This is a genomic window from Lysobacter arenosi, from assembly GCF_016613475.2.
GTDB classification, from domain to species: domain Bacteria; phylum Pseudomonadota; class Gammaproteobacteria; order Xanthomonadales; family Xanthomonadaceae; genus Lysobacter_J; species Lysobacter_J arenosi.
On the sequence record NZ_CP071517.1, the window covers coordinates 1,019,303 to 1,477,629 of the forward strand.

Annotated in this window: 403 protein-coding genes, 7 tRNA genes and 8 pseudogenes (2 of these 418 running past the window's edge); 185 read left to right on the forward strand and 233 right to left on the reverse strand. The window is 66.1% G+C overall.

Annotated features, from left to right (window positions below; genetic code table 11):
* Positions 1-341, reverse strand: partial view of an arylsulfatase gene (locus tag HIV01_RS04825; protein WP_200606359.1) — the start only. It extends 2,050 nt beyond the left edge of the window; only the first 341 of its 2,391 coding nucleotides appear in the window; it begins with the start codon at positions 339-341; its stop codon lies off the left edge, out of view.
* An 80-nt stretch (positions 342-421) separates the two neighbouring features.
* Complete coding sequence (locus tag HIV01_RS04830) at positions 422-703, reverse strand: hypothetical protein (protein ID WP_200605211.1); 282 nt, start codon at positions 701-703, stop codon at positions 422-424.
* On the opposite strand from HIV01_RS04830, the gene HIV01_RS04835 reads away from it, so the two are divergent.
* Positions 702-1,817 (forward strand): DUF1254 domain-containing protein, encoded by a 1,116-nt coding sequence (locus tag HIV01_RS04835; protein WP_200605212.1) that lies wholly within the window; start codon positions 702-704, stop codon positions 1,815-1,817. The genes HIV01_RS04830 and HIV01_RS04835 overlap by 2 nt on opposite strands.
* Here the strand turns inward: HIV01_RS04835 and HIV01_RS04840 are convergent.
* Positions 1,814-2,074, reverse strand: coding sequence for a hypothetical protein (locus HIV01_RS04840; protein ID WP_200605213.1), 261 nt, complete (start codon positions 2,072-2,074; stop codon positions 1,814-1,816). The two genes, HIV01_RS04835 and HIV01_RS04840, sit on opposite strands and share 4 nt — an antisense overlap.
* A gap of 231 nt (positions 2,075-2,305) precedes the next feature.
* Here HIV01_RS04840 and HIV01_RS04845 point away from each other — a divergent pair, with 231 nt between their 5' ends.
* The 3 genes from HIV01_RS04845 to HIV01_RS04855 all read left to right on the forward strand — a co-directional run bounded on the left by HIV01_RS04845 (position 2,306) and on the right by HIV01_RS04855 (position 4,544).
* The gene (locus tag HIV01_RS04845) at positions 2,306-2,740 is read left to right on the forward strand and encodes a RidA family protein (protein ID WP_245156915.1); all 435 of its coding nucleotides are present in this window, start codon (positions 2,306-2,308) and stop codon (positions 2,738-2,740) included.
* Positions 2,741-2,867: 127 nt separating this feature from the next.
* Positions 2,868-4,079: an acyl-CoA dehydrogenase family protein gene (locus tag HIV01_RS04850; RefSeq protein WP_200605214.1), complete on the forward strand. Its 1,212-nt coding sequence runs from the start codon at positions 2,868-2,870 to the stop codon at positions 4,077-4,079.
* Positions 4,080-4,115: 36 nt separating this feature from the next.
* The gene (locus tag HIV01_RS04855; RefSeq protein ID WP_200605215.1) at positions 4,116-4,544 is read left to right on the forward strand and encodes a hypothetical protein; all 429 of its coding nucleotides are present in this window, start codon (positions 4,116-4,118) and stop codon (positions 4,542-4,544) included.
* Positions 4,545-4,614: 70 nt separating this feature from the next.
* On the opposite strand, the gene HIV01_RS04860 is transcribed toward HIV01_RS04855, so the two are convergent.
* The gene (locus tag HIV01_RS04860; RefSeq protein ID WP_200605216.1) at positions 4,615-5,124 is read right to left on the reverse strand and encodes a DUF4136 domain-containing protein; all 510 of its coding nucleotides are present in this window, start codon (positions 5,122-5,124) and stop codon (positions 4,615-4,617) included.
* A 162-nt stretch (positions 5,125-5,286) separates the two neighbouring features.
* Here HIV01_RS04860 and HIV01_RS04865 point away from each other — a divergent pair, with 162 nt between their 5' ends.
* Positions 5,287-5,928: a hypothetical protein gene (locus tag HIV01_RS04865; protein ID WP_200605217.1), complete on the forward strand. Its 642-nt coding sequence runs from the start codon at positions 5,287-5,289 to the stop codon at positions 5,926-5,928.
* A 154-nt stretch (positions 5,929-6,082) separates the two neighbouring features.
* Here HIV01_RS04865 and HIV01_RS04870 read toward each other — a convergent pair whose 3' ends face one another.
* A complete protein-coding gene (locus HIV01_RS04870) occupies positions 6,083-6,847 on the reverse strand; it encodes an SEL1-like repeat protein (RefSeq protein ID WP_200605218.1) in 765 nt (254 codons plus the stop codon).
* 126 nt (positions 6,848-6,973) lie between these two features.
* Here HIV01_RS04870 and HIV01_RS04875 point away from each other — a divergent pair, with 126 nt between their 5' ends.
* Positions 6,974-8,575: a tetratricopeptide repeat protein gene (locus HIV01_RS04875; RefSeq protein WP_200605219.1), complete on the forward strand. Its 1,602-nt coding sequence runs from the start codon at positions 6,974-6,976 to the stop codon at positions 8,573-8,575.
* Positions 8,576-8,646: 71 nt separating this feature from the next.
* Here HIV01_RS04875 and HIV01_RS04880 read toward each other — a convergent pair whose 3' ends face one another.
* Positions 8,647-9,132, reverse strand: coding sequence for a hypothetical protein (locus tag HIV01_RS04880; protein ID WP_200605220.1), 486 nt, complete (start codon positions 9,130-9,132; stop codon positions 8,647-8,649).
* A gap of 339 nt (positions 9,133-9,471) precedes the next feature.
* Here HIV01_RS04880 and HIV01_RS04885 point away from each other — a divergent pair, with 339 nt between their 5' ends.
* On the forward strand, positions 9,472-9,870 hold the full coding sequence (locus HIV01_RS04885) for a hypothetical protein (protein WP_200605221.1): 399 nt from the start codon (positions 9,472-9,474) through the stop codon (positions 9,868-9,870).
* A 182-nt stretch (positions 9,871-10,052) separates the two neighbouring features.
* A complete protein-coding gene (locus HIV01_RS04890) occupies positions 10,053-10,412 on the forward strand; it encodes a hypothetical protein (protein WP_200605222.1) in 360 nt (119 codons plus the stop codon).
* 4 nt (positions 10,413-10,416) lie between these two features.
* Here HIV01_RS04890 and HIV01_RS04895 read toward each other — a convergent pair whose 3' ends face one another.
* The 3 genes from HIV01_RS04895 to HIV01_RS04905 form a co-directional block, all read right to left on the reverse strand.
* The gene (locus tag HIV01_RS04895; RefSeq protein WP_200605223.1) at positions 10,417-11,370 is read right to left on the reverse strand and encodes a YihY/virulence factor BrkB family protein; all 954 of its coding nucleotides are present in this window, start codon (positions 11,368-11,370) and stop codon (positions 10,417-10,419) included.
* Positions 11,360-12,250 carry an NAD(P)/FAD-dependent oxidoreductase gene (locus tag HIV01_RS04900; RefSeq protein ID WP_245156916.1) on the reverse strand — a complete coding sequence of 297 codons (891 nt, stop codon included), beginning with the start codon at positions 12,248-12,250 and terminating at the stop codon, positions 11,360-11,362. Before HIV01_RS04900 ends, HIV01_RS04895 begins: the two co-directional genes overlap by 11 nt.
* A 106-nt stretch (positions 12,251-12,356) precedes the next feature.
* A complete protein-coding gene (locus tag HIV01_RS04905; protein WP_200605224.1) occupies positions 12,357-13,031 on the reverse strand; it encodes a MarC family NAAT transporter in 675 nt (224 codons plus the stop codon).
* A 205-nt stretch (positions 13,032-13,236) separates the two neighbouring features.
* On the opposite strand from HIV01_RS04905, the gene HIV01_RS04910 reads away from it, so the two are divergent.
* Both HIV01_RS04910 and HIV01_RS04915 read left to right on the forward strand, forming a co-directional pair.
* Positions 13,237-13,731: a pyridoxamine 5'-phosphate oxidase family protein gene (locus HIV01_RS04910; protein WP_200605225.1), complete on the forward strand. Its 495-nt coding sequence runs from the start codon at positions 13,237-13,239 to the stop codon at positions 13,729-13,731.
* 78 nt (positions 13,732-13,809) lie between these two features.
* Positions 13,810-14,277, forward strand: a complete 468-nt coding sequence (locus HIV01_RS04915; RefSeq protein WP_200605226.1) for a response regulator transcription factor — start codon at positions 13,810-13,812, stop codon at positions 14,275-14,277.
* Here HIV01_RS04915 and HIV01_RS04920 read toward each other — a convergent pair.
* Positions 14,267-15,169, reverse strand: a complete 903-nt coding sequence (locus HIV01_RS04920; protein WP_200605227.1) for a LysR substrate-binding domain-containing protein — start codon at positions 15,167-15,169, stop codon at positions 14,267-14,269. The genes HIV01_RS04915 and HIV01_RS04920 overlap by 11 nt on opposite strands.
* 96 nt (positions 15,170-15,265) lie before the next feature.
* Between HIV01_RS04920 and HIV01_RS04925 the strand changes: the two genes are divergently transcribed.
* The 5 genes from HIV01_RS04925 (at position 15,266) to HIV01_RS04945 (ending at position 18,532) form a co-directional block, all read left to right on the forward strand.
* Positions 15,266-15,970: an FMN-dependent NADH-azoreductase gene (locus HIV01_RS04925; protein WP_200605228.1), complete on the forward strand. Its 705-nt coding sequence runs from the start codon at positions 15,266-15,268 to the stop codon at positions 15,968-15,970.
* Between the two features lie 44 nt (positions 15,971-16,014).
* The gene (locus HIV01_RS04930; RefSeq protein WP_200605229.1) at positions 16,015-16,782 is read left to right on the forward strand and encodes a hypothetical protein; all 768 of its coding nucleotides are present in this window, start codon (positions 16,015-16,017) and stop codon (positions 16,780-16,782) included.
* A gap of 331 nt (positions 16,783-17,113) precedes the next feature.
* Positions 17,114-17,278 (forward strand): GNAT family N-acetyltransferase, encoded by a 165-nt coding sequence (locus HIV01_RS18125; protein WP_245156917.1) that lies wholly within the window; start codon positions 17,114-17,116, stop codon positions 17,276-17,278.
* Positions 17,279-17,434: 156 nt separating this feature from the next.
* Positions 17,435-17,704: a hypothetical protein gene (locus HIV01_RS04940; protein WP_200605230.1), complete on the forward strand. Its 270-nt coding sequence runs from the start codon at positions 17,435-17,437 to the stop codon at positions 17,702-17,704.
* Between the two features lie 147 nt (positions 17,705-17,851).
* Positions 17,852-18,532 carry a L,D-transpeptidase gene (locus HIV01_RS04945; RefSeq protein WP_200606365.1) on the forward strand — a complete coding sequence of 227 codons (681 nt, stop codon included), beginning with the start codon at positions 17,852-17,854 and terminating at the stop codon, positions 18,530-18,532.
* Between the two features lie 38 nt (positions 18,533-18,570).
* Here the strand turns inward: HIV01_RS04945 and HIV01_RS04950 are convergent, their stop codons facing one another.
* Positions 18,571-20,562: a ferritin-like domain-containing protein gene (locus tag HIV01_RS04950; protein WP_200605231.1), complete on the reverse strand. Its 1,992-nt coding sequence runs from the start codon at positions 20,560-20,562 to the stop codon at positions 18,571-18,573.
* Between the two features lie 334 nt (positions 20,563-20,896).
* Here HIV01_RS04950 and HIV01_RS04955 point away from each other — a divergent pair, with 334 nt between their 5' ends.
* The 10 genes from HIV01_RS04955 (at position 20,897) to HIV01_RS05055 (ending at position 39,138) form a co-directional block, all read left to right on the forward strand.
* Positions 20,897-23,062 carry a type I secretion system permease/ATPase gene (locus tag HIV01_RS04955; protein WP_200605232.1) on the forward strand — a complete coding sequence of 722 codons (2,166 nt, stop codon included), beginning with the start codon at positions 20,897-20,899 and terminating at the stop codon, positions 23,060-23,062.
* On the forward strand, positions 23,059-24,480 hold the full coding sequence (locus tag HIV01_RS04960) for an HlyD family type I secretion periplasmic adaptor subunit (protein ID WP_200605233.1): 1,422 nt from the start codon (positions 23,059-23,061) through the stop codon (positions 24,478-24,480). The genes HIV01_RS04955 and HIV01_RS04960 overlap by 4 nt, the downstream gene beginning before the upstream one ends.
* 65 nt (positions 24,481-24,545) lie before the next feature.
* A complete protein-coding gene (locus tag HIV01_RS18130) occupies positions 24,546-33,344 on the forward strand; it encodes a calcium-binding protein (RefSeq protein WP_245156918.1) in 8,799 nt (2,932 codons plus the stop codon).
* A 101-nt stretch (positions 33,345-33,445) separates the two neighbouring features.
* Positions 33,446-33,850, forward strand: a complete 405-nt coding sequence (locus HIV01_RS05025; RefSeq protein WP_200605234.1) for a hypothetical protein — start codon at positions 33,446-33,448, stop codon at positions 33,848-33,850.
* A 186-nt stretch (positions 33,851-34,036) separates the two neighbouring features.
* On the forward strand, positions 34,037-34,564 hold the full coding sequence (locus HIV01_RS05030; protein WP_200605235.1) for a hypothetical protein: 528 nt from the start codon (positions 34,037-34,039) through the stop codon (positions 34,562-34,564).
* On the forward strand, positions 34,554-34,892 hold the full coding sequence (locus HIV01_RS05035) for a DUF962 domain-containing protein (RefSeq protein ID WP_200605236.1): 339 nt from the start codon (positions 34,554-34,556) through the stop codon (positions 34,890-34,892). Before HIV01_RS05030 ends, HIV01_RS05035 begins: the two co-directional genes overlap by 11 nt.
* An 820-nt stretch (positions 34,893-35,712) precedes the next feature.
* Entirely contained in the window at positions 35,713-36,093 is a 381-nt protein-coding gene (locus HIV01_RS05040; protein WP_200605237.1) for a DUF1428 domain-containing protein, read from the forward strand.
* A gap of 618 nt (positions 36,094-36,711) precedes the next feature.
* Positions 36,712-37,137 (forward strand): hypothetical protein, encoded by a 426-nt coding sequence (locus HIV01_RS05045; RefSeq protein WP_200605238.1) that lies wholly within the window; start codon positions 36,712-36,714, stop codon positions 37,135-37,137.
* Between the two features lie 117 nt (positions 37,138-37,254).
* Positions 37,255-37,611, forward strand: coding sequence for a hypothetical protein (locus HIV01_RS05050; RefSeq protein WP_200605239.1), 357 nt, complete (start codon positions 37,255-37,257; stop codon positions 37,609-37,611).
* Positions 37,612-38,439: 828 nt separating this feature from the next.
* Positions 38,440-39,138 carry a hypothetical protein gene (locus HIV01_RS05055; protein ID WP_200605240.1) on the forward strand — a complete coding sequence of 233 codons (699 nt, stop codon included), beginning with the start codon at positions 38,440-38,442 and terminating at the stop codon, positions 39,136-39,138.
* A 69-nt stretch (positions 39,139-39,207) separates the two neighbouring features.
* On the opposite strand, the gene HIV01_RS05060 is transcribed toward HIV01_RS05055, so the two are convergent.
* Complete coding sequence (locus tag HIV01_RS05060) at positions 39,208-40,305, reverse strand: zonular occludens toxin domain-containing protein (protein ID WP_200605241.1); 1,098 nt, start codon at positions 40,303-40,305, stop codon at positions 39,208-39,210.
* A 210-nt stretch (positions 40,306-40,515) separates the two neighbouring features.
* Here HIV01_RS05060 and HIV01_RS05065 point away from each other — a divergent pair, with 210 nt between their 5' ends.
* From HIV01_RS05065 to HIV01_RS05085, 5 genes are all read left to right on the forward strand, one after another.
* Positions 40,516-41,121: a hypothetical protein gene (locus tag HIV01_RS05065; RefSeq protein ID WP_207527094.1), complete on the forward strand. Its 606-nt coding sequence runs from the start codon at positions 40,516-40,518 to the stop codon at positions 41,119-41,121.
* A 31-nt stretch (positions 41,122-41,152) separates the two neighbouring features.
* On the forward strand, positions 41,153-41,353 hold the full coding sequence (locus HIV01_RS05070; protein WP_207527095.1) for a hypothetical protein: 201 nt from the start codon (positions 41,153-41,155) through the stop codon (positions 41,351-41,353).
* Between the two features lie 322 nt (positions 41,354-41,675).
* Positions 41,676-45,476 carry a hypothetical protein gene (locus HIV01_RS05075; protein ID WP_200605243.1) on the forward strand — a complete coding sequence of 1,267 codons (3,801 nt, stop codon included), beginning with the start codon at positions 41,676-41,678 and terminating at the stop codon, positions 45,474-45,476.
* Positions 45,440-50,083, forward strand: coding sequence for a hypothetical protein (locus tag HIV01_RS05080; RefSeq protein WP_207527096.1), 4,644 nt, complete (start codon positions 45,440-45,442; stop codon positions 50,081-50,083). The genes HIV01_RS05075 and HIV01_RS05080 overlap by 37 nt, the downstream gene beginning before the upstream one ends.
* 74 nt (positions 50,084-50,157) lie before the next feature.
* Positions 50,158-51,219, forward strand: a complete 1,062-nt coding sequence (locus HIV01_RS05085; RefSeq protein WP_200605245.1) for a hypothetical protein — start codon at positions 50,158-50,160, stop codon at positions 51,217-51,219.
* A 265-nt stretch (positions 51,220-51,484) separates the two neighbouring features.
* On the opposite strand, the gene HIV01_RS05090 is transcribed toward HIV01_RS05085, so the two are convergent.
* Positions 51,485-52,237 (reverse strand): tetratricopeptide repeat protein, encoded by a 753-nt coding sequence (locus HIV01_RS05090; protein WP_200605246.1) that lies wholly within the window; start codon positions 52,235-52,237, stop codon positions 51,485-51,487.
* A 1,600-nt stretch (positions 52,238-53,837) separates the two neighbouring features.
* On the opposite strand from HIV01_RS05090, the gene HIV01_RS05095 reads away from it, so the two are divergent.
* The gene (locus HIV01_RS05095) at positions 53,838-54,896 is read left to right on the forward strand and encodes an autotransporter outer membrane beta-barrel domain-containing protein (RefSeq protein WP_200605247.1); all 1,059 of its coding nucleotides are present in this window, start codon (positions 53,838-53,840) and stop codon (positions 54,894-54,896) included.
* 9 nt (positions 54,897-54,905) lie between these two features.
* Here the strand turns inward: HIV01_RS05095 and HIV01_RS05100 are convergent, their stop codons facing one another.
* Positions 54,906-55,730: an SDR family NAD(P)-dependent oxidoreductase gene (locus HIV01_RS05100; RefSeq protein ID WP_200605248.1), complete on the reverse strand. Its 825-nt coding sequence runs from the start codon at positions 55,728-55,730 to the stop codon at positions 54,906-54,908.
* A 132-nt stretch (positions 55,731-55,862) separates the two neighbouring features.
* A complete protein-coding gene (locus HIV01_RS05105; protein WP_200605249.1) occupies positions 55,863-58,700 on the reverse strand; it encodes an ATP-binding protein in 2,838 nt (945 codons plus the stop codon).
* 228 nt (positions 58,701-58,928) lie between these two features.
* On the opposite strand from HIV01_RS05105, the gene HIV01_RS05110 reads away from it, so the two are divergent.
* Both HIV01_RS05110 and HIV01_RS05115 read left to right on the forward strand, forming a co-directional pair.
* Positions 58,929-60,752, forward strand: coding sequence for a monovalent cation:proton antiporter-2 (CPA2) family protein (locus tag HIV01_RS05110; RefSeq protein ID WP_200605250.1), 1,824 nt, complete (start codon positions 58,929-58,931; stop codon positions 60,750-60,752).
* Positions 60,749-61,219 carry a DUF2721 domain-containing protein gene (locus HIV01_RS05115; RefSeq protein ID WP_200605251.1) on the forward strand — a complete coding sequence of 157 codons (471 nt, stop codon included), beginning with the start codon at positions 60,749-60,751 and terminating at the stop codon, positions 61,217-61,219. Before HIV01_RS05110 ends, HIV01_RS05115 begins: the two co-directional genes overlap by 4 nt.
* A 22-nt stretch (positions 61,220-61,241) precedes the next feature.
* Here HIV01_RS05115 and HIV01_RS05120 read toward each other — a convergent pair whose 3' ends face one another.
* The 5 genes from HIV01_RS05120 to HIV01_RS05140 form a co-directional block, all read right to left on the reverse strand.
* Positions 61,242-61,886 carry a hypothetical protein gene (locus HIV01_RS05120; protein ID WP_200605252.1) on the reverse strand — a complete coding sequence of 215 codons (645 nt, stop codon included), beginning with the start codon at positions 61,884-61,886 and terminating at the stop codon, positions 61,242-61,244.
* Complete coding sequence (locus HIV01_RS05125; RefSeq protein WP_200605253.1) at positions 61,876-64,080, reverse strand: xanthine dehydrogenase family protein molybdopterin-binding subunit; 2,205 nt, start codon at positions 64,078-64,080, stop codon at positions 61,876-61,878. Before HIV01_RS05125 ends, HIV01_RS05120 begins: the two co-directional genes overlap by 11 nt.
* Positions 64,077-64,538: a (2Fe-2S)-binding protein gene (locus HIV01_RS05130; RefSeq protein ID WP_280633583.1), complete on the reverse strand. Its 462-nt coding sequence runs from the start codon at positions 64,536-64,538 to the stop codon at positions 64,077-64,079. Before HIV01_RS05130 ends, HIV01_RS05125 begins: the two co-directional genes overlap by 4 nt.
* Before the next feature lie 146 nt (positions 64,539-64,684).
* Entirely contained in the window at positions 64,685-65,533 is an 849-nt protein-coding gene (locus tag HIV01_RS05135) for a VOC family protein (protein ID WP_207527097.1), read from the reverse strand.
* 54 nt (positions 65,534-65,587) lie between these two features.
* Entirely contained in the window at positions 65,588-65,944 is a 357-nt protein-coding gene (locus HIV01_RS05140) for a putative quinol monooxygenase (RefSeq protein ID WP_200605256.1), read from the reverse strand.
* A 178-nt stretch (positions 65,945-66,122) separates the two neighbouring features.
* On the opposite strand from HIV01_RS05140, the gene HIV01_RS05145 reads away from it, so the two are divergent.
* The 3 genes from HIV01_RS05145 to HIV01_RS05155 are packed head-to-tail and all read left to right on the forward strand — an operon-like array spanning position 66,123 to position 68,887.
* On the forward strand, positions 66,123-67,295 hold the full coding sequence (locus HIV01_RS05145) for an L-dopachrome tautomerase-related protein (protein ID WP_200605257.1): 1,173 nt from the start codon (positions 66,123-66,125) through the stop codon (positions 67,293-67,295).
* Positions 67,296-67,317: 22 nt separating this feature from the next.
* Positions 67,318-68,190, forward strand: coding sequence for an alpha/beta fold hydrolase (locus HIV01_RS05150; protein ID WP_200605258.1), 873 nt, complete (start codon positions 67,318-67,320; stop codon positions 68,188-68,190).
* Positions 68,191-68,212: 22 nt separating this feature from the next.
* Positions 68,213-68,887, forward strand: a complete 675-nt coding sequence (locus tag HIV01_RS05155) for a type 1 glutamine amidotransferase domain-containing protein (RefSeq protein ID WP_200605259.1) — start codon at positions 68,213-68,215, stop codon at positions 68,885-68,887.
* An 18-nt stretch (positions 68,888-68,905) separates the two neighbouring features.
* Here HIV01_RS05155 and HIV01_RS05160 read toward each other — a convergent pair whose 3' ends face one another.
* The 3 genes from HIV01_RS05160 to HIV01_RS05170 form a co-directional block, all read right to left on the reverse strand.
* Positions 68,906-70,927, reverse strand: a complete 2,022-nt coding sequence (locus tag HIV01_RS05160) for a M13 family metallopeptidase (RefSeq protein ID WP_200605260.1) — start codon at positions 70,925-70,927, stop codon at positions 68,906-68,908.
* A 90-nt stretch (positions 70,928-71,017) separates the two neighbouring features.
* On the reverse strand, positions 71,018-71,380 hold the full coding sequence (locus tag HIV01_RS05165) for a hypothetical protein (protein WP_207527098.1): 363 nt from the start codon (positions 71,378-71,380) through the stop codon (positions 71,018-71,020).
* 20 nt (positions 71,381-71,400) lie between these two features.
* Positions 71,401-71,586, reverse strand: coding sequence for a hypothetical protein (locus tag HIV01_RS05170; RefSeq protein ID WP_200605262.1), 186 nt, complete (start codon positions 71,584-71,586; stop codon positions 71,401-71,403).
* Between the two features lie 305 nt (positions 71,587-71,891).
* On the opposite strand from HIV01_RS05170, the gene HIV01_RS05175 reads away from it, so the two are divergent.
* Both HIV01_RS05175 and HIV01_RS05180 read left to right on the forward strand, forming a co-directional pair.
* Positions 71,892-72,335 (forward strand): fasciclin domain-containing protein, encoded by a 444-nt coding sequence (locus HIV01_RS05175; RefSeq protein WP_200605263.1) that lies wholly within the window; start codon positions 71,892-71,894, stop codon positions 72,333-72,335.
* A 171-nt stretch (positions 72,336-72,506) separates the two neighbouring features.
* Entirely contained in the window at positions 72,507-74,456 is a 1,950-nt protein-coding gene (locus HIV01_RS05180) for a PAS domain-containing sensor histidine kinase (RefSeq protein WP_200605264.1), read from the forward strand.
* A 9-nt stretch (positions 74,457-74,465) separates the two neighbouring features.
* On the opposite strand, the gene HIV01_RS05185 is transcribed toward HIV01_RS05180, so the two are convergent.
* The 7 genes from HIV01_RS05185 to HIV01_RS05215 all read right to left on the reverse strand — a co-directional run bounded on the left by HIV01_RS05185 (position 74,466) and on the right by HIV01_RS05215 (position 84,508).
* On the reverse strand, positions 74,466-75,224 hold the full coding sequence (locus tag HIV01_RS05185) for a response regulator transcription factor (protein WP_200605265.1): 759 nt from the start codon (positions 75,222-75,224) through the stop codon (positions 74,466-74,468).
* 86 nt (positions 75,225-75,310) lie between these two features.
* Complete coding sequence (locus HIV01_RS05190; RefSeq protein WP_200605266.1) at positions 75,311-75,994, reverse strand: sensor histidine kinase; 684 nt, start codon at positions 75,992-75,994, stop codon at positions 75,311-75,313.
* Complete coding sequence (locus tag HIV01_RS05195; RefSeq protein ID WP_200605267.1) at positions 75,991-77,718, reverse strand: response regulator; 1,728 nt, start codon at positions 77,716-77,718, stop codon at positions 75,991-75,993. Before HIV01_RS05195 ends, HIV01_RS05190 begins: the two co-directional genes overlap by 4 nt.
* Positions 77,703-83,090: a HAMP domain-containing protein gene (locus tag HIV01_RS05200; RefSeq protein WP_207527099.1), complete on the reverse strand. Its 5,388-nt coding sequence runs from the start codon at positions 83,088-83,090 to the stop codon at positions 77,703-77,705. Before HIV01_RS05200 ends, HIV01_RS05195 begins: the two co-directional genes overlap by 16 nt.
* A gap of 279 nt (positions 83,091-83,369) precedes the next feature.
* Complete coding sequence (locus tag HIV01_RS05205; protein WP_200605269.1) at positions 83,370-83,597, reverse strand: hypothetical protein; 228 nt, start codon at positions 83,595-83,597, stop codon at positions 83,370-83,372.
* Positions 83,598-83,718: 121 nt separating this feature from the next.
* Positions 83,719-83,973: a helix-turn-helix domain-containing protein gene (locus HIV01_RS05210; RefSeq protein WP_200605270.1), complete on the reverse strand. Its 255-nt coding sequence runs from the start codon at positions 83,971-83,973 to the stop codon at positions 83,719-83,721.
* A gap of 16 nt (positions 83,974-83,989) precedes the next feature.
* Complete coding sequence (locus HIV01_RS05215) at positions 83,990-84,508, reverse strand: DUF2975 domain-containing protein (protein WP_200605271.1); 519 nt, start codon at positions 84,506-84,508, stop codon at positions 83,990-83,992.
* Positions 84,509-84,679: 171 nt separating this feature from the next.
* On the opposite strand from HIV01_RS05215, the gene HIV01_RS05220 reads away from it, so the two are divergent.
* The 11 genes from HIV01_RS05220 (at position 84,680) to HIV01_RS05270 (ending at position 93,594) form a co-directional block, all read left to right on the forward strand.
* Positions 84,680-85,252 carry a TetR/AcrR family transcriptional regulator gene (locus tag HIV01_RS05220; protein WP_200605272.1) on the forward strand — a complete coding sequence of 191 codons (573 nt, stop codon included), beginning with the start codon at positions 84,680-84,682 and terminating at the stop codon, positions 85,250-85,252.
* A gap of 131 nt (positions 85,253-85,383) precedes the next feature.
* The gene (locus tag HIV01_RS05225; protein ID WP_200605273.1) at positions 85,384-86,067 is read left to right on the forward strand and encodes an NAD-dependent epimerase/dehydratase family protein; all 684 of its coding nucleotides are present in this window, start codon (positions 85,384-85,386) and stop codon (positions 86,065-86,067) included.
* On the forward strand, positions 86,060-87,307 hold the full coding sequence (locus HIV01_RS05230; protein ID WP_245156974.1) for an MBL fold metallo-hydrolase: 1,248 nt from the start codon (positions 86,060-86,062) through the stop codon (positions 87,305-87,307). The genes HIV01_RS05225 and HIV01_RS05230 overlap by 8 nt, the downstream gene beginning before the upstream one ends.
* Positions 87,304-87,597 carry a hypothetical protein gene (locus HIV01_RS05235; RefSeq protein ID WP_200605275.1) on the forward strand — a complete coding sequence of 98 codons (294 nt, stop codon included), beginning with the start codon at positions 87,304-87,306 and terminating at the stop codon, positions 87,595-87,597. The genes HIV01_RS05230 and HIV01_RS05235 overlap by 4 nt, the downstream gene beginning before the upstream one ends.
* Before the next feature lie 213 nt (positions 87,598-87,810).
* A complete protein-coding gene (locus HIV01_RS05240) occupies positions 87,811-88,230 on the forward strand; it encodes an organic hydroperoxide resistance protein (RefSeq protein ID WP_200605276.1) in 420 nt (139 codons plus the stop codon).
* Between the two features lie 296 nt (positions 88,231-88,526).
* On the forward strand, positions 88,527-89,321 hold the full coding sequence (locus HIV01_RS05245; RefSeq protein WP_200605277.1) for an alpha/beta fold hydrolase: 795 nt from the start codon (positions 88,527-88,529) through the stop codon (positions 89,319-89,321).
* Positions 89,322-89,324: 3 nt separating this feature from the next.
* Positions 89,325-90,053: a cytochrome c biogenesis CcdA family protein gene (locus HIV01_RS05250; protein ID WP_207527100.1), complete on the forward strand. Its 729-nt coding sequence runs from the start codon at positions 89,325-89,327 to the stop codon at positions 90,051-90,053.
* A gap of 3 nt (positions 90,054-90,056) precedes the next feature.
* Positions 90,057-90,605 (forward strand): thioredoxin family protein, encoded by a 549-nt coding sequence (locus HIV01_RS05255; protein ID WP_245156919.1) that lies wholly within the window; start codon positions 90,057-90,059, stop codon positions 90,603-90,605.
* Between the two features lie 78 nt (positions 90,606-90,683).
* Positions 90,684-91,424: a response regulator gene (locus tag HIV01_RS05260; protein ID WP_200605279.1), complete on the forward strand. Its 741-nt coding sequence runs from the start codon at positions 90,684-90,686 to the stop codon at positions 91,422-91,424.
* Positions 91,421-92,746, forward strand: coding sequence for a sensor histidine kinase (locus HIV01_RS05265; RefSeq protein ID WP_200605280.1), 1,326 nt, complete (start codon positions 91,421-91,423; stop codon positions 92,744-92,746). The genes HIV01_RS05260 and HIV01_RS05265 overlap by 4 nt, the downstream gene beginning before the upstream one ends.
* A 104-nt stretch (positions 92,747-92,850) precedes the next feature.
* Complete coding sequence (locus HIV01_RS05270; RefSeq protein WP_200605281.1) at positions 92,851-93,594, forward strand: hypothetical protein; 744 nt, start codon at positions 92,851-92,853, stop codon at positions 93,592-93,594.
* Positions 93,595-93,657: 63 nt separating this feature from the next.
* Here the strand turns inward: HIV01_RS05270 and HIV01_RS05275 are convergent, their stop codons facing one another.
* The 5 genes and pseudogenes from HIV01_RS05275 to HIV01_RS05295 all read right to left on the reverse strand — a co-directional run bounded on the left by HIV01_RS05275 (position 93,658) and on the right by HIV01_RS05295 (position 101,571).
* Positions 93,658-95,175, reverse strand: coding sequence for a tryptophan halogenase family protein (locus HIV01_RS05275; RefSeq protein ID WP_200605282.1), 1,518 nt, complete (start codon positions 95,173-95,175; stop codon positions 93,658-93,660).
* 42 nt (positions 95,176-95,217) lie between these two features.
* Positions 95,218-96,251, reverse strand: a pseudogene (locus HIV01_RS05280) (cupin-like domain-containing protein).
* Positions 96,251-96,994, reverse strand: coding sequence for a SapC family protein (locus HIV01_RS05285; RefSeq protein WP_200605284.1), 744 nt, complete (start codon positions 96,992-96,994; stop codon positions 96,251-96,253). Before HIV01_RS05285 ends, HIV01_RS05280 begins: the two are co-directional and overlap by 1 nt.
* 163 nt (positions 96,995-97,157) lie before the next feature.
* Positions 97,158-100,352 carry a TonB-dependent receptor gene (locus HIV01_RS05290; protein ID WP_200606371.1) on the reverse strand — a complete coding sequence of 1,065 codons (3,195 nt, stop codon included), beginning with the start codon at positions 100,350-100,352 and terminating at the stop codon, positions 97,158-97,160.
* 562 nt (positions 100,353-100,914) lie between these two features.
* A complete protein-coding gene (locus HIV01_RS05295; protein WP_200605285.1) occupies positions 100,915-101,571 on the reverse strand; it encodes a MarC family protein in 657 nt (218 codons plus the stop codon).
* 285 nt (positions 101,572-101,856) lie between these two features.
* Between HIV01_RS05295 and HIV01_RS05300 the strand changes: the two genes are divergently transcribed.
* From HIV01_RS05300 to HIV01_RS05325, 6 genes are all read left to right on the forward strand, one after another.
* Positions 101,857-103,296: a Wadjet anti-phage system protein JetA family protein gene (locus HIV01_RS05300; RefSeq protein WP_200605286.1), complete on the forward strand. Its 1,440-nt coding sequence runs from the start codon at positions 101,857-101,859 to the stop codon at positions 103,294-103,296.
* Positions 103,293-103,967 (forward strand): DUF4194 domain-containing protein, encoded by a 675-nt coding sequence (locus HIV01_RS05305; RefSeq protein ID WP_200605287.1) that lies wholly within the window; start codon positions 103,293-103,295, stop codon positions 103,965-103,967. Before HIV01_RS05300 ends, HIV01_RS05305 begins: the two co-directional genes overlap by 4 nt.
* Complete coding sequence (locus HIV01_RS05310; RefSeq protein WP_200605288.1) at positions 103,954-107,391, forward strand: SbcC/MukB-like Walker B domain-containing protein; 3,438 nt, start codon at positions 103,954-103,956, stop codon at positions 107,389-107,391. Before HIV01_RS05305 ends, HIV01_RS05310 begins: the two co-directional genes overlap by 14 nt.
* A gap of 109 nt (positions 107,392-107,500) precedes the next feature.
* The gene (locus tag HIV01_RS05315) at positions 107,501-108,127 is read left to right on the forward strand and encodes a response regulator (protein ID WP_200605289.1); all 627 of its coding nucleotides are present in this window, start codon (positions 107,501-107,503) and stop codon (positions 108,125-108,127) included.
* Between the two features lie 174 nt (positions 108,128-108,301).
* Complete coding sequence (locus HIV01_RS05320) at positions 108,302-108,748, forward strand: EF-hand domain-containing protein (RefSeq protein WP_200605290.1); 447 nt, start codon at positions 108,302-108,304, stop codon at positions 108,746-108,748.
* 55 nt (positions 108,749-108,803) lie between these two features.
* On the forward strand, positions 108,804-109,217 hold the full coding sequence (locus HIV01_RS05325; protein ID WP_200605291.1) for a CBS domain-containing protein: 414 nt from the start codon (positions 108,804-108,806) through the stop codon (positions 109,215-109,217).
* A gap of 75 nt (positions 109,218-109,292) precedes the next feature.
* Here HIV01_RS05325 and HIV01_RS05330 read toward each other — a convergent pair whose 3' ends face one another.
* Entirely contained in the window at positions 109,293-109,646 is a 354-nt protein-coding gene (locus HIV01_RS05330) for a hypothetical protein (protein ID WP_200605292.1), read from the reverse strand.
* A 266-nt stretch (positions 109,647-109,912) separates the two neighbouring features.
* Here HIV01_RS05330 and HIV01_RS05335 point away from each other — a divergent pair, with 266 nt between their 5' ends.
* From HIV01_RS05335 to HIV01_RS05370, 8 genes are all read left to right on the forward strand, one after another.
* A complete protein-coding gene (locus tag HIV01_RS05335) occupies positions 109,913-111,238 on the forward strand; it encodes a sigma-54-dependent transcriptional regulator (RefSeq protein ID WP_200605293.1) in 1,326 nt (441 codons plus the stop codon).
* Complete coding sequence (locus HIV01_RS05340) at positions 111,235-111,444, forward strand: hypothetical protein (RefSeq protein ID WP_200605294.1); 210 nt, start codon at positions 111,235-111,237, stop codon at positions 111,442-111,444. Before HIV01_RS05335 ends, HIV01_RS05340 begins: the two co-directional genes overlap by 4 nt.
* Positions 111,445-111,446: 2 nt before the next feature.
* Entirely contained in the window at positions 111,447-113,279 is a 1,833-nt protein-coding gene (locus HIV01_RS05345) for a hybrid sensor histidine kinase/response regulator (RefSeq protein WP_200605295.1), read from the forward strand.
* A 130-nt stretch (positions 113,280-113,409) separates the two neighbouring features.
* Positions 113,410-114,465, forward strand: a complete 1,056-nt coding sequence (locus HIV01_RS05350) for a glycosyltransferase family 4 protein (protein WP_200605296.1) — start codon at positions 113,410-113,412, stop codon at positions 114,463-114,465.
* 9 nt (positions 114,466-114,474) lie between these two features.
* Positions 114,475-116,589, forward strand: coding sequence for an amylo-alpha-1,6-glucosidase (locus HIV01_RS05355; RefSeq protein WP_200605297.1), 2,115 nt, complete (start codon positions 114,475-114,477; stop codon positions 116,587-116,589).
* A 46-nt stretch (positions 116,590-116,635) separates the two neighbouring features.
* Positions 116,636-117,073, forward strand: coding sequence for a CopL family metal-binding regulatory protein (locus tag HIV01_RS05360; protein WP_200605298.1), 438 nt, complete (start codon positions 116,636-116,638; stop codon positions 117,071-117,073).
* Positions 117,074-117,181: 108 nt separating this feature from the next.
* Positions 117,182-119,017 carry a copper resistance system multicopper oxidase gene (locus HIV01_RS05365; protein ID WP_200605299.1) on the forward strand — a complete coding sequence of 612 codons (1,836 nt, stop codon included), beginning with the start codon at positions 117,182-117,184 and terminating at the stop codon, positions 119,015-119,017.
* A 179-nt stretch (positions 119,018-119,196) separates the two neighbouring features.
* Positions 119,197-119,940, forward strand: coding sequence for a copper resistance protein B (locus HIV01_RS05370; protein WP_342367063.1), 744 nt, complete (start codon positions 119,197-119,199; stop codon positions 119,938-119,940).
* An 18-nt stretch (positions 119,941-119,958) separates the two neighbouring features.
* Here HIV01_RS05370 and HIV01_RS05375 read toward each other — a convergent pair whose 3' ends face one another.
* From HIV01_RS05375 to HIV01_RS05395, 5 genes are read right to left on the reverse strand one after another with little or no spacing between them, the layout of a single operon-like run.
* On the reverse strand, positions 119,959-120,681 hold the full coding sequence (locus HIV01_RS05375) for an aquaporin (RefSeq protein ID WP_200605301.1): 723 nt from the start codon (positions 120,679-120,681) through the stop codon (positions 119,959-119,961).
* Positions 120,681-121,064, reverse strand: a complete 384-nt coding sequence (locus HIV01_RS05380) for an arsenate reductase ArsC (protein ID WP_200605302.1) — start codon at positions 121,062-121,064, stop codon at positions 120,681-120,683. The genes HIV01_RS05375 and HIV01_RS05380 overlap by 1 nt, the downstream gene beginning before the upstream one ends.
* Before the next feature lie 8 nt (positions 121,065-121,072).
* On the reverse strand, positions 121,073-121,510 hold the full coding sequence (gene arsN2, locus HIV01_RS05385; protein WP_200605303.1) for an arsenic resistance N-acetyltransferase ArsN2: 438 nt from the start codon (positions 121,508-121,510) through the stop codon (positions 121,073-121,075).
* Between the two features lie 12 nt (positions 121,511-121,522).
* Complete coding sequence (locus HIV01_RS05390) at positions 121,523-122,014, reverse strand: ArsI/CadI family heavy metal resistance metalloenzyme (protein ID WP_200605304.1); 492 nt, start codon at positions 122,012-122,014, stop codon at positions 121,523-121,525.
* The gene (locus HIV01_RS05395) at positions 122,011-122,346 is read right to left on the reverse strand and encodes an ArsR/SmtB family transcription factor (protein ID WP_425600257.1); all 336 of its coding nucleotides are present in this window, start codon (positions 122,344-122,346) and stop codon (positions 122,011-122,013) included. Before HIV01_RS05395 ends, HIV01_RS05390 begins: the two co-directional genes overlap by 4 nt.
* A 125-nt stretch (positions 122,347-122,471) precedes the next feature.
* On the opposite strand from HIV01_RS05395, the gene HIV01_RS05400 reads away from it, so the two are divergent.
* Together HIV01_RS05400 and cueR are read left to right on the forward strand one after the other, a co-directional pair.
* Positions 122,472-124,688 (forward strand): heavy metal translocating P-type ATPase, encoded by a 2,217-nt coding sequence (locus HIV01_RS05400; RefSeq protein WP_200605306.1) that lies wholly within the window; start codon positions 122,472-122,474, stop codon positions 124,686-124,688.
* A gap of 25 nt (positions 124,689-124,713) precedes the next feature.
* Positions 124,714-125,172, forward strand: coding sequence for a Cu(I)-responsive transcriptional regulator (cueR, locus tag HIV01_RS05405; RefSeq protein WP_200605307.1), 459 nt, complete (start codon positions 124,714-124,716; stop codon positions 125,170-125,172).
* A gap of 3 nt (positions 125,173-125,175) precedes the next feature.
* Here the strand turns inward: cueR and HIV01_RS05410 are convergent, their stop codons facing one another.
* The 3 genes from HIV01_RS05410 to HIV01_RS05420 are packed head-to-tail and all read right to left on the reverse strand — an operon-like array spanning position 125,176 to position 126,993.
* Complete coding sequence (locus HIV01_RS05410; RefSeq protein ID WP_200605308.1) at positions 125,176-125,952, reverse strand: alpha/beta fold hydrolase; 777 nt, start codon at positions 125,950-125,952, stop codon at positions 125,176-125,178.
* Positions 125,953-125,968: 16 nt separating this feature from the next.
* Entirely contained in the window at positions 125,969-126,496 is a 528-nt protein-coding gene (locus HIV01_RS05415; protein ID WP_200605309.1) for a DsbA family protein, read from the reverse strand.
* Between the two features lie 5 nt (positions 126,497-126,501).
* Positions 126,502-126,993 carry a redoxin domain-containing protein gene (locus HIV01_RS05420; protein WP_200606373.1) on the reverse strand — a complete coding sequence of 164 codons (492 nt, stop codon included), beginning with the start codon at positions 126,991-126,993 and terminating at the stop codon, positions 126,502-126,504.
* A 63-nt stretch (positions 126,994-127,056) separates the two neighbouring features.
* On the opposite strand from HIV01_RS05420, the gene HIV01_RS05425 reads away from it, so the two are divergent.
* Positions 127,057-127,995, forward strand: a complete 939-nt coding sequence (locus HIV01_RS05425; protein ID WP_245156920.1) for an alpha/beta hydrolase — start codon at positions 127,057-127,059, stop codon at positions 127,993-127,995.
* Positions 127,996-128,087: 92 nt separating this feature from the next.
* On the opposite strand, the gene HIV01_RS05430 is transcribed toward HIV01_RS05425, so the two are convergent.
* From HIV01_RS05430 to ppsR, 4 genes are all read right to left on the reverse strand, one after another.
* Positions 128,088-128,163, reverse strand: a tRNA-Glu gene (locus HIV01_RS05430).
* A 54-nt stretch (positions 128,164-128,217) separates the two neighbouring features.
* A tRNA-Ala gene (locus HIV01_RS05435) sits at positions 128,218-128,293 on the reverse strand.
* 47 nt (positions 128,294-128,340) lie between these two features.
* Entirely contained in the window at positions 128,341-128,856 is a 516-nt protein-coding gene (locus tag HIV01_RS05440) for a DUF1249 domain-containing protein (protein WP_200606375.1), read from the reverse strand.
* Positions 128,857-129,026: 170 nt separating this feature from the next.
* On the reverse strand, positions 129,027-129,848 hold the full coding sequence (ppsR, locus tag HIV01_RS05445; RefSeq protein WP_200605310.1) for a posphoenolpyruvate synthetase regulatory kinase/phosphorylase PpsR: 822 nt from the start codon (positions 129,846-129,848) through the stop codon (positions 129,027-129,029).
* 135 nt (positions 129,849-129,983) lie between these two features.
* On the opposite strand from ppsR, the gene ppsA reads away from it, so the two are divergent.
* Positions 129,984-132,371 carry a phosphoenolpyruvate synthase gene (gene ppsA, locus HIV01_RS05450; protein WP_200605311.1) on the forward strand — a complete coding sequence of 796 codons (2,388 nt, stop codon included), beginning with the start codon at positions 129,984-129,986 and terminating at the stop codon, positions 132,369-132,371.
* Positions 132,372-132,475: 104 nt separating this feature from the next.
* The gene (locus HIV01_RS05455) at positions 132,476-133,366 is read left to right on the forward strand and encodes a mechanosensitive ion channel family protein (RefSeq protein WP_200605312.1); all 891 of its coding nucleotides are present in this window, start codon (positions 132,476-132,478) and stop codon (positions 133,364-133,366) included.
* 12 nt (positions 133,367-133,378) lie between these two features.
* Here HIV01_RS05455 and orn read toward each other — a convergent pair whose 3' ends face one another.
* The gene (gene orn, locus HIV01_RS05460) at positions 133,379-133,936 is read right to left on the reverse strand and encodes an oligoribonuclease (RefSeq protein ID WP_200605313.1); all 558 of its coding nucleotides are present in this window, start codon (positions 133,934-133,936) and stop codon (positions 133,379-133,381) included.
* Between the two features lie 80 nt (positions 133,937-134,016).
* On the opposite strand from orn, the gene HIV01_RS05465 reads away from it, so the two are divergent.
* Positions 134,017-134,502 carry a DUF2721 domain-containing protein gene (locus HIV01_RS05465; RefSeq protein ID WP_200605314.1) on the forward strand — a complete coding sequence of 162 codons (486 nt, stop codon included), beginning with the start codon at positions 134,017-134,019 and terminating at the stop codon, positions 134,500-134,502.
* A gap of 1 nt (position 134,503) precedes the next feature.
* Here the strand turns inward: HIV01_RS05465 and tadA are convergent, their stop codons facing one another.
* The 4 genes from tadA to folD all read right to left on the reverse strand — a co-directional run bounded on the left by tadA (position 134,504) and on the right by folD (position 139,271).
* Positions 134,504-135,010, reverse strand: a complete 507-nt coding sequence (gene tadA / locus HIV01_RS05470; protein ID WP_200605315.1) for a tRNA adenosine(34) deaminase TadA — start codon at positions 135,008-135,010, stop codon at positions 134,504-134,506.
* Positions 135,010-136,575, reverse strand: coding sequence for a glutamine-hydrolyzing GMP synthase (gene guaA, locus HIV01_RS05475; protein WP_200605316.1), 1,566 nt, complete (start codon positions 136,573-136,575; stop codon positions 135,010-135,012). Before guaA ends, tadA begins: the two co-directional genes overlap by 1 nt.
* A 113-nt stretch (positions 136,576-136,688) precedes the next feature.
* Positions 136,689-138,146 (reverse strand): IMP dehydrogenase, encoded by a 1,458-nt coding sequence (gene guaB / locus HIV01_RS05480; protein ID WP_200605317.1) that lies wholly within the window; start codon positions 138,144-138,146, stop codon positions 136,689-136,691.
* A gap of 225 nt (positions 138,147-138,371) precedes the next feature.
* Positions 138,372-139,271, reverse strand: coding sequence for a bifunctional methylenetetrahydrofolate dehydrogenase/methenyltetrahydrofolate cyclohydrolase FolD (folD, locus tag HIV01_RS05485; protein WP_200605318.1), 900 nt, complete (start codon positions 139,269-139,271; stop codon positions 138,372-138,374).
* 115 nt (positions 139,272-139,386) lie between these two features.
* Between folD and HIV01_RS05490 the strand changes: the two genes are divergently transcribed.
* A complete protein-coding gene (locus tag HIV01_RS05490) occupies positions 139,387-139,698 on the forward strand; it encodes a DUF1244 domain-containing protein (RefSeq protein ID WP_200605319.1) in 312 nt (103 codons plus the stop codon).
* Between the two features lie 2 nt (positions 139,699-139,700).
* Positions 139,701-140,471: an alpha/beta hydrolase gene (locus HIV01_RS05495; protein WP_200605320.1), complete on the forward strand. Its 771-nt coding sequence runs from the start codon at positions 139,701-139,703 to the stop codon at positions 140,469-140,471.
* A gap of 14 nt (positions 140,472-140,485) precedes the next feature.
* Here HIV01_RS05495 and moeB read toward each other — a convergent pair whose 3' ends face one another.
* The 10 genes from moeB to ndk all read right to left on the reverse strand — a co-directional run bounded on the left by moeB (position 140,486) and on the right by ndk (position 150,472).
* The gene (gene moeB / locus HIV01_RS05500) at positions 140,486-141,610 is read right to left on the reverse strand and encodes a molybdopterin-synthase adenylyltransferase MoeB (protein ID WP_200605321.1); all 1,125 of its coding nucleotides are present in this window, start codon (positions 141,608-141,610) and stop codon (positions 140,486-140,488) included.
* 33 nt (positions 141,611-141,643) lie between these two features.
* Entirely contained in the window at positions 141,644-142,855 is a 1,212-nt protein-coding gene (locus HIV01_RS05505; RefSeq protein WP_200605322.1) for a molybdopterin molybdotransferase MoeA, read from the reverse strand.
* 62 nt (positions 142,856-142,917) lie between these two features.
* Positions 142,918-143,508, reverse strand: coding sequence for a molybdenum cofactor guanylyltransferase (mobA, locus tag HIV01_RS05510; protein WP_200605323.1), 591 nt, complete (start codon positions 143,506-143,508; stop codon positions 142,918-142,920).
* A 12-nt stretch (positions 143,509-143,520) separates the two neighbouring features.
* Entirely contained in the window at positions 143,521-144,921 is a 1,401-nt protein-coding gene (gene der / locus HIV01_RS05515) for a ribosome biogenesis GTPase Der (protein ID WP_200605324.1), read from the reverse strand.
* Between the two features lie 258 nt (positions 144,922-145,179).
* Entirely contained in the window at positions 145,180-146,379 is a 1,200-nt protein-coding gene (gene bamB, locus HIV01_RS05520) for an outer membrane protein assembly factor BamB (protein ID WP_207527102.1), read from the reverse strand.
* The gene (locus HIV01_RS05525; RefSeq protein ID WP_200605326.1) at positions 146,379-147,008 is read right to left on the reverse strand and encodes a YfgM family protein; all 630 of its coding nucleotides are present in this window, start codon (positions 147,006-147,008) and stop codon (positions 146,379-146,381) included. The genes bamB and HIV01_RS05525 overlap by 1 nt, the downstream gene beginning before the upstream one ends.
* A 109-nt stretch (positions 147,009-147,117) precedes the next feature.
* A complete protein-coding gene (locus tag HIV01_RS05530; RefSeq protein ID WP_200605327.1) occupies positions 147,118-147,927 on the reverse strand; it encodes a helix-turn-helix domain-containing protein in 810 nt (269 codons plus the stop codon).
* Positions 147,924-148,790 (reverse strand): type IV pilus biogenesis/stability protein PilW, encoded by an 867-nt coding sequence (pilW, locus tag HIV01_RS05535; protein WP_245156921.1) that lies wholly within the window; start codon positions 148,788-148,790, stop codon positions 147,924-147,926. The genes HIV01_RS05530 and pilW overlap by 4 nt, the downstream gene beginning before the upstream one ends.
* A complete protein-coding gene (rlmN, locus tag HIV01_RS05540) occupies positions 148,777-150,027 on the reverse strand; it encodes a dual-specificity RNA methyltransferase RlmN (protein WP_200605328.1) in 1,251 nt (416 codons plus the stop codon). Before rlmN ends, pilW begins: the two co-directional genes overlap by 14 nt.
* 19 nt (positions 150,028-150,046) lie before the next feature.
* Positions 150,047-150,472, reverse strand: coding sequence for a nucleoside-diphosphate kinase (gene ndk / locus HIV01_RS05545; RefSeq protein ID WP_200605329.1), 426 nt, complete (start codon positions 150,470-150,472; stop codon positions 150,047-150,049).
* Between the two features lie 239 nt (positions 150,473-150,711).
* On the opposite strand from ndk, the gene HIV01_RS05550 reads away from it, so the two are divergent.
* The 3 genes from HIV01_RS05550 to HIV01_RS05560 are packed head-to-tail and all read left to right on the forward strand — an operon-like array spanning position 150,712 to position 154,997.
* Entirely contained in the window at positions 150,712-151,344 is a 633-nt protein-coding gene (locus HIV01_RS05550) for a TetR/AcrR family transcriptional regulator (protein ID WP_200605330.1), read from the forward strand.
* Between the two features lie 41 nt (positions 151,345-151,385).
* Complete coding sequence (locus HIV01_RS05555) at positions 151,386-153,761, forward strand: 3-hydroxyacyl-CoA dehydrogenase/enoyl-CoA hydratase family protein (protein WP_200605331.1); 2,376 nt, start codon at positions 151,386-151,388, stop codon at positions 153,759-153,761.
* Between the two features lie 27 nt (positions 153,762-153,788).
* Positions 153,789-154,997: an acetyl-CoA C-acyltransferase gene (locus HIV01_RS05560; protein ID WP_200605332.1), complete on the forward strand. Its 1,209-nt coding sequence runs from the start codon at positions 153,789-153,791 to the stop codon at positions 154,995-154,997.
* 84 nt (positions 154,998-155,081) lie between these two features.
* On the opposite strand, the gene HIV01_RS05565 is transcribed toward HIV01_RS05560, so the two are convergent.
* The 9 genes from HIV01_RS05565 to cmk all read right to left on the reverse strand — a co-directional run bounded on the left by HIV01_RS05565 (position 155,082) and on the right by cmk (position 163,876).
* A complete protein-coding gene (locus HIV01_RS05565) occupies positions 155,082-155,423 on the reverse strand; it encodes a tRNA-binding protein (protein ID WP_200605333.1) in 342 nt (113 codons plus the stop codon).
* Between the two features lie 31 nt (positions 155,424-155,454).
* A complete protein-coding gene (gene galU, locus HIV01_RS05570) occupies positions 155,455-156,354 on the reverse strand; it encodes a UTP--glucose-1-phosphate uridylyltransferase GalU (protein ID WP_200605334.1) in 900 nt (299 codons plus the stop codon).
* On the reverse strand, positions 156,354-158,264 hold the full coding sequence (locus tag HIV01_RS05575; protein WP_200605335.1) for a polysaccharide biosynthesis protein: 1,911 nt from the start codon (positions 158,262-158,264) through the stop codon (positions 156,354-156,356). The genes galU and HIV01_RS05575 overlap by 1 nt, the downstream gene beginning before the upstream one ends.
* A gap of 31 nt (positions 158,265-158,295) precedes the next feature.
* Entirely contained in the window at positions 158,296-159,276 is a 981-nt protein-coding gene (locus HIV01_RS05580; RefSeq protein WP_200605336.1) for an MraY family glycosyltransferase, read from the reverse strand.
* Positions 159,277-159,279: 3 nt separating this feature from the next.
* Positions 159,280-160,458 carry a lipopolysaccharide assembly protein LapB gene (gene lapB, locus HIV01_RS05585; protein ID WP_200605337.1) on the reverse strand — a complete coding sequence of 393 codons (1,179 nt, stop codon included), beginning with the start codon at positions 160,456-160,458 and terminating at the stop codon, positions 159,280-159,282.
* Positions 160,459-160,461: 3 nt separating this feature from the next.
* Positions 160,462-160,734, reverse strand: coding sequence for a LapA family protein (locus HIV01_RS05590; protein WP_200605338.1), 273 nt, complete (start codon positions 160,732-160,734; stop codon positions 160,462-160,464).
* Positions 160,735-160,865: 131 nt separating this feature from the next.
* Positions 160,866-161,183 carry an integration host factor subunit beta gene (locus tag HIV01_RS05595; RefSeq protein WP_486624453.1) on the reverse strand — a complete coding sequence of 106 codons (318 nt, stop codon included), beginning with the start codon at positions 161,181-161,183 and terminating at the stop codon, positions 160,866-160,868.
* A gap of 101 nt (positions 161,184-161,284) precedes the next feature.
* Positions 161,285-162,976: a 30S ribosomal protein S1 gene (rpsA, locus tag HIV01_RS05600; RefSeq protein WP_200605340.1), complete on the reverse strand. Its 1,692-nt coding sequence runs from the start codon at positions 162,974-162,976 to the stop codon at positions 161,285-161,287.
* Positions 162,977-163,189: 213 nt separating this feature from the next.
* Positions 163,190-163,876 carry a (d)CMP kinase gene (cmk, locus tag HIV01_RS05605; RefSeq protein ID WP_200605341.1) on the reverse strand — a complete coding sequence of 229 codons (687 nt, stop codon included), beginning with the start codon at positions 163,874-163,876 and terminating at the stop codon, positions 163,190-163,192.
* Positions 163,877-164,030: 154 nt separating this feature from the next.
* On the opposite strand from cmk, the gene ykgO reads away from it, so the two are divergent.
* The 8 genes from ykgO (at position 164,031) to HIV01_RS05645 (ending at position 170,301) form a co-directional block, all read left to right on the forward strand.
* Positions 164,031-164,156, forward strand: coding sequence for a type B 50S ribosomal protein L36 (gene ykgO / locus HIV01_RS05610; protein WP_010342887.1), 126 nt, complete (start codon positions 164,031-164,033; stop codon positions 164,154-164,156).
* A gap of 182 nt (positions 164,157-164,338) precedes the next feature.
* Positions 164,339-164,674, forward strand: a complete 336-nt coding sequence (locus HIV01_RS05615) for a hypothetical protein (protein WP_200605342.1) — start codon at positions 164,339-164,341, stop codon at positions 164,672-164,674.
* Positions 164,675-164,678: 4 nt separating this feature from the next.
* The gene (locus HIV01_RS05620; protein WP_207527103.1) at positions 164,679-165,716 is read left to right on the forward strand and encodes an agmatine deiminase family protein; all 1,038 of its coding nucleotides are present in this window, start codon (positions 164,679-164,681) and stop codon (positions 165,714-165,716) included.
* A 106-nt stretch (positions 165,717-165,822) separates the two neighbouring features.
* Positions 165,823-166,710: a carbon-nitrogen hydrolase gene (locus HIV01_RS05625; RefSeq protein ID WP_200605344.1), complete on the forward strand. Its 888-nt coding sequence runs from the start codon at positions 165,823-165,825 to the stop codon at positions 166,708-166,710.
* An 11-nt stretch (positions 166,711-166,721) separates the two neighbouring features.
* Positions 166,722-167,252, forward strand: a complete 531-nt coding sequence (locus HIV01_RS05630) for a GNAT family N-acetyltransferase (RefSeq protein ID WP_245156977.1) — start codon at positions 166,722-166,724, stop codon at positions 167,250-167,252.
* Positions 167,253-167,340: 88 nt separating this feature from the next.
* Complete coding sequence (locus HIV01_RS05635; RefSeq protein WP_200605346.1) at positions 167,341-167,952, forward strand: TetR/AcrR family transcriptional regulator; 612 nt, start codon at positions 167,341-167,343, stop codon at positions 167,950-167,952.
* A gap of 19 nt (positions 167,953-167,971) precedes the next feature.
* A complete protein-coding gene (locus HIV01_RS05640; protein ID WP_245156922.1) occupies positions 167,972-168,898 on the forward strand; it encodes an alpha/beta fold hydrolase in 927 nt (308 codons plus the stop codon).
* Positions 168,899-169,080: 182 nt separating this feature from the next.
* Entirely contained in the window at positions 169,081-170,301 is a 1,221-nt protein-coding gene (locus HIV01_RS05645; RefSeq protein ID WP_200605348.1) for a TraB/GumN family protein, read from the forward strand.
* A 27-nt stretch (positions 170,302-170,328) separates the two neighbouring features.
* Here HIV01_RS05645 and HIV01_RS18220 read toward each other — a convergent pair whose 3' ends face one another.
* The 9 genes from HIV01_RS18220 to HIV01_RS05690 form a co-directional block, all read right to left on the reverse strand.
* Positions 170,329-170,787 (reverse strand): type IV pilin protein, encoded by a 459-nt coding sequence (locus tag HIV01_RS18220; protein ID WP_200605349.1) that lies wholly within the window; start codon positions 170,785-170,787, stop codon positions 170,329-170,331.
* 114 nt (positions 170,788-170,901) lie between these two features.
* Complete coding sequence (locus HIV01_RS05655; RefSeq protein ID WP_200605350.1) at positions 170,902-174,453, reverse strand: pilus assembly protein; 3,552 nt, start codon at positions 174,451-174,453, stop codon at positions 170,902-170,904.
* A gap of 46 nt (positions 174,454-174,499) precedes the next feature.
* The gene (locus HIV01_RS05660; RefSeq protein WP_245156923.1) at positions 174,500-175,042 is read right to left on the reverse strand and encodes a pilus assembly PilX family protein; all 543 of its coding nucleotides are present in this window, start codon (positions 175,040-175,042) and stop codon (positions 174,500-174,502) included.
* A 38-nt stretch (positions 175,043-175,080) separates the two neighbouring features.
* On the reverse strand, positions 175,081-176,076 hold the full coding sequence (locus HIV01_RS05665) for a PilW family protein (RefSeq protein ID WP_200605352.1): 996 nt from the start codon (positions 176,074-176,076) through the stop codon (positions 175,081-175,083).
* Positions 176,073-176,558 carry a type IV pilus modification protein PilV gene (gene pilV / locus HIV01_RS05670; protein ID WP_200605353.1) on the reverse strand — a complete coding sequence of 162 codons (486 nt, stop codon included), beginning with the start codon at positions 176,556-176,558 and terminating at the stop codon, positions 176,073-176,075. The genes HIV01_RS05665 and pilV overlap by 4 nt, the downstream gene beginning before the upstream one ends.
* Positions 176,539-177,141, reverse strand: coding sequence for a GspH/FimT family pseudopilin (locus HIV01_RS05675; RefSeq protein ID WP_200605354.1), 603 nt, complete (start codon positions 177,139-177,141; stop codon positions 176,539-176,541). Before HIV01_RS05675 ends, pilV begins: the two co-directional genes overlap by 20 nt.
* A 117-nt stretch (positions 177,142-177,258) precedes the next feature.
* Positions 177,259-180,369, reverse strand: coding sequence for an efflux RND transporter permease subunit (locus HIV01_RS05680; RefSeq protein ID WP_200605355.1), 3,111 nt, complete (start codon positions 180,367-180,369; stop codon positions 177,259-177,261).
* 13 nt (positions 180,370-180,382) lie between these two features.
* Positions 180,383-183,868 carry an efflux RND transporter permease subunit gene (locus HIV01_RS05685; RefSeq protein WP_245156925.1) on the reverse strand — a complete coding sequence of 1,162 codons (3,486 nt, stop codon included), beginning with the start codon at positions 183,866-183,868 and terminating at the stop codon, positions 180,383-180,385.
* A gap of 18 nt (positions 183,869-183,886) precedes the next feature.
* On the reverse strand, positions 183,887-185,026 hold the full coding sequence (locus tag HIV01_RS05690; protein WP_200605356.1) for an efflux RND transporter periplasmic adaptor subunit: 1,140 nt from the start codon (positions 185,024-185,026) through the stop codon (positions 183,887-183,889).
* A gap of 304 nt (positions 185,027-185,330) precedes the next feature.
* Here HIV01_RS05690 and HIV01_RS05695 point away from each other — a divergent pair, with 304 nt between their 5' ends.
* Entirely contained in the window at positions 185,331-185,711 is a 381-nt protein-coding gene (locus HIV01_RS05695; protein WP_200606378.1) for a c-type cytochrome, read from the forward strand.
* Positions 185,712-185,722: 11 nt separating this feature from the next.
* The gene (locus HIV01_RS05700) at positions 185,723-186,157 is read left to right on the forward strand and encodes a c-type cytochrome (RefSeq protein WP_200605357.1); all 435 of its coding nucleotides are present in this window, start codon (positions 185,723-185,725) and stop codon (positions 186,155-186,157) included.
* 112 nt (positions 186,158-186,269) lie between these two features.
* Here the strand turns inward: HIV01_RS05700 and HIV01_RS05705 are convergent, their stop codons facing one another.
* A complete protein-coding gene (locus HIV01_RS05705; RefSeq protein ID WP_200605358.1) occupies positions 186,270-188,078 on the reverse strand; it encodes a hypothetical protein in 1,809 nt (602 codons plus the stop codon).
* 19 nt (positions 188,079-188,097) lie between these two features.
* Positions 188,098-188,694, reverse strand: a complete 597-nt coding sequence (locus HIV01_RS05710) for an NfuA family Fe-S biogenesis protein (RefSeq protein ID WP_200605359.1) — start codon at positions 188,692-188,694, stop codon at positions 188,098-188,100.
* Positions 188,695-188,802: 108 nt separating this feature from the next.
* Here HIV01_RS05710 and HIV01_RS05715 point away from each other — a divergent pair, with 108 nt between their 5' ends.
* Together HIV01_RS05715 and HIV01_RS05720 are read left to right on the forward strand one after the other, a co-directional pair.
* Entirely contained in the window at positions 188,803-189,144 is a 342-nt protein-coding gene (locus HIV01_RS05715; RefSeq protein WP_200605360.1) for a 4a-hydroxytetrahydrobiopterin dehydratase, read from the forward strand.
* Positions 189,145-189,202: 58 nt separating this feature from the next.
* On the forward strand, positions 189,203-189,646 hold the full coding sequence (locus tag HIV01_RS05720; RefSeq protein WP_200605361.1) for an energy transducer TonB: 444 nt from the start codon (positions 189,203-189,205) through the stop codon (positions 189,644-189,646).
* Positions 189,647-189,687: 41 nt separating this feature from the next.
* Here the strand turns inward: HIV01_RS05720 and HIV01_RS05725 are convergent, their stop codons facing one another.
* Positions 189,688-190,683: an RluA family pseudouridine synthase gene (locus HIV01_RS05725; RefSeq protein ID WP_200605362.1), complete on the reverse strand. Its 996-nt coding sequence runs from the start codon at positions 190,681-190,683 to the stop codon at positions 189,688-189,690.
* Between the two features lie 430 nt (positions 190,684-191,113).
* Here HIV01_RS05725 and rne point away from each other — a divergent pair, with 430 nt between their 5' ends.
* Positions 191,114-194,326 (forward strand): ribonuclease E, encoded by a 3,213-nt coding sequence (gene rne, locus HIV01_RS05730; protein ID WP_200605363.1) that lies wholly within the window; start codon positions 191,114-191,116, stop codon positions 194,324-194,326.
* Between the two features lie 103 nt (positions 194,327-194,429).
* Here the strand turns inward: rne and HIV01_RS05735 are convergent, their stop codons facing one another.
* Positions 194,430-195,077: a response regulator gene (locus HIV01_RS05735; protein ID WP_200605364.1), complete on the reverse strand. Its 648-nt coding sequence runs from the start codon at positions 195,075-195,077 to the stop codon at positions 194,430-194,432.
* Between the two features lie 140 nt (positions 195,078-195,217).
* On the opposite strand from HIV01_RS05735, the gene HIV01_RS05740 reads away from it, so the two are divergent.
* The 7 genes from HIV01_RS05740 to HIV01_RS05770 all read left to right on the forward strand — a co-directional run bounded on the left by HIV01_RS05740 (position 195,218) and on the right by HIV01_RS05770 (position 205,874).
* Positions 195,218-196,147 (forward strand): M28 family metallopeptidase, encoded by a 930-nt coding sequence (locus tag HIV01_RS05740; protein ID WP_200605365.1) that lies wholly within the window; start codon positions 195,218-195,220, stop codon positions 196,145-196,147.
* Positions 196,148-196,209: 62 nt separating this feature from the next.
* Positions 196,210-197,019 (forward strand): isocitrate lyase/PEP mutase family protein, encoded by an 810-nt coding sequence (locus HIV01_RS05745; protein WP_200605366.1) that lies wholly within the window; start codon positions 196,210-196,212, stop codon positions 197,017-197,019.
* A 354-nt stretch (positions 197,020-197,373) separates the two neighbouring features.
* Entirely contained in the window at positions 197,374-199,239 is a 1,866-nt protein-coding gene (locus HIV01_RS05750; protein WP_200605367.1) for a DUF1302 domain-containing protein, read from the forward strand.
* 31 nt (positions 199,240-199,270) lie between these two features.
* A complete protein-coding gene (locus HIV01_RS05755; RefSeq protein WP_200605368.1) occupies positions 199,271-200,629 on the forward strand; it encodes a DUF1329 domain-containing protein in 1,359 nt (452 codons plus the stop codon).
* Positions 200,630-201,114: 485 nt separating this feature from the next.
* Positions 201,115-201,798 carry a YCF48-related protein gene (locus tag HIV01_RS05760; RefSeq protein WP_207527104.1) on the forward strand — a complete coding sequence of 228 codons (684 nt, stop codon included), beginning with the start codon at positions 201,115-201,117 and terminating at the stop codon, positions 201,796-201,798.
* Between the two features lie 25 nt (positions 201,799-201,823).
* Positions 201,824-204,232 (forward strand): efflux RND transporter permease subunit, encoded by a 2,409-nt coding sequence (locus HIV01_RS05765; protein WP_200605370.1) that lies wholly within the window; start codon positions 201,824-201,826, stop codon positions 204,230-204,232.
* Position 204,233: 1 nt separating this feature from the next.
* Complete coding sequence (locus HIV01_RS05770; protein WP_200605371.1) at positions 204,234-205,874, forward strand: 3-(methylthio)propionyl-CoA ligase; 1,641 nt, start codon at positions 204,234-204,236, stop codon at positions 205,872-205,874.
* A 24-nt stretch (positions 205,875-205,898) separates the two neighbouring features.
* Here the strand turns inward: HIV01_RS05770 and HIV01_RS05775 are convergent, their stop codons facing one another.
* From HIV01_RS05775 to HIV01_RS05800, 6 genes are all read right to left on the reverse strand, one after another.
* Positions 205,899-206,465, reverse strand: coding sequence for an RBBP9/YdeN family alpha/beta hydrolase (locus tag HIV01_RS05775; RefSeq protein WP_207527105.1), 567 nt, complete (start codon positions 206,463-206,465; stop codon positions 205,899-205,901).
* 26 nt (positions 206,466-206,491) lie between these two features.
* Complete coding sequence (locus tag HIV01_RS05780) at positions 206,492-207,136, reverse strand: DsbA family oxidoreductase (protein ID WP_200605373.1); 645 nt, start codon at positions 207,134-207,136, stop codon at positions 206,492-206,494.
* The gene (locus HIV01_RS05785; RefSeq protein WP_200605374.1) at positions 207,133-208,458 is read right to left on the reverse strand and encodes an MFS transporter; all 1,326 of its coding nucleotides are present in this window, start codon (positions 208,456-208,458) and stop codon (positions 207,133-207,135) included. Before HIV01_RS05785 ends, HIV01_RS05780 begins: the two co-directional genes overlap by 4 nt.
* 56 nt (positions 208,459-208,514) lie before the next feature.
* Entirely contained in the window at positions 208,515-209,570 is a 1,056-nt protein-coding gene (locus HIV01_RS05790) for a beta-keto acid cleavage family enzyme (protein WP_200605375.1), read from the reverse strand.
* Between the two features lie 69 nt (positions 209,571-209,639).
* Positions 209,640-210,488 (reverse strand): TauD/TfdA dioxygenase family protein, encoded by an 849-nt coding sequence (locus HIV01_RS05795; RefSeq protein ID WP_200605376.1) that lies wholly within the window; start codon positions 210,486-210,488, stop codon positions 209,640-209,642.
* Between the two features lie 11 nt (positions 210,489-210,499).
* Positions 210,500-211,480, reverse strand: a complete 981-nt coding sequence (locus tag HIV01_RS05800; protein ID WP_207527106.1) for a quinone oxidoreductase family protein — start codon at positions 211,478-211,480, stop codon at positions 210,500-210,502.
* A gap of 153 nt (positions 211,481-211,633) precedes the next feature.
* Between HIV01_RS05800 and HIV01_RS05805 the strand changes: the two genes are divergently transcribed.
* A complete protein-coding gene (locus HIV01_RS05805) occupies positions 211,634-212,707 on the forward strand; it encodes an AraC family transcriptional regulator (RefSeq protein WP_207527107.1) in 1,074 nt (357 codons plus the stop codon).
* A gap of 6 nt (positions 212,708-212,713) precedes the next feature.
* On the opposite strand, the gene HIV01_RS05810 is transcribed toward HIV01_RS05805, so the two are convergent.
* The 3 genes and pseudogenes from HIV01_RS05810 to HIV01_RS05820 form a co-directional block, all read right to left on the reverse strand.
* A complete protein-coding gene (locus tag HIV01_RS05810; RefSeq protein WP_245156926.1) occupies positions 212,714-214,189 on the reverse strand; it encodes an arylsulfatase in 1,476 nt (491 codons plus the stop codon).
* A gap of 218 nt (positions 214,190-214,407) precedes the next feature.
* Positions 214,408-214,497: transfer RNA gene (locus tag HIV01_RS05815), tRNA-Ser, on the reverse strand.
* A 178-nt stretch (positions 214,498-214,675) separates the two neighbouring features.
* Positions 214,676-215,608, reverse strand: a pseudogene (locus HIV01_RS05820) (LysR family transcriptional regulator); the annotation flags it as partial.
* A 104-nt stretch (positions 215,609-215,712) separates the two neighbouring features.
* On the opposite strand from HIV01_RS05820, the gene HIV01_RS05825 reads away from it, so the two are divergent.
* A complete protein-coding gene (locus HIV01_RS05825) occupies positions 215,713-216,294 on the forward strand; it encodes an FMN-dependent NADH-azoreductase (protein ID WP_200605380.1) in 582 nt (193 codons plus the stop codon).
* A 158-nt stretch (positions 216,295-216,452) separates the two neighbouring features.
* On the opposite strand, the gene serS is transcribed toward HIV01_RS05825, so the two are convergent.
* Complete coding sequence (gene serS / locus HIV01_RS05830; protein ID WP_200605381.1) at positions 216,453-217,745, reverse strand: serine--tRNA ligase; 1,293 nt, start codon at positions 217,743-217,745, stop codon at positions 216,453-216,455.
* Positions 217,746-217,868: 123 nt separating this feature from the next.
* Between serS and HIV01_RS05835 the strand changes: the two genes are divergently transcribed.
* Positions 217,869-218,537 carry an energy transducer TonB gene (locus HIV01_RS05835; RefSeq protein WP_200605382.1) on the forward strand — a complete coding sequence of 223 codons (669 nt, stop codon included), beginning with the start codon at positions 217,869-217,871 and terminating at the stop codon, positions 218,535-218,537.
* Positions 218,538-218,551: 14 nt separating this feature from the next.
* On the opposite strand, the gene HIV01_RS05840 is transcribed toward HIV01_RS05835, so the two are convergent.
* The 5 genes and pseudogenes from HIV01_RS05840 to serC all read right to left on the reverse strand — a co-directional run bounded on the left by HIV01_RS05840 (position 218,552) and on the right by serC (position 224,976).
* On the reverse strand, positions 218,552-220,024 hold the full coding sequence (locus tag HIV01_RS05840; RefSeq protein ID WP_200605383.1) for an O-antigen ligase family protein: 1,473 nt from the start codon (positions 220,022-220,024) through the stop codon (positions 218,552-218,554).
* 104 nt (positions 220,025-220,128) lie between these two features.
* A pseudogene (gene aroA, locus HIV01_RS05845) lies at positions 220,129-221,457 on the reverse strand (3-phosphoshikimate 1-carboxyvinyltransferase).
* Complete coding sequence (hisC, locus tag HIV01_RS05850) at positions 221,454-222,629, reverse strand: histidinol-phosphate transaminase (protein WP_200605385.1); 1,176 nt, start codon at positions 222,627-222,629, stop codon at positions 221,454-221,456. The pseudogene aroA and the gene hisC overlap by 4 nt, the downstream one beginning before the upstream one ends.
* On the reverse strand, positions 222,626-223,822 hold the full coding sequence (gene pheA, locus HIV01_RS05855; RefSeq protein ID WP_200605386.1) for a prephenate dehydratase: 1,197 nt from the start codon (positions 223,820-223,822) through the stop codon (positions 222,626-222,628). Before pheA ends, hisC begins: the two co-directional genes overlap by 4 nt.
* 68 nt (positions 223,823-223,890) lie before the next feature.
* Positions 223,891-224,976, reverse strand: coding sequence for a 3-phosphoserine/phosphohydroxythreonine transaminase (gene serC / locus HIV01_RS05860; RefSeq protein WP_200605387.1), 1,086 nt, complete (start codon positions 224,974-224,976; stop codon positions 223,891-223,893).
* Positions 224,977-225,145: 169 nt separating this feature from the next.
* Between serC and msrP the strand changes: the two genes are divergently transcribed.
* Entirely contained in the window at positions 225,146-226,114 is a 969-nt protein-coding gene (msrP, locus tag HIV01_RS05865) for a protein-methionine-sulfoxide reductase catalytic subunit MsrP (RefSeq protein ID WP_200605388.1), read from the forward strand.
* Between the two features lie 13 nt (positions 226,115-226,127).
* Entirely contained in the window at positions 226,128-226,775 is a 648-nt protein-coding gene (msrQ, locus tag HIV01_RS05870) for a protein-methionine-sulfoxide reductase heme-binding subunit MsrQ (RefSeq protein ID WP_200605389.1), read from the forward strand.
* Here the strand turns inward: msrQ and HIV01_RS05875 are convergent.
* Positions 226,744-227,541 (reverse strand): FHA domain-containing protein, encoded by a 798-nt coding sequence (locus HIV01_RS05875; protein ID WP_200605390.1) that lies wholly within the window; start codon positions 227,539-227,541, stop codon positions 226,744-226,746. The genes msrQ and HIV01_RS05875 overlap by 32 nt on opposite strands.
* Positions 227,542-227,623: 82 nt before the next feature.
* On the opposite strand from HIV01_RS05875, the gene HIV01_RS05880 reads away from it, so the two are divergent.
* Positions 227,624-227,899, forward strand: a complete 276-nt coding sequence (locus HIV01_RS05880; protein ID WP_200605391.1) for a polyhydroxyalkanoic acid system family protein — start codon at positions 227,624-227,626, stop codon at positions 227,897-227,899.
* A gap of 12 nt (positions 227,900-227,911) precedes the next feature.
* Here HIV01_RS05880 and HIV01_RS05885 read toward each other — a convergent pair whose 3' ends face one another.
* Positions 227,912-228,661 carry a DUF8198 family protein gene (locus HIV01_RS05885; RefSeq protein WP_200605392.1) on the reverse strand — a complete coding sequence of 250 codons (750 nt, stop codon included), beginning with the start codon at positions 228,659-228,661 and terminating at the stop codon, positions 227,912-227,914.
* A gap of 81 nt (positions 228,662-228,742) precedes the next feature.
* Between HIV01_RS05885 and HIV01_RS05890 the strand changes: the two genes are divergently transcribed.
* The 3 genes from HIV01_RS05890 (at position 228,743) to HIV01_RS05900 (ending at position 231,790) form a co-directional block, all read left to right on the forward strand.
* Positions 228,743-229,987: a patatin-like phospholipase family protein gene (locus HIV01_RS05890; RefSeq protein ID WP_200605393.1), complete on the forward strand. Its 1,245-nt coding sequence runs from the start codon at positions 228,743-228,745 to the stop codon at positions 229,985-229,987.
* A gap of 105 nt (positions 229,988-230,092) precedes the next feature.
* Positions 230,093-230,629: a phasin family protein gene (locus tag HIV01_RS05895; protein WP_200605394.1), complete on the forward strand. Its 537-nt coding sequence runs from the start codon at positions 230,093-230,095 to the stop codon at positions 230,627-230,629.
* Between the two features lie 213 nt (positions 230,630-230,842).
* Positions 230,843-231,790, forward strand: a complete 948-nt coding sequence (locus HIV01_RS05900; RefSeq protein ID WP_207527108.1) for a restriction endonuclease — start codon at positions 230,843-230,845, stop codon at positions 231,788-231,790.
* Positions 231,791-231,826: 36 nt separating this feature from the next.
* Here the strand turns inward: HIV01_RS05900 and HIV01_RS05905 are convergent, their stop codons facing one another.
* On the reverse strand, positions 231,827-233,818 hold the full coding sequence (locus tag HIV01_RS05905; RefSeq protein WP_200605396.1) for an SDR family oxidoreductase: 1,992 nt from the start codon (positions 233,816-233,818) through the stop codon (positions 231,827-231,829).
* 153 nt (positions 233,819-233,971) lie between these two features.
* Between HIV01_RS05905 and HIV01_RS05910 the strand changes: the two genes are divergently transcribed.
* Complete coding sequence (locus tag HIV01_RS05910; protein ID WP_200605397.1) at positions 233,972-234,229, forward strand: acyl-CoA-binding protein; 258 nt, start codon at positions 233,972-233,974, stop codon at positions 234,227-234,229.
* A 58-nt stretch (positions 234,230-234,287) separates the two neighbouring features.
* Positions 234,288-234,914 carry a TetR/AcrR family transcriptional regulator gene (locus HIV01_RS05915; protein WP_200605398.1) on the forward strand — a complete coding sequence of 209 codons (627 nt, stop codon included), beginning with the start codon at positions 234,288-234,290 and terminating at the stop codon, positions 234,912-234,914.
* Here the strand turns inward: HIV01_RS05915 and HIV01_RS05920 are convergent.
* Complete coding sequence (locus HIV01_RS05920) at positions 234,911-235,324, reverse strand: hypothetical protein (protein WP_245156927.1); 414 nt, start codon at positions 235,322-235,324, stop codon at positions 234,911-234,913. The genes HIV01_RS05915 and HIV01_RS05920 overlap by 4 nt on opposite strands.
* Before the next feature lie 161 nt (positions 235,325-235,485).
* On the opposite strand from HIV01_RS05920, the gene HIV01_RS05925 reads away from it, so the two are divergent.
* Positions 235,486-236,340, forward strand: a complete 855-nt coding sequence (locus HIV01_RS05925) for a hypothetical protein (protein ID WP_200605400.1) — start codon at positions 235,486-235,488, stop codon at positions 236,338-236,340.
* Positions 236,341-236,381: 41 nt separating this feature from the next.
* Here HIV01_RS05925 and HIV01_RS05930 read toward each other — a convergent pair whose 3' ends face one another.
* On the reverse strand, positions 236,382-236,993 hold the full coding sequence (locus HIV01_RS05930; protein WP_342367064.1) for a response regulator transcription factor: 612 nt from the start codon (positions 236,991-236,993) through the stop codon (positions 236,382-236,384).
* Positions 236,994-237,089: 96 nt separating this feature from the next.
* On the opposite strand from HIV01_RS05930, the gene HIV01_RS05935 reads away from it, so the two are divergent.
* A complete protein-coding gene (locus HIV01_RS05935) occupies positions 237,090-238,814 on the forward strand; it encodes a histidine kinase (RefSeq protein WP_200605402.1) in 1,725 nt (574 codons plus the stop codon).
* Positions 238,815-238,845: 31 nt separating this feature from the next.
* A complete protein-coding gene (locus tag HIV01_RS05940) occupies positions 238,846-239,505 on the forward strand; it encodes a phosphatase PAP2 family protein (protein ID WP_200605403.1) in 660 nt (219 codons plus the stop codon).
* 61 nt (positions 239,506-239,566) lie between these two features.
* Here the strand turns inward: HIV01_RS05940 and galE are convergent, their stop codons facing one another.
* The 18 genes from galE to HIV01_RS06030 form a co-directional block, all read right to left on the reverse strand.
* Positions 239,567-240,544: a UDP-glucose 4-epimerase GalE gene (gene galE, locus HIV01_RS05945; protein WP_280633584.1), complete on the reverse strand. Its 978-nt coding sequence runs from the start codon at positions 240,542-240,544 to the stop codon at positions 239,567-239,569.
* Between the two features lie 302 nt (positions 240,545-240,846).
* Positions 240,847-242,022 (reverse strand): acyltransferase family protein, encoded by a 1,176-nt coding sequence (locus HIV01_RS05950; protein ID WP_200605405.1) that lies wholly within the window; start codon positions 242,020-242,022, stop codon positions 240,847-240,849.
* A complete protein-coding gene (locus HIV01_RS05955; protein WP_200605406.1) occupies positions 242,022-243,257 on the reverse strand; it encodes a glycosyltransferase family 4 protein in 1,236 nt (411 codons plus the stop codon). Before HIV01_RS05955 ends, HIV01_RS05950 begins: the two co-directional genes overlap by 1 nt.
* A complete protein-coding gene (locus HIV01_RS05960; protein ID WP_200605407.1) occupies positions 243,257-244,567 on the reverse strand; it encodes a nucleotide sugar dehydrogenase in 1,311 nt (436 codons plus the stop codon). The genes HIV01_RS05955 and HIV01_RS05960 overlap by 1 nt, the downstream gene beginning before the upstream one ends.
* The gene (locus HIV01_RS05965; protein ID WP_200605408.1) at positions 244,564-246,555 is read right to left on the reverse strand and encodes a heparinase II/III family protein; all 1,992 of its coding nucleotides are present in this window, start codon (positions 246,553-246,555) and stop codon (positions 244,564-244,566) included. The genes HIV01_RS05960 and HIV01_RS05965 overlap by 4 nt, the downstream gene beginning before the upstream one ends.
* Before the next feature lie 35 nt (positions 246,556-246,590).
* Positions 246,591-247,697 (reverse strand): glycosyltransferase family 4 protein, encoded by a 1,107-nt coding sequence (locus HIV01_RS05970; RefSeq protein WP_200605409.1) that lies wholly within the window; start codon positions 247,695-247,697, stop codon positions 246,591-246,593.
* Positions 247,678-249,066, reverse strand: coding sequence for a phenylacetate--CoA ligase family protein (locus HIV01_RS05975; protein ID WP_200605410.1), 1,389 nt, complete (start codon positions 249,064-249,066; stop codon positions 247,678-247,680). The genes HIV01_RS05970 and HIV01_RS05975 overlap by 20 nt, the downstream gene beginning before the upstream one ends.
* Complete coding sequence (locus tag HIV01_RS05980) at positions 249,047-250,207, reverse strand: glycosyltransferase (RefSeq protein WP_342367066.1); 1,161 nt, start codon at positions 250,205-250,207, stop codon at positions 249,047-249,049. The genes HIV01_RS05975 and HIV01_RS05980 overlap by 20 nt, the downstream gene beginning before the upstream one ends.
* Positions 250,159-251,577 (reverse strand): oligosaccharide flippase family protein, encoded by a 1,419-nt coding sequence (locus HIV01_RS05985; RefSeq protein WP_200605412.1) that lies wholly within the window; start codon positions 251,575-251,577, stop codon positions 250,159-250,161. Before HIV01_RS05985 ends, HIV01_RS05980 begins: the two co-directional genes overlap by 49 nt.
* On the reverse strand, positions 251,577-252,803 hold the full coding sequence (locus tag HIV01_RS05990; protein WP_207527109.1) for a VpsF family polysaccharide biosynthesis protein: 1,227 nt from the start codon (positions 252,801-252,803) through the stop codon (positions 251,577-251,579). Before HIV01_RS05990 ends, HIV01_RS05985 begins: the two co-directional genes overlap by 1 nt.
* A 35-nt stretch (positions 252,804-252,838) precedes the next feature.
* Positions 252,839-254,275: an undecaprenyl-phosphate glucose phosphotransferase gene (locus HIV01_RS05995; protein WP_200605414.1), complete on the reverse strand. Its 1,437-nt coding sequence runs from the start codon at positions 254,273-254,275 to the stop codon at positions 252,839-252,841.
* Positions 254,276-254,292: 17 nt separating this feature from the next.
* On the reverse strand, positions 254,293-255,630 hold the full coding sequence (locus HIV01_RS06000) for an O-antigen ligase family protein (protein ID WP_207527110.1): 1,338 nt from the start codon (positions 255,628-255,630) through the stop codon (positions 254,293-254,295).
* Positions 255,631-255,746: 116 nt separating this feature from the next.
* Positions 255,747-256,163: a hypothetical protein gene (locus HIV01_RS06005; protein ID WP_200605416.1), complete on the reverse strand. Its 417-nt coding sequence runs from the start codon at positions 256,161-256,163 to the stop codon at positions 255,747-255,749.
* Between the two features lie 275 nt (positions 256,164-256,438).
* On the reverse strand, positions 256,439-256,726 hold the full coding sequence (locus tag HIV01_RS06010; protein ID WP_200605417.1) for a hypothetical protein: 288 nt from the start codon (positions 256,724-256,726) through the stop codon (positions 256,439-256,441).
* A gap of 43 nt (positions 256,727-256,769) precedes the next feature.
* Positions 256,770-257,918 carry a tetratricopeptide repeat protein gene (locus HIV01_RS06015; RefSeq protein ID WP_207527111.1) on the reverse strand — a complete coding sequence of 383 codons (1,149 nt, stop codon included), beginning with the start codon at positions 257,916-257,918 and terminating at the stop codon, positions 256,770-256,772.
* 64 nt (positions 257,919-257,982) lie between these two features.
* Positions 257,983-260,136, reverse strand: coding sequence for a GumC family protein (locus HIV01_RS06020; protein ID WP_200605419.1), 2,154 nt, complete (start codon positions 260,134-260,136; stop codon positions 257,983-257,985).
* Positions 260,133-260,780: a polysaccharide biosynthesis/export family protein gene (locus HIV01_RS06025; protein ID WP_200605420.1), complete on the reverse strand. Its 648-nt coding sequence runs from the start codon at positions 260,778-260,780 to the stop codon at positions 260,133-260,135. Before HIV01_RS06025 ends, HIV01_RS06020 begins: the two co-directional genes overlap by 4 nt.
* A gap of 147 nt (positions 260,781-260,927) precedes the next feature.
* The gene (locus tag HIV01_RS06030; RefSeq protein WP_200605421.1) at positions 260,928-261,761 is read right to left on the reverse strand and encodes a tyrosine-protein phosphatase; all 834 of its coding nucleotides are present in this window, start codon (positions 261,759-261,761) and stop codon (positions 260,928-260,930) included.
* Between the two features lie 133 nt (positions 261,762-261,894).
* On the opposite strand from HIV01_RS06030, the gene HIV01_RS06035 reads away from it, so the two are divergent.
* Together HIV01_RS06035 and arsC are read left to right on the forward strand one after the other, a co-directional pair.
* A tRNA-Val gene (locus tag HIV01_RS06035) sits at positions 261,895-261,969 on the forward strand.
* A gap of 72 nt (positions 261,970-262,041) precedes the next feature.
* Positions 262,042-262,395 (forward strand): arsenate reductase (glutaredoxin), encoded by a 354-nt coding sequence (gene arsC, locus HIV01_RS06040; protein WP_200605422.1) that lies wholly within the window; start codon positions 262,042-262,044, stop codon positions 262,393-262,395.
* Between the two features lie 29 nt (positions 262,396-262,424).
* On the opposite strand, the gene HIV01_RS06045 is transcribed toward arsC, so the two are convergent.
* The 3 genes from HIV01_RS06045 to HIV01_RS06055 all read right to left on the reverse strand — a co-directional run bounded on the left by HIV01_RS06045 (position 262,425) and on the right by HIV01_RS06055 (position 266,506).
* Positions 262,425-264,047, reverse strand: a complete 1,623-nt coding sequence (locus HIV01_RS06045) for an FMN-binding glutamate synthase family protein (protein WP_200605423.1) — start codon at positions 264,045-264,047, stop codon at positions 262,425-262,427.
* A 73-nt stretch (positions 264,048-264,120) separates the two neighbouring features.
* Positions 264,121-265,401 carry a nucleotide sugar dehydrogenase gene (locus HIV01_RS06050; RefSeq protein WP_200605424.1) on the reverse strand — a complete coding sequence of 427 codons (1,281 nt, stop codon included), beginning with the start codon at positions 265,399-265,401 and terminating at the stop codon, positions 264,121-264,123.
* Positions 265,402-265,471: 70 nt separating this feature from the next.
* Positions 265,472-266,506, reverse strand: a complete 1,035-nt coding sequence (locus HIV01_RS06055; RefSeq protein WP_200605425.1) for a YeiH family protein — start codon at positions 266,504-266,506, stop codon at positions 265,472-265,474.
* Between the two features lie 71 nt (positions 266,507-266,577).
* On the opposite strand from HIV01_RS06055, the gene HIV01_RS06060 reads away from it, so the two are divergent.
* The gene (locus HIV01_RS06060) at positions 266,578-267,462 is read left to right on the forward strand and encodes a LysR substrate-binding domain-containing protein (protein ID WP_200605426.1); all 885 of its coding nucleotides are present in this window, start codon (positions 266,578-266,580) and stop codon (positions 267,460-267,462) included.
* Positions 267,463-267,649: 187 nt separating this feature from the next.
* Positions 267,650-269,149 carry an arylsulfatase gene (locus tag HIV01_RS06065; RefSeq protein ID WP_200605427.1) on the forward strand — a complete coding sequence of 500 codons (1,500 nt, stop codon included), beginning with the start codon at positions 267,650-267,652 and terminating at the stop codon, positions 269,147-269,149.
* 47 nt (positions 269,150-269,196) lie between these two features.
* Here the strand turns inward: HIV01_RS06065 and HIV01_RS06070 are convergent.
* The 21 genes and pseudogenes from HIV01_RS06070 to HIV01_RS06170 form a co-directional block, all read right to left on the reverse strand.
* Positions 269,197-269,283 (reverse strand) — tRNA-Leu (locus tag HIV01_RS06070).
* A gap of 82 nt (positions 269,284-269,365) precedes the next feature.
* Positions 269,366-269,439: transfer RNA gene (locus HIV01_RS06075), tRNA-Cys, on the reverse strand.
* A gap of 128 nt (positions 269,440-269,567) precedes the next feature.
* Positions 269,568-269,643, reverse strand: a tRNA-Gly gene (locus HIV01_RS06080).
* 164 nt (positions 269,644-269,807) lie between these two features.
* The gene (pgsA, locus tag HIV01_RS06085; RefSeq protein ID WP_200605428.1) at positions 269,808-270,374 is read right to left on the reverse strand and encodes a CDP-diacylglycerol--glycerol-3-phosphate 3-phosphatidyltransferase; all 567 of its coding nucleotides are present in this window, start codon (positions 270,372-270,374) and stop codon (positions 269,808-269,810) included.
* Entirely contained in the window at positions 270,371-272,242 is a 1,872-nt protein-coding gene (uvrC, locus tag HIV01_RS06090; protein WP_200605429.1) for an excinuclease ABC subunit UvrC, read from the reverse strand. The genes pgsA and uvrC overlap by 4 nt, the downstream gene beginning before the upstream one ends.
* Before the next feature lie 139 nt (positions 272,243-272,381).
* Positions 272,382-272,855 (reverse strand): low molecular weight protein-tyrosine-phosphatase, encoded by a 474-nt coding sequence (locus HIV01_RS06095; protein WP_200606381.1) that lies wholly within the window; start codon positions 272,853-272,855, stop codon positions 272,382-272,384.
* Positions 272,856-272,874: 19 nt separating this feature from the next.
* Complete coding sequence (gene kdsB / locus HIV01_RS06100) at positions 272,875-273,645, reverse strand: 3-deoxy-manno-octulosonate cytidylyltransferase (protein WP_200605430.1); 771 nt, start codon at positions 273,643-273,645, stop codon at positions 272,875-272,877.
* On the reverse strand, positions 273,642-274,697 hold the full coding sequence (gene lpxK, locus HIV01_RS06105) for a tetraacyldisaccharide 4'-kinase (RefSeq protein ID WP_200605431.1): 1,056 nt from the start codon (positions 274,695-274,697) through the stop codon (positions 273,642-273,644). The genes kdsB and lpxK overlap by 4 nt, the downstream gene beginning before the upstream one ends.
* A complete protein-coding gene (gene msbA / locus HIV01_RS06110; protein WP_200605432.1) occupies positions 274,694-276,442 on the reverse strand; it encodes a lipid A export permease/ATP-binding protein MsbA in 1,749 nt (582 codons plus the stop codon). The genes lpxK and msbA overlap by 4 nt, the downstream gene beginning before the upstream one ends.
* Complete coding sequence (locus tag HIV01_RS06115; RefSeq protein WP_200605433.1) at positions 276,439-276,897, reverse strand: ExbD/TolR family protein; 459 nt, start codon at positions 276,895-276,897, stop codon at positions 276,439-276,441. The genes msbA and HIV01_RS06115 overlap by 4 nt, the downstream gene beginning before the upstream one ends.
* Before the next feature lie 13 nt (positions 276,898-276,910).
* On the reverse strand, positions 276,911-277,543 hold the full coding sequence (locus HIV01_RS06120; RefSeq protein ID WP_158731297.1) for a MotA/TolQ/ExbB proton channel family protein: 633 nt from the start codon (positions 277,541-277,543) through the stop codon (positions 276,911-276,913).
* A pseudogene (locus HIV01_RS06125) lies at positions 277,491-279,934 on the reverse strand (DNA internalization-related competence protein ComEC/Rec2); the annotation flags it as partial. The pseudogene HIV01_RS06125 and the gene HIV01_RS06120, both read right to left, overlap by 53 nt.
* 14 nt (positions 279,935-279,948) lie before the next feature.
* Entirely contained in the window at positions 279,949-280,668 is a 720-nt protein-coding gene (gene lolD / locus HIV01_RS06130; protein WP_200605435.1) for a lipoprotein-releasing ABC transporter ATP-binding protein LolD, read from the reverse strand.
* The gene (locus HIV01_RS06135) at positions 280,661-281,905 is read right to left on the reverse strand and encodes a lipoprotein-releasing ABC transporter permease subunit (protein WP_200605436.1); all 1,245 of its coding nucleotides are present in this window, start codon (positions 281,903-281,905) and stop codon (positions 280,661-280,663) included. Before HIV01_RS06135 ends, lolD begins: the two co-directional genes overlap by 8 nt.
* A gap of 6 nt (positions 281,906-281,911) precedes the next feature.
* The gene (locus tag HIV01_RS06140; RefSeq protein ID WP_200605437.1) at positions 281,912-282,361 is read right to left on the reverse strand and encodes a hypothetical protein; all 450 of its coding nucleotides are present in this window, start codon (positions 282,359-282,361) and stop codon (positions 281,912-281,914) included.
* Positions 282,312-282,509 (reverse strand): FAD assembly factor SdhE, encoded by a 198-nt coding sequence (locus tag HIV01_RS06145; protein WP_245156979.1) that lies wholly within the window; start codon positions 282,507-282,509, stop codon positions 282,312-282,314. Before HIV01_RS06145 ends, HIV01_RS06140 begins: the two co-directional genes overlap by 50 nt.
* Positions 282,510-282,660: 151 nt before the next feature.
* Positions 282,661-283,443: a succinate dehydrogenase iron-sulfur subunit gene (locus HIV01_RS06150; protein WP_200605439.1), complete on the reverse strand. Its 783-nt coding sequence runs from the start codon at positions 283,441-283,443 to the stop codon at positions 282,661-282,663.
* 15 nt (positions 283,444-283,458) lie between these two features.
* Entirely contained in the window at positions 283,459-285,252 is a 1,794-nt protein-coding gene (gene sdhA, locus HIV01_RS06155; protein WP_200605440.1) for a succinate dehydrogenase flavoprotein subunit, read from the reverse strand.
* A gap of 3 nt (positions 285,253-285,255) precedes the next feature.
* Positions 285,256-285,651, reverse strand: a complete 396-nt coding sequence (gene sdhD / locus HIV01_RS06160; protein ID WP_200605441.1) for a succinate dehydrogenase, hydrophobic membrane anchor protein — start codon at positions 285,649-285,651, stop codon at positions 285,256-285,258.
* Complete coding sequence (gene sdhC, locus HIV01_RS06165) at positions 285,648-286,058, reverse strand: succinate dehydrogenase, cytochrome b556 subunit (RefSeq protein WP_200605442.1); 411 nt, start codon at positions 286,056-286,058, stop codon at positions 285,648-285,650. The genes sdhD and sdhC overlap by 4 nt, the downstream gene beginning before the upstream one ends.
* A gap of 62 nt (positions 286,059-286,120) precedes the next feature.
* Positions 286,121-286,369, reverse strand: a complete 249-nt coding sequence (locus HIV01_RS06170; protein WP_342367067.1) for a DUF1674 domain-containing protein — start codon at positions 286,367-286,369, stop codon at positions 286,121-286,123.
* Between HIV01_RS06170 and ygfZ the strand changes: the two genes are divergently transcribed.
* Complete coding sequence (gene ygfZ, locus HIV01_RS06175) at positions 286,316-287,191, forward strand: CAF17-like 4Fe-4S cluster assembly/insertion protein YgfZ (RefSeq protein WP_200605443.1); 876 nt, start codon at positions 286,316-286,318, stop codon at positions 287,189-287,191. The genes HIV01_RS06170 and ygfZ overlap by 54 nt on opposite strands.
* A 35-nt stretch (positions 287,192-287,226) precedes the next feature.
* On the opposite strand, the gene asnB is transcribed toward ygfZ, so the two are convergent.
* The 6 genes from asnB to HIV01_RS06205 all read right to left on the reverse strand — a co-directional run bounded on the left by asnB (position 287,227) and on the right by HIV01_RS06205 (position 295,120).
* Positions 287,227-289,161: an asparagine synthase (glutamine-hydrolyzing) gene (gene asnB, locus HIV01_RS06180; protein ID WP_207527112.1), complete on the reverse strand. Its 1,935-nt coding sequence runs from the start codon at positions 289,159-289,161 to the stop codon at positions 287,227-287,229.
* The gene (locus HIV01_RS06185) at positions 289,162-291,429 is read right to left on the reverse strand and encodes a thiamine pyrophosphate-dependent enzyme (RefSeq protein ID WP_200605445.1); all 2,268 of its coding nucleotides are present in this window, start codon (positions 291,427-291,429) and stop codon (positions 289,162-289,164) included. It lies immediately after the preceding gene.
* A gap of 76 nt (positions 291,430-291,505) precedes the next feature.
* Entirely contained in the window at positions 291,506-292,150 is a 645-nt protein-coding gene (locus HIV01_RS06190; RefSeq protein WP_200605446.1) for a glutathione S-transferase family protein, read from the reverse strand.
* Positions 292,147-292,704, reverse strand: a complete 558-nt coding sequence (locus HIV01_RS06195) for a GNAT family N-acetyltransferase (protein WP_200605447.1) — start codon at positions 292,702-292,704, stop codon at positions 292,147-292,149. The genes HIV01_RS06190 and HIV01_RS06195 overlap by 4 nt, the downstream gene beginning before the upstream one ends.
* 28 nt (positions 292,705-292,732) lie before the next feature.
* Positions 292,733-293,896: an acyl-CoA dehydrogenase family protein gene (locus HIV01_RS06200; RefSeq protein WP_200605448.1), complete on the reverse strand. Its 1,164-nt coding sequence runs from the start codon at positions 293,894-293,896 to the stop codon at positions 292,733-292,735.
* Between the two features lie 420 nt (positions 293,897-294,316).
* The gene (locus HIV01_RS06205; RefSeq protein WP_207527113.1) at positions 294,317-295,120 is read right to left on the reverse strand and encodes a glycine zipper 2TM domain-containing protein; all 804 of its coding nucleotides are present in this window, start codon (positions 295,118-295,120) and stop codon (positions 294,317-294,319) included.
* Between the two features lie 165 nt (positions 295,121-295,285).
* Between HIV01_RS06205 and HIV01_RS06210 the strand changes: the two genes are divergently transcribed.
* Positions 295,286-295,507, forward strand: coding sequence for a DUF6116 family protein (locus tag HIV01_RS06210; protein ID WP_200605450.1), 222 nt, complete (start codon positions 295,286-295,288; stop codon positions 295,505-295,507).
* Between the two features lie 20 nt (positions 295,508-295,527).
* Positions 295,528-296,298: a TatD family hydrolase gene (locus HIV01_RS06215; RefSeq protein WP_200605451.1), complete on the forward strand. Its 771-nt coding sequence runs from the start codon at positions 295,528-295,530 to the stop codon at positions 296,296-296,298.
* A gap of 3 nt (positions 296,299-296,301) precedes the next feature.
* Here HIV01_RS06215 and HIV01_RS06220 read toward each other — a convergent pair whose 3' ends face one another.
* Complete coding sequence (locus HIV01_RS06220) at positions 296,302-297,105, reverse strand: tRNA threonylcarbamoyladenosine dehydratase (protein WP_200605452.1); 804 nt, start codon at positions 297,103-297,105, stop codon at positions 296,302-296,304.
* An 85-nt stretch (positions 297,106-297,190) separates the two neighbouring features.
* Here HIV01_RS06220 and HIV01_RS06225 point away from each other — a divergent pair, with 85 nt between their 5' ends.
* Both HIV01_RS06225 and HIV01_RS06230 read left to right on the forward strand, forming a co-directional pair.
* The gene (locus HIV01_RS06225) at positions 297,191-297,637 is read left to right on the forward strand and encodes a hypothetical protein (RefSeq protein ID WP_200605453.1); all 447 of its coding nucleotides are present in this window, start codon (positions 297,191-297,193) and stop codon (positions 297,635-297,637) included.
* Positions 297,638-297,819: 182 nt separating this feature from the next.
* Complete coding sequence (locus HIV01_RS06230) at positions 297,820-298,299, forward strand: glycine zipper 2TM domain-containing protein (protein ID WP_200605454.1); 480 nt, start codon at positions 297,820-297,822, stop codon at positions 298,297-298,299.
* 184 nt (positions 298,300-298,483) lie between these two features.
* On the opposite strand, the gene HIV01_RS06235 is transcribed toward HIV01_RS06230, so the two are convergent.
* Positions 298,484-298,693, reverse strand: a complete 210-nt coding sequence (locus tag HIV01_RS06235) for a cold-shock protein (RefSeq protein WP_158731317.1) — start codon at positions 298,691-298,693, stop codon at positions 298,484-298,486.
* 218 nt (positions 298,694-298,911) lie between these two features.
* Between HIV01_RS06235 and HIV01_RS06240 the strand changes: the two genes are divergently transcribed.
* The 3 genes from HIV01_RS06240 (at position 298,912) to HIV01_RS06250 (ending at position 301,665) form a co-directional block, all read left to right on the forward strand.
* Positions 298,912-299,397 carry a DUF456 domain-containing protein gene (locus HIV01_RS06240; RefSeq protein ID WP_200605455.1) on the forward strand — a complete coding sequence of 162 codons (486 nt, stop codon included), beginning with the start codon at positions 298,912-298,914 and terminating at the stop codon, positions 299,395-299,397.
* A gap of 43 nt (positions 299,398-299,440) precedes the next feature.
* Complete coding sequence (locus tag HIV01_RS06245; RefSeq protein ID WP_200605456.1) at positions 299,441-300,616, forward strand: phospholipase A; 1,176 nt, start codon at positions 299,441-299,443, stop codon at positions 300,614-300,616.
* A 95-nt stretch (positions 300,617-300,711) separates the two neighbouring features.
* A complete protein-coding gene (locus tag HIV01_RS06250; RefSeq protein WP_245156981.1) occupies positions 300,712-301,665 on the forward strand; it encodes a patatin-like phospholipase family protein in 954 nt (317 codons plus the stop codon).
* A gap of 123 nt (positions 301,666-301,788) precedes the next feature.
* Here the strand turns inward: HIV01_RS06250 and HIV01_RS06255 are convergent, their stop codons facing one another.
* Positions 301,789-303,354 carry a fumarate hydratase gene (locus HIV01_RS06255; protein WP_200605458.1) on the reverse strand — a complete coding sequence of 522 codons (1,566 nt, stop codon included), beginning with the start codon at positions 303,352-303,354 and terminating at the stop codon, positions 301,789-301,791.
* Between the two features lie 188 nt (positions 303,355-303,542).
* Between HIV01_RS06255 and HIV01_RS06260 the strand changes: the two genes are divergently transcribed.
* The 5 genes and pseudogenes from HIV01_RS06260 to HIV01_RS06280 all read left to right on the forward strand — a co-directional run bounded on the left by HIV01_RS06260 (position 303,543) and on the right by HIV01_RS06280 (position 309,316).
* On the forward strand, positions 303,543-304,382 hold the full coding sequence (locus tag HIV01_RS06260; RefSeq protein ID WP_200605459.1) for a hypothetical protein: 840 nt from the start codon (positions 303,543-303,545) through the stop codon (positions 304,380-304,382).
* A gap of 57 nt (positions 304,383-304,439) precedes the next feature.
* A pseudogene (gene xth / locus HIV01_RS06265) lies at positions 304,440-305,198 on the forward strand (exodeoxyribonuclease III); the annotation flags it as partial.
* Between the two features lie 90 nt (positions 305,199-305,288).
* Complete coding sequence (locus HIV01_RS06270; RefSeq protein WP_200605461.1) at positions 305,289-307,148, forward strand: ABC transporter ATP-binding protein; 1,860 nt, start codon at positions 305,289-305,291, stop codon at positions 307,146-307,148.
* Positions 307,149-307,186: 38 nt separating this feature from the next.
* Positions 307,187-308,404: a PQQ-dependent sugar dehydrogenase gene (locus HIV01_RS06275; RefSeq protein WP_200605462.1), complete on the forward strand. Its 1,218-nt coding sequence runs from the start codon at positions 307,187-307,189 to the stop codon at positions 308,402-308,404.
* A 102-nt stretch (positions 308,405-308,506) separates the two neighbouring features.
* Positions 308,507-309,316 carry a ferredoxin--NADP reductase gene (locus HIV01_RS06280; protein ID WP_200605463.1) on the forward strand — a complete coding sequence of 270 codons (810 nt, stop codon included), beginning with the start codon at positions 308,507-308,509 and terminating at the stop codon, positions 309,314-309,316.
* Positions 309,317-309,323: 7 nt separating this feature from the next.
* Here the strand turns inward: HIV01_RS06280 and HIV01_RS06285 are convergent, their stop codons facing one another.
* From HIV01_RS06285 to HIV01_RS06305, 5 genes are all read right to left on the reverse strand, one after another.
* Positions 309,324-309,722: a hypothetical protein gene (locus HIV01_RS06285; protein WP_200605464.1), complete on the reverse strand. Its 399-nt coding sequence runs from the start codon at positions 309,720-309,722 to the stop codon at positions 309,324-309,326.
* A gap of 4 nt (positions 309,723-309,726) precedes the next feature.
* Positions 309,727-310,209, reverse strand: a complete 483-nt coding sequence (locus tag HIV01_RS06290; RefSeq protein ID WP_200605465.1) for a glutathione peroxidase — start codon at positions 310,207-310,209, stop codon at positions 309,727-309,729.
* Positions 310,210-310,390: 181 nt separating this feature from the next.
* The gene (locus HIV01_RS06295) at positions 310,391-312,703 is read right to left on the reverse strand and encodes a TonB-dependent receptor (RefSeq protein WP_200605466.1); all 2,313 of its coding nucleotides are present in this window, start codon (positions 312,701-312,703) and stop codon (positions 310,391-310,393) included.
* A 261-nt stretch (positions 312,704-312,964) separates the two neighbouring features.
* A complete protein-coding gene (locus HIV01_RS06300) occupies positions 312,965-314,443 on the reverse strand; it encodes an amidohydrolase family protein (RefSeq protein ID WP_207527114.1) in 1,479 nt (492 codons plus the stop codon).
* Positions 314,337-315,026 (reverse strand): hypothetical protein, encoded by a 690-nt coding sequence (locus HIV01_RS06305; protein WP_207527115.1) that lies wholly within the window; start codon positions 315,024-315,026, stop codon positions 314,337-314,339. Before HIV01_RS06305 ends, HIV01_RS06300 begins: the two co-directional genes overlap by 107 nt.
* Positions 315,027-315,269: 243 nt before the next feature.
* Between HIV01_RS06305 and HIV01_RS06310 the strand changes: the two genes are divergently transcribed.
* A complete protein-coding gene (locus HIV01_RS06310) occupies positions 315,270-317,480 on the forward strand; it encodes a M3 family metallopeptidase (RefSeq protein ID WP_200605468.1) in 2,211 nt (736 codons plus the stop codon).
* A 454-nt stretch (positions 317,481-317,934) separates the two neighbouring features.
* On the opposite strand, the gene HIV01_RS06315 is transcribed toward HIV01_RS06310, so the two are convergent.
* Both HIV01_RS06315 and HIV01_RS06320 read right to left on the reverse strand, forming a co-directional pair.
* Positions 317,935-319,254 (reverse strand): glycerophosphodiester phosphodiesterase family protein, encoded by a 1,320-nt coding sequence (locus HIV01_RS06315; protein ID WP_200605469.1) that lies wholly within the window; start codon positions 319,252-319,254, stop codon positions 317,935-317,937.
* A 119-nt stretch (positions 319,255-319,373) separates the two neighbouring features.
* On the reverse strand, positions 319,374-323,822 hold the full coding sequence (locus HIV01_RS06320) for a DEAD/DEAH box helicase (protein WP_207527116.1): 4,449 nt from the start codon (positions 323,820-323,822) through the stop codon (positions 319,374-319,376).
* 101 nt (positions 323,823-323,923) lie between these two features.
* Here HIV01_RS06320 and HIV01_RS06325 point away from each other — a divergent pair, with 101 nt between their 5' ends.
* Positions 323,924-324,772 (forward strand): NAD-dependent protein deacetylase, encoded by an 849-nt coding sequence (locus tag HIV01_RS06325; protein WP_200605473.1) that lies wholly within the window; start codon positions 323,924-323,926, stop codon positions 324,770-324,772.
* Positions 324,773-324,829: 57 nt separating this feature from the next.
* Here the strand turns inward: HIV01_RS06325 and HIV01_RS06330 are convergent, their stop codons facing one another.
* The 6 genes from HIV01_RS06330 to HIV01_RS06355 all read right to left on the reverse strand — a co-directional run bounded on the left by HIV01_RS06330 (position 324,830) and on the right by HIV01_RS06355 (position 330,767).
* Complete coding sequence (locus HIV01_RS06330; protein ID WP_200605475.1) at positions 324,830-326,251, reverse strand: amino acid permease; 1,422 nt, start codon at positions 326,249-326,251, stop codon at positions 324,830-324,832.
* A gap of 179 nt (positions 326,252-326,430) precedes the next feature.
* Positions 326,431-327,573: a cyclopropane fatty acyl phospholipid synthase gene (gene cfa / locus HIV01_RS06335; protein WP_200605476.1), complete on the reverse strand. Its 1,143-nt coding sequence runs from the start codon at positions 327,571-327,573 to the stop codon at positions 326,431-326,433.
* Positions 327,574-327,763: 190 nt separating this feature from the next.
* Complete coding sequence (locus tag HIV01_RS06340; protein ID WP_200605479.1) at positions 327,764-328,600, reverse strand: DUF3298 and DUF4163 domain-containing protein; 837 nt, start codon at positions 328,598-328,600, stop codon at positions 327,764-327,766.
* 240 nt (positions 328,601-328,840) lie between these two features.
* Positions 328,841-329,599: a pseudouridine synthase gene (locus tag HIV01_RS06345; protein ID WP_245156929.1), complete on the reverse strand. Its 759-nt coding sequence runs from the start codon at positions 329,597-329,599 to the stop codon at positions 328,841-328,843.
* A gap of 87 nt (positions 329,600-329,686) precedes the next feature.
* On the reverse strand, positions 329,687-329,965 hold the full coding sequence (locus HIV01_RS06350) for a GNAT family N-acetyltransferase (RefSeq protein ID WP_200605483.1): 279 nt from the start codon (positions 329,963-329,965) through the stop codon (positions 329,687-329,689).
* Positions 329,966-330,029: 64 nt separating this feature from the next.
* A complete protein-coding gene (locus tag HIV01_RS06355) occupies positions 330,030-330,767 on the reverse strand; it encodes a hypothetical protein (protein WP_200605485.1) in 738 nt (245 codons plus the stop codon).
* A 238-nt stretch (positions 330,768-331,005) separates the two neighbouring features.
* Between HIV01_RS06355 and HIV01_RS06360 the strand changes: the two genes are divergently transcribed.
* Positions 331,006-331,194, forward strand: a complete 189-nt coding sequence (locus HIV01_RS06360; protein WP_200605487.1) for a hypothetical protein — start codon at positions 331,006-331,008, stop codon at positions 331,192-331,194.
* A gap of 140 nt (positions 331,195-331,334) precedes the next feature.
* Here the strand turns inward: HIV01_RS06360 and HIV01_RS06365 are convergent.
* The 3 genes and pseudogenes from HIV01_RS06365 to HIV01_RS06375 form a co-directional block, all read right to left on the reverse strand.
* Positions 331,335-331,938: pseudogene (locus HIV01_RS06365) on the reverse strand (rhomboid family intramembrane serine protease).
* 40 nt (positions 331,939-331,978) lie between these two features.
* Positions 331,979-333,584, reverse strand: a pseudogene (locus tag HIV01_RS06370) (POT-type proton-dependent oligopeptide transporter).
* A 108-nt stretch (positions 333,585-333,692) separates the two neighbouring features.
* Positions 333,693-334,325, reverse strand: a complete 633-nt coding sequence (locus HIV01_RS06375; protein WP_207527117.1) for a glutathione S-transferase family protein — start codon at positions 334,323-334,325, stop codon at positions 333,693-333,695.
* Between the two features lie 261 nt (positions 334,326-334,586).
* On the opposite strand from HIV01_RS06375, the gene HIV01_RS06380 reads away from it, so the two are divergent.
* Both HIV01_RS06380 and HIV01_RS06385 read left to right on the forward strand, forming a co-directional pair.
* On the forward strand, positions 334,587-336,365 hold the full coding sequence (locus HIV01_RS06380) for a M14 family metallopeptidase (protein WP_200605495.1): 1,779 nt from the start codon (positions 334,587-334,589) through the stop codon (positions 336,363-336,365).
* 54 nt (positions 336,366-336,419) lie between these two features.
* Positions 336,420-337,481, forward strand: coding sequence for a YbaY family lipoprotein (locus HIV01_RS06385; RefSeq protein WP_200605497.1), 1,062 nt, complete (start codon positions 336,420-336,422; stop codon positions 337,479-337,481).
* 12 nt (positions 337,482-337,493) lie between these two features.
* Here the strand turns inward: HIV01_RS06385 and HIV01_RS06390 are convergent, their stop codons facing one another.
* Positions 337,494-338,093 (reverse strand): YdeI/OmpD-associated family protein, encoded by a 600-nt coding sequence (locus tag HIV01_RS06390; protein ID WP_200605500.1) that lies wholly within the window; start codon positions 338,091-338,093, stop codon positions 337,494-337,496.
* Positions 338,094-338,191: 98 nt separating this feature from the next.
* Here HIV01_RS06390 and HIV01_RS06395 point away from each other — a divergent pair, with 98 nt between their 5' ends.
* Positions 338,192-338,434, forward strand: a complete 243-nt coding sequence (locus HIV01_RS06395) for a hypothetical protein (RefSeq protein ID WP_200605502.1) — start codon at positions 338,192-338,194, stop codon at positions 338,432-338,434.
* A gap of 12 nt (positions 338,435-338,446) precedes the next feature.
* On the opposite strand, the gene thpR is transcribed toward HIV01_RS06395, so the two are convergent.
* The 3 genes from thpR to HIV01_RS06410 all read right to left on the reverse strand — a co-directional run bounded on the left by thpR (position 338,447) and on the right by HIV01_RS06410 (position 341,637).
* A complete protein-coding gene (thpR, locus tag HIV01_RS06400; protein WP_200605510.1) occupies positions 338,447-338,992 on the reverse strand; it encodes an RNA 2',3'-cyclic phosphodiesterase in 546 nt (181 codons plus the stop codon).
* Between the two features lie 31 nt (positions 338,993-339,023).
* Positions 339,024-339,542 carry an SRPBCC family protein gene (locus HIV01_RS06405; protein ID WP_207527118.1) on the reverse strand — a complete coding sequence of 173 codons (519 nt, stop codon included), beginning with the start codon at positions 339,540-339,542 and terminating at the stop codon, positions 339,024-339,026.
* 220 nt (positions 339,543-339,762) lie between these two features.
* Positions 339,763-341,637 carry an ATP-binding cassette domain-containing protein gene (locus HIV01_RS06410; RefSeq protein WP_200605515.1) on the reverse strand — a complete coding sequence of 625 codons (1,875 nt, stop codon included), beginning with the start codon at positions 341,635-341,637 and terminating at the stop codon, positions 339,763-339,765.
* A gap of 304 nt (positions 341,638-341,941) precedes the next feature.
* Between HIV01_RS06410 and HIV01_RS06415 the strand changes: the two genes are divergently transcribed.
* On the forward strand, positions 341,942-342,868 hold the full coding sequence (locus HIV01_RS06415; protein ID WP_200605517.1) for an oxygenase MpaB family protein: 927 nt from the start codon (positions 341,942-341,944) through the stop codon (positions 342,866-342,868).
* An 8-nt stretch (positions 342,869-342,876) separates the two neighbouring features.
* Here the strand turns inward: HIV01_RS06415 and HIV01_RS06420 are convergent, their stop codons facing one another.
* Together HIV01_RS06420 and HIV01_RS06425 are read right to left on the reverse strand one after the other, a co-directional pair.
* Positions 342,877-343,080 carry a hypothetical protein gene (locus tag HIV01_RS06420; RefSeq protein WP_207527119.1) on the reverse strand — a complete coding sequence of 68 codons (204 nt, stop codon included), beginning with the start codon at positions 343,078-343,080 and terminating at the stop codon, positions 342,877-342,879.
* 543 nt (positions 343,081-343,623) lie between these two features.
* Entirely contained in the window at positions 343,624-345,183 is a 1,560-nt protein-coding gene (locus HIV01_RS06425; protein WP_200606383.1) for a protein adenylyltransferase SelO, read from the reverse strand.
* 182 nt (positions 345,184-345,365) lie between these two features.
* Between HIV01_RS06425 and HIV01_RS06430 the strand changes: the two genes are divergently transcribed.
* The 5 genes from HIV01_RS06430 to HIV01_RS06450 all read left to right on the forward strand — a co-directional run bounded on the left by HIV01_RS06430 (position 345,366) and on the right by HIV01_RS06450 (position 351,083).
* Positions 345,366-345,524 carry a hypothetical protein gene (locus HIV01_RS06430; RefSeq protein ID WP_199253101.1) on the forward strand — a complete coding sequence of 53 codons (159 nt, stop codon included), beginning with the start codon at positions 345,366-345,368 and terminating at the stop codon, positions 345,522-345,524.
* A gap of 126 nt (positions 345,525-345,650) precedes the next feature.
* Positions 345,651-347,060: a metal-dependent hydrolase family protein gene (locus tag HIV01_RS06435; protein WP_200605521.1), complete on the forward strand. Its 1,410-nt coding sequence runs from the start codon at positions 345,651-345,653 to the stop codon at positions 347,058-347,060.
* 248 nt (positions 347,061-347,308) lie between these two features.
* Positions 347,309-349,336, forward strand: coding sequence for a DEAD/DEAH box helicase (locus tag HIV01_RS06440; RefSeq protein ID WP_245156982.1), 2,028 nt, complete (start codon positions 347,309-347,311; stop codon positions 349,334-349,336).
* A gap of 48 nt (positions 349,337-349,384) precedes the next feature.
* Positions 349,385-350,254, forward strand: coding sequence for an EamA family transporter (locus HIV01_RS06445; RefSeq protein WP_200605532.1), 870 nt, complete (start codon positions 349,385-349,387; stop codon positions 350,252-350,254).
* A 61-nt stretch (positions 350,255-350,315) separates the two neighbouring features.
* A complete protein-coding gene (locus tag HIV01_RS06450; RefSeq protein WP_200605534.1) occupies positions 350,316-351,083 on the forward strand; it encodes a type 1 glutamine amidotransferase in 768 nt (255 codons plus the stop codon).
* A 154-nt stretch (positions 351,084-351,237) separates the two neighbouring features.
* Here HIV01_RS06450 and HIV01_RS06455 read toward each other — a convergent pair whose 3' ends face one another.
* On the reverse strand, positions 351,238-352,074 hold the full coding sequence (locus tag HIV01_RS06455) for a pseudouridine synthase (RefSeq protein WP_245156930.1): 837 nt from the start codon (positions 352,072-352,074) through the stop codon (positions 351,238-351,240).
* Between the two features lie 160 nt (positions 352,075-352,234).
* On the opposite strand from HIV01_RS06455, the gene HIV01_RS06460 reads away from it, so the two are divergent.
* From HIV01_RS06460 to HIV01_RS06470, 3 genes are all read left to right on the forward strand, one after another.
* Positions 352,235-352,798: a YaeQ family protein gene (locus HIV01_RS06460; RefSeq protein WP_200605536.1), complete on the forward strand. Its 564-nt coding sequence runs from the start codon at positions 352,235-352,237 to the stop codon at positions 352,796-352,798.
* A complete protein-coding gene (locus HIV01_RS06465; RefSeq protein ID WP_200605538.1) occupies positions 352,795-353,985 on the forward strand; it encodes a BaiN/RdsA family NAD(P)/FAD-dependent oxidoreductase in 1,191 nt (396 codons plus the stop codon). The genes HIV01_RS06460 and HIV01_RS06465 overlap by 4 nt, the downstream gene beginning before the upstream one ends.
* Positions 353,986-354,052: 67 nt before the next feature.
* Positions 354,053-354,841: a helix-turn-helix transcriptional regulator gene (locus HIV01_RS06470; RefSeq protein ID WP_200605540.1), complete on the forward strand. Its 789-nt coding sequence runs from the start codon at positions 354,053-354,055 to the stop codon at positions 354,839-354,841.
* On the opposite strand, the gene HIV01_RS06475 is transcribed toward HIV01_RS06470, so the two are convergent.
* Both HIV01_RS06475 and HIV01_RS06480 read right to left on the reverse strand, forming a co-directional pair.
* Positions 354,828-355,148, reverse strand: a complete 321-nt coding sequence (locus HIV01_RS06475; RefSeq protein WP_200605542.1) for a hypothetical protein — start codon at positions 355,146-355,148, stop codon at positions 354,828-354,830. The two genes, HIV01_RS06470 and HIV01_RS06475, sit on opposite strands and share 14 nt — an antisense overlap.
* Before the next feature lie 2 nt (positions 355,149-355,150).
* Positions 355,151-355,678: a phage baseplate assembly protein V gene (locus HIV01_RS06480; RefSeq protein WP_200605550.1), complete on the reverse strand. Its 528-nt coding sequence runs from the start codon at positions 355,676-355,678 to the stop codon at positions 355,151-355,153.
* Between the two features lie 114 nt (positions 355,679-355,792).
* Here HIV01_RS06480 and HIV01_RS06485 point away from each other — a divergent pair, with 114 nt between their 5' ends.
* The 4 genes from HIV01_RS06485 to HIV01_RS06500 are packed head-to-tail and all read left to right on the forward strand — an operon-like array spanning position 355,793 to position 357,721.
* Positions 355,793-356,221: an ArsR/SmtB family transcription factor gene (locus HIV01_RS06485; protein WP_245156931.1), complete on the forward strand. Its 429-nt coding sequence runs from the start codon at positions 355,793-355,795 to the stop codon at positions 356,219-356,221.
* Entirely contained in the window at positions 356,221-356,649 is a 429-nt protein-coding gene (locus HIV01_RS06490) for an SRPBCC family protein (protein ID WP_200605551.1), read from the forward strand. Before HIV01_RS06485 ends, HIV01_RS06490 begins: the two co-directional genes overlap by 1 nt.
* A gap of 21 nt (positions 356,650-356,670) precedes the next feature.
* A complete protein-coding gene (locus tag HIV01_RS06495; RefSeq protein ID WP_200605552.1) occupies positions 356,671-357,225 on the forward strand; it encodes an SRPBCC family protein in 555 nt (184 codons plus the stop codon).
* Between the two features lie 34 nt (positions 357,226-357,259).
* Positions 357,260-357,721, forward strand: coding sequence for an FKBP-type peptidyl-prolyl cis-trans isomerase (locus HIV01_RS06500; RefSeq protein WP_200605556.1), 462 nt, complete (start codon positions 357,260-357,262; stop codon positions 357,719-357,721).
* A gap of 10 nt (positions 357,722-357,731) precedes the next feature.
* Here HIV01_RS06500 and HIV01_RS06505 read toward each other — a convergent pair whose 3' ends face one another.
* The 3 genes from HIV01_RS06505 to HIV01_RS06515 all read right to left on the reverse strand — a co-directional run bounded on the left by HIV01_RS06505 (position 357,732) and on the right by HIV01_RS06515 (position 360,996).
* Positions 357,732-358,724 (reverse strand): LLM class flavin-dependent oxidoreductase, encoded by a 993-nt coding sequence (locus HIV01_RS06505; RefSeq protein ID WP_200606389.1) that lies wholly within the window; start codon positions 358,722-358,724, stop codon positions 357,732-357,734.
* 127 nt (positions 358,725-358,851) lie between these two features.
* Positions 358,852-359,307: a hypothetical protein gene (locus HIV01_RS06510; protein ID WP_200605558.1), complete on the reverse strand. Its 456-nt coding sequence runs from the start codon at positions 359,305-359,307 to the stop codon at positions 358,852-358,854.
* Positions 359,308-359,355: 48 nt separating this feature from the next.
* A complete protein-coding gene (locus HIV01_RS06515; protein WP_200605560.1) occupies positions 359,356-360,996 on the reverse strand; it encodes a serine hydrolase in 1,641 nt (546 codons plus the stop codon).
* A gap of 155 nt (positions 360,997-361,151) precedes the next feature.
* Here HIV01_RS06515 and HIV01_RS06520 point away from each other — a divergent pair, with 155 nt between their 5' ends.
* On the forward strand, positions 361,152-362,405 hold the full coding sequence (locus HIV01_RS06520) for a TIGR03862 family flavoprotein (RefSeq protein WP_200605562.1): 1,254 nt from the start codon (positions 361,152-361,154) through the stop codon (positions 362,403-362,405).
* A gap of 1 nt (position 362,406) precedes the next feature.
* Here HIV01_RS06520 and HIV01_RS06525 read toward each other — a convergent pair whose 3' ends face one another.
* The 7 genes from HIV01_RS06525 to soxR all read right to left on the reverse strand — a co-directional run bounded on the left by HIV01_RS06525 (position 362,407) and on the right by soxR (position 372,551).
* Entirely contained in the window at positions 362,407-363,036 is a 630-nt protein-coding gene (locus tag HIV01_RS06525; RefSeq protein WP_200605564.1) for a hypothetical protein, read from the reverse strand.
* A gap of 120 nt (positions 363,037-363,156) precedes the next feature.
* On the reverse strand, positions 363,157-363,909 hold the full coding sequence (locus HIV01_RS06530) for a sulfurtransferase (protein WP_200605566.1): 753 nt from the start codon (positions 363,907-363,909) through the stop codon (positions 363,157-363,159).
* 56 nt (positions 363,910-363,965) lie between these two features.
* Positions 363,966-364,622: a DUF998 domain-containing protein gene (locus HIV01_RS06535; RefSeq protein WP_200605568.1), complete on the reverse strand. Its 657-nt coding sequence runs from the start codon at positions 364,620-364,622 to the stop codon at positions 363,966-363,968.
* 46 nt (positions 364,623-364,668) lie between these two features.
* Positions 364,669-365,178 carry a DUF1993 domain-containing protein gene (locus HIV01_RS06540; RefSeq protein ID WP_200605570.1) on the reverse strand — a complete coding sequence of 170 codons (510 nt, stop codon included), beginning with the start codon at positions 365,176-365,178 and terminating at the stop codon, positions 364,669-364,671.
* 114 nt (positions 365,179-365,292) lie between these two features.
* Entirely contained in the window at positions 365,293-370,410 is a 5,118-nt protein-coding gene (locus tag HIV01_RS06545; protein ID WP_200605572.1) for a beta strand repeat-containing protein, read from the reverse strand.
* 386 nt (positions 370,411-370,796) lie between these two features.
* Entirely contained in the window at positions 370,797-371,987 is a 1,191-nt protein-coding gene (locus HIV01_RS06550) for a glycosyltransferase (protein ID WP_200605574.1), read from the reverse strand.
* 111 nt (positions 371,988-372,098) lie between these two features.
* Entirely contained in the window at positions 372,099-372,551 is a 453-nt protein-coding gene (soxR, locus tag HIV01_RS06555) for a redox-sensitive transcriptional activator SoxR (RefSeq protein WP_200605576.1), read from the reverse strand.
* A 64-nt stretch (positions 372,552-372,615) separates the two neighbouring features.
* Here soxR and HIV01_RS06560 point away from each other — a divergent pair, with 64 nt between their 5' ends.
* A complete protein-coding gene (locus HIV01_RS06560) occupies positions 372,616-373,614 on the forward strand; it encodes an NADP-dependent oxidoreductase (RefSeq protein ID WP_200605577.1) in 999 nt (332 codons plus the stop codon).
* A gap of 62 nt (positions 373,615-373,676) precedes the next feature.
* Positions 373,677-375,038, forward strand: coding sequence for an MFS transporter (locus HIV01_RS06565; RefSeq protein WP_425600268.1), 1,362 nt, complete (start codon positions 373,677-373,679; stop codon positions 375,036-375,038).
* Here the strand turns inward: HIV01_RS06565 and HIV01_RS06570 are convergent.
* From HIV01_RS06570 to HIV01_RS06635, 14 genes are all read right to left on the reverse strand, one after another.
* On the reverse strand, positions 375,022-375,633 hold the full coding sequence (locus HIV01_RS06570) for an HD domain-containing protein (RefSeq protein WP_200605579.1): 612 nt from the start codon (positions 375,631-375,633) through the stop codon (positions 375,022-375,024). The genes HIV01_RS06565 and HIV01_RS06570 overlap by 17 nt on opposite strands.
* A 40-nt stretch (positions 375,634-375,673) precedes the next feature.
* Complete coding sequence (locus tag HIV01_RS06575; RefSeq protein ID WP_200605580.1) at positions 375,674-376,480, reverse strand: arylamine N-acetyltransferase family protein; 807 nt, start codon at positions 376,478-376,480, stop codon at positions 375,674-375,676.
* Positions 376,481-376,591: 111 nt separating this feature from the next.
* Positions 376,592-377,140: an NADPH-dependent FMN reductase gene (locus HIV01_RS06580; RefSeq protein WP_200605581.1), complete on the reverse strand. Its 549-nt coding sequence runs from the start codon at positions 377,138-377,140 to the stop codon at positions 376,592-376,594.
* A gap of 94 nt (positions 377,141-377,234) precedes the next feature.
* On the reverse strand, positions 377,235-377,576 hold the full coding sequence (locus HIV01_RS06585; RefSeq protein ID WP_200605582.1) for a zinc ribbon domain-containing protein YjdM: 342 nt from the start codon (positions 377,574-377,576) through the stop codon (positions 377,235-377,237).
* A gap of 87 nt (positions 377,577-377,663) precedes the next feature.
* Complete coding sequence (locus HIV01_RS06590; protein ID WP_200605584.1) at positions 377,664-378,029, reverse strand: DUF1622 domain-containing protein; 366 nt, start codon at positions 378,027-378,029, stop codon at positions 377,664-377,666.
* Between the two features lie 27 nt (positions 378,030-378,056).
* Entirely contained in the window at positions 378,057-379,046 is a 990-nt protein-coding gene (locus HIV01_RS06595) for a formylglycine-generating enzyme family protein (protein WP_245156932.1), read from the reverse strand.
* A complete protein-coding gene (locus tag HIV01_RS06600) occupies positions 379,043-379,960 on the reverse strand; it encodes an HAD family hydrolase (RefSeq protein ID WP_200605585.1) in 918 nt (305 codons plus the stop codon). Before HIV01_RS06600 ends, HIV01_RS06595 begins: the two co-directional genes overlap by 4 nt.
* Before the next feature lie 70 nt (positions 379,961-380,030).
* Positions 380,031-381,635 carry an arylsulfatase gene (locus HIV01_RS06605; protein WP_200605586.1) on the reverse strand — a complete coding sequence of 535 codons (1,605 nt, stop codon included), beginning with the start codon at positions 381,633-381,635 and terminating at the stop codon, positions 380,031-380,033.
* A gap of 98 nt (positions 381,636-381,733) precedes the next feature.
* Positions 381,734-382,246: a YidH family protein gene (locus HIV01_RS06610; RefSeq protein ID WP_200605587.1), complete on the reverse strand. Its 513-nt coding sequence runs from the start codon at positions 382,244-382,246 to the stop codon at positions 381,734-381,736.
* A gap of 3 nt (positions 382,247-382,249) precedes the next feature.
* A complete protein-coding gene (locus HIV01_RS06615) occupies positions 382,250-382,660 on the reverse strand; it encodes a hypothetical protein (protein WP_200605588.1) in 411 nt (136 codons plus the stop codon).
* Between the two features lie 246 nt (positions 382,661-382,906).
* Entirely contained in the window at positions 382,907-384,307 is a 1,401-nt protein-coding gene (locus tag HIV01_RS06620; RefSeq protein ID WP_200605589.1) for a hypothetical protein, read from the reverse strand.
* A 185-nt stretch (positions 384,308-384,492) separates the two neighbouring features.
* A complete protein-coding gene (locus HIV01_RS06625) occupies positions 384,493-385,899 on the reverse strand; it encodes a M20/M25/M40 family metallo-hydrolase (RefSeq protein ID WP_200605590.1) in 1,407 nt (468 codons plus the stop codon).
* A gap of 81 nt (positions 385,900-385,980) precedes the next feature.
* The gene (locus tag HIV01_RS06630) at positions 385,981-386,754 is read right to left on the reverse strand and encodes a DNA alkylation repair protein (protein WP_200605596.1); all 774 of its coding nucleotides are present in this window, start codon (positions 386,752-386,754) and stop codon (positions 385,981-385,983) included.
* A 10-nt stretch (positions 386,755-386,764) separates the two neighbouring features.
* Complete coding sequence (locus tag HIV01_RS06635) at positions 386,765-387,133, reverse strand: VOC family protein (RefSeq protein WP_200605604.1); 369 nt, start codon at positions 387,131-387,133, stop codon at positions 386,765-386,767.
* A 187-nt stretch (positions 387,134-387,320) separates the two neighbouring features.
* Here HIV01_RS06635 and HIV01_RS06640 point away from each other — a divergent pair, with 187 nt between their 5' ends.
* Positions 387,321-387,821, forward strand: coding sequence for a VOC family protein (locus tag HIV01_RS06640; RefSeq protein WP_200605606.1), 501 nt, complete (start codon positions 387,321-387,323; stop codon positions 387,819-387,821).
* Here HIV01_RS06640 and HIV01_RS06645 read toward each other — a convergent pair.
* A complete protein-coding gene (locus HIV01_RS06645; protein ID WP_200605608.1) occupies positions 387,818-388,927 on the reverse strand; it encodes a serine hydrolase domain-containing protein in 1,110 nt (369 codons plus the stop codon). The two genes, HIV01_RS06640 and HIV01_RS06645, sit on opposite strands and share 4 nt — an antisense overlap.
* A gap of 79 nt (positions 388,928-389,006) precedes the next feature.
* Complete coding sequence (locus HIV01_RS06650; protein ID WP_200605610.1) at positions 389,007-389,486, reverse strand: hypothetical protein; 480 nt, start codon at positions 389,484-389,486, stop codon at positions 389,007-389,009.
* 174 nt (positions 389,487-389,660) lie between these two features.
* Between HIV01_RS06650 and HIV01_RS06655 the strand changes: the two genes are divergently transcribed.
* The 6 genes from HIV01_RS06655 to HIV01_RS06680 all read left to right on the forward strand — a co-directional run bounded on the left by HIV01_RS06655 (position 389,661) and on the right by HIV01_RS06680 (position 395,103).
* A complete protein-coding gene (locus tag HIV01_RS06655) occupies positions 389,661-390,050 on the forward strand; it encodes a BlaI/MecI/CopY family transcriptional regulator (RefSeq protein ID WP_200605612.1) in 390 nt (129 codons plus the stop codon).
* Positions 390,043-391,941: a M56 family metallopeptidase gene (locus HIV01_RS06660; RefSeq protein WP_200605614.1), complete on the forward strand. Its 1,899-nt coding sequence runs from the start codon at positions 390,043-390,045 to the stop codon at positions 391,939-391,941. Before HIV01_RS06655 ends, HIV01_RS06660 begins: the two co-directional genes overlap by 8 nt.
* Positions 391,942-392,143: 202 nt before the next feature.
* Positions 392,144-393,811 (forward strand): GMC oxidoreductase, encoded by a 1,668-nt coding sequence (locus HIV01_RS06665; protein ID WP_200605616.1) that lies wholly within the window; start codon positions 392,144-392,146, stop codon positions 393,809-393,811.
* A gap of 85 nt (positions 393,812-393,896) precedes the next feature.
* Positions 393,897-394,397 carry a GNAT family N-acetyltransferase gene (locus HIV01_RS06670; RefSeq protein WP_200605618.1) on the forward strand — a complete coding sequence of 167 codons (501 nt, stop codon included), beginning with the start codon at positions 393,897-393,899 and terminating at the stop codon, positions 394,395-394,397.
* Between the two features lie 19 nt (positions 394,398-394,416).
* The gene (locus tag HIV01_RS06675) at positions 394,417-394,638 is read left to right on the forward strand and encodes a hypothetical protein (protein WP_200605620.1); all 222 of its coding nucleotides are present in this window, start codon (positions 394,417-394,419) and stop codon (positions 394,636-394,638) included.
* A gap of 96 nt (positions 394,639-394,734) precedes the next feature.
* Positions 394,735-395,103, forward strand: a complete 369-nt coding sequence (locus tag HIV01_RS06680) for a VOC family protein (protein WP_200605622.1) — start codon at positions 394,735-394,737, stop codon at positions 395,101-395,103.
* Between the two features lie 12 nt (positions 395,104-395,115).
* Here the strand turns inward: HIV01_RS06680 and HIV01_RS06685 are convergent, their stop codons facing one another.
* A complete protein-coding gene (locus HIV01_RS06685; RefSeq protein ID WP_200605624.1) occupies positions 395,116-395,382 on the reverse strand; it encodes a DksA/TraR family C4-type zinc finger protein in 267 nt (88 codons plus the stop codon).
* Positions 395,383-395,467: 85 nt separating this feature from the next.
* Between HIV01_RS06685 and HIV01_RS06690 the strand changes: the two genes are divergently transcribed.
* The 3 genes from HIV01_RS06690 (at position 395,468) to HIV01_RS06700 (ending at position 398,009) form a co-directional block, all read left to right on the forward strand.
* Complete coding sequence (locus HIV01_RS06690; protein WP_200605626.1) at positions 395,468-395,902, forward strand: SET domain-containing protein-lysine N-methyltransferase; 435 nt, start codon at positions 395,468-395,470, stop codon at positions 395,900-395,902.
* A 121-nt stretch (positions 395,903-396,023) separates the two neighbouring features.
* A complete protein-coding gene (locus HIV01_RS06695) occupies positions 396,024-397,097 on the forward strand; it encodes a tetratricopeptide repeat protein (protein ID WP_200605628.1) in 1,074 nt (357 codons plus the stop codon).
* Between the two features lie 84 nt (positions 397,098-397,181).
* Entirely contained in the window at positions 397,182-398,009 is an 828-nt protein-coding gene (locus HIV01_RS06700) for a TIGR04325 family methyltransferase (RefSeq protein ID WP_207527120.1), read from the forward strand.
* A 16-nt stretch (positions 398,010-398,025) separates the two neighbouring features.
* On the opposite strand, the gene HIV01_RS06705 is transcribed toward HIV01_RS06700, so the two are convergent.
* Positions 398,026-398,814: a transporter gene (locus HIV01_RS06705; RefSeq protein WP_200605632.1), complete on the reverse strand. Its 789-nt coding sequence runs from the start codon at positions 398,812-398,814 to the stop codon at positions 398,026-398,028.
* Positions 398,815-398,931: 117 nt separating this feature from the next.
* Here HIV01_RS06705 and HIV01_RS06710 point away from each other — a divergent pair, with 117 nt between their 5' ends.
* On the forward strand, positions 398,932-399,591 hold the full coding sequence (locus HIV01_RS06710) for a glutathione S-transferase family protein (RefSeq protein ID WP_200605634.1): 660 nt from the start codon (positions 398,932-398,934) through the stop codon (positions 399,589-399,591).
* A 65-nt stretch (positions 399,592-399,656) separates the two neighbouring features.
* Positions 399,657-400,553 carry a hypothetical protein gene (locus HIV01_RS06715; RefSeq protein ID WP_200605636.1) on the forward strand — a complete coding sequence of 299 codons (897 nt, stop codon included), beginning with the start codon at positions 399,657-399,659 and terminating at the stop codon, positions 400,551-400,553.
* A 3-nt stretch (positions 400,554-400,556) separates the two neighbouring features.
* On the opposite strand, the gene HIV01_RS06720 is transcribed toward HIV01_RS06715, so the two are convergent.
* A complete protein-coding gene (locus HIV01_RS06720) occupies positions 400,557-400,856 on the reverse strand; it encodes a hypothetical protein (RefSeq protein ID WP_200606410.1) in 300 nt (99 codons plus the stop codon).
* A gap of 136 nt (positions 400,857-400,992) precedes the next feature.
* Here HIV01_RS06720 and HIV01_RS06725 point away from each other — a divergent pair, with 136 nt between their 5' ends.
* On the forward strand, positions 400,993-401,718 hold the full coding sequence (locus tag HIV01_RS06725; RefSeq protein ID WP_200605638.1) for an rRNA pseudouridine synthase: 726 nt from the start codon (positions 400,993-400,995) through the stop codon (positions 401,716-401,718).
* A gap of 55 nt (positions 401,719-401,773) precedes the next feature.
* Here HIV01_RS06725 and HIV01_RS06730 read toward each other — a convergent pair whose 3' ends face one another.
* The 3 genes from HIV01_RS06730 to HIV01_RS06740 all read right to left on the reverse strand — a co-directional run bounded on the left by HIV01_RS06730 (position 401,774) and on the right by HIV01_RS06740 (position 403,722).
* Entirely contained in the window at positions 401,774-402,244 is a 471-nt protein-coding gene (locus HIV01_RS06730) for a YehS family protein (RefSeq protein WP_200605640.1), read from the reverse strand.
* A gap of 10 nt (positions 402,245-402,254) precedes the next feature.
* Positions 402,255-403,112, reverse strand: a complete 858-nt coding sequence (locus HIV01_RS06735; protein ID WP_200605641.1) for a PA4780 family RIO1-like protein kinase — start codon at positions 403,110-403,112, stop codon at positions 402,255-402,257.
* A gap of 181 nt (positions 403,113-403,293) precedes the next feature.
* The gene (locus tag HIV01_RS06740; RefSeq protein WP_245156933.1) at positions 403,294-403,722 is read right to left on the reverse strand and encodes a GFA family protein; all 429 of its coding nucleotides are present in this window, start codon (positions 403,720-403,722) and stop codon (positions 403,294-403,296) included.
* Between the two features lie 185 nt (positions 403,723-403,907).
* On the opposite strand from HIV01_RS06740, the gene HIV01_RS06745 reads away from it, so the two are divergent.
* Entirely contained in the window at positions 403,908-404,348 is a 441-nt protein-coding gene (locus HIV01_RS06745) for a hypothetical protein (RefSeq protein WP_200605642.1), read from the forward strand.
* Between the two features lie 53 nt (positions 404,349-404,401).
* On the opposite strand, the gene HIV01_RS06750 is transcribed toward HIV01_RS06745, so the two are convergent.
* Positions 404,402-406,960 (reverse strand): alpha/beta hydrolase family protein, encoded by a 2,559-nt coding sequence (locus HIV01_RS06750; RefSeq protein WP_200605643.1) that lies wholly within the window; start codon positions 406,958-406,960, stop codon positions 404,402-404,404.
* 115 nt (positions 406,961-407,075) lie between these two features.
* Positions 407,076-408,002 carry a M14 family metallopeptidase gene (locus HIV01_RS06755; RefSeq protein WP_200605644.1) on the reverse strand — a complete coding sequence of 309 codons (927 nt, stop codon included), beginning with the start codon at positions 408,000-408,002 and terminating at the stop codon, positions 407,076-407,078.
* Positions 408,003-408,266: 264 nt separating this feature from the next.
* On the opposite strand from HIV01_RS06755, the gene HIV01_RS06760 reads away from it, so the two are divergent.
* Both HIV01_RS06760 and HIV01_RS06765 read left to right on the forward strand, forming a co-directional pair.
* Positions 408,267-409,058, forward strand: a complete 792-nt coding sequence (locus tag HIV01_RS06760) for an OmpA family protein (protein ID WP_200605645.1) — start codon at positions 408,267-408,269, stop codon at positions 409,056-409,058.
* 200 nt (positions 409,059-409,258) lie between these two features.
* Positions 409,259-409,732, forward strand: a complete 474-nt coding sequence (locus HIV01_RS06765) for a VOC family protein (protein ID WP_200605646.1) — start codon at positions 409,259-409,261, stop codon at positions 409,730-409,732.
* A 60-nt stretch (positions 409,733-409,792) separates the two neighbouring features.
* On the opposite strand, the gene HIV01_RS06770 is transcribed toward HIV01_RS06765, so the two are convergent.
* The gene (locus HIV01_RS06770) at positions 409,793-410,620 is read right to left on the reverse strand and encodes a restriction endonuclease (RefSeq protein ID WP_200605647.1); all 828 of its coding nucleotides are present in this window, start codon (positions 410,618-410,620) and stop codon (positions 409,793-409,795) included.
* 92 nt (positions 410,621-410,712) lie between these two features.
* The gene (locus HIV01_RS06775) at positions 410,713-414,156 is read right to left on the reverse strand and encodes a methylmalonyl-CoA mutase family protein (protein ID WP_200605648.1); all 3,444 of its coding nucleotides are present in this window, start codon (positions 414,154-414,156) and stop codon (positions 410,713-410,715) included.
* Between the two features lie 168 nt (positions 414,157-414,324).
* Here HIV01_RS06775 and HIV01_RS06780 point away from each other — a divergent pair, with 168 nt between their 5' ends.
* The 4 genes from HIV01_RS06780 (at position 414,325) to HIV01_RS06795 (ending at position 418,917) form a co-directional block, all read left to right on the forward strand.
* Positions 414,325-415,590 carry a 2OG-Fe(II) oxygenase gene (locus HIV01_RS06780; protein WP_207527121.1) on the forward strand — a complete coding sequence of 422 codons (1,266 nt, stop codon included), beginning with the start codon at positions 414,325-414,327 and terminating at the stop codon, positions 415,588-415,590.
* Positions 415,591-415,790: 200 nt separating this feature from the next.
* On the forward strand, positions 415,791-416,894 hold the full coding sequence (locus tag HIV01_RS06785; protein WP_200605657.1) for a Glu/Leu/Phe/Val dehydrogenase dimerization domain-containing protein: 1,104 nt from the start codon (positions 415,791-415,793) through the stop codon (positions 416,892-416,894).
* Positions 416,895-417,013: 119 nt separating this feature from the next.
* Positions 417,014-417,727, forward strand: a complete 714-nt coding sequence (locus HIV01_RS06790; RefSeq protein WP_200605659.1) for a carbonic anhydrase — start codon at positions 417,014-417,016, stop codon at positions 417,725-417,727.
* A 32-nt stretch (positions 417,728-417,759) separates the two neighbouring features.
* Positions 417,760-418,917 (forward strand): isovaleryl-CoA dehydrogenase, encoded by a 1,158-nt coding sequence (locus tag HIV01_RS06795; RefSeq protein ID WP_200605660.1) that lies wholly within the window; start codon positions 417,760-417,762, stop codon positions 418,915-418,917.
* Positions 418,918-418,960: 43 nt separating this feature from the next.
* Here HIV01_RS06795 and HIV01_RS06800 read toward each other — a convergent pair whose 3' ends face one another.
* On the reverse strand, positions 418,961-421,912 hold the full coding sequence (locus tag HIV01_RS06800) for an autotransporter domain-containing protein (protein ID WP_200605661.1): 2,952 nt from the start codon (positions 421,910-421,912) through the stop codon (positions 418,961-418,963).
* Between the two features lie 133 nt (positions 421,913-422,045).
* Entirely contained in the window at positions 422,046-424,862 is a 2,817-nt protein-coding gene (locus HIV01_RS06805; RefSeq protein ID WP_207527122.1) for a S8 family peptidase, read from the reverse strand.
* Positions 424,863-425,279: 417 nt separating this feature from the next.
* Between HIV01_RS06805 and HIV01_RS06810 the strand changes: the two genes are divergently transcribed.
* From HIV01_RS06810 to HIV01_RS06835, 6 genes are all read left to right on the forward strand, one after another.
* Positions 425,280-426,455: a thiolase family protein gene (locus HIV01_RS06810; RefSeq protein WP_200605672.1), complete on the forward strand. Its 1,176-nt coding sequence runs from the start codon at positions 425,280-425,282 to the stop codon at positions 426,453-426,455.
* Between the two features lie 122 nt (positions 426,456-426,577).
* Positions 426,578-426,946: a hypothetical protein gene (locus tag HIV01_RS06815; protein ID WP_200605673.1), complete on the forward strand. Its 369-nt coding sequence runs from the start codon at positions 426,578-426,580 to the stop codon at positions 426,944-426,946.
* A gap of 267 nt (positions 426,947-427,213) precedes the next feature.
* Complete coding sequence (locus HIV01_RS06820) at positions 427,214-427,570, forward strand: hypothetical protein (RefSeq protein ID WP_200605674.1); 357 nt, start codon at positions 427,214-427,216, stop codon at positions 427,568-427,570.
* 156 nt (positions 427,571-427,726) lie between these two features.
* On the forward strand, positions 427,727-429,337 hold the full coding sequence (locus HIV01_RS06825) for a carboxyl transferase domain-containing protein (protein ID WP_200605675.1): 1,611 nt from the start codon (positions 427,727-427,729) through the stop codon (positions 429,335-429,337).
* A 187-nt stretch (positions 429,338-429,524) separates the two neighbouring features.
* Positions 429,525-430,103 (forward strand): bactofilin family protein, encoded by a 579-nt coding sequence (locus tag HIV01_RS06830; protein WP_200605676.1) that lies wholly within the window; start codon positions 429,525-429,527, stop codon positions 430,101-430,103.
* Entirely contained in the window at positions 430,100-430,471 is a 372-nt protein-coding gene (locus HIV01_RS06835) for an FYVE zinc finger domain-containing protein (protein WP_200605677.1), read from the forward strand. The genes HIV01_RS06830 and HIV01_RS06835 overlap by 4 nt, the downstream gene beginning before the upstream one ends.
* Before the next feature lie 38 nt (positions 430,472-430,509).
* On the opposite strand, the gene HIV01_RS06840 is transcribed toward HIV01_RS06835, so the two are convergent.
* The 3 genes and pseudogenes from HIV01_RS06840 to HIV01_RS06850 all read right to left on the reverse strand — a co-directional run.
* Entirely contained in the window at positions 430,510-430,767 is a 258-nt protein-coding gene (locus HIV01_RS06840; protein WP_200605678.1) for a DUF6587 family protein, read from the reverse strand.
* A 2-nt stretch (positions 430,768-430,769) separates the two neighbouring features.
* Positions 430,770-432,641 carry a ferrous iron transport protein B gene (gene feoB / locus HIV01_RS06845; RefSeq protein ID WP_200605679.1) on the reverse strand — a complete coding sequence of 624 codons (1,872 nt, stop codon included), beginning with the start codon at positions 432,639-432,641 and terminating at the stop codon, positions 430,770-430,772.
* 71 nt (positions 432,642-432,712) lie between these two features.
* Positions 432,713-432,949: pseudogene (locus HIV01_RS06850) on the reverse strand (FeoA family protein); the annotation flags it as partial.
* Between the two features lie 144 nt (positions 432,950-433,093).
* Between HIV01_RS06850 and HIV01_RS06855 the strand changes: the two are divergent.
* From HIV01_RS06855 to yeiP, 6 genes are all read left to right on the forward strand, one after another.
* On the forward strand, positions 433,094-433,876 hold the full coding sequence (locus HIV01_RS06855; RefSeq protein ID WP_200605683.1) for an enoyl-CoA hydratase-related protein: 783 nt from the start codon (positions 433,094-433,096) through the stop codon (positions 433,874-433,876).
* A gap of 94 nt (positions 433,877-433,970) precedes the next feature.
* Complete coding sequence (locus HIV01_RS06860) at positions 433,971-436,007, forward strand: acetyl/propionyl/methylcrotonyl-CoA carboxylase subunit alpha (protein WP_200605685.1); 2,037 nt, start codon at positions 433,971-433,973, stop codon at positions 436,005-436,007.
* Positions 436,004-436,897: a hydroxymethylglutaryl-CoA lyase gene (locus HIV01_RS06865; RefSeq protein ID WP_200605687.1), complete on the forward strand. Its 894-nt coding sequence runs from the start codon at positions 436,004-436,006 to the stop codon at positions 436,895-436,897. Before HIV01_RS06860 ends, HIV01_RS06865 begins: the two co-directional genes overlap by 4 nt.
* Positions 436,894-439,488, forward strand: a complete 2,595-nt coding sequence (locus tag HIV01_RS06870; protein ID WP_200605689.1) for a sensor domain-containing protein — start codon at positions 436,894-436,896, stop codon at positions 439,486-439,488. Before HIV01_RS06865 ends, HIV01_RS06870 begins: the two co-directional genes overlap by 4 nt.
* Before the next feature lie 33 nt (positions 439,489-439,521).
* Positions 439,522-440,292 (forward strand): SDR family NAD(P)-dependent oxidoreductase, encoded by a 771-nt coding sequence (locus tag HIV01_RS06875; protein ID WP_200605699.1) that lies wholly within the window; start codon positions 439,522-439,524, stop codon positions 440,290-440,292.
* 18 nt (positions 440,293-440,310) lie between these two features.
* Positions 440,311-440,877: an elongation factor P-like protein YeiP gene (yeiP, locus tag HIV01_RS06880; RefSeq protein ID WP_200605701.1), complete on the forward strand. Its 567-nt coding sequence runs from the start codon at positions 440,311-440,313 to the stop codon at positions 440,875-440,877.
* 136 nt (positions 440,878-441,013) lie between these two features.
* Here the strand turns inward: yeiP and HIV01_RS06885 are convergent, their stop codons facing one another.
* From HIV01_RS06885 to HIV01_RS06895, 3 genes are all read right to left on the reverse strand, one after another.
* A complete protein-coding gene (locus tag HIV01_RS06885; protein ID WP_425600258.1) occupies positions 441,014-442,855 on the reverse strand; it encodes a DUF7844 domain-containing protein in 1,842 nt (613 codons plus the stop codon).
* Complete coding sequence (locus HIV01_RS06890) at positions 442,852-443,157, reverse strand: DUF2388 domain-containing protein (protein ID WP_200605703.1); 306 nt, start codon at positions 443,155-443,157, stop codon at positions 442,852-442,854. The genes HIV01_RS06885 and HIV01_RS06890 overlap by 4 nt, the downstream gene beginning before the upstream one ends.
* Positions 443,158-443,266: 109 nt before the next feature.
* Positions 443,267-444,667 (reverse strand): FAD-binding oxidoreductase, encoded by a 1,401-nt coding sequence (locus HIV01_RS06895; RefSeq protein WP_200605705.1) that lies wholly within the window; start codon positions 444,665-444,667, stop codon positions 443,267-443,269.
* A 152-nt stretch (positions 444,668-444,819) separates the two neighbouring features.
* On the opposite strand from HIV01_RS06895, the gene serA reads away from it, so the two are divergent.
* Complete coding sequence (gene serA / locus HIV01_RS06900; protein WP_200605708.1) at positions 444,820-446,058, forward strand: phosphoglycerate dehydrogenase; 1,239 nt, start codon at positions 444,820-444,822, stop codon at positions 446,056-446,058.
* A gap of 39 nt (positions 446,059-446,097) precedes the next feature.
* Here the strand turns inward: serA and HIV01_RS06905 are convergent, their stop codons facing one another.
* The gene (locus tag HIV01_RS06905) at positions 446,098-446,676 is read right to left on the reverse strand and encodes an NUDIX hydrolase (protein WP_200605709.1); all 579 of its coding nucleotides are present in this window, start codon (positions 446,674-446,676) and stop codon (positions 446,098-446,100) included.
* Positions 446,677-446,916: 240 nt separating this feature from the next.
* Between HIV01_RS06905 and HIV01_RS06910 the strand changes: the two genes are divergently transcribed.
* The 3 genes from HIV01_RS06910 to HIV01_RS06920 all read left to right on the forward strand — a co-directional run bounded on the left by HIV01_RS06910 (position 446,917) and on the right by HIV01_RS06920 (position 451,031).
* The gene (locus tag HIV01_RS06910) at positions 446,917-447,831 is read left to right on the forward strand and encodes a hypothetical protein (RefSeq protein ID WP_200605711.1); all 915 of its coding nucleotides are present in this window, start codon (positions 446,917-446,919) and stop codon (positions 447,829-447,831) included.
* 198 nt (positions 447,832-448,029) lie between these two features.
* Positions 448,030-449,502 (forward strand): amino acid permease, encoded by a 1,473-nt coding sequence (locus HIV01_RS06915; RefSeq protein WP_200605713.1) that lies wholly within the window; start codon positions 448,030-448,032, stop codon positions 449,500-449,502.
* A gap of 101 nt (positions 449,503-449,603) precedes the next feature.
* Positions 449,604-451,031: an amino acid permease gene (locus HIV01_RS06920; protein ID WP_200605715.1), complete on the forward strand. Its 1,428-nt coding sequence runs from the start codon at positions 449,604-449,606 to the stop codon at positions 451,029-451,031.
* 86 nt (positions 451,032-451,117) lie between these two features.
* On the opposite strand, the gene HIV01_RS06925 is transcribed toward HIV01_RS06920, so the two are convergent.
* Positions 451,118-451,504, reverse strand: a complete 387-nt coding sequence (locus tag HIV01_RS06925) for an RNA-binding S4 domain-containing protein (RefSeq protein WP_200606396.1) — start codon at positions 451,502-451,504, stop codon at positions 451,118-451,120.
* A gap of 163 nt (positions 451,505-451,667) precedes the next feature.
* On the opposite strand from HIV01_RS06925, the gene HIV01_RS06930 reads away from it, so the two are divergent.
* Complete coding sequence (locus HIV01_RS06930) at positions 451,668-453,176, forward strand: MATE family efflux transporter (RefSeq protein ID WP_200605717.1); 1,509 nt, start codon at positions 451,668-451,670, stop codon at positions 453,174-453,176.
* A 7-nt stretch (positions 453,177-453,183) separates the two neighbouring features.
* Here HIV01_RS06930 and HIV01_RS06935 read toward each other — a convergent pair whose 3' ends face one another.
* The 6 genes from HIV01_RS06935 to ffh all read right to left on the reverse strand — a co-directional run bounded on the left by HIV01_RS06935 (position 453,184) and on the right by ffh (position 457,708).
* Positions 453,184-453,936, reverse strand: coding sequence for a Mut7-C RNAse domain-containing protein (locus HIV01_RS06935; protein ID WP_200605719.1), 753 nt, complete (start codon positions 453,934-453,936; stop codon positions 453,184-453,186).
* 138 nt (positions 453,937-454,074) lie between these two features.
* Positions 454,075-454,455 carry a 50S ribosomal protein L19 gene (rplS, locus tag HIV01_RS06940; RefSeq protein ID WP_200605721.1) on the reverse strand — a complete coding sequence of 127 codons (381 nt, stop codon included), beginning with the start codon at positions 454,453-454,455 and terminating at the stop codon, positions 454,075-454,077.
* A gap of 121 nt (positions 454,456-454,576) precedes the next feature.
* Positions 454,577-455,389 (reverse strand): tRNA (guanosine(37)-N1)-methyltransferase TrmD, encoded by an 813-nt coding sequence (trmD, locus tag HIV01_RS06945; protein WP_200605723.1) that lies wholly within the window; start codon positions 455,387-455,389, stop codon positions 454,577-454,579.
* 11 nt (positions 455,390-455,400) lie between these two features.
* On the reverse strand, positions 455,401-455,931 hold the full coding sequence (rimM, locus tag HIV01_RS06950; RefSeq protein WP_200605725.1) for a ribosome maturation factor RimM: 531 nt from the start codon (positions 455,929-455,931) through the stop codon (positions 455,401-455,403).
* Positions 455,932-455,977: 46 nt separating this feature from the next.
* Complete coding sequence (gene rpsP / locus HIV01_RS06955) at positions 455,978-456,235, reverse strand: 30S ribosomal protein S16 (protein ID WP_158731452.1); 258 nt, start codon at positions 456,233-456,235, stop codon at positions 455,978-455,980.
* Between the two features lie 105 nt (positions 456,236-456,340).
* On the reverse strand, positions 456,341-457,708 hold the full coding sequence (gene ffh / locus HIV01_RS06960) for a signal recognition particle protein (RefSeq protein WP_207527123.1): 1,368 nt from the start codon (positions 457,706-457,708) through the stop codon (positions 456,341-456,343).
* 102 nt (positions 457,709-457,810) lie between these two features.
* Between ffh and HIV01_RS06965 the strand changes: the two genes are divergently transcribed.
* Positions 457,811-458,327 carry the 5' portion of a cytochrome C assembly family protein gene (locus HIV01_RS06965; RefSeq protein WP_200605728.1) on the forward strand. Its footprint extends 275 nt past the window's final position, so only the first 517 of its 792 coding nucleotides appear in the window; its start codon is at positions 457,811-457,813; the stop codon falls past the right edge of the window.

The following is a 458,327-nucleotide window of genomic DNA, read 5'->3' on the forward strand; positions in this document are numbered from 1 at the left end:
TACTTCAGGCCGTTCTTCGCCAACCTGTCGAAAGCCGGCGTATTGATCGGCCCGCCCATGCCGGTCGGGTCGGCGTAGCACGACTGGTCCAGCAGGACGATAAGTACGTTTGGTGCACCCTTGGGTGGCTTGACCGTAAACGGCGGCGGCGGATCGACCTTCTTGAGGTCAGGCTCCCTGACAGGTTTATATACCGGACGTGGAATCGGAAGGATCTCTCCCAGCTTTCCCCTGGAGGGTGGGGCTGCCAGTACGAATTTGACCTTGCCGATGCGGGAAGTCTTGCCGGCAGCCTTCTTCGCTGCCTTCCTGGCAGTGGTCGCTGATTTCTTGCTTGCCAGCTCGGTCTCCTCTGTCTCGCGAAGCGATCAGATTGGGGAGCAAAGACGCGACCCTCGATCACGTCCCATGCAAGAGACCTTCACACCTGACGCACGATCGCGAGGTCCCTGCCGCGGCGTGTGATCCAACTGAAGTGGTGGAATATGTGCGGGCAACGGTTGTGTCCACGTGAAAGAGAGATGTCTGCAGACTCGCCCCATCGGGCGCGGTGATCGCTGAGTGGACGCCAGACGAGTGCGGCAGACATGCGGATAGCAGTGAAGGTGCCGCGGCCATGCAGGCGTTCACATTGCTGGCTGCTCACGGAGATTTCACGACGGTTGCCGCAGAAGGCTTTGACTCCGCCAAGGAACCAACTCATGAGACTCCTGTCCGCCGCCGTGCTGCTCGTGCTGGCCACCGCATGCCAGCGCCAGACCGCTCCCGCGCCGTCGCCGGAGGCCGCCGCGGCCGAGGCTGACGCCGCCTCCCAAGCGGCGCCTGCGCAGTCGGAACCACCGAAACCGCAAGCGTCCGAACCGGGCACGGTTCCGGTCAACGTCGACAACTTCGTCCGCGCCGAATCCGACCTCTACATCGCCGGCGTCGCCAGGGATGCCGGCGGAACCGGCAAGTTCTTCCATCGGCGCGAACTGACGCCGATCGACAAGCAGACTGTCATCCGCATGAACCGCGACACGCTTTACTCCGCTGCGGTTTTCGACCTGGATGCAGGACCGGTGACGATCACGCTTCCCGATGCCGGCAAGCGGTTCATGTCGATGCAACTGATCGACGAAGACCAGTACACGCCGCAGGTGATCTACAAAGCTGGCAGCTATACCTTGAGCAAGGACAAGATCGGCACGCGCTACGTCGTGGCGGCGGTGCGGACACTCGCCGACCCCAATAGTCCTGACGACTTGAAGCAGGCCCATGCCCTGCAGGACGCGATCAAGGTCGAGCAGGCGGGGCCGGGCGCCTGGGAGGCGCCGAAGTGGGATCCGGTCACGCAGAAGCAGGTGCGTGAGGCACTGCTGACGCTGGCGGCCGGCTTGCCCGATACCCGCAAGTCCTTCGGCACCAAGGCCGAGGTGGACCCGGTGCGGCGTCTGGTGAACGCGGCGGCGGCATGGGGTGGAAACCCCGACAAGGACGCGCTGTACCTCAACGTCACGCCGGCGAAGAACGATGGAAAAACCGTCTACAAGCTGCACGTCGGCGAAGTGCCGGTGGAGGGCTTCTGGTCGATCAGCGTGTACGACGCGAAGGGCTATTACGAATCCAACGCCCAGAATGCCTACACGATCAACAACGTCACGGCGAAGCGCAACGACGATGGTTCGGTCGACGTGCAGTTCGGCGGCTGCGACGGGCAGGTGCCGAACTGCCTGCCGACCACTTCGGGGTGGAACTACCTTGTCCGCCTCTATCGACCGCGTGCCGACGTCCTGAACGGGAAGTGGACCTTCCCCGAGGCCCAGCCCGCCAGCTAATCCACGGCGTCACCGGAAAGCCCCAGGTCTCGCAGGATCGAGCCCAGCTCACTCTGGACCGACTCCACGAGGTCTGGCGGTGCGCGGTCGACAATGGCGCCTGCCATTCCTGCGAACCGCTCATAGAGCCCGGGGTCACCTGGGGTGTCCTGCACCATCCGCTGGACTTCCTCCCGCAGTGCCTGCAGTTGGGTCTGGAGCTCGGGCCACGTTGCTGCTGGCGGGACCCACTGGAAGGTCTCTCGATCGTTGGTCATCGCAACACCGACAGGGCAGACACGGATCCGCCAGGCTAGGCCGGATGGTAAAGACTCTGATCCGCCGGCAGAAGCCTCCAGGCCGGCAACAGCATGTTTCCCGGCAAGCATCCGGGCATTGATTCGCTTTGCTCAACAACGAAGTTCCACCGGACGAGCTACCGGTCGCGCGGGCGGTCGCCTATACATCTACACGATGAGCAGACGCACACGCTGGACAGGAGCGCGATCATGGGTCTGAGCAAGGAAACAAAGGAAATGGGCATGCCGTGGGAGTCCACGTATGGCTATGCCCAGGCGGTCAAGGTGGGCGACACGATCTACATCTCCGGCCAGCTCGGTCACGATGCGGACGGCAACATCGTCGGTCCGGCACCGCTGGACGAGCACAACCGGATCCTGGACCACTCCAACATGGAGGTCCAGATGCGGCAGTCCTACGAGAACGCCAAGCTGATGCTCGCCAAGTACGGCGCAACGCTGGACAACGTGGTCGAGGAAGTGCTGTACGTGACCGACATGGATGCGGCATTCGCAGCGGCCGGTCCCGTGCGGAAGGCGGCCTATGCGTCGGACAAGCCTGCCGTCGCCAGCACGATCCTGGTGACGCCACGCCTGGCGTTGCCCACCCAGCTCATCGAGATCAAGTTCATAGCAAGGATCTAGGGGGCGCCGTCGCCTCCCTACAGGAGCACAACCATGGCCGACACGACGCCGCAACGGGCGCTTGTTTCGCCGCGCGACGCGGGAGGCGCGCTGGCTGACCCTGCCATCGACCCAGAGGAATGCAGTCATGAGTCCAGCAGACACCCCTCCCAGGAAGCCCCGTGAGCTGCCCGAGGCCGATGGTGACTTCTACCACTTCTCGAAGACGCTGTCGGACGATGACAACGCGATCCGCCTGAAGGTGCGCAACTTCATGGAGCAGGACGTTGCGCCCATCATTTCAGGGTTCTGGGAGCGCGACGAGTTCCCGTTCGAGTTGCTGCCCGGATTCAAGGCACTGGAGATTGCCGGGCTGCCCTACCACGGTTACGGCTGCGCCGGGCGCAGCACCACCCTGTTGGGCTTCGTGATGATGGAGATGGCGCGCGTGGACTCGTCCATGTCCACCTTCTTCGGCGTGCATACCGGACTGGCGATGGGTTCGATCTACCTGTGCGGGTCGGAGGAGCAGAAGCAGCGCTGGCTGCCGTCGATGGCCAGGATGGATCAGATCGGCGCCTTCGCGCTGACCGAGCCCGATGTCGGCTCCGGTACCGCCGGTGGGTTGACCACGACGGCCAAGCGGGAAGGAGACACCTGGATCCTCAATGGCCAGAAGAAGTGGATCGGCAACGCCACCTGGTGCGACCTGACGGTCGTCTGGGCGCGCGACGTCGACGACGGCCAGGTCAAGGGGTTCGTGGTCGACAACCGCACCGCGGGCTTCCACGTCGACAAGATCCTCCACAAGATGGCGTTGCGGGTGGTGCAGAACGGCCTGATCACGCTCACCGACTGCCGCGTCAGCGAGGCCGATCGCTTGCAGAACGCCAACACCTTCAAGGACACGGCGCGCGTGCTGGCCATGACCCGGGCAGGCGTTGCATGGGAATCGGTGGGCTGCGCACGGGGCGCATACGAACATGCCCTGCGGTACGCGCAGCGACGCGAGCAGTTCGGCAAGCCCATCGCCAGTTTCCAGCTGGTGCAGGACCTGCTGTTCCGCATGCTTTGCAACATCACCTCGAGCCAGGCCGTCTGCGTGCGCCTGTCGCAGATGCAGGACCAGGGCTTGATGCGCGACGAGCATGCCTCGCTGGCCAAGGGCGTGTGCACGGTGCGGATGCGCGAGACCGTGGGGTGGGCGAGGGAACTGCTGGGAGCCAATGGCATCCTGCTGGACCAACAGGTGGGCCGATTCGTGGCAGATGCCGAGGCGCTGTACTCCTACGAGGGCACGCGCGAGATGAATGCCCTCATCGTGGGCAGGGCGATCACCGGCTTCAGTGCCTTCGTTTAGACTCCGTCCGGTTCAGGGCGAGGCAAGGAGAACCCCATGGCTGACGATCTTGCTGCTGCGAATGTCAACCGGTCATACCAGCTCGCGGCGTCGAGCATCGCAATCTTCACGTTCCTGCTTTTCTTCCTGTACCCGAAGTTCTCCAGCGGCGACGTCCACGCGTTTCCGTTCCAGGCCACGTTGATCGTGATGGGCGTGGCGACGTTCTCGTTCGCGTTCTCGTCCTTCTACTATTACGGCGCGTCGCTTGGCGGCCGGATCGACGACGCCGAGCGCGCCCGGTACTCGCGACGAGGCGATCGCATGTGGCTGACCGGCTGCGTCCTGCTGTTCCTGACGCCAAGCCTGATCCTCTTCACGGTCGGGCTGCTGGTCGTTGCGTCCGCGTGGTTCGCGCTGTGGCTGGTGTACATGTTCTTCGTGGCGCGCTTCTTCCCACGCATCCTGACCGCGGCGAAAGGCTGAGCGGGCGCCGATCCTGAAGCAACGGGCGGGCGCTGGAGCGGACCCTTGTCCGCCCCAGACGCTCGGCCGGCTACCTGGTCCCGGACGTCGGCGGGAAGCTGGCGAACATCTTGTCCAGTCCCTTGTCGACTTCGACCACTGCCTTGTCAGCCGCGCGCGGAATCGGCCCGGAGGCGATGCCGCTCCAGATGGCCCGCTGGGCCTTCGCGTCGAACATGTCCACGACGACCGTGCTGACATCGACCTGCTGCATCGCGATCGTGTCGCTGCCGCCGGGGGCGCCGGCATAGCCAACTCCGCCCCTGGCGTTCGGCTTGTACTTCTTGGCCGTCGACACGTTTACGGAAATGGCGACGTCGCCGCGGTCCGCCAGCGTCCAGCCCTTGGCTTTCAATCGCGCATCGATGCCTTCGACGAAACGCTGTTGCACGGTCGGTGATGCGCTATCGGGCTTTACGATCCAGTAGTACGTCTTGTACGAGCTGAAGTTCGCCGACGGATCGGCCTTCGTGGTGACCTCCGGCGTTGCGGCAACGACAGCGAAGGAAACGAGCGCAAGGGACAGAACCAGAGCCTTCATCATGTAGCCTCCAGGACGGTACGGGCGGGTGGGACGGATCGGGCGCAAGCTTACATAGTTCCTGGCGCGGGTGGGGCAGGGGTCTCAGCCCCTGAGACTGGACCATGGTCCAGTCGCGGGCGGCGCCGGAAACTCCCTGTCCGGGCACACAGGCGATCATCCATGGCCAGACCCCACGTCGACCCCAAACTCGTTTTTGCCTGGCAGGCGGCGCATTCCATCGCCCGCGGCTCGCCGCCACCCGTGCACGATCGCGGTGGTTACCGGGTAGACACGCACTCGGAAACGGAAGTGAAGCGCTGGGTGTTCCCTGCGTTATCCGATGGTTTGCGCGCAGTCGCACGCGAGGTCACCGCGCCGCGCCATTACCTGAAGCTGTGCGGCTCCAACGAGGAACTGCGAAGCGCACTGCCGGATCAGTGGGAGGTTCAGCCGGCGAACTATTTCATGCTGGCGGCGGCGGCAACCTCCGATGCAAAGCCTCTGCCTGACGGATACAGGCTGGAGTTGCACCAGACCGGATCGGTCACCCGGGCTCGCATCATTGCGCCGGATGGCGGGCTGGCCGCAAGCGGATGCGCGGCAGAGACTGCCGACGTCTTCATCTACGATCGAATCGAAACGGCGCAGGATCACCGGCGAAAAGGTTTGGGTGCCGCGGTGATGGCCGCACTTGGCGCCGCTCGGCGATCCCTTGCAAGCACGCAGCTTCTGGTAGCGACCGAGGACGGCCGCGGCCTGTATGCGAACCTTGGCTGGACGGCGGTCGCACCGTTCGCTACTGCAACCATTCCGGAAGGCTGATCCTGCCCGCAAGACTGATCGAGTCATGGGCAAGGTAGGAGAATGGCTGGCGATCTGCGTCACGGGGGAATGATCGGTGGCTTGCGGTAAAGAAAGAAACGCGCCCTTTCAGGCGCGTTTCTCTTTGTGGCGAGGGTAGCGGTGGTGAGTGGTGCTACTTCCTGGTCTTCACCGGCGTGACCGGTCCGACGGACGTCGAGCCTGTGCGGTCGAGCAGGTCATCCTGTTGCTTCCAGTAGCCATCGAACTCCAGTCCGCCCGTGGTGCCGTAAAGCTGGTCAGGGGTGGCAGCGCCTGCGACCAGATAGGACGACGCATTGCCGCCATTCTTGTATCCGAATGCACCGCCGACCGGCTGGCCGGCGACGTCCATTCGCTGGTTGCGGTAGCCCAGCCGGCTGCCGGTCATGTCGCGGGCGAACGCGCGCATCAGGCTTTCCGCGCGTGGCTTGGCAACTTCATCACCGTAACGTGCGTAGTACTCCTCGCCGATGGCCAACGCCTGTTCTTGCTGCTCGGCGGTCAGCTGCGACCACATCTTCTCGCGGATCAGCAGCAGCTTGCGGCTGCCGCGCTCGGCGGCCAAGTCGGCCCAGACGTAGGCCTGGACACGGTCGACGCGGACGCCGGCACCGTGCCAGTACATCAGGCTGAGGTAATGCTGCGAGTACTTGTCGGCGTAACGTGCGGCGACCCTGAAATGCTCGGCGGCATCTTCCGGATTGCCGCGTTCGTAGGACTTCAGGCCGAACACGCGCTCGAGCTCGTTCGGCTTGTCCTTCGACGCCATCTCCACGGCCTGGAGCTGCATGAAACTCTTGTCCGTCAACTGCAGCGGATCTTCCTTCCCGCTGTGCGCCCCCGCGGCACCCACCACCATCAGCATTGCCAAAGCCAGTACTTTCCTGCCGATCCCCATTGCCCTCTCCTTGTGCACGATGAAGTTGACGTCCGCCTGCTCCGCCAGCCGGGCCAGGCAAGTGCGGGCCTGGATGCAGGGAGCAGTGCGGACGTTACGCCACCGCGGTCGTTTGCCGCAATTGGCGTGACGGCCGGCGCACGGCACACTGGTGTCAGGCTCGCGGGGAAACCGGGCCAGGGAAGGGGAGCCCGTATGAACAGTTGCAAGGCGCTGGTACTGGTGGTCGGCCTATTGCTGACCGGGATGGACGTTGGCCACGCGGATACCCCAGTTGCTACCTCGGCCACGCCCGGCGAGGCCGGTTCGCAGCAGTTCCTGCGCCAGCGCCTTGCGTCCGCCCATGCGTTGGCGCGTGCCAACAATTACGCCAACGCGGACCGCGTGTTTGCCGAGGCGATTGCCGATCCGCTGTTTCCAACCCTGCCGGAGGACGACCAGCGCAATGCGTTGTCCGAGGCTGCACGGATGGCCGCCAGGCATGAGGCCCCGGCACGTGCACGCGACCTTTACGAGCGCGCCGCGCATTACACCGCTGCCAACCCGGACGACTGGTACGCCCTGTCGTTCCTGGAATATGACCTGGGCCATTACGAGGCGGCCGCCACGGCCTTTATCGAGGTGGTGGAACGATGGCCGGATCTGTTGCCGAACGTCGAGGAGTACCACATCCATCGCCTGCATCAGGAGTTGAGTCCGGGCTCGCAGGCGGAGTTGACCTACCTGCAGTCGCTGTTCGATGCCAACTGGCGCAGCAAGTGGGACGGTGACAGCCGCCTTTGGTACGACCTGGCCGTCATCCGCGCCGACCGCGGCGAGATTGACGCGCTGCGCACCGTGGTGCGCCGCATCGACGGACCGGCGGAGCTCGTCAAGCTGCGTAGCGACAAGCGTTTCGACGCCGTCATCGATGCCGGCTCCCCGGCGTTCGACCCCCTGCTGGCCGCCCGCGAGCAGGTCGGGTCGCTGGCGCTCCATGCAGAGGCGGAGCCGGAGAACCTCGAGCTGCATTCTCGTCTGAGCAACGCGTTACTGGCGGTCGGGATGCATGACAGCGTGATCGAACTCGCTGATGCATCGCTGCAATCCATCGCCGACGCACCGGCCGATGCACCCGCGTACCAGGACATCGACGAACAAGTGTGGCTGATGAACAACCGGGCGATCGCGCTGCGACGACTGGGCCGCACCGATGACGCCCTGACCGCGCTGGTCCGTGCCAGCCAGCTAAGCGAGAACGGCGGCGTCAACGTGAGCCAGGCGCTCAACCTGGGCGCCTTCTATTGCAGCCTCGAACAGCCTCACGATGCTTTGCGGGCCATCTCCTCCATCGGCGACATGGTCAGCAGCTACGGCCGCATGATCGAGCACAACGTACGCCTGTGCGCGGCGCAACAGCTGCAGCGGCGCGGGGATGCGCGTCGCGCAATGGCCTACCTGCGCAGGCACCGCACGGACGGACACGCCGTCTACCTCGATGCCCTGTTACGCGCTGGCGATCTCGACGCCGCCGCACACCAGGTTGTCGAGCGACTGGCCTCTGCCGAAAGGCGTGGCGGCATGCTCGAGTGGATGCAGGGCTACCTCAGGCCCGACGTGTTGCCCGGAGATGCCAACGTGCGCGCGGCGCGTGCGAGCCTGCTGGCGCGCCGGGACGTGCAGGATGCGGTGACCAGGGTCGGGCGCATCGCGAGCTATGCGATCTACCAGGACGACGGAATGGATTGATGTCCGCGCCCGACACACGGCGATGGCACAGCGCCGGACGTGCCGCCGAAAGGCGTGGGGCGGCAACCGGACTACCCGCCGATCACGTGAACCTGGGGCTTTCCGCCGACCTGTTCGAACCGGAACCGATAGACCAGGGTTACCGGCTGCGGTATGCCTTTTCCGCCGTCGCAGCTGGCCACGGCTCGTTCCTTGTCTTTCGCGTTACGAAAGACGCAGCGCAATGCCGGGTCGAATTTCCACGTCCTGGCCGCCGTTTCCGACACCGCCAGGAATTCTGGCTCCGCACTCGTGGCACAGAACTCAGAAGCGGGCGCCCGGGCGACGACGGTCACGGCACCCTTCTCGTCGATGCCAACCCTCAGGCACACCGTGCGCGGAGGCAACTGCTTGGCCAGCAGATCCGGCGGGTAGCTCGGATGGACATTCTTGATGTCATCCAGCGGCATCAGGAACGATTCGTTGTCTGCCAGCACCAGGCGATCGGCCTTGGCGGCGGTGGCGGCTGCCGGTGTCGGAGCCGCAGTCGCGGTCGCCGCGGTCTGTGCATGCGACAACGCTGCAAAGCCGCAGACCACAGCCGCGGTGCATCCCAGTGCTGCCCACCTGGTCATCGTTCCTCTCCCATTCGATAGCGTGCGGATGTTTGCGCCAACCCGGCGCGCATTGCCCGCAGGGGAGCCGGCTCCCCGGGCGGCCACTCGTATACAGCCGAACGCAAAGGCATCTTCCTTTCCGGCCACGGGCGGCAAACGGGCCACTTGGCCCGCTGACCATGGGGCCAATTGGCCGTCGCCAGGATGTACCCGGTTCCGGGTGGTGGCGCAGCCCGGCTCCGGGACTGCTAGAGTCCCGCTGCCGGTCCGCTGTGCGGCGGGCCATCAAGGAGGAATACGATGGATCGTTTTCGCGACAACCTCGTGGTCTTGGCTCTGGTCACCGGCATTACGCTTTCGATACAGCCCGCCTCCGCAACGGAGAACGCAGGCAAGGCTGCAGAGACCACGCCCGCCTACGCGGCCTGCACGGTGACCGATGAAGGCACCAGGACGCTGTACGCAACGGCGCCCGGCAAGGTCGATGCCCTCACGCGACCGGTGACAATCGATGCGCAGGCGTTCTCGGCCTGGGTCGCACGCGTGTACCACGTGCCGGCCGAGCGCTTGACTGATGCGGCGTGCGTGACCGACTACGCCAGCAAGCGCACTGCCGAATTGAGGCTCAAGCCGCTGGTGGATGCCGGTCGGCGGCAGGGGATGGCCGTAGAGCGCACGCGTTGGTGGCTGTCCCAGTAACAGGGCGGCAACGACGAAGTGATCATTCGCCCCGACATCCGGAGCATGCGCTCCGGATGCCAGGAACGCGCAGCTACTGCCGCGCTCGGCGGCGAGGTCGGCCCAGCGCAAACCGGAGGGCGCTGGCTCCGGGCCATGGCTCCGACTATGCTCTGGCGCTGTCATCAAGGAAGGGGGATGGGATGCTCAGGTCATTGCTTGCTCTTGTAGTCACCGCCGCGTTGGCCGGTTGCGCAACCGGAGGGTCTGGCGGAGATGTCGTACGGATCGATGCGACCAGTGCCGAAACGGCGAAGGCCTCGTACCACGCCATGATGGTCGGGCGCAGCGAGGCGCAGCAGCAGCGGCTGGCGCTGGCGGTGCTTCTCCTCAATCTGGAAGGCGTGAACAGCGCGTATGACCTGGTGGGCGATGACCATGGCAGCGTGGGTCCCATCAGGAACAAGGTTGCCGGCCTTTCGGCAGATGAAATCATCGCGCTGTCGGCCAAGGTGAAGGGGCCTCGCATCGAGGCAGTCCAAGTCGCTCCCGCCGGTCGCTAGTCGCTTATGATCCGGCAGCGGGTTCCGGTGCCTTCTTACGCGCCAGAGCCCGCTCGTCAATCACGGCAGTGAATAACGCGCCGACGAAGACGATCAGCGACGCGTAGTAGATCCAGACCAGGGCCAGCAGCAGGGCGCCCATGGATCCGTAGGCCGAGCCGGGGTTGGCGCGCTCCAGGTACCAGCCGATCGCGTTGCGTCCCAGCACGAACAGCACGGCCGTGGCGGCACCACCGCCGACGGCCCGCTTCCAGCCGACGCGACGGTCGGGCAGGTAGTGGTACATCAGCGCGAATGAAAGCGTGTAGATGATCCAGGTGGCGACGTTGAGCATTGCCGGCAGCGCCCACTCGTAGCGCGAGAACGCCAGCTGCAATGCGGTGCTGACGGTCATCGACACCAGCAGCAGGAAGCCCATCGCAAAGACAAGTCCCAGCGAGAACACGCGCTTGCGGAGCCACGCAAGCACGCTCGACAGACGCGTGGCATCGGTGCGGAAGATCCGGTTCAGGACGTCCTGCAACTGCGCGAACACCGCCGTGGCGCCGACGAGCAGCAGCGCAACGCTCCACCAGCCGGCAATGGAGCCGGTGTCGGGGCGGGCTTCGGCATTGTCGATGATCGTCCGCGCGATCTGTTCGGCCTCGTGGCCGGCGAGGGTGCCGATCTGGTCCATCAGCGCTTCCTGCGCGCCGGGGAGCAGGGCGCTCGTCAACCAAACCAGGATCAGCAGCAGCGGCGCCAGCGACAGCACGGCATAAAGTGCCAGCGCGGCAGCCTGCGACATCAGGTCGGTATCGACGAAGCGCTGTGCCAGTGCCACGGGCAGGCTGCCGCGTGCGCGCCGCACGAGTGCCTCCACCGCCGGCCGGCGCAGTGACTGACCTTGCTGCCCGGGCTGCGGTCGAGGTGCGGTGGGGTCGGCCAAGTCTCGTTCCGTTCCGGTCTCAGCAGGCATTGGGCGCCAGCCGGTTATGCACCGCTGTGGCCGCGATCGCCGCGTGCCCGGTCGCGACGGAAATCTGGTTGAGGCCACTGACGACATCGCCGATGGCGAAAAGCCCTTCGATCGACGTCATCAGATGCCGGTCCGCGACCAGCGCCCCGTCCTCATCGCACTTCGCCCCGGCGTCGGTAGCCAGGCTCGAGCGCGAGATCAGCCCCATCGAGGGATAGACGACGTCGAAGCTGCGCGATCTGCCATCGATCTCGAAGTGGCAGCGCTCGCCATCGAAGCGCGGTACTCCGGCCGGCCGGGTCACTTCTATCCCGCTGCGCTCCAGCTTTTGGCCGGCATCATCGCTCTGCGGTTCCCGCGATGGGATCATCACAAGCCGACGGGAATAGGTGCGCAGGAAGATGGCATGCGATGCGGCATGCTCCAGTGGCCCGTACACGGCGATTTCCTGGTCGATCGCCTCGAAGGCGTCGCAAATTGCGCACAGGCGTACGGCCCCGCAGGCGACGGCGGCCTCCAGGCCTTCCATCGCGGGCATGATGTCCTCGCAGCCCGATGCCAGGATCACGTTGCGGGCCCGCGTGGAGTTCCTGCCGTGGCTCAGGACGAACTGATCGCCTTCGCGCCTCAGTGCATCGACTTCCTCGTCGACCGTATGCACGCCGAACGACGTTGCCTGCCGGCGCATTCGCGCGAGCAGTTCGCGTCCGCCCACGCCATCAGGGAAGCCCGGGCAATTGTGGCTGGTCGGAATCCACACCGCGCGCGAAAGGCCATGGTCGAAAACGACGATGGACCGGCGGTAGCGGGCCAGGTATGTGGCAGCCGTCAATCCGGCCGGGCCGCCACCGACGACGATGCAATCGAACAGGTCGGTCACGGCAGCTCGTTCACTCCACGCGGGGGTCCGTCGAGTTGATGGTGGCGACGAAGGGGTGAACGAGGTGTCGAGCAACGCGCCAGGCGCCCACGATCGGGCGGCGCACTCAGGTCACCAGCGGGTAGTCCCTGACGATGTCGAGCACGCCGTTGATGACGAACTGCGCGCCCATGCATACGAGCAGGAAGCCCATCAGGCGCGAGAACGCCTCCACGCCGTTCTGGCCGATCCAGCGCATGATGGTGCCGGCGCTGCGCAGGCACAACAGCACGATGAGTGACGAAAGGAAGAAAACCAGCAGCGGCGCCAGTTGCATGACCCAAGGCGCGAATGGCTCTTCGTCCTTCATCATTGCCGCAGTGCTGATGAGGAGCGCGATCGTGCCCGGGCCGGCGGTAGTTGGCATGGCCAGCGGGATGAAGGCGATGTCCCGCGTGGCCTTTCCGGAGCGCTCTTCGACGGGATGATCGGCTTCGGGGACGTCCTCGTGGTGATCCCCCGGAAACAGCATCCGGAATCCGATGAAGGCCACGATCATGCCGCCGGCGATGCGCAGCCCGGAGAGCGTGATGCCAAACACGCTCATGACCTGCTGGCCGGTGTAGTACGCGATCGTCATGATCGCGAAGACGTAGCAGGCGCACAGCAGGGATTGGCGCTTGCGCTCCTGCTCGGACATGCCTTTCGACAGCCCGAGCATTACCGCAACCGTGGTCAGCGGATTGGCCAGTGGCAAGACCATCACCAACCCCATTCCCACAACCTCGATCAACTCCAGCATGCGATCACCCGTGGGCCAAGCGTCGTGTCGAAGGTGAAATTCCCCAGAACCTACGGCACATGCTGCAAGCGGAGAGTGAAGCAGGCCTGCACGACCCACAAGCCCGACCAACCCGGTCACGCGGCGTAAGCGTCTCTTTCACACCGTCTTTAGCCTGGCGCTTCCAGATTGGGGCATCGCTCGCAACAGTTGATGGAGAACCGACATGACCAAGCCCGAGGATCTCGAGCAGAAGTTCTGGGAAGCGCTCAAGTCCGACATGACGATGATGCTGGGAGTGGACGGACTGGAGGAAGGCCATACACGGCCAATGACGGCGCAGCTCGAGAACGAAAGCCGCGGCCCGATCTGGTTCTTCACCTCCACGGATAACGCGTTGGTGAAACAGGTAGCCGCGCCACGACGCGCGATCGCCGCGTTCGCCGCGAAAGGACACTCTCTGTTCGCCAGCATCGGCGGCGAGCTGACTGTCGACACGGATCCCACGGTGGTCGAACGACTGTGGAATCCCTTCGTCGCCGCCTGGTACGAGGGTAAGAGCGATCCCAAGCTGGCGTTGCTGCGGCTCGATCCCGACCAGGGCGAGGTCTGGCTCAACGAGAACAACCTGCTTGCGGGAGTCAAGATGCTGATGGGCATCGACCCGAAGAAGGACTACCAGGACAAGGTGGCAAAGGTCGATCTGCGCCAGGATCAGTGATGACCGGGGCGCCACATCCACACCGCCTTCACCGCAGCCACCTCAGGGTTGCCGCTGTTTCGGCGGGGGAGGGGTTGCATGGCGGTTTTGCAGGGTGGGCTAATCCTGGTGGTCGAGGACCATCCGACCATCGCCGAGCTGATCGGCGAGTGCCTGGAGCGCATCGGCTTTGAAGTCGAATTTGCCTGCGACGGCCTCGCAGCACTGGAAAGGCTTGAACAGCGGGCCTATGACCTGGTGATCCTGGACAGATCCCTGCCCAGGTTGGATGGCATCGAAGTGTGTCGCCGAATTGCCCGGGGCAGGGGTGTCAAACCCGCCGTTCTGATGCTCACCGCGCACGAGGCGTGGGCGGACAAGGTCAGCGCGCTGGAGGCAGGCGCCGACGACTACCTCACCAAGCCGTTCGCTCCTGCGGAACTGCAGGCACGTGTGACGGCGTTGATCGAGCGCAGCCAGACGAAGGCAACGGCAATGGCACTGCAAGTGGCTGCTCTCGCGCTGGCTGACGCGGCCCCTGGCGGTGGCGCAAGAACTACCTCGTAGCCTGCGACGATAGCGGGTTCGCTTCCTCCCGCAGCCACGCACGCACCGCAGCGATGCCGGCATCCGCGTCGTGGGCCTTTGGCCACGCGACATGAAACCCATGTCCGGCCAGTTCCAGCCCGAAGGGCTGGCAAAGCATCCCCGATTGCAGTTCATCAGCGACCAAGGCGAGGTTGACCAGGGCCACGCCCTGGCCGGCCACGGCGGCCTGGATGGCGTGGACTTCATCGGAGAACTGCAATTGGCGAGGCAAGGGGGCGCATCCGGCGCGCTCGAACCACAGCGGCCAATCTGGGGTGTCCGCATCGCGGCGGAACCATTCGAAGCCAATCAGCGGAACCCGGCGCAGGTCTTCCAGGTTGTTCACGCCAAGCGCGGGGGCGCTTACCGGCGCAAAGCGCGAGGGGAGCAACGGCTCGCAGTTCAGGCCCGGGTAGCTGGCGGGGCCGTAACGAATCGCCAGCTGTGCAGCGCCCGCATGCAGGTCGACCGGCTCGTCGCTTGTGTGCAGGTGTAGCGCGATGTCCGGGTGCGCCTGGGCGAAGCGGGCCAGCCGTTGCAGCAGCCACCGTGAGGCGAAGGCCATCGTCGTGCTCAGCACCATGGCGCGCGGTTGTGTTCCCGGCCGCACCGCATCCACCGCGCGAGCCATCGCATCGAATCCAATGCGCAATGCGGTAAACAGCTCCTGGCCACTCGGGGTGAGATCCACGCGACGCGCACCGCGTTCGAACAGGCGCACGCCCAGGTGTTCCTCCAGCTGGCGCACCTGGTGGCTGATGGCGGTCGGGGTAAGCGACAGCTCGTTGGCAGCGTGCTTGAAACTCAGGTGCCGTGCGGCGGCTTCAAAGGCGCGCAATGCGGTCAGCGGGGGCAGGCGGCGTGCGCTCATGGATGAATCTCAGTCATCTGGTGGATGCAGAATGATCGCTTTACCAAGGCAGATATCAGGTCGAACCTGCGCGTATCAACCCAGCACAGGTGAATCATGATCAGGTTACTTCATATCGACTCCAGTGCTCGGCCCGGACGATCGGGTGAGCAGGCTCACGGCTCGCATACCCGCCGTCTTTCGGCCCGTTTCGTGCGCCAATGGCGCGCTCGCAGGCCGCAGGATCCGGTCGCCTACCGTGACCTCGCGCTTTCGCCACCGACGCCGGTCACCGGGCAATGGGTGCACGCCGCCTTCACCGCACCGGACCAGCGCGAGCCATGGATGCAGGCCACGCTGGCCGAGAGCGACCTGCTTGTCGACGAACTGGCGAGTGCGGATCTCGTCGTCATTGGTGTGCCCATGTACAACTTCGGCATGCCTTCGACGCTCAAGGCGTGGATCGACAACATCGTGCGCGTCGGGCGCACGTTCGGCTTCGACCGCAGCCGCACCGGCGAACCCTATTGGCCGCTACTAGCGGACCAGGGAAAGCGCCTGGTGCTGCTGAGCTCACGTGGCGACTACGGCTACGAGTCTGGCGAGCGACTTGGCGTCAGCAACCACGTCGAAGCCGGGGTCATCACGGCCCTGCGGTACACCGGCATCGACACAGTCGACCGTGTCGCGATCGAGTACGACGAGTTCGCCGACGAACGCCTGCATGCGTCCATCGCCGCTGCGGAAGCGGAAGTGGACTCGCTCGTAGTGCGCCTGACAGAGCACGTCGCGACGAGGAACGAGCTTGCTGCAACGACTTAGATATCGGTAGCGACGCACCTTCACGGGATCGCAACGCCACGTGTGTGCGAATCGCGCCGGTACGCACCATGGCGAACTGCCTTGGTGGCTCGTTCGAAGGTCATCGGAGGACGGTTATGACGGCACGCACCCTGCAGGCAACGACCCTTGCCGACGCCGCCACGAACGTGCGTCGTCGGCGCATTCGGAAATTCGCCGCCTGGCTCGCGCTGGTGCTGGCCGCGCTGCCCGTGATCTGTGCTGGCGCGCCATCCAAACGCGATCCGCTGGTTCCCGACACGACGCTGCCAGTCCCGCAGTTGCGTTTCGACGGCGCAGGGGCGCTCGCGATTACGCCGTCGGCGACGTCCTCGCGCCACGATTTCGACTACCTCATCGGCAACTGGAACCTGAGGAACCGCAAGTTGAAATCGCGGCTCACCGGTTCGAAGGAATGGATCGACTTCACCTCGCGCGTGGAGATGCACCAGATCCTTGACGGCCTTGGCAACATCGACAAGTACACCGAGCCCTCGACGACAAAGCCATACGAAGGCGTGGCGTTGCGCCTGTTCGACCCCAAGACGCGGCTGTGGAGCATCTACTGGGCCGACGGCAACTCGGGCAAACTGGATCCACCGGTGGTCGGATCGTTCGAGAACAACGTCGGCCACTTCTTCGCCCGCGACACCTACAAGGGTAGGAAGATCATCGTCGTGTTCCGCTGGGACGTCCGTGATCCGAAGTTCCCGATCTGGAGCCAGGCCTTCTCGGTGGATGAGGGCAAGACCTGGGAGTGGAACGCGATCAACGTTTCGGAACGGGCGGAGTAGGTGCAACTTTCATGATAATTCGACAAGCAAGTCCTTCAGATTTCGATGCAATGTGGGCGATCTTCCAGTCCGTCATTGCGCTGGGCGATTCCCTTCCGTTCTCGGACGGATTCGACCAGGACACCTTCCGAATGCACTGGTTCACTTCGCAGACATCGTATGTGGCAGAGACGGATGCCGGCGTGGTCGGTATGTACAAGGCGGGCGCCAACTATCCCGATCTAGGCTCCCACGTAGCCAGTGCCACCTATGTGGTCAGCCCGGCTGCCCAGGGCAACGGGATCTGGTTGACCACAGCCTCGCTGGAGCCCGTGCCGCCGGATTCATGGCAATGCAGTTCAACTACGTCGTCAGCACGAATGTCCCGGCTGTTGAGCTGTACAAGAAGCTTGGTTTCGCTATCGTGGGCACGTTGCCCAAGGCTTTCCGCCACCAGCAACTCGGCCTGGTCGATGCGTACGTCATGTTTCGGTACTTGCAGCCGCAAGACACCTGACAACGCCCCCGTACATGACGAACGGCTCGCCTGTTAAGGTCTTCTGTTCACCATCTTCACAGTCCAGATACGTATTCCAACGTAGCCTGAATGCGCATCATGACTCCGGCAAAAAGACGGCTATATTCCCGTTACCCCAGCAGAAGGAGGATTGGCATGTTTCTGACCAAGCAACATTTGGTGATGGCGCGTACGCTTGCCGTGGCGATCATCGCCACCCTGGGCCTTGCCGCCTGCGCCACCTACGATGACGAATTTGCAGGCATCAACTCGCGTCTTGACCAGCTCGACACCAAGGTGCAGAACGCGGCCCAGAGCGCTGAATCCGCCAATCAGTCGGCGCAGCAGGCCAACCAGCGGCTGGATCAGATGGAAAGCCGCGTCCAGGCGCTCGAAACGGCGCCGGGCCGCAAGCCGCGCGGTTAGTCGTTCGCGACCAACGGCCTGAACCGGAACCCGGTGGCCTTGATGGCCACCGGATCTCATTTTTTTACCCCAGTCTTTGTTGTAAGGAACCGTCCCATCCGTACGTGCATACACCTGGCAAACCGGGCAATTCATGGGGCGCTGGCCCTGGCGCTGGCGTTTGCGAGCATCGGCGTGGCCAACGCCGAAGAAGCCGCCGCGCAACCGGTCGCCTCCATCGACCAGCTTCCGCAAGGCCAGGATGTCTCCGGCACCGTGATCGAGCTCGCGGGCTGGGTTGTCGCAGCCAATGACAACCAGGGCTTTCCGTTCGCGGTCATAGACAAGGCGGCCGCACAGATCCTGGTGTTTGGCGGCGACGGCCGACTTCGCGGCGCGGCACCTGGACTCTTTGGTTCGGCCGTCGGCGACCATACGGCCCCCGGCGTCGCCGGCGTAGCGCTTCGCGAAATTCCGGGCAGGGATCGCACAACGCCTGCGGGTCGCTTTGTGGGCGGTTTCGGCCCGTCAGTCGACGCTGGTCGCGTGCTGTGGGTTGACTACGAGTCCGCAGTCTCCATACACCCTACCGCCACTGGCGTCCCGGCCGAGAGGCGCGTCGAACGCCTTGCATCGCCTGAGCCGGAAGACAACCGCATCACTCATGGCTGCATCAACGTCGCGCCCGAGTTTTACGAGCAGATCATCCGTCCGACGTTCGAGAAGGGCGGGGTGTTCTATGTCATGCCGGATGAGGCGTCGATAGAAGAGACCTTCCCGGAGTTCGCGCAAAGCCGCGCGGCTACGCAAAGCAACGATGGAAAACGCGCGCGGCACGGTCGCAAGTAAAGGGCGGGTCGGGCGCGGATTCGCCGCGGCGGCATGGATCAGCTGCGGAATCCGTTACGACGGTGCGTGTCGTCGCAGAACGGTTTGTTCGAAGAGCCTCCGCAGCGGCACAGCCGCGTCGACGTCACGCGATTGATGGTGCGTCCGGTGCCGCAGCAGATCTCAACGTTGCCGCTAAGCACTAGCGGGCCATTGACTTCAGGATCGACGTTCAACGGCCCGTCGCGCATCGGCAGTGGTTTCGATTCCACGCTGGCAGGCTCACCCGTCGCCTGAAAGTGGATCTCGTTGTGACTACCGTCACAGAGCGGCTTCTGCCTGGATGCGCCGCACCGACACAGCACAGCGCGCATGCCAATGGGTACGCCGTCGAGCACGATGTGGGCGCGCACACCCAGCGGTCCGTTCTCGCGCAACTGGATGAGGTTGACCGGCGGCGGCGCTTCCTCGGTACCACCGTCGTGGCGGCGATACGCGATCGCGCCCGACGGACACATGTGGGCGACCGTGACGAGTGCTTCCACGCTTGCCGCATCCGGATGGATCCATGCGCCGGGCGTATTCGCCCTGAACACGCCAGGCAGCCCCAGCACGCAGTGACGTGCATGGATGCAGCGCGTACCGTCATAGACGATGTCGACTTCGGGGCCCGGTATCAGTTCCGCGCCGTTATCGAGGCGTTGCGGCTGCGTTGCCTGGCTCGCTGCGGGCGCGCGAACTTCCGGGATCTGGACGCTATCGGCTTCTGCGCGCGTCGAGGCTTCCTCGCGCCGGCATCGTTCCGCCTGCGCGGTGAGTCGATTGGCGAGGCGCTGCGTGCCGGCCCGAGTGGCTTCCAGCAAGCCGGCCTCCTTCGGATGCATATCCATAAGGCGCTCGCAACGCTCGCCGATCTCGTGCAAGCGTTCGACCAGGATATCGACGCTGCCGGCTTCGCCCATGAGTGCCGCCGACGAACGAATGGTTGCGAAGCTCAAGCCGGCGGTAGCCTGCGGCATGCTCGGATTGGCGGGCAGGGTGCCCAGGCGGGCCGCGACGGGCGTGAGCAGGTGCATCAGGTCGACCCCGGCCGACACGAGCGTGGACTTCGCATCCCGGCCGACGTCGCCATAGGCGAGTGACACGCATCGCAGGCAATGGTTGTACAGGGCGTTGCCCAGATCCAGCAGCGCGGCGGCGGGCTCCTCGCTGATCCACAGACGTCCCTGCGGCGTGGGGGGCGGCCGCATGACCGGATTGTGGGCGCTCATTCGCGCGGGACGAAACTCTGGTCGGCTCGCCAGCAGAGCGTCGTACTCGCGACCGATGCGCAGGAAGCGCTGGTAGTGCGAGTCGCCGGTGCACGAGTCGGCGCCTTCGCCCTGGCGCACGATGGCGTCGATCGCTTCCAGGGCCGTCGTCAAACATCGGACGGTCTTCAATCCGGGCAACCGCGCGCCGTCGGCGTCGAGCTGGTGCTCGGGGTTGCCCTCGAACAGGCGCCGTTCGCCCATGGATTCACTCAAGCGCTGCAGACCGGCTGACACCGAGCGATACAGCTCGCCTACCGTTTCGTAGTCCGTGCAGGCCGTCATCAGCCGGTCCATGCCGAGCGCGCGCGAGTAGTGCTGGGGCGGCTCGAAACCCTCGCCGTCCTGTACTTCGGCGTCGTCGGGCCGCTCGAGGTAGACGAAATGGGCGAGCGTCTGCCGGTTGAACGGTGCGAGCTTCACCACGACGCCCGCCGGGTGATAGCCGGGCGGGATTGGGAAATTCTGGTGGACCAGATGGGCCGGCGCGCCAAGGGCCGACAGGATGTTGCAGACGATGGCGAGGTGGCCCATCTCCTCCACCGAGACGGAGAGGATCTCGCGGCGCCAGCGCTCGACGGCGTCGAATTCGGCTTCCGACAGGTCTTCCCCCGTGCTCTCCTTGAGACTGAAGGCCGCGTACAAGTAGCAGCACATGAGGTGGTGTTCGATCTCGGCCGCTTCGGCGAGTAACGCCCAGAGCTGCTCCCGTGACGTCGGTACGGCGATCTGCTGTTCCAAGGTCGCATCCTCGTTTGTCGATTGGATTGCGGACGCTTTCAGGCCTGGCTGCCCTTCGTGGAGTCTATCGCCGATGGCGGGGCAGGGCGTGGCTTGAAGCGATCCTGCGCCACCTGGCAGACGGGACCGCACTAGACCTGCCGCACATTCTGCCTAGGTGAAGCTGCTCGGTCTGGTTGCGGCGATGCGGCAACATAAGTGTTCGCCATGCCAGCGTCGGGTCGCTACGGGCACTTGGTCACTTCTTCACGCATTGCCGCTTGACGCCTGGCCGCAGAGCCAGTAATGCTCGCGGCTCGGGGGGACCCTTCATGGGTCACGCAAGGATTGCGATATGGCACAGGGGAGTGCTGCGCTTGCCGTCGTGGAGCGCACCGATTCATCGGAAGACCAGCCTGATCTGGCCCTGCACGGGTTGGTATTGCTGGCGCAATTCCATGGAGTAGCCGCCGACGCCGCGCAGCTCGCGCACGAGTTCGGTCGTACGGGCGAACGTTTCGACGAAGCCACGCTGGTGCTCGCGGCCAAGAGGCTCGGCCTCAAGGCCAAAGTCGTCACCCAGCCCATCGCGCGCATCGCGATGGCGACCCTGCCGGCGATGGCTTTGGTGCCCGATGGCGATCCCTTCATTGTTGCTAAGGTCAACGACGATCAGGTCCTGATCCACGACCTGGTCGAGAAACGCCCGCGCGCGATCTCCCAAGTCGAGTTCGAGGCCCGCTACACCGGCCGCTTGATGCAGGTTGCCTCGCGCGCCTCGGTGCTCGGCGACCTCGCCAGGTTCGACTTCAGCTGGTTCATCCCTGCAGTGGTCAAGTACCGCAAGCTGCTGCTCGAAGTCTTCATTGTGTCGTTCTTCATCCAGCTGTTCGCACTGATTACGCCGCTGTTCTACCAGGTGGTGATGGACAAGGTGCTAGTGCACCGTGGCCTGACCACGCTCGACGTCATCGCAACCGGGCTGGTGTCGATGGCGGTGTTTGACGTGGTGCTGTCCGGGCTGCGCACGTATGTTTTCTCGCACACCACAAGCAAGATCGACGTGGAACTTGGCGCACGCCTGTTCCGACACGTGCTGGCGTTGCCGCTGGCGTACTTCGAGTCGCGCCGGGTCGGCGACACCATCGCCCGCGTGCGCGAGTTGGAGAATATCCGCAGCTTCCTGACCGGGCAGGCACTGACCTCGGTGCTGGACCTGTTCTTCACCGTAGTGTTCCTGGCGGTGATGTTCTATTACAGCGGCTGGCTGACGCTGATCGTCGTGCTGTCCTTGCCCGTGTACGCGCTGATTTCGGCCGGCATCACACCCGTCCTGCGCAAGCGCCTGAACGAGAAGTTCGCCCGCGGTGCCGACAACCAGTCGTTCCTGGTCGAGACCGTCAGCGGCATCGGTACGGTCAAGGCGATGGCGGTCGACCCGCGCGTCACCCGAACCTGGGACAACCAGTTGGCCGGTTACGTCAGCGCCGGCTTCGGCGTCACCCGCATCGCCACGCTGGGTCAGCAGAGCGTGCAACTGGTGCAGAAGCTGGTGTCCATCGCCATCCTGTTCTGGGGCGCCAAGCTCGTGATCGAGGGCAAGTTGTCGGTCGGACAGCTGATTGCCTTCAACATGCTTTCGGGTCAGGTGGCAGCGCCAATCATCCGGCTTGCGCAGCTGTGGCAGGACTTCCAGCAGGTCGGGATCTCTGTCGAGCGCCTGGGCGACATTCTCAACACCCGCACCGAGTTGCCGGGCAGCCGCATGGCGCTGCCACCGATCCAGGGGCGGGTGACCTTCGAGCGGGTGTCCTTCCGCTACCGTCCCGACACCGCTGAGGTGCTCAGTGGCATCGACCTGGACATCAAGTCGGGTGAAGTAATCGGCATCGTCGGGCGCTCTGGTTCCGGCAAGAGCACGCTGACCAAGCTGGTGCAGCGCCTGTACACGCCCGAGCGGGGCCGCGTGCTGATCGATGGTCACGACCTGGCGCTGGCCGATCCGGCCTGGCTGCGCCGTCAATTGGGCGTGGTGCTACAGGAGAACTTCCTGTTCAACCGCAGCGTGCGCGAGAACATCGCGCTCAGCGACCCGGGGATGCCGCTGGAGCGCGTGATCCACGCCGCCAAACTCGCCGGCGCTCACGACTTCATCGTCGAACTGCCCGAAGGCTACGACACCAAGGTCGGCGAGCACGGCGCCGGTCTGTCGGGCGGTCAACGGCAACGAATCGCAATTGCACGCGCCCTGATCACCGATCCGCGCATCCTGATCTTCGATGAAGCCACCAGCGCACTGGACTACGAGTCCGAGCACGCGGTGATGGCCAACATGCGTGCGATCTGCAAGGGCCGCACCGTGCTGATCATCGCCCATCGCCTGTCCACGGTTCGGCAGGCCAACCGCATCGTCGTCGTCGAGAAGGGGCGGATCATCGAGAGCGGCACGCATGCCGAGCTGGTCGACCGGCCGGACGGCCAGTACGCCCATCTCCATCGCCTGCAGTCGGGGGAGGCATGAGGCACATCCTTCAGGGTTTGCGCGACTTCGCCGCACGCTACATCACGGTCTTCAAGTCAGCATGGAACGTGCGTGCCCAGCTCGACCCGCCAGAGCGAAGCGCCGATGAGCTGGCCTTCCTGCCCGCGCATCTCGAGCTGACCCACTCGCCGGTGTCCCCGACGGCACGCTGGACGATGCGGATCATCATCGCCTTCTTCTGCGTGGCGCTGCTGTGGGCATGCCTGGGTAAGCTGGACATCGTTGCCGTGGCGCCCGGCAAAACCGTCGTGGACTCGCGCACCAAAGTGATGCAGACGGCCGAGACTGGCGTCGTGCGCCGCATCCTGGTGCGCGACGGCCAGATCGTTAAGGCGGGGCAACTGCTGATCGAGCTGGACGCGACGGCGACCGCGGCCGAGTACACGCAGGCCGATGAAGCATTGGTCAACGCAAGGCTGGCGGTGCTGCGGTTGGGCGCGCTTGCGGCGTCGCTGGACAACAACCGCGCGCCCGCGATTCCGCCAGCCGCCGACCTGCCACGAGAACGCCTGCAGGCGGAGCAGGCACTGGTGCGCAGCCAGTTCGACACCTATCAGGCCAAGCGACACGGACTGCAGGCCAGCATCGCGCAACGCCGCGCCGAGCTCCAGACCACGCAGGCCTCGATAGTGCCGCTGGATGAATCGGCCCGAATCTCAAAAGCACGCGCCGAGGACTACAGCAAGCTGGTCGAAGGCAGGTACGTCGGCCGGCACGAGTACCTGCTGCGCGAGCAGGAGCGCATCGCGGCTGAACGTGATCTGGCGACGCAGCGGAACCGTGTGCAGGAGATCCGTTCGGCGCTCAGCGCCGCCGATGAGGAACTACGCGTTCTGGTAACCGACACGCGGCAACAGACACTGGATGGCTTACGCCAGGCGACCGAGCAAGTCGCCCAAATGGCGCCGGAAGTCGCGAAGACCGGGCAACGTGACAGGCTAATGGCGCTGCGCGCTCCGGTTGATGGAACGGTGCAGCAGTTGGCGGTGCACACCGTCGGCGGCGTCGTCACGCCAGCACAGCCACTACTGGCGTTGGTTCCGAGTCGGGAGCAACTGGAAGTGGAGGCCACGATCCTCAACAAGGACATCGGTTTTGTGCACGCTGGGCAGCCGGTGACAGTAAAGATTGAGAGCTTTCCCTATGCGCGCTATGGCTATCTCACCGGAGTTGTGGCGAGTGTGTCCCATGACGCCGCGCAGGACGAGAGATTGGGCTTGGTGTTCCCTGCGCGGGTCAGGCTCAACAGCGCGAGTTTGATGATTGACGGAGTACGCGTGCGCCTTTCCTCGGGTATGAGCCTTTCCGTCGAGATAAAGACAGGTAGACGGCCGGTGATCGACTACATGCTGTCGCCCCTCAAGACGCATGCCTCAGAGTCATTGAGAGAGCGATAGAACTCGCGCATTCGATGCAACGACGCGATCCACATTTTTCTTCACGACAAGGAAGGAGCGAAGTCATGATTGCAGACGATAAGACCATCTATTTCGTGCTCGGAGACCTGGATACGCCGAAGCTGCCAGCGGCACCTCAGACCGAGGAAGCAAAGAAGACGCTTCTTCAAGCGTTTGTCTCGTTGTACAAGGACTTCCTTGGAGAAACAGCAGGAAACCTGACGGACGATACAATCAAGGCGCTCAGTCACCTGCAGCTCAAGGAACTGGCGGCTCGCATCGACGCAGAAATGGTCGCGAAGCCAGAACTCGCCGAGCAGTACACCAAAGCTAACGACTTTGAGCGGATCGCGTCAAAGTGGAGGGAGATGGCACTCGCATCCGGCCACCCGGACGCGACGGCAGTGGTCTGGCATTGCAACCAGATCATCGCGCAAAGGGAGGAGGCCATCGAACTGTTGCTGCAGGCCGGCCAGGATTCGAGCGCAAAGTTCAGGGCTATGAAGCTTCTGGGTGCGGCCGCTGGCAACATCATGACCGCGCTGGAGGTTGCCGAGGCGTTTCAATCTGGCGCCACTGAGCCTGACGTCATGGCGACGAAGATGTTCGGCATCGTGCTTGGGTCCTACGTGGGAGGCTTGGTCCTGACCGCATTTGGCGGCCTTGGCGTTGTACTCGCGGCGCCAGTCGGAACCATCCTTGCGGTAGCTGCGACCGTAATGGTAGCTGCCTATGCAGCGGAGAAGATCGGCGAGTTTATCTGGGAAGAGTTCATCAGCGATACCTTCTGGGATGTCCTGGAGAGTCTCAACATCAAGGATGAAGTTGAGTACGGAATATCGAAGATCGGCCAATGGGTCGGCGCCATAACTCCGGGCGATCCGAAGCCTCCCTACAGGACCGAACAAGTGTACGACGGGGAGGTCATCGCATCCAACGAGAAGGAGAACGTCGTCATCGGCAACGATGGCAGCAATGAGATCAACATGCTGCACGGACGGACCGTTGCCTTCGGCGAAGGCGGCAACGACATCTACCGCGTCTACACAACCGCGCAACGTAACCAGGTCATTTCCGATACGGAGGGCGCCAACAAGCTCTTCTTCGGAATCGAGGAAATTGGAACCTTGGGGTTGCAGAAGATCGGGACGAACGTGTACCGCTCCGACGGGGGAAACTACACGATCACGAAGGTCGGTGACGGAGAAGACGCGAGCCTTGTCATCCAGTCCAAGCACTACGAGGCAACAGTCACCATCCTCAATTGGACGAACGGCAACTTCGGTATCGACCTCCCCGGCGAGCCCGTCCCGTACGAGCCGCCGCCGCCGTCGCACAGCGGCGGTGCACAGGACGACTACATCACCCCCTACATCGATGGCGCATCCCCGCCTGGCATCAGCGCTGATGGTGGTGAGGGCCGCGACATGATCTGGGGCACCGGGCTGCAGTACGAGGACTCGCTGCGCGGTGGCGGCGGTAGCGACATCATCAATGGAAATGGAGGAATCGATCAGATCGATGCCGGCCATGGCGATGACTTCGTCTCCGGCATCGGCGACGGGTCGACCGTTCACGGCGGCGAAGGCAACGACGTGCTTGCTGCGGACTACGACTTCGGCTTCCACTACATCGCCAGCGGCGACATCCCGATCGACTCCAACGCCATCTGGCGCGATCTTTCCCAGTACTTCGGGTGGGACCAGGTCGAAGCCTTCTCCATTGACGACAATGGATATCTACGGATTTCGCCTGCCATCGGGTTGATGGATGGTTTCGACTACTCCGGCCCGTCTGTGGTGGCGGGGTGGTCATACCGGTTCTGGCTGGTCGACGACGGTACGTTCGAGCTCAAGTACTTCTCTTCGGTCGAGCCGGACGGCAAGGAGCCGGGTTACTCAGGCCTGATCACGTACTGGGATCCGGGACTGGAGTTCGTCAAGGGCGTGACCCTGTTTGGCGAGGGCGGCAACGACGCGATCACCGGAACCAGCGCCGACGACGTGCTGGACGGTGGCGACGATGACGATCGCATCGTGGCCAACGCCGGCAACGACGTCGTGTATGGCGGCGAAGGCGTGGACTACCTGGCGGGCGGAGCGGGCAATGACGTTCTGGACGGTGGCGCGGCCGCGGACCAGGTCTACGGCGAGGACGGAAACGACGTGATCACTGGCGGTGCCGGCGACGATCAGTTGTGGGGCGACAAGTACAACCAGGACGAGAACGCAGCGGGCGGTGACGACCACATCCTCGGTGGCGAGGGCAAGGACCAGATCGTCGGTCACGGCGGCAACGATATTCTCTCCGGCGACGCGGGCGACGACTTCGTTCTGGGCGGCGCAGGCGACGACCAGCTCTACGGTGGGCAGGGTGAGGACCGACTGCAGGGTGGTGCCGGCAACGACCATCTGGACGGTGGCACCGAGCGTGATCTGCTGTTCGGCGAAGACGGCGACGATTCGGTGGCAGGTGGCGAAGGCAACGATCAGCTCCAGGGTGGCGCCGGAAACGACCGCCTCGACGGCGGCGCAGGCGACGACGTGCTGATCGGCGAGACCGGCGAGGACTTCCTCAGCGGCGGGCTCGGAGCGGACGAGCTTCAGGGACGCGAAGGCGACGACAGCTTGGATGGCGGAGATGGCAACGACCGTCTTTTCGGCCAGGTGGGGAACGACTATCTGGGCGGTGGAACTGGTGACGATCACCTCCGCGGTGCCGAAGGCAACGACACGCTCATCGGCGGGGAGGGCATCGACGACATGGGAGGCGGCGAGGGCGACGACCTCCTCGAGGGCGGTGCCGGCGCGGACAAGCTGTGGGGCGAAGCAGGCAACGACCGCGTGCAGGGCGGTGCCGGCGACGACTACGTGGACGGCGACGACGGAGCGGTGGCCGCCGGGCTTCATGGCAAGGATCAGTTGGACGGCGGCGACGGCAACGACATCCTGCATGGGCAGGGAAACGACGACACAGTTCGCGGTGGTGCCGGTGACGACTCTGTTTTCGGTGACGACTACGAACGCCAGTACATCGGCAACGACAAGGTCTACGGCGACGCGGGCAAGGATCTTGTCGACGGCGGCGCAGGCAACGACGAACTGTTCGGCGGGCAGGACAACGACACGCTGGTAGGCGGCGAGGGCGACGATGTCCTCGACGGTGGCACCGGCAACGACGTTCTCTACGGAGGCAAGGGCAACGACCGGTTCCACTTCGAGGCTGGCTTTGGCGTCGACGAGATCGTGCTGGAGGACATCGACGCAGGCACCGACACGATCAGTTTTGGTAGCGGAATCTCGTCGTCGGACCTGACGTACTTCGTCCAGGGCATGGACCTGCTGATCCAACACAACAACATGCAGGATGCGATCGTCGTTCGCGGCTACTTCGCGCCCGGAACGAACGTGTCCTTGCAACTGGCGGGAGGGACCCAGTACAGCCGCGCCGACATGGAACAGCTCCTGGGCGTTCCGACACCCGTGCCCGGGACGTCAGGCAACGACGTGATGGAGGGTACCGACGGGGACGACAACCTGCACGGTGGCGCCGGCAATGACACGCTGTACGGTCTGGGCGGAGACGACTACCTGTTCGGTGGAAGCGGCGATGACCAGCTCTACGGCAGCGTGGGTTCCGACATGCTCAATGGCGGAACCGGCAACGATACGTACCACTTCGATTGGGGCGCCGGGCTTGACCGGATCACCGGCCTAGGCTCCGCATCGTCCGGCTCCGACGTGATCAAGTTTGGCCCGAGCCTGACCCGGGACATGATCAACAACTACCAGATCACGGGCGACGACCTGATGATCGCCTTCTTCGACGGTGCCAACTACGACGCCGTCTACATGGACGGTTTCCTTTCCGCCGCCAACGGCACCCACATCCTGGAGTTCGCCGATGGCAGCTGGATGTCGGCGGAGGATTTCCGCAGCGGTCCAAACTCGTGGCGCGGGACGGCAGGAGATGATTCCTTCGTCGCTTCCAACGCCAACAACAATCTCCAAGGCTACGAGGGCGACGACGTCATATCGGGCATGGGTGGAAACGACCGCATCTTCGGCGACGCTGGCGACGACCAGCTGGATGGCGGCGATGGCAACGACGCCCTGCAGGGCGGCCTTGGCGCGGACGTGATCGACGGCGGTGCCGGCGACGATCAGCTGTACGGCACCGAATACGAGGGTAGTCCGACCGACACCTTGCGAGGTGGTAGCGGAAACGATCGTTACTACATTGGCAAGGGGCATCAGACCTCGCCTTCGCCCGATGTGGTCATCGAACTGGCGAACGAAGGTATCGACACGGTTTACGCCGAGTCGTACTCCTACACGCTCACTGATAACGTCGAGAACCTCATCGGCGTTTACCATTCCAGTGACTACTCCTGGAGCAACTCCGGCTACCCTGGCTGGTACGTGGACATCCCGCGACAGCTAATCGGCAACGCGCTGGACAACACGATCAGGCTAGGCGACCTGCCGTGGGGTGGCAGTCACGACCATCGGTTGTACGTCCTAGATGGCGGGGCCGGCGCGGATACGCTCGTCGGCACCGAGGCCGACGAGATCTACGTGGTCGATCAGCTCGGTGACGTCATCGTCGAAACCGACACTGGACCTGGCGCATCGGTCGATACGGTGCGTGCCAGCACCTCGTTCTCCATCGGGCAATACGCGAACGTGGAGAACATTGAACTGGCCGGCGCGGGAAATCTGTCAGCTTGGGGCAACACCGGCAACAACCGGCTGGACGGCAGCACCTCCAGCGGTGCCAACACGCTCTACGGCGGCCAGGGTGATGATACCTACGCCATCACTGCCAAGGACGTGGTCGTGGAGCTGGCCGGCGAGGGCGTCGACACCGTGCGCATCGAGCGGCTCGACGAGACGACATCGCAAGGGCAGTGGTTCAATGTGTCCGACTATGCGAACGTCGAGAATCTCTCGCTCGGCAACAACCTGAGCATTGACTGGGACTACAACGGCAGCGACAACCAGGGTCTGTTCAGCGCCAATCTCCGCGGCGATGCCGGCGACAACGTGCTCATCGGCAACGGTTTCAGCAACGAGCTGCGCGGCGGGGGCGGGAACGATACCCTGTTCGGTGGCGAGCGAGAGCTGAACACCACGTACCGAAGTGCTTACGACCAGCTGTTTGGCGAGTCCGGCGATGACACGCTCCGCGCCGGAAGTGGCGGCGCCACCTTGCACGGCGGGAGCGGCAACGATGTCCTGTACGGGGCGTCTGGCAACGACAGCTTCCACTACGCCCTTGGGGATGGCCGCGACACGATCGCCTCCATCAGCAGCACGGGCGACCTTGACCGGGTCGTGTTCGCCGCGGGAATCGATCCGGACGATGTCTCGTTCAGTCGTTCTGGCACCAGCCTGGTGGTGCAGGTTGGCTCGGACCCGAACGACCAGGTCGTCGTCTCAAACTACTGGTACGAACGCGACGGCGAGTATGAGCTGAGCGGCGCTGTCGACCAGTTCGTGTTTGCGGACGGCACGATCCGCAGGGGCGACCTGCACCAGTTGCCGTACACCAACAATCCGCCGCAGACGCTGGTGCACTACCTGAGCCACGAGCTGGTTGGAGATGAGGCATTCACCTTCACCTTGCCGAGCGGGATGTTCACCGACGAGGCCGCCGATACGATCACGCTGAGCCTGGGCGCGAATACGCCGGAATGGATCACGTTCGACCCGGCTACAGGCGCGTTGACCGGAACCCCACCCAACGGTGGTGCGGAGTTGTCTGTGCAGATCGTGGCCAGCGACAGCTGGGGACAGACCACGACGTCGACCTTGTCCCTTACCGTTCGCAACGTCATTCGTGGCGGCGTCGGCGGCGACATGCTGGCCGGCACCGATTTCCGGGACGACGTCCACGGCGGCGGCGGCGACGACACGTTGCAGGGCGTCGGGTCCGGTGATCGCCTCTACGGTGGCGCCGGCAACGACCTGTACGTGGTGACAGAGTCCTCCCAGCAGGTGATCGAACTGGCGGGCGAGGGTGACGATACCGTCCAGAGCAGCAGCTATAGCTATGCGCTGGGCGAGAACATCGAGGGCCTGCTGATGGGCGCAGGCGCGATGGAGGGTGTTGGCAATTCCGGCGCCAACGTCATCACGGGCAACGCGGGCGACAACCGGCTCGATGGCGGCGAAGGGGATGACCGACTCGTCGGCGACGCCGGCAACGATCTATACGTTGTCGACTCGTTGGGCGACGAGGTCATCGAGACCGCCGGCCAGGGCACCGACACGATCCAGGCGAGTCTGAGCTGGCAGTTGGGCGCCGACGTCGAGAACCTTGAGCTTATCGGCAGCGATGACCTCAATGCCACGGGCAACGCGCTCGACAATGACCTTACCGGCAACGCGGGCAACAACCGGCTCGAGGGCGGGGCAGGCGCGGACTGGTTGTACGGCGGCGACGGCAACGACACATACGTCATGGAGTCCACCCAGGACCGCGCCATCGAGTACGAGGGCGAAGGACACGACACCGTCGATCGTCGGTTCGAGACCAACTTGATCCTCGCCAACAACGTCGAGAACCTGCTGCTGGCCGCAGGCGTGGTCACAGGCAACGGTAACGCCCAGGACAACCAGATCACGGGCAATGCCGCCAACAACAAGCTCTCGGGCCTGGACGGTGATGATCAACTCGATGGGCTGGATGGCAACGACCAGATGTGGGGCGGCTCGGGCAGCGATCGCCTGCTCGCCGGCAACGGCGACGACTATCTCGACGGTGGTACCGGCCAAGACCAGCTGGAAGGCGGTGCCGGCGGAGACGTATATGTCGTCGACGACGCCGGCGATGTGATCGTCGAGGCCGCGGGCGGCGGCACTGATCAGGTCCAGGCCTCGGCGTCGTACGCCATGTCCGCGAACATCGAGAACCTGTTCCTGTCAGGCAGCTCTGCCATCAGCGGCACCGGCAATGCGCAGGCGAACTATCTCGGGGGCAATTCGTCCGACAACGTGCTCAACGGCATGGGCGGAAATGACACCCTGGTGGGCGGGGCCGGCAACGACTCCCTCGTCGGCGGGGCAGGCGACGACTCCTACCTTGTTGACGCCGCATCCGGCACCGATGTTATCGACAATGCCGGCGGCGGTAGCGACGGTGTGTTCTTCATCAATGGCGTCACCCGTGAGCGGCTATCGTTCTCTCGTGACGGAAACGACCTGCTCATCACAATTGACGGCGGTGCGACGCCGGCGGTGCGGGTCACCAATCACTTCCTCGGCGGTGACGCCGCCATCGACTACGTTGCACCCGAAGGTGGGACAACGCTGACCACGGCCCAGATCAACCAGTTGGTGTCAGGCGGCTCCGGCGGCCAGTACGACCAGACCATCGAAGGCACTGCCTCGGCCGAGCAACTGGTCGGCAGCAACGGCAAGGACCTCATCAAGGGGCTGGGAGGGGACGACCAAGTATTCGGCATGGGTGGCGCGGACACCCTCCAGGGTGGCGACGGCGACGACTACCTCGCAGGTGGCAATGGCAGCGGCACAGGCTCGGCCGACGATAGGCTGGAAGGTGGAGCGGGCAATGACACGCTTTCCGGAGAAGATGGCAACGACACGCTCATCGGTGGCGCCAACGACGACGACTATATCTATGGCGGTGGCCAGGACGTGATCGATAACACTGGCGGCGGCATCGATGGTGTGTTCTTCAGCAATGGAATCACTGCTGCGCAACTGGCGTTCACCAGAACCGGAGACGACCTGTTGATCACCGTCAATGGCGATGCGAACAGTACGGTCAAGGTTACCGGGCACTTCCTCGGCGGAGACCTCGCCATCGACTTCGTGCAGCCAGCAAGCGGCGCAATGCTTGATACAGCGACGATAAACGCACTTGTCGGAGGTGGAAGCAACCCGCCGGGCGGCAACGACGGTGACTATCCGTCAGTGGTGACCGGCACCGCGAGTGGTGAACAGTTGCTTGGAACCGGTGGCCGCGACCTGATCAAGGGGCTGGGTGGTAACGACACCCTGTTTGGCTTCGGCGCGGATGACAAGCTCGATGGTGGCGACGGCGACGATTACCTGTCCGGTGGCAACGGCTCGCACAACGGATCCGGCAACGACATCCTGGTGGGCGGGGCCGGTGTCGACACGCTGGTTGGCGAGGACGGCAACGACCAAATGCTCGGAGGCGCCGGCAACGACAAGTACGTCTATGGTGGCGGTGCCGACACCATCGACAACACTGGCGGCGGCACCGACTGGGTGTTCTTCAACAGCAGCAGTTTCAGCGTGGCTCGTAGCCGAATCACCTTCCATCGCGATGGCGATGACCTGATCGTTCGGGTCGATGCCGACGCAGGCAAGCAGATCCGCGTGACCAAGCACTTCCTCGGTGGTGAGTATGCGATCGCCTATGTGCAGCCGGCTGGCGGAAACGCCATCCCAGCTTCTCAGTTCGGTGGCCTTCTGGCTCCGTTGTCTGCGGGGCGATCGTTTGCCGCCTTTGCATCTGGCGACGAGCCGGTTACAACTGAAATGACAGTCATTCAACCCGAAGCGCTCCAGGAACGGGATGCTGTTCCGGGTCGATCCAGCGACCTCGCGATGAGGGAAGGGCAGGATCGTCCGGCTATCCAGGGGCTGGAGCAGTTGGTGCAGGATGTCACTTCTGCAACCGAGCCAAGGCTCGCCAATCAGGAGTTGCTCAATCTGGTCAACGCCATGAGTAGCTTCGGCGGCAGTGACGCGGCCGCATCGTCCGGCACTGAGGCCAATAGCCAGCTTGAACGAAACCTGCATTGGAGCGCAGCCTGGCACCACGGTCCGCGACAAGATGGAATGCGGACCCGATACATGGAACCGTAAGGTAGGGAGGAGGCTCTGACTGGCAGAGCCTCCCTTGCCTGCGCTCGACAATCAACGGCTGTCTGCTTCATCCTGTCGCCGCGATGCAAGGAGAAGAATCCATGAGCCCACTCGCAATAATCGTCATGCACACTTTTGCCGCAGGCGCTCTTGGCATTCTTGCGCGCCTCTATATTTCGGCATTTCTGCTTTCCACCGAATCGGTGGACAGTCCAAGGGGCGTGACGCGTTTCTTTTTCAGGTACATGATCGCCAGCTTTCACTACATGGTGTCCTTCATGCTGACGCCATTGATGATCAAGCCATTCGTCGGGTACTTTCGAAGCATTCCGGCGCAGGAGGATGCGAAGAGCTACCTGTACCTGGCGCTTTGCATCCCGCTTGCAGCGTTACTCTACTTTCTGGACCACAAGGTGATGCGGTGGGGCGACGCCAGGAAGCTGGAAGGTCGGGAGAGACTGCGGAAGATATCGGGACAGCGCTACAGGCGAAACGGATCTGCGTAGCTTCCTGCTGTTTTGGATGCCTTGGGTGAAAACTTTGGGTCCCCCACGATCGCCGGCCGAAAGACGGCCGAACTGGCCTGCTTAGATATTGGCTTGTTGGCTGCCCCCCCTCGAATGAACTCAAGACGACTGATGCCCTCGACGCGCAAGGTGGAGGGCGAAGGCGGATCCAAGGATCGGCCTTGCATGCACATCAGCACCGGCAAAGGGGCTTTGATCATGGCAGCCAGCATTCCCAACCGGATCAGCCGCACACTGCTTGCCGCCGAGGCGGTGGTAATCGTCTTGCCGGTCCTCATGATGGCGGTTCTCCTGTCGATTGCGTATTTGATGTGGGCCGTTGTAATCGTGGGTTCCATGACCTCCGGTCTCAACGATCTCGAAACCGTGCTGCCAATCTTTGTCGTAACTTCAGTAAGCGCATTTGTGTCCGTCGCTTACGCCGCGAATGTCGCGCAACTTTCGATTCGCTACGTCAGGCACGGTCGACGCGAAATCGCAAACGTGTCGAGGCTGGAATGGTTGTCGCTGCTGGCCGGGGCAATGGTCCTTCCCTGTTGGTTTGTCGCGTACCACATTTCACCGGACTCCCACTACCAAGAACTGATGGCTTTCTTCCTCCCCGGAGCCCTTCTTGCGTTGCCAACGCTGCACCTCTTCGCAGCGAAGATGATCGCTGACCGGAGGGTGGTGGAGGCTAGGGATGGCTCATAAGGAATTCGACACGTATTGGCTGGCCTATTTGGCTGCCCACTCCAAGCCCGCAACTCGAGCCTGCCACTACGTCGGCACGTTGCTCGGCATCTTCATAGGCATTCCGCTCTCGGCTTCTATTGCTTGGTGGGCATTCCCAGTCTTGGGCGCAATCGGCTACGGAATTGCCCTGGCCAGCCACCCGTTAGTCCAGGGCAACCGCCCTTTTGCTTCCCGGCCTGTTTGGGGGCTTGCGTGCGACCTGCGCATGCTGTTGCTTGCGGCGACCAATCAGCTAACGCCTCATCTGTTGCGAGCCAAGCCCAGCGCGATTTCACCAAGCGATTGAGGCAGGGGCCGTGATGACCGCCTCTTGCCGAAAACGGACGTCGAACTAGTCCTTGAACATTCGGGCATGCCGCCAAAGCCAGCGGTCCAGTTGATGCGGTGCAATCCATTCGCCGCCAGGTGGGAAGGGCCCACGGGCCGCAGCAGATCGCGCAAAGCTCGCATCAGCCACCTCGCATAACGCATATCGGCGAGCCTGATTTCGGGGTAGGGTATGTCCGCTTTCGACCCATAGCGGTCATTGGCCGGGCCATCCGACCCGACCCGCTGGGTCCGGTTATACGCCGGATTGTTAGCCGGACCCAGCTTGCATAAGTTCAAGCCGAATCAGGGGTTACAGCCCATTCACTGGGGTGTGGTGTCAGACGTATAACCGGACCCACGGGTCCGTCTAGTAGGTAGTTCGAGAGGGCGGAGAAGCCGTGCTAAGTCTCGAGGCAATTCCCGTAACCATCGTTGCCGCGGCCATCAGCTTTCTGTGGGCTTTTGTCTCTGGCTCCAGGCGTTCGTTCGGCACGTTCTTGACAGTGTCGCTGGCGACGCTGGCCAACTTGCTTTGGCTAGCCTGGTTCTTCCGTGACGGTATGGGCCCGGATGCAATCACGACTTCTGGCCTGGATGCTTGGCAGCATTTCTGGGCACTCGCTGCAGTACCGGTCGTCGCTTGGGTGGCGCTGGCACTCGCGACGGGCCTCAGGTACTGGCACGCGGTCCACACGTGCCCTAACAATTCATTCAAGCCGAAGCCGCTTCGCGGCTCGGCTTAACTCATGCGTTATCCGGCTAGAACACGAGATTCAGTTACCGCTATAGGAGCAGATATGGCTCACTACATCGACGGATTTGTCTTTCCCATTCCGCGAGATCGCCTGAACGAGTACAAGCGTCTTGCCCAAGCGGCTGCAAGGATCTGGAAGGGACATGGCGCACTCGACTACTGGGAATATATCGGTGACGATTTGAAATTGGAGGGAACGCGCTCGTTCACTGATCTCATAGCTGCAACGGAGGAGGAAACCATCGTGTTTGGATGGGTAGTCTTTGATTCTCGTGAGGCACGTGATCTGGCGAACGAGAAGGTCGCGGCTGACCCAAGGATGGCGGAGTTGATCGCTTCATCCAATTCAGGTTTTGATGCGAAAAGAATGGCGTACGGTGGGTTCCAGTTGTTCGTTCAATCGTCGAACGCGAACGCCGGATAACAATTCGCTGAAGCCGGCTTCGCTTCGCGGCGCGGCTTAGCTCAAGCGTTGGCGAATGCTTGTGGCCGATAGCGAACAGTGGAGTTAGTCCGCGAACATGCGGGCGTACCGCCAGAGCCATCGGTCCAGCTGGTGCGGTGCAATCCATTCGCCGCCAGGGGCGACCAGTCGGGCACCGGCCAAGCGCCAGCCAAGCGCCAGCCAGCCCAAGGCCCGTTGAGCGATTGATGGTTGTAGACCACTTGTTAGTGGCGTCTTGCCGCGCAGTCGCTTGGGCACGTGGTTCCAGGCTTCCAGCACGGCGGCCTGAATTCGTCGGTCATGGAACCCCCGGAAACGAGTCGGGGACCATATCGGCCCCCGGCGTTATGTCGTATCGGCTTATAGGCCGCGTGGGCCAGTCGGGAAGGGCCTACAGGTGCGAACAAGCCACGCAAAGCCCGCATCAGACACTTCGCATAATGCATATCGGCCACAATGGTTTCGGGGTAGGGTATGTCCGCTTTCGACCCAAAGCGGCCCTTACCTGGTCTGCGCCTGCCCACAGGGGTCGGTCATGAGCATAAGCTCGCGCCGCGCACCCTAATGTCCTTCGAAGGTCCTACCAAGGAGATTCCTATGCAAGGCATTGCACTCACGCTGCTCTTCGCGATGCAGGTAGTGGTACACCAGTCCGCAGAGTCCCAAGATGCCTTGCGCAGGGAATCTCCGGGCGTGCCGCCGCCTGACACGGAGCTGTCCGATGTGATGCATCGGAAGGTCGATTCCCGCAGTCCGCAGGCGCTCGCTTTCCTGGACGCGTACGGAACGCCTTCGCAGGAGCAGATTGCCGAACGAGGCTGGCCCGTGGCCCACCTTCCTTTGACCGAAGGGCTGGTCCGGCACAAGCTCAGCAGCCACGACGCCATCGATGATCAGCCGTATGTCTTGCTCGTAGACGCTAAACGAGAAGTCATGTACCTGCTGCGGCAGGACGGCAACGCGGCGATTCCCTATGGCCCGATCGAGTACCCCCGAGGCATGAGATCTGCACAGCTGCGTTAGTGCAGGGCTTCGGGTGACCGCTTATGGCCGAAAGCGGTCGTTGGGTCGGGCGGCGGCGGTTGAGCTGGTGGTAACGTCCGCTTTCGACCCAAAGCGGACATGGATAGGGGAAGGGCCTTGAAGATCATTCCGCTTGCCTTGGGGCTGATGCTGCTAGTGCCACCTGCATTAGCAGTCGAACCACCGGCCGCGATTGATGGCACATCCGAGAGCAGCTTCAGGCTCAGCCATGCTCGTGTCGTCGGACAGTTATCGCCGGACGATCGCTACCGTCTCGCGCTGGCGGAACTGGTGATGCTGTCGAAGTACCACTGTCTCGAGCCTAAGCCCTCGCCGAACGACGACTTCGTCGTGCGTGTGCTTGGGGGGCAGGTTGACCTCGCTTCCTGCCGCAGGGAGCTCCACGGCATGACTTTTGCGGATGTCATGACGCGCGCGTATCCCGACGAGGCGCAAGGGCCACCAGGGCAATGACCGCTTCTGGCCGATAGCGGACATTGGAGGTTAGTCCGCGAACATGCGGGCGTACCGCCAGAGCCATCGGTCCAGTTGGTGCGGGGCGATCCATTCGCCGCCAGGTGCGACCAATCGGGCACCGGCCAAGCGCCAGCCGGCGCAAGGCCCGTTGAGCGATTGATGGTTGTAGACCACTTGTTGGTGGTGTCTTGCCGCGCAGTCGTTTGGGCACGTTGTTCCGGGCTTCCAGCAAGGAGGTCTGAGTTCGTCGGTCATGGAATCCCCCCAGAAACGAGCCGGGGACCTTATCGGCCCCCCGCGTTTGGAACTGTAGGATCAGGCCGCGAGAGCGGGTCGGGAATGGCTTACGCGACGGGCCTTAAGCAGCAAATAGAGGGCTGCACCGACCAATACAGCACTTCGCATAATGCATATTATGTCAACTATGCGGAAGGTGGCCAAATGGCGCGCCTACCGTCTTGCCTTGCAGCCATAAATCTGCATCCCTTTGCGCACCAACGCGTATCCTTTCCCGCACTATCGACGTATCCCTATCGGCAAACGGTGAACCGTAGCCGGCTCCATTGCACCGGCACACGGCTACCCAAGGAGTTGGGGCGTATGGTGGATTGGACAGATGGAGTTCTCGCTCCGCAGAGCGTATCTCCACATACGAAAACTAAGAGCGCCGCCGTCTTGCGCTACTGGGATCGATGGCACCAGTTGCGATATGGCAGGCCCTTGGCGCTCGCAGGAAAGCCGCCGCAGCCCGTTGCTCCTGACGTCATATCAAGCTTCATTGATGACCATCTTGCCACAGTCGTGGACGGTCGCCTGGCGATGCGCATGGCCTCAGAGATCTCCCAAGGCCTCGTTGAGAACGGCTACAACTCCCGAACTGACTGTCCTGCCCCGCGCACAACCGTGTGGCGCCTTCTAGTGCTTCAGAAGGCGCACAGGTCCCTTGAGTTGCCATTCGATTACGGTCTGGTAGTGAATCGAAAGCCTGAGATATACAGCGCGTGGGAAGCAGAACGCGCGGCACTTGGGCAATCTGCGCCGACAATCATGTCGGCGAGCAATGTCCTAGACGCGCTATTGAGTGTCTGTGACGGTGATCGCGACGGCATTATGGACGCCGCGCTGATCGTGCTGTTAAGTCGCCTCACTCCGCGGCAGATTTCTGCGTTGCTCTTCCACGAACTGACGCCAGGCACCATCTTCTGGGAAGGTGAGCATCTTGATGCGGTTGAGCTAAAGGTGCACATCCCAGTCGGCGATTTTCAGGCGTTTCAGCCTAGAATTCGATTTGTTGGCACCGACGCCGTCATGATCAAGGCTTGGGGCGCTATTCGGGAGGACGAAGTTCAAGGGAATGATTGGTTCTTCGTGCGAAAACCACGGGGAAACTCGCCTTCATCCCTCAATGAGAAATGGATCACTCGCCGAGTTCGAATGTTGATGGACCGGGCTGGTCTATCACGCCCCAGTGGTCACGCACGGGACCCCCCCTGGATACGTGCGTTAGGCGGAAGAGTACCTTAAAGCGGTCATCGACTCGGTTTCAATCCTGCGGTCGCCATGTCGCCCTAACCGCCACCTACAGGGCGCTGATCACTTCATCAGGTGAAGGAGCGGACGCGTCCGCGTCCGTATCCGTAGGGGGCTCGCCCCTACACCCCCACCCCGCTCCCCTTGGCGCTCCTGCCGCTCGGCTAGGCGCCGCAGTTGGGTGGCATCGTCCAAGCGGTTCCGGTCACCCTGCACCTCATCCAAGAACGGTTCGTACTGGCCGTCGCGGGCGATCATCCGGCACCGATTCTGCTCAACCACATAGCGGCTGCCCTGCTCTGCCAGGCACGTGCAACTGTCGCCACCGTCATGCCCTGAGGCCATGCAGAAGATGCGCGGTGGTTGCATGGGCAGGGTCAATTTGTCGTAGGCAGGCGCGGTCCACGGCTGGCCGCCAATACGCGGCGTCAGCCACCCCACGTAGTCACTTTCTCGGGTCGGGACTTTCGGCGCGGAGGGGTCCGTCGCGGCGACCGTCGCTGGCGCTCCGTTCGCCGCTCCGTCCCTTTTCGCTTGAGTCGTGGCGTTCTGCGCCGTTCCGCCAAAGGAGGCTTCCACCTCCCGGAATTGGTACCACGCGCCAGCTGCGGTCGCCGGCAAGCCCACCAGTAGAGCAATGTAGTACCAAGGAATCTTCCGCTCGGTCGTGTCCAGGACTGTGGATTCGTACAGTCCCATGGGGCGCTTGGGCAGCTTCACCCGCTTGAGCATCAGCGCATGCCCCTTCTCAGGGTTGCGTTCGAAGCGGTCGAAGATCCGCAGGTGGGCGAACGGCAGGCCGAAGCGACGGCGTACGTGGATGTGCCGTTCGATCAGGTCATGCACGAACTCATCAACCTGCTTGGCCGGGGACTGCGATACGAAGATGAAGTCCAGGCCCCGATGTCGGTGCTTGGCCAACTCCAGAACGTGATCCGGCACTTTGGAGCCGGGAGTCCGCTTGGGCACCATCCCATGCTCGTAGGCTTCATCGATGACGCAGACGGCGCCATCGGGAAGGAAGTTCATCCAGTCGCAGAACTGTTCTGGACTGATCGACAGTACTCGGGCCTGATCGTGCTTGAAGCCGCGAACGTTGCCGATCGGTACGGCCCCTCGCCCCAGGGCGAAGATTGCTGCAGGCGTTCCGATGATATCCAAGGGAATACCGCCTTCCTGGCTCGCCCGCGGCCGGTAGGACTGGCCGTCTGTAAGTGGCCTAGTCAGCGATAGGCCAACAGTTGGCCGCTTTGGGGGAACCTGCCCGTTGTGGGTCGGTAGGAAGCTGGTTGATGTGCGGACGCGCGATGCTGAAGTCCAGAACCGGCGTCTGCAAGAGGCGATCGTCCGCCAGATGAGGAGATTACTTATATGGATATTCCCGAGGAAGTCGTCCAAGCAAAGACCCTAGTTGAGTTCGCCCTGCTCGCCCTTCCGGGCGTCGTCGGCGTGGGGCTCGGTGCGCGCGAGGAGAACGGCGAGCTCTTCGATGAACTCGCCGTTCGGATACTGGTCGAGGATGCCTCGCAAGTGCCCAGTGAATTGCCCACGGAGATCGCTGGTGTCGCCGTGTGCATCATCGAACGGGTATACGAGCCGCTCGCGCTGCCTGATGACGACCATTACCCCCAACTTCGGGGCGGAATCAGGATCGAGTCGCCTGTGCGGGGTTTCGGAACGATGGGCGCACTGGTGGAGGACTCGATCACGGGCGAGATTCTCGGGCTGAGCAACTATCATGTCACTGGTCCGGTGGGAACTCCGATCTGGCAGCATCAGACGCCAAACATGATCGCAGGCAGTCCGCTGGTGACTGACAATCTCGTCGGCGATGTCACGCGAGTCGATTTCCCAGACACGCCTCCGCTGCCGCTACCGCTCTCGCCGACTAGGGTGGGCATGTCCGACTCGGGGGGTGTTTCGCACCAACGGAGCAGCGGCTCAGGGACGGGGCGTCTCACGAGCGATCGCAGATAGGGGCCTCAACTTCCCTGATCTGGTGCCTGCGGTGACCGCGACCGCCGAACCGGCGATGTTCCAGTCAGTGCGCAAGCGCGGTTTCACGACGGGGCGGACGCCGAAGGATGGAGACGTCATGGGCGCTCAGGTCGTCGGCAAATGGCTGACGGTCCGCTGGCAACCTGGTGGGGCGGGTGCCTACCTCATGGATCAGGTGGAGATCTACGGGGAATGGCAACGTCTTCGCTGACCTTGGCGATTCCGGATCGTTGGTCCTCGACCGAATCGAGGCTACCGCGCTGGGCCTACTGTGGGGTGGAAGTCGGATTGGAGCCGTCCCGGATGGCCGCTTCGGCACGATGTCGTTGATCTCCCACGTCGAGGCACGCCTGGGCGTCTCGATCGTCTGGGCGTAAGACAGATTGCTACTTAGCACTGACGATGCCATGCCATGGCTTGGTTCGCTCGCAGTGATTTGACGAAGGAGGACCATCACCATGTCACCCCGGCGAAGAACTCCCAGGTCCCGCGTCCTGGAAGTGGAACCAACAAGGTTCGCGCATGGTCTGCATGTGATTGAGCCGGAACTGCTCGAAGTTCCTCAACAGCCTTCGGTTCACGTCGATGTCATCCGCCCGGCAGACCTTGTCGCGCTCTCGGTCGACGCCGTCGGCTGCGAGTTGGTCACCGACAACGACGAGCCCGCGCACCTTCGGCCGATCACAGGTTTCGCGCATCCGCGCCTGGTGGTGCGCTATTCGTTCCAGCACACCGCCGAAGAAGCCATCTTTGAAGGGAAGGTCGGCCAGAAGATCCCTGTCCCGAACGAACTCGAGCCTTGGAAGCCGCCCACGCCAGCGCCCATTCCGAGTGGCAACGATCCCGATGCGCGCCCCTACCCGCCCGTCGGCGCCCGCGCGGCGCGCGGCAGTCGCCTGGTCTTCGCAATCCCTGCAGGCGAGACGATCGAATTCTCAAGCGACGGCATCCTCGCCGCGATGGGCCGCCTCGAGTTGCTGGTGCACAAGCTTGCGTTGCCCGGCGATGCGCAGGCCGCCGGCAAGACCGGTCATGGACGCACGCTGATCGATCCCGACCTGCACCCAGTCGTGGTGCTTCCCGGCAATCTCATCGGCAAGGTGTCCGGCAATTCGATCGAAGTCTCGAAGGCCAGCGCGAAGCTGTTGCGCGAGATGGGCGTGCCGCCACCCGAGTCGCTGGCGGGCATCGAGTTCCTGGCGCGTGAGCTGCGCCGCACGCGCACGCTGCTGCAGACGCGCACCGCCACCGCCGTCCGCGGCACCACCTTGCCAGACCATCCCTTGCTGCGGCCTGGCGACCTCGTCAATGAGTACGTCAAACCGCCGCGACGCACGCCAAAGCTGAGCTACCCGCCGAAGCAGGACGAGACCGCGATTGAAGCGCCGTACCGCCTGGTGATCTCGCCAGGCAGCGAAGCGCGCTGGGCGCATGTCAACGTACCTTGTGCCGCAGCCAACGCGCCCCACCACATCGAGTTGTGGCACAGCCGCCTGGGCAATGCCGGAAAAGCCTCCGATGGCACGCCTGCGGTCGACGAACACAACACCGTCCGCCGCATCGTACGTGCCATCTGGACCCGCGATCGCGACACGATGGCGCAGGCCGACTGGCAGAACCCGACATCCGCCAATCCCGGGCACAGCAACAACGACCCGTTCCTCACCTCGCTGGATCCCGCCGACCGCCACATGCTCGTGCGCCAGTCGTCGGAATCCCTCGCCGGCCTGCACGGGCACATCGAACCGCTGCCCATCGCGGCGCGTTCGCTGTGGCTCTCTGGCCTGGGCGCATGGCTGGACCTGCACGGAGCATGGACCACCAAGCCATACTCCGAAGCATCGATCCGCTCGATCCTCAGCTGGGACCACATCGCGCCGCTGGGTCGCGACCAGTACGTACGCGTGGTCTACCCCGGCTACTTGTATCCCTGGGGCCACCAGGCGGCGCTGGTGAAAGTCACCGAGCGCAAGATGAAGGACGCCGCGCCGTCGGTCGCCGGCCTCTACCAGCGCAAGTTCCTGGTCATCGGCGAACCTGTCCGCAGTTACGCCAACCGCCGCGACTTGCCGTTCACCGAAGTCGCCATCCGTCCGTTGATCACACCCGTGCTCGACGAACCTAGCGGCGTGAAGGGCGACAACCAGGACGACTTCTTCTGGCCGAAGATCGGCGGGCAGGCATTCGCGTTCGTCATCGATGCGCTGGACCATGAGGGCCGGACCGTACGCCTGCAGATGCCGCTGATGTGGGTGGCGGAACACTTCAACAAGTTCGCCGACATCGACAAGGCCTACGACCCCGATCCCAGACGCAAAGTGACGGCCTACGGGCAGCAAGTAGCCTTTGCACCGGTCGAGCGAGGCGGCGACACCGTGCTCGCAGCAGCGATGCTGGCGTTCCAGGGCAAGGCCGCCCTGGGCACGTCGACGCCGCGCATGACGAGCGCCGAAGTGCTGATACCGGCCGTGCAGCAGTTGTCGCCGGCAGGGCCGGTGCCCATCGCGTATCACCCGGCGTACAAGAAGCACGGCTTCAACGGCACGGCCAACACGGGCCAGCTGTGGGCCCGCGTGTTGGTGCAGGGCGAACAGACACCGGAACACGCGACCGATCCGACCGTTCCGCTCCCGTTGATGCGCTTCGGCGAAGGCGCGCCCAGTAGCAGCGACAAGGCGGGCGGCTTCCTCACGCCAAACGTGCCGATCCGAGGACTCTCGCGCATCACCGGCACGGTGGGCGACGTCACCGGGATGGCGACGCAGACGTTCGACCCGAAGACCTACTTCAAGGATTCGGCGCCGAAGTTGTTCGGCCTGATCGACTTGGACGACATCGCCGTCATGGTGGACAGTGACCTGCTGCGCATGCCGAAGATCATTTCCGAACTGGTCGGGCGCGTGGAAGCCCTGATCGCCGACATTGGCCGCGCCGCAGCCGCGGTGGCAGACGCTGTCGCCGAGGCCGACAGGATGGCCGAACGCGCCGTCGGCAAACCGGCCGAGTTGCAGGCGGCGGCGCAGGCTGCGATCGATGCCGCCGACGCCGCCAAGGGCACGTTTGCCGATCTCGAAGCGCAACTCCCGAACCTGCTCGCGCTGATGCAGAGCAAGGGCAAGACCGATGCAGCGGTCAAAGCGCTGTACGCCACCTTCAAGACAATGGTCGAAGACACGGCATCGGACTTCGAGGACCTGGCCGACAAGCTGCCGCCGTACATGGCGAACGTCATCCGCGCGATGGCCACGATGCTGCGCACCGTGATCCTGAAATCGTTGGAACTGTTCGAGGACATCTACAACTACGTCAATGGTCTGGCCGAGTCGGGCACCCTGGCGCGCATCCGCTTCGAGTGGAAGCCGGAAGTGGCGTCCTGGCCGGACGAGACCGACCCGCTCCTGAGACTGAAGAAAGATAGCCTGGTGTTCGCCGTGCAAGGCCAGACGGGGCTGGACGGCAAGGCCAAGCTGGAAGCGCTGGCTGAGCTGCGCGACTTCACCCTGCACCTGTTCCCCAAGGCGGAACTGCTGGCGCTGAAGTTCGACCACTTCACGTTCAAGTCGGGTACGGCGGGCAAGCCGGAAGTCGATGTCGTGCTGAACGACATCACCTTCAAGGGCGTGTTGTCGTTCGTCGAAGGCATCAAGGATCTGATCCCACTCGACGGATTCTCCGATCCACCGATGCTCAAGGTCACGCCGGAAGGCATGAGCGCCGGCTTCATGCTCGCCCTGCCGGACCTGGCGCTGGGCATGTTCAGCATCTCCAACCTGTCGCTCAACGCCGACGTGCAGGTACCGTTCATCGGCAAGGCCGTGACGGTGGGCTTCGGGTTCTGCACACGCGAACGGCCGTTCACCATCGCGGTGGCGTTCCTTGGCGGAGGCGGCTGGATCGGCATGCGCGCCTCGGCCAAGGGCCTTGACGTGCTGGAAATCGGCCTCGAAGCAGGTGCATGCATCGCGGTGAACTTCGGCGTGGCGTCGGGTTCGGTGTCGGCGATGGTCGGCGTCTACATCCGCCTGGAAAGCGAAGCGGGCTCGATCACCGGCTACTTCCGCATCCGTGGCGAAGTCGATGTGCTGGGCCTGATCTCGGCGGCCATCGAGCTGTACATGGAGCTGATGTACCAGCCGCCGACGGGCAAGTTGGTCGGACAGGCGAGCATCACCGTCAACGTCTCGGTGATCGGCATTTCGAAGTCCGTGCGCATCAGCGCGCAGCGCGTATTCTCCGGCTCCAACGGCGACCCCTCATTCCTGCAGATCATGGATGCGGGTAGCGGCACGTCGGCGGCGTGGACGACGTACTGCCTGGCTTTCAAAGAGGAATGACGATGGCGAGCGAGTACTACATCGTATGTGCCCTGCCGTACTCGGCCAGCGCGGATCGCGAGTTCCACGTGTCGCTGTTCTTCTCGCCGACCATCCGCCCGGACACCGACAGCAAGCTCAAGCAGTTCCGCATCTTCCCCGACTGGGCGAAGACCGCGCGCAAGCACCTGCGCATCGAACTGTTTGACCAAGTCGGTCCGATCGAATGCACGCCCCTGGTCGACCTGATCGACAGTAGCCTGTGGCGCAAGCTGTTCCCGCCGGGCACGCCGGTCAAAGGGCCCGAGGTCCCGCGCTGGAACAACCGGCATTGGCGCAGCTTCGCCGCCAAGGCCGTGCACGACATCGCACGCGACCTGCACATGGCGACGATCTACGCCGATCCGACCACTCCGCCGCGCCCGCTCGACCATCCCCTGGCCGAGCAGCTCACGCGCATGGTGGCTGACAGGCACTACTACCGGACCGAAGGCGATGGCCGCGTGCGGCAGAGGATCTACGACGAGTCCAAGATGACTGCGGACCTCGATCGCGTGATCGAAAGCAGGGAGCCGCTGGTCAACATTGAACAGTTCGTGCGCGGCCACGCGGACTGGCTGGAGCGCGCGGCGCTGGAACTGCACCGTTGCCGCCGCTATTACGAACGTCCGGAATCGCAGCTGGACTACAAGCCGCGTCCGCTACCGGGCGCGAAGGTGCCGCCGGTGCAACCGGCCGAACCTGAGTTCCACGAACGCTGTGCGATGGCCGGCGACCATCCGGCGCTGCTGCGCCGGCTCGGGTTGGTGATCGACCTGAGCGTCGCCGATCCCGCCCGCCTGCGCGGCGCGCAATGGTTGTCGGCGCGCGTGTCCGTCGACGGCGACCTCAGCGCTTGCCGCACCACGCGCGTGCGCTGCCATGCGGTGGGCGACGACCTGGTCAGTACGCCGTCGGGGACCGACTGGGTCGACGGCGCATTGCGGCTGGGCGACGAGAACCGCTTCGCCGTACTGACGCTCGACACCGACGGCAGCGCGATCAAGACCGAACGATTCCTGTGGACCCTGCCGCGCCTGTTGCAGATCGAACAGAACGGCGACCCAGTCAACGCCGCAACGCCTGCGATGCGTTCCGGTGGTTTCACGGTGGCCGCGACGCAACAAGCGCTGAGCACGCAGCAACGCCTGGATCGGCAGAACGACCTCGAAGCGGATTTCGACAATGGCACCGCGCCGGAGCTGCATACCGAAGACGTCGCGCGCGGCTTCCGCGTGGAAGTCTGGGACGACGAGGCCAGGCGGTGGGCGTCGTTGCACAAGCGCCTGACGCACCTGACCGTCGAAGGCTTCGGGCCGGTGCTGGATCGCCTGCCGGAAGAAGGCTTCTCGCAGGGGACCGCGGCGCATGAGACGCCGAACGTCGACGCCTCGCCCGTGCACGTGCACGATGCCTTGTTTGGCTGGGAAGGCTGGAGCCTGTCCGCGCCGCGGCCAGGCAAACGAATTCGCCATCACAATGGCGACGAAGTCGTCGAGGACACGCCGGAGCCACCGGCCAAGGACCTGATCCACCCGATCCGCATCCGCAACGAAGTGCAGCCGGGCACCTTGCCGCGCCTGCGCTACGGGCGCCGCTATGCGTTCCGCGCCTGGGCCGTCGACCTGGCAGGCAACTCGCGCCCGCATGCGCTGAATCCCGCGCCGGTGGCGCCACCGGATCAAGTAACGGGCGCACTCGCGGCGACCGCGCCGAGCACGACGCCGCCCACCGGTGCGCTGTCGTCCACCGACTTGCGGACCGCGACGCACATGACCCTCGAGCGTCGCCGATTGCAGTCGTCATCGGCGCCGACCCATGTGGACGTTGAAGCTGCGACCTCGCTGCTGGTGCATCCCGAAGTCGGTCCCGCCGTGATGGAGCGCCTGCGCAGGCGCGCCCCGGCCGGTGCACGGATCGATTCGGCCGCTCTGCGGGCGACTGTCAGCCGGCGCAACCTGCTGTCGGCCCAGTTCGCGCAGGCAGTCGGCGATCCTGGAGAGTCTTTCGTCAGCGACGCCGTCGTCCGCGGTAACAGCGACCTGTCGGCGCTGATGAGTTCGCACGCCGGTGCGGTATCGGCTGCACATGCGCGGGCGACGTTGGTCGAGGCCATGTTGCGCGCGCGGCAAACGGTCACGGCGCTGCATCCCTTCCTGCGCTGGGACCCGGTGCCAAGCCCGGCACTCGTGCCGCGCAAGCGCTATACCGAAGGCGAGTCCTTGCGAGTACTCGTGATCCGCTCCAGCGTGACGCAGGATCCGTCCACGCTTGCACTGACTGTCAGCGACCCGACGACGTACGCGGCCACCGCTGCCGCCGTCATCTCCGACATCGGCTATGGTGCCACCAGCGAGCGCCATCTCGCGCCGCCGAAAATCAGCCAGGTTCAGGCGGAACTGCATGGCATGTTCGACCCGGCGATCGGCGAGACGTCGGTGGCGAGCCACACACGGATGCTCGGCTGGGCGCTGCGCGAGAACGGCACGCTCCAGGACATCGACCGCGCCGACATCGACAACCCGCCCGACCGCATTCCGCAACCCAGCATCGACATCGTGCACGTCGGCACGGCGACCACGCCGCTCAAGACCCTGCCATTGTTGCCCGGCGAGGCGCCTGCGCCCGGTCAGACCGTGGTGCACGACGTCGACGACCTCGGCCTGCCCTACTTGCCTGATCCGATGGCGCGGGGTATCTCGCTCGTGTTCGCCGAAGCAGGACGCGATGGCATGCTGCCGTTCCCGTTCGGCGCCGAAGGATTCACCGCGGCCTACGGCGGCACCTGGCCGGAGATCGAACCGTTCCGGCTCGTGCTCAACGGCGGCGACGACCTGCGCGGTAACGTCGAAGGCCGCGTCGCCACGATCACGTTGCCGCCAGGCGACATCCAGACATTCCGCCTCGCCAGCAGCATGCCCAAGGACAAGCTCGACCTGATGGGCGTGTGGCGCGCCCTGCCTGCGTCGGTGCGCAGCAACGCGGATGTGGCAGAAGCGGCGGCGGACGGTTGGCTCTGGGGCTTGTCGCCGTTCGAGGACGTAATGCTCGTCCACGCGGTGGACCGCCCACTGGAAGTGCCGCGGCCCATCCGCCTGACGCCGATGCGTGCCGAAGGCGCGATGCATGCGTACCTGCTGGGCGCTGTCGACCTGCATGGGCCGAGCACCGACGGCCTGACGGCAGAGGCGACGTGGACCGATCGCGTCGACGACCTGTCGTTGTCGAAATGGCACGACCTGCCGTGCAGCAGCATCGCCTTCCACTCGCCGGTGCGCCCGTACGAGGACGTGGCGCTGCTGGCCACCGCCAATGCCGAAGTTGTGGTCCCCGCGATCGGCAAGGTCAACCTCCATCATGCGCGCCACGAGTTCGGCGACACCAGGCATCGGCGCGTGACCTATCGCTTCCGCGCCTCCACGCGGTTTCGCGAGTACTTCCGTCCGGCGTTGCTGGCGGCCGATACGAGCAACCAACTCGACGACGGACAAAGCGTCGTCGGGCCGGTGGTGCAGGTGTCCGTGCCGTCGGCGGCACGCCCGGCCGCGCCGGTCGTGCATTCAGTGATCCCGTTGTTCCGCTGGTCCGACGGCACGGAGCCCGAACAGCCGATGTCGCGCCGACACACCCGTCGCGCCGGCGTACGCATCTACCTGGAGCGTCCCTGGTATAGCAGTGGCGAAGGCGAACTCCTTGGCGTGCTGCTCGCGCCTTCCGGCGACGACACGTTCGGACCACCTCCCGAAGACCAGTCGGGGTTCGCGTTCGTCAGCAAGTGGGGAGCGGATCCGATCTGGGTGAGCGCACCGGTCGAACGTCGTGCGATGTCGATGCTGGAGCTCGACGACGTGTTGCACAGCGCAGGCCTCGATGATCGCCGCGTGCCAGGTCGTCCCGTCACGGCGCCCGCGCAGTTGCCGCTTACGACATTGCCCGGACAGCCCGTCGTCACCGTGGTCGGATACGAGCCGCAGTACAACGAAGCACGCCAGCTCTGGTACGTGGATGTCGCGCTCGATCCTGGCGCCCACTTCTGGCCCTTCCTGCGCCTGGCGGTATGTCGCTACCAACCCGAAAGCGTGGCCGGCTGCCACTTGTCGGCGCCGGTGCGCTGCGACTTCGTGCAGTTGCCGCCCGAGCGCGTCACCAGCGTCAGTCGCACCGACGACCGCCATGTACGCGTCGTGGTTAGCGGCGCTGTGGGTCGCCGAGAACGCATTTCGCACGCCACGGATACCATTGCGGCATTCGCCACGGCGGTGGATCACAACCGCATGCTGGTCGCCCGCCTGCAGCGCCGCGATCCGCAGATTGCTTCCGACCTCGGTTGGCGAACCGAGAAGACGCAGAGGCTGGTGCTGCGCGGGCACGGCTCACTCGGCCATGACGCGGCGTGGGTGGGAGAACTCGACGCCGGCGAGGCGATTGCGTTCACGCGTCCCGGCCAGGGACCGTCCGAGTGGCGTGTCGCCGTGGAGGAGTGGGAGCGGCTGGAAAGCGATCCGACGCATGTCCCCACCCCGTTTGCGGACCTCGAAATCCCTCAGTGGGAACACCGGCTGGTGTACGCGGATGAAGTGGACTTGTAGCAATTGGCTGATGTCGAAACCGGCGGCAACTGCGACGCTGCTCTGGCTTCGCTGCGAAAGCGAGGGAACAAGACATGATCAAGGCGAGAGTCACCGACCTCTTCCCGGCGACGTTGAATGGCCACAGCTCGGCGGTTGCAGTGAACGATAAGGGTGTCGTGATCGGTCGCGACGATTTCGGGACAGGACTGGTATGGATGCCGAGCACACCGAACGGGATCGTCGGTAGTGATGTGCCGCTACCGGCTTTGATCGAACCTCGACGTCGTATCGTTGGCGAAGTGACGCCGACAGCGATCAACACTGGCGGAACGATCGTGGGGTTTTGCAGCACCAGCGACCCCAGTGGCGCTCCAGTCACGCGTGCGTTCTTCTTTATACCAAGCGATACGACGCTGACAGATCTCGGCACCTTGGATGTCGATGCCGTGGGCCTGCCTTGGCAAAGCAGCAAGGCATTCGGGATAGACGACATCGATACCATCGTCGGCTGGGCGCACGACTCTAGTGGTATCGAATGGGCGTTTGTCGGTAGTCCGGGAGCGTCCACGGTGCAGAGCTTCTTTCATGGCCACTACCCGAGTCAGGCGCTCGGCATCCGGAACGGGATGATTGTGGGGGATGCCACCATAGCGGATGCAGCTGGTGTCGTACGCCGACAAGCCTTCAGGTCGCTTGGCAATGGAACCTTGGAATTCCTTGGCACTCTGCTGCCCTCTCCGCTTTCGCCGACTCAGTTCTTCGGTGATTCGCGCGCGAATGGAGTAAGCAATCAAGGTACCATTGTCGGCATCAGCGACGCCCTGCCGCCGATCGTGCGCATGGGCTTGATCTTCGGAGTTCCGTCTATCGTCCCTCCCCTTCCGTTCGGCCCGCTGCCGAGCGAGGCGCTTGCGGTCGCAACGGTGTCAACCAAGGACGTCGTCGTCGGACACTATTGGCCTTCTCCTCCGGCGCAGGACACGGCCGGCTTCATGTTCGACAACACCAACGGCTTAGTGGACCTCAATACCCGGCTTCTCGACACGGACTGGCACGTGGACAGTGCGACTGGCATCAACAAGGAAGGCCAGATCTGCGGCATCGGCACCCATAGCTCGCTAGGAGGACCTCGAGCTATCCTGCTCACATTCTAGGGCGCGCCTCGAATTCGAGGAGGCCCCCGTGACCCAACTATCTCTCACGGCCAGGTTGAGGGACAGGCAGCGGGCCTCGAGCTTTCGCAGAATGGGATACGCATTTGCGTCGCAATTCCCCGTCGCAACGGAATACTCCGGCCCCGCTAAGGCTCTGAATTTCTTAGCCTTTTACGGGAACACGTTTTGAGAACCGGACACAAGTCTGAAACACGCCCCGCGACAGGCGTTCTGCTCTCCAAGCAAGTGATCGCATTCGATTGCACTACTTCCCCTCATCCTTGACCACATCGACGTCGCCGACTTTCACTTCGCCAGCACCAATGCGTTTCATCAGGGCGCCAAGGCTCAAGTCTTCGGCCTGCCAGTATTCCGTCGGGCGTGTGCGGTTGTCGGCATAGAACTCCGTGCCGGTGGCCTGGAGCGGTCCGTACGACGACCTGCCGCCGCCCGCCCACAGGTCGGGCCTGCCTGCGTTCACCTCCAGCCTTGAAGTCAGCAGGCCAACGCGGCTGCCTGTCTGTGTGCGCGCGAAGCGGCGGATCTCGGTATTGGTGCGGCGCTGTGCGACCTGGTCGCCGTAGCGTTCGTAATAGCCTTGGCCCATCTCGACGGACTGCGCCTGCTGGGCTGGCGTGAGTTCGTGCCAGATGTGCTCGCGCACGCGAATCAGGTCCGGGCTGTTGCCACGTTCCGCGGCCAGGTCGGCCCAGACATAGGCCTGCACCGGGTCGCGGTCGACGCCATCACCGTTCCAGTACATCAGCGCGAGAAAGTGCTGCGACAGCTTGTCGCCGTATGCGGCGGCCCGCAGGAAATACTTGAGCGCTTCGTCCTGTCGCCCGTTGTCGTAGTTCCAAATGCCATGCCATCGGTTGAGTTCGTTGGGATGACCCGATGCCTGCAGCAAGGCCGACTGGTACGCGTCGAGGTTGATGGCGCGTTCCTCGGCCGCCGTGGCCGTTCCTGCAGCGAGCAGTGCGACGACAGCCCATCCTGGAATTGCGCGCATGACCATGGCTTGCTCCTGCTGGCAGGTTTGCGTGGCGCCGACGAAATCGATCCCCTACCCGACATGCTTTCCGCAGTATCGGTTGCGGGCGCCCCAACGATACGCCGGCAGAAGTCGCTCCACCACCCGGGGGTGGCCACCTCGCGCCCCCTACTGCCGCGCCCTGGCGGGCTGCTGCCGTTCCGTCACGCGTTGATGATCTTGGTGGCCGAAGAATTGGCCCTGCTGAACCTGCTCAGTGTGTGTCCCGTACCGCCGGAGATCACCACCCTTGGCTTCGCAGCGCGCCATGCGCGATTCGATCATCCGTGGCCAGACCACGATGTCGAATCACGATACCAGCCCATTGTCGTTGCCCAAGGTCGAGCGGCTGTCGCCGCTCGCGCTGCTGTTCGGTGTGGCGTGGCTGATGGCCCCTGATACCGCCGCTGCGCAACAGTGCAAGGACCGCGGTGGACTGGCTTATCTGGGTGTGACTGCCAACGAGGCGCGTTCGGTGTGGCTGTCGGCGACCGGTGCCGGTACGTTCCAACTGGAGTCGACGCAGGGCAGCCAGGTCGTCGACCAATGGGATCGCAGCCGACGCGGCCTGCGGGTGACGCTCTCGCCGGTCGTGTCCAGCGGCAATGGCGGCGTGCACCAGTTGCTGGTCGTTGAAGGCAATCGGCCTTGCATGATCGATTCGCAGAACCAGAAAGGTGGCATCACCTTTCCGTCGTTCATCCGTCTGCCCGAACTGCGGCCGCCGGGAGGACTTCGGCCGCCCGGAGGGCCGCTGTCACCCGGTGGCGTGACCGCATTGACGCCCTCGCTACCCGGCGGCGTTGCGCCGCCGCTGGCGAAACTGCCTCCTGCCGGTGCGATGCCGACACTCCCGGGACGCCCTTCCGCACCGCCTTCCGGCGTGATGCCGACACGTCCTGGCGGTGTCGCGCCGCCGATCGGAACGCGACCGCCTGGTGGTGCAATGCCGACGCTTCCGGGTCGTCCGTCAGCTCCGCCTTCCGGCGTGATGCCGACACTACCGGGAGGCGTCGCACCGCCCGTGGCGGCGCTTCCGCCCACCGGCGTCATGCCGACACTTCCAGGTCGCCCTGCTCCGCCACCCTCGGGCGTGATGCCCGCAGTGCCCGGCGGTGTCGCACCACCGATCGGAACACGCCCTCCCACCGGTGCGATGCCGAGGCTGCCGGGTCGCCCCTCGGCACCGCCCTCCGGCGTGATGCCGACACTTCCCGGCAGTGTCGCGCCTCCCGTCGCAACACTCCCTCCTGCCGGCGTGATGCCCACGATCCCCGGCGGTGTTGCACCACCGGTCGCGACCCTTCCTCCGGTCGGTGCGATGCCCACGCGTCCGGGATCACCTACGGGCGTGATTCCGAGCGGTCCGGGAAACCTGTTGCCGCCAAGTGGCGTGATGCCCACGCAGCCCGGCGGCGTGTCTTCGCCAGTTGCGACACTTCCACCCGTTGGCGTGACACCCACACTTCCGGGGAGTCCAGCGGCGCCTCCGATTGCCGTGGTACCGAGCGGACCAGGCAGCGTGATACCGCCGATAGCGCCGCTGCCGCCCTCTGGCGTAACGACACCGGCATTGCCTGGGGGAGTGACACCGCCCATCGCAACGCTGTCTCCACCGGCACCCGCACCCGAGACTCCGGTTACACCCGCGCCGGCGATCGACGATGCCACGCTTGCGCGCGGTGCAGCACAGGAACAGGTCGTCTCCGATTGCCTTGAGTGGAGGTCTGCAGACGAGATCGGCGTCGACACGCCCACTGACTGCGACTATGCGGCCGCCGAACAGGCGCGAACGGGCTTCGGACAAGCGGCCCCTGTCACGCCGGGGCGCGAGTTCGCGACACCCACGCGCTGGAACCTGTGGTTCGATGGCCGCACGCTCGACACTTCCGATCGCCGTCATGGCCTGGACATGGACGGCAGCGGCAACTACTTCACCCTCGGCGCAGACCGTCGCCACGACAATGACGTCGTCGTCGGCGCACTGGTCTCCTACGAGAGCAATGACAGCGACGGCTTCGAGGGCAATCTGCGCCAGGAGACCGACGGCTATGGCATTGGCGCCTACGTGGCGCAGCCGCTGTCGCAGCGCTGGGCAATGGATACGTCGCTGGTGTACGCCTGGCTGTCGAACGATTCCAGGGTGGCGGTCCTCGATGGCAGTTACGACTCGACGCGCGTGTCGCTGACGTTGAACACGACAGGCCAGTACCAGGCGGGTGAGTACGCGCTTCGCCCCAAGTTCACCCTGAGCTACAGCCACTACGACAACGACGCCTATGACCTCTCCGGCTTGGTGTTCGACACGCCCATCTCGCTGCACGTGGCCCGCGACAGCTTCGACAACGGCACCGTCGAAGGATTGCTGGAAGTCAGCCGGACCTTCCATCCGGGCAACAGTGTCGTGATTCCGTACGGCGAGATCGGCGCCAACTACGCCTTCATCCGACCCCAGGACGGCGGCATCCTGACCTCCGACCTGCGACTCGCCTCCACATCGGCCTGGCTCGGCTCACTGCGCCTGGGCGCGCGTGCGCTGGTGTCGCAGGCGATGTTCGTGGAGGCGAGCGCGGGCTACCTGAGCCTGGGCCACGGCGACAACGATGTCTGGGAGCTCAGGCTGTTCCTGTCGTGGGCGTTCTGATTCGCGTCGTCAGTCCGCGAACGCGCTGAGCCACTTCCAGCGTGCATCTTCCTTTGCCCGCATCCCGTCGGCGGCCGTGCCGTAGTCGTGGGTTCCACTGCCGGCGAGCAGCCGCAACGGCGGGTCTTCCAGCCCGGCGACCTTCAGGATGAGTGCGGCGATCCTGGCGGGGTCTGTGGTCGACGCCAGGTAGTCCGGCGACTTCATCATCTGCGCGGTAGCGCCCGATGTCGCGGCGTAGGCCGCACTGCCGGGGATGATCGTCAGTGATGAATCGTCAGCGAAATCGGTCCTCATGCCGCCAGGCTCGATGGCCGTGACGTGTATGCCCAGCGGCCTGATCTCCAGCGCCAGGGACTCGATGAATCCAGCCAGGGCCCACTTCGATGCGTAGTACGCCGCTGCGCCAGGAGTGGCAATGCGCGCGCCAATCGAAGAGACCTGGATGATGTGGCCGGCACCCTGCCCTCGCAGAACCGGCAGCGCGGCCTTGATCACGTTAACGCTGCCGAGGAAGTTGGTTTCGAGCTGTGCGCGGATCGCCGACATGGGCATGTCCTCGACGGATCCGACAATGCCGAATCCGGCGTTGTTGATCACCACATCGATCCGCCCGAAGCGCTCCACACCGGCCTTCACCGCCAACTGCGCCGCTTCGCCATCGGTGACATCGAGTGCGACAGGCAGGATCCGGCTTGCATGGCGGTCGACGAGATCCGCCAGCTGATCAGGGTCTCGCGCTGTTGCGATCAGTTGGTGTCCGGCTTCGAGCACCGAAGTCGCGATGCTTCGGCCGAGCCCGCGGGCACTGCCTGTCAACAGGAACGTTTTCATTCCGGAACTCCTTCTTCATGGGTAGAAGTTCCTATTTGGCGGTTCCGTTGTATCCCCACTGTTTCCGGCGATCAGCGTTATGTAACGCTGTGTGGGACGCGCGACAGCCAGCACTCGAACGGTGCGCCCGCCCTAGAGTCCTTCCAGCGCCTTGGCCGTCGCCTTGCGAACTCCCGTGTCGAAGCCCTCGGTGAAGCGGGAGTAGACGCTCTCCAGCATTCCCTTCGCTTCCTTCCGCCGCCCTTGCGCGGCCTTCCCTTCGGCCATTGCCAACGCCACGCTCATCTCCCACTCAAGCGCCCCTTGCGACTTCGCGCACGCCATTGCCTGCGACAGCACCTGCTCGATCTGGGTCTGCCTGGTGCCTGGCACTATCCGCATCACTTCGGCCTTCGCCCTGAGCATGTCAGCCAGGTTGACCACGCCTCCTGTCTGCTCCGCCAGGCCGATGGCCTCATTGATCGCGTCCAGGGCCCCTGCCCCGTCGCCCAGTTGACGCAGTGACTCCGCGAATGCCTGCAACGCGTCACTTCGTATCACCGTCAACTTCGGCGGCCGCAGCATCTCCAGGCATTGCCGCAGATGCATCGCCGCCTCGTCGGGCCGTCCACGGTGAAGCAACAGATGCCCCTTGAGGTAATGCCCCATGGGCAGTCGCGTCCCCATCTTGTACTCGTTGGCCACGGCCGCCAGTTCCTGGATCAGCAGTTCGGCAAGGTTGTCGAGCTTGTTCTGGAGGAAGATCGGGAAGCACAGGACCACGCTGATGTAGAGCGAGTCGGGATGGCGGCGGGAGTCGTCGACGATGCGCCTTGCCACTTCGAGCGCCTGGAGTGGGAACCCACGGACCCACTTGACCCGCGCCATGCTGGCGATGGCGATGACCTGTTCCTTCATTTCGAAGTACACCAGCTGGCGCACGCCGTGCTCGGCGACCAGCCGGGTGCCGCGGGCAAAGCTCTCGTCCGCTTCGAGCTGGCGCCCGGTGTAGTGATTGGACGATCCGCTCATCCAGGCGGCAACGATGGCCTCGCGCGGACCACCCCTCGCCGCTGCCAGTGACGCATAGCGCTCGGAAACAAGGAGCGACTCAGGGAACCGGCCGTTGGACATCATCGCCAGGTGCAACCCGGCCAGGAACCGGAACGTGGCCCGGACGTCGTCCAGGGCGATGCTCGTCGCCAGTCCCTTCTCGACGATGGCGGTCATCTCGCCGTCGTAGTCACCCATGATGTAGCAGGTGACGGCCAGCGATTCGAGAAGACTCATCTCGACGTCGGTCGAGCGCAGGTGCTCCGGCATCGCGGCAAGCGCACGCTCGCAGCAGCGCTTGCACTCGTTCAGCAGTGAGTGTTCGAGGAACAACGACGCGGCGTGCCTGCTCATCTCGACGCCAAGGTTCACGTCGTGGCGCGCCGCAAAACACCAGTCCATTGCTACGCGTACATTGCCGATGTCGGGCGAACGCGGGCGCTCTCCCCCGGTGCGGTTGACGGAGCCATGAAGCGAGTACTCCCGCAGCTGTTCCGCGTAGTAGCGCGCGTGCCGGCTTGCAACTTCCCCTGCGTCCCCCGTGGTCGCCAGTTTGGCGACGGCGTATGCACGCGTGGTCTCCAGCAGCCGGACATGCGTTTCACCGTCGATCGAGCTTGCGACGATCAATGACTTGTCGACCAGGTCGCAGATCGCCTCCCCCGCCTGCAGGCCGCCGACGTTGTCATCGGCGATGACATGGATCGCCGACTCCAGCGGAAACGCTCCCGCGAACACGGACAGCCGATAGAGCACGATGCGGTCGCGTTGCGGCAGCAGGTCATGCGACCAGGCGATCAGGGCTTCCACGGATTGATGGCGCGGTATCGCATCCCGGCGCCCTTGCCAGAGCAATGCGAACTGGCTTGCGAGCAGATCCGACACGCCCTGTATGCCGTACGCCCCTACCCGGCTGGCCACCAGGCCGATGGCCAGGGGGTTGCCATCCAGGCGTCGACAGATCGCCGCCACCGTCGGAGCGTCCTCGTCGCTGAGGGGTTCCAGCGCGCCCCCTTCCCGGGCACGATCCACGAACAGCTGCACGGCGGGCCACGCCAACGCCTGCTCTGCGGTCAGTCGCCCGGTGCCAGGTGGCGACCCGAGTGGACGCAGCAGGTAGACGTGCTCGTCGGCCAGGCGCAGCGCCTCGCGGCTGGTGTTGAGAAAGTGAACCGTCCCCGTGTGCTCGAGGGTGTGGACGCACAGGTCGGCCACTGCGCCGATCAGGTGCTCGCAGTTGTCCAGCACGAGGAGCGTACGCCGCGTTGAAAGCACGTCGATCAAACCGGCCAGCTCGACCGGCCCCGACGGCATGTAGCCGATTGCGGTCGCCACCGCCTCCAGGACGCGGTCCTCGCTCGTCACGATGCTCAGATCGATGAAATGGATCGAGTCGCCGAACGACTCGGCCGCGTGAGCCACGAGCACCGCCAGCGTCGTCTTGCCCGCTCCTGCGGCGCCGGCCACGGTGATCAGGCGGTGAACCGGCAGCAGCCGTGAAAGCTCTTCGACGCTTTCCTCCCGTCCTAATGCCCGCTCCAGGGGTGCAGGCAAATGGGGCAACGGTTTCTGCGGTTGTACCGCGCCGCGCGCATTCGCCGCAGGGGGTTCATCCGCGGTCGCGGTCCGCTGCACGGGAGCGGCGAAACAGTAGCCGCGGCCGGCGATGCTTGCGATGTAGCGCGCGCCGTCGCGGCCGCAACCCAGTACCTTGCGCAGGTTCGCCACCTGCACGCGTACGTTGGACTCTTCCACAACCAGCCCGGGCCAGGCGATGGCCATCAGCTCCCGGCGTGTCAGCACGTTGCCGTTGCTTTCGACCAGTGCCACGAGAATGTCGAACGCACGGCTGCCCAGTGCGACGTCGCCGTCGTGTTGCTGCAAGACACGCGTCGTCGGGCACAAGCGGAAGGGCCCGAATTCGAATACGCAGCTCATGCCCTGCTCTCCTGCGACCACTGGCGGCTTAGGAGGGAGACGGGAGGCGGCCACCTCACTGACGGGGTGTGCTCGCCAACGCACTTTCCAAGTGGTTTTACCCTTTGACCACGGTGGCGCGCAACGGCACTTGACCTGGCACTTTTGGCATGGACGATGCATAACGGGCTACAGGCGCTAGCATCGACCCCGGAAGGCATCGGCCTGCGTGTTGCATCGGGGATCCCCATGGCAGCTGAATCCGCGAACAGCCAACTGATCCAGGCGGTCATTCTCCTTGGCGCGGCAGTGCTGGTCGTGCCGCTGTTCCGTCGCCTGGGACTTGGATCGGTATTGGGCTATCTCACGGCCGGGTTGGTGGTGGGCCCGTTTGGCCTGGGATGGTTCACCGACTCCAGGGCGATCCTGCATGTCGCCGAACTTGGCGTGGTGATGTTCCTGTTCGTGATCGGCCTGGAGATGCGGCCGTCGCATCTGTGGGACCTGCGCCGCGAGATCTTTGGCCTCGGCACACTGCAGATCGTCACCTGCGCCGCAGTGCTGACCGGCGTAGGCGTGCTGCTGGGGTGGCCACCGCCAGTGGCCTTCATTGGCGCCATGGGCTTCGTGCTCACCTCCACCGCAATCGTCATGCAGTTGCTGTCCGAGCGCGGCGACCTCGCACTGCCGGGCGGCCAGAAGATCGTCTCCGTGCTGCTGCTCGAAGACCTGTTGCTGGTACCGCTGCTTGCGGTGGTGGCGTGGATGGCGCCGGTGCAGGAACAGACCACCTCGGCCGAGCGCTGGCTGTCGGTGCTGGTCGGCATTGGCGCGCTGCTGGCACTGATCGCTGCGGGCAAGTGGCTGCTCAACCCGCTGTTCCGGATCCTGGCCGGCGCCAAGTCGCGCGAGGCGTTGAGCGCGGGGGCCTTGCTCGTCGTACTGGGAGCGGCGCTGCTGATGGAAGTGGGCGGCCTGTCGATGGCGATGGGCGCCTTCCTGGCCGGTGTCCTGCTGTCGGAGTCGAGCTTCCGCCACCAGCTGGAAGCCGACATCGAGCCGTTCCGCGGCATCCTGCTGGGCCTGTTCTTCCTGGCCGTGGGCATGGCACTGGACGTGTCGGTCGTGCGCGCCAACTGGCCGCTGCTGGTCACTGGCGTGCTGGCGATGATGGTGGCCAAGGCGGCGTGCATCTACGTCGTCGCGCGCGTGTTGCGCAGCAGCCATGCCGAGGCGCTCGACCGCGCATCGCTGATGGCGCAAGGCGGCGAGTTCGCCTTCGTTCTCTATTCCACCGCGGCCATGACGGGCGTGATCAGCGCGCAGGCCAATGCACTCTTCACTGCCATCGTGGTCTTGTCGATGGCGTTGACTCCCCTGGTGTGCCTACTGGTCAAGCGCCTGCTGCCACACCGGACCCAGCCCTCGCTGGATGGACTGGACATGGCGTTCGGCGTGTCCGGCCGCGTGCTGATGATCGGCTTCGGTCGCTTCGGCCAGGTGGTGAGCCAATCGCTGCTGGCACGCGATGTCGATGTCACCGTGATCGACACCGATGTCGAGATGATCCAGGCCGCTTCGGACTTCGGCTTCAAGGTCTATTACGGGGATGGCACGCGTCTGGACGTCCTGCGCGCTGCCGGCGCGGGCCAGGCAAGCGTCATCGCCATCTGCACGGACCACCGCGATACGGCCAACTGCATCGTCGAGCTGGCCAAGGCGGAGTTTTCCCAGGCCACCTTGATGGTCAGGGCCTACGACCGTGAGCATGCCTGGCACCTGGCCGGTGAAGGCGTCGACTTGTTTGTGCGCGAGACCTTCGAGTCAGCGTTGAACTTCGGCAGCCTGACCCTTCGGCAACTGGGGGTGACACCGGCCGAGGCCGACCGGATCGCCGACGGCGTGCGCCGCCAGGACGCCGAGCGTTTCGCCTACGAACTGGCCGGTGGCGATTGGGTGACCGGCGCGGTGATGAGCTTCCACAAGCGACCGCAACCTGTCCCGCTTACCCCTCCCCGGCGCGAAAGCCGGACCCTCAACGAAGGGGCCGACGCTGCAACGCGCCCGGAATGAGCGAAGATCCCGCCATGAATCATGCAGTGCTCACCGCCATGCTGGCGCCGGCCTTCTTCCTGACGGCGACCGGCTCGTTCCTGATTGCGGCCAACAATCGCCTGGCCCGCATCATCGATCGCGCCCGCACGCTCATAGAGGAAGCGGAAAACACCCAGGACGACGAGTCGCTCCGGTGGATCGAGGGGCACATCAAGATGCAGAAGCATCGGAGCATGGTCGTCCTTCGCGCCACCCAGTTGCTGTACGCGGCGACCACCTTCTTCGTCGCCACCAGCATTGTCGTGGCGGTCAACAGTTTCAGCGGGTGGCGCCTGGATTCGCTGCCCATCCTGCTGGCGTCGTTTGGCGTGGTCACCCTGCTCTTTGCCAGCCTGCTGCTGGCGCGCGAGTCGTGGCTGGCGGTGACCGCCATCAATGAGGAAATGGACCGCTGCCGGACGAGGCGGTCCGGCAGCACCCGCTAGCGACACATCGTTGCCGGCTCGCTCACTGCGGGCAGGCGGCCCCGCTGGCAATCCACGCGTCGACCAGCGCACCGAACTGCTTTTGCGTGCCTGGCGCCGGCGTTCGTCCACTGCCCGGATTCCACGCCCATCCGACCAGTGTGTCGGTGCCCATGTGATGGCTGATCTTGGCCAAGTCACGGTTGCCGTTGCGCTTGAGGTCCTTCAACTGCTCGCAGATCTGGCCCAGCGATTTGCCTTGCCAGGCCATCGAGGCCGGTGCCAGCGCCCAGTGCGCGTCGCCCGGAATCGTCCGCACGGTGTCGCCCAGGGTCATCGAGTTCGACTTGCCATGGCAGCTGTTGCACGGCATGCCCGGCATGCCGTGGTTGTCGGCGCCGCCAGCCACTTCGGGCACGTGCGGATGCAGGTCGTCGCCCTGCGTGGGTGCACGTTCCACCGGATGGCAGTTGAGGCAGCGCGGATGCTGCAACACCTTGCCCGCCTCTTCGAACAGCGCGACCGAGCGCTTGCGCTGATCGTTGATGCCATCGAATTCGGAGACTTCCTTGAGTCCCGGTGCGGAAGTGGCCGATGCCGTACTGGTCGCGGCCTTCTGCGCCCAGGCGACCGCCAGGCAGGCCGTCGTGGCGACCACGATCATGGCCGCGATTGCATTACGCCTCATGTCGGCCTCCCTTCAGCAGCGCGGTGTCGATCGGCAAGTCGAAGATCCGCTTGCCGGTGGCATGGAAGATGGCATTGGTGATGGCCGGGAGTATTCCCGACGTACCGGGTTCGCCGACGCCGCCCGGATCGAGCGTGCTCGACACGATATGCACCTCCACCGGTGGCGCCTCCCGCATCCGCACCACTGGATAGCTATCGAAGTTGCTTTCGACAATGCGTCCGTTGGCGACGGTGACCTTGCCGTACAGCGCTGCCGACAGGCCAAAGATCACCCCGCTCATCAGCTGCGCCTTGACGATGTCGGGATTGACGGCCACGCCGCAGTCGATCGCGCAGACCACGCGTTCCACTTTCAGCTTGCCGTCCGGCGCCACGCGTACCTGCGCGACGGTCGCGAGGAAGCTGCCGAAGCCTTCCTGCACCGACATGCCCAGGCCCTGGCCCTTCTCGAGCTTGCGACCCCACCCGGCCTTCTCGGCGGCAAGGTCCACCACCGCCAGCGAGCGCGGACTCTTGCCGAGCAGGCGCCGGCGGTATTCGACCGGGTCGACGCCGGCACGCTGCGCCAGATCATCGATGACCGACTCGACGACGAACACGTTGCGGGTATGGCCCACGCCGCGCCAGTTGCCCACGTGCAGGCCCTCGGGCGGTTCCTGGCGCACGTAATCCACCAGCGCGTTGGGGAAGTCGTACGGTCCTGCCGCGCCGTTGACCGCGTCGTAGTCGACGCCATCCTTGAAGAAGATCGGCAGGAACACCGCCATGATCGCCGGCCCCACCACGCGGTGACGGAAGCTCACCGGCATGCCGGCGCGATCGGTGCCGACCCAGACGCGGCTGTGGTTGTGGTAGCGGAAGTAATCCTGCTGGATGTCCTCCTCGCGGCTCCACGTCACCTTCACCGGCGCATCGACGTGCTTGGCGATGCGCACGGCCTGCGTCACATAGTCGGCCTCGAGCCGTCGGCCGAAGCCACCGCCGAGCAAGTGGTTGTGGACGACGACCTTCTCCAGCGGCAACCCGGAGGCTTCTGCCGCGCGCTTCTGGGCCCGACCCAGCACCTGGCAACCGACCCAGACCTCGCAACGGTCCTTGCTCACGTGCGCGGTGCAGTTGATCGGTTCCATTGCCGCGTGCGCGAGCATGGGCTGGCGGAACGTGGCCTCGTAGGTCTTGGCGGCGCGCGCCTGCGCCACGTCGCCGACCTTGACCGCGACCACGCCTTCGCGCTCCAGTGCAGCGTCGCACTGCGCGACCAGGGCAGCGGTGTCGAGCCTGGCATTGGCGCCTTCGTTCCAGCGGATGTCGAGCGCCGCAAGGCCTTTGCGTGCAGCCCAGGTGTTGTCGGCGACCACGGCCACCAGGTCGTCGAGCACCACCACCTGCTTGACGCCGCGCACGGCCAGCGCCGGCGCCTGGTCGACACCCGCGACGCGCCCGCCAAACACTGGCGTGGCACGTATCGCGGCGAAGCGCACGCCCTTGGGCAGCGCATCGATGCCGAACTTCGCGGTGCCATTGACCTTGGCCGGTGTATCGACCCGTTTGACCGAATGGCCAACCAGCTTGTAGTCCGCGATCGGCTTCAGCGGTGCCTTCTCCGTCGGAGCGGGCAACGTCGCTGCCACCGCGACCAGATCGCCATAGCCCAGGCGCTGGTTGTTGCCGGTGTGGATGACCTGCCCGCGCTCGGTACGGCACTCGGCCGGCGACGCCTTCCAGCGCTTGGCCGCGGCCGCGACCATCAGTGAACGCGTATCGGCACCGGCCTGGCGCAGCGTCGCCCAGCTGCCCGGCAGCGAGGCTGACCCGCCGGTGATCTGCCCGCCATAAACGGGGTGGCTGTAAAGCTTCTCGTCCGGCGGTGCATGTTCCACCGTCAGCTGGTCCATGCCGATGTCCAGCTCCTCGGCAAGCAGCTGCGCCTGCGACGTGTAAGCGCCCTGCCCCATTTCCACATAGGGCACGACCAGTGTCACCGCGCCCGTTGGGGCGATGCGTATGAATGCGTTGGCCGCCCACGGCTGCGCACCCTTTGCCGCGCGTGCCGCGAGCGCGGGACTGTCCAGGCTGAAGCCGACGACCAGGCTGCCGCCGACCACGGCGACGGTCTGCAGGAATGCACGGCGCGACTGGCGAAAGTCGCCAATCGCCGCGGCCAGGTGTTCGTCGCGTGGATGCGTGCTCATGACGCACTCCCCTGCCCGCCCACCTGCTGCGCCGCCAGCTTGATGGCGCCGCGGATGCGCTCGTACGTGCCGCAGCGGCAGATATTGCCGCTCATGATGCTGTCGATGTCGTTGTCGGTGGGCGCCGCATTGCCAGCAAGCAGTGCTGCCGCAGACATCAGCTGGCCGGACTGGCAGTAGCCGCACTGCACGACTTCCTTTTCCAGCCAGGCCTGCTGCAGCGCACGGCCAACCGGAACTTCGTGCAGTGCCTCGATCGTCCGCACCTCGGCATCGCCGACCGCGGCAATGGGCGTGATGCACGACCGTCTTGGCACGCCGTCGATATGCACCGTGCAGGCGCCGCACAGCGCAACGCCGCATCCGAACTTCGTGCCAGTGAGCTGCAGCACGTCGCGCAACACCCACAACAAAGGCGTGTCGTCGTCGACGTCCACGGTGTGTGGGGTCCCATTCACTTTGATCGTCGTTGGCATAGCTGGCTCGCTCGCAACGGCTCAACCGGCAGGATCACGGCCAAGGCCAGGTGACCATCCTTGGGAACAGGGGTCCTCCTCCATCGACTCTGCGTAACCCGCGGCCCGCAGTGGCCACTTTCAATCCATCACGTCTGCATTCGCCTGCGTGCCTGCAGCGCGTTCTGGAAAGTGCGCTTTACCGGGCCCAGTGCCTGGACGAACTCCAGCTGTTCACCTTCCGGTCCCTTGCAGTAGATCAGCGACCAGCCGTCGGACTGACCCTGCGTGATCTTGTTCGAGTTCGAGTCGAGCGGCGCCGCCTGGCGCTGCTGCTCGGTCGTCACGGTGATGACCCGATTCGCCCGGACCTGGCTCATCCCGCGGCGGGCAGACTCGGCCTCGAGGTCACGGATGAACGTGTTGAAGTCGACGTCGTCGCGCAGGTAGAAACAGATGTGCATCGAACGCGGATAGGCCGGACTCATGTGGTCGCGGGCCTCGGCGAAGCTGTTGCCGGTCCCCATCGGCTGGTCGGCGTCGCGGTACTGCAGCAGCTCGATCACGACGTTGTCGAACTGCACGAAACGCACGTCCAGGCGCTGCGCTCCTCCGCGCAGGTCGGGAATGCCACGGGTGCGCGGGTTGACCTTGCGCTCGCGTGCAAGGATGTCCTCGTCGGTCAACAGGGTGTTGTGGATGCGCTCGCCCTCGAAGTCGCCATCGCGCATGACCTCGTTGCCGCCGAGCACCTCGGTATAGAACTCGAATGCGCGATCCATGTTCTGCACGGTCACGCCGAAGTGCTGGACGCCCTGCAGGCGCGCACCTATCGAACCCGGGGCAAGCTTGCGTTCGGCTTGTTGCACCATACCGGCAGCGGCCAGCTGGCCCGGCAGGGCCGCGACGGCGAGCCCGGCCATCACGGTGGCGCCGGTCGTGCGCAGGACTTCGCGACGACCTAGGTCAACCCCGGAAGCTTCTTCGGATTCTTTCATCACATGCCTCCAGGCCGAAAACAGGGATTCCAGGGGATCTCAGGCGCGCATCATTTACTTCTTGTCGGCGGGAACCAGTTCGGCGACAACCACAGGCAGAACGACGAACGCCTGCCGCTCGGCCAGCGAGTCGATGACGGACAGGTAATGCTTGAAATGCGGGGTTTCACGATGCGCCGCCACGGCGGCCTCGCTGCGGTAGAGCTCGTCGAGGACGAGGCGCCCCGGTCTCGCGGCGTCGTGCCAGATGTCCCAGCGCAGGTTGCCCGGCTCCTGCCGGCTCGGCGCGACCATGCCGCGCAGCAGCGTTTCCAGTGCCTGCTCCTGCCCGGGCTTGGCGGTCAGGATCGCCAGGATCTTTGCGTGGGACTCCACAACGTCCGCTCCCAGGAACCAGTCATCGATCTTCATCGTGGCCAGTTATCCGCCGCGACGCGACGCTTGAGAAGTTAAGAATCGTGAATTCTTGTGATTCAACCGCTGGCCGGGCCGCGGCGGCCGGGCGATTCACGACGTTTGCCGACGCTTAACACCCTGCCTGCGGCGCACGGCGCTAGCCTCATGGCGCATCGGCAAGGACGGGAAAGCCATGAAGACGAACCTGATTCTCGTAGCCGCGATACTGCTAGCGCTGGCGTCCTGTTCAAAGCAGGAACCGGCATCGCCTTCGAGTACCACTGCTGCGTCGACGCCTGCGGCTGCGCCCACCGCCGCGCCGCCCGCCTCGGCACCCGCCATCGGCCAGGTCGAGATCGTCTCCGAACTGGACATCACGCCCGGCAATGTCACAGCTTCAAAGGATGGTCGCGTGTTCGCGAGCATTCATGGCATGCGGCGAGGTCCGGTCCAGCTCATCGAAGTCACCGGCCGCAACACCTGGGTTCCCTTTCCCGACGAGAGCTGGAACGCAAAGCCAGGCTCGGGCAAGGATGTGCTGAACACGCCACACGGCGTACTCATCGACGGCAAGGACCGCTTGTGGGTGATCGATCACGGCAACTGGATGGACAAGCCACAGCCGCCCAAGCTGCTGGCGTTCGACATCAACTCGCGCAAACTCGCGTACCGGCACGACTTCGACAAGACTGCTGCACCGGCGGGGCAGATTCTCCAGGACCTTGCCGTGGATGGTGACCGGGGATTCGTCTACGTCGCCGACTGCGGACCCGATCCGGCCATCGTCGTCGTCGATACCAACAAGAACACCGCACGGCGCTTCCGTGGCCATCCGTCACTGCAGGCCGAAGACGTCGAGCTTGTCGTCGAGGGCAAGCCTCTGCTCTTCCCCGGTGAGGGTGGCCGCATGGGTCCGGCCCGCGTGGGCATCAATCCCATCACCCTTTCCTCGGACGGTGAGACCGTCTACTTCGGCTCGATGAATGGCACCAGCTGGTACTCCGTGCCTGCTCGCCTCTTTCGTGAGGGCGCGAGCGACGCCGACATCGGCAAGAGCATCGCCCGCGTAGGTCCGAAGCCCTTGTCGGATGGCGCCGCCACCGATGCCGAGGGCAACCATTTCATCACCAACCTCCCCGACAACGGCATCGACATGCTGACCAGCACCGGTAAGCTGCAGCCGCTGGTCAGGGACGAGCGCTTCCTCTGGGCCGACAACGCGCACTTCGGCCAGGATTCCTGGCTGTACGTGGCGATCAACCAATTGCACCGCAATCCGATCTTCACCGACGCCGAAGACCGCGGTCAGCCGCCCTACCTGATCGCCCGAATCTGGACCGGGACCCGTGGACAGCCGGGACGCTAGCGCTTTTGCAGGAGCAACCACCATGGCCAGGCGCACGTCGCCCATCTTCCACCGCTCGGTCGAAGTCGACGGTGTCGAGGTCTTCTACCGCGAATCCGGCGACAACAGCTCGCCGACGCTGCTGCTGGTGCATGGGTTCCCGACCAGCTCGCACATGTTTCGCAGGCTCGTTGCCGAGCTTTCGGACGCGTTCCATGTCGTCGCGCCCGACCTGCCAGGGTTCGGGTTCACGCGCGTCCCCGAGAGCCGGAACTATGTCTATACCTTCGATGCCCTGGCAGCAACGCTGCGCGCCTTCGTCGATGCCTTGAAGCTGCACCGCTATGTGCTCTACGTATTCGACTACGGCGCACCCGTGGGTTTCAGGTTGGCGTTGGCGGCGCCGGAGCGCGTGACCGGCCTCATCAGCCAGAATGGCAACGCGTACATGGAAGGCCTGGGCGACGCCTTCGGTCCCGTTCGCAAGTACTGGGCCGAGCCAACGCGCGAGAACCTCGACGCGCTGAGGAACGTCCTCACGCCCGAAGCGACCCGCTGGCAGTACGAGCACGGCGTGGCCGATCCGGCGCTGATCGCGCCGGAGACCTACACGCTGGACCATGCGCTGTTGCAGCGTCCGGGCAACGACGAGATCCAGCTGCAGCTCTTCCACGACTACCAGCACAACTTGACCCTGTACCCGAAGTTCCAGGAATTCATGCGCCAGGAGCAGTTGCCCACCTTGGTCATCTGGGGAAAGAACGATCCCTTCTTCATTCCGCCGGGAGCGCAGGCGTACCGGCGCGACAACCCCAACGCCCAGGTCGAACTGCTCGATACCGGGCACTTCGCCCTCGAAACCCACGCGGGCCACATCATGCGGCGGATCCGTGAGTTCTTCCTGGCCGATGGATGAGCAAGCGCGAAGGAGCACTGACATGACGACCAAGTACGTACTGTTCGTGGCAACGAACACGGCGGTCATCGGACCCAACAACCGGCACACCGGATTCTTCTTTCCCGAGATCGCCCATCCCTTCGAAGCGTTGGACAAGGCGGGCATCGCGGTCGAGTTCGCCAGCTTGAAAGGCGGCAAACCGCCCGAGGACGGATACGACGGCAAGGACCCGGTTCAGTCCGCTTTCCTCGAAAGCGCCGCGTATCGCAGGCTCGGCCGCAGTCGCCGCCTGCAGGACGTCGACGTGCTTGATTACGATGCGATCTTCTTCCCCGGCGGCCTCGGGCCGATGGGCGACGTGGCCACGGATGCGCTGGTCAAGAAAGCCGTTCGAACCGCATGGGATGCGGGCAAGATCGTCTCTGCCGTGTGCCACGGTCCCTGTGCCTTCCTCGGGGTGACGCTCGCCGACGGCACACCGTTGGTGAAGGGCCGAAAGCTGACCTCGTTCTCCACCGCCGAGGAGGAGAACTACGCCAAGAACGACGTGCCGTTCGACCTCGAGAGTGCACTCAGGGACGAGGGCGCGGAACATTCCTCCGCGCCGCCCTGGCAGCCGAAGCTGGTCGTCGATGGGCGGCTGATCACCGGGCAGAATCCGGCCTCGGGCCAGCTGGTCGGAGAGGCGATCGTCGAGGCGCTCCGGCACGCATAGGCGCGCCGGAGTGCCCGCTCACCACACCTCGCAGCGATCCGCCTGCGGCCGCACCATCGGTGCATCGGCCTTGCACTGGAATGCCTCGCGGAACTCCGGCAGGTTCGACAGCGGCCCGTTGACGCGGTACTTGGCAATCGGGTGCGGGTCGCCCTGGACCATGGTGCGCTGGGTCTCCATGCGTGTTTCATCGCCGCGCCACTGGCCCCAGGCGATGAAGAACTGCTGCTCCGGCGTGAACCCGTCGATGGTCGGTTCCGGCCCCTTGCCTTCGCGCGACTTCAGGTAACCTCGGTAGGCAAGCTTGGCGCCCGCCAGGTCGCCGATGGATTCGCCCAGCACCAGCTTGCCGTTGTGGTGCACGCCCGGCTCGATGAAGTAACCCTCGAACTGGTTGACGACGCACTGGCCCTTGGCCTGGAACTGCTTGTTGTCCTCGGGTGTCCACCAGTTGGCCAACCTGCCCTGCGCATCGAACTGAGCGCCCTGGTCGTCGAAACCGTGGCTGATCTCGTGGCCGATGACCACGCCGATCGCGCCATAGTTGACGGCGTCGGTGGCATTCACGTCGAACGCCGGCGGCTGCAGGATGCCGGCCGGGAACACGATCTCGTTCTGCAGGGGGTTGTAGTACGCGTTCGACGTCGGCGGTGTCATGCCCCAGCGGCTGCGGTCGGTCGGCTTGCCGACCTGGCTGCGATTGTCGGCGACGTTCCAGCGCGAGGCCGCGACGAGGTTGTCCCACGCCGATCCACGCGAGATCTCCACGCCCTTGTAGTCCTTGAACTTGTCCGGGTAGCCCAGCTTGGGGAAGAACGTCGCGCGCTTTTCCAGCGCCTTCTTCTTGGTGGCCTCGTCCATCCAGTCCAGGCCGGCGATGGTGTCGTCCATCGCCGCCAGGATGTTCTTCACCATGTCCTGCATGCGCGCCTTGGCCTCGGGCGGGAAGTACTTCTCGACGTATTTCTGGCCGAGCGCTTCGCCGAGCTGGTTGTCGGTGAGTTCAGCGCAGCGCTTCCATCGCGGCTTGATCTCGGTGGCGCCAGTGAGGAACTTGCCGTTGAAGGCGAAGTTCTCCTCGACGAACGGCTGCGACAGCGAGTCCGCTGCGGCGTTGAGCACATGCCACTTCAGGTAGGTCTTCCACTGCGGCAACGGGGTCGTCGCCAGCTCGGTCTGCACCTGCTGCAGGAACCTGGGCTGGGTCACGTTCAACGCATCGTGGGGCATGCCGGCGGTGTCGAAGTACTGCGCCCAGTCGAAGCCGGGCGTGAGCCTGGCGAGGTCGGCGAACTTCGTCGGGTTGTCCTGGAGCTTCGGGTCGCGCAGCTGCACGTTGTCGAAGGAAGCCTGCGCCAACCGCTTCTCGAAGGCGAACACGGCATCGGCATCCTGCTTCGCCTGCGCCGCGGGAATGCCGGCCAGCTCGAACATCTTCGCCACGTGCACGAGGTACTTCGCCCGCGCATCGACGAAGCGCGGCTCGCTCTTGAGGTAATAGTCGCGATCGGGCATGCCCAGGCCACCGGCATAGATATGCGCGATGGTTCGTGACGGTTCATGCAGGTCTTCGCCAGCGAAGAGCGCGAACGGCACCGCCACGCCCACGGCCTGCAGCTTGCCGATCATGCGCTGCAGGTCGTCCTTGTCCTTGATCGAATCGACCTCGGCCAACCAGGGCTGCACCGGCTTGCTGCCGAGTGCATTGACCCGCGACTCGTCCATGCATGCGGCGTAGAAGTCACCAGCGAGCTGGCCCGCGCTGCCCTTGGGCCAGTCCGTGCGCGCGGACAACTCGTTGAGGATGTCGCGCACGTGCTCCTTGTTGACTTCGCCGGACTGCCAGCGCCGGCTCCAGCGATCCATGTAGTTCGGGATCGGGTTCTGTTGCCGCCACGCGCCATTGGCGTAGTCGAAGAAGTCGGTGCAGGCATTGCCGTTGCGATTGATGTCTTCCGGATGTATCCCGTGCACCGCACCGGCCGAGGCGGTGGTGGCAGCGGCTAACAACGCGACGAGCGGAAGGCTGGACCTGATCACGGCAACGCCCCTTGCTGGGATGGTGCCGGCAACTATAGCGGCAGGACTTGCGCGGACCCGTCCCAGAAGTCCTGCCCGATCCGACCGGACTCAGCTTTGCAGGACCGCTCCACCAGGCAGGCCATCGGCGATAGCCCGAAGCCGGACCATCGCCTCCTCCGGACCAAACCGGCCCGGCCGGCCATAGCTGCCCTTCTCCGGGTGGCTGTCGGAGCAGACGCTCGCAAGGACGGTGTCAGCCAGGTGCTGATGTGGCGCTATGCGATCGGCGAGTCTGCCCAGGACAGTCAGATCCTTCGCATCAGCCCCGTCGCCGTCGAGCGAATATCTCCAGTAGAAGTTGTCGTAGCTGGCGCAGAAATCCCAGAACGGCAAATCCCCGGAAGCGCACAGACGCACCAGGTCGTCATGGCGATCCAGGTCGCTGACCAGCTCGGACTCATTCGGGTACATGACCATGGCCTCCATCGGCGTCAGATGCCACGAGCCCGAAGGAGGAACGTCTTGAGGGCTTCGGCGTAGCGGTAATCCGCGGGCGACAGGCGCGATTGGACGACTTCCAGTTGCGCGCGAAACGCCCAGCACAGGGCAAGCATCTTCTCGTGGCCTTCGGCCTCGATCGCCGCGGTTCGGCGGCGCACTTCGATCATGTTGTCCATGACAGGTCTGTCCATGGCAGACCTAACGGCATCCGCGTTATGACGCGGTGCAGGTTTCAATGTAGCACCTTTGTCAGGCACACACTGCACGCTGTGCGATTACATCGCCGGATCACGGGTAACTAACGGTGTGCAGTGCAAGCTCCGCTGGCACTACGACGCAACGTCGTAACGGCCACTCAGCCGCGCAGCACGTCCCATTCCCCATCCGCACTGAGCCCTATCGCCCCTGCCGCTGGCAGGAGCTTGGCTTCGGCCGTCCTCGATTCCGTGCCACTGCGGATCGCATCAAAGGCAATCATTCCATGAATACCGTCAACAACACCCCGAACAGCAAGAATCTCGTCGACACTGCCGCTGCCAACGGCTCGTTCAAGACCTTTGGCCAGGCCATTGACCGCGCCGGCATGAGTGACACCCTGCGCGGCGTAGGCCCGTTCACCGTCTTCGCGCCGACCGATGCGGCATTCGAGAAGCTGCCGGCCGGCAAGCTCGAGAACCTCTTCAAGCCCGAGAACAAGGAAGAACTGGTCTCGCTGCTCAACTATCACGTTGTCAGCGGCCGCAAGCTCGTGGCCGACATCGGCAAATGGGAGCACGCCCAGACCGTCAACGGTCAGTCCGCCCCCATCCAGCTCACTGACGACAAGGTCAGCATTGACGGCGCAATGGTGACATCGGCCGACATCGGATCGAGCAATGGCGTGATCCACGGCATCGACAAGGTCAATATTCCGACCAAGCAATAAGTAGTCGGATTGACTGCGGAACGGCGGGGCTTGCCCCGCCGTTTCTGCGTTCGCGTGCGAGGCATCGGGCCCGTCCCGGAGGGCCTGCCCTGCCCCGGCCCCTTTCAAGCATGCGGCGCCGCCCGAGAGAGACCATAATCGGTCCCCACAGTCGCACCGCGGGAGGGCGGAGTGAGAACACCCGGCGAGATCCCCCAGGAAAAAGGGGGGTGGCACGAAGACCTCGAAGACGCCGCCTATCGCGCATTGGTGGAGTCGGTGCGTGACTACGCCATCTTCCTCCTGGACCACGAAGGCTACATCCGCAGCTGGAGCCGGGGCGCGGAACGCATCAAGGGCTACAAGGCGCACGAGATCATCGGCAAGCACTTCTCCGTGTTCTATCCGCAGGACAGGATCGATCAGGGCTGGCCGGAGCATGAGCTCGACGTCGCCGGTTCGACCGGCCGCTTCGAGGACGAAGGCTGGCGGCTTCGCAAGGACGGGACGCGTTTCTGGGCGAACATCGTCTTCACCCGCATCGACCATCCGGACGGAACCCTGCGCGGGTTCGCCAAGATCACCCGCGACCTGACCGAGCGGCGCGCCAACGAACAGCAGCTCGCCCGCAGCGAAGAGCGCTTTCGCCTGATGGTCGACAACGTCCGCGACTACGCCATCTTCATGCTCGACACGCAGGGCCACGTCGCCAGCTGGAACAAGGGCGCGCAGCAGATCAATGGCTACCTGCACGACGAGATCGTCGGCCGCCACTTCTCGGCCTTCTACCCGGCAGAGGTGATCGCCGAAGGCTGGCCTGAGCGCGAACTGCAGATCGCGCTCGCCGAAGGGCGCGTGGAGGACGAGAGCTGGCGGGTCAGGAAAGGCGGAGCGCGGTTCTGGGCCAGCGTGGTGATCACGGCGCTGTTCGACGATGAAGGCCAGCACATTGGTTTTGCGAAGGTGGTCCGCGATCTGACCGATCGCCGCCGTATACGCACGCTGGAAGACGAAGGCCAGCGCCTGACGACGTTCCTGGCCATGCTGGCGCACGAGTTGCGCAACCCGCTCGCACCGATCGCCAACTCGGTGGCGATCATGCAAAGCCAGCCGATCGAGTCGGAAACCCTGCGGTTCTGCCGCGATGTCATCGGCCGGCAGACCGCCCAGCTGACCCGGCTGGTCGACGACCTGCTCGACGTCAGCCGCATCACCAGTGGCAAGATCCAGCTCGAGCGTGCCGTGTTCGACCTGCGCATCGCCATGACCCAGGCGATGGAAACCATCACCCCCGATGCGGAGCGGATGGATCAGTCGCTGCGCATCGTCCTGCCCGACGACCCGGTGTGGGTACAAGGCGATCTCGCGCGCATGCTCCAGGTGTTTGCCAACCTGCTCAGCAATGCGGTCAAGTTCACACCGTCGGGCGGAACGATCTCCGCTGCCATGGTGGTCAATGGCGGCAGGACCGAGGTCCGTGTCGCGGACTCCGGCCCTGGCATTCCTCCGAAACGCCTCGCCGATGTTTTTGGCCTGTTCGTCCAGGGCGAACCTCATTCGCCGCAGGCACAGGGAGGGCTCGGCCTTGGCCTGAGCCTGGTGCAGCAACTGGTGTCGCTGCACAACGGCGAAGTCAGTGCGTTCAGTTCGGGTGAACCGGGCAAGGGGGCGGAGTTTCTCGTCGTCCTGCCAACCGTTGCCGGCCCCCTCGAGCCGGCCACCAGCCCGCCACCGCTTCAGCCGGTCGTTGCGCGTCACGTGCTGGTTGTGGACGACAATCGCGATGCGGCGGACACCCTGCAGCAGCGCCTGCAGGAATGGGGCTATCGCACGGACACGGCCTATGACGGTCGCAGTGCCATGGCCGCCATTCGCGGCACATGTTTCGATGCAGTCCTGCTGGACCTTGGATTACCGGACGTCAGTGGCCTGGAGGTCGCTCGTCTCCTCGGCCAGGCGATGAACAACCCGCCGCCCCTGATCGCGGTGACGGGCTACGGGCAACAGTCCGATCTGGCCGCGACGAAGGACGCGGGATTCTGCGCCCACCTGACCAAGCCTCTGCGTCCGGACGAAGTCGAGCGCGCATTGTCCCGGCTGTTCGGCGAGGCCGGGAGCGACGCGTTGCCTGCGGCCGATTGAGCGAAGGTACTAGCCTGCGCTGGCGCGTGCGTCAGCGCTGGAATCGAGTTCCGCGCTCTCGTTGCTCGCCGAACGCCCCAGGTCGGCAATCTTGTAGCCGGCCGTCAGCATCGTGTGCAGCAGCGGCCGTTCGGACTCCGAGTCGATGGCCCTGCGCACCTGGTAGATATGGCTGCGCAGGCTGTCCGACTCCGGCTCTTCGCCCATCCACACTGCGCGCACTATCTCTTCACGGCTGACCACGCGCGGGGCATGGCGCATCAGGATGGTCAGGATGCGCAGTGCCGTCGGCGTCATGTGGACCTCCTGGCCGCCGCGGCTGACCTGCATCGTCTCGACATCGAGAACCAGGTCGGCGACCTGAAGGACCGTGCCTGCGACCTCCCTGCGACTGCGCTTGAGCAGTGCCGCCACGCGCGCGCGAAGTTCCTCGGCGGCGAAGGGCTTGGTCAGGTAGTCGTCGGCGCCGGCATCCAGACCGGACAGCTTGTCCTCGAGCGCGTCGTGCGCGGTCAGCATCAGGATCGGCGGGGCCTTGCCCTGCTTCTCGCCGATGCGGCGGCAGACGTCGATACCATCCAGGCGTGGCAGCGAACGGTCGAGGATCACAAGGTCGTAGTTGACCTCTCCCAGCAGCCGCAGTGCTTCGACGCCGTCGCGGGCGAAATCCACCTCGTACCCGCCGAGTTCCAGGCATTCACCGATCAGCTCGGCAATGGCCGGATGGTCTTCAACGACCAGGATCAGACAACCCTCATTGATGCGCATCTCACTTCCCCCTGTGCAGTTCCCGCAATACGCGGATGGTTCATGTCGGTGGCCGCATGTCCTTTGCGCCGGGTGGTGTTGAGGTACTAGGTCGTGCTCTCGTCATGGAGCGGCAACGTCAGGTGCAATCGCTGGCCGGTCGGTCCATCGTCGCGGATGGCGAGATCGCCGCCATGGCCGCGGGCGATCGCCAGTGCGATCAGTGCGCGCAGCCCCATGCCGTCGCCGAGCGATGCCGGCTGCGGTTGCGCGAACAGCGTCTCAAGCGGCCCGTGGCCGGCCACTGCCGGACTCAGTGCACCTTCCAGATGGATCACGCCACCGGCGCGGTCGACCGAAACGGTGGCGAGCGCATCCGGGCGGCTGCCGTCGGCCGCAGGCGACGACATCAGCCAGAACATCGTCGAGAACAGGCTGGCCAGCCTGGGCGCGTCGCCCAGCACGCGCGCATGCTCGGCACCCTCGCCGTACTCGATCTGGATCCCGCCACCACCGGCAACACTGAGCGTGCCCTCGATGATCAGCATCAGATCGACCGGGCCACGGATGTGCAGCAGGCGCCCCTGGTCGGCGCGTACCCAATCGTTGACTTCGTCGATCATCGAGACCAGGCGTCGGATCTGCCGGTCGATCAGTTCGAAGAGGTCGTCACGTTCCGCGCCCTCGCTTGCGCCGTGGCGAAGCAGGTACAGCGCGGACTGGATCGGCGACAGCGGCTCGCGCAGGTCGTGGGCCCATTTGCCCATCCACGCCGGAGTCGAATTGCTCATGGTGACTGCTCCGGTTGCGGCGGTCGTCCGCGTTGCTGGCAGATGTTCTGGATGGATGCGATCTCCGGCGGTTTGACCAGGTGATGGTCGAAGCCCGCCAACCGGGTGCGTTCCCTGTCCTCCGGCTGCCCCCAGCCGGTCACCGCGACGATCACCAGGTCGTCGGCGCCACCGTCACGGACTGATCGCGCAATGTCGTAGCCGCTGCGCTTGGGCATGCCCACGTCGAGGAACATCACCGCCGGGTTGAAGCTGCGCAGCTCGTCTTCCACCCGCAGCGGATCGTAGATGGCGCGGGCGTCCTGCCCGAGCATTCGCAGCATCGCCGCCAGCGTGTCGGCGGAGTCGCGGTTGTCGTCGACCACGAGCATCCGCCGCGATGCTGTCGCAGCTGTCGCGGCTTCAACGGTTTGCGCAGTTGCGGTTGCAAGAGGAGCGTCGTCGTTTGCGGTTGCCGGCAGTCGCACCGTGAAGGTGCACCCCTGCCCGATGCCTTCGCTGGTGACTTCAACGCGGCCGTCGTGCATCTCCGCCAGTCGCTGCACCAGGGTCAGCCCGATGCCAAGGCCACCCTGGCTGCGCTCCACGGCCACGTCAACCTGGTGGAAGCTGTCGAACACCCGGTCGAGCTGGTCCGCTGCCAGGCCGATGCCGCGGTCGGACACCCAGACCCGGATCCCGTCACCCTCGCGCTCCGCGCCCAGCTCGATCCGACCCGCGGCGTCGGAGTACTTGGCCGCGTTGTTGAGTAGGTTGGCGAACACCTGCGAAAGACGGGCCTGGTCGGCATCCAGGTAGATGGGCTCGTCGGGCAATTGCACATGGAAGTCGTGTCCGCCCTGGTCTATCCACGGGCGGGCGCTGTCGATCGCCACGGCGACGGCTTCCTGAAGGACGACGCGACTGCGCTTTAGCTGCAGCTTGCCGCGCGAGATCCGCGCGATGTCGAAAAGATCGTCGATGAGGCGGACCAGCAGCGCGACCTGGCGCTCCATCAACCCCAGCAGCGGATCGGCTTCGCCGGGCGCACCGAGCCGCCGCAACGCCAGCGCATTCTGCAGCGGCGCCAGCGGATTGCGCAGCTCATGCGCCAGCGTGGCAAGGAATTCGTTCTTGCGCTGGTCGGCATCGCGAAGGCGCTCCTCGGCCTTCATTCGCTCGGCATTCTCGGCCAGCAACTGGTCGTTGCGGGCGGCCAGCGTCTCGTTGGCTTCGCGCAGGGAGGCATTGAGTTGCTCCAGCTCGCGGGCCTTTTCCAGCTGCAATGCCTGGTTGGCCGCCGACAGGCTGGCATTGATCGCCTGCAGCTCGCGGCGCTTGCGGTACAGCTCGACCAGTACCGACACCTTGCTGCGCATGATCTCCGGGATCACCGGCACCATGATGTAGTCCACCGCGCCGAGCTTGTAGCCACGGAGCCGGTCGAGGTCGCTGACGTTGACCGCGGTGACGAAAATGATCGGCGTGTTCTCGAAGCGCGGATGCTGGTGGATCAGGCTGGCCGTCTCGAAGCCGTCCATCCCCGGCATGTTCACGTCCAGCAGGATGACCGCGTACTCGTCCTGCATCAGCAGCTTCAGCGCCTCCAGGCCGGAGCGGGCGTCGACCAGTTCCTCCTCGAGCGGATCGAGGATCGCGTGATAGGTCATCAGCCGACCGGGCTGGTCGTCGACCAGCAGGATCTTGGCTCGCGAAGGCGCGGTGATGTTCAGCGCTGGAGCCATTGCCGCAGCACTCCCAGCAACTGATCGGTCACCACCGGCTTGGCGAGGTAGTCGGAGGCGCCAGCTTCCAGGCACTTCTCGCGGTCACCCTTCATCGCCTTCGCGGTCAGGGCGATGATGGGAAGCGTGCGCCGGTCCGGCTGGGCGCGGATGGCGCGCATCGTGTCGTAGCCGTCCAGGCCCGGCATCATGATGTCCATCAGCACCAGGTCGAGCTCGGCGCCCTCGCCCACCCGGGCGATGGCTTCGCGTCCGTTGGAGGCCGTCGCCACGCTCATGCCGTGCCGCTCGAGCACGCTCGACAGCGCGAAGATGTTGCGGATGTCGTCGTCGACGACCAGCACGTTCTTGCCGCGCAGGGCCTCGTCGGACTCGTGCAGGCTGCGGACCATGCGCTGCTTCGCAGGCGGCAGGTTGTCGATCACGCGGTGCAGGAACAACGCAGTCTCGTCGAGCAGGCGCTCGGGCGACTCCACGCCCTTGAGAACCACGCTCTTGGCGACCCGGCGCAGGCGATCGTCTTCCTCGGCGCTGAGGTCCTTGCCGGTGAATACCACGATCGGCATCTGCCGCAGGCGTTCGTCGTTGTGGATGCGGTCGAGCAGGTCGAAGCCGCTCATGTCCGGCAGGCGAAGGTCGAGCACGGCGCAGTCGTACTGGCCGTTGCCGAGCGCTTCCAGGGCGCCCTCGCCGGTGCCGACCGTATCGATGTCGACGTCGTCGTGGCGCAGCAGCTCGACGATGCTCAACTGTTCGGCGGCATCGTCCTCCACCACCAGCAGCCGCTTCACGCGCGGCACCGTGTAGTCCTTGATCCGCTGCAGCGCGTCGGCGATGGATTCGGTCGAAGACGGTTTCGGCAGGTACGAGAACGCGCCCCGCTCGATGCTGTGGTGGCGCCCTTCCTCGATGGTCACGATCTGCACCGGGATGTGGCGCGTCGACGGGTCCTGCTTCAGGCGCGCAAGCACGGTCCAGCCGAGCATGTCGGGCAGGTAGATGTCGAGGGTGATCGCGCTGGGGCGGTACTCGCGGACCAGGCGCAATGCATCGGCGCCGCGGCTGGCCACCAGCACCTGGAAGCCACGCGATCGGGCCAGGTCGCGCAGCACCGTCGCGTAGTGGGCGTCGTCTTCCACCACCAATAGCGTCGGCGTTTGCACGTTGAGCGCGTGGCGATCATCGTCGATGGCTTCGGCGTCCGGAACGCCCGCCTCGTTCCACGCCGCCTCGGCCAGCTCCGCGCGCAGGTGGCCGGGCTGGATGCTTGTCGAACTCTCACGGGCGGTGCCCGAGAGTCGCAACGGCAGGTACAGCGTGAACGTGCTGCCCTGGCCCTCGACGCTGTGCAGACGCAGCTCGCCGCCGAGGAGGCCGGCGATTTCACGGCTGATCGCCAAGCCAAGGCCAGTGCCGCCGTACTTGCGCGACGTGCCTGCATCGGCCTGCTGGAAGGCCTCGAAGACGATGCGCTGCTTGTCCGGCGAAATGCCGATGCCGGTATCGCTGACCTCGATCGCGAGCACGACCGGGCTGGTGGACAGCACCGGATGGCCGTCGCTCCAGCCGCGCGTGGCGGCGTGCGCCCGCAACCAGACACTGCCCTGCTCGGTGAACTTGAAGGCGTTCGACAGCAGGTTCTTGAGGATCTGCTGCAGGCGCTTGGGGTCGGAGCGCAGCTTCGGCCCCAGGTCCGGCGAGATCTCGATGCCGAACTCCAGGCCGCGCCGTTCCGCCTCGTGGCGGAAGCCGCGCTCGAGGTTCTCGCGCAGGTGCAGGAAGCTGATGTCCTCGATGTCGATGGTGACCGTACCCGACTCGATCTTCGACAGGTCGAGGATGTCGCTGATCAGGTGCAGCAGGTCGGTGCCTGCCGCATGGATGGTCTTGCCGAACTCGACCTGGCGCGGGGTCAGGTTCTCGTCCGGGTTCTCCGCCAGTTGCTGGCCCAGGATCAGGATGCTGTTGAGCGGCGTGCGCAGCTCGTGCGACATGTTGGCGAGGAACTCGGACTTGTAGCGCGAGGTCTGCGCCAGTTCCGCTGCCTTCTCTTCCAGTGCACGACGCGCCTGCTCGATCTGCTGGTTCTTGTGCTCGACCTCGGATTTCTGTGCAGCCAGCAGCGAGGCCTTCAGCGCGATCTCCTCGTTGGTCTGCTGCAGCTCGTCCTGCTGCGACTGCAGTTCGCCGGCCAGCTGCTGCGACTGCGCCAGCAGGCGTTCGGTGCGCATCGTCGCCTCGATCGTGTTGAGGACGATGCCGATGCTGCCCGACAGCTGCTCGAGGAAGGCACGCTGCGACGGCGTGAACTCGCCCAGCGTGGCCAGCTCGATCACCGCCTTGATCTGGTCTTCGAACGACACCGGCAACACGATCACGCTGCGCGGCACAGCCTGCAGCAGCCCCGACTGGATCTGCACGACGTCGGTGCCGACGTTCTGGATCAGGATCAGGCGCGCCTGCTTGGCGCATTGCCCCACCAGGCCTTCGCCGAACTCCAGCGTCCGCTTGCTGGCCGGCGTGGTGTCGGCGTAACCGGCGAGTTGGCGCAGGTGCGGCGTATCGCCTTCGACGCCTTCCTCGACGATGTACATGACGCCCTGCTGCGCGTCGACCAGTCCCGCCAGTTCCGACAGCAGCATCTGGCCGAGCGTGATCAGGTCGCGCTGGCCCTGCATCATGCTGCTGAACTTGGCCAGGTTGGTCTTCAGCCAGTCCTGCTCGCGGTTGCTCTCGGTGGTGGCACGCAGCGTGCCGATCATCGCGTTGATGTTGTCCTTGAGGTCGGCGACTTCGCCGCGCACGTCGACCTGGATCGAGCGCGTCAGGTCGCCCTGGGTCACCGCGGTGGCCACCTCGGCGATAGCGCGCACCTGCGTGGTGAGGTTGGCCGCGAGCTGGTTGACGTTGGCGGTGAGGTCTTCCCAGATGCCGGCGGTACCGGGCACGTTCGCCTGTCCGCCCAGGCGCCCTTCCACGCCCACCTCGCGTGCGACCGTGGTCACCTGGTCACCGAAGATCGCCAGGGTCTGGGTCATGCCGTTGATCGTTTCGGCCAGCTCGGCGATCTCGCCCTTGGCCTCCACCGTCAGCTTCTTGTCGAGGTCGCCCTTGGCCACCGCGGTCACCACCGCGGCGATGCCGCGCACCTGCGTGGTGAGGTTGGACGCCATCGAGTTGACGTTGTCGGTGAGGTCCTTCCAGGTGCCGGCGACACCAGGCACCGTGGCCTGTCCACCGAGCTTGCCCTCGGTGCCCACTTCGCGCGCCACGCGCGTGACTTCCGCGGCGAAGCCGTTGAGCTGGTCCACCATCGTGTTGAGGGTGTCCTTCAACTGCGCGATCTCGCCCTGCGCATCCACCGCGATCTTGCGCGACAGGTCGCCGCGCGCCACGGACGTCGCCACTTCGGCGATGTTGCGCACCTGCGTGGTGAGGTTGGACGCCATCGAGTTGACGTTGTCGGTGAGTTCCTTCCAGGTGCCGGCCACGCCGGGCACCTGCGCCTGGCCGCCGAGCTTGCCCTCGGTGCCCACTTCGCGCGCCACGCGCGTGACCTCCGCGGCGAAGCCGTTGAGCTGGTCGACCATCGTGTTGATGGTGTCCTTGAGCTCCAGGATCTCGCCCTTCACGTCCACGCCGATCTTGCGCGACAGGTCGCCCTTGGCCACCGCCGTGGTCACGTCGGCGATATTGCGCACCTGCAGCGTCAGGTTCGACGCCATCTGGTTGACCGAGTCGGTGAGGTCCTTCCAGGTACCGGCGACGCCTGGCACCTGCGCCTGGCCGCCGAGCTTGCCTTCGGTACCCACTTCGCGCGCCACGCGCGTGACTTCCGCGGCGAAGCCGTTGAGCTGATCCACCATCGTGTTGATGGTGTCCTTGAGTTCGCGGATCTCGCCGCGCACGTCCACCGTGATCTTGCGCGACAGGTCGCCGCGCGCCACGGCCGTGGTCACCTCGGCAATGTTGCGCACCTGCGAAGTCAGGTTGGAACCCATCGCGTTGACCGAGTCGGTCAGGTCCTTCCAGGTGCCGTCGACGCCGGGCACCAGTGCCTGCCCGCCGAGCTTGCCCTCGGTGCCGACCTCTCGGGCCACGCGCGTGACTTCCGCGGCGAAGCCGTTGAGCTGGTCGACCATCGTGTTGATGGTGTTCTTGAGTTCGAGGATCTCGCCGCGAACGTCAACTGTAATTTTTCGCGACAGGTCGCCCTTGGCCACCGCCGTGGTCACGTCGGCGATATTGCGCACCTGCAGTGTCAGGTTCGACGCCATCGAGTTGACGTGGTCGGTCAGGTCCTTCCAGGTGCCGGCGACGTCCGGCACTTCGGCCTGGCCGCCGAGCTTTCCGTCGGTGCCGACCTCGCGCGCCACGCGCGTCACTTCGGCGGCAAAGCCGTTGAGCTGGTCCACCATCGTGTTGATGGTGTCCTTGAGTTCGCGGATCTCGCCGCGAACGTCCACGGTGATCTTGCGCGACAGGTCGCCGCGCGCCACGGCCGTGGTCACCTCGGCGATGTTGCGCACCTGCGAAGTCAGGTTGGAGGCCATCGCGTTGACCGAGTCGGTCAGGTCCTTCCAGGTGCCAGCCACGCCGGGCACGATCGCCTGGCCGCCGAGCTTGCCCTCGGTACCGACCTCGCGGGCCACTCGCGTCACTTCGGCAGCGAAACCATTGAGCTGGTCCACCATCGTGTTGATGGCTTCCTTCAACTGCAGGATCTCGCCGCGCACGTCCACGGTGATCTTGCGCGACAGGTCGCCATTGGCTACGGCGATGGTCACGTCGGCGATGTTGCGCACCTGAGCGGTGAGGTTGCTGGCCATCTGGTTGACCGAGTCGGTCAGGTCCTTCCAGACGCCCGACACGCCCTTGACCTTGGCCTCGCCACCCAGGCGCCCGGCGGTGCCCACTTCCAGGGCCACGCGCGTGACCTCGGAGCTGAACTCGCCCATCTGTTCGATCATGCGGTTGACGATGTTCGCCGAGCGCAGGAACTCGCCCTTCAGCGGGCGGCCATCGGCTTCCAGCGGAACGGTGCGGGTCAGGTCACCCTTGGCGACACCGGCCATCGCCTCGGTCATGGTTTCGACCGGGCGCACCAGGTCGTCGATCAGATGGTTGACCGACAACTGCATGCCCGCCCATTCGCCCTGGCGATTGGCGGGCGCGATGCGCTGCCGGGTCTGGCCCTCGCGCCCGACCGCCTCGCCGACACGCGACAGCTCCGCCGCCAGGCGACGGTTGTGGCTGATGATGCCGTTGAGGATGTGGGCGAGCCGGCCCTCGGGTCCTTCCCAATGCAAAGGCAGGCGCACAGTGAAATCGCCCTCGAGAACGGCATTCATGTTCTCGATCAGAAGTTCCATCGTGTCGCGCGCCGGACTGGGTGGCGCTTCTGCTTTTGCTAGGGCAGTTCGCTTCTTGGCCACCGGCTTTTTTGCAGCCACCGGCACCCCAGTCTTCTTTCCCGCCTTACTCACCAGACACCCCCCAATGCCTATACCGTCCGAAACCCTAGCCGATTTGCCGTGACCCTGCATTCACGGCGCTTTGACTGGTGGTACGGCAGGTCAATCGAGGGGTGATCCGGTTACATGACTTGGGCAAGGGACGTGGCGAGGCGGGTTCGTCACGTCCCGCCAGCATCATCGCGCTTCGGTTACGCGCCGCCGACTGCGCCATTTGGCCACGTACGGCAAAGCGAACAGGTACAGACCGGTCACCAGTAGCAACGCCAGCGGCAGCAGCGGAATGTAGGAGATCCAGACGACCGGCTTCTCCTGCGCGAGGGCAATGAAGGTGACGATGACGGTGACCGTGAAGACGATGGCCACCCAACGGTGGAACTGCCGAATCCAATTGTTCCAGTTCAAGGGAATCTCCTTTTGAAGACGAGCGACGTGGGTGGAGCGCGATCCTGATAACGTGATCGTGGCTGCATCGAGGCCGGGGCGCTTCTCGATTCCTGATTGATCGGTCCTTATGGGTCCGCGCTCACAGGTCTTCTTCGTCCGCCTCCCCGCCGACCGCCACTTCGGCCAGCGAATCCCCGCGGTACTCGAGCAGATCGCCCGGCTGGCAATCGAGCGCTTCGCAGATTGCCTGCAGCGTCGTGAAGCGGATGCCACGCGCCTTGCCCGTCTTGAGGATCGACAGATTGGCCAGGGTGATGCCGACCTTGCCGGACAGTTCGGTCAAGGTCATGCGCCGGTCATGCAGCACTTCGTCGAGTTTCACTTGAATGGTCATGTCAGGTCGTCGCGCTTCAGATCAGCGTTTGCAGGTCGGCGCGCATGCGCGTCCCGACTTCGAAGACCTGCGCCAGTACGAACAGCAGCACCACCGCGACCCATCCGCTCGCCGAGAACTTCCATTCGATGTTGGAACCGGCGGCGTTCATGGTGCCGGCCAATATTCCGAAAGTAAGCCTGAGCACTTCTATTCCGAGCATGCACCACGCAATGGTTTTCAGGCGCACGGCATTCTCGGGAACGAACGGGTCGTCGTGAACCGTCGCCACCACCGCCAGCAATCGGGTGAGCTGCACGTGGACCAGTCCGACCATCAACAGTGCCAGCACGAACCACACGCGCAGCGTCGGTATCAGCAACGACGGATCGATACGCGGTGGCTTCTTGCTGAAGAACTCGAAGAACGTGGGCTCGAAGATGAAGCTCGCCGGCATCGCGAGCACCAGCCCCACCCCCATCAGGATGTTGAGGACCCGCAGGATCGTCAGCAGGATTCGAGAGGCGCTGAGCGCCGGGGTATCGGCTCGGGACATGGCGGCGACCTCTGTTCGATGTTGCCTGACGATATTCGCCTTATCGAATAACAGCAATATGCATATCGTCATACGATGCCTCATCCGGTCGCCCGGTTTTCACCTGGTGGGCTTGCGTCGCCCGCCTGATCGGGAATATGATTGAGTACGCACTCAGTAAAGTTGATCCCGATGGCCCGCCCCCGCAGCGAAGACAAACGAAACGCCTTGCTCGCCGCTGCGGTGCGGGTGTTCGCCGAGGACGGGATCAATGCGCCCACCGCCCGCATCGCCAAGGTCGCCGGCGTCGCCGAAGGGACGTTGTTCACCTACTTCAGCAACAAGGACGAACTGCTCAACCATCTCTACATGGAGATCAAGCGCGAACTGCGGGAAGCCATGCTCTCCACCTACCCGCGTGCCGCCGACATCAAGCAGCGGGCGAGTCATGTGTGGCGCGAGTATGTCGACTGGGGCCTGGTCAATATCGACAAGCGCAAGGTCGTGGCGCAGCTTGCGGTGTCCGACCGCATCACCGACGACACCCGCGCCGTTGCCTCGGCCGGATTCGCCGAGTTCCAGTCGATGCTGCAGGAAAGCATGGCCAAAGGTTTGCTGCGCGAGCATCCGCCGGCTTATGTCGGCGCGATCCTGGTCGCGATCGCCGAAGCCACCATGGACTTCATGCTCAAGGAACCGGCTGCCGCCGACCAATACCGCGCGGCGGGCTTCGAGACGTTCTGGCGGGCGGTGGCTTCTGACTGATCCCCTTTTTTTGCCCCTATTAATGAGTGCGTGAACACTCAGCAATGCCCTCCCCCTCGCTCGCTGGATCCCCTCATGACCTTCCTTGCTGCCCCGATCCTCCGTCTGACCCGTTCGCAGGAGCGCCTGCCATGAAGGTCCTGATCTTCGGCGCCACCGGCATGGTCGGTCAGGGCGTGCTGCGCGAATGCCTGCTCGCCGATGACGTCAGCTACGTGCTCGCCGTCGGCCGCTCGGCCACCGGCCAGTCCAATCCAAAGCTGCACGAGCTGGTTCATCGCGACTTCCTCGACTACAGCGCCGTCGAAGACCAGCTTCAGGGATTCGATGCCTGCTTCTTCTGCCTGGGCGTCTCTTCGCTGGGCATGAGCGAAGCCGACTATACGCACCTGACCTACGTTTTCACCCTGGCCGCGGCGACCACGCTCGCACGCCTCAATCCGGCGATGACCTTCGTCTACGTCACCGGCACTGGCACCGACAGCAGCGAGCGCGGCCGCGTCATGTGGGCGCGTGTGAAGGGGCGCACGGAAAACGCACTGCAACAGCTGCCGTTCAAGGCGGTCTACCTGTTCCGCCCCGGCGTCATCCAGCCGCTGCATGGAGTCCGTTCGAAAACCGGCTGGATCCAGCGCACCTACACCGTGACCAGCCCGCTGCTGTCGCTCGCACGCACGTTGCTTCCGCACACGATCCTGTCCACGCAACGCATCGGCCAGGCCATGCTGGCTGTCGCCCGCGACGGAGCCGGAAACCCGGTACTGGAAAGTCGCGACATCGAGGAAGTTGCACGACGGGGTGAACGCCATGGTTAAGGCGTCGCCAGCAAGCAAGCCGGGGCGCTGGCGCGCGCGGGCCATGTTCGCGGGGCTGCTCGTGGTCGGCCTGGTGGCCGTCACGTTGTTGAGCGGCTGGTCATCGTTTGGATCGCGGGCGCAGGGCGAACGCCTGCAGCGACTACAACACTCTCCGCAGTGGCATGACGGCATGTTCGTCAACCCGCAAGGCTCCTGGGGCGATACGCGGAGCGCACTGCTGCGCATGTTCGAGCAGGTTCCCGGCGACGTGCCGCAGTCACCGGTGCCGGTCGTGCGCACTGATCCGGCACTGTTGGCAGCCGCCGCGCCTGTCGGATTGCGCGTGACGTGGTTCGGTCATTCCAGTTCGCTGGTGCAGATCGATGGCGTGAACGTGTTGACCGATCCACTGTGGAGCGATCGGCCGTCGCCATTGTCCTGGCTCGGTCCCAAGCGCTGGTACGCGCCGCCGATCGCGCTGGCGGACCTGCCCCGGATCGATGCTGTGGTGATCTCGCACGACCATTACGACCACCTCGATCGCGCGACGATCCTGGCGATGCGCGCCTGGAACACCGTGTTCGTGGTGCCACTGGGCGTCGGCGCGCATCTGGCCAGCTGGGGCATTCCCGAGTCGCGGATCAGGGAGCTGGACTGGTGGCAGTCCACACGCGTTGGCGCGATTGATATCCATGCGACGCCGGCGCGTCACCACACCGGACGGCTTTCCCCGCAGACCGACAAGACACTGTGGGCAGGTTATGCCCTCGTCGGCCCTGCGCATCGGGCCTACTACTCCGGCGATACCGGCTTCTTCCCCGGCATGGCCGACATCGGCCGCCGCCTGGGACCGTTCGATGTCGCGATGGTCGAATCCGGCCAGTACGACGCCGATTGGCCTGATTGGCATCTCGGTCCGGAACAGGCCGTGGAAACCAGTCGGCTGGTGCAGGCCAAAGTGCTCGTGCCCGTCCACTGGGGCCTGATCAAGCTGGCGCACCACACCTGGACCGAGCCGGTCGAGCGCGTGCTGGCTGCTGCCAGCTGCCGCGGCGTGTCGGTGCGAACGCCACAGCCGGGCTTGCCGCTGGACCTCGGCGCAGGCGCCCGGACCGCGAGATGGTGGCCTGACCAGGCATGGGTCACGGCCGCCGAGCGTCCCATCGTCGCAACGCGCAATGGAATCGCCAACGAGCGATTCGCGCTTGCGAACTGTTCCGCAACGGCCGCGAACCGGCCGCAGGAGGCAACGCAATGAACAGCAGAAAGCCCGATTCGCACCTGGAACTCACCCTCGCCACCACGGCGGCGGAAGAAGGCGAGCTGCTGCGCGCCCTGCTCCGCGTCGACCTTGGCGCGAGGATCCAGATCGACCTGCAACGGCGGAGCGTGCGCATCGAAGGCCGGTTCTGGGGAGACGACGTGGTCAACGCGATCGAAGCGACGGGATGCCACGTCGACTCGGTGAACGAGAGGCCGCGAACGGTCGTGCTGGCGACGACCGCGCCTGCTGGCGTGCCGCAGCGACCGCGCTCGCTTGCCCTGTGACGGCGTAGCCACCCGCAGCCGCGCCAGCGATTTGTAACGAACTGTGTCGGCCCGGCCGGCGGCCACACAAACTTGCATTACCAGCGATACCTGACACATCCGGCGAACAGCTCACGGGAACAATCGCGTCCATCGGATTGCACCCGCCTCCTGCGTTCCCCGCGTTGCCAGCAAGCCGATGTTCCCTACATCCCTCAGCTATCAGGTATCGCCATGACCACCCCGCTCGACAAAGTCATCTACACCGGCAAGACCCACACCACCGGCGGCCGCGACGGTTCGTCGCAGAGTTCCGATGGGCGCCTGGACGTCAAACTTTCAGGGCCCGGTTCTTCCGGCCCGGGCACCAATCCCGAACAGCTGTTGGCGGCCGGCTGGTCGGCCTGCTTCCTTAGCGCCATCGGTATCGCGGCCTCCAGCAGGAAGATCAAGCTTCCGGCGGACTCCGCCGTCGACACCGAAGTCGACCTGGGCCAGAACGCCGATGGCTATGGCCTGCAGGCCCGCCTCAACGTCAGCCTGCCTGGCATCGATGCCGCCACCGCCCGTGAGCTGGTCGACACCGCGCACCAGACCTGCCCGTACTCGAAGGCCACGCGCGGCAACATCGGCGTGACGATCAACCTCGTCTGAGCCTCCCCGCCGGACCTCGCCAAGCCTCCGCGATCGCGGCGGGCCGGCAATCACCAGAACCAGACAGTCGGCCGGGCAACCGGTCGACTGCCTGCTCGCGTGCTTGCGTGGTCGCGCACGTCCCCATGGGAGTGATCGCGCGCGGCGCACCGACTTGAGACCACGCCGCCTCTTTGTAAGCAAACGTAGGTTCCTGGTCCTGCGCGCAGCTTGCATACAAATCGGCTCCGCGCCGACACCCACGGGATACACCCCGGCGTTGCAATGGCATCCCAACCTCACCCGACGGTCCCGACATGTTCCGCAATGCCCTAGCCCTCGCGCTGCTTTCCGCCGCCGCTCTCTCGCCGGAACTGGCTCATGCCGGTCACGCCGCTGCGCAGCCCGCGCCCACGGTGGTGCTCGTCCACGGTGCCTTCGCCGATGCCTCCAGCTGGAGCAAGGTCGTGCCGGTGCTCGAGTCCTGGGGCACGAAGGTCGTCACCGTGCAATTGCCGCTCACCTCGCTGGCCGATGACGCCGAAGCGACGCGTCGCGCCATTGCCGCCGCGCCTGGCAAGGTCGTCCTGGTCGGTCATTCCTGGGGCGGCACGGTCATTACCGAAGCAGGCGACGACGACAAGGTCAGCAGCCTGGTCTACGTCGCCGCGTTCGCGCCCGATGTAGGCGAAGCGACCGGCCAGCAGGGCAAGGCCTACCCCACTCCGCCGGGCCTGGCCGGCCTGCAGGAGCGCAACGGCCTGCTGTCGCTGTCGCAGGACGCGGCGCGCACGGATTTTGCCCAGGACCTGAGCGCAACCGGCGCCCGGCGCGTGTTCGACACGCAGCTGCCGATCCGCGCCAGTGCATTCGACGAACCGCTGCAGCACGCGGCCTGGAAAGCCAAGCCGAGCTGGTACGTGGTCACGCGCCAGGACCGGATGATCGCGCCGCAGTTGCAGACCGCGACCGCCCGCCGCATCGATGCGCAGATCGTGTCGCTGGCGACCAGCCACGTTCCGATGCTGTCGCGTCCGAATGACGTCGCCTACACGATCCTGGAAGCGGCTGGCATCAAGCACAAAGACCCCGAGCCGCACGAGGGGGGCTGAGCCATGACCGCGCATGCCCTCGCGCCCATGGTCGAGTTCGCGCTTGCCGGTGCAGCAGGCGTCGCGACGATCCTCTCGCCCTGCATCCTGCCGGTGCTGCCGATCGTGCTGGCCACCAGCAGCGGTCGCAGCCGGTTCGAGCCGGCGCTGATCATCGCCGGCTTCGTGAGCATGTTCGCGGCCAGCGGAATCCTGATCGGGGCGTTGGCTTCGTCCTCCGGTGAACTGCAGCAGGCGATCCGCACCGGCTCGATCTGGATCCTGCTCCTTGCCGGCCTCGCCTGCCTGTGGCCTGCACCGTTCAATTGGCTGGTCGCCCGCGTGCAGCAGTGGCGTTCGGCGCGAGCCGGTGCTTCGCCGCCGCGTCCGCAACGCACGGGCGGCGTTGCGGCGCTCCTCGTGGGTGCCTCGCTCGGCCTGGCCTCGACGCCGTGCGCGGGGCCGATCCTCGCCTCGGTGCTGTCGCTGGCGGCCAGCTCGCAGGCGCCGGGCAAGGCCACTTCGTTGCTCGCCGTGTATGCCGTCGGCGCCGGCCTGCCGATGCTCGCCATCGCTTATGGCGGGAAATGGATTACCTCGCGCCTTTCCTTCCTCAACCGTCGTGCCGAGCTGTTCCGTCGTGTGTTCGGCGCCATCGCGATCGCCGTCGCCGTGCTCCAGCTCTTCCAGTACGACGTCCTGTTCTCCGCCTGGGCCACGCAGTGGCTCCCTTCAGTCTCAACAGGTCTATAAACCATGAACGTGATCAAGCCCATCCTCACCGCCCTTTGCATGAGCGTGCTTGCCGTCGCCTGCACGCCGGGTGCCAGCGCCGCTGATCCCGTGCCGGGCACCAGCATCTCCCCCGCGCCGTTGGCTCCGGAATTCCAGGGCATCAACCACTGGATCAACAGCGCCCCGCTGACCATGTCGCAGCTGCGCGGCAAGGTGGTCCTGGTCGATTTCTGGACCTACTCGTGCATCAACTGCGTGCACGTCATCCCGCATGTGAAAGAGTTGCACCAGCGCTACAAGGACCAGGGCCTGGTCGTCGTCGGCGTGCATACGCCCGAGTACGGCTTCGAGAAGATCCGCGGCAATGTCGAAGACGCCGTGAAGCGTTTCGGCATCGAGTACCCGGTGGCGCAGGACAACGGCTACGAAACCTGGGAGGCGTATAACAACCGCTACTGGCCGGCGCTCTACCTGATCGACCGGGAAGGGCACGTGGTGTACCACCACTTCGGTGAAGGCAACTACGCCGAAACCGAAGCCAAGGTACGCAGCCTCCTGAAGGCAAAATAAGCAGATCGCAACGGTGCCGCGCCGCCACCGCGGCCGGCACCCGAGCGTTCCGATCAAACCCTGGCAAGGACCTGATTCATGGACCACGTTGACCACATCCTGGTCGTCGACGACGACCACGACATCCGTGAGATGGTTGCCGACTACCTGCGCAAGAACGGCTTCCGCACCTCGCTCGCTGCCGATGGCCGCGAGATGCGCGCCATCCTCGACACCAACGCCGTCGACCTGATCGTGCTGGACCTGATGATGCCCGGCGACGACGGCCTGGTGCTGAGCCGCAACCTGCGCGCCAGCAAGCACAAGGCCATCCCGGTGATCATGCTGACCGCGCGCGACGACGCCACCGACCGCATCATCGGTTTGGAAATGGGCGCCGACGACTACATCACCAAGCCGTTCTCGCCGCGCGAGCTGCTGGCCCGCATCAATGCGGTCATCCGCCGCACGCGGATGCTGCCACCCAACCTGCAGGTCACCGAGGCCAGCCGCCTGCTCGAGTTCGGGCAGTGGCGCCTGGATACGACCGCGCGCCATCTGCTCGATCAGCAGGGCACCGCCGTCGCGCTCAGTGGCGCGGAGTTCCGACTGCTGCGCGTGTTCCTCGACCATCCGCAACGCGTGCTCAGCCGCGACCAGTTGCTGAGCCTGACCCAGGGCCGCGAGGCCGAGCTGTTCGACCGCTCGATCGACCTGCTGGTCAGCCGCCTGCGCCAACGCCTGAAGGACGATCCGCGCGAGCCCTCCTACATCAAGACAGTGCGCAGCGAAGGCTATGTGTTCAGCCTGCCGGTCACGCTGCTGGACGAGGGTGCATGAGCAACCCGCGTCCTTCAATGTTGTCGCGCCTGTTGCCGCGGACGATGGCATCGCGGCTGTACCTGATCCTGTTCACCGGGCTGCTGGTCGCGCACGGCCTGTCGTTCGGGATGCTGTTCCTGGAGCGCTACGAATCGGCGACGTCGATGATGATGGGCAACCTCGAGAAGGACGTGTCGACATCGATCGCGATGCTCGACCGGCTGCCCGCGGCGGAGCGTCCGGCCTGGGTACCGAAGTTCGAACGCAGGACCTACCGTTACATCCTCGGCCCCGGCCAGTCCGGTGACGAGCTGAAGACCGAGCGAGCGCGGGATCTGACGCACCTGATCGGCGGCGCGCTTGGCCCGCGCTACCCCGTGCGCGGCAACACGACGTCGCTGAAACCCGAACAAGTCCAGGTGCACGTGCAACTGAGCGACGGTGCCCCGGTCACCATTGAACTCACTCCTTCGGTGATGCCGATCGCGCAGTGGTTGCCGTACGTGCTCGCCGCGCAGCTGATCCTGTTGCTGGCCTGCGCCTGGCTGGCGGTTCGCCAGATCACGCGCCCACTGGCGCAGTTGGCAGACGCCGCCGATTCGTTGAGCCCGACCGGTGGCAGCCCGCACCTGCCCGAAGGCGGACCGGTGGAAGTGGCCAAGGCCGTCTCGGCATTCAACTCAATGCAGGACCGGATCGCACTGCATCTCAAGGAACGACTGCAGATCCTGGCGGCCATTTCCCATGACCTGCAAACGCCCATCACGCGCATGAAGCTGCGCGTGGAGACCATGGACGAATCACCGGCCAGCGGAAAACTCCTGGCCGACCTCGACGAGATGCAGCACCTGGTCCGCGACGGCGTCGCCTACGCGCGCAGTGCCCATGGCGGCATCGAGCCGGCCATCAAGGTCGACCTGGATGCCTTCCTCGACAGCCTGGTCTGGGACTACCAGGACACCGGCAAGCCGGTCAGCCTGATCACGCATGCGTCGGTGCCGGTAATCACCAGGCCGCGCGCGTTGCGGCGAGTGGTCGGCAACCTGATCGACAACGCGGTGAAATACGCCGGTGCCGCCGAAGTTGCCGCATCGGTCGAAGCCGACGGCGCGGTGGCGATCACCGTGATGGATCGCGGGCCCGGCATCGCCGAGGCGGAGCTGGCCTCGGTGCTGGAGCCGTTCTACCGCGTGGAAGCCTCGCGCAATCGCGACACCGGCGGCGCCGGCCTAGGCCTCGCCATCGCCCAGCAACTGGCCATCGCCATCGGCGCGCGACTGCAGCTGCGGGGGCGCGAAGGCGGAGGACTCGTGGCCACGATCACGCTGCCGCACGGATGAGGGTTTGCCGGAGGGCCATTGCCCGTGAAGGCACACACCTTCACCCGCAATGAATGCCCGCAGGCTCACCGTTGCCGGGTTCTGGCGGAACAGGCAGGAGCGGAATGAGGCTGACCGGCATCACGTCCACCGCCGCGGTTGCGGCCTGCTTCATGGCGGCCCCGCTGCCCTCGTACGCGCAGCAGAACGGCGAATGGAAATGGATGATCGCGCCCTACCTGTGGGCGGCCAGTGTCAGGACGGACCTGACCACGCCATTTCCCGTGAGCGAGGGCGGAACCAGGTTCCCCGACCTGATCGACGACATCGATGGCGCTTTCCAGGCGCATGTCGAAGGCCAGAACGACCGGTTCGGCATGTTCGCCGACTTCACCTACATCGGTCTTGGCGACAACAAGGACTTCGAGCGCCTCAACACCGACTCGCAACTCGATGCCTACCTGTTCGAGGCGGCTGCGGTATGGAGCCCGGGAGAGGACTGGCTCAAGGGCATCGAACTGTTCGGCGGACTGCGCTACATCGACGTTGACCTGAGCGTCAACTTCGATCCGCACGACCCGCGCTTCGGCTCGCTCGAACTCAACCCCAACGATTCCTACAGCGACCTGATGCTCGGTGCCCGCTACACCTGGGCCTTCGCCGAGCGCTGGCGCCTGACGCTGCGCGGTGATGGCTCGTTCGGCGATACCGACGGCACCTGGAATGCCAGCATCGTCGGCCAGTATCAGGTGAGTTACGGCCAGTGGCTGTTCGGGTACCGGTACCTGTCGGTCGAGGTCGAGGACCAGCGCCGCAAGATCGACCTCACCATGAGCGGTCCGATGGTCGGCTTCGGCTTTGTGTTCTGACGCTCCAGCAGCGCCCTCGGCCAGGACGAGCCTTCGGCGTCGCCCTGACCGCATGGCAGGTTCTCAGGCCGGCACTTTCGGCCTGGCCGCCCAGACCTCGGGGGCGGCCTTGCAGTAGCGGTCGATGAACTCCTGCTGCGATGGCATGCGCGCGACAGCCTCGTCGATGGGCTTGCGGATAGCGGGCAGCAGCCTGCGCATGTCATCGTCGGACAGTCCGCCCGACAACGGATGATGCTGCTCGGGCACGATGCCCTGCCCCAGCATGACGTGCGTCCAGGAATCCACGCGGAACAGTTCGTTCGCGCCCTGCCAGGCATGGGCGCGCTCGCGCCACGCGCGCAGGCGGATCTTCAGCGAGTCAGGCACCCCCATCTCGCGGCACTGCTTCCACATCGCCTCGTCGCGCTGGTTGGCGTGGTAGTGCAGGATGATGAAGTCGCGCACGTGCTCCATCTCGGCGCGGCCGGTGGCGTTGTACACGTCCACCAGCGACTGCGGAATGCCGTCGAGCGGGAACGACTCGATCAGCCGCACGATCGAGGTCATCGACAGGTGCAGGCTGGTCGACTCGAGCGGCTCGATGAAGCCGCTGGCCAGGCCGAGCGACACCACGTTCTTGTTCCAGGCCTTCAATCGTCGACCAGTACGGAACTGCACCGGCCAGGGCTCGCGGATCACCGGCGCTGCCGCGTCGCGCAGCAGCTTGTCGCGCGCCTCGTCATCGGACATGTGGCGACTGGAGTACACCAGTCCGCAACCGACCCGGTGCTGCAGCGCGATGTGCCAACGCCAGCCGGCCTCGTGCGCAATCGCCCGCGTGTACGGCACCGGCGGGCCGACCGATTCGGTCTGCAAGGCGACGGCGCGGTCGCACGGCAGCCAGTTGTTCCAGTCTTCGTAACCGGTCTTGAGGGTCTGCTCGATCAGCAGTCCACGGAAGCCCGTGCAGTCGATGAACAGATCGCCTTCGATCACCTGCCCGTCTTCCAGCACCAGCGACTCGACGTAGCCCGATTCACCGTTCTGCCTGACTTCGCGGATCTTGCCTTCGACGCGCTTGAGCCCGTAGCTCTCGGCTTTACCGCGCAGGAAGCGCGCATACAGGCCGGCGTCGAGGTGGTAGGAGTAGTTGACCTGCGGCGACTCGAGCAGGGCGAACCGGTCGCCGCGCGACGCCACCGTCTCCAGGCAGTAATCGCCCAGCTCCGACTGCATGCCGCGGCGCATGCTGTCGAGCCAGAAGTGATGGAAGCCGCAGACCAGCGTGCCCTGCCCGGTGATGCCGAACGGATGGATGTAGCGCTCGCCGTGGCGGCGCCAGTTCTCGAACGAGATCGACAGCTTGAAGGTGCCTGCGACCGAGCGCAGGAACTCCTGCTCGTCGATCTGCAGGAAACGGTGGAAGTTGCGGATCGGCGGCACCGTCGATTCGCCGACGCCGACCGTGCCGATCTGCTCGGATTCGATCAGGACCACCTCCAGCAACTCGCGGAACTGGTGCGTCAGCGCGGTCGCGGCGAGCCAGCCGGCAGTACCGCCGCCGGCGATCACGACCTTTCGAATCCTGCCCTTCTCCATCTTTCCCACTCCCCTGCGTGCTGTAGTTGCCGGCGTGCCGGCTCAACGATTGAGTTTTGCGATCAACATCGCCCGAAGCTGCCGCGCCAGCGTTTCATCGACGCTGCCCAGCACCTGGCGTGCAGCTTCCGGCAAATGTTCGCCAGCGCGATCTGCCGGACCGAATACGTAATAGTCGAAGATCTGGCGCCATGCGTCCTTCTCACGCTGAGGCCGGTCACGAATGGTCCACAGCGCGTGATACAGCGCGTGCATCGGCGTGGGAACATGCGCGGGAACGCTGCTCCACCAGTAGTTCACCAGCACGTTGAACGGTTCCAGTCCCTGCACGTGGTGCCACCACAGGCTCGGAATGAAGATCGCGTCGCCGGCCTCGAGCACCGCGCTTTGCCCGGCCGCAAGCGCGTCTCGGAAACGCGGATAGCGTTGGAAATCCGGCTCGGCGAAATCGACGACGCTGACGGCCCTGGCCACCCGGTGTGGGTTCCAGCGGACCCGGATACAGGTTGTCGATCTGCCCTGGCGGAAACAGGGTGAAACGGCGACGACCGACCGCGCAGCAGGCGATGTTGTTGAGGGCGTCGTAGTGGCACGAGGCCGTCACGCGATTGCCGATCCAGATGCTCGGCGGCGCCTCGATGCCCTGGGCCGCCAGGTCCAGGTCGTTGCCGGCGCGCATGCCGGGCAGTCGGCTGTCGACCAGCAGCGAGGCGACGTAGTAGGTCGGCGGGTGCGCATCGTCGGCGTGGGCGGCGATCTCGCCGAGTACCTGCCCCAGGTCGCTGCGCCGCACTTCGCAGTTCAAGTCGGTGAAGTCGGTGTTGTAGAACGGCCTTCCTGCCACTTCGGGCCCGCCCCCAGGAGTAGGTCACCGGCTGGCCGTTGTAGTACCCGCGCAGGTAGTCCATCGCCTCGTGCGTCGAGCGCGATGCCGCCTGCACCAGCCCCCAGTCGCGGACCAGGCCGCGAAGCACGGCCGGTTGCCCTGATGCGAGCAGTTCCTCGACCGGCGGTGATGCGGACCCGGCGCAGTCGATTACGCGGATCCGGGCGGCCACGTCGGCGGCCGCACCCATCACTGCGCCTCCGCCGCCAGGCGCAGGCGACGCTGCTTCTCGGCCATCAGCCGGCGCAGGTTGTGCATGGATGATTGCACCAGGAACGCGCCTTCCAGGTAACCGGCGAGATGCAGCTGGTGCAGCGACTGCGCGTCCAGCGCCGCCAGGCGCTCGCGGTCGATGCCGTGCAGGCCGGCCAGGCTGACGCGATGCTCTTCGTCGAGTTGCAGGTTGAGCTTCAACGGCTGGATCAGTCCCAGCGCATCGAACGCGGCGAACATGGCCTTGCCCGCATCCACGCCATCGCGGATTCCGCGAAGCACGGTGGATACGTGCTCGAGATAAGGGCTATTGCCGCCGTGAGCCATGAACACCGGCTCACCCTCGGCGTGGCTGATGCGGGGATGCTGCATGTCGACGTGGATGACCGCCTCGTTGCGCAACTCACCGTCGATGCGCTGTTCCTGGAAGCCGATCAGGAACGGCCCCTTGGCCACGACGCCCGGCAGGTAGGCCGCATTCCAGCGTCCTTCGTGCAGGAACAGGTTCTCGTTGCGTTCGAAACCCAGCAGCGCCACCGCCTGCCACGCGTCCCCTTCCGGCTCCTTGCGGAAGAAGATCGGGTACTCGCGCTGGAGCTCCGCGAACTCGGTCGGAAAAGCCGCCACGACTCCGATGTCGTCGCCGAACTCGCGGCCGAAGCGGGTGATGACCCGAAGGTCCTTGTGCTTGATGTTGTTGAGCAGTTCGTATTGGGGCATGGCCGGAACGAGGACGGGTTCTGGTGACGTTATGCGCTCGCCGGGCGAAGAAGGAAAGCCCCCCTGACGCTTGCTGATCGCATTGCGGGTGAAGCGCAAAAAAAACGGGCAGGACAGCTGCTCTCGCAGCGGCCCTGCCCTGGTTCAAACCCTGGGAGGGTCCTCAGAACTTGTAGCGCACCCCCAGCATGTAGCGGGCGCTCTGGTCGACCAGCTTGATGATCTGCTTGTCGGAACGGCCGTGCCAGCGCACGTCCTCACCGGTCAGGTTGATCGCTTCAAGGCTCATGGACCAGTGATCGTTGAAGTCGTAGCCAACGTTCACGTCCCACTGGTCGTATTCCTCGACGTAGTAGGGATTGCGGTTGGAACCGTTCTGGTTCGCCGCGATCAGGTACTCGTCACGCCAGTTCCAGGCCAGGCGCACCGACCAGCCGTACTTCTCGTACATCAGCATCACGTTGGCCGTGTCGCTGAGGCCGAGCAGAGCGAACTGGTCGCGCTCGATCACCGTGTTGTCGAAGGCGACGTCGCCCTGCACCAGGGTGTAGTTGGCGAAGATGCCGAAGCCGGACTCACCGAAGAAGTACTGGCCACCCATTTCCCAGCCGTGCAGGTTGGCGTCGTTCTGGTTGACCGGACGGTTGACGTCGAACTCGTACAGCGGATCGTCGGCCTCGCCCACCAGGTCGTAGGTGTTCTCCATCTGCAACGACTGCGCCGAGCTGCCGTTGTAGGCCGCCAGGCCGCCGGTCTCGGGATTGCGCAGCATCGCCAGGGCCGCGAACAGCGCCGTGTCGTTTGCCGAGCAGGCCTGGGAGACGTCTTCGCCGGCGGCACCCACCTGTGCGGCACACGTCGGACTGGTCAGGAAGGCCAGTGCCGCCTGCGCATCCGGGCCGGAGGTCGGGTCGGTCAGACCGTACAGCGGCTCACGCACCACCGAGGTACCGATGAAGTTCTTCACGTCCTTGTTCCAGAACGTCACCGAGATGAAGCTGGCGTCGGCGAAGTACCACTCCACCGCAAGGTCGAGGTTGTCCGATTCCAGCGGGTCGAGTGCGGGGTTCTGGGCGTCGCCGTTGGCGCGGGTGGACGGGTTGATCAGGATCGAACCGGTCGGCTGGTTCGGCGTCGGGCCGGCATAGAGATTGCCGTACGGTGCGCGCGCGATGGTCTTGCTGAACGATGCGCGGGTCTTGATTTCATCGGTGAGGTCGAGCGAGAAGTCCAGGTTCGGCAGGACGAAGTCGTAGCTGTGCGTCTCGCTGAAGGGCACCTGGTCATCGCCGCGCAGGATGCGGAAGTCGTTGTTGGCCTGCCACTGGATGGCGCTGGGCAGAGCAACCTGCGAGGTCGAGGTCAGGTATGTCTTCTCGTAACGCACACCGATGCGGGTGTGGGTCGGGAAGCCGCCCAGCGTGCCTTCCAAGTCGACCTGGCCGTACACGGCGTCGGTGTCTTCCTTCACCCGGTTGTCGGCCGCCAGCTGCGGGTTGTAGCGGGTGGCCGCATCGTAGAAGCCGCCCGCCCACAAGGCACCGGCGGTGGCGCTTCCCAGCCATGCCTGACGGGCCGCGCCGGGAGCGCTGTAGTCGTCGAACATGCCGACGATGTCGATCGGGCGGATCAACTCCTGCAGGCCCGGCTCGTTGCCGGTGTTGGCCACGCCCCAGTCGCCCAGGGTCGAGTAGGCCTCGGTGGCCTGCTTGCGCGTCATCGTCGTTTCCGACGAGTCGACACCGAACTGGAAGCGACCGTCGTCGAACACGTATTCGCCGTCGATGCGCCCCTGCTTGATCTCGGTTTCCTGGCGCTGGTAGTTGATGCGCAGCACCTGCGAGCCGATCTGACCGGGCGGGAAGTCCGGGTTGAGCGTGCCGTTGGCACCGGCGATGGCATCGGCCGAGTTCGCGTACCACGTGCGTGCGCCGATCGGCAGGCCGTTGTTGAAGGACAGCTCCTGCGCCCAATTGCCGCCGCAGTACGGACCGACGGTGCAGTTGTTGGTGCCGGCGATGCTGAAGAAGGTCGAGCCACCGCCGGTGACCGGATCGTTCGGTCGGCTCTCAGACGTCGTGTTATGGGCGTCGAACGTCAGGCGGAAGCGATCGGTGACGTCCCAGGCGGCATTCAAGCCCAGCGAGTCGAGCTTGTACTCCTGTTCCTGGTGCTGCTGCTCGTAACCGAAGTCCTTGGTGCCGACGATGTCGCGGATGTAGATGGGCGTTGCCACCGACTGACCGGTGTCGAACGTGAGATCGGTGAAGCTGTTGGCGCGCTGCAGCCAGATGGTCTGCTCGGCGCGGTCTTCGGTGATCTCGTTGGTCGAGTAGGTGTAGTCAAGGGTGAACGTCAGCGCATCGGTGGGCGCGAACTGCAGCACAGCCTGGCCGTTGATACGCTCGCGTTCGAAATCGGCGAACGCATAGCGCAGATCGTTCGGCATGCCGTACAGCTGGCCGATCGCCGGCGCATTGGTCACCACCGCATCCGGTCGCAGGGACGGGTCGGTACCGGTCCAGCGCTGCATGTTCCAGGCGTTCTCGGTGGCCTGCACCGAACCGCCATGGCGCTTCTGGTAGCTGGCCGAGAGACCTACGCCCCAGGTCTTGTCGTCATTGCTGTAGCTGAAGATACCGGACACTTCCGGCGTCAGGTCGGTGTCGAACGGCTGCGACTCGTCGTACACCGCCTTGGCGCCGGCAGTGGCGACAAGACCCTGGTGGTTGAACGGGCGATCGGTCTCGATGTCGATCGTTGCGCCGATGCCGCCACTGGGCACGCTGGCCTGGCCGGTCTTGTAGACCTGCAGCGTGGTGATCGCTTCCGACGCCAGCTGCGCGAAGTTGAACGCGCGCGTGCCGCCGTCGACGCCGCCGATCGGCACCTGGCCGGGTGCGCCAAAGGCGTCCGCGCCGGGGATCGTGCGGCCGTTGAGGGTGACCATGTTGAACTGCGGGCCGAAGCCGCGCGCGGTGATCTGCGCACCTTCGCCGTCGCGTCGTTCGATCGAGATGCCGGTGATGCGCTGCAACGACTCGGCAAGGTTGGTGTCAGGGAACTTGCCCAGGTCCTCGGCGCTGATCGCGTCGACGATACCGTCGGCATTGCGCCTGATCTCCATCGACTGGTTGAGGCTGTTGCGCATGCCGGTGACCGTGACCGTATCCAGCGTCTTGGCCTGTTCCGACGACGACTGCGCGGTGGTGGCCTGGGCCGCCGTCGTCTGTGCAGTCGTGGTCTGCGCCGCCGTAGCGGCAGCATCCTGCGCGTAGGCAGGGTTGATGACCAGCACGCCACCGACGAAGGTGAACATCGCAGTGGACTTGAAGCGCTTCTTGAACCGCTTTGTCATCTGGCTCATTGCGAAGTCCTCCCATTACAAGGGGCACTGCCCATTGCCGCCTTCACGGCACGACGCCCGGCTGTCGCCTGCACCAAGGACGCCCACAGAACGTGGCACCGAAACCGACTCATATGGTCCTACCCCCTCAACTTCGATCGATGGATGTATTGCCCTGGAAGGGCGCCTGCAGGCCAGTGCCTGCTACTCCGGAACGAGCGTCAATCGACGCACGTCGTGCAACGCTGATGGCTTGAGCTTTGTCTAGTTTCGGTTCCAGTCCGCGTGGGTCGGTGGCGTTTCGGTGGACCTCCAGGTACCCGCCGTGGCGGGCAGAAGTGATAGCGCTATCATCTGGGCCGAGACTAAACATTAAGTTTCCATACATGTCACCGTGCAGTGCAGCAAAGTTTGGCTATGAATTCGCCACACTCGGAACAGCAGCCGCCCGCTCGACGTGCTCGAGAAAGTTTCATCCGTAACCAGCCCCATTGCGCCGACGCCCATCCCCGATTCTTGAGAGCGCTATCAGCCGCGTACGTCCTGCGACGGTCAAACAGGCCAATTGGCCCTGTCAGCCTGCGGGCGGTCCGCCCAGCAGGACGCCATAGGATTGAAGGAACTCCACCGTGCCGTGGAATATCAATCCGCCCCCCATGGCCGATACGAAGAAACCGACGATCCTCGTTGCGGCATCGACACCCTGCGGCCCGATCTTGCTCAGGATCTTCTTCGCGTAGACCAAGGAAACATAGGTGCACAGCACAGCCGCGGCGATCGCGGCAACCACAACGGCGAACGAAACGATCAGATGGTCGGACTTGCGCACCAGCGAGGTCAGGCCAATCACCGTGGCAATGACGCCGGGTCCGAACATGATCGGCATGGCCAGGGGTATGAAGGACACATCGCCGCCATTGCCCTTCCCGCCCGACAGCATGCTGTTCGGACTGGGCGAGAACAGATCGAAGCCGATCCGCATCAGGATCACGCCGCCGACCACGCGCACCATGCTCAGCGGCACGCCGAACAGGCGCAGCAGGACGTTGCCGAACACCAGGAAGAACAGGCACAGCAACAAGACGTTGATGCACGCCTTGCGCGCAGTGGCCCGACGCTCGTCATCGCCCTTGCCGTCCATCAGGCTGAGGAACACCGGGATGGCTTCCAGCGGGTTGATGATCGCCAGCAGGGTCGTGAACAGGCTGAAGAAGAGCGTGGCGTCTGCCATCGGCGTCAGCGATTCCCGGCGCCCGCGATCCGGGCACACCGGGTGGGAGTCTTGGCGCGCATCGATAACGGTGACGTGAGGGATGCACCTGATGCGTGGTCCGTGGTGACACCATATCAATCACTTACGTTACATATCGAACGTAATACATCTCCCTGCCCGGGTGCCGATTCCCACATTTCCCTCGCCGGGATACATTTCCCTGCGCGTGGCGCCCGCCTTGATGGCGGACCGCCCGGCCCAAGGACCCAGCTAGAGCAACCAGGACCGGCATCGGAGCGTTTTTTGACTGAGTACAGTTCGCCGGCACCGCCGCTGTTTGCTGTTGTTCCCGACGGTCTCTTCGGACCTCTCGCCTCTTCCAACCGGCTCCACTACTGGCGCTTGCTGTGCCAGCTGTTCGCCGAATTCTTCGGTCCCGACGCACCGATGCCACCCAGCGTCGGCTTTCCGCGCCGCGAGATCACCTCGGCCATCGAGCGCTACCTGCTGACCGACGACCCGTGGGAGGACGACGGCGCCGCACCCGACGCGCCGCTGGCGATGCGCGCCAACGCGATCTACGAGCGTTTCCGTACCGCCGGCTGGTTGCGCCAGGAACGGGTAGGCGCGCGCGAAATGGTGTCGATGACCCATGCGGTCGCGCAGTTGCTGGCGACGCTGATGGATTTCGCCGAGCGCGGACCGGCCTTCTTTGGCGCCAAAGTGCGCTCGATCGAGCTGCAGCTCCAGCAGGTCGTGGCCGGCAATGCCGGTGGCGACAGCCTCGATGAAGCCGCCGAGCAGTCGCGGCAACTGTTGTCCTACGTCTCGGCGATCAGCGTGCAGGTCCGCGACCTGATGCCGGAACTGATCAAGGCCGAGAGCACCGCCCTGTTCGCCCGCCAGCTGTTCGAGCGCTACGTCGGCGAGCTGTTCGTGGGTGACTACGCCCAGCTGCACAACGCCGACCATCCCCTCGCCCGTCGCACCGCGATCCTGACGATGGTCCGCGACATCGAGCAATCCGACGTGCGCGGCCAGCTCATCGACTGGTACACCGAGCGCGCCACCGGCGGCGACCGCGTGCGTGCCGAGCAGCGCCTGCAACGCAGCCTGCGCCGGCTGTACGAGATCGATCGCATCGACGAGTACCTGGCCCGGCTCGATGACGACATCCGCCAGGCCAACCGCCGCGCACTGGCGTTCCTCGACTACCGCCTGCGCGCGCCGGACAAGCTCGACGTTTTGCTGCGTCGTGCCTGCCGCGGCGTGCTCGGCGCCCCGCAGGACGCCCTGCGCCTGCCGGTCGCGCCCGGACCGCTGATGGACGAGCAGCGCCTGCGCGCGCCACAGCAGCGGCCCCGACCAATCCCGCGCACCGCCAATACGAGTCGCGAACCCACGCCCGAACAGCTGGCGCGACTGAACCTGCTGCGGCAGATGACGCGCGCGCGCCTGGTCAAGCCCGAGGACCTGTCGCGATACGTCGACCGTCATCTCGGCGCCACCGACAGCATCGATTCGGAGGCCATGGAGATCGCCAGCATCGAGGATTTCCGCGCCTACCAGACGCTCATCACGCTCGCGCTGCGCAGCCGCCGACAGGGCGGGCTGCGCCGCGACGACCCGATCCACCGGATGCTGCGCGGATTCCGCATCCAGCTGCGCGATGGCGAGCAGACCGCCAACGCCTTCCTGGAATCGCCGCGCTTCGTCCTGCACCGCACGAGGAACGTTGCATGAAACGCTCATGGGCCACGTTGAGCCAGCTCTCCGGCGGCATGTACACGCCGCAGGATTTCGAGCGCACGGCCTACCGGCTGGTCACCGAACAGGTGCTCTACAGCGCCGACCGCAAGTCGCGCAACGCCTACCACCTGGTGGAAACCTACCTGGCCGATTTCGCCGCGGCACTGGAACCGCTGGGCATCCGCCTGGAACGCAACGCCCACTTCCGCTATGTCACCGCCCTGCCCTCGCACGGCGAAGGCACGGCCGTGAGCCTGGACGAGACGCTGCTGATCCTGGTGCTGCGCCAGCGCTACGACGAGGGGATGCGGCAGGGACAGGTGGAAGACCACGGCGACGTCCTGGTGGAACTGCCGGAGCTGCAGGAGGCCTACCAGTCGCTGACCGGCCGCGAGCTGCCCGAGACCGGCGCGCTGCGCAGCCAGTTGCGCGCGCTCAAGCGCTGGTCGGTGTGCCGGACCACCGAATGCGATCCGGGTGACCCGCAACCGTTCCGCATCCTGGTGCGACCGGCGATCGTGGAGATCGTCGGCGCGCAGTGGCTGCAGCGCCTGGATCAGCACAACACCGACCAGAACGGCACCGACCAGAACAGCCCGCAGCAGGACGATGACGGCCAGTCCGTCGTCGAGCAAGCCATGGAGCCAGACGATGTATCAGCTTAAGCGCGCCCACCTCGTCCAGTTCTTCCTGTTCCAGGCGCAGACGCTCGAGCTGGACCTGAGCACGGCGATCATCGCGCCCAACGGTGCCGGCAAGAGCGCGCTGCTCGACGCGCTGCAGATCGTGATGCTCGGCGGCGACCGCAACCAGATCCGCTTCAACGCCCAGGCCGGCGGCAGCCATCGCGCCCGCACGATCCGCGACTACTGCCTGGGTGTGTACCGTTCCGGCGACGACGGCCGCGATCGCGAAACCGCGACGACTTACCTGAGCCTGGTGTTCGAGGACCAGGACAGCGGCGAAACCCTCACCGCAGGCATTGCACTGGCGGCTTCGGCGGCCGAGCCCGACCACCGCGTCAATGGCCTGTACCTGTTGCCGCGCGTGGCGCTATCGCTCGAAGACCACGTGGAAGTGGTCAAGGGCGAGCAGCTGCCGCAGGAGTGGTCGCGCTTTCGCGAGCTGATCGCGCAGCGCTGCAAGGCCGCCGGCAGCAAGGCCGAGCTGCACAGCAGCAGCGACCGCTTCGTCAAGGACCTGCTGTTCCGCCTGCGCCCCGGCCCGACCGCGCAGTTGGACGCGGTGGCCTATCGCAAGGCCTTCCAGAACGCCCTCAACCTGCAGCGCGTCAGTGACGTCGATCTGTTTGTGCGCACGCTGGTCGCCGAGGAGCGTCCGACCGAGATTGGCAAGTTCCGCGCGTTGCTCGATGGCTTTCGCCTGATCAAGGAGAAGATCGAGCAGGTCGCGCGCCGGATCGACGAAGCCGAACAGGTCGAACAGCAGTACAAGAAGGTCGCCCAGCAGGCGACGCGTGCCGCGTCCTACCGTGCCCTGGGCGCGGAGTACCAGCGCGATCTCCATTCCGAACGCGTCGATGCCGCCGAGCAGACCCTGGCAACCTCGCACGAGTTGCTGCGCGGCAAGCGACTCGCCCTCGCCCAGGCTCGCAGCGACCGCGAGAACGCGCGCCTCGCCGCCGACGGGGCCGGCAAGCGCCTGCAGGGCACCCGCGGCTACCACGAGCAGGCGTCGTTCGAGCAGCTCGCCGCGCCCTACCAGGAGGAACTGGCGCGCCTGAAGAAGGAGCTCATGCGCAGTGCCGGCTTTGTCCGCGATCAGTTGCAGGTGGCCGGAAAACTCGGCCTGCCCGGCGTCGACGCGCATCTGCTCAAGGGCGCGATCGCGCCATGGCAGGCGTTGTACGACCACCTCGCCGCGCTGGTGGCCGATGCCGACATCCTGGTATCGCCCGAAGCCCTGCACGACGAGCTGCGCCAGGCCATCGAACACGCCACCCCGATCATCGCGGCAGTGACCGCGTACGAGCGCGAACGCCACAACGCGCTCGAGCAGGCACGCCAGGGCGCATTGACCGCGCGCCAGAACCTGGCCCGCCTCAACGCCGGCCAATCCGAGCTGCGCCCGGACGTGGCCCGCATGATGAGTTACCTCGCCGATGCCGGCGTCGAAGCGCGGCCGGTCTGCGACCTGGTACAGGTCACCGACCCGGCCTGGCAGCGGGCGATCGAAGGCTACCTGCGCACGCATGTCGAGGCGCTGCTGATCGCGCCAGAACACGAAGAGCAGGCCGTGCGCCTCTACCGCTCGCTGCAGGGCGCGCGTTCGGTATATGGAGTCAAGCTGGCACTGTGCAGCCATGCGCGCCAGTCGCGTGGCGATGCCACGCCGGCAGCCGCCCTGGTCTCGTCGCTGCTCGCCGGGGACAACGACGATGCCCTCGCCTACCTGCGGCGGCAGCTCGGCGACCTGCGCTGTGTCGCCACCGAGGCCGAAGTCGTGCGCAGCCGCCATGGCCTGAGCAACGACGGCCTCGTCGCCAAGGGCGGCGGCGTGGAGCGACTGCGCCTGCCTGCCGCGAGTGAACTGAAGATCGGCGCCTCCAGCAGCCGCGAGCGGCAGAAGCTGCTGCGCGATGAACTCGACGCGGCCGAACGTCGCATCGGCGAACTGGAATCGCAATGGCGTCCGGTGCATGCCAGCGCCACCGGCCTGGCCCGCATCGGCAGCGCCGAGGACATGGCGCGCGACGCCCACGAGTTGCTGCTCAAGCATCGGCAGGCGGCCGCGCGTTACCGCGCCCTGAAGGACAACCAGGAGGCCGCCAGCGATCCCGACCTGATCCGCCTGAGCGAACAGGCGCACGAATCCGAGCGCCGCAAGCAGGAACTCGAGGCGCTGGTCGAACGTCTGGTCGGCGAAGAAGCCGTGGCCACCGGCAAGTGCGCCGAAGCCGAGGCCTCGCTGCAGGCGCTTGGCGAACAAAGCGATGCGATCGCGCGGCGCGCCAGCGAGGCCTTCTCGCATGCCGATGTCGACGCCAACCTGGTTGAGCATCAACGCGAGGAACTCGACGGCAAGATCGCCGAACTCGCCGACCGCCTGCAGCGCTGCCAGAGCCGTGCAGACGAAAGCGACCGCATCCTCAACGGCCTGCTGCCGGAAGCCTGGCGCGGACTGGCCCAGTACGGCAAGGACCACGGCCTGTTGCTCGACATGGAGCCGGGGCAATGGCGCCAGGCCAATGCCCTGCTGCACAAGGAAATCGATCACCTCAAGGGAACCGAACTGGTCCAGCACCAGGCCGCCGCCGATGAGGCCTACACGACCGCGGTGGAGACCTTCCGCTCCAACGTCGCCTCGGCGCTCTACGACAACTTCACCAGGTTGCGGCACCAGATCAACACGCTCAACCGAACATTGCAGCGCAGCCCCGCGTTCTCCAACAACGAGCGCTATCAGTTCAAGTACGACGTCGCCCCGGAGTTCCGCGACCTCCATCGCTTCATCAACAAGGCGGCCGACGTCGGCCAGACCGATACGCTCTTCGGTAGTGCCGGCGAGGTACCTGCCGCGTTCCGCGACATCATCGAGGACAAGGTCGGCAGCAAGGGCGCGAACACGCCCTCGCCATTGGACGACTACCGTCGCTTCTTCAGCTTCGAGGTCGTCATCAAGCAGGAGGAATCGGTGATCGGCACGCTCAGCGAGCGTATGCGCTCGGGTTCCGGCGGCGAGCACCGTGCGCCGCTCTATGTCATCGCGGGCGCGGCACTGGCGGCGGCCTACGGCAAGGCCGAGGGCCAGCAGGGCGGCCTGGGCGTGATCATGCTCGACGAGTTCGGCGACAAGATCGACGCCCAGAACGCACGCGCCACGACAAACTACCTGCGATCGCTCGGACTCCAGCTGATCGTCGCCGCGCCGGACACCGCGCAGGGGACACTCAGCGGCGTGCTCGACAGCTACATCGAACTGTTCCGCGATGGTCCGCTGTTGCAGCTCGAACGCGTGGTAGTGCACGGCCGCGGGCGCGAGCTGCTGGAGAGCGACCAGTTCCAGCTGCATCCGCAACTGCTGGAAGCCGAGATCAAGCGCGTCACCCTCGAGAAGGAACCGGCTTAGCTATTTGCCGGATTCGGACAAGGCCTTAAGCACAGCCTGCAAATTTGACCTGTGACCATGAGGAAATGTCTTATCCTTCTGGCCGCTCCCTTAGCCAACCGAGGCGAACATGCGCATCGTCTTGGCCGACGACCACCCGATCGTCCGCAGCGGTGTCCGCACCTTGCTGGAGCGCGACCACTCCACGGTGAAGGTGGTCGCCGAAGCATCGACGGCCGATGAACTGCACCGTGCGCTCGATGCGACACCGTGTGACATGGTCATCACCGATTTCAACATGCCTGGCGGCCGCATGTCGGACGGCCTCAGCCTGCTCGGCATGCTCCACCGCAAGTGGCCCGACCTGCCGGTGATAGTGCTGACCATCGTCAGCAATCCGGGCGTGCTCCATTCGATCATGGCCACCGGCGCCCGCGGACTGGTCAACAAGTCCGAAGCACTGAGCGAACTGCATCTGGCGGTCGAGGCCGTGGCACAGGGACGCATATACCTGGGCGCGGCCATGGAGCAGGCACTGCAATCGACCCAGGCCACGGACGGAAAGGTCGCTCTGTCGATTCGCGAATCGGAAGTGTTTCGCCTCTTCGCGTCCGGCCTGACCGTGTCGCAGATCGCCAAGCAGCTCAATCGCAGTGTAAAGACCGTCAGTCGGCAGAAGGTCGACGCGATGGCGAAGCTCTCGATCGAGAACGACATCGACGTGTACACCTATGCGCGACGGCACGGCTTGCTCTAGGCGGAGGCGCCAGCCAGCCGGGGTTCAGCGGCCCGTGACGCCGTCGTGACAAACACGAACCGCGTCGCCGGTTCATCTCGCAAGGTTTCCATCGACCACACCTTACGTTGACGGACGCGCAACGACGTGACCGGCACGCTGGTCGCACCCGAAACGACGCCCATGGAGGCTGTCATGAATCGTGTCACGACTCGTTGTTCCACTGCAGGTGGACTGTTGCTGGCGATGCTGTTGTCGCCAGCGGTGATGGCCGGGCATGGAGACAAGGCCAAGATGATGGACACCAATGCCGATGGCATGGTCTCGGCGTCGGAGCACAGCGCCGGCGCGAAGAAGATGTTCGACGCCATGGATGCCAACCATGATGGCAACGTGACCGCGGCAGAGATGGACGCCAGGCACCAGGCGAAGATGAAGGACGGCAAGACCGTGAAGACCGGCATCTCGTCGGCCGACAAGATCAAGGCCATCGACACCAATGGCGACGGTCAGCTTTCGGCGGCCGAGCACGAGGCCGGATCGCAGAAGAAGTTCGCGGAAATGGACAGCAACAAGGATGGCAACCTGAGCCAGGCAGAGTTCACCGCCGGGCACGAGTCGATGGCCAAGGGCGGCCGCTGATGCGCGCGCCTGGTGTGCGCGTGGCTGGTGAGCTCGCCGCAAGGGAGAAAGCGATATGAAAGTAGGCCAGATCATGACCACCGATGTGTTCCTGACCGATCCGGCAAAGAGCATCCGCGAAGCCGCCCAGACCATGAAGCGCATGGACATTGGCAGCCTCCCAGTCGGCGAAGGCGACCGCATCGTCGGCATCGTCACCGATCGCGACATCACCGTGCGCGCGGTAGCCAACGGCCTGGACGCCGAGACGCTGGTCGGCGATGTGATGAGCGAAGCGATCCACTATTGCTACGACGACGATGATGTCGACGATGTCGCCCGCAACATGGCAGACCTCGAGGTCCGCCGGCTTCCGGTGATCAACCGCCAGCGCCAGCTGGTCGGCTTTGTATCACTCGCGGACTTCGCCTACAGCGGCGACGAGGAATCCTCGGAAGAATTGCTCAAGGGCGTAGCGAAACCGCATTGAGTTGACGACGCATGCGGCGGCCGAAACCGCCGCATGCACCGACCCCTGGTCAACTTGCAAGTACCGCCAAACGCATCATGCCGCGGTGCTCAGCCCGTAAGACTGCGGCTGGCCGCTGGCTGCCCGTCCCGTCTGTTGTTCCATCAAGCGGGTCCACGCCGCGCGTGCCACTGGCAGCGCCTCGTACCAGTCCAGGCGGGAAATTCCGCGCACGCGAAGATAGCTTTGTTCCAGTTCGTCGACGCAATCATCGAATGACTGCCCGCGCAGGTAGGCGCTTAGCCCCAGTTTCACGGCAGGAAGGTAGTCATCGGCCCGGAAGGCCACCACGTACTGGCGGTAATGCCGAAGCCACGATGCGATCTCGCGCTCGATATCCACCACTTCGACGACGCTGGATCGTGTGCCATAGAACAGATTCGTATTCATCCTGACTCCTGAAGTCCGGCAGCTCTAACCAATGGTTGCCTCCGCCAGTGGACTGTCCAACTGGCGGCACAAAAGCACGTTGCAACAACCGTGCCATCGAATCAGGCCCCACAGCGGGGCTGGAGGCGCCGGGGTTCATCGGAGGTTCCAGAGAAACTGAACGTACTGTCGCGATCCGGAAAAACTTGCCGGGCAACCGGCTCTTCTTCAATGCGCGTTCACTCCACCCGGAATAGTCTTCGGGCCTACCTGCTCGGAGCATCACCGTGCCGGCATCCCTGCTGATCGTCGACGACGATCGTAATTTCACTGAATCGGCAGCCGATTTCGCCCGGCTACGCGGGTTCCAGCCCTATGTGGCGCATTCACTCGAGCAATCCCGGCAGTTCGCCCATCTGCCGCCACTCGACCTGCTCCTGCTGGACCTCGAGCTTCCTGATGGCAGCGGCCTGGATCTGCTCGACGATCCGGCGATGCCACAGCATGACCGCGCAATCATCGTCACCGGCCAGCCTTCGGTGGAGAGTGCCATCCAGGCCGTCTCCATGCCGATCGGCGATTACCTTCTCAAGCCGCTGTGCCCGATCCAGTTCGACGCGCTGCTCAAGCAGACCGCAGCCGCGCGCGGCATCCTGCTGTCCGGCGAGAACCGCCATGGAATGATCGGACGCTGCGAAGCGATGTGCCGCGTCCACGAGGACATCGACCGCATCGCGCCATCGGAGGCATCGGTGCTGGTTTCCGGCGCCAGTGGCACCGGCAAGGAGCTGGTGGCGCGGGCCATCCACGTCGCCAGCGGCCGCAGCGGCCCGTTCGTTGCCGTCAACGCGGGCGCCGTCGCCCCCGAACTGCTGGCAAGCCATCTGTTCGGTCACGAACGCGGAAGCTTCACCGGCGCCAGCCATCGCCACGCGGGTTATTTCGAACAGGCGAATGGCGGCACGCTGTTCCTGGACGAAATCACCGAGATGCCACTTGCGTTGCAGGTGTACCTGCTGCGCGTCCTCGAAACCGGCACGGTCACCCGCGTCGGCGGAACCGAGTCGATTGCCACCGACGTGCGCGTGGTCGCCGCGACCAATCGCGACCCGCAACAGGCGCTGGACGCCGGAACGCTGCGCGACGACCTGTTCTATCGCCTCGCCGACTACCAGATCGCGCTGCCGGAGCTGCGCGAGCGCGGAACCGACGTGCAGCTGCTGGCGCAGTGCTTTCTCGACAGCCTCAACGCCCGCCATGGCACCAGCCGGCGCTTCGCCGACGACAGCGATCGCGTAATGCTTCGACACCCCTGGCCCGGCAACGTGCGCGAACTGCGTAGCACCATCCAGCGTTCCTACCTCTCCAGCGACGGATCGCTGGTACGCATCCGTCCCCTGCAGCATCGACCACGCTCCATGCAGGCGGACAGCGGCGGCGTCGGCTTCAGCGTGGGGATGAGCTATGCCGAGATCGAACGGGAGATGTTGATGAGGACGCTGTCCCACTTCGGCAATGACCGCACGCGCACGGCGCAGGCGCTGGGCGTCAGCGTGCGCACCATCCAGAACCAGCTCGCACGCCTGCGCGGCGGCCAGGACCGGTCGGTGTGAACGAGCCGACCGCCAGCGAGGACGTCCGCCGTTGGCGCCACAGCCTGCGCAACGAGCTCAACGTCATCACGATGGCGACCGCGACTGCCGCCGGCCTCATTGATCACGGCGAGAGCCTTGAACGGGTGCGCCAGCACCTGGCCCGGGCGGAGGCGGCATGCCGGCGTTGCCACGACCTGCTCGTGGATTGGCCGGACGGCGCCTGAGCATGCCCACGCATATCGCCGTGCTCATTGGCGACGTGGTCGTTGCGCTGTTGCTGGGTGCACTGTCGACGCTGGGTTACGGCCTGCCTTCGCAGCATCTGCCGATGACCTTCGGCTACGCAGCGGTGCTGCTCGCGGCGGCATTGTTCGGCCGACGATGCGCCTACCTGACCATCGTCGCGATCGTGACCATGGTGCTGCTGCGAGGTCTCCCGCGGCTCGGCCCGCTCGACATGGCCGCGTTCGCCGCGATCGCCACCATCCTCGCCTGGCTGGCAGCGGAGGTGCGGGCGCAGCGCCGGCCCGGCGATGTCCTGCAGCGCTTCCAGGCCGATCGCGACCAGCGCGCCCTGCTCGACCACCTGCCGAAGATGGTGTGGATCGCCGAACCCGACGGCACGATGCGCTACCACAACCGTTACTGGTACGAGTACACCGGACTGAGCGGCGACGAGGGTTGGCAGGCCATCGTCCATGCCGACGACATGCAGGCCGCCATGGAGGCCTGGCGCGATTCGATGGCGACCGCGCAGCCACTGAACCTGGAAATGCGCTTCCGTCGCGCCGACGGCAGCTATCGCTGGCATCTGGTCAAGGGCGTGCCCATCGTCGGCGCCGATGGCAAGGTGCATTGCTGGTACGGCGCCAGCACCGACATCGAGGACCAGAAGCGGGCGCTGGAGACGCTTGCGCTCGCCAACCAGCGAATCAGTCGCTTCCTCGCCGTCCTCAGCCATGAGCTGCGCAACCCGCTGGCCGGCGTCACTACCGCTTCGGACCTGCTTCACCGCGAAGACGCCGATGAACCGCAACGGCAACAGGCCCTCGCCACGCTGCAACGCCAGAGCCAGCACCTGCGACGCATGGTCGATGACCTGCTCGACATTTCGCGCGTGACCCAGGGCAAGGTCGAACTGCGCCGCAGCCTGGTGGAGATCGGCGAACTGCTCGATGAGGTCCATCGCGACAACCTGCACATCGCGCAGCAGCACGGCGTCATCCTGGTACCGCCCGAGCACGAGGGTACGTGCTACGTGCGTGGCGACCACGCCCGTCTGCGCCAGGTGCTCGACAATCTCGTCTCAAACGCCATCAAGGCCAGCGGACGCGGCCAGCGCGTCTTCCTGTCGGTCAGCGAGCGTGACGGCGAATCGACGATCATCGTCCACGACGAAGGTCAGGGCCTGGACGAGGATTTCGTCGCGCGCATGTTCGAGCCGTTCGTCCAATCCCCCGCATGGCAATCGCGTGGACTCGGCCTGGGGCTGAGCATCGTCAAGCACATCACCGAACTGCACGGTGGTCAGGTCAGCGTGCGCAGCGAGGGGCCCGGCCGTGGCTCCACGTTCTCCTTGAAGCTGCCATGCGAAGCGTCCGCAGAATGCGGCGCATGCGACGACGGCCCGGTGCAGATCGCTCCGGCCATCAAGGCCCATGTCCTCATCGTCGAGGACGAGGTCCAGAATGCCGAGGCCTTGCAGACGCTGCTCGAACTGGAAGGCCACCGGGCCAGCATCGCCACGGACGCCGAGACCGCCCTGCGGATGTCGCGTGAGGATCCGGCCGATGTCGTCCTGTGCGACCTGGAACTGAAGGATGGAATGTCGGGTTATGACGTGGCACGAACCCTGCAGTCATCCGACAACCCGCCTTATCTCGTCGCCTATAGCGGCTACGGCCAGCAAAGCGACCGGGACCGCACGCGTCTTGCCGGGTTCCAGCTGCATCTGGTGAAGCCGGCGACCATCGCCGAGATCCTCGCCGCGATCGACGAAGGCCTGCGGCAACGTCACCTTGGATCGCGTGCAACCGCTTGGCCAGCGATCACATCGTAGAAGCCATCTTCGCGGTGCCGCCTGATCCCCGTTAAGGCAACGCTTCGCGCGGCGTGCAGCGCAAAACCCATTCAGCGTTTCCCGGGTCGGACCACACTGCCTACACCGGTGCGGGCGTAATTTCACTGCAATGCGCATTGCCCAGATCGCCCCTCTCTACGAGGCCGTGCCGCCCCTGCTCTATGGTGGAACCGAGCGGGTGGTGGCGCACCTCACCGATGCCCTCGTCGAGGAGGGCCATGAAGTCACGTTGTTTGCTTCGGCCGATACCTGCACTCGCGCCGAACTGGTGGCAATGCGCGACCAGGCCATCCGACTGGACCCGGCGCCCCTGAAGTCGGACCTGGCCGCGCACCTTTCGATGCTTCACGAAGTACGCAGACGCGCCGATGAATTCGACGTGCTGCATTTCCACGTCGACCTGCTGCACTACCCGTTCTTCGAGCGCTGTGCGGAGAAGACCGTGACCACCCTGCACGGTCGCCTTGACCTGAAGGACCTGGCCGGCGCCCACGGCCGCTGGCCGCGGTTTCCGCTGGTGTCGATTTCGGACAGCCAGCGCCACTCGATGGAGGACCTGAACTGGGTCGACACCATCCACCACGGTTTGCCTGAGGACCTGTACGACTTCTCGCCGCAGCCGCAGGGCGGATACCTCGCGTTCCTGGGCAGGATCTCGCCGGAGAAGCGCGTCGATCGCGCCATCGCCATCGCGTTGGCGGCGGGGCTGCCGCTTCGGATCGCCGCCAAGGTCGATTCGGTCGACCGCGCCTACTTCCACGCGGAGATCGAACCGCTGCTCGATTCTCCAGGCATCGAGTACATCGGCGAGATATCCGACACCGAGAAGAATCGCTTCCTGGGCGATGCCCTCGCCCTGCTCTTTCCGATCGACTGGCCTGAACCCTTCGGCCTGGTGATGATCGAGGCGATGGCCTGCGGCACACCGGTGCTCGCCTGGAACTGCGGGTCGGTTCCGGAAGTCGTGGAACCGGGCGTGTCCGGATTCATCGTCTCCTCGGAAAGCGAGGCGGTGGCGACGCTGCCTGCCCTGCTCGCACTCGATCGCCGTGGTATCCGTGACAGCTTCGAGCGCAGGTTCACCTCGGCGGTGATGGCGCGGTCCTACATCGAGCTTTATTGGCGCCTGTTGCGTGAGGCCGCACAGCATCGTCGCACCGGCTGAGGGACGGGCATGGATCCTTCCGCCGCGGCATCGCTCAACACCGGCTATGTCCTCAAGGACGGCGAAACGTTCGTCGTGGCCAATCGCCAGGGCGACATCGAGGGCGGCGCCGACGGCCATTTCCACAATGACACGCGGATGCTGTCGCGGTTCCGGCTGAACCTTGGCGAGACCAGCCCGGTGCTGCTGAGCTCCTACGTCACGCGCGACAACGTCTTCTTTGTCGCCCACATGACCAACCGTCTGCTGCCGCCGCTCGGCGGCACCTCCACCGGCGAAGGCCTGGTCTACATCAAGCGCGTCCGCTTCCTGCACGAAGACCGGATGTACGAGCGATTCAAGCTGCTCAACTACGGCAGCGAACCGGCGCACGTTCCGCTGTGCTTCGAGGTCGCCGCCGATTTCGCCGACATGTTCGAGGTCCGCGGAAGCACGCGCCAGCGCCGCGGCGAGCTGCTGCCGGTGGAAGTGCTCGAGCACGGCCAGGTCTTCCGCTACCGCGGCCTCGACGAGCAGCTCCGCACTTCCTGCGTGACCTTCTCCGACCTGCCCGACCACGTCGGTGGCTCCGAGGCGAATTTCGTCGTCACGCTCGCGCCCGGCGCGCGACGGGTCATGTTCGTCGAGGTGGGCAGCGAGCAGGCGCCGGCCGACCGCAGCCGTTTCCGCGCGGCGGCCGCACAGGCGCGCAAGCGCATGCGCCTTCGCAACCGGCGCAGCGCCCGGATCCACAGCGAAGGCCCGCTGTTCAATGACTGGATGGAGCGATCGCGCGCCGACCTGACCATGCTGACCAGCGAGCTGGACACCGGTCCCTATCCGTACGCCGGCATTCCCTGGTTCTCAACGCCATTCGGCCGCGACGCGGTGATCACCGCGCTGCAGACGCTGTGGCTGGATCCGCAACTGGCGTGTGGTGTGCTGACCTTCCTGGCGCGCCACCAGGCGCAGGAAGAGTCGTCATTCATGGACTCCTCGCCCGGCAAGATCATGCACGAGACGCGCAAGGGCGAAATGTCGGCGCTGGGCGAGTTGCCATTCGGGCGCTACTACGGCGGCGTCGATACCACGCCGTTGTTCGTCGGCCTGGCCGGTGCCTATCTGGAACGCACCGGTGACCTCGCCCTCATCGAATCGATCTGGCCGGCGCTGGAAGCGGCCACGGCGTGGATCGAGCGCGTGTGCGATGCCAACCCGGCCGGCTTCCTGGACTACGCACGCGGTGAAACCAGTGGTCTGTCCAATCAGGGCTGGAAGGACAGTTCCGACTCGGTGTTCCATGCCGACGGTCGATCGCCGCAAGGGCCGATCGCCCTGGTCGAAGTACAGGGGTACGCATTCGCGGCGCTGCGCGCGATGGCCGCCATGGCACGGATGCGCGGCGCCGAGGCCAAGGCCGACGCCTGGGCGCAACGGGCCGAGCGCCTTCGGACCGAAGTCGAGCGACGTTTCTGGATGGCCGACAGCAACTTCTATGGCATCGCCATCGACGGCGCCGGTGAGTTGTGCGCGGTGCGCGCCAGCAATGCCGGACACCTGCTTTACAGCGGCCTGCCAGACAGCGAACGCGCTGCCGCGGTGACGACGCAATTGCTCGACGCGCCGTTCTTCAGTGGCTGGGGCATCCGCACCCTGGCCCAGGACCAGGCGCACTACAACCCGATGTCGTATCACAACGGTTCGGTATGGCCGCACGATTCGGCCATCTGCGCCGCCGGCATCGCCGCCTACGGCCCGCGCTCGGGCGCGGTGCGCCTGCTGCGCGGTGCGTTCGAGGCGGCGGTGCACTTCAACATGCGCCTGCCGGAGCTGTTCTGCGGTTTCCCGCGCTCGCACGGCAGTGCTCCGGTTGCCTACCCCGTGGCATGCCTGCCGCAGGCCTGGGCGGCCGGATCGGCATTCATGCTGGTACAGGCGTGCCTGGGGATCACGATCGATGGGGCGCAGTCGGAGATCCTGCTCGACCGCCCGCAGTTGCCTGTCGGCATCGACGAGATCGTGGTGCGTCGCGTGCCGATCGCCGACACTCACGTCCACCTCGTCCTCAAGCGCTTGAACGAGCGCGTGGGCGTATTCGTCGAAGGTCCCGGCACGGACAGTGTGTCGGTGCGGATCAAGGGCTGAACCGGCGTGGTCGCATGCAGCGCCTGCCCGCGTTAAACTGCGGCCCATGCCCCTGCGTGCATTCCTGCTCCGTGCGCTGCTCTGCCTCAGCCTGGTCCTCAATGGATCGGGCTACGCGGTCGCGTCCACGCAGATGCAGCTGACGCATGTGGCGGCAACGCAGGCTTCGCTGGCTGCGGCTGCGCAGCTTGCCCCGCCCTGCCACGAGCAGCGCCACGACAACAATGCCGCACCGTCCATGCACCTGATGGTGGACATGGCATCGTCCGCCGCCGCTTGCGATGACAGCCAGGGCAGCCACGCTTCTCCTGACTGCTGCCAGTCGTCGCAATGCGCGTGTGATTGCCTGCAGTACGCGACGGCCACCCTTGCCGACGTACCCGCCCTGCCCGCCGTGATCGAGCACGCAGCGGAAATTCGTGCGCTGAGTCCCAGCCACGTCGCTCCGGCGCTCGCAAATCCGATACGACCTCCGATTGTCTGAGTGCCCGGCGCCACTGGTGCCGGCGTTCCATGGCGTTGATGCCGCACGACCGCGTTGCGGTCGGCATTGCGCACCCGCACTCGTTTGCACTACACGGAGCTTTCCCTGATGTCTTTTGATCCCTCTGCCCCGGATTCGGCGCCGAGCCAGTCCCGCCGCCGCTTCGTCACCGGCCTGTCGGTCGGTGGCGTTGCCGCCGGCCTGGGCCTGTGGCGCCTGCCCGCGATGGCCAACCCGGGCCTCGCGACCGCGCCGCAGGTCCTGACCGGCACGCAGTTCGACCTTTCCATCGGCGCCGCCGCCGTCAACTTCACCGGCCATGTCCGGCCCGCGGTCACCGTCAACGGCTCGTTGCCCGCGCCGATCCTGCGCTGGCGCGAAGGCGACACGGTGACGCTGCGCGTGGCCAACCGCCTCGACGTTGCCAGCTCCGTGCATTGGCACGGCATCCTGCTGCCGGCCAACATGGACGGCGTGCCCGGCCTGAGCTTCGACGGCATCCATCCCGGCGAAACGTTCGTCTACCGCTTCGACATCCGGCAGTCGGGCACCTACTGGTATCACAGCCACTCGCTGTTCCAGGAACAGGCGGGGCTGTACGGCGCGATCGTGATCGACCCGCGCGAACCCGCACCGTACCGGCACGACCGCGAGCACGTCATCCTGCTGTCCGACTGGACCGACAAGGATCCGGCGGCGCTGTTCCGGCGCCTGAAGAAGATGTCGGAGTACGACAACCACTACAAGCGCACGGTCGGCGATTTCTTCCGCGATGCCGATCGCGACGGCCTGCCGGCCACGCTGCGCGATCGCGGTGAATGGGGCCGGATGCGGATGACACCGACCGACCTGTCGGACGTCAACGCCAATACCTATACCTACCTGCTCAACGGCCAGGCGCCGGCAGGCAACTGGACCGGGCTGTTCCGCAGCGGCGAGAAGGTGCTGCTGCGCTTCATCAACGGCTCGGCGATGAGCTACTTCGACGTGCGCATCCCGGGGCTGAAGATGACGGTGGTGGCCGCCGACGGTCAGTACATCCATCCCGTGACGGTCGATGAGTTCCGCATTGCCGTGGCCGAAACATTCGACGTCATCGTCGAGCCCAGCGGCCAGGATGCCTACGCGATCTTCGCCCAGGACATGGGCCGCACCGGCTATGCACGCGGCACGCTGGCGGTGCGCCAGGGACTGGAAGCACCGCTGCCGGCGCTGGATCCGCGACCGATCCTGACGATGTCCGACATGGGCCACGGCGGTCACGGCGGCGGCAAGGGCATGGAAGGTGGGTGTGGCGCCAACATGGGCGCAGGCATGAAGGGCATGGAAGGCGGTTGCGGCGCGAACATGGGTCATGACAGCACGGGCCATGGAAGCACCGGCCATGACATGCAGGCTATGGATCACTCCGGCGGCGGCATGCAGTCACACCCGGCCAGCGAAACCGGCAATCCGCTGGTAGACATGCAAACCATGTCGCCGCTGCCGAAACTGGACGATCCCGGCATCGGGCTTCGCGACAACGGTCGCACGGTGCTCACCTACGCCGCGATGAAGAGCCTGTTCGACGACCCCGACGGCCGCGATCCCAGTCGCACGCTCGAACTGCACCTGACCGGGCACATGGAAAAGTTCGCCTGGTCGTTCAATGGCCAGAAGTTCATGGATGCCGAACCGTTGCGGCTGAACTACGGCGAGCGCATGCGGATCGTGCTGGTCAACGACACCATGATGACCCACCCGATTCATCTGCACGGTCTGTGGAGCGACCTGGAAGACGAGCACGGCAACTTCCACCTGCGCAAGCACACCATCGACATGCCGCCGGGCACGAAGCGCAGCTATCGCGTTCGCGCCGACGCGCTCGGCCGATGGGCGTACCACTGCCACCTGCTCTACCACATGGAAGCGGGAATGATGCGCGAAGTGCGGGTGGAGGAATGAGCATGCTGAATTCCCTGCCCCACCCCATGCTCGGTGCTGCTCTCGCGCTTGCCCTGGCAACGCCGGCCTGGGCACAGGACCACTCGCATCACGCCCAGCCGCAGCCCAAGGTTGCAGATCAGCATGCGGATCACTCTGATTCCGCACCGACACAGGAGCCTGTGCACGATCACGCAGCGATGGGTCACGACTCATCCGACCAGGCCCTCGTTCCCGTCGAACCCATCCCGCCGGTCACCGACGCCGATCGCGCCGCAGCGTTCCCCGATCTGGCCCACTCGATGGAGCACGGCGCCGGGATCAACCATTACGTGCTGATCGACCGCCTCGAAGCGGTCAACCTCGACCAGGGCAGCGGCGAAGCCTGGGAACTGCAGGGCTGGGCCGGTGGCGACATCAACCGCTTCTGGTTCCGCAGCGAAGGCGAGCGCGCACGCGGCCACACCGAATCGGCCGACGTCGAGCTGCTGTACGGGCACAGCGTGTCGCCGTGGTGGGATCTCGTCGCCGGCGTGAAGCACGACTTCAAGCCGGGCGATTCGCAGACCTGGGCCGCCCTTGGCGTGCAGGGCATGTCGCCCTACAAGTTCGAGATCGAGGCCACCGCGTACCTGGGCCAAGGCGGCCGCAGTGCCGCCAGCTTCGAAGCCGAGTACGACGTGCTGCTGACCAACCGCCTGATCCTGCAACCGTTGCTGGAGGTCGAGCTGTACGGCAAGGACGATCCTCGCCGCGGCATCGGCTCGGGTCTGAGTACGGTCGAGGCCGGGTTGCGCCTGCGCTACGAGATCACCCGACAGTTCGCGCCGTACATCGGCGTGAGCCATGAGCGTGCCTTCGGCGACACCGCGGACTATCGGCGTGACGAAGGCGAGGATAGCCGCGATACCCGCTTTGTCGCGGGCCTGAGGTTCTGGTTCTGAGTGAGCGTGGCCGGTCCGTCAACGACGACGGGCCGACCACCACTTCACCAGTGACGGCGGTACTGCGCTACGCGCCTGCTTGTCCAAGGGCACCAGCAACTGCGTGACCGCCAGTGCTGCCAGCGCACCGACGACCTGCGCCGCGATGAAGCCGAGGATGTCGTCCGGGCGGATGCCTGCGAAAGTGCGGGTCAACGCCCGCGCCACGGTGACCGCGGGATTTGCGAACGACGTGCTCGCGGTGAACCAGTACGCCGCGAAGATGTAACAGGCGACCAGCGCCGGCACCGCGCCAGGCCGATGCCGAACGCCGAGCAGGATCGTCAGCAGCAGGCCGAACGTGGCAACCGCCTCGCTGAGCCACTGCGAGGCCCCGCTGCGCACATGGTCACCGGGCTGGATCAACTCCAGCCCGAACATGGCGTGCGCGAGGACCACGCCAGCGACGGCGGCGACCAGTTGCACCGCGATGTAGGCCACGGCGACTTCGCCGCGCAGTTCGCCGCGGGCACGCATGGCCAGCGTGACCACCGGATTGAAGTGCGCGCCGGAGATCGGACCGAACAACACGATCAGGACGTACAGCGCTGCGCCCGTTGCGGCGGCATTGGCCAGCAACGCGATGCCATCGTTGCCCGCCGACAGCTCAACGCCCATGATCCCCGAGCCCACCACCGTCGCCAGCAGCAACGCAGTGCCGATGAACTCGGCGGTCAGCCTTTGCAGCAGCGTCGCTTGCATCACAACTGCGCCAGCAGGTTCTTCACCCGCAACGAGATCTCGTCGCGCACGGCGCGGTAGCCGTCATCGTCCATGTGCTTGGGATCGGGCAAGGCCCAGTCCTCGCGGCGCTTGGCCGGCACCCACGGACAGTCATCGCCGCAGCCCATGGTGATGACGGCATCGAACTCGCCTTCGACCTCGTCCAGCGACTTGGAGGCGTGCCCGCCCAGGTCGTAGCCAAGCTCGGACATGAAGCGGACCGCCTTCGGGTTGATCTGGCCCGACGGTCTAGAACCCGCGCTCAGCGCTTCGACGCCGTCACCGCCATGGATGTGGGCGAAGGCCTCGGCCATCTGGCTGCGGTTGGCGTTTTCCACACACACAAACAACACACGTTTCATGGTCGTACTCATCGAGGCTGGAGGTCCTTGCTCATGCATGTCGCCGACGCCGGGCAGATCGAGCGGAATTCGGCACTGCCCTGCACGGCCTGCGGCGCGGCGTCGCGGGCAATGGGCGCGTAGCCACGGGCTGCGAAGAACGGTTCGGCGGTCTGGGTGAGCAACACCAGTTGACGCATGCCGGCGGCGCGCGCGTGTGACTCCAGTGCGTCGACCAGCGTGCTGCCAGTGCCTTTGCCACGTCCGCCCGCCTCAACCGCGAGCGAGCGCAGCAACCCGACCTGCCCGAACGACTGCAGGCCGATCACACCGAACGTCTCACCGCCCTCCCCGGCAATCAGGAAGTCGATGTGCGCGGCATCCAGGTCTTCAACCGGTAGCCCGCTGTCGACCAGCAACGTGCGGATGCGCGCTGCATCCGATTCCCCGCCAATGCGCAGATCCATGTCGCGGCCCGCTCAGCAGCAACTGGAACTGGGCGCGCAGCACGCGGCCGCGCTTGCACGCGCTGCGGGTGCTGGCTGGCCTGCCCGTGGACTGCAGCTGGCGCCTTCGGAATCGCAGGATGCATCCGCGGCGTAGTAGCTGGTGGCTTCGCCGAGCGTGTGGAAGGTTTCCCAGCGTGTGCCCTGCGGGTCGTGCGTCCACATCTTGTCGGAGTTTGCGTAGCAGCAGATCGCGCCGGGCTCGGGAAGGACTTCGCCGCCGGCGGCATCGAGGCGCCGGCCAAGTTCGGACAGCTCGTCGGCTCGCTCCACCTGGATGCCGAGATGGTCGACGCCGGGGGCTCGACCGGTGTTGGAGATGGCGAAGTTGACGCGCGGATCGTCCAGCATCCACTTGGCGTAGTCGCCCTTGACCACGGTCGGCGGCGCTGCGAACAGCTCGGTGTAGAAGCGGATGCTCGTAGCCAGGTCGGCGACGTTCAGGTGCACATGGAAGCGATTCATTGCGAAGCTCCTGTTTTTCGGGGGGCGCATGCGACGGCCGGTTCGCACTCGGCGACGCCGGCACAGCAGTTTTCGGTGAGGTAGGCCAGCAGGTCGTTCATCTGCAGGTAGTTGGCGCGAATCCGGATCACCCTTCCCTCGCGCTGGTCGTGCACCAGGGCGGCGGCACGCAGCACGTTCAGATGGGCCGTGAGCGTTGCCGGCGCCAGGCCCAGGCGCTCGCGCAGTTCGCCGACGGACATGCCATCGGGACCGGCCTGCACCAGCTGACGGAAAGCGGCGAGGCGCGACTCGTGGCCGAGGGCGTTGAGGGCGGCTAGAGCGGATGTCATTTCCATAGTTCGCGAATTTACGAATTATTGAGGCCGTGTCAAGCGGCATCAGCGCCGCCGTTTGACCTTCCCATCATGGGAACCCTCAGGCTCGCTCCATCTGATTGATCTGGAAGGAGTCCCCTATGAGCCCTGCCGTTTCTGCCACTGCCCAGACCCGCGACTGGCGCTTCAGCGTCGCCGGCATGACCTGCGCCTCGTGCGCGGGCCGTATCGAGAAGGCGCTGCGCGCCGTACCCGGCGTGCTCGACGCCAGCGTCAACCTGGCAACGGAACGGGCCCAGGTGCGCGCGATCGACGGCGTCACGCCTCACCAGCTGCAATCGGCGGTGAGCGCGGCGGGCTATAACGCGAAGCAACTCGACACGCCGCCGACCACCGACACAATCGCGGACACGGTCGCCACTCGCGAGCCCATGCCGCGCGAAACACGCCACCTGCCGCTTGCGATGGCGTTGTCGTTGCCGCTGGTCCTGCCGATGATCGGCATGATCGGGGGCCAGCACTGGATGCTGCCAGGCTGGGTGCAGTTCGCCCTGGCGACGCCGGTGCAGTTCTGGCTCGGCGCGCGCTTCTACAAGGCCGGATGGCACGCACTCAGGGCCGGCACCGGCAACATGGACCTGCTGGTCGCGCTCGGCACCAGCGCCGCTTACGGACTGAGCGTTTTTCATCTGCTCAGCCAGAACGCCCAACACGGCCCTGCCCCGCTCTACTTCGAAGCCTCCGCCGTGGTGATCACGCTGGTGCTGCTGGGCAAGTGGCTGGAATCACGCGCCAAGCGCCAGACCACCGAAGCCATCCGCGCCCTTCAAGCCCTGCGCCCGACGACCGCGCGCGTGCGCCGCGCCCATGGCGATATCGATGTCCGCATCGACGACGTGCAGATCGCCGATCGGGTGATCGTTCGCCCGGGTGAACGCTTCCCGGTCGATGGCGTGATTACCGAAGGTCGCACGCATGCCGACGAATCCATGATCACCGGCGAATCGCTGCCAGTGGCCAAGGCCGAGGGCGACCGCGTCACCGGCGGCGCGGTCAACGGCGAAGGCGCGGTGGTCGTGGAGACCACCGCCGTCGGAGCAGAAAGCGCACTGGCGCGGATCATCCGCCTGGTCGAGGACGCGCAGGCAGGCAAGGCACCGATCCAGCGAACGGTCGATCGCGTCAGCGCGGTGTTCGTGCCGGTCGTCATGGCGATCGCACTGGCCACGCTGCTCGGCTGGGGCCTGTTCTCGGGTGACTGGAACCAGGCCATCCTCAATGCCGTTGCCGTCCTCGTCATCGCCTGTCCGTGTGCGCTGGGCCTGGCAACGCCGACCGCGATCATGGCCGGCACCGGGGTCGCTGCCCGCGCGGGCATTCTCATCAAGGACGCGCAAGCGCTGGAAAGTGCGCATCGCATCACCACCGTGGCGTTCGACAAGACCGGCACGCTGACCCAAGGGCGGCCGGTGCTGACCGATACCGTGGCCGTCGACGGCGACGTGCCTGCATTGCTTGCGCTCGCCGCGGCACTGCAGGAAGGCAGCGAGCACCCGCTGGCAAAGGCCGTGGTCGAGGCGGCGCGCGGCCTGCCGCGCACCCGGGTCGCCATTGAGGTGCATGCGGTACCGGGCCGCGGCCTGCGCGGGATCGTCGACGGCAACCCGCTGTTGATCGGCAGCAGCGTAATGATGGAGGACGCCGGCATCGACATCGCGCCACTGCGCGATCAGGCCCGGCCGCTGGCCCTGTCCGGCCACACGGTGTCCTGGCTTGGCGACGCAGCCAACCCGCGCCTGCGCGGACTGCTGGCGTTCCGCGATCAGCCCCGACCCGGAGCGCGCGAAGCGATCGAGCGGCTGCATCGCATCGGCGTGCGCACCGTGATGATCTCGGGCGACAACGAGGGCGCAGCGAAGGCGATAGCCACGCAGATCGGCATCGACGAAGTGCGCGCCAACGTCGCCCCCGCCGACAAGGCCGCGGCGATCGCGTCGCTGCGCGAGCACGGCGTGGTGGCGATGGTCGGCGACGGCATCAACGATGCCCCGGCGCTGGCAGCGGCCGACGTCGGCATCGCCATGGGCAGCGGCACCGACGTTGCCATGCACGCCGCGGCCGTGACCCTGATGCGGGCCGAGCCCGGCCTGGTCGCCGACGCCATCGCTATCTCCCGCCGTACCACGCGCAAGATCCACCAGAACCTGTTCTGGGCGTTCGTCTACAACGTGGTCGGCATCCCGTTGGCCGCACTGGGGCTGCTCGATCCGGTCGTGGCCGGCGCGGCGATGGCACTGTCGTCGCTCAGCGTGGTGTCAAATACCCTTCTGTTGCGACGCTGGCGCCCGCAGCAGTGAACCGCACGCCCCGAGGAATCCCGCAATGCCAAAGCTCCCGCGCCCCCCACGCCCCGAACTCGCCGATGCCCGCCAGCAAGGCCTGCACAACATCGGCGAAGCGGCACAACTGAGCGGTGTCAGCGCCAAGATGATCCGGCACTACGAGAGCATCGGCCTGATCCCGCAGGCCGGTCGCACGTTTGCCGGCTACCGCATCTACAGCGACGCCGACGTGCATCGCCTGGGCTTTATACACCGCGCGCGCCGGCTTGGCTTCTCGATGAAGCAGATCGAGGTCCTGCTTGGCCTTTGGGACGACCGCAGCCGCGCCAGCGCCGAAGTGAAGAAGCTGGCGCAGGCGCATGTCGACGAGCTGACGGCGAGGATCAGCGAGATGCAGTCAATGCAACGCACGCTGCAGGATCTCGCCCGCCGTTGTCATGGCGATGACCGGCCCGATTGCCCGATCCTCGACGACCTGGCGCACCATCAACCCGATTGACGGTCAGCGTGCTGCCGCGGCGCGCTCGATCATCTTCGCGACGGCCGCGGCGTGGGACACCATCACCACGTGCGATGCACCGGCAACCACTTCGGTCTGCTTCGACCCAGCGCGCTTGGCCATGAATCCCAGCGACTGCGGTGGGATGTTCTTGTCCTTGTCACCATAGATGAACCACGACGGGACGCTGGTCCAGGCGGGCGTGCCAGCCTTTTCGTTGAGCGCGGCCTCGGTGATCGGGCGTTGCGTCGCCGCCATCAGCGCGGCTTCCGCCGCCGGCACATCGGCGGCGAACTGCGCATGGAACTTGTCCTGCTGGATGTAGAGATCGGCGCCGCCACCGGTCAACTTCACCGGCGGGGCCAGGGTCGGGCCGAGGGTGCTTCCGGGGAATTTGCCCGACAGCCCGGCCGCCGTCTCCCCGGCTTCGGGCGCGAACGCGGCCACGAACACCAGCGCCTGGACGTTGCCGTGGCCGCGCGCCGCCGTGGAGATGACGCTGCCGCCGTAGGAGTGCCCGACCAGGACCACCGGCGTGGTGACGCTTGCCACGACGTCGGACACGTACTGGCCATCGCTGGCGACACCGCGCAGCGGATTGGCCACCGCCACCACCGGATAGCCATCCTTCTTCAGGATCTCGATCACGCGGTTCCAGCTTGTTGCATCGGCGAAGGCGCCGTGCACCAGGATCACGGTGGGCTTCGCCACCTGCGCCGAAGCGTTTGCGGCGACGAGGCTGCCGGCGGCGAGGGCCAGCGCGACCAACAAGGTCTTCATACGAGTTCTCCCGGGACTATTTGGCGGCCGCTATCAGCTCGGCAATGGCGTCTCGCAGCGCCTCGACGGGTCCGTCGAAGCGCACCGAGTTCAAGAAAAACGATGGCGTTCCGTTGACACCACTGCGCACACCGCCGTTGAAGTCGTTGCGGATCCTCTCGTCGAAGGCATCAGCCTGGATGGCGTCGCGAAGCTCGACCGGATCCAGCCCGAGCCGGCTGACCAGCTCCACGTACAACGGCGCACCAAGACTCTCCTGGTTCTCGTACAGCGCGTCGTGCGCTTCCCAGAAGTGCCCCTTGCTCCCGGCGAACTCGGCCGTGGCCGCCGCGCTGGCCGCGTTGGGATGCAGTTGGGTGATCGGGAAGTTGCGGAACACGAAACGCAGGTCATCTGGAAATTCCGCCTGCAGCTCCTTCACCTGTGGGTAGGCATCGCCGCAATAGGGGCACTGATAGTCCCCGTACTCGACCAGGGTCACCGCAGCGTCTTCATTGCCCTGGATGTGATCGTCCGGGCCTACCGGAATCTTGAGGTTCGCCATGGCGTTCAGCCCGCCTTTCCGGACGATTGCGCCTGGAGCTTGTCCAGCGCATCGAGGATGCCGTCGGCACCGGGATTGACCGCGGTTGGCGACAGGTAGCTCCAGGCGATCGCGCCTTCCTTGTCGATGACGAACAATGCCCGCCGGGTCATGCCGTGCTGGGCGTCGTAGGCGCCGTAGCGCCGCGCCACTTCCCCCTTCGGCTCGAAGTCCGCCAGCAGGTTGAAGCGAAGGTGGCGGTCCTGGGCGAAGGCCTGGTGGCACCAGACGCTGTCGACGGAGATTCCCAGCAACGTCGCACCCGCATCCTTGAACGCAGGCAGCACCTCGTTGTACAGCGCCATCTGGTCGCCGCAGACCGGGCTCCAGTCGGCCGGGTAAAAGGCCAGGATCACGGGGCGCCCGCGAAGTTCGCTCAGCGACAGCGTCTGGTCGGGCGTTGCGCTGAGGGTGAAATCCGGCGCCATCGTGCCGGCAGGCAGTATGGTTTCGGGCATCGGACTCGGCCGGGTATCGGCAGCTGGCATGGCAACTTCCTGCGTATCCGCGTACCCGCGGCATTGCTGCCGAATATGCCCCGGCCGGTGTTAAAGGCTTGCGTATGCGGCATCGCGCAGCAGCGACGACTCCGCGTTTACGCCACCTCGGTCAATGTGGCACGCGGCGTGCCACGACTGGGCGCACCCGATTCACGAACCCGTGGAGCGAACATGACCATCCTGACGATCCGTGCCAATGGCTGGATGCTCGCGGCGCTCATTGCGGTGTCCTGCCTGCTTGCCTTGCCTGTCGCGAACGCGCAGACAAGCGCACCTGCCAAGGCAACCAATGTCGTGCTGGTGCACGGCGCATGGGCCGACGGCTCCAGTTGGGCCGAAGTGATCCCGCGACTGCAGGCCGCGGGCCTGAAGGTCACCGCCGTGCAGAACCCGCTCAGCTCGCTCGATGATTCGGTGGCCGCAACGCGTCGGGCACTGGCCTTGCAGGACGGCCCGACGGTGCTGGCCGCTCACTCGTGGGGTGGCACGGTGATCAGCGAAGTCGGCACCGATCCGAAGGTGAGCGCACTGGTGTATGTCGCGGCGCGCGCGCCGGACGCCGCCGAGGATTTCGTCGCATTGTCGGCAAAGTTTCCCGCCGGCGCGGTGCGCGCTGGCATCCAGACCAACGATGGCTACACGCTGCTCGCGGAGGATGCCTTTCTGAAGTTCTTCGCCAATGGCGTTGAACCGACGAAGGCGAAGACGCTGTACGCGGTGCAAGGATCGACCGCATCGTCGTTGTTCGCAGGACGCACCACCCAGGCCGCCTGGAAAACCAAACCGTCGTACTACGCCGTGTCTCGCCAGGACCAGACGATCAACGCGGACCTGGAGCGATTCCTCGCCAAGCGCATGAACGCAACGACCATCGAACTGGACGCCGGCCACCTTTCGCTGGTGTCGCATCCGCGCGAAGTCGCGGAGCTGATCCTGCGCGCGGCAGGCAGAGCGAAGTAGTCGCGCGCGATCGCCAAGTTGGCATTCGCGCAGAACACGAACGGCAAAAACAATCAGGGCCGCCTCTCGGCAGCCCTGATTGCTTGTCCAACTGGCGTCCCCACGGGGATTCGAACCCCGGTCGCTACCGTGAAAGGGTAATGTCCTAGGCCTCTAGACGATGGGGACAAAACTTTGTTGTAAAACTTTTTGGCACACATCCCATCGAAGAGGTCGAAGAGATGGTGGAGCCAGGCGGGATCGAACCGCCGACCTCCTGCATGCCATGCAGGCGCTCTCCCAGCTGAGCTATGGCCCCACGTGTGCTGGAAAGACGAAAATTCTAGCGGGCGTTCAGCGATGTCGTCAAGCGTTCGCTGCCAGATTTTTTTCGTCGTGTCCGCCAGCGGCTGTGCCGGCGTCAACGGGGCGCAATGTTGCCACACCATGTCCCCGCTCCGCTAGATACTCGAGCCACTTTCCGAGAAACGTGTTCATCTGCGTGCGGTGGTCGAGCACTTCGGCCGGCGGCGGGTACATCCCGATCACGTCCTGCCAGCGTCGCCCGACGTAGCAATGGGTGACCTCGAGCTGGCGGGCGTCGTGGTAAAGGCGCAGAAACGCCGAGGGATCAGGCTCCCCGGTGACCGGATCACGCATGGCGTAGGTCATGCGCAGCTCGGTGGTGTAGCGGTGCTGCTCGATCACGTCCAGCTGCAGGTCCAGGTGGTCGCCGGCACTGGAGCGGTAGGTACCGACCAGCAATCCCGCCGGCGGGAACATCCGCGTGAACCTCTCATGGTTTTCCGCGTACAGACCCATCAGCCAGCCGAAGCGACTCAGGCGGGGAATGCGTGCGCTGCGTGTGGCCAAGGACGTCATCATGCGCCCGATCCTACACGCGACGGCGCCCGCGCGGCAGCGTTGACGCCCTGCCCCGGTAGGCCTACGGTAAGCATTCCTCGCGTCGCTTTTCCTAGGCCGTTTTTCCAGCAGTTTCCCGGCCGCTTTTGCGGGCCTTCCCACCGGGCTTCGCGCGCCGCAATGGCGCCTCAGAACATCTCGCGGTGGATTCCCAGCGTCGTCAGCACCTTGCTCGAGATCTCCTCGATCGAGGTATGGGTCGTGCTCAGCGTCGGAATCCTCTCTGCGCGGAACATCATTTCTGCCGCGGAAACCTCGCGTTTGCAGGTTTCCAGCTGCGAATAACGCGAGTTCGGACGGCGCTCCTGGCGGATCTGCTGCAGGCGCACCGGGTCGATCGTCAGCCCGAACAGCTTGTTGCGGTACGGCCGCAGGCGCGGGGGCAGGCGGTCGTGTTCGAGGTCTTCCTCGGTCAGCGGGTAGTTGGCGGCGCGGATGCCGTAGTGCAGCGCCAGGTACACGCAGGTCGGCGTCTTTCCCGCCCGCGACACCGCCACGAGGATCAGGTCGGCATCGGCGTAGTCGACCGCCTGGCCGTCGTCGTGGGTCAGGGCGAAGTTCATTGCGTTGATGCGGCGGTGATAGGTGTCGAAATCGAACATGCCGTGGGCGCGGCCCACGTAGCGCTGGCGGGTCTGCTCGAGCTCGCGCTCCAGCGGCTCGATGAAGGGCGCGAACACGTCCAGCATCAGCGCGCCGCTCTCCGCCAGGGCCAGGCTGACATCGGAATCCATGCAGGAATTGATCACCACCGGGCGTACGCCGTGGGTCTCGGCCGCGGCGCGGATCTTCTCCGCCACCTCCCGGGCCCGGTCGATGCTGTCGACGAAGGGGATGCGGTCGGTCACGAACCGGGTCTCGGTGAACTGGGTGAGGAGGCTGTGGCCGATGGTTTCGGCGGTGATGCCCGTACCGTCTGACACATAGAACACCGGTCGCACGCCTGCCATGGTCCCACTCCGTCTGAATTGGCCGTTCACAATATGAAAAACCCCGTCGAATCAAGCTTGTATGCATCCGACGCAGAGGCGATCATATCCGGATCACTGCGCAGGCATGCGCCCGCCCCCTTGGAGACCGCCCGCTTGAACGAGAACATCCTCTGGCTGCACGCGCTGCGCCTTACCGATCTGGCACGTGTCGGCGGCAAGAATTCCTCGCTCGGCGAGATGATCGGCAACCTTGCAGGCCTCGGTGTTTCCGTCCCGGGCGGCTACGCGACCACGGCCGAAGCCTTCAAGGACTTCATCGCCCACAACAACCTGCACCAGCGCATCTACGACAAGCTCGCCACGCTCGACGTCGAGGACGTGCCGGCGCTGACCGCGGCCGGTGGCGAGATTCGCAAGTGGGTGATCGACGCGCCGCTGCAGCCGCAGCTGGATGCCGACATCCGCACCGCCTACAAGCAGCTATGCGACGAGAACGGCGGCGGTGAAGTCGCCGTGGCCGTGCGCTCCTCGGCGACCGCCGAAGACCTGCCCGATGCCTCGTTCGCCGGCCAGCAGGAGACCTTCCTCAACGTCACCGGTGCCGAGGACGTCGTGCACAAGGTCAAGGAAGTCTTCGCCAGCCTCTACAACGACCGCGCCATCGCCTACCGCGTGCACCACGGCTTCAAGCACGAGGACGTGTTCCTGTCGGCCGGCGTGCAGCTGATGGTGCGCTCCAACGTCGGTTCCTCCGGCGTGCTGTTCACCCTCGACACCGAGTCGGGTTTCCGCGACGTGGTGTTCATCACCTCCAGCTACGGCCTGGGCGAGATGGTCGTGCAGGGCGCGGTCAACCCGGACGAGTTCTACGTCTACAAGCCGACCCTGCTGCAGGGCAAGAAGGCGATCCTGCGCCGCGGCATCGGCGCCAAGCAGCAGCGCATGGTCTATTCCGACGTCCCCGGCGAGCGCGTGCGCATCGAGGAGACGCCGGCCGACCTGCGCAACACGTTCTCGATCAGTGACGAGGACGTGCAGGAACTGGCCAAGCAGTCGCTGGTCATCGAGAAGCATTACGGCCGCCCGATGGACATCGAGTGGGCGAAGGACGGCGTCAGCGGCAAGCTGTTCATCGTCCAGGCCCGTCCGGAGACCGTGAAGTCGCGCGGCAAGGCCACCCAGATCGAGCGCTACCAGCTCACCAAGCGTGGCGAGGTGATCTGCGAAGGCCGCGCGATCGGCCAGAAGGTCGGCACCGGCGTGGCCCGCGTGGTCCGTTCGCTGGCCGACATGAGCCGCGTGCAGCCCGGCGACGTGCTGGTGGCCGACATGACCGACCCCGACTGGGAGCCGGTGATGAAGCGTTCGGCGGCGATCGTCACCAACCGTGGCGGCCGCACCTGCCACGCCGCGATCATCGCCCGCGAGCTCGGCGTGCCGGCCGTGGTCGGTACCGGCAACGCGCTGGACACGATCAAGGACGGCCAGGAAGTCACCATCAGCTGCGCCGAAGGCGACACCGGCTTCATCTACGACGGTGCCCTGCCCTTCGAGCGCCACACCGCCGACCTGGACAAGATGCCCGAGGCGCCGCTCAAGGTGATGATGAACGTCGCCAACCCCGAGCGTGCGTTCGACTTCGCCATGCTGCCCAACGCCGGTGTCGGCCTGGCGCGCCTGGAAATGATCATCGCCAGCCACATCGGCATCCATCCCAAGGCCCTGCTCGAGTACAGCCAGCAGGACGCCGCGACGAAGAAGAAGATCGACGAGAAGATCGCCGGCTACGGCGGCGACCCGGTCGCGTTCTACGTCGACCGCCTGGCCGAGGGCATCGCCACGATCACCGCCGCGTTCGCGCCGAATCCGGTGATCGTGCGTCTGTCGGACTTCAAGTCCAACGAGTACGCCAATCTCATCGGCGGCAACCGCTACGAGCCGCACGAAGAGAACCCGATGATCGGCTTCCGCGGCGCCAGCCGTTACGTCGACCCGAGCTTCACCGACGCCTTCGCGCTGGAGTGCCAGGCGGTGCTGAAGGTGCGCGAGGAAATGGGCCTGACCAACTGCTGGGTCATGATCCCGTTCGTGCGCACGCTCGACGAAGGCCGCAAGGTGGTCGAAGTGCTCAAGGCCAATGGCCTGGAGCAGGGCAAGGACGGCCTGAAGATCATCATGATGTGCGAGGTCCCGTCGAACGCACTGCTCGCCGAGGAGTTCCTCGAGATCTTCGACGGCTTCTCGATCGGATCCAACGACCTCACCCAGCTCACCCTGGGCCTGGACCGCGACTCGGGCATCGTCGCCAAGCTGTTCGACGAGCGCGATCCGGCGGTGAAGAAGTTGCTGGCAATGGCCATCTCGACCGCACGCGCCAAGGGCAAGTACGTCGGCATCTGCGGCCAGGGTCCGAGCGATCACCCGGACCTGGCCGAGTGGCTGATGGACCAGGGCATCGAGTCGGTCTCGCTGAACCCCGACACCGTCGTCGACACCTGGCTGCGCCTGGCAAAGGCCAAGGCCAAGTCGAAAGCGGCATGATCTTCAGCAGCCGATGACGAACCGCTAACGCCGGTGCAGTCAGACTTGCGCTGAACCTGACGCCCCGCCGATGCGGGGCGTCGCATTTTGAAGGAGGCGAAACCTTGACGCTCGAACAACTGGCCAACCAACTGCAGCGAGCCGACGACTGGACCGACGTCGCCGTGGAATGGGGCGTGCGACTGGGCGCGGCGCTGCTGGCGCTCTATATCGGCATCCAGGTCGCCAAGTGGCTCGCGCGCGCCGTCTCGCGCGCACTGACGCGCGCCCACGTCGAACCGACGGCCCAGCAGTTCCTGAGCCGCGTTACGTACGTGCTCATCCTGATGGTGTTCGTGCTGGCGATCCTGCAGATCTGCCTGAAGGTCTCGCCGGCATCGCTGTTCGCCGTACTCGGCGCGGCCGGCCTGGCAATCGGCCTCGCCATGAAGGACTCGCTGTCCAACGTCGCCTCCGGCGTAATGCTGGTGACGCTCAAGCCCTTCCGCGTCGGCGACATCGTCGACATCGGCGGCAAGAGCGGCAAGGTCGAATCGGTCAGCATCTTCCAGACCAAGCTGCGCGGCGCCGACAACCAGACCATCGTGTTGCCCAACAGCCTGATCACGACCGCACCGATCATCAACCTCACGCCCGACACGGCCCGCCGCATCGAGCTGATCGTCGGCATCGGCTACAACGACAGCATCGAGGCGGCACGCGCGGCGGTGCTTGCGATCATGCATGCCGACAAGCGGATCCACGCCGAACCCGCGCCGGATGTGGTGGTCTATGAGCTGGCCGACAGCGCGGTGAAGCTGGGCATCCGCTGCCATGTCAGCAACGCCGACCACTTCAGCACCAAGTGCGATCTCAACGAGCGCATCAAGGCCGCCTTCGACCGCGATGGCATCAGCATCCCCTACCCGCAGCGCGACGTGCGCATGTACCACCACGTGGCACAGGATCAGGGTGTGAAGGTGGTGGTGACACCGACTCCGGCGAAGCCGGAGTAGTCGCCGGCGGGCCTACAGCCCGCCCAGCTTCCCCATCGACGCCCGGTAGTGCCGCAGCTCGGCGATGGAGTCATGCACGTCGCTCAATGCCGTATGCCGCGCGTCCTTGGCGACGCCGGCCAGCACCTCGGGCGCCCAGCGCCGGGCCAGTTCCTTGACCGTGCTGACGTCGAGGTTGCGGTAGTGGAAGTAGCGCTCCAGCCGCGGCATCAGGCGATGCAGGAAGCGCCGGTCCTGGCAGATCGAGTTGCCGCACATCGGCGAGCGGCCAGCCGGCACCCAATGTGCGAGGAACGCCAGCGTGCTCGCTTCGGCTTCGGCCAGGGTCACCTTGCTCTCGACCACGCGCTTCCACAGCCCGGACTTGCCGTGCTGGTTGCGGTTCCATTCGTCCATCGCTTCAAGGCGCGACACCGGATGCACGATCGCCAGCTCCGGCCCTTCGGCCAGGATGTTGAGCTGCTTGTCGGTCACCAACGTGGCGATCTCGAGGATCGAGTCGTTGTCGGTATCCAGGCCGGTCATTTCCAGATCGATCCAGATCAGATGCTCGTCGTTGGTCGCTGCCATGGGCTCGCACTGAAGGGATGTCGGTAGCATCATACAGCCAGCCCGCACCCGCGCCCCCGCAACGCAGTCACGGAATCCGCATGCCCTCACCCGTCGCGATCGACCCGTCACACTACGCCGTAGTCTCGGCGATGATCACGCCCGCATTCTTCCTGACCGCCGCCAGCTCGCTGTTGATCTCGTCGAACAACCGCCTGGCCCGTGTCGTGGATCGCATGCGCAGCGAGATCGAAGTGTTGCGCGCCACCGAGCAGGGTCCCGCCCGGGTCGCACTGGAGGCACGCATCGCCACCCATCGTCGCCGCTCGTACCTCGTGCTGGCGTCGGTGCGCATGCTCTACGCGGCCATCAGCGCCTTCGTCGGCACCAGCCTGGGCATCGCCGTGGATGCGTTCCTGGGCTACCGGCTCGACATGCTGCCGACCGTCCTCGCCATGATCGGCGTGCTGCTGATGTTCGCCGCTTCGCTGTGCCTGGGGCGCGAGGCCAAGCTCGGCCTGCACATGCTCGACCTGGAACTCAACGAGCAGCTGGCCAAGGACCGGATCGACCTGCGCAACGATTGAGTCAGGCCGGTTTGCCGCGCTTGCGGCGGAAATAGGCCGTCAATCGCGCACCGGCCTCTTCACCCAGCACGCCGCCGTGCACCTGCACGCGATGGTTGTGGCGCGGATCGGCGAGCAGGTCGAACACACTGCCGGCGGCGCCGGTCTTCGGGTCAGTCGCGCCATAGACCACGCGTGCGACCCGCGCATGCACCATCGCCATCGCGCACATCGCGCATGGCTCCAGCGTCACGTACAACGTCGCGCCGAGCAGACGGTGATTGCCGAGCCTGCGACCGCCCTGGCGCATCGCGACGATCTCGGCGTGCGCAGTCGGGTCCTGCTCGGTGATGTTGCGGTTCCAGCCTTCGCCGAGGACTTCGCCCTCAACCGACACCAGCACGGCACCGACCGGGATCTCGTCGTCCTCGTGTTCGGCGCGGTCGGCCAGCGCCAGCGCATGCCGCATCCAGCGCTCGTCCGCTGCGACGACAGTGTCAGCTTCGGCAGGCGGCTGGAACGAGGACATCACTCCCACTCGATGGTCGCGGGCGGTTTGCCACTGATGTCATAAACAACGCGAGAAACACCGCGCAACTCATTGATAATACGATTTGAAACCCGGCCGAGGAAGTCATACGGCAGGTGCGCCCAATGCGCCGTCATGAAGTCGATGGTCTCCACCGCGCGCAGCGCGATCACCCACTCGTAGGCACGGGCGTCGCCGACCACGCCGACCGACTTCACCGGCAGGAATACCGCAAAGGCCTGGCTGGTGCTGTCGTACAGGTCGGCCTTGCGCAGCTCTTCGATGAAGATGTGGTCGGCCTTGGCCAGCAGTTCGGCGTACTCGCGCTTGACCTCGCCGAGGATGCGCACGCCCAGCCCCGGGCCCGGGAACGGATGGCGATACACCATCGCGCGCGGCAGGCCGAGCTCGACGCCCAGGCGCCGCACTTCGTCCTTGAACAGTTCGCGCAGCGGCTCGACCAAGCCGAGCTTCATGTTCTCGGGCAGGCCGCCAACGTTGTGGTGGCTCTTGATGACGTGCGCCTTGCCGGTCTTGCTGCCGGCCGACTCGATCACGTCCGGGTAGATCGTGCCCTGCGCCAGCCACTTGGCATTGGCGAGCTTGGACGACTCCTCGTCGAAGATCTCGACGAACAGGTTGCCGATGATCTTGCGCTTGGCTTCCGGGTCGCTGACGCCCTCGAGCGCCTTGAAGTAGCGGTCGGCGGCATTCACGCGCACGACCTTCACGCCCATGTGCTCGGCGAACATCGCCATCACCTGGTCGCCCTCGTTCCAGCGCAGCAGGCCGGTATCGACGAACACGCAGGTCAGCTGCTCGCCGATCGCCTTGTGCAGCAGCGCGGCCACAACCGAGGAATCGACGCCGCCGGACAGGCCGAGGATGACCTCGTCGGTACCGACCTTCTCGCGCACGCGGGCGATCTGGTCGTCGATGATGTGCGCGGCGGTCCACAGCGTCTTGCAGCCGCAGATCTCGGTGACGAAGCGGCGCAGCAGGGTCGTGCCCTGCTTGGTATGGGTCACTTCCGGGTGGAACTGCACGCCGTACCAGCGCTTGGATTCCAGCGCCATGGCGGCGACCGGGATGCGGTCGGTGACGGCCGTGACGGTCCAGCCCGGCGGCGCCTTGGCGACGTGGTCGCCGTGGCTCATCCACACGTCGATGCGCGGCTCGCCGTCGTGGTCGGACAGGCCGCCGAGCAGCGCGTCGCGGGCGACCAGCTCGACTTCGGCATGGCCGAACTCGCGGGCATCGGCGGCCTCGGTGGCGCCGCCCAGCTGCGCGGCCAGGGTCTGCATGCCGTAGCAGATGCCCAGGATCGGCAGGCCCGAATCGAACACTTCCTGCGGCGCGGCGGGCGCGCCGTGCTCGGTCGTCGACTCCGGACCACCGGAGAGGATGATGCCCTTGGCGCCGTACTTCGCGATCTCGGCCGGATCGTGGTCCCAGGCCCAGATCTCGCAGTAGACGCCGATCTCGCGGATGCGGCGGGCAATCAGCTGCGTGTACTGCGCGCCGAAGTCGAGGATCAGGATCTTGTCGCTGTGGATGTCGGTCATCGGGTTCAAGAATCGAGAATCGGGGCCAGGGTCTCTTGCAGCTCGCCATTCCCGGCGTTGCGGGAATGACGGTCAGTCGCAGCGGTAACAACAAACGCCGAACGGCGCCGGCATCAACCAGCGCGGTAGTTCGGCGGTTCCTTGGTGATCTGCACGTCGTGCACGTGGCTCTCGCGCGCACCGGCATTGGTGATGCGCACGAAGCTGGGCTTCTTGCGCATGTCCTCGATGGTCGCGCAGCCGACATAGCCCATCGTCGCGCGCAGGCCGCCGGCGAGCTGGTGGACGACATTGCGCAGCGGCCCGCGATAAGGAACTCGACCCTCGATGCCTTCGGGCACGAGCTTGTCGGCATCCGACGCGTCCTGGAAGTAGCGGTCCTTGGACCCCTGCTCCATCGCGCCGATGCTGCCCATGCCGCGGTAGCTCTTGTAGCTGCGGCCCTGGAACAGTTCGACTTCGCCCGGCGCTTCCTCGGTGCCGGCGAACAGGCCGCCGACCATCACGGTCGAGGCACCGGCGACCAGCGCCTTGCCGATGTCGCCCGAGTAGCGGATGCCACCGTCGGCGATGAGCGGGATGCGATCCTGCAGCGCCTCGGCCACCATCGCCACGGCGGTGATCTGCGGCACGCCGACGCCAGCGACGATGCGCGTGGTGCAGATCGAGCCCGGGCCGACGCCGACCTTGACCGCGTCCGCGCCGTTGTCCATCAGCGCCAGTGCGGCATCGCCGGTGACGATGTTGCCGCCGATGACCTGCAGCTGCGGGAAGTTCTTCTTCACCCACTTCACGCGGTCGAGCACGCCCTGGGAATGGCCGTGCGCGGTGTCGACCACCACCACGTCCACGCCAGCGGCCGCCAGCGCTTCAATGCGCGCCTCGGTGTCGCCGCCGACGCCGACCGCGGCACCAACCAGCAGGCGTTCGCTGCTGTCGTAGGCGGCGTTGGGGTTGTCGGACTTCTTCTGGATGTCCTTGACGGTGATCAGGCCGCGCAGCTCGAAGCCGTCGTTGACCACCAGCACCTTCTCGATGCGGTGCTTGTGCAGCAGGTTCAGGACTTCCTCGTCGGTGGCGCCTTCGCGCACCGTGATGAGGCGGTCCTTCTTGGTCATGATGTGGCGGACCGGATCGTCGAGCTTCTTCTCGAAGCGCATGTCACGGCTGGTGACGATGCCGAGCAGGTGGCCACCTTCCACCACCGGCACGCCGGAGATGTTGCGGGCGCGCGTGAGCTTGAGCACTTCGGCGATCGTGGTGTCGGGGCCGACAGTGAACGGCTCCTTGATCACGCCGGCCTCGAACTTCTTGACCGAGGCGATCTGCGCCGCCTGAGCCTGCACGCTCATGTTCTTGTGGATGATGCTGATGCCACCCAGCTGCGCCATCGCAACTGCCAGGCGCGCCTCGCTGACCGTGTCCATCGCCGCCGACAGGATCGGCAGACGGATGTTGAGGTCGCGGGTGAGGCGGGTCGAGAGCGAGACGTCCTTGGGCAGGACGACCGAGTGGGCCGGGACGAGCGAGACGTCGTCGTAGGTCAGTGCTTCAGCCTGGATTCGCAGCATGGACAGGGGCCGGGAGGATGAAGCGAGCCATTGTACCGCGCTTACGGGGTCTGGCGCTCGCACTGGAAACAGAATGCCGTGTTCCGTGGGCTCCGGATGCCCGCAATGGCTTTTCGCAGCGCCATACCCGCCCCTCGCGCCTTCGGCGCGACCGCCCCTGACTTAGGGGCTGGGGCAAAGGCACAGCTCCCTCTGGGCATCGCGATCCGGCGAACGACGCGCTCGTCAGCTGACTGGCGACCAGCCCCGTCCCGAATCGGCCGCCTCTGCGGCCTCCAGCGTGTTCTGCATCAGCGTGGCCACGGTCATCGGGCCGACACCGCCGGGGACCGGGGTGATCCAGCTGGCGCGTTCAGCCGCGGCGGCAAAGCCGACGTCGCCGACCAGGCGGCCGTCGTCGAGGCGGTTGATGCCGACGTCGATGACCACCGCGCCCGGCTTGACCCATTCGCCCGGAATCAGGCCCGGGCGACCCACGGCTACGACCAGGATGTCGGCGTTGCGGATCGAGGTCTCGAGGACCTCCGGCGGGGTGAACTTGTGGCAACTGGTCACCGTGCAGCCGGCGATCAGCAGTTCAAGCGCCATCGGCCGGCCGACATGGTTGGACACGCCCACGATCGTCGCGCTCTGCCCGCGCACGGCCTTGTCGGTGTAGGCCAGCAGCGTGGTGATGCCGCGCGGCGTGCACGGGCGCAGGCCGAACTGGCGCAGAGCCAGGTGGCCGACGTTTTCGGGGTGGAAGCCGTCGACGTCCTTGCGCGGGTCGATGCGGTGGATCAGGCCGGTGGCATCGCGGCGGTCCGGCAGCGGCAGCTGGACCAGGATGCCGTGGACCTCGGGGTCGGCGTTGAGGCGGTCGATCAGGGCCAGCAGCTCGTCGTTGCCGGTGTCGGCCGGCAGGTCGTAGTCGATGGCGCGGATGCCCACTTTTTCCGCGGCGCGACGTTTGTTGCGGACATAGACGCTGGACGCCGGATCGTTGCCGACCAGCACCACCGCCAGGCCGGGGCGCGACTTGCCGGCCGCGACGCGCGCGGCGACCCGGGCCTTGAGGTTGTCGAGCAGGTCGTCGGCAATGCGCTTGCCGTCGAGGATGCGTGCGGTGGGCGTGGAGGCGGTCATGCGGTCGCTGCGTTACAGTCGAGGCCGCGCATTATCGCTTATTCAACAGCTTTCATTTGACCGCCGCCCATTTGGCGGCACCCCGCCACCCCGCTCCGCCCCCGACGGAGGCCCCATGACCGACACCGATTTCGAAACCACCCAGATCGAGGCCGCCGCCTTCCGGCGCCTGCTCCAGCACCTGATGGTCGAGCGCACCGACGTGCAGAACATCGACCTGATGATCAACGCCGGCTTCTGCCGCAACTGTTTGTCCGACTGGTACCGCGAAGCCGCCGAGCAGCGCGGCATCACCATGACCAAGGACGAGGCGCGCGAGGCGATCTACGGCATGCCCTTCGCGCAATGGAAGGCCCAGCACCAGAAGGAAGCCACCGCCGAACAGCTGGCCGCCTTCGAAGCGGCGCAGCGCAGGCACGGAGGCTGAGCATGCGCAAGCAACTGCTCGGCTGGGCGGCCCTTCCGGTACTTGGCTATGCCGGCATCTGTGCCTGGCTGTTCGCCAAGCAGCGCGAGTTGATCTACCTGCCCCAGGACACGCGGGTCGATGCCGCGCAAACCGACTTCGCGCTCGAACGTGAAGGCGTGCGCCTGCACGGCTGGGTCGTCAATCCGGCGCAACACGAACCGGTGATCTACTTCGGCGGCAACGCCGAACGCGTCGAGAACCGGCGCGAACAACTCGGGCGCGTGTTGCCCGGGCGCAGCATCTACCTGATTGCTTACCGCGGTTACGGCGCCAGCGACGGCGCACCCAGCGAAGCGGCGTTGTTCGCCGACGCCCTGGCCGTGTACGACGAAGTGCAGTCCCGCCACCCCGGCGAAGCCATCTCGGTGATCGGCTCAAGCCTTGGCAGCGGCGTGGCCAGTTATGTGGCGTCGAAGCGTCCGGTGGCGCGACTGGTGCTGGTTGCGCCGTTCGACAGCCTGGCGTCCGTCGCCCAGTCCCATTACCGGATCTTCCCGGTGCGCTGGATCGTCAAGGACCGCTTCGAATCGGCCGGCTACCTGCGTGGCTATCAGGGACCGGTGATGGTGATCCGCGCCGGCCGCGACCAGGTGATTCCTGCCGCCAGCACCGGACGCCTGATCTCGGCGCTGGGCCGGCCTCCGGAAGTAATCGAGCTGCCAAAGGCCGACCACAACACCATCGGCACCGACCCCGGCTTCGAGCAGGCGCTGGCGCAGTTCATGCTGTAGCGCTGCGCGGGTGACTACCCCGCGCAGAACTGCACGTAGTCGATGTAGCCCGGAAACTCGCGTCCTGCAGCGCAGACAGGGCATTCGGGATCGGCCGACAACCGCGTCTCGCGGAATTTCATCGCCAGCGCATCGAAATTCAGCAGGCGCCCGGCCAGCGAATCGCCAATTCCCAGGATCAGCTTCACCGCTTCGGTCGCCTGCAGCATGCCGATCACGCCAGGCAGGACGCCGAGCACGCCGGCCTCGGAGCAGTTCGGTGCCGCTTCCGGCGGCGGCGGCTCGGGGAACAGGCAGCGGTAGCACGGTGCCTGGCCCCGGTGGCGCCCGGCATCGAACACGCTGACCTGGCCCTCGAAGCGATGTACCGCGCCGTACACCAGCGGCTTGCCCAGCTTCACGCAGGCATCGTTGAGCAGGTAGCGCACGGGGAAATTGTCGGCGCCGTCGATCACGACGTCGGCGTCGGCGATCAGGCGCTCGACGTTGTCGGCGGTGATGCGTTCCGGGAATGCTTCGATGGTAACGGTGGGATTGAGCGCCGACAGCGCAATGCGGGCCGACTCGACCTTCGCCACGCCGATACGGTCTTCGGTATGCAGGATCTGCCGCTGCAGATTGCTGCGATCGACGACGTCATCGTCGGCCAGCACCAGCGTGCCGACACCGGCCGCGGCCAGGTAGTAGGCCGCGGGCGAACCCAATCCGCCGGCACCGACCATGGCGACGCGCGCAGCCTGCAGTCGACGCTGGCCGCCCTCGCCCACTTCCGGCAGCCGCAAGTGACGCGAGTAGCGATCGTAGAAGTCGAAATCGCCCTCAGGACGCGTCAGCGGCAGGCCCTCGGCGATCCAGCGGGTGGTGCCGCCTTCCACCGATGCAACGCGGACATAGCCCGCCTCACGCAGCACCTGCGCGGCCTGCAGCGAGCGCCGGCCGGACTGGCAGATCAGCATCACTTCCGCGTCGAGTGCGGGGAGCTCGACCTGCGGTTGCGCTTCCAGCTCCGCCTTGGCGATGCCGCGGGCGCCTTCGGCGAAGCCGGTGGCGCGCTCGTGCGACTCGCGCACGTCGATCAGCACCACTCCGGACCGCTGGCGACGCAAGGCTTCGGCCGGGGAGATTTCTTCGATGTTCATGCCGTGATTATCGCTCCACTACGGCTGGCTCCACTACGCATAGCGCAGCACCTCGACCACCTCGCCTGCGGCCAGCCGCTGTGGCCCGTCGGGAATGACAATCAGCGCGTTGGAGTCGGCCACCGCACGCAGGCGATGCGAACCGGTCGCCGGATTCGGATCGGCGCGCAGCACTCCGTGGTCATCGCAGAACACACGGGCACGGATGAATTCGCGACGCGCATGGTCCTTGTCGATCGGAGCGACCAGCTGGGCGCGCTCCGCCAGCCGCGGTTCGCTGCGCCCCTGCAGCGCATCGACCAGGGCACGGCCGAATGAAAGGTAGGTGGCGAACACCGAAACCGGATTTCCCGGCAAACCCAGCACCCGCGCCTGGTCCAGGCTGCCGAACAACAGCGGCATGCCCGGCTTCATCCGCACCTTCCAGAAATGGGTCTGGCCGAACTGCGCCAGCACTGCCGGGATATGGTCCTTCTCGCCGGCCGAAACGGCGCCGCAGGTGATCACGATATCGAACGCGCAGGCGGCATCGCGCAGGGCGATTTCGACCCGCTTGGGATCATCGGGCAGTCGCGGCCAGGCGGTCGGCTCCAGGCCGTCGGCACGCAACAGGCCCATCAACAATTCACGGTTGCTGTCGTAGATCTCGCCCGGGGCCAAAGCCATGCCCGGCTCGACGAGTTCGTCGCCACTGCTGAACACAGCGACGGTCGGTCGCCGCACAACGGGCAACGAGGCAAGCCCCATCGAGGCCGCAAGCGATACGCGAGCAGGCGTCAGCAGCGAACCCGCGTGCAGCACCACTTCACCGGCAGCCACGTCCTCGCCTGCGCGGCGTACGTTGGTTCCCCTGGTGATGTTTCCTGACACCGTCACCTGGTCGCCATCGACCCGGCTGTTCTCCTTGATCACGACGGTGTCGGCGCCGGCCGGCATCGGTGCGCCGGTGGTGATGCGCACGCATTCGCCGGCCGCGACCTCCAGCCCCAGCGAGCGCCCGGCGAACTGCTCGCCTGCCAGTCGCAACATCGTCTCGCCATCGCGCAGATCGGCATGGCGCACGGCAAAACCGTCCATTGCGCTGTTGTCGAAAGGAGGCAGCGACAACGGCGCGTGCACATCGGCGGCAAGGATGCGGTCGTGAGTGCGCGACAAGGCCAGCGTCTGCGTTTCAAGGCGATGCGAGGCAGCCACCTCGCGGACGATCGCAAGTGCGTCGTCGAACAGCAGTCCAGTCGGGGGCATGGATGTCGGGGGCGTGGATGTAGGGGGCGTGGATGTAGGGAGCGTGGATGTCGGGGGTGCGGTCATGTCTGCGTGAATCCGGCCGCGGCCAGGTCATCGGGCGTGTTGAGATTGCCGAAGCGTACGCCGTCCAGTCGCACAGCCGCCATGCCAAGCGCCGCCTGCAGTGCGTGCACCGCCACCTCGCCTCGCGCCAGTGCGGCGCTGGCAGCCGGGCGCAGCGTCGCCAGCGGCCATAGGGCAACCAGCGGTTGCGCGCCGTCGTCGTCCACGGCGAATGCGCCGGCAGAGCCGGCCGCTGATGCCAGCGTTGGCAGCAGGCACTCGTTGACGCCGACCAGGTCGACGGGAATCGTCAGCAGCCACGGAGTAGTACAGGCAGCGGCCATCGCGTCGATCCCGGCCAGCGGGCCCAGATCGCCACCCACCCGATCGGCGACAACGAACAGTCCGGCATCGGCATAGCGATCGGCGTTGCGATTGGCGCTGACCACGACGGCAGACGTCTCATCGGCAAATCGCCGCTGCCAGCGGATCACCTGGGCAATGCCGTCGCGCTCGAGCCAGGCCTTGTCTCTACCGCCCAGTCGCGAGGCGCGGCCTCCGGCAAGGATGCCAAGCGTCACCTGCGAAGCCGGAAGCGGGCTGGACATCGGCCTGCGGTGTTACTTCCCGCGCTTCACGTGCCGGATCATGCGGCGCTTCTTGACGACCTGGCGCTCGCTGAGCACGTTCTTCTTGCCTTCGTACGGATTCGTGCCTTCCTTGAACACGAAACGCACCGGCGTGCCGACCAGCTTGAAGCGCTTGCGGAAGAAGTTCTCCAGATAGCGCTTGTAGGAGTCGCTGAGCGTGCGCAGGCGGGTGCCGTGCACGACGAACGTCGGCGGGTTGTTGGCGGCCGGATGCGCGTAGCGCAGCTTCGGGACGTGACCGCGCACCACCGGCGGCGGATTGGTCTCATAGGCCACTTCCAGCGCCTTGTTGACCTCGCTCGTGCTGAACTCGTGCGTGGCCGAGGCGTGCGCCCGGTGGATCGCCTTGAACAGCTCGCGCAGCCCGGAGCCGTGCTTGGCACTGATCCGCACCGCTTCTGCCCAGTCGACGAACCCCAGCTTGCGGGCGAGCAGTTGCTCCGCCTGCTGGCGCTGGTAGTCGGTCTGGTTGTCCCACTTGTTCACCGCCACGACCAGTGCACGGCCGGCGTCGAGCGCATAGCCGAGCACGCTGGCGTCCTGGTCGGTCACGCCTTCGCCGGCGTCGAGCATGATCACCGCGACCTGGCACTGCTCGATGGCCTGCAGGGTCTTGATGATCGAGAACTTCTCGACCGCTTCGTCGACGCGCGACTTGCGGCGCAGTCCGGCGGTGTCGATCAGTCGATACAGACGACCGTCGCGTTCCATGTCGATGGCGACCGAATCGCGCGTGGTGCCGGGCACTTCGGAGGCGATCATCCGCTCCTCGCCCAGCAACCGGTTGACCAGCGTCGACTTGCCGACATTGGGGCGGCCGATGAAGGCGATGCGGATGCGCGACGGGTCGGAGTCGAGTTCGGTGGCGGCGCCGGCTTCCGGCAGCCTTGCCAGGCTCGAATCGATCAGCTCGTCGATGCCCTGGCGATGCGCCGAGGACACGGTGATGACGTCATTGAAACCGTAGCGGGCGAAATCGTTGCGGGCGGCCTGGGCATCGATGCCGTCGATCTTGTTGATCACCAGCGTGGTCGGCCGCGCGGTCTTGCGCAGCCAGGCCAGGATCTCGTCGTCCAGGGCCGAGGCGCCTTCGCGGCCGTCGACGATGAACAACACCAGGTCGGCTTCCTCGGCCGCGGAACGGGCCTGGCGTGCGGTCGCGCCGGCCAGCCCCTCGTCCTCGCCGGCGATGCCGCCGGTATCGACGACGGCGAACGACGGCTTGCCCTCCGGCCGGCAGACACCGTAGTGGCGATCGCGGGTCACACCCGGCTCGTCATGGACGAGGGCGTCGCGGCTGCGCGTAAGCGCGTTGAAGAGGGTGGATTTTCCGACGTTGGGGCGACCAACGAGGGCAACTAGCGGAAGCATGGGCGAAAGCCGAATGGGGAATGGATGGGTATTGCGGGTGAATCATGGGCCGGTTGCCCAGGCCGGCGAGGCTTGCGGGCGCGGCGATAACGGGCCGATGCGCCACTGCTGGGCCTGCCCGGCCTGAAGGGGGCGGGTCAGGTCGGTCCGCAGCGCATGATGACCGCCCGGTCGCAAAAAGGGAAACGGCCCAGTGCCGTTGGGCGCTGGGCCGATCTGCGTCAAGTTGGCCTGTTGCCGGTTGGCGCGTTGCCGCCCTTACTGCAGGCGGAACGCGGTCAGCTCGCCGCTCACGTTCTGGACGATCGCGATGCCGTCGACGACCACAGGCGCCGCCCGCACGGCCTTGCCGCCGACGCGCTCGCGCGCGGCGAACTCGCCGTTGTCGAGCTTGAGCCAGTGGACGTAGCCGTCGTAGTCGGCGACCACGGCGTAATCGCCCTGCACCGCCGCACCCGTCACGTTGCGGCGCGCCAGGCCCGGCTGCTGCCACAGGGCGCTGCCACCGGACTTGTCCAGGCCGAACACGATGCCACCGGCGTCGGTGACGACGAGGCGGTCGCTGCCCATGCCGACCCGGCCGGCGCCACCGTGCTCGCTCTGCCACATCGGGCGGCCGCTCGGTGCATCGATGGCCATCGTCTGGTTCTTGAAGCTGGTGGCATACAGCGTCGTGCCATCCAGCACCGGCGTGCCGTCGACGTCGGCCATGCGGTCGAGCTCGGTACGGCCTTCACCCTCGCCCACCGACTGCTCCCACAGCGGACGACCATCGGTGGCCGACAGCGCCGACACGGAACCATCGTCGTTGCCGACGAAGACATAACCCGGGCCAAGCTGCGGGGCGTCGTTGCCGCGCACCGACAACATCGGCACTTCCTGCACCCAGAACCAGCGACGCTCACCGTTGGCGGCATCAAAGGCGGTGATACGGCCGTCGTTGGAGCGCACGAACACCGAGCCCATGCCGACTGCGGGCGCTGCGATCACCTCATTGGGGACCTTCGCTTCCCACTTCTTCTCGCCGGTCGCGGCATCCAGGGCGATCACTTCGCCGTTGAGGCCGCCGACCACCACCAGGCCTTCGCCGACGCCGGGACCACCGGACACGCCGAGCTCGACCTTCTTCTCCGGGCGGAATTCCCAGATCGACTTGCCGTTCTGCAGGTCGAAGGCATGCACGCCGCCCTCGATGGCGGCGGCATAGACGCGACCATCGGCAACGACCGGACCCTGGCGAACGCCCATGCGTCCCTCGCCCTTGCCGGCGTTGGCCGACCACAGCTTGGAGACGGTAACCGACGGGGTGATGTCGGTCAGCTCGACCGGTTCATTGGGCTTGCCGTCGTCTTTCTTCTTGTCGCCGCCGAACCAGCCCTTGACCGTCGAGCAGCCCGCGAGCGAGGCCGCGCACAGCAGCACGAGGGAGGTACGCAGCAGCATCGTGCGGTGCTTCATCAGGACTTGGCCTCGGGCGTGGCCGGCGCGCCGCCGACCTGGTTGAGTTTGAGTTCGATCAGGCGCCGCTGCGGAGAGGCAACGTCGAGCTTCGCCAGTGCCTGCGAATAGGAGGTACGGGCCTGGTCAAGCTGGCCCAGTGCGAAATGCGCGTCGCCGCGTACTTCCAGCGCCGTGGCCGAGGTGCCATTGCTCACCAGCTTGAGCGCCGCGTCGGCCTGCTTGGCCTCGATCAGCAACCGCGCCAGGCGCTGGTTGACGACTTCGGCGATTGCCGGGTCATTGCTCTTGATGGCGCGCAGCGTGGCGATGGCGGCGTCGTTCTGGCGCGCGTCGACCTGCGAGCGTGCCAGCTCGAGCGCGGCCAGGTCATGGTAGGCGCTGTCAGCCAGCGCATTGACCTTGGCCTGCGCCGTCTTGTCCTTGGCCTGGATGGCGTCGAGCGTGGCCTGGTACTGGTTCGAAAGATCCAGCTGGGCCTGCTCGCCGCGATGTTCCCACCACTTCCAGCCGCCGATGGCCGCCAGCCCGAGCACGATGCCGCCGATCAGGCCAGCTCCGTTGTTGCGCAGCCACTGAAGGACGCGCTCGCTTTGTTCGTGTTCGTCGAGAAGGTCGTCTATTGCCATTCGGGAGCTGCCATTCCAAAGCTGCTGTGTCGCCCCCGCCCTTCGGCGGGAACCCAATGAGGAACACCGGCCCGCGTGGACCGGTGACGAGGGATGACCCGCGCGCGGGTCAGTCTGCGACCGGCGTCAGGGAACCGTCAGAGGATAGCGTAAAGCGCGCCACGTTCGCGCGGCTGAACGGCGTCAGATCAACCGCCTTGCCTGCCTGCCGCACTTCCACGGCAGTGGAGTTGCCCAGTACGACGCGGGAAACCTCGCCAGCGCCGTAGCTTCGCTGCTGCCCTGCTCCCAGCAGACCCTGCTCCAGGGTGGTGCCGTTGCTGCCAACTACCTGAACCCAGCTGTCGCCGGTGAAGTTCAAAGACAGCGCAGCCTGTGCCGAAGCCGAAGGAATCGGCGCCATCGACGCGATCAGCGGGGTGCGTTGCACGCCTGCCGGAGCCGGCTTGATGGCCGGCGATTCGCCCTGCGTGGCCGGCGTCACCGGAACTTCCAGCGACTGCACCGTTGACTGGTGTGGCGAGCGCGTGGCGAGCCAGACCGGCACAGCGATCGCCGCGGTCAGGACGATATAGATGGCCCGGCGCGTCACCTGCTCGAACACATGGCGATAGCGCGGCGTATAGGTATGGCTGACAAGTTCGGACGGGGCGACCACGGTCACCGGACTCTGGCGCAGCTGGTCTTCCAAGTCGACGCCCAGCAGGCGTGCATAGCTGCGCAGCTGGCCACGCACGAACACCGGCGCCCCGAGCTGGCTCGGATCCCCGGATTCGAGCTGGCGGATCCCGCGCAGCGGAATCTTCAGGCTCGCGGCCACTTCTTCCTGGGACAGCCCCGCCTGTTCGCGGGCCTGCTTCAGGCGCACGCCGCAGCTGGCGCCCATCTCGGGCGCAGTGTCATTAGAAGAGCCCATCATCGCCTTCCGTCATCCCCCATGCCGGAGCCCTGCGTTTCAGGGAACTCCGCCCTCATTCGCTGAACGTATCTTGCGGCGGCTGCCGTGTCGCCGAGTTTCTGCTCGATTTGTGACGCAAGCAACAACGCACTGCGGTCCGCAGGTGCTGCCGCCAGGCGTCGCTCGGAAAAAGCCCGGGCCTCGAACGCCCTGCCCTGGCGGAATTCAAGCTCCGCCAGTGCTCCCAGCGCGACCGGGTTGGCCGGGTCAAGGGCAATGGCATCGCGCAGGTTGCGGGCGGCGCGCGCGTCCTGCCCTGCCCTGAGTGCACAGCTGCCCGCATTGGCCAAGGCCATCGCCGGGGTCTGGTAACTGGTGTCGGCAAGCGCGCGGTCGAACCACGCCAGCGACTCCGCCGCCCGGCCCTGGCCGCAAAGCCAGACGCCGTAATTGTTGAGAACGCCACCACTGGTCGGCGCCAGCTCCGCCGCGCGGCGGTAATGCTCGCCGGCCTGCGTGGTCGCACCACTGCGCTCGGCGGCAGCGCCCATCAGCGTGTATGCGTCGACCGAACGCGGATCGATCTTCAGGGCCTGGCGCGCTTCACGCTCGGTAGCCGGGTAGTCGCCGGCAAGCAGCTTTTCCTGGGCGCGCTGCAGGTGCATGCGGGCACTGGAGGCCTTGTCCCGCTTGTCGTCGTTGACTTCGACCTTGCGGGCGATCTGATCGTAGTCGCCACGACTGAAGTCCTGGCGCACGAACGTCAGCTTGCTGCAGGCACTGGCGGCGACCAGCACCACCAGGACGAACAGGGAAAGACGGAGAATCCGGCGGCGGCTGCCGCCACGGGCCATGCGTTCGCGGCGGAGGTCAGGCTGCTTCATCGCCCAGCCCCTGCGCCTGCAGTTGCTTGCGGAATTCGGCCTGGCGACGCGTCCGGTCCATGACCTGGCCCTTGAGCTGGCCACAGGCGGCATCGATGTCGTCGCCGCGGGTGCGGCGCACCGGCGCAATCATGCCGGCGTCGTTGAGCAGTTTCTGGAAGGCGCGGATCGCGACTTCGTCCGGGCGTTCGTAGCGCGTGCCCGGGAAAGGATTGAACGGGATGAGGTTGACCTTGGCGGCATCCTTCATCTGCACGGCGTTGTCGAACTGGCGCAGCAGGCGCAGCAACTGGCGCGCTTGCTGCGGCTGGTCGTTGACGCCCTTCATCAGGGTGTACTCGAAGGTGACCGAACTGCCGCGCTTGCGCAGCGCATAGCGCACGCAGGCTTCCATGAGCTGCTCGATCGGATACTTCTTGTTGAGCGGCACCAGTTCGTTGCGCAGCTCGTCATTGGGCGCATGCAGCGAGACCGCGAGCGAGACGTCGCTCTCTTCGCCGAGGCGATCGATCATCGGCACCATGCCGGCGGTCGACAGCGTCACGCGCTTGTTGGCCAGGCCGTAGCCCAGGTCGTCGCGCATGATGCTCATCGCGCGCACGACGTTGTCGAAATTCGCCAGCGGCTCGCCCATGCCCATCATCACCACGTTGGTCAGCTTGCGCTGCTGGTGCGGGACATTGCCGAGGTGGCGCGCCGCCACCCAGACCTGGCCGATGATCTCGGCGGTCGACAGGTTGCGGTTGAAGCCCTGGGTCGCGGTGGAGCAGAACGTGCAGTTGAGCGCGCAGCCGACCTGCGAGGACACGCACAGCGTGCCGCGGCCCTTGTCGGGGATGAACACCGTTTCGATGGCGTTCTTCGGGTCCATGCCCAGCAGCCACTTGTGGGTGCCGTCGGTGGACGCCTTGTCGAACACGACCTGCGGGACCTGCACGACTGCGTGCTGTTCGAGCTTGGCGCGCAGCGCCTTGCCCAGGTCGGTCATGTCGTTGAAGTCGGTGACGTAGCGGTGATGGATCCACTTCATCACCTGGTGCGCACGGAACTTCTTCTCGCCGAGCGTCTCTTCGAAGAAACGCTCGAGCGAGACGCGGTCGAGATCGAACAGGTTTGTCCTGCCCGGCTCGACCGCGCGCTTGCCCACGACCGGCGCAGTCGCGACAGCCGACTCCGTCGCCGCCGCGGTGCCTGCGTCAGCGAGGTGGAGTTCGATGGTGTCGCGTTGCGTGGTCATGGCCTTCTCGAAATCGCTATCAGCGGCCGTAGACGCTGGTAGCCGGGAAGAAGTACGCGATTTCGACGGCGGCGTTCTCGACGCTGTCCGAACCGTGCACGGCGTTGGCGTCGATGCTGTCGGCGAAGTCGGCGCGGATCGTGCCCGGCGCGGCGTCCTTCGGATTGGTGGCACCCATCAGCTCGCGGTTCTTGAGCATCGCGCCCTCACCCTCGAGCACCTGGATCATCACCGGACCGGAGATCATGAACTCGACCAGCGCGCTGAAGAACGGGCGCTCGCGGTGCACGGCGTAGAAGCCTTCGGCTTCCTGCTTCGACAGATGCTTCATCTTCGCGGCGACGACCTTCAGGCCGGCCTTCTCGAAGCGGGTGTAGATCTCACCGATGACGTTCTTGGCGACGGCGTCAGGCTTGATGATGGAAAGGGTGCGCTCCAGCGCCATGGAATTTCTCCGGGTAGGCGGGCAGCCGAACCAGTCGGTTCGCGCCCGAGGATAACAGAAAAACCCGCGTCGGAACGCGGGTTTAGCCCACAAGGCTCCGGTAATTCTAACGGAAAAGTGACGCCTTTTGCACGCCCGCCAGACCCGCCGGTCGACGGTCGCCGTTGACGGTTCAGGCGCCCCGGACTAGCATCAAACAAGCGTTTGATTCAGCCCGTCGTTTCAGCAGCAGGAGCCACATGGCCGCCACCGCCCACTTCTCCACCAAGGACCGCATCCTCGGCGCCGCCGAAGAGCTGTTCGCCCAGTTCGGCTTTACCGGCACCTCCCTGCGCCAGGTCACCAGCCGCGCCGACGTCAACATCGCCGCGGTCAACTACCACTTCGGCAGCAAGGAGAACCTGGTCAACGAGGTCTTCCGCCGACGCATGGACGAGATGAGCGCGCAGCGACTGGGCGCCCTGAAAACCGCCATGGAACAGCATCCAGGCGAGCTGGAACCGATTCTGGCCGCATTCGTGCGGCCTGCCCTGGCGATGGCCCAGGACCGCCACGGCGGCGGCGCCTTCGTCCGCGTCGTGGCCCGCGCCTATGCGGAAAAGAACGACCGCCTGCGCAAGTTCCTGTCCGACCACTACGGCCATGTCCTGCGCGAATTCGGCAAGGCCATCGGCGCCTGCGTGCCGGACCTGAGCAAGGAAGAACTCTATTGGCGTCTGGATTTCCTGGCCGGCGCCCTGACCTATGCCATGGCGGACTTCGGTCTGATCAAGCGACCCGCCGGTGTCACCGAGGCGGCGCATCGTGAGCGAGCGGCACGCGAGCTGATCCACTTTGCCGCGGCCGGCTTCAAGGTCGAACCAAAGCGTTAATTCGAAGCGTCAAGTCTTGTATAAACAAGGATTTACATCACATGTCTAAGAAGCTGCTTGTACGCCGCGTCGCCGTTCTCGGCGCCGGTGTGATGGGCGCGCAGATCGCTGCGCACCTGACCAATGCCGGTGTCGACACGGTGCTGTTCGACCTGCCCGCGAAGGAAGGCGACCCCAACGGTGTCGTCACCAAGGCCATCGCCAACCTCGGCAAGCTCAGCCCCGCCCCGCTCGCCAGCAAGGCCCTGGCCGAGCGCCTCACCGCGGCCAACTACGAGACCGGCCTTGAGCAGCTGCGCGACTGCGACCTGATCATCGAGGCCATCGCCGAGCGGATGGACTGGAAGCAGGACCTGTACAAGAAGATCGCCCCGTTCGTGGCCGAGCACACCGTGCTGGCCAGCAACACCTCGGGCCTGGGCATCAACAAGCTGGCCGAAGTGCTGCCCGAGCAGCTGCGCCACCGCTTCTGCGGCGTGCACTTCTTCAACCCGCCGCGCTACATGCACCTGGCCGAGCTGATTCCGGCCAAAACCACCGACGACGACGTGCTCGAGTCGCTGGAAACCTTCCTGACCACCACCTTGGGCAAGGGCGTGGTCATCGCCAAGGACACCCCGAACTTCATCGGCAACCGCATCGGCGTGTTCTCGATGCTGGCCGGCATGCACCACACCGAGCAGTTCGGCCTTGGCTTCGACACCGTCGACGCGCTGACCGGCCCGGCGATCGGCCGGCCGAAGTCGGCGACGTTCCGCACCGCCGACGTGGTCGGCCTGGACACGATGGCGCACGTCATCAAGACCATGGCCGACACGCTGCCGGAAGACCCGTGGCACAGCTACTTCAAGGCGCCGAAGTGGCTTTCGGCCCTGATCGAGAAGGGTGCGCTGGGCCAGAAGAGCGGCGCCGGCGTCTACACCAAGCGCGGCAAGGACATCCTCGTGCTCGACCTGAAGGCGCAGGATTACCGCGCCTCGGCCGGCGAGCTCGACCCGGAAGTGGCCGGCCTGCTCAAGGAAAAGGACCCGGCGAAGAAGTTCGCCGCGCTGCGCGCGAGCGAGCATCCGCAGGCGCAGTTCCTGTGGGCGATCTTCCGCGACACGTTCCATTACAGCGCGTTCCACCTCGAGTCGATCGCCGACACCGCGCGTGACATCGACTTCGCCATGCGCTGGGGCTACGGCTGGTCGCTCGGCCCGTTCGAGACCTGGCAGGCCGCCGGCTGGAAACAGGTGGCCGACTGGATCGCCGAGGACATCGTCGCCGGCAAAGCGATGAGCAGCGCGCCGTTGCCGAACTGGGTGTTCGACGGTCGCGCCGGCGTGCATTCGGCCGACGGTAGCTTCAGCCCGGGCCGCAACGCCAACGTGCCGCGCTCGTCCAATCCGGTCTATGCGCGCCAGCGTTTCCCGGATCCGTTGCTGGGCGAGAAGTTCTCGCAGGGCCGCACGGTCTTCGAGAACGAAGGCATCCGCATGTGGGTCGACGAGGGCGACGACATCGCCGTGGTCAGCTTCAAGACCAAGATGCACACGGTCAACGATCATGTTCTCAACGGCCTGCAGGAAGCGGTCGGCATCGCCGAGCGCGACTTCGCCGGCCTGGTGATCTGGCAGCCGAAGGAACCCTTCTCCGCCGGTGCCGACCTGGCCGGTGCGCTGGGCCTGCTGCAGGCCGGCGACGTCAAGGGCTTCGAGGCGATGGTGGCCAACTTCCAGGCCACCAGCCAGCGCATCAAGTACTCGCTGGTGCCGGTGGTTGCGGCCGTGCGCGGCCTGGCACTGGGCGGCGGCTGCGAGTTCCAGATGCATGCGGCCCGCAGCGTGTTTGCACTGGAAAGCTACATCGGTCTGGTCGAGGCCGGCGTCGGCCTGCTGCCGGCCGGTGGCGGCCTGAAGGAGTTCGCCGTGCGCGCTTCCGAAGCGGCGGGCCCGGGCGGTGACGTGTTCGCCCAGCTCAAGACCGCGTTCGAGAGCGTGGCGATGGGCAAGGTTTCGACCTCGGCCTTCGAGGCTCGCGAACTCAAGCTGGCCCGCGACAGCGACAGCGTCGTCTTCAATGCCTTCGAACTGCTGCACGTGGCGCGCCAGCAGGCACGCGCGCTGGCCGAATCCGGCTACCGGCCGCCCCTGCCCGCCCGCCGCATCCAGGTTGCCGGCGACGTCGGCATCGCCACGTTCAAGATGATGCTGGTGAACATGCTGGAAGGCCGCTTCATTTCGCCGCACGACTACGAGATCGCCACGCGCATCGCCACCGTCATGTGCGGCGGCGAAGTCGACCGCGGCGCACTGGTGGACGAGGAGTGGCTGCTCAAGCTCGAACGCGAACATTTCGTCGCACTGGCGCAGATGCCCAAGACGCAGGAGCGCATCGCGCACATGCTCAAGACCGGCAAGCCGCTGCGCAACTAAGCGACGACGACACAGGACATATCGAAAATGACCAAGCAAATCCAGGACGCCTACATCGTCGCCGCCACCCGTACTCCGGTCGGCAAGGCACCGCGCGGCGTCTTCCGCAACACCCGTCCCGACGAAATGCTCGCCCACGTGCTGCGTTCCGTGGTCGCTCAGGCACCGGGCATCGACCTGGGCCGCATCGATGACGCGATCATCGGCTGCGCCATGCCCGAAGGCGAGCAAGGCATGAACGTGGCGCGCATCGGCGCGCTGCTTGCCGGCCTGCCCAACACCATCGCCGCGCAGACCATCAACCGCTTCTGCTCGTCGGGCCTGCAGGCCGTGGCGATGGCGGCCGACCAGATCCGCCTGGGCAACTCGGACCTGATGCTGGCCGGCGGCACCGAGTCGATGTCGATGGTGCCGATGATGGGCAACAAGGTCGCCTTGAGCCCGCAGGTGTTCGCCAAGGACGAGAACGTCGCCATCGCCTACGGCATGGGTATCACCGCCGAGAAGGTCGCCGAGGAATGGAAAGTCTCGCGCGAAGACCAGGACGCATTTGCCCTGGCCTCGCACCAGAAGGCGATCGCCGCGATCCAGGCCGGAGAGTTCAAGTCCGAGATCAGCCCGTACGAAGTGATCTCGCGCATCCCCGACCTCGGTGGCAATGCCATCCGCGTCAAGAAGTCGATCATCGAACTCGATGAAGGTCCGCGTCCGGACACGTCGATCGAAGGCCTGGGCAAGCTGCGCCCGGTGTTCCGCAACGCCCAGTTCGGCGGCAGCGTGACTGCCGGCAACAGCTCGCAGATGAGCGACGGCGCCGGCGCGGTGCTGCTGGCGTCCGAACAGGCGATCAAGGACTACGGTCTGACTCCGCTCGCCCGCTTCGTCAGCTTCTCGGTCGCCGGTGTGCGCCCGGAAGTGATGGGTATTGGTCCGATCGCCGCAATCCCGAAGGCCCTCAAGCAAGCCGGACTCACCAAGGACCAGCTCGACTGGATTGAGCTCAACGAAGCCTTCGCCGCGCAGGCGCTGGCGGTGATCCGCGACTCCGGCCTGGACCCGTCCAAGGTCAACCCGCTCGGCGGCGCGATCGCGCTGGGCCATCCGCTCGGCGCGACCGGTGCGATCCGTACCGCGACCATCGTGCACGGCCTGCGTCGTCGTCAGCTCAAGTACGGCATGGTGACCATGTGCATCGGTACCGGCATGGGCGCGGCGGGCATCTTCGAAGCGCTCTGAGTCAACGCTACCTGCAAGCAGAACGGGCAGCCCATCCTTCAATGAATCAGGGGCTGCCCGTTTTGTTTCTGCCTGTCGACCTGGTCAGGCCAGCCGCGTTCCGTCTGGCACCGGTCGCTCGATGGCCGTGACCACCACGCCCTGCTCGGTGGGGAAACCGGTCAGCAAAAACTCGGACACGAACGGACCGACCTGCTTGGGCGGAAAGTTGATGACGCCGACGATTTGCCGACCAACCAGATCTTCCGCCGCGTAAAGATCCTTGATCTGCGCGCTGGTCTTGCGGACACCGTGGGGACCGAAGTCGACCCACAGTTTCCATGCCGGCTTGCGTGCTTCCGGGAACGGCTCGACGCGCTGCACCGTACCGGCGCAGAGCATCACTTTCTCGAAGTCGCCCCAGGTAATGGTGCCCTGCTCGCTCATGGGCGCGATCGCTCCCTACGGTGCTGCGAACTCAGCCGAGCTCTTCGACGCCCAGTTCGGCCAGCGCGTTCTGCATCAGCTGGCGAGCCGAGTCGCTGAGCTTTTCGTGATCGAGCGCGTAGCGGATCGTCGCCTCGACCAGGCCAATGTGCGTACCGCAGTCGAAGCGCGTGCCCTTGAAGCGATAGGCGTTGACCGCCTCTTCCTTCAGGAGTGCTGCGATCGCATCAGTCAGCTGGATCTCGCCACCGGCACCCGGCGTGGTCGTCTCCAGCAGCGTGAAGATGCGCGGATTGAGGACATAGCGCCCGACGACGGCCAGCGTGCTCGGCGCGACTTCAGGCTGCGGCTTCTCGACGATCGCATTGATGCGACCCTGTCGGTTCTGGAACGAGTCGGTCGCAACGATGCCGTAGCTTCCCGTCTGGTCACGCGGCACGTCCTGCACTGCGATCATGCTCGCGCCAGATGCTTCTGCGGCATCGGCCATCTGCGACAGCGCGCCAGGACCCCGGTTCCAGATCAGGTCGTCAGGAAGCAATACCGCGAACGGCTCATCGCCAATCACCGGCTTGGCGCAAAGCACGGCATGCCCCAGGCCCAGCGCCTCGGCCTGGGTCACGAACACTGCGCGCACGCCCTTGGGCAGCACGTTGCGGATCAGTTCCAGCTGTTCGGTCTTGCCGCTCTGCTCGAGCTTCTGTTCGAGCTCGTAGGCCTTGTCGAAATAATCCGCAACGGCATGCTTGTAGCGGTTGGTGACGAACACCAGCGTGTCGCAGCCGGCTTCCACGGCTTCGTCAACGGCGTACTGGATCAACGGCCGATCGATGATCGGCAGCATTTCCTTCGGAACCGTCTTGGTCGCGGGGAGGAATCGGGTGCCCAGACCGGCCACCGGGAAAACAGCTTTGCGAATCCGAACCGACATCAAATCTTCCTTGCATTACGGGCGGGGAACGCCACCACCGTCGCCGATTCCTGATAGTCCGGATGCGCGCCAACCGGCTGGAACTCGGGAACCGCACTGCGCAACAGGTGGCTAAGCGCGTCGAGATCATAACGAATCGAGGCTTCGCGCAGTTGCGCCACCGCGTTCTCGATATGCGTGGACGACACGTCGCGCGGCTCGGCCTGCAGGATCTTCGGGTGCGCAGTCTGGCGATAGCGCTCGTCGGCATGGAACAGCGTCTCGTGCAGCTTCTCGCCCGGACGAAGACCGGTATAGACCACGGCGATGTCGCGGCCCGGATGCTTGCCCGCCAGGCGGATCATCTGTTCGGCGAGCAACCGGATCGGCACCGGCTCGCCCATGTCGAGGGTGTAGATCGCTTCATGCGTGCCGATCGCCGATGCCTGCAGGATCAGCTGGCAGGCCTCGGGAATGGTCATGAAGAAGCGCGTGACTTCGGGATCGGTGACCGTGACCGGACCGCCAGCGCGAATCTGTTCGCGGAACAGCGGCACGACGCTGCCGGCCGAATCGAGCACGTTGCCGAAGCGCACCGTGACAAAGCGCGTGGAGCGCTGGTCAGCCAGGGCCTGGCAGGACATCTCGGCAAGGCGCTTGGTCGCGCCGAGCACATTGACCGGATCGACGGCCTTGTCGGTGGAGATCAGCACGAACGTGCCGACGCCGGCGCCGCGGCATGCACGTGCGACCGTCTCGGTCGACAGCACGTTGTTGCGCACCGCTTCACGCAGCTGCAGCTCGAGCAACGGCACCTGCTTGTAGGCAGCGGCATGGAACACCGCGTCGGGCTCGGCGCGCGACAACGCGTGCGCAATCACCGCAGGGTCGCCGCAATCGCCGAGGATGGCGATGTATTCCAGATCCGGGAAGTCGCGACGCAGCGCGGCTTCGGTCGTGGTCAGCGCGAGTTCGTCGATCTCGATCAGGGCGATACGACGAGCGCCGTGGCGGGCACACTGCCGGCAAAGCTCCGAGCCGATCGAACCGCCGGCACCGGTGACCAGTACCGAGCGCGCCCCCAGCCAGGCGCGGATCGCCTTCCAGTCAGGCATGACCGGCTTGCGGCCCAGCAGGTCCTCGATCGCGACCTCCTTGAGTTCACCCGGCAGCGAACGACCTTCCAGCACGTCCTGCAGTTTCGGCACCATGCGGAACGGCAGCCCGGTGCGTTCGCACGCCACCACCACGCGCTGCAGCGCATTCGCGTCGGCCGACGGCATGGCGATGACCAGCAGCTTGGCTGCGGTTTCGCGGGCAATTTCCGCGACGTCCTGGACGCGCCCAAGCACCGGCACGCCCTGCACCTTGCTGCCACGCAGGCGCGCGGCGTCGTCGAGGAATCCAACCGGCTGATAAGTGCCCGAGCGACGCAGGTCGCGCACGAGCGCTTCCCCGGCGTGACCGGAACCGAGGATGAGGATGCGCACCGAGGCGCCACCAAAGCCATCGACGCGGCTGTCTTTCCACGCGCGATACATCAGACGCGGCGCGCCGAGCATGCCCATCAATACCAGCGGATAGAGGACCAGCACCGTACGCGGAACGCTGTCGAGGCGGTTGTACAGGAACAGGCCGAGCACGATCGCGAACAGCCCCAGGATCGAAGCCTTCAGGATGTTCCACAGGTCAGGGACACCGGCGAACCGCCACAGGCCCCGGTACAGGCCGACCTGCCAGAACACCAGCCCTTGCGCGGCCAGGACGAGCGCAACCTCAGTCGACCAGAGCGGAATGGCGGGCGCATTGGCTTCAATGCCCCAGCGCAGGCGATGCAGGGCCTGCCAGACGACCCAGACCATCGCGAGATCGTGGGCGACCACCGCCATTCGCGGCAGCGCACTTTTCCACCGATCACGCCATGAGCTCATTCCATGCCCCTCTTCTGGATGCAAACCTGAATCAAATTGAAGTCGGAGTCCGGAAAGACCCGGCCTTTTGCAGCCCGACCCACAAAAAAGCGCAGCAGATATACCACGCGACTGTGATACCGGTGATGAAGGCCATTTCAGGCTGTGACGCAAGCCAAAAAGCCAGCAGCAGAGACACCGCCGTCGCACCCGCATAGGCAAGCGTTACCCGGTTGTGCCCCACTCGGCGAGCCCAGACCTGATAGGCGTGCTGGGTGTGCGGAGTCCACCAGCGCTCCCCCCGCAGCAGACGCCGCAAGAGGGTCAAACTGGCGTCAACCAGGAACACCGACAATGGTAACAGCACCACCCAGGAATGGCCTCCGAGCCGGGCGCCTGCCACCACCACCAGCGCCGCGAGGCAGAATCCCAGAGCTCCGCTGCCGACGTCACCGAGAAAAATTCTCGCCTTGGGGAAGTTGAAGGGCAGGAAACCGACGCAAGCCGCGGCGACGGCGACTCCCAGCAGGCCCCAACTGCTGCCCGCGATCGCCGCCAAGCCTGCGGCGACCAGCGCCGCCTGGCTGGCAGCCAGGCCGTTGATGCCGTCCATGAAGTTCCACACATTCGTCAACGTCATCGCGGCAATGAACGCAACCAGCCCGAGCCAGGGCGATTGGTAAACGTCGCCCACCGCCAGTGCGAGCAATACAGCGGCCACTGCATGGACCAGCAACCGCCACCACGGCGAAAGCGGCCGATGGTCGTCGAGCCAGCCGATCCCGGCGACCAACACCAGGCCGACACCGAAGGCAGCCAGCAGGGGGGCGTCGACGGGCCGGTGCAGCGCGAGGGCACAGGCCGCCACCAGCGCCGCTATCACGATGGCGATGCCACCGCCGCGCGGCGTGGCAACCTGGTGACTGCGGCGCTCGCCGGGCTGGTCGATCAGCGACTGCCTGATCGCATAGCGACGCGCCAGCCAGGTACCGACCACGCCAATGAGGAAATAAACCAACAACCACTGGACCATGCTTCAGACCACCGCGTAGTTCAGCAGCGGCTTGATCGTTCCCCACTCCTTGCAGCTCGGGCATTGCCAGTGATGGCTGCGTGCGCCGAAGCCGCAACGGTTGCAGCGATAGCTGGGGTTGCGAACCAGCAACTGGTCGGTGATGTGCTTGAGATCGTGCAACGTTGCCGCCGGGTCGGCGCCCTCGGCCAGGGTCAGGTCGATCAATGCCGCTTCGCCCCGGACCGACGGACGATCCTTGAGCTGCCGGGCAAGGTAGGCACGTGCCGCCGGCACGCCCTCCTCGTGCTCCACCATGTGCGTCAACGCCAGCACCGGCGAGATGCCGCGATAGTGCTCGGTCATCTCCGCCAGGAATGCGCGTGCACCCGGCGCGTCGCCGACGCGCTCATAGCTGGCGAGCAGCGGCGGCAGGATCTCGGGGAGGTAATCGGGATCGACGCGTGCAACCCGCTCGAAGGCGCGGATGGCGCCGGCATCATTGCCGGACTCGACTTCGAGACGACCTTCGATCATGCCGGCACGGACGGAATTGGCATCGGCCTCGTAGGCGCGCTTCACTGCCGCCTGCGCCGCATCGATATCTCCGGCAGCACGATGGCGTTCGGCAAGCTCGCACTCGAACTGGGCAATCAGCTTGCCCATCGGCTCACCGGTCGCCTCTTCGTAGCGGCGCGCATTCTCGATCGCCTTGTCCCAGTCGCGTTCGGACTGGTAGATGCCGATCAGGTGGCGCAGCGCCAGCGGCGCGCGCATGTCCAGCGCCACCAGGTCACTGAACACCGTCTCGGCACGATCGAGCAGGCCCGAGCGCATGTAGTCCTCGCCCAGTGCGAGCAGTGCCTGCACGCGCTGCTGGTCGCTCAGGCCCGGACGCTGCACCAGCGCCTGGTGCAGGCGGATGGCACGGTCGACTTCGCCGCGACGACGGAACAGGTGGCCGAGCGCGACCTGGGTCTCGAAGGTGTCCTTGTCGAGTTCGGCGATGTGCAGGAACAACTCGATGGCCTTGTCCGGCTGCTCGTTGAGCAGGTAGTTCAGACCGCGGAAATAGGTCGTCGAGAGGCGACTGACCTGGGTGTCGCTGTGGCGCTCGCCACCGCGACGACCAATGATCCAGCCGCTGACTGCCGCGATCGGCAGCAGCAGGAAGAACCAGAACCATTCACTGATGAACGCCATGCGTCATGCCCCGGGGGAAGCGGTCGGTGAAGCAGTCGAAGGGATCTGGCGTTGCGCGCGCGCAAGTCGGCGACGCAGGGGCAGCACCACGCTGGCACTGATGGCCAGCCCGCCGATCAGCACGCCCAGCAGCACCGCCACGATCAGTGCCACGCCCAGGTTGCTGGGCAGCCGGGCAAAACCGAGATCGATCAGCACGGGCGCGCGGTTGAGCGCACCGATGACGGCACCGACGGCCAGGCAGGCGATGGCGATGAACAAACGAAGCAGGCGCATGTAGCCCTCCAGACGATCGCGAAGACCGCGATGAGCAGCGGTAGCTTAGGGCCTGTCAACGCTATTGAGTAGGCCGCGTGAGGCCTGGGGTGGATCGGCCGATGACCGAAGGCCGATTCCAGATGGCCGACTTACTCGGCTTCGTCGAGCGGCACCACGCCGCTGACGCGCTCGCGCAGTTCCTTGCCAGGCTTGAAGTGCGGCACATGCTTGCCGGGCAGCGCGACCGATTCGCCGGTCTTGGGATTGCGACCCAGGCGCGGCGGACGGTAATGCAGCGAGAAGCTGCCGAACCCGCGGATCTCGATCCGCTCTCCGCCCGACAGCGATCCGCCCATCATCTCGAGCAGCGCCTTCACCGCCAGATCCACGTCTTCGCCCTTCAGGTGGGCCTGACGTTGCGAAAGGATCTCGATGAGCTCGGATTTGGTCATGGCTGGAACGGGCACTCGCGACGGCTCGGACTTAGAAGGAAGGCGGTCCGAACGAGCCGGACCGCCTTCGCGGTTACCACCTGGAGCCCGTTACGACCGGGCTCCATACAGCTCGATTACTCGGACTTGTTGCCCAGCTGCTCGCGCAGCAGCGCGCCCAGCTTGGTCGTGCCGCTGGAAGCATCGGACGACGACGAGCGGTTGTAGTCCGCCAGGGCCTCCTGCTGCTCGGCTTCGTCCTTGGCCTTGATCGACAGCTGCATCGAACGGCCCTTGCGGTCCGTGCCGATGATCTTGGCTTCGACTTCCTGGCCGACCTTGAGGTACTGCGAAGCATCCTCGACGCGCTCCTTGGCGATGTCGCGGGCGGCCACGTAGCCTTCCACGCCATTGTCGAGCTCGATGGTCGCGCCCTTGGCGTCGACTTCCTTGACCTTGCCCTTGACGATCGAGCCCTTGGCGTTGGTCGCCACGTACTGGCCCATCGGGTCCTGCTCAAGCTGCTTGACGCCCAGGCTGATGCGCTCGCGCTCCGGATCGACGGCGAGCACGACGGCTTCCAGGTTGTCGCCCTTCTTGAAGTTGCGGACCACGTCTTCGCCGGTGGTTGCCCAGCTCAGGTCGGACAGGTGGACCAGGCCATCGATACCGCCGTCCAGGCCGATGAAGATGCCGAAGTCGGTGATCGACTTGATCTGGCCCGAAACCTTGTCGCCCTTCTTGTGGATGGCGGCGAAGGTTTCCCACGGGTTGCTGGTGACCTGCTTCATGCCCAGCGAGATGCGGCGACGCTCCTCGTCGACGTCCAGGACCATGACCTGAACCTCGTCACCGACCTGCACGATCTTGGACGGGTTGACGTTCTTGTTGGTCCAATCCATCTCGGACACGTGCACCAGGCCTTCGACGCCCGGCTCGATCTCGACGAACGCGCCGTAATCGGTGACGTTGGAGACCTTGCCGAACACGCGGGTGTTGGCCGGGTAGCGACGGGCGATGTTGTCCCACGGATCCTCGCCCAGCTGCTTGAGGCCGAGGCTGACGCGGTTGCGCTCGCGGTCGTACTTGAGCACGCGGACGTCCAGCTCCTGGCCGACTTCCACGACTTCCGACGGGTGACGCACGCGCTTCCACGCCATGTCGGTGATGTGCAGCAGGCCATCGATGCCGCCGAGGTCGACGAACGCACCGTAATCGGTGAGGTTCTTGACGACGCCCTTGAGGATCGCGCCTTCCTGCAGCTTCTCGAGCAGCTGCTCGCGCTCGACGCTGTACTCGCTCTCAACCACCGCACGGCGGGAGACGACGATGTTGTTGCGCTTGCGATCGAGCTTGATGAGCTTGAACTCGAGCTCCTTGCCTTCCAGGTACGCGGAGTCGCGGACCGGGCGCACGTCGACCAGGGAACCCGGCAGGAAGCCGCGCACGTCCTTGATGTCGACGGTGAAGCCGCCCTTGACCTTGCCGGAGATGCGGCCGGTGATGGTCTCGTTCTTCTCGAGCGCCTGCTCGAGTTCGTCCCACACCATGGCGCGCTTGGCCTTCTCGCGCGACAGGACGGTCTCGCCGAAGCCGTTCTCGATGGAGTCGAGCGCGACCTTGACTTCGTCGCCCACGGCCACGTCGATCTCGCCCGCGTCGTTACGGAACTGTTCGATCGGCACGATGCCTTCGGACTTCAGGCCGGCGTTGATCACCACGACGTCGCCGCGGACTTCCACGACAACACCGGTGACGATTGCGCCCGGCTTCAGCTTGGCCAGATTGGTCTGGCTTTGTTCGAACAGCTCGGCAAATGATTCGGTCATTGAAAAATACTCTGTTGAACACACGGGCCGCACCGGCTGTCATGGTCATCCACGTCGGATGACTTCAAGCAGCACGTGGTCGACCCACCCGTTATGTGGCGCGATGAAGCCACGCCATGTGTTGGTTGATTGACCATCGCGGGATTGCGATGGCGTTTGGTTTGCAACATCGTCCTGCCACGTTCGTTCAACGCGACTGCAAATCGATGGCCCTTACGGTGTCACCAGTTGCAGCACACGCTCGACGACCGCATCGATGCCAAGGCCGGTGGTGTCGATGCGAACGGCGTCGTCGGCCGGGCGCAACGGAGCCACCGCGCGACTGGCATCGCGGGCGTCGCGGGCAAGGATCTCCCGCAGCAGACCATCTAAATTAACTGAAACCCCCTTGTCTTTCAACTGCTTATAGCGCCTTTCCGCTCTTTCTTCGGCGCTGGCGGTCAGAAACACCTTGAAGGGGGCATCCGGGAAGATGACCGTACCCATGTCACGACCGTCTGCGACCAGGCCCGGGGCCTGGCGGAAGGCGCGCTGGCGGTCTTTCAGGGCCGAGCGCACCTCCGGGATCGCGGCGATGGCCGAAGCGGCCGCCCCGGCGGTCTCGGTGCGCAGTTCGTCGGTGGCGTCGATGTCGTTGACCAGCACCCGCAGCTCGCCCGAGGGGTCGTCACGGAAGCCGACCCGGGTATCGAAGGCGCAGCGGACCAGGGCGGCAGGGTCGGCCAGGTCGAGGTCGGCCCAGCCGGCGGCGACGCCCACCGCCCGGTACAGGGCGCCGGAGTCGAGGTAATGCCAGCCCAGTTGCTGGGAGACGAGGCGGCTGATAGTGCCCTTGCCGGAGCCCGAAGGCCCATCGATGGTCAGGACGGGAATGCTGCTGTGGGGGTCTGCGCTATTCATGCGAACATTATGCGGCGAGCCGGCCGCGGCTGGCTTTTGCGACCCCGATTTGCCCGGATTTCAACTTTTTTGCTGCAAGCGCTTGATCGGGGAAGGAATTGCAAGCTAGAATCGCGGGCTTCGTTCTTTAATCAACCGTTTGCCGGAGTCTGTCATGAAGGTCCTGTCCTCTCTGAAGTCGGCGAAGGCCCGTCACCGCGACTGCAAAGTCGTCCGCCGCCGTGGCAAGGTCTTCGTGATCTGCAAGTCGAACCCGCGTTTCAAGGCGCGTCAGCGCTAAGAAGCCCGGCAACGCCGTGCAAATCGAAAGGCCGCCGCAAGGCGGCCTTTTCTGTGGCCGCCTGTCTGGTTTGCATGGACAGGTTCGCCAAAACGTGACGGCGGCGCGCTGCCGCCACTTCACGCCTTGTGCGTACAATCGCGTCCTTACCAGACCGTGTTCATCCACCGAGGGGGCTCGCCGTGAACGTCAACAAGCGCTTCGTTGCTGTACCGCTGTTCGCACTGCTGGCCCTGGCCGGCACGGCTGCCGCCGACACCCTCCTGGTGGAACGCGTGCAGGAAGAAAACCGCGCCGCCATGCCGGCCCGTGGCCAGACCATGGCCCAGGTCGAAGCCAGCTATGGGGCGCCGACCGAGAAGCTCGAATCCCAGGGCGGCCAGAAGCGTCAGTGGCCGGCCATTAACCGTTGGGTCTACCCCGCCTTCACCGTGTACTTCGAGAAGAGCAAGGTGATCGACGTGGTTGCCAACAAGGCCAGTGCCGAGGAAGTCGGCCCGAAGCCCCCCATTCGCTGAGGCTATGAACGAACCTGTATTGCGCTTCCCCGCGGAGTGGGAACCCCAGTCCGCGGTCCTGATTGCATGGCCGACCGCCGATACCGACTGGGCTGATCGCCTGGGCGAGGTCGAAGAGACCTACATCGCCCTGGTCGCCGCCATCACCCGCTTCGAGCCGGCCGTCATCTGCGTGGCCGACGAGGATGTGGAAGCGTATGCGCGCGCCCGCCTGTCCTCGGCGCGCGTCGACATGACGCAGGTCCGCTTCGTCGAAGTCGCCTACGACGACACCTGGCTGCGCGACTCCGGCCCGATCACGCTGCGCCGCGAAGGCGGTTTCCGCCTGCTCGATTTCCGCTTCACCGGCTGGGGCGGCAAGTTCGACGCCAGCCAGGACGACCTGCTGGTCGAGCGTCTGCACGATGCTGGAACGTTCGTTAACAGTTCGCGCTATCCGGTTGATTTTGCTCTGGAAGGCGGCGCGATCGACAGCGACGGCGAAGGCACCCTCCTGACCACCTGGCAGTGCCTGCACGAGCGTCATCCGGAAACGTCGCGCGAGGACCTGACGGGGAAACTCTCCAGCTGGTTGCACCAGGAGCGCGTGCTGTGGCTCGACCACGGCTACCTGGAAGGCGACGACACCGACGCCCACGTCGATACCCTCGCCCGCTTCGCCGCCCGCGACGCAATCGTCTACCAGGACTGCGACGACCCGGCCGATTCGCATTTCACCGAACTGCAGGCGATGGGCAAGGAGCTTGCCGCGCTGCGTACCCGCGACGGTAAGCCCTACCGCCTGTTCCCGCTGCCGTGGGCCAAACCCATCGTCGACGAAGGTCGTCGCCTGCTGGCCGCGAGCTACGCCAATTTCCTGATCGTCAACGGTGCCGTGCTGATGCCCGCCTACGGCGACGAGGCCGACAGTCGTGCCCAGGCCGTGCTGGCCGAAGCATTCCCCGGCCGCGAGATCGTGCCGGTGCCCTGCCGCCCGCTGATCTGGCAGAACGGCAGCCTGCACTGCATCACGATGCAGCTTCCCCAGGGCGTGGTGGCGTAAAGACCCACCACCGCGGGAGCGAGCAAGCTCGCTCCCACCGCGAATCAGCGTCATCGGCCACGCCTACAATATCCGCCGTCCCCTGCGCCCCGGATTTCCAGTCGCCATGAAGAAGACCACCCTCCCCGTCGCCCTGATCCAGGACCGCGACCACGGCAGCCGCGAGGCCAATCTGGCCAACATCGAGGCGCGCGTGGCCGAGGCCGCCAAGCGCGGTGCGAGGCTGGTGCTGCTGCAGGAACTGCATAACGGTCCGTACTTCTGCCAGCACGAGTCGGTCAACGAGTTCGATCTCGCCGAGACCATTCCCGGTCCGAGCACGGAACGTCTTGGCGCATTGGCGAAGCAGCATGGCGTGGTGCTGGTCAGCTCGCTGTTCGAGAAGCGCGCTGCCGGCCTGTACCACAACACCGCCGTCGTTTTCGATGCCGACGGCTCCACCGCCGGCAAGTACCGCAAGATGCACATCCCGGACGACCCGGGTTTCTACGAGAAGTTCTATTTCACGCCGGGTGATATCGGCTTCGAGCCGATCCAGACGTCGGTCGGTCGACTCGGTGTGCTCGTGTGCTGGGACCAGTGGTACCCGGAAGGCGCGCGCCTGATGGCGCTGGCCGGTGCCGAGCTGCTGCTGTACCCGACCGCGATCGGCTGGGACCCCACCGACGAACAAGCCGAGAAGGATCGCCAGCGCGATGCCTGGGTGCTCAGCCACCGCGGTCATGCCGTGGCCAACGGCCTGCCGGTGCTCAGCTGCAACCGCGTCGGCCACGAGCAGTCGCCGCTGGACGCGGCCGGCATCGACTTCTGGGGCACCAGCCATGTACTGGGTCCGCAGGGCGAGTTCCTTGCGCAGTCGACCGTCGCCGAGCCCGAGATCCTGATGGCCGAGGTCGACATGCAGCGAAGCGAGCACGTGCGCCGGATCTGGCCGTTCCTGCGCGATCGCCGCATCGACGCCTACGGCGACCTGCTCAAGCGTTACCGCGACTGAGCGGCTTGACCATCACGCTTTCGATCCGCAAAGCCGTCGCCGGCGACTTGCCGGCGATCACCGCGTTGTACGCACGCGAAGTCGATGAGCACGTCGCCACCTACGAATACGACGCGCCCGACCAGGCCGAGATGACCCGGCGCTGGCAGGCGATCGTCGCGCAGGGCTATCCCTACATCGTCGCCGAGCTTGACGGGCGATTCGCCGGTTACGCCTACGCCAGCAGCTACCGCAGCCGCGAGGGCTATCGCTGGACGGTCGAGGACACGGTCTACATCGTTCCCGAACTGCAGGGCCGCGGCGTCGGCCGGGCGCTGCTGCAAACGCTGATCGACGAGTGCACCCAACTCGGATTCCGGCAGATGGTCGCTGTGGTCGGCGATGTCAGCAACACCGCCTCGATCGCTTTGCACGAGCGCCTTGGATTCCGCACGGTCGGTGTGTTTTCCGGGCTGGGGCGGAAGCACGGGCGCTGGCTGGATACCGTGCAAATGCAGCTGGACCTGGGCGCGGGGCTGACGACCGCGCCAGAGAGCGCCTGAGCGACTGCGCCAGTCTCACCTTCCGGAGAGACAGCGGTCCCGACGAACGGTCACGAATAAAACGAACGGACGTGCTATTTTCCGTCCCATGTCCGCATTGACCGCCACCAGCAAAGGCGCCGCCACCCGCGAAGCGATCATCGATCGCGCCTACGGCATCGCCTGCTCCGCCGGCCTGGAAGGCCTGTCGATTGGCCCCCTGGCCCAAGCCGTGGGAATGTCGAAGAGCGGCGTGTTCGCCCATTTCGGCTCGCGCGAAGACCTGCAGATGGCGGTCCTGGATGCGGCTGGCCAGCGCTTCGTCGCCCATGTCCTGCTGCCGGCGCTGAAACTGCCACGCGGCCTGCCCCGGCTTCGCGCGATCGTCGAAGCCTGGTTCGACTGGGCACGGCAATCGTCAGAAGGCGGCTGCCTGCTTCTCAGCGCTGCCAGCGAGTACGACGACCGCCCGGGTGAAATCCGCGACCGTGTCGTCGCCCATGAACTGCGCTGGCGCAAAGAGCTGTCCCGCGCCATCTCGCTGGCCGTCGAAACCGGCGACCTCGCTGCCGATACCGATGCAGAGCAGATGGCCTTCGAGGTCTACAGCCTTGCGCTGATCGTTCACCACGATGCCGGCCTGTTCGGCTTCGAACTGGCCGTGACCCGCGGCCGCCGCGCCCTCGAGCGGCTCTTCCGCTCGTACTCCGCCACCCTCTGACCCCTACCGGAGGCCTCCCGTGTACCCGCTCATCGCCACAATTAGCACGACCGTTCGTAATATCATGCGACTGTACGGCCTGCGCCTGGGCTTCGCGCTCGGCGCCCCGCTTTCCCCCGGGGCAGCGGTGCAACGCGCCGCGCGCCTGTTCTCGACGCCGATGTCCTCGAGCCGCAGCCGCGCCCTCGCGGCGTCCACCCAGGGCGCTCGCGAAGAGCAACTCGATGTCGACGGACATGCCATAGCCGCGTACGTCTGGGGCAACCCGGACAGGCAGCCCTATGTGCTGTTTGCGCACGGCTGGTCCAGCCATGGCACTCGGATCGCCGCGTGGCTGCCCGGGCTGATCGCCGCAGGTTACGCGGTGGTCGCATTCGATCAGCCTGCCCACGGCCGCAGCCCTGGCACGCAGGCGACGCTGCCGGATTTCACCCGGCACCTGCTGGCCGTTGGCGACCACTACGGCCCGGCGGCGGCGGTGATCGGGCATTCGCTCGGTGGCGCGGCGACGCTGCTCGCCATGGCACGGGGATTGAAGGCAGGACGTGCGGTCCTGATCGCGCCGGCTGCCGATCCGGTTGCCGCGGCCGAACGATTCGCCCACGTGATGTGGATCGGACACCGGCTGTTCCAGCGCATGTTCACCTACTTCGAGAGCCGGATCGGCATCACCTTCGCCGAGCAGCAGGCACACCTGAACGCACCGGTCATCGGTCGCCCCGCGCTGATCGTGCACGACCTGGAAGACCGCGACGTTCCCTGGGAGGAAGGCGAGCGCTACGCACGCTACTGGCCGGACTCGCGGCTGCTGACCACGCGCGGCCTGGGCCATCGCCGCGTCCTCGACGATGGCGAAGTGATCGCTGCCAGCTTGCGCTTCCTGCACGGGGAAGCCGTTGGCGATCGCATCGTCTCCAGCACCAACCTGCCCTTCGGCGTGGCTTGAGTCCAACTCGCGTTGCCCCGATGGTGGTCTGGCCCTAAGCTGCGCTGCAGCCACTCCATACATCAGCAAGACGGCGCCGGACTGGCGCCGTCTTGCTGCGCAACCCCCGAAAGGCAACGCCGCATGCCCGCAGCACCGCAAACCGTTTCGCGCCCCGCCCTGTCCGACCGCCGGGTGCAGCCATGATCGAAGCCACTGCGCAGTCGGCACTCGATGCCGTCCTCGCCGGCCAGCCGCATGCGATCGTCGAGCGCGACGGCGTGCGCTACACGCTGCTGGGCACCGCACACGTCTCCCTGGCCAGCGTTGAAGCCGTCCGCGACGCCATCGACAGTGGCGCCTTCGATGCAGTCGCCGTCGAACTGGATCCGCAGCGCCTGCAGGCCCTGACCGACCCCGACGCTCTGGCGCGCCTGGACCTGGTCCAGGTCATCCGCACCGGCAAGACCGCATTGTTCGCGGCCAACCTGGCGTTGGCCGCCTACCAGCGGCGCCTCGCCGAACAGCTCGGCATCGAACCTGGCGCCGAACTCAAGCGCGCCGTCCTCGAGGCTCGCCAGCGCGAGCTGCCGGTACACCTGATCGATCGCGATGTCGGCCTCACCTTCAAGCGCGCCAACAACCGGCTCGGCTGGTGGTCCCGGGCGAAGCTCGGCGGCGGCCTGATGGCGGCGCTGTTCGTCGACGAAGAAGTCGGTGCCGACGAGATCGAGAAGCTCAAGCAGGGCGACATGCTCGAGTCGAGCTTCGGCGAGTTCGCCAGCGACAGTCCCGAGCTCTATGAAACCGTGATCGCCGAGCGCGATCGCTACATGGCCGCACGCCTGCGCGAGACCCATGGCGATGCACGCGAAGTGCTGGCCGTGGTCGGCGCCGGACACCTGCAGGGACTGGCGCGCCACCTCAAGGACGAAGTCCGCGCGCCGGACACGATTCGTGAAGAACTCGAGTCGTTGCCGAAGAAGAGCGACGTGCCGTGGTTCACGATCCTCCTGGCCGTGTTCGTACTGGGCGGTTTTGCCTGGGGCTTCTGGCGAGGCGGCATCGACGTCGGCTCCGACCTGCTTCTGCAATGGGTGCTGGCCACTGGCGTGCTCGGCGCGATCGGCTGCGCCATTGCCGGCGGCCATCCGCTCAGCATCCTGGTTGCCTTCGTCGCGTCGCCGATCACGCCGCTCCACCCGGCGCTCGCTTCGGGCACGCTCAGTGCGCTCACCGAGGCGTGGATCCGCAAACCGACCTATGCCGACTTCATGGCCCTGCGCGACGACGTGCAGAGCTGGCGCGGCTGGTGGCGCAATCGCGTGGCACGCGTACTGCTCAACTTCTTCCTGACCAGCCTGGGCACGGCGATCGGCGTGTGGACAGGTGGTTTGCGGATGCTGGGCAAACTGGTCGGCTGACGCACGTTGCCCGCCCGAAGCGGAGCGCTAGAAGCATTCCGTCGCGGTGGCGGCAGTTCCGGATTCGCTCTTCGCTCCCAGCTGGTTGATCGCCAGCGTTACGCACTTCGTGTCGCGGATGGCTTGTACGCCCTTGGGTACGGCCTGGACCGAGTAGGCCCCGACGACGGTGCCGTCGGCCAAGCCGATCGTGTAGTGACTTTGCAGATCGGTTCGACACTGCGTCGCCGGAATGGTCGGCGCCGCGCCCGCGTCATCGACGTATCGCAAGTGCGTGGTGTAGTAGCGCTCCATGAACTGCGCCACTTCCAGCATGCACACCGCCGCCGCCGCGCGTCGGGTCCTGATGACATGACCCTGATAGCTGGGATACGCGATCGCTGCCAGGATCGCGACGATCGCCACGACGATCATCAGCTCGATCAGTGTAAAACCCGAAGGCTGCCTGCAGGTTTTACAGGTCGGCCGATCTACGTGCTCGTGCATGTGGTTGTCCGCCGTTAATCCAGCAGGAGTTCGCGCCAAGAGGTGCGGCTGACCTGGTTGCCATTTCTGTGGGGCACAGACACTTCTTCTCGCTTGCCGTCGTCCCGAATCAGCTCAGCGGTGCCGTCCAGGAAGCGCGGATCGTTCAGGCCGCTGGCGAAACCAATGCCGTTTGCCGGAAAGCCCTGCCCCCCCGACCGTGATCACGTCCTGGTGGTCAATCCGACCATCGCCATTGGCGTCAAAGGCGGCGGAAGCGCGCCGCCCACCGGTGAACGGCTCCAGCCCCATGACAAAGCCCCTGCCTCCGGGACTGCAGATGTCGCGGGCATCGGGTATGCGCGTGGTGCCATACAACGTACCGCCCACGAGGCTGTTGGGCACCACCATCCGCTCACCCTCCCTGCCGTTGACCGGTGAAACCAGATCGAGGAACCAGCCGTCCCTGCCTGACAGGTCGCCCGCAACCGCTGCACTGGTCGCCCGAAAGCCACGATCACCGCGGGTGACCTCTGCCTGGATTCGTCGCCTGACCAGCGCGCTGCGGCCGGCCACTTCGTCGCCGTCGTCAATCACGCCGTACCAGGTCTGTTCGCTGCGGTCAGCGATGTCCCGACCTGCCAGGTAGCGACCAGTACCGAAGTACACCCAAAGCTGTCGCGTCTGCGGGTTCCTCAGCAGCAACGGCGCTGCCGTGATGGGTTGCGGATTGCCGCCGCTATCCTTGGCCGCGAACAGTTTGTCCACGGCGATCGTGGCGCTGCCCACGCCTTCGAAACGCCACAGGTTGCCGGCGAAATCGCCGCCGTAGACGGTCTCGTAGAAGCCATCGCCGTTGCCGTCCCACGCGTCCACGCCTGACAACCCGTTGCTGCCCGCCACGCCGGTGTTGCGGACCTGTATCGAACCGGACTCGATGCCAATGGTGACCAGCTGCGCAGCCCCGGCGGCGCTGTTGGGACCGTTGCCAATCAACACGCGCCAATCGCCATTGGCAACCTGGGCGATGATGGGTTTGCCGATGACATTGCCCATCGCCGGTATTTCCGTAGCCCCCATCTCCCACAACAACCCGACGTTATCCGGGTCGGTGACGTCCAACGCAAAAACCGCCTTCCCGCCCCGCCCCATGCTTCCTGCCAGAATCGTTTTCCAGCGGCCGTCGCGGCTGGAGTAAACGTCGGCCACCGTAAGTTCACCGTCGACGAAGTATCGATGCTCGTAGTCCGGGGACGTCAGACGCTTCAACTGCGCGTTGATGGCCGCCGCCGGCATGAAGGCATAGACCTCGTCGCCGGTGGTCGCGTCGAAGCCATGCAGCATGCCGTCGTTCGCGCCGACGTAGACGACACCGCGCCGGGCGGACTGGCGCTCGGCGAACGCCGGGTAGGACGATGCACCACTGAACTTCGCGCCGCGGTACATGCGCGGATTCGGCGCGCCCACGAAGAGCGGCTGGGAATTGACGATATCGCCAAGAATGCCCAGACGTACGCGCAGCCGGCCTTCATTGCTGCGATCGCCGCGCAGGTAGTTCACGCTGGTTTCGTCGGCAAGCACCGACTGCTGCGCCGGCCCCAGTACCCCCCAGCTCAGCAGCTGATACCTGCGGCCCGTCGCCTGCGGATTGTGCACGTAGATCCGACGCCGATCCCACTTCATCGCTGCGAGTCTGTCGCCTGCATTCCACGCCGGCGCATGCGAGAACCGACCAGTGGTTGCGTCCCACGCATACGCACTCAACTCGCCACGCCACGACGGGCTATAGAAGCGCGCCTGGTAGATCATCGTGCCGGTTTCCAGGCGGGTGCTGCTCGATGTCAGCGGAGCTGCCGAACCGCTGGTCTCAGAGGCAATCTGCGTGAATGCCTTTTTCAGGCTCTCGACCATCCTGTTGGCTTCGCTTGCCACATAGAAGGTGTCGGGCCGCTTGTAGTCCTTCTTGAGAATGTCGCCCGAGGCGTTCCACCATCCATCGGGCAGCGGCGCGGTCCGATCATAAGTGCTGTAGCCATCTGGAACCCGAAAGCCACCGTACTTGGCCGCCAACCAGTAAGGGTTCTCCTCCTTGCGCCTCAGGTTCTGGCTCTCAAGGACGTCGACCCAGTGCGTGGCAATGGTCTGCGCGCCGTCCAGATCAGCCCGTATGTCCCTCGTATGCGAATCGTAGGCGAGACCGGCCATGTAGGCAGAGTTGTACCCCCCCGCGAATGGAGTACGGATTCGCAGCCCTTCCAGTTCGCCGACCTTGTTGGTGGCAGTGACCACATTGACCGTCTTGTCGGCCAGAACTTCCGGCGGAGTTGCAGGCTCCGCGATGGTGACCGTATTGCCGGGCAGATTCTTGTCGGTGTTGGTGTCCGTGTCTCCGATGCCGAGGATCACGTTGGCCTGGCAACGGTTCTGGATGGGATCATCCCAGTTTGTAATGACCGGAAATCCGTCGGCCACAACATACTCATTGCCGCCACCCAGGTAAGAGTACGAAGCAACGTTTCCCTGACGCTTGAAATAGCGAACGACCGCGTAGAAGAGCTCACTGACCGGGTCGATCGTCTTGTGCATCGCCGTGGTCAGCTGTCCTGCCTTGTTCAGGTAGTTGATGACTCCGCTGTCCTTGATTCCTCCCGGTGTACCCGCCGCAGCCAATGGATCAGGGTTGCGAAGGATCACGCCGGTGCGCGGGTCCCACTCCCCCGCTTGGTTTACCGCCGGTCCCTGGGTCGGGTCGTAGGAGTACGGTCCAACGAACTTCTGGTTCGCGCGCAGGACACCTCCATCACGTTGCCATCTCGAGTCATTCAGATAGCCGAAGATGCTGTAGCGAACCCGGTCTGAATACTCCTGGATCAACCCTTCCGGTTTCCAACCCTGGCTGTATTGCTTGCAGTTGAGTTCCAGAAGATTCGGCACGCAAACCTTGACCCGTGCACTCAGCAGCAGATCGTTGAAAGGGAACGCTTGTCCCCGAGCGTTCGTCACCAGGTCGTGAACCTCCGGGTTGTATGCGACCGGCGATCCCCTTGCCACACCCGGCGATATGAGGATCTGGTTACCCAGGCCGCGCACTTGTACCAATATCTGGTTCCAGGACGCCGGCGTCGCGCCGCGAACCTGCTTCATGTCGGCCCCTGTTCCCGGCAGACGACGATCGTCATATAGATGTTCAAAGTACCGGTCGTGCCTTGCCTTCTCGAGCCAGGTTTCCACTGGAGTATCTCGAACTCGGTAGCCACCGGTCAGCGCCAGCCGGAAGGGATCGATCGTCTGGGTCACTGCCCAGTTCATGAAGTTGCCACTCCATTCCTTGCTGGAATGGTTGCAGAGATGTCCGGTGGTGAAACGGACCGGGTAGAAGTGCCGCTCGGACTCGATCTCAGAATAATGATAGTGGTAGCACTTGTCCGGATCGAAGTAGCCGATGTAGCGGCGATTCACAGCGTAGGGGCCGAGATTGGCCTGGCTGATGATTGTCGGAAACTCCACCGACAAGACCAGGGCCAGATTGCCCGGAACTCTTGGCCCCACGTGCAATGGCTTCTGCGCAATGTCCACCTGCGCGACAACAGGTCCGGATATCGCACCCATCGCCATGATGAAGAAGGCGATGTGGATGGACGAGGCATGTGCCCTGGCGTCCACGCGATTGCATGATCGAGCGTCCATTGCTCGCACTCCAACGAAACAAGACTCAGGGCCGGCAGCGCCGGGTTCAGCGCAACTCGATAGTTGCTTGCAGCGCCACCACGGCCCGATCTCCGCCTGGATGGCTTCGCGCCGAGATGCGATAGACGGACCTTGGGTAAGCCGGTTGCGCGCCGCCGTACTGGATGCCTGATGCGCTCCTGGCGGGATCCGCATCCTCGCCAGCCACCTGCACGTCGCCCATGTACTCGATGTAGTACTGCGGCGCACCGGCATCTGCTTCGGAATGGGGCGACGTCGACTCGACGCTGATCCAGCAACCGGCAGCGTTGGCTGCGCATTCCCCGGCGCTGGCGGTGTCGACTCCGGGCGGCGTTCCGGGACATAGGGGGCGTCCCGAAGAACAGTCCACCCCTATCGAACGCCCCGCTAGCGCAGCCTCCTGGACTTTCTGCTCCGCAATACGAAGCGCGGATTCGGCGGCCTGGAAGGCCAGGCTGCGATCGTACATGTTGGCGCTCATCCGCTCTTCCATGAGGGTCCCGCGCAGAGCGAACAGGCCCAGCAGCGTGACCACTATCAACAGGATCAAGACCACAATCAGTGCCACGCCGCGCTGCCGCCGGCTGGGCGGAGTCGGGCAAGCAGTCACGAAGTGCGATTCCGCAACGTGACCGTATGGATCATGGCGCGCTCCAGATGGGAACCATCCACGCCTGCTTTCTCGGCGCCCTGAAGCGAAATCCTTATCCGCATGGCGACCACATTGTTCCAGTCGAGGCCAGCACTGGCGGGCACGTATACGCCCGCGCCCGCGACAAGGTAGGTGAGCTGCAGGTCCTGTATATGTTCTGCAACTTCGTCGCGGGGCTTGGAGGCCCCCGCGCCCATCACGGCACGATAGAGCGAACGACCGCCACGGCCGTTGTCATCGACAAACCAGCGCGTCACGTCAAAGCGTGCAACCAGCGAACCCGGACCGTAGGTCTTGCCACCGCCGCTGGCGCCGCACAGGACTGGCAAGGCAAGGTCGGTAGTGCAGTTTCCCGGACTGCCACTGCCTCGTACATACTCGATCGTGCTGCTGCCTTCGCTGGCGCGGCTGAGTTGGAGAATGCTGACCTGACTGTAGTCGCAGACCAGGATGATGTCGCCATCGCCGAAGTCGTGGCCAGTCGTGTTGAGCCTGAAACTGGCCGGCCCACCAGCAGCCGGCTTTCCGTGCTCGATTACGGTAGCAACCTGGCTGCCCGACGACACGAACTCGACCGCATCGGTTCCGTCAGCGGTGCGTGCCAGCGAGCCGTTGTCGTAGCCGACGATTCCCCGGTTCCAGTCCATCCACCACGGAGCGGTTGACGCAGAGGCACCATTGAGGACGTTGGCCACGGGAAGGTTCCTGCCGCAGGGGTTCCCGGCAGCCTGGCGAAGGTCGCGCGCCATCAGTTCGAAGGCCACCCTGCCGTCCTCCTGGATGCGCGCCAGACTCTCGGTAGCCCGAAAGGTCCGCTGGTTGGAAAGGAAGATGGAAACCGCAGCCGCCGTCACCAGCAGGCCAAGCACAAGCGAGATCATCAACTCGACCAGGCTGAAGCCACCATTGTCTTCACGGCTCCCGACGGATCTCCTGTGCAGGGATCTCATAGCCTCACCACGGTGGTCATCTCCTGCTGCCCGCTGCCTCCCGTGCCGCGGGAGTCATCCCAGCGCACCGTCACCCGGCACTCCCTCGCCTCGATACCTGCCACGGCGGTGCACGCTACCGTTCCGCAACCACTCGGACCCAGTTCGGCCTTGATCAGACCGATCCAGGCGACGCGTTCACTGCGTCCCAACGTAGCTGCGGTGCGCTGGTCTGTCCGCGCGAGCGGCGGCGCCTGGCACGACATCCCCATGTCATAGCCTCCTGCCCTGGCTTCGGTCAGGTTCGCGCGCATCGCGTCGAGGATTGCGTAGCTGAGCACCACCGCCTGGCTGCGTTCCAGGGAACTCTGGCTGTTGCGCAGTGCGGTCGCCTGCAGGGCTGCGATCCCCAGCAGTCCGATGGCCATCACCAGCACGGCGACAAGCACCTCGATCAGGCCCACGCCGTTCTGCCTGCCGGCACTACAGGATGCCCGGCGCACTGCACTGCCCTCCCCGGCTCTCCGATCGGGTGGAAATGCGGCTACCCGCGCCAATGCTGATCCGCCGCTGGTTGTCCAACGGACCACCGGTCGGGACACAGACCGCGACCCATGCGTTCAACAACGAACCGCCAGTTGCGTGGGCCAGGCCATCGGATCGGAATGCGATTCGGCTGTTCTGGATCACCGGGCTTGCCGTGAGCTGGACGGCTGCCGGTACGTTGCTCACGCGCAAGATGTCGTCGACGGCCCCATCCCGGTCGACATCGGCGACAGTGATCCAACTATTCCAGACCGCACCGGCCGAGCAGCTGACGCCATCGACGCTACGGCAGACCGTAATGGTCCTGTTGAGCCGAACCGCCTCCAAACGGGCAAGCTGAAGCGTCGCCACCATTTCGTTGGCTGCGCCGCCGACGCGACTGTTGCTGATGATGGCGGTCATGCTCGGATAACCGATCGCGGCGACGATCCCCACCACCGCAACTGCGACCATCAGCTCGAGCAAGGTGAAGCCGCACTCACGACGACGCCCCGGGCAGACGGAACCCGACCCCTGCGGGGTCGCCTGGAGGACGAGCATCGTGACCTTCCTGTGCCTGACTCGTGACTGACGGTGTCACGTTATGCGGCACTGGGCGGGACGCCCATAAGAAAACGGGAAGGCAAGCCTTCCCGTTTCTTCTTACTGCTCGTAGGGCTATTCCGCCTTCAGCGCTGCCACCGCCGCTGCCGGTACGGTGCCCTCACCCTTGCCACGCGCGCGTCGCACCATGCGCGAGGTGCCGTTGCGCAGGTCGTCGAGCATCGCGTAGATCGTCGGCAGGAACAGCAGGCTGACCACCGTCGAGAACGCCAGGCCGCCGGCGATGGCACGCGCCATCGGGTAGTACGGAGGACCGTCGCCGCCCAGCTGCGTGTTGGTCAACGAGATCGGCACCATCGCCAGGATCGCCGTTCCCATCGTCATCAGGATCGGGCGCAGTCGTTCGCGGCTGCCCTCGACCAGGGCATCGGTACGCGACAGGCCGCGTCGGCGCAGATTGTTGATGTGCTCGATCATCACGATGCCGTTGTTCACCACCACGCCCATCAGCACCAGGATGCCGATGAACGCCATGATGTTGAACTCGGTACCGGTGAGCCAGAACAGCCAGAACACACCGAAGACCGAGAACAGCACGCCGCTCATGATCGCCGACGGGAACAGCAGCGACTCGAACACCGCCGCCATCACCACATAGATCATGATCAGGGCGATCAGCAGGTTGAACATCATCTGCTTGTTGGCTTCGGCCTCGTCCTCGAAAGCGCCGCTGTCGAAGGTGAAGCTGTAGCCGGCCGGGAACGCCACCGACTTGAGTGTCTCCTCCATTACCTTGCGCGCCTCGGGTACGGTGGCCTTCTGCGCGAGGTTTGCCTGGATCGACACCGTGGTCTGGCGATTGGCGCGCTGGATCTGCGTCGCCGACGGCTTCACCGCCACGTCCACCATCGCCAGCAACGGCACGGTGCGGCCATCGGGGGCACGCACGGTGAAGCTGTCGATGTCCTCTACGCCGTAATCCTCGGCCCCGGCGAAACGCACCCACACCGGAACTTCGGTTTCACCGCGACGGAACTCGCGCAGCGGAGCACCACGCAGCGCCAGGCCGACAAAGCTGGCCACTTCCTGCGCGCTGAAACCGAACGCCGCCGCGCGATCCCGGTCGACGTGCACCGACAGCTCGCTGTTCTGGTCGCCGATGTCGACGCGGACGTCACGCAGTTCCTTGCGCTTGGCCAGGATCGGCACGATGTCGTTGGCCAGTTCGACCAGGGTCTCGGTCGAGTCGCCGACCAGCTGCACCTGGACGTTCTGCCCCGGCCCTCCGCCGCCGCCACCGCCGCCGCCCTGGTTGCCGATGCCGATATTGGCGCGGGCGGACTTGGGCAAGTCGTTGCGCAGCTTCTCGATCGTCGCCTTGGTCTCGTCGATCTTGTCCAGGTCGAAGGTGATGCGGGTGCCGCCCCAGCCCTGCTCGCTGAAGTACGAGTAGATCTGGGTGATGTTGTAGCGCTTGCGGTTGGCCTCGAGGAACTTCTCGATCTTGAGGATCTCCGCCGACATCTGCTCCTTGGTGTACGCACCCTTCCACTGGTAGAAGATGTTGGTCTCGGTGCCGTCGTCGCCACCGAACATGTTCTTCTTGGTCAGGTTCATCGGCACGATGCTGATGGCGATGATCATCAGGATGCCAAGTACGCTCTTTCCACGGTGCTCCAGGGTCCAGCGCAGGAAGCGGGCGTAGCCGCTCTGCAGGCGCGGGATCAGGCCGCGGTCCGAGCGCACCGCTGGCGGCGTCTTCAGCCGTGCCGAGATCATCGGGATCAGGCTGACGGCCACCAGCCACGAGGCCAGCAGCGACACCGAGATGGTGATCGCGATCTGCGACAGGTAGATGCTGAGAAAGTTGCGGTCGCCGAACAGGTTGGGCAGGAACACGATGCAGTGGCACAGCGTGCCGGCCGACAGGGCGATGGCGACGTGCTTGGTGCCGACGATGGAAGCCATCGTCGGCTGGTCCGGCATGCGCTCGCGTTCCTGGTAGATGCTCTCCACCACGACCACCGCGTTGTCGACCAGCATGCCCACCGCCAGCAGCAGGCCCATCATCGTCAGGATGTTGAGCGTGACGCCGGTGAAGTACATGAAACCCAGGGTCATCACGAAGCAGATCGGGATAGCCAGGGTCACCATCAACGTCGACGGCCAGTGGCGCAGGAAGAAGAACAGCACCGCGATCGACAGCAACAAGCCAATGCCACCGGCCTCGGCCAGCTCGAGCAGCGAACTGGTGACGTTGTCGCCCTGGTTGTCGATGATCTTGATCTGGATCCCGGCCATTTCCGGCTGGTCGCGGATCGCCTCGACCTCCTTGAGCGCGTTGCTGGAGACCTCCACCAGGTTGGCCTGGCGCTCCTTGAAGATGTCCAGGCCGATCGCCGGCTTGCCGTCGAGACGGCGGCCGTAGTTCATCCGCGCCGGCTTCAGGCGGATCTCGGCGATATCGCCAAGACGCGTGCCCTTGGTGTCGATGATCAGGTCACGCAGCTGCTGCAGGTCGGTGATTTCGCCGACCGGCTGCACGCGCAGGCGCCGGCCGCCATCGTCGATCTGCCCGGCGGATACCGAGAAGTTGACCGCCTGCAGTCGGGTGTTGAGGTCGTTGATGCTCAGGTTGTGCGCGGTCAACCTATCCGGATCGATCGCGATCTCGACCTCGTTCGGTGCCGCGCCGGTCACTTCCACCCTTGCCACGCCGGGGATGCGTTCGAGTCGCCGCTTGAACTCGCGGTCGATCATGTCGTACGCGCCGGTCAGGTCGGTCGAACTGGCTAGGCGCACGCGCAACACCGGTTCATCGGTGGTGGAGAACTTGAACACGTTGTAGCGCTGCAGGTCGTCCGGCAGGTCGTCGCGAATGGCATCGATCCGCTCGCGCGCCTCCGAGGCCGCGATGGCGACATCGCGGTCCCAGTCCGAGAACTGCATGAAGATCTCGGCACCGTCGGAACGGGCGTTGGCATCCATGCGCTTGACGTCGGTCATCGTCGACAGCGCTTCTTCCACCGGCCGCAGCAGCGTGCGTTCCACTTCCTCCGGCGTCGATCCCTCGTAAGGGATCTGGACGAAGATGAAAGGTGGCGAGACCTCCGGGAAGGCCTCCAGCGGCAGCCGGATCGCCGCGATCAGGCCGATCACGAACAGCGACACGAAGAACATGATCGCCGTGACCGGCCGCTTGATGCTGAGCTCTGCAATCGTCATGTCAGCGCCCCGTTCAGACCGGCTCGACCTGGCCGTCGTCGTTCGACGAGGCCTTGCCCTGTTCGACATTGCCGCGCGTGCGTCGGGCACGTTCGACGTAGTAGTCGTCGGCGCGACGGTCCAGCAGGTCGTACACCACCGGGATCACCAGCAGCGTCAGCAGCGTCGACACCAGCAGGCCGCCGATCACGGTGATGGCCATCGGCGAACGCACTTCCGCGCCCTCGCCCATCGCCAGTGCCAGCGGCAGGAAGCCGAACAGCGTGCACATCGTGGTCATGATGATCGGGCGCAGTCGCGAACGGGCACCTTCGACCAGGGCCTCGCGCTTGGCCACGCCGCCCTCGCGCAGCTGGTTGACCTTGTCGACCAGGATGATCGCGTTCTTCACCACCAAACCCACCAGCAGGATCAGGCCGATGAACACCACCACCGATACCGGCGAATTGGTCAGCAGCAGTGCCAGCACGGCGCCGACCAGGGCCAGCGGGATGGTGAACAGGATCACGAACGGGTGCAGCAGCGACTCGAACTGCGAAGCCATCACGAGGTAGACCAGGAAGATCGCCAGGCCGAACGCGAACAGCAGCGAACGCACCGACTCGGCCAACTCTTCGCCCTGCCCGCCGATGTGCATGCCGACACCGGCACCGAGCGGCTGCTCGGCGATCATGTCGCGCACTTCCTGCACGGCGGTACCCAGGTCGATATCGCGCAGGTTGGCCGAGACGATCGCCACGCGCACCTGGTCGGCGCGGTGGATTTCGCTCGGGCCGGTGGTCGATACGACATCGGCCACCGCATCCAGCGTCACCGGGCGGGAACTGCCCGGATTGACGATCAGGCGACGGATGTTGTCGACCGAGGCGCGATCGGTTTCGCGGGCACGCACCAGCACGTCGATCTTGCGGTCGCGGAAGCTGTAGCGCGTGGCGACGTCGCCGCGCACCTTCTTCACGACCACATCGGCGATCTGGCGGGTGGTCAGGCCGAGCGCACCGGCGCGGTCCTGGTCGAAGCGGATCTGGATCTCCGGGAAGCCTTCCTCGACCGTCGACTTGACGTCGGCATAGTGAGGATTGGCACGCAGCATTGCCGCCATGCGCTGGCCGGCAACCTGGATGCTTTCCAGGTCCTGCCCGCGCAGTTCGATTTCAAGCGGCGTGGAGAAGCTGAACAGCTCCGGTCGGCTGAAGTCGACCTGTGCACCCGGGTGCGACTGCATGGTCGTGCGCAGGCGCTCGGTTTCGCGCGCCTCCACGTCCTTGCTGCCGCCATCGGCCATCACGACCGTCAGCTTGCCGATGTTCTCGCCGCTCTCGGTCGGATTGGCGTCCAGTCGGGTACCGCTGCCGCTGACGCCATACAGCGTGCGGATGCCGTCGTCCTTGGCGTGCTTGTCCTGCAATTCGCGGACCAGTGCGTCGGTTTCGCGCAGCGGAGTACCCGGCGGCAGCTTCACGGTCATCTCGAAGCGGTCCTGGGCCAGCTGCGGGATCAGGTCAGCACCGAGCAACGGAATCGCAAGCAGGGTCAGGGCGAATGCCGCCGCGGCAAAGCCCAGCACCAGCCACGGCTTGCGCAATGCGGTCGGCAACAGCTTCATGTAGCCGCGCTCGGCACGGCCGTACGGCGCCATGGCGATGTCGCTTGCCTTGCGCATCACCGGACCCACCACTGCGACCACGCCACGCCATGCGCGGACGATCACCCAGGTGAGGCCGAAGAACGCACCGCGGGTGCCGACACCAATGCCATGCTCGACGGCAGCGATCGGCTTTTGCAGCTTTGACGTCGGCTGCCAGCGCGGATGCGGCTCTTCTTCCGGGAACGCCATCGGCGGCCGGCCCTTGAGCGCGCTGAGCATCGGGATCAGCGTCATCGACACGATCAGCGAGATGCCAATCGCCAGTGCCACGGTCAATGCCTGGTCACGGAACAGCTGACCGGCGATGCCCTGGACGAACACCAGCGGCAGGAACACCGCGATGGTGGTCAGGGTCGAGGCAACCACGGCCATGCTCACTTCGCGGGTGCCGGCGATGGCGGCATCGAGGATGCCAAGCCCTCGCTCTCGCGCCTTGGCGATGCTTTCGAGCACGACGATCGAGTCGTCCACGACCAGGCCGGTAGCCAGTGCCAGGCCACCGAGCGACATCACGTTGAGGCTCAGGCCCAGCTGGCCCATGAAGAAGAACGTGGCGATGATCGACACCGGCAGCGACAGGCCGATGACGAAGGTGCTCCAGCCATCGCGCAGGAACAGGAAGATGATCAGCACGGCCAGCATGCCGCCGATCACCGCGTCCTTCTTGACGTCGCTGATGGCATGGCGGATGAACTGCGACTGGTCGTCGATCGTCGTCAGTTCCACGTCCGGCGGAATCTGTCCCTTGATCTCGTCCAGGCGCTTGCTGATCGCGTCGGCGGTGGCAACGGTATTGGCGTCGCCTTCCTTATAGATCGCCAGCTCGACCGCTTCCTTGCCGGCCAGGCGGATGATCGCCTCGCGTTCCTTGTAGCCCTGGCGGACTTCGGCGATGTCCTTCAGTCGCACCGGCATGCCGCCGGCGACGGTGCCACCGCCAGCGGAATTGGCACTTTGCACGGACGCTGCGGCGGCCATGGCTTCGGCCGAACCGGTCTGCGCCGCGATCGCCGCCATCTGTGCAGCCGCACTGGCAGCCGCGTTGTCGCCACCACTGCGCGTGGTCACCAGCATTTCGCGGATTTCCGGCACGCTGGCGAACTGGTTCACCGTGCGCACCAGGTAACGCTGCGAACCTTCCTCCAGACGGCCGCCGGAGATGTTGATGTTCTCCTGCTGCAGGCGCTGGATGACGTTGTCGATCGGCAGGTTCAGCTGCGCCAGCTTCTGCTGGTCGATGTCGACCTGGATCTCGTCTTCCAGACCACCGCCGACCTTGACGGCGGCAACGCCATCGACCGGCTCGAGCTTCTTCTTCAGGTCGTCATCGGCGTAGCGGCGCAGCCCGGTGAGCTGGCGCATGGCTTCGGTGTCGCTGGTCGCGGCGGTCTTGGACGACAGCGCGATGCGGAGGATCGGTTCGGTCGACGGATTGAAGCGCAGCAGCACCGGGGCCTTGGCCTCCAGCGGCAATTGCAGGACTTCCATCTTGTCGCGCACTTCGAGGCTGGCCTGGTCCATGTCGGTGCCCCAGGCGAACTCGAGCACGACGTCGCTCTGGCCGGTACGCGAAACAGACTTCAGCTTGCGCAGGCCCTTGACCACGCCGACGGCCTCTTCGACCGGCTCGCTGATCAGGGTCTCGATTTCAGACGGTGCCGCACCGGTGTACTCGGTGCGCACCGTCAGGGTCGGGTAACTCAGGTCGGGCAGCAGATTGACCTTGAGGTCGCTCAGCGCGATGAATCCGAACATCACGAAGGTGAGGGTCACCATCATCACCGTGACCCGGCGACGTGTGGAGAACTCGACCAGATTGAAGCCGGATGATTCGTTCGCAGGTTGCGTCACGTTCGCTCTCCGCGATGATTACTGCTTCTTGGCTTCGGTTTTGGCGGCCGCGACCTTCTTCGCCGGCTGGCCCAGCACCTGCACCACGGTGCCGTCACGCAGCGCGGTCTTGCCGGCGACCACGACCTGGTCACCCACCTTCACGCCGGTGCGGATCTCCGCCCAGGAACCGTCCATGTAGCCCAGCTTGACCGGCACGCGGGTGGTCTTGTCGCCCTTGACGACGAACACCGCCGGATCGCCATCGTCCTCGAGCAGGGCCACGCGCGGCACCACGAGGGCGTCGGCGCGCTGGTCGTAGTCGATCTTGATGCGACCGAACATGCCCGGCTGCAGCACGCCGCCGCCGGCAAACGCGCAGACCACGCGGAACGTGCCGCTGCCGGAGTCCACCACCGGTGCAACGCGGTCAACGGTGCCGCTGAAGACCTTGCCCGGCAGCGCGTCGACCTGCATCTGCACCGGCAGGCCGGCCTTGAGCGTGGCGAGCTCGCGCTCAGGCACGTTCAAGGTGGCTTCCAGGCGCGAGGTGTCGACGATGCGGAAGATCGGGGTGTTGATCTGGACGAAATTGCCGGTCTTGATCGAGCGCGAGGCGATCACGCCGGAGATCGGCGCTTCCACGTTCGCGTACGACAGTTCCAGGTTGGCCATGCGGTTGGCCGCGCGGGCCTCTTCGAGGTCGAAACGCAGCTGGTCGTTGTCATTGGCGCTGAGCAGCTTCTGCTCGGCCATCTGCTTGCCGCGGGAATAGTTGGCTTCGAGCTTGCGCATGCGGGCGTCGGTCTGGGCGACCTGCTGCTGCGAGCGGGCGGCATCCAGGCGCACCAGGGTCTGGCCGGCACGGACCGGCTGGCCTTCCTCGACAAGCACGTTCAGTGCCACGCCCGAGGTCTTGGCCACCACCTGCGACTCGGCTACCGGCTCCAGGGCCGCCGTGCCGGTATAGCTGGCCGCGACCGCACGACGCGAGGCCTTGGCGACCTCGACCGGGACGGCCTCCGGACCCTTCTCGCCCTCTTTGGCCTGGGCTTCTCCAGGGCCGCCACCGCCCTTGCAGGAGGCCAGCAGCAGGGCGCTCGACAGTGCCAGGCAGGGCAGCAGGACGCGAGCGGCGCGGGCAAAACCACGGCTGCGATTTCGGGAGAGATGACGCATGAATTGAACCCCAAGGTGGCTGTTTACCGGACCGTATGCCGGTGTTGTAGATAGGTATATCACCTGCCCCGTTCACCAACATCCGCCGAAGGTCATGGTGACTGGAGCCATGTCGCGGGCGGAACCCTAGGGAGAGTTCTCGTCAGCCGCAACAACCATCGATGCAAAATGGCACCGCTTCGTTGCATCGATATCGCAGGCTATACTTGCGCACTTATGCGCGGCCCTCCTGAAGAGGGACGGCCACGCGCAGCCAGCTTCAGAAACCTTTCGCTAGCCATTCGAGATTGCGGACTACGACATGATGCGACCGCTGATGATCGCCGCCTGCTTCCTGCTGACCACCGCTGCGTCCGTCGCATCGGCCCAGGAAACCCAGGCCCCCGCCGCTGCCCCGGCCGCTGCCACCGCAACCACGGCACCTGCCGCTGTTAAGGGTGATGCCGCCAAGGGACACCAGCTGACCTACACCTGCCAGGGTTGCCACGGCATCACCGGCTACAAGAACGCCTACCCGAACTTCCACGTGCCCAAGATCGGCGGGCAGTCGGCGGAATACCTGGTCAACGCGTTGAACGAATACAAGAAGGGCGCGCGCAAGCACCCGACGATGCAGGCCCAGTCGCAGAGCTTCTCCGACCAGGACATCGCCGACATCGCCGCCTTCCTTTCGTCCCTGAAGTGAGTGAGCAGACCATGACGAACAAGATCCTCGCCATCGCCCTGCTCGCCTCGCTCGCGGTGGTCGGCTGCTCCAGCTCCGACACCCCGGCCGAGCATTCGGCCGCCGACCGCGCCGAAGGCCACACCTCTTCGTCCGCCGGCCTGCCGGCCGGTCACATCGCTGCCGGCGAACAGCTCGCCAGCACCAAGGGCAAGGCCACCGGCCAGTCCTGCGTGGACTGCCACGGTGCCGAAGGCAATGCCCCGATCGACGGGACCTACCCGAAGCTCGCCGGCCAGTATTACGACTACATCGCCCACGCCCTGCAGGCTTACCGCGATGGCGACCGCGAGCACGCGCTGATGTCGAGCCAGGCCAAGGACCTGACCGACCAGCAGATCGCCGACCTGGCCGCCTACTTCGGTTCGCGCCAGAGCAACCTGCGCGACCTGCACAACGCACACTGATCGCCTCCTGGCGACACAGCGAAAAAGCCCGCTTCGGCGGGCTTTTTTGTGGGCGCGAAACCCGCTTGGCGATGGACAACCTCCGCCACCATTCGGGTTGCTGGCTCCGGCGTCAGCCGCCGGCCGGCTTCACTGACCCGTTGTCTTCCTGCAACGCCGGCTTGAACGGTATCGCCGGCGGCGGTCGCGCGCCGGCAGGCTGGTCGTTGAGGTTGGGATCGCTGATGCCGCAGCCGCCGCCCAAGCTCAGCATCGAGATCACGCACTCGATGCTCTTGCCGGTACCCGGGATCGGAATCGCCACCTTCCTCACGCCCCTGCGCACCCACTCGGCGAGCAGCGACTCGTTGGGAACCCAGTACTTCTCGAAGCTGGTCGGCTCGAAATCGTTGGGCTTGCGACGCAACCACGTGCCGGCGCGGTCGAGGTCCTTGATCTCCTCGGTGATCGTCCCCGGCGGTTGTCCCGGCGAAGCCGAACCGGGCGCATCGGCAATCCGCACGCTGCCGTCGCTGTTGTAGAGACCGGGCTGCTCGCCACGCTGGCCACCCGGACGATTGCGGGTCGACTCGCCCCAATCGTCACCGCGTGTCGGCGTCGACCAGGTTCCCGGTGCGGGCGCCGGCTTGGGTCCGGCACCGGCGCCGGCCACTGGCTGGGTGCCGCTGCCGGCCGGAGCGGCCGGACGCTGCTGAGTGGAACCGGGTGTGCCGGCGGCAGGGGCAGGCGAAGTGCTTGCGGCGGCAGTCGACGTCGCCGGACTTGCGGCCGGCGCTGCCGCCGCGGTGCTGGCAGCAGGCGCACTCGCCGCGGCTGCCGGCGCTTGCGTCGGTGTAGCCGCAGCCGGTGACGGAGGCGCTGGCGTCGGCGGAGTCGGAATCTCGGCCGTACGGATGGTGGGGGTGGTCGATCGCACTTCCGGCACCGGCACCGCCGGGGTCGGCAACGTGCGCACGGGTGCCGGCGGAAGTTGCACGGGCACCGGCACTTCGCGCACGGCGACTTCGCGCTGGCGTTGCTCGATGGATGGCGTGGCGACTTCGCGCGGGGTGATGTTCGGGCGGATCGGCTGCACCGGTTCGGCCACTTCCGCCGTGCGCACGGTTGGCGCCGCCGTGCTCAGCTCCGGAGCCGCCACGACTGCTTCCGGCGGGCGGCGCCGCGTCGGTGGCAACACGAACACGGTCGGTTCGCTAGGTGCCGGCTCGCTGACGACCACCGGCTGTTCGACCGTCGGAGCCGGAGGTGGCAGCTGCGGTTCTGGAACGTCGCGCTGGGCGACCTCGGGGATGGGGGCATCGACGGTCGGTGCCGGCGGCGCGACCTCGGGCGGGCTTAGCTGTGCGCTCGGCGTGCTCGCCGCGCTCTCCTGGGCTGGCGCGGCAGCGGCTTGCTGCGGTTGCGGCTGGGCCTGCTGCTGTTGCTGTTGGCCCGGCTCGCCAGGGCCGCCGCCCGGTTCCTTGGGCGTGCCCTTGCCGACGTATTCGACCATGACCACTTCTTCGCCCTGCGGCTGCAGTGCGCTGGCGGCCATGAAGCGCAGGTACATCAGATACAGCAGCATCGCCACGAAGAACACGTGCCAGAGCACCGTGAATGCGGTGGCGAACCAGTGCACGCGGCGGTCGATGCGGTCCTGCTTCACATCGCCGTGCCAGTCCTGTCGCCACAGCGTGGCGAAAGACTGCCAGCGGGTCAGATCGCCAATGCGCTTTGGCGGCGGCACGGCCAGCGGCCGCGCAAGGAACACCTCGATGAACGCTTCCGCGGTCGCGCCACGGACCGCACCGATGCGCTCGTGCAGGCTCGCGAACCACGTCTGCCAGCCCGGCGGAAACTCACCGGGTTGGCGTCGCAGATGCGGCGAAACCAGCTGCAGCCGTCGCTGCAGGGCGTGGATCAGTTCGGCGGCGGAGAACATCTACGTCGCCGCGCCCTGCTCAGGCCGCCGAATCGCGGCGGATGTAGGGTGCGTCGCCGGTCTCGTGATCGGTGGCATCACGCACTGCCGTCACTCCGGGCACCTTGGTCATCAGTGTCTTCTCGATGCCCTGCTTGAGGGTCACGTCGGCCATGCCGCAGCCGTGGCAGCCACCACCGAACCGCAGAACGACCACGCCATCGGCGGTGACTTCCTGCACGGCAACGCTACCGCGATGGGATGCCAGCTGCGGGTTGATCTCGTGCTCGACGATCCAGTGCACGCGCTCGACCAGCGAGGCCGACTCGGCAGGCTCCTCGCCCTTGATCTTCGGCGCGCGGATCTGCAGCTGGCCACCGGTGGCCTGGGTCTCGTAGTCGATCTGGGCGCCGTCGAGGTACTTCACGCTGGCGGCGTCGAGCCACACCGTGAAGCCTTCGCAGTCCACGGCCCACTCGTCACCCTGGAGGTCACCGGGCTCGGCGAACTCCAGGCGCACGTCCGCACGCGGCGTGCCGGCGTGGACCGCAGCCAGTCGCACGCCCAGGCCTGGCAGGGCCTCGCGTTCGATCAGCTTGAGGAAGTGGCGCTGGGCGGATTCGGAAATGTTGATCATGGGGGCTATTCTACCGGGGTCCGCGCAGCACGATGGTGCGCCCCCTTGGAATGACCGCCGACGATGGCATCTGTTCAGTCGGCGGGCCGCGTAAAGGAATCATTGCCGATGAACGACCTCGTCCCCCTCGCCCAGGCCCATTGCCTCGCCCGTCGCGGCAGCGAACACCGGCTCAGCGAAGCTCGCATCCGCGAACTGCTGCCGCAGGTCCAGGGCTGGGAACTGGTCGAGGACGGGCACGCCCTCTCCAGGACGTACTCGTTCGGCAACTACTACGAAACCATGGCGTTCGTGAACGCGCTGGCATTCATGGCCCACCGCGAGGACCACCATCCCGACCTCGGCGTGCACTACAACCGCTGCGTGGTGCGCTATTCGACCCACGACGTCGGCGGCCTGAGCGAGAACGACTTCATCTGCGCGGCCAAGGCCGACGCCCTGGCGGGTTGATCGCCCCGCCCATTCCACATTCCCCGAGGCAGTCAGCATGGACATGATGGGCACGGATATGAAGAGCACGCTTCGCCGCCACCGTTTCACCGCGCTGGCCTCGGTCGCCCTGCCCCTGCTGCTGGGTGCCTGCCACAAAGGGTCGGAACAGCCGGCACCGGCGGCGGTCGCACTGACCGAGCTGATGGCGGTCGATACCCCTCCACCCGGCTATCCCGAGGAACTGGCCTGCGACAACATCGGCGGCCAGGTGCTGCTGGCGCTGTCGGTCGGCGCGGACGGCAAGGTCGCTTCGGCCAATGTATTGCGCAGCAGCGGCATCGCTCCGCTGGACAAGGCCGCGCTGGAAGGCGTGCGCAACTGGACCTTCAAGCCGGCGACCCGTGGCGGCGTGGCGCAGTCGAGCAAGCTGCAGGTGCCGGTGAACTTCCGGCCGCCGGCGGTGCGGCCGCAGTCGTGCTTCGCGCTGGACGAGCAGCGACGTCGCGCTGGCGGGAAGTAAGAGCGGATGGATCCCGGCGTTCGCCGGGATCACGTTGACGGCTATGCCAGCCGGTCCAGCACGTCGATCAGCTCCGGCGCCAGCGGCGCGTTGAGCAGGTACGGCGTCTTGCCGTTGTCGAGCGAGAACTCCAGCGTCGAGGCGTGCAGGAACATCCGCTTCAGGCCGACCTGATCGCGCAGGCGCTTGTTGACCTCGGCATCGCCGTACTTGTCGTCGCCCGCGATCGCGTGGCCGATGTGCTGGGCGTGGACGCGGATCTGGTGGGTGCGGCCGGTCTCGATGCGAACCTCGCAATAGGACTGCCCGCCGCGGCGCTCGAGCACCTTGAAGTGGCTCAGCGAAGCCTTGCCTGCCGGATTGACTTGGACATGGCGCTCGCCACCCTGGCGCAGGCCGACGTGCAGCGGTGCATCGACGGTCATCACGCCATCGGGCATGCGACCTGTCAGCAGCGCCAGGTAACGCTTGCGGATGCCGATGCCGTCGTAGTCGCGGTCCTCGCGCATCAGCGCCTGCAACTCGGTCAGGGCCGAGCGCTTCTTGGCCACGACCAGCAGCCCCGAGGTGTCCCGGTCCAGGCGATGGACCAGCTCCAGGCTCATGTTCGGACGCAGCGCCCGCAGCGATTCGATCGCGCCGTGGCTGATGCCGCTGCCGCCGTGACTGGCCAGGCCAGCCGGCTTGTTCAGGGCCAGCAGGCGCGGGTCCTCGAACACGATCGCCGCCTCGAGGGCATCGAGCAGGCCCTTCGGCGGCGTCGGCTTGTCGCCTACCTCGCTGAGACGAACGGGCGGAATCCGCACCTCGTCGCCGGCCTCGAGCTTGCGCTCGGCCTTGGCGCGGCCGCCGTTGACCCGGACCTGGCCCGAGCGGACCAGCTTGTAGACCAGGGACCTGGGCGCGCCCTTGAGCTGGCCGAGGAGGAAATTGTCCAGGCGCTGCCCGTCCCGATCCTCGGGGACACGGACGGTGCGGACCTGGCTGGCGTCCTGGCGAGGCGCCGGGCCGGGGTTGGGGGGAGCTGAATGGGTCATCCGGGGGAGGTTATCTGATACACTCGCGACGCGAGATAAGGTTTTGATTTCGCAGGAACTTGCACTCAAAGGCCGAAAGCCCCTGTCCTGCGATTCCGGTCCGCGTCTAACCACTGCCCCCGGGGTAGCCATGTTAGCAGCGATGGTCCGGCGGAACCGGTTCCCGCCCGGTGGGTCAAACCACCTGTGATGAACACGTCCCGTGCGGCGTTCGCGCCGCCGGCCCTAGTACCAGGAAAAAAGAGATAAGCGCTCCCGCGGCGTGCCGTGGTGTCGTAGCGCTGGAAAACTTGAAGCCGCCGCGCCCGGATCATTCCCTGGCAGAGGCAGGCTTGCGGTATCCAGAGGCGAAACGCCCACGGCGTTCCGCGGCTGCAGGACGCATGCGTCCTGCGCCGACCACGCGCAGGAGCGCGCGAGGAACGCAACAATGAAGCGAATGCTGATCAATGCGACGCAGGCAGAAGAACTGCGCGTCGCCACCGTCGATGGCCAGACCCTGTACGACATCGACATCGAGCAACCGGCGAAAGAGCAGAAGAAGTCCAACATCTACAAGGGCCGCATCACCCGGCTCGAACCCTCCCTCGAGGCAGCCTTCGTCGAATACGGCGGCGAGCGTCACGGCTTCCTGCCGCTGAAGGAGATTTCCCGCGATTACTTCCAGGCTGGCGTCGACCACAACAAGGCCGGCCTGCGTGAACTGTTGCGCGAAGGCCAGGAAGTCGTAGTCCAGGTCGACAAGGAAGAGCGTGGCAACAAGGGCGCTGCCCTGACCACGTTCATCTCGCTGGCCGGCCGCTACATGGTGCTGATGCCCAACTCGCCCACCGCCGGCGGCGTCTCGCGCCGGATCGAGGGTGACGACCGCGCCGCGCTCAAGCAGGCGATGGACAGCCTCGACATCCCCGACGACATGGGCGTCATCATCCGCACCGCCGGCGTCGGCCGCGATGCCGAAGAGCTGCAGTGGGACCTCGACTACCTGTTGCAGGTGTGGAAGGCCATTGCCGAGGCCGCGCTGACCAAGCCGGCCCCGTTCCTGCTGTACCAGGAATCGCGCCTGATCATCCGCGCCCTGCGCGACTACATGCGCCCGGACATCGGCGAGATCCTGGTCGATACGCCGGAGATGTACGCCGAGGCGCGCGACTTCGTCGAGCAGGTGATGCCGCACAACCTGCGCAAGCTCAAGCACTACACCGACGATACCCCGCTGTTCAACCGCTTCCAGATCGAATCGCAGATCGAGAACGCCTACGAGCGCGAAGTGCGCCTGCCGTCGGGCGGCGCGCTGGTGATCGACCAGACCGAAGCGCTGACCGCGGTCGACGTCAACTCGGCGCGCGCCACCAAGGGCGGCGACATCGAGGAAACCGCGTTCAACACCAACCTGGAAGCGGCTGAGGAAGTCGCCCGCCAGATGCGCCTGCGCGACCTCGGCGGCCTGGTGGTGATCGATTTCATCGACATGGCGTCGAACAAGCACCAGCGCGAAGTCGAGAACCGCCTCGCCCACGCCCTCAAGCAGGACCGTGCGCGCGTGCAGATCGGCCGCATCTCGCGCTTCGGCCTGCTCGAACTGAGCCGCCAGCGCCTGCGTCCGTCGCTGGGCGAGTCGAGCCAGATCGTTTGCCCGCGTTGCGAAGGCCACGGCCGCATGCGCAGCGTCGAGTCGCTGTCGCTGTCGATCCTGCGCCTGGCTGAAGAGCACGCGATGAAGGAGAACACCGGCCAAGTGCTGGTGCAGGCTCCGACCGAGATCGCCAACTACCTGCTCAATGAAAAGCGCCGCGCCCTGAGCGAGATCGAGAAGCGCCACGACGCGCCGATCCTGATCGTCGCCGACGAGCAGCTGCACACCCCGCACTACGAAGTCACGCGCATCCGCGAGAACGAGCTGGGCGAAGAGTCGAGCAAGCCGAGCTACCAGCGTGGCACCCCGCGCAAGCTGCCGACGCATGCACTGACCAAGGCCCACCTCAACATCCCGCCGACCCCGGCGGTGACCAACGTCAAGCCGGCCCAGCCTGCCCCGCTGCGCGAGCCGCGTGAGCAGCCGGTCGACCAGATGCCGGCACCGGCACCCGTGGTTGCGACGCCGACCCATTCGATCGGCGTGGTCGAGCGCATCCTGCGTTTCTTCCGCGGCAGCCAGCCGGCTGCGGCGCACACCGCCCCGGCCGCGCGTCCGCAGGACGGCCGCGGTCGCAACGAGCGCAATGACCGCAACGCACAGCGCCGCGACGGCCGCGGTGGCAAGCAGGGTGGCCGCGACGGCCGCCGTGACGAGCAGCCGCGTCGCGACGAGGCACGCCGTGACGAGCCGCGTCGTGACGAGCAGCGCCGCGACAAGCAGCAGGCCCAGGGCAACCAGCCCAAGCAGCCGCAGCAGCCGCAGCAGGCCAAGCAGCAGCAACAGCAGCAGCCCAAGCAACAGCAGCAGCCCCGGCCGCCCAAGCCGCAGTCCGACGAGCGCCAGCAGGCGCAGGCCCAGCAGCAGGCGCAGGGCGAAGCCGCCCCGCGTCCGCCGCGCGAGCCCAGGCCTGCCGCAGCCAAGCCGGAAGCAGCACCGGTGACGGACGCCGCGATCATCGCAACCGCAGCAGTGGCTGGTGAGGCCGCCGCCGCAGTGGCCGGTGAAGCCGTCGAAGCCGCCAAGGTCGAGGGCGTTGTCGCCGCGACCAACCCGGGCGAGAACGCAGCCGCCGCTGGCGAAGCCGCCGGCGAAGGCAGCGGTCGTCGTCGTCGCGGTCGTCGTGGTGGTCGCCGTCGTCGTCGTGGCGGTGGTGGTGAAGGCACGGCCGGTGGCGAAGAAGCCGGCATGCAGGATGACCATCTGCTCGACGACGAAGACGACACCGGCAGCGAGCACGCTCCTGCGCCGGCCGTCGCGGCAAACCGTTCGCAGCCCGAGTTCGACTTCGATGACGAGGCCGATGTGGGCACGCAGGCGGCCAAGCCTGCTGCCGTCGCTCCGGCGGCGGTCGCAGTGGCTGCCGTGGCAGCGGTTGCACCGGTGGTGGTCGAGGCGGTCAAGGCCGAACCTGTCGCCACCCTCGCCCCGGCCGTCGAGCCCGAAGCACCGGTTGCGACGATCGAAACGGCTGCACCGCAGCACGACGACGTTGTCGTTGCCCCGGTCACGCCGGTTGCGGTCGTCGAAGCACCCGTGGTCGTGGCTGATGTCGTCAATGACACGGTCGCCGAACCGGTAATCGAAACCGTGCCGGAGCCGGTCGTTGTCGAAGCACCGGCGGTGGTGGAAGCGCCGGTCGCCCAGACCACGCCGGAAGCGCCGTCCGTGCAGGATGACGTGCAGGACGAGCCGCTGAAGTCGGCGCGCATCGACGAAGTGCAGATCACCGACTCGCGTCCGGTCGCACCGGTTGCGCCGGTGGCCGACATTCCGCGCACGGCAGGCCTGTTCGACGCCCTGCCGCAGGAAGGCATTGCTCCGGTCGAAGTGGAGCCGGTCGCCGCTGCGGCCGATGCCGCCGTCGCCGGCGCCGATGCCGCTGCGGAATCGGCAGCAGTCGAGCCGGCTGCTGACGAGACGTCTGTTGAAGTGCCGGCAGACGTGGCCGCGCACGAGATCGACAAGCGCGGCAGCGAGCCGAAGCACGAGGAAGGCCACGCCTGATCGGCGTAGCTTCCCTGGTTCCGATCCAGCAGAACTGGCCGCCCTTGGCGGCCAGTTTTGTTTTGGGGTTGTGAATCAGCGCCTGGCTCGCAGGCGCGACACGTCAGAGCGCGTTGACCGGATCCACCAGTCCGTAACGACTGGCCATGCGCGCCAACGCGATGTTGTCGTGGATGTCGAGCTTCTCGAACAACCGCGCTTTGTGCGTGTTGACGGTCTTGGCGCTGAGGCTCAGGCGCTTGGCGATATCGTCCTGGCGCAAGCCCTGCACCAGCAGCAGCGCCACTTCCAGCTCGCGCGGCGACAGTTCGTCGAACGGCGACGAATCGCCCGCGATTCCTGACAGCGCCAGGTTCTGGGCAATGCTGCTGGCCAGGTAACGCTTGCCACGCGAGACATCGCGCACGGCCCGCACCAGCTCGCTGGCATCGCCGCCCTTGCCCACATACCCCGAAGCTCCTGCCTCGAGCAGGCGCTTGGGCATAGGACCGTCCTCGAGCACGGACACGATGATCACGCGCGTGCCGTGATCGCCACGCACCACGCGTTCGGTGACCTCCAACCCGCTCAGTCCGGGCAGGTGCAGGTCGCACAGCACGACGTCGGGGTGCAGCTTGCGGATCATCGGCAACGCGAGCTCGCCGCTCTCCACGTCGCCCACTACTTCGATGTCGGTCTCGGCCGACAGGATCATGCGCATGCCCGTCCTGACCAGCGCATGGTCGTCTACGATGAAAACTCGGATGCTCATCCTTTTCCCCGGGCAGTTTCTCGCCGGGTCCCGAGGCTACGCGCCACTTCCGGGGGGCGCAACCCGCCAGGCCCAATGGCCCATTGCACTGGGCGCAAGCTTGGGCACACTGCGGACTTTCCCGACAAGGATTCGATCAGATGCGTCAGCTTGCCCCCGTTCTTGCCGTGCTCCTGGTTGCGGCGTGTGCTCCGACAACACAGGCCACGCGCCCCGCCGCCGCAGTGGTTGCGCCGGCCGCCGATACGCCGGCAACGCAATGGCTTGGCGACGTACGCGCGATTTCCGACGCCGGCGAGAATGCACAGCGTCGCGCCGCGATCACGCAGCGGATGGATGCGATGGGCATCACCTGGCGCAAGGAAGCGTTCGTCGACGGCAAGCGCGAAGGCGAGAACCTGATCGCCGACCTCGGTGGTCCGGACGGCGCACCTCTGCTGCTGATCGGCGCCCATTCCGACCGCGTCGAACACGGCAAGGGCGCCACCGACAACGCCTCCGGCAGCGCGACCGTGCTCGCGCTCGCGCAGCGGCTGCGCGCGCAGCCGTTGCAGCATCACCGCGTCGCGATCGCGTTCTGGGACCTGGAAGAAGCCGGACTGCTCGGCTCCAAGGCATACGTCGCGGCGGGCAAGACCAAGCCCGCGCTGTACGTGAACTTCGACGTGTTCGGCTGGGGTGACACGCTGTGGATGATGGCGCCGGCAAAGGGCCAGCAGGCACTGGTCGACAACAGCAGGACCGCAACGCAGTCGGTCGGCATCGGCTTCTCTCCGGGCGAGCAGTACCCGCCCACCGACCACCTGCCCTTCATTCGTGCCGGCTGGCCGGCCGTGTCGTACTCGCTGGTGGGCGCAGACGAAATCAAGCTGGTACTTGAAGCCTATGCCGGCAAGAAGCCCGCCGCGCCGGCGAAAGTCATGGCGGTCATCCACAGCGACAAGGACACGATCGAGCAGGTCGATGCGACCGCTGCCGTGCGCGGCGTGGATGCAGTCGAAAAGGCGTTGCGCGGCTGGGATGCCGCGGCATCGGCAGCAGCGACCGGAATGTCCGCAAACGGCCAGTAATCGCCAACCGTTCCTGCCAGGCTGGTTCAACGCTTTCTCCCCCATCAGTTCGTGAGGTCTCCATGTCGAGCAACGCCCAGTACGCAGCGCAATTCCGTCAACTCCATGCAGGTGGGCTGCTGTTGCTGCCCAATGCCTGGGATGCCGGCAGTGCACGCCTGATCGAGAGCCTGGGGGCCAAGGCGATCGCCACCACCAGTGCCGGCGTCGCCTGGGCGAATGGCTACGCCGACGGCGACCAGTTGCCGATCGCGCAACTGGTCGCAACGGCGGAGTCGATCGCGCGCGTGATCGCGATTCCGCTCAGCGTCGACGTCGAGGGTGGTTACTCCGATGACCCGGCGACGGTGGCCGACAATGTCGTGCGCCTGGCGGACATCGGCGTGGTCGGCATCAACCTCGAGGACGGCGCCGGCGCTCCGGAGCTGCTCTGCGCCAAGATCGAGCGGATCAAGAGCGAATGCGCACAGCGCGGGCTGGACGTCTACGTCAACGCGCGGACCGACGTGTACCTGCGCGGGTTGGCGCCGGCCGGCCAGCGCGTCGAGTCCACCCTCGCCCGCGCTGCGCTGTATCGGCAAGCCGGCGCCGATGGGCTGTTCGTGCCGGGCCTGACGGATGCGGACGAGATCGGTGCGGTCGCGTCCCGCGCCGGCGTGCCGCTCAACGTGATGCTGCGCCCCAACCTGCCCGACACGGCTGCGCTGGAGGCATTGGGCGTGCGCCGGCTCAGCGCCGGTTCCAACCTCGCCGAAGAGGCGTACGCGCACACGCGGGCGGGCGCGCAGGAGTTCCTGCGCAGCGGTCGCAGCCCGGCGTCGGCAGACGCGATCGGCTACGGGGCGATCAACGGGCTGTTCGCCGATCGCTGATCGCGCGTGTCAAGCCGCCCGCCGACGCAAAGTCAGGCGCGGACTCATTCTGGCTCCCTGGACACATGTTTCCAGGGGCCATTTCCCGGGTCGCCAACGGCCCGGAAGACCCTTGAATTCAAGCCGGATTCGCACATGACGCATGTGTAGTCCGGCACGGCCGCATGCCGTCGCTATTCATGAAAACGCTCCGGACGCCTTGTCATGAAATGACAAGTCGGTGACGCCGTTCGTCAAATTTTGCAGCCCGCTGCCTCCCTATAGTCGATCGCTCCATTCGGTTGCCACCGCGAAAGAACGGTCGGCCCGATGGATTTTCGAACACAACCACGGGGGCGGGGTGCAGTGAAGTCAATGAATGCAACGAAGGCAGTATCGAAGGCGCCCAGGCGTCTGCTCAGCGCCATCATCACGGCCACGCTGGCCGCTGCCGGCAGCGCCGGCGCAGTGGAGATCAACACCGGCAATCCGGACATCGTCCTGCGCTGGGACAACACCATCCGCGTCAACCTGGCCAATCGCGTCGAGAGCCAGGACGCCAAGATCCTCAACAGCCCGAACTACGACGACGGCGACCGCAATTTCGACACCGGCATGGTGTCGGAGCGCTTCGACCTGCTGAGCGAGCTGGACTTCGTCTACCAGGACCGACTCGGCTTCCGCGTCAGCGCCGCCGGCTGGTACGACCTGGCCTACGAGAACATCGACAACACCCACCTCGTCTCGTCCAACCACATGCGCGATGGCCGCGCTGCGATCGGCCTGAGCGATGAAACCGACCGCTACTTCCACGGTCCGTCGGGCGAAGTGCTCGACGCGTTCGTGTTCGGCAAGTTCGATGTCGGCTCGATGCCGCTCAACGTCAAGCTCGGCCGCCACACCGTGTTCTGGGGCGAGGCGATGCTCAGCCCGGTGCACAGCCTCAGCTACGGCCAGTCGGCACTGGACCTGGGCAAGCTGTTCTCGGTCCCGGGCACCGAAGCCAAGGAACTGTTCCTGCCGCGCGAAGCCTTCTCCGCACAGATGCAGGTCACGCCGGAGCTGTCCTTTGCCGGCCAGTACTTCTTCGACTGGGAACAGGCGCGCATTCCCGAAGCGGGTTCGTTCCTCGGCTTCAACGACCACCTGCTGCGCGGCGGCGAATCCTTCATCTTCAGTGCCGCGGCGGTGACCGCCGCCAATCCGCTGGGCGTGAACCGCCTGGTGCGCGGTGAAGACAGCGAGCCCAACAAGCATGGCGACTTCGGCCTGTCCTCGCGCTGGAGTCCGCAGTGGCTCGACGGCACGCTGGGCGCCTACTACCGCGAGACTGCAGATGTGCTGCCGCAGGGCAATGCCACTCCGGCGGTGCGCCCGGGCACGCCGGCGACGCTGTGCCGCGCACTCGGCCTGGTGCCGTTGAACGCGACCACCTGCTACATCAATCCGTCGGCCGCGACCGTGCCGGAAGTGCTCGGCGGCACCATCGGCCGTTATGCCGCCGCCTACGCCGACGACATCAAGATCTACGGCCTGAGCCTGTCGAAGAACCTGTGGGGCGTCAGCGTCGGTGCCGACCTGAACTACCGCGAGAACATGCCGCTGCTCAGCGATACCGTCAGCGTGCTGCCGGCATCGCTGGCTCCGCTGGCCGCCTCGCTGCCGGCTGGCAGCCTGTTCGCGCCCCCCACCGAGGGCGAGACCGGTGGCGCGCGCGGCTCGACCTGGCACGGCGTGCTCAACGGCTTCGCCAGCTTCGCCGACACCCCGATCTGGGATGCGGCAAACCTGATCGTCGAACTGACCTGGAACCACTGGAGCGACGTCAAGGAAGGCGCTGCCGTCTTCAAGGGCCGCAGCAACTACACCGTCATCGGTCCCGGCGGCACGCCGGTCACGCCGGAAGACAAGGTGACCAAGGACTTCTACGGCCTGGCGGTCAATTTCACGCCGACCAAGTACCAGATGTTCCCGGGCGCCGACCTGTCGCTGCCGATCAGCTACTCGCAGGGCATCAGCGGCAATTCCGCGGTGCTGCTGGGTGGCAACGAAGGCGCCGGCAGCTACTCCGTCGGCGTGGCCGTCGATCTTCATTCGAAGTACCGCTTCGACCTGAAGTACGTCGACTTCCTCGGCAACGCCACCACCAACCCCGCCAACGCCATCACCTCGTACGGTGGCGCCAACTCGCTGCTGACGGATCGCGGCTTCGTGGTCTTCACTTTCAAGACCACGCTCTGAAGCACTCCAGACTTTTGCAGAGGAACACACCATGACATTCGCCAAGACCCTCCTCGCCGGTGCACTGCTGGCCGTACTCGGCAACGCCCAGGCGGCGGTGACCGCCGACGAGGCCAAGCAGCTCGGCTCGCGCCTGACGCGCGTCGGTGCCGAGACCGGCGCCAACGCCGACGGCACCATTCCCGCCTACACCGGCGGACTGACCACGGCACCGGCCAGCTTCAAGCCCGGCACCTCGATCCGTCCCGATCCGTTCGCCAGCGAGAAGCCGCGGCTCACGATCACCGCCAAGAACATGGCCCAGTACGAAGGCCAGCTGACCGTCGGCGCGCGTGCGCTGCTGAAGAAGTACCCGAACTACCGCATCGACGTGTACCCGACCCACCGCACCGTGGCCCTGCCCGATCGCGTGCTCGACAACACCGCCGCAAACGCCACCCGCGCCAGCACCAAGGACGGCGGCCTGGGCATCTCCGGCGCCATCGGTGGCTATCCGTTCCCGATCCCGAAGAGCGGCTACGAGGCGATGTGGAACCACCTGCTGCGCTATGTCGGCGTCGCCAGCAACTTCAAGTACGACAACTGGAACGTCGATTCGTCCGGCACGCCGGCGCTGGCCACCAGCGGCAAGCTGTTCGTCGAATACCCCTACTACGACCCGGCGGCAGCCAAGCCGGCGGAAGAAACCGACGTCTACTTCCGCACCAAGATCTTCTACAACGCACCGGCACGTCGCGCAGGCGAAGCGCTGATGGCGGTTGACGTGGTCAACCCGTTCAAGCGTCCGCGACGCGCCTGGCTGTACCTGCCCGGCCAGCGCCGCGTGAAGCTCGCGCCTGACATCTCCTATGACACGCCCAACCCCGGCACCGCCGGTTCGGCCACGTACGACGATGCCTGGCTCTTCAACGGTTCGATGGACCGTTACGACTTCAAGCTCGTGGGCAAGAAGGAGATGCTGGTCCCGTACAACACCTACCGGCTGACCTACGCCAAGAAGGCCGCGGAAGTGACCACGCCGCAGTTCGTCAATCCCGACCTGGTGCGCTGGGAACTGCACCGCGTCTGGGTCGTGGAAGCCACGCTCAAGCCGGGCAAGCGCCACATCTACGCCAAGCGCACCTTCTACCTCGATGAGGACAGCTGGACCGCACTGGCCGCCGACCAGTACGACGCCAATGGCCGCCTGTACCGCGCATCGTTCGCGCACATGTCGCCCAGCTACGACACGCGCACGCCCAACGCCGAGACCCAGGTGTTCTACGACCTGACCTCGGGCGTCTACAACATCAGCTTCCTGATGGGTCCGTACGACGGCATCCGCTACACCAACCCGCTGCCGGTCAACCAGTGGTCGCCCGACGCACTGGCCGGTGCCGGGGTGCGCTGAGTCCTGAGGGACACGATCTCCGGCGGCGGCCTTCCGCCGTCGGAGGTCTGCGTTACCAAGTCCTGTCGCTGAACGAAATCAAGTCATGAACCCTCTTCGCTTTAGACACGCCGCCGCGGCCGCACTGGCCACGCTGCTGGCCACGTCCGTCGCCTCGTCGGCCACCGGCCCCACCACGTTCACGGACGTGCTCGACCAGCCCGCCAGCTCCAGCGCACTGGTCACGCAACGCGCGCTGCAAGCCAGCGCCGTGGCTGGCAGGCGACTGGTCGTCGCCGGTGCACGCGGCCACATCGTCTACTCCGACAACCTCGGGTCGACCTGGCGCCAGGCCAAGGTGCCCGTCAGCGCCGACCTGACCGCGCTGCACTTCGTCGACGCCACCCAGGGCTGGGCGGTCGGCCACGAAGGCGTGGTACTGCACACCGCGGACGGCGGCGCGTCCCTGGACCGTCCAGCTCGATGGCCGTCGCGCCAATGCACTGATGCTCGCCTACGTGCAGCAACTGCCGGCGACAGCGGATGCATCCCTGCTCGAAGCGCTGAAGGCCGAGAGCGAGCGCGCGGCGACGGAAGGCCCGAGCCGGCCGTTCCTCGATGTCTGGTTCACCAGCGCGAACGAAGGCTTCGTGGTTGGCGCCTACAACCTGATCTTCCACACGACTGACGGCGGCAAGACCTGGGAACCGTGGATCGACCACACCCAGAACGATCGCTTCTATCACCTGTATGGCATCCGCGGCAGCGGCGACGGGCTGTACATCGTCGGCGAACTGGGACTGGCGCTGCGCTTCGATCCGGCGACGTCGCGGTTCAACGCACTGCAAACCCCGTACGAAGGCAGCTACTTCGGCCTGCTCACCAAGCCCGGGCTGGTACTCGCCTACGGATTGCGGGGCACAGCCTATCGCTCGAGCGATGGCGGTCAGAACTGGATGCCGGTGGACACGGGCACAACGGCGTCGATCACCGCCGGCCAGGTCATGCCCGACGGACGCCTGCTGCTGTGCTCGATGGCGGGTGACGTACTGGTCAGCGGAGATGACGCAGCGTCTTTCCGTCGCCTCGACCTGAAGGCCGCCATGCCCTGTACCGGCCTTGCCGTATCCGGCGATGCCGTGGTCCTGACCGGACTTCGTGGCGTACGCGTCGTACGCCCTGAACTGTAAACAGATTGTCCGAGAGGATATGCGCTTGAACAAGTTAGACACGCCCCTCAACGACATGCCCGTCGTCCACTCGATCGAGGGCTTCGACCACCGCTCGGGCCAGTTCTTCGAACGCGCCATCTTCAACCACCGGCTGCTGATCGTCGTCGCCTGTGCGCTGCTGACGGTGCTGCTCGGGTTCCAGGCGACGAAGCTGGCGATCAACGCCGGCTTCGAGAAGATGATTCCGCACGGCCACGCCTACGTCCGGAACTACCTTGAGAGTCGCGGCAGCCTGCGCGGGCTGGGCAACTCGGTGCGCGTGGTGGTCGAGAATGCCCACGGCGACATCTTCGATCCGCAATACCTGGAAGTCCTCAAGCAGGTCAACGACGAAGTCTTCCTGATGCAGGACGTTGATCGCGCCTGGATGAAGTCGATCTGGACCCCGGCCGTGCGCTGGAGCGAGGTCAACGAGGAAGGATTCGTCGGCGGTCCGGTAATGCCCGACAACTACGACGGCACGCCCGCCTCGGTGGATGCGCTCAAGCTCAACATCCGCCGCGCCAACATCGTCGGCAACCTGGTCGCCAACGACTTCCGTTCGACGATGGTGTTCGTGCCGCTGCTGGAGCGCAATGCGGAGACCGGCGAGCGCCTGGACTACCACGCCTTCTCGCAGCAGCTCGAGCAGCGCGTGCGCGCCAAGTACGAAGCCGCCGGCCACGGCAAGGTCAGGATCCACGTGATCGGCTTCGCCAAGCTGGCCGGTGACCTGATCGAAGGCCTGGTCAAGGTCGCCAGCTTCTTCCTCGGCGCCGCGCTGATCGCCGCGCTGATCATCTTCCTGTACACCCGCTGCGTGCGCAGCACCGTGCTGGTGGTTGCCTGTTCGGTGGTCGCGGTGATCTGGCAGCTGGGCCTGGTGCGCCTGCTCGGCTTCGAACTGGACCCGTTCTCCGTGCTGGTGCCTTTCCTGATCTTCGCCATCGGCGTCAGCCATGGCGCGCAGAAGATGAACGGCATCATGCAGGACGTCGGCCGCGGCACCCATCGCCTCGTCGCCGCGCGCTACACCTTCCGCCGCCTGTTCCTCGCCGGCCTGACCGCGCTGCTGGCCGACGTGGTCGGCTTCGCCGTGCTCATGACCATCGACATCCCGGTGATCAAGGAGCTGGCACTGACCGCCAGCATCGGCGTCGGCGTGCTGGTATTCACCAACCTGATCCTGCTGCCGGTGTTGCTGTCGTACGTGGGCGTCAGCCCGGCGGCGGCCACGCGCAGCCTGCGCGAAGAGAGCAAGGAAGCCAGCGGACGCGGCTTTGGCGCCTTCTGGAATGTGCTGGACAAGTTCACCGAGCGGCGCTGGGCGATCGCCGCCATCACCGGCGCCGTGCTGCTCGCGGCCGGTGGTCTGTGGATCAGCCGCGGCCTCCAGGTCGGCGATCTCGACCCGGGCGCGCCGGAGCTGCGCAAGGACTCGCGCTACAACCGCGACAACGCCTTCATCACCGCCAACTACGCGCTGTCGAGCGATCTGTTCGCGGTGATCGTGAAGACGCCCAAGGATGCCTGCCTCAACTACAAGACCCTGATCCAGGCCGATCGCCTGGGCTGGGCGCTGCAACAGGACCCGGCGGTGCAGACCACCGTGTCGCTGGTCGATGCGGTACGCAACATCACCGCTGGTTCGTTCGAAGGCAATCCCAAGTGGTTGACCATCAACCGCAACCAGGACGTGATCAACTACTCCGGCCAGCAGGCCACGGTGCTCAATCCCGACCTGTTCAACACCGAGTGCTCGGTGCTGCCGGTGATCGCCTACCTGTCCGACCACAAGGCCGATTCGCTCAAGCGCGTCGCCGCCATCGCCGAGGACTTCGCCGCTCGCCACAACGATCGTGACGTGACGTTCAAGCTGGCCGCCGGTTCGGCAGGCATCGAGGCGGCCACCAACGAAGTGGTCCACGCCGCCAGCCGCTCCATGCTGCTGTACGTCTATGGCGCGGTCGCCCTGCTGTGCTTCGTGGCGTTCCGCAGCTGGCGCGCAGTCGTGGTGGCGGTGCTGCCGCTGATCCTGACCTCGATCCTGTGCGAGGCGCTGATGGTCGGACTGGGCATCGGCGTCAAGGTCGCCACGCTGCCGGTGATCGCGCTCGGTGCCGGTATCGGCGTCGACTACGCGTTGTACCTGCTGAGCGTGCAGCTGGGCCAGCAGCGTGCGGGCGTACCGCTCGCGGCCGCCTACCGGCACGCGGTGATGTTCACCGGCAAAGTGGTCGCGCTGGTGGGCATCACCCTGGCCGCGGGCGTCATCACCTGGGCGTTCTCGCCGATCAAGTTCCAGGCCGACATGGGCATCCTGCTGACCTTCATGTTCCTGTGGAACATGATCGGCGCGCTGATCCTCATTCCCGCGCTCTCGCACTTCCTGCTGCGCAAAGTGGAGGCATGACATGCTGGGTTTGATGCAAGACCACAAGCTGCTGGTTTCGTCCCTGATCGAGCACGCGGTGGCTTGCCACCCCGATGCGGAAGTAGTCTCGCGCACGGTCGAAGGCCCAGTGCACCGTTGCACCTACCGCGACATCCATCGGCGTGCACGCCAGGCGGCAAGCGCCCTGACCGCCCTGGGCGTGCAGCGCGGCGACCGCGTCGGCACGCTGGCGTGGAACGGCTATCGCCACATGGAGCTGTACTTCGGCGTGTCCGGCATGGGCGCGGTGCTGCACACCGCCAACCCGCGCCTGTTTCCCGAGCAGCTCGAGTACATCATCAACCATGCCGAAGACACGGTCCTGTTCTTCGACCTGAGCTTCGTGCCACTGGTCGAGAAACTGCTGCCGAAGCTGGCGGGCGTGCGTCACTTCGTGGTGATGACCGACCGCGCGCACATGCCCGAATGCGCCATTCCCGGGCTGCTGTGCTACGAAGAGCTGCTCGCAGCGCAGACCGGCGACTATGCCTGGCCGGATCTGGATGAGTCCGCCGCCGCATCGCTGTGCTACACCTCAGGCACCACGGGCATGCCCAAGGGCGTGCTGTACTCGCACCGCTCCACCGTGTTGCACGCGTACGGCGCCTGCACCGTCGACAGCCTTGCGGTCTCTCGCAACGAAACCGCGTTGCTGGTCGTGCCGATGTTCCATGTCAACGCCTGGAGCATGCCCTACGCCGGTGCCATGAGCGGCGCCAAGCTGGTCCTGCCCGGCCCGGCCCTGGACGGTGCGAGCGTCTATCAGTTGCTGCGCGACGAGCGGGTCACCCTCGCCCTGGGCGTGCCCACGGTCTGGATGATGCTGCTGCAGCACGTGGCGGCCGAACGCCTGCAGCCGTCCTCGGAACTGGCGCTTCGCCGGGTCGTCATCGGCGGCGCCGCGGCACCGCGGGCGATGGCCGAAGCGTTCGAGCGTGACTTCGGTGCGTTCGTGGTCCATGCCTGGGGCATGACCGAGACCTCGCCGGTCGGCACCGTGTGCAACCTGTTGCCCAAGCACTCCTCATTGCCTCTCGAAGAACGCCTGCAAGTGCAGGCCAAGCAGGGCCGTCCAGTGTTCGGCGTCAGCCTCAAGCTGACCGACGAGGACGGGCGTCGCCTGCCCCACGACGGCCAGGCGGCCGGACACCTGAAGATCCGCGGCCCGTGGATTGCCGGCGCCTACTACCGTGACGACAGCGGCTCGATCCTTGACGACGAGGGCTACTTCGACACCGGTGACGTGGCGACCATCGACCCGGACGGCTACATGCAGATCACCGACCGCGCCAAGGACGTGATCAAGTCCGGCGGCGAATGGATCTCCTCCATCGCGCTGGAGAATGCCGCGATGGGTCATCTCACCATCGCCGAAGCGGCTGTCATCGGCATCGCCCACCCGAAGTGGCAGGAGCGGCCATTGATGCTGGTGGTCGTCAAGCCTGGTCAGACGATGGAGCGCGAGACCGTGCTGCGCTATCTCGAAGACCGCGTCGCCAAATGGTGGCTGCCGGATGATGTGCTGTTCGTGCCGCAGCTGCCGCACACCGCGACCGGGAAACTGCACAAGGCGGTGTTGCGCGAGCAGTACCGCGATTACCGCTTCCCGGAAGAGGCGTAAGCGTAACCCGGGCTGCGGCCCGGGCTACGCGCCGTCAAGGCGGGCAATCAGTTCCATTGCCTGCGGCCACTTGCCAAAGCCCGCCGCCGGATTGAGGTGGCCGACCTCGCCAAGGTCGACGAGTTCGCTGCCCCAGTCGTGCGCCAGCGATTGCGCGCGCGAGTAGGAGCACAGTGGATCGTTGCGACTGGCCGCAAGCAGGCTCGGGAAGCCGAATCGGCTGCGCGGAATCGGCAGCCACGCGTGGTCGCGCAAGGTGTCCAGCGTCGGATAGCCGACCGGAAACGGGATCTCGACGTCTGCGGGCGTCGCCAGCAGTGCGCCCTTGATCGGGCGATGGCGGCTTGGGGACTGCGCCCAGTGCGCAACCATCATCACGCCGGCGCTGTGGGCGGCGAGGATCACAGGGCCGTCGATGGCGGCCAACGCGCGATCCAGCGCTTCCACCCGTGCTGCGCAACTGAGTTTGTCCTGCTCCAGGGGCGGCACCGTATGCACCCTTGGCAATCCGGCGGCGAGCAGCGTCTGCCAGTGTTCCGGCACGTGCTCACGCAGACCCGGAACGATGAGCACGGTCGCGTCGATGTTCATGGCAGTTTCCTCGGGGTTGTCCCCCCTCATGGCAAAACCTGCACGGCCTTGCTCATGGCCATCAACAGGATCGCGGCATCGCGGGCGCCGGACAGGGACAGGCGCCCGTTGAAATCGAAGTGCGGCACACCCTCGACGGCAGCGGCGGTCGCCGGGTTGCCGGCGTCTGCCTGCGCCGAGTCGACAACATCCGGGGGCACGCCGACGTCCACCGCCAGCATCCGCAACGTAGCCTCGTCGCCAATGTCCTCGCCGCGCTGGAAGTACGCAGCGAACAGGCGATCGAGCAGCGCTTCGTACAACGACAGCTCGCCCAGCCCGGCCACGCGGCGCAGCAATCGGTGTGCCCGTGCAGTGTTGGGCATGCGTTCAATGGCCGACAGGTCGAGGTCGAGACCGACGCTGCTGGCCGCCTGCACCACCTGCTTCTGACGTCGCCGGACCGCCTCGGCCGAGCCCAGTCGCCGCTCGTAGAACGCGGCGAATGGCACTCCTGACGCGGGCACGTCGGGCAACAGCTGCACCGGACGCCAGACCGTCTCGACGGCGACCGCCGGAAACATCTGCGTGTACTTGCCCCTCGCCATCGCCAGCTGGTGCTTGCCGATGAAGCACCAGGGGCAGATCAGGTCGAAGTGGATGCCGATCGTAAGCTTGTTGGCCGCACTCACGTCTGCGCCTGCATGACGGTAGCGGAGCCGCGCGCGTGGGTTCCCACGTGCTCGACGTCGGTCAGGTAGTGGCGCTTGGCGAAATAGAACACGGCCGCTGCCATCACGCTGACCAGCGGCACCAGCTGGAACGCCTTGGCCAGGCCCAGCGCATCGGCGAGCAGGCCGGTAACCAGTGGCCCCGCGGCGAGGCCAAGCAGATTGTTGGCCAGCGTCAGCGTCGCAAATGCGGTGCCATGGATCGGCAGCGGCGTGAGATTGGCAACCATTGCGCCGGCCGGACCGCTGGTGCCGGCCGCCAGGACCATGCCCAGCGCGATCATCACCAGCTGCGGCGTGCCGTGTGGCAGCGCGAATGCGAGCGACAGCAACGCGCAGCTACCGAGGCTGTAGGCAATGGCAAGGTTGAACTTGTGTTGCGGCGCATTGCGGCACATGCGATCGCTGAGCATGCCGCAGGCGATCATGCCGATGCCGCTGACCAGCACGATGATCGCCGACACCCCCCCGGCGACATCGGTGGCCATCGCGTAGTAGCGATTGAGGTAGCTGGGAATCCAGACGATGACCGTGCCACCGACGAACAATTGCAGGCCACTGCCGACGTAGGCGCCGACCACCGAACGACTGTTGACCAGGCTGCGCAGCGGCACCCGTGCGGCCGGTGGCGCATCGATGCGTGGCTGATCCGGCCGAACCGGTGGCGAGATGCGCTTTTCCCTGACGATGATCGGATACAGCAGCGCCAGCGCCAGACCGAACAGGGCCATCACCGCAAACGCCCAGCGCCATCCCAGGTGTGCGGCCACGGCACCACCCAGCGCCATGCCCAGCACCGAGCCGAACATGCCACCAGCCATGAAGGCGCCGGTCAGCGTTGCCCGCATGTCCTTGGGAAACACCGACAGCACGACGGCAATGCCGACGCTGCCGTAAGCCGCTTCGCCCACCCCCACGAAGAAGCGCGCGACCAGCATCTGCGGATACTGCTGCGCCAGGCCGCAGGCCAGCGTGGCCAGACTCCAGACGCCCGCCATCAGGGCCAGGCTCTTCACGCGACCGAACCGGTCGGCCAGCAGCGACAGCGGAAATGTCAGCAAGCCCACCATCAACGCGACGATGCCGCTCAACAGCCCGAGGCGGGCATCGGACAGCGCCCACTCCTGCTTGAGCAGCGGGAACACCGCATTGAGCACCTGTCGCGACATGTAGTCCGACAGCAGCAGACCGAAGCTCAGGCCGAACACGACCCAGGCATACCGCCGTGGAATCCGCGCGCCGGGGTCGTCGTTGCCGTGGTCTGGAAGGGAGTGGTAAGCCATGGGTCGAACCTGCAGTTCAATAGGCGGTGGTCACGCGGTGCCTGGAGCCGGCGGCCTCATGCCGGCTGCGGCACGCCCTTCCAGACAGGCCGGCGGTTGGGCGCGAAGCCATTGGCCGCCAGCGTCTCGTCGGCATCCTTGTAGAAGGTGCCGATCTTGTAGATCTCGCGCGCCTGCGCAGGCGTGGCGATGTCGCGGCCGAACTCGCGCGAGAACCGCACCAGCTGTTCGATCTGCTCGACGCTGCCCATCTTGCGGTCACGGCGCTGGGTCCAGATGTTGTCCTCGTTGCCGCAGCGCACGTGCAGGCCCATCGCGATCGCCATCATGTTCAGCGGCAGCACGTTGAGCATCGACGACTCCAGCGTCAGCACCGACCCATCCGGGCAGCCGCGGACGAAATTGGCCAGGTTGTAGATGTTCGGGGCATCGAAGCCGCCACCGATCGCCACCCAGGTCAGGATCAGCGGCACGTTGCAGGTGCCCTTGCGCATCATGCGCTCGACCGTCTCCAGCTGGGTGATGTTGGCAAGCTGGAAATGGGTCTGGATGCCGTTGGCCGACAGTCGGCGGATGTGCTCCTCGACCCACTCCGGACCGGCCGGGATGGTCATCTCGCGGTAGGCGCGGTAGCCCTCCGGCGTGCCCAGGCTGGTGCCGGCCAGGTCGGCCTCGCACATCTGCTCGACCACGTTCATCTGATTGGTGTTGATCGCGATCGTGACCTGGTCCGGCGCCGGCGCCAGCTCGGCGAGCATGTGCCGGGTGTCGTCGGACAGCCACTTGGCGACGTTGCCCTCGCCTTCCGGCGCGAACGAGATCGAACCACCGACCTGCAGGATCATGTCGGGCACGCGCGAGCGGATCCCGGCCAGCAGTTCGTTGAACATCGACAGGCGCTTGGATCCCTTGCCGTCCAGCTCGCGCACGTGCAGGTGCAGCACGGTGGCGCCGGCGTTGTAGCAATCGACCGCCTTCTGGATGTGCTCCTCCATCGTCACCGGGATGTCCTCCGGGAAGTCCGACGGCAGCCACTCCGGTCCATACGGCGCGGCGGTGATCACCAGCTTGGGCTGGTTCTCGGGGAACAACGATCCATCGAGGAAGTTCATGGGTATCTCCGTGTAATGCGCGGCGGTGGTGCAGTCGGATCGGCGGTGCCGGATTAGGTCAATGGCAAATCAACAGGGCACGTCGCCGATGATCCCCGCGCGCTCCATCTTTCGATGGCAAGGCGGGTAATCCATCACTGCGTAATGCTGGGTGCTGCGGTTGTCCCAGATGGCGATGCTGTTGGGCGTCCAGCGCCATCGGACCTGGTACTCGGGGACATGGGCCTGGCTGATCAGGTACTGCAGCAACTGCTGCGCACCGGCCGTGTAGTCCTGGCCATAACGCACGTTGTCGGGCGTGTGGAAGTTGGTGAAGTGCGTGGTGAAGGCGTTGACGAACAGGATCTTCTCGCCGGTGTCCGGATGGATGCGCACCACGGGATGCTCGGCGTCGGGAAACTGTTGCTTCAGGGCGAGGCGCTTTTCGATCGGCATCGCCGCGCCGAAGGTCGCTTCGATGCTGTGCCGGGCGCGCAGGCCGTCGATCTGTTGCTTGATGTGCCCGGGCAGCTTCTCGTAGGCGAGCACCATGTTCGCCCACATCGTGTCGCCACCCATCGGCGGGCACTCCACGCAGCGCAGCACGCAGCCGAACGGCGGCGCCACGCGCCACGTCGCATCACTGTGCCAGGCGTTCTCGTAGCGCTCGTTGGGTTGCTCGGGCGACTTGTAGATGCGCACCAGGCCCGGGTGCTCCGGGTCGCTGCCGGCGACCGGGTGATCCTCCAGCTCGCCGAAGCGGCGGGCGAAGGCCACGTGCTCGGCGCGGGTGATGTCCTGGTCGCGCAGGAACAGCACCTTGTGCCGGACCAGCAAGCTGCGAAGCTCCTCGAACACGCCATCGTCATGGATGGCATCGGCCAGGTCGACACCGACCAGTTCGGCTCCGATGGCGCAGGTCAGCTGTTCGGCGCGCATGTCGGTCGTCCTCAGATCACGAAGATCGACGAGCCGGTGGTCTTGCGGGACTCCAGGTCGCGATGGGCCTGCACCGCATCCTCCAGCGCATAGCGCTGGTTGATGCCGATGCGGATGCGACCGGCCGCGACATGGTCGAAGAGCTCGGCGGCAAGCTCGGCCTTCTCGGCAGGGTCGGCGATGTAATCGGCGAGCGCCGGGCGGGTCATGTAGAGCGAACCCTTGATCGCCAGCAGCTGCGGGTTGAACGGCGGGATCGGTCCCGACGCGGTGCCGACGCAGACCATCAGGCCGCGGCGCTTGAGCGAGTCGAGCGAGGCCTCGAAGGTGGTCTTGCCGACGCTGTCGAACACCACCGAGACGCCAACGCCGGCAGTCAGCTCGCGCACGCGCTTGGCGACGTCCTCGTGGCTGTAGTTGATGACGTGGTCACAACCGTGGGCACGCGCGATCTCGGCCTTGGCTTCGGTCGACACGGTGCCGATCACGGTCAGGCCAAGCAGTTTCGCCCACTGCGCGACGATCAGGCCGACACCGCCGGCGGCGGCATGCAGAAGGATCGAATCGCCGGCCTTGAACGGATAAATGCGGCGCATCAGGTAGGCCGCAGTCAGGCCGCGCATGGTCATGGCGGCGGCGGTCTCGCAGGCGATCGCCTCGGGCAGCTTGATCAGCGGCGCCGCCGGCACCAGGCGCTCGGTGCTGTAGGCACCCAGCGTGTTGATGAAGCCGGTATAGGTGACACGGTCGCCGACGCCGACCTGGTCGACGCCAGCGCCGATCGCCTCGACCACGCCCGCCGCCTCGACGCCGATGCCGGCCGGCAACGGGATCACGTAGGTACCATTGCGGAAGTAAGTGTCGGCGTAGTTCAGCCCGACCGCGACGTGGCGCAACCGCACCTTGCCCGGGCCCGGGTCGCCGACAGCGACGGACTCGTAGCGCAGAACCTCGGGGCCGCCGGCCTGATGGAATCGAACAGCATGGGCCATGGCAGTTTTCTGCAACCTCTCAACTATGAATCGGGGGCACCCCTCAAGGGGCTGACGGCTTCGACTATAGGCACGCGGAGGGGCGCAATTCTTTCCAAACGGCGACAGCGATTTCTCATATCATGACAAGGCGCCCGAGCCTGGAACCGGTCCATGAGCAGCCTCATCCGTGCCGCCACGCTGAAGAACTATTTCGAGGTGGCGCAGCAACTCGGCCTCAATCCGCAGCCGCTGCTGCGCACGGCCGGACTGAGCCGGACCATGCTGTCCGATCCGGAGCGGCGCATCCCCGCTTCCGCCGCGGTCAAGCTGCTGGAGGATTCCGCCCGCCAGACCGGCTGCGACACATTCGGCCTGCGCATGGCCGAATCGCGCCAGATGTCGGACTTCGGCGTCGTCAGCCTGCTGCTGATCCACCAGCCGACGCTGCGCGATGCGCTGATGACGACCATGAAGTACCGCCACCTGCTCAACGAGCTGCTGGCGATCCATGTCGAAGACCGAGGGCGCACGGTGGTGATCCGCGAGGAATTCGTGCCCGGCCCGGGCCCGACCTCGCGCCAGGCCATCGAACTGGCGATGGGCGCGCTATACCGCCTGTGCGGGTTCCTGCTCGGTCCGCACTGGAAGCCACACAGCGTGCACTTCACCCACGGCCCGCCGGAAAACCTGCTGGTCCATCGTCGCGTTTTCCGCTGCGCCACCGAGTTCGACCGCGAGTTCAACGGCATCGTCTGCGACGCGGCCGACCTCACCTACCGCAACCCGTCGGCCGATCCGGCCATGGCCGTCTACGTCAAACGCCTGGTGGAGTCGCTGCCGACCCCCGACAAGAACTCCATCACCACCGATGTGCGCAAGGACCTCTACATCCTGATGCCGATGGGCCCAGGCCACCATCGAGCAGGTCGCGCACGGCCGCGGCATGAACGTGCGCACGCTGCAGCGCCGCCTCGAGGAAGCCAACGAGACGTTCTCCGACATCCTCAATTCGGTTCGCACCGACCTGGCGGTCCGCTACATGGAGAACCGCAACTACTCGCTGCAGGTGGTCGGACGGCTGTTGGGATTCTCCGCGCCCAGCTCGTTCACGCGCTGGTTCTCGGCCGAGTTCGGCATGGCACCACGGGCGTGGCGCAAGGACCTGCGCTCGCGCAGCGAGCTGCCAAAGGGTCGTTGATGCCCCCCAAACCTGTCCCGGACGCAATGTGCGCCCGGGACAGTTGATCCGCCTCAGTTGGGATGCAGGGATTCGAGCTTCTTCAGACGCTTCACCGCGTCCTCCTGCTTCAACAGCCCATAGTTGATCGCGCCTGCATTGAGCCCGCTGCCGGCCTGGTATGGGTAGTCCATGAAGTCGGAGAAGAACGCCTTGATCGCGCCCATCACCGGGACGATCAGCCACATCTGCCTGGCCAGGAATTCAATCGCACCTCCGCCGTCTTCCAGCCCGCGTTCGTACGGATCCATGCGCAGGTTGCAGATCGTCGCCCAGTTGGTCACGGTGCGCGAACCGGTGGCGATGTTTCCGTGCGCCTGCACGGCGAAACTCAGTTTCCAGTCCTGGAAGCGCAACGCATTTAGGCTTCCGCCCTGGTCGAAGTAGAAGATCGCGTCGCGCGGCCCCTTCTTCTCCTTGCCCTGGAAGTACGGCATGAAGTTGAAGCCATCGAGCTTCACCTTGAACTTCTTCTTCCCGACCGTGGTGCCCTTGGCAAGTTGCTCCTTGATGTCCGGCGCTCCCGCCGCCGCACACAGCGTGGGGAACATGTCGAGCAACGAGATCGGGTCATTGATGACCGTGCCCGGCTCGATCACGCCCGGCCAGCGGATCGCCATCGGGATGCGGAAGCCGCCTTCCCAGGTCGAGCCCTTCTCGCCGCGGAACATCGTCATCGCACCGTCCGGCCACAACGCGATCTCCGCGCCGTTGTCGGTCGTGTAGACGACGATCGTGTTGTCGTCGATGCCAAGTTCGTCCAGCAGGTCCAGCAACTCACCCACATGGCCGTCGTGTTCGACCATGCCGTCGGCGTGCATGCCCTTGCCCGTCTTGCCCAGCGATTCCTTCTTCAGGTGGGTGAAGACATGCATGCGCGTGGTGTTGAACCAGACGAAGAACGGCGTCTCGTCCTTGACGCTTTTCTTGATGAACTTCTGCGCGGCACCGAGGAACTCCTCATCGATCGTCGGCATGCGCTTGATGTTCAGCGGTCCGGTGTCCTCGATCTTCCCGCCTGCGTATGAGTGGATCACGCCACGCGGCCCGAACTTCTTCTTGAACGCCGGATCCTTCGGATAGAAGTAGCCCTCTGGCTCTTCTTCGGCGTTGAGGTGGTAGAGGTTGCCGAAGAACTCATCGAAGCCGTGATTGGTCGGCAGATGCTGGTCCTGGTCGCCGAGGTGATTCTTGCCGAATTGACCGGTCGCATAGCCCTGGCTCTTCATCACATCGGCAATGGTGGGCATCCAGTCGGTGATTCCGTGCGGGTCGCCCGGCATGCCGATGGTGAGAAGGCCCGTGCGGAACGGCTCCTGCCCGAGGATGAAAGAGGCGCGACCGGCGGTGCAGCTCTGCTGTCCGTAAGAGTCGGTGAACAACGCACCTTCGTTGGCGATGCGGTCGATGTTGGGCGTCTGGTAGCCCATCAGACCTCGAGTGTAGGCGCTGATCTGCGGAATGCCGATGTCATCGCCGAAGATGACCAAGATGTTGGGCTTGCTGGAGGATGCGGCTTTGGATGAGCTACGCCCGCTTTTCGCGGGGGCTTTCTTGGGGGCCATGACGATCTCCTGGGGGACAGCCGCTCCGGGCGGACTTAGGCGAGCGGTTCATGGATTGTTGTTAGTCGGCGTCTGCCTTGTGTGAAGGTGCGGGAGTGTCAGCCACAAAAAAGCCCGCAATTTGCGGGCTCTTGTGAAGACTTTGGCGGAGAGAGTGGGATTCGAACCCACGGTGGTATTGCTACCACGGCGGTTTTCAAGACCGCTGCCTTAAACCACTCGGCCATCTCTCCGATTGCGTGACGACTGCTGACCCGCCTGGCGGGCCGCGCATTGTCGCATAGCACCCGGGCAGGCTCTCAAGCCTGCGTGCCTGGGCTGGCGCGCCTAAGCCTGCGTGGGAATCCGGATCTCCGGCGCCGGAACCGGCTGGTTGGCGTCTTCCGGGCACGGCATGCCCTTGATCTCCTTGCACTGCAGGCGCGCGGATTCGACCAGGGCCGGGGCTTTCTCGGCGATGAAATCGATGAACACGCGAACCGCAGGCAACAAGCCGCGGCGTGAAGCGAACACGGCGTGGAAGATGCCCTGCGGCAAACGCCAGTTCGGCAGCACCACTTCCAGTTCTCCGCGGCGAACCGCTTCTGCGCAGATGGTCTCGGGCAACAGCGTGATGCCCACGCCCTGCTGGGCCAGCGACATCAGCATCGGGAAGTCGAAGCCCATCACGCGCGGCTTCAGTTCGATCCGGCGCACGTCGCCATCGGGACCGTGCAGCTCCCAGCGTTGGCGCGCGTCGTCCTCGCTCATGCTCAGGGTGACGTGGTCGCCGAGTTCGTCGGGGTTCTTCGGTCGGCCCATTCGACGCAGGTAGTCCGGGCTGGCGACCAGCAGTTCCTGGATCTGACCGAAGCTGCGCATGACCAGGCTACCGTCGTCATCGAGCTTGGCGCGAACGCGCAGGGCGACGTCGATGCCTTCATTGATGATGTCGACGCGACGGTTGCTGACCAGCAACTGCACCCGCACCTGCGGGAAGCGCGCGAGGAACTCCGGCAGCAGCTTGGGCATCTGCTGCTGCGCCATTGCTACCGGCACGCTGACACGGATCACTCCGCGTGGCTCAGCGCTCAGGCGGTCGACCACCTCGTGCGCTGCCTGGGCTTCGGCCAGCATCGACTGCGCATGGCGGTAGACGCTGTTGCCTACGTCGGTGACGGCGAACCGGCGGGTGGAACGCTGCAGCAGCCGGACGCCCAGGTCCGTCTCGAGCTGGCTGATGCGTCGGCTCAGGCGCGACTTGGGGATGCCCAGCGCGCGCTCGGCGGCGGCGAAGCCGCCGTGCTCGACCACCATCGCGAAGTAGTAGAGGTCGTTCAGGTCCTGCATGGCGATAATTCCAATTCCAGAACAGTTAGTGGTAGTTGACCAGCTTTATCCCAAATAAGCAACGGCCTAGATTGGCGTCCAACCCGGCACTCCCGCCGAATCTGCTGCAGAGGCCCGTCATGAAACTGCTCCACCTCGACTCCAGCGCCCTGGGCGCAAACTCCATCACCCGTGAGATCAGCGCTGCCATCGTCAAGCGCTGGCAGGAATCGCACGCCGACCTGACGGTCGAATACCGCGACCTGGACTCGGACCCGATCCCGCACCTGACCGGCCGCGCCCTGGCCAAGGCCGACCAGGCCGAGGCGGACGCCAATGAAGCCGTGATCCAGCAGTTCCTCGATGCCGATGTAGTGGTGATTGGCACCCCGTTTTACAACTTCGGCATCCCCTCGACGCTGAAGGCGTGGATTGACCGGGTCGCCGTCGCCGGCCGCACCTTCCGTTACACCGAGGCCGGCCCGGAGGGCCTGGCCGGTGGCAAGCGCGTGATCATCGCCAGCGGTCGCGGCGGCATCTATGGCGACGTCAGCCCGGCTGACTTCCAGGAGTCGTACCTGCGCCATGTGTTCGGCTTCCTCGGCGTGACCGAGCTGGAGATCGTCCGTGCCGAAGGCGTGGCCTACTCGGACCAGCACCGTTCCGACGCCCTGGCCGCTGCCCATGCGTCCATCCGTTCGCCTTTGGCACAGGCCGCCTGATTCAGGCTGTCTGACTAGGCGTTCCCGGCCCATCCCTCCCCGCTTGGGCCGCGGGAACGCGACGGGCCCGCATTGCGGGCCCGTTTTTTTGGAAGTGGCTGCCCGCATTGCGGGCCCGTTTCTTGGGAATTGCGGCCCACATTGCGGGCCGTAATCGCTTAAGCGATGCGGTCCTGACCGCCCATGTACGGGCGCAGGATCTCGGGCACGGTGATCGAGCCGTCCTCGTTCTGGTAGTTCTCCATCACCGCGATCAGCGCGCGGCCGACGGCCACGCCCGAGCCGTTGAGGGTATGCACCAGTTCCGGCTTGCCCGTGGCCGGGTTGCGCCAGCGCGCCTGCATGCGACGCGCCTGGAAGGACTCGCAGTTGGAGCACGAGGAAATCTCGCGGTAGGTGTCCTGCGACGGCAGCCAGACTTCGAGATCGTAGGTCTTGGTCGCGGCGAAGCCCATGTCGCCGGTGCACAGCAGCACCCGGCGGTACGGCAGGCCGAGCTTCTCGAGCACCACCTCGGCGCAGCGCGTCATGCGGTCGTGTTCGGCGTAGCTCTCTTCCGGCTGGGCGATGGTGACCAGCTCGACCTTCTCGAACTGGTGCTGGCGGATCATGCCGCGGGTATCACGGCCGTGGCTGCCCGCTTCGGCGCGGAAGCACATCGAATGCGCCGTCATGCGCAACGGCATGGCATCGGCCTCGACGATCTCGTCGCGGACGATGTTCGTCAGCGGCACTTCCGAGGTCGGGATCAGGTAGCGCTTGTGCGCGCTCTCACCGTCACCGACCGAAGTGGCGAACAGGTCATCCTCGAACTTCGGCAACTGGCCGGTGCCGCGCATGCTGTCGGCATTGACCAGCAGCGGCACGCTGGTTTCCTGGTAGCCGTGCTCGTTGGTGTGCAGGTCGAGCATGAACTGAGCCAGGGCCCGGTGCAGGCGCGCGAGCTGCCCGCGCAACACGGTGAAGCGCGCGCCGCTGAGCTTGGCGGCGGTGTCGCCGTCGAGCCAGCCATTGCGCGCGCCCAGTTCGACGTGGTCCTTGACCGCAAAGTCGAACTTGCGCGGCGTGCCCCAGCGGTGCTGCTCGACGTTGTCGCTTTCGTCCTGGCCGGCGGGTACCGACTCGTGCGGCAGATTGGGGATCGTCAGCGCAATCGCCTCGATCTCGCCGCGGATGGTTTCCAGGCGCGCCTCGCTGGCCTTGAGCTCGTCGCCGAAACCGGCGACTTCGGCCATCAGCGGCGCGACATCCTCGCCCTTGGCCTTGGCCATGCCGATCGCCTTGGAACGGGTATTGCGCAGGTTCTGCAGCTCCTGGGTGCGGATCTGGATCTGCTTGCGCTCGGCTTCCAGCGCTTCCACCGCACTGGCGTCGAGGTCGTAGCCCCGGCTCTGGCGCAGGCGCTGCGCGAGTTCGACGGGGTTTTGGCGCAACAGGTTCGGATCGAGCATTGTCAGGGGCGTGGGTGATCGAGGTCGCGATTATCGCGTGTAACCGCCTCCCACCGCGACCGGTTGCCGAATCATTAACGCCAGGCTCGTCAGAATCGGCTGAGAAACCCACACGGACGCCTCATGTCCCTATCCGCTCCTGCGACACCGCGTCCTTCCACCACACGCTCCTGGCAGTCCGCCCTGACCGACTGGCTGCCTGCCCGACGCTCGCTGTTGTGGGTGCTGATGGCATTCGTCGCCGGTCTGCTGCTGTTCGCCCTGGTGCTCGGGCTGGGACGCGACCGTGGGAACGAGCGTGGCGGGACGACACTTCCGACGGCGGCATCCCCGCAATACGCGCCCCTGCCCGCTCCCTTGCCCGCCGCCGGTAGCGATGGCGCGAGCCGCCTGGCCAAGCCGCCGGGGGCGGATGTTGCCGAAGGCGACGAACAACCCCGGCTGGTCGAGACCGGGCCGCCGGCACCGCCTCCGACCCTGCCCCAGCCTGCTGCTGCGCCAACCCCGGTGGCGGCCAGCCGTCCGGAACCCGTCGCGGGACAGACACCATCCCCCCGCTATCCCGCACAGGCGCTGCGTCGCGGCGAAAGCGGCACGGTCAACCTGCGGGTCGAAATCGGCCCCGACGGCGTGCCGGCACAGGTCAGCGTCGATGGCAGCAGTGGCTCGCGGTACCTCGATCGCGCCGCGGTCGATGCGGTACGCCGCTGGCGCTTCCGTCCGGCGATGAGCAACGGTCAGCCGGTCAGCGGCTCGGTGATCGTTCCGATCAGGTTCGACGCCCAGCGCTGACCGGGCTAAACGCCTCAGGCAGTCGCGTCGCGACGCCGGATCAACGCGTAGGCGATGCAACAGCCGAACAGGAGTTCCAGCGGCGCGCGCGCGTACTCGAAACGCCACAGCAGCGAATCGAAGGCATTGGCCACCAGCACGATGCCAACGCACCCGGCGAGCGCCCAGAAGCTGGCGGTGGAAATGATGCCGCTGCGCCACGCCAGGACCAGTTCGCGGACCACCAGTACGAACAGCGTCAACAGCAGCAGCGAGCCGACCAGCCCCATGCCGACCAGCGCGTCAAGGTACGAGTTGTGCAGGTGGACGTGGCGCTCGCCGGCCAGGTCCAGGTGCGCCGATGTGATCAGCGCGGGAGTGGAGTCCAGGCCCCAGCCGAGTAACGGGCGCTCCTTGAACTTCTGGACGCCCAGCTCGTAAAGGCGCACGCGAATGCCGATCGCCTTGTTGCCGGGGATGGCCGTGTCGAGGGTCGAAGTGCCTTCTGCGCCTGACGTCGGGCCGGTTGGCGCGGATGGCGCCGCGACGCGCGGCGGCGACGCAGCGGCGGATCCCTTCGAAGGACCGTGGTTGATTCGCGGCGGTTCGGCGGCCCTGGCAGGATCGGCAGGCGCGACGAGTTCCGCTGCCTGCTCGGCTGCAGGCAGGATGCGCTCGGCACCAGCGAACCGGATCGCGAAGATGTCGCGCGCGCCAAGCACGAGCAGCACCGATATCAGCGCCCCGAGCACGATGGGCTGCCACGGCAGCGTTCGCATCCCGCGCGGGCGCCGGGTCAGCCAATAGCCCAGGATCGCCAGCGGCGTGGCGGACAGGAAGGCCAGCCACGCCCCGCGTGACTGCGAAAACAGCAGCACGCAGAAGCTTCCGGCGTAGGCGGCGAGCCCCACGGCAAGCAGCCAGTTGCGGCGGCGCCCGCGGGGGTGGTCGCGCCAGATACCGATCAGCAGGCACAGGGCCAGCCAGCCGCCGACGGCGGCAAGTTGCCCGCTGAGGTTCTCGGGAATGCCGAAACGCGGCCGCATCTGGCCTTCCCAGATCGCCGGCAGGGCGTGCCACGGCATGTGGTACAGCACGGCCACCAGCAGACCCAGCACCATCAACCCGAGCAACCCCGGGATGGCTCGCGGGCACACCGAAAGCCACCAGCCAACCACGCAGGCGAACACTCCCAGGCGCACTAGCTTGGCCGCCGTGGACAACTGGTCGGCGTACGAGATCTGGGGGACAACCCAGGTCGCATAGAAGGAGTGCACGATCAGGAAAGCGATGAACCCCCCGAGCAAGCGCACGACCGGCAGCGCGGCAAGCTCGCGCCACGGCGTGCGCCCGGCAAAGAACATCGCCACCAGCGCCATCCCTGCCCCGAATTCCGGCCGCATGTACAGGTCGAAATCGGTCATGGCGAAGAACGCCAGGAAGCCCAGGCTGCACAACGCGACCCGCAACAGGCGCGGGGTCACGTCGACCTCGATCAGAGGCCGCACGGGTACCGACCTGCGGCCACGGCGGCCGCGCATGTCCGTGTCAAAAGTCTGGTGGGACACAAGCGTCGATTCGTGGGCACGGACAAGACATGCCTGAGTCTAATTCAGTGCGCCGCCCCCAACCAGATGCCCGCTTTGGCGGCGAGGGTGTCGAAGCCTGGAAACGAGGTTGCCACGTTGGCTACGTCCAGGATCCGGACCTCGCCCCGGGCCCGCTGCGCGGCCACGGCAAAGCTCATGGCGATGCGGTGGTCACCGTGGCTGTCGACCGTGCCCGGCCCTATCGGCCCGGGCACGATGGTCGCGCCGTCCGGATGCTCCTCGACCTCGATGCCCAGCGCCCGCAGGCCCTGCGCCATGGTGGCGATGCGATCGGACTCCTTGACCCGCAGTTCGGCGGCATCGCGGATCGTGGTATTGCCCTGCGCGCACGCGGCGGCCACGAACAGCGCCGGGAACTCGTCGATCATGTCTGGCGCCAGGTCGCCGGCCACCTCGATGCCGTGCAGCGGCGCGTGCCGGACGACCAGGTCGGCCACCGGTTCGCCGCCCTGCTCGCTGGCGTTCTCCTCGCGGATGTCCGCGCCCATGCGGCGCAGCGCGGTCAGCAGACCGGTACGGCGCGGGTTCATGCCGACCGCCTCGAGGCGAAGCTCCGAGCCGGGAATGATGCTGGCGGCCACCAGGAAGAATGCCGCCGAAGAAAAGTCGGCCGGGACCGCCACATCCGTGGCGCGCAGGCGGTGCCCGCCCTGCAGACGGGCATAGCCGGGCGCGAACTCGATCGGCCAACCGAACGCGGCCAGCATGCGTTCGGTGTAATCCCGGGTCGGGTGCGGCTCGTGCACGATCGTCTCGCCATCGGCATACAGGCCAGCCAGCAGCAGCGCCGACTTCACCTAGGCGCTGGCGACCGGCAGCGTGTAATCGATGCCGTGCAGGGTTGCGGCGCCCTGGATCCGCAGCGGCGGCAAACCGTCGCCCTCCGAGCCGATCACCGCGCCCATCTTCGCCAGCGGGTCGATCACGCGGCGCATCGGTCGCTTCGACAAGGAGGCGTCGCCAACCAGCACGCTGTCGAAGGCCTGCCCCGCCAGCACGCCGGCCAGCAGGCGCATGCCGGTGCCGGCATTGCCGCAGTCGAGTACGGCCTCGCTGCCGCGCAACCCATGCAGACCGACGCCGTGGACGATGCGCTCGCTGGCGCTGGGCGTGAGGATGCGCACGCCGAGTTGCTCGAACACGCGCGCCGTGGCCCGCGTGTCCTCGCCTTCGAGGAAACCGCTGATGCGGGTGGTGCCCTCGGCCAGGGCGGCGAGCATGATCGCCCGGTGCGAGACCGACTTGTCGCCGGGAACACGGATGCTGCCGCGCAGGGGCTTCCCGGCATGGGCGATCCAGTCCTGTCGCGTCGCGCCGGTCGCCACACTCATGCCAGCACCTCGTCCAGTGCCGCCAGCAGGCGCCGGTTCTCGTCGACCGTGCCGACGGTGATCCGCAGGCAGTGCGGCAATCCGTAGCCGCCCATCGGACGCAGCACCACACCGCGCGCCACCAGGTCGGCTTCGATCCGTGCGGTGCGCGGGCCGAACTCGACCAGCAGGAAATTCGTCTGCGAGGGATAAACGCGCAGGCCACGCTGGCCCAGCTGCGCCGCCAGCGCCGCGCGCTGTTCGGCATTGCGGGCGCAGGCCATGTGCAAGTGTTCTTCATCCCCCAGCGCCGCTTCGCAGGCCGCCAGCGCCGGTCCATTGACATTGAAACTCTCGCGCAGGCGCTCCATCACCGCGACCAGTCCGGGCGCGCCAATCAGGTAACCCACGCGCAAACCAGCCAATCCATAGGCTTTGCTGAAGGTGCGCGTCAGCAACAGGTTCGGGTGCGCGCCGAGCAGCGGCAGTGCGCTGGCGGCATCGGCGTCGGCATCGGCCATCTCGGCGTACGCCTCGTCCATCACCACGATGACTTCATCGGGCACCTGCGCCAGGAACGTGGCGAGGGCCTGCCGGCCAAACCACGTGCCGGTCGGGTTGTTCGGATTGGCCAGGAACACCAGCTTGGTCCTGGCCGAAACGGCCTTGGCGATCGCGTCGAGGTCATGCCCCAGCGGCATCGTGGCGTCGTCGCCGGGCAGCGCATCGACCATGCGCAGGGTGGCGCCGGCGGCCTGGGTCGCCAGCGCGAACACCGCAAAGCCATACCGCGAGCAGACGACTTCATCGCCGGGACCAGCGAACACCTGGCCCAGTTGCATCAGCAGTTCGTGCGAGCCGTTGCCGAGCAGGATCTGCGCAATGTCGACGCCGTGCTTTGCTGCCAGTGCGCGCTTGAGATCGGCGCCCAGCGGATCGGGATACCGGTGCAGCGCCTGGAGCTGGGCGACGATGGCGTCGCGCGCGGCCGGCGATGGGCCGTACGGATTCTCGTTGGAGCCCAGCTCGACCAGGTTGGCCTCACCCAAGCGCTTGCGCATCGCCACCAGGTCATGGCCTGGATCGTAGGCGCGCAGCCGCTGCACGCCAGCGCTGGCGCGCGATGCGAACCAGGCCTCGTCGAATGCGTGTTCGCCGTGTGCATGCCCGTCGCGGCCAACCGCCTGGCTCATGCGATCGCCACCGGGTAGGAACCCAGCACCTTCACTTCCTGCGCGTACTCATCCAGCTCGTCCAGCGCGCGGCGCATCGCCTCGTCGTGGACGTGGCCGCCGACATCGATGAAGAACGCGTACTGCCACAGGCCGGTGTGACCTGGACGCGATTCGATGCGGTTCATGCTCAGGCCGTGACGGGCGAACGGCGCCAGCACGTGATGGAGCGCACCGGGCTGGTCCTTGATGAACACCAGCAGCGACGTGCGGTCGTTGCCCGAGGTCGGGAACAGTTCGCGACCGAGCACGAGGAAGCGCGTAGTGTTGTCGGGACGATCCTCGATCGGCCCGGCGATGGATTTGAGGCCATAGACGTTGGCCGCGCTGATGCCGGCGATGGCGGCAGCGTCGTCGGCACTGCGCGCGCGGCGCGCGGCCTCGGCGTTGCTGCCAACCGCGATCTTCTCCGCCTTGGGCAGGTACTGGCGCAGCCAGGCCTTGCACTGGGCGAACGACTGCGGGTGCGAGTAGACCCGCTCGATGTCCTCGATGCGACCACTGCGCGAAAGCAGGTGCTGGTGCACGCGCAACTCGACTTCGCCGCAGATCTTCAGCTTGGAGGTCAGGAACATGTCCAGCGTCGACTGGATCGTGCCCTGCGTGGAGTTCTCCACCGGCACTACGCCGAAGTCGGCATGGCCGGCCTCCACTTCCTGGAACACTTCTTCGATGCTGCCCAGCGGCAGGCCGTGGATCGAGTGGCCGAAGTGCTTGTAGACCGCCTGCTGCGAATGCGTGCCTTCCGGGCCGAGGTAACCGATCTTCAACGGCTCCTGCTGGGCCAGGCAGGCCGACATGATCTCGCGGAACAGACGCACCAGCACTTCATCGTTGAGCGGGCCATCGTTGCGATCGACCACGCGGCGCAGCACCTGCGCCTCACGCTCCGGGCGGTAGTAGTCCACGGCCGCGGCCAGCTTGCCCTTGGCCTTGCCGACCTGGTTGGCAAACTGCGCGCGTTCGGCGATCAACTGCTGGATGTGGCGGTCGATGCCGTCGATGCGCTCGCGCAGGGCGAGCAGGTCGGCCGGAATCGGCGCTGCATGCCCTTCAGGGGCCGGGGTCTTCGCGACCTTGCCGGTCGCGGCCTTGGTCCTCGCCGGTGCCTTCTTTGCCGCGGCCTTGGCCGGGGTCTTCTTGCCAATGCTCATTTCGATGTTTGCCTCGGTTGCCTCGGTTGCCCCCCTTTCCCGCCTGCGGGAGAGGGACTGATGTTTCTTCAGCCGTTGCGCTGCTGGAAATCGCGCATGAACGTTGCCAGCGCCTGCACGCCGGCTTCCGGCATCGCGTTGTAGATCGACGCGCGCATGCCGCCAAGCACGCGATGCCCCTTGAGCGAGATCATTCCGTTCTGCGCGGCCCGCTCGAGGAAGGCCGCGTCCAAGGAGGGATCGTGCAGGAAGAACGGAATGTTCATGCGCGAACGGGCAGCCACCGCGACATCATTTCGATAGAAGCCACCGGAATGGTCGATCACGTCATACAGCAGGCCGGCTTTGCGGGCGTTGCGACGGGCGAACTCCTCCACGCCGCCTTCGGCCAGCATCCACTTGAACACCAGTCCGGCCAGGTACCAGTTCCAGGTCGGCGGCGTGTTGAGCATCGAGTCGCCCTTGAGGTGGGCGCGGTAGTCAAGGATCTCGGCGCGCGGCTGGCCGGCACGCTCGAGCAGGTCGCGACGCACGATCACCACCGCGACACCGACCGGGCCCAGGTTCTTCTGCGCGCCGCCATAGATCAGCCCGAAGCGCGACACATCCAGTGGCTCGGACGCGATCGAGGAGCTGAAGTCGGCAAACAGCGGGACCTCGCCGACGTCGGGAATGTCGTGGAACTCGACGCCATGGATGGTTTCGTTGGCGGTGTAGTGGACGTAGGCGGCATCGGGCGAAAGCTTCCACGTCTCGCGACCGGGAATGTCGCGGAACCCACCCGGTTCGCCATCGGCGGCCACGTTGACATCGCAGTACGGCCGCACCTGCTTCAGCGCGGTCTTGCCCCAGTGGCCGGTGACCACGTAGTCGACGCGCTGGCCCGGCGAAGTGAAGTTGAGCGCCATCAGTGCCTGCTGCGCCGTCGCCCCGCCCTGCAGGAACAGCACCGCATAGTCGTCCGGAATCGAGACCAGCCGGCGCAGGTCAGCTTCGGCCTGGGCGGCGACCTCCATGAATTCCGGACCGCGATGGCTGAGCTCGACGATCGAAGCGCCCACGCCGTGCCAATCCATCAGCTCTTCCTGGGCCTGTCGCAGCACCGGCTCGGGCAGGGTCGCGGGGCCGGCGGCGAAATTGAAGGCGCGGGACATGAACGCTCCAGTCAGGAAGGGGTGGTGGGGCTGGGCGGCCAAGTATGCCGCACTGCAACAGGTAGCGGATTCATGGTTTCCCACGCAACTTTTCCCTCGCTGCCTCCCTCTATAGTCAGTGGACGGCGCGCTCCCCCCTCGCGCACCGACGCATCATCCGGAGTTGGACATGTCGCTGCGTGACGCACTGAAGATCCCCTCATCGCAAATCACCGACGAAGCGGTTTACCGCGAACGCCGGCAGTTCCTCGCCGCGTTCGCCGCGGTGCCGGCGCTGGCCCTGCCCGGCTGCTCGGAGGCCGAGCCTCCGCCGCCGCCGAAAACGGCGATCACGCCGGCGCAGGCGCGCTCGGGTTTCCGCACCGACGAACCGCTGACGCGGTTCGAAGACATCACCACTTACAACAACTTCTACGAGTTCGGCACCGGCAAGGCGGACCCGTCGAAGGCCGCGCGCACGCTGCGCACGCGTCCGTGGTCGGTTGCCGTCGGCGGCCATTGCGCCAAACCCGGCACAGTCTCGCTCGACGACCTGATCAAGGGCCTCACTCCCGAGGAGCGTGTCTATCGACTGCGCTGCGTAGAAGGCTGGTCGATGGTGATCCCGTGGCTGGGCGTGCCGCTGGCGGCGGTGCTCAAGCGTTTCGAACCGACCTCGCAAGCCAAGTTCGTCGCCTTCACCACCCTGGCCGACCCCAAGCAGATGCCGGGCGTCGCCTACCGCTCGATCGACTGGCCGTACCGGGAGGGTCTGCGCATCGACGAAGCCATGAACCCGCTGTCGCTATTGGCCACCGGCATCTACGGCAAGCCGCTGCTGCAGCAGAACGGTGCGCCGCTGCGACTGGTGACGCCGTGGAAGTACGGCTTCAAATCAATCAAGTCGATCGTCGCCATCGACTTCGTCGAGAAGATGCCGGAGACCGCCTGGCACGAGCTCCAACCCAGCGAGTACGGCTTCTTCTCCAACGTCAACCCGAACGTCGACCATCCGCGCTGGAGCCAGAAGACCGAGCGCCGCATCGCCGGTACCACCAGCAAGCTCTTCGCCGAGCGCATTCCCACGCGCCTGTTCAACGGCTATGCCGACCAGGTGGCCGGCATGTACACCGGTCTCGACCTGAAGAAGTGGTTCTGACGACGTGGCTGGCATGAAAGTGTGGCGACCCGGCCCGCGCGCCCTGTTCGCCAGCAAGTCCCTGGTGCACCTGCTGGCGCTGACGCCGGCGGCGATCCTGGCCTGGCAGATCCGCGACGAGTTCCTCACCGGCAGCGGTGGCCTCGGCGCCGACCCGGTGGCGGCCATCGAACACCGGCTCGGCCTGTGGGCGTTGCGGTTCCTGATGATCACCCTGGCGATCACGCCGCTGCGGCAACTGACCAACCAGCCGGCGCTGCTGCGCTTTCGTCGCATGCTCGGGCTGTATGTCTTCGCCTACGCGACGCTGCACCTGACCGCCTACCTGGTGCTCGACCTGCGCGGCTACTGGACGCAGATCTTCGAGGAGATCGTCAAACGCCCCTACATCACCGTCGGTTTCGCGGCGTGGCTGTTGCTGCTGCCGTTGGCGATCACCTCGACCCAGGCGGCGATCCGCCGGCTCGGCCGCAACTGGGCCCGCCTGCATCAGCTGGTCTATGTCATCGCCGTGCTGGCGGTGCTGCACTTCTGGTGGCTGGTGAAATCCGACATCCGCGAACCGGCGCTGTATGCCGGCATCCTGGCGGTGCTGCTGGGCTGGCGCGGCTGGAAGAAGCTGCGGGCGATCAACGCGCGCCGTACAGCAACAGCAGGCTGAGCGCGGCGGCGATCAGCAGCGCCGCCAACAGCAGCCACGGCATGCGCCGCACCGACTGCGGCAAGGTCGACGGAGCCCGCGGCTCCTCGACCAGCACAGGCCGTGACGGTGCCGGCGCCGATGCTTCGACGCCGGCGATGCGCTGCACCGGGGCCTCGACGACGAAACGGTGCTGGTTGCCGAACACGACCTGGTCGCCCGGCTGCAGCAGCGCATGGCGCACGGGACGACCATTGACGATGGTGCCTTCCACCGAACCCAGGTCGCGCAGCACAACGCCATCGGCATGGGCTTCGAGGCGGGCGTGGCGGTCGACGAACGAGGCTTCGTTGATGCGGATGTCGCACTCGCCGGCGCGGCCGACGGTGCGCGGCCGGTCGAGGGTGAAGCTGCGGCCGTGGTGCGGGCCGCCCACCCCTCGCAGCAGCATCCGCGTGTCGGCGCCACCGGAGAATCCGTAATCGACCGGTGCAGGCAGCGGGTCGGCCGCAAGCAGCAACAGCTCGATGCCGTCGACGAAGATCGCGTCGCCGACGCGCAGCATCGCCATCCGCCGCACCGGGCGGCCGTTGACGTGAAGGCCGCGTGCGCCTTCACGCACCTGCAACCAGACGCCACGGCGGTCCACGCAGAACTGCACCAGGGCAGCATCGATCGAGCCCGGGCGCAGCGCGCCCTGGCTGTCGTAGCCAATGGCATGCACGCCCGGGCTCAGCGCCAGGTCGGCATGTTCTCGGTTCTGGAATCGCAGTCTTAGGGAATTCACGCCCGCGCAATCTAGCATGCGTCACACACTTGGAAGCAGGGGGGCGTGCCCCGCACAATACCGCCACTTCGGAGGACCAGACATGTCGAACATCGATATCCACCACGCCCATTCGCTCTCGCCCGAGCAGGCCCGCCAGGCCGTGCAGGAAGTGGCCGAGAAACTGTCCGAGCGTTTCGGCATGGAGTACGCCTGGGCCGGCGACGTCCTCAACTTCAACCGCAGCGGCGTCGATGGCCACATCGCGCTGGAGCCCGAAGAACTTCACGTGACGGCGAAGCTGGGCTTCCTGCTGAGCACGATGAAGGGCCCGATCGAGGCCGAGATCAAGCGCGTGCTCGACGAACGCTTCGCCTGAAGCTCTGAGCGGTCAGGCTATCTGGCCGCGGAACGGGTCCGGCTCGCCTGCGAACAGGCGCCTGGACACCGCGCGCTCGTCCTCCTCGATCTCGGCGATGAAGCTGCGCACGTCGCCCAGCTTCGAGAAGGCCTCAAAGCCACGTTCCAGGAACCCCTGCAGCTCCGACACGCCGGCCGCCTTCGCCGGGCCGTGTGAAAGCTTGAGCAGCATCGAGATACCCGGCAGCCGCAATGCACTGCCCAGGCCCAGCCCGACACGGGCGATCAGGTCGATCTGGTGCGAGCGCAAACGCGGCAGTCCCGCCTCGCGGTAAGCCCGCGCATACAGTTCGGCATCGAGCTTGCGCCGCTGCCCGCCGATCTCCTGCAGCACCCCGGCCATGCGCAGGTCGAAGGCGTGGGTCAGCAGCCCCAGTTCGATCGCATCGGCCACCGTCTCCAGCAGGCCGGTCGGGAGCAGGCGCTGCATCATCGGCAGGACCTTGGCGATGTCGGCATCGCGGCGGCTGAAATCGTGGTCGTTGTAGACGTCACTCAGGAAGAACTGGGCCGCCGGTCGGCGCCTGGGATCGCTGAGGAAGCGATCGAAGCTGGCCTCCAACCGCAACGCCTGCCAACGCCGCACTTCCGGCAGCCAGCGCAGGCGGTTGCGGGACTCCTGGGCGGGGTCGTGCAGCGCATGGTGCTCGCGCAGCAGCCACTGCAGCCTTTGCGCCAGCGGGCGACGACGATGGCTGCCTTGGGGCGTGTGTGGGGACATCGGGGCTGATCATACCCGGCACCCCGGAACGGTAGGAGCGAACCCGGCTACACTCGGGTCATTCCCGCGACGCGTGCCTCCATGCTGTCAGTCCACACCGCCCGGCACCGGCCGCGCAACCATTCCGATGGCAGCCCCAGCAGGATAGGGCTGGCGGTCGCCGGCGGCGGCCCGATCGGCGGCATGTACGAGTTGGGCGCCTTGCGCGCGCTCGACGAAGCGCTCGACGGCCTCGACCTGACCCGCCTCGACAGCTATGTCGGCGTCAGCAGCGGCGCGTTCCTCGCCGCCGGGCTGGCCAACCGCATGGACACCGCGCAGATGTGCCGGATCTTCATCACCGGCGACAGCGACGACGTGCAGTTCCGCCCCGAGACCTTCCTGCGCCCGGCGATCTTCGAGTACCTGCGCCGCGCCGCCGGCCTGCCGCGACTGGCCGCGCAATGGGGCCAGGACATGCTGTTCTCCGGCAAGGAAGCGCGCTGGTCGGACCTGCTGATGCGCTTCGGCGGGCTGGTGCCGACCGGGTTGTTCGACAATGCCCGGGTCGAGGAATTCCTCCGCGATGTCTTCACCCGGCGCGGACGCAGCAACGACTTCCGCGACCTCGACGCCACGCTCTACGTCATTTCGGTCGACCTCGACAGCGGCGAAGTCGTGCGCTTCGGCGGCGACGGCTGGCGCGACGTGCCGATTTCCACCGCGGTCCAGGCCAGCGCCGCCCTGCCCGGCCTGTACCCGCCGGTCGAGGTCCGCGGTCGCCACTTCGTCGATGGCGCACTGCGCCGGACCATGAACGCCTCGGTCCTGCTCGAGCGCGGCATCGACCTGCTCATCGGCATCAATCCGCTGGTGCCCTTCAACAAGGGCGATGCCGGCGTCGCCGTCAGCCGCGAGCGCAGCCTGGCCGCCGGCGGATTGCCGGCCGTGTTGTCGCAGACCTTCCGCACGTTGCTGCAGTCGCGCATGCAGGTCGGCCTGGCCCGATATGCCCAGCAATACCCGGACATCGACCAGCTCATCTTCGAACCCAATGCCCAGGACAGCGAGCTGTTCTTCACCAACGCCTTCAGTTTCTCGGCGCGCCGCCGCATCTGCGAGATCGCCTACCGCAACACCCTGGCCGACCTGCACCGCCGTGCCGACACCCTCGGCCCGCAGCTGGCCGCGCATGGCATCCGCCTGCGCACCGACCTGATCGCCGACAGCGAGCGCTCGATCCTCGACGGCCTGGACGTGCCGACACGCCACACCGAAACCACCGCCCGCCTCGAGCGCGCCCTGGACGATGTCGGCCGCCTGGTGGCGGCGCGCCGCCGCCGGTGAAGCTGTTTCCGCCGCCGGCGCTGCCGCTGCCGGCGCTGGTGTGAAAGCTCTAGAGCGCGGGGCGATGGTGGGGGCACATCAGCCACTCCCACCGAGGGAACCCGCATGGCGAAGTTCAAGAAGGCGGCCAAGAAGGCCAGCACCGGTCGCAGCAAGACCAGCAAGGCCGATGCACAGAAGGAAGCCGAGCAGCTCTCGCGCAGCCTGAGCGAGTCGGCGCAGCAGATCTGGCTGGCCGGCGTGGGCGCGTTCTCGCGCGCACAGGCCGAAGGCACCAAGTTGTTCGACGCGCTGATCAAGGAAGGCATGAGCCTGGAGCAGACCGCGCGCAAGTTCGCCGGCGGCCAGGCCGAGGTCGTTCGCGACGTCGTCGAGTCCAGGGTCGGCCAGGCCCGCGACCGTGCCGCAGACACCTGGGACCGGCTCGAGAAGGTGTTCGAGGAGCGCGTCAACCGCGCACTGATCAAGCTCGGCGTGCCGGGCCGCGACGACCTCACCGAGCTCAGCCGCAAGGTCGACGCGCTGACTGCAGAGCTGCGCCGCCAGGGCGGCAAGCCGGCCAGCGCACGCAAGGCGCCGGCCGCGAAGAAGGCCGCCAAGGCGCCGGCAAAGCGCAAGCCGCGCAAGGCCGCCGCCTCCTGAGATCCAGCTCGAGCTGCACCGCATTACCGCGCGGCCGACCGCCGCGCGGACAACCTAAGCCCGCCAGTCCGCGCTTCCGTATGCTCCCCTCCCCTTACGGTTTCGGACTGGCGGGCTTTCTCTTGATCGGCGCCACACGAGTTGGCGTGAAGCTGGCGTATATTCGCGGACCCTGAACCAACAGAGTTGCGCATGGTGGCCGGCTTTTCCCCGTTGATTGCGACCGTCGTCGTTGTCCTTTCCGGCGCCCTGGCGACGGCCTACCTGTGGCTGGTCCGGCAGCGCCAGGCAGAAACCCGCGCCGGCATCGAGGCACTGGCCGCGATGCGCTGGCGCGAGTTCTCGCGACTGGTGATCGAGGCCCTGCATGCGCGTGGCTTCGTCGCCGAATCGGTCGAAAAGACGTTGGAAAGCGGCCCACAAGCCGAGATCCGCCTGGCCCGCGAAGGCCGTACCTGGCTGCTGGCCTGCAAGCAGGCCGGCGCCCGCTCCCGCCTTGCCGCGGCAAGCGTGCGCGAGCTGGCAGAAGCCGTGCGCCTGACAGGCGCCGCGGGTGGCATCCTCGCCACTCCGGCCAACATCGATGCCAGCACACGCAAGCTGGCCGGTGACCTCGATCTCTACGACGGCACGGCCCTGTGGGCACTGGTCAGCCAGATGCTGCCGTCGTCCCTGCGCGAGGACCTGACCGCCAACGCGCGCAAACGCAGCGTCCGCGAGATCGCCATGGCCTGGGGTGGCGCCGCAGTGCTCGGCCTGCTCGCAGGCTTCGTGCCCGCCCTGATGCAGGGCAAGCCCGAGTCCGAAGCGGTTGTCGCGCCCGTGTCGGCGCAGCGCCCCGCCACTGGCACGCCGGCAACGACGCTGCCCGCAGCCGACCGCGCCCTGACCGCCGCCGCACCAGCCGACCCCAACCGCGAGCAGTTCGAACGCGGCGAAGTCATCCACGCCATCTCCGCCCTGCCGTGGGTCGAGCGCGTGCTGTGGTCGACCTCGTCGACGCTTGTCGTCCAGCAGCGCGAGGATGTCGAGCAGGTGCATGTGCAGGAGGTCTGCACGGTGCTCAATCGCTACGACTCGTTGCGCGCCTCGCGGTTGCAGTTGCAGCCGCCCGCGGGAAGCGAGCGGACGGTGCGGTTCCTGCAGTGCCGGAGCTACTGAGGGCTGCCCTCAGTAGCCTGCGGTGAGGGCAAGCAGCTACCAGTGCACGCCGCGCATCAACGACGCGAACGCGATCTGCTCGTTGCTCGGCTTGACCTCGCCGCGTAGCGCCTGCTTGTCGCCGCGCGCGGCCGCCGAATCCGGGAACAGCTCGAACGCGGTGCTCATGATCACCTCGTAAGCCTTGGGTGCCAGTGCGTTGAGCACCGAGGCGGTGATGCCCAGGCGTGTGGCGATCCGGCTGGGGCGTTCGATGATCCCCTTCACCACCAGGTCGGCGGCCTCTTCCGGGGTCAACGTCGGCACCGAGTCGTACATCTTGGTCGGCGCGATCATCGGCGTCTTCACCAGCGGCATGTTGATCGTGGTGAAGCAGATGCCCTTGCCCGACAGCTCGCCCTGGGCGCAACGGCTCCACGCATCCAGCGCCGCCTTGGAGGCGACATAGGCCGAGAAGCGTGGCGAGTTGGCCAGCACGCCGATCGAACTGATGTTGATGATGTGGCCCTTGCGGCGCTGGACCATCCCCGGCATGAGGCCCATGATCAGGCGCAGGCTGCCGAAGTAGTTCAGCTGCATGGTCCGCTCGAAGTCATGGAAGCGGTCGTAGCTGAGCTCGATCGAGCGGCGGATCGAGCGGCCGGCGTTGTTGACCAGCACATCGACCTTGCCGTGCTCCTCGAGCACGGTCTTCACCAGGCGGTCGCAATCGTCCATGTCGGCCAGGTCGGCGGTATAGGCGAAGACCTTGCCGCCGGTGGCGCGCATCTCGTCGCGCGCCTTGAACAGTTCGGCCTCGCCACGCGCCACGATCACCGTGATCGCGCCGGCCTCGGCCACGCGCTGAGCGGTCGCCAGGCCAATGCCGGAGGAGCCACCGGTGATGACCACGACCTTGTTGCGCACCTTGCCCTTGAGGGTGCGGTCGACGAACAGGTCCGGGTCGAGATGGCGCTCCCAGTAGTCCCACAGGCGCCAGGCGTAGCCTTCCAGCGGCGGCACCTGGATGCCGCTGCCCTTGAGCGCGCGCTCGGCCTCGCGGTTGTCGAAACGGGTCGGATAGGTCAGGAACTTCAGCGTCGACTTCGGGATCTTGAAGTCGCGCAACAGCATGCCGACGAAGCGCCGCACCGGCGGCAGGTTGCCGACCATGCCGCGCACGCTGCCGGGGATGAAGGCGAACATGCGCGCATCGATGCGCATGGTCATCTCCGGCGAATGGCCGGCACGGGCGAAGGTGTTGAGCACCTCGCCCACGCGCATCGGCTCCGGATCGGTCAAATGGAAGCAGTGGCCGTCCAGGCGCGGCTTGTGCGCGATGTGGTCCATCGCATCGACGACGAAATCCACCGGCACGATGTTGATGCGCCCGCCCTCCAGGCCGAGCATCGGCATCCACGGCGGCAGCATTTCGCGCAGCTTCTTGAGGAAGGTGAAGAAGTAGTAAGGCCCGTCGATCTTGTCCATCTCGCCGGTCTGCGAGTGGCCGACGACCATGCCAGGGCGGTAGATGCGCCACTTGATCCGGGTTTCCCGGCGCACCAGCCCTTCGGACTCGTGCTTGGTGCGCAGGTACGGGTCATCCAGCCCTTCGGCCTCGTCGAACATGTCCTCGCGGAACACGCCCTGGTACAGGCCGGCGGCGGCGATCGAACTGGTGTGGTGGAACACCTCGGCCTTGAGCGCGACGGCCAGGTCGAGCGCATTCTGCGTGCCGTCGATGTTGGCCGCGCGTTGCGACTCGGCGTTGGCTGTGAGGTCGTAGATGGCGGCGAGATGGAAGAAGTGCTTGACCTTGCCACTCAGCGTCCGCAGCTGCGCGGCGCTGACACCGCACTTGGCCTCGGTCATGTCGCCGTCGACCAGGACCACGCGCTTGCTGTCCCAGCCCATCTTCTTGGCGATGGCCTCGAGCTTCTTGTGCGAGTCCTTGCGCACCAGAACATAGACGGTGCCCTTGCGCTTGAGCAGCTTGCTGACGAGAAAGCGTCCGATGAACCCCGTCGCGCCGGTGACGAAATAACTCATGTCCCTCTCCCTGACCTTGAGCATGCCGCTTGGCGGCGTAATGGGCCTACGTTGCCAGAGCCGGTGGCGCGCGACAATTCCCGGGCGTATTGACCACCCCTGCGGTGCGTGCGGTAATGCCGGCACCATCTTGGCCGCCGGGAGGGGCGACCCATGTCCGATCTGCACACTGATTTCGAGCAAGCCGCCAAGGATGTGAAGACGCTGACCGAGCGTCCCGACAACGAGACGCTGCTGCGCCTGTACGCGCTTTACAAGCAAGGCTCCGAGGGGGATGTCAGCGGCCCCAAGCCAGGCTTCTTCGACTTCGTCGGCACCGCCAAGTACGAGGCCTGGGCCAAGCTCAAGGGCACCGGCAGCGACGACGCCAAGAAGAAATACATCGACCTGGTGAAAAGGCTGCGGTCCTGATCTTCACCCTGCACTCACGCGCGCCGCGTCGCGCCCCCGCCGCCCCCCGAGCGAACTGATGGCGAAACAGACCCGCCAGCGCATCCTCGAGAGCGCGTTGACCATGTTCAACGCGCTGGGCGAGCCCAATGTCACCACCAACCATATCGCCGACGAGCTGGAGATCAGCCCGGGCAATCTGTACTACCACTTCCGCAACAAGGACGACATCATCGAGCAGTTGTTCGCGCGCTTCGAGGAGCGCATGGACGCCGCGCTGGCCGCGCCGGAAGGACGACTGCCCGGACTGGAAGACATCTGGTTGCAGCTGCACCTGGTGTTCGAGTGCATCTGGGACTACCGCTTCCTGCATCGCGACCTGGTCGAGATCCTCAGCCGCAACCGTCGCCTGCGCCTGCGCTTCGCCCGCATCCTGCGGCGTGCCGACGAGCAGGCGCACACGGTCATGCGCGGCCTGGTGCAGGCCGGGATCATGCGCGCCTCGAAAGACGAAGTGGCCGCCACCGCGACCAACGTGCTGGTGATCGCCACGTTCTGGCTGAACTATGCCGCCGCGCGCGGCGACAAGGACGAACACGCGGCGATCCGCGACGGCATCGTGCAGGTGATGATGCTGCTGGCGCCGTTCCTGCGCGACGCCGAGCGGGTGCATCTCAATACGCTGACGCGGGCCTACCTGGACTAGGTTTTCCCGTCATCCCCGCCCAGGCGGGGACCCAGCGACTTCAGGCTGCCCGCGCCGACCGCTTCGCCGGCTTGCGGCCACGCGCCGGCGATTTCGCGGCGCCCTTGGCGAGCGCTGCGCTTCGCCTTCGGCTTCGGCTTCAACCCCAGCTTGTCGAGCACCGGCGCCAACCGCGCCTCGACCTCACTGCTGAACTGCACGACGCAAGGTTCGACCTGGCGCACTCGCGCGCCGGCACTGCCCGCCAGTGCCTGCACGCGACGCTGCAACGCGTCCAACCGCGCAACTGCCCGTGCCGGCGCCGCCAGCGCTTCGCGTCGGGAGACCGCCACCAGGCCGAGGCCGGCCAGCCAGACGTGTCGCAGCGTGGTCTTGCTCGCTGCATTGGATTTGCGCTTCGCAGCCGCCATCGGGTAACTCCACATCCGGACGGGGCGTCCGGCTTTCGCGCCCACTTTCGTGGCGACCGATCGAGCAAACACACTAGGCCCGTGGTCCCGAGCGGGGGGCTTGCCAGATTCCGGCCCCAGGCGAGATGCTGCCCGTCCCGACCCGCCGACAAGGACCGCAGATGGCCGCCAAATCCAGCTGGGCAGCGTTTCCGCACGACGCCAAGGGCTTCACCTACGCCGGTGACGCGCTCAAGAAGGCCTGGCCGAAACTGCACGCCGGCGACACCGAGTCCTACCCCGACAGCAAGCGCGCCGCCGCGCTGATCGCCGCCGCTGGCAAGTCCGCGCCCAAGGGTCTCGACGCCGATGCGCTGGCCGACGCGCTGCAGGACGCCTGGCGGAAATTCCATCATGGCGACTTCAAGGCCGCCTTCGACGCGGGCGAAGCGCTCGGTCCGGTGGGCGCATCGGTCGCGGTGAAGGCCATCGGCATCCACGCCACCTACCTGGTCGATGACGACGCCGAGAAACTCAAGCGCTTCGAGCAGGCGGCCAAGATCGCGGAAGGCGCAGTGAAAGCGCTGCCCGACGAAGCCAACAGCCACTATCGCCATGCCTTCGCCCTGGGCCGTTACAGCCAGGGGCTGAGCATCGCCAAGGCGCTCAAGGCAGGTATCGCGGGCAAGGTTCGCGGTGCCCTCGACAAGGCATTGGAGTTGTCACCCAAGCACGCCGAGGGGCATACGGCGATGGCGCTGTACCACGCCGAGATCATCGGCAAGGTCGGCGGCATGATTGGCGGCCTGACCTATGGCGCCAAGTCCGCCGAGGCGGAGAAACACATCAAGACCGCGCTGAAGCTGACGCCCGATTCGCCCATCGCCCATATCGAGCACGGCAACGTGCTGATGCTGTTGCATGGCGACAAGCAGGAAGACGCGGCAGCCGCGGCCTACGAGAAAGCCGCCAAGCTAAAGCCGGTCGATGCGATGGAAGCATTGGATGCGGCGTTTGCCGCGTCGCAACTGGAGTAGCGGTCACTCGCCTCTCCCGCCCGCGGGAGAGGATGCCGGCGCTAGTGGCCCCACATCGCCAGCAGCCCGCGCTCGCGCGCGATCCGCGCCAGTTCGCCAACGGTGCGCGCACCGAGCTTTTCCATCAGGTTGGCGCGGTGGCGGTACAGCGTCTTCACGCTGATGCCCAGCTCGCTGGCAATCGCCTTCGGCGGCAGGTCCGACAGCAGCCCGCGCAGCGTCTCCACTTCGCGCGGCGTCAGCTTCGAGGCGACCGGCCGGTGGACCGTGGCATTGAGATCGCTGCTGAGCACCACCTCCCCCTGCATGACCCGATCGAGCACACCGACCAGCTCATCCACGGCGGCGGCCTTGGTCACGTAACCATGGGCGCCCAGGTCCAATGCCCGCAGGACCAGCCCGGGGTCGTCGTGCATGCTCAGCACCACGCGGCGCACGTCCGGCACGACGGCAGCCAGCTGGCCTAGCAAGGTCAGGCCGCTGTTGCCCGCGCTCAGGCTCAGATCGAGCACGGCGATGTCCGGGGAATGGGTACGCGCAGCCGCAACGGCGTCGGCGACCGTCGACGCCTCCGCCAGGACTTCATACCCTTCCGTGTTTTCAAAGAGGCGCTTGAAGCCCTCTCGGACGATCGCGTGATCGTCGACTAGCAATACCCTGACCATAGACACTAGTCTGACAGCCCCAGCTTCCAGCGGGTTAGAAAAAGTCTCGATCTCCGCTTTTGGGGACGGGGTACGCTGCCGCCGATGGATCAGAACCTGCTCACTTCCGACCCGCCACGCACGCCCCACCGATCGTCACGCGCGACGCCCCGCCTGGGCGGCGCGATGCGCGATATCGGCCTGGGCGTGCTGTCGATGGTTGCGATGGCGGCAATATATGTGCCGCTGGGCCTTTTCAGCTTCTTCCATTGGATGGTCGCCAGCGGCGTCCTGTTCACTGCCCTGTGGTGCATGCCCCGGCGCTGGTGGCCATGGCTGTTCGCAGGCGCGATCCTGGCGCGGATGATCAACGGCGCGTTCATGGGCGCCTCGTCAGGCGACCCCGGCCCATTCCTGCAGTACTGGCCCGGCCCGCTGCAGTTCGTGCTCGACAATATGCTTGAGCCGTTGCTGATCGCCTCGGGCGTTCTCCTGCTGCAGCGCTGGCGGGTGTTCCCCAAGGATCCCATGAGCCTGGACTCCATGGCCCGGATCCACCTGGCCACCGCCGTGTCCGCGCTGGCGGTAGTGGTAAAGGACGTTGCCTACGTGCTGGTGGATGGCAGGATTGGCGACGTCCGCCTGGACAGCATCGTCGACGCGGAACCCGTCATGGGGCCCGGCATATGGGCAACGCTGGCGGCCTTTGCGCTGAAGAACTTCCTCGGCAACTTCATCGGCTGCATCCTGATCGCGCCGTTGGGCGCCTGGATCTCCAATCCGGCGCACTACTCACCCTCAAAACCCATCTTGAGCAGCGCCATCCGCTATTTGTTGCCGACAATGGTGCTGTACCTGCTGCTAAGCCTCAGCCGGCCGGGCAGCAACCTGGGCGAACTTCTGCGGCTGTTGCTGATGGTCGCCGTGGTCCTGTTCGCCTTGCGCCACGGCTGGCGCGGCGCCGCCATCTCGGTCCTGGTGGCCAGCATCGCGATCGCGGTCGAGGAGAACGTCGGACTGCCCGTCTACACGCCAATCCGATTGCAGATGTTCGTCGCCATCACCGGCGCCATGGCGTTGCTGTTCGGCGCCGCGGTCGACGACATGCGCCGCGGCGTCGCCCTGCTCCGCCAGGCCAATGCCGAGGCCGCGGCCCTGACCGCAAAACTGCACGCCTCGGCACTGCGCAACCTGCAGGCGGAGGAACGCGAACGCCGACGCCTGGCCGCCGACCTGCACGATGAGTTCGGGCAGAACCTGACAGCACTGCAAACGCACCTCAAGCTGGCCCAACGCGACTTCGTCGAAAGCGGCCGTACCGCCGTGGTCGACAACCTGCTCGAACTCACCCGCAACATGCGCCGCAACATCGGCTCGGTGCTCGAATCACTGCGCCCGGCGGCGCTGGACGAACTGGGCTTGTACGCATCGATCGAGCGCGGCCAGATCCGCCGCCTCGTCGAAGAAGCGGGCCTGGAGTTCGACGCCCACCTGGAAGGCGACGCCCGCCTGCTGTCCATGCTGGCCCCTGTGCACCGCCACGCCGCCTACCGCGTGGTGCAGGAAGCGGTGACCAACGTCGTCCGCCACGCCCGCGCCAGCCGCTGCGAAGTGCGCCTGCGCATCAACCTGCGCAACGATGCGCTGTGGTTGTTCATCCATGTCCGCGACGATGGCATTGGTGGCGCGGACGGCATGCGGGCGAACCATGGCCTGACCAACATCCTGGACCGCGTGGTGGCGTTGAGCGGGTCGATGAAGCTGGCCGACATGCATCCGGGGCTGAGGCTGCATACGCTGATCCGGCAGCCGTTTGCGGAGTTCGAGTGATCGCAGAGGCTGCGAGTAGCGGAACTGGCGGATGACCTGGGACTGGAACTGGTTTACGCCGCTGGGGCATGTTGCGGTTGTGTGGCCGTTGATGATCGCGATCGCCGGGCTGCTAGTCGTTCGCCCTGGCGGGAAGACTTCGCTTGTCGGCGTCGCGACCTGGCTCGGCGCAATGGCCGTGGCATCGCTGTTGGTTGCCGCGAGCAAGGTCGCCTTCTACGGATGGGGCACCGGCATCCGCGAATGGAATCTCACGTGCTTCAGCGGGCACAGCGTGCTGTCGATGGCGTTCTGGCCGGTGGCGTTGGCCTTGCTGCTTCCACCGCGACTGGCTCGTTCGCGCCACGCTGCGTGTGCGGCAGGCCTTCTGATTGGCGTACTGGTGGGCGTATCGCGAGTAAGGCTCAACGCTCATCCGCCGTCGGAAGTCATTGCCGGTATCGCACTTGGACTGCTCGTCGTGTCGCTGTCATTGAAGGCAATGACCGAAACATGCCTGAAAGCGAAGCAGACGGCTCTGGCCCTTGCGCTGACCGTGATGATCAGCGCCTGGAGCGGAATCCACCTGCCCAACTTGCCAACCGAGCACTGGCTTGGAAGGCTTGGGGCAACTCTGGCCGGGAACGAACAGCCGGTGCATCGCCATTCGTGGCTGAAGGCCGAGGCAGACCGCAAGCATTCCAACTACTAACCTGCCGGGCCCCGTCATTCCCGCGCAGGCGGGAATCCAAGGACGTTGGCCACTGTAGAGCCTAGAACGCGGGCGACTGATGCCAGCGCCAAGCCGACTCGATAATCGACTCGATCGACTCATGGACCGGAGCCCAGCCCAGCTCACGGCGCGCCTTGCCGCTGGCGGCCACGAGCACAGCAGGGTCACCGGCTCGACGAGGCGCTACCTCGAACGGAACGTCGCGCCCAGTGACCCGACCGGCCGCCTCGATCACCTGGCGAACCGAGAAGCCGTTGCCGTTACCAAGATTGAATGCGTGCGCGCCTTCATGCTCGTCCATGTATCCCAGCGCCAGCTCATGTGCCTGTGCCAGATCATCCACGTGGACGTAGTCGCGAACACAGGTGCCATCGGGTGTGGCGTAGTCGTCGCCGAAGACCTTCAGGCCAGGTCCCTGACCGAGGACTGCCTTCAGCACGTTCGGTATCAGATGGGTCTCGGGCCGGTGTGACTCGCCGATATCGCCATCTGGCGATGCACCCGCTGCATTGAAGTAGCGCAAGGCTACTGAGCGCAGACCATGGGCCTGCGCTGCATCCGAGAGGATGCGTTCGACCATGAGCTTGCTGGCACCGTAAGGGTTGATCGGCTGCTTGGGATGCATCTCGTCGATGGTCTCCGCCACAGGCTCCCCAAAGATCGCAGCCGTCGACGAGAAGACCAGGCGATCGACACCGCTGTGACGCATAGCCTCAAAAAGGTTGAGCGTACCGATTACGTTGTTCGCGTAGTAGTCGTATGGGCGCACCATCGACTCGCCGACGAGCGAACGGGCGCAGAAATGCATCACGGCGTCGAACTGGCGGCCCGAGAAGACCCGCTCCAGCGAAGGCCGATCGAGGAGATCGGCTTCTATCAGATCACCCCATCGCACCGCTTCGCGGTGACCGGTCGCCAGATTGTCGAGAACAGTCACAGCATAACCGCGCGTGGCCAGGCATTTTGCCATATGGCTACCTATGTAGCCGGCGCCGCCGCACACCAAGACCGCCCTCACCACAGATCTCGACTCAGCCACTGCCGTAGGCCATGACAATTGGCGCGAACGAGGCCAGCCGACCAGCGCAGTGCGAGGTAGCCTGAAGCTTCGTGTCATCGCCGGCCAGATTCAGAAACTGCTGCGAGCGCGTGATCGGCCGACTGCGAGCGCCGGAGCCGCCGGAGATCATGAATGGAATCATGCGGTTTGGACTCGGTGATATTCGGGGAAACCCGTCATGCTAAAGGCGAAGTGCATAGTCACATTCAACCAGCAACACTGATGCCCTGCAAAGAGCACAGAAGGATCTCTACAACTAATCACTGGGAGCCGCCGCCAGTCGCTGTCAAAGAGACCGACCGAACTACTCTTGGCGACACTGCGCACGCCGCCACCCGCCCTGCCTCTTGACGCTTCTTAAAGCGCTCTACTGGCAGCTCCACGAATCGCCAAATGATCACACCTACCGCCACTCCCGACACCGAAAGCGCAGTGACGGCGAGCGGCTTCGGCCAACCCGCGAAAAGACTGGATGTCAATTCGTAGATGGAGAGGTGCACCAGATAGATGCTGTAGCTGGCAAGGCCGACAATCTGCACGGGTCGTAACTCAGCCACTCGCTGCACGAGTCGCCTCAACCACGACTCTTTCTGGATAAGCCCATACACCACGAGCGAGGCAGCAACCATCGCTTGAATGGAATAACGATACGTTTCGCGAAAATACTCGTCACGGTAAACGAGGGAGAAAAGGTACCCACCAACTGCGAACACCACAATCCAGTCGGACCCTAGAATTCTGCGCAGCATCGCGCCGCGACCCGAACGTTGCTCCAACCAGAAGAAGATCACTGCCGATAGCACACCTATGGCAATGCCATCCATCCGAGTGTCAGTACCGAAATACGTCCTGTCGTGTGAGAACGCAGTTTCCGTAATGTGGATACGCATTAGTAGAGATGCGATAGCCACAGCACTGGCGATGATTGCAAGCCAAGCTAGTCTCTTCGGCGATCTGACCAGCCAGAACCACAGCAACGCGAATCCGATGTAGAACTGCTCCTCAACCGCAAGGCTCCACACTACCGTTGATCCAGGCAGGACACGAGGATTACCTGCGATGTCGACCCAATTGAAGACAAAGAACACCTGCGCGAGGAAGTCGGTGAACCTGACCGGGTTCCATAACGAATAGATGACAGTCGGCACCACCACAATCAGGAAGAACGGCGGCGCTAGCTTCAGGAAGCGGCGAAGATAGAAGCGACCCACATCAAAACCACCACTCCCCGCATGCTCCTTCAGGACGAGATGAGTGATGATGAAACCTGAAATGCAGAAGAAGATGGTTACCCCGCTACCTCCTGGCACAATGTGTCGAAGACCTGTGTGTGAAACCACTACAAGCATTACCGCAAACGCGCGCATGGCATCGATGTGCGCAAAGCGTCCGCTGTTCGGATTCCTAAGCTGGATCTCGTCTGCAGATCTGGCCATTATCTTGCGCTACCTCCATCAACCGTGAACGCCATTTCGTAAGCTGCTAGCAGCTTTGGAACTTCATACTTCCACTCGAGCTGGTGCACGACACGCCACCGCCCGAATTCGCCCATCCTTTCCCGTCGCCCCGGGTCATCGAGCAGTTCGACAATCTTCGCCGCCATGTCCCTAGCGTTGTTTGGCTCGGCGTACAGGGATGCGTCGTTCGCGGAGAAGCGACCCTCTACTAGGTCGAACTGAACGATAGGCTTACCAAGCGCCATATACTCCATGATCTTGTTCATGGTCGACTTGTCGTTCATGGCATTGGCCACGTCAGGGTTGACGCAGACATCAGCGGTGTTCAGGACGTCAAGCAGTTCCTGGTCGGGCACGCGACCTGTGAAGGTCACATAGTTCGCAACCCCCAGGTCCTGGGCCAACTGCCGCATCTCCCCGAGAGACGTGCCACCACCGACGAGACCAAAATGTACGTCGGTCCGACCCAGATCATGAACAATGTGGCGCACGGCATGCAGCAGATAATCGATGCCCTCCTGCTTGCCCATCACCCCGACGTAGCCCACCAGGAATCGACGGCCGTGCCGGTGTTCATCCTTTGGCGGCTGAAGACGGAGGCGGTCCAACTTCGGCCCGCTGCGAACGACATGGACTCTTTCAGGGTCCATCCCACCTCGTTCGATTGCAATCTTGCGGTAGGACTCGTTGGTTGCGATCGACACGTCCGCGGCCTTGAACGTCATTCGCTCGAGCCAGACCATCAGCCGCCAGAAGACGTCCCGACGCCCGAACTTGGCCTCGTACAGCTCAGGATTGATGTCGTGGTGGTCGAAGACGAACTTCGTTCCGGCAACCATCTTGAACCAGACGCCAACCAAGAAAAGCAGGTCCGGCGGATTGCACGCATGGATAACGTCGAACCCCTGCTCGCGACGGACTTTCCGGGCCAATCTGAAGCTATGCCAGATTGCGGCGGAATACTCGAGCAGGTATCCCATTGCGCCCTCGGCCTCGTGCGGAAGGTCGTAGCGATAGATGTGGATTCCCTCGACACACTCGTAATGCGACTCGTATCCCTTGCCCGTGGGGCACACAATCGACACGTGATAGCCATTTGCTGCCAGCGTCGTGGCCTCCTGCCAAACCCGCCGGTCGAACGGAGACGGGAGGTTCTCGACGAGGATCAGTACTTTGCGCTGCGAGGAAAGCGCGGAACTGTTGCCTGAGCCCATCACCAGCAGATCCCGTCGTAGCCATTGCCGCTGGTGGCCGTGCTGACACGGACCAGGTCGACCACCTGCTGATCCGGGCGCGCCTGCGTCACGACGTCACGGAACTCGGCAGCCCCGTTGCCCACCACGATGGTCTCAGCGAAGGCCAGGACCTGGTCGACGGAATCAACCATGAGTTGGGAGATGTGCGGGATGTGATTCAGGATGTAATCCCGGTTTGCACCGGTCAATGCCGCAAGGCTCACATTGCGATCGTAAACACGCAGGTCGTAACCCTTGCCGATCAGGCGTTCGATAAGCTCCACCATCGGGGATTCTCGCAGGTCGTCGGTTCCTGCCTTGAACGCGAATCCCAGCACGCCTACCTTTCGGCCGCCTTTCGACGTCACCATGTCAATGGCACGCTGCACCTGTCGCTCGTTGGACGGGAGAATGGCGTTAAGGACCGGAGTCTCCACGTCCATGCTGCGCGCCTTGTAGATCAGGGCCCGGACGTCCTTCGGCAGACAGGATCCGCCAAATGCAAAGCCCGGGCGCATGTAGTAAGACGACAGGTTGAGCTTGGTGTCCTGGCAGAAAATCTCCATGACCTTGTGGCCATCGAGCCCCAAGGCCTTGCACAGGTTTCCAATCTCGTTGGCGAAAGCCACCTTGAGTGCATGCCAGTTGTTATCGGTGTACTTGACCATCTCAGCGGTCTCAACACTCGTCCGGACTAGCGGCGCATCCATGTTGGCGTAGAGCTGTACAAGCACGTCGCCCGCGCGCTCATCGGTCTCGCCGATCACAGTCTTGGGCGGGTTGTAGTAGTCGTATACGGCCGTGCCTTCGCGAAGGAACTCGGGGTTGTTGCAAACGCCGAAGTCGACCCCCGCCACTTTGCCGGATGCCTGCTCCAATGCCGGAATCACGATGTTCCGCATTGAGCCGGGCAACATGGTCGAACGGGCCACGACGACATGGAATCCGTCCTTCTCCTTCAGTGCAGCGCCAATTTCCTCACAGACACGGCGAACGAAGGACAGATCGAGGTTACCGTTGAGCTGGGAGGGCGTTCCCACACAGATGAGTGAAACTTCCGAGCCGGACACTGCCTCTTGGACGGAAGTCGTCGCGCTCAGTGTCCCACCCTGCACCGCGCTAGCGATCATTTCGCCAATCTCGGCTTCGATGATGGGCGTCTTCCCCTGATTGATCAGATCGACCTTGGTCGGGTTGGGGTCGACGCCGACCACTTCGTGCCCGTCCCTCGCCAGGCATCCCGCGGAAACGGCACCGACATAGCCCATGCCAAAAATACTGATCTTCATTGGTTCCCCTCGTTTTCCTGGACGGCGCATGTCGCCGGCTGTTGTTCTGTTGCGATATGGAGGGTGATCCGTGTCGACAGCGTCGAAGCGGCCTCTACCTCTCCAGAAAAAACCACGGTCGTCGAGGGCTGCTTCTCGTCAAACCGGGGCGAGTACCAGCCAGCCATAGGCTCCGAGCTCCCGCGAAAGATCCTTGCCCGCAGAGAGCCCCCAACCATGCGCAGCGAGAGGCTCGCTCGCCCCGATTCGGCGTGCACCACATCGTCGACCAACTGAACCCGGCATTCCGGGTGGAAATGCCAAAAGATCTCTACCTGATGCCGCGAGTTGCAAACCAGCTTGTCAGTGACCTCAAGCAGGCCTGCGACCTTGTCGAGTCTCAGTCGGCGGCGGTGTGTCACCGGGTCTGGCAGGCGCTGATACCCGTCATGGCTGGCTTCCCAGGCATCTACCCGATCGTTTGACGCGAACTCATGGCAGCGTGCAGCCGCGTGCGCGTTCCACATGAAGTTGCCGCCAATAACCGACTGGTCGCACCCATCGATGCGCACCGTGTTGTGCGCGGCGGTCCCGCGGAAGTAGTCGCGCCATTGCTTCTGCGTGTGGTAGGCGAACGTTCCCGGGTCCACCAGCAGCTCAGTTCCAGCTGCCGACAGCGTGAATGCCAGCGCGTCCGCGTGCCCATGCGCTGCAATCGACAAGTATCCAAGCGGTCCAGCATCCGCCACGACGCGGACCTCGTCGGACTGGTCGAGTCGGTCACCCAGCACCCAGTATCCACCGTCGGGAAACGCGCGAGTTGCACCAGTAGGCGCACAAGACCCGACTAGCTCCCCTAGCCTGCCTGCTGCGGCATCTCCCAGCAGCCACAGAGTCTTGTCGTCCGTCGATCGGGCCTTTCGGGCAAAGTCCACACGCCCGAACAGCACTGCTGCGGTGGCCAGCAACGAACGGTACGGATTGAAGCCCTGCTCGCGCGAGAAACGGACCATGACGGCGTCATCCGAGTCGCCGACCATGGGGACGTTGCCCGAAGCATCCATGACAGCGGCGATGAACTCCATCATCGCTTCAAGGCGCGCCGTAAAATCCGCGCTGAAGTCCACCCCGTTTCCTCGGGCAAACATGAGGCAGAGCAGCATCATGTCCGCGACTTCATGGTGGTACCAGAACGCTTGCTCGCGATTGACTCCGTCTGCGGCGTTCTGGCGAAGTGCTTCGACTTCCAGCTCTCGCGCCGCGCGATCACGCCAGCGCTTCGATTCAGGCCACAACGGCCATGTCAGCGCACCGATGAACAGACCCATCAACTCGCCGAGCAAATGGTTGTTTGCGGATGAGTATCGGGAGAAATGCCCAGATATGAAATGGCAGTGCTGATAGATCGACTGGACCCAGCGCTCGCGGAACGCCTTACCGCTTTCGCCCTCAAACAGCGGTGACTGTTCGCCGCCGAGCAGGTGCCAGGCGACCGCCCAGTTGACCAGACGCACGGAATGTTCGAGCGAACTGGTCCAATGCGGGCCATTCGGGTAAGGGCATTGGTCGATCCACGAGTCGACCAGGTCACGCGCGCCTTGTGCGTATCTATGATCTCCGGACAGATGCCACGCCTGTGCAAGAGTGACCAGCTCCAGGTGTCGCGACGGCTCCCATAGGTACTTGATGTCTCCGACCAGGCTTTCGTCCCGGTAGTTCAGCGACTTACCAAAGGTCAAGGGCGCCAGGACCCCGGTCTTGGGACAACGGTTCCACTGAGGAGGAAACCCGAGATCGAGGTGTCGAAGTGAGAAGACCGAAAACTGGCCGGCCAGGATACCGTCAGCGGCGACCAGATAAGGGGTGACATCGACATTCTTTGGCAGCTGCGTCCACGGATTTCCAGCGTGGCCCGCAGCCATCCTTTGGCGCGCTAGTCCGAATCCAATGCGCTGCAAGATATCCATCGATTTCTGCCGAACCCGATGGCCGACTTCGGCAACGCTCATCGCGCGAAGTCGGTTCCACAACCAGCGTGGAGACATCAGGCAGCTCCCGTTCGACTGGTTGCGAATGGCATGAGCTCTGCGTACAGCCGGAGCCAGCGCTCGATCACAGCACTGGTGGCAAAGCGAGTCCGAACCTTCTCCCGGGCTGCATCGCCGATCCTCCCGGCGAGCTCTGGATCGGAAAGCAGCATTCGCAAGCGCGAAGATAGCGCCTCAATGTCTCCTGGCGACACCAGGAAGCCGTCTTCACCGTCCGTGATCGCATCCGGAATGCCACCGACTGGAGTGCTTACAACGGGCAGGCCATGAGCCATAGCTTCGAGGACACTCATAGGAAGACCCTCGTTGTAGGACGGCAGTACGTATGCGGTTGCCTCCTGGAGCAGTCGAGCCTTGGCATCTGGGCCCACCCATCCAGGTGTGTCGACCAACTGCGAGATACCAAGTTCTTCGGCAAGCAAGCGGGCGCCAGCGATATCTCCATCACCTGCCAGGATTAGTTTGGGCGGCGGGGAAAGCGCGGCCAGCGTCGCAAATGCGCGGATAAGATCATGCGTTCCTTTGCGCTTCCCAAGCCGCCCCATGAACAGCAGTGTTGGCGAAGGTGAGGTCACTGCACGCGCCTGCTCAGGCAAACGCACGGAGTTAGGAATCACTTGGGTCTGCGCGACTGGAAACTGCTTATCCAGCCACTCCCTCCAGCCCTCGGACAACGCCACTACCCGGCAACTGCGCTCGAGCATCTGCCGGATGAAGAACCGTCCCAGGGGGCCGGATTCCTTCTCCTGAAAGTCGCGAAACTCGGCCCCATGCAAATGGACCAGAACCGGGATCCGGAGCATCCATGCCGGTGAGACGGCGGCCAGCTTCCGCCAAAAGCTCGCGCGAGATGCCAGGTGAACATGCAGCAGACCAGGTCGGCGCAGGATCAGCCCACACCAGGTGCTAAAGATTCCCCGTACGGACGCAACCAGCTTCCGACCTAAGCCGCCATCGCAATGGGTGCTGACATAACGTATTCGATAGGCACTCGCCAAAGGCGAACCCAGCATCTCGCGGACCACGCTCGATACTCCGCCCTGGGTGTCGGGCGACGTCCCGATCATCAGCACTGTGCTGGTTTCAGATCGTGCAGATGACATTGCGCAGCTTTCCGCTTCGGGTTCTGGTCAAGCTCGCCACTTGGCGTACATGGATCTCAAGATCGCTTCCAACACGATCGCGAAGTGCTTGGACCAGTGCCTCCTCGTCCACCCTTGAGAACCCGGGTCCTGGCACCACACAGACGTCAACCTGGCCAGGCTTGTCCTGGATGATCTGACCTTCAACGATGCCGGTTGCTCCGTTGAAAACGCGATCCAATCGTCCTGCGATTCGGCCGTCAGGGAGCTTGATGCAGTCATCTGCCCGCCCCTGAACTCGTTCTACGAGCGGAAAGCTTCGGCCACACTTGCATTGGGAACCGCGACTCAGCTTCACGGAATCCCCCGTTCTATAGCGGATCAGCGGCATCGCGTAGTTGTTGAAACCCGTACCGACCAACTCGTGCAGTCCTTGATCTCTGGACTCCAGTTCAACGAACGAGTAGTCCATGACAAGGTGTTGGCCATGGTGCTCGCAGGTACCTACAGCGGCGACGCGCTCGGACAGTCCGTACCAGTCGAAGACCTGGCATCCGAACGTGTGCTCGATCGTGACCCGCGTTTCCGGGTCAAGTGACTCGGACGACGTCACGATGCCTCGCAGCGACTTTCCCTCATAGCTGGCACCAACAGTACGAAGATACCCAGCCAAGAAACCAATAGACGACGGATAAGCCTGAATCAGGTGAGGGTCATGCAGCGCCAGAGCGCTCAAGTACTGAGGCGCACTGCCGGCCGAGAGGTGGAACGAAGACATCATCAACATCGCCTCGACAGGGTTCCGCCGCCAGTACGGCGCGTTGCGCGTACGGCCATCGACCACAAGATCCCCCCTGATCCAGGCACGTCGATCACCGGGCCGGAATCCCGCCCATTCGAGCTGTCGGTGAATGAATGCGTGCTCGCGGTTAATCGCTGTCAAATCCTGCTTTAGGCGCAACGGAGAACCGGTAGTACCGCTGGTCGTACCCTCAATCAGCGGCCTGCTGGCGCGCGCCGACAGCATGCTGTCTCCCGCTCCGCGCACAATCTCCTTGTCGATAACAGGGAAGAGCGACAATGCCTCTCGAGGAGGCATGCCTCTCAACTTGGAGGGATCAACATGATCCCGATAGAAGGGAACCGAGGATGCTGCATGCTCCAACAGCGCATGTAACTGCTTGGACTGGTAGTCCCCCAGCGCCATCGCATCAAGCCACTGGGTGTCCCGTACGTCTGCAAGAACCCTTCGGAACGACGCCCCCTCCCTCAAAGTCTTTCGAACCCAGGCACGCCCACTGATCAGGGCTTCCTGAATCAGGACCGGGGCCGAGCGGTATAAGCTGCTTGTAAACATATAACGACCTATTTCACCTACGACCACGCGCATGCCCACACTTCTCGGCAACCGCAACGTATTCGTCGGCAATTCGCGACACGGAAAAATCCATTGAGCGCCGCCTGAATCGCTCGGCATCAGCCGGAGAATCCAGCGCCTTTAGCATTGCATCTGCGAGGCGCTGAGGATTCCTTGGTGGACACAGCCATCCCCATTCGCCATGCCCAAGAATCTCGCGGGGACCGCCGGGGCAATCCGTGGCGACGACACGCACTCCGAGTACCAACGCCTCGACCAGTACGTTTCCAAATGCCTCGCTAACAGAGGAAAGCACGAGAGCATCGGCGCGGCGAACGATTGGGAATGGATTCTCGATGTACCCAGGAAAAACAACCCGATTGGCAAGACCAAGGCGCTCAACCTGTTCGACCAGGCTTCCCTTAAGCGGCCCCTCGCCGAGGATGACAAGTTCGTGCGGAACACGCCCAGCAATCAACGAGAAAGCCTCGATAAGCGTCGCGAAGTCCTTCTGCGGCACCATCCTACCGAGGGAGACAAGATAGGGCTGTGCGAGCCGAGGTCCTGAAGCTTGCGCGATCGACATCCTGTCCAGCATGTCAATATCGACTGGATTGTGGATCACCTTCACATCTCCAGCTTTCACGCCAAACTTCGACACCAAGTGTTCTCGCAGGCCGTTGGAAACCGCGACAACGGAGTCGAAGAGACCTGTGATGAGTGGTGCAAACCAGTAGTTTAGCTTCCCTCCTGGACGCAGCGCCTTATCGTATAGGCCGTGATAGACGACGACAGACGTCGTAGCTTCTGGCAAGAGGAATGACGCTGCGAGGTACTTAACTGGCGAAAGGCCAATCTGCACGTAGATGACGCGTGGCCTGCACTTGAGCAGAGCCGATCTCAACCGCATGATGTGACCGAAGTGCCCAGTTTCCCCGAACGAGTGGACTGAAACGGCCTCCGAAAGCAGGCCACGGTTCGGCCCCTCATCTCGGTCAACAAAGAAGCAAACGCTCAGACCACGCGCGCACAGTTCGTTTGCAAGCAGCACACAATTGCGCTCCGCGCCCCCACCGATGAACGATGGCACGTAGAACGCATAGTCGAAGCGGTCACCCCACTGAGTCACAATGCGTGCCCCTCGATGGCTCGCACTGCGCCCGTGGATACGCACACCAGGACATAGACCGCCACGCAAGCTGCCACCGTGAAAACTAACGCGAGCGCACTCGAATCAAGGTTAATCAGCCCAGCCACCGCCACCATCGCTAGGCAGCCCAGGCTCGCTCGCAAGATCAGCGGCCAGGGAATCCGCACACGCAGATGTCGTTGTGCCAGCACATGACTGAAAGTCGCCGACACGCCATACCCAGCCACTAGGCCAGCCGCAGCACCGATTCCACCGCGCATAGGAATCGCATAGATGCAAACAACCACGCACACTGCAGCCCCAGGCACCAAGGTCATCGTTTGCAGTAGAGAATTCCGCCGCAGGTGAAACACCTGATCGCTGTAGAAGCATTTGAGGCAGGCCAGGAAGGAACCCAACGATGAAAGCCGGATAATCCATTCCGAATCGGCACCGTACCGAGGATCAAGCATGAGGTCGGCAAGGGGCCGCGCAATCAGCCAGATGCCCACGAGTGCTGGCAGTCCGATCACGATGAGCAACCCGAGCTGCGACCGTAACTCGTCCGCCGCAGCAACCTCTCCGCGACACTCAAACGCCTTGATCAATCGTGGAAACGCCGATGTATTGAGAATGTTGAAGAGTGTCTCGATGGGCGGACGGGCGAGCGAAGTGCATGCCGCATAGACTCCAACGAGCGCCGTGCCTCCGTAAGCACCAAGGAGGTATCGATCGCTCGCACTAATCAGCTGAGACACCAGGAACACGCTGATCAGCGGAGCCGAGTAGCCAAGGAACGTCGCAAAAGGAACGCGGCTACCTCCGATCGGTAACGACCTCGCTGTAAAGGCAAGAACCACGAAGGCTACCAGCGCAGTGACTCCAAACGTTCCTAGCGACGGCGCCACGAAGGACGCACTCCAGTAGGTTGCCAATGCCCAAGCTAAGATCAGGCCAAGCGCCGGACGCAAACACTCAATCAATACGTAACAGAGGACGCGCTCCTGGGCCCGCAGGACATTGAGTCCATAGCGCAGCACTCCCGCCCCAAGGAAGTAGAGCAACAGCATCAGGTAGAAGGACATGGAACTCGTCCCGGGGCTACTCAGGACCAGCGCAGCACCAACAAGCGCGCCGAGGGCCGCCCCTAGCCACGACAGGAGAACCGCCTTCCTCCGCAGATCAGCGAGGTCGACCCCAGCTACGTGATGGAATCGCTGCAAACCAAGCCTGGTCCAGTTCAGCATCACCGAATCAAGCATCTCTCCGTAGACAATGACCAGCGCGTACAGCCCGAACTCATCCGGCGATAGAAGTCGCGTAAGAATGACGACAGCAGCGAGCGCTGCGACCCGCGGCGCAATGATCGCAGGCGCGTAGCCTAGCCGTTCCGCAATTCGTGATATGAGCTTCATTATGGCGTTTCTACTGCACCGAACTGATTTGCTGGCAACCGCAATATGGATAGCAGAACGACCAGAACAACGAGGGCGCAGCTCTTTGTTGCCAACGAATTGTTCGTGCTCGCGACTGCGAGGAAGCCCACCAGCGTGAGAGGCACAAAGAACTGAGCGCGACGCGCATACCGAACCAGCAGGAAGGCATTGGATGCGCATAGGACTAGCAGGAGCGGCGCCCCGAGGCGCAGCAACATACCTACCCAGAAGTTCTCAACGATTGGAACGCCAGCTTGTTCGAGGAGGTAGGTGAGATTCCCAGTGTCAACCCCCAGGAGCAGTTCACTTGCGCTGAACCAACTAAGAACCTCCACTGAAGCCAACCTGGCCCCTGTCGAATCGTCCGCAGACATGCGGGATGCAATGGTGTAACCGAGTTCGCTACCAAAGATGACCCCGAGGATGGCTGTCGCGATGAACGCCACGCCGACCACGCTCAGAGGCATCAAGATGATTCGATTCTTTCGACCGAAGGTCGTGACGTGCGGAAGCGCCAGCGTCGCAACCAACAAGCCGATGGTGGTGACAAGCAGCGCGCCGCGCGCTCCGAACGCAAACAGCGATGCAACCAGCAGCGCTATGTAGGGAAACTTGACAAGGGGGCGCCAAGGCATGGCCATGGAGGCGAACACGCAAGTAGCTGCTACGAGGGCATTAGCGAGCGGATGACCCATTAGCGCACTTGCTCGAAAGAATCCAAACGAGTAAGGCTGGGGAAGAACGTGAGAGCCGAACGCGTACTCGGCGATCGCAACGATGGCGTTGAGACCCACCGTCGCAAAGACAACGAGTCCAACGCGCCGCGCTTGTTCCGAACTGATGTGCGCCAGCAAGATGGGATAGCAACCCGCAGCGAGGAATGTATCTACGAGATACGCGGAACCGGACACACCATGAGCCAGCGTGGAAACGAGGCTAACGAATACAACGGCGACGATGTACGCCACTGTTGTCCTTTGCGTCCTCCACAAGTCGCGCAGGAGGAAAGGGCCTCCTTTGACTAGGACAAGGAGAACAACGCCAATGAGCGCTAGGATCGAACCCGGGTGCAGCTTGTGATATGGCTGTCCTCCGTCAGCCGAGTAGGGGTACCAACCATCCAGGAGCCAGTTCGACAGCAGCAGCCTGGCCAAGATGGAGGCAGTCACGAGCCTGTACAGCACTGTGGAGAGTCGAATGCTCATCAGAGATGGTGTCCGGCAGACATGGTTGGCCGCGCTCAGTACGCGGCCTTGCCAATGAAACCCTTCACCACCGTCATCGCGATGATGCGAAGATCAAGCAACAGGGACCAGTTCTGCATGTAATGCAGGTCGTACTCCACGCGCGCTGCCATCTTGTCGACGGTGTCCGTCTCGCCGCGCAAACCGTTGACCTGCGCCCAACCGGTGATACCCGGCTTGACGCGATGCCGCTGCATGTAGTTCTGCACGATCGCCTTGTAGTGGTGGTTGTGCTCCACCGCATGCGGGCGCGGGCCGACAATCGACATCTTCCCCTGCAGCACGTTGATGAACTGCGGCAACTCATCGAGGCTGGTGCGACGCAGAAAGCTCCCGAACGCGGTGATCCTGGGATCCCGCTTCGTGGCCTGGGTCACCTGCCCCGCGTGCTCGGCATGCACGCGCATGCTGCGGAACTTCCAGACCTTGATCGTCTTGCCGTCGAGGCCGTGGCGCTTCTGCTTGAACAGGACCGGTCCGCGTGACGTGAGCTTGACGCCTAGGGCGATCACCGCCAGCACCGGCGCAATCAAGACCAGAATCAGTGCGGCCAGCACCCGGTCTTCCAGGCCCTTCACCATGCGCGCCTCGCCGTCGAGCGGACTGGCACGCAGGTTGATGACCGGCAGGCCAGCAATCTGCTCTACAGAATGATTCAACAGTTGCAAGCCGAACAGATCCGGTACGAACTTGATATCGGCGGTCGAATGATCCAGATCGGTGACGATCCGGTCGATGGCGGCCTGTTCGCTCACCGGCAGGGCGATCCACACCTGGCTGATGTGATGAGACTCGACATACGGTGCGAGAGCCGCCAGGTCACCCAAGTGCGGGACACCAGCCAGCTGCTGCTGCAGCGCGTCGCCGGTGCTGAACCAGCCCCGCACCTCAATTCCCGCCCAGCGTTGGCGTTCGAGGGTACGCACGATATGCGCGGCATCTGCAGTGGAACCAACCACGACTGCGGTTCGCACATCCAGGCCGCGCTCGCGTACCCACGCGGCCGCCTGGCGGCAGACCAACCTGCCCATGCCGGAGGCTAGAACGGTGCCGGCAAACCAGTAGCCCCACCACAGGCGCGAGGTCACGCCCTGAACCTTCAACAGAGCCACGTAAAGCACGCCCAGCATGAAGACGACAGACCAGACGCTCAGCAGCTTGAATGCCTCGCTGGCAACGCTGACGCCTCGCCAGCTTCGGTACATCGAGAACGTGCCCATCGACAGCAGCGCGAACAGCACGCCGCGAGCCACGGCCTGGCGGAAGTCCAGCGGCATCTCGACGGTGCCGAAGCGCAGCCAATAGGCGGCAACGCCAACCGCAACGATCACCGCAATGTCGAAGATGCGCAGCAAAAAGCCGAACAAGGCAGAAAACTTGTTCAATGACACACGTTCGACTGCGTACTCGGTCCGGATCGGCGAGAACAGCATTTGAGTCTTTCCCCCTGTCATTGCGCGTCACTCGCGCTCGCCAGGAGGAAGGACAGGACCAAGGCGAAAACCACTGCGACCGAATGGGTGCGCAATGGGTAGTCGACAAGGGAATGCACCATCGGGACGAACGCAGCAAGCGCCGCGGCACCGAGTATCGCCCCGTGAAAAGTGCGATCAATAAGACTTTTTCGTGTGACGCAAACCACAGTGACGAAAAGCGTCAACTGCAATACCAAACCCGGCACACCGGATTCGATCGCGGTTTCAAGAAGATCGTTGTGGGCGTGCAGCGCGAACACTTCACGCATCGCACCGACTGGCTCGAAGGGTGCATAGACCGACTTGAAGCTACCCCAACCGCTGCCCCAGGGCAGGTAGGCCTGCGCCGCATCCCAGCCGTAGCGCAGGTACTGCCACCGCAGATCTTCCATCGGATCCTGCTGCAGGCGCTGGCTGATGCCGTCCCAGGCGTACACGGCAATGCCGGCAATGGCGACACCAATGGCCGCCAGCGGCGCCCATCGGCGAATGCCGCGCTGGCCCGACGCAACCCCTTTTCGCGACGACAGCAACAGCACGCTGGCAAGCGCGGTCGCGCAAGCAAGCAGCAAGCCAGTCCGCGAGAAGCTGAGTGCGGCCGCCAGAAACAGCATCGCCGCCACGGAGTACCAGGTAAGCGCGACGGGCGCACCGCGCCGCGCCTGGGCTTGCACCCCCAGCGCGATCGCGAAAGGCAGCAGCATCGCCATCAGACAGGCGAAGTGGTTGCGATTGGCGAACAGTCCAATCGCGCCGATTGGATGGTGATAGTCGTAGGGCCGCAGCAGCGAGTAGCTGCCCGCGGCCGACTGGGCGTAGCCAAGCAATGCCGCCAGTGTGGCCAAAGCCAGCGCGAGCTTCAGAAGGCGCAGCCGTGCCGCATGCGTCAGCGTGCAGGCCAATGCCCAGAACGAAGTGAAAACCATCAGTGCCAGCAACGCCCGCACCGTACCCCAACGATCCAGTGTCAACGGCAACCAGCCATGCGGCTGCCCTGCCTGCGCGAGCTCGGCGAGTACGTCGCTGCGGCCCGGCAGCATCGTGTAGATCGCCGGAGGCAGCGGGAGCAACTGCAGCACTGCCAGCGCGATTGCGCTTCCGCACACCACGGCAAGCACGCGTTGGGCCCGCGATGCAGGTGCCCACTGCCAACGCATGATCGCCAGCAGCAACGCCGGCAATGCAGCCAGATGCACGACAGCATCGCCGACACCTCGCGATCCACCACCGGCCAGCAGCGCCGCCATCAACAGCAGCGCTGCAGCAATTTCGGCGGCCATGTCAGGCGTCCCCTCGGCGCCCTTCAAACGCATTTCAACCTCGATGACAGCAAGCGGGCCGCACGCGGCGGCCCGTCGCTACCTAGCTGTTCTTGGTGGATAACAGCGCCGACTTCAGGCCACGTCCCGAGGCCGGCGCTGGTTCTGCTTTACGGACTCGACGGCTTCGGCGGCGGCGGCGGCAGCGGTGCGGGCTTGTCGTCGCCACCACCACCGCCGGCCAGCGCGATCGCGCCGGCAGCCACGGCGATGCCGGTACCGACCATCGCGTAATTCGTGTCGGAACCAACCTTGCCAAGGCTCGGGCACTTCGTCGGTGCGGCGTCCTGGATGGTGTAGCTGCCGGTCACCTTGATGGTGCAACCGTTGGAATAGGTCACATAGGCCTCGCCGCCATTGACGACGACTACGTCGCCGGATTCGGCGCCGGAACTATTGGACTCTTCGACCGAACGACCGGCCACGTGCACTTCACCGCCATTGGAGCGGACGAGTACCTTCGGCGATTGCGCCAGCGCACCGCCGGCCAGGGTCAACGCACACATACCAACGATCAGCGACTTCATTGCACTGCTCCAGATCAACTCGATTCGGGTTCGCCAGACCCCGCTGGCGAAGACGTAAATTCTACGTGAATTTGTGCGAGCGGTAACACTCTCGATCTCGAGCGCGCCGAAATTTCAGCACCGAAATCGCGAGGTTTGCTCACACGGCGCAGACCACGCTGCGCAAGCAAAGGCCACTTGTGACGCCTTGCGTCACAAGTGGCTCTGCACTGATGAGTTACTTTGACCAGCCCACCACCGCTACGCCAGACCTCGTCCGACGCAGCGCGACGGCGTTACGGGCTGGACGGCTTCGGCGGCTTCGGCGGAGCGGGCTTATCGTCGCCACCGCCGCCACCCGCAGCGAGCCCGGCAGCCGCTGCCACGCCTGCGCCAATGGCCAGCATCGTCGAACCATCGGCGCCTTTGCCCTTCTTCTCGGTCTTTGCCGACTTAGCCGGCGCGGCCTGCTCCTGCGGCTGCGCATCAGCGGCAGGCTGCGACTCAGCGGCAGGCACCGCGGTCTGCGCTGACGCAGCGCCAAATGCGAAGACGGTAATCAGGCCAAACAGAATCTGCTTCATCTCGCTACAACTCCCCAAACACAAAATGTGCCATTGCAACAGCCTATTCGGGATGTGATGCACTTGGCAATGTGACGCTACTGGGAACTTTTCTCAGTCGCACATCATCAACCCGTAAAACACCGCTGATCTGGCGCTCGGCCATCGACCGGCCGGTGTGACGCAGAGTCAGTTGTTGACCTTGGCAGTCAGGCGGAACATCGAAGGTCGCGCGCTCGGTCTGCCATTGCGATGACGACCCCGCGGGCAGGTCCAGCTCGACCAGGGTCGGGCCTTGCGTGCACTGCACGAACCAAGCAAAACGACGCGACGAACCCGTCCGATCGTCCACTGCACTGCTGATTTCGTAGGTGCCCGGCGAAAGCACCAGGCGCTGGCGCGGACCAATGAAGCGCACGACACGACCACTGAAATCCATCTGCAGCGACTGTTGCCCCTCGACAGGATCGATCGCGTCGACGGCGATGGTTACGCCAGGTTCGTCGTTCCACTTCCATCCGAACCCGCCGGTCTGGTCGGCACCTTCGAAGCCGCCATCAAATGGCGAGCCGTCGAGGGTCCTGTCCGTTTCCGAGAGGGACTGCAGCCAGACCTTGCGCGCAAGGGTGGGGTCGCCGAGTGCGGTCAGCGCTTCCACGCGAACTGCCAGTTCCGCAGGCGTGAGCGGCGCTGCGTTGGCCATCGCAGCCAGGAACGCTTCGGCCTGCGTCGGATCCGTGCCGGCCAATGCAGTGGCGAGTGCGCCACGCCACGGAGGGTCCGCGGCCAGGGCTTTGACCATGGCTTCGACCAGTTCCGAGTTACCCGTGTGCTGCAGCAACGACGCAAGCAAGGGGGCTCGCAAATGCGGCGCGATGCGCAGCAGGGCATCGACGTGCTGCACGCCCTCGCCCACCCTGCCCTGCGCGAACGAGGCATCGATGAGCATTGCCTGGGCGATGTCGTCACGCGGCGAAAGTCGCGCTGCGGTGCGATAGAGATCGACGGCGCGACCACCGTCGGAATCCGGCCCCGCTGCCAGGCCCAACAAGCGGAAAGCACCGCCGTCGATCGGCCGGTCGCGCAGCGTGTCGCGCGCGACCGCCGTCAAGGCATTGGCGTCGTTGGACAGGCCACGGGCGCCGGCGACCAGACGGTCGGGTCCGAATGGCGCCCCAACTTCCGCGTCGACCCGCACCTGTTGCCAGGTCATCCAGGCCACCGCGGCGACCGCGAACAGGCCCACCCCGATACGGAGGCGGCCTGCCCACGGCTTGTCAGTCGGACGAGCCGCCGTAGGCATAGTAGGTATAGCCATAGCCGGCGCCCTGGCGCTTGAGGTCGAAGCGGGTCAGCACGGCGCCGAGCAAGCGCGCACGCGCCGCCTTCAGTCGCTGCTGCGCGGTCTTCAGGCAGTCATTGCGAGTGTCGTCGGCGGCAGCGACCAAGACGGTAGCTTCTGCCTGGTTGGCCAGCAGCGGCGCGTCGGCCAAGCCAAGCACCGGCGGACCATCGAGGATGACCATGTCGAACTGCTCACGCAGCTGCGCCAGCAGGTCCGACAAGGCCGTGCCCGCGAGCAATTCCGGCGGATTCGGCGGCAGAGGACCCGAGGTAATCACACTCAGTTTGTCGTGCGGGAGATGCTGTAGCACATCGCCAAGCTTGCTCGCACCGGCCAGCAAGTTCGACAGACCCAAGGCTGACGACAGCCCCGTAACCTTGTGCACCGAGGGATTGCGCAGGTCCGCATCGATCAGCACAACGCTCTTGCCGAGCTGGGCGATGTTGCGCGCCAGCTCGTGCGCGGTGGTGCTCTTGCCTTCGGCCGGGCTGGCGCTGGTGATCAGCAGGCTGCGCGGCAGACCATGCACCGTGGCGAACTGCAGTGCCGTGCGCACCGAGCGATAGGCTTCGGCGAATGCCGAGCGAAGGTCGCCTGCGGCCTGGGCGGGCGTGACGCCCTGCTCCAGGCGCGGGATCGCACCCAGCACCGGCAGGCCGGTGATTGCTTCAAGCGCTTTCGCGTCATGCACCGTGTTGTCCAGATGGTGCATCAGGAACGCCAACAGCACGCCGAGGAATCCACCCAGCAGCATGCCGACCGCAAGATTGAGCAGCTTGCGCGGCGAGTTTGCCTTCTCCGGAGCGATCGCGCGGTCAATGACCGAGATGTTGTTGGCGCCAACGCCGCCGGCGACACCGATTTCCTTGTAACGCTGCATCACCGCGTCATAGAGCTGGCGATTGGTCTCGGCTTCGCGACGCAGGATGTTGTACTGGATCGAGCGGCTCTGCAGGTCGAGCACATCGCCCTTCAAGCCAGTGATGCGCTCGCGCAGCAGCGTCTCCTGTGCAAGGGCAGCCTGGTACTCAGAACGGACGGCGTCGCGGATATTGCCCACTTCGACGTTGATCTGGCGGTCCGCCTCGTCGATCTGGTTCTTCAGCTGCACCATGTTCGGGTAGTCGGCCTTGTAGGTACCCAGGTTGTTCTGGTATTCGGCCAACAAGGTGGAACGCTGCTCGCGCAGCTTCTGGATCAGCAGGTTGGCGACCACCTGCGGCAGGCCCATGCCATTGCCGGCACTGGCCTGGGCCCACGTCGCCTCGGCCTTGATGCGCGCGCCCTGCGCGGCGGCCAGGGCGGCGTTGAGGTCGCTGAGGTTCTGCGCATCGAGCGAAGGCTTGTCGTCACCGACGGACACGATCCGCTCGGCCTCGGAGAACGCCACCAGATCCTTCTCGGAGTCTTCGAGCTTGCCCTTCAGCTGCGCCAGGCGCTCTTCCAGGTACTTTTTGGCGTAAGACGACGCATCGAAGCGGCGCTCGAGGTTGCTGGCGATGAAGCCCTCGGCATAGGCATTGGCAACGCGAGCCGCCAGCGCCGGATCGGCCGAATCGAAGTTGACGCGGACCAGGCGGGAGTTGCGCACCGGTTCGATGCTCAGCGATTCGAGCACGATCTCGATCAACGCTGCTTCGCGCGCCTGCTGCCTGGCGGATGCCGCCACGGCCTGGCCATTGGCCTTGTCGGCCAGGGTCTCGTCGACCTTGGCCATGTCCTTTTCGAATTCCTTGTTCGCGACCAGACGCAGGTCCTGGATCACGCGCCGCGCCAGCGAACGGCTCTTCAGCAGCTCGTACTGGGTCTGGTAGAAGTCGCGATCCATCGGCGACTCGGTCGGCTGCAGACCTTCGAACTCGACGATCTTCATCGTGTCGCGCTCGATCTGCAGGGTCGAGCCCGCGCGGTAAATGGGTGTCGCCAGCAGGGTGAACACCAGCGTCAGGAAGACCACCGCGAACGCGGTGCCGATCACCCACCACTGCCGCTCGCGCAGGATGCGCCAGTACTCGAGCAGGTTGATCTCGTCGTCGTCGCGACTTTCCTGGCGCAACGACTCGATCGGTTCAACTACGGCGTTCAATTGTAGGATCTCCACACCGCGATGAACGGTGCCAGCTGGATCAACGTCCGCAACGTCTGGCGACCCATCGAGGTGTCGACCACGATGACGTCCTCGCCGAAGATCTGCGGATCGGGATGCTCGCCCTTCTCGATGGCAGCAACGTCAAAGCGCGCGTACTTGCGCTCGCCGCCGATGGTGCGGAACACCAGCACGTTGCGATGGCTTGCGACATCGCTGAAGCCCTCGGCAAGCGCGAGGCTCTGCAGCAGGCTCAGGCGCGAGGTCATCGGGAAGATGCCCGGCTTCTTCACCGCGCCGCCGACGGTCACGCGCTGGCTGGAGAATTCCTTGACGAACACAGTGACCTGCGGGTTCTGCAGGTAGCGCGCCTGGTAGCGGCCGGCGATGTCCTGTTCGATCTCGCCCACGGTGCGGCCGGCGACGGGAACGGCGCCGATCAACGGAAGGGCAATCTGTCCGGCGTTGTTGACCCGGACCTCGCGATTGAGGTCCTCGATCTGGAACACCGTCACCGTGAGCAGGTCGCTCGGTCCGATCAGGTATTCGCTGCGGCCCATGGCCGCCGCAACCGGATCCCCTTCCGGCAGCGTCGCTGCTTCTTCTTTGGTGCCACCCGAGTTCGAGCAGGCGCACAGCAACATCAGGCACGCAAGCGCCCAGACTCGAAAAACGGTAAACAAGGCCATCCCCAGAAAAAAGCAACGCGTTGTTGCGTGGTACTTACGCTTACTCGCCAATTATGCCGCACGTCGCAGTTTCGGCCGGGCCGCCGGGACTGAGACTTTTCCTCACTTCCCCCGGATCGAGCGCAGCCAGCGCCCGAGGACGCCCTCGCCCGCCGATGCGGACGGACCCCGAACCTGCGGCCGGAACCCGGCCTGCCGGAACAGTGCCGGCGGCAACTGGTCAGGCGCCAGATCGTCGACGATGCCGCGGGTGCGGGTGTCGACCATGTGCACCGCTTCCTCCATACCCACCAGTGCGGCCGCGGCTTCCCGGGCCTCGGCCAGCAGTGGCGGACGCCGCTGGGGGTGGTGGGCGTCGGTCGCCAGGATCATGCACAGCCCCTCGCCGACGAAACGCTCGCCCCAGTACTTGACCCTGCGCCCGTAGCGCCCGGTCATTGCTCCGGCCGTGATCTGCATCCAGGCGCCACGATCGGCAAGACGCGCGAACACGTCGTAATGGGTTTCCACCCAGGTCAGGCGCTCAGGGTGCGTGATTACCGGCACGAACCCGGCTGCCATGAGGTCGAACACCGCCTCTTCGAACCGCGGCGGCGCGACATGGTGCGGCGGCTCCAGCAGCAGGTAGCGCGACCCGGCCAGGGTCGGCACGCGACCGCTGCGTATACCTTCGATCAGGTTCGGGTCGAGATGGACGTCGGCCCCCTCCACCAGCCGCAGCGCGATGCCGCGCTCGTCGAGCTCGGCCTGGAATGCCGCAATCGCCGCACGGATGCCGTCGGCGGTGTTCTCGTACATGCCCGGATAGATATGCGGCGTGCAGGCAACCGTGACGATGCCATCGGCCGCGGCCATGCGCGCCATTTCCAGCGCCATGTCGAGGTCGACCGCGCCATCATCGATGGCCGGCAGTAGATGGCAATGCAGGTCGAACATCCGGCTCCCCCCGAGCAGAGCGCGGGAGTGTATCTGCAAAGCGCGGCGGCGCCCTGAACGAGCGACGCTTGTTCCAGGCCACTCACCCCTTGCCAACCAGACCCCGGCTTAGGGTATACTGCGCGCCCATTTCGGGCGGTTAGCTCAGCGGTAGAGCACTGCTTTCACACGGCAGGGGTCACAAGTTCGAAACTTGTACCGCCCACCAGTTCCAGGCAAAAGGCCGGCGAAAGCCGGCCTTTTGCTTTTCAGCGTCCGCGACCAGTCCAGTGAGGCACCGATGAACGACACCCGCCTGTACCACAACCCCCGCTGCTCGAAGTCGCGCGGCGCGCTGGAACTGTTGCGTGAGCGCGGCATCGAGCCGCTCGTGATCGCCTATCTGGACAACCCGCCCAGCGCGACTGAGCTGCGTGATCTGCTCGGGACACTGGGCCTGCCTGCGCGTGACCTGCTGCGCACCGGCGAGGACGAACATGCGGCACTGGGCCTTGCCGATGAATCGCTGCCCGAATCGGCGTTGATCGATGCGATGGTCCAGCATCCGCGTCTGATCGAGCGGCCGATCTTTGTCCATGGCGGGCGCGCGGTGATCGGTCGACCGCCGGAACGCGTGCTCGAGCTGCTCGACTGACGATTGCCGCTGCCGAGGTGGGCAGATCGCTATTGCGACTTGCTGCCGCGCATCAACTCCACCGCTGGCGGCGCAGAAAAGCTGTCGCTGCGTGCGCTGGCCCAGAACGACTGGAAGACGGCATGCTCGGGAATCCTGGCGATCAGGTCTCCCGGTCGCAGGAACGTATAGAGCGCGGCCAGCGAGCGCACTTCGATCGGTGACACGCGGCGCAGGATGTGCTCCGGCCCAAGTTGCTCGGGGTGTTCGAGTCCGGCCGCGCACAGCAGGTCGCGCAATGCCTTGAGCGTGTTCTGCTGGAACGCGGCCACCCGCGTGGCCTTGTCGGGTACGTCGAGGTTGCGCCAGCGACGCGGGTCCTGCGTTGCCACGCCCGTGGGGCATCGGTCGGTATGGCAACTCTGCGACTGGATGCAGCCCAGCGCGAACATGAAACCGCGCGCGGCATTGCACCAGTCAGCACCCATCGCCAGCGTGCGCGCGATATCGAAGGCGCTGGTGATGCGACCGGCCGCGCCGACGCGGATGCGGCCACGCAGATCCAGGCCGACCAGGGTGTTGTGCACCAGCATCAGCGCTTCGTGCATGGGCACGCCGACGTGATCGATGAACTCGGCCGGCGCGGCGCCGGTGCCGCCTTCGGCGCCATCGACGACGATGAAGTCAGGCAGCAGGCCGCTCTCGAGCATGGCTTTGGCGATGCCGAACCATTCCCATGGATGACCGATCGCCAACTTGAAGCCGACCGGCTTGCCGCCGGACAGTTCGCGCAGCCGCGCCACGAACTCCAGCAAGCCCAGCGGCGTGCTGAACGCGCTGTGCGCGGCTGGCGATACGCAGTCCACGCCCATCGGCACGCCGCGGAATCGGGAGATCTCGGCGGTGACCTTGGCCGCCGGCAGGACGCCGCCGTGGCCGGGCTTGGCTCCTTGCGACAACTTGATCTCGATCATCTTCACCTGCGGGTCGCTCGCACATGCGGCGAAGCGCTCGGCGCTGAAACTGCCGTCGTCGTTGCGGCACCCGAAGTAACCCGAGCCGATCTCCCAGACGAGGTCGCCACCAAACTCGCGGTGATAGGACGAGATCGAGCCCTCGCCGGTGTCGTGATAGAAGCCGCCCATGCGCGCGCCGTGGTTGAGCGCGCGAATCGCATTGGCCGAGAGCGAGCCGAAGCTCATCGCCGAGATGTTGAACACGCTGGCCGCGTACGGATGGGCTGCACTTCCCTGCCCCACCACCACGCGAAAGTCATGCGACCCGTGTGGCCGGGGCGCCAGCGAGTGGTTGATCCACTCGTAATCGATGCCGTAGACGTCCTGCTGCGTACCGAAAGGCCGCACGTCGCTGACCGACTTGGAGCGCTGGTACACCAGGCTGCGCTGCTGGCGCGAGAACGGCACCTCGGCGATGTCGGACTCGATGAAGTACTGCCGCATCTCCGGCCCGATCGATTCCAGTCCATAGCGGAAATGCGCAAGCACCGGATAGTTGCGCCGCAACACGCTGCGGGTCTGCAGCAGGTCCCAGGTCCCGAGCACCACCAGTGCGCCGAAGCCGGCCACGCCCCACAGCCATGTCGAGTGCCACATGGCCAGGATCGCTGAAGCCAGTGTTGCGATCACACTGGCGACATACAGGGAATAGCGCATGTGCTGCCAACCGGGCCTGGAGAGATCGGAGGATAGCGCGGCGGCCGTGAGCGGGCGTGTCAGGCCATTCTGATCAAAGCCGGGCGTCGACCTGCTCGCGCGGGTACAGGCTCTTGATGTCGTAGAGCAACGCATGCGGACGTCCGTAGGCACGCGCGCCCTGCGGGCCGAGTTCACGGAACTGGTCGTGTGCCACGGCCACGATCACGGCGTCGTAGGTGTCGAGTTGCGGCGCCTCTGGCAGCAGGTCGACACCGTAAGCGCGTCGCGCTTCACCCGCATCCGCCCACGGGTCGTGGATATCGACCTTGGCGCGGTACTCGCCGAACTTCTCCGCCAGTTCGACCACGCGGGTGTTGCGCAGGTCCGGGCAGTTCTCTTTGAAGGTGATGCCGAGGATGAGGATGCGCGCTCCGGCCACGGCGATGCCGCGCTGGATCATCAGCTTCACCACGTCGGCGGCGACATGCTCGCCCATCGCATCGTTGATGCGGCGGCACGCCAGCAGGATGTCCGGGTAGTAGCCGGCCTGCTGCGCCTTCTGGATGAGGTAATAGGGATCCACGCCGATGCAATGGCCGCCCACGAGGCCCGGACGAAACGGCAGGAAGTTCCACTTCGTGCCCGCCGCTTCCAGCACTTCGGTCGTGTCGATGCCCAGGCGCTGGAAGATCAGCGCGAACTCGTTGACCAGGGCGATGTTGGCGTCGCGCTGGGTGTTCTCGATCACCTTGGAGGCTTCGGCCACGCGCAGGCTCGAGGCTTTGTGCGTGCCAGCCTTGATGATGGAGCGGTAAAGCGCATCTACGAAATCGGCCGCCTCCGGCGTCGAGCCGGAGGTCACCTTCGGAATGTCGACCAGGCGCCGCTTGCGGTCACCCGGATTGATGCGCTCGGGGCTGTAGCCGACGAAGAAGTCCTGGTTGAACCGCAGCCCGGAGGCGCGCTCGAGCTCGGGCACGCAGATTTCCTCCGTCGCACCCGGGTAAACCGTGGACTCGTACACCACCACATCGCCGGTCTTCAGCAGCGCACCGATGGTGCGACTTGCCGCGATCAACGGCGAGAAGTCCGGTCGTTTGTGCTCATCGACCGGTGTCGGCACGGTGACCACGTACACGTTGCAGTCGCGCAGGCGCTGGGGGTCGGACGTCAGCCCAAGCCGCGTCGCTTCTGCCAGGTCGCCGCGATCGGTTTCGCCGTTGTAGTCCTCGCCACGTTCCAGCTGCTCGACGCGGCGGGCATCGATGTCGTAGCCGAGCGTGTCGTACTGCCGGCCGAACTCGACGGCCAAGGGAAGGCCGACATAGCCCAGTCCGACGACCGCGATGCGCGAACCCGAAATATCCTGCATCCACCCACCCGCTCAGATGATCGGCGCCCGAACCGGTCGCCACGAGCGGCCATTCTAGGGCCAGCGGGTGTCAGGCCAGCCAGCGCACCAGCACATATCCACCAATTGACAACCAACCGAACAGCGCTGCCGCCAGCAGCAGCGGTCGCGGGCCGAGTGCGCGCAGCTTCGACACGCGCGTCTCGATCCCCAGGGCAGCCATGGCCGTGGCAAGCAGCAGCGTATCCAGGGTCAGCAATGCCGAACGCATCGCTGCGGGCACCGTCACCATCGAATTCAGTGCCACCACGCCGAGGAAGCCGATCGCGAACCACGGCACCACCATCGCCCGCTGACCGCCATTGCGCGCCTCGCGCCATCCCAGCACCAGCAGCACCGGCACCAGCATCAGCACGCGGGTCAGCTTGACGACAACCGCGGCATCGGCGGTTTCCGGGCTGATCGCACTGCCCACCGCCACCACCTGCGCCACCTCGTGCACGGTCGCGCCGGCGTATAGCCCGAACGCCGCCGGATCCAGGCCCAGGTGGGGATACAACTGCGGGTACAGGAAGATGTTCAGCGTGCCGAACAGGACCACGCTGGCCACGGCGATGGCGACCTTGCTTGGTTCCGGGCGGATCACCCGTTCCACCGCCAGCACGGCGGCGGCGCCGCAGATTGCGCTGCCGGCCGCTGTCAGCAATGCCGTATCGCGATCCAGTCCGAACCAGCGACGCCCCACCCAGGTCCCCAGTCCCAGCGTCGACACCACCACGATCAAGTCGATAAGCAGGCCATGGACCCCTACCGCGGCCACATCCTGGAAGCTCAGGCGCAATCCGTAGAGCACCACGCCTGCGCGCAGCAACTGGCGCTGGGCCAGACCGATGCCAGGCGCGATGCCGGCAGGCAGGCGGGCACCGGCCAGATTGCCAATGAGCATGCCCAGCACGATGGCGACGGTCAGGGCGCTCAGCTGCCAGCGCTGCAACAGCGGCAGTTGCGCGGCAGCCAGTGCCAGCAACCCGACCGATACGGCCAGTGCGAGCCCTGGTGCCCACCCGGGCACCCAGGCATTCAGGGGGCGGATCTTCGTTTGCGATTCGGGAGCGACGTAGGCCATGGCGCAAATGGTCGGCCCGCGCGGTCATTCAGTAAACTTGAGAATCCTTAGCGTTGGCATAAACTTCCCTGATGATAGGCGTCAGCCCCCGCCAGCTCGAAGTATTCGTCGCCATCGCCACTGGCGGCACTGTCCGCGCGGCGGCCGAGCAACTGCACCTGACCCAGCCAGCGGCCAGCATGGCCCTTGCGGAACTCGAACGCGTGCTGGGTTCGCCGTTGTTCGACCGCACCCAGCGGCGCCTGCACATCAATGCACGCGGCCGCCACCTGTTGCCGCTGGCGCAGGAACTGCTCGAGCGCATGCGCGAACTGGGCCGGCACGCCGGGCACGACGATGCCCTGCTCTCCGGCGAGCTGCGTGTCGGCGCCAGCAATACCGTCGGCAACTACCTCGTCGGCGACCTGCTCGGCGCGTTCATCACCGCCAACCCGCAAGTCGCGCTGAAGCTGCACGTCGACAACAGCGCGGCGATCGTGTCCGGCGTGCTCGACTACAGCCTCGACATAGGTTGCATCGAAGGCCCGGCCGCCCACCCGGAACTGGAGCTGCTGCGCTGGCGCGACGACAAGCTTTGCGTATGCGCCCCACCCGCCCATCCCCTGGCAAAACGGCGGCGCCTGCGGCCCGAAGATTTCGCCGGTGCGCGCTGGATCCTGCGCGAAGGCGGCTCCGCCACGCGCGGCCAGACCGAGCGTGCGCTTGCCGCGTTGCCAGCCGGCGAGACGGTGCTCGAACTCGATCAGAGCGAAGCGATCAAGCAGGCGGTGATTGCGGGGCTTGGGCTTGCGCTGCTGCCGGAGGTCGCGGTCGCGCATGCACAGGCTGCCGGACGATTGGCAGTGCTGCGCACACCGTTCCTCAGCCTCAAGCGTCAACTGAGCCTGGTGCTGCACCGGCGCAAGTACCGCAGCGCGCTGTTGCGCGAGTTTCTCGCCAGCGTACGCAAAGCCTGAGCGCTACCAAAGCCGCTTGCACATCCGCAATCGGCCAAAAAAAACAGTCTTTCACCGGGGAATCACAAGGCCGACCTAATCTTTGCGGGCGCCCCGTCGTGGAGTCGGGCGCCACCGTCAACCCGTTGCGGCGCCGGCCGCGGCAAACGACGGTGCGCGTTCGATCCGGCGCCGAACGGAGACAGAGATGGCCGAGCAAGGGAAGCCGAATATCCTTTTCATCATGGGCGACGACATAGGCTGGTACAACGTCAGCGCTTACAACCTCGGCGTGATGGGCTACAAGACGCCCAACATCGACCGCATCGCAAAAGAAGGCGCTCTGTTCACCGACTGGTACGGGCAGCAGAGCTGCACGGCGGGACGCGCGGCGTTCCTGACCGGACAGTCACCGATTCGGACCGGCCTGACCAAGGTCGGCCTCCCCGGCGCGGAACTCGGCCTGGGTCCGAAAGACCCCTGCATCGCGCAGGTGCTGAAGGCGCAGGGCTACGCCACCGGCCAGTTCGGCAAGAACCACCTCGGTGATCGCGACGAGCACCTGCCGACGATGCATGGCTTCGACGAGTTCTTCGGCAACCTCTACCACCTCAATGCCGAGGAAGAGCCTGAGAACGAGGACTACCCGAAGGATCCCAGGTTCAAGGAAAAGTTCGGTCCGCGCGGCGTGCTCAAGTGCAAGGCCGACGGCAAGGGCGGGCAGACGATCGAGAACACCGGCGCGATGACGAAAAAGCGCATGGAGACCATCGACGAGGAATTCCTCACCGACGCCAAGTCTTTCATCAAGCGCAACAACGGCAAGGCGCCGTGGTTCTGCTATTTCAACACCACGCGCATGCACATCTTCACGCACCTGAAGAAAGAGTCGCAGGGCAAGACCGGCTATGGCCTGTACCCGGACGGCATGGTCGAGCACGACGGCCACGTCGGAGAACTGCTGGCGCTGCTCGACGAACTGGGCGTCACCGAGAACACGATCGTCGTCTACACGACCGACAACGGCGCCGAGTGCTTCACCTGGCCCGATGGCGGCACGACGCCGTTCCGTGGTGAGAAGGCGACCAACTGGGAAGGCGGTTTCCGCGTGCCCTGCGTGATCCGCTGGCCGGGCACGATCAAGCCGGGCACGGTGATCAACGAGATCTGCTCGCATGAGGACTTCCTCCCCACGCTGGGCGGTGCCGCGGGCGACAGTGATGTCGTCGACCGGATCCGCAAGGGCGGCAAGATCGGCGACACGGCCTTCAAGGTCCACCTCGACGGCCACAACCTGCAGCCGCTGTTCAAGGGCGAGGTGGACAAGTCGCCGCGCGAGTTCTTCCCGTACTGGAGCGACGACGGCGACCTGCTCGCCATCCGCGTCCGCCACTGGAAGATCAGCTTCATGGAGCAGCACGCCGAGATCACCCCCAAGACGCCCTTGGGCGTGTGGCAGGGGCAGTTCACCACGCTGCGGGCGCCGAACATCTACAACCTGCGCTCGGATCCTTTCGAGGGCGGAAGCGACGGCATCTACTACGGCGACTGGCAGGCGCGCAGGATCTTCCTGCTCGTACCGGCACAGGCGATCGTCGGCAAGATGCTGGAGAGCTTCAAGGAGTTCCCGCCGCGCGCGAAGGCGGCAAGCTTCACCGTGGGCGATGCGATGGAGAAGATCACCACCGCCAGTCCGAGTCAGAACTGACGACACAGGTGGCGCGGCGAGAGCCGCGCCCACCTGGCAAATCGATCTGGTGCCCGGAGCCGGAATCGAACCGGCACGGCCTTTCGGCCAGCGGATTTTAAGTCCGATGCGTCTACCAGTTCCGCCATCCGGGCCGGGATGCGTGGTGCGCGCTAGCTTACGCGAAAGACCAAAAGCAAAAAGCCCGACCTTCCGGTCGGGCTTCTGCTTTGAACTTGGAGGCCTGGGTCGGAATTGAACCGGCGTACGCGGCTTTGCAGGCCGCTGCATAACCACTCTGCCACCAGGCCGGTGACTTTCGAATCCGCAGTACGGATTCTTCCATATTCCAGGCCCATTCACGCAAGGGGGCCGGAAACAAAAAGGCCCCGCTCGCGGGGCCTTGGTTGAGGGAGCTGATCAACTGCACCCTCGAATTTGGAGCGGGAAACGAGACTCGAACTCGCGACCCCGACCTTGGCAAGGTCGTGCTCTACCAACTGAGCTATTCCCGCAGAGGAACCGACATTTTAGGCATGGAAGCGAATCTGTCAACCACTTTTTCGCTTCCCCGGAGGTCCCTGTCGCCGGACTTCCGCATTACCTCTAAACACCCCACCGGACCTGCCACTGTCCGGTCGATCAGCGAACACTGCACCGTTCGCGATGACGCTATTTTCTATGAACGCGCGTCTTCGCGCAAGACCGGCCATGCAGCTCGCAGATACAAAAGTCCGGACCACAACGTCAGCAATGCCGCCGCAGCCAGCAGCCACTCGCCGACCATGAACACATTGATGCCCGCGAAAGGCTCCTGATACAGCAGGCAAACCAGCGCCACCATCTGCACGATCGTCTTGATCTTGCCGATACCTGCGACCTTGACCGTGGCGCGCTGGCCGAGCTCTGCCATCCACTCGCGCAGCGCGGAAACGGCAATTTCGCGGCCGATGATCACTGCTGCCCACAACGCCATCCACACGGTCGGATGCTTCTGAACCGTCAGCAACAGCGCCACTGCCACCATCAGCTTGTCGGCCACCGGATCGAGGAATGCGCCGAACGCGGAATACTGGTTGTAGCGTCGCGCGATCCAGCCATCGAGCCAGTCGGTGATCGACGCGAACGCGAAGATGAAAGCCGCAGCGAAGTTCGTCCACTTGAACGGCAAATAGAACACCAGCACCAGCACCGGGATCAGCAGGATCCGCAGCAGGGTCAGCATGGTCGGTACCGTCAACTTCATCCTTCGCTCCGCGCGCCGCTCTTCGTGTCGTTCATGTCAGGTGTGTCCAGCCCGTGCAGGGTCGCATAGATACGCTCGGCCAGGGCATCGTTGATGCCGTCCACGCGCGCGATTTCCTCGATCCCCGCCGCTTTCAGGCCACCCAGGCCGCCAAAGTGCCGCAGCAGGCTGGCGCGCCGGCGCGGTCCGATGCCGGCGATGTCTTCCAGCCGGCTGGTGTTGCGGGCCTTCTGGCGGCGCCCGCGGTGGCCGGTGATGGCAAAACGGTGCGCTTCGTCACGGACCTGCTGGACCAGCTGAAGCGCCGGGGATTCGGCTCCGGGGTGCACGGTGCGGCCATCGGGCAGCAGCAGCTCCTCGTCGCCCGGGCGGCGGGCCGGGCCCTTGGCCACGCCGACCAGGGCCACACCCTTGACCCCCAGCTCGTCCAGGGCCGCGCGCGCCTGCGCGACCTGGCCGGCGCCACCGTCGATCAGCAGGACGTCGGGCATCACACCGCCCTCCTCCACCGCTCGGCGGAACCGCCGCTCGATCGCCTGGTGCATTGCCGCGTAATCGTCGCCGGGCTCGATGCCGGCGATGTTGTAGCGTCGGTACTGGCCGCGTACGGGGCCTTCGGCATCGAACACCACGCACGACGCGACCGTTGCCTCGCCCATGGTGTGGCTGATGTCGAAGCACTCGATGCGGGTGGGAAGTTCGTCCATGGCGAGCATGTCGCGCAGCGCTTCGGCGCGGGCACGCTGGGCGGCGTGGCTGGTGCGCTCGCTCGACAGCGACAGTTCGGCGTTGCGCCTGGCCATGTCCAGATAGCCGGCGCGCTCGCCGCGCACATTGCAACGGATCTGCACCTTGCGCTCGCCGGCGCTCGACAGCGCCTGCTCGATCAGCTCCCGATCGGGGATGTCGCGGTCGAGCACGATTTCGCGCGGTGGCTGCTGCTCGCCGTAGTACTGCGAGACGAATGCGGCCAGCACTTCCTCGGGATTGTCGCTGCCGTTGGTCTTGGGGAAGAACGCCCGGGTGCCGAGATTGCGACCGTCGCGGAAGGCCAGCAGCATCACGCAGGCCGCCACGCCCTGCATGGCAATCGCGAGCACGTCCAGGTCGGCGGCACGGCCGTCGACGTACTGCCGCGCCTGCACGCTGCGGATCGAGGCGACCAGGTCGCGCAGGCGCGCGGCCTCCTCGAAATCCAGGCGCACGCTGGCCGCTTCCATCGACTTGACCAGATCGTCGCTGAGCTCGTCGCTGCGGCCTTCCAGGAACAGGCTGGCACGTCGCACGCTCTCGGCGTAGTCGCGCGCAGGGACCATGCCGACGCATGGCGCGCTGCAACGGCCGATCTGGTGCTGCAGGCAGGGCCGCGAGCGGTTGCGGAAGACGCTGTCCTCGCAGCTGCGCAGCTTGAACAACTTGTGCATCAGGTTGAGCGAATCGCGGACCGCACCGACGCTGGCGTAGGGCCCGAAGTAGCGCCCCGGGATCGCGCGCGGTCCGCGGTGCATGGCGATGCGCGGCCAGGCTTCCTGGGTCATCAGCACGTACGGGTAGCTCTTGTCGTCGCGCAGCAGCACGTTGTAGCGCGGCTTGAGCGACTTGATCAGCTCGTTCTCGAGGATCAGCGCCTCGGTTTCGGTGCGGGTGACCGTCACTTCCATGCGCGCGGTCTGCGCCAGCATGGTCATGATCCGCGCCGACTTCGGCGTGGCGTTGAAATAGCTGGAGACGCGGTTCTTGAGCACGCCGGCCTTGCCGACATAGAGCACGCTGTCGTCGGCCGCGATCATCCGGTAGACGCCCGGCGCGGTGCTCAGCTTCTTGATGAACGCCTTGCCGTCGAACGGCGTGGTTTCGGCACGGCTCACGGTGCGAAGCCTGCGAAAGCCGCGCCGTCGGAAGCTGTGGGCGTAAAGGTGGCGATGGCGGGCGTTGCGGTCACGAGCATCGACTCAGAAGTTGGGCCAATTATGCGACAGCACAAGGCTTTCCCCCGATCTTTCGCCCCTACAACCGGTATTCGTGCCGCAGCCTGGCGATGGCGCCGTCGGCCGCGCGATCGAGCAACTGGAATACGTGCTCGAACTGCGCCGGGCCACCGGTGTAGGGATCGGGCACTTCGCCGCCCTCCTCCGTTCCGGTCCATTCCAGCAAGAGCGCGCTGCGGGCGCGTGCGCCGTGAGGGGCACGCGCCTGGACGTCGCGCAGGTTGGCGCGGTCCGCGCACAGCAGCCAGTCGAAGCGCTGGTAGTCATCGGCGGCAAGCTGGCGCGCGCGCAGGCCGGAGATGTCGATTCCGTGCCCGGCGGCATTGGCTATCGCGCGACGGTCCGGTGGCTGGCCGACGTGCCAGTCGCCCGTCCCGGCCGAATCCAGCTCGACCTGCCCGGCCAGCGTCGAGGTGGCGATGCGCGCGCGCAGCACACCCTCGGCAACCGGCGAGCGGCAGATGTTGCCCAGGCAGACGACCAGCAAACGGATCTGCACAGGCATGGCCGGTTCAGCCACGGCCGGCGGCGATCCAGGCTTCGGCACGGGCAAGGTCCTCTGGCGTGTCGACGCCGGGCGGGAACGGCTCGGGCGTGATCCCGACCGCGATGCGGTAGCCAGCTTCGAGCACGCGCAACTGCTCCAGCGATTCGATCTGCTCCAGCCGTCCCGGCGCCAGCGCCGCGAATCGCTGCAGGAACCCGGCGCGGTAGCCGTAGATGCCGATATGGCGCAACCATTCGCCCTGCGTCGGCATGCTGCTGCGGTCGCGGGCGAAGGCATCGCGCGGCCACGGAATCGGCGCGCGGCTGAAGTAAAGGGCATTGCCGTTGCCGGCACGCACCAGCTTGACGGCGTTGGGATCGAGCAGCGTTTCGACGTCGGTCACCGGCGCGGCCAGCGTCGCCATCTCGCTGTCGCCTTCGTGCATCAGCGCCGCCACGGCACGGATGCCGGCGGCCGGGGCGAACGGTTCGTCGCCCTGCAGGTTGACCACGACGGTGTCGTCGCTCCAGCCGGCAATGCGTGCGCACTCGGCGAGGCGGTCGGTGCCGGATGCGTGATCGGGCGAGGTCATGGCCACGCGCACGCCGCAGTCGGCGATGGCCGCGGCGATCCGCTCGTCATCAGCGGCAACCCAGACTTCGCGCGCGCCCGCCGCCAAAGCGCGGCGGGCCACATGCAGCACCAGCGGCTCGCCGGCCAGCAGGCGCAGCGGCTTGCCTGGCAGGCGGGTGGCGGCATGCCGGGCCGGGATTGCGACAACGAAATCCTTGCTCATGGAAGCTTCCCTTCGTTCGCGCCGGCGCCGTTGCGGTACGGGCGTGCCTTGCCCGACAGGCGATCGAGCAGCGAGACCCAGAACGCCTCCGGCAACTCGGCCCGCACCGGCACGCTGAAGTGACGGTCGTCGGCGAAGGCAGTGCACTTCACCGCGTCCTTTTCGGTCATCAGCACCGGCAATTCGCGGCTGCCGAACTCGAAGTCCTCGGCGCTGTAGCGATGATGGTCGGCGAATGCGTGCGGAACCACGGCGATGCCGAACCCACGCAGCATCGAGAAGAATCGCTCGGGGTCGCCGATGCCCGCCACCGCATGCACGCGCTGGCCGGAGAACGAGGTCAGGCGGCGCGGACGCCCGCCCAGCATCGGCTGGGCCTGGTCGGCCAGCAGGCGCATCGGCCATTCGCCAAAGCCGGTATCGCCATTGCCGACGCCACCGGCGCCGACATTGACCACGCGGAAATCGCAGCGGGCACCGCGCTCGGGCAACTCGCGCAGCGGTCCGGCCGGCAGCAGCTGGCCGTTGCCGTAGCGACGGCGGCCGTCGACCACTTCGATCTCGATGTCGCGCGCGAGCTTGTAGTGCTGAAGGCCGTCGTCGCAGATGACCAGGTCGCAACCGGCTTCGGCGAGAGCTTTTGCGGCGGCAGCGCGGTCGCGGTCGACGCGGATGCGCACGCCGGTGCGTTGCGCGATCAGTACCGGTTCGTCACCGGCGGCATCGGCGGGACTGCGGAAATCGACCCACATCGCCGCACTGGAATCATCGCGGCCATAGCCACGACTGGCGACACCGGGACTCCAGCCCTCGGCGCGCAGGCGCTCGACCAGGGAAATGGTCAGCGGCGTCTTGCCGGCGCCACCCGCGGTGATGTTGCCCACCACGATCACCGGCACGCCCGGATGCTGGCGCTTGAGCCAGCCCTTCAGGTACAGGCTGCGCCGCAGTCCGCTGAGTGAACCGTAGACCGCCGAAAGCAGGCGCGCACCAAGCGGCACGCGCACGTCGTCGTACCAGAACGCCGGGGTTTGCGACGACCGTTTACTCATTCAGCCTCGCGGAACTGCATGCGGTGGAGATGGGCGTAGAGACCGCCGTGCGCCAGCAGCTCGCTGTGCGTGCCGCGTTCGACGATGCGTCCCTGGTCGAGCACCAGCACCTGGTCGGCATGTTCGATCGTCGACAGGCGATGGGCGATGACCAGCGTGGTGCGGTTGGGCATCAGGTGGTCGAGCGCGTCCTGCACCAGTCGCTCGGACTCGGTGTCGAGCGCGGCGGTGGCTTCGTCGAGGATGAGGATCGGCGCGTCCTTGAGCATCGCGCGCGCGATCGCCAGGCGCTGGCGCTGACCACCGGAAAGACGGCCGCCCTTGGCGCCGATCTCGGTGTGCATGCCCTGCGGCAGGCGCTCGACGAACTCCATCGCGTTGGCGCCGCGCACCGCCTGCTCCAGCGCCGGTTCGCCGGCATGCTGCAGTTCGCCATAGGCGACGTTGGCGGCGACCGTGCCGTCGAACAGCATCACCTGCTGGCCGACCAGCGCGATCTGGCGACGCAGGTCCTGCAAGCGGTAGTCCTGCAAGGGATGGCCATCGAGCAGGATCTGCCCGCCTTCGATGTCGTAGAAGCGCGGGATGAGCTTGATCAGCGTCGACTTGCCGCTGCCGGAGCGGCCGACGATCGCGGTGACCGTGCCAGGGCGTGCGACGAAGCTGATGTCCGACAGCGCCGGCTGTGCCTGGCCCGGATAACGCGCGGTGACATCGCGGAATTCGAGCAGGCCCTGCGCGCGATCCAGCGGGCGTCGACCGGTGTCGATTTCGTCCGGGGTATCGAGCACGTCGAACAGGCGTTCGGCCGAAGCCACGCCACGCTGCAACATGCCCTGCACGTTGGTCAGCTGCTTCAGCGCCGGGATCACTGCCAGCATCGAAGTCATCAGGCTGACGAAATCGCCCGCGCTGAGACGGCCGTTGGCGGCCTCGCGGCCGGCGAAGAACAGCAGCAGCGCCAGTCCGACCGCGCCCATCAGCTGCACCACCGCCGAGGAGATGCTGCGCGTGGATTCGACCTTGAGGCTCAGGCGCAGGTGGTGGTTGGCCTGGCCCGAATAACGCTCAAGCTCGGCGCCCTGGGCGCCGTAGACCTTCACTTCCTGGTGGTTCGACAGCGCCTGGTCGGCCGACTGCAGCAACTGCGCGCCGCTCTCCTGGATGCGATGGCCGATGCGGCGGTAGCGACGGCCGACGGTGTCCATCGTCCACGCCAGCAGCGGGCCCAGCAGCAGGATGGCGAGGGTCACGCGCCAGCTGTAGTAGAGCATCACGCCCATCATCGCCACGACCTGCAGCGACTGCTGCAGCATCACCTTGGCGGCGTCGATCGCGGCCTGCGCGACCTGGTCGCTGTCCGAGCCCAGGCGCGTGAGCATCGAGGCGACCGGCTCGGTGTCGAAGCGCAGGCCCGGCAGGCGCATGTACTTGCCCAGCACCATCACGCGCAGGTCGCGGGCGATGCTGCGGCCGGCGCGCGCCATGAAGGTGTCGGTGATGTAACCGGCGATGCCGCGGGCAACGAAGATGCCGACGATTGCCAGCGGCAGCAGCAGGCTCAGCTTGCGGTTGTTGTTGATGAAGGTCTCGTCGACCACCGGCTTCATCAGCCAGGTGAAGGCGCCGGCGGCGGCGGCTTCGATCAACATGCCCAGCAGCGCTACCAGCAGCACCCCGCGATACGGCGATACGAAGTCCTGCAGGCGGCGGTAGGTCGACCAGGGCGACGGGGCGTCGCTCACTTGCCCGCCCCCGCGGCGGTTCCACCCGCGCCTTCGCGTGTCTGCGGTGCGGTTGCGTTCATGACCTTGCGAAAGCCCAGCTGCCCGAGTGCGTCATAGACGGTGACCACGGCCTGGTACGGCGTGCGCGCGTCGGCGCGCAGCATCACCGGACGGTCGCGGTCGTTGCCGGCGACTTCGGCGATGGTGGCCTTGAGCGATTCGACGTCGCTGCGCAGCACTTCGCGGTCGTCGACGAAGTAACGGCCGTCGGCGTTGACCAGCACGATCAGCGACTTGGAAGTGTCGCTTGCCGGCTCGCCGGTGGCGCGCGGCAGCTCGAGCTTGAGCACCGAGCGCGCGTCGAAGGTCGCGGTGACGACGAAGAAGATGATCAGCACCAGGATCACGTCGATCAACGGAACCAGGTTGATCTCCAGGCCGTCTTCGAAGGCGCGGTGGTCGCGGATACGCATCGTGACGTGAGCCTCAGGCGGCCTGCGGCGTGCGCACGGCGGCCGGGCGCGTGTCGAGCGTGTCCATCAGGGCGATGGCTTCGTGCTCCATCGAAACGATGTACTCGCCGATGCGGCCACGGAACCAGCGGTGCGCGATCAGCGCCGGGATCGCCACGATCATGCCGGCGGCGGTGCAGACCAGCGCCTTGCCGATGCCGCCGGCGAGCTGGTTCACGTCGCCGATGCCATGGTCGAGGATGCCCAGGAACATCTGGATCATGCCCACGACGGTGCCGAACAGGCCCAGCAGCGGGCCGGCCGCGGCGATCGTGCCGAGGGTGTTGAGGTAGCGCTCCATCTTGTGGACCAGATGGCGGCCGACATCCTCGATGCGCTCGCGGATCTGGTCGCGCGGGCGCAGGCGGACATCCAGCGCGGCCGCCAGCAGCTCGCCCAGGGGAGAGGTCTTGCGCAGCGACTCGATGTGCGCCGGGTCGAGCTTGCCGCTGCCCGCCCAGGTCCGCACTTCCTTGCCCAGGTTGGGTGGCAGCACCACGCTGCGACGCAGCGACCAGGCGCGCTCGACGATCAGCGTCAGGGCCAGTACCGACAGCAACAACAGGGGAATCATCGGCCAACCGCCGGCCTTGACCAGTTCCAGCACGCCAACCTCCGGCCCTCGGCCGTGTTAATCAGGCCGATAGGATAGCCCAGCCGCGCCCCTCTCCCAGCGTTGCGCTGCATCCCACAGCCGCGGCTGTGCCTGCCGTCGCGATTCAACGCTCACGCCGCCTCGTTGAAGCCGCACACGCAGGGCGCCGGCGCGGGCGGTGTCGTGGACCTGGGCGCCCGCCCGGACCCAGCGATCGACGATTGCGGGCTTCGGGTGCCCGAACCGGTTGCCGTGACCGGACGCCACCAGGGCATGGCGGGCGCCGGTGGCGGCCACGAATCCGGGGTCGGAGGAGCCGACGCTGCCGTGGTGCGGCACGGAGACCACGTCGGCGCGCAGGGCCGCGGGGTCCCGGCGCAACAGGATCCGCTCGACCGCCTCGCCGATGTCGCCCGTCAGCAGCGCCGAGGCGCCCGCGGCCTCGATCCGCAGCACGCAACTGGCCTCATTGCCGAGGTAGGGAAAGTACGGCGCCGGGTGCAGGAAGCGGAAATGGACGCCATCCCAGTCCCAGGCCTGCCCCGCCACGCAGGGGCTGGCATCCGCCAGCGGAGCGCCTTCCGGCGCCAGCAGGTCTGCCGTAGCAAACACCCGGCCCACCGCCTCCAGGCCACCAGCGTGGTCGTTGTCGGCGTGGCTGACCACGAACCTGTCGATCCGACGAACGCCCATCGCGTGCAAGGTCGGCACCACGGCCCGCTCGCCGGCGTCGAAACCGTCGCGCACCGCCGGACCCATGTCGTAGAGCAGCACGTGCCGCGCCGTGCGCACCTGCACCGACAGGCCCTGGCCGACATCGATCACCAGCAGCTCGGCTTCGCCGTGGCGCGGCAGGTGGCGATCGGGCCACAGCAGCGGCAACCACAACAGCAACGCCAGCGGCTTGCCCGGCACGCCACGCGGCAGCAACAGCCAGAACGCACCAAGCAGCGCCAGCGGTAAGGCGAACCACGCCGGTTCGGGCAGCCACCAGACCGCCAGCGGGGTCGCGGCCAGACGCTCGAACATCGGCCAGGTCAGCTCGAAGGCCGCCGCGGCAAGGTCCCAGGCCCAGGCACCGTCCCCCGGGGCCAGCATCTCCAGCGCCAGGCCCAACAGCGACAGCGGCACCACCACCAGGCTCCACCACGGCACCGCTATCAGGTTGGCCAGCAAGCCGGCCAGCGAGGCCTGGCCGAACAGCACCGCGCTAAGCGGCAGCAGTCCCACGGTCGCCACGGCCTGCGCCGAAAGGAAATCGTGCAGCGGTCGCCCGACGCCATGCGGCAGGCACCAAAGCAGCCAGGCGACGCCGGCGAAGCTGAGCCAGAACCCGGCACCGAGCACGGCCATCGGATCGACCAGCAGAACAGCGATGGCCGCCAGTGCCAGCGAATCGGCCATCCGCAACGGCCTGCGAAACATCCGTACGGCCGCGACCACGGCGATCATCAGCGCCGTGCGCACCGTCGGCAGCGCGAATCCGGCGACCGCCGCATACAGCACTGCGCCGCACAGCCCGGCCGCGGCCGCCGCGATCTGCGCAGGCATGCGTCGCGCCAGCGCCACCGGCCACAGCCACCACAACGCCCGCGCCAGCAACGCGAAGAATCCCGCCACCAGGCCGACATGGAAACCGGAAATGGCGATCAGGTGGGTAAGACCGTTGGCGCGGAGAATGTGCCAGTCGCCGTCGTCGAGCGCGCGCGTGTCGCCCAGTGCCAAGGCGCGCACGAATCGCGAAGAGGACCGATCGAGCGTAGCGATGCGTCCGGACATGTCTTCGCGCCACGATTCCAACCCCTGCCCCGGCGCGAGCAGGCGTGCCTGCTGCGGCTGTCGCAGATAGCCGGTGGCGGCGATGCGCTGCGCGAGTGCATGGCGCTCGCTGTCCAGGCCGCCGGGGTTGCGCAGTCCGCGCGGGGCGCGCAGGCGTGCGTCGAATTGCCAGCGCTGCCCTGCCCTCAGCGCGGACCGCGCCTTGGCGTCGCGGTCGTACCAGGCCAGACGCAGCGTGCGGCCGCGCAGCGGTCGCAGCTGAGGCGCGTCGTCGTCAACGCGGAAGACAAAACGGCTGCGCGCCACTTCGTGCACCGGCAGGTCGACGATGCGACCGCGGATCCGTGCGTCCCGATGTTCCAGCTCGGCGGGCAACTGCAACGCCAGCGAATGCGCGGCATGCAGCCCCGCCAGTGCGAAGCCCAGCAACAACCAACCGCCCAGCAGCAGCGCAGCGCGGCCGGCACGCAGGCCGCGCCAGCCCAGGGCGATGCCGATCAACAACAGCCCGATCGAACCTGGCCAGGGCAACAACCACGGCAGCCAAAGGCAGGCGCAAACGCCTGTCAGCAGTGCCAGTGCGGCGGTGGTTCCGAACGGCGGCGTCCTTGCCGCGTCGTGCATGACTGCTCCCTGTCTTACACCTCGTCGTGGCTCAGCTCACGCAGCTTGCCTTCGTGCAGTTCGAGCACGCGATCCAGGCGCCGTGCGAGGCGGCGATCGTGGGTCACCAGCACCAGGCTGGTGTGCTGCTCGCGGTTGAGCGCGAGCATGATTTCGAACACCGTCTGCGCGGTCTTCTCGTCGAGGTTGCCGGTGGGCTCGTCGCCGAGCACGCAGGCCGGGCGATTGACCAGCGCACGCGCGACGGCTGCGCGCTGGCGCTCGCCACCGGACAACTCGCCGGGCTTGTGCTCCAGGCGATGACCCAGGCCGACGGACTCCAGCAGCGCCTGTGCGCTTTTGGAAGCGTCCGCAACATGCGCACCGGACAGCAGCACCGGCAACATCACGTTCTCCAGAGCGGTGAACTCGGGCAGAAGGTGATGGAACTGGTAGACGAAGCCGAGCGCGCGATTGCGCAGCGCGCCGCGCGCCGCGTCCGACAGCGAGCTCATCTGCTGCCCGGCCACGAACACTTCACCGGCGGTGGGCGTGTCGAGTCCGCCGAGCAGGTGCAGCAACGTGCTCTTGCCGGCGCCGGATGCGCCCAGGATCGCCACCGTCTCGCCCGAATGCACCGACAGCTGCAGCCCTTCGAACACGGGCGTGCGCAGCTTGCCTTCGGCATAGGTCATCGCCAGGCCCTCGGCCCGGATCGACTCGCCCGTGTGCTTCTGGTTGTTGATCTCACTCATAGCGCAGCGCCTCCGCCGGAGCCGTGCGCGCGGCGCGCCAGGCGGGATAGATCGTGGCCATGAACGCCATCGCCAGCGCCACCGCGGCGATGATCACCACGTCGCTGGTCTGCAGTTCGGTCGGCAGGCCGGTGATGTAATAGACGTCCTCCGGCAGCAGCTGCAGGCCGACCACGGCCTCGATCGCCTTGAGGATGTGTTCCAGGTTGAGCGTCAGGACGATGCCGCCGATCACGCCGATCACGGTGCCGATCACGCCGATCAGCGTGCCCTGCACCACGAATACCTGCATGACGCCGCGCGGGGTCAGGCCGAGCGTGCGCAGGATCGCGATGTCGGCCTGCTTGTCGGTCACCAGCATCACCTGCGAGCTGACCAGGTTGAAGGCGCCCATCGCGATGATCAGCGACAGCAGGATCGCCATGATGGTCTTCTCCATCTTCAGCGCCCGGAACATGTTGGCGTTCTCGCTGGTCCAGTCGCTGACCCGGTACGGGCCGCCCAGGTTCACCGCGAGGTCGCGGGCGACGTCCCAGGCCTTGTCCATGTCGTGCAGGCGCAGGCGCACGCCGGTGACGCCGTCACCCATGCGCAGCAGGCGCTGCATGTCGTGCATGTTGACGACGGCCAGGCCCTTGTCGTACTCGTTGTAGCCAGCCTCGAAGATGCCGCTGACGGTGAAGCGCTTGAGCTGCGGCACGGCGCCCAATGGCGTGCTGCGGAAATCGCTGGTGGTCATCACCACGCTGTCGCCGATGCCGACGCCAAGCCACAGCGCCAACTCTTTGCCCAGCACGATGTTGAAGGTCCCGCGCTGCAGCGAGTCGAGCTTGCCCTGCACCATCTTCTCGGCGAGCACCGACACCTTGCCCTCCTGGTCCGGCAACACGGCCCGCACCATGGCAGGCTGGTTGCGCGCACCCGACAGCAACGCCTCCTTCTCGATGTAGGGAGCGGCACCGGCCACGCGCGCGTCGGCCACGGCGGTGTTGACCGCCTGCTGCCACCCGGTCAGTGGTTCGCCATAGGCGCTGACCGTGGCGTGTGCCGCCATCTGCAGCATCCGGTCGCGGATCTCGCGCTGGAAGCCGCTCATCACCGCCAGGGTGGTGATCAGCGCCGTGACGCCCAGCGCGATGCCGGCGATGGACGCCAGGGAAATGAAGGAGATGAAACCGTTGCGGCGCTTGGCCCGGAGGTAGCGCAGGCCTATGGCCACTGGGATGGGTTTGAACATATCGGCCTATGGTGCCATCGAAGGCGGCGGAAGCGCAGCGGCTTTGACCGGAGCGGCCAGCTTGAGTTCACGGCGGGACCGGGCCGGGAGGATGTCGGGCCACCAGGCAAGGCGCGACGGGCGGCCGGCGCCGTCCACGAATCGCATGAAAGCCATGGGCCCGCGCCACTCGACGCTGAGACCGGTGATCTTCTGGCCGTCCAGACTGGACGTGCCGTCGCCGCAAATCGCCAGCAGCCGTTTTGGCCGCACGTACTCGCGTCGGGCCAACCGCGCCCCCTCGCCGGCAGCCAGCAGCGCCAATGGCAGGGACAGCGACAATGGCATTTCAGAGCCGATCAGGGCCAATGCTGCCAGCACGCCCAGCAGCCCCAGCGCCGCGGCGAGCAACCGGGACGGTCGCCACTCAAGGAGGCAGGGAGCGGATGCGCGCGACGAGCGCTGCGAGGTCGGCATCGGTCGGCGCGTCGTTGCCCATGAACCAGTGCCAGAGCTTATCGTCCTCGGTTTCCAGCAAACGTAGGAAAACGACGCGCTCGTCCTCGCCGGCCTGGCGCCAGGCGCGATCGAGGTAGCGCTCGAACAACTGGTCGAGCTCGCGCATGCCGCGCCGGCAGCGCCAGCGCAGGCGCCGCAGCTCGCGTTCGTCGGCTTCGTTGATGCCTTCCACGTGATTGCCTCCCGCAAAATCCATATCCGAACAAAAAAGGCGCACTCGCGTGCGCCCTCTTCGTACTGCCACCGGTCCGGACGCGTCAGACGCGACGGGCCAGCATCAGCTTCTTGATCTCGCCGATCGCCTGCGCCGGGTTCAAGCCCTTCGGGCAGGTACGCGCGCAGTTCATGATGGTGTGGCAGCGGTACAGCTTGAACGGATCTTCCAGATCGTCCAGGCGCGCACCGGTGTCCTCGTCACGCGAGTCGATGATCCAGCGGTAGGCCTGCAACAGGATCGCCGGGCCGAGGTAACGGTCACCGTTCCACCAGTAGCTCGGGCAGCTGGTCGAGCAGCACGCGCACAGGATGCACTCGTACAGGCCGTCGAGCTTCTTGCGGTCCTGCGGCGACTGCAAACGCTCGCGATCGGACGGCGCCGGACTCTGCGTGCGCAGCCACGGCTTGATCGAAGCGTACTGGGCGTAGAAGTGGGTCAGGTCCGGCACCAGGTCCTTCACCACCGGCATGTGCGGCAGCGGATAGATCGGCACTTCGGCCTTGCCGCAATCGCCGATCGCCTTGGTGCATGCCAGCGTGTTGGTGCCGTCGATGTTCATCGCGCACGAACCGCAGATGCCCTCGCGGCACGAACGACGGAAGGTCAGGGTCGGATCGATCTCGTTCTTGATCTTGATCAGCGCGTCCAGAACCATCGGACCGCACGTCGCCATGTCCACCTCGTAGGTGTCCACGCGCGGGTTCATGCCGTCGTCGGGGTTCCAGCGGTAGACCTTGAAGGTGCGCGGCTGCTTGGCGCCCGGCGACGCCCAGTGGCGTCCCTTCTGGATCTGCGAGTTCTTGGGTAGTGAGAATTCAGCCACGTTGCTCGCTCCGGATCAGTAGACGCGCTTCTTCGGCGGAACCACGGACACGTCGTCGCTCAACGTGTACATGTGCACCGGGCGATAGTCGATGGCGGTTTCGCCGCTTTCAGTGACCGAGCACAGGGTGTGCTTCTGCCAGTGGGCGTCGTCGCGGTCCGGGAAGTCCTCGCGGGCGTGGGCGCCGCGCGACTCGGTGCGGTTCTCGGCCGAGACAATCGTCACCAGCGCCTGGTCGAGCAGGTTCGACAGCTCGTAGGTCTCGATCAGGTCCGAGTTCCAGATCAGCGAACGGTCGGCAACCTTGACGTCACCGAACGACGCGTGGATCTCGCGCATCTTGCGCACGCCGTCCGCCAGCGTCTCGCCGGTGCGGAACACCGCGGCGTCGAGCTGCATCGTGCGCTGCATCTTGTCGCGGATGACCGCCGTCGGCGTGCCGCCGTTGGCGTTGCGCAGCTTGTCCAGGCGGGCCAGGGCCGAGTCGCAGGCATCGCCGGCGAGGCGGGCCTGCTTGCCGTCGACCTTGACCGTCTCGGCAGCACGGTTGGCGACGGCGCGACCGAACACGACCAGGTCGAGCAGCGAGTTCGAACCCAGGCGGTTGGCGCCGTGCACCGACACGCAGGCCGCTTCGCCGATCGCGTACAGGCCCGGGACGACTTCGTCCGGGTTGCCGTTGCGCAGCTGCACCACTTCGCCGTGGTAGTTGGTCGGGATGCCGCCCATGTTGTAGTGCACGGTCGGGATCACCGGGATCGGCTGCTTCTCGACGTCGACGTTGGCGAAGATGCGCGCCGACTCGGCGATGCCCGGCAGCTTCTCGTGGATCACTTCCGGGCCGAGGTGGGTCAGGTCGAGCAGGATGTGGTCCTTGTGCTCGCCGACGCCGCGGCCTTCGCGGATTTCCATCGTCATCGCGCGGCTGACCATGTCGCGCGGGGCGAGGTCCTTCACGCTCGGCGCGTAGCGCTCCATGAAGCGCTCGCCGTTGCTGTTGCGCAGGATGCCGCCTTCACCGCGGACACCCTCGGTGATCAGGCAGCCGGCGCCGTAGATGCCGGTCGGGTGGAACTGCACGAACTCCATGTCCTGCAGCGACAGGCCCGCTCGCAGCGCCATGCCGCCGCCGTCGCCGGTGCAGGTATGGGCCGAGGTCGCCGAGAAGTAGGCGCGGCCGTAGCCGCCGGTGGCCAGCACCGTGCCCTGCGCCTTGAACAGGTGCAGCGTGCCTTCGGCCATGTCCAGCGCAAGCACGCCGCGGCAGGCGCCGTTGGCGCCCATGATCAGGTCGAGTGCGAAGTACTCGATGAAGAACTGCGCGTCATGCGCCAGCGACTGCTGGTACAGCGTGTGCAGGATGGCGTGGCCGGTGCGGTCGGCGGCGGCGCAGGTGCGCTGCGCCGGCGGGCCTTCGCCGTAACGGGTGGTCATGCCGCCGAACGGGCGCTGGTAGATCTTGCCGTCGTCCGTGCGCGAGAACGGAACGCCGTAGTGCTCCAGCTCGATGATCGCCGGGATGGCTTCCTTGCACATGTACTCGATCGCGTCCTGGTCGCCCAGCCAGTCCGAACCCTTGACGGTATCGAAGAAGTGGTAACGCCAGTCGTCCTCGCCCATGTTGGCCAGCGCCGCGGCGACGCCGCCCTGGGCGGCCACGGTGTGCGAACGGGTCGGGAACACCTTGGTGATGCAAGCGGTCTTCAGGCCCTTCTGGGCCAGGCCGAAGGTCGCGCGCAGACCGGCGCCACCGGCGCCGACGACGACCATGTCGAAGGTGTGTTCGTGGATCTTGTAAGCGGCGGCCATGTATCAGGCTCCCAGCGCGATGCGGATGACGGCGAGCACGCTGGCCAATGCCGCGAGAACGCAAACGAAAACGACCGCGAGCTGCGATGCCATCGCAAGGCCCGGGGTATGGACGTAATCCTCGATGATCACCTGCATGCCGAGCTTGGCGTGCCAGAACGAGGCAATCAGGAATGCCGACAGCAGCACCGCGTTGCACGGGTGGCCGACGGTGGCGCGGACGCTGGCGTAATCGCCGCCGATCAGCGACAGGATCAGGCCGATCACGTAGATCGTCAGGAACACCAGCGCAATCGCGGTGACGCGCTGGACGACGAAGTGATGGGTACCGTCCTTGGCCGAGCCCAGGCCGCGCGCGGTCTTGAGCGGGTTGCGCAGGCGGTTGTTGTTGGTGCTCATGCGCCACCTCGCTGGGCCATCATCGCAAGCAGCCAGATGATCACCGTCAGCACCAGGCTGCCGAAGACCGAGATCCAGCTGCTGCGCACAAACGCTTCGATGCGGTAGCCGTAACCGGCGTCCTGCACCAGGTGGCGGATGCCGTTGAGCAGGTGGTAAGCCAGCGACCAGCTCCAGCCGAACAGGACCAGGAAGCCCAGCGGCGACCGCGCGCAGGCGGTGAAGGTGCCCCAGGATTCGGGACCGGCGGCCAGTGCCACCAGACCCCACACAATGAGGAGGCTGCCCAGGGTCAGGACGATGCCTGTGCCACGGTGCAGGATCGAGGTCACCATCTGCACCTGCCAGCTGTAAATCTGCATGTGCGGTGACAGGGGGCGTTCGCGGACGCGTGGATCGTTAGCCATGGGCTATGGCGTTCTCTGAGCTGGGCGGCAGGAGCCGCGTGGCGGGGAAGCGTGGTGACGCGTCAGAAATCGATGCAGCGGCCGTTCTTTTCCCAGTCGCCGTAGCGGGTCGGTTCGGGGCCTTCGCGCCCGCCGTGCTCCTTTGGCCTGTTGGGATCCGTCAATGGCGCGGGCTGCGGAGTCGAATCTGCCTCGGGCGCTTCAACGGGTGGGGTTTGGCCTATCATCACGGCGCTGAATGTTAATTCCCGCCCCCCATGCATGACAACCCGCAGGCCGCCGCCGGTCTCGCCTTCGCCCTGCCCGACCATCGCCTGATCGCGCTCAGCGGGCGTGATGCGGTCGCTTTTGCGCAGGCACAGTTCATGAACGACGTTGGCCTGCTGGAGCCGCGCAGCTGGCAGTGGAATGGCTGGCTGACGCCCAAAGGGCGCGTGGTGGCGCTGTTCGCTTTGCTGAAACTGTCCGATGAGACGCTCTGGCTGCTGCTGCCCGATGCCGATCCGACCGAACTGGCCGCCGCACTGCAGCGCTTCGTGTTTCGCAGCAAGGTCAAGATCGAAGTTCGCCAGGATCTGCACGTCAGTGGTTCCTTTACGGCACCGGCGATGTCGCAAGGCTCCGCCCTAGGCGGTGATGATGGGGTCGAGACGGTCGAAATGGACGTCGGCGGCGACGCCGGGCCGCGCTGCCTGCGCATTTCCGGCGGTGCCGATGCCACGGCCGATGCCCAGGCGCTGGCGCGCTGGCAGGCCTACGACCTCGAGCACGGCCTGCCGCGCCTGCCGGCCTCCCAGGCCGGCCACTGGACGCCGCAGCAGCTATCGCTGGAGCGCTTGCAGGCCTTCAGCGTGAAGAAGGGCTGCTATCCGGGCCAGGAGATCGTCGCGCGCACGCATTTCCTGGGCCAGGCCAAGCGTGGGCTGGCATTGCTTGAAGGCGATGCGGCGCTGGTTGCCGGATCCGATGTGGCTGCCGGCGCCACTGCGCTGGGCAAGCTGGTGGCGGCTGTCGATGCCGACCACCGGCATGTCGCGCTGGCGGTGCTGCCGCTGGAACGTGAGACGGTGGAAATGACCGCAGGTGATGTCGCACTGCGCGAACTGCCGCTACGCGGCGGCCTCGGGCGCTAGCACGCTCGCCGTCGTCCCGGCGGGCACCGGGATGACTAGACGTCGCGGCGCTGCTCGCGCCAATGCTCATGCCACGCCTGGAACATCAGCACGTTCCAGAGGTGCGTGTGCCACTTGCGCTCGCCGCCGAGGAACTTGCGCCAGATGCCGTGCACCGCAGCGGCATCGAAGTACCCCTCTTCGCGCAGGCGCTGCTCGTCCAGCAGCGCTGACGCCCATTCGCGCAGGTCGCCGCGCAGCCAATCACTGACCGGCGCACCGAACCCACGCTTGCCGCGGTCGACCATCTCGTCGGGCAGATAACGTCGCAGCACCTGCTTGAGCAGGTACTTGTTGCCTTTAGGGTGGCGCTTGAACGCCAGCGGCAACGACCATGCGAACTCCGCCACGTGCCAGTCCAGCAGCGGCGCCCGCGCCTCCAGGCTCACCGCCATGCTGGTGCGGTCGACCTTGCACAGCAGGTCTTCGGGCAGGTAGACGCTGAAGTCGGCCAGCATCATCGCGTCGGCGGCGGTGCCGGCGCCGTGTAGCGGATCGGGCTGGTCGTACAGCGTCGCCGGCAGCTTGGCGCCAGGTACCGCGCAGGCCGGATCGCGCCAGCGGGCGATGCGCTGCCGGTAGACGTCGCCGATGCCGCACGCGCCCATCTCCGCCGCAAGCGCGGCAAAGCCGCCGGTGCGCGAGGATTCGCCATGACCGGTCGCACTGCGCGCCATCGCCTTGCGCAGCGGTGACGGCACGCGCCGCTGCCAGCGCCAGTTGCGCAAGGCGCGTTCGTAGCGCTTGTAGCCAAAGAAAAGTTCGTCGCCGCCGTCACCCGACAGGGCCACGGTGACCGCGCTGCGCGCCACGCGCGCCACCAGCGCGGTCGGCACCTGCGAAGCATCGGCAAAGGGTTCGTCGAACATCGCCGGCAATGTCGGCACCACCGCCAGCGCATCGCTGCCGCTGACGTACAACTCGGTGTGCGCGGTATGCAGGTGCTCGGCGACCTCGCGCGCGAGGTGCGCCTCGTCATGATGCGAGCGCTCGAAGCCGATCGTGAAGGTGCGCACCGGGTGCCGGCTTTGTGCCTGCATCAGCGCGGTGACGATCGAGGAATCGGTGCCGCCCGACAGGAACACGCCGACGGGAACGTCGGCGACCATGCGGAGGCCGACTGCCTCGCGCAGCAGTTCGTCGAGGCGGTTCTCCGCTTCGCGCTCGTCGCCCTTGAATGGCGCACGCAGCGCCGTTTCCATGCGTTCGCGCGGATCCCAGTAGCGGCGCTGGTCGCGCTGCGGATCGTGGGCCCCGGCGCCGCCTGCCACGGTCGCCGCGTCGATGCGCAGCAGCGAGCCCGGCAGCAGCTTGAAGGTGCGCTCATGGATTGCATGCGGCGCCGGGATGTAATCCAGGCGCAACAGCAACGCCAGCGCATCACGGCTGACGCCGTTGTCGAAATCCGGGTGGCGCCACAGTGCCTTCAGCTCGGAGCCGAACACGAACGTGTCCCCGGCCCAGCCGTAGTACAGCGGCTTCTTGCCGACGCGGTCGCGGGCCAGCCACAGGCAGCGCTCCTGGCGATCCCACAAGGCGATCGCGAACATGCCGTTGCAGCGGGAGATCGCATCTTCCACGCCCCACTCCACCACCGCGGCCAGCAGCACCTCGGTGTCGGAATGGCCGCGGAAGGCGTGGCCGCGTGCGACCAGCACTTCGCGCAGCTCGGCGAAGTTGTAGACCTCGCCGTTGTAGGCGATGACGAAGCGGTGGTCGCTCGACGCCATCGGCTGGTGGCCCAGCGGCGACAGGTCGAGGATGCTCAGGCGGCGATGCGCCAGCGCGATCCCGGTCGCCGCTTCCGTCCAGACACCGCGATCGTCCGGGCCACGGTGGACCAGCGCATCACCCATCGCGCCGGCGAGCGCGGTCAGCCGCTCATCACTGGCGTCGGGGGTGGCGCGCAACAGTCCGGCGAGACCGCACATTCAGGCGAGCCGGTCCGCTGCCGCGACGATGTCGTCCTCGCCCGGAATCACCAGGAATGCGGCGCCAGCCAGCGGCGTGTAGGTGTCGACGCCGACGACACGCTGGAACGGCCGCGCCCCGTAACCACCTTCGGCAATTGCGGTAAGCACGCCCTCGCCGACGCCGGCACTGTGACGGCCTTCGTCGACGATCAGCAGGCGCTTGGCGCTGCGTGCCTGCTCGCGGATGAACTCTTCGTTGAGCGGCACCAGCCAGCGCAGGTCGACCACGCGTGCTTTCCAGCCGTGCTTGGCCTCGATGGTCCGCGCGGCGCGCAGGCTCATCGGCACGCCATTTCCGTAGCTGACGATCACCAGGTCGTCGTTGCCCTCGCCGTAGATGCGGCCTTCGCCGAGCGTCATCGCCTCATCAGGCTTGGGATAGTTCGTCAGCCAGCCGCCGTCGCCGGCTTCGTACAGGTCCTTGGTCATGTACAGCGCGATCGGCTCGAGGAACACGCTGACGCGTCCGTCGACCTTGGCCAGTGCCGTCAGCGTGCGCAGCATCGTCGCCGCGTCGTCGCCGCGCGACGGGCAACCGACCACCAGGCCCGGGATGTCGCGCAGCGCGGTGATCGAATTGTCGTTGTGGAAGTGGCCGCCGAAGCCGCGCTGGTAGCCCAGTCCGGCGATGCGCACGACCATCGGATTGGCGTACTGGTTGTTGCTGAAGAACTGCAGGCTCGCCGCCTCGCCACGGATCTGGTCGCAGGCGTTGTGGAAGTACGCCAGGTACTGGATCTCCGGGATCGGCAGCATGCCGACGTTGGCGAAGCCCTGGGCCATGCCCAGGATCATTGTCTCGTCGAGCAGCGTGTTGAACACGCGGCGCGGGCCGAAGGCCTTCTGCAGGCCCTTGGTGACGGTATAGACGCCGCCCTTCTGCGCCACGTCCTCGCCGAACAGCAGCGTGTCGGGATACTTGGCGAAGATGTCGTGCAGGGCGTTGTTGATCTGGATCGCCAGGTGACGCGGCGGCTGGTTCTCCGGCAGTTTGGCCTCGCTGCCGAACACTTCCAGTCGGCGCGGAGCGTAATCGGCGCGCTTGGCTTCGGCGGCGACCTTGGCCGGCGTGTACGGCGCCAGCGGCGCGATCACGTCGGCGAGGTTGTCGAGCTTGGGCCGGCGGTCGGCCTCGTCGGCCGCGGCGAAGCACTTCTTGCGCGTCTGCTCGTACAGGTCGAGTACTTCGTCCTTCGACATCAGGCCCGACTCGAGCGCGATCGCGGCAGAGCGCAGCAGCGGATCGGTGGCCTCGACCGCGCACAGTTCCTCGATCGAACGCCATTCGATCTCGAAGTCGGTGCCGGCGTGACCCATGATGCGGGTCGTCTTCAGGTGCAGGAAGGTCGGACGGCGCGTAGTGCGGCAATGCTCGACGGCACGCTGCACGTCGCCGTAACCAGCCGCCAGGTCGAGGCCGTCGGCGGTGAAGTAATCCAGCCCGTCCATGTTGCGGAAGCGGTTGCCGATCCAGCCACCCGGGGTCTTCACCGAGATGCCGATACCGTTGTCCTCGCAGACGAACAGCACCGGCGCCGGCAGCTTCTGGTAGGCGGTCCAGGCGGCTGCATTGAATGCGGTCTGCGCGGTGGCGTGGTTGGCCGACGCGTCGCCGAAGGAGCAGATCGTGATGCTGTCGTCCGGAATCGGCAGCGCATGACCCAGGCGCTTGCCGGCCTCGATCGCGACCGCCGTGCCCAATGCCTTGGGCAGGTGCGAGGCAATCGTCGACGTCTGCGGCAACACCCACAACGGCTTGCTGCCCCAGACCTTGTGGCGGCCACCGCTGGCCGGGTCGTCCTTGCTGGCGGCGAACGACAGCGCCGAATCCATCACCGGGTCCATCCCGGGCAGCTTGCGGAAGCGCTCGGCCATGAAGCCGCCGGAACGGTAATGCAGGAACGCCGGATCGGTATGGCGCGTCAGGCGCGCGACCATCGCATTGCCTTCGTGGCCGCTGGAACCGATCGTGTAGAAGACCTTGTTCTGCACGCGCAGCACGCGCGCCATCAGGTCGAGGTGACGGCTGACCAGCTGCGACTCGAACAACTCGCGGAACCCGCGCGCATCGAGCGCGCTGCCGTCGAGGATCGCCTCACCCGCGGCCGGACGGGCTTCGGTGCGGCCATTCCAGGCTTTGACGAACTCGCTGAAGTTGACGTCGCAGATCTCGGCCCGGTTCAGGCCTTTCATGCGTGCGGGGATCGGATTGGGCAGTACGGACATTTTTTCGGATTCTCGGATGTCGTCCCGCGCTATGCGCAGGACCTGGCATGTCTTTGCAGGAAACCTGGTGTGGCGGTCAGTCCGGCAGCGCCAGGCGCGAGGCGACCTCGACCGGCGGTGACGGCATGGCGACAAAGCCCGGCGTCTTCATCACGCGGGCCAGCCATTCGCGGATCTGCGGATACCGCGAAACGTCGAAGCCGCCTTCATCGGCGACGACGGTGTAGGCGAACAGCGCGATGTCGGCGATGCCGTAGGCTTCACCGCTGAACCATTCGTGCCCGGCGGCAAGGTGCTGCTCCATTACCGCCAGCGCCTGATGGCCGCGCTCGCGCAACTGCGCCAGCGTGGCGCGACGCGGCGAGTCCAGCGGCGACCAGCCACGGATGAAACGGGCAACGGCGATGTACGGCTCATGGCTGTACTGCTCGAAGAACAACCAGCTCAGCACCTGCGCACGCTGCCAGGCGTCGCCTGTCCAGAACGGCGTGCCTTCGGCCAGCCAGCACAGGATCGCGTTCGACTCGGTGAGGATGCGGCCATCCTCGAGCTCGATCATCGGCACCTTGCCGTTGGGATTCTTGCCCAGGAATTCCGGCGTGCGTGTCTCGCCGCAGGTGCTGTCGATATCGACCCATTTGAACTCGCGGCCGAGCTGGGTCAGCAGCAACTTCAGCTTGTGGCAATTGCCGGAACAGGGATAGCCGTAGACGGTGATCATGCGCGCTCCTCGCGTGTGCGTCGGGCGAGCCACTGCTCACGCGACTGTCCCCAGATTTCGATCTCGTTGGCATCGTATGGCACCGGCAGGCGGCCCATGCGCAGGTAGCGCGAGCCGAGCTTGGCAGCAACGGCCTTGGAATTTGCGTTTTGCGGATCGATGGTATGGATCACCTCGGTCCAGCCCAGGTGATCGAAGGCCCAGTCCATCGAGGCCGCAGCGGCCTCGGGACCGAAGCCCTTGCCCCAGTGCCTGCGGACGATGCTCCAGCCGACCTCGGTGCCTGGCCAGCCTTCCGGCTGCCACGGCCCGACCCGCCCTACCCACTCGCCGCTGGTCTTCTCGATCACCGAGAACATCGCGAAGCCCTTGAGGTGCCACACGCCGATCATCGCCGCGAAGCTGCGCCACGCCACCGGCCGCGCTTCGGCGCCGCCGATGTAGCGCGCGGCCTCTTCGTCGGCACGGAACGCCGCCCACGCCTCGAAGTCGCCCGCCCGCGGCGGGCGCAGGAGCAGGCGCGGGGTTTCGAGTTGGATGTCGAAGACGGACACGTGGATCTCGAACCTCCGGGTCCGGGGATCAGAACGCGCTGATGCCCGTCAGCTCGCGTCCGATCACCAGCTGGTGCACGGTTTCGGTGCCCTCATAGGTGATCACCGACTCCAGGTTGAGCGCATGGCGGATCGCCGCGTGCTCGGTGGTGATGCCGGCGCCGCCGAGCAGGTCGCGGCACTCGCGCGCGATGTCGATGGCCATGCGGCAGTTGTTCCACTTCGCCAGCGACACCTGTGCCGGCTGCATCGCACCGGCGTCCTTGAGGCGACCGAGCTGCACCACCAGCAACTGCGCCAGCGTGATCCGACGCGCCATCTCGGCCATCTTGATCTGCGCGCTCTGCGTCGCCGCCACCGGGCGATCGAACAGGATGCGTTCCTTGGTGTAGTTCAGCACCTCGTCGAGGCAGGCGATGGCCGCGCCGATCGGACCCCAGGTGATGCCGTAGCGGGCCTGCGTGAGGCAGCCCAGCGGACCCTTCAGGCCCTTCACGTTGGGCAGGCGGTTGCTGTCGGGCACGCGCACGTTGTCGAAGAACAGCGAGCTGGTCACCGACGCGCGCAGGCTCATCTTGTGCTTGATTTCCTGGGCCGCGAAACCGGGCATGCCCTTCTCGACGACGAAGCCCTGGATGCCCTCGTCGGTCTGCGCCCAGACGATCGCGATGTCGGCGACGTTGCCGTTGGTGATCCACATTTTGGAACCGTTGAGGACCCAGTCACCGCCGTCGCGCTTGGCGTTGGTCTTCATGTTGGCCGGATCGGAACCACCGTGCGGCTCGGTCAGGCCGAAGCAGCCGATGACCTTGCCCGCGGCCATGTCCGGCAGCCAGCGCATGCGCTGCTCTTCCGAACCGTAGGCGTAGATGGGATACATGCACAGCGAGGACTGCACGCTGACGAAACTGCGGATGCCGCTGTCGCCGCGCTCGAGTTCCTGGCAGATCAGGCCGTAGCTGACCGCGTTGAGGCCGGCGCAACCGTACTTCTCCGGCAGCGACGAGCCGAGCAGGCCCAGTTCGGCGATCTCACCGACCAGCTCCTTGGGGAAACGGGCCTGGTCGAACGCATCGCCGATGATCGGGATCACGCGCTCGTTGGTGAAACGCGCCACCGTGTCCTGTACGGCGCGCTCCTCTTCAGTGAGCAGGGAGCGGACGTCGTAGAGATCGTACGGGTGCAGGGCCATGGCGCGCTCGACAGTGGAAAGACAGCCATTGTAATGGCCGCCGGCTGCGCGGGTACCCCCTCTAGAGCCTGTACAGCGTTGTTTTTCCAAAGCCTTTGCGGGCAAGAACACGTGGGCAGGACGCTTCGATTGCCCTCCCCCGACGATCCGACGAAGACCGTTAAGTAACTCGCCGAAGCGTCGTCCGCCGGGCCGGGGATTGCGCAGCAGCGGGCCATGGATGGCCCACGCCCCGCATCAGACAGGATGTCTGACTAAGGGGCGGAGCAATCCCCGGCCCGGCGGACGGCGCCGTTCCGAAGCAAAGGGCAACGTCAAGATGGATCCCGGCGTTCGCCGGGATGACGTTGATTGCAAAAAGAAAGGGGCCGGATTGCTCCGGCCCCTCGGGTATTGCGCTTCGATGGAGAGCGATCAGCCCTAGGTCGAACCCGTCGAGGCCGAAGCGGTCTGGGTCACGACCTGGCCGTCGATCACCGGCAGGCGGTTGTTGACCGGACGCTCGTCCATGCGGATGGTCTGCTCGGCACCGTCGTAACGGTAGGTCACGTCGTAACCGACGACCTTGTCTTCTTCACCCAGCAGGATCTTGTTGCCCGGCTTGCTGTCGGTGCGCATCGAACCGGTGGTGCCGTCCGGATTGCGGTAGGTCACGTTGTAACCGACCACGCGCGAGGACTGCGACGTCGACGACGTGGTGTGGCACTGGCGCTCGGTGCGGCTGGTGACCTTGCCGCCGACGTGGCGCTTGTCAACCGTGTTGCCGATGAAGCCACCGGCGACGGCGCCTGCGGCCGTAGCGGCCTTGCGGCCGTTGCCGCTGCCGATCTGGTTGCCGACCAGGCCACCGATGACGGCGCCAGCGACGGTGCCGCCGACGTTGCCGTCACGCTCCGGAGCGCGCTCCTGCACGACCACGTCCTCGCAGACCTCACGCGGGGTCGAGGTGGTGCTGGTCTCGCGCACGGCGTCGGTGCCGATCACGGTGGCGTACAGCTTTTCCTTCTCGTTGATCGGCTTGACGTTGAGCACGTCGGCGTATTCGATCTTGCCCGACTGGATCGAGCCGTCGGCCGCCATGTCGCCGTCCTGGCCGATGGCCTGACCGTTGGCATCCACCTGGGCCTGCGCGTTGTCGTTGCCACGGAAGCTGTTGAAGGCCGCGACTGCGACGCCACCGACCAGCAGCGAAGCCAGGGCGACTGCGAGGATGTTCTTGTTCATTTCAGGCCTCTGTTGCGGGATTTGGCCCGCGGGTTGATGGATGGCGCCATTCGAACACTGCGATCCTGAACGGCCGCCGATTTTTTAACATCAAGCTGTCGCAACTGTGAACCTGGTTTGGCCGCGTGTTAGCGTCATTGCGACCGCCGTCATACTGCGAATGCCATGGCCAACCCACTCACCGCCCCCCTGCTGGGCTTCCTCGGCAAGCTCAGCTTCCCGCGCCTGTTCCTGCTGACCGCCGCCCTGTTCGTGGTCGACCTGGTCGTGCCCGACTTCGTGCCCCTGGCCGACGAGCTCCTGCTGGGCCTGGGCACCCTGCTGCTGGCCAGCTGGAAGAAGCGCAAGGACCCGACCCTGCCGCCCGCGCCCCGCGCGCCCCGCTGAACCCGGGCCACCCTGCCGCCGTGCACCCGCTGGTCGACAGCCACTGCCACCTCGACGCGGCCGAGTTCGACGACGACCGTGACCAGGTGATCGCCCGCGCCCGGGCGGCCGGCGTCACCCGCCAGGTCGTGCCGGCGGTGGACGCCGCAGGCTGGCCGAAGCTGCGCGATGCATGCCCGCCGGGCAGCGGCCTGCATCCGGCCTATGGGCTGCACCCCATGTACCTGGCGCAGCACCGCGACGAGCACCTGCCGCTGCTGCGCGAGTGGATCGAGCGCGAACGTCCGCTAGCGATCGGCGAATGCGGCCTGGATTACTTCGTCGAAGGTCTCGACGCGGAAACGCAGATGCACTTCTTCGACGGCCAGCTGCGGCTGGCGCGCGAATTCGACCTGCCGGTCATCGTGCACGCGCGCCGCGCCGTCGATGCGGTGATCGGCGCCACCCGCCGCGTTGGCGGATTGCGCGGCGTCGTCCACAGCTACTCGGGCAGCGAAGAGCAGGCGCGGCAGCTGTGGAACGCCGGCTTCATGCTCGGGCTCGGCGGCCCGGTCACCTACGACCGCGCCAACCGCCTGCGCAAGCTGGCGGCATCGATGCCGCTGGAGCACCTGCTGCTGGAAACCGATGCGCCCGACCAGCCCGACGCGGGCATCCGCGGCCAGCGCAACGAGCCGGCACGGCTGCCGGAAGTGCTGCATGTCATCGCAGGCTTGCGCGGTATCGAGGCCGAAGAACTGGCTCGCGCAACTACGGCCAACGCCGAGCGCCTGTTCGCATTGCCAGCGTAGGGATTACTTGCGCTTCAGCAGCAGCTCCAGCGCGCGACCGACCGCTGCAAACGCGAACGTGCCGGTGATGTGCGTTGCCGCGCCAAGGCCCGCTCCGCAGTCCAGCTTGAGTGCCGCGTCACCGCTCACCTGCGGACGCACGCCGCAGACGCTGCCGTCCGGCTGCGGGTACTTGACGTTCTCCAGCGAGTAGATCGCCGAGATGCCGAAGTAGCGATCGGTGTTCTTCGGGAAGTTGAACTCGCTGCGCAGCTTCTTCCGGACCAGCGCCAGCATCGCATCGTGCTCGGTGCGCGACAGGTCGCGCACGCGCACCAGCGTCGCATCGGTGCGTCCGCCGGCCGAGCCCACCACGATCAGCGGCAGCTTGCGGCGACGGCACCATGCGGCCATCTCGACCTTGGTGCGGAAGCTGTCGCAGGCATCGATCACCAGGTCGAAACCGCGATCGAGCATCTCGGTCAGGTTGGACGGCGTGACGAAACTGGCCACCGCCTCGACCGTGATCTGCGGATTGATCCCCCGGCAGCGTTCGGCCATCGACTCGACCTTGGCACGGCCGTACTGGCCGGCCAGGGCCGGCAGCTGGCGGTTGGTGTTGGACACGCACAGGTCGTCGGCGTCAATCAGGGTCAGGTGGCCGATGCCGGTACGTGCCAGCGCTTCGACCACCCACGAGCCGACGCCGCCCATGCCGACGACGGCAACGCGGCAGGTGGACAGGCGGGCAACGGTTCCGACGCCGTAAAGACGGTCTACTCCGGCGAAGCGTTCGAGCCAGGCCGGGTCCAGGGGGATGGTGGTCATTGCGACATTGTAAGGGTCCGCCGGCCGCGGACGGCCACGGCGTGCGTGATATGGTTCCGCGCAAACTGCAAGGAGAGCCCCGGCAATGAGCAACCCCCAGCCCAGCAGCGTCAAGCCAGGCAGCAACGCGACGAAGTATCTGTTCCTGTTCCTGATCGGCCTGATCATGGGCGTGGTCGCGACGGTAATGGCGCTGCGCGCGATCGATGCCCGCAAGGATCATTTCCACGGCAGCGTTATGCACGTGCAGCAGTGGCACCTGGGTCAGCTCAAGCAGAAGGTCGAACAGAACCGTTGCGCGGCTACGGATGTCCTGCCCCATTTCAAGGCGCTGCGGGTCATGGGCGACGACCTCGAACCGGCCTTCCCCGACCTCGCCGACGACAAGCGTTTTGGCGAGCACGCCAGCCGCATGCGCGCCAAGCTCGACGCGGCGCTGGCCAGTCCGCCGCTCAATTGCGCCGGTGTCGGCACCGTCAACACTGAAATCGGCGAAGCCTGCAAGGCCTGCCACCAGGATTTCCGCAACTGAGGCCGGAGCCGGCTTGCAGCAGCGGCGTCGTCACGCCGTCACCAGCAAGCTGGCTACTCCCCCAACAGATACCTGCGACCCGGCGAGTATTGATCGCCGGTTCACCTCGCGACCGCTAGCGTCCATGCGTGGCGTGCCGCCGTAGTGCGGCCAACGCCACTCCATCCACACAGGAGTCGCGCATGAGTTCCCAGAATCTCCGCCTGCTTGGTGTTGCCGCCGCTGCCATGGTCGCACTGGCCGGTTGTGCCACGTCTCCGTCCCCGGGCTACAGCACCGCGCCGGCACCGTCCTACGGTGGCAGCAATGCCACCTGCTACGACTGCGGCACGGTCACCCGAATCGAACAGGTCGCAGCAGGCAGCACCGCACCCAGCGCCACGGGTGCAATCCTCGGCGGCATCGTCGGCGCCGTCGCCGGCCATGAGATCTCCGCCCATACCGGTGGCAGCAAGGGCAATCAGAATGTTGCAGCGGCCGCTGGTGCGGTCGGCGGCGCCGTCGCCGGCAACGCAATCCAGAAGAACACCGGCAGCGCTGCCTATAACGTTTATGTGCGCCTGAACGATGGTCGCACCACGGTGGTCACGCAGAAGGACCTCGACGGCATTCGCGAAGGCTCGTATGTCCGCGTGAATAACGGCCGCGCCTGGGCGCAGTAACTTATCCGGGAAAAACAATGGGAGCGGTAACAAGGATGACCGGGAATGTTTGGAAACTTCGCTTATGCACCGGCGCCCACCCGTTCCGCCACCGACGCAGAAAGAAAAAACCCGGCCAAGGCCGGGTTTTTTCCATTCCGGGCGCCGCAGGCGGCGCGCCAGTGACTTCCGTCGTCGGCCGTGATCAGAGCGGCTGGACGGCGTCGGCCTGCAGGCCCTTCTGGCCCTGGACGACGGTGAAGGAGACCTTCTGGCCTTCCTTCAGGCTCTTGAAGCCCTGCGACTGGATGGCGCGGAAGTGCACGAACACGTCCTCACCATTTTCGCGGCTGATGAAGCCAAAGCCCTTGGCATCGTTGAACCACTTGACGGTACCGGTTTCACGGTTCGACATATTTACTTACTCCTTGGAACGTTTGGTTGATAACGCGGCGTTAGGCTGCGTGCTGGTTGCAAGGAGGAAGCGAGGTGCAACGATGTAGCGGATCGATGGATCAACCGCATCGGGCCACGATTCACGGTGACCCTCGCAAACACAGCGCCCGCAAAGTACCCCGCGCCGGGTGAAAATGCAATCTGGGCAAAGTCATGGTCCGACAGGGGGTAATTAGTATGGAATTGCAGGGAATTTACTATCTAATCGCGGGCATTCTGATGCTGGTCGGGATAGCCGGGACGGTATTGCCTGCCCTGCCCGGCCTGCCCCTGGTATTCGCCGGGATGCTGTTGGCGGCCTGGGCCGGGGATTTCCGCGAGGTCGGCTGGGTGCCGCTGGTGATACTGGGCCTGCTGACGGTGCTGTCGCTTGGCATCGACCTGCTGGCGACCTCGATCGGCGCCAAGCGCGTCGGGGCGAGCAAGCTGGCCGTCGTCGGGGCGGTATTGGGAACTTTCGCCGGGCTGTTCTTCGGGCCGGTGGGGCTGTTCGCCGGCCCGTTTGTCGGCGCCCTCGGCGGCGAGCTGATCCATGGCCGCGAAGTTCGCAAGGCTGCCAAGGTCGGCTTCGGTACCTGGCTCGGCATCGTCTTCGGCGTGGTTCTCAAGCTCGGCCTGGCGTTCGCCATGCTCGGCCTGTTCGCCTTCGCCTGGTTCTTCTAGGCCACACTTCCCCTCAGTGACTTCACTGCATCGAGCCCCCCGCATGCCGCCAGTTCGCAATCCGCACTTGCCTCCGTACCGCCCATGGCTGTTGGTCGCCGCCGCCATGCCATTGCTTGCCCAGGCGCAGGCGCCGGCCGATCCGGCCACGCCCGAGGCCTGCGTGTCCATCACCGTCGATGCCGACCGCCTGGCCTGCTACGACGCCGTGCACGGCCGCAGTGCGCGCGACACGCGCGGCGCCGACATCGCGGCCAAGGAAGCCAAGGCGATCCAGAAGAACCTGGAGATCGCCGAAGAGGTCGTACCCGATACGACGGCGGTCGCGCCCGAGCAGTCCCGCGCAGGCAGCGACCTGTACCCGATGGAAGACCCGCTGCACAGCGCCATCGCCAACGCCGGCAAGGGCTCGCTGCTCGACAGCCGCTGGGAACTGGCACGCGATTCCAAACTGGGCGTCTTCAACTTCCGCGCCTACAAGCCGGTCTACCTGCTGCCCGCGTTCTGGAGCACCGACGCCAACGAGACGCCGCACTCGCCCAATCCCAACAACACCGTGCCCGGGCCAATCCCGGTCGACGCGCTGGAGGCCAAGTTCCAGCTCAGCTTCAAGACCAAGGCCTGGGAAAACATCTTCGGCGACAACGGCGACCTGTGGATGGCCTATACCCAGTCCTCGCACTGGCAGGTCTACAGCGCCGACACCTCGCGTCCGTTCCGCGAGACCAACTACGAGCCGGAGGTCATGTTGACCTTCCGCAACAACTACCAGATCGGTGGCTGGAACGGCCGCCTGGCCGGCATCGGCATCAACCACCAGTCCAATGGCCGTGCCGATCCGTTGTCGCGCAGCTGGAACCGCGTGGTCGGCATGATCGGCCTGGACCGGGACAACTGGGCACTGACGGTCCGGCCGTGGTGGCGGGTCAAGGAAAGCGCGAGCGAGGACAACAACTCCGACATCGAGGATTTCGTCGGCCGCGGCGACGCCACGCTGGTGTACGTGCGCGGCGGCCATCAGTTCTCGGTGATGGGGCGGCACTCGCTGCGCAGCGGCGACCGCTCGCACGGCGCGGTGCAGCTCGACTGGGGCTTCCCGATCAGCAACAGCCTGCGCGGACACATCCAGGTGTTCGACGGCTACGGCGAAAGCCTGATCGACTACAACCACCGCGCGACCTACATCGGCCTGGGCATCTCGCTGCTGGAGTGGTACTGACCTGACAACGCGGTCGCAGTCCATGCGACCGCGGCCTGCGATGATGGCTTCCATCTTCGGCAGGGGTTGCAATGGCAGGAGACGTCAACGTGAAAATGCGCCGCATCCTTTCGCTCGATGGCGGCGGCATCCGCGGCCTGGTCAGCTGCGTCTGGCTGGCCGGCGTCGAAGATGCCCTCGCCCAGGCCGGGAAATCCGGCGGGCTGCTCCGCAACTTCGACCTGATCGCCGGCAGCTCGACCGGCGCGCTGATCGCCTGCGGCCTGGCCCTTGGCCTTCCTCCCCAGCAACTGGCGGAGCTGTACCGGCAGCAGCGGCACCTGATCTTTCCCGGCATGGCGCAGCGGTTGTGGTCGCGGGCCGGGCGCGCGTTTACCCAGGGTGTATCCGCCCCCCGCTATGACGCCAAGGGCCTGGAGAAGGTGCTGAAGAAGGTCTTCGGCACGACCACGCTGGGCCAGGCGAAGAAGCCGTTGCTGGTGACCAGCTACGACACGATTTCGCGCACGCCTATCGTGTTCAAGAGTTTCAAGCCCGAACACGCCGACCTGCCGATGTGGTCCGTGTGCCGGGCCTCGACCGCGGCACCGACCTACTTCCCGGCCCACCCGATGGTGGTCGAAGGACGCAGGCGGTCGATGATCGATGGCGGCGTGGTTGCCAACAATCCCACGGCCTGCGCGATCGCCGAAGCCCTGCGCAAGGACGCGCGCATCGACGGCGCCCAGGACCTGGTGGTGCTGTCGGTCGGCAGCGGCGAACGCAACCGGCCGATCGACCTGAAGTCGGCGCAGGAATGGGGTGCGCTGGAATGGGCAATTCCCATCATCGACGTGCTGTTCGACGGCAACACCGATGCGGTCGACTACATCGCCCAGCACCTGGTCGGCGATGGTTACTTCCGCCTGCAGGCGGAGCTGGTGACCGGGCTGGATGACCTCGATGACGTCAGCGCGACCAACGTCGCGGCGCTGGAATCGATGGCGCAGGCGTATCTGCTGCAGGCCGATACGCGCAAGAAGCTGGTGGAGCTGGTGGGACGGCTGTAGCGACGGCCCGTCATCCCGGCGAAAGCCGGGATCCATTTCGCAGTTGCTCGTTCCACGCCGGACCCAGCAGCGGGATCAAGAGCAAATGGGTCCCGGCTTTCGCCGGGACGACGGTGGTGGTTCTTACTCCACCACCACCGGGATCTTGCCGATCTTCGCCTGCCACTCGCGCGGGCCGGTCTTGTGCACCGATTCGCCGGTGGAATCGACGGCGACAGTCACCGGCATGTCTTCCACCTGGAACTCGTAGATCGCTTCCATGCCCAGGTCGGCGAAGCCGACCACGCGCGCGGCCTTGATCGCCTTCGACACCAGGTAGGCGGCGCCGCCGACGGCCATCAGGTAGGCCGAGCCATGCTTGCGGATCGCCTCGATCGCGGCCGGGCCGCGCTCGGCCTTGCCGACCATGCCGAGCAGGCCGGTCTGGCTGAGCACCTGTTCGGTGAACTTGTCCATGCGCGTGGCCGTGGTCGGGCCGGCCGGACCCACCACTTCATCGCGCACCGGATCGACCGGGCCGACGTAGTAGATGAAGCGGCCCTTGAGGTCGACCGGCAGCGGCTCGCCCTTGTTGAGCATGTCGACCATGCGCTTGTGCGCGGCGTCGCGACCGGTCAGCAGCTTGCCGTTGAGCAGCAGCACTTCGCCCGGCTTCCAGCTGGCGACGTCTTCGCGGGTGAGCGTGTCGAGATTGACGCGGCGACCCTTCGACGAGTCGTAGGTCAGCTGTGGCCAGTCGGCCAGCGACGGCGGATCGAGCATCACCGGGCCGCTGCCATCCAGGGTGAAATGGGCGTGGCGCGTGGCCGCGCAGTTCGGGATCAGCGCCACCGGCAGGTTGGCGGCGTGGGTCGGGTAATCCTTGACCTTGATGTCGAGCACCGTGGTCAGGCCGCCCAGGCCCTGCGCGCCGATGCCGAGCGCGTTGACCTTCTCGAACAGTTCCAGGCGCAGTTCCTCGGCGCGATTGGAGGCACCGCGCTGCTGCAGCTCGGTGATGTCGATCGGCTCCATCAGCGCTTCCTTGGCCAGCAGCATCGCCTTCTCGGCGGTGCCGCCGATGCCGATGCCGAGCATGCCCGGCGGGCACCAGCCCGCGCCCATCGTCGGCACGGTCTTGAGCACCCAGTCGACGATCGAGTCGGACGGATTGAGCATCGCGAACTTCGACTTGGCTTCCGAACCGCCGCCCTTGGCGGCCACGATCACGTCGACCGTATTGCCCGGCACGACCTTGACGTTGACCACGCCCGGCGTGTTGTCCCTGGTGTTGGTGCGCTTGCCCGCCGGGTCGGCGAGGACCGAGGCGCGCAGCTTGTTGTCAGGGTGGTTGTAGGCGCGACGCACGCCCTCGTGGACCATGTCCTCCACGCCCATCGTGGCGTCGTCCCAGCGCACGTTCATGCCGATCTCGAGGAACACGGTGACGATGCCGGTGTCCTGGCAGATCGGGCGGTGACCCTCGGCGCACATGCGCGAGTTGATCAGGATCTGGGCGATGGCATCGCGCGCGGCCGGCGACTGCTCGCGCTCGTAGGCGGCGGCGAGGTTCTTGATGTAGTCGACCGGGTGGTAGTAGCTGATGTACTGCAGGGCATCGGCGACCGACTGGATCAGGTCTTCCTGGCGGATCGAAACGGGAGGGGCGCCCGGAACGAGCGGGGACTTCGGGCTTGCGGCGTTGCTCACGGCGGGCTTCGAGGCTGGCGATGGGGCCGATATTTTAGCCCCTTAACTGACTGCGGGTCTGGTGCCGGCGAGGGCGCGATCGGGGAAATCGGGCCTTCACATTTCACGCACAGCTGACGATGGAACGTTACAGAAACTGAACATCTATGCGGCCGGCCCCCGCCTGCCGCCAGCCTGAGGGGGTTCCCATGTCGTCTTCGCAACGTCGTAGCGGCGCTGTCGGTCGTCTGCTGATGCCCGCCGTTCTGCTCTCGGCCACCTCGTTCCCAGCCCTGGCGGTCGAGCCCCTGGATACTTTCAGCATCCGCATCGCCGGCTACGTCAGCAAATTCGACACCGAACTGCGCGCCGACGGCGAGACCCTGCGCGGTACCAACGTGGACCTGGAGCGCGACCTGGGCCTGGATGGCGACAGCACCATCGGCCTGATCTCGGCGTCGTGGCGCCCGCTGGAGAACCACGAGTTCGGCGTCGCCTACTACCAGGACAGCTTCAACTCCAGGCGCACGCTCAGCCGCGACATCAATTTCGACGGCGCGGTCTACCCGGCCAGCGCCACCGTGCGCAGCGAGTACAACCTCGATGCCTACGAGCTCAACTACAACTGGTGGGTCGCCAACAACGACACCTGGGCGCTGGGACCGCGCCTGGGACTGGTCTGGTACAAGGTCGAACTCGACCTGCGCCTGGAGCTGGACGCAGGCGGCAACCAGGGCGGCGCCGACTTCGATCGCCAGGTCTCTGCCGACGTGCCGGCCCCGACGATCGGCGCGAGCTGGCGCTGGGTCCCGGCCGACGACTGGCGCATCTACGCCGAAGCCGGTTACTTCACCGCGAAGATCAATGACATCGATGCCGACGTCACCTTCGCCCGCGGCGGTGTCGAGTGGTTCCCGTGGGAGAGCTTCGGCTTCATGCTCGACTACACCTTCAACAACATCGATGCCGACGCCGAAGCCAGCCGCTTCGACGGCCGGCTCGAGTTCCAGGACAGCGGCATCCGTCTGGGTGGTGTGTACCGCTTCTGAGTGCACTGGCTCAGGGGCCGGCATAGTCGGCTCCCGAGCGCCGCTCCGGGTTACTGCGTGAAGATCGCCACGTTCAACGTCAACGGCATCAACACCCGCCTGGATTCATTGCTGGCGTGGCTGCGCGAGGAAGAACCGGACGTGGCCTGCCTGCAGGACCTGAAGGCTGCGCACGAACAGTTCCCGCGCAAGGCCCTCGCCGATGCCGGCTACGGCGCGATCTGGCATGGCCAGAAGGCGTGGAATGGCGTGGCCATCCTCGCCCGCGGCAGCGACCCGGTCGAGATCCGGCGCGGATTGCCCGGCGACCCGGACGACAGCCAGAGCCGCTACATCGAAGCCGCGGTTGAAGGCATCGTCGTCGCCTGCCTGTACCTGCCCAACGGCAATCCCCAGCCGGGGCCGAAGTTCGACTACAAGCTGGCGTGGTTCGACCGCCTGCTCGAGCGCGCGAAGCAACTGTATGCAAGCGGGCAACCCGTCGTGCTCGCCGGCGACTTCAACGTCGTGCCGACCGACGAGGACATCTACAACCCGAAATCGTGGCGCAAGGATGCGCTGCTGCAGCCGCAGTCGCGCGAGCGATACCAGCGCCTGCTCGCACAGGGCTGGATCGATTCGCTGCGCGACGTCTTCGGCGAGGAACGCGTGTACACGTTCTGGGATTACTTCCGCCAGCACTGGCAGCGCGATGCCGGCCTGCGCATCGATCACCTGCTGCTCAATGCCCAACTGGCGCCGAGGTTGAGCGAAGCCGGCGTCGATCGCTGGGTGCGCGACCTGGAGCGGGCCAGCGACCATGCACCGACATGGATCGTGCTCGACCCCTGATGTGAGGCGCGGCGACGACGCCGGTGATGGGGCATTGACGTCGGTTGTCGCCGAACTGCCCTATCCTGCCAATCCATGCCCGCCCCTTCGACCGCATCCGCCAAGCCGAGCCTGCGCGAACGATTCGACGCGTTGCGCAACCTGCCGCCGTTCCTGCGGCAGATCTGGGCCACCAGCCCTTGGCTGACATTGACCACGCTCGGCCTGCGCGTGGTGCGCGCGTTCCTGCCCATCGCCACGCTGTATGTCGGCAAGCTGATCATCGACGAGGCCGTGCGACTGGTGGCCGCCGGCAACGGGTTCGACTCGATCGGCGAGGCATGGCGCAGCGGGCAGCTCGACACCTTGTCGTGGCTGCTGCTGGTGGAGTTCGCGCTCGCCATCGGTTCCGACCTGCTCGGCCGGTTGATCAGCTACGGCGATTCGCTGCTGTCGGAGCTGTTCACCAACGTCACCAGCGTGCGGCTGATGGAGCATGCCGCCACGCTCGACCTGGAAGACTTCGAAGACCCCGACCTGCAGGACAAGCTGGACCGCGCGCGCCGCCAGACGATGGGGCGGATGAACCTGATGAGCCAGCTGTTCGGCCAGGTCCAGGATGCGATCACCGTGATCAGCTTCGCGGCCGGCCTGCTCGTCTATGCGCCCTGGCTGATCGTGCTGCTGGCGGTGGCACTGGTGCCGTCGTTCGTCGGCGAGGCGCACTTCAACGCGCTCGGCTATTCGCTCAACTTCGCCTGGACGCCCGAGCGCCGCCAGCTCGAGTACGTGCGGCAGATGGGCGCGAGCGTGGAAACGGCGAAGGAGGTGAAGATCTTCAACCTCCACCGTTACCTGATCGCCAAGTACCGAGAGCTGGCCGATGGATTCTTCCGCGCCAACCGCGCCCTCGCCCGCCGCCGCGCCGCCTGGGGCGCGCTGCTGGCGGCGCTGGGCACGATGGGCTACTACGTCGCCTACGCCTATATCGCCTGGCGTACCGTGCGCGGCGACTTCAGCATCGGCGACCTGACCTTCCTGGCCGGCAGCTTCCGCCGTCTGCGGCAGTTGCTCGAAGGCCTGCTGGTCGGCTTCTCGCAGGTGGCCGGCCAGGCGCTGTACCTGGACGACCTGTTCTCGTTCTTCGAGATCAAACCCGAAATCGTCTCGCCCGCGAATGCCTTGCCGGTGCCGCGTCCGATCACGCGCGGCTTCGTCTTCGAGAACGTGGGCTTCCGCTATCCCGATGCCGACAAGTGGGCGCTGCGCGGGCTCGACTTCGAACTGCGCGCCGGCGAAGTGCTGGCACTGGTCGGCGAGAACGGCGCAGGCAAGACCACCCTGGTCAAACTGCTGGCGCGCCTGTACGACCCCGACGAAGGCCGCATCACGCTTGATGGCCGCGACCTGCGCGAGTACGACCTGGACGACCTGCGCGGCAACGTCGGCGTGATCTTCCAGGACTTCGTGCGCTACCACCTCACCGCCGGCGAGAACATCGGCGTCGGCCAGATCGATGCGATGGCCGACGGAGCGCGCATTCGCGAAGCCGCTCGGCGTGCGGCAGCCGACGAGGTGATCGAGGGCCTGCCCAACGGCTACGACCAGCTGATCGGTCGGCGCTTCAAGACCGGCGTCGACCTGTCCGGCGGGCAGTGGCAGAAGATCGCCATCGCACGTGCCTACATGCGCGATGCGCAGGTGATGATCCTCGACGAACCGACGGCGGCGCTGGATGCGCGCAGCGAGTTCGAAGTGTTCAAGCGCTTCAAGGAACTCTCGCACGGCAAGACCGCGGTGCTGATCTCGCACCGCTTCAGCAGCGTGCGCATGGCCGATCGCATCCTGGTGCTGGCGCAGGGCCGGCTCGAGGCCAGCGGCACCCACCAGGAACTGCTCGACCAGGGCGGCCGCTACGCCGAACTTTTTGAATTGCAGGCCGCCGGGTATCGTTGACGGCCATGTCTCCACCCCTCCGCACCGGGAGTCTGTCCATGCGCCACCACCTGCACTGCACCGCCCTTGCTTTCGCGTTGTCGCTCTCGCTTGCCGCGTGCCAGGCCGAACAAGGGGCCGACCAGGGTTCCAATGCCGGCGCAACCGGGGCAGCCGCCAGCGCCACGGCGGCGCCCAAGACGTTGCCGACGCAGAACGTGGCCAGCCAGAACGGGCAGGTGCGCGTGACCGAGATCGCCTCGGGCCTGTCGCACCCGTGGAGCGTGGCGCTGCTGCCCGACGGCAGTTTCCTGGTGACGGAGCGTCCTGGCCGGATGCGCCGCGTCTCCGCCGACGGCGCAGTCTCCGCGCCGCTGGGCGGCGTGCCGGAGGTCTGGGCACAGGGCCAGGGCGGCCTGCTCGACGTGGTGCTGGCACCGGACTTCGCCAGCAGCAAGCGCATCTACTTCAGCTATTCCGAAGAAGGCGAGAACGGCACCGCCGGCACCGCGGTCGCGACGGCCACGCTCGGCGACAGCGCGCTCAGCGACGTGCGCCGCATCTACCAGCAACAACCCAAGCTGGAAGGACCGAACCACTTCGGTTCGCGCATCGTCTTCGACGGCAAGGGCCATGTCTTCATCAGCCAGGGCGAGCGCAACGACCGCCCGACCTCGCAGAAGCTCGACATGCTGCAGGGCAAGCTGGTTCGGTTGAACCTCGACGGCAGCGTGCCCAGCGACAACCCGTACGTCGGCCGCAAGGACGCGCGTCCGGAGATCTGGAGCTACGGTCACCGCAACATGCAGTCGCTGGCGCTCGACCCGCGCACCGGCAAGGTGTGGGAAGCCGAGCACGGCCCGCGCGGCGGCGACGAGATCAACATTCCCGAACCGGGCAAGAACTACGGCTGGCCGATCATCACGCACGGCATCAACTACTCGGGCATGAAGATCCCCGAAGCCGTGGGCACGTCGGCGCCGGGCATGGAACAGCCGTACCACGTCTGGGAGAAGTCGCCGGGTCTGTCGGGCATGGCCTTCTACACCGGCCAGGCCGGATCGAAGTGGGACAACAGCCTGTTCCTGGGCGCGCTCGCCGACAGCAGCCTGATCCGACTGAGCCTCGACGGCGACAAGATCACCGGCGAAGAGCGCCTGCTGAAGGAACTGGCCTCGCGCATCCGCGATGTCCGCGTCGGCAGCGACGGCAAGGTCTACGTGCTCACCGACGAGGACAACGGCAAGCTGCTGCGGCTGGATCCGCCGGCAGGCTGACTTCGCAGGCGCCCCGATGAGAAAAGCGCCCAGATGAGAATCAGTCTCAGCTGGGCGTGATCGGCTACAATGCCCGCCGGTCACCTCCCCCCAAGCACCGGCATGTCTTCCGCGTTTGGCACCGAAACGGTGCTGGATGTCCGTCACTGGACGGACGACTACTTCAGCTTCACCACCACCCGCGACGACGGTTTCCGCTTCGAGAACGGCCAGTTCGTGATGATCGGACTGCAGGTGCCGCATGCGGACGGCTCATCGCGGCCGCTGCTGCGCGCCTACTCGATCGCCAGCGCGAACTGGGAAGAGCAGCTGGAGTTCTTCAGCATCAAGGTGCCGAACGGGCCGCTGACCTCGCGCCTGAAATCGATCCAGCCCGGCGATGAGGTCCTGATCGGCCGCAAGCCGACCGGCACGCTGCTGATCCACGACCTGCATCCCGGCCGGAACCTCTACCTGCTGGGCACCGGCACAGGCCTGGCGCCGTGGCTGGCGGTGATCAAGGATCCGGAAACCTACGAGCGCTTCGACCGGGTGATCCTGACCCACGGCGTCCGCAGCGCAGGCGACCTCGCCTACCGCGATTACTTCGTCAACGAGTTGCCGCGCCATGAGTTCCTGGGCGAGCAGATCGCCGCCAAGCTCAAGTACTACCCGGCCGTGACCCGCGAGGAATTCGCGTTCGATGGCAATGACCACCGCGGTCGCCTGACCGACCTGTTCGACAGCGGCAGGATGATGGATCACCTGGGCCTGGAGCCGCTGGACCCCGAACTCGATCGCGCGATGATCTGCGGCAGTCCGCAGATGCTCGCCGACTTCCGCGGCATTCTCGACGGACGCGGTTTTGCCGCGGCACCGCGCATCGGCGTGCCGGGCCAGTACGTGTTCGAACGCGCCTTCGTCGAGAAGTAACCGCAGGTCAGGCCGGCAACGTCACCGGCCGCCGCAGCCAGCGCTCGGCTTCGAGTTCACTGGTGAAAACCGCCGCATCGACGCCGGCATCGCGCGCGTACAGCGCGCAGTACTCCACGTCCTGCACGCCGCGCGACTTCACGTGGGCAATGCGATAGCGCCACAGTCGTGCATATTCCAGGGCGAGCACCAGTTCCAGCCACTCGTGTTCCTGCATCGCTTCGCCGGTCAGCTCGTCGACGAGCAGCACGCCGTTGCCCTGCGCCACTTCCAGGCGCGGCATGATCTCGCGCCAGTAGGCCAGCGTGTTGTCGAGATTTTCCTCGCCGCTCACCTGCACGCGCAGACCGAAATCGTGATCCTCGATTTCGACCTGCAGCTGGGCCTGCATGACCTGTCTAAGCATGGCATCACCCCAATGCGGCTTCGATGTCCTTCGCAATCGACTCGGGCTTGTCGGTCGGTGCGTAACGCTTGATCACCCGGCCGTCCCGCCCGACCAGGAATTTGGTGAAGTTCCACTTGATCCCGTCCAGCCCGAGGATGCCACCCTTTTCGTCCTTGAGCCACTTCCATAAGGGATGGGCGCCGGCGCCGTTGACCTCGATCTTGGCGAACATCGGGAAGGTGACGTCGTAGTTGAGCGAGCAGAAATTGCGGATCTCCGCCTCGTCCCCGGGCTCCTGGTGACCGAACTGGTCGCAGGGGAAGCCGAGCACGGCCAAGCCCCTGGGGCCGAAGTCCCGGGAGAGCTTTTCCAGGCCGGTGTACTGCGGGGTGAACCCGCACTGGGAGGCTACGTTGACGATCAGCAGGACCTTGCCGCGGAACTCGTCCAGCCCGCGCGGCTGGCCATCGATGTCGGTGGCGCTGAAGTCGTAGGCGGTAGTCATGGGGGGAGACTCCGGGACAGTGGGCCTGAGCATAGCGCCGGCGGCGGACATCTGGAATCTGAAAACGTTGGCATTCGGCGCCGTACGGCGGCTGATGGCGCCAGCTGCCGGACCGCGCTGGCAGAAACGACAACGCCGGGACATGCCCGGCGTTGTCGGTGTCACACGAATAAAGCGACCGTCAGAAGCCGGCCTTGAACTCCACGCCAACCGTGCGCGGCTCATTGATGAAGCCGGTCAGGTTGTTGAAGTCGATGCCGCCGACAACCTGCACTTCGTCGGTGATGTTGCGACCGAACAGGGCGACGTCGTACTTGCCGTACTCCCAGGTGTAGCCCAGGCGCAGACCGCCCTCGACCAGCGACTTGCCGGTGAACTCGACCGAGTCGTACAGGAAGAAGTTCACTTCGCTGCGGTAGACCCAGTCGGTGTAGGCGTAGAACTCGCCGCCGTTGTCCATCGGGATGCCCCAGCGCAGGGTCAGGTTGTGGTTCCACTTCGGCGCCTGCGGCAGGACGTTGCCGTCGATCAGGGCCGCGCCGTTGATCAGCGGGTCGGTCACGGTGCACGCCGCGCACGGTGCGACGGTGAGATCGGGATCCTTGATCTCGGTGTCGTTGTAGCTGCTGCCCAGGGTCAGCAGCAGGTCGTCCATCAGGTACGCCTGGAAGTCCATCTCGAAGCCCTGGCCGGTCGACTTGTCGGCATTGAGCAGGATGTTGGCGTTACCGGTCTCGCCGCCCACCGCGGTGAGCTGCTGGTCCTTGACCTCGTAGTAGAAGACGCCGGCGTTGATGCGCGCGCGCTTGTCCCACAGGTCGGCCTTGATGCCCGCCTCAAAGGAGGTCGAGGTCTCGGGACCGGCGATCGACATGCCGTTGAACGCGCCGGCGGCCTGGATGCTGCTGCCGCGGTAGCCGGTGGCCGCGCGACCGTACAGGTTCACGTCGTCGTTGATCTCGTACGTGGCCGACAGGTCCCAGCTGAACTTCTTGTCTTCCGTCGACTCAAGCAGGTCGCCGTCGGGTTCCATCGCCGCCAGCTGCTGGATGGTGCACTTCTGGGCGAGGACGCACGGCGCGAAGCCGGTCTGCCAGTATTCCTTGACGTCCAGGTCCTTGTCGTCCCAGGTGTAACGCACGCCGGCACGCAGCTGGAAGGCGTCGTTGACGTCCCAGGTCGTCGCGGCGAACACCGCCCACGAGTCGTTGGTCTGGTTGACGCGCTCGTAGCCGTCCTGGATGCCGCCGGCCAGCGAGTCGTAGCTGAAGCTTTCGACGTCGTAGTCTTCATTGAAGTAGAACAGGCCGGCCTGCCAGTTCCACGCGCTGTCGAAGTCCGACTCGATGCGGAACTCCTGCGTCCACTGCGAATGCTCGGGGATGCCGTCGGCCGTTTCCGACGCGAACGGGATGATGCCCGGGCCGGACACCGGCAGGAACACCGCGCCGAAGCCGCCGTCGATGTCGCCGCGGCTGTAGGTCTCGACCGACTCGTAGCCGGTGATCGAGTGCAGGATGTAGTCGCCGATGTCCCAGGTCAGACGCGCGCTGGCGCCCTGGCTGTCGAGCTCGGAGTGGTTCAGGCCGTCCAGCGACACCTTGTCCTCATCGAAGCCGTCGACCAGGTCATTGGTGCCGGGCTTGATGATGTTGGCGCGGAACAGACGCGCGGTGCCGTTGAGGTGGCGCGCGTGCGCGTTGAGCAGCGCCTCGAACGACTCGCCTTCGTACAGGAACTGCACGCGGCCGGCCGACTCGTCGTAGCCTTCGAAGCCGTCGTTCGGGCCCGGGTAGGTGTTGGTCACCCAGTCGTCGCGGCGCTGGAACAGGGCCGAGGCGCGAGCCGACCAGTTCTCGGTCAGGCCGCCGCCGACGGCGCCCTCGAAGTTGAACATGTTGTCGCTGCCGACGCCGACCTTGCCGTAGCCGCCGAAGTCCTGCGACGGGCGCACCGACTCGAACTTGACCACGCCGGCCGGGGTGTTGCGGCCGAACAGCGAGCCCTGCGGGCCGCGCAGCACTTCGACGCGATCCAGGTCGAACACCGGGAAGCCCTTGAGGATCGGGTTTTCCTGGACGACTTCGTCATAGACCAGCGACACCGGCTGCGACGCGTTGAGGCGGAAGTCGGTGTTGCCGTAGCCGCGGATATAGAAGCGCGGGAAGGCACGACCGAACGAGGATTCGATGTTGAGGCTGGGCACGCGACCGGACAGGAAGCGCACGTCGTTGCCGCCCGAACCGAGCACGTCGAGCTGCTCGGCGTTGAGCGTGGTGACCGAGACCGGCACGTCCTGCAGGTTTTCGACCTTGCGCTGCGCGGTGACCTCGATGGTCTCCAGCGTCGTGGACTTGCCGTTCGTGGCCTGGGTCTGGGCCGGGGCAGTCTCGACCGGGGTCTGCGCATCCTGCGCGAAAGCGACCTGGGCCGGCAGCATCAGGGCGATGGCAACGGTCAGGGCGTGACGGGGAAGCTTGCGTGCAAGCGGCATGGAAGGCATTGAGCGGTCTCGATGGGTGGCGTCAAGGATGGGACACCAAGGATTCGAAGGCCGACGCACCGACATGTCCGTCTCCGACATGCGCAATGCGGCGATACGTGACTTCAGGCCGTCCCCTGACGACCTAGACGCGGACCCGTCCCGCGCCACGGCGGCTGACATGACGGGCGGAATGTTACCAGACTGTTAAAGGGCCGTACCTTTGCGTACGCCCTGCCCTCTGGCGCCATGGGCGCCAGAGGGGGCCAGGAATCAGCGTGCTGCGCTGACCTTCACCGCCGGCACGAACGGCTTGATGCCCAGCGCCTCGTGGATCTCGGCCGGGTAATACGCCGTGCCACCCTTGATCACCAGCGCCACATTGCGGATATCGGCGATGTTGGCCGTCGGATCGCCGTCGATCAGCACAATATCGGACCGCTTGCCTGGCGTGACCGAGCCCCGCTCGGCCAGCGTGCGGCTGTACTTGGCGCCGTTCCAGGTCGCCACCTGCAGGGCCTGGGACGGGGTCAGGCCGGCCTGCACGTACAGCTCAAGCTCGCGCTGCAGGGTGAAACCGACCATCTCGTCGGTACCGGCCACCATCGGCACGCCGGCCTTGTAGGCCCGTCCGACGAATTCGACCATCTTGGCGTAGGAGCGGTTGTAGCGTTCGGCCGTGGCGTCGTCGGGGATGTTCATCTCGGCGACGCGGCGGCCGCGCTGGATGTCCGGCGGCAGGTGGTCGGCGACCTCGGCCACGATCGGCGACATCTCGCCATCGCGCTGGTGCAGGAACTCGAAGGTGGCCAGGGTCGGGTCGATCACGACCTTCTTCGACGCCAGCGTGTGGATGAAGTCCTGCACCGGCTTGCTGTCCAAGTCCAGGCCGTCGGTCTTGTCGGCCACCAGGTAGAAGCGCGCCAGCGTGCGCGTGTCGGTCTTCTCGTCGACGAAGAAGTTCAGCATCAGCTGGTTGATGTGCTGGATCTCGTCGAAACCGTCGTCGACCACGTCCTGCGCGCGCAGGAACGCCGGCACGTGGCCGCTCACCCGCATGCCCTTGGAATGGGCGTAGGCCACGGTGTCCTTGAGCACGTCCTTCGGGAAGGAGTTGTAGATCTTGATCTGCGGGTAACCGTGCTCGGCGTACCAGTCGACCGCCTTCTTCGCGCTGTCGAGATCCTTGACGACGAATCCATTGCGCGCAGAGAAGTTGCTCTCGCCTTCGATGAAACCGGCCGGGACCACGTCGGGCGACATCAGCGTGCCGTTCTTTATCTCGCCCAGCATCTGCTGCAGCGTGGCGTTGTCGTTGCCCATGTCGCGCACGGTGGTCACGCCGGTGGCGAGGTTGAGTCCGCCGTCCCAGCGACCGACATGGCCGTGCATGTCGAACAGGCCGGGCAGCAGGACCTTGCCGCCGGCGTCGATCAGGTTGTCGGCCTTGGCCTTGCCCTTCCCTGCCGCCGTGATCGAGACGATGCGGCCGTCCTTGATCAGCACGTCGCTGGACGGTCCAAGCTTCGCGTTCTCGCTGTCGAAAACGCGCGCATTGGTGATCAGCGTGGTGCCGCCGAGCGGATGGCCCAGGCGCTTGGCCAGGTCGACCAGGACCTGGCTTTCGGCCTGCTTCTGGCGCGCTTCAAGGGCATTGGCGTCGGCCTGGCAACCGTCTTCGACCAGCTGCAGGTAACCGGGGTAGATGTAGGCGAACAGGCGCGGGTTGGCGCCGGTGGTGGCCCAGGGCAAACGTCGGGGTGAGGCCGACGCCGGTGACCGCGTACAGCTCGACGTCACGCGGCGACTTGCCGCACTCGACCCGGGCCGTCGCGACCTTGCGCGAGGTCAACGTGCCGTTGGGGATCAGCGGCAGCTTGCCGTCGCTGCGCTTGGACAAGGCATTGATGGCCACGGAAAAGCTTTCCGGCGTGCCGCCCAGCGCCGAGTACAGCGCCGTGCCGGAGACCGCCTGGCGACCGTCGTCGGAGGTCGTCTTCCACTGCGCCTGGTCGCCGTTGCGGCTGAAGGTCTCATCGACCTTGGCGCCGAAGGTCGTGGCGCCCTGCGAGCGGTAGGTCTGGTAGGTGCCGTCCGCGGCGAGGGTGAACTCTTCCTTCAGCTCCGGCCCGCGGCCGTTGTCCTTGAAGATGAACTCGACAGTGGTCTTGCCGTCGTCACCCCGGGTTACCAGCTGTTGGCCGGCCTGCTTGCCGCCATCGACCAGGGCGACGTAACGCACGGTCTCGGCGGCGAGCGCGGTGGCACTGAGGCCAAGCAGGCCGATGCCGAGGACCAGGCAACGGGTGAAGGCGGCGCGCGTATTGGGGGTCATGCGGTATCCCTGTGCTGGCGGGTGGGCGCCCTCCATTGACCCGGCACCAGCCTGGAAGCTGTCGCACCACGGCCCGGAAGGCTCGGGGCGGCCCGGACATGGCTCGACCGGCCCAGCCCCCTTGCCCGAAGTGTAGCCAGCCTGTGCCTGCACAGGCCGTTTGTCCGCCCATGCCTTTCGTCAGGGGTCCCGGCGCCCCCCATCGGGTAGGCTGCGGGCTCCCTTTGACGAGGTTTCAGTCCAATGAAGCACCCTCTCGCGCTGGCCCTGGCCGTGGCATTGAGCGCAACCGCCCCCACCTATGCCAAGACCCCCAAGGCAGACACGTCCGTGAGTGCGCAAGCCCAGCAGCCCAACAGCGTGAACCCGTTCTTCAGCGACAGCACGCTGCCGCTCCACTATCCGCAGTTCGACAAGATCAAGGACGCCGACTTCGCGCCCGCCTTCGACGCCGGCATGGCCGAGCAGTTGAAGGAGATCGACGCGATCGCCAACAACTCGGCGAAGCCGACCTTCGACAACACCATCATCGCGATGGAAAAGTCGGGCCGCACCCTTGGCCGCGCCACCACGGTGTTCTTCAACCTGGTCGGCACCGACACCAACCCGACCCGCGAGAAGCTGCAGGCGACCTACGCGCCGAAGTTCTCCGCGCACCGTGACGCAATCAACCTCAACGCCAAGTTGTTTGCGCGCGTGAAGGCGCTGTACGACACCCGAGACAGCCTCGGCCTCGACGCCCAGGGCGTGCGCCTGGTCGAGCGCTACTACACCGACTTCGTCCGCTCCGGCGCCAACCTGTCGGAAGCCGACAAGACCCGCACCAAGGCGATCAACTCCGAGCTGGCCGCACTGGGCACCAAGTTCAGCCAGAACGTGCTGGCCGAAGTGAACGATTCGGCGATCGTCGTCGATACCAAGGAAGAGCTCGACGGCCTGACCGACGAGCAGATCGCCTCGGCCGCCGAAGCAGCCAAGGCACGCAAGCTCGACGGCAAGTACGTCATCGCGCTGCTCAACACCACCGGCCAGCCGCCGGAGGCCTCGCTGACCAACCGCGCGCTGCGCGAGCGCCTGCACAAGGCCTCGGTCGCCCGCGGCAGCCGCGGCAACGCGTACGACAACACCGCCATCGTCTCCCAGGTCACCAAGCTGCGTGCCGAACGCGCCAAGATCATGGGCTACCCGAACTACGCGGCCTACGTGCTCGACGACGAGACCGCCAAGTCGCCCGAGGCGGTCAACAAGATGCTCGGCCAGCTCGCTCCGGCCGCGGTCGCCAACGCCGAGCGCGAAGGCGCCGACCTGCAGGCGATGATCGACAAGGAACAGAAGGCCAAGGGCCAGCCGACCTTCAAGCTCGAGCCGTGGGACTGGTCCTTCTATACCGAGAAGGTCCGCCAGGAGAAGTACGCGTTCGACGAATCGCAGCTCAAGCCGTACTTCGAGATGAAGAACGTGCTCGAGAACGGCGTGTTCTTCGCCGCCGGCCAGCTCTACGGCCTGAAGTTCAAGCAGCGCACCGACCTGCCCAAGTACCACGCCGACACCTGGGTGTACGACGTGTTCAACGAAGACGGCTCGCAGCTGGCGATCTTCATCTTCGATCCGTACGCGCGTTCGTCCAAGCGTGGCGGTGCGTGGATGAACTCGTACGTCGACCAGTCCGGCCTGACCGGCTTCAAGCCGGTGGTGGCCAACCACCTCAACATCCCGAAGCCGTCGGATGGCAAGCCGACGCTGATGACCTGGGACGAGGTGACCACGGCGTTCCACGAGTTCGGCCATGCGCTGCACGGCATGTTCTCGAACGTCGAGTACCCCTACTTCTCCGGCACCAGCGTGCCGCGCGACTTCGTCGAGTACCCGTCGCAGGTCAACGAGATGTGGGCTGACTGGCCGTCGATCCTCGCCAACTACGCCAAGCACTACCAGACCGGCGCGGCGATGCCGAAGGAACTGCTCGACAAGGTGCTGGCCAGCTCGAAGTTCAACCAGGGCTTCGCCACGACCGAGTACCTGGGTTCGGCGATGCTCGACCAGAACTGGCACCAGGCAACCGCTTCGCAGCTGCCGGCCGCCAACGGCGTGATGGGCTTCGAGGCCACGGCGCTGAAGAAGGATGGCGTCAACTTCTACGCCGTGCCGCCGCGTTACCGCACGCCGTACTTCAGCCACATCATGGGTGGCTATGCGGCCGGTTACTACGCTTACATCTGGTCGGAAGTGCTGGACGCCAACTCGGTGGAGTGGTTCAAGGAGAACGGTGGCCTGACCCGCAAGAACGGCGACCATTTCCGCCAGTCGCTGCTGTCGCAGGGCGGCAGCGTCGATGCGCTGCAGCTGTTCCGCAACTTCGCCGGCCACGATCCGAAGATCGAGCCGCTGCTGGAGAAGCGTGGCCTGACCGCGACCTCGGGTTCCGAGGCGACCGGCAAGGCTGCCAAGAAGTAAGTCGCTCCTTGCGATGATTCGAAGAAACCGCCCGGGGTCCCGGGCGGTTTTTTTTCGCCTGTGTTTTGTGCGTGCCGTCGTTGGGGGAGGAGGTGGGGTGTATTCCGCGAACCTCCGCTTCGCTCCGTTTACTGTTCGCGAAATACACCCCACCCCCCTCCTTCCGGAAGCTCCTACTGTTCTATTGACTTCAACTGGTGGCGAGAGCGCAGTGCCCGCGTGATGCAGTTGCGACGGTCGGACTCGCGCTGTGCCGGCCCTGGACGGTGTCCGTGCCCTCGCTCATTCGCACGTCTGCTCGGTGATCTGGGTCCCGGACGCCCGCGAAAGGATGAGGTAGTCCAAAGCCAGGCCGGAGCAACTTCGCTGGGTCCCCGCCTTCGCGGGGATGACGGTTTGCCCCGGCCCGGCGGACGACGCCACTCCGCAGACGAAAGGTCTACAGACAAAAGGCTTACGGTTCGACGCGGCTGAGTTCGAGGAACATCTCGCGCGCCAGCACGCCCTGGTCGGGCTGGTCGATGAAGAAGCCCTGTGCGCCGAGGCCGTAGAGCTGCATCGCCTCGGCGACCACCGACTGCGTGACGCCGCCTGGCGTCTGTGCGAGGAACGTTTCCTCGGCGCGCAGCGTGTACGGGTGGACCTGCAATCCTGCCTTCAGGGCCCAGGCCAGCATCGGGTGGACCAGGGCGGTGCCCTGCCCGGCCAGTTCGGCCTTGCCGTCGCCGTTGGCGTCGATCGGCGGTGCGAGCGGCAGGCGCGGCAGCAGATTGCCTTTCCATGGGCCGACGCCGCTGGCGTAGTTGGCCTTCATCCACTGCAGCACCGGCTCGGTAGCCAGTGCGCCGTAGCGCGTTGTCGCGGTCAGGCCACCTTCGACCTGACCGGTCAGCCCGCCATAGAGGGCCTGCATGTCGCTGCCGTGGCTGGCGTTGTAGACCAGGTCGTAGGGGCGCGCCTCGTTGAGGTCTTCGTACAGCTGCACCAGCGGCAGGTCGATGCCGGCGGCAGGCATCAGCTTCTTCTTCAGCTCGATCAGATTGCCGAACTCGAAGCTCTGCACGTAGATGCGTTTCGGGTCGGTGAACCCTTCCGCCACCAGCGTCTCGACCAGCTTGGCCCCCAGCGAGATGGCGATGGGACGGCCGTCCAGACGCCTGCCCTCGCGGGCGAAGTAGGTCGGGTGCTTGGTCTCGGGATAGATGCCGACCTTGCGGCCGTTGCGGCTCTCGCGCTTCACCAGCGCGATCACTTCGGCCAGGGTCGGGATCGTGTACATGCCGTCGAAACGGGTGTTGGCCGGGCGGATCGCCGGGATGCGCTCCTTCGCCCGCAGCGTCTTCAACTCGGCGAGGGTGAAGTCTTCGGTGAACCAGCCGGTCATCGAAATGCCGTCGATGACCTTCGTGGTGCGTCTTCCGGCGAACTCCGGGTGGGTAGCGACGTCGGTGGTACCGGAGATCTCGTTCTCGTGGCGCGCGACCAGCACGCCGTCGCGGGTCGCGACCAGGTCCGGTTCGATGAAGTCGGCACCCTGGCGGATCGCCAGGCGGTAGGACTCCAGCGTGTGTTCGGGGCGATAGCCGCTGGCGCCGCGGTGGCCGATAACGATCAGGCCTTGATGGTCAGGTCGGTGGTTGCGGTCTGTGGCGCTCACGGGGCGAGCATCGGATGCGGCGGCGTCCTTGGCAACCGCGGTGGCGCAGGCGGTGCCGAGCAGGAGCAATCCGGCGAGCGCGAGGAAATGCGTAACGGAGGGGCGCAGTGCGGGCATGTGACGGTCCTTGTGCGGTTCGGAGAACCGGCTCCCCCGTGCAGCCGGTGGCGCGATGGTGACCGCCACAGGTTGCGAAGCTTTGACCGTTATGGGACACGCCAGACCGCCTGGCCGCTTCAATGGTGTGAAGGGGCGACCTGCACGGGAGCGAACGTCGAATCCGGCTCGCGCAGCAATGCCTTGCGCACCGCGCGTGCATCATCGGGCTCGAGCTCCGCCAGCATCTCGACTTCTCCGGATACCAGGGTCGCCACCGCGATTCCGTCGCGGAATGCGATGCGTGAACCGGCCAGGCGCGGCACCTTGGTTCCGGTGAGCACGGTGCCGAGCAGGTTCAGCGGGTCGACCGCCGACACGCACACCAGCGCGCCATCGTGAGGCCGTTGCCGCACCTGGCGCATCAGTCCGATCGCCTCGGGCAGCGCGAACTGCTCGCCCGACAGCCCGGCGATGAAGCGGCCGCCGCGGATCTCGCCGCGTGCCTCCAGGCGGTGGTAAACCCGCACCAGCTCGCGCCACGGCGGCAACCAGGTCGCTTCGCGCTCGAGCATGCGCCAGCACACCACGCCGTGGCGCCGCAGCAGGACGCGGGCAATGTGCTCCACGTCTTCCGGATCGCGCTTGTCGCTACCGGGAGGTCGCCTGATCAACGCCCAGCGGCCGGCATCCTCGATGCCGAACAACGCCGCGCGCCGGCGACGCCCGGTCTGCGCGCCGGGCCGCTTGGACGCCGGCACCAGCAGCGCGCGCAGGCCCGCGTAGCTGTCGCAATGAATGCGTCCGCGCGCGACCAGTTCGGCCAGAGCGTCTTCCAGTTCCGTACGCAGCAGGTGCGCACCGGAGACGAGTTCGTCGAAGAACGAGGCACCGTGCTCGGCCAGGTAGTCGAGGACACGCTGCGCGCGCGTGGACATGGCGTCGTCGGCGGCAGCCGGAGGTGCCAGCCGTGTCCAAGTCGCCGCGTCGCGACGCGGCAGCAGGATGATGGGCGTGCTGCGGACCGGTGTGCTGCCTCGCGCGGCATTGGCCTCGTTGCTGCCAGCGCGCAGGCGCGTCCACAGCGTCCGACCCGACGTGCACAGGTCGTCGAGCCAGGCGATCGAGTAGTCGCTGACGCGTGCCGGCAGCAGTTCGGTTTCCCACGCCGCGGCTGGCGCTTCGTAGCCTTCCAGTTGCGACAGCACGCCGACCAGCGCCTCCGGACCCTGGACGCGGGCAGAGGGAGTGACGCGCTGCCAGTCGAAGGCGAAGCGCATGAAGTCGCGCGGTGCCAGCGGTTCGATCTCGCGACGCAGGCGTCGCAGGGTGTAACGGTGGATGCGCGCCAGCAAATGCCGTTCGCACCATTCGTCGACGTCGATGCCGGGGGTGAAGCGCCCCTGCATCACGTAGCCCTCGCTCTGCAGTCTCAGCAGGGTCTGTTCGACGTCGGCACGCGGCAGCGAGAGGTCATCGGCGAGCACTTGTATCGGCGTCGGTCCGAGTCCGGTCAGGCGCGAACGCAGCAGTTCGACCAGGGCCTCTTCGCGCGTCCACGGCTGTTGCGCGAATTCGGCCGGCGCCTCGATGGCGGGTTTCAGCACCGCTTGCGGGTGGATCGTCAGCAGCTGCGGCAGTCGTTCGGCGGCGCACCACAGGTCGCTGCCATCGCCGCTGAGCACGGCGACTCCCGAGCTCAGGGCAATGCCCCCGCGACCCGACGGATCGTGCAGCGCCGTGGCGCGGTGGTCCTTCGCCAGTCGCGCGAGCCAGTCGGCCCAGCCGTTCTCGCGCACTTCGCGCGCGGTCACCGCGCCCAGGCCCATCAACGCCTCGTGCATCTCGTCGACGCTGCGCACCTGCGGCCATGCCTCTTCGCGCACCGCCTCGATCGCGGATGCGTCGAGGCGGCCGAGATCGTCGGCGCTCTGCGCATCGGCATAGCGCCGGGTCTGCACGGCCTCGGTGCGGCGTTCTTCCAGCGGAGCGTCGTCGAGGAAGGAATACGGCCGCGCGTTGAGCACTTCGGCCGCGAATGGCGACGGCGCGCTCAGGTCGCGCGCGACGATCCTGACCTCGCCCGCCTCCATCGCCCGCAGCAGGCGCAGCCAGCCTTCGACATCCATCGCTTCGTGCAGGCAGTCATGCAGGGTCTGCGCGACCAGCGGATGGTCGGGCACCTCGCGCTCGCCGACGAGGTTCTCGGCGCAGGCGACCTGGTCGGGGAACACGGTCGCCAGCAGGTCCTCGGACTTCATCCGCTGCAACTGCGGCGGCACCTTCTTGCCACCGACGAAGCGCGGCAGCGCAAGCGCGGTCGTGGCGGCCCAGCGCCAGCGCACGCCGAACATCGGCGCGTCGAGCAGGGCCTGGATCAGCACGTGCTCGGCAGACGAGGAATGCAGATAGCGCGAGACCTCCTCCAGCGGGAAGCTGTGGCTGGTCGACAGCGACAGCACGATCGCGTCCTCGGTCGCCGCCGCCTGCAGTTCGAAGTTGAACTGTCGGCAGAAGCGCTTGCGCAGGGCCAGGCCCCAGGCGCGGTTGATGCGACTGCCGTAGGGGGTATGAATGACAAGCTGGGTGCCGCCGCTTTCGTCGAAGAAGCGTTCCAGCACCAGCGTGTGCTGGCTGGGCATCGCGCCCAGCGCGGCATGGGTGCTGGCGAGGTACTCGCTGACCTGTTGCGCGGCCGCCGCGGGCAGGCCGAGTTCGTCGCGAAGCCAGGCTTCACTGGTCGCCTGTGCTGGCGTCGCTGCTTGGCCATCGGCCGGCAGGCTTGCGTCGAGCCGCGACGCCACTTCCTCGCGCAGGCGCGACACCGCGAACGACAATTCGTCGCTGCGACCGGGCGCCTCGCCGAGCCAGAACGGAATGCTCGGTGGCGCACCCTGCGCATCCTCGACGCGAACCTTGCCCGGCTCCACGCGCAGGATGCGGTAACTGGCATTGCCGAGCTGGAAGATGTCGCCGGCCATGCTCTCGATGGCGAAGTCTTCGTTGACGCTGCCGATGAACAACGACTCCGGTTCCACCACCACCGCGTAGTCGGCGGTGTCGGGAATGGTGCCGCCGGACATCAGCGCGGTCATGCGCCCGCCCTTGCGGCCACGCAGCTTGCGGTTGACGGCATCGCGGTGCAGGTAGCCGGCACGGATGCCGCGGCGGGTGGTGAAGCCCTCGGCGAGCATGCGCACCACCGCGTCGAAATCCTCGCGCGACAGCTGCGCATACGGCGTGGCGCGACGCGCCCAGTCGTACAGCGCGTCCTCGTCCCATTCCCGGCAGGACACCTCGGCCACTATCTGCTGGGCAAGCACGTCGAGCGGCGCGTCGGGCATGACGAGCGCGTCCAGCTCGCCACGACGCACCGAGTCCAGTAGCGCCGCGCATTCGACCAGTTCATCGCGCGTCTGCGGGAACAACCGGCCCTTGGGCACGCCACCAACATGGTGACCGGAGCGGCCGACGCGCTGCAGGAATGCGGCAATGGATCGAGGCGAACCCAGCTGGCAGACCAGGTCGACATCGCCGATGTCGATGCCCAGCTCCAGCGATGCCGTCGCCACCAGCACGCGCAGTTCGCCGCGCTTGAGCTTCTGCTCGGCATCCAGGCGCAGTTCCTTGGCCAGGCTGCCGTGGTGCGCGGCGACCGCATCCTTGCCCAGGCGCTCGCCGAGGTGACGCGCCGCGCGCTCGGCCATGCGCCGCGTGTTGACGAACACCAGCGTGGTGCGGTGCTGCTCGACCAGGTCGGCCAGGCGCACGTAGACCTGGTCCCACTGATCGGTCGACATCACCGCGCTGAGCGGAGTCGGCGGCAACTCGAGGGCGAGGTCGCGTTCGCGGGTGTAGCCGATATCGACGATCTTGCAGTCGACCTCGTCCCCTTCCCCGCCGACGAGGAATCGTGCGACTGCCTCGATCGGCTTCTGCGTCGCAGACAGTCCGATGCGGGTGAGATTGCGCCCGGCCAAGGCCTCCAATCGCTCCAGCGACAGCGCCAGGTGGCTGCCACGCTTGCTCGCGGCCACGGCGTGGATTTCATCGACGATCACACTGCGGACGGTCGACAGCATCGCGCGGCCGGATTCGGATCCCAGCAGCACGTACAGCGACTCGGGCGTGGTGACCAGGATGTGCGGCGGCTTGCGCCGTGTCAGCGCGCGCTCGGCCTGCGGGGTGTCGCCGGTTCGAACCGCGGTGCGGATCTCGACGTCGGGCAGGCCCATCGCCTCCAGCTCGGCTCGGATGCCGGCGAGCGGCGCCTCCAGGTTGATGCGGATGTCGTTCGACAGCGCCTTCAGTGGCGAGATGTAGACGACCACCGTTTCGTCCGGCAATGCGGCGGCCGGCTCGTTGCCGAACAGCCCGGCGCCGTCTGCGTTCGCCAGGCCCTGACGGATCAGGCCGTCGATCGCGGTCATGAATGCGGTCAGCGTCTTGCCTGAACCGGTCGGCGCGGCGACCAGGGTGTTGCGCCCGCTGCGGATCGCCGGCCACGCCTGCACCTGCGCCGGGGTCGGCGCAGGAAATGCCTTGGCGAACCAGGAGGCAACGGCGGGGTGGAAGGCATCCAGGGGCATGACGGAATCCTGTCGCAGGGCCGTCTCAATCCATGAGACGACGTTCAGGTTGGCAGGCCAGAAAACGAGGTGAACAACGCGGTGAATGAGAAGATGGGGGCATGTCCGCAGCACCCAATAACCTCTCCCCTGCGCCCCATGAGGCCGCCGACCGCCTGCGTGAATGGCTGCGTCCGCACCAGCGTGTGTTCGTGCTCACCGGCGCCGGTTGCAGCACCGATTCGGGCATCCCCGACTACCGCGATGGCGACGGCCAGTGGAAACGCACGCCACCGGTCACCTACCAGGCGTTCACGGCCGAGCCGCTGGTCAACGCCCGCTACTGGGCGCGTAGTTTCATCGGCTGGCCGCGCATCGCGCAGGCCCGGCCCAATGCCGCCCATCTCGCGCTCGCGGGTTGGGAGCAGCAAGGGCGACTGACGACCCTGCTCACCCAGAATGTCGACGGCCTGCATCAGCGCGCCGGCAGCCGCGACGTCATCGATCTGCATGGGCGGCTCGACGACGTGGTCTGCCTGGCCTGCGGCGATCGCCAGCCGCGCGCGGCGATGCAGGAGCGACTGGCCGCACTGAATCCCGATTGGCTCGGTCTCGACGCCGGGACCGCACCGGATGGAGATGCCGATCTCGACGGCCACGACTTCAGCGCGTTCCGCGTGCCGCCTTGTGCGCGCTGCGGGGGGATGCTCAAGCCCGACGTGGTGTTCTTCGGCGAGAACGTGCCGCGTCCGCGCTACCTGCAGGCGCAGGAGGCGCTGCAGGCATCCGATGCGGTGCTGGTGGTGGGTTCGTCTTTAATGGTCTATTCGGGCTTCCGCTTCGTGCGCAGCGCGCACGAGGCCGGGATGCCGATTGCGATCGTCAATCGCGGAAGGACGCGTGCCGACGAACTGGCCGGGCTAAAGCTCGAAGCCGATGCCGGCGCGGTGCTGTCGGCGGCAATGAGCTGACATTTCGAGGCAGATCTGACGCGACGGGCGTTGCAACGCCCGTCGCATCCGGGTGGATCAGGCTTCCTTGCCGACAGCCAGCAGGCTGTGCTTGCGGCCGTAGATCAGATAGGCAACCACGCCAATCACGTTCCACACCAGGAACCACAGCTGCGTGCGATGCGGCAGGCTCCAGAACAGGTACAGGCAGCCGAAGATCGCGATCGGTCCGACCACCCATGCCAGCGGCGTGCGGAACAGGCGCTTGCGCTCCGGGTCGCGCTTGCGCAGCACCAGCAGGCACACCGCAACCGCGATGAACGCTGCCAGCGTGCCGGCGTTGGCCAGCGCGGCGATCTCGTCCAGTCGCGCCACGCCGGCCAGCGCCGCCACCAGGGTCGCGGTGAACAGCGTGGTGGCGATCGGCGTGCCAGTGCGCGGGCTGACCTTCGACAGGCCACGCGGCAACAGGCCGTCGCGCGACATCACGAAGAAGATGCGGCTCTGGCCGTACAGGAATGCCAGCAGCACCGTCGGCAATGCGATCACGGCGGCGGCGGCAATGACCGTGGCCGCCTTGCCCTGCCCCAGTTCGCGCAGGATCAGCGCCAGCGGCTCGGGGCTGTTGCCGAACACGGTGTAGCTCAGCGCGCCGACGGCGGCCAGGGCCACGACCATGTAGATCAGAGTGCAACCGACCATCGAACCGACGATGCCGATCGACAGGTCGCGGCCGGGATTCTTGGTTTCCTCGGCCGCCGTGGAGATCGCATCGAACCCGTAGAAGGCGAAGAAGATGATCGCCGCCGCGGCCATCACGCCGCGCTCCACTCCGTCCGCGCCCATCGACTTGGCGAAGCCGTACGGCATGAAGGGCTGGGTGTTGGCGACATCGAAATGCGGCAGGGCGATGGCGACGAAGATGCCAAGCGCGATGATCTTCAGCACCACCAGGACCGCATTGAGCGTGGCGCTCTCGCGCGTGCCCGCCATCAGCAGGCCGGCCACGACGAAGACGATGCCTACCGCGGGCAGGTTGATCAGGCCGCCCGCGTGCGGGCCAGCGGTCAACCACAACGGCAGGTCCACCCCGAGTCCCTTGAGGAAGCCCACGGCGTAGCCGGACCAGCCGACCGCGACCGTGCTCACCACCAGCGAGTACTCCAGGATCAGGCTCCAGCCCACCACCCAGGCAATCGCCTCGCCCAGCACGATGTAGCTGTAGGTATAGGCGCTGCCGGCGGCCGGCATCATGGTCGCCATTTCGGCGTAGGCCAGGGCCGCGCAGGCGCAGACGATGCCTGCGACGAGGAACGACAGCAGCACCGCGGGTCCGGCGAGATTGGCGCCGACGCCGATCAGGGTGTAGATGCCGGTGCCGACGATGGCGCCGATGCCCAGCGCGATCAGGTGCGGCCAGCTCAGGGTTGGCACCAGGCGGCGCCCTTCCTCGTGGACCGTGACCCGGTCGATGTCCTTGCGCCGGAACCAAGTCTGCATAGAACCCTCTGTCGAGCTGGCGAAATGGACGCACATAGTGGGGCAAAGCCGGCGGCGATGCGATGTGCACTGCAGCTTGCAAGGGACGAGGGGTTGTTGTGTGGGCCGCCGGGCAGCAATTGCTGCAGCGGCCCCTGCCGCCGGGCGGCAAGGTGTGGAGCGTCGGGAGTATCCGGCCGTCAGCGTGGAGCGATGTAGCCGCCCGGCACGCCCCTGGGCGACAGCACCAGTTGCCAAAGCTGCGTGTGGCGGCTGCGGAAGCTGGCCATCGAGGCCGACAGATAGAACCGCCACATGCGCTGGAAGCGCTCGTCGTAGTGGGCCGGCAATTGCCCCCAGGCACGCTCGACGTTGTCGAGCCACGCCTGCAGGGTCAGCTCGTAGTCGGCACCGAAGTTGTGCCAGTCCTCCATCACGAACAGGCCTTCGCAGCTGGTCGAGATCTGCGCGGCCGAAGGCAGCATCGAGTTGGGGAAGATGTAACGCGCGATCCAGGGGTCGGTGACACGCACCGAAACGTTGGTGCCGATCGTATGCAGCAGGAACAACCCGTCTTCGGCCAGCGAACGCCGTGCCACTTCGAAGTAGGTCCGGTAGTTCTTGACCCCGACGTGCTCGAACATGCCGATCGAGAGGATCGCATCGAATCGCTCGTCGCCCTCGCCTGCCCCCACTTCGCGGTAGTCCTGCAGCCGGATCTCGATCGGCAGCCCGGCGCACAACTCGCGTGCATAGGCAGCCTGCTCCCGCGACACGGTGATGCCGACGCCGCTGATGCCGTAGCGCTCGGCGGCGAACTTCAGCGCCTCGCCCCAGCCGCAGCCGATGTCGAGCACGCGCATGCCGGGCTTGAGGTTGAGCTTGCGGCAGACCAGGTCGAGCTTCGCCTCCTGCGCCGCGTCCAGGTCGTGCAGGCGCGCACCGTCGCGGTCGCGCCAGTAGGCACAGCTGTAGACCATGTGCCGGCCGAGCATGGCGCGATACAGGTCGTTGCCCAGGTCGTAATGGCGTTCGCCGACGACGAAGCTGCGGCGTCGGCTCTGCAGGTTGGTCAGATAGGCCTTCACGCCGTCGGCCCACGCCTTCCAGCCGCGCACACGGCGGTCGAGGTCGGCACTGATGACCTTGTACAGGAAGCCATCCAGCGACGCCGCCCGCCACCAGCCGTCCATGTAGGACTCACCCAGCCCGAGCGAACCCTCGACCAGGACGCGGGCGAAAAAGCGGTCGTCCTCGATCTGGACGTCCCACGGACGATTGCCGCCGACCCGGACGTCGGCCAGCGACAGCAACTGCTCTACCCGACTGCGCAATGCGGACATGGCGACCTCGGCTATGCGTCTGGCCCCCCTCGGGCCTGGCCCCCGCGCACCTGGCGGGCATCCCGATCCTATCGCGATGCCGCGAAAGACGGCATCAACTTCCGTCGTGCTGCCGCCAAGGCGGCATTAACCTCTGCCGTGCTGCCGCCAAGGCGGCATTAACCTCTGCAGTGCTGCCGCCAAGGCGGCATCAGCCCCCGCTAAACAGCGTCCGGTACTCGGGGGCCACGAACGGCAGCAGCACGTCGGCGGGCACTTCCACCGTCTGGGTGCCATCGGAATACGGGCCCACCTGGTACGGCGCGAACACGAAGCGCAGGCCGCCCAGCTTGCCGTCGGGCGCGGCCATCGGCTCGAACAGGGCGAAGTCGGTGGGCGCCGGCTCGGTGCCGTCGTCGATCATGCGCGAGGCGTTCTTGACCACCTCGGCACGCTCCTCGGCCGGCAGGTCATCAGCGTCGACGCGCTGCGACAGCGCCGAATGCAGCTGCTCGCGGACGTAACCGGAAATCGCCGCCCAGCCCTTGTCGTCGCGCACCAGTTCGCGCGCGGTGAGCAGGCGCTGCTGCTGCGGCAGCCAGACGAAACGCGCGATCAGCGGCGCACCGTGGGCGCCGCCGGTGTAGCTGCTGCCGTCGGCAGCGACCGCGACCACGCTGGGGGTGTTCATCAGCTCGGTGAAACTGAGCGAGAGGTCGTAGGGTGCGCTGGTCGCACCGCCCGGCTGGCTGCGGGACTTCGCCGCCTCGATCAGGTCGGCACGCGCGGCATCGGCGAACTTCTTCAGTTCGGCCGCAAGCGCCGGGTGCTGCCCGGCCGGGACCTGGTAACTGATGCCGATGATGTAGTCCGGCGTCGACTCCGATACGTCCTTGAGTTCGACCGCCACAGGCACGTCGGCAGCCGTGGCCGGCGTGGCTGGCGCAGTCGTGGTGGTCGTGGTTGCCGGCGCCGCCGGCTCGCCTTCGCGCTTGCAGCCTGCCAGCACCGCCAGGCCAAGCAACGACAGCATGAGCAGTTGCTTCATGGGCCATCCCTTGTCGATGCGCGCAAGGTTAGCGGCGACGACGTGATGCCCGTATGCACGCACGGCGCGACGCGCGGAGGGCCGCCTCGTTGGCGTCGGGGCTGGTTCGGATCGGGACATGGGCAGATCGGACTTCGGCAACGGCACGGACACTTCACCAGGCTGGACTACTTCCGCTGAAACGTTTGCCGGTGCCCGCTTCCCCACTTTGCATTGCAAGGCGTTGCGGCGGGTGTCGAATTACCACTGCGTCCGTTGCGGCAACAGCCCCTGCAGCTCGGCGTCGGTCAGGTTGCGCCACTGGCCGGGCTTGAGGTGGCCGAGCTTGACGTTGCCGATGCGCACGCGCAGCAGCTGTTTCACGCGCATGCCGAAGTGCGCCGCCATCAGGCGGATCTGCCGGTTGAGGCCCTGCACCAGGACGATGCGGAAACCGAACTTGCCCAGCTTGCCGGTCCGGCAGGGCAGCGTCATCTGGCCGTGGACCGGCACGCCACGCGCCATCGCGCGCACGAACTCGTCGGTCACGGCGTGGTTCACCACCACCAGGTATTCCTTCTCCAGCTTGTTCTCGGCGCGCAGGATCTCGTTGACGATGTCGCCGTTGCTGGTCAGCAGGATCAGGCCCTCGGAGTCCTTGTCGAGCCGGCCGATCGGAAAGATGCGGTGCTGGTGGCCGACGAAGTCGACGATGTTGCCCTTGACCCCGGCCTCGGTGGTGCTGGTGACGCCGACCGGCTTGTTGAGGGCGATGTAGACGTGCTGGCGCTTGCCCTTGCTGGCCTGGCGCACCTTCAGCGGCTGGCCGTCGACCAGGACCTGATCGCCGTCACCGACCTCGGCGCCGATCCGCGCGCGCACTCCGTTGACGGTGACCCGCCCCTCGGCGATGAGGTTGTCGGCTTCGCGACGCGAGCAGAAGCCGGTGTCGCTGATGTGCTTGTTCAGGCGCATGCGGGCAGGCGCCAGGGGCGCGGCAGTCGGGGGATGGGCGCGCATGCTGTCATACATGAGCGCGGGGGGACAGCGCCGCGACCCGGCCAATCACTGCGGCCGGCCTGGACGCTGCCGCCGGCCGGTTCCGGGTCAGGCCAGCAGCTGGTTGTACTCGGGATGGCGTTCCACCCAGGCCGCGGCGTAGGAGCACTGCGGATGGACGTGCCAGCCCTGCGCCTTGGCGAACTCGAACGCCTCGCGGACCAGTTCGCCGGCAATGCCACGGCCGCCGATCGCCTCGGGCACGCCGGTGTGGGTGATCACCATCTTGCTGCCTTCGCGGTAGTACTCCAGGCGGGCATCGACGCCATCGACGGTGGTCATGAACGCGCCGATTACCGGGTCATGCTGGATCTGGTGCTGGGTCATGGGGCCCTCTCGGTCTGGAGTCGGGTGCACGGTGCGTGCGCCCTGACTTGTAGGCAACGGTAGCTCAACGGCTGTCGCGCTTGCCCTGGTTGTGACGGTCCTGCGTGCCGATGCTGCCCTGGATCGCCTCCATGCGGCTTTCGGCGGCATGCAGCTCCCCGGCCTTGGCGGCCGCGCTGTCGGACTGGAAGCCGGGCTTGGGAACGTGTCCGTGGGCGGGATCGAACTGCTGCCACGGCTGCGGCTGGTGGTCGCGCTCGTGCTTGAGCGCCAGCAGTTCCTGGGTATTGGCCAGTGCCTGCTCGGGGGTGATGCGCGGCTTGCTGGGGGCGCGTGCAGCGCGCTTGCGCGGGACCGGAGTCTTCACCGCTGCCTTGGCCGGAGCCTTGCGCGCGGTCCGGGCGACGACCTTCTTGGCCGGTGCCTTCCTGGCAGCCGCCTTTCGGGCGGTGGTCTTGCTGGCAGCCGTCTTGCGAACCGTCTTCCTGGCGACCTTCTTGGCAACCTTGCGTGCCGGCGCCTTGCGCGCGGCCGTCTTCTTCACGACCTTCCTGGCGACCTTGCTGGCGGCGGTCTTCTTCGCGACCTTCCTGGTTGCGGTCTTTTTTGCCACGGCCTTCTTTGCTGCGGTCTTGCGCGCGGGGGTCTTGCGCGCCGCGGTCTTGGCGGTGGTCTTCTTCCGGGCCGTTTTGGCGACGACTTTCCGGGCGGACTTCTTTGCAGCCTTCTTGGCAGCCTTCTTCGCCGGTTTCTTCGCGGTGGCCTTGCGGGCGGTGGTCTTGCCTGCCTTCCTGATCGCCATGCCTGGCACTCCTGGGCATCGTCTGGGGGAGGTTTTTGGATATCACGGCCAGCATTCATGCCGGGTGAGCGGAACGCGTGCCCGAGCGCCGCATTGCGTCATCCGTTCAGTCCCAGCCACGACCAGTAATGACCGATTGCGTCACATTTTCACGCCCAACCCGAGCCCAGACCAAGGTGAGACGGCTGGCACGGAATCTGCGTGACTCAAGACAGGAAAGTCAGTACGGAGAACACCCATGACCGTGCACCACCTGACCCTCGGCCACGTCAGCGACGACGCCCTGATGACGCGCATGTTCGACCTGGTCCAGAACGGCAAGGAAGGCTCGATCGAGTCGTCGCAGATCGATGCCGAGATCTACGCCCGCCTGCTCGAGACCTACGGCGCCGAAGGCGAAACGACGTCGGACCGCCACGCGGCCTGATCGGTTGCGACCCGGTTCCAACGACCCGATCCCGAGATCCGGTCGGCACCAGCTCGGGTAGCTGGGGGGCGCCCTGAGCGCGGCGGGCCTGCGTGTCGCAGGTCCGCCGCAGTCCCTCCCGCTGCCGCGGTCCGTCCTTCTCAGCCGAAGGACGGTTTCATCAGCCGCTCAAGGAAGATCGTTCCCACGCGCGGCTCCATCAGCAGCATGAACAACACGCCATAGATCGCGCCCGACAGGTGCGCGCTGTGGTTGATGTTGTCGCCGCCGCGACGATCCATCCAGAACGAATAGGCGACGTAGGCCACCGCGTACAGGATCGCCGGCATCGGCAGCACGAACACGATGATCAGCGACCACGGCTTGAGCAGGACGTAGGCGAACAGCACCGCCGACACCGCGCCGGAGGCACCCAGGCTGCGGTAGCTCGGATCATGACGGTGGCGCAGATACGTCGGCAGGATCGCGATCACTATCGCCGACAGGTAGAACAGCAGGAAGCCGAACGGTCCGATCAGCTGTCCGATCACGCCCTCGATCACGCGACCGAAGAAGTACAGCGTGATCATGTTGAACAGCAGGTGCGACCAGTCGGCATGGATGAATCCATGCGTCACCAGTCGGTCGTACTGGTGGTTGCGGTCGATCGCCGGCGGCCACAGGATCAGGCGGTTGAGCAGCTGCGGCCTCGAAGGCCAGCCACGAGACGCCCACGGTCACGGCGATCAGGATGAAAGTCAGCATCCGTTGAAGCTCCTGGCATCGATGTCGGCAGTGGTCGGCATCATGCGCTGCGGTAGTTGTCCTGCATCGGATAGGTGCGCGCGTACAGCGCGAACGCCGCCGCGGCAACGAAAGCGAAGCCGGCGAAGAAGAACATCAGGAAGGCGTTCTCGCTCAGGCCGGTGTTGGCGATATGCGAGATCACCGCATCGTTGCGGACGCTGGCATTGGTCAGCAGCACCCACAGGCTGCCGAAGGTGATGGCCAAGGTACCAGAAGGCCATGATCACGCCCTTCATCGCGCGCGGTGCCTGGCTGTAGGCGAACTCGAGCGCGGTCGCCGACACCAGCACTTCGCCGAAGGTCAGCAGCGCGTACGGCAGCATCTGCCAGTCCAGCGTCACCGCATGGCCACCGTCGAGGTACAGCTGGATCAGGCCCGCGCCGATCCAGGCCACGCCGGAAAACGCGATGCCCCAGCCCATGCGCTTGAGTGCGGTCGGCTCGTAGCCGAGCTTGCGCAGTGCCGGGTACAGCACGATGTTGTTGAACGGGATCAGCAGCATCACCAGCAGCGGATTGATCGCCTGCATCTGCGCGGCGTCCTTGATCAGCCAGCTCGGCCACCACCAGGAGTCGTGCGGCATCACCATCTCGTTGCCCTGCAGCACCCAGGTCGAGGCCTTCTGGTCGAACAGCGAATGGAACGGCGTCGCCAGCGCGAACACGATCAGGATGCGCAGCACCGCGCGCACGCCGTCGACCGCGGCTTCCGGGTGCTTGCCGCGTGCGCGGTCGAGTTGCATCGAGGTGCCCATGCCGCCGAAAGCGATGATCAGGCCCAGCGCCATGCAGGCGCAGATCACGAAACCGAGCTTGGGAATCAGCAACAGCGCGCCGATCGCGAGCACGCCGCCGATGGCCGCCACGACCAGGCCCGGCCGGCCCTGCCCCGGCGCCTGCGACAGCAGCGCGGTACGCGCCACGTGCAGGAACGAGTCCGGGTCGGCTGCTGCCGGCGGCACGTTGACGTACTGCTTGCGACCCAGCCAGAAGATGAAGGTGGCGATGAACATCAGCACGCCGGGAATGCCGAATGCCACGGCCGGGCCGTACTCGCGCAGGAAGATCGGCATCAGCAGTGACGCGAAGAAGCTGCCGAAGTTGATGATCCAGTAGAAGGCGTCGAAGACGATCTTCGCCAGGTGCTTGTTGCTCTGGTCGAACTGGTCGCCGCAGAACGACACCACCAGCGGTTTGATGCCGCCTGACCCCAGTGCGATCAGGAACAGGCCCGTATAGAAGCCGGTGCGGTTGTCCTCGAAGATCGCCAGGCAGGCATGGCCGACGCAGTAGACCAGCGAGAACCACAGCACGGTCTGGTACTTGCCGAAGAAGCGGTCGGCCAGCCAGCCGCCCAGCAGCGGGAAGAAGTACACGCCGATGACGAAGCTGTGGAAGACGTCCTTGGCGATGCCCGCACGTTCGGCTTCAGGTGCGTACAGCAGCAGCGTGCTGACCAGGAACGGCGTCAGGATGTTGCGCATCCCGTAGAAGCTGAACCGCTCGCAGCCCTCGTTGCCGATGATGTAGGGAATCTGCCGGGGCATCTTGCCCTGGGAGTCCCCGTGGTGTTCGGCGGTGGCGGCGCTTGCGGTGGTCGTCATCTACGGCGGTCCTGCGGGTACGTTCACGGATTCAGTGCGGGCGTGCCGCGGCCGGCAGCGCCGGCAGCGGCGGATGGGCAAGCCTACCCGATCGGCGCTCGCCGTCGCTCAGGCCCAGTCGGTCAGGCCTTCGCGTTCGTACAGGGTCTTGAAGGACGGCCGTGCCTTCAGGGCCTGCGCCAGTGCCGCCAGGTGCGGCCAGTCGTGACCAGGGCGCGGCATGTTGCGGGTCCAGCGCATCAGCATGGCAAGGTAGAAGTCAGCCGCGCTCAGGCGATCGCCGAGCAGGTACGGGCCATTCGCGGCCCGGTGCGCGTCCAGTCGATCCCAGGCCGCCTCGACGCGGCGGCGGGTGCCTTCGCGGATTTCGTCGGCATTGGAGTCGTCGATGATGTCGCCCGGGTACCACCACAACCGCATCGGCGATTGCACGGTGTTGGCCAGGTTCAACATCCACTGCAGGTAGGGGCCGCGCAGCGGACTGTCGAGCGCGGGCGCAAGCCCCGACTCGGCATGGCGATCGGCCAGATGCAGCACGAGTGCAGCTGCCTCGTAGAGCGGCTTGCCGTCGGCAACCAGGGTCGGCACCAGGCCATTGGGATTGAGCGCGAGGTAGTCGTCGGACTTGTGCTGCCTGGCCTGCGTGTCGACCAGGCGCAGCTCGTGCGGCACGTCGAACTCGATCAGCAACCAATGGACGACCAGGCTCGCCGCGCCGGGCGAGTAATAGAGGCTGTACATGCGGGGATCCCCAATGATCAGGCGCCATGATCGCATGCGGGTCGATGCGACTGCCCGTCATCCCGGCGAAAGCCGGGACCCAACTTGATCCTGCTCTGCAGCGGCGAAGTCGGAGGCCGAAAGGCAAAATGGTTCCCGGCGTTCGCCGGGACGACGGGGCCTCACTGCTGACACGGCATGTCAGCAGCGTGACCCTCACCGGCAAAGCTGTGGCCCCGGCTCGGCTACCATGCCGCGACATTTTCGTGAGATGCCCGCGCAATGACCCGTTCGCCGCTCGCCGTCGCAACCCTCGCCGCACTGCTCACCACTCTCCCCGCCCTCGCCGCCCCGACCTCCTCCGCGCTGACCACCGTGTCCGAGCGCAGCGGCTTCGTGAAAACCGGTCGCTATGACGAGGTCATCGCCCTGTGCGCCGAGTTCGCGCGGCGCTATCCCGACGCGGTGCGTTGCAGCGACTTCGGCACCACGCCCGAAGGCCGGCCGATGAAGGTGCTGGTCGTGTCGAAGGCCGGTGCGTTCACGCCGGAAGCCGCGAAGGCCAAGGGCCTGCCGGTCATGCTGATCCAGGGCGGCATCCATGCCGGCGAGATCGACGGCAAGGATGCCGGCTTCCTCGCCCTGCGCCAGGCGCTCGATGGCGAAGCCGCGCCCGGCGCGCTCGACAAGCAGGTGCTGCTGTTCGTGCCGGTGTTCAACGTCGACGGCCACGAGCGCTTTGCCCGCTGGAACCGTCCCAACCAGCGCGGCCCGGAGGAAATGGGCTGGCGCACCACCGCGCAGAACTACAACCTCAACCGCGACTACGTGAAGGCCGACACGGCCGAAATGCAGGCGATGCTGAAGCTGGTCGATGCCTGGGACCCGCTCGCCTACGTCGACCTGCACGTCACCGACGGCGCCAAGTTCGAACACGACGTCTCGATCCAGGTCGAGCCGGTGAACAGCGGCGACGAAGCATTGCGCGCCGCCGGCACCGACCTGCGCGATGGCGTGATCGAGCAGCTGGCCGCGGAAGGTTCGCTGCCGCTGTCGTTCTATCCGTCGTTCGTGAAGAGCGACGAACCCGATTCGGGCTTCGAGGACGGCGTTCCCACGCCGCGCTTCTCGCATGGCTACTTCCAGCTGCGCAATCGCCTGGGCATGCTGGTCGAGACGCACTCCTGGCGCGAGTATCCGCATCGCGTCAAGGTCACGCGCAACATCATCGTCGCCCTGCTCGACCTGGTTGCCAGCAATGGCGCGCAGTGGCAGCAGCAGACCACGGAGGCCGACAAGCGTGCCGCCGCCCTCGGCGGCCAGCCGGTCGCCCTCGACTACAAGGCCACCGACAAGAGCCGCACCATCGACTTCCGCGGTTATGCCTACACGCGCACGCCGTCGGAAGTGTCGGGCGCGTTGATGACCCGCTACGACGAGACCAAGCCGGAGATCTGGAAGCTGCCGATCCGCGACCAGATCGTGCCCGACCACGTCGTCACCGCACCGCGGGGCGGTTACCTCGTGCCGGCCGCGCATGCGGGCTGGGTTGCGGCCAAGCTCGACCAGCATGGCATCAGCTACCGCCGCCTCGCCGCCGCACAGTCGAAGGCCAAGGTCGAAGCGTTCCGCGCCGACAAGGCCAGCTTCGGTGCGCAATCGGTCGAGGGACACCAGCGCCTGACGCTGAGCGGCCAGTGGCAGGCCGAGACCCAGGACGTCGCCGCCGGTGCCCTGTTCGTGCCGATCGCGCAGCCCGAGGCGCGGCTGGTCATGGCACTGCTGGAACCGCAGGCGCCCGACGCGCTGGTGGCCTGGGGCGAGTTCAACAACCACTTCGAGCGCAAGGAATACATGGAGGACTACGTCGCCGAGGACGTGGCGCGGCAGATGCTCAAGGACCCGAAGGTCAAGGCCGAGTTCGAACAACGCCTCAAGGACGATGCCGCCTTCGCCGCCGACCCGCAGGCGCGACTGGAATTCTTCGCCCGACGCCATTCTTCCTGGGATTCGCGCTACCGCCTGTACCCGGTGCTGCGCACCGATGGCACACCACGCTGACGCATTTTCAACATCCGCACCGCTAGGCTGGGCATCTTCCAAGGAGAGATGCCCATGATCGAGTCGAAGCCGTTTTCGTCGTCGCTGCCCGGCCTGTTCGGCATCGCCCTGGCGGTGTCGCTGGCGGCCTGCCAGCCAGGCAACGACTCCGGGGCTGCTTCGACCGCGCCTGCGCCAGCTGCCACGCCACCGCTGACCCAGGGCGCGCACGCGATCACCGGCACCGCCGGTTACCGCGAGCGGATCATGATGCCGCCGGGCTCGAGCCTGCGCGTGCAACTGATCGACAACCTGCTCGCCGACACGCCCGATGCGGTGCTGTCGGACATGACGTTCAAGGACCTGTCGGGCCCGCCGTTCGCCTTCAGCCTGCCCTATGACCCGGTCAAGCTGCGCAGCAGTGGCCAGTACGGTTTGCATGCCTCGCTGATCGGGCCGGACGGCAAGCTGTGGTTCGTCACCGATACGCGCGCGCCGGTGGACCCTGCCGCCAACGCGCCGGTCGAATTGCAGCTGGTGCGCGTGGCGTCCCCCGCGCCGGCCGCCGCCGCAGGCAAGACCAGCTACTGGCAATGCGGCGAGCTTCGCCTCAGCGCCGACTTCAGCCAGGCCGAACGCACCGTGCTGTCGTTCTCCGGGCGCGACCTGACGATCCCGCTGGCGATGTCCGCCTCCGGCGCGCGCTATGCAGACGACAAGGGCAACGAGTTCTGGACCAAGGGTGACAGCGGCACGCTCACGCTGAGCGGCGAGGACAAGCGCGAGTGCAAACAGGCCGACGGCCCGTCACCGTGGGAAGCGGCCAAGGCACGCGACATCGGCTTCCGCGCGGTCGGTAACGAACCGGGCTGGTGGGTCGAGGTCGGCATGGGCGAGGCGCCGCTGCTGCGCGCCGAACTCGATTACGGCGCGCGCAAGATCGAGGTTGCCAACGCGCAGCCGCTCAAGGGCGCGACAGGTTTCAGTGGCAAGACCGCCAACGGCACGCAGGTCGAGCTGAAGATCGAACGCAAGCCATGCCAGGACGACATGAGTGGCAGTTCGTTCGAGGCCAGCGCGCAGCTCAGCGCGGGCGGAAAGACGTACAAGGGTTGCGGCGCCTTCCTTCGGGACTGACGACCTCAGCCGCTACGACATGTACTTCCAGTTGCGCGACTTGCCCTCGGCCACCCACTCCAGGGTCTGCTGCAGGCGTCGCTGTCGGGTTTCCTCGCGCTTGGCTTCGACGATCCACTCGATGTAATCGCGTCGATAGCTGGGCGGGAACGCCTCAAAATGCGCGCGCGCCTTGGCGTTCTTCCGCAACGCGGCGGCGAGGTCTTCGGGAACCTCCAGCGCCGGCTTGGCCTTCGCCGCCTTGCTGGCCGGACGCGTGCTGCCGCTGTCGATCAGCGCCATCGCCTGCTTGATGAAGCCGGTCAGTTCACGCTTGCCGGGCAGGTCCGCGATGCGGGTGATCCGGCCGAACTGGCCCATGCCCTGCTCGCTGCGCGCGGCGCCTTCGATCTGCTCGCCCTGCCAGAAACCAAAACCGACGTGCTGCTTGAACGCGGCCATGCCGCACAGGATCTTGCCGCGGTAGGTGAAGCTCGGCATGCCCCATTTGATCGTTTCCTCGACCTCCGGGCAGCCTCTGTGCACGACCGCGCGCAAGTGCTCGAGCAGTGGTCGGGCGAACTCCGCAGAACGGGCGATATAGGCGTCGATTCGCGGGTCGAGGGCGGCCATGGACGGTTCCGGAGTGAGCGCGTCCTATTGTGCACATGCTTCCACGTTGGAACAGTCGAGGGGCGGAAAATGTCACCGGCAGCGAAGGGGGAACGGCCATGGCCCTGCGTGATCGACGTACACCAGGCACCGACATCCATGTACAGCAGCGCCGCATCGGCCTGACCGGTCCGCAGGCCCGGATGCTGGTCGCCTGCGAACACTACGGCTGGAAGCTGGCCTTCATCCGCGAGCCGCTGGAGCATCCGACGCCGGTGCTGTTCGCAACCGACCGCGACTTCGTCGTCGTGCGCGAGGACGGCAGCATCGACCGCGAACCGCAGATCGAGCTTCGACACTGACCAGGCTCGGCTTCACCGCCGCAACGGCCAGCGTTCGATGATCCGGTAGGGTTGGCCGGACTGGCTGTCGACCAGGACGAAGTCGTGCACCGGCCACGACAGTGGCGCGATCGGCGTGACAGGAAGATGGCGGCGCACGTTGCGCTGGATGGTCACGTGCGGGCTGAAGGCCGGTGCCGGCCGCAGGGGCACCTCGTGTTGGCGCAGCGCGATGCCCAGCGAATCCCAAAGTTCCTGCAGGCCTGCGGGAGTTGCAGTCGGACCCAGCCAGCAGACATTGCTGCCACGGAAGCTGCCGGCGCAATCCAGCTCCAGTGCGAAGGGCGACACGCGAATCTGCGCAGCGGCCGCGCATGCGCCGTCGAGCAAGGCCGGCGGCAACGAAGCGAAGTCACCGAGGAACTGCAGCGTCATGTGCAAACGCGCGGCGTTGAGCCGGCGCCCGCCGGGCGAGAGTTCCCGCTCAATGCGCGCCGCCTCCTCGTCGATCGAATGCCGCAGCGCATCGTCGGGCCACAGGGCGAAGAACAGGCGATGCATCTGCGGGCCGTCGCTCATGGCAACGTTTGCCTGGCCGGCGCCGTGCTGCTCAGCGTCCGGGCGCCGGCGCCTGCTTGCGCAGGTAATCCGCCAGCCCGCGCAGTTGCAGGCCCTGCACCTGGTCGACCACTGGTGCGAACTTGCCCAGGTCGTCCGGCGAGTAGCCACCGGCGCGGTAATACAGGGTGATGCGCGTGCCCCCGCCTTCGGCCGCGGCCAGGCGGAACTCGAGCGCGCCGCCGATGCCCATGCCCTGCAGCGGCCCGAGGCCACCGAGCATGCGCAGCGTCTTGCCCGGATCGACGAAGCTGACCGTCAGGTGTTGCGCCTGCTGCGATCCGGCGATCTCGCAGAAGCAGCCACCGGCGCGTGCATCGATGGACAGTTTCGATGCCTTGCCCCACCAGGTGTGATCCTTCGGCCACCAGCGATCGACATCGCCGACCAGCGCCTTCCACGCCGTGTCCGCATCGACCGGCACCACTTCGCTGTTCTCGACGGTGAACCCCGTCGGCGACGAGTCCTTGACCGCCGCCGTGGCCGGCAGCGACGCGCAGACAAGTGCCAAGACAATTGCGATATGCCCGGGTTGCATGCGTCACCTCCAGCAGGATTCGGCGCAATTAACCCATCGCCCACGCGTGGCCGCAAGTGCGATCGGTGCCGGGCTGGAGTCCTGAGCAACAGCAAGGTCCAAATGGATCCCGGCGTTCGCCGGGATGACGTGACGGTGCTGATGGATTGCGGGCCTGGGTCCCGGCGTGCGCCGGGACAACGGCTGAAGCGCCTCAGGCGTCCAGTTCGCTCCAGCGCGCGTAGGCGCCATCCAGTTCCAGTTGTGTCTGCGCAAGCAGCGCATTGTGCGCATTGATCGCCGCCGCATCGCGCTGGAAGAACGACGGCTCGTTCATCTGCGCAGTCAGCTCGGCCAGCTTGTTCTCCAGCGTCTCGATCCGCAGCGGCAACTGCTCCAGCTCGCGCGTCTCCTTGTAGCTGAGCTTGCGCTTGGGTGCGGCTGCCGGAGCGGCGGCCACCGGCGTTGCCGGTGCCAGAACCGGCTTGCCCGGCGCGCTGACCGGAGCAACCGGGCGCTGTCGCAGCCAATCGGTGTAGCCGCCCACGTACTCGCCGACGCGACCCTCGCCTTCCATGACCAGGGTCGAGGTCACGACGTTGTCGAGGAAGTCACGGTCGTGGCTGACCAGCAACAGCGTGCCGGGGTAATCGCCGAGCATCTCTTCGAGCAGCTCCAGCGTCTCGACGTCGAGATCGTTGGTCGGTTCGTCCATCACCAGCAGGTTGGACGGCTGCGCGAACAGCTTGGCCAGCAGCAGGCGGTTGCGCTCGCCGCCGGACAGGCGCGTGATCGGCGCGCGTGCGCGTTCGGGCGTGAACAGGAAATCCTGCAGGTAGCCGATGACGTGCTTGGACTTGCCGCCGACCTCGACGAATTCGCGGCCTTCGGCGACGTTCTCCAGTGCGTTCCAGTCTTCGCGCAGGGTCGCGCGGTACTGGTCGAAATAGGCCACCTGGATGTTGCTGCCGAGCTGGATCTCGCCGGCGTCGGGCTTGAGTTCGCCCAGCAGCAACTTGATCAGCGTGGTCTTGCCGCTGCCGTTGGGACCGATCAGGCCGATGCGGTCACCGCGGAAGATGGTCGTGGACAGATCGGTGATGAGCTGGCGCTCGCCGTGGCCGAAGCTGACGCCCTTGGCCTCGACCACCTTGCGGCCGGATGCTTCGCCCTGCGCCAGCGCCATCTTCACGTTGCCGGTCAGGTCGCGGCGCTGCATGCGCTCCACGCGCATGGCCTTCAGGCGGCGCACGCGGCCTTCGTCGCGGGTGCGACGGGCCTTGATGCCCTGGCGGATCCACACTTCTTCCTGCGCCAGCATCTTGTCGAAGCGCGCGTTCTCCTGCGCTTCGGCGTTCAGCCGTTCTTCCCGGCGCCGCTCGTAGTTGGCCCAGTCGCCGGGCCAGCTGGTGACCTGGCCGCGATCGATCTCGACGATGCGCGTGGCCAGCGATCGCAGGAAGCGGCGGTCATGGGTGACGAAGAGCAATGCGCCCTGCCAGCCCTTGAGGAAGTTCTCCAGCCAGTCGATCGCTTCGATGTCGAGATGGTTGGTCGGTTCGTCGAGCAGCAGCAGGTCGGGGGCCGATACCAGCGCGCGGGCCAGCAGCACGCGGCGCTTGAGGCCACCGGACAGGCTCGAGAACAGCGCGTCGCCGTCCAGTCCCAGGCGATCCAGCGTCTCGGTCACGCGCTGGTCGAGCGACCAGCCGTTGGCGTCCTCGATCTTCGCCTGCACCTTGGCCAGTGCATCGGTGTCGACGTGGTCGGCATGAATGATGTGGTGGTACTTGGCCAGCCACTTGCCCAGGTCGCCCAGGCCGCCGGCGACCACGTCCCAGACGTCGCCGCCGGCATCGCTGGGCACTTCCTGCTCCAGCCGCGCCACGCGCACGCCGCCCTCGCGGCGGACTTCACCACCGTCGGGGTGGATCTCTCCGGCCAAAAGGCGCATCAGGGTGGATTTGCCGGCGCCATTGCGCCCGATCAGGGCGATTCGCTCACCGGCATCGATGGTCAGGGCTACATTTTCCAGCAGCAGCGGGCCGCCGACGCTGTAGTCGACGTTTTGCAGGGTCATCAGGGGCATCCGGCCATTCTACGTGGCGCCGGCGGTCACAGTGCATGCCGTCGCAGTGCCAAGCGCGTTGCCGCCGGCGCATACTTGGCGCCAGGCCGCAGCACGGTGCCGTGGCCACCTGACAAGGGGAAAACCATGAGCAAGGGCATGGATCGCAAGAAGGAAACGAAGAAGAAGCCGGCGAAGACGATGAAGGAAAAGCGCGCCGAGAAGAGCGAGAAGAAGGCCGGCAAGGCCTGATCCGGCACGGCACGTGGCAAGGGGCGACTGCAACCAGCCGCCCCGCCACTGGCAACGGGATGAGCGCACGCCGATGAACTCCCCGCTGCGTGTCCTCGCCGCACCCGCCACCGCGCGGATTCGCCGGTGGGTCCTCGGCGCCTTCCCGCGTGGCCAGAGCGGCATCGATTACGACCACCCGCCCGGCGACCCGGGCCTGTTCGGCCCCGACAGCGTCACCTGGCGCATCCACGCCGACTTCCCCGGGATGCTCTCCGGCGGCCTGTGCGCGCTGATCCTGCAGACCCTGCACCCGCTGGCGCTGGCCGGGGTCTGGGACCACTCGCAGTTCCGCACCGACCTGCTCGGACGCCTGCGCCGCACCACCAACTTCGTCGCCGGCACCACCTACGCCGGGCGCGCCGAAGCTGAACGCCTCATCGCCCATGTCGATTCCATCCATGCCAGGGTTCGCGGCGTCAGTGCCGACGGGCAGCCCTATGAGGCCCAGGATCCGCGCCTGCTGACCTGGGTGCATGTCACCGAAAGCTACGGATTCCTCGAGGGATTCCGTCGCTACGCGCCTATGGCCATGCCCGACGGCGTCGCCGATCGCTACTTCGACGAATCGCGTCGCGTGGCCGAAGCGCTGGGAGCGCGTGACGTACCCGCTTCGCAGGCGCAAGTCGCGGAGTACTTCGCCAGCGTGCAGGACGACCTGCGCTACGACGAGCGCTCGCGCGAAGTGCTGGCGGTGCTGGCCCGGATCCAGCTGCCGGTGCCGGCGGCCGGTTTGTCGCGCGATCTGTTCCTCGGCGCGGCGAACGCATTGCTGCCGCCGTGGGCGGTGGCTCGGCTGCCGATGTCGCGCCCGCGGCGCCTGCAGGCCGCGGTCGCGGCAAGGACGTTGCGGACGATCGCGCCGTTGTTCCGCCTGGCGCTCAACGACGGCGTCGCTCCCCGCGCCTGCCGGCGACTGGGCATCGACGAATCGGTGCTTGAACGCTGGCCCGAAGGCTAGCGATACGGTCAGGGACCCTTGCCCGGACGCAACAGCACGATCTGCTTGGCCGTCGTGATCCTGCTGCGCAGGCGCAACGAGGTGTCGATCTCGTCACCGGGCTTGAGGCTGGTGACCGCCATCGACTTGCCATCGAGCGTGACCACGGTGGTCTGCTCGTCATAGCCGATCTTGTTGAGGATCCGGCTTTCGGCCTGGCTGATGTGCAACATCCGCGTGCCCGTCCGGACTTCGCCCACGGTGCCATGCAGATAGCGGCCACAGGGCCCTGGTCCATGTCCGTGTCGGGCAGCACCAGGATCTTGTTTGCCTGGGTGCGGTTGCGGCTGGTCGTGGTCCGCACCAGCAGGCGCTCGCCGGGCTTGAGCTCGATGAGTTTGATCTGCTTGCCGGCACGGCTGGCCGTGGTGGTGGCATCGACGTAGAGATTGATCTCGCCGCCCTGCCCCAGCTCACTGCCGGTCTGGGCGTCCGTGGCGATGGCCAGGCGCTTGGCGTTGACGTCGACACGCACCAGCGTGCCGACGGCGTGATCGCCTGCCACCGGTGGGGAAGCGAACGTCGCCGCAGCCGCGCAGCACAGCAGCGCGAAGGCCACCATGGTGCCCCACGCGGCGCTCGGGCGAATGCGGTCGATGGCGTGCATGCTGGCCATGTCAGGACCCCTCCTGCCGCGAATGTTGGCGTCATCATCCGCCAGCTTCGTGTAGGCGGCGTGTGTGGCAGGCCTGGCCGTCAACCGCCCGTGGACGGCCTCACGAACTGCACGACAGCATCGAACAACCGGCCCGTTCGCGCGCCCAGTCGGGTCGGCGCGCGGCGAACGCTTCGCGGCCCGGCTGTTCATCGTAGGGATGACGCATCACGTCGAGCAGTTCGGCGACGCCCGAGAAGTCGCCTTCGGTGGCGCGATCGATGGCCTGTTGCGCCAGGTAGTTGCGCAACACGTAGCGCGGATTGGCGGCATTCATGCGCGCACGGCGTTCGCTTGCCGGCACGGCCTGGTCGCGCAACCGCAGCGCGTAGCGGCCCAGCCATTCCTGCAATGCCGGCGCGGCGGCTTCGCGGCGCGTTTCGTCGTAGAACGCCTCGCGCAGCGGCGCCGGGTCCAGCGTGTCGATGTCCAGATCGGCCAGGCCGCGGAAGAACAGCGTCATGTCGACTTCCGCCTCGGTCATCAGGTCCTGCAGCGCCTGCATCAGGCCGACGTCCTCGTCGCGGCACTCGTCCAGGCCGAGCTTGCGCGCGACGTTGTCGCGGTCGGCGGCGGTGTAGGTTTCGACGAAGCGGCGCAGACCGTCCTGCAAAGGTTCGACGCCGTCGAACAGCAGCGACAGCGAGCCGGCCAGGCGTCCCAGGTTCCAGTAGGCCACCTGCGGTTGCTGGCCGAAGCGGTAGCGACGGTGGTGGCGATCGGTGGTGTTGGGTGTCCAGCCCGGATCGAAATTGTCGACCCAGCCGTAGGGGCCGTAGTCGATGGTCAGGCCGAGGATCGACATGTTGTCGGTGTTCATCACGCCGTGGACGAAGCCGACCCGCATCCAGTGCGCGACCATCACCGCGGTGCGTTCGCACACCTGCGCGAACCATTGCGCATACAGGGCCTGGCCCTGCCCGCGCAGTTCGGGGAAGTCACGGCGGATGCAGAAATTCACCAGTTGCCGCAGCAGCTCGACGTCGTCGCGCGACGCCGGCAGCTCGAAGTTGCCGAAGCGAATGAACGACGGCGCGACCCGGCAGACGATCGCGCCGTGTTCCAGCTCGGGATGGCCGTCGTAGAACATGTCGCGCTCGACCCACTCGCCGGTGCCGACCAGGCTCAGCGCGCGCGTCGTCGGCACGCCCAGGTGGTGCATCGCCTCGCTGCACAGGAACTCGCGGATCGAGGAACGCAGCACCGCGCGGCCGTCGGCGCTGCGCGAATAAGGCGTCGGCCCGGCACCCTTCAGTTGCAGCTCCCAGCGCTCGCCGACGGCATTGATGATCTCGCCCAGGCTGATCGCGCGTCCGTCGCCCAGTTGCCCGGCCCAGTTGCCGAACTGGTGACCGCCGTAGTTGGCCGCGAAGGGTTCCATGCCCGCCATCAGCGCGTTGCCGGCGAATACCTCGGCGAACTGCGGCGAGGCGACATCGGCCTCGCTGAAGCCCAGGCGCCGGGCCATCTCGGCCGAATGGGCCAGCAGCCGCGGTGCCGCCACCGGCGTGGGAGCCACGCGCGAATAGAGGGCGCCGTGGACCTGGCGTATGCCCGGACCGGTGTCCGGATCGGCGGGCAGGTCGCGGACGAAGGCGTTGTCGAACTCGAGTGTGGGCATGGTCACCGCTGCAATATGGGGTGTCGCGGCTGGCCCGGCCAGCGCTGGCAGGCCTGATGTGCGGGCCTCGCGGCGTTTTTCCAACGCTTCGCGCCGGTTGCGCCGGAGCTGCGTCAAGGCGCCGTACACGGGCAAACCAAGCTCGATGCCCTACACTGGCCACCCGCACAACGAGATCGCCCATGGCAAAGCCCAATTACTCCTTCGAAAAGCGCCAGCGCGAAATCGCCAAGAAAAAGAAGCAGGACGAGAAGCAGGCCAAGAAGCAGCAGGCCCGTGACACCGCCAATCCTCCTGGCAACCCCGAGCCCCCGGAAAGCGGCTCCAGCAACAAGTCCTGACGCACACCCATCCGGCCGGCCCGCCCAGGACCGGCTGCGAAGCGTCCCCCAAGACGGCCTGATGACGGCCTTCGGTCGTCGCGCTTATGCTCCGGCGAGCAACCACGCCACCGGGGATCCACCGCAATGACCACGACGACCCGCCGCCCATCGGCGCTCCTGCTGCTGCCCGCCCTGCTGGCGACCGCCGTCGCGACGCCGGCTTCTGGACAGGTGGCCGCGCAGGTGGCCGCGCCGCAGTGGACGCTGGTCCAGGCCGGTCATCTGCTTGATCGCCCGGGTCGACCGGCGCGCGGCGCGAGCACGCTGCTGCTGCGCGATGGCCGCATCGAAGCCGTTCGCGACGGGCACCTGCTGGCTGCGCAATTCGACGGCGTGCCGGCCACGGCCATGGTCACTGTCATCGACCTGCGCGACCGCTACGTGCTGCCCGGCCTGATCGACAGCCATGTGCACCTGGTGTCGGACAAGGCCGGCGTCGAGGGGCAACTGGACGGCGTGTCGAGGGGCGTGGCCGACCACGCCTTCGAAGCGGCCGTGAACGCACGCAAGACGCTGGCCGCCGGCTTCACGACCGTGCGCAACCTCGGCGACGAGGACGGCGTCACCCTCGCCCTGCGCGATGCGATCGCTGCCGGCAAGGTGCCCGGGCCGCGCATCATCGATGCCGGCAACGCGATCTCCACCACGGCCGGCCACATGGACCCGACCCTGGGTTTCCGCGACGAACTGCATGCGGCCATCGACGTCCACGGCAACACCTGCGACGGCGCCGAAGACTGCCGCCGCGCCGTGCGCCGCCAGGTCGGGCGCGGCGTCGACGTGATCAAGATCGCCACCACCGGTGGCGTCAACAGCCGCATCGGCGCCGGCCTGGGCCAGCAGATGTTCGACGACGAAGCGCGCGCGATCGTGGAAACCGCGCACCTGTACAAGAAGAAGGTGGCCGTGCACGCGCATGGCGCCGACGGCATTGCCGTGGCGCTGCGTGCAGGTGCCGATTCGATCGAGCACGGCACGCTGCTCGACGACGCCGACATCGCCCTGTTCCGCAAGACCGGTGCCTACTACGTGCCGACACTGTCGACCGTCAACGGCTACAAGGAACGCCTGGCGAAGAACCCGGACGCCTACACCGGCGAGGTTCGCAGCAAGATCGAATGGCGCATCGGCATCACCGGCAAGTCGCTCGAGCGCGCGGTGCCGGCCGGTGTGCGCATTGCCTTCGGCACCGACGCCGGTGTCAGCCTGCACGGCCGCAATGCCGACGAGTTCGAGCTGATGGTCGCCCACGGCATGACGCCGGCGACCGCCATCCAGGCCGCCACCGTCAACGCCGCCGACCTGCTGGGCCTGGCCGACCAGGTCGGCAGCCTCGAGCCGGGCAAGCGCGCCGATCTGATTGCGGTATCGGGCGACCCGCTCAGCGATGTGACGGTGCTCAAGCAGGTTCAATTCGTGATGAAAGATGGCCGCGTGGAGAAGGACGCGCGCGGCTTGCAGGCCGCTGCCGGGGCGAGTTCGACGGCGCGCTGATTGGCGCGCTGATCGGGGAAAAGCAGGAACGCAGACAGGTTGCTGCACGGGGTTTTCTGGCGTCGCCACTGCACTACACCCGGCCGACACACCGTAGTCCGGTACACTGTGCGGTCTTCCGACCGGCGTTCGCCGGCGCTGCCGAGCCCTCCCCCATGAGCGCCGAAACGCCCAACACCCCTTCCACGGACCCGTCCGCGGACACCCCGTCCATCAAATTCTCCGACCTGGGCCTGCCCGAACCGCTGATGCGGGCACTGGCCGATGTCGGCTACGAGTCGCCCTCGCCGATCCAGGCGGCCACCATTCCGCCGCTGCTGGAAGGCCGCGACGTGCTTGGCCAGGCCCAGACCGGCACCGGCAAGACCGCCGCGTTCGCCCTGCCGGTGCTGGCCCGCATCGACCCGAACCAGCGCGCTCCGCAGACGCTGGTGCTGGCGCCGACGCGTGAGCTGGCGATCCAGGTCGCCGAGGCGTTCCAGAAGTACGCCCATCACCTGCCCGGCTTCCAGGTCCTGCCGATCTACGGCGGCCAGAGCTATTACCCGCAGTTGCAGGCGCTCAAGCGTGGCGTGCAGGTGATCGTCGGCACGCCCGGCCGCGTCATCGACCATCTCGAACGCGGTTCGCTCGACCTGTCGCAGCTGCGCTGCCTGGTCCTGGACGAAGCCGACGAGATGCTGCGCATGGGCTTCATCGACGACGTCGAGGCGGTGCTGAAGAAGACCCCGGAGACGCGCCAGGTCGCGCTGTTCTCGGCGACCATGCCGGCGCCGATCAAGCGCATCGCCCAGACGTACCTGAAGGACCCGGTCGAGATCGCGATCAAGTCCAAGACCTCGACCGCGGCCAACATCCGCCAGCGCTACTGGGCGGTCAGCGGCGTGCACAAGCTCGACGCGATCACGCGCATCCTGGAAGCCGAGCCCTTTGACGCGATGATCGTGTTCGCCCGCACCAAGCTGGCGACCGAGGAACTGGCCGACAAGCTGGCCGCACGCGGCATTGCCGCCGCCGCGATCAATGGCGACGTGGTCCAGGCGCAGCGCGAGAAGACCATCCAGAACCTCAAGGACGGCAAGATCGACGTGCTGGTCGCCACCGACGTCGCCGCGCGCGGCCTCGACGTGGAACGCATCAGCCACGTGCTGAACTACGACATCCCGTACGACACCGAAAGCTACGTGCACCGCATCGGCCGCACCGGCCGTGCCGGTCGCAAGGGCGAGGCGATCCTGTTCGTCACCCCGCGCGAGCGCGGCATGCTGCGCGCGATCGAGCGCGCCACGCGCCAGCCGATCGAGCAGATGCAGCTGCCGACCGTGGAAACGGTCAACGAGCAGCGCGTCAACCGCTTCCTCGGCCGCATCACCACGGCGCTGGAATCGTCGGATGTGAGCCAGTTCCGCGACCTGGTCGAACGCTACGAGCGCGAGCAGAACGTGCCGGCGGTGGAAATCGCCGCTGCCCTCGCCAAGCTGGTGCAGGGCGACATGCCGCTGCTGCTGGACGTCACCGCCGAGCGCCTGCGTCCGCATACACCGAGCTTCGACCGCCCCGAGCGCGGTGCGCGCGAGCAATCGCCGCGCGATCGCTACGAGCGTGGCCCGCGTGACGGCCAGCGCGAGCCCCGCCGCGAGCGCGATGCCGCGCCGAGGCCGCCGCGTGAGTTCACGCCGCGCGAGCCGCAGCAGCGCGACGAGCGTCCGCGTCATGCCGATCGCCAGTTCACGCCGCCGGCCGCCGGTGAGCGTTCGTTCGAGCGCCCGTCGGTCAACGCCGCCGAGTCGATGTTCGCCGACGAAGGTCCGGCGCAGCACCGCCATGAACCTCGCGAGCCGCGCGAACCACGCGGCGAACGCGCGCCGGAAGTCGGCATGGAAACGTTCCGCATCGAGGTCGGCCACACGCACGGCGTCAAGCCGGGCAACATCGTCGGCGCCATCGCCAACGAGGCCGAGCTGGAAAGCCGCTTCATCGGCCGCATCGACATCCGCGACGACTTCAGCCTCATCGATCTGCCCGAAGGCATGCCGCGCGAAGTGATGGACCACCTCAAGCGCGTGCGCGTCGCCGGTCAGCAGCTGCGCATCAGCCGCGCCGACGAGGACACCGGCCACGGCCAGCGTCCGCACGGTCGCTACGGCGATGCACCGCGCAGCTTCGACGACGATCGCCGACCGCCGCCGCGCGGTCCGCGTCCGCACAGCGGCCACAAGCCTCATGGGGCCGGGCCGCATGGCGGCGGTCCGCGCAAGCCGTTCAAGCCGCGCTGATCGGGCCGCGCTGAGCCACACGAGCCCTACTCTCCACCGCGGTAGCCGATGCACCTGATCCTGTTCAGCGCGCTGTGCAGCGTGCTCGTCGCGGTGGTCCTCAAGCTTGCGCCACGTTTCCGTCTGGACGTGGCGCAACTGGTGACCTGGAACTACCTCGCCGCCACCGTGTTGAGCGCGTTGCTGCTCAAGCCGTCGCTGGCGAGCCTGTCGACACCGCAGGCACCCTGGGCCGCATTGCTCGGCCTGGCGGTGGTGCTGCCGTCGCTGTTCCTGGTGCTCGCCGCCTCCGTGCGCACCGCCGGCATCGTCCGCACCGACGTGGCGCAGCGCCTGTCGCTGCTGCTGTCGCTGCTGGCAGCCTTCACCCTCTTCGGCGAAACCGCCGATACCACGCGCATGGCCGGGCTTGCCCTGGGCCTGCTGGCGGTGGCCGGCATCGTAATCAGGCCGCGAGGCGACGACACCGCCGTGCCCGGCGCAACCGGCATGGGCCTGCTGCTGGTGGTCTGGGTCGGCTTCGCCGTGGTCGATGTGATGCTCAAGCGCATCGCGCTGGCCGGGACGCCTTCGCTGGCCGCGCTGCAGGTGGCGTTCGCGATTGCCTTCGTGCTGATGCTGGGCTGGCAGGCGGTTCGCCTCTGGCGCGGGCAGACGCAGCTGAGCCTTCGCAACTTCGGTGCCGGCCTGCTGCTGGGCCTGCTCAACTTCGGCAACATCGTCTTCTACGTCCGTGCGCACCAGGCCTTCCCGGACAACCCGTCGGTGGTGTTCGCGGCGATGAACATTGGCGTGGTGGTGCTGGGCACGCTGGTGGGCGTGTTCGCCTTCGGCGAGAAGACCAGCAGGTGGAACCGCGCCGCGATCGTGCTGGCCGTCATCGCCATTGCCGTCATCGCTACTGCACCGCGCGCATAGCGCTACCGGCCAGGGCGCCGGATTTGGCATAGTCGGGCTGTCGACCCGCCCTGCCCGCGCCATGCCCCGCCTGCTCGTCTTCCAGCACGTCGCCGCCGAACCGCTCGGCACCCTGGACCCGCTGATCCGTCGGCGCGGGCACCGCATCCGTTTCGCCAATTTCGAGCGCCAGCCCGACTTCCAGCCCAACGTCGACCGCTACCGCGGGCTGATCGTGCTGGGCGGGCCGATGAACGTCGAAGACCAGGCGCAGCGCCCGCACCTGCGCACCGAACTGATGGCGATCGAACGCATGCTCGAACAGGGCAAGCCGGTGCTGGGCATCTGCCTGGGCGCGCAACTGCTGGCACACGTGCTGGGCGCGCCGGTGCGGCGCCACCACCAGCCCGAGATCGGCTGGTACCCGCTGCAGACCACCGACGCCGGGCGCGCCGACCCGGTGCTGTCGCCATTGGGAGACATCGCACCGGTATTCCAGTGGCACCGCTACAGCTTCGAGGTCCCGCGCGAAGCCGAGCACCTGGCACGCACCGATGGCTGCGAGCAGCAGGCATTCCGCTATGGCGACAACGCCTACGGCTTCCAGTTCCACCTGGAGATGGACGAGCGCCTGATCGAGCGCTGGCTGGCCAATCCGGCGTATCGCGACGAGTTGGCGGAGCTGGCCGGTGTGGATCCGGCGCAGGCGAGCGAAGCGACGATCCGGCAGAAGACGCGCGAGCACATCGCTGCCATGCAGGGCCAGGCCGACAACGTGTTCAACCGCTTCCTCGACCTGGTCGGCACGCCGCAGCGCAGGATCACGCTGCCATCGCGCGAGTGGACTTGAAACCGTCATCCCGGCGAATGCCGGGATCCATCTTGACGTTGCCTCAGCTTCGGAGCGGCGTTGGCCGCAGGGGCGGGGAGTGCTCTGGCGATTCGTTGCACTGTCTTCGGCGAAAATGGATCCCGGCATTCGCCGGGATGACGGTGACGGTGGCCTACAGGTCCCGCTGACTCTCGAAGCGCCGTTCCTGCCCACTGAGCGGATCGACGAACTGCAACGAGCGCGCCAGCAGTTTCAGCGGCCTGGCGTAGTCGTCGACCTGGTCGCCGCAATCGGGATAGAGCGGATCGTTGAGGATCGGTACCCCGATCGCCGCCATATGCACGCGCAACTGATGCTTGCGGCCCGTCACCGGCTCCAGCGCGTAGCGCCAGATGCCGTCGCTGCGATCAAGCACCTCGATGCGGGTCTCACTGTTCGCCGCACCCTCGCCCTCGCGCATCCGGAAGAACGGCTCGCCGCGCTCCAGGTGCGACCTGCGCACCAGCGGAAATTCCGCCTCCGGCAGCGCCGGCGCGAGCGCTTCGTAGCGCTTGCTGATACTGCGCTGGGGAAACAGCGCCTGGTACAGCGCGCGCGTGTCCGCCCGCGCCGAAAACAGCACCAGTCCCGCCGTGCCGCGGTCGATGCGGTGTAGCGGCACCAGGTCCGCGTTGCCCAGCCGCCGCACCAGCCTGGCCAGCAGCGTCTGCTCCACATGCTTGCCGGCCGGCGTCACCGGCAGGAAATGCGGCTTGTCGACGACGACCAGGTGCTCGTCGGCATGCAGCACGACCTCGTCGAACGGAATCTCCGTTTCGCCCTCGACCTCGCGGTAGTACGTCAGCTCCGCGCCGACCCGGTACGCGTCCTCGGCAGCGACCGCCCGACCGTCGGCATCACGGACCAGCCCGCGCTCGATCCGGTCGAGCCAGCGCGCGCGCCCGACGGACGGGAACCGTGCGCACAGCCCCTCCAGCACCGTCGACCACGGACCCGGCGGCAGTTGCAATCGGCTGGCGGCGACGCCATTTCGATGGGAAGGGAGTGGTTCCACAGCACATTGTCCCCCGAACGGCGGCCTCCCAGTCGCAATGGCGATGAGAACGGCACGCCACCCCGGCAGCGCCTAGAATGCGCGCTGTTTTCCTGCCCCCACCGGATGTACCCCCATGGCGCTCAAGGCCACCGTGGTTAAGGCCGAGCTGCAAGTCAGCGACCTCGACCGCCATCACTACGCTACCTACAACCTCACCCTCGCCCAGCACCCGTCGGAGACGGAACAGCGGCTGATGGTGCGGCTGCTCGCCTATGCCCTGTTCGCCGAGGATCGGCTCGAGTTCGGCCGTGGCCTGAGCAGCGAGGACGACCCGGACATGTGGCGGCGCGACTACACCGGCGAGATCGAGCAGTGGATCGACCTGGGCCAGCCCGACGAGTCGCGCATCCGCAAGGCCTGCGGCCGCGCGCGCCAGGTCGTGGTGGTCAACTACGCCGGTCGCTCCTCGGATATCTGGTGGGAGAAGAACAGCTACGCGCTCAAGCGCCTGAAGAACCTCACCGTCATCGACATCGGCGCCGACACCGTCGAGGCGCTGGCCGCCGTGCAGCAGCGCGGCATGCGCGTGAACGTGCTGATCCAGGACGGCGAGGTGCAATGGCTGGGCGAAGGCCACTCCTTCACCTTCCGTCCCCTCACCCGCATGGCCTCAGACGAGGAAGCCGCGCGGGCATGACGGGGCACTACGACGTCGCGATCATCGGCGGCGGCGCAGCCGGACTGATGTGCGCGCTGACGGCCGGCCAGCGCGGCAAGCGCGTGCTGGTGGTCGATCACGCCAACCGCGTCGGCAAGAAGATCCTGATGTCCGGTGGCGGTCGCTGCAATTTCACCAACACCGGCACCACCCCGGCCAATTTCCTCTCGGCCAACCCGCACTTCTGCAAGTCGGCGCTGGCGCGCTACACGCCGTGGCATTTCATCGAGATGGTCGAGCGCCACCGCATCGCGTACCACGAGAAAGAACTCGGCCAGCTGTTCTGCGACATCTCCTCCAAGCTGATCGTGAAGATGCTGGTCGACGAGTGCCACGCTGCCGGCGTGCGCATCGAGACCAGTTGCAGCATCGAGCGGATCAGCCATGGCGAGGGCGAGAACGCCAGCTTCCGCCTGCACACCAGCCACGGCGCGTTCGCCGCACCGGCGCTGGTGGTGGCCAGCGGCGGTCTTTCAATCCCGTCGATGGGCGCCAGCGGATTCGGCTACGAGCTGGCCCGCCAGTTCGGCCATGCCGTGCTGCCCACTCGCGCCGGGCTCGTGCCGCTCACGCTCAGCGGCAAACACCAGGAGCGCCTGGCAGACCTCAGCGGCGTCGCACTGCCGGTCACCGCCAGCTGCAACGGCCAGTCCTTCAGCAATTTCATGCTGGTGACCCACCGCGGCATCAGCGGCCCGTCGATCCTGCAGATCTCCTCGTACTGGCAACCCGGCGACGACCTGCGCCTGGACCTGCTGCCCGGACGCGACGCGCTGGAAGCATTGCAGCAGTGGCAGCACGAGCGCCCGGCTGCCGAACTCAAGACCGTGCTCGGCGAAGTGATGCCCAAGCGCTTCGCCCAACGCCTGTGCGAGGTCTGGTTGCCGAACCGGCCGATCAAGCAGTTCAACCTGCCGCAGCTGCGCGAGATCGCCGACGTGCTGTCGAACTGGCCACTGGTCGCCAGTGGCAGCGAAGGCTATCGCACGGCCGAGGTCACGCTCGGCGGCGTCGACACCGACGAGCTGTCATCCAGCACCATGCAGTCCAGGCGCGTGCCCGGGCTGTATTTCATCGGCGAAGTGGTCGACGTGACCGGCTGGCTCGGCGGCTACAACTTCCAGTGGGCCTGGGCGTCCGGGCATGCGGCGGGCATGGCGGTCTGATCGCGCCGCGCAGGCGATTACCTGCGGGGTAATGCACTTCACCGCCCGGCCCGGCTAAGGTTCGGCCATGAACATGATCCGTCCCCTCGGCGAGCTGATCCGCGACTGGCGGCAGCGCCGCCACCTGACCCAGCTCGACCTGGCCGGACTGGCCGACACCTCCACGCGCCACATCAGCTTCATCGAAACCGGGCGTTCGCTGCCGAGCCGGGCGATGCTGATGCGCCTGGCCGACCGCCTCGACGTGCCGTTGCGCGAACGCAACGTGCTGATGACCGCGGCGGGACTGGCGCCGATGTACAGCGAACGCCGGCTCGACGATCCGGCGATGGCGCAGGCGCAGGCCGCGATCGACCTGGTGCTCGCCGGGCACGAGCCGTACCCCGCGCTGGCCGTGGACCGTCACTGGAACCTGGTCGCCGCCAACCGCGCGCTCGCACCGCTCCTGCAAGGCGCTGCACCTGCGCTGCTGCAACCGCCGGTCAACGTGCTGCGGTTGAGCCTGCATCCGGACGGCGTCGCGCCGCGCATCGTCAATCTTGGCCAGTGGCGCGCGCACATCCTGCATCGACTGCGTCACCAGGCCGATGCCACCGGCGACGCGATACTGGCCGCCCTATACGACGAACTCGCCGCCTACCCCGCACCGGACGATGAGCCAGCGACGGGCGCACCCGCGGTAGTCGTGCCGCTGCGCCTGCGCACGGCCATGGGCGAGCTGTCCTTCATCAGCACCACGACGGTGTTCGGCACGCCGATGGACATCACCCTGGCGGAGATCGCGATCGAATCGTTTTTCCCCGCCGACGCCGCCACTGCCCAGGCGTTGCAGACGCTGGCCGCTACAGCGCCGTAACCCGCAGCTGGCATTCCATTACCACCATCGCCGCGCCGTTGGGCACGCACATCGACGTGCTGCTATCGAGCACCAGCGCGCGACCGCCGGCGAAGACGCGGGTGCTGCCCTGCAGCCATTGCCCGCCCGTGCAGCGCAGCGCCTCGGCCGGCCATGGCAGGTTGCAGTGGGCGATGGTGTAAGGCGCGGCGATCGTCACCACCGGTCGCCCGGATACGGTGACGCGCGAATACGGCGCAGTCGGCGTGGCCGGACCGCCGTGTGCGCAGGCGACGCTTGCACCGAGATGAAGGATGGCTCCGCCCATGGCTACACCACCGTCAATGCGCCGTCGTTGATGGTCACCATCGTGCCGGCCAGGACGATGCTCGCACCGCGGCCGTTGCTGATGGTGATGCCCGCTTCGTTGACCGCGATGGTTGCCCCGTTCTGCGCGCGCAACAGCACGCCTCCGTCGGGCCCTGGCATGTCCGACACCAGCACCGAATTCTGACCGGGCGTCTGCAGCAGCATCGCCGGCACGCCCTGGCCGGCCGCGGCCATCACCGGCATCTCGCCGGCATCCACCCAGTAGCCACCGACCCAGATCGGCAATTCGGGATCGCCCTGTTCGAACTCCACCCAGACCGGTGCACCGATCGCCGGCAGCAGGAACAGGCCACTCTGGTGGCCGGCCACCGGCACGCACGGCATCGCCCAGCGCGAGCCGCCGCCGTCGATGACCTTGGGCACCTGCACCAGCACGCGTCCTAGCTGCAGCGGATCGATGTTGTCGACGACCACGCCACGGTGCTTGCCGAAATGCCGGAGGGGAGCTGTCTTTGTCTGGTGCGGCATTCGACTCGATTCCCGCGTGGTTCCTGAACGTGCGGCTCCCCCCGTGAACATCAAACGTGAACAGCCATGCACGCAGGCCAAGCCCGCCGCTCGTCGCCACGTTCAACCAGATGGTTGACAATCCCGAACGGCGCCGCGATCCTCAACCACATGGTTGAAGGTAATCCCCAGCGTCTCGACGCGATCTTCCACGCCCTGTCCGACCCGACGCGGCGCGCGATGCTGCGCGACCTGTCCGGACAGCAACGCAGCGTCGGCGAGCTGGCGGCCCCGTTCGACATCTCGCTGGCGGCCGCCTCCAAGCACATCAAGGTCCTCGAGCGTGCCGGCCTGGTGCAGCGCGAAGTGCAGGGCCGCCTGCATGTCTGCCGGCTCGATGCCCGCCCCCTCCACGCCGGTGTGGAATGGATGCGCCACTACGAACGCTTCTGGAACGAGCGACTCGATGCCCTCGATGCGCTGCTCAAGGCCGAGGACCGTGTAGCCGCGGCCGCCTCGCCCGCCAACGCCAGACCCGCAAACAAACCCTCCAGGAGCAAGTAATGAGTCCTGTGATCGTCCGCGTCAGCCGTCGATTCGATGCCGCGCCCGAACGTGTCTTCGATGCCTGGCTCGACCCGGCCACCGCCGGACGCTGGCTATTCGCGACCGCCGACGGGCAGATGCAACGGGTGCAGATCGAGGCGCGCCTGGGTGGTCGCTATGCCATCGTCGAGCGACGCCCCAATGGCGATGCCGAGCACTTCGGGCGCTATCTGGAGATCGACCGGCCGCACCGCCTGGTGTTCACGCTGGCGATGGAGGAAGACGCCGACCAGGGGGATCGCATCACTGTCGAGATCGTCCCCGACGGCGACGGCAGCCTCCTGACACTCACCCATGAAATGGCAGCCGAGCACGCCGAGTACGCGAAGCCGGCCGAATCGGGCTGGACGATGGTGCTGGCCGCACTCGATCGCCATCTCGCCTGATCAATACCGCAGGAGTTCCCGATGCCCTCTTCAATCTCCAACGATGATTTCGGCGTCGCCACCGCCGCCGACACCGTACTCATCGAACGCACCCTGCCCGGGCCGATCGAACGCGTCTGGGCCTACCTGACCGAGTCGGACAAGCGCAGCACCTGGCTCGCCTCCGGTGAGATGGAGCTGCACGCCGGTGGCCGCGTCGACATGGAGTTCCGCAACTCGGAACTGACCGAAAACGACGAAGCTCCACCGCAGAAGTACGCGCAGTACGCAGGCCCAAGCCAGATGCACGGCCGCATCATCGCCTGCGATCCGCCGCGGCTGCTGGAATACTCATGGGGCGAGGCCGACTCGGATTCGCAGGTGCGGTTCGAGCTCACGCCGCGCGGCAAGGATGTGCAACTGGTCGTCACGCACAGCCGCCTGGCAACGCGCGACGACATGACCAGCGTTGCCGCGGGCTGGCACACGCACCTGGGCATCCTCGCCGATCGTCTCGCCGGTCGTACGCCACCCGGGTTCTGGGCAACGCATACGCGCGTGGAGGCGGAGTACGAGAAGCGGATTCCGCGCGAGTGATCCGACATCGGAGCAAAGCCGCTAGGCTATTGCGATGAAAACCGCATCGCGCCTCCTCGTCGTCCTCGTCCTGTCCGCCCTCGCCGCCTGCGCCGATCCCGGCCCGCCGCCCGGCGGCACCATCGCCCGCTTCGAGGCGATCGACCACCAAGTCGGCACCGGCGCGGTCGCCACGTCCGGCCAGGACGTGACCGTGCACTACACCGGCTGGAACTACGAGCAGAAGGCCACCGACGGGCGCGGCAGCAAGTTCGACAGCTCACGCGACCGCAATGAGCCCTTTACCTTCCTGCTCGGCGCCGGCCGCGTCATCCGCGGCTGGGATGAAGGCGTGGCCGGCATGCGCGTCGGCGGTCGCCGCGTGCTGATGATCCCGCCGGCCTACGGCTATGGCAGCGCCGGCGCAGGCGGCGTCATTCCGCCCAACGGGTCACTGGTGTTCGAAGTCGAGCTGCTCGACGTGCGCGAGCACGGCAGCCCGTCGAAAGGCCGCTGACCGGCAACGGTCAGGCTGCAATCGCTTCGCGCGCCTTCGCGGCGATCTCGAACGATCGCAGCCGCGCGGCGTGATCGAACACGTTGGCGGTGATCATCAGTTCGTCGGGACGGTGGCGTTCGATGAAGGCGGCGATGCCGTCACGGACCGTGTTCTCGTCGCCGACCACCGCGCAGGCCAGCGCCTGCTCGACGCCGCTCTTTTCCAGCGGTGTCCAGTACGACTCGATGTCCTCGATCGGCGGCGGGATCAACCCCGGCTTGCCGCGACGCAGGTTGACGAAGGCCTGCTGCTGGGTGGTGAACAACCGGCGCGCCTGCGCATCGGTTTCGGCGCCGACCACGTTGAGCGCCAGCATCGCGTACGGCTGCTCCAGGCGTTTGGACGGCTGGAATTCGCGCCGGTACGAGGACAGCGCCATGTCCATCGCATCGGGGGCGAAATGCGAGGCGAACGCGAACGGCAACCCCAGCTGTGCGGCCAGCCGCGCCGAGAACAGGCTCGACCCGAGAAGCCACACCGGCACCTCGATGCCGGCACCGGGCACAGCCCGAACTGCCTGGCCGGGTTGCGCCGGTTCGAAGTAATGCAGCAGCTCGACCACGTCCTGGGCAAACATGTCGGCGGCTTCGAAATAGCGGCGCAAGGCATGCGCGGTCGCGTGGTCGGTGCCCGGCGCGCGGCCCAGGCCCAGGTCGATGCGACCCGGATACAACGCCGTCAGCGTGCCGAACTGCTCGGCCACCTGCAGCGGCGCGTGGTTGGGCAGCATGACGCCGCCGGCACCGACGCGGATCGACTTCGTGCCACAGGCGATATGGCCGATCAGCACCGCCGTGGCGGCGCTGGCGATGCCCGGCATGTTGTGGTGCTCGGCCAGCCAGAAGCGCTCATAACCCAGGCGCTCGGCTAGCTGGGCAAGTTCGAGGCTGTTGGCGAAGGCCTGCGCGGCGTCACTGCCTTCGGTGATCGGGGCCAGGTCGAGGACGGAGAATGGAATCACTGGAGCATGAATCATGGGGGCACTCCTTGGCGCTAACCGGCGATCTGGGGGCGGATCGACGCGACTCCAGAGCGCCAGTGTTCCAGCCGTGCGCGCGCAGCATTGCAGCGACGCGCCAGCGTCAGCATCACCACAAATCGAACACTACACCTTCGCGGTCGTTGTCCCAGATGGTGCTGAACACCCACCAGCGCCCGTGTTCGTGGCACAGCTGGATGCTGTTGGCGCCGCGCTTGAGCAGCACCGGCGAGTCCGCCGCCGGCCGCGCTTCGTAACGGCTCCAGACATGGGCGACCTGGCCATAGCGCTGGATGCGCTGGTCGACCTCGACCTCATGGAAATCGTTGGCAGCGAAGAACGGCGCCACATCCAGGATGTAGCTGTCGACGTCGAACACCATCGCGCGCGTACTGCCATCGGCTTCCACCACCGTGCGCAGGCTTCGCGCCTGCGGATGCTGCAGGTAGCGGAAGCGCGGCCAATCCCGCGGCGCCCCGGCCGGACCGGAAATGCACTCGTAGATCGCCCGCACCAGGCGCGGGATGTCCTGCGTGTCCTGCCACCAGCGCTGGTCGTCGTCCATCTCGATAGCCTCCTGCGGGCGCCGTGAGGTGATTGTGAGCAGAAAACCTTACCCCGACGCCTTGCCGCCTTCGTCCACAGGCACCAGACGCAGGTCCTGGAAGTCGAAGCTGAAATCGGTCAGCGGCGAGATTGCTTCCATCCGCGCTTCGCGTATGCCGCCATCGGCATCGAGGGCAAAGTTGACGAAGGCATCGGCATTGAGCCAGCGCTCGTTCCAGCGGACCACGAAGGTGTCGTGCTGCCAGGGCGTCAGTTCGCCCACCAGTTCAGGGGTGCGGCTGAAGCGCATGACCAGCTTGCCGCCGCGCTGCTCAACGAGTACGTCGCCGTACCACGGGTCGCGGTAGGTGCGGGCATAGCGCGCCAGCGGCAACGACGGCGGCGCAGCGGTTGCACGCGCGGCCAGATGCTTCTGCCAGTCCTCGTCGGCCTTGCCCTTCGACTTGGCCAGGGCGGCGGCGTAGGCGGCGCTCCAGTCGGTCTTTGGCGCATCGAGGTAGGCATCGAGCACGCGCAGGGTGACGGCGTTGAACGCCCCGCCGACCTCGGCATTGGTCAGCACGATCACGCCCAGTTTGTGCTGCGGCACCAGGGTCAGGCGCGAGACCATGCCAGGCCAGCCACCGGTGTGCCAGACCAGCTTGCTGCCGCGATAGTCCGACAGTTGCCAGCCCTCGCCGTAGCCGAGGAAGTTGGGCCTGGCCGCTTCCAGTTCCGGCACCGAAGGCTTGGCAATCGGAATGGGCGTGAGCACCGACCACATGCCCTGCTGGCGCTCCTCGCTGAACACCCGGTGTTCGGTACCGCGCGCATCGCGGTAGGTGCCGCCGGCGAGTTGCATGTTCATCCAGCGACTCATGTCGTGCACGCTGGAATAGATGCCGCCGGCACCGGAGACATTGCCCCACGACATGCGCGGCGCCGGTTGCAGGTCCTTGAAATCGGCCTTGGCGTAACCGGTGGCGACGTTGTCGCGCGGGCGCAGCGCATCGCTGTTGAATCGCGTGTCGCGCATGCCCAGCGGATTGAAGATGCGCTGCTGCAGGAACTGCGCATAGGACTGGCCGCTGGCCTTCTCGATCACCAGCTGCGCCACGCCGTACAGGATGTTGTCGTAGGCGTACTGGCCGCGGAAGCTGCCGGTCAGGGGGACGTCCTTGAGGCGGCGTGCGACCTCTTCGGTGCTGTAGTCCGTGCCGGGCCAGTACAGCAGGTCGCCGGCGCCCAGGCCGAGGCCGCTGCGATGCGCGAGAAGATCGCGCACGCGCATCTCGCGGGTCACGTACGGGTCGGACATGCGGAACCACGGCAGGTGGTCGGTGACGCGGTCGTCGAGGCTGAGCTTGCCTTCGTCGGCGAGGATCGACAACGCGGCGGCCGTGAACGCCTTGGTGTTGGAGGCGATGGCGAACAGCGTGTTGGCATCGACCGGCTGGTTCCTGCCGTCCTTGCCGACTTCGCGCGCACCGAAGCCACGTTCGAGCACGACCTGGCCGTCCTTGACGATGGCCACGGCGATGCCGGGAACATCGAACTGCTTGCGCACGCCCTCGACGTAGGCATCGAAGTCCTGCAACTGCGGCGGCAACGTCGTCGCCGCAGGGGTTTCCTGCGCCACGGCCATGCCCTGCGCCATCAGCGCCAGGCCCAATACGGCGCCGCGCGCCGGAATCAATCGCAAAGACATGCGGTGGTCTGCTCCCCAGGGTTGCAGCCACCTTAGCCAAACAGGGAGGCGATCCCAACCCCTTTTTTCTTTGCCCTGCCCTTTGCAGGAAAGGGGCGCTTGCGAGGCAAGCAGGCATAATTCCGCTCTTCCCCCGTCCGGCAGCTGCCTTGCCAATGCCCGCCCCATCCCGCACTCCCGCACGCCTGGCCATCATCGGTGGCGGCCCCGCCGGCCTGATGGCGGCCGAAGTCGCGCGCGCGGCCGGGCTGCAGGTCGACCTGTTCGAAGCCAAGGGCTCGGTGGGCCGCAAGTTCCTGATCGCCGGCAAGGGCGGCCTCAACCTCACCCACGGCGAACCGCGCCCCGAATTCGACGCGCGCTACGGGTCACGTCGCGACGACATCGCCGCCTGGCTCGACGATTTCGATGCGGACGCGCTGCGCGAATGGGCACGCGACGGATTCGGCATCGACACCTATGTCGGCACCTCAGGCCGCGTCTTCCCGATGGACCGCAAGGCCGCGCCGCTGCTGCGTGGCTGGGTGCGACGGCTGCGCGAGCAGGGCGTGAGTTTCCATGTCCAGCATCGCTGGCTGGGCTGGGACGACGACGGCGCCCTGCGCTTCGACACGCCCGATGGCGAACAGGCATTCGTCGCAGACGCCACCGTGCTCGCGCTCGGGGGTGGCAGCTGGCCGGAGCTGGGTTCCGACGGCGCCTGGGAGGATCTGCTGCGCACGCGTGGCGTCGAAGTCGCCCCGCTGCAACCGTCCAACTGCGGTTTCGACATCGGCTGGAGCGAGCACTTCGCCGGCCGCCACGCTGGCGCACCGTTGAAGCCGGTCGTCGCCCATTGGCGCGACGATGCCGGCGTCGAACACGCGCTGCAGGGCGAGTGCGTCGTCACCGCGACCGGTATCGAAGGCAGTCTGGTCTACGCGCTGTCGGCAACCCTGCGCGATGCGATCGCGGCCAATGGCGAAGCCCGCATCGAGCTGGACCTGGCGCCGGGCCGCGACCTGCAGCGCCTGCAGCACGACCTCTCCCGGCCGCGCGGCGGACGCAGCCTGAGCGAGCACCTGCGGCGCCATGCCGGCATCACCGGCGTCAAATCCGGGCTGCTGCATGAAGTGCTGGGCAAGGAAGCGCTGCACGACGATGCGGTGCTGGCACGAACGATCAAGCGCCTGCCATTGCGCCTGCTGCGCCCGCGGCCGATTGCCGAAGCCATCAGCAGCGCCGGTGGCGTCCGCCTGGAGGCGCTGGACGAGGCGTTGATGACCCGCTCGATGCCCGGCGTGTTCTGCGCCGGCGAGATGCTCGACTGGGAAGCGCCGACCGGCGGCTATCTGCTGACGGCGTGCTTCGCCAGCGGACTGCGCGCCGCGCGCGGCGCGGTTGCGTGGCTATCCCGCTCCGACGCGTAGTTCAGCCCTTGGGCGGTGCGGCCACGGGCAGGTACATCGTGCTCGCGCACAGCTCGATGCCCTTGGCGCTGGCGGCCGGCATGTCGGTGCCTTTCAGGCCGATCACCTTGACCATTTCGCCGCTGGCATCCGTCACCTTGGCCAGCGCGATGAAACCGGTCGGGTTGCCGCCGCACATGGCGTTGGACGGCATCTGCGTCGGCGGGGTCTGCTCGAGCACGCGGCGCAGTTCGATCTCCTGGTCGGCCGGCACCATCATCGCCTGGGCATAGGTATTGCCGGCCGAGTACTGGTCGGCGCCGTTGACGATCGCCACGCGCTCGGTGGTGAAGCTGGCGCCGTTGTCGCCGCGCATCATGTTGTCTTCGATGGTGAGCTTGCCCGTCACCGCCGTTGCCACCGGATTGCCCGGCTCGAACTCTCCCATCGCCACGGCCTTGACCATCGGCGGCGCAGCGCGCTCGACCGGCTCGGCGTTGACGTCCGGCTGCGGATTGGCCGCCGGCGCAGGAGCGGTGATTTCCTCAGGCGGTGCGCTGTTGACCGGCGCCTGCTTCTCGCATGCGGCCAGCAGCAATGCGGCGGCGGCAATCGTGGACAGGGCAACATGCCTGCTGACGCGGCGGTTCACGGCCGCAGTTCCCATCGCTCGTGCTGATGCCATCAGTGTCCTCACTTGTCATGGTCCACGGCTCTGGTGCGCCCTCGGCAAACGTCTGGCGAGTAACGCCCGCGCCGGGTTCGACTGCCTTCAGGCAGCGTCGTCGATCACGTCATCGATCAGCGGTTGCAGTTCGGGATCGAGCGCCACGCGCTCGTCGAACACGAAGCAGCGACCGTCGTAGTGGCGTCCGCCAACGCGTTCAAAGTAACCCAGAATGCCGCCATCGAGCTGCAATACGTTGCTCATTCCCTCGGCCTGCATCCACAACGCGGCCTTCTCGCAGCGGATGCCGCCGGTGCAGAAGCTCACCACCGTGGCGTCTTCGAGCCCATCGCGGTGCGGTTCCAGCGCCTGCGGCAGGTCGGTGAAGTTGTCGATCGGCAGGGTCAACGCATCGCTGAAGGTGCCGTAGCCGAACTCCTCGCGGTTGCGCGTATCGAGCATCACCACGCGCTTGCCCGCATCGTCGTGGCCCTGGTCGAGCCAGCGCGCCAGCGTTTCGGGCAGCACCGCCGGCGCCCTGCCGGTCAGCGGCGAGGCGTTGTCGCGGCGGAAGGCGATGATCTCCTGCTTGACCTTCACCTTCAGCCGCGCAAACGGCTGGCGCCGGCTGCGGCTGAACTTGACGATCAGGTCGGCAAAACTTTCCTGCGCGCGCAACGCGTCGAGGAAGCCGTGGATGGCTTCGTCCGTGCCGGCCAGGAACAGGTTGATGCCCTCTCCCGCCACCAGCATGGAACCGCGCAGCCCGGTCGCCTCGGCGCGAGTGCGCAGCTGGGCGGCAAGGTCTTCGGGGTGCTGGATGGGGGTGAAATGGTAGGCGGCGATATTGAGCAGCATGGTGCGCATTGTAAGCGCCGCCGGGCGGGCAGCCGACCCGCCGCCCAAGTCATTGATTAATCTGGATTCATCGACGGCGGCTGGCGCAGCCATGCAGCGGCCAGGGCGAGCCATCCCAGGATCGCCAGGACCACGAACTTCTGGCTCAGGCCACGCGGCAACTCACGCCACAGCGCGTGGAGCCACAGCGCCGCGAAACAGAACAGCGCCAGGCCGAAGGCGATGGCGAAGCGGCGCCGCCAGTGCGGGTCGGCGCGGAAACGCCACGACTGCCCGAGCATGCCCAGGGTCGTACCCAGGAACGCCAGCGGCGCGGAGATGGCGTGGATGATGGCGCCCACGGTCAGCTTGCGATCGCCTCCCAGGTCGGTCTCGGCCTGGGCCGTGATCGCCAGCGCCACCGCGCCGACCAGGAACAGCAACAGCACCCCCTGCCTTCCCGGACCGTCGACCGTGACGCGGAAATAGCCGATCGCCAGCACCGCGATCGCGCCTGCGAGGATCACGTAGGCAGATTGCAGCCAGGGCCCGTAGGGGCCGATCAGGTAGAAGCTCAGCGGCGCCCGGACCCAGTCGAGGTCATCACGCAGGCCCTGCAGCACGGCGGCGGTCGTGGCGAACCAGGCGATCGCCACCAGCGCGACATTCCCAAGGTTGCGGGCCAGGGCCCGCTCCCTGTACTTGATGCCAACGGAGATATCGATGCCCGACATCACCCAACTCCCGCGATCCGAATTGATGTTGGTCTTTAAGTAACGATCAGCGCACGCCCATGAAATCCAGCTTGCCTACCGCAACGCCGTTGTGGCGCAGCAGTGCATATGCGGTTGTAACGTGGAAATAGAACTGCGGGAGGCCATAGTGCAGCAGGTAGGCCGTACCGGTGAAGCGGCGCTCCTTCGGCGTGCCCGGGCGCAGCACGATCTCGCGCTCGTGGCTGCCTTCGAACAGCAGCGGGTCGAGGCCGTCGATGAAGGCCAGCGTGCGCGCGATGCGCGCGTGCAGCTCGGCGAAATCCTGCTCGGTGTCGTCGTAGGCCGGAACCTCGACGTCGGCCAGGCGCGCCGGCACGCTCTTTGCGAAGTCGCAGGCGATCTGCACCTGGCGCACCAGCGGGAACATGTCGGGGAACAACCGCGACTGCAGCAGCACGCTGCCGTCGATCTTCTTCTCCGTGGAATAGGCCTCGGCCTTTTCCAGCAGGCCGGCCATGGCGCCGAGCATCTGCCTGAACACCGGAACCGACGCGTCGTACATCGAAATGGACATGCCTTGCCTCGAATTGGTTGACGTAGCCGTGCATGGTACAGGGCGCGGGCGTCGGGCTTGCCATTGCCGTGCGCTACCTAGCGTCCCCGCCCGGAGACCGGGACGCTTGCACGCTCACCAGCCGATGCCGATACCGACGCCGGCCGACTGCTCGCTGCCACTGAACGCCGCGCCCACCGACAGCGAGACATTGCGCTTGACCAGTCGCTGATAGCCGACCGCCAATGCCTCCTCGCCTTCCGCATAGCCGGCGCCGACCGAAACGCGGTTGAGGGTCTGGATGTTGGCCGCGCTGCTGGCCATGTGCACCATCGCCGCGGTCATCGCGCCCTGGCGGTTGATGCGCTGGTCGGTGGCGCGGAACTCGTCGTTGACCTCGCCGCGCAGGTCCTCGATCGCCTGCATCGGCAGAGTGACGATCTGGTTGATCTGCTGGTCGGTGTAGGCGTTGGCCTGGTTGAGCGTCACCGCCGCCTGGTTCGACATCTGCTGGACGTTGACCGCATCGGTCGCCGCGGTTCCCTCCGCGACATTGACCACCTGGCGGGCATTGCCGGTGGAACCTACCGAGACCGTGTTGTCACGGTCGGCGACCGAGTTCGCGCCGACGGCAACGCTGTTGGCGGCGGTCGCGCTGGCACCGCCACCGGCGGCCACGCTGTTGCTGCCGGTCGCCGAGGCCGTGGCGCTGCCGCCGTTGGCGATGAAACGCGGATCGCGGCCGGTGCCACCACCACCGCCGCCGTTGACCTCGATGCTGGTCACGCGACCGTCCAGGTTGGCCAGTGCGTTGCCGACATCGTTGAACACGTTGCCGCCGATGGTGTAACTGGGCGGCGTGATCGTGCCGCCCGGGCCGACCGCCGCGCCGCCGCCGAACATCGTCACCACGTTCTGGCTCATGGTCGACAGCTGGCCGACGTTGACCGCATCGGTGACGGCACTGCCCGCTGCGACATTGGTGACCTGGCGCTCCGCGCCGGCACTGCCCACCGAGACCTCGCCGAACGAGTTCTGCGGGGCGGCCAGCGCATAGGCGGTGTAGCCGCTCTGCGCACCGACGGTGGTCTGCGATGCCGAACCAAGCGCGACGCTCAGGGCATGGTTCGCGGTGGAACCCGCACCCAGCGCCACGCCCTGCTCGGCGTTGACCTGGGCCTGGCTGCCCATCGCGATGCCCGAAGCGAGCAGCACCTGCGTGTCGCGACCGATCGCTATCGCCCCCGCAGCCGCCGCGTCGACCACGGCGCCATTGCCGATGCCGATACCGTTGTCGGCGTTGACCACGGTGGTCGGTCCAACCGCGATCGAATCAGTGCCGACCGCGAGCGAATCGCCGAGCACCGAGTTGGCGTGGAAGTAGGCCGTGCTGGTCGTCGTGACCGCGTTCAACGCGCCCTGCAACTGCCGCAGGGTCACGGCGTCCTGTGCTTCCGTACCGTCGGCGACATTGATGATCTGGCGATAGGAGGTGCCCGAACCGAGCGAGACCGCGCCCAGCAGCGTCGCATCGGTGGTATCGATGGGAATGGCCGTCGAACCGGCCGGGATCGATCCCGTGGTCGGTGCGAGTGCGCGATTGGAGAGCGACTCGGAACCCAGTGCGACCCCACCGATCACGGACGCCACCGTGTTGTTGCCAAAGGCCAGTGTTCCGGCCTCCTGCGCCTGCGACAGGAAACCCAGCGCAACCGCACCCTGCCCGGTCGCGAGGTTTGTGTGGCCGATGGCCACCGCACCGTTGCCGGTGGCGGTGTTGTCCAGGCCCTGGGCGACGGCGCCGTCGCCGGTGGCGACATTGGGATCGCCAATGGCCACCGCGCCATTGCCCTCGGCGGTATTGCCGGCACCGATCGACACCGAGCTGCCACCGCGGGCTTCGGCATTGCGACCGATGGCGACCGCGCCATCGGTCAGTGCACGGGCGGCGAACCCGGCAGCGAACGCACCGTCTGCCAAGGCATTCGATTGCATGCCGATGGCTACACTATTTGCGCCGCTGGCATTGGACGATGCCCCCATCGCGACCGACCGCGTGCCGGCCGCGACCGCGTCGTCACTGCCATCGTTGAGGCCGTCGGCCTTGAAATAGCGCAGGCCACCGGTAGCCGTCGTGAGCTGGCTGACATTGACGGCATCGGTCTGCGCGATGCCGGCGGCGACGTTGACGATCCTGCGCTCGCCACCGACGATGCCGACCGAAACGGTATTGGCCTGGTCGGCGACGGACGCATTGCCGAGGGCAACCGAGTTGACTGCGGTCACGCGGCTGCCAAAACCCAGCGCCGTCCCTTGTGAAACGGTGACGTTGCTGGTCGCACCGAAGGCCGACGACCGCAACGCACCGACGGCGATGACGCTGTCGGCACCCACGGCCGTGCTCTGGTCGGCCAGCACCTGTGCACCGCTGCCGATGGCGGTATCGTCGGGACCGGCAGCCCGGCTGGCCGCGCCGAGCGCGGTGCTGCCGGCACCGACCGCGGCGCTGCCGCGACCGCCGGAGAACGCATCGACGGCCGAAGCGATCGAGTCCGCGCCCAGTGCCAGTGCGCCGGTCTGCGAGGCATTGGCCGAACGCCCCAGCGAGGTCGCATTGGATGCGGTCGCCTGCGCGTTGTTGCCGACCGCCAGCGCCTCGCTGGCGGTGGCATCGGCAGACTGTCCCAGCGAAACACTGAGCGAACCGGTCGCAGTGGCGTTCTGGCCGAGCGCGGTGCTGACGTTGCCTTGCGCCAGCGCCGAGGTGCCCAACGCCACCGAGTTGCTGCCGATCGCGCGTGCGCCCTGGCCGATCGCGCTGGCCTGCGGCCCCTGCGCATTGGCCGCGGTGCCGAAGGCGACGCTGTTCTGGCCGTTGGCGATCGCGTTGGCGCCCACCGCCGTGGCATCGGCATTGTTGGCGCGGCTGTTGTTGCCGACCGCGATGCCATTGTTCATCGGCGTGCCACTGGGATCGTTCGCAGCGACTATCGCATTGGTGCCGATGGCCAGGCCATTGCTCGAATTGACCGCGCTGTTGTTGCCGATCGAAATGCCGTTGACGGCGGCGGCCGCGATGTCGGCGCTGGTGCCGAGCACGACCGAGTCGGTCGCCGCGGCGACCGACTGGTAACCGATCGCGATCGTGTTGGCCGCCTGCGCCTGTGCCAGCGTGCCGACCGCGGTGCTGTTGGTTGCGGTGGCATAGGCGCCGGCGCCGAGCGCCGCAGCAGCCTGTGCCGTCGCGCGCGAGTCGAAGCCGAACGCCGCCGATCCCAGCGCCGTCGCCTGTGCGGTCGTGCCGACGGCAGTCGAAGCATCGGCCGTGGCCGTGCTGTTGGAACCCATCGAAACGGTCCCGAAGCCGGTCGACTGTGCGGCCGCGCCAAAGGCGATGCTGCCCTGACCTGACGACAGCGTGGTCTCGCCGGCCTCGACCAAGTTGTTGCCGTTGACGTCGTTCCAGCCGCCGATGCCGATGCTGAGAGTATTGGTGGACGAAGTGCGATAACCCAGGGCGACGCTGCTCTGCCCGCTGGCTACCACCTCGTTGCCGGCCGCGATGCTGGTCGCGCCGCTCGCCTGCGAGCCGCCGCCGATCGCGAGGCTGCGATCAGCGCCGGCATTGGCGCCGATGCCGAACGCCTGCGCGCCCAGCACCGTGGCCTGCGCACCGGTGCCGACCGCCAGGGTCTGGTCGGTCGCGGCATTGGCGAATGCGCCGACCGCGAGCGATGCCTCACCCACCGCAACGGAATTGGAACCCAGCGCAGTGGCGCCAGGACCGTTGGCCGAGGCGCTGCTGCCAGCGGCAATGGTGAAGGTACCCACGGCACTGGCATTGTCCGAACCGTCGCCCAGACCGTCGGCCTGGAAATAACGGATGCCTTCGGTGGCCTGGATCACGGCGTTGAGCTGGCTGACGTTGACGCCGTCGGTCGGGTCGGTACCGGGAGCGAGATTGACGATCCTGCGTTGCGCCGCGGCGGTACCGACCGAGACGGTATTGGGCTGGTCGGCGATGGAACCGGTGCCGAGCGCCACCGAGTTGGTTGCCGAAGCGGTCGCGGAGAAACCCAGCGCGGTCGCGTCGGCCGCGCTGGCAGTGGACGCGGTTCCCAGTGCGGTTGCATTCGTCGCGGTCGCGCTGGTGAATTCACCTGCCTCGACCACACTGTTGCCGTTGCGGTCGATCCATCCGCCGATCGCCGTGCTGGCGGTCTGCGTCGCACGTGAGTTGTTGCCCAGCGCCGTGGCGCGCAGGCCGCTGGCGCCGCTCTGGAATCCCAGCGCGGTTGCTCCGATCGCAGAGGCATTGGCGGCCTGCCCCAGCGCCGTGGTGTTGACCGCAATCGCCTGTGCCGCTTGTCCGAGCGCAACCGAATCCTGGCTGTTGGCATTGGCCCCTTGGCCGAGCGCGGTAGCGCGCACGCCCGTGGCCGTGGAGTTCTGTCCGACCGCCGTGGTGTTGGCAACGCTCGCGCGGGCAGCCTGCCCGATCGCACTCGATTGCGGTCCACTGGCGACGGTGCTCTCACCCAGGGCCGTGCCCTGCACGCCCGTTGCCTGGCTGTTCTGGCCCAGCGCCGAGGTGTTCTGCGCCGTGGCGACGCTGAGCTGGCCAATGGCAGTGGACTCCAGCCCCTCGGCCTTGCTGCCCTGCCCGACCGCCACGGAGGCGCCGCCGGTGGAGATGGCGAGCTGTCCGATGGCAACGGCATTGAGCGCCGCGCGGGACTGGTTGCCGAATGCGGAGCCGCCGACGTCGCTGACCTGGGCATTTGCGCCAATCGCGGTGGCGTTGGCGAAGTTGGCGCTGGTGCGTTCGTTGTCGGTGACCAGGTTGTCGTTGTTGATGTCGAAGAACCCGCCCAGCGCCGTCGCACCGATCGCGTTCGCACGCGACTGCGCGCCAACCGCGGTGGCACCCTCGGCATTGGCCTGTACCTGGGTGCCGATCGCCGTGGCCTGCAGGCCATTGGTGGCCGCCCCGGCACCTATGGCCGTTGTCCCCAGTGCGGTGGCGGCGGCGAGGTTGCCGAACGCGGTCGCGTTGCCGCCGGTCGCGGTGGCGCTACTGCCGCAGACGAAGGAGCCGGCGTCGGTCACCGTCTGTGTGAACGCACCCGTGCACGCTGCCTGCGCAAAGGCCAGTGGCGATGCCCCGGCGAACACCAACGCCACTGCAATCCGCAGCACGGTGCAATCACGACGACGACCTTGGTTCTCATACACGCCAGCAATGGTGTTCACGATGGACTCCTCATGCGAGCTGAAAATTCGCGAATGGGTCCCGTGAATCCCGCCACGTGTCAGCGCAGTCTCGCGAGACGCAATAAGTGCACGACGGCCGCCTCGCGGCCTCCCGATGACGCATCCGGGGTCATGCGTGGCATTGATTCCCTCAACGCCCATCGCAGATGAACGAACGCCAGACGCGCGACGACGCAAGGGTCTTCCTTCACGCAGGCATCGCAATCACATGCTTGAACGGAGGCTCACGCCTTGGACGTGGAGTTACCGTGAAAAAAGTTCACACATGAAATGCGCCTGCACGGGCATGCTTCTTGCTCGCCATCTGCTTGCGATCGACGTTGCAATGTGTGTTGCGATGCCGCGCTACCCAGGCGTCGCTGCGTTCAGGTCGCAGGCACGAGCTCATGGCGCTGTGCCAGGCGCGCATACAGCGCCTCGAGCCTGCGTCCCATGCCTTCCGAACCCCACGCGCGGGCATCCTCGGGACCGGCGGCGGCCAACTGTGCGCGCAGTTCAGGTGAGCGCAACAAACGCGCGACATTGCGCGCGAAATCCTCGACGTCGGGATCGGCGACCAGCGCGCTGCGCGCATCGCGAAGCACGGTCGCCGTGCCCATGACAGCGGTAGACACGATCGGAACCCCCAGCGCCATAGCCTCTATCAGCACCAGGCCCTGTGTTTCCGTGGGTGATGCGAACACGAAAGCGTCGCCGGCGCGGTAGGCATCGAGCAGCGTGGTGCGGCGGTCGAGGTTGCCGAAGAAGCGCACGTGGCCCTGCAGCCCGAGTTCCTGGACCACTCGGCGCAGGCGTGGTTCGTCCGGGCCCTCGCCCGCGATCAGGAACAGCAGGTCCGGGAAGGCCGCGACCAGCTTGTGCACGACCTGCAGCAGGAAGCCGATGTTCTTTTCCAGCGACAGTCGACTGACCGTCACCAGCGTCGGCCGCTCCGGCGAGATGCCGTGGGCGGCGCGGAAACGCGCGCCATCGCCGTTGCGGAACTGCTCCAGGTCGATGCCGGTGGGGATCACCGTCGACGGCGTGGTCACGCCGTAGCGGTCCAGCACCTCGACCATCTGCCGGCTCGGCACGATCAGTTCGTCCACGCCGTGGCACAGGTAACGCGAGGCGCGCCGGGCCAGCAGGCGCGTCAACGGGGTCGGCAGCCACGGCAGGTAGTGGCCGACGTACTCCTCGAAATAGGTGTGGTAGGTCTCCACCGTCGGCCAACCGCCATGGCGCGCCAGCCGCACACCGAGCGAGTGGGCGCGGAACGGGGTGTGGATGTGGATCACGTCCCACTCGCGCTCGCGCAGCGCCGACTCGGCCCGGGCCAGGTCGCGGCCCTTGATCAGGCGGTCTTCGGGGTCGAAGAAGATCTCGCGCGACGGCAGTCGCAGTATCTCGAATCCCTCGTTGCCGTCGTCGGCGGACTGCTGGTCGGTGCCGTAGTCGGGCGCCACCAGCGTGACCGCGTGCCCCATCCGCGCCAATCCCTGGGCGAAGGTGCGGATCGAGGTCGAGACGCCATTGATGCGCGGGAAGTACACGTCGGACAACATCAGGATGTTCATGCCGGTCTCGCCTGGGCCCGTGCCCGCGCCATGACGATTCCACAGGTTCAACGTTACCGTTTTGTCACAAAGTCGCAGTTCCTTTGCAGGACGGGGGTTCCGGCGCGGCGATCAGCCCTCCTGGGGGTCGGTCCAGCGCTGCGGTCCGGCGCCATGCTCGCCCAGGACGTCGCCGGGGTTGGCCAGGCGGCAGCGCTCCAGCGACAGGCAACCGCAGCCGATGCAGTCGTCGAGCGTGTCGCGCATCTGGATCAGCTGCTGGATGCGGATATCGAGCTCCTCGCGCCACATCGCCGACAACCGCGTCCAGTCGCGCCGAGTCGGCGTGCGCGCCTCCGGCAGGCTCGCCAGCGCATCGCGGATGCTGGCCAGCGGCATGCCCACGCGCTGGGCGGCACGGATGATGGCGATCCGGCGCAGCATGTCGCGCGAGTAGCGGCGCTGGTTGCCGGCGGTGCGCTGGCTGTGGATCAGCCCCTTGGTCTCGTAGAAGTGCAGCGCCGAGACTGTCGTCCCGCTGCGTTGCGCCATTTCACCGACGGTGAGCTCGTCGTGGGATGCCATTACCCTTGACCTCAACTTAACTTGAGGTTCTATCCTGCTCGCCGTGTTCAATTCCGGTCAAGTCATGGATACCCGCAACGCGCGCGACGGCTATGTCGCCCGATCCGTTCCGGCCGCAGCCACGATGCAGGCGGTGGTGTTCGACAGCTACGGCCCGCCCGATGTGCTGCGAATGGCCGAATTGCCTCTGCCACAGCCGGCCCGTGGGGAGGTCCGTGTGCGCGTGCGCGCCGCGGGCGTGCAGCCGGCCGACTGTTCGACGCGCAGCGGCTGGTTCGCGCATCGCGGCATCGGCCAGGCGCCGTTCCCGCGTCAGCTCGGCAATGAATTCGCGGGTGTCGTCGAGCACGTTGGCGCCGACGTCGAAGGACTCGTTGCCGGCGATGAAGTGCTGGGCTGGACCACGGCCAGTGCCTACGCCGAGGCGGTGGTCGTGCCCGCGGACCAGCTCGTAGCCAAACCCATCATGATGACGTGGGCCGTCGCCGGATCGCTGTCGGCATCCGGGCAGACCGCGCATACCGCGGTGCAGGCGCTGGACATCGTTCCTGGCGATACCGTGCTGGTGCACGGCGCGGCCGGCGGCGTCGGCACGATTGCCGTGCAACTGGCGCGCCTGCGCGGCGCGCGCGTGATCGGCACCGCCAGCCGCGAGAACCACGACTACCTGCGTTCACTCGGTGCCGAACCGGTGGTTTACGGCCCAGGCCTGGCCGAACGGGTGCGCGAACTCGCGCCCGGGGGAGTGCAGGCGGCACTGGATGCCGCCGGCCGCGGTGCGCTGGACGCGTCGATCGCTCTCGGCGTCGAGCCTTCGCGCATCGCCACGCTGGTGGCATTCGAGGACGTGCAGCGCCTGGGCGTGCGCGGCGTCCGCAGCGAGCGCAGCCGGGCGCGCCTGCAGGAGCTGGTCGACCTGTACGACAGCGGTCGCCTGCGCGTGCACGTGCGCGACATCTATCCGTTGTCCAACGCCGTGGTCGCCCATCGCGATGTCGAGAACGGGCACGGCCGCGGCAAGGTCGTGCTGATGGTCTACAGCACGTTCGGGCATGCGCTGTGAATGACGCTTCCGATCGCCTGCTGCCGGATCAGATCGATCCGGGTGACACGGCTACCGAAACCATGTCCGGCGTCGAAGACGGCGGCCTGCTCGACCGCCGCTATCGCGGCGTCACGCTCGGTGCAGTCGCACTCGTCGCGCTGTATGCATTCGAGGCCCTGGCCGTCGCAACGGCGATGCCGACGGTGGCGCAGGCGCTCGATGGCCTGCCGCTGTACGCACTCGCCTTTGGCGGCACCCTCGCCGCCTCGGTCGTCGGCATGGTCGTCGCCGGGCGCTGGGGCGACCGGCATGGTCCGGCACGACCGCTGCGCCAGGGCATCGTCTGGTTCTGCCTGGGCCTGGTGATCGCAGGCCTGGCGCCGTCCATGTCGGCGCTGATTCTCGGCCGCATCGTCCAGGGCTTCGGCGGCGGCCTGATGTCGGTCGCTCTGTACGTCGCCGTCGGTCGCGTGTATCCGCCGCGGCTGCATCAACGCATCTTCGCCTCGTTCGCCGCGGCGTGGGTGCTGCCGGCGGTGATCGGCCCGGCGATCAGTGGATTGCTGGTCGAGCACCTGGGCTGGCGCTGGGTCTTCCTTTCGGTGCCGCTGATCGCGATGGTCGCGGCATGGTGCGTGCTGCCGGCCCTGCGTGGGCTGGGCGCGCCGGCAGGCGCGAGCCATGACGCCACGGCCGAGCAGCCACATCGCATCGCCTGGGCGGTTGGCGCAGCCGCCAGCGCACTGGTGTTGCACTACGCCGGCCAGCAGCACCATGCCGGTACCTTGCCGCTGCTCGTGTTGGCCGTTGCCGGTGTGATCGCATGCGCCTGGCAACTGCTGCCACGCGGCACGCTACGCGTCGCACGCGGCCTGCCGACCGTGATCGCGATGCGCGGCATCGCCTCCTCCGCGTTCTTCGGCACCGAAGTATTCGTGCCCTTGCTGCTGTCGCGCGAGCGGGGGCTGTCGCCGACTGCCGCCGGCGCCGTACTCACCGCCGGCGCGATCGGTTGGTCGGTGGGTTCGTGGTGGCGCAGCCGACCGTCGCAGCCGTTCACGCCACCTCAGCTGTTGCGAATCGGGATGTGCCTGATCCTGGTCGGCGTCAGTGGCGTGGCGATGTCCATCGCGCCGTCGGTGCCGGTCGCCGTCGGCATCGTCGGCTGGATTGCCGCCGGCTTCGGCATGGGCGCGCTGTTCCCGACGCTGTCGGTGCTGACGCTGGAACTGTCGCCGCCGACGCAGCAAGGCCTGAACGCATCGGCGCTGCAGCTGTGCGACTCGCTGTTCACCGCCACCGTGCTGGCCGTGGGTGGCTCGATCTTCGCTGCCCTGCTGGTGCGCGCTCCGTCCTGGGCTTATCTGTCCGGGTTCGCGTTCTCGGCGTTGCTGGCGCTGCTCGGCGCCGTGCTGGCGCCGCGCATCAACGCTTCTCGGTGACCGCGCGGCGCAGGTTGCGCCGCGCCTGCGTGTCGTAGCGCTGATGGAAGAAGTCGCTGAGGTAGATGCGCGGACGCGCCAGCAGCGCCTTCAGGAAGCGTCGCCGGTTGAGCTTGAACAGCCACGCCGGCACATGCCCGCGGTACTCGGCGGCGATGCCGCGGTCGTAGGCATCGAACAGCGCCGGTTCGGCGCCTAGGATGGCCATGTCGCAATCGAGGAACAACGCCGCTTCGTCGTCGACATCCGCCGGCTGGAGGGTGCCGTGGCGCGCGGTCAGCTCGATCAGGTCGACCACGCGCTGCGCGTCGATGCCGGCCGTCGGCCACCACCGCGCGACATGGGTCACCGCAAGTTCGGCCGAGCGGGTCTCGTTGTCGCGTTGCCCGGCTTCATAGATGGCGTCGTGGTACAGCACCGCCAGCCCCACTTCCGCCGGCTGACGCCAGCCCGGGCCCGCGGCGACCTCGTGGTAGTGCCGCAACACCTCCTGCACGTGCTGGAAGTTGTGATACGCGCGCGGCGGCGAGGCATAGGCGGACTGCAGCGCATCGAGCTGCTCCTGCGGCAGGTCCAGTGGAAGCGCGACGGTCATCGGCACGGCTCTTCGTTCGCTGAGGCCACGCCATTGTGACTCAGGCGGCGAACAAACCGGCCATTCGCGCCTGCAGCTGCGGCGACTGCGGCAGCCGGATGCCGAAGGTGCCTTCCAGCGTCCCGCACAATTCGTCGATGTCCGCCAGGGTGCGCCGCTCGCTGGTGCCGTCGAGGCGATGGAAGCTCAGCTCGCGGTCGCGCAGCGCATGGCGCCCACCGTCGACCGGACGGGCCACGCGCAGGCCGGTGACGAAGTGCGAGGTGGGGTGGGTCGAGAGGAAGTAGTTGCTCGCCTCGTAATCGACCGGGTGCTGGCGCTGCAGGTCGAAGCGATAGAGCGTTGCCCAGCGATCCGGCAGCCTGCCCTGCATCCACCAGTCGCCATCGCGCAGCTGCAGGCGGAACGTCTCGTGCGGCGTTGCCTGCTCTTCGCCCTCGCTGAGCGCCAGGCTCGCGGTCGGAGTGAGGCCGCCGAAGCCGACATCGACCAGGCGCGTGGCCCCATCCAGCTCGACCCGCAACAGCATGTGGCTGCGCGCGGTGATCGCATCCTCCGGCTGGGTCCACAGCACCCGTGCGGCCAGGCCGCTCACTTCGAATCCGACGGCCTGCAGGACCTGGCCGAGTAGCAGGTTGTGTTCGAAGCAGTAGCCACCGCGCCCCTCCTCCACCAGCTTGCGCTCCAGCGCCTGCGGTGAAAGTTCGACCTGACGCCCGGCGAAGGGATCGAGGTTCTCGAAGGCGATGGAGGTGGCATGCCGGTAGGCCAGCGCATCGAGCACGTCCACGCTCGCGTGCAATGGACCGTCGTAACCGACGCGGCGCAGGTAGGCATCGAGGTTCATGCGGCAACTCCAGGCTCGTTGCCGATGATTCTAGGCGCGGCGGCAACACCCGGTCGCGACGCAGGCGCAACGCACATTCGTGCCAGGCGCTCTCGTGATGGCCACACCACGCTACGAGTGCGACTTCACCCAGTCGACGTAGCGGTCCATCCATTCCTGCAGGAACTTGCGGCTGCCCTCGCCGATCTGGCCGTCATCGCCGAACAGGCCTTCCTTGGCGTGGATGAACACCTCCGGCTGGCCCATGGTTGGCATGTCGAGGTAGGCCAGCGTGTTGCGCAGGTGCTGCTGCGCCAGCGCGCTGCCGATCGAGCCGATCGAGGCACCGATCACGCCGGCCGGCTTACCGGCGAAGGCGCTTTGCCCGTATGGACGCGAGGCGTGGTCGATCGCATTCTTCAGCACGCCGGGCACGGAGCGGTTGTACTCGGGCGTCACGAACATCACGCCCTTCGCACCCGAAATTTCCTGCTTGAGCCGCTTCACCGGCGCCGCCTGGTGGCTGTCATCGTCCTGGTTGTACAGCGGCAGGTCATCGATGCGGCACTCGTGGAACTCGAAGTCCGCCGGCCCCAGCTTGAACAGCCCGTGGGCGAGCTGGCGATTGATCGACTCACGACGCAGGCTGCCGATCAACACGGCGATGCGGTACTGGCTCATCACGGGCTCCACGGTGGAATTGTCCGTCGCCTACTTTTGGAGCGGCGACGTGACCAGCCCGTGACGGTGTCGTGTCGGACGTTATTGCTTCCGATCAGGCCTTGCGCAGGAAGATGGTCTTCAGCACCAGTCCCTTGATCTTGTCCGAGTTGCCTTCGATGTGCTCGGCGTCGTCTTCCACCAGGCGGATGTTCTTGATCACCGTGCCCTGCTTCAGCGGAATCGACGAACCCTTGACCTTCAGGTCCTTGATCACGACCACGGTGTCGCCGTTGGCGAGCGCGTTGCCGTTGCTGTCACGGACCACCGCGCCGGCATCGGCACTCGCTTCGCCGGATGCGGGCCACTCGAAACCGCAATCGGCGCAGACGAAGTTGCCGCCGTCGACGTAGGTGTTCTCAAGGGTGCATTGCGGACAGGCGGGAGCGTTGGCCATTGGGGGTGATTCTGAGTGGGGCCGCACATTTTACGCCACCGCGCCCGACCCCGCGGACGACGCGATCCCGGGACCGTGCAGATCACCTCACCCTGCAGCCCGCTCCCGCGCCTCCTGCTCCCGCTTGCGCATCTCCTCGACATCGCGCTCGAGGAAGTAGTTGAGGAAGGTGCGGATCACCGCCACGGCCGCCAGGCGCCCGATCCCGTCCCAGTCGGGCGTGATCGACGACTCCAGGATGTCCGCCGCCAGCTGGAAGGTCAGGCCGGCGACCAGCCAGCGCGAGAAGTCCATCCAGATCTGACGACGAGCGTGATTGTCATGGTCGTGACGCCAGATCATCCGGACCACGCCGACCAGGGCCTGCAGCGTGCCGACGAGCACGACCAGCAGCGCGATGATGTCGATCATCACCACGACCGGTTCAGTGATCGCAATCAGCCACTCTTTCATGGCGCCCTCCTCCTTACGGTGGACCTGTCACTCGCGCACGACGCAGCGGAAACCCAGATGGCAGGTCGAGGTATCGATCGGCTGCGCCATCCGCGCCGCCGGACGATAGCGCCGGCAGTAGTTCGGCGCGCACAGGTGCGAACCGCCCTTCATCACCCGGCGCGGGATCTTCACCTGCGGCTGGCGCGGATCGAAACTGGCATCGCGCTCACCGCCGCGCGGATTCTCCAGCGTGCAGCACGAATGCTGCTGGATCCGGTTGTGCTCCTGGTACCAGTCGGTGGTCCACTCCCAGACATTGCCGGCCATGTCATGCAGACCGTAGCCGTTGGCCGGGTACGATCCCACCGGGGCCGTCCACAGGTGACCGTCCTGCTCGAGGTTTTGCCAGGGGAACTCGCCCTGCCAGGTATTGGCCATGTACTTGCCGTCGGGCGTGAACTCCTCACCCCAGGTGAACTCGGCGGCGTCGAGGCCGCCGCGCGCGGCGAACTCCCATTCCGCCTCGGTCGGCAGCGACTTGCCCGCCCAGTCGGCATAGGCCTGCGCATCCTCGAAGGCGACATGCACGACCGGATGGTCGCCCAGGCCTTCGACCGATGACTCCGGGCCACGCGGATGGCGCCAGTTGGCACCGGCGATATACGCCCACCAGTTGTAGTGATTGCGCAGGTCCACCGGCCCTTGCGCCGGCATGAACACCACCGACGAAGGCACCAGCAGCGCCGGATCGGCGCCCGGATAGTCGGCCGGATCGGCCGGCCGCTCGGCCAGCGTCACGTAGCCGGTGGCCTCGACGAAGCGCGCGAACTGCTCGTTGGTGACCGCCGTGCGGTCGATCCGGAATGCCGGAACCGACACCTTGTGCGCCGGCGCCTCCTCCGGGTAGTGGTGATCCGATCCCATCAGGAAGGTGCCACCGGGAATGTGCACCATCTCGTCGTATGTCTTGCCGTCCAGGCCCATGCCTTCCTCGTCTGCCGCGAATGCCGGTCCGAGCTTAGCGTGAATGCTCATTTTGCGAAGACCCGGTTCCAGTCGTTCTTCATGCTGACCAGGCCGATTCCATACTCTTCGGCGTGGTCGAGGCCGTCCCTCAAGGCACTGAGCTTGAAGTCGCGGTCGTAGGCGAACTCGCGCTCGGCGTCATCGTGGTGCAGGTACCACGCCATGCGCGGACCGTCACCGGCCAGCGTGTAGCGGATCATCGCCAGGTCGCCGTCGGAGTTGCCGAACGCGAACATCGGCCGACGCCCCAGGTGCAGTGCGATATTGACCACCTTCTCTTCGCGATCATCGAAACTGCCCAGCTCCGCCAGCTTGCGCAGCACCGGCTGGCCTTCGACGGTCTCGACCTTCATGCGGGTGCTGGAGCCGATGACCTGCTCGGGCGGAATGCCGTACAACTGCTCGGCGACCACGCGCACGAACTCGACGCCGCCACCGGTGACGATGTAGGTCTTGAACCCGTTGGCGCGCAGGTAGTCAAGCAATTCGCGCTGCGGCGCGTAGGCACCCTGGGTGAACAGCTGCATCAGCGTCGGGTGTTTTGCCTCTGCCAGCCATTGCGACGCACTGGCCCGGAACTCGTCGACGGTCATGCCGGCGTGGGTGGCGAATGCCGGCTCGAAGGCTTCCTTCTTCGGCAACGCGGCCAGCGCCTTCAGGTCGCAGTCAAGCATCGCCTTGAACGCCGGTTTTTCCAGCAGCGTCGGGGCCTGCCTGGCCAGCAGCTTGACCTGCGCCAGGGCGAAGAACACCTGCACCTGCATCGGGTACTCGCACCACAGCGTGCCGTCGTTGTCGAACACGGCGATGCGGTCGCTGACGGGAACGAAGTCGGGTCCGCCTTCGGTCGTCACACGCTCGACGAACGACTTGATCGCGGCTTTGTTGGCCCCTTCGTTCCAGGAGGGCAATGGGTCGGTCATCTCGGTCCTCGTTGTCGATGCCCTCACCCCTCCCCCGTGGACGGGAGAGGGGTTCGATACGCGTTGCGTGTCAGCTTGCGCCGGACGGGACTTCGGCCATCTTCGACAGGGCGTCATCGATGGTGAAGCTGCCCGGCTTCTGCGCCGGCGGGAAATCCTTGAACGTGGCGGCAAACTGCGCCGCTGCCGCCTGCGCCGCGTACAGGAAGTACATGTTGTTCAGGCACCAGTCGTAGTACGTGTTCGACGTGGTGTCCGCCCGCTCGAACGGGTCCATTCTCAGGTTGAAGAGCTTTGGCAATCGCAACTTGGTGAACGGCTCGGCCCATATCTGCAGCGTGCCCTTGCAGCGCTGCTCGATGAAGACCAGTTTCCAGTGGTCGTAGCGCACTGCCAGCACGTCGCCGTCGTCGCTGAAGTAGAAGAAGAACTTTCGTGGCCCTTCCTTGGCCTTGCCGGTCAGGTACGGCAGGAAGCTGTAACCGTCGATGTGGTTCTTGAACTTCTTGCCGTTGACGGTCGCGCCCTTCTTCAGGCGGTCGGCAGCGCTCGTGTCGCCCGCCGCTTCCAGGAACGTCGGCAGCCAGTCGTGGTGCTGGACGATCTCGTTGGACACCGAACCGGCCTTGATGTGGCCCGGCCAGCGCACCAGCAGCGGCACGCGGAAGGCGCCCTCCCAGTTGGTGTTCTTCTCGCTGCGGAACGGCGTCATGCCGCCATCCGGCCAGGTGTTCATGTGCGGGCCGTTGTCGGACGAATACATCACGATGGTGTCGTCGGCGATGCCGAGCTCGTCGAGCAGGTCGAGCATCTGGCCGACATTGCGGTCGTGGTCGATCATCGTGTCGTGGTACGGCGACTGCCAGCGACCGGCCTGCCCCAGGCTTTCCTTCTTGGTGTGGGTGAACAGGTGCATGTGGGTGGTGTTGAGCCACACGAAGAACGGCTTGTCGGCCTTGTGCTGGCGCTTGATGAAGTCGCTGGCGGCCTCGACGAACTCGTCGTCGCAGGTTTCCATGCGCTTCTTGGTCAACGGGCCGGTGTCCTTGATCTTCTGCTTGCCGACCTTGCCCCAGCGCTCCTGCACCGTGGTGTCGTCCTTGTCGGTGGCCCAGCAATGCAGCACGCCGCGCGGGCCGAAGTGCTCGCGGAAGCGCGGGTCCTTCGGATAGTTGGCCATCTCGGGCTCTTCCTCGGCATTGAGGTGGTAGAGGTTGCCGAAGAACTCGTCGAAGCCGTGCACCGTGGGCAGGAACTTGTTGAGGTCGCCCAGGTGGTTTTTGCCGAACTGGCCGGTCGCGTAACCGCGGTCCTTGAGCAGGTCGGCGGTGGTCACCGTCTCCGGCTGCAGGCCCTGCGGTGCGGCCGGGATGCCGACCTTGGACAGGCCGGTGCGGTACACGCTCTGGCCGGTAATGAACGACGAGCGGCCTGCCGTGCAGGACTGCTCGCCGTAGGAATCGGTGAACAACATGCCTTCGCTGGCGATGCGGTCGATGTTGGGCGTCTGGTAGCCCATCAGGCCGCGGCTGTAGCAGCTCAGGTTGGCAATGCCGATGTCGTCGCCCCAGATCACGAGGATGTTCGGCGGCTTCTTGCCGCTGGCCGGCGCCTTGGCAGGCTTCGCTGCCGGTTTTGCCGCAGCCTTGCTCGCGGCCTTCTTTGCTGTTGCCATTGCTACTCCTCCGGTAACCAGTGGGGACTTCGCGTCACAGCACCGCCGTCACCTGCAGGCGACGTGCTGGGATCCTTGATCGCCGGGCCCGCGCTTGCTCAGCCCAGCAATGGAACGTTGAACGCCATGCTGGCCGCAGCCACCAGGCCCAGCAGCCACAACAGGGCCGCGGTGATCAGGGTCAGCGAAACCGGGTACTTGCTCTCGCCGTGGACCAGGCCCTGCTCGATCATGCGCACGCGCTCGGCGCGCAGTCCGCGCATGTAGTCGATGTGGTAGACGATCCCCAGTGTCAGCATCACCATTCCCAGCAGGACCAGGGCGATGCCGAAGTTGCGCGGCTCGTTGCCGCTGCCCTCGAGGAGCTTCGAGTCCTGCATCTTCTTGAACACCTGGAAGATGGTGAAGCCGAAGCTGATCAGCGACAGCGCGGTGCGGATCACCGACATCAACGTGCGGTCGGCGCTCATCCGCGTGCGCTGGAACGACATCCCGGTGCGCCGCGAGGACAGTTCGACCGACTTCTCGTCGGTCGTGTCATACGGCGGCCTGGGCAGGTTGGCCGACAGCTTCAGTTCGGGATCGCGTTCTTCGGGAAGGATCGGTGACATGGCTCAGAGGGCTCCGGCCTTGCGCTTCAACCACCAGTGCGCGATCCGGTCAGCCGGGCCGCGGAAAAGGAAGTAGGGAATGAAGCCGAGGATCAGCGCGACGTTCAGCGCTTCAAGCACGTGGAACGTGCCAAACACCTTGTACTGGTAGATCGTGTCCATCACCAGGCCGAGGACCAGGATCCTGGCGGTGGCCTTGAACCCTTCGCGCAGTGAGGCTTCGCGCCGGATCGGGTCGTGCATGATGGTCCAGAAGTACGGATGCCGGCCGATCCTGGCGTCCTTGAATCCGTCGCGGAACGCCAGCAGCAGGGCCATGCCGGGCTGCAGGAACAACCGGAACGTCATCGGTCCCTGCGTGCGCCCGATCAGGTCGGTGTAGAAGCGCACCACATCGTTCAAGAATCCGTCCATCCCGCTCCTGCTTTGGCGACATGAGGACCGTCCTGCGCAGGGTTTGCGCCGGACAGACGTGGGGACGTTCGCCGCGACTTCCGGCGCAAGTTGAATGGGGCGCGTCCACGGATGCAACGCGGTCGATGGTCGTGTCCGCGCAGTGAATGACCCGTGATGGCGTGGAGGCGATGGCGTTACTTGACCGCGTCTGGCGGTTCGCGTGAAGAAGCGCGCGCCGCGGTCGCCCGCGGCGCGCGCCGACCATCAAAGCTGGCGCAGGAAGGCCACCAGATCATCCTTCTCCTGCTGCTGCAGGCGCGTCTGCAGGACGATGTTGAAGAACTCCACGCTGTCCTCCAGCGTCAGCAGGCGGCCGTCATGCAGGTACGGCGGCGAGTCCTTGATGCCGCGCAGCGGGAAGGTCTTGATCGGGCCGTCGGCGCTGGCGAAACGGCCATTGATCATCTGCGGCTTGAAGAAGCGCTCGACCTGCAGGTTGTGCATCGAGTTGTCGGTGTAATACGGCGGCGTGTGGCAACCCGAGCACTTGGCCTTGCCGAAGAACAACGCCTCGCCGCGCTTCTCCGGCTCGGTGGCCTTGGCCGGATCCAGGCGCCCGAACACGTCGAGCTTCGGCGCCGGCGGGAAGTCCAGGATCGCCTGGAACTCGCCCATCGCATGCACCTGGTGGCCGCGGTCGAGGATGTTGATGCCCTTCTTGGTGGCAATTACAGGATCACCATCGAAGTAGGCCGCACGCTGCTCGAACTCGGTGAAGTCTTCGACCGTCTTCAGGGCGCGCTGCGAACCGAACAGCCGCTGGATGTTGACGCCGCGCAGTGGCGGGGTGTCGATGCGGTGACGGAACTGCTGCGGCCGGATGTCGCCGACCAGGTGCGTGGCGGCATTGGTATGGCCGTTGGCATGGCAATCCAGGCAAGCCACGCCGCGACTTGGCAGCGCCGAGCGGCGATCCTCGGTCTGGTTGAACTGCTGCTGCGGGAACGGCGTGACCAGCAGGCGCAGGCCTTCGAGCTGCTTGGGGTTGAGCAGGCCGTTGAACAGCTCGTAGTAGTTGTTGATGGTGACCAGTTGTCCCTTCGACACGTCGCCCAGGTCGGGCCGCGTGGTCAGGAAGATCGGCGCGGGAAAGTCCGGAAGGAAATGCGCCGGCAGGTCGTAATCGAGATCGAAACGGGTCAGGTCGCGCTGCTCGGCCTTCTTGACCGCGTCGATGTGGAACTGCGGGAACAACATGCCGCCTTCGGGATGGTTGGGATGCGGCAGCGGCAGGAAGCCGAGCGGGAACGCACCGCGCTCCTTGATCTGCTCCGCGCTCATGCCACCGAGCTGGTCCCAGCTCACACCCGATGGCAGCTTCGCCCGCACACCCGCCTGCACGGCCTTGCCGCCGGACATCGTCACGCCCTGCGCGGCCTTGTTGGACAGGTCGTAGCGTTCGGCGAGCAGGCTGTTCTGGCGCTTCATCACGCCACCCTTGTCGCCTTCCATGCGCTTTTTGACATTGGCGAAGCTGTCGCTCGGCGTCACCGGTGCATAGCTGGTGGCGGGCGGATCGTCTGCCAGTGCCATGCACGAAATACCGAGCACGCTGATGCTGATCAACCACAGCGGCCACAGCCGCGGTAATGGTGTTTGCCTCATGGTCATTCTCCCTTGACTGGTTGATTGACGCTGCTGCCAGGACGCCGGACACGGCGTCCCGGCGCGAGGCTAGCCCTCGCTCAACCAGAGGAGAAATCGTTTGATCGGATGAATTCGATAGCCGATCGCTATGCGCGTGCCCAGTGCATCACCTGCACGTGGACACGCCGTCAAGCATCAGCAGGTCAGCGGCCGAGCTCGGTCAGCAGCGTGTGCCAATGATCGAGATCCGGATCGAGCGCGGACACCGGAACGCGTTCGTTGAGACCGTGCGCGAAGTCGTCGGTCGGTCGCATGTACAGACCGGACACGCCGTAGGACGGAATGCCTTCGGCGCGGAAATGCAGGCTGTCGGTCGCGCCGGGCGACATCTGCGGCACGATCGGCAGACCCGGCTGGCGACGATCGACCGCCTTGCGCACGGCCGCCATCACGTCCTCGCGCAGCGGCGAGGCCGGGCTCTGCGTCGGGTCGCCGATGATCTCCACCTTGGCCGGATGCTTGGCCGCCGGATCGATCACGACGTCGGCGACCTGGCGACGCACGTCCTCGACCGCGACGCCCGGGAAGATGCGGCAATTGACCGTCGCCGTCGCGCGCTGAGGCAGCGCGTTCTCGGCATGGCCGCCCGACAGCATCGTCGCCACGCAGGTCGTGCGGATCATGCCGACGTACTCGGGATCGGCGCCGATCACCTTGATCGCCTCGGCATCCTTGGGGTCTTCGGCGAAACGCAGCATGGCCTGGCCGAGCGCGCCGGCCGTCTGCTTGCCGGTGGCGCGGAAGAATGCACGCGTCAGCTCGTCGGCCTGGGCCGGGAACTGATACGCCGCCAGCTTGTCGAGCGCCTTGGCCAGGTCGTAGATGGCATTGTCGGCGTGCGGCCGGCTGCTGTGGCCACCGGGATTGGTCACTTCGATGGTGAGCGTGCCGTAGGTCTTTTCCGCGGCCTGCAGGTTGTAGGCGATCGGTTTGTCGTTCGCGGCCAGCGTGCCGCCACCGGCGTCGCCGTTGAGCAGCAGCTCGGCATCCGGGAACTGCTTGCTCAGCGCGCGCGTGGTCACCATCGCGGTTTCCTCATCGCCCGAGAGCGCCAGGATGATGTCGCGCGATGGTTTGAAGCCTTCGGCCTTCAGGCGCAGCAGCGTGGCGACGATCACCGAGACATCGAACTTGTTGTCGTAGACACCGCGGCCGTAGAAGTAGCCGCCTTCGGTGATCAGCTTGAACGGATCGCGGGTCCAGTCCGCCGGCTTGGCCTCGACCACGTCCATGTGCGCCGACAACAGCATCGGGCGCTTGCCGCCGGTGCCGCGGTAGCGCGCGACCAGCGCCGCGGTGTCGCCATACGTCTGCACCTGCACGTCTTCGGCGGCGAAGCCACCGGCCTTGAGCTGGTCGGCCAGGTACTGCGCGTAGGCCGGCACCTGGCCCTGCCCCATCACCGTGCGGAAGCCGACGCCCTTGCCGAGCAGCTCGACGGCCTTGTCATGGGTTTTGGCATCGACCTTGGGCGTCGCCGCAGCGGCAGGCATGGCGTGGCCGTACAGGCCGGACAGTGCGATCAGGGCAACTGCAGCACGAAGCTTCATCAGGCGGGTCTCGGCGGTCGGTTCGGCCGAGTGTAGTCGGGTCGCAGGCGCGGCAGCAAAGGCCGGGAGGCACGGTTCCGGCTACTTCTTTCGACCGCCCTTGGCGAGTTTCTCCACCACGGCCGCTTTGCGCAGATCGCGCAAAGCGTCCTTGCCCAGCCAGCGTTCGCACGCCACTTCGGATGCAGCCAGGCGAGTGGCCAGAGCGACTGCCTTCGCGTGCAGGCCGGCATTGCGCCGGCCAATCGAACGAAGCGCCCAACTTGCGCCCTTGATCACAAAATTGCGCTCGTCACCGGCGGCGCGTTCGATCAGGTGCAGGCCTTCGACCGCGTTGGCATCATCGAGCCTCCCGTGCAGGGCCAGGCTCGCCAGCAAGGCAAACGCGGCGCGTCTGCCGAGTTCGTCGCGCCGACCGGACCATTGCACGACCTTGCGCCAGGCATGCGGCGAACGGTCGAACAGCACGAAGCAGATCGTGTCGACGATGGCCCAGTTGTCGAAGTCACGGCACCAGCGGTCCATCTGCGCTGCAGTCACCTGCGCCGGATCGTCGACATAGGCCGCCAGCGTGCGTGCCTCGTAGACGCCGGTGTCCCACAACGCCAATGCCAGTTCATGGTCGTGGCCGATAGCCTTGGCGACGGCCTGGATGTCCTTCATCGCCACGCCGATCGCGTGATCGGAGGGAATGGCGTAGCGGGCCATGCCGTCGAGCGTGGCTTTTGTCGCGCGCTTGCGCAGTTGCAGCATCGCATCGTCCAGGCGCTGCTCGAGCGTCGCCGCGCGTGCGGGCGCAGCCGCTACCGCCTTGCGCGGCCGCGTGCGTGCCTGTGTCTCCGTCGTCTGTCGCATCGCCGCGCGCTCAGGCTGCCTTGAGCTGGTGCAGCAGGATCGAGTTGCCTTCGCTGTCCAGGCAAACGGCCATGCGGCACACCGGGCTGTGGATCATGTCGCCGCGGAATGTCACGCCGCGCCCCTTGAGGTCGGCGACCAGCTTGTCGAGATCCTCGACTTCGAACGCGATCGTGCCGCCTGCCGATTCGCTTGGCGCGTCGGCGATGAAGTTGGTCAGGGCGAAGCAACCGCCGCCGGGCAGGTCGTACTCGACCCAGTACTTGTCGCCCTGGTTGCCGACCGAACCGGCCTTGAGGCCGAGCGCGTTCTCGTAGAACTCGCGGGCGCGCGCCACGTCGGCGACGGGATACATGGTGTAGGCGACCTTCCTGAGCATGACCGGCTCTCCCTGTTGGGCATGGGGACTGCACACGAAAGCCCGGTCATACGCCCCGCCCTGCCCCGAGTCAATGGCACGGAACGGCATGAATTCGTGATGTCGATTTCACGGTTGCCCAATCGTCGACACAGGAGACTGGCGCTCGCTGCGCCGGTCCACCCGCCGCCCCCATCAGGAGCCGATCATGACCCAGCGTTTCCAGCGAATCACCCCGTTCCTCTGGTTCGACTCGCAGGCCGAAGAGGCCGCCCATTACTACGCTTCGATCTTCCCCGATTCATCCGTCGGCAAGGTCCTGCGCTACGACGAAGCCTCCTCGCAGGGCTCCGGCCGGCCGGTCGGCTCGGTGCTGACCGTCGATTTCAAGCTCGATGGCTGCGACATGGTTGCCCTCAACGGTGGCCCGCACTTCAAGTTCAACGAGGCCGTATCGCTGATGGTGAACTGCAAGTCGCAGGACGAGGTCGAGCACTTCTGGAAGCACCTGACCGCAGGCGGCGACCCCGCCGCGCAGCAATGCGGCTGGCTGAAGGACAAGTACGGCGTGTCCTGGCAGGTGGTGCCGATCGAGATGCTCGACCTGATCGCCGACCCGGACCCGGTCCGCGCCGGCAGGGCGATGAAGTCGATGATGCAGATGAAGAAGCTGGACGTGAACGAGATGCGCCGGGCGATGGACGCCTAGCGCTTCGCCGCAGGAGCCACCACGTAGCGCTTGCCGATGGCGGCGACGAATTCGTCGAGATCGGTGGTGCCGGTGTTGCTGAGGATCACCACCGTCAGGTCCGCATCGAGGAAGCGGTACAGCTGCGCCTGCGCGCCCATGATCTGTCCGGGCCGCTTGACCACGCGGTACGGCTTGCCGTCCACCTTGGTCGTGTACGACCACAGGCCGTAGCCGTAGTCATCCAGGCCGGGGGTGAACATCTTCGCCAGCGTCGCCTGCCTGAGCAGGCGACCTGCGAACAGCGCGTCCGAGAACGTGAGCACGTCGTCGACCGTGGAATACATCGCACCGGCGGCGTACCAGTTCTCCGGATACACCGGCAGGTCGTTGACCAGGCGTCCGAGGTCGTCGCGCATGAAGTACGTGCTGGCCAGGCCTTTGACGATGTCGGACTGGCGCAGCATGGCGCTGTCGGCCATGCCGAGCGGCTTCAGGATGCGCTCGTCGAGCACCTCGTCGAAGCGCTTGCTACGCAGGCGCTCGACGATCTTGCCCAGGATCACGTAGTCGCCGTTGTTGTAGTCGAACACCTTGCCCGGCTCGTGCACCAGCGGCCCGCTGGCGAAGCGCGCCAGCAGCTGGTCGCTGGTCCACGGGTGCTGGTAGGCCGGAATGCCCTCGGTGAGGGCCTGTTCGGCGCTGGTGACCTTGTCCATGTTGTCGATGCCGGAGGTGTGGTTGAGCAGCTGGTGCACGGTCACCCGCTGCGCGGCCGGCCCGGCGTAATCCGGCAGATAGGTGGCAATGGTGCGTTCGGGATCCAGCTTCCCTTCCTCGTACAGCTGCATCACCAGCGTGGCGGTGAACAGCTTGGTGATGGAGGCAATGCGGTAGCGGGTCTGTCGCGTGTTGGGCACGGCAAGCGCCATGTTGGCTTCGCCGAAGCTGTGCGAATAGACCACTTCCCCGCGCTGCTTCACCAGCACCGTGCCGTTGAACCGGTGCTTGCCGGCGTAGTCGGCAATGAATGCCTCCGGGTCCTGCACCGTGGCAGGCGCCTGTGCTGCGGCCATCGGCGAAACGAGCAGGACGGACAGCAGCAATACACGCAGTGACGACTTCATCGCGGACTCCGTTGGCGGGGCGGAACAATCGCCCATCGCCAGACAGGGAGACGTGCAACGGTTCGTTGGTTGCAGCCGGCTAGCCCCGGGCCAAAGCCCGCCGCGCGAACAGCACGCACACCACGCCGAACACCATGTGCGCGATCACGCTTGCAATGATCCAGTCCAGATGCTCGAACGATGGCGAGCGTCCCACCCGGGACAAAGGCATCACCACGAAGTTCATCACCACGTACAGCACGACGCCATACGCCGCGCCCAGCAGGTACGGGCTGCGCAGCAGCGCCGGCACGCGCCGCGCCACCAGCGTGTAGATCACCACGAAGGACGTGGCCATCAGGACGTGCAGCGCCGCCCCGAGCAATGCCGACTGCAACCCGCCCTCGTAGCTGGCTTTGCCGAGTACGCCGACCGCGATCGTCTGGAAAACCTTTTCGATCCCGGCTGCATCCCAGGAGAACCAGACCGTGGTCGCGAAGCAGATGTCGCCGATGGCGACGATCAGGCCGCCGATCACCACCTGCAGCCATTCAACGGAGCGATGCGAATGCAAGGACATCACGGGACTCCCTCGTGCGTGAAGGTTTCGGGCCCGCAGATCCTAGGCCCAATTGGCCACGCCATGGCCCCCGGGGCGACCGGCACCATGACTTATGTCCTAGACAAAACTGTCTAGACAAACCGGTCTAGTTGGAATACGTTCTTCCCCAGCCACCCCACCGCGAATTCGTCGATGACCCGCAAGCCCGCCAAACCGCCCAAGCCCACCGCGGCCGAACTCGACCTGCTGCGATCGATCTGGCGCCTGGGCCCGTCGACGGTGAAGGACGTCCACCAGGAGCGGATCGCCGAACGCCCCGAACTCACCTACGCCACCGTGCTGCGGCTGATGCAGATCATGCACGGCAAGGGCCTGCTGACCCGCGACGAAAGCCAGCGCTCGCACGTCTACGCCGCCGCCCATGCACGCGACGCATTGCAGACCAACCTGCTCAAGGACCTGATCCAGAAAGCCTTTGCCGGCTCCGGCAAGGACCTGGTGCTGGCCGCCCTGAGCGACCACGTCACCGACAAGGAACGCGAGGAGATCAAGCGCTTCCTCAAGGAGAATCCCGATGCTTGATCCGGCCGAACTGGTAGCGCTGCTCGGGCGCGCACTGCTGCACTTCGTCTGGCAGGGCGCATTGATCGGCCTGGTCGCGGCGCTGGCGCTGCAGCTGATGCAGGGCGCGCGACCGCAAGTGCGTTACGCGCTGGCCTGCGCGGCGTTGCTGGCCTGCGTGCTGGTGCCGGCGTTTCACCTGGCCATGATGGTTGCAGCCGCGCTCGAACCGGCCGCGCCGTTCGCCATCGTCGCTGCGCCCATGCAACTGGCAGCGAATGATTACGCCATCGTGCCCGCGCTGTCGGCATGGCCGGCACGCATCGACGCAGCGATGCCCTGGATCGTGGTGATCTGGTCGGCCGGTGCCTGCACGCTGTCGCTGCGCATGGCGACCGGACTTGTCTGGATAGAACGCCTGCGCGGCCTGCCGCAGGGTTCCGGCCATGCCGCCTGGCAGGCACGGCTGGATGCCCTCGCCGTCCGCTTCGGCATGCGCCCGCGTGTTGCCCTGCGCCTGGTCGACTCGCTCGACTCCCCTGCCTCGGCTGGCTGGCTGCGCCCGGTGGTACTGCTGCCGTCGGCCCTGCTGACGCGCATGCCGGTCGACCTGATCGAAGCACTGTTGGCCCACGAGCTGGCCCACATCCGCCGCCACGACTACCTGGTCAACCTGCTGCAGGGTGTGGTCGAGGCGCTGCTGTTCTACCACCCGGTCACCTGGTGGCTGTCGCGCCGGATCCGCATCGAACGCGAACACATCGCCGACCAGCTTGCCGCACAGGTGACCGGCGAGCCGCGCCGACTCGCCCTGGCCCTGTCCGAACTTTCCGAACACTGCCACACGCAGCGCCACCTCGATCGTGCGCACTGCGCACAGCCGTACTCCACACATCCGCACCTTGCCCAAGCCGCCCATGGAGGCCACCTGATGTCCCGCATCGAACAACTCGTCCGTCCCGGCCACCGCGCCGCCAGCGGTCGCGTCGCCTTCCCGCTGATCGGCCTTGCCGCCGCGTGCATGGCGTTCTTTGCCCACGCCCAGATCAACAAGAGTGACGCCCCCGCCAAGCCCACCGCATCGCAACCCACTGCGGCGTCCGCGCCGGCAACCAAGCCTGCGCCGACACTCTCCGGCGGGGGCCACACCCTGCAACTGCACACCGGCAAGACCCGCGACGCCTATGCCCTGATCAGCAAGGACCGCGACGGCGTGACCATGTCAGGGTCGACCGACGACCTTCCGCAGATCGAGGCGGCCCGGCACAGCCTGCAGGGCGACTTCGTCTGGTTCCGTCGCGGCGGCAAGTCCTACGTCATCGTCGATGCGCCGACGGTAGCCCGGGCCAACGAGGCGTGGCGCGAGAGTGCGAAGCTGGGCAAGCAGATGGAAGTGCTCGGCGACCAGATGGAAGTGCATGGCAACAAGATGGAGGCGCTCGGCGACCAGATGGAGAAGCTGAGCGAGCGCAACACGCCGACCCCGGCGATGGATGCGGCGACGCGGAAGATGGAAGCCCTTGCCAGGCAGCAGTCCGACCTCGGTGACCGCCAGTCCAGGATTGCGGACGACATGCAGGGCGCCAGCGAGGCGGACATGGACAGGCTCTCGGCCAAGATGGACGCCCTATCGGAACAACAGGATGCATTGGCGCAGCAGATGGAAGACCAGTCCAAGGTAGTGGACGCCGAGGCCCGCCGCCTCGATGCCAACACCGGACCGATGGAGGCGCTCGGCCGACAGATGGAGGAGGCCGGCAAGCCGATGGAAGCGCTGGGCAAGCAGATGGAAGTGCTCGGCGCACAGCACGAAAAGGTTGTCGCCAAGGCCGAAGCCGAGACGCGCAAGCTGATCAGCGAAGCCGTCGACAAGGGCCTGGCCCTGCCGGCTCCCGGCTATAGCGCGCAGTAATCCGTCGCGCCTCGGGGCGGGCAATGCATGCCCGCCCCCCCTTGCGAGTTGTCGCAGGACATAACTGTTTGGCATGAGCGGCGCGGCCGCCAGCTCCTTACCTACTGTCCCCTCCCCGCCCCGCGCTGCGTTGTTTAACTACAGCAGGCCGGGGGCAAGCGAGTCTTCTTGCGCCGGCATCAATCCGCTCAAGGGGCTCCAGTTGATCTTCGATTACAGGAAAGCTTCGTCGCCCGCCGACGTTGAGGCCGACATCTGCATAGTCGGCGCCGGCGCGGCCGGCCTCGCCATCGCCTGGGCGTTCCTGGGCACGAGCGTGAGCGTTTGCATCGTCGAAGGCGGCGGCCTCGATGCGGACGAACGCAACCAGGCACTGTTCGAAGGCTCGTCGATTGGCGTACCCGAATTCGACCCCGGCGCTTCGCGCCTTCGCGCCTTTGGTGGCACCTGCAACCTATGGGGGCGCGGCTGCATACCGCTGGCCAACCTGGAAGCGCGCGACTGGGTGCCGCACAGCGGCTGGCCGATCGGTTTCGCCGACCTGGAGCCGCACTACCTGAAGGCCCGCACGTTCTGCGGCCTGGAGTCCCATGACTTCGGCGAAGACACCTTCCTGACGCCGTCCTCGCGGCAGACACTGGATTTCGACGCCGATTCACTCGTGCACAAGACCTTCGCCAGCAGCCCGATGATCTTCGGCGAGGCGTATCGCACCGAGTTCGAACGCGCCCTCAACATCACCGTGTTGCTGCACGCCAACCTGCTCGAGCTTGAGGCGTTGCCGTCGGGCGCGGCGGTCCGGCAGGCGCGCATCGGCACGCTCGATGGCCACCGCGGCGTGGTCCGCGCCCGTCACTTCGTGCTGGCCTGCGGCGGCATCGAGAACGCACGTCTGCTGCTGTCGTCCAACTCGGTCAAACCCGACGGGCTGGGCAACGACCACGATCTGGTCGGGCGCTATTTCATGGACCACCCCAGCGGCAAGCTCGGCGCGCTTTACACCCGCGATCCGGACTCGGTGATCCGCCCATACGATCGCAACGTCCCCAAGGGCAAGCCGCAGGCGCACCCGGAAATCTGCCTCTCCGAAGAGGCGCAGCGCCAGCACCGCATCCTCAGCGGCCGGGTCCGGCCGTACGCATTCGAGGAACCGGTGCCCGAAGGCCTGCAGGCATTGCGCGACCTGCGCGCGATCATGCGCGCACGCCGGCGCCACGAAAACTGGGCGATCAAGGCCCGCGTCTGCGGTCGCAAGAATGGCGAGCCGGACTACATCGCAAAATCGCGTCCCAGCGACGATGACATCGCCTCGCTGACGCTGCGTGCCGGCCTCGGCGCGGCCGACATCGCCAAGGCATTCGGCCGCAAGCTCACACGCAAGCCGACGGTGAAGACCGAACGCGTCGACCTGGTCGGCTACTTCGAGCAGGTCCCCAACCGCGACAGCCGCATCACGCTGGGTGAGGAGCGCGACGCGCTCGGACTGCGCAAGGTCAGCGTCGACTGGCGCCTGACCGAGCTGGACCGCCACACCTACCGCACCGCCGCACGGCTGTTCGGTGACGAACTGGCGCGGGTGAGCAAGGGCGAGTTCCGGCCCGAACCGTGGCTGGACGAAGAAAATGGCGTGCCGCAGGTGTTCGGCACTTCGCACCACATGGGCACCACGCGCATGGCCGATGCGCCGGAGCTGGGCGTGGTCGACCGCAACTGCCAGGTGCACGGCATCGGCAACCTGCACATCGCCGGGAGCTCGGTGTTCCCGACCGGCAGCTGGGCGTTCCCGACCTTCACCATCATCGCCCTGAGCCTGCGCCTGGCCGACCAGCTGCGACAACGCCTGGAACAGGCTGCGCCCCTGCTCGTCTGAGGTAACCGGCCGTTCTTGTCCGGCTTGCGGCGCGGGTGTTAGCGTCGCGCCAGACGGTGGGCAACCGCGGCACGAATGCAGGCAGATGGACCGGCTTGGACCAGCAAATCCTTCACCGACACTCACGCAGGTGCATGGCAGCCAACTGACCGCCATCGCGCGCAGGCTGTTCCGCGAATACGCCGGGGCGATCGGGACCGACCTGGAGTACCAGGGATTCTCGGCCGAACTTGCGGCGCTGCCCGCGCCCTATGTGCCGCCTGGCGGCGCGCTGCTCATCGCGAGCGTCGGCGATGACGTCGCCGGCTGCGTCGCGCTGCGGCCGCTGGAGGCGACGACCGGCGAGATGAAGCGGCTGTATGTCCGCCCGGGATTCCAGGGCATCGGTCTTGGCAGGAGGCTGGTCGAAGCGGTGATCGACGCCGCACGCGTAGCCGGTTATCGCGAGCTCCGGCTCGACACCCTCGCGAGCATGGAATCGGCCCAGGCCCTGTATCGCCGACTGGGGTTCGTCGAGATAGCGCCGTACAACACCACGCACATTCCCGGCACGCGCTTCTATTCGCTCGCGCTCGGCGTCACATGACAAAACCACAGAGACATCCATGGCTCTGATCGATCCATTCGAAGCACTGGAGTTGCTCGAGTACTGGCGCTTCTGCCTGGCCACTGCCATCGGTGCCGGAATCGGGCTTGCGATTTACCTGGTGGCCGGCCGGACACCGGACTTGGCAGCCGTCGCGCTGTTTCTCGGCGCGATGGGAGCCGTGGTCGGATTTGCCTGGGAGTACGGACACCGGCACCGGCCACCGGATTCATCGATCTGATCACCGTGGCATTCGCCGTATCCGGCGCTGGTTGTGAGTTCACGCCAGCCTACGAAACGCCCGCCAGAATCACCGCTCCATTGCGGAGACAACACCATGAACAACCCGGTTGGCTGGTTCGAGATCTACGTGCAGGACATGCCCCGCGCCCGCGCGTTCTACGAGGCAGTGCTGGCGAGAAAGCTCGAGCAGCTCGAAAGCCCCGGCATCGAAATGTGGGCCTTCCCGATGGAGCCTGACCAGCCCGGCGCCGCCGGTTCGCTGGTGTGGATGGAGGGCGTTCCGTCCGGCGGCAACAGCACGCTGGTCTACTTCATCAGTGAGGACTGCGCGATCGAAGCAGCGCGCGTGCCCGCTAGCGGCGGCAAGATCTTCAAGGAGAAGTTCTCGATCGGTCAGTACGGCTTCATCGCCCTGGCCATCGACACCGAGGGCAACATGTTCGGGCTGCACTCGATGAAGTGACGCCCGGGCGGCTCAGCGCAGCTGGCTGTCCTTGCTGCCGCGGCGGTTGTAACCGCTGTGCGCGGACTGGTCCTCGTCGTGCGCCTGCTGGCAGTCGACGCACAGGCGCACACCGGGCACGGCCTTGCGCCGCGCTTCCGGGATCTTCTTGCCGCACTCCTCGCAATGCACCAGGCCTGGGCCTTGCGGCAGCTGGCTGCGGGCGCGCTCGATGGCGTCCTTGATGGTCGCGTCGATCTGGTCCTGAACGGCGCCGTCGCCTGCCCAACCAGTGGCCATGGGATCGTCTCCTGTGGATCGAGGGGCGAGCATAGCCCCGGCGACCTGAATTCCCGAAAACAAGCGACCCGGCTACGGAGAACCGATGACGATCGACGATATCGACTTGCTGGCGACACGGCTGCTTGGCGGCGCGCCCTGCCTGCCGACCGTGGCGGACGCGGTGGTGGGCGCCAGCGCCATCCACGGCCGCGGCCTGTTCTCGACCCGCTCACGCGATGCCGGCGAGGTGTTGTGCGTGCTCGACGGCCAGATCGTCGATGTGTCGGCATTCCCCGGCGTCATCGACGCACTGGAATGGAATGCGCTGGATCCGTCCCGGCTGCTCGTTCGCGGCGTCCGCACCAGCTACGGCTACATCAACCACAGCGTCACGCCCAACGTCGCCATCGACACCGATGGGCGCACGATGCGCACCTGCGAGGCGGTTGCGGCCGGGGACGAGTTCACCATGGATTACCTGGCGCAGCCGGTGCCGGCGGGGTATCGCGGGAGCGACGAGGGGCAGCGGCTGGGGTGAGGCGCCCGCTCCCGCCGTTGTGCCCAAACGGGCATGACGTTGTGCACTCACGCCACCCCACCGCGGCGGGTCTACACTGCCCCCAGCCCATCCTGCGCCGCGTGGCGCGAAGGGTCTGGCCATGTTCACCTGGGTCATCGCCGCGACGCTGGCAGTTGCCGCACCGGCGCCCACCGCCGCCGACGCAACGCCGCCGGCGCAGATCATGGTGTTGCCAGCGGAACTGCAATCGCGCTACCAGGCCGAAGTCCTGAGCGGCCATCCCTCGCAGCACGCGCGACTGGAACGCACCGTCGAATTCCTTTTCGGCGAGCAGGGCCTGGGCATGACCTACCGGGAAAGCGCGACCACGACCGTCGCCGCGGCCTATGCCACGCGAGAGGCGAACTGCCTGACCTTCACCCTGTTGTTCCTCGCCCTGGCGCGCGAAGCCGGTCTCGATGCGACGCCGCAGGAGTTGGTGCAGACACTCTCCTGGCGCCAGTCGGAAGGCACGCTCTATAGAAGCAACCACGTCAATGCAGTCGTCCGCATCGCCGGACGCCAGTACAGCGTCGATGTCGGCCGCGATGCGGTCATGTCCCGATTTCCGCCCCAGCCAATAAGCCAGGCACGCCTGTACGGTCACTTCTACAACAACCTCGGCATTGCCGCGATGGAGCGGATGGACCTGGTCGCCGCCAAACGCGACATCGACCAGGCCATAGCACTCGACCCGGGCTACGCCAACCACTGGAGCAACGCCGGCGTGATCGCGGTGCGCACTGGTGAAACCGAGGCGGCCGAGCGCGACTACGTGAAAGCCCTGTCGCTCGACCCCGACAACACCAACGCGCTGTTCAACATGGCCGGACTGGCGCACCGCCGCGGCGATGCCAAGCGTGAAGCCGAGTATCGCCGACGGCTCGCCCGCATCCAGGAGAAGGACCCGTTCCACCACTTCCTGCTGGCGGTGAACCATGAGCGTGCCGGCGAGTACGCGCTGGCGATCCGCCATTACCGCAAGGCAATCCGGTTGTACGGCGACGAGCCCCGCTTCCATTCGGCATTGGCGCGCGCCTATCTGGGCGCCGGCGATACCCGGCGTGCCGCCAAGGCCCTCGCCCGCGCGCAGGCCCTCAGTGACGGCGACACCCGTGCCGCCGACCGGTCCAGGCTCGACAACCTGCGGCAGCTCGACAACCTGCGGCAGTAGCCCCCATTTGCTGGCCGGGGGCGCGTCCCCTTCTCCACGTCCTTTGCGTTTGCTTCGTCTAACGGGGACCCGATGGGGAAGACAATGCACAACCTGGCCTGGATGAAGAGCAAGCTTCGCCGGATCGCAACGGAAAGCGCGGAGTTGCCCGGCCTGCGAGCATTGGCCAAACCGCTCTACCGGCGGATGTTCAGCCGCCCCTATGTCCACGGTAACGCCTACTTCGGCGCATTCGATACGCGCGCCCAGGCGCTGGCCGCCGCGCCCGAGATGCCCACCAGCTACAACCAGCCGGCCTCTGGCGGGATGTACCTGGACCGCCACGACACCATCCGTGTCAGCGACTACCCGGTGGTGCACTGGTTGTCGCGGCTGCTGGCCGATGGCCGGCACCGCATCTTCGACCTGGGAGGCCACATCGGCGTTACCTATTACGGCTTCCGACGCTACCTGACCTATCCGCAGACGCTGCAGTGGTGCGTCCACGACGTGCCGGTCGTGATCGATGCCGGCCGCGCCTGGGCAGAGCAGTACGACCCGGACCGCCTGCTCCGTTTTGCCGAAGAACCCGATGCCGCCAGCGGACACGATGTGCTGATCAGCTGCGGCGCGCTGCAGTACCTGGATTACACGCTGCCCGAACTGCTTTCGCGTCTGGAGAGTCCGCCGCCGCACGTGCTGGTGAACCTGACACCGCTCCATCCCAGCCAGGGCTACGTCACCCTGCAGAACATCGGCAAGGCGGTGCTGCCGTACCGGGTGATGTCCAAGCCGGAACTGATCGAAGCCATGGCCAAACTGGGTTATGAAGTCGCCGATCAGTGGCAATCGAAGGAGCGTTTCCTGAAGGTGCCGTTCGAGCCCGACTGCACGATCGACCACTACAGCGGGTTCTATTTCAAGCGGGCATAGGGCCCGCTCGATCCGGTCAGTCGAGGATCCAGGTCAAGCCCAACCGGACACCCCACTCGGGTTCTTCAGTTGGGCCGTCGATCCAGTAACGGAACCCGGCATCGAAGGCGAACGCCTCGCCAGCCCGGCGCGCGTACAGCGTCAGCGGCCCCTTGATGCGGTCGCGCTGCCAATCGTAGGCCGCATCGACCTGCACACCCACGCTCCAGTCGTCCGACAGGTCACGCGCGGCGAAGGGCGCCAGCAGGGTGTAGTTGCGATCGGGGTCGTCGTCGGAATCCCCACCGATCGCCTGCAGATGCTGCACCTGCGCACCCCAGCTCCAGCGCCTGCCGATCCAGGCCGCGGCAAACGCCGGGCCGAGTGCCCATTCGTCTTCACCCAGGGCGTCGTCGCTGGCGGTCGGCGCGCGAAGCGTGGCCCCCACGCCCCAATGGAAGCCGTCATCCCGTGCCACCGACGCCGGCACGTAGTAGAGCGTCTGCAGCAGGTCGCCCATGCCGGTCTGGACGCGATCGTCCGGATCGACGCCGTCCTCACGGATCAGCGGCAGCAACGTACGCGACACCCAGCGCCCACTGCCTTCGCCGAAGGAGAACACCGGCTCGACGGCGAGCGTCTGCCGTTTGCCCTCGTCGAAGCCGCCGATCTGCGTGTCCCAGTCCAGGCGAAGCGGCAGGTGATCGCGCGTGGTCAGCGGATCAATGAGCTGACGACCCGGTGGCGTCGCGGGATCGTTGGCATGCGCAGGCGATGGCGGGTACAGCACCGCACCAGCGAGCAGAAACCCAAGGAGTCGGCACATGGCGATGCCCTCGTCGGATGGTTTGCGCGTGCATAGTGCGCCCCTGACGCCGGCAGTGTCGATTTGCGCTGCCCTCATACGTCGCACAATCAACACCCTGCCCCAGGAGCCCGCTCGATGCCCCTCCAGCTCTACGCCCACCCGTTCTCGTCGTATTGCCAGAAGGTCCTGACCGCGCTCTACGAGAACGGCACGCACTTCGAGTTCCGCCTCCTCGACGATCCCGAAGGCCCGGCGATGCGCGAGCTAACCCGGATCTGGCCGATGCGTCGCTTCCCCGTGCTGGTCGACGATGACCGCTCCGTCATCGAAGCCAGCTGCATCATCGAGCACCTGGCCCTCTACCATCCGGGACCCGTGAAGCTGATCCCCGACGATCCGCGCGAGGCGCTGGAGGTGCGGACCATGGACCGCTTCTTCGACAACTACGTCTCCACGCCACAGCAGAAGATCGTCTTCGACGCGATCCGCCAGCCGCAGGATCGCGACCCGTACGGCGTTGCCGAGGCCCGCGCCATGCTCGAAACCTCGTACGCGTGGCTGGAGCAGAAGATGCAGGGCCGGCAATGGGCCGCAGGCGAGCACTTCAGCCTGGCCGATTGCGGTGCGGCGCCGTTCCTGTTCTATGCCGACTGGACGCATGCGATCGGCGATGCGTTTCCGACGGTGCACGCCTACCGCCGGCGCCTGCTGGCGCGGCCGTCGTTCGCACGCGCGGTCGACGAGGCCCGACCTTATCGATCCTTCTTTCCACTGGGCGCGCCCGATCGCGACTGAGGTCACGCTGATGGCGGCGACGCCATGCTGCAATGGTCAGCGGTATTCACGGAACCGGAAAGGACATGGCCGTCATCGTCACCGCAGTCGCAATCGTGCTCCTCGCCGGCCCGCTGATGCTTGCGCTGACGGGACTGTTTCGATCGTCGCGTGAGGCGGCTTCGTCTGCACCGGTTCCCGCCTGGGACCGGTCACTCACCGTCGCCTCGACGCTGCTCTACACCCTCGCCTTCAACCTCACCTTCTTCATCCAGGAACTGTTCCTGGTGCTGCCCAAGGCGCTGACACCGGGCCTGCAGCCAACGCTGTTCCACAACAACCACAAATGGGTCGGACAGCACCCGTTGGCGAGCCTGTTCCAGGGGACGGGCGCGCTGGCGACCGTGCTTGCGGCGCTGATCTGCATCACCCTGCTGCGGCATGCGCGCGGCACGACGCTGCGCCTGTTCCTGGTGTGGATGGCCTACTGCGGCTTGTTCATGGCGCTGCCGCAGGTCGTCATCGGCGCACTCAGCTCCGGCAGTGACGTCGGCATGGCGATGGACTATCTGCAGATGGGCCAAGCGGCGAAAACAGCCTCCGCTCTGCTCGCGCTGGTGGCCATGCCGCTGGCGGCAATGTGGCTCGCGCGGCCGCTGCTCGCTGTTGCGCAGGACGCGACGCAGATCGCCACGCCGCGCTCACGCACGCGCTTCATGTTCCAGGTGGCCACGCTGCCGGTGATCGTCGGCACGGCGCTGGTGATCCCCTTCCGCGTGCCGCGCGAAGCACTCGAGGTGGTGCTGCTGCCGGTGCTGGTGGCGTGGATCGGCGTGGTCTGGATGCAGGCAGGTGCATGGCGACTGCACTGGCTGCAGGCTCGCGGCACCGGCGCAGGATCGACGCGATGGCTGCTGTTGGCTGTCGTTGCCCTGCTGGCCGTATTCCAGCTGCTGCTGCGGCCCGGGATCGAGTTCTTCTGAGGCTCAGGCCGGCGGCACCGTGCGTTCCTCGCGCACCACGACCGTGCCATCGGGGCGGACATCGCGATACACCACGGTTTCCGCCGCCCGCGGCGACAGCCGGGCCTGGGCCAGCAGATCGATGTTCTGCTGTTCGATCACTTCCAGGCTGCGCGCGATGCGGCGCAGCAATCCCTTGATGCCGAATACCGCGAACGGCACCAGGATCCACAGCACCGACAGGATCAGGGCGAAAATGAACACGCATGCCCAGAGGAAGGTACTGCCGGTGTAGGCGGCATTGGTAATGGCGCTGGGTTCCATGGCTCGGCTCCAATCGCGACTGGATGAATGCGCAGTCTTGGAAGCCCGGCGTGATCCCCGCGTGGAGTGCATGAACGCTCACCCCTGCCCGGCGACTTAGTCCCTACACTACGCACCCGTCCCGCCTGGCCCTCCCGTGTCCGAACCTGTCCGCCTCTCCCGCCGCGTCGCCGAACTGGCCGGCTGCTCGCGCGCCGATGCCGAAAGCTACATCGAGGGCGGCTGGGTGCTGGTCAACGGCGTGGTGATCGAGGCGCCGCAGCACATGGTGTCGGACGAGCGTGTGGAGCTGGACCCCGACGCGGTCCTGGAGCCGCCGCAACCGGCCACGATCCTGTTTCACAAGCCGGTCGGCGTGGACGCGATCAGCGGTCGCACGGAAGCCGTCGGGCTGGTCACGCCGGCGACGCGCTGGGCCGATGACCCGACCGGCATGCGCCTGCTGCAACGGCACTTCATCCGGCTGACGCCGCTGGTCCCGCTCGATCGCGATGCCAGTGGCCTGATGGTGCTGAGCCAGGACGGCCGCGTGTGGCGGCGCCTGACCGAGGACGCCGACCAGATCGAGCAGGAGTACGTCGTCGAGGTGTCCGGCGACATCGCGCCCTACGGATTGCATCGCCTCAACAATGGCGGCCTGCGTTTCCAGGGCCGCGAACTGGCACCGTGCAAGGTCAGCTGGCAGAACGAGATCCGCCTGCGCTTCGCGATCAAGGCCGTGCGACCCGGGCAGCTGCAGGACATGTGTGCGCAGGTGGGGCTCGATGTCGTGGCGATCCGCCGCATCCGCATCGGCAAGATCCCGCTGGCGAAGATGCCGGTGGGCGCGTGGCGCTACCTGCCGGTCGGCGAGAAGTTCTAGCCCGGCACTGTCATCCCGGCGAACGCCGGGATCCATCTTGATGTTGCTGCTGCCGTCAGCCGCCGCGCACGCGCAGCGTCAATCCCTTGAGGAAGTTGCGCAGCATCTGGTCGCCGCACAGGCGGAAGTTCTTGTGCGTGCTCTGCCGGAACAGTGCCGTCAGCTCCGGCTTCGATACCGGAAAACCGGCCGCGGCAAACGTCTCATGCATGTCCGTGTCCTTCATCTCGAAGGCCACGCGCAGCTTCTTGAGCACCACGTTGTTGGTGACCCGCTTCTCGACCGGACGCGGCGGAAGACTCTCGTCACGCCCGCGCAGGTAAATCACCAGGCCGTCGAGGAAATGCGCGAGCACGCGGCTGCTGCACTCCGCGTACTCCGGATCGTCCTCGCGGCGCAGGAACGCCAGCACGTCGGCCTTCTCGATCGGGAACTCCGGATCGGCCAGCTTGGTGATCTCCACGACCTTGATGTCGCTCAGGTCGAGCATGTAGCGGATGCTGCGCAGTACGTCGTTGTTGATCATTCTCGTGCCCTCAGTCGGCCAGCGCCGCTGCTTCGCGACCCTGCTGGCGGATCAGCGCCTCGTCGCGGGCCTCGTTGATCGCGTCGCGGACGCTGTCGAGGTCGACGCGGCGCTCGTCATGCGTGAACTTGCCGGTGAGTGCGGAATCGGTGTGCAAGTCGCCAGCCTCGAACAGCGCCCACATCTCCTCGCCGTACCAGGTCTCGAACAACTCCGGCGCCCAACGCCCCAGGTAGGCGGTGAGGTTGTTGACGTCGCGCAACAGCATTTGCCGCGCGGCGTTGTTGCCTGCTGCACTGACCACCTGCGGGAAGTCGATCACCACCGGGCCTTCCGGACCGACCAGCACGTTGTACGGCGACAGGTCGCCGTGGATCAGGCCGCAGCACAGCATCAGCACGACCTGGCGCACCAGCACCGCGTGGAATTCGCGCGCCTGCTCCGGACTCAGCTCGACCTCGCCCAGTCGCGGTGCCGAAAACCCTTCCGCATCGGTGACCAGTTCCATCACCAGCACGCCATGGAAGTAGCCGTGCGGCTCGGGCACGCGCACGCCGGCCTCGCGCAGCTGGTACAGCGCGTCCACTTCGGTATTCTTCCAGGCGGTTTCCTGCTGCTTGCGGCCGTACTTGCTGGCCTTGCCGATCGCGCGCGCCTCGCGGCTGCCGCGCACCTTGCGCCCTTCCTGGTACTGCACGCGCTGCTGGAAGCTGCGCTGTGCCATGTCCTTGTAGACCTTCGCGCAGCGCACGTCGTCGCCACTGCGGACCACGAACACCGCCGCTTCCTTGCCGCTCTTGAGCGGACGCAGGACCTCGTCGATAACGCCGTCGTCAATGAGCGCCTGCAGCGCGGTGGGGGTCTTCATGGAATCCGTGGAGTGGCCGCAGGTGGGGGCGCGACGCGATGGGGCGGCATTCTCGCATGGGCGGGGGTCCGGGACGCCCTCCGGCCAATCCGCGCGTCACCCCGTTCATCCGCCGCAACCGTTCCACCGTCGCCTCAGGACCCGGCAGCCCCCTTCCAAGCCCCTCCCCGTGCGCGGACACCTACTCCGGCAGCATCACCCCGGAACCGCCCAGCTCGGACGGAAAGTCCTGCAGCTTCGGCAGCCCGTCCTTGATCGGCAGCACCGTCTCGCCGTAGTTCACGTGCACCGTCGGCAAAAAAGCCAGGGTCGGGATGGTCGCGGCGTAGACGTCGGTCAGGTCGAACGGCGGGTGGTGGGTCATTAGGTGGCCGCCACAGCGCGTGCAGAACTGGCGATCGCTGCCCGGCGTCTTGGCGTAGTGGCCGATCAGCTCGGCGCCGCGGGTGACTTTGACGTTGCCCGGCTTCCACAGGGTGAAGGCGTTGACTGGGCCCGCCGACCAGCTGCGGCAGGACGCGCAGTGGCAGTAGCCCATCGCCTCGGGCGCCCCGCTCACCTCGAGGCCGACCGCGCCGCAAAAGCAGGTTCCACTGTATGTGTCGCTCATGTGCCCTCCGGCGGACCCTCGTACTCCCCGGCCAACGTGCTGCGTTCGCTGGCACGGACAGCCGAGGGCGCAGGCGCTTGACCGACCACCCAGGCCGTCCGCGTTCAGCCTCATGCGATCGGCGGCCTGGCCGGCGGTCACGCCGCGCGGGTGTCCGCACGGCCACGCGTCATCGAGGAGGTCTTATGAAGCGTTTCAATCTGTGGCTGGCTTGCCTGCTGATGGCACTGTTCGCGGTGTCGGCACAGGCGCAGCAGCGCCCCTACGCGGACGGACCCGTCACCATCGTCTCGTCGATCAAGGTGGTCGACGGCCAGTTCGAGAACTACATGAGCTACCTCAACGCCAACTGGCGTCGGGCCATGGAAGAAGCCAAGAAGACGGGACTGGTCACTGACTTCCACGTCTACGGCGCCCAGGCCCACAACCCGAGCGAACCGGACCTGTACCTGGTGGTGACGTACCCCAACATGGCCGCGTTCGATGGCATCGACGAAAAGATGGACGCGATCCAGACCAAGGTCACCAAGATGAACTACAAGGAAGCCGATGAAGCTTCCGGCAAGCGCGTAGTGATGCGCGAACTGCTCGGCCAGATGATGGTCCGCGAGCTGGTGTTCAAGTGATGGCTGCAAGGGCCGGGTGCTTTCACCCCGGCCCTTTTCTCATGCGCCGCGGGCTACTTGCCGCCGCCCTGCCCTGACACCGCCGCCGCGGGCGCGGTCACGACCGGCGCCGCCTTGGCCTTCGCCTCGGCATCGGCAATCGCCGGTGTGCTGCCAAGGTTCTGCTGCAGGAAGCCTGCAATGCCGGTCCAGGCGATATCGATGGCGACGCGATCGGAGAATCCGTGGCCCATGTCCGGGAACGCCAGCAACACCGGCGGGTGCTGCTCGAGATTGAACATGCGCACCAGGCGGCGCGTGTGCTCGAAATCCACGCGCACGTCCTCGCGGCCGTGCAACAGCATCACCGGCAGCGTCAGCTCGCGGAAGTGATACAGCGGCGAGGTGGCCTGCATCTCGGCCATGTCGGTGCGCGGATCGCCCATGACGCGTTCCAGCAGCGGCCGCGACTGCGCCGAGCGCGCGCCGTCACTGGCGGTGAAGAACAAGGCGCGGTCGCTCAGGCCCGACAGAGAGATCGCACAGCGGAATCGGCCCGGCCAGCGCACGGCCGAGACCATCGCCGAGTAACCGCCGTAGCTGGCGCCCAGCGTGCACATGCGCGACTCGTCCAGCGGATACGCCGCCACGGCGGCACGAATCGCCGCGTCGATGTCGTCTTCGATGAGGCGACCGTAGTTGCGGTGCCCGGCCTCGCGGAACGCCTTGCCGTAGCCCTCGGAACCGCGGTAATTCACCTGCAGCACTGCATAGCCCTGCGCGGCGACGAACTGCACTTCGCGATTGAACGTCAGGCGATCGCTGACGCCGATCGGGCCGCCGTGCGGGAACACCACCAGCGGGCGCTTGCCGCTGCCCGGCGGCAGCGTCAGGAAAGCTTCGACCTGCAGTCCGTCGCTGCTCTTCACGTTGAGCACGTGCGCCGGCGCGAAGGTCAGGTCAGCCAGCTGCGGCGCCACTGCCTCCAGCAGCGAAGCGCGCTTGTGCGCCATGTCCAGGTGATAGAGCTCCGGCGGATGATCGGTCGCGTCCACCCACAGGATCAGCTGCTGGTTGTCGCGGTTACGGTGCAGCACCGCGACCGTGCGCCCCGGAAACGCCGCGTGCAGGGTCTTGTCGAGATTGCGGTTGGCCTCGTCGAAGTACTCGGTGACCAGGCGACCGGACTGGTAGTAGCGCACGGCCACCGGCTCGCGCTGCTCATTGAAGATCGCGCTGCGGATGTCCACGCCGGGCTTGCTGAAGACCGTGCGCGAGACATTGCGCGTGGCAGGATCGAACGCCACCAGGTCGCGCTGGCCGCGCTCGTCATCGGTGTAGCCATAGATCGTGTTGCCATCGAACGACAGCCCGGCCGGCGTGAAGCCGCCATCGGCCTGTGAACGCAGGACTTCCTGGTAGCTGCCATTGCCGCCGTGCACCAGCGTGGCCGTGTCGTCGCGGATGACCACGGCCGCACGCAGCTGGCCCCTGCCGTCGGCAAACCACGCCACGTCCTTGCTGACACCGACGTTGAGGCGATCGCGACTCTTGGCGGTGCGGAAACCGGAGATCTCGCGGTCACCGACCAGCTCGACGCGGTGCACGACCAGCTCGCCGCGACTGTCGTAGCCCTCCATCAGGATGAAGTCGGGCTCACCCGGCAGCATGTCGACGATGTTGCCCGTGCCGCCGATCGGCAGGCGCTTGAAGCTGCGCTTGCCGTTGCTGGTGGCTCCGATGCGGAACACGGTGTAGCTGGTCTCGTCGTCGCCGGTGCCGGCGATGAGCGTGCGGCTGTCCTTCCACACCAGCTCGTCGGCCCCGAAGGACGACGTAGCCAGGCGCTGCACGACGCCTTCGGCCAGGTCGACGAGGTTGACGCCCCAGTTGCCGTCGTCGTCGCGGACCGCCTCGGCCAGCAGGTCACCGACCGGATTGAGGGCGACCTCGGTCACGCGGTTGGGCTTCCACATCACTTCGGCCGGAATCGGCACGGCGATGGGCTTGGGCGGCTCGCGACCGCCATTGAGCTTGTCGGACGGCGTGGTGTTGCCGGCGCGCGCGGTGCGATAGAACTCCGGGAACGGATCCGGGTACAGGCCGGAGTATTCGAACTTCATGCGCGGATACAGCGCGGCGTGTTCCTTCTCCAGCCAGTCGATGATCGGCAACGAGCGGTTGGCGATATGGAACCGCGTCGATGACCAGCTCATCGGGCGCAGGATCAGGTCGCCCGGGTAGACGATCTTGCCGGCGGTGACCTTGAACCGGTACTCGTCGGACGTGAGGGTGTAGCGCATCCGCCAGCGCCAGCTTCCCAGGTCCATCTCCGCCCAGCGGTACTCGCCGGCCTTGGCGGCGTAGAGGCTGACGTTGCGACCGAGGCCGATGTAGTTGAGCACCGCGACGACGCCATCGTCGTCGCGCACGCGAACTGCCAGGATCGGCGCGCTGGCATCGACCGACAGCACCACCAGGCCTTCGTCGGCGGCCAGCTTCGGATCCTCGCCCGGATCGATCTTGCGCATCGCGGCGCAGTCCAGCGCCAGCAGCAAAAGTGCCAGGGCGAACAGCGCCCGCCATTTCCCGACCAGCCCCCGGCGCTGCCCGCCGGACATGCCCTGCTGCATGCGACATCCCCCTGTTGCTACTGCTCCGGGCCAAGGGCCCGTCCCCGGCCGGAGGATAGCGCGGGGCGTGGGTCGCCGACAGCGGGTTCCGGCACAGATCCGCCGGGGAGAACCGTTACCCCTGCGGGTGTGCCAGCGCGTAATCGATCGCCGCGCACACCGCCGCCGCCTGCGCGGCATTGCACTGCGCTGGCGTGGCGCGGGGGCTGTCGGGGTAGACCTCGGTGGTGGTCTTGTAGCGCGCGTCAGTGACGCCCGCGCACAGGCCGAGCTTGCGCAGCGGGTATTCGATGACACCGTGCGCGACCACGGTCGAGCCGATGATCTCGCCCTTGTCGTCGGCCGGGGCGATGTGGGTGACCTTCTCCACCGCCGCAATCACCGCCTGCTGGAAGCCCGGCTGCGGGTGTTCGCTGTCGTCAACCAGGTAGAAGCCATCCGGGATCTCGCCCGGCTCGAACGGCTTGCCATCACGCGCCGCCAGCGCCGGACGGAACTCGGACTCATCGCTGTCGGTGGTTTCGTGCAGGTCGATATGCACCAGCACGCTGTCGCGCACCGGCGCCACCAGTTGCATCAGCGCGGCCGATTCGTGGGCCGGGCTGTCGTCGCGGAACGAACGGTTCGGGTCGATCGCACTGGCGTTCCAGCGATGGATGCGCTCGTAAGCCCAGGGGCTGATGCAGGGCGCGACCAGCAGATTGACCTTGCCCGCGTAACCGTGGGCATGCAGGTCGACAAACTCCAGCGCGCCATGCACGCCACTGGTCTCGTAGCCGTGGACGCCGCCGGTGACCAGCACCGTGGGCAGCTCCCCGTTCCAGTCGCGGCTCTTGATGGCGAGCAGCGGGTAGCTGTCGGCACCGTAGTTCAGCTCGCCGTACTGCACCACGTCGAAGCGCGAACCCAGGCCTTCGATCTTGCCGCGCACCTCGGCGTCGAAACTGCGATGGCGCACCTGTCGCGACAACCATTCGGCCCGCTCCGCGTCGCCCCAGGGTTGCCCGGGAATGCCGATGGGATAGAAGGCCTGGACAGTCATGCGCAGCTCGCTGGGGGATCACGAATGGGGCCGCAACTTTAACACTGCTCCGACATCCGCCTGCCTGCGTTACCCCTGCTCTGCGCGCCTCACACCCCCTTTACCCCGCAAGGGAGCTAATGACGCGCCGCCCCCGATTGCGGCCCTTCCGGGCCCCGGGCAACCGGCCGATCGGGCTCCCGACGCGGGCCCTGCGGAACCGGCGGCATAAGGCAAGGACGGTGGTTTGGCGTCAGACGCACATCCAACTCAAAGGGAATGACCATGAAGACCAGCAAGCCGCAAAACATGATGCTCGCCACTGCCCTGGTGACCATCCTTGCCGCTACCTCGGCATTCGCCGCCGACGGCGACAAGAGCAAGATCAAGGGCCTGATCACCGCCGTCGACGGCAACACCCTCACCGTCAAGGACGGCAACAACGCCGTGCAGACCATCACCGTCTCGCCCGACACCAAGTTGAAGAAGACCAAGGGCCTGACCGGCGTGATCCATTCCAAGGTCGAACCTGGCGCGCTGATCCCCGGCCTGCCGATCAGCGCCGACGTGGTCGCCGCCGGCAGCGGCTTCAACGCCACCGAGATCTCGTTCAAGTCCGAAGACTTCAAGACCGCGCAACAGGTCGAGGCCGGCGTGGCCCCGACCAGCGCCCTGGCCAACGCCAACGCACAGCGTATCGACGACTTCGGCACGTACGAGGCACTCGCCACCGCCGAAGTGTTGTTCGCCTCGGGCAGCTCGAAGATCTCCGCGAAAGGCAAGGCAGACCTCGATGCCCTGGCCGCCAAGGCCAAGGAGACCAAGAACTACCAGATCGTGATGCAGGGCTTCACTGACTCCACCGGCAACCCGGAAGCGAACCAGCGCCTGAGCACCGCGCGCGGCGCCGCAGTCGCCAACTACCTGCGTCAGCAGGGAGGCCTGCAGCCCGGCCGCGTCCGCGCGCCGGCCGGCATGGGCGTTGCAGCGGATGCGGGCTCGGGCAGCAACGCAAACGCGCGCAAGGTCGACGTGAAGCTGGTGGTCGACAAGGGCGTACAGGGCGGCGCGAAGTAATCGCGATCCACGCACCTGCGTTACATGAACCGGAGAACCGCCCGCCCAACAGCGGGCGGTTTTATTTTGCCGCTCGCAGTCATGCGCGGTTCGCGCCGTTTAGATTTCTGCAACCGAACTTATGCGCCGGGTTTACGGCCATCGCGGCCTAATGGTGGGCGATGCATGTTCAAGCATCGTCATTCCCAGGAGCATGAGAGATGGCAACCACAAACCCCACTCCGCGCGGCTACCACAGCATCACGCCTTCGGTAGTGGTGAACGACGCCGCCAAGGCGCTCGAGTTCTACCACAACGCTTTCGACGCCAAGGAAACCTATCGCCTGCCGATGAACGGCAAGATCGGCCACGCCGAACTGCAGATCGGCGACTCCCGCCTGATGCTCTCGGACGAATGGCCCGAATGGGACGCCCTCGGCCCGAAGACGCGCGGTGGCGCGACAGGCAGCTTCATGATCTATGTGCCCGATGCCGACGCTGCGGTCGAGAAAGCAGTCAAGGCCGGCGCCAAGGTGATCCAGCCGGTCGAGAATCAGTTCTGGGGCGACCGTGTCGGCACGGTCGAAGACCCGTTCGGTCATAAGTGGATGCTGGGCACCCACGTCGAGGACATCAGCGACGACGAGATGAAGCGTCGCGGCGAGGAATGGGTGAAGCAAAACGCAAAGCAGTAATCCCCAATCAAGCCGAAGCCCCTCTTCCCTTGCGGAAGAGGGGTTGACGGAGCGGGTGCATCACAGCTCCGGCGTGCTATCCGCAATCACCTTCATGGCCGCATCCGCCCTGCGCTGCTGCTCCCTGAGCTGTGCCTCTGAGAGCGGCTGCGGTGCTTTTCCGCTGGCGCAATGATCGATGTAGGTACCGGACGGCTTGTCGATCAGTTCCTGGCACGTATCCGCATCCACCTGCACAGTTGGGGAAATGACCGGAGTGGACCGCTCTGCCACTTGTGTCAAAGTGCCTGGACGGGGTTCAACGGCTGCCGGGAGCGACAGGATGACACTCTGCAGGTACTGGGCCACCAGCACTACGAAGACCAGAAACAGGCCAGCAATGACCAGCTTCGCCACCATGGCCCGCCCCAGACCCGAAGCGGCCTTTCCTGCCATTTTCGGCGCAGGAGCACGCCACCGCGCCAACGAGTCGAGCGCCGAATCCGGCACGGGTCCAAGCATGACCCGAAGCTCATGCCCATCAATCAACTTGAAATCTCGTTGCCGTGACGCCGCCTCGATCGCTGCCTTCGTGAACTCGCCGCTGGTGATCAGGATGGCACCGGTCGCACCCTGGTTGACCATGATCCCCAGCAACTCATGCACGGCGTTGTGCGGGACCTTCATCGCCGTCCAGCGCTTGCATTGGACCAGGATGTAGCTTTCGCCGCGTCTGAGCTTCAGGTCGACGCCACCGTCGGAGTCGCGACCGGTCTCTCCCGTCCCCACGTGCTCAACCTGGAACCCCTGGCTTCGATAGTAGCCCGCAACGAGCGCCTCGAACTGTTCCCAACCGACACGCGAAAGTGAATCGTCATGGCGGCGACTCACTGGCTTGAGCCCTTTCATTACATCTCCCCGGTTGCGGCCTCACCAGCACGCAACGTTTCATTCGCGTTCTTCCGGAAAGAGAAGGCCCGCTTGCGCGGGCCCTCTGTCAATCACATGTTGCGGCGATACTCGCCACCCACGTCATACAGCGCATGACTGATCTGCCCCAGGCTATGCGTCTTCACCGCCTCCATCAGGCTGGCAAACACATTCCGCCGCTCGCGCGCCGTCGCCTGTAGCGACTTCAGGCCGTCAGTCGCATAGCCATTGCGGTTGCCCTGGTACCCGGCGACGTTCTCGATCTGCTGCCCCTTCTCCCCTTCCGTGCTCCGGATCAGCTCGATCTCGGTGACGATGTCGCCGCCGTGGTCCTTCGGCAGGAAGGTGTTCACGCCGATCAGCGGCAGTGAACCGTCGTGCTTCTTGTGCTCGTAGTACAGGCTCTCTTCCTGGATCTTGCCGCGCTGGTACATCGTGTCCATCGCGCCGAGCACGCCGCCGCGCTCGCTGATCGCCTCGAACTCCTTGTAGACGGCTTCCTCGACGATGTCGGTGAGCTTGTCGACGATGAAGCTGCCCTGCCAGGGGTTCTCGTTGAAGTTGAGGCCCAGTTCCTTATTGATGATCATCTGGATCGCCACGGCGCGGCGCACGCTTTCCTCGGTCGGCGTGGTGATCGCTTCGTCGTAGGCGTTGGTGTGCAGGCTGTTGCAGTTGTCGAACAGCGCATACAGCGCCTGCAGCGTGGTGCGGATGTCGTTGAACTGGATCTCCTGCGCGTGCAGGGAGCGGCCGCTGGTCTGGATGTGGTACTTCATCATCTGGCTGCGGGCGCTGGCGCCGTAGCGCTCGCGCATCGCGCGTGCCCAGATGCGGCGGGCGACGCGACCGATGACGGTGTATTCCGGGTCCATGCCGTTGGAGAAGAAGAACGACAGGTTCGGCGCGAAGTCGTCGATCTTCATGCCGCGCGCGAGGTAGTACTCGACGATCGTGAAGCCGTTGCTCAGGGTGAAGGCGAGCTGGCTGATCGGGTTCGCGCCGGCTTCGGCAATGTGATACCCGGAGATCGACACCGAGTAGAAGTTGCGGACGCTGCGGTCGACGAAATACTGCTGGATGTCGCCCATCATGCGCAGGGCGAACTCGGTACTGAAGATGCAGGTGTTCTGCGCCTGGTCCTCCTTGAGGATGTCGGCCTGCACGGTGCCGCGCACGGTCGCCAGCGTGTGCGCCTTGATCTTCTCGTAGGTCTCGGCGTCGACGACCTGGTCGCCGGTCACGCCCAGCAGGCCCAGGCCGAGGCCGTCATTGGTCTCCGGCAGCATGCCGCTGTAGGTCGGGCGCTGGCGGCCGGCGAACATCGCCTCGATCTTGTCGTGCGCCACGTCCCAGCGTGACTGGTCGGCGCGCAGGTACTTCTCGACCTGCTGGTCGATGGCGGTGTTCATGAACATCGCCAGGATGATCGGCGCCGGGCCGTTGATCGTCATCGACACCGAGGTGCTCGGCGCGCACAGGTCGAAGCCGGAGTACAGCTTCTTCATGTCGTCCAGGGTGGCGATGTTGACGCCGGAGTTGCCGATCTTGCCGAAGATGTCCGGGCGCACGGCCGGGTCTTCGCCGTACAGCGTGACGCTGTCGAAGGCGGTGGACAGGCGCGCGGCCGGCTGGCCGACAGACAGGTAATGGAAGCGGCGGTTGGTGCGCTCGGGCGTGCCCTCGCCCGCGAACATGCGGATCGGGTCCTCGCCGGTGCGGCGGTACGGGTAGACGCCGCCGGTGTACGGGTAGTAGCCCGGCAGGTTTTCCTTCTGCAGGAAGGTCAGCAGCTCGCCCCAGCTCTTGTAGGTCGGCGCGGCGATCTTCGGGATCTTCTGGTGGCTGAGCGACTCGCGGTAGTTCTCGACGCGGATGGTCTTGTCGCGGACCTGGTACTCGTTGACCTCGTCGGTGATCGACTTCAGGCGCGCCGGCCAGCCGCGCAGCAGCTTGAGGGCGTCGGAGCTGAGAGACTGGATGGCGTCGTTGTAGCGCTGGCGCAGCGTCAGCAGCGTCTTGTCGCCACCGTTGGTGAGGGCATCGGCAGCGAACAGGTCCAGCGCCTTGGGCAGGCTCTCGTCGCCCAGGTCATGGAGCGACTGCCAATAGCTCTGCGCGCGGTCGGCCACTTCCGCCTGCGTCTCGATCTGCGCGTTGATGCCGCGGCCCTGCTCGGCGATCTCGGCCAGGTAGCGAACGCGCGCCCCCGGGATCAGCACGGTCGCGCGCGGCTCCTTCAGCGAGGTGTCGATCTGCGGCGTCCACTTCTCGGCCGGCAGCGACAGCTTCTCGCGCAGCAGGCGGCACAGGTTGGCGAACATCCAGCTGATGCCGGGGTCGTTGAACTGGCTGGCGATGGTCGGGTAGACCGGGACGTCCTCGTCCTTGGTCTGGAAGGCGACGCGATTGCGCTTCCACTGCTTGCGCACGTCGCGCAGCGCATCCTCGGCGCCGCGCTTGTCGAACTTGTTGAGCACGACGAGCTCGGCGAAGTCGAGCATGTCGATCTTCTCCAGCTGGCTCGGCGCGCCGAAGTCGCTGGTCATCACGTACATCGGGAAGTCGACCAGGTCGACGATCTCCGAATCGGACTGGCCGATGCCGGCGGTCTCGACGATCACCAGGTCGTAGCCCAGCCCCTTGAGGAAGCCGATGCAGTCCTTGAGCACAGTGTTGGTCGCGGCGTGCTGGCGGCGCGTCGCCATCGAGCGCATGTACACGCGCTTGGAGCGCAGCGAGTTCATGCGGATGCGGTCGCCCAGCAGCGCGCCGCCGGTGCGGCGACGGGTCGGGTCGACCGAGATCACGGCGATGCGCATCTCCGGGAAGCTGGCGAGGAAGCGGTTGAGCAATTCGTCGGTCACCGACGATTTGCCGGCGCCGCCGGTGCCGGTGATGCCGATGACCGGGGTCTTGCCGCCGGCCAGGTGCCACTGCTTGCGCAGGTGCGAGAGCTGCGATTCGTCGAGCAGGCCTTCCTCGATCGCCGAGAGCATGTGGCCGATGCTGATTTCATCGTCCTTGTCGGGCGCATGCTCGGGCGTCTTGGCACCCTTGCGGGCATCGTTGGCGCGACGGATCACGTCCTCGATCATCGCCACCAGGCCCATGTGCATGCCGTCGTTGGGGTGGTAGATGCGCTCGACGCCGTAGCCCTGCAGCTCGCGGATTTCCTCCGGCGTGATCGTGCCGCCACCGCCACCGAACACGCGGATATGCGAGGCGCCACGCTCGGCGAGCATGTCGACCATGTACTTGAAGTATTCGACGTGGCCGCCCTGGTAGGACGACAGGGCGATGCCGTCGGCATCTTCCTGCAATGCGGCGCGGACCACGTCCTCGACGGAGCGGTTATGGCCGAGGTGGATGACCTCGGCGCCCTGCCCCTGGATCAGCCTGCGCATGATGTTGATGGCGGCGTCGTGGCCGTCGAACAGGCTGGCGGCGGTGACGAAACGCAGCGGGCTGGTCTCGACGGCGGTTTCGGGGAGGGGGCTGGCAGGGGTGCTCATGACGCGCTCAATACGGAAACGATCGAATGCGGATTGTAGCGCGTCGGGCATTCAGGCCCTGCACGGTTCCTGTCCACTCGCCCACTGGCCGCCCCTTCGCGCATCCCCCGTCATCCCCCAGACCACCCCTGCGCAGCCCCACGGGTTCTGGCTACACTCAAACTGCATATGTCAGACGACACCGCCCTCCTCGAGCTGCGCCGCCAGGACCACCACGGTTCGCCGCAAGCGCTTTATCAGCTTGCGACGGCGCTGGTGATCCGGCATGAGCTCGAAGAGGCATTCGTCCTGCACCGTCGCGCCGCCGAAGCCGGCCTCGCCAATGCCCAGATCGAATGCGCGCGCATGTTGCTATATGGCGTCGGCTGCGAGGCCGATGCCGAACTGGCCAGCGCTTGGTTGTTGCGCGCCGAACACGCGGGCAGCCCGATCGCCAGTTACTTCCTGGCGCTGGTGGCACTGGGCGGTTTCGCCCTGCCGCGGGACGGCCGCATCAACGAGCGCCTGTTGCGGGCGATCCGCGCCAACTATCCACCGGCGCTGCGCGCGGCGGCCATCCACTTCGGCCGAAAGCCCGGCGAGGTCGACCAGGTCCGCTGCATACAGATGCTGGAGCTGGCCGCCGGCCATGGCGACGCGGTGGCGGCACGACTGCTGGCCGAACGCCTGGCGCGCGGCGAAGGCTGCGCCCGCCAGCCACTGGCGGCACGCGACATCTGGTCGCAGCTGCAGGCCATCGGCATCGGCGCGCTGCCCGAGATCACGGTGCCCGAGTACGCCGCGGAAGGCACCCATACCGGAGCGCTGTCGCTGGAAGAGGTGCTCGTCCCCGTCACGCCGAAGCGACAGTCGCTGCGGCCGCGGGTGATGACGATCGACGGCCTGCTCAGCGCCGACGAATGCCGCCTGCTGGTCGCCAACGCCGAATCGCGCCTGCAGCGCTCGCAGACGGTCGATCCCGAGACCGGCCTGCCGCTGGCCATGCAGATCCGCACCAGCAGCGACGCCGCGCTCGATCCGATCCTGGAAGACGTGGCGCTGCGCAGCGTGCAACTGCGCATGGCCAGTGCCGCCGGCGTGCCGCTGTCGCACGCCGAACACCTGACCGTGCTGCGTTACGAACCCGGCCAGGAATACCGTCCGCACCGCGACTACCGTCCGCCCGGCTCGATCGAGCGCGACTGCCCGCAGGCCGGCAATCGCCTGCGCACCATCTGCGTCTACCTCAACGAGGTCGAGGCCGGCGGCGAAACGCATTTCCCGGTGTCCGGGCTCAAGGTGGCTCCGCGCCCGGGCCGCGCGGTCATCTTCGACAACCTCCAGTCCGACGGCACGCCCGATGTCGATTCGCTGCACGCCGGCCTGCCCGTGGAGCGCGGGGTGAAGTGGCTCGCCACGCTGTGGCTGCGGCAGGCGCCCTACCGCAATTTCTGAACAGGCATCCGGGCGACGTCGCCATTTTGCCGGTCATGGCGCGTACGTATGCGTATCCGTCGATTGGATTAGACTGTCGCGCCTGTGGCGAGGGGTTCCCCTCTGCTGCGGAGGCGAATCCTTTTCGATTCAACTACTTACACATCACAGTTGGCGTATAGCGCGACGCGCGAATCCTGACGCCAGCAGCGGAGCACCCGATGATTTTCGAAACTCTGGACACTTTCGGCCACGAGCAGGTCGTGTTTTGCCACAACAAGGACGCGGGCCTGAAGGCCATCATCGCGATCCACAACACCGTGCTCGGTCCGGCCCTGGGTGGCACCCGCATGTGGCCGTACAAGACCGAGCAGGACGCGCTCAATGACGTGCTGCGCCTTTCGCGCGGCATGACCTACAAGAACGCGGTCGCCGGCCTGAACATCGGCGGCGGCAAGGCCGTGATCATCGGCGACCCGGCTGCCGACAAGTCCGAAGCGCTGTTCCGCGCCTTCGGCCAGTTCGTCGAAGCACTGGGCGGCCGTTACATCACCGCCGAGGACGTCGGCATCGACGTCAACGACATGGAATACGTCTACCGCGAGACCGAGTACGTCACCGGCGTGCACCAGGTCCACGGTGGTTCGGGCGACCCGTCCCCGTTCACCGCCTACGGCACCCTGCAGGGCCTGATGGCGACGTTGAACAAGCGTTTCGGCGATGAGGAAGTGGGCAAGTACTCCTACGCCGTGCAGGGCCTTGGCCATGTCGGCATGGAGTTCGTGAAGCTGCTCAAAGAGCGCGGCGCGAAGATCTTCGTCACCGACATCAACAAGGGCCTGGTCGACAAGGCCGTGTCCGAGTACGGCGCCGAAGCCGTTGGCCTGGACGAGATCTACGACGTGCCGGCCGATGTCTACTCGCCGTGCGCGCTGGGTGGCACCGTCAACGAGAACACCCTGCCGCGCCTGAAGATGAAGGTCATCTGCGGCGCCGCCAACAACCAGCTGGCCAACAACGCCATCGGCGACGAAGTGGCCAAGCGCGGCATCCTGTACGCACCGGACTACGCGGTGAACGCGGGCGGCGTGATGAACGTGGCGCTGGAACTCGACGGCTACAACCGCGAGCGCGCCATGCGCATGATGCGCACGATCTACCACAACCTCGCGCGCATCTTCGAGATCGCCGAGCGTGACGCGATCCCGACCTACCGCGCCGCCGACCGCCTGGCCGAAGAGCGCATCAACGCCATCGGCAAGCTCAAGCTGCCGCTGGGCCGCAGCGCCCCGCGCTTCCAGGGTCGCATCCGCGGCGGTCACTAAGACGCACGCACTTCGACGGGGCCGCTGGCCCCGTCGTCGTATTCGAGTTTCAGACGACTCCTAGTGTGTCGGCGAGTGCGCCAGTCCAAGCTACCGGCCCCTCTCCCGGAGTCCTCGCCATGCGCGCCACGTTCCCCCTCCTCGCCTTCACCCTCACGTGCGCCATCACCGCCCACGCCGGTGACGGCAAGATCGATTACGACCACCAGGAACAATGGCAGGCCGCGCACGACAAGGCGCAGTCGCCGATCGACATCGTCACCCGTGACGCCGTCCCCGCCGCCGGCAACGAGCCGGGCGCGCTGAAGTTCACCCATACCCGCGCGCCGGTCGAGGCGGTCGTCGACAACGGCCACGCCGTGGAAGTGGAGACGCATGCCACGCAGGCGACCATCCGCGGCCGCCACTTCATGCTCGCGCAGTTCCACTTCCACGCGCAGAGCGAACACACCATCGATGGCCGCCACTACCCGCTGGAGGGCCATTTCGTGTTCAAGGCCCAGGACGGGCGCCTGGCCGTGGTCGGCGTCATGTACCAGGCCGGCGCGGCCAATCCGCAGATCCAGACCCTGCTGGATGACCTCTCGCACAAGACGCCGGCGCCTGCGGAGCCTGAAATCGATATCGCTGGGCTGCTGCCCCGCCAGCGCGGCTATTACCACTACCTGGGCTCGCTGACCACGCCGCCGCTGACCGAGAACGTGGAGTGGTATGTCCTGCCCGCACCGGTGACAATGTCGCAGCAGCAGATCGACGCGTTCCTGGCGCACTACCGCCGCAACAACCGCAACATCCAGCCGCTCAACGGGCGGCCGCTGGTCCATTTCCAATGATCCATTCGCCGTAAACCCATGACGAGGCCCGCATGCGCAGTTTTTCACTAGGTGACGACATCGATGCACTGCGCGACGCGGTCCGCCGCTTCGCCGACGCGGAGATCGCACCGCGGGCCGCCAACATCGACGAAGAGAACTGGTTCCCGCAGGACCTGTGGCCCAAGCTGGGCGAACTGGGCCTGCTGGGCATCACCGTTCCGGGCGAATACGGCGGCAGCGAGATGGGCTACCTGGCCCATCTGGTGGCGATGGAGGAAATCTCCCGCGCATCGGGTTCGGTCGGACTGAGCTACGGCGCGCACTCCAACCTGTGCGTCAGCAACCTGTACGCCAACGGCAACGAAGCCCAGCGCAACAAGTACCTGCCCAAGCTGTGCAGCGGCGAGTGGAAGGGCGCGCTGGCGATGAGCGAGCCAGGCGCCGGCTCCGACGTGGTCGGTTCGATGAGCTGCCGCGCCGAGCGCAAGGGCGACGTCTGGGTCGCCAACGGCAACAAGATGTGGATCACCAACGGCCCCGAGGCCGACGTGCTGATCGTCTACATGCGCACCGCCGGCAAGGACGCGGGCAGCCAGTGCATGACCGCCTTCATCGTCGAGAAGGGCATGAAGGGTTTCTCCACCGCGCAGAAGCTCGACAAGCTGGGCATGCGCGGCTCCAACACCTGCGAGCTGGTGTTCGAGGATTGCGAGATCCCGCACGAGAACGTGCTCGGTGAAGTGCACAAGGGCGTCAAGGTGCTCATGCGCGGACTCAACACCGAGCGCTTGGTGCTCACCGGCGGGCCGATCGGCCTGATGCAGGCCGCCCTCGACATCGCCCTGCCCTACGTGCGCGAGCGCAAGCAGTTCAATGCCGCCATCGGCACGTTCGGCCTGATGCAGGGCAAGATCGCCGACATGTACACCTCGCTGCAGTCCAGCCGCGCGTTCGCCTACCAGGTAGCGCGCGACTTCGACAGCGGCCACAGCAGCCGCGTCGATGCGGCCTCCTGCCTGCTACATGCCTCGGAAGCGGCGGTGCAGGTCGCGCTGGAAGGCATCCAGGCACTGGGCGGCAACGGCTACATCAACGAGTTCGCCACCGGCCGGATCCTGCGCGACGCCAAGCTCTATGCGATTGGCGCCGGCACCAACGAGATCCGCCGCATGCTGATCGGGCGCGAGCTGTTCAACGACAAGCACTGAAGACACTCCCTCCCCTGCGATGCAGGGGAGGGAGCGGTTCTACTCAGAAGCTCCGGCGCCAGTTGAGCTGCGCGCTGGTCCAGCGATCGGCACCCGCGTCGCGACTGTCCAGCTCGACGCTGAAGCGGTTGCGGCCGAAGACCGTGTTCAGGCCAAGCCCCATCACCGTGGCGTGATCGAAGAACGCGCCGTCGACGATCGGCGCCCAGCCATCGACTCCGGTGAAGCGCGCCTGCACTTGCATGCCGCTACTGGACAGCAGTTGCTGCCACTCCACCTTGCCTTGCAGCGACCAGCGCGCGCCCATGGCGTTCCAGGCGCTGGCAGCGCGCAGGCCGGCCAGGGCCTGCGTCGCCATCATCGACGCGGCGTCACTGGTCAGGCCGAAACCACCGGCGCCCTGCTCACTGAATCCATCGCGGTCGAGTTGCATGGCGCTGGTGCCGACGAACGGCGTAAGCGTCGCCCTGCCCCAGTTGAAGTGTCGGCCGGCCTGCAGGTTGATCGCGCTGTAGCGATGGCTGTAGTCGGACGACAGGCCGAAGGCATCGGCGCCGAGGCGAACATCACGCTGGATCCAGCGCTGCATGTGACCGACCGCGACACTGCCGAGCAGGTAACCGTCGGTGCCCATCTGCCAGTTGCCATAGGCCAGGCCATCGAACTGGCGGTTGCGCTCGCGGTCGCGTACCGAACCACCGCGTGCATCGCCATCGAGTGACGACATCGACAGGCCAAAGGTGTGGCCGCCGATGCGCGCGTCGTTGCCGACGATCCAACCGCTGGAGGACGCATCGAAGGACGCCCAGCCATTGCGACTGGCCAGGTTGTCCGACCATTCGCCAGCCATTGCGCCTCGCTGCAGCGCATCGACACGCTGCTCGAGCGAATTGCGGGAACCCTCGATCGCGGCCATGGCGAACATGGTGTCGGCGTTGTGGATCTCGCCTGACAGGCTGGACAGCGTGCGCTGCAACTCGTCGGGATCGGTGATGGCCTGCAGTTTGGCCGCCGCCCACTGCACGTCGCCCTGCGCCTTGCCGCTGTCGATCTGATCGAAGGCCTTGTCGATGCGACCGCCACTGGCGATGGCCGTCGGCTCGAACCCGGCAGCCGTGGCCGTACCCAGTGCAGAGGTACGCGTAACGTCGAGCCAGACCGAGTTTGCGTCCTGGCCGAGCGTCGCAGTCAGCAGCAATCCGCCGTAGATACTCACCGACGAGAAGTTGCCCGTCACGCCTTGTGCAGCCGTCAGCACGACATCGTGGCTCTGGGCCACGTAGCCGTCGCGGGCATCGTATATCGTCAGGTTGCCATCCAGCAGGGCTTTGCCTTGCAGCTTGAGCGGTTCGTCGCCGAGGTGGATTCCGTAAGTACCGGAAGCAGTCTGCGTCAGGCTGCCCTGGAACTCGCCTTCGCCGTAAGTGGTGTTGTACTCGAGGCGACCGTTGTTGGTGATGTCGCCGGTGACTACCAGTGGCGTGAGCCGCTCCGGAAATGGGCTGAAGATTGCCCCGGCACCGTGGTCGATCTGAAGATCGCCGGAGAACGTGCCACCCGAGATGGACGCCTGCCCACCATCCGTCAGCAAGACCGGGGAAGCCAGTGAGTTGGTCACGTTGAGTACCGCCGCCCGGCCGCGGACCGTCGTCTGCCCGGTGTAGGTGGAGGGGCCAATCATGTAGAGGATCGCCGTGCTTCCCGGCCCCACCCAATTGAGGGGCCCTTCCACGACCAACCCGCCCGCGCCGCTGATGCCATTGAGGAATTTGACGCGGTCACCGGCTGCAAGCGAGATGTCGAAATCTCCCCATGCGAACGTCGAAGGTCCACCGACGGCCTTGTCGACATTCAACAGCCCCCACCCGAACATCGGGTCGACGCCCGGCGCACCCAGGTCGGTCGCCGCTCCCAGCAGGACCTGCTGAACCTGCGCGCTGGAGAACTGCGGAAACGCCTCCATCACCATCGCGGCCGCCCCCGACACCATTGCAGCGGCGTAGCCGACGTCGCTGTCGGCGACGAGTTGGCCGGTAGCCGGATCGACCACCATCACGTCCTGCGGCGCGGCCATGCAGAATTGCCTGGATTGGCCACAAGCGTCTGACAGGAGCTTCGATGGATCGCTGGACGAAACGCCGGTGACGTTGATCCAGTTCCCCTTGAGTGCCGGATCCGAGGCGGGGTTGTTGGGCAGTTCGGAAAGATTGTTCCTTTCCAGGGCCACCACCATCAAGGGATTGGTGGCAGGGTCGTCGCGCAGCACCAGCGAACTGAAGACATCGCCGACGACGCCATAGCCATCAGTGAGCGAGCGGCGAAGGTCGCCTGAGATGTTGTAGATCCTGGCCTTGTCCTGCGCCCAAGCGAAGCCCTGCATCGGTAGCGTCGACAAACCCAGCGTGCGAGTGCCGTCGACCGGTTCGTCATCGAGCAGGCGCCAGTCGACCAGGTTGGCCCCGGGGGCGACGCCGCCGACGAAACCGCCGGCGTTGCTGCCGGCGCCGATCGATGCGTGCCGCGTACCCTCTCCCGCCTTGTCGTCGACCGACCAGTCATTGCGCATCGGATTGGTATCGATTCGCCCGGCAACGATACGCCCCTTCAACGCAGGGCTTTCGCTGTCCAGCCCGGTATCGATGAATGCAATGGCAACTCCCTTGCCGGACAAGCCACGAGCCTGTGCCTTGTCCGCGCCGGTAACGCTGAGATGCCAGCGCAGCGCAGGATCCGGCGGCGGCTCGACCGGTGGCGTGACAGGCGGCTCGACCGGCGGTGTCACCGGTGGCGTCACCGGTGGCTCGACCGGCGGCGTCACGGGCGGCGTGACTGGCGGATTGGTTGGCGGATTGGGCGCGCTTGGCCCCACCGGCGGTGGATCACTGCGGACGTTTCCGCCGCCACCGCCGCCACCGCAGGCCGTTGCCCCCATCACGCACAAGCCAAGCATCACACTGCGGGCCAGCAGCCCGTGCGCGAGTTCCTTACGACGCATGTTTTCCCCTTTTTATTGGCGACCGTGCCACCGCTCCCCAGCGGTTTACGACACGGTCTGCCTGTTTCAACTGAACTGCATCACCAATCCGGTCTGCCCTGGAAGTCTGCACCAGTTGGCAGATCGGGCCGGCTCACCATCCCAGCGACCACGTCGCCATCGCCCGGGTCCAGGTCTGTCCCTGGATCCGTTGGGCATCGACGTCGAAGCCAATGCGACCCGCACCACGAAGCTGGGTGGCAAGGCTCAGGCCGACTACCCCGACATCGCGGTCCAGGACATCGCCAACGATCGGCGTCCAGATATCCAGCGCCGTGAATCGCGCATCGATGTCGCCGCCGGACTGCGACAGCAGTCGCTGCCATTCGGCGCGACCCTGCAGGCTCCACAGCGATGACCCGACCGACCAGTCGTAGGCAAAGCGCGCCCCGAACAAGGCCTGGCTCAGCGTCATCGTCGATGCGGCGGTGCTCAGGCCGAAACCTGCGGCACCGGCCTCGCTGAAGCCGTCGCGATCGAGTTGCAACGACTGCACGCCGGCATAGGGCGTGATGCGGCCCCTGCCGACGGCAATCGGCCATCCGGCCTGGAGGCCGACCGTTGCATAGCGTTGGGCATAGTCGGCATCGACGCGGAACGATTCGGCGCCCAGCAGGATGTCGCGCTGCGTCCAGCGCTGCATGCGACCCAGCGCGACGCTGCCAAGGAGGTAGCCGCGGCCGAGGTCATAGGCACCGTAAAGCTGCGCTTCTGCCTGGCGGTTGTGCTCGCGATCGGCACGCAGGTCGTGGTGGGCGTAACCCTCGGTCTCCGACAGGGCCATGCCGACGGTCAGGCGATCGCCGAAGCGGTGGTCCTGGCCAAGCATCCAGCCGTCGGCGTCGATGTCGAATCGCGACATCGCCCGCTGCGCGTCGAGGTCATCGGCCCATGCGCCCGCCACGGGCGCGGCCTGCAACGCATCCACGCGTGATTCTAGCGCGCGCCGATTGCCTTCGATCGCCATCAGCGCGAAGGCGGTGTCGGCACCGTGCAGCTCACCCGACAGGCTCGACAGCGTGCGTTCGGCGGCGGCCGCACTGGCGGTCTGCTGGATTGCCCCGGCCGCGCCTAGAAACTCACCATCGACTGCGGACTGGCCGCCCTGGTCGATCTGGTCGAAGGCGCCTTCCACGCGTTCGGCACTGCCGACCGAAGCCGGACTCAAGCCCATGCTCTGCGCGGCGGCGGTGACATCCAGCCGGGTGATGTCGAGCATCACCAGCAGCGGTTCGTAACGCAGCGACGCCTGCAGGAACACGCCGGGCGCGGCAGTCAGTGCATCGAACCTGCCGGTATAGCCGGCCATCGCGAACAGCACGCGTTCCTGCGCCTGCCAGGTGTAGCCCGACTTCACGCCGAGCACGTGGACATCGCCGCCGTCGATGGCCGTGGCACCGGTAATCGTCACCGGCGCGCCGACCCGGTACGCCAGTTCGGCCCCGGCTGTCTGGTGGTAGGTGCCCTGGATGGTGATGTTGTCGCCATCGGCGACCAGACGGCCCTGGTTCTCGAAGGAACCGCTGCTGGCGCCGATGCGCGCTTCGCCTTGCGCGCCGATGGTGGTCAGGCCAGACAGCTGGTTGCTGATGAGCACGCCGCCATTGACCACCGTGCCGCCACCGTTGAATGCGCTCTGTGCCAGCCGCAGCGTGCCGTTGCCTTCCTTGACCAGCCGCCCGGGACCGGTCAGCTGGTTGCCGAAAATGACGGAGCTGTTGTCGAAGCGGACCGTGAAGTCGCCGAAATCCAGCCGCTGTGGACCGCGGATCGCACCGGCGATATTGAGCATGCCGTTGCCGAAGGTGGCATCGATGCCGGTCGCGCCCAGGTCCGTCGCCGTGCCCAGCAGCGTCTGCCGGACGTTGTCGTTGCTGAAGAACGGAAACGCCTGCCACACCAGTGCGGCGGCACCGGATATTTGCGGCGCGGCCAATGACGTGCCGCGGTAGCGCCAGTAGCTCGGCGACGTCGGCGAATCGTCCTTGCCCGTCACCACCACTTCGCCGAGCGCACCGATGCAATAGCGCATTGCCTGGCCACAGGCGTTGGCGTAGCTGGCCAGTGCGTTGGTGCCTTCCAGCGCCGTCGCCGCGATCCAGCCGCGTTCCAGGTCTGCCGCCGGCAAACTGCCAGCGTTACCAGGCTGGCTGGGCAGCGCGGCCATGCTCGACGGGTTGGGCTTGGACTCGTTGCCGGTGGCGAACACCACCAGGCCGCCGTTGCTGATGATGAAGGGACGGTACTCGTCGGCGATCGCCGCGGTCGCGGCCGGGTTGGTCCAGTACAGGCCGCCCCAGGAATTGTTCATCACCCGCACGCCGCGGTTGATCAGGTCCTCGTGGATTCCCTTGAGTCCAAGCGCCCCATTGACCTCGTTGCCCGAACCGGACCCGTCGTCCTTGGGTTCCTCGTCGCTGATGATGCGCGCCGAGACGATCTGCGCACCGGGCGCGATGCCGCCCGGCCAGGCACCGAAGGGCGTACCGGCCATGATCTGCGACACCGCGGTGCCATGACCGACGACATCGTCGATGGCCAGGTTGTTGGGCGGCGACGAGATGTAGTTGAGGTTTTCCAGCACGCGCGGCGACAACGCCGGGTGGTTGTGCATCACGCCGCTGTCGACCACGCCGATGCGCACGCCTGCGCCGGTGATTCCTGCTTGTCGCGCAGCGGCGGCATTGGTCGAGACCAGGTGCTGGCTGAACTGTGGATCCGGCGTGGACACCACCGGAGGTGTCGGCGGAGGCGGCGGGGGTGGCGTCGGCGGCGTCACGGTTGCAGGCGGCGGACCAGACCGGACGTTGCCACCACCACCGCCACCACCACAGGCAGCCAGCCCGCATACCGCCGACAGCAGCAATGCGCTGCGCAACGCGGTGACCAGTCCTCGTTCGCGATAAGCCATCTCGCCCTCGACCACGGCGCGTTCGCTCCCCAGCGAATCCAGCGCTCGTCCTTGGGTTCTTTTAATCCAACATGCAGGCCACCACAATCGGAACAAGTCGCAGTTGCGCCAATTGCCGGGCCGTGTCTCACACACACGGCATCCTGGTCGTCCCGACGTGAGCGTGTGACGACCGCCGGACTGCGCGATGGCAATGGCATCGCCACCGTCGCCCGCACTCCGACGGACCCGGTTCGGACGGCGCGGCGGTCCGGGCCGGGTACCTGCCCTTCATGAGCCATTTGGCTTCGGGCCCAAGAGCCCCCCTACCGCGGCCTGAACAGGCCGGCCGCCCGGGTGGTTTGCGGCGGTGCAGCATGCAGCCGCATAATCCGGGGGTTCCGGCCCCGCGCTGGCCCGCAATGTCCTGGAGTTTTCATGAGTGACGTCGTCATCGTCGGTGCCAAGCGCACCGCCATCGGTTCCTTCCTCGGTCAGTTCACCGGCGTCCCGACGCCAGTGCTGGGCACGGCCGCCATCACCGGCGCGCTCGAACACGCCAACGTCGCCGCCGACCAGGTCGACGAAGTGATCATGGGTTGCGTCCTGCCGGCCGGCCTGGGCCAGGCACCGGCGCGCCAGGCCGCGCTTGCTGCCGGCCTGCCGACCTCGGCCGGCGCGACGACCATCAACAAGGTCTGCGGCTCGGGCATGAAGGCGATCATGCTGGCCACCGACCTGATCAAGGCCGGCTCGGCGAACGTCGTGGTCGCCGGCGGCATGGAGTCGATGACCAACGCACCGCACCTGCTCAACAACTCGCGCACCGGCATCCGCTACGGCAGCGCCGAGTTCCTCGACCACATGGCGTGGGACGGCCTGACCAGTCCGTACGACGGCAAGGCGATGGGCGTGTTTGGCGACATGGCATGCGAGAAGTACGAGTTCGACCGCGCATCGCTCGATGCCTTCTCGGCCGAAAGCGCGCGGCGCGCGCAAGCCGCCGTGACCGGCGGTGCATTCAAGGACGAGATCGTCCCGGTGACCGTCAAGGGTCGCAAGGGTGACGTCGTCGTCGACGGTGACGAAGAGCCGGGCAAGATCGACCTGGCCAAGATCCCGACGCTGCGCGCGGCCTTCGGCAAGGAAGGCGTGCTGACCGCCGCGTCGTCGTCGAAGATTTCCGATGGTGCCGCCGCCACCGTGCTGATGAGCGCCGAGGAAGCCAGCAAGCGCGGCCTCAAGCCGCTGGCCCGCATCGTCGCCCATGCCGGCCATGCACAGGCGCCGGAATGGTTCACCACCGCACCGGTGAAAGCGATTTCAAACGTGCTGGCCAAGGCCGGCTGGCAGGTCGGCGATGTCGACCTGTTCGAGGTCAATGAAGCGTTTGCCTGTGTGGCCATGGCGCCGATGAAGGACCTCGGGATCCCCCACGAAAAGCTGAACGTCAACGGTGGCGCGGTTGCCCTGGGTCACCCGATCGGTGCCAGCGGCGCCCGTCTGGTCGTGACCCTGGTGCATGCCCTGCGTGCACGCGGCGTCAAGCGCGGCGTCGCTTCCCTGTGCATTGGCGGTGGCGAAGCCACGGCGATTGCTGTAGAAGTGCTATAAGACGTTAAAAACGTATTACTTAAAAAAAACCGGACAAGCCGCTTGACACGCGTCACCGGCTTGTCATCATGTTATAGACGCGCAATTGCGCGTTGCCTAACTAAACGACGAGGATATAAACCATGACTTTCAACAAGGCGCTGCTCGCCCTGGCTATGGGCCTGGCCCTGGCTGCTTGCTCGAACCAGAAGCAGGCTGACGAAGCTGCCACGGACGCCGCCGCTGCTTCGACCGAAGCCGCTGCTGCTGCTGACACCGCTGCTGCTACCGGCGACGCCGCTGCTGCCGACGCTGCCCAGGCTGCTGCCGACACCGCTGCCCAGGCTGCTGACGCTGCCGCCGCTTCGGCTGACGCCACCGCCGCTGCCGCTGCTCCGGCCGCTGCCGACGCAGCTGCTGACGCCGCTGGTCAGGCTGCTGACGCCGCCACCCAGGCTGCTGACGCTGCTACCCAGGCTGCTGACGCTGCCAAGGAAGAAGTGAAGAAGTAATCACTTCGGGCAGGTAACTGCCCGGGTGTTGCTCTCACAGGAAAGGCCGCCGGGGTTTCCCGGCGGCTTTTTCCGTAGTGGGGCCGGCCACGACGTCAGGTGCTTCGTGGCCCCCATACCAATTCACGTGGTTAGCAGTAAGCTCCACACCCGATCAGTGAACGATCGGACTGGCCCGGCCGGATCGCAATGAGCACCGGCGTTGCCTGATCTTGTTGATGGTGAACTTTTACCTGGCACTTCTCGGACAACCCAACGGAGAGACTCATGAACATCAAGCTCTATGTAGCCCTGGCCGCCGCCGTCCTGGCCCTGTCGGCCTGTCAGAAGACCGACACCGCGCAGACCGAAGCCGCCGAAGCCGCCAACGCTGCTTCGCAGGCCGCCGATGCCGCCTCCACCGCCGCGACCGAAAGCGCCGAAGCCGCTGCCGCCGCCACTGACGCCGCCGCCGCCCAGGCCGGTGCCGCCGTGGAACAGGCTGCCGACTCGACCGCCGCCGCTGCTTCCAACGCCGCCGCCGGCGCCGCCGCTGCCACCGCCGATGCCGCCCAGGCCACGGCCGACGCTGCGGAGAAGGTTGCCGACAAGGCCGACAAGGCCGCGGAAGAAGTGAAGAAGTAAGCGCAATATGTTTGCTGCAACGATTTCGAGAGGCCCGCGCAAGCGGGCCTTTCTTTTTGCGTTCGCGGGCAAGGGCAAATGGATCCCGGCTTTCGCCGGGATGACGGTCTGGCGCCTTTGTGGTCTCATGCCGAATCTTCCGCACCCCTTGCATCGATGCCCGCACTGACTTCCAACATCGATCCGCGCTCCCAGGATTTCCAGGACAACGTCGCCTACCACCGCGCCCTGGTCGATGAACTCGATGCCCGACTTGCCCGCGCCGCCGAGGGCGGCGGAGACAAGGCACGCGCCCGCCATACCGAGCGCGGCAAGCTGCTGGCGCGCGATCGCATCACTGCCCTGCTCGACCCGGGTTCGCCGTTCCTCGAGATTGCACCGCTCGCTGCCGAAGGCATGTACGACGATGCCGCGCCGGCAGCCGGCATGGTCTGCGGCATCGGCCGGGTGATGGGACAGGAAGTGGTGATCGTCGCCAACGACGCCACCGTCAAGGGCGGCACCTACTTCCCGATGACAGTGAAGAAGCATCTGCGCGCGCAGGAAATCGCGCGGGAGAACCACCTGCCCTGCGTCTACCTGGTCGACTCCGGCGGTGCGTTCCTGCCGCTGCAGGACGAGGTATTCCCGGACAAGGAACACTTCGGCCGCATCTTCTACAACCAGGCACGGCTGAGCGCGGAGAACATCCCGCAGGTCGCCGTGGTCATGGGCTCGTGCACCGCTGGTGGCGCCTACGTCCCGGCGATGTGCGACGAGTCGATCATCGTGCGCGAACAGGGCACGATCTTCCTCGGTGGTCCGCCGCTGGTGAAGGCCGCCACCGGCGAGATCGTCGACGCCGAAACACTCGGTGGCGCCGACGTGCACACCAGCGTGTCCGGCGTGGCCGATCACTTCGCAGAGGACGACCGCCACGCGCTGCAGATCGCCCGCGACATCGTCGCCACGTTCAATCGCCGCAAGACGCTGCCGGTTGCGGTGCAGGCCGCGCGCGAACCGTTGTATCCGTCCAGCGAGCTGTACGGCATCGTGCCCAAGGACACGCGCCGCCCGTTCGACATCCGCGAGGTCATCGCCCGCGTCGTCGATGGCAGCGACTTCCAGGAGTTCAAGGCGCGCTACGGCAAGACGCTGGTCACCGGCTTCGCCCACCTGCACGGTTACCCGGTCGGCATCGTCGCCAACAACGGCATCCTGTTCGCCGAGAGCGCGCTCAAGGGCGCGCACTTCATCGAGCTGTGCAACCAGCGCGGCATCCCGCTGGTGTTCCTGCAGAACATCACCGGCTTCATGGTCGGCCGCAAGTACGAGAACGCCGGCATCGCCAAGGACGGAGCGAAGATGGTGACGGCGGTTGCGTGTTCGCATGTGCCCAAGTTCACAGTCGTCATCGGCGGCAGCTTCGGCGCCGGCAACTACGCCATGTGCGGCCGCTCCTATGGCGCACGTTTCCTGTGGATGTGGCCCAACGCGCGCATCTCGGTGATGGGCGGCGAGCAGGCGGCGAGCGTGCTCGCCACGGTCAAGCGCGACGGCATCGAAGCCGCCGGCAAGGTCTGGACGGCCGAGGAGGAAGAAGCCTTCAAGGCACCGATCCGCGACCAGTACGAAAGCCAGGGCAACCCCTACTACGCCACCGCCCGTCTCTGGGACGACGGCATCATCGATCCGGCCGACACGCGTCGCGTGCTCGGCCTTGGCCTGTCGGCCAGCCTCAATGCACCGATCGAGGAGCGCACGCGCTTCGGCGTGTTCCGCATGTAGCGTCGATGCCGTTTTGCGCGCGAGTGCGCGCTTGGCCCAGTCAGGCAGGTGATCGTCAGATAAACGGCTGGGCCAAAGTGATGATTGGGTGAGGCACGTCACACCGATGATGGCGAGCGGCCAGTAGCCTCGACTGGTTGCACTCCATCACTGCTCAGTGTGTCTTGCCCAACATCAGGAAGTCCCCATGGCGATCTTCAATTCCCCCCCGTCGTCCACCCCGAAGCAAAACGTGCCGCCGACCCAGCCGGGGCAACCCGAATCCGCACTGGGCAAGGAGCCGGACGTGCGCAATGAAATTTCATTCGGTTCCACCACTCCCAAGCCCGCCGTCGCGGCAGCACCGCGCCCGGTCGAGCGCGAGGGCAAGGAGTCTCTGATCGCCGCTGACCTGTCCATCGAAGGCAAGATCCAGGGCGCTGGCCACATCCGCATCGCCGGTCGCTTCAAGGGCGACGTGCAGGTCGAAGGCGACCTGACGGTCGAAGTCGGCGCCAAGGTCACCGGCGGCGTGCGTGCGCGCAAGGTCGTCATCGCCGGCGAGCTCGAAGGCAACATCGAATCGGCTGCACGCGTCGAGCTGCTCGAAGGCGGCGTGGTCGTCGGCGACGTCAAGGCCGGCACGGTCACGGTCGCGGCCGGTGCGCGCATGCGCGGCCAGGTCGAGTTCGGCTGGGACGAGAAGGAAGCGGCCAAGGCCAATGGCAAGGCCGACAAGGCTGACAAGGCCGACTTCAACAAGGCGGAGGCGAGCACCGCCGCATGAGTGCCGTTCGCCCCGGTACACCCGGTGCGACGCGCATCTGTCCGCACTGCAAGACGAAGATCCTCGACAGCGCCACCGTCTGTCCGTCCTGCAGGCACCATTTGCGCTTCGACCCCGATGCCGTGGAGTCCGCCAAGCAGCGGTCGGTGCCGCTGCGCGTGGAAGGAACGATCAAGCCACCGCCGGGCGACAACGCCCTGGAGTATTCGGTGGTGCTGACCATCCGCAATGACGAGGGCGTCGAGATCGATCGCCAGGTCATGGGGGTCGGGGCGCTCTTCGCCGGCGAAGAGCGCTCCTTTACGCTGGAAGTCGAAGCGGTCGAGGTAAAGGGCTATCGGGCCGGACGCGGACGCGGGCGCCACTAGCTACGACGTCATCCCGGCGAACGCCGGGATGACGGTCATCACCGATGCTTGCGCGGCGGCGCCGGGCCGCAGTTATCGCAGCCGCCACAGCTGTCGTCGCCCAGGCTCGCCGGCGGCGCGATGCGACGCCCCAGCGCGCGCAACCAGCCAGGCTGCCCGTCACGCACCATCGGTATCGCCAGCGCGATGCGCAACCGGCGTACCGCGTTGGGAAACTGCCGCCGCGCCACGAAGCCCGCACTGATCACCACCGCCAAGGCGATGACCAGGTACTGCGCGAGCAGGCCGGCGTCCATGCTCACCCTGCCCCCAGCGCCACGGCGATCTGGTAGGTCAGCATCGAAGCCAGGTAGGCCAGCGCGAACAGGTAGCCGGCGCTGATGCCCACCTGCTTCCACGAGTTGGTCTCGCGCTTGATCGTGGCCAGCGTGGAGATGCACTGCGGCGCATAGATGAACCACACCAGCAGCGACAGAGCCGTGGCCAGCGACCAGCCGTTGCTGATCAGCGGGGTCAGTGCCTGCGTGGCGGCATCGTCGCTGGCGGCCGACAGCGCATAGACCGTGGCCAGCGACGACACCACGACTTCGCGTGCCGCCATGCCCGGGATCAGCGCGATGCAGATCTGCCAGTTGAAGCCCAGCGGCGCGAACACCGTCGTCATCGCATGGCCGATGCGGCCGGCGAAGCTGTAGTCGATGGCCGGGCCGGTGGCGCCCGCCGGCGCACCCGGGAACGACAGCAGGAACCACAGCAGGATCGTCAGCGCCAGGATGATGCCGCCGACGCGACGCAGGAAGATCCAGGCGCGCTCCCACAGGCCGATCAGCAGGTCGCGCGGGTGCGGGATGCGGTACGACGGCAGCTCCAGCAGCAGCGCGTGCTCGCTCTTGTCGCGGCGCCACTTCTTCATCACCCACGACACCGCCAGTGCGCTGATGATGCCGGCCGCGTACAGGCCGAACAGCACCAGGCCCTGCTGGTTGAGGACACCCAGCACCTGCTTCTGCGGAATGAAGGCACCGATCAACAGCGCATACACCGGCAGTCGCGCCGAGCAGGTCATCAGCGGCGACACCAGGATCGTCGCAAGACGGTCGCGCGGGTCCTGGATCGAGCGCGTGGCCATGATGCCCGGCACCGCGCAGGCGAAGCTCGACAGCAGCGGAATGAACGAGCGGCCGGACAGGCCTGCCGACGCCATCATCCGGTCGAGCAGGAAGGCCGCACGCGGCAGGTAGCCCGACTCCTCCAGCGCGAGGATGAAGGCGAACAGGATCAGGATCTGCGGCAGGAACACGATGACGCTGCCCAGGCCGGCGATGATGCCGTCGACCAGCAGGCTGCGCAGCGGACCGTCGGGCAGCATCGCGCCGACGAACTCGCCGGTTGCGGCCGTGCCGACCTCGATCAGGTCCATCAGCGGCGTCGCCCAGGCATAGACCGCCTGGAAGATCAGGAACATCACCACCGCCAGCGACAACAGGCCGAGCACCGGGTGCAGCAGCCAGCGATCGAGTGCGTCATCGATCTCGGCGGTGCGGCGCGGCATGGCCACGGCCAGTTCGAGCAGGCGCCGGGTTTCGGCGTGCAGCGCGTCGGCATTGTCGGCGAGGTTGGCCGGCAGGTGCACGCGCGGTTCGTGCAGCTTGTCGGCGACGCTGTCGAGCATCGCCACCAGCTCGCGCGCGCCGCCGCTGCGCACGGCCACGGTCGGCACCACCGGCACGCCGAGCTCGCGCTCGAGCACGGCCAGGTCGATGTCGATGCCGCGGCGCTTGGCCGCGTCCATCATGTTGACCGCGACCACCATCGGCCGGCCCAGCTCGCGCACTTCCAGGGCAAAGCGCAGGTGCAGGCGCAGGTTGGTCGCATCGACCACGCACACCAGCACGTCCGGCGCGGGCTCACCCGGATAGAAACCGCGGCACAGGTCGCGCGTCACCGCCTCGTCGAGGCTGGCGGCGTGCAGGCTGTAGGCGCCGGGCAGATCGAGCACGGCGTAGTGGCGTCCGGACGGCGCATGGAAGCGGCCTTCCTTGCGCTCGACGGTGACGCCGGCGTAATTGGCGACTTTCTGCCGGCTGCCGGTGAGCTGGTTGAACAGCGCGGTCTTGCCGCAGTTCGGGTTGCCGACCAGGGCGACGCGGATGGCTTCGGCGCTGCTCATGCCTGGCCGCCTTTCGTGCTTTCAGCGTCCGCGTCGAAGCCATTGATGCGCTTGCCGCTGCCGTTGCCATCGCCGGCGGACTGCACGCGCACGCGCGCCGCTTCACTGCGACGCAAGGCGAAGCGGGTGAAGCCGATCTGCACCAGCAGCGGCTCTGCGGACACCGGACCGGCCGCCATCACTTCCACGCGCTCGCCATGGACGAAGCCGAGCTCGCGCAGTCGACGCGCGATGGAGTCGTTCGGCGAGTGGTCCTCGACGCTTTCAACGGTGGCGGCGGTACGGCGTGGCAATTCGGACAGCTTCAAGGTTCACCTGCAAGCCGGCCCGGGGGGCGAATCGGGCCAAGGCGCCAAATGGGAATTGTTCTCAATTCTACACCACCGCCCGCAAACGCACGGGTCCAGCGGGCCAGCGGCTATGATTCGCCACAGTCCAACAAGCCCAGGCCGATGACCCATCCCCTGCTGAACGTGCGCGAAGGGGCCGTCGCCCGCCTGCGCCTGAACCGACCGGACCTGCACAACGCCTTCGACGCGATGGTGATCGCCGCGCTGACCGGCGCACTGGAAGCGGTGGCCGCCGACGACAGCGTACGGGTGGTCGTGCTGGAGGGTGAAGGCGCCTCTTTCTCGGCCGGCGCCGACCTCAACTGGATGCGCGGCATGGCCGCCGCCAGCGAGGCAGCCAACCGCGAGGATTCGCTCGCCCTCGCCCGCCTGATGCGCACCCTGGACGAACTGCCCAAGCCGACCATCGCCCGCGTGCACGGTGCCGCCTTCGGCGGCGGCGTCGGCCTGGTGGCCTGCTGCGATATCGCCATCGCCGCGCCCGAGGCGAAGTTCGGCCTGACCGAGAGCAAGCTCGGGCTGCTGCCGGCGGTGATCTCGCCCTACGTGATCGAGGCGATCGGGCCGCGCCAGGCACGGCGCTGGTTCGCCACCGCCGAGATCTTCACTGCGGACACCGCGCTGGAGATCGGCCTGGTCCACCAGGTGGTCCCGGGCAATGAGCTGGACCAGGCGGTGCAGCGCCAGATCGACCTGCTGCTGAAGGCCGGCCCCGTGGCCTCGGCGACCGCCAAGGCCCTGGTCCGCCGGGTCACCGGCGAACGCGACCGCGATCGCCTCGATGCCGACAATGCCGCGCTCATCGCCGGTCTGCGAGTATCGGCCGAAGGCCAGGAAGGCCTGGGCGCCTTCCTGGAAAAGCGCAAGCCGCACTGGGCGCAGTAGGCAGCCGCACCGGGAAACCATTCGAAGGGCGGGGTCACTGCCCCTGCCCTGACGCCTCTCCGAAAGAGCGGGCTTTTTGAAGGAGTGCTTGAAGTTGTTCGACAAGATCCTGATTGCCAATCGAGGCGAGATCGCCTGCCGCGTGATCCGCACCTGCCGTCGTCTCGGCATCGCCACGGTCGCGGTGTACTCGCAGGCCGATGCCGATGCGCAGCATGTGCGCCTGGCCGATGAGGCGTGGCCGATTGGCGGACCGCGCCCGGCCGAAAGCTACCTGCGTGGCGATGCGATCCTCGAAGTCGCGCTGAAGTCCGGCGCACAGGCGATCCATCCCGGCTACGGTTTCCTCAGCGAGAACGCCGACTTCGCCGATGCGGTCGAAGCGGCCGGCGTCGTCTTCATCGGGCCCAAGGCGGCCTCGATGCGCAAGATGGGCAGCAAGGCCGGTGCCAAGGAACTGATGCAGGCCGCCGGCGTGCCGGTCGTCCCCGGCTACACCGGCGAGGACCAGTCGCCCGACGTGCTCCAGCGCGAAGCCGACGCGATCGGTTATCCGCTGATGATCAAGGCCGCACACGGCGGCGGCGGCAAGGGCATGCGCATCGTCCGCGACAGCGGCGAGTTCGCCGCCAACCTGGAAAGCTGCCAGCGCGAGGCGCGCAATGCCTTCGGTCGCGATCGCGTGCTGCTGGAGCGTTACGTCGAGCGCCCGCGCCACATCGAGATCCAGGTGTTCGGCGACAGCCACGGCCACACCCTCCATCTGAACGAGCGCGAATGCTCGGCACAGCGCCGCTACCAGAAGGTGCTCGAGGAATCGCCCTCGCCGTTCCTCTCGGCGCAGTTGCGCGATGCGATGGGTTCTGCCGCGGTGCTTGCCGCGCGCGCGATCGACTACGTCAACGCCGGCACGGTCGAGTTCATCGTTGGGCAGGACGGTGGCTTCTACTTCATGGAGATCAACACCCGCCTGCAGGTCGAACATCCGGTCACCGAATTCGTCACCGGCCTGGACCTGGTCGAATGGCAACTGCGCGTCGCCGCCGGCGAAGCGCTGCCGCTGGCGCAGGGCCAGATCGCACAACAAGGCCACGCCATCGAAGTCCGGCTGTACGCCGAAGATCCCGATGCCGGCTTCCTGCCCGGTTCCGGGCGGCTGGAGCGGCTGCGTTTGCCGGCAGCCGACCAGCACGTGCGCATCGATTCGGGTGTGATCGAGGGCGACACCGTCACGATCTTCTACGACCCGATGATCGCCAAGCTCATCGTCCATGACGCAGACCGTCCGCGCGCCCTCGCCCGCCTGCGTGCGGCGCTGGCGCAGTGCGACATCGCCGGGCCGAAGGCCAACATCGAGTTCCTCGAGCGCCTGGTCCGCCACCCGGCGGTCGTCGAAGGTCGCATCGACACCGGTTATCTCGACCGCCACCTGGACGAATTCATCCAGGCCGGCGACACCGCCAGCGACGACACCGCGCAGGACCTGCTGTTGGCCGCCGCCACGGCCCAGCTGCTGGTGCAGGAGCGCCAGTCCCTGGAGCGCGCCGGCGCTTCGACCGACCCGTCTTCGCCGTGGGCGATCGCCGATGGCTGGCGCCTGGGCCACGGCAGCCGCCGCAGCCTGGCCTTCCTGCAGGGCGAACGGCGCCTGGAGCTGCACGCGCAGGGCAGCAACGGCAACTACCGCATCGAGCACGCGGACCGGATCCACAGCGTCGAAGGCGCCCGCAACGAGGCCGGCGACGGCCTCAGCCTGCGCATTGACGGACGCGGCCGCCGCTTTACGTTGGCTATGGATGCAGGCCCCGGAAACAGCGCGGGCGACGGGCGGATCGTCGTGCATGACGGCGGGCGTCGACTCCGTCTTCAGGCGGTGCCGATGTATCGTCCGGAGCGAAGCAGCGCGGTCGGCACCGGCAACCGGTTGCTGGCGCCGATGCCCGGACGGGTGGTGCTGGTCAAGGCCGCGCCGGGCGACGAGGTCGAGGCAGGACAGGAGCTGATGGTGATCGAAGCGATGAAGATGGAGTTGAGCCTCAAGTCGCCGCGCGCGGGCACGGTCGCCGAAGTGCGCGCGGCCGCCGGCGACTTCGTCGAGGCCGACACCGTGCTGGTGGCGTTGGCGTCATGAAGCGCTCGGTCCGCATCGTCGAAGTAGGCCCGCGCGACGGCCTGCAGAACGAGAAAACCAACGTCGCCACCGCCGACAAGATCGAACTGATCGATCGCCTCTCGGCGACTGGCCTGCGCAGCATCGAGGCCACCAGCTTCGTCAGTCCCAAGTGGGTGCCGCAGCTGGCCGATGCCGCCGAAGTGCTGGCCGGCATCCATCGCCGGCCCGGCGTTCGCTACCCGGTGCTGGTGCCCAACGAACAGGGCTATGCACGCGCACGCAGCGCCGGCGTCGACGAGATCGCGGTGTTCACCGCCGCGTCCGAGGAATTCAACCGCCGCAACATCAATGCCAGCATCGACGAATCGCTGCAGCGCTTCGTCCCGGTGATGGAGCGCGCACGCGCCGACGGCGTGGCGGTGCGCGGCTATGTCTCCACCGTGCTCGGTTGCCCGTACCAGGGCGAAGTGCCGCTGGCCGACGTGGTCCGCGTTGCGCGTGCGCTGCACGACATGGGCTGCTACGAAGTCTCGCTCGGCGACACGATTGGCATTGGCACGCCCGGCAAGGCACGCGCGATGTTGCTGGCGGTGGCGCAGGAAGTGCCGATCGGCGCGCTCGCCGTGCATTTCCACGACACCTATGGCCAGGCGCTGGCCAACATCCTCGCCTGCCTGGAAGAAGGCGTCGCGGTGGTCGATTCCGCCGTCTCCGGCACCGGTGGCTGCCCGTACGCCAAGGGCGCCAGCGGCAACGTCGCCAGCGAGGACGTCGTCTACATGCTGCACGGGCTTGGCATCGAGACCGGCATCGACCTGCCCGCGCTGGCGGAAACCGGCCGCTGGCTCGCCGCCCTGCTGGGACGCGAAACCGGCAGCCGGGTCGGCAAGGCGCTCGCGGCCTCATGACGTCGAAGGCGCCAGCGGCAGGCCCTTCGACATCGGCCGGACCGGCCGATGGGGCCGATGCGGCGGCCACGCTGGCAGCCATCGACCACGCGCTCGCGCGCGACGGCGAACTTTCCGAAGACACCCGCGCGCTCCTGCAACAGGCGCGCCAGGCATTGCACGACTCCTGCGCCGAAGCCGATGCCGAACGCCAGCGCTATCGCGACCTGTTCGACGCCCTGCCCGACCCGGTCAGCATCATTGCCTACGACGGCACCGTGCTCGACCTCAATCGTTCCGGACTGGAATCGTATCGGCGCCCGCGCGAGGAGCTGATCGGCCAGCCGATCGAGACCATCAACCCCGAACTGCCGCAGGACCACATGGTTCCGGTGCTGGAGACGCTCAACCGTGGCGGAAGCTACATGGTCGAGGTCACCAACATGCGCAGCGACGGCACGCGCTTTCCGGTCGAGGTCCACACCGGGCCGCTGCTGTACGACGGCCGCAAGGCGATGGTCGCGGTCGCGCGCGATCTGAGCAGCCGGCTCACCGGGCAATTGCGCTATCGCGAACTGATGGAAGCGATGGACCGCGGCATCCTGATCCAGGATGCCGACCTGCAGATCGTCTACACCAACGTGGCGGCGATGAAGATCCTGGGCGTCGGCGAAGACGAGTCGGTCAACGACGCGCTGCGCGAGGACAACTGGATGGTCGTCGACGATCGCGGCCGGCAGCTGTCTCCCGACATGTACCCTTCGCATCGCGCCCTGAAGACCGGACGCATCTGCGAGAGCACGGTCCTGGGGCTGTACCACCGTGCGAGGCAGCAGCTGATGTGGCTGTCGGTGACGGCGGTGCCGCAGTTCCCGCCCGATGGCGACAAGCCACACCAGGTGCTGTCGCTGTTCTCCGACATCACCACGCTCAAGCGCGACAGCACGCTGTTCGATCGCGCCCAGGCGATGGCGCACATCGGCGGCTGGGAATGGGAGGTCGGACCGGACCGGCTGTACCTGACCGACGAGGCGCAACGCATCCTCGGCCATCGGCCGGCGCCTACGACCATCGAAGGCATGCTGGCCTGCCTGCGCACGCAGGATCGTGAACGCCTGCGCGCGGCGCTGGGCCAGGCGATCTCATTCGGGCGCAAGCTCGAACTCGAAGTCCAGGGCCATCGCGCCGACGGCCGCGGCTTCTGGCTGCGCGTGATCGGCGAGGCCGACGCGGCAGATCCGCTCAACTCGCGTTTGACCGGCACGCTGCAGGACATCACCGAGCGCAAGCACGACGAGGAAACGCTGCGCGTGCAGGCGCGCAGCGATCCGCTGACCGGCCTGCTCAACCGCGATGCGGTGCTGGCCGAGCTGGAGAGCCGCCTCGACGATCCGCTTCGCGACACCCTCGCCGTGCTCTATGTCGACCTGGATCGCTTCAAGGTCGTCAACGATGTGCTCGGCCATGCCGCCGGCGATCGACTGCTCGCCTCGGCCGGCCGCCGCATCCAGCGCGCGATTGGCAGCGAAGGCCTGATCGCGCGATTCGGCGGCGACGAATTCCTGATCATCTGCGACACCGGCAGTGATCCGTCGCGGCCGGAACGCCTGGCCGATGCGATCCTGGAGATCTTCGGCGACAGCTTCCGCCTCGACGGCGAGGAGTTCAGCATCACCGCCAGCATCGGCATTGCGCAGGCACCGCTCGACGGCGTGCGCTCGCAGCAGCTGATCCAGAGCGCCGACGTGGCGATGTACGACAGCAAGCGTCGTGGCCGCAACGGCTGGCAGGCATTCACGCCGGAACTGGCCGAGCAGCAGCTGCATCGATTGCAGCTGGAGACGCACCTGCGCCGCGCGGTCAACAACGAAGAGTTCCATCTGGTCTACCAGCCGCAGGTCGACCTCACCACCGGTGCGATGGTCGCGGCGGAAGCCCTGATCCGCTGGCGCAACCACTCGCTGGGCGAGATCCGTCCGGACAAGTTCATCGATCACGCCGAAACCACCGGCGACATCGTCGGCATCGGCGACTGGGTGCTGCAGGAAGCCTGCCGGCAACTGCGCGAATGGCAGGAAGGCGGGCTGGCCGTGCCGCGCGTGGCGGTGAACGTGTCGTACCGGCAGTTCCTCGGTGAAGACCTGGCCAGCAGCGTCAGCTCGGCCTTGGCCGAGTACGGCCTGCCCGGCAACGCGCTGGAACTGGAGTTCACCGAGCGCGTGCTGATCGAGGACGCGCCCGACACGCTGCGCACCTTCGCCGCGCTTCGCGAGATGGGCGTGATGCTGACGATCGACGATTTCGGCGAGGGCTACAGCGCGCTCAACTACCTGCGCCGGCTGCCCATCCATGGCCTCAAGCTGAGCCAGCTGTTCGTCCAGGGCGTGCCGGGCAACCAGTCCGACGTGGCGGTCTGCCAGGCCGTCGCCGGCATCGCCCGCAGCCTCGGCCTGACCCTGGTCGCCGAAGGCGTTGAGACCGAGGAACACCGTGAGTTCCTGCTGCAACTGGGGGTCAGCATCGGCCAGGGCTTCCTGTTCGCGCCGGGGCTGATGCCCGACGAGCTCAGGCTGGTCTACCGGACGGCGGCGATGGGCGGGCCGGTCCGGTAAAATCCCCGGTTTCCGCGTCCCTGGACCAGCCCAATGCAACTCGATACTGTCCGCGCCATCGTCACCGGCGGCGTCTCCGGCCTTGGCCTCGCCGTCGCCCAGCACCTGGTCGCCAACGGCGCCAAGGTCGCCCTGTTCGATGTCAACGACGACAAGGGCGCCGCTGCCGTGTCCGCGCTCGGCGCCGACAAGGCCCGCTACTTCAAGACCGACGTCACCAGCGAGACCGACGTCGCCGCCAATGTCGCCGCTGCCAGCGACTTCCTCGGCGGTCTCAATGCCACCATCAACTGCGCCGGCATCCTCGGCGCCGGTCGCGTCCTGGGCAAGGAAGGCGCGATGCCGCTGGCGCAGTTCCAGGGCACGGTGATGGTCAACCTGGTCGGCAGTTTCAACGTCGCCAAGGCCGCCGCCGCGCTGATGCAGCACAACGAGGCCGGCGTCGACGGCGAGCGTGGCGTGATCGTCAACACCGCGTCGGTCGCCGCCTACGAAGGCCAGATCGGCCAGGCCGCGTACTCGGCATCGAAGGGCGGCGTGGTCGGCATGACCCTGCCGATGGCGCGCGAACTGTCGCGCTTCGGCATCCGCGTCATGACGGTGGCGCCGGGCATCTTCTGGACGCCGATGGTCGACGGCATGCCCGACTCGGTGCAGCAGTCGCTGGCCGCGTCGATTCCGTTCCCGTCGCGCCTGGGCAAGCCGGAGGAGTTCGCCGACCTGGTCGCCTACATCCTGCGCAACACCTACCTCAACGGCGAGACCATCCGTCTCGACGGCGCAACGCGCCTGGCGCCGAAGTAATCCAATCAAAGGTCACGCATGAAAGCCTACGACGTAAAGAAGGGTAACGTTGTCGAGTACAACAACGCGGTCTACCAGATCCGCGACATCGAGCGCAGCTCGCCGCAGGGCCGCGGCGGCAACGTAAAGTTCCGCTTCACCATGTACAGCGTCCCGGGCGGCACCAAGCTCGACGTCAGCATGGGTGGCGACGATGAGGTGAAGGAAGTCGAGCTCAGCCGCCGCCAGGCGACGTTCTCGTACAAGGACGGCGAGGCGTTCGTGTTCCTCGACGATGAGGACTACACCCCGTACACACTCGACGCCGATGCCGTCGGCGACCTCGCCGGCTACATCGTCGCCGACCTGAGCGGCTGCTACGTGCAGATCATCGACGACGCGCCGGTGGCACTGCAGCTGCCGCAGAGCGTGGCGATCGAAGTGGTCGAGACGCCGCCGGAACTCAAGGGCGGCACCGCGACCAAGCGTCCGAAGCCGGCCAAGCTGTCGACCGGTATCGAGATCATGGTTCCAGAGTACATCGGCAACGGCGAGCGCGTGCTGGTCAACACCACCACGGGCGAGTTTGCCGGTCGCGCGGACTGACGCTCACTATTCCGTCGTCCCGGCGAAAGCCGGGACCCATTTGGCGTTTGCCCTGCCCTGCAGGCGCCGCGGCATAGTCCAAGCAGATGGATCCCGGCTTTTGCCGGGATGACGGTGACGGCAACGGTGACGTTGGTCATGGCAAACGAACGCCGCCCTCTGCCGCGTGCAAAGCACGCAACCGCTGCCCCAGCAGATCGCTGTTGGCGGCAATGCCATCGAGCAACGCCCGTTGCGGCGGCGACATCAACTCACGCGCGCCCTCTTCCACGTCCGCACGCAACTGCTTGAGCCGGGTGCGACGCTGCCCGCTCTCGATTGCCAGCGTCGCGCGTTCCTGCGCTTGCGGCAGGCCGTAACCAGGACCATCCAGCAACTGCGCCGGCCGCCCCAGGTAGGCGCCTTCCTTCAGCAGGCGCTGCAGCACGGCAACCTCCGCCGGCTGCGCATTGCCCCCGAGGTACTTCCGCTTCAGCGCCTCCTGCACCTGCAGGCGCTGGCGGCGCTGCGCTGCCTGTTCCAGCAGCAGCAACGCCGCGCCACTGCGAAGGTCGGTGCGTTCGATCCACGGCCGCCGCTGCGCCGGATCGAGCGCCATCCAGTCCTCGACCTTTGACTGCGGCAGGTCCAGCTGCGCCTGCGCCACCGCGTACAACTGCTGGAAATGCGGGCGCAGCGATTCGAAGTGATAGCCCAGCCGCAGCGCTTCGGCCGGATCGTCGAACACCGTGGGGTCGGCGACGCCGGCCCGCTCCAGCCGGTGCAGCACTCCGGTCGGCGTGATGCTGCCGATGCCGGCGGACGCCAGCCGCGGTACGCCGTCGTGCAGCAACTTGTAAGTTTCCACCGCGCAGTTGTTGCTGACGAAGTAGTAGCGGCCGTCGTAGCTCCAGTGCAGCTGTGCGGCACGCTCGAGCAGTCCGGCAATCTCGTCGCGCTGCAGGCGCAGCGGCGTCGAGCGCAGGCCGCGCAGTTCCACCTTGGTGTATTCGTCGACCACCTGGGTCAGCGGCAGCACGAACAGTCGCGAGGGATAGCGCCCCGTCAGCCCGCGCCAGCTCGACAGCTGGACGTCGTCGACGAACGCGCGGAACGAGAGCACGAGGTGGTATTGCAGATCGAGGCGGCAGTCCGGCCCCGGCGCGCGTCCGGGCGCGCACACCACCAGGCGCAGCATGCTGTGGCCCCACCGGCTCATCACCTGGTCGTTGCTGTCGGCCAGCAGATAGTCGACCTCATACACGCGACGCGGATCGAGCGCGGCCAGCGCTTCATCGCCGCCGTCGCCGGCATCGACATAGACGAAGTCGGATGCGCACTGTGCGGGATCTCCCGACGAACCCAACCGCTCCGCAAAGTAGCGATGCAGCGCAGGGCGCCGGCAGGCATAGCCCGGGTCGAGCAGGAAGTACTCGAGATTGACCGCGACGAACTCCGCCGGCGCCTTCAGCTCGTAGCGATCGGGGCTGCGATCGACGAAGCGGTTCTCGCGTCGGCCTGCCAGTTTCGTACCCAGTTTCGTCGCCCGGACCTGCCATCCGGCCAGGTCGAGCAGGCGCGGATCACGCGACATCGGGCCGCCGGGGGCGATGCGGTCGTACATGTGCGCGAGCTCGTGCAGCAGCGTCGCTTCTGCCCGTTTCGATGCGTCCGGGTCGTCACCGTCGGCAATGGCCGGCAGCAGCGCACGATCCAGAAGGATTTCATTGCGGCTGGCATGTCCGACGACACCGGCATCCAGCGCTTCGCTCCAGCGGACCTCGATCGGCCGATCCAGTGTCGCCTGCATCGTCGGTGGCAGTCGCGATTGCGCCCGAGCAAGCAACTGCGCCGTGGCGGCGATTTCGCCCGGCCCCAGGCCGCTTTCGTCCAGCTGCAGCCGCAGTGCGGCCTGGGTCTGTCCGACCCACAGGACCAGTATCAGCAGAGGCCAGGCCGCGAACCGGACCCGCCGGCTGCGGCCGCGGCCGCTGTTCACAGCGCCAGGATGGCCTTCGCCAGTTCGATGTCGCTGGCCTGGCGAGCCTGCGGCACGTTCTCGCGCAGGTGGCGCAGCGCCGCCTCGAGCTGGGCGCCGCGGATGGCACCGTCGCTGGCGACGAAGCTGGCGGCGTCATCGCGTGCGGCCAGCACCACCTTGTCGTTGCCAGACGAGGAATCCGAACTGGCGCTGGAGGCGGAGCTGCCGCCTGCGGACGTGCCGGCGAAGCTGGAGGCCAGAGCGGCGGCGGGTGCGGCGCCCAGGAGCGCGATGGAGAGCAGGACGGCGGGGGATTTCATCGGGGCTCCGAAGGGAAAGTTGGACCGGCAAAGATTACCGGGTACCGCCCGCTTTTAAGCACGGCCGGCCGCGTCGCGATAACGGATATTCACGATCCGCCCGCCGTTGTCACGGATCGAACAGCTTGCCCGGATTGAGTACGCCGTTCGGGTCCAGCACGCGGCGGATGCCCCGCATCACCTCCACTTCGGCCTCGCTGCGCGTGCCCAGCAGGTAGGGCTTCTTGACCAGGCCGATGCCGTGCTCGGCGGAGATGCTGCCGCCGTGGCGCTCCAGCGCCTGCGCCAGCAGCTTGGTGACCTGCTCGCAATGGCCAACGAACTCGCCGTCGTCCATGCCTTCGGGCTTGAGCACGTTGATGTGCAGGTTGCCGTCGCCGATGTGGCCGAACCAGACGACGTCGAACTGCGGGTACTCGCGCCCGAGCAGGGCCTGGGTCTGCGCCAGGAACGCCGGCATCGCCGAGATCCGCACCGAGACATCGTTCTTGTACGGGCGCCAGCGCGCCAGGCTTTCGGTGATGCCCTCGCGCAGGCGCCACAGCTGTGCGGCCTGCGCATCGCTCTGGCTGATCACGCCATCGCTGACCAGCCCCTGCTCCAGGCAATGCTCGAACGCGGCCATCGCCGCGGCCTCGAGCTGCTCGTCGCCAACCGCGAATTCGGTGACCACGTAGTACGGATGCACTTCGTCGAACGGCTTCTGCGCGCCATGCGCCAGCACGTGGTGCAGCGCGCGATCGGTGAAGAACTCGAATGCCTCCAGCCCCAGCCGCTCGCGGAATGCCGCGAACACCTTCATCAGCATCTCGAACGACGGCAACGCCAGCAGCATGACGTTGGTCGGCGGCGGCGGATCGGTCAGGCGCAGGGTCGCCTCGACGACGATGCCGAGCGTGCCCTCGGAACCGATCATCAACTGGCGCAAGTCATAGCCGCTGGAATTCTTGATCAGCCCGCGATTGAGCTCGAGCAGGTCGCCCTTGCCGGTCACCACTGCCAGGCCGGCGATCCATTCGCGGGTGTTGCCGTAGCGGATCACGCGGATGCCGCCGGCATTGGTGGCGATGTTGCCGCCGATCGAACACGAGCCACGCGCGCCGAAGTCCACCGGATAGGCCAGGCCGTGTTCGCGGGCGGCGTTGTGCACCGCCTCCAGCGGAATGCCGGCCTGCACGGTCAGAGTGCGGTCGACCGCATTGAAGTCGAGCACGCGATTCATCCGCTCCAGGCTCAGCACCAGTTCGCCGTTCGCCGCGACCGCCCCACCCGACAGCCCGGTGCGCCCGCCCGAAGGCACCACCGCGACGCCCTCCTCGTTGGCCCAGCGCATGATCATCTGCACTTCCTCGACCGACGACGGCAACGCCACCGCCAGCGGCGCCGGCGTCCAGCGCCGGGTCCAGTCGCGACCGTAGTGCTCCATGTCGCCCGGGTCGGTACTCAGGCGCAGGCCGGGGGCACGGGTGGTCAGGCGCTTTAGCGGGGCGGTGATCAGCGAATCGGTCATCAGGGAGCCCGTGGTTGAAGGCCTCCCCTGCGGACAGATGGGAGGACCCGGGTAGCGTGCCAGCAGCGGCATTCCAGCGCCAGTGATGCAGCGCAGCAAACACACCGGATTTCTGACATAGTCAAACGCCCTTCCCACCACCCCGACACACCGTGAGCCTGCAGACCTCGTACCCGAAGTCCGACATCCGCGTGCTGCTGCTGGAAGGGGTCGCCCCGACCGCGGTGGAGAGTTTCCGCAGCGCCGGTTACTCGCAGATCCAGACGTACGACAAATCGCTGCCGCCGGAACTGCTGCGCCAGGAAATCGCTGCCGCCCACATCATCGGCATCCGCTCGCGCACGCACCTGGACTCCGAAGTGCTCTCGCACGCGCGCCGCCTGATCGCGATCGGCTGCTTCTGCATCGGCACCAACCAGGTCGATCTCGACAGCGCGGAACTGGCCGGCATCCCGGTCTTCAATGCGCCCTACTCCAATACCCGCAGCGTCGCCGAGCTGGTCGTGGCCGAGGCGATCATGCTGATGCGCGGCATCCCGCAGAAGAACGCGCAATGCCACCGCGGCGGCTGGTCCAAGTCGGCCGCCGGCAGCCACGAAGTGCGCGGCAAGACCCTGGGCATCGTCGGCTACGGCCACATCGGCACCCAGGTCGGCGTGATCGCCGAAGCGCTGGGCATGCAGGTGATCTTCCACGACATCGAGACCAAGCTGTCGCTGGGCAACGCCCGCGCCGCCGCCGGCCTCGACGACCTGTTGGCGCGCAGCGACATCGTCACCCTGCACGTGCCGGAGACGGCCGCGACGCAAGGCATGTTCGGCGCCGCGCAGGTGGCACGGATGAAGCCGGGCGCGCACCTGATCAACGCTTCGCGCGGCACCGTGGTCGACATCGACGCGCTCGCCGCGGGCCTCGCATCGGGCCAAGTCGGCGGTGCCGCGGTCGACGTGTTCCCGGTCGAGCCGCAGGGCAATGCGGACGCGTTCGTGTCGCCGCTGGTCGGCCTCGACAACGTGATCCTGACGCCGCACATCGGCGGCAGCACGCTCGAAGCCCAGGACAACATCGGCCTGGAAGTGGCGGCCAAGCTGATCCGCTACAGCGACAACGGCTCGACCCTGTCGGCGGTCAATTTCCCGGAAGTGACCCTGCCCGAGCACACCGGCAGCCTGCGGTTGTTGCACATCCACCGCAACGTGCCGGGTGTGCTGTCACAGGTCAACGACGTGTTCTCGCGCCTGGGCGTCAACATCGACGGCCAGTTCCTGCGCACGCATCCCAAGGTCGGCTACGTGGTGATCGATGTGACTGCGACGCAGGCCCAGGCGGCGCTGGTGCGCGATGAACTGGCACGCATTCCGGGAACGCTGCGGGTGCGCATCCTCTATTGAGGCGCGGCTTGTTGGAGCTGCGCTCCCGCGCAACGGGTTTCAGCGATTGCGATCGAGCCACTTGTGCGCCATGCGGCGCATCGACTCGTCGCTGCCCGGATCGGCGAGGATCTCGTCGATCGCGCGCCACGCCAGGTCGTGCGACTCGTCGCTGACGACGTAGTCTTCGCTTCCCCGCGCATGCACGACGTAACGAACGTCGTAGTGCCAATGGCCGGGAACGTCGCCGCGTTCCGGGATCCAGTGACGGTCGAGGTCGAACACCTCCGGCTCCACCTCGTGTCCCGTCAACCCGGACTCCTCCTCGGCCTCGCGCAGGGCGACACGCGACAGGTCGCGGTCGCCATCGGCATGGCCGCCGAGCTGCAGCCAGCGTTCGAGCTTGCGGTGGTGCGTGAGCAGCACGCGTGTCGCACTGCGATCGACCAGCCACGACGAGGCAGTGAAGTGGCCGATCAGGTGGATGCGGTCGAAGACCGTGTCGGCCGACTCCAGGAACCGGCTGAAGTCGTCCGCGGCTTCGGCTTCCCGCGGCCATCGCCTGGCGTAGTCGGCCAGTGCCGCGCGCAGCCAATCGATTGAACCCACGGTGGCGCTGGCCTGGTGATCGATGTTCAACGGTTCTACCCTACAAGGAATTGCACCATTTTAGGCTGCAGCGCGCGAACTTTTCCCAAGCCGATTGAGGCAACTCTTATTCCGCCGGTCCAGCGCCGTGCGACAGCATCCGGATGAACAGACACCGGATGCCTCATGGAAGAGTCGACGTCTTCATCCTGCACGTGCGGCACAGTGCGCGCGCCCCTGCTGCGATTCCATGGCCATCGATGGCCCGTCCACCTCCTGCTGACTTGGCTCGTGCTGGCCACGACCAGCGCGCAGGCGCAAACGCAGGACGACACCGAGGCGGTTCGCTTCACCGGCCCGCTGGTCAGTTCCGCGCCACCACTGCCCAAGGGCGCGCTGAACATCGAGCCGTACCTGATCAACACGCAGACCGTGGCCCGTTACGACTCGAAAGGCGATCGCCACGACGTCGACGGCGCCACCGACGACTGGCAGATTTCGGTACCCATCCAGTATGGCGCCAGCGATCGCCTGACCCTGGCCGTTACGCTCAACGCCGCCTACGAACCGGGACGGGACGGGCAGTGGGCCCTCGCCGCCGGCGACACCCGGCTGTCGGCGTCCTGGCTGCTGGCGCAGGGCAAAGGTGCGCAGCAGCCCAAGCTGACCCTGTCGATGCACCAGAACCTCACCACCGGCCAGCACGACCGCCTCGAACTGCGCCGCGTGCCCGGCCCCACCGGCAGCGGCGCCGACTCCACCACCCTTGCACTGGATGGCCAGGCGTACTTCCTGCCACGCCGCAACCTGCGCCGCCGGGCCGGCCTGGCGTGGCGGCTGCCGGGCGCCAACGCCGGGCTGCACGGGCAGAGCGGCTACGACACGCATGCCGGATTCAAGGGCAACGCGGAACTCGGACAGGGCGTCGTCGCCAACCTGGGGACGGAATACAGCTTCAACGGCCACTGGGCGCTGGCCTCGGACCTGGTCTACGAGCACGAGTCCGGCACCCGCGTCCGCGGTCTCGCTGGCATGGCTCCGGTCGACGAGACCCTGCCATCGTCATGGCGGCTGTCCATCGCTCCCGCGGCGGAGTACCACTGGTCCGACAACGCCGGCATGATTTTCGGCGCGCTGATGTCGCTCGATGGCCGCAACACTCCTGCGATCGTTTCCCCGCAGGTCGCGGTCAACCTGTCCTTTTGATGCCATCCCACCGGACTCGCACGTGGCCGCTCACCCGCCGACGCAACCGCGCCGGCACCGTTTCGCGTATACCAAAGGGGCGTGACGTTTCACGCTTGCCGCTTCTTTCCCGCGTGGGTTAAGGTGGCCCGCCCCCCACGGCCCATACGTTTCGCTTGCCGCCTGAATGGGTGGCAGATCACATTTCAGGGGAATCAGATGTTCAAAAACCTCTTCATCACCAAGCCGGTGGAGCCCGCCGGGCACGTCGATGCCGGTGAGCCCGTCGAAGGCAGCCTGCAAGGCGAGGCGGTCCTCAAGCGATCCTTGACCGCCACCCAACTGGTGATGCTGGGTATCGGCGCAGTCATCGGCGCCGGCATCTTCGTATTGTCCGGCCACGCCGCCGCCGAGCATGCCGGCCCGGCCATCGTCCTGAGCTTCATCATCGCCGGCTTCGCCTGTGCCCTCGCCGGCCTGTGCTACGCCGAGTTCGCCGCGATGATGCCGGTCTCGGGCAGCGCCTACTCCTACTCCTACGCCACGCTGGGCGAGTTCGTCGCCTGGTTCATCGGCTGGAACCTGGTGCTCGAGTACATGTTCGCCGCGTCGACCGTCGCGGTCGGCTGGTCGGGCTACCTCAACAGCTTCCTCGAATACTTCGGCATGGCCTTGCCGGCATCGCTGGCATCGGCACCGCTGAACGTGGTCAATGGCAGCCTGATCTACACCGGCGGCCTGATCAACCTGCCGGCGGTGTTCATCGTCGCCGCGCTCAGTGGCCTGTGCTACGTCGGCATCACCCAGTCGGCGATCGTCAACTCGGTGATCGTGGCCATCAAGGTCGTCGTCATCGTGATGTTCGTGGCATTCGCTGCCAGCTACATCAACCCGGACAACTGGGTGCCGTTCATTCCGGAGAACGAAGGTCCGGGCAAGTACGGTATGTCGGGCGTCATCCGCGGTGCGGCCGTGGTGTTCTTCGCCTACATCGGCTTCGATGCGGTCTCGACCGCGGCCGGTGAAGCCAAGAATCCGCAGCGTGACATGCCGATCGGCATCCTCGGTTCGCTGGTCATCTGCACCGTGATCTACATCATCGTTGCCCTGGTGCTGACCGGCCTGCTGCCGTACCACCTGCTGAGCACGCCCAAGCCGGTTGCTACCGCGCTTGAAGCGTACCCGGCGCTGGGCTGGCTGAAGATGATCGTCGAGATCGGCGCCATCGCCGGCCTGAGCTCGGTGATCCTGGTGATGCTGATGGGCCAGCCGCGCATCTTCTACTCGATGGCGAAGGACGGCCTGCTGCCGCAGGTGTTCGCCAAGGTGCACCCGAAGTTCCAGACGCCGTACATGGGCACGATCATCGTCGGCGTGTTCGCCTGCCTGCTGGCCGGCTTCCTGCCGATCGGCCTGCTCGGCGAACTGGTCTCGATGGGCACGCTGCTCGCCTTCGCCACCGTCTCCATCGGTGTGCTGGTGCTGCGCAAGAGCCGCCCGGACCTGCCGCGTCCGTTCCGCGTGCCGGCTGCCGCCATCATCTGCCCGCTCGGCGCTGCCGCCTGCCTTTACCTGTTCTGGCAGCCGTTCTCGGAGCATTGGCACCTGATGACCGGCTGGACCGCGATCGGCATGGCGATCTACTTCTTCTACGGTTATCGCAACAGTAAGGTACGCAAGGCTCAGCGCTGATCGCTGATCCACTCAAGGCCGGCGGAGACCCCGTCGGCCTTGTTCATTGAGGTTTCGCACTCTTTTCAATTCCGGCCTCTTGCCGGTTCGGGAATCGCCTGATGTTCGGACAACTCTGGGCCACCAAACACCCCCACGCCAGCCATGCCGACGCGCAAGGCCTGGAACTGCATCGCACGCTCGGACCGTGGGGCCTGACGGCCCTGGGCATCGGCGCGGTCATCGGCGGCGGCATCTTCGTCATCACCGGCCAGGCCGCGGCGGACCATGCCGGCCCTGCCATCATGCTGTCGTTCGTGCTGGCGGCGATCTGCTGCACGTTCTGCGCGCTGGCCTACGCCGAGTTCGCGGCGATGGTGCCGGTCTCCGGCAGCGCTTACACCTATACCTACGCGACGCTGGGCGAACTGGCGGCGTGGTTCATCGGCTGGATGCTCGTGCTCGAATACGGCGTGTCGGCCTCGGCGGTGGCGGTCAGCTGGACCGGCTACTTCCTCAGCCTGCTCGACCACTTCGGCATCCATCTGCCACACGCGCTGGTCAGTGCGCCGCTGGATGCGCAGCTCAAGCCGACCGGCGCGATCGCCAACCTGCCCGCGGCCGGCATCGTGCTGCTGCTGACCTGGCTGTGCTACGTCGGCATCCGCAAGTCGTCGGCGATGAACATGGCGATGGTCGTGCTCAAGACCGGCCTGATCCTGCTGGTGATCTTCGCCGGCTGGAAGTACATCGACCCGGCCAACTGGCACCCCTTCATTCCCGCCAACGAAGGCCCGGGCAAGTACGGCTTCGAAGGCGTGCTGCGCGGTGCAGCGCTGGTGTTCTTCGCCTACATCGGCTTCGAGGCGGTGTCGGTGGCGGCGCAGGAATCGCACAAGCCGCAGCGCGACCTGCCGATCGGCATGCTGCTGTCGCTGGCAATCTGCACGGTGCTCTACATCGCCATGGCCGCGGTCATGACCGGCCTGGTGCCGTTCGCCCAGCTCGGCACAGACGAACCGGTGGTGACCGCGGTTGCGGCGCACCCGGAACTGGGCTGGCTGCGCGTGGTGGTCGAGATCGGCGCCCTGATCGGCCTGTCGTCGGTGGTGCTGGTGATGATCATCGGTCAGCCGCGCATCTTCATGATCATGGCCCGCGACGGCCTGCTGCCGCCGCTGTTCACCAAGATCCATCCCGAGTACCGCACGCCGCATATCAATACGGTGATCACGGGCATCGGCATCGCGATCCTGGCGGCGCTGTTCCCGCTCGATGTGCTTGGCGAGCTGACGTCGATGGGCACGCTGATCGCCTTCGCCGCGGTCTGCGGCGGCGTGCTGATCCTGCGCCGCACCCAGCCCGACCTGCCGCGTCCGTTCCGCATTCCGTTCGCGTGGGTGGTCTGCCTGGCCGGCATCTTCAGCTGCCTGGCGCTGCTGTCGACGATGACCGCGCACAACTGGATGCTGATGACGATCTGGACCGCGATCGGGTTCCTGATCTACTTCATGTACGGCTACAGGCACAGCAGGCTCAAGAAGGGCTGATGTGCAAAAAAGGGCGCCGATTGGCGCCCTTTTTTTTGCGTGCGTGTTGTTTGCGTGCGTGTTGTTTGCGTGGGTGGCGTGACGGGCTACAGCGCGTCGATATCGCCCAGGGCGCGGATCAGTCGCCGCGCGCGCTTGTCCGGCTTGCTTTCCGGTGCGCGGTAGCCGTTGCGCTCGGCAATGCGCTGGGCGCGCAACTGCTCACGCGCCAGCCGTGAGGCCTCGCTTTCCGCGTACAGGGTCTGTGCGGCGCTGGCAGGCCCACGCGTGTCGCTGAGCGCGATCACGCTGACCTCGAAGATTTCCTCGCCGCGCGCCACGCGCAACCCATCGCCCACGCGCACCACCCTTGAGGCTTTCGCGCGCTGGCCGCCGACATCGACCTTGCCGGTCTCCACCGCCTGTTTGGCCAGGCTGCGGGTCTTGTAGAAACGCGCGGCCCACAGCCACACGTCCAGTCGCACTGCCTGCATCGAATCGGGTTGTTGTGTCACCGCATCTTCCAGCGTGGCCGGCCACTGCACCGGCCTGTAGGAATTATCACCGAATCGCCCCTGAAACGCGCCTGTACAAAGGCATACAGCCACGTCGCGCGGCGGGTGCTACCTTGCCGCCCTTCCCTTCGCAGGTGCCGCGATGCCGCCCAGACAGCACAACCTCACCGAGGGCCCGATCGGCCGCAACCTGCTGGCATTCTCGCTGCCGATCCTCGCCGGCAACGTCGCGCAGTCCCTCAATGGCTCGGTGAACGCGGTCTGGGTCGGGCGCTTCCTCGGCGAGGAAGCGCTGACCGCCACGGCCAACGCCAACAACATCATGTTCTTCCTGCTCGGGTCGGTGTTCGGCTTCGGCATGGCGGCGACCATCCTGATCGCACAGGCGATCGGATCGCGCGACATCACCCAGGCGCGGCGCGTGATGGGTTCCAGCGCGACCTTCTTCATCGGCCTGTCGATCGCGATCGCGGCGCTGGGCTGGTGGCTGTCGCGGTACCTGCTGGCGGCGATGGGCACACCCGCCGCCTCGCTTCAGCTTGCCGAGGATTACCTGCAGGTGATCTTCCTGGCGATGCCGATCCTGTACACATTCGCCTTCATCACCGCGGCACTGCGCGGCGCCGGCGATTCGCGCACGCCGTTCCGCTTCCTGCTGGTGTCGGTGCTGCTCGACATCGCCTTCAACCCGCTGCTGATCTTCGGCCTGGGTCCGTTCCCGAAGCTCGGCATCGCCGGCTCGGCATGGTCGACCCTGCTGGCGCAGGCGCTGACCCTCGCCGCGCTGCTGGTGTACCTGCGCCACAAGCGCCATCCGCTGTGGCTGGGCCGGCGCGACGCCCACATGTTCCGGATCGACCTGACGATCCTGCGCGCGCTCGTGGTCAAGGGCGTGCCGATGGGCCTGCAGATGGTGCTGATCTCGCTGGCGATGATCGCGATGATGTCGATGGTCAACCACTACGGCACCGACACGACGGCCGCCTACGGCGCCGCGCTGCAGCTGTGGACCTACGTGCAGATGCCGGCGATGGCGATCGGCGCGGCGTGCTCGTCGATGGCCGCGCAGAACGTCGGCGCCAATCGCTGGGACCGGGTGTCGGCCACCGCCAAGGCCGGCGTGCTGTTCAACTTCCTGCTCACCGGCGCGATCATCGTTCCGCTGATCGTGTTCGACCGCTGGACGCTGGCGCTGTTCCTGCCCGAGGGCAGCAGCGCGCTCGAGGTCGCGCGCCATCTCAACCACATCTCGGTGTGGTCGTTCCTGTTCTTCGGCGTCACCTTCGTAGTCTCCGGCGTGGTGCGCTCCACTGGCGCGGTGATACCACCGCTGCTGATCCTGGCGCTGGCGTTGTGGGGCATACGCGTGCCGTTCGCCAACCTGCTGCAACCCACGTTCGGCCCGGATGCGATCTGGTGGAGCTTCCCGGTCAGCGCGCTGTGCTCGATGCTGCTGGCGCTGTCGTACTACCGCTGGGGCAACTGGCGCAGGGCGCGGATGCTGCCGCCGGATCCGCACGAGGTCGCGGTGCCGGCCGAAGTGCCGGCCACGCCGCCGTCGCCGGTGGCCGACCCGAGCGCGGAAACGGATGAGGACGTTGCCGCCGGCCTCGCCTTGTCGACGGCCGCCAGCGCCGACACCAAGCCTTAGCGTTGCCCTAGACCACCACACCGACTTCGGCCAGTCGCTGCCGAAGTCGCTGCAGATGGCTGCCGGGCCAGTAGACCTGGCGGCAATGCGCGCACTGGCTCATCGAGTCGTGCCGGCAGCCCATCTGCGCGTGCAGCCGCTCTGCCGCGTCGCCATAGAGCAACTCCACCGGTCCATTGCAGCGCGCGCATCGCGTGAACGGCGCGATGCGCGCGTCGAGCTGGAAGCGATCGCAGACCTCGCGCAGTTGCCGGCGCGGGTCGGTGGCATGCAGGAAGGCGCCGTGCGTCAGCGCCGAGCGCTTGAGCAGTCCCTTGTCGCGGCTGAGCAGCGTGCGCCGCTGCGCGCGCGAGATCGCCAGCAACTCATCATCGTCGTAGTCGTTGCGGTAGAGCGTGTCGAAGCCGAGCAGTCGCAGATACGCGGCCAGTCGTCCCAGGTGCACGTCAAGCACGAAGCGCGGCTCGCGCAGGGGCTTCGGACGCAGCCGGCAAGCATCACCGAGCTCGAATCGTTCGAACATCGGATACACCGCCACGCGTTCGCCACCGTGCAGGCGATGGGCGAAGCCCACCGGCGCGCCATCGACCAGGATCAGGTCGACCTCAGTGTGCGGCACACCCAGCGATTCGATGCGGTCCTTGACCGTCGGCGTGCCGTCGAAGGCGTGCACGAAGCTGCGCTTCCTGCGCTCGGGCGCCAGGAAATCGCACAGCTCCTCGTAGAAGCGGAATTCGCATTGGCGAAGCAGGCTCGCCAAGGTGCACTCCCAGGGCAACGAACGATCGCGATTGCGAGCGTACGCCGATGCGGGGACACAAATGCAAACGGCCGCCCTGGGGCGGCCGTTGCAGTTCGCAGCAGGCTGGAGGCCTGCGCGGGATATTCTCGAGCCCGATTACTCGGACTTGGCGTAAGCCGCGAGATCTTCCTTGATGCGGGCCTTCTTGCCCTTGAGACCGCGCAGGTAGTACAGCTTGCCGGCGCGGACCTTGCCACGGCGCTTCACGTCGACCGAAGCGATCGTGGAGCTGTGGGTCTGGAAGACGCGCTCGACGCCGAAGCCGTGCGAGATCTTGCGGACGGTGAACGACGAGTTCAGGCCGGCGTTCTTGATCGCGATGACCACGCCTTCATAGGCCTGGACGCGCTCGCGGTTGCCTTCCTTGACCTTGACGTTGACGACGATGGTGTCGCCCTGGCTGAAGTCGGGCAGCTGACGCTGGATCTGCTCGGCTTCGAAATTCTGGAGAAGCGTGTGGATCGACGGATTGTTCATGGCTTTGGCCTGTTTGATTCGTTATAGCGCGAGTGCACGTGGACCCGCGTCTGGCAGGGCTGAAACTAAGGGGTGGAACTAATGGAAGCCGCGAATTATAACGGCTTTTTTCCTTGCGTGGCTAGGACTTGGCCCTGACGGGGCCGGGCTCGGAAGCGGTCACCGCAGGCACCGTGTCCGCTTTGCCCCCGTCGCCTGCCGCCAGCTCGGCCTTGTAGGTCGCCAGCAGCTTGCGGTCGGCCTTGGACAGGCTGGCCTCGTCGAGCAGGTCCGGCCGCCGTTGCCAGGTCCGGCCCAGCGCCTGCATCCGCCGCCAGGCGGCGATATGGGCGTGGTTGCCCGAGAGCAGCACCTCCGGCACCGAACCCAGCTCGTGCTCGATCGGCCGGCTGTAGTGCGGGCAGTCCAGCAGCCCGTCTTCGAAGCTGTCCTGGACGGCCGACTCGGCATCGCCGAGCACGCCCTCGCGCAGCCGCGCTACCGCATCGACGACCACCGCCGCGGCCAGCTCGCCACCCGACAGGACGTAGTCGCCGATCGAAATCTCCTCGTCGACTTCGGCCTGGATCAGGCGCTCGTCGATGCCCTCGTAGCGCCCGCACAGGAGAATCAGGCGCTCGCGTGCAGCCAGCTCGCGGACCTTGGCCTGGGTCAGGGGCACGCCCTGCGGACTCAGGTAGACGACCCTGGCCGGCGCCGGATCGGCTGCGCGCGCAGCCTGCAGGCTGGCGCGCAACGGGTCGATCAGCATCACCATGCCGGGGCCGCCGCCACAGGGGCGGTCGTCGACGCGGCGGTAGTTGCCTTCGGCGTAGTCGCGCGGATTCCAGCCATGCAGCGACAGCAGGCCACGCTCGCCCGCACGCCCGACCACGCCAAACGCGGCGCACTGGGCGACGAACTCGGGGAACAGGCTGATGACGTCGATGCGCATGGCAGGTCGAACTAGAACTCAGGGTCCCAGTCGACGGTGACCACGTTGTTCTCGAAATCCACCGACGTGACGTACTGGGGAACCACGAACGGAATCATCCGCTCGCGTTCGTCATCGCGCGCGACCAGCACGTCGTTGGCGCCGGTGGCAAAGATGTGCGAGACCACGCCCAGCGACACGCCGTCGACGGTGACCACGCGCAGCCCTTCCAGGTCGACCCAGTAGTACTCGCCTTCGCTCGGCGGCGGCAGCGCCGAACGCGGAACGTAGATCTCGGTGCCGCGCATCGCCTCGATGGCGTCGCGGTCGATGACATCGGGAAAATTGGCAACGGTGTACTTGCCTTGTTGCTTTCCGCGCACGCCACGCAGCTCGCGCTCGTTGCCCTGCGGGTCGCGCAGGATCCACGGCTGGTAGCTGAAGATTGCAGCGCGCGGCTCGGTCCAGGACTCGAGCTTTGCTTCGCCACGAATGCCAAAGGCGCCGGACACCCTGCCTAGCAGGATGCGGCGCCCTGGGCGCTCCTCGGAGGAGCCAGTCATGCAGGTGCTCTAGGCAGCGGCCGCGCGGTCAGGCGCGGCCGGCAGATCAGGCTGCGGTCGCGGCCTTGGCCGCTTCCTTGTACAGCACGGCGACCTTGTCGGTCAGCTGCGCGCCGTTGCCAACCCAGTGAGCGATGCGCTCGACGTTGAGCTCGACGCGCTTCTCGGCGCCCTGGGCGACCGGGTTGTAGAAGCCGACGCGCTCGATGTTGCGGCCGTCACGGGCGTTGCGGCTGTCGGTGACGATGACGTGGTAGAACGGACGCTTCTTGGCGCCGCCGCGTGCGAGACGAATCTTGACCATGGTTCGGTAGTTCCTGTGTTGCCCAGTCGCCGGAATGGCGAGGTAAGCCAAAAAGTATAAGCCATTGATCCGGGTCAGGAAAGCCCCCGGACTTGTCTGAACGGCTTACCTGAACGGCATGCCGCCGCGGGCGCCCATCATGCCCTTCATGCCCCGCATCAGGCCCTTCATGCCGCCGCCGGACAGCTTGCTCATCATCTTTTCCATCTGCTGGAACTGCTTCATGAGCTTGTTGACGTCGGCCGGGGTCAGGCCGGCGCCCTTGGCGATGCGGGCGCGGCGCGAGCCGTTCAGCAGCGCCGGGTTGCGGCGCTCCTTCTTGGTCATCGAATTGATGATGGCCACCATCCGCGGCACTTCCTTGCCGGTGACCTCGCTCTTCACCGAATCCGGGATCTGGCCCATGCCCGGCAGCTTGTCCATGAGGCCGTGCAGGCCGCCCATGTTCTGCATCTGCTCGAGCTGGTCCTTCATGTCGTTGAGGTCGAACTTCTTGCCCTTGGCGACCTTCTCGGCGAGCTTCTGCGCCTTGTCCTTGTCGACCTGCTGCTCGACCTGTTCGACCAGCGACAGCACGTCGCCCATGTCGAGGATGCGGCTGGCGATGCGGTCCGGGTGGAACACGTCGAGGCCGTCGGGCTTCTCGCCGGTGCCGATGAACTTGATCGGGCGCTGGGTGATGTAGCGCACCGACAGCGCGGCGCCGCCACGGGCGTCACCATCGGTCTTGGTCAGCACCACGCCGGTCAGCGGCAGCGCTTCACCGAAATGCTTGGCGGTGACCGCGGCGTCCTGGCCGGTCATCGAGTCGACCACGAACAGCGTTTCCACCGGCTTGACCGCGGCGTGCAGCGCCTTGATCTCGGCCATCATCGCTTCGTCGATGCTGGTGCGGCCGGCGGTGTCGACCAGCAGCACGTCGACGTAGGACTTGCGCGCATCGTCGATGGCGGCCTTGACGATCGCCTCGGGCTTCTGGTCGGCGCTCGACGGGAAGAACAGCACGTCGACCTGCTGCGCCAGCGTCTTGAGCTGCTCGATCGCGGCCGGACGGTAGACGTCGGCCGACACCACCATCACCTTCTTCTTGCGCTTTTCCTTCAGGTGCTTGGCGAGCTTGGCCACCGTGGTGGTCTTGCCCGCGCCCTGCAGGCCGGCCATCAGGATCACGGCCGGTGCCGGCACGTTGAGGTTGAGGTCGGACGCGGCCGAGCCCATCACCGCCGACATTTCGTCGCGGACGATCTTGATCAGCGCCTGGCCCGGGGTCAGCGACTTGAGCACTTCCTGGCCGACCGCGCGCACCTTGATGCGCTCGATCAGGGCCTGCACCACCGGCAGGGCCACGTCGGCCTCGAGCAGGGCGATGCGGACTTCGCGCAGCGACTCGCGGATGTTCTCCTCGGTCAGCCGGCCACGGCCGCGAAGGCGCTCGATGGTGCCGGAGAGACGTTGGGTCAGGGATTCGAACATGCGGGGGATACCTGCGGGTCGCGCGGACGCGGGATGGATCAAAGCGGGGCGCGAAGTATAGCTCTGCTGCGGTTCGTCTCGCGGCTATGCGACACTGCGGCGATGACAATCGTTCTCATCGCCATCGCCCTGTACCTGCTGGCCACCGTCCTGCTCGTCACCGGGGTGCGCCAGCAACCGCCGCGACAGTCGCGCGTGTGGCTGTTGCCGGCCGTGGCCGGCGTGCTGCTGCATGCCCTCGCCCACCTGATTGCGTGGCACCAGGCCGGCGGCGCCGACCTGCACTTCTATGCGGCGCTGTCGCTGGTCGGGCTGGGCATGGCCGCGCTGACCGCCCTGGTCGGCGCAGGCGGGCGCATGGCCGCGCTGGGCGTGATCGTGTTCCCGCTGGCCGCACTGACCCTGTTCGGCTACCAGCACCACGGCCACATCATTGCCGAGCGCCTGGACTGGCGCCTGCAGCTGCACGCGTGGTTCGCCCTGCTCGCCTACGCGACGCTGGCTATCGCCGCACTGCTGGCGGTGATGCTGTGGCTGCAGGAACGCGCGCTGCGCCGGCGCGAGTTCCACCAGTGGCTGCGCGCCCTGCCGCCGCTGGTGGAGCTGGAGACGCTGCTGT

Coding starts and splice junctions, on each gene's coding strand:
- HIV01_RS04865 (WP_200605217.1), top strand. CDS start 5,287: ATGGCCAGACCCCACGTCGACCCCAAACTCGTTTTTGCCTGGCAGGCG.
- HIV01_RS05975 (WP_200605410.1), bottom strand. CDS start 249,066: ATGCGCGTGGTCGTAGGTGAAATAGGTCGTTATATGTTTACAAGCAGC.
- rne (WP_200605363.1), top strand. CDS start 191,114: ATGAAGCGAATGCTGATCAATGCGACGCAGGCAGAAGAACTGCGCGTC.
- HIV01_RS06030 (WP_200605421.1), bottom strand. CDS start 261,761: ATGTTCGACCTGCATTGCCATCTACTGCCGGCCATCGATGATGGCGCG.
- HIV01_RS05100 (WP_200605248.1), bottom strand. CDS start 55,730: ATGAAAACGTTCCTGTTGACAGGCAGTGCCCGCGGGCTCGGCCGAAGC.
- HIV01_RS06840 (WP_200605678.1), bottom strand. CDS start 430,767: ATGGACGCCGGCCTGCTCGCGCAGTACCTGGTCATCGCCTTGGCGGTG.
- HIV01_RS05200 (WP_207527099.1), bottom strand. CDS start 83,090: ATGGAACTTCTGATCGAGAACATGAATGCCGTTCTCGAGGGCGATTTC.
- HIV01_RS04925 (WP_200605228.1), top strand. CDS start 15,266: ATGATCAGGTTACTTCATATCGACTCCAGTGCTCGGCCCGGACGATCG.
- HIV01_RS05055 (WP_200605240.1), top strand. CDS start 38,440: ATGGCCTCAGAGATCTCCCAAGGCCTCGTTGAGAACGGCTACAACTCC.
- HIV01_RS05040 (WP_200605237.1), top strand. CDS start 35,713: ATGGCTCACTACATCGACGGATTTGTCTTTCCCATTCCGCGAGATCGC.
- rlmN (WP_200605328.1), bottom strand. CDS start 150,027: ATGACCACGCAACGCGACACCATCGAACTCCACCTCGCTGACGCAGGC.
- HIV01_RS06695 (WP_200605628.1), top strand. CDS start 396,024: ATGTTCACCTGGGTCATCGCCGCGACGCTGGCAGTTGCCGCACCGGCG.
- sdhA (WP_200605440.1), bottom strand. CDS start 285,252: ATGGCCGCCGCTTACAAGATCCACGAACACACCTTCGACATGGTCGTC.
- HIV01_RS06670 (WP_200605618.1), top strand. CDS start 393,897: ATGGACCGGCTTGGACCAGCAAATCCTTCACCGACACTCACGCAGGTG.
- HIV01_RS06580 (WP_200605581.1), bottom strand. CDS start 377,140: ATGAGCCAGTACCGCATCGCCGTGTTGATCGGCAGCCTGCGTCGTGAG.
- arsC (WP_200605422.1), top strand. CDS start 262,042: ATGAACGACACCCGCCTGTACCACAACCCCCGCTGCTCGAAGTCGCGC.
- HIV01_RS05285 (WP_200605284.1), bottom strand. CDS start 96,994: ATGCCCCAATACGAACTGCTCAACAACATCAAGCACAAGGACCTTCGG.
- HIV01_RS06310 (WP_200605468.1), top strand. CDS start 315,270: ATGAAGCACCCTCTCGCGCTGGCCCTGGCCGTGGCATTGAGCGCAACC.
- HIV01_RS06925 (WP_200606396.1), bottom strand. CDS start 451,504: ATGCAGGCAGTGCGACTGGACGTGTGGCTGTGGGCCGCGCGTTTCTAC.
- HIV01_RS05090 (WP_200605246.1), bottom strand. CDS start 52,237: ATGGTCATGCGCGCAATTCCAGGATGGGCTGTCGTCGCACTGCTCGCT.
- HIV01_RS06445 (WP_200605532.1), top strand. CDS start 349,385: ATGCACCTGATCCTGTTCAGCGCGCTGTGCAGCGTGCTCGTCGCGGTG.
- HIV01_RS05735 (WP_200605364.1), bottom strand. CDS start 195,077: ATGAGCATCCGAGTTTTCATCGTAGACGACCATGCGCTGGTCAGGACG.
- HIV01_RS04870 (WP_200605218.1), bottom strand. CDS start 6,847: ATGGGGATCGGCAGGAAAGTACTGGCTTTGGCAATGCTGATGGTGGTG.
- HIV01_RS06470 (WP_200605540.1), top strand. CDS start 354,053: ATGAACATGATCCGTCCCCTCGGCGAGCTGATCCGCGACTGGCGGCAG.
- HIV01_RS05345 (WP_200605295.1), top strand. CDS start 111,447: ATGCCCACGCATATCGCCGTGCTCATTGGCGACGTGGTCGTTGCGCTG.
- HIV01_RS04905 (WP_200605224.1), bottom strand. CDS start 13,031: ATGCTGGAGTTGATCGAGGTTGTGGGAATGGGGTTGGTGATGGTCTTG.
- HIV01_RS05170 (WP_200605262.1), bottom strand. CDS start 71,586: ATGGACAACATGATCGAAGTGCGCCGCCGAACCGCGGCGATCGAGGCC.
- HIV01_RS05305 (WP_200605287.1), top strand. CDS start 103,293: ATGAAACGCTCATGGGCCACGTTGAGCCAGCTCTCCGGCGGCATGTAC.
- HIV01_RS06250 (WP_245156981.1), top strand. CDS start 300,712: ATGCGCCGCATCCTTTCGCTCGATGGCGGCGGCATCCGCGGCCTGGTC.
- HIV01_RS06625 (WP_200605590.1), bottom strand. CDS start 385,899: ATGAAGCTTCGTGCTGCAGTTGCCCTGATCGCACTGTCCGGCCTGTAC.
- HIV01_RS06380 (WP_200605495.1), top strand. CDS start 334,587: ATGACCCGTTCGCCGCTCGCCGTCGCAACCCTCGCCGCACTGCTCACC.
- HIV01_RS05375 (WP_200605301.1), bottom strand. CDS start 120,681: ATGCAAGCGACGCTGCTGCAAAGGCTGACCGCCGAGTTCATCGGCACT.
- HIV01_RS06720 (WP_200606410.1), bottom strand. CDS start 400,856: ATGGAACCCAGCGCCATTACCAATGCCGCCTACACCGGCAGTACCTTC.
- lapB (WP_200605337.1), bottom strand. CDS start 160,458: ATGGCGTTCATCAGTGAATGGTTCTGGTTCTTCCTGCTGCTGCCGATC.
- HIV01_RS05995 (WP_200605414.1), bottom strand. CDS start 254,275: ATGCTGTTCTCGCCGATCCGGACCGAGTACGCAGTCGAACGTGTGTCA.
- HIV01_RS06875 (WP_200605699.1), top strand. CDS start 439,522: ATGCAACTCGATACTGTCCGCGCCATCGTCACCGGCGGCGTCTCCGGC.
- rpsA (WP_200605340.1), bottom strand. CDS start 162,976: ATGACCGAATCATTTGCCGAGCTGTTCGAACAAAGCCAGACCAATCTG.
- cfa (WP_200605476.1), bottom strand. CDS start 327,573: ATGTCCGCATTGCGCAGTCGGGTAGAGCAGTTGCTGTCGCTGGCCGAC.
- HIV01_RS05750 (WP_200605367.1), top strand. CDS start 197,374: ATGAATGCAACGAAGGCAGTATCGAAGGCGCCCAGGCGTCTGCTCAGC.
- HIV01_RS06230 (WP_200605454.1), top strand. CDS start 297,820: ATGAGTTCCCAGAATCTCCGCCTGCTTGGTGTTGCCGCCGCTGCCATG.
- HIV01_RS05120 (WP_200605252.1), bottom strand. CDS start 61,886: ATGAGGCGTAATGCAATCGCGGCCATGATCGTGGTCGCCACGACGGCC.
- pgsA (WP_200605428.1), bottom strand. CDS start 270,374: ATGAAGTTGACGGTACCGACCATGCTGACCCTGCTGCGGATCCTGCTG.
- HIV01_RS06005 (WP_200605416.1), bottom strand. CDS start 256,163: ATGAAGTCGCTGATCGTTGGTATGTGTGCGTTGACCCTGGCCGGCGGT.
- HIV01_RS06185 (WP_200605445.1), bottom strand. CDS start 291,429: ATGTCCGTACTGCCCAATCCGATCCCCGCACGCATGAAAGGCCTGAAC.
- HIV01_RS06730 (WP_200605640.1), bottom strand. CDS start 402,244: ATGATCAACAACGACGTACTGCGCAGCATCCGCTACATGCTCGACCTG.
- HIV01_RS06460 (WP_200605536.1), top strand. CDS start 352,235: ATGGCGCTCAAGGCCACCGTGGTTAAGGCCGAGCTGCAAGTCAGCGAC.
- HIV01_RS06440 (WP_245156982.1), top strand. CDS start 347,309: ATGCGGGCACTGGCCGATGTCGGCTACGAGTCGCCCTCGCCGATCCAG.
- HIV01_RS05310 (WP_200605288.1), top strand. CDS start 103,954: ATGTATCAGCTTAAGCGCGCCCACCTCGTCCAGTTCTTCCTGTTCCAG.
- feoB (WP_200605679.1), bottom strand. CDS start 432,641: ATGAGCAGCGCCGAAGCCATCCGCGTCGCCCTGGTCGGCAACCCGAAC.
- HIV01_RS06430 (WP_199253101.1), top strand. CDS start 345,366: ATGGCAAAGCCCAATTACTCCTTCGAAAAGCGCCAGCGCGAAATCGCC.
- HIV01_RS06170 (WP_342367067.1), bottom strand. CDS start 286,369: ATGGTCGGGCAGGGCGAAGGCGAGACCGGCGGCGGCCTGCGGGTTGTC.
- HIV01_RS06825 (WP_200605675.1), top strand. CDS start 427,727: ATGCCCGCACTGACTTCCAACATCGATCCGCGCTCCCAGGATTTCCAG.
- HIV01_RS05195 (WP_200605267.1), bottom strand. CDS start 77,718: ATGGCTCCAGCGCTGAACATCACCGCGCCTTCGCGAGCCAAGATCCTG.
- HIV01_RS06350 (WP_200605483.1), bottom strand. CDS start 329,965: ATGACCCAGCACCAGATCCAGCATGACCCGGTAATCGGCGCGTTCATG.
- thpR (WP_200605510.1), bottom strand. CDS start 338,992: ATGAGCGACGGCCCGCAGATGCATCGCCTGTTCTTCGCCCTGTGGCCC.
- HIV01_RS06760 (WP_200605645.1), top strand. CDS start 408,267: ATGAAGACCAGCAAGCCGCAAAACATGATGCTCGCCACTGCCCTGGTG.
- HIV01_RS18125 (WP_245156917.1), top strand. CDS start 17,114: ATGCAGTTCAACTACGTCGTCAGCACGAATGTCCCGGCTGTTGAGCTG.
- arsN2 (WP_200605303.1), bottom strand. CDS start 121,510: ATGGATCTGCGCATTGGCGGGGAATCGGATGCAGCGCGCATCCGCACG.
- HIV01_RS06620 (WP_200605589.1), bottom strand. CDS start 384,307: ATGAGGCAAACACCATTACCGCGGCTGTGGCCGCTGTGGTTGATCAGC.
- HIV01_RS06735 (WP_200605641.1), bottom strand. CDS start 403,112: ATGAAGACCCCCACCGCGCTGCAGGCGCTCATTGACGACGGCGTTATC.
- HIV01_RS05890 (WP_200605393.1), top strand. CDS start 228,743: ATGCTGTCAGTCCACACCGCCCGGCACCGGCCGCGCAACCATTCCGAT.
- HIV01_RS06000 (WP_207527110.1), bottom strand. CDS start 255,630: ATGCGTTTGAAGGGCGCCGAGGGGACGCCTGACATGGCCGCCGAAATT.
- HIV01_RS04885 (WP_200605221.1), top strand. CDS start 9,472: ATGGATCGTTTTCGCGACAACCTCGTGGTCTTGGCTCTGGTCACCGGC.
- HIV01_RS05145 (WP_200605257.1), top strand. CDS start 66,123: ATGAAGACGAACCTGATTCTCGTAGCCGCGATACTGCTAGCGCTGGCG.
- HIV01_RS05265 (WP_200605280.1), top strand. CDS start 91,421: ATGAGCAACCCGCGTCCTTCAATGTTGTCGCGCCTGTTGCCGCGGACG.
- bamB (WP_207527102.1), bottom strand. CDS start 146,379: ATGAAGCACCGCACGATGCTGCTGCGTACCTCCCTCGTGCTGCTGTGC.
- HIV01_RS04860 (WP_200605216.1), bottom strand. CDS start 5,124: ATGAAGGCTCTGGTTCTGTCCCTTGCGCTCGTTTCCTTCGCTGTCGTT.
- HIV01_RS06540 (WP_200605570.1), bottom strand. CDS start 365,178: ATGTCCATTTCGATGTACGACGCGTCGGTTCCGGTGTTCAGGCAGATG.
- HIV01_RS05315 (WP_200605289.1), top strand. CDS start 107,501: ATGCGCATCGTCTTGGCCGACGACCACCCGATCGTCCGCAGCGGTGTC.
- HIV01_RS04855 (WP_200605215.1), top strand. CDS start 4,116: ATGGCTGACGATCTTGCTGCTGCGAATGTCAACCGGTCATACCAGCTC.
- HIV01_RS06810 (WP_200605672.1), top strand. CDS start 425,280: ATGAGTGACGTCGTCATCGTCGGTGCCAAGCGCACCGCCATCGGTTCC.
- HIV01_RS05625 (WP_200605344.1), top strand. CDS start 165,823: ATGAAGAAGACCACCCTCCCCGTCGCCCTGATCCAGGACCGCGACCAC.
- HIV01_RS06495 (WP_200605552.1), top strand. CDS start 356,671: ATGCCCTCTTCAATCTCCAACGATGATTTCGGCGTCGCCACCGCCGCC.
- trmD (WP_200605723.1), bottom strand. CDS start 455,389: ATGCGCATCGACGTCATCAGCCTGTTCCCCGAGTTCGTCGCCCAGTGC.
- HIV01_RS05785 (WP_200605374.1), bottom strand. CDS start 208,458: ATGGCTTACCACTCCCTTCCAGACCACGGCAACGACGACCCCGGCGCG.
- HIV01_RS05230 (WP_245156974.1), top strand. CDS start 86,060: ATGGTTAAGGCGTCGCCAGCAAGCAAGCCGGGGCGCTGGCGCGCGCGG.
- HIV01_RS06700 (WP_207527120.1), top strand. CDS start 397,182: ATGCACAACCTGGCCTGGATGAAGAGCAAGCTTCGCCGGATCGCAACG.
- HIV01_RS06920 (WP_200605715.1), top strand. CDS start 449,604: ATGTTCGGACAACTCTGGGCCACCAAACACCCCCACGCCAGCCATGCC.
- HIV01_RS05720 (WP_200605361.1), top strand. CDS start 189,203: ATGAAGAGCACGCTTCGCCGCCACCGTTTCACCGCGCTGGCCTCGGTC.
- HIV01_RS04940 (WP_200605230.1), top strand. CDS start 17,435: ATGTTTCTGACCAAGCAACATTTGGTGATGGCGCGTACGCTTGCCGTG.
- HIV01_RS05925 (WP_200605400.1), top strand. CDS start 235,486: ATGGCCGCCAAATCCAGCTGGGCAGCGTTTCCGCACGACGCCAAGGGC.
- HIV01_RS06375 (WP_207527117.1), bottom strand. CDS start 334,325: ATGTACAGCCTCTATTACTCGCCCGGCGCGGCGAGCCTGGTCGTCCAT.
- HIV01_RS05550 (WP_200605330.1), top strand. CDS start 150,712: ATGGCCGCCACCGCCCACTTCTCCACCAAGGACCGCATCCTCGGCGCC.
- HIV01_RS05915 (WP_200605398.1), top strand. CDS start 234,288: ATGGCGAAACAGACCCGCCAGCGCATCCTCGAGAGCGCGTTGACCATG.
- HIV01_RS05175 (WP_200605263.1), top strand. CDS start 71,892: ATGAATACCGTCAACAACACCCCGAACAGCAAGAATCTCGTCGACACT.
- guaB (WP_200605317.1), bottom strand. CDS start 138,146: ATGCTGCGAATCCAGGCTGAAGCACTGACCTACGACGACGTCTCGCTC.
- guaA (WP_200605316.1), bottom strand. CDS start 136,575: ATGACCGACATCCACAGCGACAAGATCCTGATCCTCGACTTCGGCGCG.
- HIV01_RS05985 (WP_200605412.1), bottom strand. CDS start 251,577: ATGAAGCTCATATCACGAATTGCGGAACGGCTAGGCTACGCGCCTGCG.
- HIV01_RS06595 (WP_245156932.1), bottom strand. CDS start 379,046: ATGAGCATTCACGCTAAGCTCGGACCGGCATTCGCGGCAGACGAGGAA.
- HIV01_RS06745 (WP_200605642.1), top strand. CDS start 403,908: ATGAAGCGTTTCAATCTGTGGCTGGCTTGCCTGCTGATGGCACTGTTC.
- HIV01_RS06345 (WP_245156929.1), bottom strand. CDS start 329,599: ATGCGCGCCCATCCCCCGACTGCCGCGCCCCTGGCGCCTGCCCGCATG.
- HIV01_RS05065 (WP_207527094.1), top strand. CDS start 40,516: ATGGATATTCCCGAGGAAGTCGTCCAAGCAAAGACCCTAGTTGAGTTC.
- HIV01_RS06295 (WP_200605466.1), bottom strand. CDS start 312,703: ATGCCGCTTGCACGCAAGCTTCCCCGTCACGCCCTGACCGTTGCCATC.
- HIV01_RS05415 (WP_200605309.1), bottom strand. CDS start 126,496: ATGGCGAACCTCAAGATTCCGGTAGGCCCGGACGATCACATCCAGGGC.
- HIV01_RS06565 (WP_425600268.1), top strand. CDS start 373,677: ATGTCCGGCGTCGAAGACGGCGGCCTGCTCGACCGCCGCTATCGCGGC.
- rplS (WP_200605721.1), bottom strand. CDS start 454,455: ATGAACAATCCGTCGATCCACACGCTTCTCCAGAATTTCGAAGCCGAG.
- HIV01_RS06680 (WP_200605622.1), top strand. CDS start 394,735: ATGAACAACCCGGTTGGCTGGTTCGAGATCTACGTGCAGGACATGCCC.
- HIV01_RS05555 (WP_200605331.1), top strand. CDS start 151,386: ATGTCTAAGAAGCTGCTTGTACGCCGCGTCGCCGTTCTCGGCGCCGGT.
- HIV01_RS05935 (WP_200605402.1), top strand. CDS start 237,090: ATGGATCAGAACCTGCTCACTTCCGACCCGCCACGCACGCCCCACCGA.
- HIV01_RS05495 (WP_200605320.1), top strand. CDS start 139,701: ATGCGCAAGCAACTGCTCGGCTGGGCGGCCCTTCCGGTACTTGGCTAT.
- HIV01_RS06015 (WP_207527111.1), bottom strand. CDS start 257,918: ATGACCTGGCAACAGGTGCGGGTCGACGCGGAAGTTGGGGCGCCATTC.
- HIV01_RS05410 (WP_200605308.1), bottom strand. CDS start 125,952: ATGAAGACCTTGTTGGTCGCGCTGGCCCTCGCCGCCGGCAGCCTCGTC.
- lolD (WP_200605435.1), bottom strand. CDS start 280,668: ATGAGTGAGATCAACAACCAGAAGCACACGGGCGAGTCGATCCGGGCC.
- HIV01_RS06200 (WP_200605448.1), bottom strand. CDS start 293,896: ATGGCCCTGCACCCGTACGATCTCTACGACGTCCGCTCCCTGCTCACT.
- HIV01_RS06260 (WP_200605459.1), top strand. CDS start 303,543: ATGTCGTCTTCGCAACGTCGTAGCGGCGCTGTCGGTCGTCTGCTGATG.
- HIV01_RS06650 (WP_200605610.1), bottom strand. CDS start 389,486: ATGTCCTTGCATTCGCATCGCTCCGTTGAATGGCTGCAGGTGGTGATC.
- HIV01_RS05700 (WP_200605357.1), top strand. CDS start 185,723: ATGACGAACAAGATCCTCGCCATCGCCCTGCTCGCCTCGCTCGCGGTG.
- HIV01_RS06060 (WP_200605426.1), top strand. CDS start 266,578: ATGATAGGCGTCAGCCCCCGCCAGCTCGAAGTATTCGTCGCCATCGCC.
- ppsR (WP_200605310.1), bottom strand. CDS start 129,848: ATGGCAGGCGTGCGACCGGTGTTCTATGTGTCAGACGGTACGGGCATC.
- HIV01_RS06045 (WP_200605423.1), bottom strand. CDS start 264,047: ATGCGCTATTCCCTGTATGTCGCCAGTGTGATCGCAACACTGGCTTCA.
- HIV01_RS06770 (WP_200605647.1), bottom strand. CDS start 410,620: ATGAAAGGGCTCAAGCCAGTGAGTCGCCGCCATGACGATTCACTTTCG.
- HIV01_RS06315 (WP_200605469.1), bottom strand. CDS start 319,254: ATGCCCGCACTGCGCCCCTCCGTTACGCATTTCCTCGCGCTCGCCGGA.
- HIV01_RS06690 (WP_200605626.1), top strand. CDS start 395,468: ATGACGATCGACGATATCGACTTGCTGGCGACACGGCTGCTTGGCGGC.
- HIV01_RS05565 (WP_200605333.1), bottom strand. CDS start 155,423: ATGAGCGAGCAGGGCACCATTACCTGGGGCGACTTCGAGAAAGTGATG.
- msrQ (WP_200605389.1), top strand. CDS start 226,128: ATGAAAGTGTGGCGACCCGGCCCGCGCGCCCTGTTCGCCAGCAAGTCC.
- HIV01_RS06740 (WP_245156933.1), bottom strand. CDS start 403,722: ATGAGCGACACATACAGTGGAACCTGCTTTTGCGGCGCGGTCGGCCTC.
- HIV01_RS06645 (WP_200605608.1), bottom strand. CDS start 388,927: ATGAAGTCGTCACTGCGTGTATTGCTGCTGTCCGTCCTGCTCGTTTCG.
- HIV01_RS06235 (WP_158731317.1), bottom strand. CDS start 298,693: ATGTCGAACCGTGAAACCGGTACCGTCAAGTGGTTCAACGATGCCAAG.
- HIV01_RS04895 (WP_200605223.1), bottom strand. CDS start 11,370: ATGCCTGCTGAGACCGGAACGGAACGAGACTTGGCCGACCCCACCGCA.
- HIV01_RS05775 (WP_207527105.1), bottom strand. CDS start 206,465: ATGAACATCGACGCGACCGTGCTCATCGTTCCGGGTCTGCGTGAGCAC.
- galU (WP_200605334.1), bottom strand. CDS start 156,354: ATGTCGGTTCGGATTCGCAAAGCTGTTTTCCCGGTGGCCGGTCTGGGC.
- pilW (WP_245156921.1), bottom strand. CDS start 148,790: ATGAAGCAGCCTGACCTCCGCCGCGAACGCATGGCCCGTGGCGGCAGC.
- HIV01_RS06275 (WP_200605462.1), top strand. CDS start 307,187: ATGCGCCACCACCTGCACTGCACCGCCCTTGCTTTCGCGTTGTCGCTC.
- HIV01_RS05690 (WP_200605356.1), bottom strand. CDS start 185,026: ATGCGTCATCTCTCCCGAAATCGCAGCCGTGGTTTTGCCCGCGCCGCT.
- HIV01_RS05635 (WP_200605346.1), top strand. CDS start 167,341: ATGTCCGCATTGACCGCCACCAGCAAAGGCGCCGCCACCCGCGAAGCG.
- HIV01_RS06675 (WP_200605620.1), top strand. CDS start 394,417: ATGGCTCTGATCGATCCATTCGAAGCACTGGAGTTGCTCGAGTACTGG.
- HIV01_RS06805 (WP_207527122.1), bottom strand. CDS start 424,862: ATGGCTTATCGCGAACGAGGACTGGTCACCGCGTTGCGCAGCGCATTG.
- HIV01_RS06820 (WP_200605674.1), top strand. CDS start 427,214: ATGAACATCAAGCTCTATGTAGCCCTGGCCGCCGCCGTCCTGGCCCTG.
- HIV01_RS05245 (WP_200605277.1), top strand. CDS start 88,527: ATGTTCCGCAATGCCCTAGCCCTCGCGCTGCTTTCCGCCGCCGCTCTC.
- folD (WP_200605318.1), bottom strand. CDS start 139,271: ATGACCGCCTCCACGCCCACCGCACGCATCCTCGACGGCAAGCGCATT.
- HIV01_RS05270 (WP_200605281.1), top strand. CDS start 92,851: ATGAGGCTGACCGGCATCACGTCCACCGCCGCGGTTGCGGCCTGCTTC.
- HIV01_RS05580 (WP_200605336.1), bottom strand. CDS start 159,276: ATGGTCCAGTGGTTGTTGGTTTATTTCCTCATTGGCGTGGTCGGTACC.
- HIV01_RS06410 (WP_200605515.1), bottom strand. CDS start 341,637: ATGCCCCTGATGACCCTGCAAAACGTCGACTACAGCGTCGGCGGCCCG.
- HIV01_RS06425 (WP_200606383.1), bottom strand. CDS start 345,183: ATGCCCACACTCGAGTTCGACAACGCCTTCGTCCGCGACCTGCCCGCC.
- HIV01_RS06220 (WP_200605452.1), bottom strand. CDS start 297,105: ATGACCACCATCCCCCTGGACCCGGCCTGGCTCGAACGCTTCGCCGGA.
- ykgO (WP_010342887.1), top strand. CDS start 164,031: ATGAAGGTCCTGTCCTCTCTGAAGTCGGCGAAGGCCCGTCACCGCGAC.
- HIV01_RS05325 (WP_200605291.1), top strand. CDS start 108,804: ATGAAAGTAGGCCAGATCATGACCACCGATGTGTTCCTGACCGATCCG.
- HIV01_RS06585 (WP_200605582.1), bottom strand. CDS start 377,576: ATGGCCAACGCTCCCGCCTGTCCGCAATGCACCCTTGAGAACACCTAC.
- HIV01_RS06065 (WP_200605427.1), top strand. CDS start 267,650: ATGGCCGAGCAAGGGAAGCCGAATATCCTTTTCATCATGGGCGACGAC.
- HIV01_RS05705 (WP_200605358.1), bottom strand. CDS start 188,078: ATGTTCTCCGCCGCCGAACTGATCCACGCCCTGCAGCGACGGCTGCAG.
- HIV01_RS05740 (WP_200605365.1), top strand. CDS start 195,218: ATGCGTCAGCTTGCCCCCGTTCTTGCCGTGCTCCTGGTTGCGGCGTGT.
- HIV01_RS06355 (WP_200605485.1), bottom strand. CDS start 330,767: ATGGCGATCAGGAAGGCAGGCAAGACCACCGCCCGCAAGGCCACCGCG.
- HIV01_RS06010 (WP_200605417.1), bottom strand. CDS start 256,726: ATGAAGCAGATTCTGTTTGGCCTGATTACCGTCTTCGCATTTGGCGCT.
- HIV01_RS05990 (WP_207527109.1), bottom strand. CDS start 252,803: ATGAGCATTCGACTCTCCACAGTGCTGTACAGGCTCGTGACTGCCTCC.
- HIV01_RS05045 (WP_200605238.1), top strand. CDS start 36,712: ATGCAAGGCATTGCACTCACGCTGCTCTTCGCGATGCAGGTAGTGGTA.
- HIV01_RS04920 (WP_200605227.1), bottom strand. CDS start 15,169: ATGAGCGCACGCCGCCTGCCCCCGCTGACCGCATTGCGCGCCTTTGAA.
- HIV01_RS06830 (WP_200605676.1), top strand. CDS start 429,525: ATGGCGATCTTCAATTCCCCCCCGTCGTCCACCCCGAAGCAAAACGTG.
- HIV01_RS06055 (WP_200605425.1), bottom strand. CDS start 266,506: ATGGCCTACGTCGCTCCCGAATCGCAAACGAAGATCCGCCCCCTGAAT.
- HIV01_RS06330 (WP_200605475.1), bottom strand. CDS start 326,251: ATGCAGACTTGGTTCCGGCGCAAGGACATCGACCGGGTCACGGTCCAC.
- HIV01_RS06025 (WP_200605420.1), bottom strand. CDS start 260,780: ATGTTGCTGTGCGCCTGCTCGAACTCGGGTGGCACCAAAGAAGAAGCA.
- rimM (WP_200605725.1), bottom strand. CDS start 455,931: ATGACTGGCTCCTCCGAGGAGCGCCCAGGGCGCCGCATCCTGCTAGGC.
- HIV01_RS06500 (WP_200605556.1), top strand. CDS start 357,260: ATGAAAACCGCATCGCGCCTCCTCGTCGTCCTCGTCCTGTCCGCCCTC.
- HIV01_RS06655 (WP_200605612.1), top strand. CDS start 389,661: ATGACCCGCAAGCCCGCCAAACCGCCCAAGCCCACCGCGGCCGAACTC.
- rpsP (WP_158731452.1), bottom strand. CDS start 456,235: ATGGTCAAGATTCGTCTCGCACGCGGCGGCGCCAAGAAGCGTCCGTTC.
- HIV01_RS06750 (WP_200605643.1), bottom strand. CDS start 406,960: ATGCAGCAGGGCATGTCCGGCGGGCAGCGCCGGGGGCTGGTCGGGAAA.
- HIV01_RS05805 (WP_207527107.1), top strand. CDS start 211,634: ATGAGCAGCCTCATCCGTGCCGCCACGCTGAAGAACTATTTCGAGGTG.
- HIV01_RS04840 (WP_200605213.1), bottom strand. CDS start 2,074: ATGACCAACGATCGAGAGACCTTCCAGTGGGTCCCGCCAGCAGCAACG.
- HIV01_RS05955 (WP_200605406.1), bottom strand. CDS start 243,257: ATGGGCTCAGGCAACAGTTCCGCGCTTTCCTCGCAGCGCAAAGTACTG.
- HIV01_RS06475 (WP_200605542.1), bottom strand. CDS start 355,148: ATGGGCGGAGCCATCCTTCATCTCGGTGCAAGCGTCGCCTGCGCACAC.
- HIV01_RS05745 (WP_200605366.1), top strand. CDS start 196,210: ATGTCGAGCAACGCCCAGTACGCAGCGCAATTCCGTCAACTCCATGCA.
- hisC (WP_200605385.1), bottom strand. CDS start 222,629: ATGAGCCAGGCGGTTGGCCGCGACGGGCATGCACACGGCGAACACGCA.
- HIV01_RS06420 (WP_207527119.1), bottom strand. CDS start 343,080: ATGTTGCACATCAGCCAGGCCGAAAGCCGGATCCTCAACAAGATCGGC.
- HIV01_RS05235 (WP_200605275.1), top strand. CDS start 87,304: ATGAACAGCAGAAAGCCCGATTCGCACCTGGAACTCACCCTCGCCACC.
- HIV01_RS05390 (WP_200605304.1), bottom strand. CDS start 122,014: ATGAATCGCTTCCATGTGCACCTGAACGTCGCCGACCTGGCTACGAGC.
- HIV01_RS05190 (WP_200605266.1), bottom strand. CDS start 75,994: ATGAGCAATTCGACTCCGGCGTGGATGGGCAAATGGGCCCACGACCTG.
- HIV01_RS05290 (WP_200606371.1), bottom strand. CDS start 100,352: ATGACAAAGCGGTTCAAGAAGCGCTTCAAGTCCACTGCGATGTTCACC.
- HIV01_RS05215 (WP_200605271.1), bottom strand. CDS start 84,508: ATGTCCCGAGCCGATACCCCGGCGCTCAGCGCCTCTCGAATCCTGCTG.
- HIV01_RS06865 (WP_200605687.1), top strand. CDS start 436,004: ATGAAGCGCTCGGTCCGCATCGTCGAAGTAGGCCCGCGCGACGGCCTG.
- HIV01_RS05920 (WP_245156927.1), bottom strand. CDS start 235,324: ATGGCGGCTGCGAAGCGCAAATCCAATGCAGCGAGCAAGACCACGCTG.
- HIV01_RS18130 (WP_245156918.1), top strand. CDS start 24,546: ATGATTGCAGACGATAAGACCATCTATTTCGTGCTCGGAGACCTGGAT.
- HIV01_RS05965 (WP_200605408.1), bottom strand. CDS start 246,555: ATGAGCGTTGCCGAAGTCGGCCATCGGGTTCGGCAGAAATCGATGGAT.
- msrP (WP_200605388.1), top strand. CDS start 225,146: ATGTCGCTGCGTGACGCACTGAAGATCCCCTCATCGCAAATCACCGAC.
- HIV01_RS06140 (WP_200605437.1), bottom strand. CDS start 282,361: ATGCCGACCTCGCAGCGCTCGTCGCGCGCATCCGCTCCCTGCCTCCTT.
- HIV01_RS05880 (WP_200605391.1), top strand. CDS start 227,624: ATGTCGAACATCGATATCCACCACGCCCATTCGCTCTCGCCCGAGCAG.
- HIV01_RS05395 (WP_425600257.1), bottom strand. CDS start 122,346: ATGACATCCGCTCTAGCCGCCCTCAACGCCCTCGGCCACGAGTCGCGC.
- HIV01_RS05800 (WP_207527106.1), bottom strand. CDS start 211,480: ATGGCCCATGCTGTTCGATTCCATCAGGCCGGCGGCCCCGAGGTTCTG.
- HIV01_RS05465 (WP_200605314.1), top strand. CDS start 134,017: ATGCCCTCACCCGTCGCGATCGACCCGTCACACTACGCCGTAGTCTCG.
- HIV01_RS06705 (WP_200605632.1), bottom strand. CDS start 398,814: ATGTGCCGACTCCTTGGGTTTCTGCTCGCTGGTGCGGTGCTGTACCCG.
- HIV01_RS06520 (WP_200605562.1), top strand. CDS start 361,152: ATGCCCGCCCCATCCCGCACTCCCGCACGCCTGGCCATCATCGGTGGC.
- HIV01_RS05710 (WP_200605359.1), bottom strand. CDS start 188,694: ATGATCAACATTTCCGAATCCGCCCAGCGCCACTTCCTCAAGCTGATC.
- HIV01_RS05760 (WP_207527104.1), top strand. CDS start 201,115: ATGCTCGCCTACGTGCAGCAACTGCCGGCGACAGCGGATGCATCCCTG.
- HIV01_RS06480 (WP_200605550.1), bottom strand. CDS start 355,678: ATGCCGCACCAGACAAAGACAGCTCCCCTCCGGCATTTCGGCAAGCAC.
- HIV01_RS05575 (WP_200605335.1), bottom strand. CDS start 158,264: ATGAGCTCATGGCGTGATCGGTGGAAAAGTGCGCTGCCGCGAATGGCG.
- HIV01_RS06550 (WP_200605574.1), bottom strand. CDS start 371,987: ATGAACATCCTGATGTTGTCCGACGTGTACTTCCCGCGCATCAATGGC.
- lpxK (WP_200605431.1), bottom strand. CDS start 274,697: ATGAGTAAACGGTCGTCGCAAACCCCGGCGTTCTGGTACGACGACGTG.
- HIV01_RS06290 (WP_200605465.1), bottom strand. CDS start 310,209: ATGACTACCGCCTACGACTTCAGCGCCACCGACATCGATGGCCAGCCG.
- HIV01_RS06895 (WP_200605705.1), bottom strand. CDS start 444,667: ATGACCGATTCGCTGATCACCGCCCCGCTAAAGCGCCTGACCACCCGT.
- HIV01_RS06575 (WP_200605580.1), bottom strand. CDS start 376,480: ATGAACCTCGATGCCTACCTGCGCCGCGTCGGTTACGACGGTCCATTG.
- HIV01_RS05150 (WP_200605258.1), top strand. CDS start 67,318: ATGGCCAGGCGCACGTCGCCCATCTTCCACCGCTCGGTCGAAGTCGAC.
- asnB (WP_207527112.1), bottom strand. CDS start 289,161: ATGTGCGGTCTCGCCGGACTGTTGCGCGCCACCCCCGACGCCAGTGAT.
- HIV01_RS06790 (WP_200605659.1), top strand. CDS start 417,014: ATGCGCGCCACGTTCCCCCTCCTCGCCTTCACCCTCACGTGCGCCATC.
- HIV01_RS04850 (WP_200605214.1), top strand. CDS start 2,868: ATGAGTCCAGCAGACACCCCTCCCAGGAAGCCCCGTGAGCTGCCCGAG.
- HIV01_RS05895 (WP_200605394.1), top strand. CDS start 230,093: ATGGCGAAGTTCAAGAAGGCGGCCAAGAAGGCCAGCACCGGTCGCAGC.
- HIV01_RS05155 (WP_200605259.1), top strand. CDS start 68,213: ATGACGACCAAGTACGTACTGTTCGTGGCAACGAACACGGCGGTCATC.
- HIV01_RS05680 (WP_200605355.1), bottom strand. CDS start 180,369: ATGACGATTGCAGAGCTCAGCATCAAGCGGCCGGTCACGGCGATCATG.
- HIV01_RS05135 (WP_207527097.1), bottom strand. CDS start 65,533: ATGAAAGAATCCGAAGAAGCTTCCGGGGTTGACCTAGGTCGTCGCGAA.
- serC (WP_200605387.1), bottom strand. CDS start 224,976: ATGTCCCGCGCCTTCAATTTCGCCGCCGGCCCCGCGACCCTGCCCGAG.
- HIV01_RS06465 (WP_200605538.1), top strand. CDS start 352,795: ATGACGGGGCACTACGACGTCGCGATCATCGGCGGCGGCGCAGCCGGA.
- HIV01_RS05590 (WP_200605338.1), bottom strand. CDS start 160,734: ATGCGCCTGCTTCGTTTGTTCATCGCCATCGCCTGCCTGGCCGTCGGT.
- HIV01_RS06660 (WP_200605614.1), top strand. CDS start 390,043: ATGCTTGATCCGGCCGAACTGGTAGCGCTGCTCGGGCGCGCACTGCTG.
- HIV01_RS04960 (WP_200605233.1), top strand. CDS start 23,059: ATGAGGCACATCCTTCAGGGTTTGCGCGACTTCGCCGCACGCTACATC.
- HIV01_RS06780 (WP_207527121.1), top strand. CDS start 414,325: ATGTCAGACGACACCGCCCTCCTCGAGCTGCGCCGCCAGGACCACCAC.
- HIV01_RS04910 (WP_200605225.1), top strand. CDS start 13,237: ATGACCAAGCCCGAGGATCTCGAGCAGAAGTTCTGGGAAGCGCTCAAG.
- HIV01_RS06640 (WP_200605606.1), top strand. CDS start 387,321: ATGACCCAGCGTTTCCAGCGAATCACCCCGTTCCTCTGGTTCGACTCG.
- HIV01_RS05790 (WP_200605375.1), bottom strand. CDS start 209,570: ATGAACTTCCTCGATGGATCGTTGTTCCCCGAGAACCAGCCCAAGCTG.
- yeiP (WP_200605701.1), top strand. CDS start 440,311: ATGAAAGCCTACGACGTAAAGAAGGGTAACGTTGTCGAGTACAACAAC.
- ygfZ (WP_200605443.1), top strand. CDS start 286,316: ATGCATGACAACCCGCAGGCCGCCGCCGGTCTCGCCTTCGCCCTGCCC.
- HIV01_RS04845 (WP_245156915.1), top strand. CDS start 2,306: ATGGGTCTGAGCAAGGAAACAAAGGAAATGGGCATGCCGTGGGAGTCC.
- cueR (WP_200605307.1), top strand. CDS start 124,714: ATGCCAAAGCTCCCGCGCCCCCCACGCCCCGAACTCGCCGATGCCCGC.
- HIV01_RS05970 (WP_200605409.1), bottom strand. CDS start 247,697: ATGTCATCTGCACGATCTGAAACCAGCACAGTGCTGATGATCGGGACG.
- HIV01_RS05240 (WP_200605276.1), top strand. CDS start 87,811: ATGACCACCCCGCTCGACAAAGTCATCTACACCGGCAAGACCCACACC.
- sdhD (WP_200605441.1), bottom strand. CDS start 285,651: ATGAGCACCAACAACAACCGCCTGCGCAACCCGCTCAAGACCGCGCGC.
- HIV01_RS06145 (WP_245156979.1), bottom strand. CDS start 282,509: ATGCGCGAGCTCGACCAGTTGTTCGAGCGCTACCTCGATCGCGCCTGG.
- HIV01_RS06570 (WP_200605579.1), bottom strand. CDS start 375,633: ATGACCGTCGCGCTTCCACTGGACCTGCCGCAGGAGCAGCTCGATGCG.
- HIV01_RS06305 (WP_207527115.1), bottom strand. CDS start 315,026: ATGACCCCCAATACGCGCGCCGCCTTCACCCGTTGCCTGGTCCTCGGC.
- HIV01_RS05420 (WP_200606373.1), bottom strand. CDS start 126,993: ATGCCCGAAACCATACTGCCTGCCGGCACGATGGCGCCGGATTTCACC.
- HIV01_RS06245 (WP_200605456.1), top strand. CDS start 299,441: ATGCCGCCAGTTCGCAATCCGCACTTGCCTCCGTACCGCCCATGGCTG.
- HIV01_RS05770 (WP_200605371.1), top strand. CDS start 204,234: ATGCTGGGTTTGATGCAAGACCACAAGCTGCTGGTTTCGTCCCTGATC.
- HIV01_RS06915 (WP_200605713.1), top strand. CDS start 448,030: ATGTTCAAAAACCTCTTCATCACCAAGCCGGTGGAGCCCGCCGGGCAC.
- HIV01_RS06280 (WP_200605463.1), top strand. CDS start 308,507: ATGTCTTCCGCGTTTGGCACCGAAACGGTGCTGGATGTCCGTCACTGG.
- HIV01_RS06210 (WP_200605450.1), top strand. CDS start 295,286: ATGGCCAACCCACTCACCGCCCCCCTGCTGGGCTTCCTCGGCAAGCTC.
- HIV01_RS06685 (WP_200605624.1), bottom strand. CDS start 395,382: ATGGCCACTGGTTGGGCAGGCGACGGCGCCGTTCAGGACCAGATCGAC.
- HIV01_RS06630 (WP_200605596.1), bottom strand. CDS start 386,754: ATGCGACAGACGACGGAGACACAGGCACGCACGCGGCCGCGCAAGGCG.
- HIV01_RS05085 (WP_200605245.1), top strand. CDS start 50,158: ATGATCAAGGCGAGAGTCACCGACCTCTTCCCGGCGACGTTGAATGGC.
- HIV01_RS05330 (WP_200605292.1), bottom strand. CDS start 109,646: ATGAATACGAATCTGTTCTATGGCACACGATCCAGCGTCGTCGAAGTG.
- HIV01_RS06755 (WP_200605644.1), bottom strand. CDS start 408,002: ATGACTGTCCAGGCCTTCTATCCCATCGGCATTCCCGGGCAACCCTGG.
- HIV01_RS05320 (WP_200605290.1), top strand. CDS start 108,302: ATGAATCGTGTCACGACTCGTTGTTCCACTGCAGGTGGACTGTTGCTG.
- HIV01_RS06395 (WP_200605502.1), top strand. CDS start 338,192: ATGGCCCTGCGTGATCGACGTACACCAGGCACCGACATCCATGTACAG.
- HIV01_RS05940 (WP_200605403.1), top strand. CDS start 238,846: ATGACCTGGGACTGGAACTGGTTTACGCCGCTGGGGCATGTTGCGGTT.
- HIV01_RS06510 (WP_200605558.1), bottom strand. CDS start 359,307: ATGGACGACGACCAGCGCTGGTGGCAGGACACGCAGGACATCCCGCGC.
- HIV01_RS06325 (WP_200605473.1), top strand. CDS start 323,924: ATGTCCGCAGCACCCAATAACCTCTCCCCTGCGCCCCATGAGGCCGCC.
- HIV01_RS06385 (WP_200605497.1), top strand. CDS start 336,420: ATGATCGAGTCGAAGCCGTTTTCGTCGTCGCTGCCCGGCCTGTTCGGC.
- HIV01_RS06340 (WP_200605479.1), bottom strand. CDS start 328,600: ATGAAGCAACTGCTCATGCTGTCGTTGCTTGGCCTGGCGGTGCTGGCA.
- HIV01_RS05490 (WP_200605319.1), top strand. CDS start 139,387: ATGACCGACACCGATTTCGAAACCACCCAGATCGAGGCCGCCGCCTTC.
- HIV01_RS05950 (WP_200605405.1), bottom strand. CDS start 242,022: ATGGCCAGATCTGCAGACGAGATCCAGCTTAGGAATCCGAACAGCGGA.
- HIV01_RS05620 (WP_207527103.1), top strand. CDS start 164,679: ATGAACGAACCTGTATTGCGCTTCCCCGCGGAGTGGGAACCCCAGTCC.
- kdsB (WP_200605430.1), bottom strand. CDS start 273,645: ATGAGCAAGGATTTCGTTGTCGCAATCCCGGCCCGGCATGCCGCCACC.
- HIV01_RS05695 (WP_200606378.1), top strand. CDS start 185,331: ATGCGACCGCTGATGATCGCCGCCTGCTTCCTGCTGACCACCGCTGCG.
- HIV01_RS06270 (WP_200605461.1), top strand. CDS start 305,289: ATGCCCGCCCCTTCGACCGCATCCGCCAAGCCGAGCCTGCGCGAACGA.
- HIV01_RS05440 (WP_200606375.1), bottom strand. CDS start 128,856: ATGACGTCCTTGGCCACACGCAGCGCACGCATTCCCCGCCTGAGTCGC.
- HIV01_RS05645 (WP_200605348.1), top strand. CDS start 169,081: ATGATCGAAGCCACTGCGCAGTCGGCACTCGATGCCGTCCTCGCCGGC.
- HIV01_RS05105 (WP_200605249.1), bottom strand. CDS start 58,700: ATGAGCTGCGTATTCGAATTCGGGCCCTTCCGCTTGTGCCCGACGACG.
- HIV01_RS06610 (WP_200605587.1), bottom strand. CDS start 382,246: ATGTCACCGATCCTTCCCGAAGAACGCGATCCCGAACTGAAGCTGTCG.
- HIV01_RS06190 (WP_200605446.1), bottom strand. CDS start 292,150: ATGATCACCGTCTACGGCTATCCCTGTTCCGGCAATTGCCACAAGCTG.
- HIV01_RS04830 (WP_200605211.1), bottom strand. CDS start 703: ATGAGTTGGTTCCTTGGCGGAGTCAAAGCCTTCTGCGGCAACCGTCGT.
- HIV01_RS06450 (WP_200605534.1), top strand. CDS start 350,316: ATGCCCCGCCTGCTCGTCTTCCAGCACGTCGCCGCCGAACCGCTCGGC.
- HIV01_RS05530 (WP_200605327.1), bottom strand. CDS start 147,927: ATGATGGGCTCTTCTAATGACACTGCGCCCGAGATGGGCGCCAGCTGC.
- HIV01_RS04890 (WP_200605222.1), top strand. CDS start 10,053: ATGCTCAGGTCATTGCTTGCTCTTGTAGTCACCGCCGCGTTGGCCGGT.
- HIV01_RS05210 (WP_200605270.1), bottom strand. CDS start 83,973: ATGACCATTCAAGTGAAACTCGACGAAGTGCTGCATGACCGGCGCATG.
- HIV01_RS06815 (WP_200605673.1), top strand. CDS start 426,578: ATGACTTTCAACAAGGCGCTGCTCGCCCTGGCTATGGGCCTGGCCCTG.
- HIV01_RS05835 (WP_200605382.1), top strand. CDS start 217,869: ATGTCCCTATCCGCTCCTGCGACACCGCGTCCTTCCACCACACGCTCC.
- soxR (WP_200605576.1), bottom strand. CDS start 372,551: ATGGCATCCCACGACGAGCTCACCGTCGGTGAAATGGCGCAACGCAGC.
- HIV01_RS05025 (WP_200605234.1), top strand. CDS start 33,446: ATGAGCCCACTCGCAATAATCGTCATGCACACTTTTGCCGCAGGCGCT.
- cmk (WP_200605341.1), bottom strand. CDS start 163,876: ATGAATAGCGCAGACCCCCACAGCAGCATTCCCGTCCTGACCATCGAT.
- HIV01_RS06615 (WP_200605588.1), bottom strand. CDS start 382,660: ATGGACGGATTCTTGAACGATGTGGTGCGCTTCTACACCGACCTGATC.
- HIV01_RS05675 (WP_200605354.1), bottom strand. CDS start 177,141: ATGCTCGTCCTCCAGGCGACCCCGCAGGGGTCGGGTTCCGTCTGCCCG.
- HIV01_RS05355 (WP_200605297.1), top strand. CDS start 114,475: ATGGATCCTTCCGCCGCGGCATCGCTCAACACCGGCTATGTCCTCAAG.
- HIV01_RS05125 (WP_200605253.1), bottom strand. CDS start 64,080: ATGAGCACGCATCCACGCGACGAACACCTGGCCGCGGCGATTGGCGAC.
- HIV01_RS06115 (WP_200605433.1), bottom strand. CDS start 276,897: ATGCGTATCCGCGACCACCGCGCCTTCGAAGACGGCCTGGAGATCAAC.
- moeB (WP_200605321.1), bottom strand. CDS start 141,610: ATGAACATCGAAGAAATCTCCCCGGCCGAAGCCTTGCGTCGCCAGCGG.
- HIV01_RS05665 (WP_200605352.1), bottom strand. CDS start 176,076: ATGAGATCCCTGCACAGGAGATCCGTCGGGAGCCGTGAAGACAATGGT.
- HIV01_RS05275 (WP_200605282.1), bottom strand. CDS start 95,175: ATGGAGAAGGGCAGGATTCGAAAGGTCGTGATCGCCGGCGGCGGTACT.
- HIV01_RS05960 (WP_200605407.1), bottom strand. CDS start 244,567: ATGAAGATCAGTATTTTTGGCATGGGCTATGTCGGTGCCGTTTCCGCG.
- HIV01_RS04835 (WP_200605212.1), top strand. CDS start 702: ATGAGACTCCTGTCCGCCGCCGTGCTGCTCGTGCTGGCCACCGCATGC.
- HIV01_RS05255 (WP_245156919.1), top strand. CDS start 90,057: ATGAACGTGATCAAGCCCATCCTCACCGCCCTTTGCATGAGCGTGCTT.
- HIV01_RS06835 (WP_200605677.1), top strand. CDS start 430,100: ATGAGTGCCGTTCGCCCCGGTACACCCGGTGCGACGCGCATCTGTCCG.
- HIV01_RS05795 (WP_200605376.1), bottom strand. CDS start 210,488: ATGCGCGCCGAACAGCTGACCTGCGCCATCGGAGCCGAACTGGTCGGT.
- HIV01_RS06785 (WP_200605657.1), top strand. CDS start 415,791: ATGATTTTCGAAACTCTGGACACTTTCGGCCACGAGCAGGTCGTGTTT.
- HIV01_RS05030 (WP_200605235.1), top strand. CDS start 34,037: ATGCACATCAGCACCGGCAAAGGGGCTTTGATCATGGCAGCCAGCATT.
- HIV01_RS06870 (WP_200605689.1), top strand. CDS start 436,894: ATGACGTCGAAGGCGCCAGCGGCAGGCCCTTCGACATCGGCCGGACCG.
- serS (WP_200605381.1), bottom strand. CDS start 217,745: ATGCTCGATCCGAACCTGTTGCGCCAAAACCCCGTCGAACTCGCGCAG.
- orn (WP_200605313.1), bottom strand. CDS start 133,936: ATGGCAGCGACCAACGACGAGCATCTGATCTGGATCGATCTGGAAATG.
- HIV01_RS05350 (WP_200605296.1), top strand. CDS start 113,410: ATGCGCATTGCCCAGATCGCCCCTCTCTACGAGGCCGTGCCGCCCCTG.
- HIV01_RS05885 (WP_200605392.1), bottom strand. CDS start 228,661: ATGTCCCCACACACGCCCCAAGGCAGCCATCGTCGTCGCCCGCTGGCG.
- HIV01_RS06205 (WP_207527113.1), bottom strand. CDS start 295,120: ATGAACAAGAACATCCTCGCAGTCGCCCTGGCTTCGCTGCTGGTCGGT.
- sdhC (WP_200605442.1), bottom strand. CDS start 286,058: ATGGCTAACGATCCACGCGTCCGCGAACGCCCCCTGTCACCGCACATG.
- HIV01_RS06710 (WP_200605634.1), top strand. CDS start 398,932: ATGCCCCTCCAGCTCTACGCCCACCCGTTCTCGTCGTATTGCCAGAAG.
- HIV01_RS06225 (WP_200605453.1), top strand. CDS start 297,191: ATGAGCAACCCCCAGCCCAGCAGCGTCAAGCCAGGCAGCAACGCGACG.
- HIV01_RS05260 (WP_200605279.1), top strand. CDS start 90,684: ATGGACCACGTTGACCACATCCTGGTCGTCGACGACGACCACGACATC.
- HIV01_RS05165 (WP_207527098.1), bottom strand. CDS start 71,380: ATGTACCCGAATGAGTCCGAGCTGGTCAGCGACCTGGATCGCCATGAC.
- HIV01_RS05380 (WP_200605302.1), bottom strand. CDS start 121,064: ATGAAACGTGTGTTGTTTGTGTGTGTGGAAAACGCCAACCGCAGCCAG.
- tadA (WP_200605315.1), bottom strand. CDS start 135,010: ATGTCCTCGTTCCAGCCGCCTGCCGAAGCTGACACTGTCGTCGCAGCG.
- HIV01_RS05110 (WP_200605250.1), top strand. CDS start 58,929: ATGGCAGCTGAATCCGCGAACAGCCAACTGATCCAGGCGGTCATTCTC.
- HIV01_RS06535 (WP_200605568.1), bottom strand. CDS start 364,622: ATGTCGGGCATCGATATCTCCGTTGGCATCAAGTACAGGGAGCGGGCC.
- pheA (WP_200605386.1), bottom strand. CDS start 223,822: ATGAGCATTGGCAAGAAGACCCCGGCCAAGGCCGCGGCAAAGAAGGCA.
- HIV01_RS06530 (WP_200605566.1), bottom strand. CDS start 363,909: ATGCTGCTCAATATCGCCGCCTACCATTTCACCCCCATCCAGCACCCC.
- HIV01_RS05755 (WP_200605368.1), top strand. CDS start 199,271: ATGACATTCGCCAAGACCCTCCTCGCCGGTGCACTGCTGGCCGTACTC.
- HIV01_RS05715 (WP_200605360.1), top strand. CDS start 188,803: ATGAACGACCTCGTCCCCCTCGCCCAGGCCCATTGCCTCGCCCGTCGC.
- HIV01_RS05825 (WP_200605380.1), top strand. CDS start 215,713: ATGAAACTGCTCCACCTCGACTCCAGCGCCCTGGGCGCAAACTCCATC.
- HIV01_RS05505 (WP_200605322.1), bottom strand. CDS start 142,855: ATGCCCCCGACTGGACTGCTGTTCGACGACGCACTTGCGATCGTCCGC.
- HIV01_RS06765 (WP_200605646.1), top strand. CDS start 409,259: ATGGCAACCACAAACCCCACTCCGCGCGGCTACCACAGCATCACGCCT.
- HIV01_RS06590 (WP_200605584.1), bottom strand. CDS start 378,029: ATGAAAGAGTGGCTGATTGCGATCACTGAACCGGTCGTGGTGATGATC.
- HIV01_RS04955 (WP_200605232.1), top strand. CDS start 20,897: ATGGCACAGGGGAGTGCTGCGCTTGCCGTCGTGGAGCGCACCGATTCA.
- HIV01_RS06320 (WP_207527116.1), bottom strand. CDS start 323,822: ATGCCCCTGGATGCCTTCCACCCCGCCGTTGCCTCCTGGTTCGCCAAG.
- mobA (WP_200605323.1), bottom strand. CDS start 143,508: ATGTCCAGCCCGCTTCCGGCTTCGCAGGTGACGCTTGGCATCCTTGCC.
- HIV01_RS05360 (WP_200605298.1), top strand. CDS start 116,636: ATGCCCCTGCGTGCATTCCTGCTCCGTGCGCTGCTCTGCCTCAGCCTG.
- HIV01_RS06890 (WP_200605703.1), bottom strand. CDS start 443,157: ATGAAATCCCCCGCCGTCCTGCTCTCCATCGCGCTCCTGGGCGCCGCA.
- HIV01_RS06775 (WP_200605648.1), bottom strand. CDS start 414,156: ATGAGCACCCCTGCCAGCCCCCTCCCCGAAACCGCCGTCGAGACCAGC.
- HIV01_RS05365 (WP_200605299.1), top strand. CDS start 117,182: ATGTCTTTTGATCCCTCTGCCCCGGATTCGGCGCCGAGCCAGTCCCGC.
- HIV01_RS06855 (WP_200605683.1), top strand. CDS start 433,094: ATGACCCATCCCCTGCTGAACGTGCGCGAAGGGGCCGTCGCCCGCCTG.
- HIV01_RS06600 (WP_200605585.1), bottom strand. CDS start 379,960: ATGACCGACCCATTGCCCTCCTGGAACGAAGGGGCCAACAAAGCCGCG.
- HIV01_RS06360 (WP_200605487.1), top strand. CDS start 331,006: ATGACCGTGCACCACCTGACCCTCGGCCACGTCAGCGACGACGCCCTG.
- HIV01_RS06390 (WP_200605500.1), bottom strand. CDS start 338,093: ATGGCCGCCCTCGACCCGCGAATCGACGCCTATATCGCCCGTTCTGCG.
- HIV01_RS05525 (WP_200605326.1), bottom strand. CDS start 147,008: ATGGCAATAGACGACCTTCTCGACGAACACGAACAAAGCGAGCGCGTC.
- HIV01_RS06415 (WP_200605517.1), top strand. CDS start 341,942: ATGAACTCCCCGCTGCGTGTCCTCGCCGCACCCGCCACCGCGCGGATT.
- HIV01_RS05035 (WP_200605236.1), top strand. CDS start 34,554: ATGGCTCATAAGGAATTCGACACGTATTGGCTGGCCTATTTGGCTGCC.
- HIV01_RS05220 (WP_200605272.1), top strand. CDS start 84,680: ATGGCCCGCCCCCGCAGCGAAGACAAACGAAACGCCTTGCTCGCCGCT.
- HIV01_RS06285 (WP_200605464.1), bottom strand. CDS start 309,722: ATGCTTAGACAGGTCATGCAGGCCCAGCTGCAGGTCGAAATCGAGGAT.
- ndk (WP_200605329.1), bottom strand. CDS start 150,472: ATGGCGCTGGAGCGCACCCTTTCCATCATCAAGCCTGACGCCGTCGCC.
- HIV01_RS05725 (WP_200605362.1), bottom strand. CDS start 190,683: ATGACCCATTCAGCTCCCCCCAACCCCGGCCCGGCGCCTCGCCAGGAC.
- HIV01_RS05295 (WP_200605285.1), bottom strand. CDS start 101,571: ATGGCAGACGCCACGCTCTTCTTCAGCCTGTTCACGACCCTGCTGGCG.
- HIV01_RS05370 (WP_342367063.1), top strand. CDS start 119,197: ATGGGTCACGACTCATCCGACCAGGCCCTCGTTCCCGTCGAACCCATC.
- HIV01_RS18220 (WP_200605349.1), bottom strand. CDS start 170,787: ATGCACGAGCACGTAGATCGGCCGACCTGTAAAACCTGCAGGCAGCCT.
- HIV01_RS06715 (WP_200605636.1), top strand. CDS start 399,657: ATGGCCGTCATCGTCACCGCAGTCGCAATCGTGCTCCTCGCCGGCCCG.
- HIV01_RS06800 (WP_200605661.1), bottom strand. CDS start 421,912: ATGCGTCGTAAGGAACTCGCGCACGGGCTGCTGGCCCGCAGTGTGATG.
- HIV01_RS05140 (WP_200605256.1), bottom strand. CDS start 65,944: ATGAAGATCGATGACTGGTTCCTGGGAGCGGACGTTGTGGAGTCCCAC.
- HIV01_RS05910 (WP_200605397.1), top strand. CDS start 233,972: ATGTCCGATCTGCACACTGATTTCGAGCAAGCCGCCAAGGATGTGAAG.
- HIV01_RS06795 (WP_200605660.1), top strand. CDS start 417,760: ATGCGCAGTTTTTCACTAGGTGACGACATCGATGCACTGCGCGACGCG.
- HIV01_RS06435 (WP_200605521.1), top strand. CDS start 345,651: ATGACCACGACGACCCGCCGCCCATCGGCGCTCCTGCTGCTGCCCGCC.
- der (WP_200605324.1), bottom strand. CDS start 144,921: ATGCTTCCGCTAGTTGCCCTCGTTGGTCGCCCCAACGTCGGAAAATCC.
- HIV01_RS06930 (WP_200605717.1), top strand. CDS start 451,668: ATGCCGCCCAGACAGCACAACCTCACCGAGGGCCCGATCGGCCGCAAC.
- HIV01_RS05115 (WP_200605251.1), top strand. CDS start 60,749: ATGAGCGAAGATCCCGCCATGAATCATGCAGTGCTCACCGCCATGCTG.
- HIV01_RS06515 (WP_200605560.1), bottom strand. CDS start 360,996: ATGTCTTTGCGATTGATTCCGGCGCGCGGCGCCGTATTGGGCCTGGCG.
- HIV01_RS05225 (WP_200605273.1), top strand. CDS start 85,384: ATGAAGGTCCTGATCTTCGGCGCCACCGGCATGGTCGGTCAGGGCGTG.
- ffh (WP_207527123.1), bottom strand. CDS start 457,708: ATGTTCGAATCCCTGACCCAACGTCTCTCCGGCACCATCGAGCGCCTT.
- HIV01_RS05655 (WP_200605350.1), bottom strand. CDS start 174,453: ATGGACGCTCGATCATGCAATCGCGTGGACGCCAGGGCACATGCCTCG.
- HIV01_RS05400 (WP_200605306.1), top strand. CDS start 122,472: ATGAGCCCTGCCGTTTCTGCCACTGCCCAGACCCGCGACTGGCGCTTC.
- HIV01_RS06050 (WP_200605424.1), bottom strand. CDS start 265,401: ATGCAGGATATTTCGGGTTCGCGCATCGCGGTCGTCGGACTGGGCTAT.
- HIV01_RS05185 (WP_200605265.1), bottom strand. CDS start 75,224: ATGCGCATCAATGAGGGTTGTCTGATCCTGGTCGTTGAAGACCATCCG.
- HIV01_RS06240 (WP_200605455.1), top strand. CDS start 298,912: ATGGAATTGCAGGGAATTTACTATCTAATCGCGGGCATTCTGATGCTG.
- HIV01_RS06560 (WP_200605577.1), top strand. CDS start 372,616: ATGGATACCCGCAACGCGCGCGACGGCTATGTCGCCCGATCCGTTCCG.
- HIV01_RS05250 (WP_207527100.1), top strand. CDS start 89,325: ATGACCGCGCATGCCCTCGCGCCCATGGTCGAGTTCGCGCTTGCCGGT.
- HIV01_RS06635 (WP_200605604.1), bottom strand. CDS start 387,133: ATGCTCAGGAAGGTCGCCTACACCATGTATCCCGTCGCCGACGTGGCG.
- HIV01_RS06490 (WP_200605551.1), top strand. CDS start 356,221: ATGAGTCCTGTGATCGTCCGCGTCAGCCGTCGATTCGATGCCGCGCCC.
- HIV01_RS04915 (WP_200605226.1), top strand. CDS start 13,810: ATGGCGGTTTTGCAGGGTGGGCTAATCCTGGTGGTCGAGGACCATCCG.
- HIV01_RS05560 (WP_200605332.1), top strand. CDS start 153,789: ATGACCAAGCAAATCCAGGACGCCTACATCGTCGCCGCCACCCGTACT.
- HIV01_RS06605 (WP_200605586.1), bottom strand. CDS start 381,635: ATGGCAACAGCAAAGAAGGCCGCGAGCAAGGCTGCGGCAAAACCGGCA.
- HIV01_RS06135 (WP_200605436.1), bottom strand. CDS start 281,905: ATGTTCAAACCCATCCCAGTGGCCATAGGCCTGCGCTACCTCCGGGCC.
- HIV01_RS05905 (WP_200605396.1), bottom strand. CDS start 233,818: ATGAGTTATTTCGTCACCGGCGCGACGGGGTTCATCGGACGCTTTCTC.